Consider the following 461373-nt stretch of genomic DNA (forward strand, 5'->3'; position numbering starts at 1 on the left):
GCCCTGCAGGCCGAGCGCCTGCAGCTGGTCGAGGGTGGGATGTATCAGCATGAGCTATCTCCTCAGTGGTAGTATTTGGGGCCACGAATGTTGGGATGGTCGACGCTCACCTCACCGGCCGAGCGGGGACGATGGAGCGGATCTGCGTCGAGCTTCTTCTCGAGGATGGATTTGACGGCGCCGTATTTGCGCGCGCCGATCTCGAGAGCGCGTAGCGACGCGGCGTCGACACGGATGGCACCGTAAGCGCGTGCCAGCCGGACTATGCCGAGGCAGGAGCGATAGCCCTGCTCGGGATGTGGCCGGTCGCTCAGGATCATCTCGCACAGCATTCGAACGGACGGACCAAGCCGTCCGGCTTCATCGAGCAGGCGCTCGACCGTCCAGTCGCCGTAGCGGCGATGGCTCGAAGGCATATGGTCGTTGATGGTGGTGTGATGGCCGTTGCCGGACCCGCGCATGTGGGACGCGACCCGCTCGCCCCTGAGGAAGATCTCGACGGTGCGCGCGGTCAGCCGCACCTCGACCTGCGCCCGGGCATGGCGGTAACGGCCTCAATAACCTCATCGGCGGGCGGCCGAACGGCCTTTTCGGAAACGAGGACGAGAAACCTGTATCGTTTCAGTTCGACGCCTCCGAGCACACCCGCGGAGTAGAGATCCGCTTGTCGCTTGGCTGATGCGTACTTTCCCGTCGCGTTGTCCTTGGTACCCTTTTTCCATTCAGTGAGTACGAGACCCTGAACGCCGGCCGTGTCCGCCGCCTCGATCGGTTCGGCGAACACGAGATCGGTCCGTCCGCCGTCCCCGTGGACCTTGAAGGCCTGGATACCATGCCAGAGCAGGTGCACGCCGCCGAGCTTCTCGCATTCGGTCTCCCCGCCTGCTGCAAGGGCGTCCTGCCACTTCCTCTTCACGTCCTTATCGACGACTATCAGCTGCTGCAGATGCCTGAAGGCGAGTTCGGCGGTCGACCTTATCTGCTCCGAATGATCGTTCATGCCATGCGTGATCTCGCCGGCGAGGATCATCAGCTTCATCACGAACACGCGTTTCGCAATGAAGTCGGTCCCGTCCCTCGTCGCGGTGAAATCTACCTCGTTCTGTACCCCGAACTGCTGGATGGCTCGATCAACGTTCTCGGGAAGCAATCCGTCGAATGTCTCTCCGAAAGTCTTGATGGCATCTCATGTCGACAGGCAGCTCGTGAAGATCACCTCATCTGCCCCCGGCATCGACTTCGAGCTCGAGTTCCGGAGAAACCCCGCGTAGATCGTCGCGGTCCTCTCGATTCCCTCGAGCCTGCCGGCGATCGCGACCCAGGCGGCTTGCGGTGTCGGGCTTGTAATGGTGCTTCCCCTAGGATCTCTTCTGCGATGGCCACCGGCTATCACACGGCGCTTCAGGCGTCATGGATTCGCTGATGCGCAGCCGGGGCTGGCCACGCTTGCGCGACGCTTCTCGTGCGACCTGCCGTATCGCGCCGTACCGCCATATCACGGTTTACTCGAACCGAGGTATCGCGTGGTTGGGGACGCCGCTGGCGCGAGACTCGCGATAATACTATGTCTTCGCTGCGGAGACCAACTAGATGATCCTTTCGACCGGACAGAATGGACACGTAACAGAACCGCGGCGGACGTCGCGGTCCGACCGGATGGCCGGGATCACGAAATACTATGACGACCACGCAGCGAGCTACGCGGCGACGACGATGGCGATCGACACCTCGCGGCAGCTCCAACGTCTCGTCGATCTGTTACCGCCGGGCGCGCGCATACTTGACGCGGGATGTGGATCCGGACGCGATCTCACACAGATGGCGCGGCTCGGGTTCGAGCCCGTAGGGGTGGATGCGTCGGTTGGCCTGGCGCGGATCGCCCGTCGCAATTCGGGATGTCCGGTGCATGTGGGCGATCTGCGTTCGCTGGCGTTCGAGGACGCGTCGTTCGACGGAGTGTGGGCGATGGCATCGCTTCTTCATATCGAGCGGTCTGAACTTCCCGATGTCCTATCGTCATTTTCGCATATCCTCCGCCCGGGGGGCGTGATGTTCGCGTCGGTCAAGCGCGGGACGGATGATGTGAGGGACGACACCGGGCGCTGGTTCACCCTCTATGACGAGGACTCGTGGGCTGATCACCTTCGGGCGGCGGGGCTCCGGGTGATAGAGGTGATAGGCGAGCCTGCTTCTAGGAACGCCGTCGGTGGCAAGACGGGGCCCGGTTGGATTTCGAGCCTCGCGCGGCGATGACCCGTCCTCACCTGATCGCGTTCATTGGTCTAACTTGGGCGACCATCATGTTTGGTGGGTGCGCCTCGCTCGCCACGACGCATGCATCCGATCCGCGCGCGCCGATGACCGCACAGGGCTCTGGCTACGGAGTCGTGGCCGCGGGCTCCGTCCCGGCAGACGGCAGGTCCGTGCCCAACCCGCTCCTGACGCCGGCCCTCAGCGCGTTGGCCGCCTTGCTAGGCGCGGGCGTCGGCTACTGGTCGACGCAGCGGAGCTCACGCGCTGGCATCATCCAGAAGACCAACGAGCTGGAGATCGAATCGATCGATCGGCGCTTGTCGGAGTTCGTCGGACCGTTCATGCAGCTCAGTGAGGAGAACAAGACGCTCGCGGCGGAGCTGAAACGCGGTCAGACGGTCAGCGACTTCCGCACCCTCACCGCATTGCTGACGCCGGGTTGGCGTGCCGGACTTTCGAGCGGGGACGCGAGTCTGCTGTCCGTGGTCGTCGACAACGGCGTAGCTCTCCGCAAGCTGCTGATGGAGAACGGCGCGGCCGCCGTCTCACCGCAGCTGATTCCGTACTTCAGCAAGGCGAGCACACACTTCCGGTTTCTCGAACTGGCATACAAGGGCAGCCTGGACGAGAACCCGGCAAGGTTCGGGGATTACGTCTATCCCCGTGAGTTGGACGGCATCATGGCATTGGAACTTGTCCGGTTGCAGACGCGGAGGGAGTTGCTGCGCAGTGCGCCGTACCGTCCGCATGGAGCGATGCAGGATCTCGACCTTTCCGATAACCTGGCTAAACCCTGAGAAAGGATGCTGGTCGAAACGACAGGCCTATGTGAGCGGTTTGAACCGCCTCGGTCACGCGGACCCTCCGCAGTATCCGGCTAGCTCTTCGCTGCGCTCAAAGGCGTGGCGAGCTACTTGATGCGCATGTCAGTTAAGTCGAACAGCATCCGTCGTCCGTTCTCGAGCTCGATCAAACAACGTCGGCATTACCAATGGTAAAGAAGCGAACGAGGTGCGTACGACCTCCCTGCGCGACCACGCTGGCCACCTATCCGCGAACATGAATCGAACGTGTGGCGACACCAATCTGCCGTATTCGGGTGGAGCGAAATCGGCTGACATAGGAGCGATCGCTGCTACGAAGGGACTGTACTGCCTCGACGAGATGCGGACGCGCCTTGGATACGCTCCCGGTCGGATTGACCACGTTCTGGACGAGCGTGAACGGAAGGCGAGTTTCAGGGGGCGGCAAGGGGTAATGGAATGTAGCTTGATGGGTCGGTGCAGTTGATGCGTCGAGGAAGGCGAATGATCATACTCCTCTCGTTAGGAAGAGAGGGTATTCGATAGTAACGGCATCGGTCGTCATCGACACCTTTTAACGTCAGGCGCATTGTTTGACCGTGAGGAACGCCTGATTACTGTTGTCAAAAAATACATAGACCTGAGCATCGTCATGCAGAAGGTCACCCAAGTCGAGCTGGCCGATGAAGATCAGCGGCCGGTCTCCCGCAAACATCCATGCCGGTTCTTGAAGCCATTTGGGCGGCTTCTTCAGAAAGCGAAATTCGTCAGAGATCTTGTTCTTAATCGCTTTAACCCGAGCAGTGCGGCCAAGCGTCGTGGGAATGTTTTCGAGCAGTATGTCAATGTACGCATCGGGGAGGGAGAGCCATTCTGGTGTGGCGTCCAATACCAATTCGTACCTGTCCAAGGACGTCTGGTCTATGTGATGTTCGACCTCCATGACCTTAAGAAACTTTGCAAGAGCGTCCTTTATATTAATGTCAGACACGACGGCAGCCGGATTTTGATTTAATATGTAAAGTAAAAGGTCGCCATCGTTCGTATATGGCGGAATATCTGTAGCTTGTTCGATGTACGCCTGTAGCTGTTTATCTTTTGTCACCGTGTCGTAGAACGCAGCAATTTTCGTCTTGCCGTCGAGATATGACTTGATGTGATCAACTGGTTGCATATGGATCCAGTTCCCATCCAATATGAAAACCTGGTCTACGTCAGAGAAGTAGATAGGCGGATCAGGCGTGTATTTACCTTCAACGGAGGCTTTTATCTGTTCGATAAGTGGCTCATCGGTAAATTGGTTATAAGCCAAGATCATTCGTCCAAGATCAAAAGCATTCGGAAAAAATCAGAGTAACGGCTTCCGCCGGCTAAGTCTGTGCACTTAGTTAAAGTGTCCTGCTTGTACGTCTCATCGTAGTCATGTTCGAGAACTAGGCCGGAAATGTATTTGGCGGAGACCGCTAGAGCCGACAACAAAGAATTTCCATCCTTCGAGCATCTCCAAACCACGTGCCCAGGAACATTATGATCAATCGACACGATTTCATCGCTATTCCGATCAATTAGTATAAGATCAGACTCTACCAGCCCAAGAACCCATCCAAACTCCGTAGATTTAGGATGTTCTAATAGGCGAACCACGCCGATTTCGACACCGGAAGGGTCGAAACGCGAGAACAGGTCTCGTAGTGTGGGGTCGGGTATTTCACTAGTCCGCTTTTCCATACGGTCAACAACGTCGTAGCTCAGCAGGAACTGGGAAGCCTCGGTCTCGGATAGGCCGGCTGTGATGAGGTCTTGCACGGATGGCTTGGCCTCGGCGAGAGCCTCTTTAAACGAAATTGCATCCATTCTGTCACTCCTACTGGTTCGGATGAAGGGCTCTGTACCAGGAATGGTGAACTGCTTCGGGAATTGGCGTTGCTATCGGCCCCTGATCAATATGATGATGCACGATCCTATTTCCAGTAAAGCCCTGATGTTCGGGGAAATGCTGGGTCCAAGTATCGTTCACCAGCGGAGAGCGACCGGTCTGTATGCGGGCCGCATTGGACGCGTCGAAATATTCGGGATTGTTCTTTGCGATTTGTCGCCAGAACCAGGGACCGTTGCGAGGGAATCCCGCGGCATTGGTACCCGAGTTGGCAGGCGCCATGCGCATGTCTATCTGAGCGTTCGGTCGCATGTAGCTCTCGGGTATCGGGCTTGAATCTCCGCATCCGGCAATCCAGACCGATCCATCCACCGGAGGGGATCATAAACATACGCACGTGTCTTGAGTCCGCCATCGAGACCGATCGGATCGGGTGACAGGTACTGGCCCGTATCCGGATCGTAGTACCGGTGCAAATTGTAGTGAAGCCCGCTTTCGGCGTCTTCCCACTGTCCCAGAAACCGCAAGGCGCAGGACGGCTGATCGTCCGACGCGCGGTTGTCCTCACTTCGCGCGTGCAGGAGATCGCGTGCGGTGCGGGCGCGTCCCCAGAGCGTGGCGTCGCATGTCCAGCGTTGGACGCCGTCGGTGTCGAACAACGCCGTCGGGGTGCCGATCTGGTCGGCCACGACCACCAGCCATTCGCTGTCGCGCGTGGCGTCAGCGAGATCTCGCCCGTCTGCAACGAGCGCTTCCATTGCGAGCGGACGAACGCCATCCTTTTCGAATTGCCAACGTTCTATCCGCGTGCTGGGACCGCTGTCGTTGCCGTCACGGCGGTACCATGCTTCGGCGAGCGCCTGCCCTTGCCAGACATAGTCGATCCAAGCGGTATATAACCTACGCCAATACGGGTCATTCAAAGATTATGGAGAACGCGCCGTGGGCATTCTCCCAAACCGATGATGCACTCTAGATTTCACCAAGCAAGAAGCGCATTGCGGCGTTCCCGTACTCGGGACTGATATCGGCCAACACGATGCTTGTCAGAGTATCGCGTGTATCCTGAGTGATCTCGAAATTGTCGTCGAACAGATTGCTCCCCTTTTCGACGACGAAGTAACGCAGCCATGCCGCCAGCATTTTAAAGAACGCGGGTAGATCGGTTGCAATCGGAATGTACGACCAATCGCCGTCACCATGGCGCGAATAGCAGATAGTTCCATCGTTTCCGATACTGACCGGATTGGCGGCCCAATCAGCGAGCACGTAACGGTCGGAGTCCCAATCGACCGACGCCGCGTTCGTATTGGCGTCGTAGCGGTATCCCGCCTGTCGATCCGGAAGATCCTCCAGCGAATACACGAACAACTCTTCGACCGTCCACGGTATCTCAATGCCACCGGGATAACCGGCCGACGCGATATCGTTGGCTAGAGCTTGACCAAAAACCTGCCGATCAAAGTCCGTTACTTTTTCGTGCGCTTGAAGGCGGATCGCGAGCCCAGCCAGCCCACCGGCTTGGACGAGATCATGTACTGTCTCGGTGTAGTTCACATTACTCTCCTAAACGCATCCTGCGCGGAACCGTCGTATCATTTCCTGACGATCGATAAGGCGTCCGCTGGTGCTATTCTGCCAATTACCACGATGACCCTGATTGCTGTAAAGATGGTCGTTCGGAAGGTTTGCACGTCCGTTCGACAGAAACCGAATATTACGCGGATCACCTTCCCAAGCAGGGGCGGTTGCAGCGTTATTGATATGGTGCCCGGTATAGCCGCGGACCCGGCCGGTTTGTAACAGTTCCTGCCGTTGGGCGCTCGTCCAGTTCACCGTTCCGTTTCCTGTTGCGCGGACCAGTCCCTGTTCCTGAGCCCAAGCCCTCGCGATGCCACTTGAATAGCTCCCGGACTGCGGTGTTAACGTGGGATGGAGGGGATACGTGACGGTGCCGGGCGCGTCTGAAAGCCCCTCCGGATCGATCCAGGCCATCGGATCGGACACATACGCATGGGTCCGCAAGCCGCCGTCTATGCCGATCGGATCGGGCGATAGATACTGGCCAGTGTCGGGATCATAATAGCGGTTCAGATTATAGTGCAGCCCGCTTTCGGCGTCTTCCCACTGTCCCGGAAACCGCAGTGCGCAGGACGGCTGATCGTCTGACGCGCGCTCGTCCTCGCTTCGCGCGCGCATAAGATCGCGTGCGGTGCGGGCGCGTCCCCAGAGCGTGGCGTCGCATGTCCAGCGTTGGGCGCCGCCGGTGTCGAACAACGCCGTCGGGGTGCCGATCTGGTCGGCCACGACCACCAGCCATTCGCTGTCCAGCGTGGCGGCGGCGAGATCCCGCCCGCTGGCAACGACCGCCTCCCTCGCGAGCGGGCGAACGCCATCCGGTTCGAAATGCCAACGTTCTATCCGCGTGCTGGGACCGCTGTCGTCGCCGTCGCTGTCGCCGTCACGGCGGTACCATGCTTCGGCGAGCGCCTGTCCCTGCCAGACGTAGTCGACTCGCCGGCGATCGGGCGCGCCCAGCAGGAGCTTGCCGACGCGACGTCCGAACGCGTCGTAGGTGTAGCGCCACCGCGCGCCTTCCGGCGTCTCCAGCCCGACCATTCGATCGAAGCCGTCCCAGCGATACCGCCAACGCCGCGGCCGGAACCCATCCTGGGTCAGCACGCGCTCGACCATCCGGCCGCGGGCGTCGTACCTGAATCGATTGGGGCCGGCCTCGACCACGCAGTCGCGCCAGTATCGCTGTTCGCCCGCCAGGCCTTCGGCAAGGTTCATCAACGCGTCGTAGCGATAGGTTTCGTTGTGGCCTGGCCGTTCGACCGCGACCGCCTGGTCGCGCAGGTCATAGCCATACCGCGTCTCGCCGGTCCTGCCTTCGGCCGAACCGGAATCGGCTATACCAGTCAGCCTCCCGGCGTGATCCCAGTCATACCGGCGAACCAGCGCGTCGGGACGCTGCCCCTTCGCCGAAAAGACTGCGACGCCGCCGGCGCGCTGTTCCTCGAGTCGCCCGGAAGGATCGTAGCTCTGACGGAGCTGGAACGCGGTGCGCTGGCCGATCGCGAGGACCTCGCGCAGTGTCTCCAGTCCACTTGCATCGTGGCCGAACCGAAGGGCGTGGCCGTTGCTTTCGTATCGCTTGAGCAGCCCGTAATCGTCAAAGGTCAGCGCGGTGTCGCCACTCGGGCTCGACCGGCCGATGCAACGACCGGCGGCGTCGTAGCGATAGGTGATCGCGGTGCCGTTCTGCTCTTCGGCGACCAGTCGGCCATGGGTGTCGTAGCGCAGCGTCACGTCGGCGATGCGGCTCGGCACGCCATCGGCCAGATGCCAGGTGCTGGCGCCGACCAGCCGATCCTGGTCGTCGTACCGATACGAGATCGCATCGTCGCCGGCGGTGACCCGCATGATGCGGTCGCGCTCGTCCCAATCGAAATGCTGCTCGGTGGCGTCGGGCATGCGCTTCGCCTGGATCCGACCGAGGCTGTCGCGGTGGTACAGCGTCTCGCGCCCCGCCCAATCAACCTGCGCGGCGAGCCGGCCGGCGGGATCATAGCGGAACTGCCAATGCTGTCCCAACGCGTCGGTGATGCTGGCGAGCCGACCCGCCGTGTCGTAGCCGAACTGGGTGACTGCGCCGAGCGGGTCGATGACGCGGCGCAGCGTATCGAACGCGCCGTGCACGAACCGCGTTGTCTGTCCGTCACTCCTGATACGCGCGGCGATCAGCCCTTCGCGGTCATAGGCGAACCGGGTCTCGGCGCCATCGGGGCCGCGCGCGCCGCTTACCGCACCGCGGGGATTGTCGGGGCCGCGGACGTGGCTCCAGGCATGGCTCCGTCCGGCGGGATCGCGTGCATGGAGTAGCCGCCCCATCCGGTCCCAGTCGTAGCGCGTGACGCGGTCGCCGGGGGCCTGCTGAGCGATCGGACGGCCGGCGCCGTCATTGTCCCATGTGGTCTCGCCGTATCCTGCTGCCTTCTCCGCCACGAGCGCTCCGCGCCCGTCGTACTGCGCCGTCCCCGACCCGCCGTCCGCGCTCTTCCAGGCGACGATGTTTCCTTGTGCGTCCCGGGTCCAACTGGCGCTGCCTTCGATACCTGTGAACTGGACCAGCGCACCCCAGCGGTCGTAGCGCCATCCGGCGGTGCGACCGCTCCAGTCGGTCTGCGCGATGAGCCGGCCGTCGCCGTCGTAGGCGAAGCGGGTCTCGCGGCCGGCTGGGTCGATCCGCCGCTGCAGGCGTTCGAGCGCGTCCCATTCGCTCACGGTCACCGCACCCAGCGGGTCCGTCTCCTCCGTGACGAGGTTGTTCTGATCATAGCGAACGCTGGTGGCCGCGCCTGTCGCGTCGATGTAGCGCGACCGGCGCTCTTGGGGAAAATACAGGAAGCGGTCGTTAAACATCCCGTCGCCGGTGCGTGTCCCGACGACGCGCCCCGCTGCGTCGTAGTCGATCTCCACCGACGTCAGGCCACTGTCGCGCCAGCCGTTCAGCCAGCCCTCGGCGGTGTAACGATACGCGAACTCGCCGGTCGACGTGCTCGACTTCTGCAACATGCGGCCTCGGGCGTCATACGTGTACTGCACGACGGGGTCGGTTTCCCCCACCATCCAAACCGTACGGAGCCACCCTTCAGCCGTCGTCTCAACGCGGAACGTCGTCCCGTCCGAATGCCGGATCGTGCGCAGGTGGCGGTTCCCGTCGCGCTGGAAGACGATCCGGTTGCCATTGCGATCCTCGATTCCCGCCAAGTCCAGGATCGCGGGATCGAGGCCACGCGAGAACAGGAGGAACTGCTGCGTACGGCTGTCGAACAGTCGGAGCTCGGCGTGCCCGCCGGTCAGCCGATAGTACGGCGCCTTGAGGTGTCTTGCATCGACCTGTGGCGAATCTCCGATCGCGAACACGAGGCGTTGCCCCTCGGCATCTTCGAGAAGGGCGGTTCCGGTGGCGTGATCGAGCAGAAGGCGTTGAGACCAGTTGCAGATCCACCTCGAGCCGAGCAGACCGGCGACCTGCATCTTGCCAGGATAGACCCGCGCCAGGACCAGCGGGAGGATCCCGGGATATTCGAAATCGACGCGCTGGTCGGCGTAATCGCCGGTCACGATGTCGACCGGTTCGCCGAACAGCCGACGCAGCGCGCCGCTGAGCAGCCCGCCCTGACGAACCGCCGACCGCATCCCGGCGACCTCCGCGATCGATAGCACCAGTTGCTCCGTCACCGAAAGCGCCGCGTCGGGCGTGCCGTAGCTCGCCGTGGTATTGTCCGCGGAGATGGTCCTGCAGCCCTCCTGTACGACGGCATCGCAGGAGAGTCTGTGCCCGATCCGCGCGAGGGGAAGGCTGTTGACGAAGATCGTCTTGCTGCCCTCGATGATCTGCGAAGGCGGGGTTCCCGGGTGTTTGGTACAGGCTGCAGTGTCGCTGACGCGGGCGACCGGCTTGCTCTCGAAGAAGACGGTCGGCGAACCGGTGGCGATCGGACCGGACAGCGTCGCGGTCTTGGCGCCCGCGCCCGCCACGGCGGCGCCGACGAACCCGCCCGCCGCCCCGGCGCCGAACGCCACCGCCGCACCGACCAGCGGCGCCGCCATGCCCGCCGTCCCTATGATCGCAGCGGCGCTGACCGCGACGACCGCGCCGACAACGATGCCCGCGACCAGCCCGGCCAGGATGCCGTTGAAGGTGTTGTCGTGCGCGATCTGGTGCGTGACGTGCGCGGGCTGCGGACCCGGCGTCGCGACGCGCTGCGCACCGAACTGCTGCGCGACCCAGAAGGCAGCCTCGTCGGCGTGGACCTGTTCGGCGACCCAGGCGCCCGCCATCGCGCCCGCGAGCGGCGCGGCGACCCGACCACCGAAGCACCGCAGCGCTGCCATGCCGCCCGACTGATAGGCCGAGTACGCGCCCGCGACGGCAATGCCGCCCGATGCGACGTGTCCGGTCGTCGAGATGGCGGCCACGGTGCCCGCATTGCTCGATGCCGCCGTCCGCTCGCGCAGGCCGCGCAGCGTCTCGTCCGCGGTCGGCGTATCGGTCACGGCGTGAACGTGAAGGACGTAATCGCGGCGATCAGCGCGTTACGGGTGTCCTCGTCGTATCCGCCCGGAACGGATCCGGTGAACTGCAGCACCGCATTCGCATCGTGGACAACCATCGCCATGACCTGATGGATCGGCTTGCCGTCGCTTCGCCAGCGCAGTTCGAGAAAATGAGCCTCGTGGCCATCGATCGTGCCCGCGGTGTCCGCAATCATCTCGATCCCGGCCAGTTGTGCCGAGAGGGCCTGACGATGTTGCACGACATAGTCGTGGAAGGTTAGGCCCAGAGGCACCGTATCCCGCGCGATGACGAGGTTGGCACCCTGCACCTTTGCGTTTTGCGGCAAGAGCACGTTTATGCTCTGATCCTGCCACTCACCCGCATGGGTGATGGATCCCTCAGCAATTCGGTACACGCAGCATGCCCTCACACTGATCATCGTTGCCTGTTCATACCGCCCGGGATCGCGATCTGCCAACGTCTTATCCCAACACCAGTCGTACGCCTGGCTTAACGGCCGGCTTCTCGCGACTGTTCGTTGTAGGCCTGACGGAATTCCTTGGCGAACATCTCCAGAAACGCCTCGTCCGAACCCTGCGCGACCCCACCGAACTCGCGTTCATAGGCTTGCCACAATGCCGCGTCGCGCGCCGCGGGAAGAATGCGTTCGATCATGCCGCCGGCGTTCGCACGGGCGCGTATGGCGGTCGGCGAGAACCGCTCGAGCGTGGCTCGCAGAGCACCCTGCATCGCACGCAGCGTAGCCACCTGATGCGATTGCAGGTCGCGGAAGGCGTCCTCGATCGCCTGTTCCGAGGACTGGAAGCCGGGCTGCTGCGGACCGAGCAGCATCATGATCGCTTCGTCCGGCGTGCGCGCGAACTTCAGCGGGTTGTGGCCATCGGGACTGAACGCCGTCGCCTCGGCTCCGAGTTGAGCCTTCGCCCGCGCGCGCGCTTCGACCATGACGACGAGCCCCGCGACGAGGCGGCGGAAGAGGCCCCCGGCGCGGGCAAGCGACTGGTCGCTGCCGGCGAAGTCCCGGCCGACTCCTGCACCGCGGGCGAAGGCATCCGAGCCACCGGGTGGGGAGGGGGCGGCGATCGGCGCCGCCGGGGGCGCGGACGGAGTCTGTCGTGGAAGTGCCGCGCTGCTCGGCGCAGGAGAAAGGCCCAGTGGATCGCGCGGCGCTTCTACCGGCTGACCGAAGCCGCCCCGTGCCCAATCTACCACGTTCCCCTCCGCGATCCGACCCCACAGGTCGTCGGGCGATAACGGCGCGGACTGTGCGGGTGCCGCACTGGACCACGCCGAGGCCGGCGGTGGCGGCGGTGTTGCCTCGTCCCAGACCGAAGTGGTCTGGGGCAGGGCGGCGGCGGCGTCCGGCTGCCAGCCGCTGCCACGCGATGCGGGCGAGGCGGCCTGGCCGGACGCGGTGGAGGGGAATGACGGTCCTGAGGCCCAGCCCGCCGCCGCCTGATGGTCCTCGCGACGCGCGAGCGTCGGTCCCACCTGGGGCTGCCAGCCTCCCGAGGTTCCGATACCCGAAGCCTGTGGTGGCGGTGCGTCCCAGCCACTGGACGCCGACGAGAAGCTCGAACCGTTCGTCGTCTGGGCCGACGTCGGGTCGTCGTCCCAGCCTTGCCAGACCGGGGTCGCAGACGGTGCCGACGGATCGACGCGTGCCTGCGCACTTCCGGTCAGGCGGGCGCCGATGACGAAGGCGCCGACCTGGAACCGGTCGCCATCCGCGATGCGATGGGGAGAGGCGAGGCGCTCCCCGGTGGTCGCGAGGGTCGTCCCGTTGGTGCTGCAGTCGATCAGTACATAGCCGCCGTTGTCGAACCGGACCTCGAAATGCCGGGACGATATGTAGCGCGTAGGGTCGGGAAGAGCCCAGTCGCAGGTCGCTGCCCGGCCGACGATCGCGCCGCGACGATCCAGCACGAGTTCGCTCGGCGACCCGTTGTCGAGCTGCCTCGAACCCTCGATGGCGAGTGTCAACGTCATCGGTCGAGCGCAGCCATGCCCTGCTCGGCGATGCGCTCGCCCAGCGCCAGCGCCGACTCCAGTGCGGCGTCGCGGTCCGCCGTTCGGCGAGTCGCCTCGTCGATCGCGCCCACGGCGTAGCGCGCGGCCACATGGTCGGGCGGAACGACCGGCGACGCGTTCGCTGCGACGATCGAACCACCTGAGAAGAACACCGCGGACGCAAGGAGCCGTTCCGCCGCCGGCTGAGAGATCGCATCGGCCGCTTCGCCCGCCGCGCGACGGTGTGCTTCGGTCGGCTCATCCAGCCAGCGCAGGGCGACATCGAGCGCATGGCGTACGCGAGGCGGAGACGGGTTGGCGGCGGCGTTGTCGGCAACGACCCGTGCCGCCCAGGCGATCGCTTCGAGCCGCGGCAGCGCATGACCGAGATACTGCAGCGCGGCGGATCGGAGGTTGCCGGCGCGCAACGCGTCGTAGTGCGTCTGGACCGGGACGTCGGCAGGCGGACGATCGTCCGGGTCGACGCCCATCAATCCTGCTACCTGACGCGCTTCGGTCAGCCGCACCGCCCCCCATGCCTGTGCCATCGGTCAGCCTTCGCCCGCGGCGGGACCGAAATCGAGGCTGGACCCGAAGGCCCCGGCACCGAGGCCCTCCGGGTTGATCTGGGTGGTGCCGCCGTTGAGCGTCAGGATGCTCGCGCCATTGATCCGCGTCTGGCCGCCGGCATTGATGATCGCGTCCATCCCGGCCTGGATCTGGACGTGGGGCGACTGGATCATGATGCCGTTCGGGCCGATCGCGACAACCGAGTTGCCGACCCGCAGCGTGATCGACGTCTTCGACTCGATCGACAGGCTGCCGTTCACCAGCAGATCGTCCTTGCCAACGACATGCGTCGCGCGGTCGCGCCCGATCTTCTTGCCTTCGTCGCGGCCGATGTTCGTGCTTCTGTCGAGACCGACGCGGCGTTCCTGGCTGTGACCGACGTGGCGGCTCTCGTCGAAGCGAACGCGGCTGTTCATGTCGCGTTCGGCGTGGATGAACAGTTCCTCCTGCCCGCCCTGATCCTCGAAACGGATTTCGTTCGAGGTCCGGTTGCTGCCGCTGTCGAGTGCCTCGCTCTCGGGATAGCTGCCGGAACTACCATAGGTGAGAGTGCGCCAGACCGCCCGTGTCTTGTTGGCCGGCAGTTCGTAGGTCGGCATGTGCGCCTTGTTGAACACCCGCCCGACGATCAGCGGTCGATCCGGATCGCCGTCGAGGAAGTCGACCAGGACCTCGTGCCCGACTCGGGGCAGGATCACGTTGCCGAGGCCGCCGGTCTGCGACACGCGGATCCAGCAGGTTGATCGTTCACCCGGCGTGTCGGCACGGTCCCAGTGGAAGCGCACCTTCACGCGGCCATATTCGTCCGTGTAGATCGTCTCGCCAGGGGGGCCGGTGACGATCGCGGACTCCAGCCCTTGGACGCGCGGACGCGCGGTCGCGGGGCGGGGGCGGAACACGGTGTCGGCCGGGATGGCCTCGAACCTGACGTTGAACGAGTCCTCGTCGTCCTGCTGCCCCGATCGATAGCTTTCCGACGCGATCGAGTGTTCTGCGCCCGTGATCAGGTAGGACGCGTTCATCCTCGCGGCGGGATGGTCCGCGACATCGACCCGAAAGCCGGTCGTCAGGCCTGCCGACTGCGATGTGCCGCTGAACGTCCGCCGGCCCGAGCGATGCGCGTCGAGAAGCGCCTGGCCACGTTCGCGTCCTGTCTGTTCCTGCTCGCCACGGCCGGTCTTCTCCCGGGTGTAGCGGCCGGGATAGACGAAGATCTCCCGGTCGTCGCGGGGGTGTGCCCCTTCGCCGGCGGCCTCGGCAGACAGCGGTTGATCGGGCGACTCAAAATCGAAGTCGCGGACGGTGACCCGGGCCTCGGCGGTCGAGGCCACCCGCTCCACCCAGGTCTGAAGATAGTCCCCCTGCGAACCGAACCGGGATTTCGAGTCGGCCGTGAAGACCGATACGCTGTTCGCGTTGTACTTGAGCTGCGTCGGCTTGCCGGGCTGATGCGAAGCCGGCCCCTCGCACAGCACCATGACGTGACGATCGGCATCGTGCTGGAAGAAGTAGTAGATGCCTTCCTCCTCCAACAGGCGTGAGACGAAGGCGAAGTCGCTCTCTCGGTACTGCACGGTGTACGCGCGCGGAACGCGAGGCAGCACCAGTCGCGTGTAGTCGACGTCCGGGATGCCGGCGCTCTCGATGACCTGCTTGACGATCTGCACGACCGTCCTGTCCTGATAGATCGCCATCTGGCGGTTCTGATCGAGGTAGAAGGTCCAGGGGCGGATCGAGAGCCGGTAGTGGTGCCCCGCCTGCGTCTCCTTCATGTATTCCCCCGCCGTCACGAGGCCATGGAAATGGCGAAGCAGCTCGCCGTCCTCAAGCACGCTTAACGACGCGGGTTTTCCGAGATGGGGCTGGAGATCGATCTCCAGTGGCGAGATTATGTCGGCCTGCACCGCGAACGGCGTGCCGATTCGTTCCACGCTTCGAATTCGCTCGAGGACGACCTGTTCGTCGCCAACGTCGATCGCCATCTGGGTCAGGCGCTGCGTCGTGTCTGTCACCAAGCACTCCAGCCGATCGCGCTGCTGTCACGCGAGGATCTGCGTTCTACCCATGCCGGGGCCATCCTACAATGGCCTGCGGTGCGACCACGACATCGACGGTGAGGCTTAAAACATTCGTGCGTTGAGCAAGGCGGCCGCGACACGTCCAAGTCAACGTTAACAAACGAGCCACCGCAGTTAACCCTGTTGTTTGCGGTCATGGGTTGCCTGATGTTCGGACGGGTCCTAATGTCCGGCGGCATCTAGTTCATGCGCGGGAGTAAGACATGTCGTTGCGGATGCTGACACTTCCATTGGCGATCCTGGGGTTCGCCACCGCCGTCGATGCGCAGGAGGCTGGAAGGCCGAGCGTGGAGGGCTATCTCTGTACTTTCGCAGGCAAGTGCGGCACTGGCGACGCAGCTCCGGTAGAAACGCGTGCGGCACCCAGCACGAAGGGATTTCGACTGGCAAAGCCGGCCTCGGCGACGGAAGCGAACAGTCTCGCTCTGCGGCCGTCGGGTCAATCGCGCGGCGTCGTGCGGGCCCCCGCCCAGGCGCAGCGTCAATACGGCCGGTCGCCACGCCGGGCGAACTACGGTGCAGCAGCTCCCGTCGTGGGTGCCGTCGGCGTTGGTGCCGTCGCCATTGGTCGGCCGCGTGCCGACCTCATGATCAGTTTCGAGCGCAATTCCGCGCAGCTCACCGCCGAAGGCACGCGTGCGACCCAGGTCTTCGCGCGCTCGCTGTTGATGCCTGAACTCACCGGCAAGCGGTTCCTCATCGAAGGGCATACCGATCTGCGTGGTGGATCACGCATCAACGTCCCCTTGTCGGCGGCCCGTGCGAAGGCCGTGGCCGACTACCTCGTGATCCTGGGCGTCGAAGGCAAGCGGCTCGAGGTTCGTGGCTATGGTGCAAGCGCACCTCTCCCCGGCCGCGCCAAGACCGATCCGGTCAATCGTCGGGTGGAAGCGGAGTTGATATCCTGAGCCGCGCGCCGGGATCTTGACATGGATGTCGCCGCTCTTCTGACGCCAGTCTCCCCGGATGCGTCCGCTGGCCCTGATCTGTCCTACGACTCCGGTCGTCAGGCGATCGAGCAGGCCTTCGAGGAGCCTGCGGACGAGGTAGAATGGGCCCACACGGTCTCGCTGATCGAGGCTCAGGCAGGGCGGACGCGGGACGTGTGGCTCGCGGTCTATCTGGCACGCGCAGGCGCCAGGTCGGGTGACCTGACCACCGTCGAGGCGGCCATGCAGCTTCTGGCTGGCCTGTTCGAGAATTTCTGGGAGAACGCCCATCCGACCATCGAGGAGTACGGCATCGAGGGACGCAAGGGCGCATGCGAGTCGCTCGTCCGCATTGGCGAGTTCCTGGCCCCGCTGCGGCGCGTCCCGCTCGTCGAGCATCCTCGGCTCGGGAGCTACACGGGACAGGACTTCGAGCGGTATCTCGACGAGGGCGCCTCTGCCGAGGGCTATGGCCAGTTTCGCGCTGCGCTTGCCGACACCCCCGTGGAGCAGATCGCGGACATCACCGATCGGTTCCGCCGCATTGAGGCGGCGTTGCAGCGGGCGGACGCGGTGCTCTCCGAGCAGGCGGAGAAGGTCGGGCAGACAGGTACCAACTTCCGCCCGACGTACGAGGCGATCGAAGGCATCGTGCATGCGCTGACGCCGTTTGTCAGTCAGGGCGGTTCAGCGGAAACGGGATCGGAAAAGAGTGTGATGCCCGGTCCATCGACCACAGCGCCGGGCCGACTCCAATCGCGGGAGGACGTGGCCCGTACGCTGGATCTGGTCATAGACTATTACGGTCGGGTCGAGCCTTCGAGTCCGATCCCGGTTGCGCTCGGACGCATCAAGGGTTGGATAACGATGGATTTCGTATCGATCCTGGCGGACATCGCGCCGGGAAGCGTCGCAGAGGCGACCGCGGTCCTCCGCGCACGGGTCGACGAATCTGGCGCAGGCCAGACTGGATCAGGCGATTTTATGTAACGACGGGCGTGGAGCGATTGTTACGCTTGCGCATTTAACGAGTAAGCTCGCAGAAGCTGTTTAAACGGGGAATAGACACATGGCGATCAAGAGCGGTCAGCGGTTCATCCGCGAAAATCGAAAGCCACGGGTTCACATCGAGTACGAGGTCGAGACCTACGGCGCGCGTCAGAAGGTCGAGCTGCCATTCGTGATGGGCGTCATCTCGGATCTGTCCGGCAAGAGTCTGAAGGACAAGAAGGCCGCCGAAGCGCGCGAGTTCATGGACATCGACATGGACAACTTCGACCAGAGGATGGAAGCGGTGGCACCGCGTGTCGCGTTCGCGGTCGACAACACGCTTGCCGGCGAAGGCAAGATCGCAGTCGACATGACCTTCAACTCGATGAACGACTTCTCGCCCGGCGAGATCGCTCGAAAGATCGAACCGCTCGCCAAGCTGCTCGAGGCGCGCACGCAGCTGGAGGATCTCCTGTCCTACATGGACGGGAAGAACGGCGCGCAGGACCTGCTCGACAAGGTGCTGCAGGATCCGGCCTTGCTCCAGGCGATCTCTGCGGCGCGCCAACCCGCAGCCGCCGAGCCGGTAAGCGACCCACGCGACTGACATCGACGACGGCCCGGCAGGGCCTCATCCATTTTGACGGATTGGAGCGGTTACATGGCGCAAGACGCGCTCAAGCAGACGAACGAGGGCGCTCCGACAACGGACGCTGCCGAACTGGACGATTTTCAGGCGCTGCTCCAAAAGGAGTTCCGCCCGGCCAACGACGAACGCAAGACCCGGATCGAGCAGGCGGTGCAGACGCTTGCGCAGCAGGCTCTCGGAGATGCCAAGATCATAGGCGGTGACGTCTTCGCGACCGTCGATGCGATGCGCGCTGCGATCGACCGCAAGCTGACCGAGCAGATCAACCAGATCATCCATCAGCCGGAATTCCAGCAGCTCGAGGCGGCGTGGCGGGGACTCAACTACCTCGTCATGAACACCGCGACGGGCAAGGACATGAAAATCCGCGTGATGAACATGTCCAAGGAGGAATGTCGCAGGATGTTCCGCCAGTATCGCGACGCGGCTTGGGACCAGAGCCCGTTGTTCAAGAAGGTCTACGAGTCCGAGTTCGGTCAGCTGGGCGGCCAGCCCTACGGCGCTTTCGTCTGCGACTTCTACTTCGACCACAGCGCGCCGGATTTGGAAGTCATGCGCGGCCTGTCGCGGATAGGCGCGGCGAGCCATGCACCTTTCATTGCCGCTGCGGGCCCGTCGCTGCTGGGCATGGACAGCTGGACCGAACTGTCGAACCCTCGCGATCTCGGCAAGCTGTTCGATGCCACCGATTACGCGGCCTGGCGGTCGTTCCGCCAGTCGGAGGACAGTAGATACCTGGCGCTGGCGCTGCCTCGCTTCCTAGGCCGGCCGCTTTATGGTGCCAAGACCGAGCCGGTCGACGAGTTCGACTTCGAAGAGGATACTGGCGGTGAACACGACAGGCATCTTTGGCTCAACGCCGCCTATGCGATGGGCACTCGGATCACTGAGGCGTTCAACACCTATGGCTGGACGACGCGGATCCGCGGCGTCGAGTCGGGTGGCACCGTGCAGGAGCTGCCGACCGCTACCTTCCCGACCGACGAGGGCGGCATCGATCTGAAGTGCCCGACCGAGATCGCGATTAGCGATCGTCGCGAGGCGGAGCTGTCGACGGCCGGCCTGATGGCGCTCGTCCACCGCAAGAACACGGATCAGGCGACCTTCATCGGCGCGCAGACGGTCCATCGCCCAGCCAGCTACGACAAGAAGGAAGCGACCGCTAACGCCAATCTATCGGCACGCTTGCCTTACATCTTCGCCAGCTGCCGCTTCGCGCACTATCTGAAATGCATGGTCCGCGATTGGGTGGGCGGCTCGCGGGAGTCGGAACAGCTCGAACGCGATCTCAACAATTGGGTCCTCCAATACGTCGACGGTTCGCCGACGACGTCGAACGAGGAGACCAAGGCACGCCTGCCGTTGAAGCAGGCCAAGATCGAGGTGATCCCGGACGAGGAGAACCCAGGCTATTACAAGGGGAAGTTCATGTTCGTGCCCCACTACCAGCTGGAGGGCATGGACGTGGCGCTGAGTATGGTTTCGCGTCTACCGAAGACGTCCGGTTGATTTGACGTCGATCATCTAATCATCGTTGACAGGAGAATCCCATGGCAGTCGATCTATTTCTCAAAATCGAGAGCATTCAGGGCGAGTCGAGCAAGAAGAACCATCAGGGCGAGATCGACATCATCTCGTTCGATTTCGGTGCGGTCCAGCACGGTTCGTTCCATACCGGCGGGGCAGGCGGCGGATCCGGCAAGGCTGAGATCTCCGACATCCGCATCCAGAAGGAAGTCGACAAGTCCTCGCCTCTTCTGTTCAAGGCATGCGCTTCGGGCAAGCACATCAAGGAAGCCATCATCTACTCGCAGAAGGCCGGCGATGGCTCGACGCCGCTGACCTACTACAAGATCAAGCTCGAGGACATCATCGTCTCGGACATCCACAACAACGGTGCTTCTGGCGGTGATGCAATCATGGAGTCGGTGACGTTTAACTGCGCCAAGGTGACCTTCGACTATCAGGCGCAGAACTCGAACGGCAGCAAGGATGGCGGCATCGTCACCGCCTATTACGATATCCGCCAGAACGAAGCGGGTTGAACCACGTCGATCGTCCGTAGGAGCACGACATGCAACAGGCGGACGATCTACTCCGTTCGGGCGATCTCGACGGCGCGCGGCGCGCGCTCGTCGAGGTCGTTCGCCGGAACCCGGGCGACATACCAACCCGGCTCTTCCTATTCCAGCTGCTCGCACTGGCCGGCGAATGGGCCAAGGCCAAAGTGCAGTTGACGACGCTGGCGCAGTTGTCACCGGAAGCGCAGATGCTGGCGGTGGTCTACGGCCAGGCAATCGACGCGGAGCAGCAGCGAGAGGCCGTTTTCGCCGGAAGCGTGCGCGCCGAAATCCATGGCGGATCGGATTGGGCAGGCCCGATGGCGGAGGCGATCGAGGCCGCAGCAGTCGGCCGCGACGATGACGCGGAGACGTTGCGTCAATCTGCGTTCGACGCAGCACCGGACATGCCTGGCACGATCGACGGCAGATCCTTCGACTGGATCGCGGACGCGGATCCTCGGTTCGGACCGACGATCGAGGCGATCATCAATGGCCGCTACGGCCTGTTGCCGTTCGATGCGATCGGCGAACTCGCCAGCGAGGGACCGCGCGATCTGCGTGACCTGGTCTGGTATCCCGTCGAGATCACCTTGAAGGCCGGGCCGCGCATCGCTGCGCTGGTGCCGGCGCGCTACCCTGGCATCTCCGCTGAACCGTCCGAGGCAATGGCGCGTGCGACGTCGTGGCATGACGACGGTACGGGTGCCGGACAGCGGCTGCTGGCGACTTCGGACGGCGAGGATCACGGCTTGCTCGCGGTCCGTTCGCTGCGGTTCGGCTAAGCCGCATCGATGGCCGTCACCCAGCGCCTGACACCGACCCTCTACGACAAGCTCGTCGCGGACCTGGAGATCTCGGGAATGCGAGACATGAGCGAAGAGGCCCCGGAGATCAGCCGGGAGAAGTTCCGCTATTATTCCGTTCCTCGCCTCGAACGCTTCAACGAGACCGCGCTGCGGGCGACGATCCGCCGCGACTTGGCGTGGCTGTTCAACACGACGAACCTGGAGTCCCTGGTCGACCTGGAACCGTATCCGAACGTCCGCGACTCCGTGCTGAACTACGGACTGACAGATTTGGCTGGGCAGACGCTCAACCGCCGCGCGGTCCTGGCGCGGGCGCGGGAGATCCGGCGTGCCGTACGGCTGTTCGAACCGCGCCTGTCGCGCGAAGGTCTCACCGTCGACCCGATCGAGGACGACGACGATCCCCATGCGCTGACGTTCCTGATCCAGGGCGACATCACCGCCGCGGCGCAGACCATGCCCGTCAAGTTCCGTACCGAGATCGAGGCCGAGACCGCCACCGTAAACGTGCGCGAATAGGAAGGCCATGAGTTCCGGGATCGATCCGCGCCTGCTGCGCTTCTACAATGACGAACTCGCCTATCTGCGCGAGGATGCGCGCGCGTTCGGCGAGGAGCATGAGGCGGTAGCGGGCCGGCTCGGCCTCAAGACCCCGACCGATCCCGATCCCTACGTCGAGCGTCTGCTGGAGGGCGTCGCCTATCTCGGCGCGCGCGTGCAGCTGAAGATCGCGGATCAATATCCCGAATTCACCCAGCACCTGCTGCACGCGGTCCAGCCGCATTACCTCGCGCCGACCCCGTCAATGTGCGTCGTCGGGTTCGAGCCGAAGGACGGCGATCCGATTCTGATCAAGGGGCACCGCGTCGCGCGCTCCACGCCGCTGATCGCCGTTGCGACCGAGCAGGAAAGTGTGCCGGTCGAATTCCGTACCGGACACGACGTCACGCTCTGGCCGATCAAGATCACGCAGGTCGAATATCTCGCCAGTCGCGCCGCGGTGGCGCCGTTCGCGAGCGCCGCCAACGTTCGGGCCGAGGCGGGCCTGCGTATCCGGTTCGAAGCGACCGGCGGCGCCGCGCTACCGCAGATATTGCCGGAATCGCTGCCGATCTATCTTGCCGGATCGGAAGCGTTGCCCGCCGAACTCTATCGCCAGATGATCGGTGAGACGCTGGCCGTGATCGCGCACTCGGCGGACGCGGCGGCGGGAGCGGAGGGCTGGAAGAAGCTCCCTCTGCCCAAGCAGGTCGGGTTCGACGACGATCAGGCGTTGCTGCCGGCCGAGCTGCGGTCGTTTCGCGGATATCGACTGCTCAGCGAGTATTTCGCCTGTCCTGAGCGTTTCCTGTTCGTTGACCTGCCTGACTTGGCGCGGGCGTTTCGCGACAGCCCGCAGGCGTGCGACGTCGTTCTCCTGTTCAACCGCTCGGCGTCGGTGCTGCACAACGCGCTGGAGCCGGCGAACCTGCGGCTGTTCGCGACGCCGGCGATCAATCTATTCGAGAAGCAGCTCGGGCGGGTGCGCGTGTCGCAGTTCGAGCACGAGCATCATGTGATCCCCGATCGTGCCCGCCCGCTCGATTTCGAAGTTTTCCGGCTGCTCGACGTTCAGGCCTATTCGGCGAACAACACCGACGCACGGACGGTCGCGCCGCTCTATGCCTATGGTGCATTGTTGTACGACTGGAGCAAGGCGCTGTTTTACACCACGCAATTGCGGTCGCGCCGGTTGTCGACCCGTGAGCGACGGTTGCGGCGGCGCGGCGAGTATACCGGGACCGAGACGTGGATCAGTCTTACCGCCCCCGGCGATGCGACGCGGCTCGATGAGATCGACGAACTCGCGGTCAGGGCACTGGTGACCAACCGCGAACTGCCTGAACTGCTGCAGTTCCGGGGCGAGCAGCATTTCACCGTGTCCGGCGTGCCGGCGCGCGCGGTCAGCGTGCTACGCGCGCCGACCAAGCCGCAGCCGCCTATGGGGATGGGCGATGCGGCGTGGCGGGTGATCGGTCATCTGACCACCAACTACATGACGCTGGCACCGGAGGATCACGACGATCCGCAGGTGCTGCGCGACCATCTGGCGCTGTACGGTCGGCAGGACGACGCAGCCTCACGCCGGCAGGTCGACGGGGTGTCGGCGATCCGCTCGACCCGCGTGGCGCGACGGGTGCCGGGGATGGACCGGATGGCTATCGCGCGGGGCCACCGCATCCACGTCACGCTCGACGATGCCGCGTTCGACAAGGGACGGATGTTCCTGTTTTCGGCGGTTCTCGAACGGTTCCTGGCTGAATTCGCGAGCATCAACGCGTTCACGGAAACGCACTTTTTCAGCGCTAACGAAGGGGAGTTTCAGCGATGGCCGCTGCGGATCGGCCGCCGTCACACCATCTGAATTTCCTTGCGGCGGCTGCGGCGTCGCGCAAGCGGTTCGGATTGTTCCCGATCGTGCGGGGCGCGGAGGCACGCGCGCCCGGCCTGCCGCGTGTCGGGCTGGCACGCCGGCCGGATCAGAATATCGCCGACCTGGTGCAGGTGCCGACGCTCGCCTTTCCGGATTCGACGCTGGACGAGGTGGAGGTCCGCAACGGCCGCGCGCGGATCGGCGGCTTCTGGTTCGGACTGACCGGACCGATGGGACCGCTGCCGTCGCACATGACCGAGTTCGCGGTGTTCGAGCGCCGTTATGCAAAGAATCGCCCGTTCGGCCGCTGGCTCGATCTGCTGTCGGGACGGATGCTCCAGTTCTTCTTTCGTGCCTGGGCGGACTCGCAGCCGGTGGCGCAGGCCGACCGACTCGACGACGATCGCTTTGCCGATCACGTCGCGCGGCTTACCGGCGCCACCGAAGGCGTGGGCGCGGCGAGCAGCTTTCCCGGACAGGCGCGCGTCCACTACGCGGCACTGTTCGCGTCGCGTCGCAGCGCAGGCGGCATCGAGGATGCGATGACGCACCTGCTTGGGCAGCCGGTGAAGATCCTCGAATACCAGTCGCGCTGGCGGTCGATCGAGGCCGAGGACCAGACCCGGCTCGGGCAATCCTTTTCCGGGCTTGGCAACGAGGTGATGCTGGGCGGTCGTGCGAAAGTCGCATCGGATGCGTTCCGCGTGGTCATCCGCGCGCGATCCCGCGCCGACTACGAAGCCCTGTTGCCCTCTGGGCCACGATTTCGCATTCTGTCCGAGGCGTTGGATGCGTTCGCACCCAGTCACCTCGAATGGGACGTCGCGCTCGAGGTAGCGGGCAGACATGCCCGGCCCGCGCGGCTCGATGGCTCGACTCGGCTCGGCTGGACCGGCTGGATCGGCCAGGCCGGCGATGATGCGGTACGCAGGGATGCGCATCTGCGACGATCGGCCATGGTCCGTCAGACGGCGGATGCGATGATGAGAAAGGTTTGATATGGCGATAGTGGCTCCAGTTGGTCCGCAGCGGCCTGACCGTGCCGCCGACGTGCGGACCGTTCAGATGTTGCTGAACCGGTCGGGTTCCTCGGGCGCGACGCCGTTGCGCGTCGATGGCGTGTTCGGTCCCCGCACCGCCGATGCGATCGCTCGCTACCAGACCCGGTCCCTGCGCCTCAGCAAGCCGGACGGGGTTGTCGATCCGAACGGGCCGACGCTGAACCGACTGGGCCGCGATCACCGTGGCAACACGACCCCGGGCCGCCCGGTGCCGCGCCAGCCGACGCGCACGCGAGCGCCAGCCGCAGCGCCGTCCCGGACTGCTGCAGCGTCAGGGCCCACAGGCATCGGCCCCGGTGGGCTCAGCGAGGCGACCTATGTCGACATGGCCGCCCGGCTCCTGTGCGAGACCGCGGCGATCAAGGCGATCGTCGAGACCGAAGTCGCGATCCGCGGACCATTCGATCCGCAGGGTCGTCCGACGATCCTGTACGAGCGTCACACGTTCCACAAGCATACCGGCGGCCGGTACGACGCCGCCCAACCGGATCTCTCCAGCCCGAAGAACAGTATCTACGGTAAATACTCCGAACAATATTCCAAGCTCGAGCGGGCCATGAAGCTCAACAGCAGTGCGGCCTTGAAGTCTGCGAGTTGGGGAGAATTCCAAATTCTTGGTGAAAACCATATCCAGGCGGGACATCCCACCGTTGAATCATTCGTGGCTGCGATGAAGAGCGGTATCCTCGCGCAAGCTGAGGCATTCGTCGCAATTGTTATTGCTGACCGACGATTGCTGGCTGCGCTGCGTCAACGAAATTGGGCAACGTTTGCTCGAATATACAATGGTCCAAAATACAAGGACAACAATTATGACGGCAAGATGCGCGCGAACTATCAACGGTTCTCCCATGCGAGATGGGTTCTATCCCTCAAGGGGTCGCTTGGGTTGGCGGCAGCTTGCGCGGTGGCGGCATGTAGCGTGGAGCCGAGCGTGGCTACCAGCAACACCGTTGGAACGGTTCAGAACAGTTCCGTCGTAGTTTCGACGGCGGTATCCGTGCCTTCGGCTGCGTCGGCGTCGGCGTCGCAAGACTTGAAGCTCGCTGGGCAGGCAGATGGCGCTGCGGTCGCCGCGACTCTGGCCGAAGCTCAGCGTCAGCAGATGACAGATATCAAGATATCCAAGTCTCAGTCGTTCCGGGTAATCAACGGTACGAAGCAGGTGGCGACTGTCCTGACGGGCGAGGGCAAGATGCCGGATGCAACCAATGCCGGGTGCTTCATCGCGATCCAGCAAGGCGACGACGTCGCGTTGATACCGACATTGGGATATGGTAATTACGATGCCGATACATGCGGCGGGCCGTTGGCAGTCGGCATCGTTTCGGCCAATCCGGTTCGCTTCGGGATCCTTTTCCGCAGCTATTCGCGCGACGCGGAAATCACGGCACCAATGGTTGTGGAATGGAGCCGCAGCGACAATACTTTGCTGATCGACGATGCTCTGTCGACCAAAGCTGTCAATGCGGGCGCTGGCAGCATCGCGGCCATCCGAGGCCTGATCGGCCGACCATAACGTTATAATTTATAGTCGTAATAATCCTAGCATATCGCACAGGAAAAGGGGCGAAATGACAGAGATCAGCCGTGCATCGTTGTTCGGGCGGCTCGACGCCGTCGCGCTGACGTCGATCGAGTCCGCGACCGGGTTCGCCCGGATGCGCGGCAATCCCTACGTCGAGCTCGTCCACTGGATCCACCTGCTCTTGCAGGATCCGCAGGGCGACGTCGCGGCGATCCGACAGAACTTCGGGCTAGACGAGGCGCGGCTCGCGCGCGACGTAGTCGGTACGCTCGACCTGTTGCCGCGCGGTGCCTCGGCGATTTCCGACTTCGCGCCGCAGGTCGAGGAGGCGATCGAGAAGGGCTGGCTCTACGCCTCGCTCCAGTTCGGCGCGGCCAAGGTACGGACCGGGCATCTGCTGTACGGGATGTTGCGTACGCCGACGTTGCGCAACGCGCTGTTCGCGACCAGCGGCGAATGGCGCAAGATCCAGGTCGAACGGCTCGGCACCGAGTTCGCCGCGATCGTCGGAGTCCCCAAAGACGCCGGGGGGGATTCAATCGAGCCGCTACAGGCTGCCGGAACCGTGCCGCCCTCGTCTGGCGAGGCGCTGGAGCGCTATTCGGTCGACCTGACCGCCCGCGCGCGCTCCGGTGAGATCGACTCGATCGTCGGCCGCGACGCCGAGATCCGGCAGCTGGTCGACGTGCTGCTGCGCCGTCGCCAGAACAACCCGATCCTGGTCGGCGAGGCGGGGGTCGGCAAGACCGCGGTGGTCGAGGGGTTCGCGAAGAGGATCGTCGATGGCGACGTGCCCCCCGCATTGCGCAACGTCGTGGTCCGTGCGCTCGACGTCACGCTGATGCAGGCGGGTGCGGGCGTGAAGGGCGAGTTCGAGAAACGGCTGCGCCAGGTGATCGACGAGGTCGAGGGTGCCGCGACGCCCGTTATCCTGTTCATCGACGAGGCGCACACTCTGATCGGCGCGGGCGGCCAGGCGGGGACGGGCGACGCCGCCAATCTTCTGAAGCCGGCACTCGCGCGCGGCCGCCTTCGCACGATCGCCGCGACGACGTACGCGGAATATCGCCAGTATTTCGAGAAGGACCCGGCGCTCACCCGCCGGTTTCAGACAGTCGACGTCGCCGAGCCGGAGGCACCGGTCGCGATCGCGATGTTGCGGTCGGTGGTGCCGGCGATGGAAGCGCATCACGATGTCGTTATTCTCGACGATGCAGTCGCGGCGGCGGTGGCGCTGTCTCAGCGCTATGTCCCGGCGCGGCAGCTGCCCGACAAGGCGGTGAGCCTGATCGACACCGCCGCGGCGCGCGTCGCGGTATCGCAGAACGCGACGCCTGCTCCGGTCGAGGACCAGCGGCGGCGCCTCGAACTGCTTGAGGTCGAGCGCGGCATCGTCATGCGGGAAACCGAAGGACGCTATCGCCACGATGACGCGCTGCCGGCGCTGGACGAGGCGATCGCAGCCGCTCGCGCTGCGGTCGAGGCGGTCGAGGCGCGATGGGCGCGGGAGAAGGACGCGCTCGATGACGTGCGCGCGGCGCGCAACAGTGGCGACGGTGCGGCGCTGGACGCGGCCCTCGCGACGGCGCGCGAACATGCGGGCGATGCGCCGATGGTGTTCGGCGTGGTCGATGCCGACGCCGTCGCCGCGGTGGTCGGCGACTGGACCGGCATCCCGGTCGGGCGGATGGTGAAGGACGAGATCGCCAGCGTGCTCGCGATCGGCGATGCGTTGAAGGCGCGCGTGATCGGGCAGGATCATGCGATGGCGGCGATCGCCAAGCGCATCCAGACGAGCCGCGCGAAGCTCGACAATCCCGGCAAGCCGGTCGGCGTGTTCATGCTCTGCGGTCCGTCCGGCGTCGGCAAGACCGAGACCGCGCACGCGTTGGCGGAGCTGATGTATTCGGGCGACGACTCGATGATCGTCATCAACATGAGCGAGTTCCAGGAGGCGCACACCGTCTCGACCCTGAAAGGCGCGCCGGCCGGCTATGTCGGTTACGGCCAGGGCGGCGTTCTGACCGAGGCGGTGCGGCGGCGTCCGTACAGCGTCGTCCTGCTGGACGAGGTGGAGAAGGCGCACCCCGACGTCCACGAGATGTTCTTCCAGGTGTTCGACAAGGGATTCATGAACGACGCCGAAGGGCGCCACATCGATTTCCGCAATACGGTGATCCTGCTGACGTCTAATGTCGGCACCGACCTGATCACGTCGCTCAGCGAGGACGAGGAAATGGCGCCCGAGCCAGCGGGGCTCGCGGATGCGCTGCGCCCGGAATTGCTGAAGGTGTTTCCGCCGGCGTTGCTGGGCCGGTTACAGGTGCTGCCCTATTACCCGCTCGGCAAGTCCGTGCTGGCGGAGATCGTCCGTCTGCAGCTCGCCCGAATAGAGCGTCGCATCGCCGACAATCATGGTATCACGGTGACCATCGACGAGGCCGTAGTGATGCACATCGTCGACCGTTGTACTGAAATCGCGTCGGGTGGCCGCATGATCGATGCGATCCTGACCAACACTATGCTGCCCGACATGTCGGTCGCGCTGCTGGAAAAACGGATGCGCGGTGAAGAGGTGGCGGCGATCTGCGTGACGGCGACGAATGATGGCTTCAACTATGATTATCGAGCTGTTGTCGACGTCGGTAACATAATAGATTGAACAACGCGTGACCCAGAAGATCATTTCGATAGGTGCATTTCGAAGTGGATCTGAAGGGCGCGACAGACGTGTGACTGCACAAACCAAGGCAATCCAGAAGAGGATGGTGAAGGATGGCGACACGGTTGGCACGAAAGGGCGATCACGGTGCGATCGTTCGTGAGATCCAGGGGAATCTCGTGCGCGCGGGACATCCAGTCAAGACGGATGGTCTGTTCGGAAGCGAGACGGACGCAGCGGTCAGAGCCTTCCAGAAGGAGCACAAGCTGCCAGTGGACGGCGTCGTCGGGCCGGGAACACTGGCCGTGCTCCATCGTCGTCCTCCCCAGCCCAAGCCGCCCGGTCAGGACGGCTTCGATCCTGCGGCCTTCGGAGCCTGGCTGGCGAAGTTGCCCGGTGAAATTTACGACGCCATCCTCCCGGACAAGCCGACCGTAGCCGCCAGCAGGCCCGTGGCCCGTCCCGAGACCCGCCCGGAAACCCGGAAAGCGCCCGACCGACCCACTCGCGCGACCGGTAAGCCGGTGGTGTCCCCAGCACAGAACACGAAGCATCGGCGCATCAGCTTTCCAGGCTACGAAGGGCGCGGCTTCGTCCTGCAGGATTTCGAAAAGTACGAAAATTATGCGATCAAACTGCTGAACGGCTATTCCGTCGCGCCGTGGGATCCGCGGAACCTCATCAAGAACGAATGTGCGCAGTTCGTCCAGTTCTTCGGCGTGCCCCGCACGCGGGAATGGCGGGCCGGGCCCCAGGTCTGCTTCCTGGAGCAGAGCGACATACCGTCCGGCACCGTCGTGGCTACGCTGCGCGACAATATGTACCACAATGATTATTCCGGCCGGTCCCACGTCGGCATCTATCTGCGTCACGATCCCTTCGGGACGAAAGGCGGCGGTGTCCTTCTACTCGACCAGTTCAACAAGAACCCGATCAAGCGCCGCTTGAAGCGCTATGACGGCGATGCCGGTCGCGCGAAGCCAATCCGGGCGACCGGCCGGCGGTATAATTGGTCCGCCGACGGCGAAGAATATTTCGTGCTTCTGGTATGAGGATCGTGATGATGAGATCGAACGAGGTCGGAAGATCCGGCGTGCTGGCCGCGGCGGTGCTGTTCGCACTCACCGGATGTGGTGCGGAAGCGACGGGCGAACAGGCATCGTCGAACGCCATGATGACGCAACCGCGCCAACCGATCGAAGCGCAAAGCGTCAGGACGAAAAGTGCTGCCCTATCCTCCGTATCAATTAAGCCGGGCGCGATCGAATGTCCGGCGACGTTACGATCGGGCACGACGCTGCCACGCGGCGCACGATTGCTAGGCGCACCGCTCGCTGCCGGGCTGAGCCTGTCCTCGGCGACGGTGACGGCGGACGCGGTCGAAGCGGTGGCGTCGGATCTCGATGGCCTGGCCGAAGTCGAATCGGTCGAACGTCCCGGATCGGCGGGAATGGTCGTGCAGAGGCAGGATGTCACGCCGACGGCCGATGCCCCATTCGCCTTGATATGCCGCTACGGCGACGCCAAGCCGCCGTTGTTGGCACAATCGGCGGTGCTGATACCGTTGCCGGCCAATGGAGCCGGGTATCGCTGCACCACGCGCCTGCCGCAGGGAAAAGACCCGAGGGCGGCGAGCGCCATATGCGAACGGAGTTAGCGTCCCGCAGAATGCCAACGTGACTAGTCGCCAGTCGAGTGGCGCGCGTATTGATGCAGGCGGTCGGGTAGACGCCACGGGAGCGGTGACATGGGGGACTTGGCGTTGCGGCGAATGACAGCAGGATTGGTTTCGACGCTGGCGATGGTGACCGCGGGGACATGGTCGGTCACGGCACATGCGCAGGTGGCATTGCCGACGCGGCAGGAGGTGACGCCACCGGCCCCGCAGCCGCGTTCGGAGTCGACGGCGCGGGTCGATGCACGTGGCGCTCTCGCGGAGACGAACTGCCCGTTCGAGGCTTCTGCGCTGCGGCTGACGCTCGACCGTGTCGAATTCACGCGTCCCGATGGATCGCAGCTTCAACCGCAGATTGCGAACGCCCTTGCTGGCCTGCGGACGCCGACCGGCGAGCAGTCGATCATCGCGGTCTGCGCCGTGCGCGACGCTGCCAACGAAGCGCTGCGGCGTGGCGGTTGGGTCGCGTCGGTCCAGATCCCCGCGCAGGAGATCACCGGCGGCGTGTTGCGGTTGCAGGTCGTCACCGCGCGTATCGTCGACGTCCGGGTGCGCGGCGATGCAGGGCGGTACGAACCGTTCCTACGACGGCGCATCGCCGCGATCCAGGCGCTGGACCCGCTGAACGAGCGCGAGGCTGAACGGATATTGCTGCTCGCCGGCGACGTGCCGGGTCTGGACGTGGCGCTTTCGTTGCGGCCGTCGAACGGCGAGGCCGGGACGGTGATCGGCGACCTGACGGTCAGCTCGCGACACTTCGCGCTGTTCGCCAACGCGCAGAACTACAACTCGTCGTTGCTGGGCCGCGAGACGGTGTACGGCCGCGGCGAAATCTACGGCCTGACCGGGCTTGGCGACATCACGTATCTCGGTGCATCTACGACCACCGACTTCCAGGAACAGGTGATCGTCCAGGGCGGACACATCCTACAACTCGACGATGACGGCACGACGCTGGGTGGCCGCGCGACCTATGCATGGTCGCGCCCCGATCTCGGCGCACTCGACCTCAGGACCAACACGCTGATCGCGGGTCTCGACTTGGCGCGGCCGTTGTTCCGCTCGGTTCGCGGGAATGCGCGCGTGCGGCTTGGCCTCGATTTCGTAGATCAGATCTCGCGCGTCGGGGGGGGTAACGATGCCGTCACGCTGACCCGCGACAAGCTGCGCGTGCTGTTCGCGGGCATCGATGCCGATCAGCAGTTCGTCAACGCCAATGGGCGGCCCTGGCTCTCGGTCTCGTCGTCGCTGGAAGTGCGCAAGGGGCTGGGCCTGTTCGACGCGAGCCAGACCGGTTTCGCAAGCGGCAAGCTGACCTCGCGGCTGGAGGGCAATTCTCGTGCCCTCGTGGTGCGCGGCGTGATCGACACGACGCTGTCGCTCGGGCCGATCTTCAGCGTCGCGGCGATCGGCCAGATGCAATGGGCGAACGATCCGTTGCTGAACTATGAGGAGTTCGCGCTCGGCAGCCTGACGATCGGTCGCGGTTACGATCCCGGCTCCAACAGCGGCGACCGGGCGCTGGGCGGGCATGTCGAGGCGCGTGCCGATCTGCCGCTGGTCACGGGGCTCGGCACGCAATTTTACGGTTTCTACGACCATCTTTATCTGACCAACCTCGATCGCGCGCGGATCGAGGGCGCGCGGAATTTCGATAGCGTGGGAGGTGGCGTGCGTGTGTCCTTCCCGAACCGCCTGGTGCTCGACGTCGGCTACGCCAAGCCGCTCGACCGTGCGCTGAAACTCGACAAGGAACGACCGCCGGCGCGCGTGCTCGTTTCGTTGACCGTGCAGTTCCGTGATGGCGCTCGATAGGATTTTACCGATGACCCATGTCACGTCGCCCGTTCGCCGCCGCCGCCTGCTTCTGATCGTCTCAAGCGCGCTCGGCGGCATCGCGGCCTTGCCTGCGGTTGCGCAGACCGTGCCAGCGCCGCCGGTACTGCCGACGCGGGCGAGCGTGGATTCCGTGCAGACGAACCTTCTCGGCAGCGATCCCCGGATCACGAGCCCGAACGGCAATCTGAACGTCGAACTGCGCGCCAACAATACGGTGATTAACTGGAAGGGGTTCAATATCCCTAAGGACCAGGCGGCGAACTTTGAAAACGGCACGGCGTCGAGCAATATCGCGGTTCTCAACCGCGACATCTCCAGCAATCCGTCGCAACTGCTCGGCAAACTCACGAGCAGTGCCGGCGTCGCCGTCTGGGTCTTGAATTCCAACGGCATCGTGGTCGGTCCGGGCGCAAACTTCACGACCGGGTCGCTGGTGCTGTCGACGCTCGACGTCACGGATACCGACTTCCTGGACGGCGGCAGCAACTATCGCCTGAGCAGCGGTATGAACGGGGCGGGCAGCATTTCTGCTATCACCGTGGCGAGCGGTGCCCAGATGACGGTCGAGGGCGGTAATCGCGGCCTGATCATGATCGCGCCCAGGATCGAGGCCGACGGCGTGTTCCAGGCCAAGGGCCAGGACGTCGCGTTCGTGACGGCGACCGACGTCACGCTCAACTATGCGACGAACAGCCCGCTGTCGGTGACGCTCAACCGCGGCACGGCGGTACCGAAGAATAGTCAGTATGTCCGCGGTACCGTCGATGGGCGCGACGCGCTGTTCGCGCTGGCATCACAGGGAAACATCACCGACGCGTTGCTGCAAATCGATGCGCGTGTGACAACCGCATCGAACGGCCGACGCGGCATCGTACTATCCGCCGGCAAGCCCGACACTGCGGTGGCGGGGATCACGGTTGCTGGTGCAGCAGTGGACACCGGCGGCATCGCCGGGGTCTCTGTAAGTGGCGTAATGTCCACCCAGTCCGACGATAACGGTGACATCATCGCCGGCGCCAGCGGTACCGCGAGCTTTGCGCGCGCTCTCACGAGCGGACGCGATGTGATCCTTTCGGCTGGGGGCGCGCTGACGGTGGCGGGTGATGTGACCGCCACCCGCGACTATCGGATCGCCGCCCAGGGTATTGCGCTGGGCAGTGGCACTTCGGCTATCCAGCGCGCCGGTCGAGGTGTCGATCTCGTATCGACCAACGGCAACATTACCGGCGCTGCAGGTTTGTCGCTGCGTTCCGGCGGCAGTGCCGGGTTGACGTTGTCGACCGCTGGCACAGCGGCGGGCGACATCTTGTTCGACGCGACCAGCAGCATCTCCGGCGGCAGTGACCGATCGGGCTATGTCGATATTCGCCAGCGCGGTCCAGCCAACCAGATCACCTTGGGCAACGTTGCCGCACGGGGCTTGCGCCAGGCCATCGGCGCCGGCGCGATCCGCAACGGGCTGACGACGACCAGTTCGCTGGCGCTGGGCAACATCGACGTGCGCGATGGACTGGCACTCGATGCTGCGGGCATCAGCGCGGGGACGCTCGCGTCCGATCGCGGCGTCGCCATCGTCTCCAACGGGGCGTTGACGACCGGCGCGATCACTGCGGGAAGCGGTCCGGTCGCGCTGACCGGCGGCGGCACGACTTCAGTCGCCGGTACGATCACAGCCATCGGCAGCACCGTGGCCGATATTACCATCGTTCGCGATGGGGCGATGACGCTTCAGGGGCTGACGGCGACGCGTGACGCGCAGATCGATGCTGTCACCGGGGCCGTTTCGATTGCGGGTGCCGTCGGCTTGGGTCGCAACTACCGGGTTTCGGGAAGTGGCGTCACGCTCGGCGCTCCCGGTGCGGTGACGCAGCGCGCCGACGGGGCGATCACGATCACCGCGGGCGCGGCCGGCATCACCGGACTCGAGGGGCTGGCTCTGCGCTCGGACGCGAACGGATCCGGCAACGACCCGTTGACCCTTGCGGTCACCGCACCGTCAACAACGGGGATCGCCTTCGCGCCCGGCACCAGCCTGTTCGGTGGAACGTCGCGGCAGTCGGATGTTCAGCTCCAGCTGAACGATGCAGCAAGTCCGATTTCGCTGGGTAAAGTCGAGGCGCGCTCGCTGACTGGGCTGAGCACCACCGGCGCCTTGCGCTCGGGCGACGTCAATATCGTTCGCGATCTTACCGCTAGCGGTGCGTCGATCGCCACCGGTGCGTTGACGGCCAGTTCGGGCGCCGTGACGCTGACCGCGACGGGGGGCGCGCTGACCATTGGCGCGGTCGATGCGGGACAAGGCATCACGTTGACCGGAACCGATGCGATCGCCACCGGTCGCCTGACCGCTCGCGATGCCGTCACCGTAAATGCCGTCGGCGCTGCGACCTTCGGCAGCGATGTGACGGCCGGGGGCGCACTGACCCTGCGCGGCTCTACGCTGGGGTTTGCGGGTGGCAATGTCCGGAGTGGCGGATCGATCGACTTGCTCGCATCGACTGGCGGTATCGTCGCTACTGGTGGGGTTGCTCTTGCCTCGACCAGTACACGCACGAGCGATTTCGTCCGGTTGCAGGCGGCCGGTGTCGACGGCATCGTTCTGGCCTCGGGCAGTTCGATCACCGCGGGCGCCAATCGCGCCTTGCGCATCGGGATCTTCAACGCCGCCGCCGATGCGCCGCTCAGCCTGGGCAACGTCACCGCGCGGTCCTTAAGTGCGCTGGGTGCAGCCAACGCCGACGCCACGGTCCTTGGCGGCGCGATCGTATCGGGCGGCTCGCTGACGTTCGGCGCGCTCGACCTGGTAGACGGCTTTGCGGCCGAGAGCGCCGGCGGTAATCTGAGTGTCGGTCGACTGGCGGTGACGGGCGCGGGGCAGGGCATCAGCCTGCGTGCCGCCAGCGGAACGCTGACCGTGCAGAACGACGTGTCCGCCAGCGGCGACGTGACGCTTGTAAGCGGTACCGCGCTGCAACTCGGTACGGTGGAAAGCCGTGACGGGCAGGCCACGCTGACCAGCGGTGGCACCGTGACGCTGGGTACACTTGCGGGTCGGCTCGGTGCCAGCGCGAGCGGGACGCGGATCGCGATCGATACGGTCCGCGGCGGTGCCGTCGGGCTGACCGCCAGCAGCGGCAACGTGCAGGTCGGGCGGATCGACGGTGCGGCAGTGACCGCCACTGCCACCGGTGGTGCCGTCACGATCCGCAACGCGCTCGCGGCGACGGGCGCCGTCAACCTTACCGCGACCGGCGACGTGCGGGTCGGCGGGGCGATCACCGGTGCCGGCGTCACCGTCGGCGCACAGGGCGATACGGCGCTGCTCGGTGGACTGCAGGCGCGCGGCAACGTGGCGCTGTCGGGGCGTTCGGTTACGCTCGGCGGCGCGCAGGGCGCCACGGGCAGCTATACCGCGACGAGCAGCGCAGGCGCGATCACCGGCAACGCCGGAACCGCGATCGTCGCCGACAGCGACAACTTGGGTGGCGAGGCGCTGAGCCTGACCGCAACCGGCGGTGGCATTACCTTCGATCCCGCCACCTCGCTACGCGGAGGCAACAGGACGTCGGCGGTTTCGCTCACGACCGATGGCGGGATCATCACGGTCGGCGACGTCGGCGCGACGGTCTTTACCGCAGCCGGTGCGGGAAGCATCCAGACCGGCAATCTGACGTTGACCAACTCGCTCGGGCTGAGCGCGGCGGGTGGCGTCATCACGGGTGCGATCGCAACGGGCGATGGCACAGTCACGATCGACAGCCTCGGCGGCGCGGTCACTACCGGCGCCATCGATGCGGGTGGCGGGGTATCACTGGCCGGCGACACGGTCGCCTTCGGGACGGTTCGGGCGGCGTCGCTCAATGCGACCGCGAAGGTTGGAACGCTGACCGGCGGCGATATCACTGTGAACGGCGTCACCGCTCTCCAAACGCCGGGTGCCTTGGCCGTCGGTGCGATCCGTGCCGGCAACAGCGTATCTTTGAGTGGCAGCACCGTGCGGTTCGATCGCGTCGAGGCATCGGCTTTCAAGGCGACGGCGGGTGCCGCGCTGAACGGGGGCGATATCGTCACGCGCGGCGATGCGACGCTGACGGCGGGCGACGCGCTCGCGGTCGGTGTGGTCGATGCGGACGGTATCGTTGCCCTGCGCGGCACGACGGTGAACGCAGACCGGATCGATGGCGCATCGCTTACCGCAGTCGCAAGTAAAGGCGCATTGGTCGCGGGAGACATGCTGATCGGCGGGCCGGCGACGATCGAAGCGACAGAGGGGCCGATCAATCTCGGCACCGTCGACTCGCGCGGCGATCTGACGATCACCGCCGGCGGCCGGCTGTTCGCGACGGGCCTCGTCTCGGGTGGCACGGCGGCGCTGAGGACGACCGGTCCAGGTTCCGACATCCTGCTGGCGAACGGTCTCGTCGCGGAGAATGCGGTGGACGTTCGCGCGATGGGGAACGTCCGCGCGCCGGTCATCAGAAGCCGCACCGGCGATCTTACCATCGCGGCGCCCAACGGCGAACTCTCCGGCTACGACGCGAACGGCGGAGTTTCGCTTGGTGCGGGACCGGGCAAGGCATTCTCCCTGACGATCGGCACCGCGGCACGGTTGGGCGACGTGGTCGGCGGCAAGCTGACCGTCACCGCAACGTCGATCAGCGCAGGGCGGGTCGACACCGGCAACGAGGCGCTGGAACTGCGCGCGACCGACGGTGACCTGACGCTGACCGGGCCAGCCAGCGGCGGCACCGTCACGCTTGGCGCAAGCGGGCGGACCCAGCTCGCTGGCGTCACTTCGAAGGGCGCATTGACGCTGACCGGCGGCAGCATTGCGTTCTCCGATATTTCGGGGGCGACGGTCGACGCGACGTCGGCAGGCGTAATCTCCGGCGGTTCTGCGGCGGCGACTGGCGCTTTCGCGATCCGCGGCGGCGCGGTGACCCTGAACCAGGTGAGCGCCGGCACGACACTCGGCCTGACGGCGACGGGCGGCGATTTGACGCTGACGGGAACGGTTACTGGCGGCGACGTCACGCTTGGCGCTAGTGGGCGGACGAGCCTGGCCAAGACCACGGCCAGCGGTGCGCTAATCCTGACCGGAGGCAGCATCGCGTTCTCCGATATTGCGGGCGCGACGATCGACGTGACGTCGGCCGGCGCGATCACCGGCGGTTCGGCGACAGCGAATGGCGCTCTCGCGATCCGCGGCGGCGCGGTGTCCCTGAACCAGGCGACCGCCGGCACGACACTCGGCCTGACTGCGACCGGTGGCGATTTGACCTTGGCGGGTCCGGTCACTGGGGGTGACGTCACGCTGGGTGCGAGCGGGGCGACGAGCCTAGCCAAGACCACGGCCAGCGGTGCGCTGACACTGACCGGTGGGAGCATCGCGTTCTCGGATATTTCGGGCGCGACGGTCGACGTGACGTCGGCGGGTGCGATCACTGGTGGTTCGGCGACAGCTGCGGGTGCTCTCGGCATTCGCGGTGGCGCCGTGACCCTGAATCAGGTGAGCGCCGGCACGACACTCGGCCTGACGGCGACCGGCGGCGACTTGACGCTGACGGGGCCGGTCACTGGCGGCGACGTCACGCTCGGCGCCAGCGGGAGGACGAGCCTGGCCAAGACCACGGCGCGGGGCGCCCTGACGCTGACCGGCGGCGGTATCGCATTCTCCGATATTTCGGGTGGATCGATCGACGCTACGTCGGCAGGCGGAATCACTGGCGGGTCCGCGACCGCTACAGGCGCTCTCGCGATCCGCGGCGGCACCGTGAACCTCGGTCAGGCCAACGGCGGCACGACGCTCGGCTTGACCGCGACCAACGGCGACTTGACGCTGACGGGCCTTGCAACCGGCGGCACCGTGACGATCGGTGCAAGCGGGCAGACCGCTCTGACGGATGTCACCGCCAAGGGCGCGATGACCCTTACCGGCGGCACCATAGCGTTTGCCAATATCGTGGGGGCCTCGGTCGGCGTGACGTCTCCAGGTGCAATTACCGGTACCTCGGCTACGGCCACGGGAGCACTTGGCGTGCGCGGCGGTACGGTGACCCTCGATCGGGCCGGGGCGGGCGCGGCACTCGCCCTGACCGCGACCAACGGCGATCTGGCCGTGACGGGACCGGTAACGGGAGGCGACGTCACGCTCGGTGCCAGCGGGCGGACCAGCCTCGGCAAGGCCACGGCCACCGGCGCGCTAGTGCTCACCGGCGACAGCGTCGGCTTTGCCGACATCGCGGGCGCATCGATCGACGCCACGTCGACCGGCGCGATCACCGGGACTTCGGCGACGACGACGGGCGCACTCGGCGTCCGCGGGGCGACGGTCGCTCTAGGTCAGATCGCGGCAGGCGGTACTGCGACGGTGGCGGCGACCGGAGGCGATCTGGCACTGACCGGGCTGACGTCCGGTAGCGATGCAATCCTGAGCGCAACGGGCGTGGCGCGGATATCGGGCGCGGTCACTTCGGGCGGGGCGTACCGGGTGACCGGTGGCAGCGTGACACTCGGCGACACCGGCATCGTCCAGAAGGCCGCCGGCGAGGTTAGCATCACCGCGACGTCGGGCGACCTGACGGGCGTACGCGGCCTGACGCTGACCAGCGACTCGGATGGCACGGGCGCGGATCGGCTCGTCCTCGATTCCGCAGGCCAGATCGCCTTTGCAGGCACCCGGATCCAGGCGAGACCCGGCGGCGGCGCGGTGCTGGGCCTTCGTGCCGGGGCGGGCCGCGCGATGCAGTTCGGCAGCATCGAGGCGTCGAGGATCGGCAGCTTCGACGGCAACGCGATCGCAGCGACACTCTCGCATAATGCCAACATTGGCGCCGACGACATCGCGGTGTCCGACCTGTCGGTGGCGTTGGCGCGCGGCGACCTGACCTTCGGTAAGGTCGGCGCATCCGGCAACCTCACACTGCGTACCGACGCCGGTGCTATTGCGCTCGGCGAAGTCCGCGGCGGCGATATCGAGCTGGCGAGCAACGGCGCGCTGACCACGGCGAACGTGACCAGCACCGGCGGGACATCGTTGAAGGGCGAGACGATCGATGTTCGCGGCAGGCTGTCGGCCGCGCGGCAATTGCTGGCGGATGCGCGGGCGGCACTGACCTTGCGCGATGTCGGTGCGGGCGGCTCAGCGACTTTGAAGGCAGGCGGCGCGATCGTCGCCGACACCGTAGAAGCCGCGAGCATCACCGCCAGCGGGGCCGGTGTCACGTTGGCCAACGCAAAGGCGGGCGATGCGCTGACGCTGACCAGCGGCCGCGATCTGTCGCTCGGCAGCGGGGGCGCAGGCGGTTCGGCGACACTCGATGTCGCCGGGCTGGCGACGATCGGCGCGCTGGCCGCCGGCCCCGCCGTTACTGTCACCGCGAACGATGTCGCGTTGAACGGACCAGTACGCGCGCAGACGGTGGCGTTCGCCAATCGTGCGTCTGCCACCACGACGATGCGGATCGGCGATGGCACCAGCGCGGACGGCTTCCGCCTGTCCGATGCCGAGGTGCGACAGGTGACTGCCGACACGCTCCGGTTCGACGCGGGGGCCGGTGCGATGGAGGTCGGCACGCTGGCGCTGGGGACCGGCAGCGGGCGGGTGGTCGAGATGCTCGGCACCGGCGACATCCGCGTGATCGGTGCGGTCTCGACCCAGGGCAGCGGTCGTTCGGTGCGGATCGGCGGCGGGCTGGCCGAGGGCAACGCCAACGCCATCCATGTCGTCGCGACCCGAGACGGCGGCGGGCGATTGCTGTTCGACGGATCGGATGTCGAACTGCGGGGCACGCGCATCGCGATCGGCCTCGCACCCGGCTTCATCAGCACGTTGCAACCAGGCGCCGCCGGCATCGCGCAGGCACAGTCGCTGATCGGCAACGGCAATTCGGCCTTGTACAACCCGCAACTGGGCGGCGGCTTCTACGATCCGGGCTCGACGACGACGCTGTCGGCGCGGTCGCTGACGGTGCGGTTCGGCGATTATGCGCTGTTCCAGAACACCGCGATTCCGGGTGAGTTCTCCGGATTAAAGCTCGGAGGGACACAGGGTGCCCCGGTGTCACCGGCTTTGCGGATCAGCACCTTCGGCACCCCCGCTCAGGCAAGCGTCGCGCTGTTCGGGACGATCAACGGAATCGACGGCGCCAGTGCCGCGCTGCTCGGCAATCCGGTGATCAACATCGATCCCGTGCTGCTCCCCAACAGCCGTATCAACGGCTGTCTCGCCGGGTCTGGCGCGGGGTGCATCAACACCATCGTGATCCAGCCGACGCTGCAGGTGTTCGACTGGAGCGGCGAAGAGGTGTTCGGCATTTCGCGCGACGTCACCGTGCCGTTCGCACCGCTGGTCGGCAGCAACAACGAGGAGTTGTTGACCGACCTGCCGGCATTGGCGCCGCAATCCCTGACCGACCAGAAGGCCAAACCCTGATGCCGCGCTCGATGCCTCGTACCTATAAAGCCTTGATGATGATGGCGTTGGGCAGCTCCGCGCTGGCCGGCTGCGCGACCGTCACGCCGCAGGCTCGCCTGGAGACGGTCGGACTTGGCCGCAATCCGGCTGGCGAGGCTTGCATCGCGACGCGCAACTGGTCCGATCCCGGCGTACCGGATCGTTTCGCGCGCGCCTATACGATCGCCTGTTCCGGCGTTGCCGCCAGCCGGCCACTCGGCACCGTCCGCGCGATCAAGGCGACGGCCGAGGCTCAAGCCGCGCTTGACGCGCAGTTCGACTGCGGTCCCGTCCAAGCAGTACGCGTCGCCGCGACAGAGGGCACCGCACGCCGCTGCCTCGACAGGATCACCGGGCTCGAATCGGTGCGGCTGGATACGGCGCGCGGCGGGATGCACTATGCCGCTGCCGGCACGCCCGCGCTGCTGCCGTTGCTCGAGGAGGCGCTCGGAATCGTGTCGGGCGTGCTGCCGCCGAACACGGACGTCACCCGGACGCCGACCGCGACGATCGACATCGCCCGTCTCGCCGCTCGGCCGAGTGCGACCGGCGCCGATCTGGCCGCGGCCGATGCGGCGGGGACGATCGCCGCGCCGCTCGACGTCGCAACCGCGCTGGCGCAAGGGATCAGCCTCAACCACAAGGGGCTCTATGTGGAGGCCTCGCGCATCCTCAACGATGCGCTGAGCCGGTTGTCGCCCACCGCATCTGCCCCGTCTTCTACTACCACCACCGCTCTGTTGAGCGCCGAACTGCTGCTGGAGGCGGCACTGGCGGATTCGAACATCCGTTTCCCCGATGCCGCCGCCGCGCATTTCGCAGCCGCGGATGCGATCTTTGTTGCACAGCCGGCCTCGCGCACCGCCTTCCTGTCGCGCAAGCGCGATACCTATGTCGCGCTCGATGCCATCAACCGCCATGCCTTTCCCGAGGCGCTCGCAACGCTCGATCGCGTGTCGAACGCGCCCGCCGCGGCAGGCCAGCCGTTGCGCGATCCGTCGACGTTGCGCCTGTTGAACCAGCCGCGCCAGAACGGCACCGCGACGGCACTCACCGTGCCCAATGCCGCCGTGCTGTCGCAGTTGGTGCTCGATATCCAGACGCAATATGGGCGCAGCGTCGCGCTGCTGGCGCAGGGTGACCGCGACCAGGCCGAAGCCGCGATCGATCGTGCCGCCGCGATCTATCGTCCGCTCGCCAACGAACGGCTGGACCAGACGCAGCTACTATGGCTCGGCGCCCGGATCGCCCGCCAGCGTGGCCGGTTGCAGGCGCAACGTGGCGATTACGCCGACGCCTATGACAATTTCACCGACGCGGTCGACATGCTCCGGCGCAGTGCGATCGCCAATGCGGGGACCGGCAACGAGCCCGCCATCGCCGAGGCGCAACTCGATCGCGCTGCAGTCTATGCCCGGACCGGCGCGTCGCGCACGGCGGTGCGTAATGCCTTTGGCGAGGCGGTCGACGCGCTGATCGATTCCCACGGTACGTCGCTCGGCAGCGCGCTGGGCATGCAGGATTACCTCGATCTGCTGGTTGCCGAATCCGCCAAGCCGCTACCCGATACCTATGACCGGTTCTTCCGGGCGGTGCAGGCGAATGGCGAGCCCGCGGTTGCCCGCCAGCTCAGCCAGCTGCGGACCACCGTGACTGCCGACGGCACGATCGCCACGGCGTTGCGCGAGCGCGCCGATCTGGAAAGGGAAATCACCCGGTTGCGCTATACGTTGGCGGGCGGAAAGACGGACGAGGCTGCGCCGACCGACCTGTCGCGCGCGCGAACGGCGGCCGAACAGCGTCTGCTCGCGGTCGATGCCCAGCTTGCCGCCGATCCGCGGTACCGTACGCTCGACGACGCACCGGCGACATTGGTCGAACTGCGCGCCGCACTGCGTCCCGGTGAAGCGTTCCTCAAGCTGACCCGGCTCGATCGTCGCATCTACGGCCTCGTCGTGACCCCCGACCGGACGTTCGTCTACCACGTCGCGGACAGCGGGGCGGCAACGCGAGCGATCGAGACGCTTGGGCAGCAGCTGCGCGCTTCGATCGATGGCGGCCTCGACGTCGGCAAGCTCGTTCCGTTCGACGAAGCGCGCGCCTATACGCTCTTCCGGCTGGTCGCGGGGCCGGCGGCGCCGACGCTGCAGGCCTCGCGGTCGATCGTCGTCGATCCGGCCGGCCCGCTCGAGACGCTGCCGATCGGTGCGCTCGTGACGCGCTATGATGCGAATGAGGTGCGCGCCGACCCGTTCGACTTCTCGCAGACCGCGTTCCTGGCGCGTACCGCATCGATCTCCAACGCGCTGTCGCCGCGATCGTTTCTGGTCGCGCGCGGCACCCCGGCGTCGCGAGCGCAGCGCGCGTTCATCGGCTTCGGCCAGCACAGCGCCCCCGCCAGCGCAACCGGGGTGGCGGCACTCCGGCCAATCTCGGTTGGCTATGGGTGTAGCGTCGACTATGGTCGTCTCGCGTCTCTGTCGCGGACCTTGAAGCCGATCAGCGCGCGCGAACTCAGTATCGCGGCGGGCGCGTTGCAGGTCCGTGACGCGCAACTGCTTACGGGCGCCGCGTTCACCGATACCAGCGTCGAGGCACGTGGCGATCTCGACCAGTATGAGGTCGTTCATTTTGCCACGCACGGCCTGACCGAAGGAATGTGGGGTTGCTCCAAGTCGCCACCCGCACTCGTCACCTCGTTCGGCGATGCCAAGTCCGACGGATTGCTGAGCTTTTCGGAGATCGCGCAACTTCGGCTCGATGCGAACCTAGTGGTGCTGTCCGCGTGCGATACCGCGGCGGGCGTGCGGGACGAAGGGCTCGCCCGCAGTTCCGGCCAGGAGGAGGCTGGCGCAACGCTCGAGGGGCTGGTGCGCGCCTTCCTCACCGCCAACGCCCGCGCGGTGCTCGCCACCTATTGGCAGGTGTCGGCGGAGAAGGAGAGCGACGAGTTCATCCGCGCCTTCTACGCCCGCGCACGCACCGGCACGATGGGCGAGGCTATGCAGGATGCGCAGCGCGCACTGATTGCGCAGCCGGCGTATTCGCATCCATTCTACTGGGCGCCGTATTTCCTGGTCGGCGACAGCAGCAAGACCGCGCTGACAACTGCCTCGCCCGCTCAAAGTCCGCGCGTCGCGGCAAAATGAGCGCGGTACGACCACTCGCGGGGGCGGCGATCGGCGTCGTCCTGGTGGCAGTGTTGCTGGCGTTCGGGCCTCCGGTCGTTGCCGGATGGTTGAACGGTACATCAGGGGCTTCGGGCGAAAGCCTTTTCACGCTGGCGATATTCGGGCCGATGCTGGCGATCGGCATCGCCGGTTGGTGGCTGGATCGTGTGACTGGCCCGGTGTTCGGCGAACGTCCCGGCCGTGCGACGGTGCTGGGTTTGGCGCTGGGCGCGGGTGGCCTGGCCTTGGCGGTCGGCTATACCTGGCTGGCTGGTAGTCTGGTCGGCGGAGCCGGTAGCACGGTCCTTTCTACGTTGCTGCTCGGCATCGTGACCGTGATGCTTCAGGTCGGGGCGGAAGAGATGCTGTTCCGTGGCTGGCTGCAACCTCAGATCGCATCGGTCGTCAGGGAGCCTGTTGCGGTACTGCTCGTCGCGGTGATATTCGCGGCGCTTCACCTGTTCGGGGGCGCGACTGGTGTGCTGACGCTGACCAACCTGATGCTCGGCGGGATCCTGTTCGGGCTGATCGCGGTCCGCGACGGCGGCATCGCCGGGGCGATCGCCGCGCATTGGGGATGGAATGCGGGGGAGCAAATGCTGTTCGGGCTCGATCCCAATCCAGGCGTCGGTGTGTTTGGCGCGCTCTTCGACTTGGACCTGATCGGCGCGGCGCGCTGGGGTGGATCGGAGCAAGGCCTCAACGCGAGCGTCGCAATGACGGTGGCGCTCGCGGCAATCGTGATCCCGCTGGCGCTTCGATACCATTCCGTAACACCTCAACCTTTACGCAGAAACTCAACTTTTTGACACACGACAACTGGGCTGCGGATCAGCGATAGATTTGAACAGTCGATTTTGCACTGTAGCCAGCTTCCGGGCGGATGGTCCGTCCGCGCACGATGTGAAATTCAGCCATGCGAGCCACGCGCGATATTCCCTTTTCCCATTTCTGCCAGGCCAATTGAAAACAGCTTACGGTCAAGCCCCTTGGTGGTGTTTCCCAACGCATCGCCGCTGGGTAAGCGTGTTTGGGCAGTCTGCCAGACCCGATCCCGAAACACCGGCGGTAGGCTCCGGATCAGCACGAAGCATGCAACAGAGCCTGACCGATCGAATGCTTGGAGCGGCGCGAGGCGACTGCATCGAGATTGCCCTCATGCCAGCATTGTAGATGAAGCTCGTTACGGAGGTTCTGCTTACCGTTCGCGGCGGGGCAGCGTCGCACGCAATAGTTGGCCGGACGACTCTCCGTCTTCCCAACGATGAGGGTAGCAGTACAACGGTATATGGACTTGGTGCGTTCGATCCACGCAACGGCGGAGAAGGCATGGAGAAGCAGGACTTCAGCAGGTTCCACCCGATGCGCCGGTTGGGCGACGCGGTGGATCGCGGTGCCAGAGCCGCCCAGCAGGGGCTGCGCGGTGCCGCCACGAGTACGGACACCCACCTGCGGGGGCGAGCGCTCACACAAGGTGAGCTGGGCATGATCGGCTGGATGTTCGGCCGTGTGCCAGGGGTGGAGAGGGCACGGATCTTCCCGCTCAACTTTTGGTGGCCGTATCCGAACGACAGGGCCATGACGCCCAATGGCAACATCTACTTCCCCAACCAGGACTTCCGAGACGATTTCAGTCTGCCGACCGTGCCCATCGAACTTCGAGCACTGTTCATGCACGAGGCGACCCACCTGTATCAGCACTACGCGCTCGGCATGTGGCTGATGCTGAAGGGCCCATTCGACCGGAACTACGGCTACCGGCTTGAGAAGGGTAAGGCGTTGAGGGGTTACGGCATCGAGCAGATGGGGCAGATCGTGCAGGACTACTACACGCTTCGCAACGGAGGCCGCCCTCGTCTTCGTGGCGTGCGGCCCGACGACTACGCCAGCGCCGTGCCGGTGCGTCGATGATCGGTCGGTTCGTCCTTTTCGTCCTGTGCATGGCCGCCGCCGTTGGGGGCTGCTCGAACGGCGACACGGTCACCGTCACGCATAATGCGGAAGATGGTGGGTCGTGGGCGAACTGGCATGCCGAGAAGCGAAGCGTCGACCGGGTCGCAGATGCGGCGATCAATGAGCCCGGCGGCGGCGACTACGCTAAGGCCGCCGATGCGATACGGGGATCGTCCAGGCCACCGGCGGTGAAGCAGTTCGAACTGGGTCAACTGATCGTGGGCGGCATCATGGACGACGCCCCGAGGCGCCCGCCTGAGGATCTCGAACAGGGTCTGCGCATGATGGAGGACTCCACCGTGACGGCCGGGCAGAAGGACGAAGGCGCGGTCCAGCAGCTGCGTTTCTTGTTCGAGCGGGGGGATGGAAAGCCGCCGCACGGGTTCCCGACAGATCCGCAGGTGGCCGCCTGCTGGCTGGCCGTGGAGGAGCGGCGCAGCGACGATCCCGCAGGCTGCATCATACTGCGGCGCTCGCGCATGCCGCACGTCGGCGGGTAGGTCACGGATCGGACGCTCGCGGAGATGGTTCTCTCTAGCCGTGAGCGTGCGGACGACGCCCGTCGCGGGTAGCCTGCTGCACGAGGCATGTCCGCCCTCTCGGCATACGGTGACGTCGTTCCTTTCCGTCGGCGGCCGCGACGAAGTCGGACGCGACGGTTGCTGGGGGATAAGCAAGTGTCGTCAAAATGCGGTGATCTGGCTCGAGAAACTTCGCAGATTGATAAACCGTAGCGACATTTCCTAAGCCAACGGTCAGGTTTGATGTCAAAAAACTAGGCAGGTCTGAAATTAAGTCGGCGTTGCCACCCGCGCCACATCCACCCGGTCGCGCAACGCACGGAACTGCTTGAGCGCGGCGCCAGATAAAGTCCGACTGCCGCCGACCTCGATTGACATCGGGTCGACCGGCTGACCGTCGATGTGAATCTCGTAATGAAGGTGCGGCCCCGTCGAACGGCCGGTGGTCCCGACCTCGCCGATCTGCCGGCCCTGAGCGACCTTGACGCCCGGCATCAGTCCTGCGGCGATACGGTTCATGTGGAGGTACAGCGTGTCCCAGCCATTGGCGTGATGCAGACGGACGAAATTGCCGTTCGGCCCCTTCGGCCCTGCGAACGTCACCACCGCATCGCCCGCCGCGTAGATTGGCGTGCCGGTCGGTGCCGCGAAGTCGGTGCCCTTGTGCATCTTGACGAAGCCGAGGATCGGGTGACCCCGCATGCCGAACCCCGAACTGATCCGCGCCGCCTCGACGGGCGTGCGCATCAGCGACTTGCGGCTGCTCCGGCCGCCGCTGTCGAACCATTCCTCCTCGGCATCGCCCGGCGCACGGTAGCGATACAGCGCGCGAGACTTGCCCGCGGTGGCGAGCGAGGCATAGACCAGCACGGGCCTCCCGACCGCCTCGCCGTCCGCGGTCACGCGCTGTTCGAACCCGGCTTCGAACACGTCGCCGCGCGCGACCTCCCGCTGCATGTCGAAGTCGTAGCGGAACGCGTTTACGAATGGACCGATCAGTACGTCGCTGACGCCGGCCGCGACCGCGGAGCTGTAGAAACTCTCGCCATCGAGTTCGCCGCGGACGAAACGGGTCTGCCGTCGCAGGTCCGCGGCGAGCGATGTCATGGCGAAGCCTCCCCCCGTCTGAGGCGTGAGCTTCACGCCCGACCCATCGGTCCGTGTCGCGGTGAGGCTTGCCAGCCGGATCGCGTCGCCGTCATGATCCAACGTGAAGGCCAGTCTGATGTCGCCTGCCGTGGCGCCGAGGCTGTTGCCGATGGCACGAGCCGCCGCCCGGCCGTCGGCGGCGGACACGCCCGACGCGGTGAGCGTCGGGGCGAGGTCGGCCACCGCGGGCAGCATCAGCGTGCGACTCTCCGAGGCCGCCTTGCCCGGTCCGATGGCTGATGTCGCAACGGCAGTCGAAGGCGGTGCCGGGGGTCGAGACGAGACCGCAGCGATCGCGCCGGCAGCGGCGATTACGATGCCGATACCCGGTGCGATCCAGCGGGGGGACGGCGCAGGAGGCCGCGCCGGCGCAAGTGCAGGAATTGGGCCTGGCGAAGTAATCGCGGCCTGAGCCAGTCTCGGTGCGATCCAGGATCGGGGATCGAACGACGGTTCCTGATCTGGGGAACTTGGCATCGACTTCCCGGACATGGATTGTATCGCCGCGTACGACATAGCTATTGCCCAGTTCGTCTTGCGAGGCAATAACCGGGACGGCAGCCGCATCGTCGCGGTCGGTGTATGGCCCTGCAGGGGAATGTGTTTGGCTGGGAAGAATCGGGTCGCCTGGCACGAAGGCATGTTCCTGAGGCCACAGCATTTTCAGGCTCAGGACCGCTTCATCGATGCCCAGCTGGGCGCGCGGGTCGAATCGGTTCGGCCCTGGGCTTGGGGAATCACCGCACTCACGATCGACGAGGATCTGGCCGCGCTCGGCAAGTTCGCGGTGTCGCGCGCCACCGGGATACTGCCCGACGGTACGCCGTTTGCGATTCCGGACGACCTGCCGCCGCCCGAACCTCTCGACGTGCCCGGCGACACGCGCGACGCCATCGTCCACCTGACGCTGCCCGCCAGCCAGATCGGGGCGGTGCAGTTCCGCGACGGCGATGCGCCCGGCCTCGATGCGCGCTTCCTGGTCGACGAGGCGGAGGTGGTGGACGCCTATTCCAGCGACCGCACCAGCGAACCGATCGGGCTCGGTCGACCCAATCTTCGCTTCGGGATCACGCGCGACCAGATCTACGGCCGGGTGACGATCGGCCTCGCCCGCGTTCGCGAGGTGCAGAACAAGCGCGTGATGTTAGACGACCGCTACATAACGCCGGCCCTGGATGCCGCGGCCGTGCCGCGGCTGCGTGGCGGGCTGTCGGACATCGTCGGTCGCGCCGCACAGCGGGCCGACGAGCTGGCGGTTCGCGCAGTCGAGGCCACCGACGGCGGCTCCGACACGTTTGCGAGCTTCCTGTTGCTTCAGGCGTTGAACCGCTGGCTGCCCGTGCTTGAGCACCTCCAGTTCCTGCCGGTCGTGCATCCGGAAAGGCTGTTCGAGACGCTGGTGTCGATGGCCGGCGAGATCGCGACGCTGATCCGTGCGGAACGCAGGGCGCCGCCGCTGCCTCGCTACGACCACGAGAACCCGCAGATCTGTTTCGACCCCGTGTTCGATCTTCTGCAGTCCATGCTGTCGGCGGTGTTCGAACGGTCTGCGCTCCAGATGCCTCTCGATCAGGCCGGCCCGGGCGCGTACGTGTCACGGATCACCGATCACAGCCTGTACGAGACCGGCTATTTCTACCTTGCCGTTGCCTCGGCGTCGCCGGTCGAGGAGATCCGCAGTCTGTTTCCCTCGGTTGCCAAGATCGGGACGGTCCAGAAGATGCGTCAGATCGTCGACTCCGCTCTGCCCGGCGTGCCGTTGCGTCATACGCCGACGCCGCCGCCCCAGCTCCGCGTGCTGCCCGGGTTCGTGTATTTCGAACTCGATCGCGGCGTACCCGATTGGCGCGAGTTCCTGCAGGCCACCGCGCTAGGCCTGCACGTCGCCGGCGACTGGCCCCAGCTGAAGCTCGAACTGTGGTGCGTCAAACGGGGTGGGCGATGAGCGACGACGGCGACAAGACCGTCTTCCGCCCCTCGCCGCTGCAGGGGCTGAAGCGCGGCGATGCGCCCGCGCCCGCTGGCCCTGCCGCCAATCCGACGCCTTGGTCGCCTGCCGGCAGCCCCGGATTTGGGTCGTCGCCCGCCAACGCCGGATATGCAGCGCCGCCGTCGTTGTCGCGGACTGGCAGTGCGCCGGTCGCACCGGGACTGACGCCGTCGCGATTGGGCGAGGACGACGTCCCGCTGCCGGCGACGCCGCAGTCGATCCGCAACGTAATGCTGGCGGAGGCAGAGCCCGTCCTCGCGTTGCTCGCGGCGGTTCGTGCCGGTCGCGTCCGTCCGGCAATGCCCGAACTGCATCGGCAGTGCGCCGCGGCGATCGCCCGGTTCGAGCGCGCGATCCAGCCGCACTATACCGAGGAGAAGCGCCAGCGCGCCAAATACGCGGTCTGCGCGACCGCTGACGACATCGCGCAGAACCTGCCCGGTGTCGGCAGCGACGGCGCCGAATGGGCGCGGCGATCGATGGTCGTCACGTTCTTCCAGGAAAACATCGGCGGCGACCGCTTCTGGCAGCTCGTCGACGACATGCTGCGCGTACCGCAGGACAATCTCGACCTGATCGAACTGTTCCACGCGTGTCTCGCCGCCGGGTTCGAGGGCCGCTTCCGGGTGATGCCCGATGGCCGGCGGCGGCTGCATGAGATCATGACGCGGTTGCAGGGCGCGCTGCCGCACGTCCGGTCGCTGTCGCAGGTCGAACTCGTGCCCCACTGGCGCGGCGAGACCGCACCGGTCGGCCGGATCGGCTGGAGCGTGCTCGCGTTGGCATCCGCAGCGGCGCTCGCGCTGCTGTTGCTCGTCTATGTCGTGCTGCGTCTGATGCTGGGCTCCAGCGGCGAAACACCGTCGTTCAGGCTGGCCGCGCTGACGCCCGACGCCCGGCTGACCTTGTCGCGCCCCGCCGCCGCGATGGCCGCGACGTCCAGCGCGCAGGCGAGCAAGCTCCGCCGGTTCCTCGAACCCGAAATCCGCGAGCATCTCGTCACGGTCGAGGAAGACGCGCAGACCGTTCGCGTCCGCACGACCGTCGGGCAGCTCTTCGAGTCCGGCTCCGACACGCTCGAACCGGGCCGCGAGACGCTGTTCCACCGCATCGGTCGCGCGATCGAGGGTGAAAAGGGCAGTGTCGTGATCGAGGGGCATGCCGATAATGCACCGGTCGCGACCGTCCGGTTCCCCGACAACATGGCGCTCAGCGAAGCCCGTGCCGAGACGGTCGGCGTCCTAGTCCGCCAGGACCTGTCCGATCCCGCGCGCGTATCCACCAAGGGACTAGGAGACACCGTGCCGATCGCTTCCAACGCGGATGCCGCGGGCAAGTCGAAGAACCGGCGCGTCGAAATCGTCGTGCCGCGGCGCTACTGATGCGGCGCTTCTTCCGGAACTGGTACGCCGTGACCATCACCGCGGCGGTGCTGCTGGCAGCGCTGCTGGCGTTCGGCCTGCCGTTGTTCTTCGCGTTCTTCCGACCCGTACCCGTACGAATCGGTGCCGTCGTCGCGGTCGCGCTGGGCTGGGGGCTGTGGTGGTTCCTGCGCCGCCGCGTCGCGCGCCGCGCGGCCGATGCCATCGCCGCCGAACTGGCCGGGCCGAATGCCGCCGACGAGGAGGGCAAGGCGCTCGGACGCCGCATGAGCGAGGCGCTGACCAAGCTGCGCGGCGCGGCTGGAGGTAGGCGCGACTACCTCTACAGCCGTCCGTGGTACGTCATCATCGGTCCGCCGGGTGCCGGCAAGACCACCGCGCTGCTGAATTCGGGACTGCGGTTTCCGCTCGTCGAACAGGCCGTGGGCGGGGTGGGCGGCACCCGCAACCTCGACTTCTGGTTCGCCGACGAAGCGGTGCTGGTCGATACCGCGGGACGCTACACGACGCAGGACAGCGATACCGTGGTCGACGCGGCGGGCTGGGGTGCGTTCCTCGGACTGCTCAAGCGCCATCGGCCTCGTCAGCCGATCAACGGCGTGTTCGTCGCGATCGGCGTCGATACGCTGGTGGCGAGCGACTGTGCCGCGATCGACGCGCACGCGCGCGCGGTCCGCCGTCGCCTCGTCGAGCTGCGCCGCTCGCTAGAGACCGCGGTGCCGATCTATCTGCTCGTCACTAAGGCGGATCTGCTCGCCGGCTTCATCGATTATTTCGACGATCTCGACGTCGAGGGGCGGCGTGCCGTGCTCGGTGCGACGTTGCCATACGCCGAGGGGCGACCGTCTGCCGAGATGCTGGCGCATGCGTTCGACGAGGCGACGCAGGCCGTTGCCGACCGTCAGGCGCGGCGGCTGTTCGAGGAGGTCGATCAGCGCCGTCGTGGCATGATGATCGGCTTCCCGGCGCAGTTGCGATCGCTGCGCGCGCGGATTATGCGCTTTGCCGACGGCGCGTTCGTCGCTGGCGATGAAGCTGCTGGCGTGCTGCGAGGATTCTATCTGACCAGCGGCGTACAGGAGGGGGCGCCGCTCGATCGTATCCTCGCCTCGATGGCCGAGGTGTACGAACAGCCGGTCGATCCTGCGGTCGGCGCCCGCGGGCGTGCGTATTTCCTCAACCGTCTGCTGACCGAAGTGATGTTCCCCGAGGCCGGGCTCGTCACCACCGACACCAAGGCGAAGGCGCGGCGGCGCGGTCAGCTTGGCGCGGCGCTGGCGGGCATCGCCATCGCGGCGGCGTTGGTCCTGACCGCCTGGGGCGTCAGCTTTGTGCGCAACCGGGCGTTCCAGTCGGCGCTCGCCGGCCAGACCGCGCGTGCCGAACAGCAGTTCCGCGATGCCGGTGTCGACCTGACCCAGGTGCGCGAGGACGATGCCGATCTGCGTGCCGCGATCCCCGCGCTCGATACCCTGCGCAACCTGCCGCGGGGTTATACCGAGCGGCGCAGCGGCGGGCCGGCATTGACGATGACGTTCGGCCTGTACCAGCGGAGCCTCAGCCAGCAGGCCGAGGAAACGTACCGCGACGCGCTGCGCCGTGTGATGCTGCCGCGGTTGCTGTTGCGTCTGGAAGCCGTGATGAAGGCGAACGGGCGCGATCCGATGCAGTTGTACGAGCCGCTCAAGGTCTATCTGATGCTCGGCCAGCAGGGGCCGATGGACGCCAGGGCGGTGCGCGCCTGGGTGACCGCCGATTGGGCGACCGATCTGTATCCTGGCGCGGACAGCCAGGCCGAGCGGACCGCGCTCACGCGCCATCTCGATGCGCTGATCGAAGACAAGGACATGGCGTCGGTCTGGCCGAACCGTAGTCCTCCGCTCGATGGCCAACTCGTCGCGAGTGCGCGGGCTGCAGTACAGACTCTCAGTCTCGCCGACCGAGCCTATGCCGTGATGCGGCAAAAGGCCGCGTCCGCGGGTCCCGCCTGGGAAGTCGCCAACGTGCTGTCGCAGGGCGATGCGCTGGCGTTCGCATCGCCAGACACGCTCATCGCGATGCGTATTCCCTATTTCTTCACGCGCGCAGGCTATGAGAAGACCTATCTGCCGGGGCTTGCGACCGTGCAGCAAGACCTTAAGCGCGACCTTTGGGTGCTTGGCGGTGCGGAGGAAGCCGGCGTCGGTGAGGAGCTGAGCAACGTACGTCCCGGCGTCGCGGGGCTGTATGCCAAGGACTACGTCGCCGCCTGGGAGGGAGTCGTCACCGCGATGAAGCCTGCCGCGTATTTTAGCGATCCGGCGGCATTCGGCGCACTGACCAAGAGCCCGTCGCCATTGAAGCGCGTGCTGCTCGAACTGCGCAAGAACACGATCTTCACCGGTGGTGCGCAGGCGGGTCTCGCGCGGGCAGGTCGATACGGCATGAACCGCTCGCGGCTCGGTCGGGTGGCGAACGAGATCGGCCGCGATCGATCACGCGGCATCGACGCCGGCGACGAGATCAGCGGGTATTTCCAGCCGATGCAGGAATATGTCGGCGATGGCCGCGGTTCGGCGCCGATCGATGATTTCGTCGCCGGGATCAAGGCGGCGGGGCAGGCGGTCATGGCTGCGCGGTCGGTCGGCGGCGGCGGCGGTGCGGATACCACGCAGGCTCAGATGGCGGCGGCCTTGGCCTCGGTCCGCGCAGCCGCAGCGGGCGCTCCGCCGCAATTGCAGGGCTTCGTCAATTCGGCTGCGGGCGGCGGTACCCGCGCGCAGATCGGCGCGGCGAGCGGTGCGGTTGGTGACGCTTATGCACAGACGGTGCTGCCCGCATGCCGGGGGGTTGCCCAGGAGCACTACCCTTTTTTCGCCACCGCAGCGGATGCCCCGATGGTTGAGGCGTTGCGCGTGTTCTCGATGGGCGGGGTGTTCGACGGCTTCGTCCAGCAGCGCCTGATGCCGATGGTCGACACGTCCGGCCCGGTATGGCGGTGGAAGGACAACGACCCGGTCGCCGCCGCGCTCAACCCTTCGACTCCGGAAACGCTGGCGCGTGCGGTCCAGCTTCGCGAGTTGCTGGCGGCGGGCCTGCCGATCAAGGTGTCGGTAGCGAGCTTCGGCACCGACGTCGGCGTCGTCGAGGTCGCCAGCGGCGGAACCCGCTATCGGTTCACGCCGCAGAGCAACCAGCCCAAGCCGTTGATCTGGTCCGCGACCGGCAGCCTGCCGGAGGCATCGGTAGTGCTCTATCGCACCCCGTCCACCACGCCAGCCACGCCGGCCGCAGGTGCCGACGCACCGCCGGGCGTCGAACTGGCGCGGATCGAGACCGAAGGGCCTTGGGCGCTGTTCCGCTTGATGGACCGCGCCGAAAAGCAGAACGCCGGGCCCAAGGCGATCCGCGCGGGCTTTGGCGAGGGGCCGCAGCGTACGACGCTAACCGTGCAGTTTCCGGGCACCACCAATCCGTTCAGCCGTGCGGGCCTGTGGTCGTTCCGGTGCCCGGCCAGCCTGTGACGATGCCTGTGACTGCGCGCTTGTTCGGCAAGCTGCCCGCGCACGGGGATTTCGTCGCACGCGGCTGCACGTCGGTGGAGCAAGCGAGCCTCGACGCCTGGCTGACAGCATCGCTGGCGGACGCGCAGGATCGCTTTGGTGGAGAGTTCGTCGATCGCTTCGATGCGGCATTGCCCTGGAAAGGGTGCGGAGCAGGGGCGGTCGGCGTGGTCGCCGCATCGCAGGACGCCGCCGGGCGGCGTTATCCGCTGCTGTTGGTCTGTGCCGCGTCAGACGATATCGAGGATCTGATCTACGCCGCGATCGCGGAGCGCTGGGACGCCGATCGGCTCGCAACGATGGCCGGAGTAGGTCCCTCCTCGTCGATCGAGCGGTGGGAGTCCGCCGACCGCGCGATGTCTCTCGACGGCGACATGCCGGTCGATATCGTCACCGCCATGCTGGAGACCGTCGGCGTATGAGCGTCCAATTCCGTATCGCCAGCGTCGCCGCGACGCATCCGGGGCTGGTCCGCCGGGTCAACGAGGATCGCCATGCCGAGCGGACCGCGGATGGTCTCTGGGTCGTTGCGGACGGCATGGGCGGGCATGCGTTCGGCGACTGGGCCGCGCATGCGGTGGTCCAGGCGATCGAGAGCGTCGACATACCGCTGGCGTTCGATGCCGCCGTGCAGGCCGTCGCCGATGGCGTCCACAGCGCCAACCGTCGGATCTGGGCGGAGTCGCAGCGGCGCGGCCAGCAGATGGGGTCCACCGTCGTTGTACTGCTGGTCCACGGCGATCGTTTCGCGGCATTGTGGGTAGGGGACAGCCGCATATATCTGCGACGCGCCGACATGCTGGTTCCGCTCACCCGCGACCACAGCCAGGTGCAGGAGATGGTGGACCGCGGCCTTCTCTCGCCCGAGGAGGCCGAGGACCATCCGCGCGGACATGTTCTGGCGCGTGCGGTGGGAGTCGGCGCGCGCATCGCCGTCGACGTCGTTACCGATGGCGTCGAACCGGGTGATCGGTACCTGTTGTGCAGCGACGGTCTTTCCGGGCAGGTCGCCGACCCGGAGCTGAGTGCGATGCTCGGGCTCCCCGATCAGTCGGAGGCGATCGAAGCACTCGTGGCGCGCGTGCTCGACCGTGGCGCACCGGACAACGTGACTGCAATCCTCGTAGGCATCCAGGAAGCGACGCGGCTCGACTTCGCCGATGCCGGCCGGACACGGACATGACCGGGGACGACCAGGACCGCACCGTGTTCGATCCTGACCGCACGGTTTTCGATCCCGCAGGGATCGGAGCAGATCAGGGAGCGGGCGGCGCGACTTCGCGGCCACCTGCAGGAGGCACCGCGATCAAGGTCGGCGACATCCTCAATCACATGTTCGCGGTCACCGGGTTCCTGGCGCGCGGGGGGATGGGGGAGGTGTTCGTCGGTGCCAACGTAATCACCGACGAACGCGTCGCGATCAAGGTGATGCTGCCTGCTCTCGCCGCCGATCCCAATGTCATCACGCTGTTTCGGCGCGAGGCGAAGACACTGACGCGGCTGCATCATGAGGCAGTGGTGCAGTATCGCGTGCTGGCGCAGGAGCCTGAACTCGGCGTCCTCTACATCGTCACCGAATACATCGAAGGAACCGGACTCTCGGACGTCCTTGCGACGCTTCGACCTTCGCCCGAAGACCTGGGCGCGCTCTTGCGGCGGCTCGCGTCGGGACTGGCGGCGGCACATGCGCTCGACGCGATCCACCGCGACGTCTCTCCCGACAACGTGCTGCTCCCGGGCGGACGACTCGGGGGGGCGAAGCTGATCGACTTCGGCATCGCGAAGGATCTCGATCCCGGCACGGCGACCGTCATCGGCGACGGCTTCGCGGGCAAGCTCGGATATGTCGCGCCGGAACAGCTGGGCGACTTCGGACGGACGCTGGGGCCTTGGACCGACGTCTACAGCCTGGGTCTGGTGATCCTCGCGGTCGCGCGCGGCAGCGACCTCGGGCTCGGCGGAACGCTGGTCGATGCGGTCGACAAGCGCCGCGCGGGGCTTGATCTGGCTGCGGTCCCGATGCCGCTGCGTTCGGTCGTCGCGGGGATGGTACGTCCCGACCCCGCCGACCGCCTGAGGTCGATGGGCGCCGTGCTCGCTGCGCTCGACGGCGCGGAAGTGCCCGGCGCCGCGGCCACTAGCAGCCTGCCGCGCTGGTGGCCTGCCGCCGCCGCGCTCGTGCTGATGCTGCTGGTCGCGGTGGGCTGGTTCGCGATGCGCAGCGATGCACCGACCGAACGGACGCCATCCATCGCAGTCGCCGCCGATCCGGTCGCACGTGCGCGCGATGCCATCGATGCTGCATTGCCATCGGTCAGCTGCACCTGGTTGCGGATCGTCTCCGTCAGCCCGAGCGCCGGGGGCCCGCGCGTCGCGCTCACGGGTGTCGCGGGCAACCCGACCCAGGCGCAGACCGAGATCGTCCGCACGCTGCAGGCGCAGGGACTCACCGCCAGCGCGATCGATTTTGCAGAGGTGTCGCCGATCACGCAGTCGGGCTGCGCCGCGCTCGATGCGTTTCGTCAGATCCGGACGACCGGGCGCAACCGCCTGTCGGTGCCGCAACGGCGCTTTGAGATGCGCACGCAGACGGCAGGTACCGCGTATGAAGGCAAGGTCGCGGCGAGTGCGGTCATCGGCATCGCGATCGGTGATCCGTCGTTGGACTTCGCTCTTGTCGGCTTGGAACCGTCCGGCGCGATCGACATGCTGATACCGAGCCGGGCCGCCTTCGCCGAGCAGGTGCGCAGGTCGCGCGATGGCTTGCCGATCACGGATCTGGGGGGCGACCGGTATCGGATGCAGCTCGATCTGGATCATGAAGGCTGGTCCGGCCTGCTGCTCGTCACGGGCAAGGGACCGTTCGACGCCAAGGTGATCGCACCGCCACTCGGCCAGCGCGACGCCGCCTGGCGCACGACGCTCGTCCAGCGTGCGGCCGAGCACGGGTGGCAGGCGGACATGATCTGGTTCCGTTCGGTCGACGACGAGAAGGATTGAAGAAGCTCGGCCGCGTCCCGTCCGCCGCGACGTGGTGTCGACGGCACGACCCTTGCCCCTTCCGTTTTGTATCCTGGACCGAGCGTCACCCCGCTCACCCCACCCGGCTCGAGATGCCGCGAACCGCCTCGTGGGCGATGAGGAATCCCGACGTGGTCATCTCGACGACGGGCCACACGGCGCCCGCTGGCATCGCCGCGGACACCGCCCCGTTTCGAGCCGGCGGCTCCTGAGCCAGGGATCGAAATGCACCGTCGCCAAGCCGGGCAAACGGTTGAAATCGAATTTGAAAAGAGGTTAGAACCGCGGTCGTGAAGACGAGCATGTCAGGAGTTGGTCGTGCCTATAACCGATAAGGACCTCTACGGTCCACGAGGTCCCAGGCCTGACGACATCGATCAGGACTATATCGGCGATTGTTATCTGGTGGCGACTTTGTCCGCGGTGGCACTGCGTCACCCTATGCTCATCAAGAATCTAATCCACTACGACCGCATCTCGCAACGGTTCGTCGTCGGCCTGTATGACGTGAAGGGGAAGAAACGGCACGTCCAGGTCACTCAGCTCGAGCTGGAAGACAACATGATTCGGAACGGCGGCAGCAGAATGGATAATACGATGGAGAGGAAGATCGTGTGGCCGGCCGTCTTCGAAACCGCGTATGCGAAACTATACGACTCCAAGCCTCTCGATGGCCTCGATCAGGGCTACGTCAAGATAGACGGAGGGGGGTGGCCGAAGGATGCGATGATGGCGGTGACCGGGAGTTTCGGGACCGAGTTGAGGTTTCAACTCCTTCCTCGCATCACCCGCCAGCAGTCGATCAACCTTCTGGGCAGCCGGGTCGCCAGGGCGCTGGTGCGTCATCGCACCATCACGCTCTGGTCGGTGCCCGAATACGATGGCAGATCCCAGATCCAGAAAAAGAACAACGCTCCCTTCCCGCAGGACGGGCTGGCCGACAACCATGTGTATACGGTCATCTCGATGACGCGAACCGCTTCCAGGACGTGGATGGTGGGATTGCGTAACCCTTGGAATGACAACATGGGTGTCAATGAAGGCCGGGACTCCAAGTCCGCCTTCATCTCCGTCGACCTTAACACGCTGGTAAATACGGGCGGTCTTAATTCTTTCAGAGTAAGCGTATATTGATGAAGCTGTACGAGCTGTAGCGACGGGGCTTTTCATGCTGAGAATACTATCCTTTCTTTTATTACCTCTGTCTGCGGTGGGTGGCATGGTGGACGTTCAGCAGCCACGGTCGCTCGATGAACTCGTAGGCACCGGTCTCGTCAAGCAGGTTCCGAGATCCGTTCACGATATCGACGAAGTCGCCCTGGATACGCAGGTTGCGAAGACCTTTCACGGCAAGTATGAGATTGGGTCTTCACGTTACTTCATCGCTTCCACAGACGTGTCCTGGGCCGCGATTTCCAAGAACGTGCAGAACCACATGCTTGAAAGTTCGATAGGGCGGGCCCACTACGATAACGAGAAGCCGGGCATCGTACTGATCGACTACTACCCTCAACCGCACGGTGCATTCGTACTGGCGATGAACAAGGAATCTCGTCGTCGAGGCCAGAGACTGGCGGGATATTTCGTTCTGAAGCCGAAGGGTGCAGTTCAACACTCGAGATAGGCGTGTCTGGCGTCGACCGTCCAACGAACTGCGATGACCGGATCGCGCGGCGCGGATGCAGGGGTGCCTGACGCATCTGGAAGCGGGACTCCGAGTTGCCGGGATACAGGCGATCTACTCTCAGCCCGTGGACTGTTCGCCGTGCAGGGTCGTGGCCGGTGCGCTCGGACTCACTGGGCAGCCGAGTGCGGAGCCCACTGGCGAAGCCTGGATCCAGTTCCGCATGCAACGGGTGCTGGTGAGCACGAGCTGACCGTCGGCCGCGTTGGTGCGGGTGGTGTTCGTCGACCGGCAGCGACGTGTGGCGGCCGATTGCTTCGACCGCCGCGTTTTTGCTTTCGTGAAGGTTGAGGGTCGAGGGGCCTCGGTCCGGTCTTCAGATTCTCGACCGGGATGGGGCCAGGACGTTGGCGATGCCCGCGCCGTAGGCATGACGATCGTCCGCGTAGCGAGCATGCCGACAACGACCTCGCGGGTTCTCCGATGGCGATTAGCGGTCGGCGAGGCCAAGCGTGGACGACGGCGGCGCAGGGGCCGCTCGAGGGCGAGCGAGTGATCAGCCTCGTCGTCGCCTGCGATAGCGCGCTCGCAGGCTCCTCGTCGCGGTCGGCGCCGAGGTCATGGCTCGGTCGGTTCGTCGCCCGACCGGTCACCAGCGAGGATCGGCCCTCCCGACGCTTCGTCACCGCGCGTTTATCCGTCGACTACCTATGAAATGTAGAACCCCGGCAAGGCGGTTCGATTGCATCAGGTTGTTCTGCGACTCGAACACGAGCATGTCAGGAACGAAATGCCGTCGCCCGTCGCGTTCGAACGGCAGCAGGTTCCGATGTCTCAATACGTCTGCGTGACTAAAGGCTGTTCATCGAGCATCGTCTCATCGAGCTATGTGATTCTGCACCTGAGCCGGGTAGACTTCACCCGAGTTGTCGTGCGATATCGGATAGACGCAATTAGGAGGGTTTGCATGCGACATGCGACCGAAGTGCGACTGGGCGGATCAGTGGGTAAGGGCGGGCTAAACTGCTGGACCGACGTGGCCTCAGTGCAGCAGTTGTTGAACGAGCATCTGCCCTCCGGAGGTAAGCCACTCGAGATAGACGGCGACGCCGGCCCGCTTACCATCGATCTTATCGCCCGATGGCAGCGCCAGCACGGCATGATGCGCAATCCCGACGGCCGGGTGGATCCGGGCGGCCCGACGTTGCGCGCCCTCAACCTCAGCCAACCGCTCCGCTCCATTCCACGTGCGGCCGTTCACCGGACGTCGCGATCCAGCACGGCGCGCGCCGTGACGCCGGCTCCTCGTCCAGTTGCCCCGGCGGCCCAACGCCCTGCCGCCGCCCGCAGCCGGCTCCCGACGCCTGCCGTTCCCACGGTCGCCGATCGGGAGGCGCGCGGGCGTACGCCGCCCGCCGCCGTCGTTCAGGCTGCTCAGGTGTCGCAGCGGCAATGGGGCATTCCGGCTTCGGTCACGTTGGCCCAATGGGCGTTGGAAAGTGCATGGGGCAGTCGCATGCCGCCAGGCAGCAACAACCCTTTCGGCATCAAGGCACGACGGGGCGACCCCTCCGTCAGCACCGGCACGGACGAGGTGATCAACGGCCGTCGCATCCGCATCCGTGCCGGCTTTCGTGCCTTCGCATCGATCGCCGACGCGTTCGATCATCACGGGCGGCTGCTTGCGACCGGGCGACCCTATCGAAATGCGCGCGGTGCCTTGCCCGATCCGGATGCGTTCGCCGATGCGTTGACGGGCGTCTATGCGACCGACCCGTCCTATGGGCGCAAGCTGAGGTCGCTGATGGGCGCGAACAACTTCTATCGCTTCAACGCGAACTGAAGTGAACGTGGCCCGACTGGGGCTCAGTTCACGCCGAAACAGCGTGAGAGTCGCGACGTCACGGGTGTCCAGGTGCTCCCGGCGTTCGCCGGATAGTGCAGTTCCATAGTGCTGAAGGCATCCCGGGCGAACACCGACTTCAGATAGAAGATCTGGCCATTGCGTCGCCCCGACAGCACGTACCAGGTTGGCCGTACGACGGAGTAGGTCACCTCGCCTCCGTTGCCCAAGCGTTCGCGATCCGCCGCCGCGCTCGACGCCACGGTGTCTCCCAGCGCGTTGTTGCTACCCCAGACACTGAGTACCGCACCCCCAGCACCGGTGAAACGACGTCCGTCGCCATTGGGCGATACGGCGGCCGGCTTGAGCAGCGCGGCCGGATAGCACGCATGATAGCCAAAGCGCGCATTGACGTAGACGGGCCATTTCGAGTCAGCCGTCTGAGCGCCGGCAGAATGCACCGGCAAGGCAGAAACACTCATCAGGGCAGCGGCTGAGGCCATCGCTGCCACACGAACTTTTGCCATCGCGAATCTCATATCGATCTCCCTTGCCACGGTCGTCTGACCCGTCGCGGTTGTACCGTTGCTGAAGGCCGGCTTACCTACGCTCGTCTTCTGCCTTCTCATCGCAGGACAGTGCAAGCGCCTGTGCCTTGGTCTTCCACATTCTACGGCGGTGCACCAGCGGCACGTTTCCCATGGAGCGCCCTCTACAGGTGCTGTGGTGCGATCTTTATTTCGAGCGGCAAAAGAACGTGGGGACGGTTGTTGTCGGTACGCGCGGGCGAGGTCGACGCCGGTAGTGTCGATTGTGGGTGGAAGGGCAGCGTCGCGGGTGGCGTGGGTCATCACCAGTTCGGCATTCCTTTAGCTAATCCGCATCGAGTTCGCGTGGGTGATCGACCATCGCAGGGCGATCCAGGCGGATATTACCTTTACGTATCTGGACGAATCGATCGTCGCAGATCTCTGCTGCGGCCGAAGGCACAGGTTCCAGCGGCCGCTCGTGATGCTCCGACAGGCGGGCGTAACCATGAGTGATGTACCCTACCGGAACCCCGATCGCTCAAACGACGTGCAGCTAGATCAAGAATGAATCATGCCCCATTCGTCCCTGCAATCCCGGCGTTGCGTACAATGGAATGGTATGTTCTACTATCCTGGCGGCTCTGATGGGAGGATGGTTTGGCGAACAAATCACGCAAACTGACGCCTGGCGAACTGCGGGAAGCGAAAAGCGTTTTCGGACTATCAATCGACTACGACAAAGTCATCGTCCACGAAGCTACCGCTTATTTCTTCCAGCCAAACGGGACGGCCATAACACCAAACGGAGAAATCTATTTTCCACCCGCGGACTATAAGTACAGCTTCGCCACAAACCGTAGTGATGCAGCTTGGCTCATTCATGAGCTCACTCATGTTTGGCAACATCAACGCGGGATGTGGGTCCGATTGCGTGGAATGGCTAACCGAAATTACGACTACGGCGACTTGTCGAAATCGAAACTGGCTTTTCTATCTCAGGGCGTTGAAGTTCAAGCCTCGATCGTGGGCGATTACTACCGCATAAAGTACGGCTTAAAGCCAGTGCACGGAACCGGCGCGCTGAGCGATTATGAGCGCACTATTCCATTCATTTCGTCGAGGCGCGCATGAAAACAGTCATACTCACCTTGGTCGGCAGCATACTAAGTGCCGCTTACTGGTGGATTGCCTTCATAACGGTCTACGCGAATGCCCTGTTTGCAGGCGAGCGCGGGCCAGCTTGGACTCCGCCAGCCGATTCGCAAGCGATAAGTCACAGCATAACGGTCATCGTGATCGCGGTTGTCATCTACGCATTCTTGATCGCCGCTTGGTCCACGCTGAAGCGCCGGCTGTTCCGAGCGTTATCGTGAGGCGACGGCGGAGACGCGCGCTCCCCACGTAGTCTCCAGAATCCTGTAGTTTGTCAGTCTAAACAGCCCCTACTTATTTAAATGCCTGAGCCATCAAGGCCTGCTGCCGTTCGAACTTGCCAAGGATGTCAAACTACATCTACATCTTGTATTCATCGTCGCGCCGGACAGTGATGGCGCACCGCCGCGTTGCAGTCCTTCGCGAACCGCTACACCGGTCATCTCTTGCGTCCCGCATCGAAGCCTTGCGCAGCGTTTGTACTATGACGCGATTCTCCTTACTCGCTGGGAGCAAGCCCTTGCATGCCAAGTGACGAGAAAGCACCGGGCGCCAGTATCTCGAGCTCGTCGATGATGTTTTCGACAACCGCCAGAGCACGTCGCAAGTAGTCCGGCCTAAACGGCGCATACAGGTCGCTCACGTCGTCGAACTTGTCGTGGCCAAGAAACATTTCGAGCTCTCCCCATGCTTCCTGAGGGAGCCGCTGGCGTACGATGTTGGCCACTGACCGCCGGATGAGCTTCATCCCGGACTCGCCGTCGCCGGGTAGGTTGAGCGCCTTGGCCATCGTCTCCCAAGCGGATTTCACGCTGGTCCCGATGATCAGGTTGCCAGTGGTGGCATCAAGGACTGCGGCCATCCGCCTGGGCACGGGCACGGTAGCCCGATACTTTCGGGTCTGGCGCCGCTGTGCGGGGTTGAGGTTGAGGATCCTGCGAGCGGAATTCCACTGACCTCGCGCCGGATCGGTCGAGACGTCGTGCGCAGCGTCCGGCCGGGCCATCGTCGCGACGCTGATCCGCAGGAACGCCAGAAGGCTTGCGCGATCGCGCTTCGAGCGCTCGGCAGGCTGCTTACCCGGTGGGGGCGACACGCAGTAGCTGAACTTTGCTGCGAGCTCGGCGAGATCGCTTCGGTGCTGAGGTGTCTGGTTCACCTCCTTCGGTTGCTGCGCCTTGAACTTCGCCTTGATGCCTCCGCTCCGGTTCACGGCCGCTGCGAGCTGGAGGACGCTGTTCTCGACCGTCGACCAGGAACGCTCCTTCCTGATGCCCGTCGGGGTCACGATCGGCCTTGCATGGAGCCATTTCCTGAAGCGTTCGATCCAGTCCTCGTCGACGTCGTCGCAGGCGGTTGCGGCTAGATCCTTCTCGACCAGGTAGGCAAGGACATGTGTCAGTCGGGGGCGGATCGCGTCGATCGATGATTTCCCGGCAGAGAGCGTCAGATAGTCAGCGATCGCGGCGGTCAGGTAGACGCGCGTGGCCTCGCGACGCTGTCCGCAGGTCGGGCAGAAGGCCTCTCCCTTTGTCTTCTCTAGGTAGAGCCGATCGAGCGCAGCACGTCCGAGCTCGACATCCTCTGTGCGCGCGCTAGCGCTTCGTTCGCGCTTTCGCTCTTCGTCGTACCAGACGATCTCGAGCGCGGTGCGTCCTTCGCGCCGATGAAGTTGGTATCCACCGCGCTCGTAGAGCGGTTTGCTTCGCTTCGTTGCAGGCATAGGTCCCTCTGGTGGATCGCCACGGCGTCGCGGAAGGCCTGGTAGGCGCCGGTGGTGACGAGTAGGTCGAGTTCGTCCGGAGTGAGCTGAATGCCCTTGCGAGCTTCCAGCTTGCGCGACAGGCGGCGATCGAGATCGGTCAGGCTAGCCACGTTTTTCCTCCTCTCTTGGGTGCTCGGACGGGGCGCCCGGCCACCATCGTCCAGGCGATGGCCGGGGTTGCGGCAGAGCGTCTTGCGGTTATAGAAGTCGCCGAACGGCGTGGTGCAAACTCGTTACATGGAATTTTCCCCTCCACTCAGATTCCCTCTCTCTTCGGTTCCCGAGGGGTTCGGAACGACCCTCAGGGACGCCCGGAAGGCGCGGGGATGGACGCAGGCGCGTCTTGCCGCAGCCGCTGGCATCAAGCGCGAGACGGTCGCGCATCTCGAGGCGCAGCGGCTGCGGTCTCCCGAGGAGCCGCGCCGACGCCCGGCGGCTGACACGGTCTTCCGGCTTCAGGCGGCGCTCGACCTCATGCCCGGTGAGCTGGTTCAGACTTGGCCGGAATGGAGTCCGATCGGTCTGAGCACCCCGGGCGCGCGTTCGCGAGCTCGACGACGCGAGCTCGGTCTCTCATTGAAACGGGTGGCTTCGACGGCAGGGATCAGTGCCGCGACACTTTCCCGTTTCGAGCGTGACATCCGGTTCGAGACCAAGTCGCTGTTCGATGCGGGTCCGGGCGCCGGCCCGACGCCGGCCGCCGAAGCGCTGGCAAGGGCGCTCGGCTTCCCAGACGCGAAGGCTCAAGTGAACTGGCGCGAGCATGACTAGCTGAAGGAACGTCCTCGTCTGTCCGCCACGCTCCGGCGTGCACTGCCATCTCTCGGCGTCCGGGAAGTGACACGCGGGCTCCGGGCAGTTGCTGTCAATGGGCGGCCGGTTAGCCGAAAACCGCTGGTTTTTCGCCGCTTTTAGCTTGCGGTAAAGTTGCGGTAAGAACTCTCGATATTCGTGATATATTCACTCTATGTTCCCACACGCGTGTGCGAGAAATTGGCGGAAAACTGCGGAATCGTCACACCGCGTTGTGTTGACATCGCAGGGGTCGCAAGTTCAATCCTTGCCACGCCCACCATTGAAAACCCCGCTAGTCCCATGGACTAGCGGGGTTTTTATTTGCCTGGAGCGCAAGCGGGGTCCCCGAAGGGACCCTCGTCTCAGGCGGGTATCTGGTCGATTTTCGCGGTGTTTTCGGCCTTGATGCCGTTCTCGCCGTGCCGCAGCTTCGACAGCGCCTGATAGACCTGCAAGCGGGCGCGCATCACCGAACCCAGTGGGCGATGCGCCACAAGTGCGTGCGCGGGACGGAACGTCATCACATCGTCGAAATAACGGACGCGGGCGGCGCTATAGGCTTCCTGTCGCGGGATGCGGATCGTCCCGACCGTCAGGTAGCGGCTGTCCTCCTCAGTCCAGTCGACCGAGGTGTCCTCGATCGGCTGCGTCTCGGCGTTCGCCCAGAGCTGTACGCGCAGCTCGAAGACCGCGTCGTGTTCGCCGAAATAGCGGACGGCGGCATGACGGAAACCGTCCTCATCCTGCTTTGCATCGAGTTCCCAGTCCTTCAGCGCGGCCTGTTCGGGCGAGGCGGGGAAGGCGCCGAGCTTGGCGACGTAATCGCCGTAGCGGATTGGGCATTGGCTGAAATACGGCTCGGCGAGCGGATGGCTGAACGGGTGGCCGAAAAAGTCCGCCTTGGGGCTTTCGGTGCCGACCGCGTGCAGCGCCTTGTTCACGTTGCGCGCGAGGCTCGACACCGCGCTCTTGAAGCCCTCCGGCAACGGGACTGCCGCACCGATCTTCTTGGCGTCGCTTAGAAACCCCTGCGCGGTGCCGGACGGAAAGGTCGTGCCGGTCGCGAACACGAAATCCTGCGTGTCGGCATCGTGGCCCGACAGCTTGTCGCCGGGTACGTCGAAGATCTTGATCGCCATGCCGCGGTGCGTCGAGACGCGGTCGCCGAGCGTCTCGCCGGGCCCTTGCGCGAAGCGGATCGCGACGGGGTGCGTGCCGGGCATCGCGAACACGCCCTGCGCGAGTTCGGGCGGCAGGCCGGGCGCGATCGTCAGTTCGCCGATAACGCACGCCGAACTCTTCGCGTGGCTCGCGCGGACCGCATGGCCCTCGCGCTTCTCGACGGTTTGGGTCTGCTGCGACATGCCCTGGATGATGCCGTCGATCGATTTCTGCTCGTCGGGCTGGATCGTCTCGATGTCGTCGCTGTAGCGGAGATAGGTCATGTCGGGCCTCACTTTGCGGGTGCGAACGAGAACAGCTCGGTCTTGAGCGATGCGGGCGCACCGGGCTTGAACCAGTTGGTGTCCTGGATGTGACTGGCGGTGACGTAGATGCGGCCGTCCGGACCTTCCGAGAAGGTGTCGGGCCAGCGCAGGCGGGCGTCGGTCAGCACCGGCTCGACATGATCGCCGACCAGCCGGGTGATGCCGTTGTTCACCGGCGACGTCAGGTAGAGCGTACCCGCCTTGCTCATCCACAGGCCGTCGGCGACGTGGGTCTGCGCGACCGTCTTCACGCCCGCGGCCCGCGTCGCCTCGCTGACGCCGTCACGCAGCAGCGCGGTGTCGATCGAGTAGAGCGTCTTGCCGGTGAGCGCCTGGTAATAGAGCGTCTTGCCGTCGTTGGAGATCGCGATGCCATCCGCGGCGAAGGCGGGCTGGCGACCGTCGGGGCGGACGAGCGGCTTGCCGTCGGTCATCACCTTCACGGTCTTGTCGATCTGCGTCGAGCCGTGGCCGTCGAGCGCGCGGAAGCCCTTGCCGGTTTCGAGATCGATGACGATGATCGCGCCTCGCGTGCCGGAATCGGTGATGTAGCCGGTCTTGCCGTCGGGCGAGAAGCGGATGTCGTTGAGGTAGGTGCCCTGCAACGCGACGTCGAGCGGCACCTTGATGACCTTGGTCACGCGGTTGGTGGCGAGGTCGATTTTGACCAACTTTGGCGCGCCCTCGAGGATCTTCTCGTTACCCGGCGCACCGGGATCGAGCACCCAGAGGTTACCGTGGCCGTCGGGGACGATCGACTGCACGCAGACGAAGTAATCGCCGACCGGCATCTCGGCGGACTTGGCGTTGCGCCAGCTGTTCCACTTGGCGTCCGGATAGGCCTTGAGCGAGCCGTCCTTCATCACTTCGGCGACCGAGATCGGGGCGTCGTCGGTCCAGCGGGGGAAGTTGACGAAGCGACGGCCGTCGGCGGTGACGGCGACGCCGGTCGCTTGGTGATCGAACTGCGCGACCTGGGTGAGCGGACGGCCGCTGGTCTGCGATGCGGTCTGCGCGCTGGCGACGCCGATCGCCGCGGCGGCGACGACGGCGATCGCGGCAGCGCCGGCGAGGAAGGGCTTGGTCTTGGACATGATAAGGCTCCGGTCGGTGGTGTCGGACAGGTCGGCGGGATTGCCGGTGAAAAGCTGGATCAGATGGCGCGCGACCGCGTCGGGGGCTTCGCGCTGGATGAAATGGCCGACGCCGTTGAGCGTCACGAACGCGAACGGGCCGGTGAACTTGGCCGGTACCGCGGTGCTCGCCGATGGCGGGTTCACGCCGTCGACCGCGCCCTGGAAATACATCGTCGGCAGGGAGAGCGTCTTGGTCGCCTTCACCTTGTCCTCGAGCCACTGGCTGCCCGGATCGGGCTCGGCCTCGTTCCAGCGCGCGCGGTAGCTGTGCAGCGTGACGTCGGCCCAGTCTGGGTTCTCGAACGATCGTGCAACGCGGGCGAAGGTCGCCTCGTCGAACCAGCCGGGGGGCGACCAGTTGACCCAGTGGATGTGCGCGAAACCCTTGTGGTCGTCGCGAACGGCCTGCGCACCGCGCGCGGTCGCCATGAACCAGTGATACCATTGGCGCTGCGCCTGCTCGAACGGCGGCGTCGGCATGCCGCCGAGACGGGGCGGGGTGGCGAGCATCGCCATCCGCTCGACGCGATCGGGCCAGCCGACTGCGAGCGCCTCCGCCGTGTTCGAGCCCCAGTCGTGCCCGGCGACCATGAATGTCCCGATCCCGAGCCCGTCCATCAGCGCAATCATGTCCATCGCCAGGATCGCGCTGTTGCCGGTGCGCGGTGCATCGCGCACGAACCGGGTTTCGCCGAAGCCGCGCAAGGTTGGCACGATGGTCGGCAATCCGGCCGCATTGAGCGCGGGGACGACGTTGTCCCAGGTCGATGCGTCGTCGGGCCAGCCGTGGATCAGCAGGACCGGCTGGCCATCGCGCGGCCCGGTATCGGCATAGGTGATTGCGAGATCGTCGGTGGTCTGGATCGGCATGATGGTCCTCGTCGGATCGGGGCGTCGGGCTCGTGGTGGAAGCTCACGGTGGAGCGGGCCGACGCGAAGGGTCCTGGTACCAAAACAGTCTCGGGAGGCTGCTGTTCCGGCGGCTAAGCCAATGATTCGCAAAGGTGATCCGGCGGCGCGACGTGGTGGGCCGATTTGCGATCCGCGCGTTGTGGACGGCAGAACTTCAGGAGCGAAATGATGGATTCACGACGTATGGCCGGTGCGGTCGCAGGTGGCCTGGTGGCCGGGCTGGGCATCACCGCGCTGCTAATGGCGGGCGAGCGCAAGAGCGGCGAACCGTCCGAGATCGTCACGCTCGAACGCAAGACCGCGGGGAAACTGGGCATCGACACGCCCGCCGCGGACGCCCTGCCGTCGTCACGCGAGCAGGCCGTAACGCAGGGCGGTCACCTGTTGCTGTCTGCGGCGGCGGGTGCGGTCTATGCCGCGACCGTCGACGAGGAAGCGTCGGTCGTCGGATCGGGCCTGATATTCGGCGCGGCGTTCTATGCGGCGATGCACTGGATCACGGGACCGTTGCTCGGCGTGAAGCCGCCGGAGTGGCAGGCCGATGCGAAGACGATCGGCATGCACAGCCTGAACCATGCGGTGTTCGGGCTGGTCACGGCGCTGGGCGCGAAGCTCGCTACCCGGCGTTGAAGGGAAATATCGTCAACACGTGACGGTGTGCCCGTGCGGCACACCGTTCACGCGCCATCGTCAGCCTGCCGCGTCGACCTGCGGCAGGTAGGCGGCATACCCGTTGGCTTCCATCTCGGCGCGCGGGACGAAGCGCAGCGACGCCGAGTTGATGCAGTAACGCAGGCCGCCCTTGTCCTGCGGGCCATCCTCGAACACATGGCCGAGATGGCTGTCTGCACCTGCCGAACGGATCTCGGTGCGGACCATCCCGTGGCTGCGATCGTGGAGTTCGGCGACGTGCTCGGGCGTGATCGGCTTGGTGAAGCTCGGCCAGCCGCAATGCGAATCGAACTTGTCGGCGGACGCGAACAGCGGCTCGCCCGAGACGATGTCGACGTAGAGACCGGGCTCGCGCGTGTTGAGATACTCGCCGGTGCCCGGCCGCTCGGTGCCGCTCTGCTGCGTGACGTGGAACTGCTCGGGGGTGAGCTTGGCGATCGCTTCGTCGGTCTTCTTATAGTCGGTCATGCTGATCCTCTCGCGCTCAAGAGAGCGCCGGTTGGCCGTTCGAGGCGGACAGGCCGCCGTCGACCGGCAGGTTGACCCCGGTTATATAGTGCGCGTCGGCGCTAGCCAAAAACGCGATCGCACCGGCAATGTCTTCGGGCTGTGCGCCGCGTGCCATCGGGATGCGCTCCTCGAACTTCGCGATCAGGTCGGGCTGTTCCTTCATGCCCGCGGTCAGCGCGGTGTAGGTGAGCGACGGGTTGACCGCGTTGACGCGGATGCCGTGCTTCGCCTCGTCCATCGCGAGCGCACGGGTGAAGTTGGTCACCGCGCCCTTGGCTGCGCAGTAGAAGCTGTGGTTCCAGTCGCCGCCGAGGCCCGATACCGACGAGACGTTGACGATGCAGCCCTTGTTCGCGCGCAGCGTGGCGATTGCGGCGCGGCTCATGTGGACGACGCCGTAGAGGTCGGTTTCGATGACCTTGGTGAATTCGGAGAGGTTGCCCTCGTCGAGCTTGCCGAGATGGTCGACACCGGCGTCGTTGACGAGCACGTCGATGCGGCCGAATTTATCGATCGCATGCGCCACCAGCGCCTCACAGGCGGCCATGTCCGAGACGTCGGTTTCGAGCGTTTCGACGGTCGTGCCATCGAGGCTGGCGGCGACCTTCGCGAGGCCGTCCGCGTCCCTGTCGCCGAGTACGAGCGTCGCGCCTTCCGCGGCGAAACGACGCGCGGCGCCTTCGCCGATGCCGGAGGCGGCACCGGTGATCACTATGATCTTGTCATCGAATCTCATCGATCTGGGTCCTGAAGCTTTGGGAGATACCGCGATGAACGACCGACATGCGTCCGGGTTTCCGTGTTGAATCAAAGGGATCGCCCGTCGGTCCCAACGGCGGACCCCGGTTGAGCTTGCGCGCGTTGATGCGCTCGAACCTGTTTCGGAGATCATCATGCTCGCATCCTTCCTGATGGGCCTCGTCGGTGGCCAGCGCGCGATGACGCCGCTCGCCGCGGTCGCCATCGCAGCCGCTCGCGACGAACTGCCCGCCGACAATGGTGCGCCGAAGCTGCTGTCGCATCCGGTCGTCGCGGCGGGTGCGCTGGCGCTCGCGATCGGCGAGATGGCGGGGGACAAGCAGAAGACCGCGCCCGACCGGATCGTTGCGATCGGGCTGGCCGCGCGGTTCGTCACGTCGGCGATCGCGGGGGCTTCGCTCGTCCCACGGCAGCAGCGGTGGATCGGTGCAGCGGTTGGCGGGCTCACCGCGGTCGCGGCGTCCTATCCCGGCTGGCGCGCGCGGATGGCGGCGATGTCGCAGTACGGCCAGACGCCGACGGGGTTCGTCGAGGATGCGGCGGCTCTGGCGGGTGCGGCGGCGATTGCGCGTAGTGCGGCGAAGCTCGGCGCGGCCTGACGTCGGAGGTGTATTCCGGGCGAGCGGAAAAGCTGCCATGCGGTGGTAATGATCCGTATCTCATTCTCTACGCTCGCCTTCGTATTGATCTCGTCCGGGAGCGCGATTGCGCAGACAAGTGTCGCGACTGACCAGCCGGCTGAGATCGTCGTCACCGGGCGCGGGCTTGCCGATGCGCCCGGCGATCGTGCGTACGACGTCGTCACGATCGATCGCGCGCGGATCCAGGCGAATGCGAGCAATCGGCTGGAGAGCGTGCTGGCCGATGTCGCAGGGCTCCAGCAGTTTCGTCGGTCGGACTCGCGCAGTGCCAACCCGACCAGCCAGGGGATTTCGCTGCGCGGTATCGGCGGCAATGCGTCGAGCCGTGCGCTGCTGATCTTCGACGGCGTGCCGCAGGCGGATCCGTTCGGCGGCTGGGTCGCGTTTCCGGCGTATGCGACGGGACGGCTCGGGCGCATCCGCGTCACGCGCGGCGGCGGTAGCGGGTATCAGGGGCCGGGCGCGCTGGCCGGGACGGTCGAGCTCGAAAGCGCGACGCCGGACCAGGCGACGCCTTTCCAGGGCAGCGTTGCGTATGGCAGCCGGGATTCGGTCGATGCCCAGGGGTCTGCGGCACTGGTGCGCGGGTCTGGGTTTGCGACTCTGTCCGGCGCTTACGCGCGGGGGGACGGCTTCACGCCGACCGTAGAGGAGAGCCGGGGAATCGTCGATCGCGCCGCGCCGTACGAGCAGGCGTCGGGCGCGCTGCGGACCGTCATCGGGATCGGTGTGAAGACCGAATTGCAGATGAACGCGAGCGCGTTCACCGATCGGCGCGACCGAGGGAGCGACTTCACCGACAACAAGAGCGAAGGCGCGGATGCGAGCGTCCGGCTGGTGGGGCGCGGGCGCTGGGGGTATTCGGCGCTGGCGTATCTGCAGACGCGCGCGTTCGCGAGCAGCTTCAACAGCATCAATGCCGCGCGGACGACCGCGATCCAGTCGCTGAACCAGTATAATACGCCGGCGACAGGGCTTGGCGGACGGATCGAGATCGCGCCGCCGCTGGGCGAGAGCATCACGCTAAGGCTGGGGGCGGATGTTCGCGATGTCAGCGGGAAGACGCAGGAGCTGTATACGTTCGTCAATACGGTGCCGACGCGGCGGCGCGAGGCTGGCGGGAGCACGACCACGACCGGCGTGTTCGCGGATGGGAGCCTTGTCGCGGGCGACTTCACGTTCAGTCTGGGTGGCCGGGTCGATTGGTGGTCGATCGACGGCGGCTATCTGTCAGAGCGGCCGCTGGCGGGCGGCGCGGCATTGACCAATCTGCGCTATGCGGATCGCGATGGCAGCGAGACGACCGGCCGGGCGGGCGTAGCGTATCAGCCGGTCGAGGCGATCACGTTGCGGGCGGCCGGGTATCGCGGGTGGCGATTGCCGACGCTCAACGAACTGTATCGGCCGTTCCGCGTCGGCAACGATGCGACCGCGGCGAACGCGCTGTTGTCGCCGGAGCGGCTGACCGGGGTCGAGGGTGGCGTCACGCTGACGCCGGCACCGGGCGTGAGCATCGCCGCGACCTATTTCTACAACCGGCTGAAGGATGCGGTGGCGAACGTCACGACGACCAATCCGCCGCAGGTATTGCCAGGGGTGACGACCTACAGGATTCGCCAGAACCTCGACGCGATCCGCGCGCATGGGTTCGAGCTCGATGCGTCGTATCGGCCGGGGCCGTTCGGCGTTCAGGCGTCGTGGTCGCATACGAATTCGAAGGTCAAGGGATCGGGTATTACGGCTGCTCTCGACGGTTTGCGGCCGGCGCAGACTCCGCGCGATCAGGTGTCGGGGACGGTCGACTGGCGACACGACGCGGCTGCGCTGTCGCTGACGGTGCGGCACATCGGCCGGCAGTTCGATGACGATCAGAATACGCGGGTGCTCGATCCGGCGACGACGCTGGATGCGTATGCCGCGCTGCCGATCATGCGATCGCTGGTCGCCGAGGTGCGCGGGGAGAATTTGTTCAACGAGCGCGTCGAGGCAGGGATCAGCGGCGCGAACATCGTCGAGCGCGCCACGCCGCGAACGATCTGGGTGGGGCTGCGCTACGGGCTTCGGTAAGCCCCGATCGTCTCCAGGTGCCGCCGCGTTGACCCGTGTCTGGCGCGCGACTAATGCCATTTCCGTGAAGGGTTCCCGGCGACGGGATCAAAAGGGAAGTCGGTGCGCGGATATGTCCGCAAGATCGGCGCTGTACCCGCAACTGTGACCGGATAGCGGCCACCCCGATATGCCACTGGGTTTCGACCTGGGAAGGCGGGGTGGGCGCGGCGACCCGGAAGCCAGGAGACCTGCCTCTCACGGTCGATCCACTGCGCGGGCGGGTGTCCGGTGCGGACGAGTGCTCCGGTCCAGCCGGGTTTCCTCGAGCGAGAGACGTCTGGCCGCCCGGCGAATGGTCGCTGGCGGTTCCGTTTAGGACGCAGCCGATGACAAAATTCTTCCTTCTCCTGAGTGCCGCGGCGATCGCCGCGCCCGCCTACGCACAGGACATTCCCGACCCCGATGCCCCCGAGCTCGTCGTCACCGCGACCCGCGCTGCGCAACCGCTGAGCGAGATCGGCCAGGCCGTGACGGTGATCGACCGCGCAGAGATCGAGCGCCGCCAGACCACCGTCGTATCCGACCTGCTCGCGACCACGCCGGGCGTTACGGTCACGCGCAACGGCACGGTCGGCGCGCTGACCAGCGTCCGCATCCGCGGTGCCGAGGCGGATCAGACCCTCGTCGTGATCGACGGCGTCCGGGTCAACGATCCGTCGTCGACCGGGGGCGGCTTCAACTTCGGCAATCTCCTGTCGAGCTCGGTCGAGCGGATCGAGATTCTGCGCGGCCCGAACTCGGTGCCTTGGGGCAGCCAGGCGATCGGCGGCGTCGTCAACATCATCACCGCCGCGCCGACCGAAGGCGTCCAAGCGCGCGCCAACGCCGAGTACGGCTATGCCGACAGCGTGTTCGCGAGCGCGGGTGTGTCAGGCAAGTCGGGGCCGGTGTCCGGATCGCTGACCGGCGGATATCTGCGCACCGACGGCATCTCGTCCGCGGCCAGCGGCACCGAGCGCGACGGCTATCGCCAATATGGCGCGACCGGGCGGGTCGGCGTCGAGTTCGCGCCGGGCATCGGCCTCGACCTGCGCGGCTATTTCGCGGACAGCAAGGTCGACATCGACGACGGTTTCGACCCGAACACGTTCGTGGTCGCGGACAGCCCCGCCTACGGCACCACGCAGGAGCTGTACGGCTATGCAGGCCTGCACGCGAACCTCGCCGACGGTCGGTTCAACAACCGCGTGGCGTTCACGATCGCCGACATCAACCGCGACAATTATTCGCAGCCCGGCGGGGATGTGACGTTCATCGGTCGCGGCCGCAGCGAGCGTTATGAATATCAAGGCGACTTCCGCCCGCTCGACCAGGTCCGAATCGTCGCAGGCGTCGAGCGCGAGAACAGCCGCTTCAACGACGGCTTCACCTTCGCGGATACCGGCATCACCAGCGTGTACGGCCAGCTGATCGTCAAGCCGCTCGACGTCCTCACGATCACCGGCGGCGTCCGCAACGACGATCACGACGATTTCGGTAGCCACACGACGTTCGGCGCCAACGCGGCACTGGCGTTGCGCACCGGCACGACGATCCGCGCAAGCTATGGCGAAGGCTTCAAGGCACCGACCCTGTATCAGCTCTTCTCCGACTACGGGAATCGCGACCTCGATCCGGAGACCGCACGCAACTTCGACGTCGGTGTCGAGCAAGCCTTCCTCGACAACCGCGCCCGCGTCGGGGTGACCTACTTCAATCGTCGCACGCGCAACCAGATCGACTTCCGCGATTGCAGCCCGGCCGAGCTGACGACGGCCAATTCGATCTGCGCCAACCGCCCGTTCGGCGTCTACGACAACGTCGCGCGTGCCAAAGCGGATGGCGTCGAATTCACGCTCGCGCTGCTCCCCGTCGATGCGCTGACGCTGACGGCGAACTACAGCTATATCGACACCGAGAACCGCTCGATCGGGGACAATTTCGGCAATGTTCTCGCGCGCCGGCCCAGGCAGACCGCGAGCGTCGATGCCGATTACCGGTTCGCGTTCGGACTGTCCGTCGGTGGCACCGTGACGATGGTCGGCGACAGTTTCGACGACGCCGCCAACACGACACGCCTCGACGGCTATGCGCTCGCCGGGATGCGTGCGGAACTGCCGATCGGCGAGCGGTTCGCGGTCTACGGCCGCGTCGATAACCTGACCGACGCGCGGTACGAGACGATCGCCGGCTACGGCAATTACGGCCGCGCGGCCTATGGCGGCGTGCGGTTGCGCCTGAAGTGAGGCGCGGGGCGATCCTCCTCGCGCTCCTGATCGGGGGCTGCGCAAAACCCCCCGGCATGGGAGTAGGCGGGGGGATCGTCTCGACCAATCCGTGCGTGGATTCGGTGCTGGTCCGCATCCTGCCGCCCGCAAAGATCGCCGCGATCAGCCATTATTCGCAGGATCCCTCCGCAACCTCGATCCCGATCGCCGTCGCGCGCCGGTTTCGGGGGATCGCCGGGACCGCGGAGGAGGTGATCGCGCTCCACCCCGATCTTGTCATCGCCAGCACCTACACGCCGCCCGCGACTCAGGCGGCCTACGCGCGCGCCGGTTTGAAGACGCTGCTGGTCGGCATTCCCGACTCGATCGCGGAGAGCCAGGCGCAGGTCACGCAGATCGCCGAGGCTGCCGGCGCGCCAATGGGCGGCGTGCGGATCAATGCCGAGATCGACCGCGCGGTGGCGCGCCGGAGCCGCAAGGATGGCGCTTCGCCGAGCGCGTTGCTCTATATCAGCGGCGATCTCGCGACCGGGGGGAGCACGTTGCTGAACGACATGATGACGCGCGTCGGCTTCCGCAACGCCGCCGCGACTTATGGCCTGACGCATACCGGCACGCTGTCCGCCGAGACGATCATGACACAGCCACCCGCCGTCGTGATCGCTTCCGAACGCAAAAGCCGCGGCACCGCGCTGCGCCACCGCCTGTTGCCGAACACGCCGCAAGCCATCTTCCCGCGCGTACTGATCAATTGCGGTGGGCCGACGATCCCGCCTGCGCTCGAACGCCTTGCCGCGATCCGGTCCGGGCTGTGATGCGATACGCATACCAAAACCACCCCGGCGAAGGCCGGGGCCCAATTGGAATGGCCGGAGTAACGGAGTGCCGCGCGCCGTCACTACCGTCCCCCAATTGGGCCCCGGCCTCCGCCGGGGTGGTGGCAGTGGCGGTGGCGGTGGTCGGTATGGGCAAGGAGGCGGTATGATGACTCGCACGGTGAAACTCATCGCGCTCGGCCTACTCGTGATCCTCCTGTTCGGCCTGTCGCTCGGTTGCGGGAAAGTCTGGGTGCCGGCCTCCGCCTGGTTCTCGAGCGACCCGCGCTGGTGGATCATCCTCGAACTGCGCCTGCCGCGTGCGGTGCTGGGCCTTGCACTCGGCGCAACGCTCGGCCTCTCGGGTGCGGTGCTGCAAGGCTATCTGCGCAACCCGCTCGCTGACCCCGCAGTCGTCGGCGTGTCGTCGGTCGCGGCGCTCGCGGCGGTCGCGGCGATCGTATTTGGGCTCGGCTCCGGCCCCGCGATCTTCGCCGCCGCGATGTTGGGCGCAGTCGGCGCGGTCGCGTTGCTCGCCGCACTGACGTGGCGGTCGCCGAGCGCGATCACCTTCATCCTCGCGGGCACGGTGCTGTCGAGCCTAGCCGGCGCGCTGACCGCATTCCTGATCTCGATCGCGCCGAACCCCTATGCCGTCGCCGAGGTGATCGACTGGATCATGGGCGCGCTGACCGATCGCGGCTGGGATGACGTGACGCTCGCGCTGCCGCCGATGCTGCTTGGCGCGGTGCTGTTGTTGCTCACTGGCCGATCGCTCGATGCGCTGGCACTCGGCGAGGCGGCGGCACGGTCGCTAGGGATGCGCATGGGCCGCGTTCGGTTGCTAGTGGTGCTGGGTACCGGCCTAGTGGTCGGCGCAGGCGTCGCCGTGACGGGCGTGATCGGCTTCGTCGGACTGGTCGTCCCGCACCTCCTGCGGCCGATCTTCGGCCACCGCCCGAGCGCCTTGCTACTCCCCTCGGCGCTCGGCGGGGCTGCGCTGGTACTCGCCGCCGACAGCCTCGTTCGCCTCGCTCCGGGCGCGGGCGAAGTCCGGCTCGGCGTGGCGATGGCGATGATCGGCGCGCCGTTTTTCCTCGGGTTGCTGGTCAGGGAACGAGGTCGCGCATGGATCTGATTATCAATGCGCTGGGCGTGAAACTTGGCAAGCGCACCGTCCTCAGCGACGTGTCCGCGCATCTGCGTCCCGGTCGCGTCACCGCGATCCTCGGCCCCAACGGCGCCGGCAAGAGCACGCTGGTCAAGGCCGCCGCGGCGCTTGTCGACCGCAGCACCGGCTGCGTCCGGCTCGACGCGCAGGACGTCGCGCATATGGACCCGCGCGCCCGAGCCCGCGCGATCGGCTATCTCCCGCAGGACGCGACGGTCCACTGGAACATCGTCGCGCGCGATGTCGTCGCGCTCGGCCGCCTGCCGCACCTTGGCGCGCATGCAGCCCCGTCGCTCGCCGACCATGCGGCAGTGGAGCGCGCGATGCACGACACCGAGACGGTGCACCTAGCAGACCGCCCGGTCGGCGAACTCTCCGGCGGCGAGCGCGCCCGCGTCCTGCTCGCACGAGTATTGGCCGGCGAACCGCGTTGGCTGCTCGCCGACGAACCGCTCGCGAGCCTCGACCCCTCACACCAGATCGACCTGCTAGCCCGCCTGCGTGGCTATGCGCTCGGCGGGGCAGGGGTGGCGATCGTCCTCCACGACCTCGTCCAGGCGCAGCGCGCGGCGGACGACGCGTTGCTGCTCGCCGACGGCCGGGTCGTCGCCTTCGGGCCCGTCGCCGAGGTGATGACCGCGGAGACGCTCGGCCGCGTATTCGGCGTCCGTGTAGCGCCACTCGAAGACGGAGATCGCCGCCTGCTGGTGCCGGTCGGACGCTTCAAGGCGGCATAGACGGTCGACGCGCCGCGCCTGCGGCACTATCCCGCGCCGGTGATCGACATTCCCGCTCCCCTCCGCCTGCGCCTAGACGGCGACGCCCTCGTCCAGAACTGGCGCACGCTCGACCGCATGAGCGGCACCGCCGCATGTGGTGCCGCGGTCAAGGCGAACGGTTACGGCCTCGGCGCGATCGAGGTTGCGCGCCGCCTGGCCGACGCAGGCTGCCGCGACTTCTTCGTGTCGAACTGGCAGGAAGCCGCTGAACTCGCCCCGCTGGGCCTGACGGTTTCCGTCCTCCACGGCGTCCGCGAAGAGGACATGCCCGCCGCGGCCGCAGGTTTCGCCCGCCCGGTCCTCAACACCCCACGCCAAGTCGCGCGCTGGAAAACGGCGGGCGGCGGCGTGTGCGACGTCATGGTCGACACCGGCATGAACCGCCTCGGCGTTTCGGCGGACGACATCGCTGCCGGCTTGCTCGACGGCCTCCAGATCGAAACGCTGATGAGCCACCTAGCGTGCGCGGATGAGGACGTGGCGATGAACGAACGCCAGCGTGTCGGGTTCGCCGCGCTCGCTGGGCAGACATCGGCGCGACGAATGAGTCTTGCCAACTCCGCCGGTATCGCGCTCGAGGGCCATGCGTTCGATCTGACCCGGCCCGGACTGGCGCTGTACGGCGGCATCCCCCGCGCCCAACTGGGCGAAGCAATCCGGCCCGTCGTGACTCCCGAAGCCCAGATCCTCCAACGTCGTCGCGTGGTGATCGGCGATACCGTCGGCTACAACGCGACTTGGACGGCTTCTCACGACACCGATGTTGCGATCATCAACCTCGGTTACGCGGACGGCTATTTTCGCGGGTTCTCGGACCGTGGCAGCGCGTTGGTAGGTGGCGCGCATGTGCCGGTGATCGGCCGGGTGTCGATGGACCTGCTCGCGATCGATGTCACCGCAGTCGCGGAAATCGAGGAAGGCGCGTGGATCGCGCTCGATTTCGCGCTGCCCGACGCCGCGGCGCGGTCGGGCATGTCGCAATATGAACTGTTGACCGGGATGGGCGCGCGCTACTCCCGGTCATGGTCCTGACCGGCCGCGTCGCGACGAGCGGCCGGTAAAGGAGCGAACCCTACCGCTCGATACACATAGCGATGCCCATGCCACCGCCTATGCACAGCGTCGCGAGCCCCCTCTTGGCATCGCGCTTCTGCATTTCGTAGATCAGCGTCGTCAGGACGCGGGCGCCGCTGGCGCCGATCGGGTGGCCGATCGCGATCGCGCCGCCATTGACGTTGACCTTCGATGCGTCCCAGCCGAGTTCCTTGCCGACCGACAGTGCCTGGGCGGCGAAGGCTTCGTTGGCTTCGATCAGGTCGAGGTCGGCTAGCGTCCAGCCGGCTTTCTCCAACGCGCGCTTGGTGGCGGGGACGGGGCCGATGCCCATCACCGACGGGTCGACGCCGGCCGAGGCCCAGCTCTTGATCGTCGCGAGGATCGTCGAGCCGCGGCGTTCGGCTTCGTCGCGGCGCATCATCACGAGGGCGGCGGCGCCGTCGTTGAGGCCGCTGGCGTTGGCAGCGGTCACGGTGCCGTCCTTCTTGAACGCGGGTTTCACGCCGGAGACGCTCTCGATCGTCGCGCCGGCACGGATGTACTCGTCATCGGCTACCACCGTGTCACCCTTGCGGCCTTTGATCGTGACGGGGGCGATCTCGTCCTTGAAGCGGCCCGAGCCGCGCGCGGCCTCGGCCTTGTTCTGCGAGGCGACCGAGAAGGCGTCCTGCTCGCCGCGCGTGACCTGGTACTGCTCGGCGAGGTTCTCGGCGGTGATGCCCATGTGATAGCCGTTGAAGACGTCGGTCAGGCCGTCGCTGACCATCGTGTCGACGAGGCTGAGATTGCCCATCTTCTGGCCGCCGCGGATCGACTGCGCGTGCGCGGAGAGCGACATCGATTCCTGTCCACCTGCGACGACGATGGTCGCGTCGCCGGTCTGGATCGCCTGTGCCGCGAGTGCGACTGCCCGCAGGCCTGAACCGCAGACCTGGTTGACGCCCCAGGCGGGGATTTCCTTGGGAACGCCGGCGGCCATCGAGGCCTGGCGGGCGGGGTTCTGGCCCTGGGCTGCGGTAAGGACCTGGCCTAGGATGACTTCGGAGACGTCTTCGCCGGCGACGCCTGCCTGTTCAAGCGCGGCTTCGATCGCGATGCGGCCGAGTTCGTGCGCGGGTGTCGTCGCGAACGCGCCGAGGAAGCTGCCGACTGGGGTGCGCTTGGCGGCGGTGATGACGACGTCGGTGGGAAGCTGGTCTGTCATGTCGGGATCCTCTTTGTTTGGACCCCATGTAGGTCAGTCGAGTGCGGCGATCCAGTTGGCGAGCGGTTCCCAGAGGCGCGCGCGGGCGGAACGGCCGACGATCATGCCGACATGGCCTGCGCCGAGGTCGCGGCGGTCGGCGAGGCCGATCGCGGTGGCAGCGGGGACGATGCGGTCGCTGAGCGAGACGAACTCGACCGTGGCGCAGGCGAGGGCGAGCGGATCGACTGGGGTGCCGGCGATGACCCAGGCGCCTTTGCCGGGCAGGTCGTTGGCGATGCAGTCCTCGAACAGCGACGCGGCGGCGGCGTAGGGGAGGGGGGCACCGGCGTTGGCCCAATCCTCGAGTCGGACGAACGCGCGTGCTGCGTCGCTGTCCGGGGGGAGGTCGGCGAACGCTTCGTATTTCGCGATCGTGCGCGCGGGGTCGAGTTGCCAGAAGCCGGCTTGCAGGACTTCCATCGGCAGGACGCCGAGCATCGCGGCGGCGGGCTGAACCGCAGCCCAGGTCGCGGCGAGCGTGGGACGGCCTTCGCCATAACCCGCGAAGTGCCACGGCGCGGCGATCGTCGCGACTCCGGCGGTCGGCGTGATCGCGGCGGCACCGAGCGCCAGCGTCCCGCCTAGGCAATAGCCGACCAGAACTGGCGGCTCGGGGAGCGCCTGGAGCAGCGGGACCAGCAATCGCTCGACATGCGCGGCCAGATCGAGATCGCGGTCCCGGCTGCCGGGCGATCCCCAGTCGACCAGCCAGACGTCGAATCCTTGCGCGGCGGTCCATTGCACCAGCGAAGACTCAGGCGAATGATCGAGGATATCTGGCGGATTTATCAGCGATGGGACGAACACGACGGGACGGCCTTCGCCGCCGTAATCGCGCAACGAGACCCGGCCTTTACGATGAATCGCCGGCTTCGGATCGGGGCGCGGCTCTCGCGGCGCGCCTTGATACGCGCGCAATCCCGCCAGGGCTCGAGCCATCCGTTCCGGCGATGCTGCGGTCTCGCTGCGCAGCACGTTGAGGAACAAGGGTAAGGGCCGGGGACCATGCTGCACACCGTGTTGCGGTGCGTCATCAAAGACTGTAGCCTCCGTTTCAAACATAAGACGGGGGATCCATGAAGAAGCAACCGGCTGCCGACGGAATCGTCATCATCAAGAAATACGCCAACCGGCGGCTCTATAACACCGAGTCGTCATCCTATATCACGCTGGATCATCTCGCGACGATGACCCGCGAGGGGCGCGACTTCAAGGTGGTCGATGCGAAGACCGACGAGGACATCACGCACAACGTCCTGACGCAGATCATCATGGAAGAGGAGAGCCGCGGCGAGACGATGATGCCGGTGAACTTCCTGCGCCAGCTGATCTCGATGTACGGCGATTCGATGCAGACGATGGTGCCGGGGTATCTGGAGGCTTCGATGGACAGCTTCCGTCGCAACCACGATCAGTTCAAGTCCGCGGTCGAAGGCGCGTTCGCGAACTCGCCGTTCGCCGATATCGCCAAGCGTAATCTGGCAATGTTCGACGTGGCCGCGCAGGCGATGACGCCGGCCGCGACGACGCCAGCCCCCGCGGCCAGCAAGGACGACGAGATCGCGGCGTTGCGCAGCGAACTCGCCAAGTTGCAGGAAAAGGTCGAGAAGCTCGGCTGATCGGTCGGACTGATGGGGGCGCCGGTGTTGTGGAGTGCGAGCGGCGGACTGGCCGTACTGGCCGTCGTCGCAGGCCTCGGCGAACGCAGGCGGCGACGTCGGCGCGATCCCGACTCGGTCGGCTGGGTCGACTGGTCGACCGTCCAGATGCTGGCGCTGATCGGACTTGCGGTAACGATCGGCCTCGCGTTCAAGACCTGAGCTGACGACGCCTCGTCAACGGGGAGCGTCGGTACGCAGGCGATAGACGCTCTGTGGCAACCCGCCGATCTTCACCGAGCCGACCAGTCGATACCGCGTGGCGATCGCGCGCAGCACGAGCGCCTGGGTCGCGAGGTTCGTGCTGGGCTTGGGCGCGCGTACGACAATCACGCCGGGACGGGCCGCGAGCAGACGCGCGACTTCCACGACCGGATCGATCCCCGTGCCGTGCGACTCGGTCGTCTGGCCCAGATGACTGCGGAATATATACGGCGTCGGCAGGCAGGACCGGGTCAGGAAATAGAGGATCGGCTCGCTGCCATAGGCGAACATGCAGCCGCGGGGCTGCTGGCCGATCATCTGGACGAGTTGCGCGATCTGGCGCGCATTGCCGCGTCGTCCGATGCGGACGCTGGTCATGATGGTCGCCGCCAGCGCGCCGAACACCAGCACGGCGGCAAGGCGGACCATGGTCGTGCGGACGGTCGGGCCGCTCAACCCCGTGCCGGCCGCGACCGACAGCGGCAGCGCGAGGGGCAGCAGATAGAGCAGCTCGAACGTGTGCATGATGAGGATCGCGATCACCGCAGCCGCGAGCCATCCGAGCGCGAAGCTTCCCGTTCGACGGCCCCGCCACGCAAGCCAGGCGAGCGGCAGGCTCATGCCCACGCCGCCCAACAGCTTCAACAGGTTGGAGCTGAGCGTGTCGTCGTCCCGCTGCCCGAAGATCGACAGGAAATTGGCAAAGAGGAAGGCGTCGCCGTGGCCGGCCGCGGCATAGACGATCCAGGCGAGCGCGGTTGGGAACAGCGCTGCGCCGACCCACAAGGCGGCATCGGCTGCGAGGCGACCGATCGACCGCCCATCGCGATGCGCCGCCCATACCAGCGTCAGACCGAAGAATATGCCTTCGAACATCGCGGTGTACTTGATCTGCATCGCCAAGCCGATCAGCAGCATCGCACCGGCACCGCGCAGGCTGATGTGTCGGTGGCCGCGCGTCGTATCGAGCACGAGCAGCGCGGCGGCGGCCATCAAGGCGTTGCCCCATACCGCGGACTGGCCGCCCGCACCGTCGAACACGATGAGCCAGACGAGATAGATCAACGCCGCGCCGAGGCTCGCCACCGGGCTGGCGTCATCGGGAGTCAGGCGGCTGACGATCCGCGCGACCAGGAATGCCGTGGCGGTGGCGACGAGCGTCGCGGCAAGCTGGTACATGAGCACGCCATCGCCGCCGACGCTGCGGATGGCGGCGAAGATCAGGAACAGGCCGACCGGCTTGCGATCGAAGATGTCGACGAACGGCCACGCGCCGTGCAGCAGGCGATCGCCGACGAGCAGGTAGAACTGCTCGTCGCTATGGATCACCGGATTGCCGAAGAACGGGCTGCGGAGGGCAAAGGCGACGAGGAGCAGGATGACGACCTGCCCCGATCGGTGACGCAGGCTAAACATGGGCAATCCTAATAAAAATGCGTCAATTCGAGCTTGCGTATGGTGCCGTCGCAAAGACCGAGGGCAACGATGCGGCCGGGAGCTCCAGCCGACCAGGATGCGACCGGACTCGTCGCATAGTCGGGCGGTATGGGCGTGCCGTCGATCGTACAGATCGTGTCGCCGTCCTTCCAGCCCGATGCGGCAGCCGGGCCGCCGCGCATGACATGGAGGATCTTCAGCCGGTTCTTCTCGACGCCGACGAGCAGTCCGCTGGTCGAACGGAGTGGTGGCGTACCGGCCTTGGGGCCAGGGCTCAGCACCATGCGGCGGGCGCCGGGATCGAGCAGGACACGGTAATTCTGTAGGAAGCCCGAGCCGATCCGGCCCGCAACGCCGATCGACTGCGAGAAGCCGCCTGCGGGTTCGATCCGGACTTCGACGGCGTGCGCGGTTAATTCGCCAAGGCGGACATCGGGCGCGATCGCGAGGCCGCTGACCGCCGGTCCCGCGAGCCCGAACGAGATCGCGGTCGTCGAGGGCACGTTCAGCGCCGCGGCCTTCCAGCCGTCCTTCGTCACGGTGATCGACGATCCGTCACCGGTATCGACGATCACCGGCGCCAATCGACGGCCGCCGAGCGTGGCTGTGCTTTCGTAGACGCTGCGCTCTGGGGACACGCGCAAGGGGGCGGCCCCGCCCTTGAACGGGAGGCGCCCCGACGGGAGCAGGCGGAAACGGTGCGCGGCGTAATCGATGTCGAGCGCGTGCCCGGCGAGCAGGTCCGCGCCGACCAGCAGGTCTACCGCTGACAGGCTGCCGGTGGCGATCGCGGGAAGATCGGTGACGGTGACGCCGCCACCGGTGCGCGCGAGGCCGCCGATGGCGAGCGTGCGGGTCGGCATCCACCCCAGTTCGACCGATCCGCCGATCGCACGTGCGCTGCCGCCCGCGACGAGCTTGGCAGTGTCGACTGCGGGGGAAGCCTTTGCGAGCAGGGTGTAGCTGACCCCGGTATCGAGGATCGCGGTGACGTCGCGGCCTTCGAGCTGCATCGTGAAGCGGATCTGGTTGCCGGGGGTAAGATCGAAGGGCACCCAGCGTGCTTCGGCATCGTCCGCTAGATGGTAGACGCCGCGGTCTCGTGCCGCGGGCGAGATGCTGGCGGCGGGGACGGGTTTCGCCGGTTCGCGCGCGGAGACGATGAGCACCGCCAGCAGCGGGACGAGGGTGAAGAGGGCGCGGCGCATGTCGGCCTGTCCCTAGCGGGTCGGGGGACGGGTACAAGCGGGGTCGAACGTCTGGCCGCTATAGTCGCTCGAACTGCCGCCGTTCTCCGGCGATGGCGGGAGTCCAGGGTTACCGGCGGTGGCGTTCGTGTTTCCTGGGGCCCTGCGATCGCGGGGGCGGTAGCGTTAGAGGGGCGCGTGAGCGGCCCCTCTTACAGGCACGCCTCCAGATACGCCTGATCAAACCCGAACTGCTTGGCTTTCTCCAGCGTGTACGGCCGCAGCCCCATCGAACGGTATTCGCCCAGGATCTTGCCGTCCGCAGACTCGTCGAGATACTCGAACTTGAACAGCTCCTGCGTGACGATAACCGGGCCTTCCATGCCGATCACCTCGGTGATGTTGGTCACCCGGCGCGAACCGTCGCGGAGGCGCTTCACCTGGATGATCAGCTCGACCGAGTCCGCGATCTGGCGCGAGATCGCTTCCTTCGGGACCTTGATGTCGGACATCATCACCATGTTCTCCATACGCGCGAGCGCCTCGCGCGGGGAGTTGGCGTGGAGCGTGCACATCGAACCGTCGTGACCGGTATTCATGGCCGCGAGCATGTCGAAACACTCGGAGCCACGAATTTCGCCCAGGATGATCCGGTCAGGACGCATACGCAGCGCGTTCTTGACGAGATCGCGGATCGAGATCTCGCCCTGGCCCTCCAGGTTGGCCGGACGCGTTTCGAGCGGGAGCCAGTGCGGCTGTTGCAGGCGAAGCTCGGCGGCGTCCTCGATCGTCAGCACGCGCTCGCCGGGGTCGATCATCTTCGACAACGCGTTGAGCATCGTCGTCTTGCCCGAGCCGGTACCGCCGGAGATCACGACGTTGAACCGCGAGGCCCCGGCGATCTTCAGCGCAGTCGCCATCTTCGGCGACATCGAGCCGAAGCCCGCCATCATGTCGAGCGTGATCGGCTTCGCGGAGAATTTACGAATCGAGATCGCGGTACCGCGCAAGCTTAACGGCGGCACGATGACGTTGACGCGAGACCCGTCCTTCAAGCGCGCATCGGCGAGCGGTGAGGTCTGGTCGACGCGACGGCCGACTGAGTTGACGATCCGTTGCGCGATCTGGAACAGATGCTCTTCGTCGCGGAACTGGATCGGCGCGAGTTCGAGTTTGCCCTTGCGCTCGACATAGGTCTGGTCGGGGCCGTTCACCATGATGTCGGTGATGTTCGGATCGGCCAGCAGCTCCTCCAAGGGCCCAAGCCCGAGCAGCTCGTCGACCAGCACCTTTTCCAGCGCGAACTGTTCTCGGCGGTTGAGCGTGAGCTTCAGCTCGGCGAGCACTTCGCCGATGATCGGGCGGAATTCCTCGGCGAGTTCGTCCTTGCCGAGTGTCGCCGCAGCCTCCGGATCGACGCGTTCGAGCAGGCGCGGGAGCACCTGTTCCTTGATCTTGTGGATCGACTGTTCGAAGCCCTCGACGCGGCTGTTGCCCGCTTCGCCGCTCGCGTTCTGGCGGTCGGACAGGCGCTGCATCGCGTCCATGTGTGTGCCGGGCATCGTGCCGGGGCCAAAGCCGTCGGTCTCGCCGGGCATCGGCATCGACTCGATCGGCGGGAACTGCGAACCTCCCTCCGGTTCGGGACGCGGCGCGGGGCTACCGCCCTGCATAGGTCGGGCGACGCCGAATGCGGGCCGGGCCGCTTGCCCCCCGCTGATGCCGTTACGACGCCCGAATGCGCTCATGCCCAAATCCCCGGATGATTGCCCAAGGGGTTAGGGGCCAAGGCTTGATAATTCGCTAACCAAACCGGATGCGTGGGGCGCGTCCTGTGAGAGGCGAGGGTTGATCGCGGTCAAGAACTCCCCGAAGGCAGGCGCATGATCCGCCTGCTGCTTCTTCTCGCGCTCACCTTCGGGTTGGCCAGCTCGGCATCGGCCGACGATATCGCCGCCACCGGGCGCGGCGTGGTGCGCGTCGTGACGATCGCGGTGATCGACGACCAGGTGGTCGGCTTCGGCCATGGCAGCGGTTTCGCGATCGCGCCCAACCGGATCGTGACCAACGCGCACGTCGTCGATCTCGCCGAGCGCTATCCCGACAACGTCGTCGTCGGCATCGTCCCGACCGAGGGCAGCAAGTCCTACCAAGGCAAGGTGATCGCGTATGATTCGCAGCGCGACCTGGCGCTGATCGAGTTCACTGGCGCGCGCCTGCCGCCGAGCGCGCTGTATACCGGGCCGATGAGCGAGGGCGATCCGGTGGTGTCGCTCGGCTTTCCGGGGAACGTCGACCTGGCAACGGCGCGGTCGGCGGCGGATTATATCCGGCCGATGACGCCGGTGCGGTCGGAGGGCGTGCTTTCCGGGCGGCGCGTGTTGAGCAGCGTCGAGGTGCTTCTTCACACCGCTAGCATTGCACGCGGCAATTCGGGCGGGCCTTTGCTCGATCGCTGCGGGCGGGTGATCGGGGTGAACTCGGCGATCACCCGCGGCGAGGAGGGCGATTCGACGTTCGGGTTCGCGATCGCCGATACTGAGCTCGCGGCCTTCCTCCATGAGGCGAAACAGCCTTATGCGTCGATCGGGACGGGCTGCACGTCGATCGAGGATCGCTTGCGACAGGACGCCGACGCGGATGCGCGGGCGACCGCCGATGCTGCTTCCGCCCGACGCGACGCGGCGACGCAGGATGCGATGACTCGAGAGGTCGCGCTGGAGAAGGCGCGGACCGAGGCCGGGCGCGCGCGCGAGAACGTCATGGCGCTCGCCGGGCTGCTGCTGGTCGCCGGGGCACTGGTGATCGGGAGCGCGGGACTGCTCGAATCGCGCGGGCAACGGCGGCAGGCGGTGTGGGCGCTGGGTATCGGCGGGCTGAGCGTGCTGGTCGCGATCATCGTGTTCGTGCTGCGGCCTTCGGGCGAGGTCGACGTGCCGCTGTCCGGGCTGCCCAAGACGCGGATATCGACGCCCGATGCCGCACTCGGCAAACTGATGTGCACGCTGATCCCGGAGCGCAGCCGGATCACGATCTCGTCCAGCGAGGACGTGCCGATCGACTGGGGCGCGAAGGGCTGCGTGAACGGCAAGACGCAATATGTCGGCACGCAGAATGGCAATGGGGCTGGCCGATGGGACCGCGTGCTGGTGCCAGATGCCGAGCAGACCGTCTCCGTGCTGTCGTTCGATCCGGCAACGCGCGTCTATTCGAACACGCGCTATCTGATGTCGGCGGCGGGTATGGAGGCGGCGCGGACGGCGCGGGGTGTCGTGCCGAACGTGTGCAACATAGACGATGCCGCGTTGGCTCGTTTGGCGGGGCAGCAGGCGGCGGTCCGCGCGGTATTGCCGCCGTTGCCGAACGAGAAGCTCGTCTATTCGTGCAAGTCGGCGCGCTGAGCTTCCGCGGCTAACAGTGCGCGCTTGCGGTCGAGGCCGTACGCGTAGCCGCCGAGCGCCCCACCGATGCGTTGCGCGCGGTGGCAGGGGATGACGATCGAGACCGGGTTCTGCCCGCACGCGGTGCCGGCGGCGCGGACCGCGGCGGGGCGACCGGCCAGGGCCGCGAGTTCGCTGTAGGTTCGGGTTTCTCCGATCGGGATGGTGCGTAGGGCTTGCCAGATCGCTTCCTGGAACGCGGTGCCGCGGACGTCGAGCGGGAGGTCTTGGTCACGGTCGGGGGACTCTACGGCTGCGACGACTTGCGCCGCCAGGTCCGCGAGGGCTTCGTCGCCGGGTTCGATCGTGGCGTTGGGGAAGCGGCGGTGGAGTTCGTCGGCGTCTTCGTCGAAGGATACGCGGCACAGTCCCTTGTCGGTGGCGGCGACGAACAGCGCGCCGAGGCTCGTGTCGGCGGTGGTCCAGCGGATCGTGACGCCTTCGCCGCCGCGCGCCCAGGCGCTGGGGGCCATGCCGAGCCGTTTGGCGTCGGCTTCGTAAAAGCGGCTGGGGGCGGAATAGCCGGCGTCGTAGATCGCTTCGGTCACGGTCGAGTCCTCCGATAAGGCGTTGGCCGCGCGGCCGGTGCGAAGCGCGCGCGCGTAGGCGGCGGGGGTGACGCCGGTGGCGCGCTTGAACAGGCGGTGGAAGTGGTGCGGGGCGTAGCCAACTCTGGCGGCGACCTCCTCCAGCGAGAGACGGTCTTCGGCGGCTTCGAGCAGCGCGACCGCGGCGGCGACGGCGATGCGGTCGCGGCCGACTTCGTCCGGGGTGCAGCGCAGGCAGGCGCGGAAGCCGGCGGCACGGGCGCTCGGCGGGTCCGGGTGGAAAGTGACGTTCTCGCGCCTAGGGTGGCGCGCGGGGCAGCTTGGCTTGCAGTAGATGCCGGTGGTCTTCACGCCGACCACGAACCGGCCGTCCCACGCGCGGTCGCGGGCTTCGAACGCTGTCCAGGCAATATCGGTGTCGGGGGCAATGCTCATTGGATCGGTATAGCCGGTCGCGACGCGTGCGCATCCCGTGGCTTGCGCTCAAAGCGGAGCCAATCGGCGGTCCGGCCGTTCTTCCGCGCATACCTCATAACGAAAGATGTCTCATGGCCTCCGACACGCCCGTCTGGTTCATTTCCGGCTGCTCGACCGGTTTCGGTCGCGAACTCGCCAAGCTCGTGCTTGCGCGTGGTTGGCGTGCGGTGGTGACCGCGCGGGATGCTGGCCGGGTCGCCGATCTGGCGGAGGGCGCCGAGGATCGTGCGCTCGCGCTGTCGCTCGACGTGACGGAGCAGGCGCAGATCGACGATGCGGTCGGGCAGGCCAAGGCTAAGTTCGGTCGGATCGACGTGCTCGTGAACAATGCGGGCTACGGCTATCAGGCGTCGGTCGAGGAGGGCGTCGACTCCGAAATCCGCGCGCAGTTCGATGCGAACGTGTTCGGGTTGTTTGCGCTGACTCGCGCGGTGCTGCCGATCATGCGGGGGCAGAAGAGCGGTAATATCATCAACATCACGTCGGTTGCCGGTCAGGTCGGGTTCCCGGGCTCAGGCTATTATGCCGCGTCGAAGCATGCGGTGGAGGGGTGGTCGGACTCGCTGCTCGCCGAGGTCAAGCCGCTTGGGATCGACGTGACGTGCGTCGAGCCGGGGCCGTTCCGCACGGATTGGGCTGGGCGTTCGCTCAAGCAGACGCCGGTGAAGATCGCGGACTATGCGGAGACGGCGGGCAAGCGGCTGGATGGGACGCGGGAGGTTAGCGGGACGCAGGCGGGTGACCCGGTGCGGGCGGGCGAGGCTATGATCGCGCTGACCGAGGATGCGAACCCGCCTCGGCATCTGGTGCTGGGGGCTTGGGGGTATGATGCGGTGACGAAGAAGCTGGCGGAGCGGCTGAAGGAGATCGAGGCGCATAAGGCGGACAGCCTCGGGGCGGATTTTCCAGCGGAGTAATCTCGGAGGAGCGAGGGAGCATTGTTTCCCCGCGAAGGCGGGGACCCAGACTGGGCTCCCGCCTTCGCGGGAGAACAAGGAGGTAGGGGCTGGCTTCACGTTTGTAGCGCCAGTCTGCGCCGAAGCCTTCTTCCAAAGCCACCACCCCGACAAAGGCCGGGGGCCCAGTTGGAAAGGTGGTAAAAACGAAGGGCCGTCCTCCTTTAGCAACGTCCCCCAACTGGGCCCCGGCCTTCGCCGGGGTGGCGTTAGGGTTGGGGAAGGGCGGTGATCAGCCGCGGTTGGCGCGGAACAGGTCCAGCGTCCGCTGTTTCGCCAGATCCGCACTCGGCTCGTGATAATCCTTCCGCCGGTCCGAGTTGAACCCGTGGCCCGCTTCGTAGACGTACACCGTCGCATTCGGCCAATCCTTGGCGATGACCTGCTCGACGCCCTCCATCGGAATGCCATGGTCGTGGCGACCGAAGTGGAGGATCACCGGCACCTTGGGCTCTTCGTCCGCCGCCGCCGGGATCATGCTGCCATAATAGCCGCTAGCCGCCGCGACGCCGGTGAGCTTGGTCGAGGCGAACCACGCGACCGAGCCGCCATAGCAATAGCCGACCACGAACACCGGCCCGGCGGGGGCGAGCGTGTCGATGCAAGTCTGGACGTCCTTCAGCGACAGGTCGAACGGGTGAAGCTGGCGCGCGAGTTCGACGCCGCGGGCGAGGCCATCGCCCGAATAGTCCGCCTCGAAGCCCGGATGCTCGCGATCGAACAGGGCCGGCGCCAGCACTTCATAGCCGTCGGCGGCGTATTCGTCGCACAGGTCGCGGATGTGGTCGGTCACGCCGAAAATCTCCTGCACCAGCACGAGGCCGCCGCGACGCTCGCCGGTCGGCTGCGCGTGATAGACCGCGACGGTCGTGCCGTCGGACATCGTCATCGTTTCCATCGTGCCGGTCATTCTCTCGTCCTCGTCGATTGGTCGTAACGTCTGCCCAATACCGTCATTCCCGCGGAGGCGGGACCCCATAGTGGCAGGCCGTGCGGTGAAAGCGCCTGGTCCGGAGGATATGGATCCCCGCCTGCGCGGGGATGACGGGGAGGGGCGTAATCGTAACCGTCCAACCTTCGATCAATGACAAAACAGTCACAAACCCATTCCCCCAACCCTCCCGCCGGGTTGCCAATCCGCGAACCCGATGCTACCCGCGCCGCGTCCCATGAGAGGTGCTTTCGCGCCCTCTTCCCCCGTGGGACGGCACTATTTCGGTTTCAGGCGAGGATTGACAGGTCCGTGGAGACATCCGGCGGTATTCAGGCGAGCTTAGGCGGGCGTTATGCGCTGGCCCTGTTCGAACTCGCGCGTGACGCGAAGACGATCGACGCGGTCGAGTCGAGCCTGGCGAACGTGCGCGACGCGCTCGCGCAGTCGGAGGACTTCCGCAATCTGACGGTCAGCCCGATGGTGTCGCGTGGCGCTGCCGTGAAGGCGGTCTCCGCGGTCGCCGACGAACTCGGCGTCGATGCGACCACCAAGAGCTTCCTCGGCGTCCTCGCCGAGAACCAGCGGCTGGGCGCGCTGCCGAAGATCATTAAGGCATTCCGGACACTTGCCGCGCAGCATCGCGGCGAGATCGCGGCCGAGGTGACGTCCGCGCATCCGCTGACCGACGAGCAGGTGATCGAGCTGAAGCATCAGCTCCGCCAGCGGGTCGGCCGTGAAGTTTCCGTCGACCTCAGCGTCGACCCATCGTTGCTGGGTGGACTCGTCGTCCGCGTCGGCAGCCAGATGATCGATTCGTCGATCAAGACGCGTCTCAACACTCTCGCGCACGCGATGAAGGGCTAAGCTAATGGATATCCGCGCCGCAGAAATCTCGAAGATCATCAAGGATCAGATCGCCAATTTTGGCACCGAGGCGCAGGTCAGCGAGACCGGCCAGGTGCTGAGCGTTGGCGACGGCATCGCGCGCATCTTCGGCCTCGACAACGTCCAGGCCGGCGAGATGGTCGAATTCTCGAACGGCGTGCAGGGCATGGCGCTCAACCTCGAGGCCGATAACGTCGGCGTCGTGATTTTCGGAAGCGATTCCGAGATCAAGGAAGGCGACATCGTCAAGCGCACCGGCACGATCGTCGACGTGCCGATCGGCAAGGAGCTGCTCGGCCGCGTGGTCGACGGCCTCGGCAACCCGATCGACGGCAAGGGCCCGATCCACACCACCGAGCGCAGCCGCGTCGAAGTTAAGGCACCGGGCATCATCCCGCGCCAGTCGGTCAGCGAGCCGGTCCAGACGGGCCTGAAGGCGATCGACGCACTCGTCCCCGTCGGCCGTGGCCAGCGCGAGTTGATCATCGGCGATCGCCAGACCGGCAAGTCCGCCGTCGCGATCGACGCGTTCATCAACCAGAAGATCGCCAACGCCGGAGACGACGAGTCGAAGAAGCTGTATTGCGTGTACGTCGCGATCGGCCAGAAGCGCTCGACCGTCGCCCAGCTGGTCAAGACGCTCGAAGAGAATGGCGCGATGGAATACACCATCGTCATCGCCGCGACCGCGTCGGACCCCGCACCGCTCCAGTATCTCGCACCCTATACCGGCGTCGCGATGGGCGAGTATTTCCGCGATCGCGGCATGCACGCACTGATCTGCTACGACGATCTGTCGAAGCAGGCGGTCGCGTATCGCCAGATGTCGCTGCTGCTGCGTCGTCCTCCGGGCCGTGAAGCGTATCCGGGCGACGTGTTCTATCTCCACAGCCGCCTGCTCGAGCGTGCGGCGAAGATGTCGGACGCGAACGGCGGCGGCTCGCTGACCGCACTGCCGATCATCGAGACGCAGGCGGGCGACGTTTCGGCGTACATCCCGACCAACGTGATCTCGATCACCGACGGCCAGATCTTCCTCGAGACCGACCTGTTCTTCTCGGGCGTTCGTCCGGCGATCAACGTCGGCCTTTCGGTGAGCCGCGTCGGTTCGGCGGCTCAGACCAAGGCGATGAAGAAGGTGTCGGGCTCGATCAAGCTCGAATTGGCGCAGTACCGCGAGATGGCGGCATTCGCGCAGTTCGGGTCGGATCTCGATGCGTCGACGCAGAAGCTGCTCAACCGCGGTGCGCGTCTGACCGAGCTGCTGAAGCAGGCGCAGTTCTCGCCACTCCCGTTCGAGGAGCAGACCGTGTCGATCTTCGCCGGCACCAGCGGCTATCTCGACAAGGTGCCGGTCGCCGACGTGACCCGTTACGAGCAGGCGCTGCTGGCCGACATGCGCGCGAACCATGCCGACGTGCTGAAGCTGATCCGCGATACCCGCGATCTGGGTAACGAGGCGAAGGACAAGCTGAAGGCAGCGCTCGAAGCGTTCGCGAAGACGTTTGCATAAGTAAAACTCCCTCTCCCCGCTGGGGAGAGGGTCGGGGTGAGGGGTAGTACCGCGAGGTGCCGCTCCCGTGGCAGCCCCTCACCCCAACCCTCTCCCCGGAGGGGCGAGGGAGCAGGAAGAGAAGATGGCATCACTTAAGGCCCTCAAGATCCGCATCGGCTCGGTGAAGTCGACGCAGAAGATCACCAAGGCGATGAAGATGGTCGCCGCCGCGAAGCTGCGCCGTGCGCAGGACGCGGCGGTTGCCGGGCGTCCGTATGCCGAGCGTCTCGAAGCGGTGATGGCGAGCCTCGCGGGGCGCGTCGGCATCGCGCCGGGTGCCTCGCCGCTGCTCGCGGGCACGGGCAAGGATCAGGTACACCTGATCGTCATCGCGACGTCGGAGCGTGGCCTCGCGGGCGCGTTCAACACCAACATCGTCCGGGCGGCACGTCGCAAGGCCGAGGAACTGATCGCGGCGGGCAAGACCGTGAAGTTCTACGTCGCCGGCAAGAAGGGGCGCGTGATCAAGCGTTTCTTCCCGAACGACATCCTCGCCGATCACGAGATGGGCCAGATCAAGCGTCTCGCGTTCAGCGACGCGCAGGAAATCTCCGAGGACCTGATCAAGCGCTTCGGCGAAGGCCAGTTCGATGTCGCGCATCTGTTCTACGCGAAGTTCGTCTCGGCGCTGGTGCAGGTCCCGACCGGCATCCAGATCATCCCGATTCCCCTGTCGGCTATCCCGGGCGCGGAAGCAAAGCCGGGTGCGCCCGCCGAAGCCGTGGTCGAGTACGAGCCCGACGAGGAAGCGATCCTTGCCGACCTGTTGCCGCGCAACGTCGCGATCCAGATTTTCCGCGCGCTGCTCGAAAACGCGGCGTCGGAGCAGGGCTCGCGCATGAACGCGATGGACAACGCCACGCGCAATGCCGGCGACATGATTACGCGTCTCTCGATCCAGTATAACCGTACCCGCCAAGCCGCGATCACGACCGAGCTGGTCGAAATCATCTCGGGCGCCGAAGCGCTCAAGTAAGTCCAAGGAAGCAGACAATGGCAACCGCCCCAGAGACCCTCGGAACCACGCTCGCCCCCAAGGCCACCAACAACACCGGCCGCATCTCGCAGGTCATCGGTGCGGTCGTCGACGTGCATTTCCCCGACAATTTGCCCGCCATTCTGTCGGCGCTCGAAACCGACAATAACGGCAACCGGCTTGTGCTCGAAGTCGCGCAGCATCTCGGCGAGAACACCGTTCGCACGATCGCGATGGACGCCACCGAGGGTCTGACCCGCGGCCAGACCGTCACCGATACCGGCTCGCAGATCCGCGTGCCGGTCGGCCCGAAGACGCTCGGCCGCATCCTCAACGTCATTGGCGAGCCGATCGACGAGCGTGGGCCCGTCGGCGCAGAGACGACCGCTCCGATCCACGCCTCGGCGCCTTTGTTCGTCGACCAGTCGACCGAGAGCGCGATCCTGGTCACCGGCATCAAGGTCATCGATCTGCTCGCACCGTATGCGAAGGGCGGCAAGATCGGCCTGTTCGGCGGCGCAGGCGTTGGCAAGACCGTGCTGATCCAGGAGCTGATCAACAACATCGCCAAGGGTCACGGCGGCACGTCGGTGTTCGCGGGCGTCGGCGAGCGTACCCGCGAGGGTAACGATCTGTACCACGAGTTTCTCGACGCAGGCGTCATCGCCAAGGATGCCGACGGCAATCCACAGTCGGAAGGCTCGAAGGTCGCGCTCGTGTTCGGCCAGATGAACGAGCCGCCAGGCGCACGCGCCCGCGTCGCGCTGTCGGGCCTGACGATCGCCGAGTATTTCCGCGACGTCGAAGGCCAGGACGTGCTGTTCTTCGTCGACAACATCTTCCGCTTCACGCAGGCGGGCGCAGAGGTTTCGGCACTGCTCGGCCGCATCCCGTCGGCAGTGGGCTATCAGCCGACGCTGTCGACCGACATGGGTGCGCTGCAGGAGCGCATCACCTCGACCAACAAGGGGTCGATCACCTCGGTGCAGGCCGTGTACGTGCCGGCCGACGATCTCACCGATCCGGCACCGGCAACGTCGTTCGCGCATCTCGATGCGACGACCAACCTCAACCGTGCGATCTCGGAGCTGGGCATCTACCCGGCGGTCGATCCGCTCGACTCGACCTCGCGTCTGCTCGAGCCACGCGTCGTCGGCCAGGAGCATTACGACACCGCGCGCGCCGTTCAGTCGACGCTGCAGAAGTACAAGTCGCTGCAGGACATCATCGCGATTCTGGGCATGGACGAGCTGTCCGAAGAGGATAAGCTCACCGTCCAGCGTGCGCGTAAGATCCAGAAGTTCCTGAGCCAGCCGTTCCACGTCGCCGAGGTCTTCACCGGCATCAGCGGCAAGTTCGTCCAGCTTGAAGACACCGTCCGGTCGTTCAAGGCGGTGGTCGAGGGCGAGTATGATCACCTGCCCGAGGCGGCGTTCTACATGGTCGGCGGCATCGACGAAGCCGTTGCCAAGGCCGAGAAGATGGCCGCGGAAGCTTAACTTCTAACTGCTCCCTCTCCCGTTAGCGGGAGGGGGCTGGGGGGTGGGCACCCGCCCTCCACGTCGCGCGACGCTGATGGCGCGAGCCCACCCCCGGCCCCTCCCGCATGCGGGAGGGGAGTGAGACCCAGACATGCTGCATTTCGAACTCGTCACGCCAGAAAAGCTCGTCCGCTCGGAGGAGGTCTACATGGTCGTCGTCCCCGGCACCGAAGGCGATTTCGGCGTCCTCGAAGGCCACGCACCGTTCATGTCGACGGTCCGCGACGGCGGCGTGCAGATCTTCCGTACGCAGAACGGCACCCCCGAGGTCATCGCGATCAAGGGCGGTTTCGCCGAGGTCAACGCCAAGGGCCTGACCGTCCTCGCCGAACACGCCGGCGAGTAACCCTCGTCAGGCGAGCGCGGGTGCTCGTCTGATCGATACCGGTCGGCGACGCTTCAACCGTGCCAGCAACGGTTGCTCTATCCACCGATGTACGGCCAGGCCCGACATCGTCGATGCGACGATGAACGCCAGCGAAAAGACGTAGACCGATTTGGTGGGGATATGATCTCGCACCATCCACAACAGTGCGATCACACTGGGATGGATTAGGTACGTCGAATAGGACGCATCGCCGACCCGCGATAAGATCCGTTCGAAGCGACCGCGGGGAGCGGTATCGATTACCCCGAGTACCACCAGCGCCCATGGGATGCCCCAGGTCCAGGTCCGCCCATATCCCGAGATACCAGCAGTGGCAGCCTTGACGCTGACGTCGAGCGAATCGGTCATGCCGAATGTGAGCCCGACCGCGAGCAGCGCAATTCCGATCACCAGAGACGGTGCAGCTATCCGTTCGGCGATCCCTTTGCGCCAGGCTAGCCAGACGAGCACGCCCAGCGCGAATTCCAACTGGAGTGGGTTGAGTAGAATACGGGCAGGTGCCCAACTCGGATGAACGAAGCCGCCGGTCGCCGCCACTGCGATCGTCAACGCGAGCAAGGCTTCGACACGGTAGCGTGGCGCGCGCATGGCGATCGCGACGAGCATGTAGAAGGCAAATTCGAACCCCAGCGTCCAACCAGGGTATAGCGCGGGCGCGTGATAGCCATCGGTATCGAGGATCGGCAGGACGGTGATCGACATGAACGCACTGACGCGCGTCAGCGGATCGTGCATGATCATCATGTAGATGACGCTTAGGCATGCGAACAACGGCACGATTCGCAGCCAGCGCTTCGCCAGGAAGTCCCAAGGATTGCGGTCGGCGTTCGACAGCGATTGAGCCATGACGAAACCGCTGATGACGAAGAACAGATCGACTCCACTTGCCCCGAAAACGGCAAGATTGGGTATCGACGGCGCGAATTCGCCGGTCACAGTGATCAAGCCGGATTTGGCGCTTTCCAGCGCATGGATCAACAATACGAGCGTTGCGGCGAGCGCTCGAAGCCACTGGATCGGCGCGATACGTGTCGATGACATCGGAAATAGATAGCGCCGAAGCCGTTAAGGTCCCGTTGATGCACGCTCAGAGGAAGTTATACGGGTCGACGTCTACTGTAACCCGAACCTTCGACGGCCAGTCGAGCTTTCCCAGCCATTCCCGGATCACATCCTGCACGTCCAGTGCCCGCCGCGCATGGACGAGTAGCCGATAGCGATGGCGTCCGCGCAACATCGCCAGCGGCGCTGGGGCCGGTCCATAGACGTGCATCCCTTCGACTTCCGGGGCGCTGCGCCCCACCAGCTTGGCCGTATCGTGCGCGCACGTCTGGTCCTCCGACGACACCACGATCGCCGCGTACCGTCCGAACGGTGGCGCTCCCGCATCCTTCCGTGCATCCGTCTCCGCGGCGTAGAACGCATCCGCATCGCCAGTGATCAGCGCCTGCATCACCTGCGCGCCGGGGCTGTGCGTCTGGATGAACACGTGGCCCGGCTTCTCGCCACGCCCGGCGCGGCCCGACACCTGCCGGATCTGCTGGAACGTGCGTTCGGCCGCGCGGAGGTCGCCGCCGTCTAGGCCGAGGTCCGCATCGACCACGCCTACCAAGGTAAGGTTCGGGAAGTGATACCCCTTCGTCACCAACTGCGTGCCGACGACGATGTCGATGTCGCCCGCCTCCATCCGCCCGACGAACTCCGCGGCCTTGGCAGGCGACCAGATCGTATCCGACGTGACGACCGCCGTTTTCGCCTCGGGGAACAGTGCGGTCACCTCGTCCGCGATCCGTTCGACACCGGGCCCGCAGGCGACGAGCGTATCTTCGCCCTTGCACTCCGGACACACGCGCGGCGTCGGCTCCGCGTGCCCGCAATGATGGCACGCCAACCGTCGCGTCAGGCGATGCTCGACCATCCACGCGGTGCAGTTCGGGCACTGGAACCGGTGCCCGCAGGTCCGGCATAGCGTGAGCGGCGCATAGCCGCGGCGGTTGAGGAAGAGTAACGACTGCTCGCGCCGTTCCAGCGTCGCCTGCATCGCCTTCACCAGCCGCGGGGCGAGCCAGCGGCCGCGCTCGGGCGGTTCCTTGATCAAGTCGATCGGCTCGATCGTCGGCATCTCCGCCGCGCCGAACCGGCCGGGGAGCTTCAGTTCGGCGTAACGCCCGGTCACGACCTGTTGCCGCGTCTCGATCGCGGGCGTGGCGGAGGCGAGGATGACCGGGCATCCCTCGAACTTGCCACGCATCACGGCGACGTCGCGCGCGTGATAATGCACGCCCTCTTCCTGCTTGAAGCTGGTCTCGTGCGCCTCGTCGACGACGATCAACCCGAGATCGCGGTACGGCAGGAACAGCGCGGACCGCGCGCCGACCGTCACCAGCGCCTCACCACTCGCGATCGCCCGCCACGCACGCCGCCGCTGGGTCGAGCGCAAACCCGAATGCCATGCAATCGGCTCGCAGCCGAACCGGTTGTGGAAGCGCTTGAGGAAGGGCTCGGTCAGCGCGATCTCGGGAAGCAGGACGAGCGTCTGGCGCCCATCGCGGATCGCCTGCGCGACCGCCTCGAAATACACCTCGGTCTTGCCCGAGCCGGTGACGCCGTCGAGCAACGTCGGGTGGAACGCATGCTCGGAAACACCTGCAACCAGGGCATCGGCCGCCGCGCGCTGATCCTCCGACAGGATCGGCTCGTGATGCGCGGGATCGGGCACGGGGTAGGGGACGTCGATGCTCACCTCGACCGCCTCGATCGCACCGACCTTCACCAAGCCGCGGATCACCGCGTCGCTGACCTCCGCCAGCGTCGCCAGTTCGCGGATCAGGCCCTGGCGATCACCGATCCGTTCCAAGGCCTGCTCACGCTGTGGCGTCAGGCGAGGGGGCACTACCCCGGTAGACCGATACTCGACAGCGGTCCGCGCGCCCTCCAGCGCCGAGGTCGACGCCAGCGTCATCCGCAACACCGACGCTGCCGGCGCGAGGTAATAATCCGCCGTCCACTCGACCAGGCGTCGCAGCGGCGCACCCAAGGGCGGCACATCCGAGACCGCGAGCAGATTGCGCAACCGGTTGTCGCCGACCTCCGCATCGGACGGCATCCGCTCCGCCTCCCACACCACGCCGAGCAACTGCCGCGGCCCGAGCGGCGCGACCACGATCGAGCCCGGCCCGACCTCCATGCCGGCAGGCACGCGGTAGTCGAGCGGCCCTAGGGCGGCGTTGAGGATCAGGACACGGGCGCGAGACGACATCGTGTCGGTATATGGGGGCGGATCGACTCCGCGTGAACCGTCTTAAGCCGCGTTGCGCCTGTCGGCCCGGCGGCGTTCGCCGATCCGCGCGCGTTTCGCCTTGTAGAGGATCGTATCGGCGCGGTGGACGAAGTCGCGGATCGCATGGCAATCCGGCTCCAGCGGAGCGATCCCCACGGTGCCGGCGCTGACCATCGCAAGTCCGTTGAGCGCGATCGGAAAGCGCAACGCTTCCTCCAGCCGCGCGCAGACATGGCTCGGTTGCGCGACGAGGCCCGGATTGTCGATCAGCACCGCGAACTCGTCGCCGCCCAGTCGCGCGGCAAAGCTGCCCTTCAGCCACGGCGCCTGCAGGACCCGGCCGACATCGCGCAAGACGTCGTCGCCCGCTGTATGGCCGAGCGTGTCGTTGATCGCCTTGAACCCATCGAGATCGACCAGCGCGAGCAACAGCGGCGTGCCATCCGCATGCGCCCGCGTCATCGCCGAATCGAGCGCACGATCGAACGCGGCGCGATTGGCGATGCCGGTCAGCGAATCGGTATCCGCGCTCCGCCGCAAGATCGTTTCGAGGGCATGGCGTTCGGTCACGTCCTGGAACACGCCGACGAACCCGATCGTGGTGCCGCCGTCTGTTTCCAGTTCGCCAAGCACGCGCACCCGGCGTGGCTCGCCCTGCGCGGTCGTGAAGTCGACCTCGATATCGAACGGCACCCCCGTTTCCAGAGTGTGGGCCATCGATGCGTTGAGCTTCTCCCCCGCGTGTGGCGGGTAGAAGCTCATTGCTGCGTCCATGTCGGGCACGGGGCCGACCGGTAGCCCATAGATGTGAAACACGCCGTCGGACCAACCCATGTCCTGGTGATCGAGCGAGGTCCGCCACGATCCCATCGCCGCCATCCGCTCCGCCTGGCGAAAGATGCGATCCTGGCGGGCGAGCGCCGCGGCCTGTTTGTCGGCAGTGGTGGCGATCGCGATCGCCTGATGAGCGGCGGAGCGCGCGGCGATCGTCGCCTCGGCCAGCGTCGCGAGATGGGTCAGCGCACGACGGCCGGCGTCGTTCAGGCTGCGGGGCACCGTATCGATCACGCATATCGTGCCGATCGCGTGACGTTCGCCGGTGCCGTCGACCGCGTGGATCGCGGCGCCGGCGTAAAATCGGGCGCCTCTTTCCGCCATGACGAGCGGATTCTTCGCGAACCGCGAATCGGCGTCGAGGTCTTCGATGACGAGCGGATCGTCGTTCTGGATCGTGTAGGCGCACATGCCGATGTCGCGGCTGATCTCGCCGCGCTCGCCACCGGCCGCCGCCTTGATCCAGAGCCGGTCGCTGTCGACCAGGGTCATCAGCGCGGTCGGGCAGTCCAGCATCTCGGCTGCGAGTGCGACGAGCGCGTCGAATTCGCGTTCCGGCTCGCTGTCCAGCAACGCGAGCGCGTGAAGCGCCGCCACGCGCCGCGCTTCATCTGCAAAGATATCGAACGGGAGATCGGCGGGGGACATGGCACTCGATATCGCAAGGGGGGTTAATTTTCTTTGCAGGCGGAACGCGTTACTGTCCAACGATGGACTATGAGGATCCCCTGCCGCCGTCGATGCTCTGGGCGGATCATCTTGCGCGCGATCGTCGGCGATCGGTGCACACGGTGCGGGCCTACCAGGCATCGGCGGAGCGGCTGACGGCGTTCCTGGTCGGGCATTGGGGCGAGCGGATCACGCGTGGGGCGCTGGCGCGGGTGACGGCGACGGACCTGCGGGCGTATCTGGCGCAGCGTCGCGAGGCGGGGTTGGGCAACGCATCCGCGGCGCGCGAATTGTCGGCGGTGCGCGGGTTTCTCGCCTGGGCGAACGAAGGCGCGGAGCAGCCGCGAATGCGGGGGCCGCGCGTGAAGGCGGGCGTGCCGCGGCCGATCTCGCCAGCCGAGGCGGTCGCGCTCGCGGAGGAGGTGGCCGACGATGCGGCCGAGCCTTGGATCGGCGCGCGCGACTGGGCGGTGCTGATGCTGCTGTACGGCGCAGGCTTGCGAATCGGCGAGGCGTTGATGTTGCGGGGCGATATCCTGCCGCTCGGCGAGACGATCCGGGTGATGGGCAAGCGCGCCAAGACGCGTGTGGTGCCGTTGTTGCCGCAGGTGCATACAGCGATCGAGGCCTATGTCGCACAGACGCCGTGGCCGGTTACGCGCGGCGAACCGCTGTTCCGTGGGGCGAAGGGCGGGGCGTTGTCGCCGGTGATGATCCGCCGGGCGGTTCAGTCCGCGAGGGCGCGGTTGGGGCTGGGCGATCGGACGACGCCGCATGCTCTGCGGCATAGTTTCGCGACGCATTTGCTGGGGCGGGGGGCGGACCTGCGCGCGCTACAGGAGTTGCTCGGCCATGCGAGCCTGAGCTCGACACAGGTTTATACGCAGGTCGATGCCGCGCATCTGATGGACGTGTACCGCAACGCCCACCCGCATGGCGGGGTCTAGCCCTTCGGTTTCCAGGTCAGCACGCGCCAGCCATAGCCGATGATGATGACCACGAACGTCGCCACCGTGACCGGCCCGACATAGCGGTCGAGTTCCTCGAAATGCGAGCCGAGCAGGATGCCGGCATAGGTGAGCACGGTGTTCCAGATCGCGCTGCCCGCCGCGGTCCAGATCACGAACTGCCAGATCGGCATCCGCGTCATCCCCGCGGGCAGCGAGATGACGGTGCGGAACGTCGGCATGAACCGGAACACGAAGATCACCCAGCCGCCGCGCTTCGTGAAGAAGCGGTGGATCTTCTCGACGTCGGACCATTCCATCGTTAGCCAGCGGCCGTTGCGCTCGATGAAGGGGCGGAAGCGTTCGTAGCCGATGTTGCGGCCGATATAATACCAGAAGTAATTGCCGACGACCGAGCCCGCGGTACCCCAGGCGATCAACGGCACGACGCTCATATCGCCGCGCGCGACGGCCATGCCGCCGAGCCCCATGATGACTTCGGACGGCACAGGCGGCACGATATTCTCGAGCGCCATTAGCAGGAAGATCCCGAAATATCCGCCCCAGGCGATGAGATCGAGGATGAATTCGGTCATGGGTATCACATACTGCCGGGATGCCGGATGTGTTCCACCGACATCACACCACCCCGGCGAAGGTCGGGGCCCAATTGGGGGGGGCGGTTATGACGAAGGACGGCGTTCCGTTACTGCGACCTTTCCAATTGGGCCCCGGCCTCCGCCGGGGTGGTATCTTCGCTCCAGTTACCGAGCCGCGACCTTCGCCTCGATCGCATCCCAGATCATGCCGGCGACATCCGTCCCATCGAAGTTCGAGATCGCGACGATCCCGGTCGGCGAAGTAACGTTGATCTCCGTCAGCCACGTCCCGCCGATCACGTCGATCCCGACGAACAACAGCCCGCGCTTCTTCAGTTCCGGCCCCAACACCGCGCAGATCTCGCGCTCCTTGTCGGTCAGCACCGACTTCTCCGCCGACCCGCCGACCGCGAGGTTCGAGCGGATCTCGCCTTCGCCCGGAAGCCGGTTGATCGCGCCCGCGACCTCGCCGTCGATCAGCACGATCCGCTTGTCGCCCTTGGCAACGTCGGGGAGGAACGCCTGCACCATGTGCGGCTCGCGCCACGTCATGTTGAAGACCTCCATCAGCGCCGACAGGTTCGCGCCGTCCGACTCGACCTTGAAGATCGCCTTGCCGCCATTGCCGTGCAGCGGCTTGATGACGATCGCGCCGTGCTCCGCGAGGAATTTACGTGCTTCGTCGAGCGAGCGGGTGACGAGCGTCGGCGGCATGAACTGCGGATAGTCGAGCACGAACACCTTCTCGGGCGCGTTCCGTACCTGAGCCGGGTCGTTCACGACCAGCGTCTTGTCGGCGATCCGCTCGAGCAGGTGCGTCGCGGTGATGTAGCCGAGGTCGAACGGCGGATCCTGCCGCATCAGGACTACGTCGGCCTCATCGCCGAGGTCGAGGTTGACGGGCTCGCCGACGCTGAAGTGATCACCGACGACGCGCTGCACGGTGACGGGGTGCGCCTTCGCCCAGACCTTGCCGTCGCGGTAGTTCAGGTCCTCGGCCGAGTAATGGAAGAGCCTGTGGCCACGGTCCTGCGCGGACAACATCAACGCGAAGGTCGAATCGCCGGCGATGTTTATGCTGTCGAGCGGGTCCATCTGGACGGCGACGGTGAGGCTCATGCGTCTTCCTTCTGTTCGGTCGAGCGCATGTAGGCGCCGGCGGACGTGAAGTCACCCGATCCAGGCATTCTCGATATGGCGCGGGCGGGTGCCGGGCGCGAGCAGGATGACGTCGACGCGGATATCGTCGCCGGGTCCGGCATAGCGCGGCATGAGGTATTCCGCCGCTGCGGCAACGCGCGCGAGGCGACGTTCGTCGATCGCGAAGTCGAGTTCGGCGGCGGTCGCGCGGGTTTTTACTTCGACGAAGGCGACGAGGTTTCCCTTTCGAGCGACGAGGTCGACTTCGCCGACGGGGGTGCGGACGCGGCGGTCGAGAATGCTCCAGCCCTTGAGGCGCAGCCACCACCCCGCCAGCCGCTCGCCGCGCCGACCCGTTGCTTCCGCAACCTGTCGGTCCTGCGTGTTCCCCTTCCGCTTGCGGGAGGGGCTAGGGGAGGGCAGGGGCGGCACGTCTGTGACATGCCCTCCCCCGCCCCCTCCCGCAAGCGGGAGGGGAGATCAGGGCTTGGGCTTCAATTCCAGCGCCCGCGCATACAGCGCCTTGCGATCGAGCCCGAGCTTCTTCGCCACCTCGCTTGCGGCTTGCCCGGTCGACAGACGGGTGAGCGCTTCGATCAGCGCCGCGTCACCATCCTCTGCACTCGCCGGCGGCGCCTCGCCCGGTGGTGCGACAACAATCACGATCTCCCCCCGCGGCGGCGCATCCGCATAGCGCGCGGCGAGCGTCGACAGCGTCCCAGTCACCGCCTCCTCGAATTTCTTGCTGATCTCCCGCGTCACCGCCGCCTCGCGGTCGCCGAGCCCTTCAAGCAGCGCCGCCAGACACGCCCCCAGCCGCGGTCCCGACTCATACATTACCAAGGTCGCGCGGATCGTGGCCACCTCGGCGATCGCCTCCGCCCGCGCGTGCAACTTTGACGGGAGGAAGCCGACGAACAGGAACCGGTCGGTCGGCAATCCCGCCAGCGTCAGCGCGGCGACGGCAGCGCACGGCCCTGGAATCGTCACCACCAGATGCCCCGCAGCCCGCGCGTCGCGCACCAGCTTGAAACCGGGATCCGAAATAAGCGGCGTCCCCGCGTCCGACACCAGCGCCACCGCCTGCGTCGCCATCCGCGCGATCAGCGCCGGCCGCACGCCTTCCGCGCTGTGGTCATGATACGGCACCATCGGCGTCTTGGTGCCGATGTGGCGGAGCAGCCCGGCCGTGACGCGGCTGTCCTCGACGGCGATCACGTCGGCGCGGCGGAGGATGTCGGCGGCGCGGGGCGACAGATCGCCAAGATTGCCGATCGGGGTCGCGACGATGTAGAGGCCGGGATCGAGAAGAGTTTCAGGGTTCATGGGGACGGTCATGGCAGACGCGACGACGATAGGGCAATCCGGCCCGCTTTCGGTGGGCACATTCGGGCGATGGGCGACGCTTGCCGCGGCGTGCCTGCTCGGCGCGTGCCAGACGATTGTCCCGCGTGGTCCCGTCGAGCCGTCGCAGCAGCGCCCGACCACGCGTCCTGCCGATCGCCCCGACATCGGCGTCGAGACCGGCATCCCGCGCGATGCCGAGCGTAACCGCGTCGCGCTGCTCGTGCCGTTGTCGGGTAGCAACGCCGGCGTCGGTACCTCGATCGCCAACGCGACGATGCTCGCACTGCTCGATACGCAGAACCAGCGCGTCCGGATCACCAACTACGACACCGCGACCGGTGCCGCCGCCGCTGCACAGCGCGCGATCGCCGAGGGCGCGCAACTGATCCTCGGGCCTCTGCTCGCCGACGATGTCCGCGCGGTCGCGCCGATCGCGCGCGCCGCGAACATCCCGGTGCTGAGCTTCTCCAACGATCTCGGCGTGGCGGGCAACGGCGCGTATCTGATGGGCTATGTCCCGACCCAGTCGATCGCGCGCGTCGTCGATTTCGCGAAGGAGCGCGGCGTCAGCAACTTCGCCGGCCTCGTCCCCAACGGCCTGTACGGCGAGCGTGCATCCACCGCGTTCCTCCGCGCCGTCGAAGGCGCGGGCGGCCAGGTCGTTTCGCTCCAGACCTACGCGCGCGGCCCTGGGGGCATCTCAGGCGCCGTCACGCGGCTTGCGGCGAAAGCGCCCTATGATGCGGTCCTGATCGCCGATGGCGGCGCGACCGCAGCCTCCGCAGCCGCGATGGTCAAGCGCGGCGGAGGCGCCTCGACGCGGATCCTCGGCACCGAACTCTGGAACTCGGACGCGGGGATCGCCGCGAAGCCTGCACTGTCGGGCGCGTGGTACGCCAGCGTTTCGGACACGCTGTACCGCCAATATGCCGGCAAATATCGCGCACGGTTCGGGGCAGGGCCATACCGCCTGTCGAGTCTCGGTTACGACTCGGTCCTGCTGACGGTCCGCATCGCGCGCGACTGGAAGCCCGGCACCCCGTTCCCCGTGAATCGCCTGCGCGACGGCGACGGCTTCGCCGGCATCGACGGCGCATTCCGCTTCGGCAAGGACAACGTCGCCGAGCGCGCGCTTGAGGTGAAGGAAATCCGCAGCGGCACGACCACGGTCGTCTCGCCTGCACCGACTGGGTTCGGGAAGTAAACCTTCCTATTCCTGTCATCCCCGCGGAGGCGGGGACCCATATACTCAGCCGGCTGCGATCCTATCGCACGGTCAGCCAGTATGGGTTCCCGCCTTCGCGGGAATGACGGCGTTGGCTCTACGCGGTAACGATCTCGGGCAGGATCGCATCGAGCAGGAGCGCACCCGCTTCGGTGACGCGCAATCGACCCGGCGAGTGCACGATCAACCCGAGAGCTTCCAACCGTGCCACCGCCGCCAGATCCACCGGCACCACGCCCGCGTTCAGCGCAGTGATCCGGTCCAGATCCACGCCTTCCGCCAACCGCAACCCCATCAGCAAAGCCTCGGTCGCCCGCGTCGACGGCGAAAGCGGATCCTCGACCTCCATCCCGTGGCCATTGCGCTCGATCGCCGCCAGCCAGTTCTCCGGCTTCTTCCGCCGCACCGTCGCCAGCCCGCCGCGCCGTCCATGCGCGCCCGGCCCGATCCCTGCGTAATCCTGGTACCGCCAGTAAGCGAGGTTATGCCGGCTTTCCGATCCCGGCCGTGCATGGTTCGACGTCTCGTACGCGGGCAGCCCAGCGGCGGCGGTATCCGCCCGAGTCGCCTCGAACAGATCGGCCGCCGAGTCGCCGTCGGGGATCACGATCCGCCCCGCCAGCGCTTCGGTCGCGAACCGTGTGCCGGCCTCGATCGTCAGCTGATACAGCGACAGATGCTCCGTCCCAAGACTCAACGCGCGCGCCAGTTCTGCGCGCCAATCGTCGAGCCGTTGGCCGGGAAGCGCATAGATCAGGTCGAAACTCACCCGGGGGAATACGTTTTGCGCAGTAGCCAGCGCAGCCTGTCCCTCGTTCACGTCATGCGCGCGGCCGAGAAACTTCAGCGCCTGATCGTCGAGCGATTGCAGCCCCAATGACACCCGGTTTACCCCAGCACGCGCCAGGTCGGCAAACCGCGCCGCCTCCACCGAAGACGGATTCGCCTCCAGCGTGATCTCGATCCCCTCGGCGAACCCCCAGGCCTTCTCCGCCGCATCCAGCACAGCGGCGACCGTCGACGGCGGCATCAGCGACGGCGTGCCCCCTCCAAAGAAGATCGACTGCAATTTCCGTCCCGGCAAGACCCGAGCCTCATGCGCAAGGTCGGTAAGCAGCGCATCACGCCAAGCCGCCTGGTCCACCTCTTCCCGAACATGGCTGTTGAAATCGCAATACGGGCATTTCGACACGCAGAACGGCCAATGGACGTACAGCGCGAGATCAGACGAAGGGCTTGGTGTTTCGAAGACGGGCATTATCTCGCGCATATGGTCGCACGGGGCGGCCGAAGGAAGCGCAATGACGGCACGGATGGGTTTGGCGATCGCCGGGGCGCTGTTGATGGCAGGCTGCGCGCAGGGCCCCGAGCGTGTCGTCGAGCGTCGCGATACGATGGCGCCGGCACCGCGCGGCGCGAGCCTGCTCAAGACGGCGATGATGGACGGCCACAATGCCGCCCGCGCTGCCGTCGGCGTGGCACCGCTCGCCTGGAGCGATACGCTGGCGACCACCGCGCGCGCCTATGCCGAGGAACTGGCCCGCACACGGAAATTCGCGCACGCCCCGCAACCCCAGGGCATGTCGCGCGAAGGCGAGAACCTCTGGACCGGCACGCGCTATGCCTATGCGTACACCGAGATGATGGGCCACTGGGTCGCCGAGAAACGCGATTTCATCAACCAGCCGACGCCCGGGTTCAGCCGCACCGGCAAGTTCGAGGACGTCGGGCACTATACGCAGATCATCTGGCGCAACTCGACCCAGGTCGGCTGCGCGATGGCGAGCAACAAGACGGACGACTATCTGGTGTGCCGCTACTCGCCTCCCGGCAACGTCTTCGGCGAACGCGCCTATTGATCTGGGATAAGCAGGTAGTGCTACCTCGGTGGTACTTTCTTAAGCGATCGTCGGCTAACCTGCTTTAATGATACCAGTATCCAAACCCGATGGCGCTCGGCCCGGTGGCTGCGTCGGATGCCGAGACGGCGCCGGCCTGTCGTTTGCCTTCTCGATGGCGTTCCAGCCGATCGTCGACGTCGAGACCGAGACCGTCTTTGCCTACGAAGCGCTTGTACGGGGTCCCGAAGGGCAGTCGGCAGCGAGCGTCCTCTCGCAGGTCGACGGCGCAAATCTATACGCGTTCGATCAGCAATGCCGCGTGCGCGCGATCGAGGCTTCGGTGAAGGCCGGGCTGCTCGACACGCCTGCGCGGCTGTCGATCAACTTCCTCCCGAACGCTGTCTATTCGCCGGCAGCGTGCATCCAGTTGACGTTGAAGACGGCGGCGGCGGTCGGCATGCCGACGGATCGCCTCATCTTCGAGTTCACCGAGAACGAGGAGATGCTGGATCCCGCGCATGTCGCGAACATCATCGCGACGTATCAGAAGATGGGGTTCGGCACCGCGCTCGATGATTTCGGCGCGGGGCATGCCGGGCTCAACCTGCTCGCGCGGTTCCAGCCGGACATCATCAAGCTCGACATGGAGCTGATCCGCGACATCGACACGAGCCTGCCGCGGCGGATGATCGTCGAGGGCATGCTGCGGATGTGCACCGCGCTGGGAATCACGGTGATCGCCGAGGGGGTCGAAACGCTTGGCGAGTTCGAGGCATTGCGGGGGCTCGGCGTGCGGTACATCCAGGGGTATCTGCTGGCGAAACCGGCGTTCGAGGCGCTGCCTACGGTGACGTGGCCGGTGAAGCAGGCGATCGCGGTTTAGACAGGGTCGGTCTCTAGTGTTCTCCCGCGAAGGCGGGAGCCCAGGGTCAAGAGCGTGACATTCGTGGCTGCTGGGCCCCCGCTTTCGCGGGGGAACAGGCAGTAAGACAATTAGAACACCGCGGCTTCAAGCAGTTTGAACGCCTCGTTCCGATGGCTGATCGCGTTCTTCGTCTCGTGTGGCAGCTCGGCATAGGTCTGGTCGTAGCCGAGCGGAACGAATACCGGGTCGTAGCCAAAGCCGACATTGCCACGCGGCGGCCAGGTCAACGTCCCCTCGGCGCGACCTTCGAACCATTCGACATGACCATCGGGCCACGCCAGCGCGAGCACGCTGACGAAATGCGCACCGCGCGTTGCGTCCGGACCCTTGGCGACGACCGCGTCCTCGACCTTCTGCATCGCCATCACCCAGTCGCGACCGTTCGGCGTCTCCGCCCAATCCGCCGTGTACACGCCCGGATCGCCGTTCAGCGCATCGACGCACAGCCCGCTGTCATCCGCGAGCGCGGGGAAGCCCGACAGATCTGCCGCCGAGCGCGCCTTCAGTTCGGCATTGGCGAAGAACGTCGTGCCCGTCTCGACGGGTTCCGGCAGGTCGAGTTCAGCAGCGGAGACAACCTCCAGCCCACGCCCTTCGAGCAGCGCGGCGATCTCGCGCACCTTGCCCTTGTTGTGGCTAGCGATGACCAGCTTGCCCGGCTGCAGCTTGCGGATCGCCTGCGGTTCCTTGCCCTCGCCGCTCACTTGGCGACCGCTTTCGCCTGCGCCGCGAAGATGTCGGTGCAACCAATGCGTGCAAGACGCAGCAGGCGGAGCAGCGCCTCCTCGTCATAGGTCGCGCCTTCAGCGGTCGCCTGTGCCTCGGCGATGTTGCCGTTTTCGAGCAGCACGAAGTTCGCATCCGCATCCGCGCCCGAATCCTCGATATAGTCGAGGTCGAGCACCGGATTGCCCTGGTAGATGCCGCAACTGATCGCCGCGACTTTCTGCGTCAGCGGGTCGGCGGTCAGCTTGCCGCTCGCCAGCAACCCGTCGATCGCGAGTCGCAGCGCGACCCAGCCGCCCGAGATCGACGCGGTGCGCGTGCCGCCGTCCGCCTGGATCACGTCGCAATCGATCACGATCTGGCGCTCGCCGAGCAGCTTAAGGTCGACGACCGCGCGCAGCGAACGCCCGATCAGCCGCTGGATTTCCTGCGTGCGGCCCGACTGCTTGCCCTTGGCAGCCTCGCGGTTGTTGCGCGTGTTGGTGGCGCGCGGGAGCATGCCGTATTCGGCGGTCACCCAGCCTTCGCCCTTGCCGCGCATGAACGGCGGCACCTTCTCCTCGACGCTGGCGGTGACGAGCACTTTCGTGTCGCCGAAGCCGATCAGGACGGAGCCCTCGGCATGCTTGGTGAAGCGCGGCTCGATCGTGATCGCACGCATCTGGTCTGGGGCGCGGCCGGATGGGCGCATGATGTATTCCTAAAATTCTTCCGTTCGTCCTGAGTAGCTGCTGAGCTTGTCGAAGCGGCGTATCGAAGGATCGGCCCGCTTGGGGCACATCCTTCGATACGGGCCTTCGACTGCGCTCAGTCCCTACTCAGGACGAACGGGTGGTGGGCAATATGGTGTGCCTAGCCTTTCGCATTCCCGCTCGCCAGCCTAGATCAAAGCGATGGCCACGCCCCCCGTCACCGAACTGACCGATCGCGCGCGCGACATTTTTCGTGCCGTCGTCGACAGCTACCTGGCGAGCGGCTCGCCGGTCGGGTCGAAGACGATCGCGCAACTCACCGGTCTCAGCCTCTCCCCCGCCTCGATTCGCGGCGTCATGGGCGAACTTGAAGGTCTCGGCCTGCTCGCCAGCCCGCATACCAGCGCCGGCCGGATGCCGACCGATCGTGGCCTACGCCTGTTCGTCGACGGCATGATGCAGGCGATGGAGCCGTCGTTCGAGGAGCGCCAGACGATCGAGGCGCGTGCGGGCGTCGGTGGCCCGGTCGAGGAGGCACTCGCCGCGACGACGCTCGCGCTCTCCGGGCTGTCGGCCTGCGCCGGGCTGGTGATGGTCCCCAAGCGCGAACTGAAACTCCGCCAGATCGCGTTCGTCGCGCTGTCGCCGGAACAGGCGCTCGCGGTGCTGGTCAGCGAGGACGGCTCGGTCGAGAATAGGGTGATCGCGCTGCCGAAGGGCATGTCGCCGTCCGCGCTGATCGAGGCGGGCAATTACATGTCGGCGACGCTCGGCGGCCTGACGCTTGCCGATGCGCGGACCCGGATCGAGCGCGAGTTGGCGGACGGTCAGGCGGCGCTCGATGGCGCCGCGCGGACGCTGGTCGAGCGCGGCATCGCGGTGTGGAGCGAGGATGCCGATCGTCGCCCGGTGCTGATCGTGCGCGGGCAGGGGCGGTTGATCGATGCCGCGGCCGCCGCCGATCTCGACCGGGTCCGCGACCTGCTCGACGATCTCGAGGGAAAGCAGGAAGTCGCATCGCTTCTGGACAGCGCGCGGGCAGGTGATTCGACACGGATTTTCATTGGTGCTGAGACCAAATTGTTCGCGTTGTCAGGGTCTTCGGTGATCGCGCGACCGTTCCGTGGATTGGACGGTCGGGTAGTCGGTGTCGTCGGCGTGATCGGCCCGACGCGGTTGAACTATGCGCGCGTCGTGCCCATGGTGGATTTCACGGCTGCAACGCTCGCCCGGTTGATGGGTTGAGCCGGCCCAAATTATAGGGAAAACCATGTCCGACATCGACCAGAACACGCCTGCAGACCTGCGCGAAGAGACCGCTGAAGCCGCTCCAGAAGTGGCATCCAACGACCGCGTCGCGGAGCTGGAAAACCAGCTGGCGGAAGCCAAGCAGAACGTCCTCTACGCGCAGGCCGAGATTCAGAACGTCCGCCGTCGTGCCGAGAAGGAAGCACAGGACGCCCGCGCCTATGCCGCGACCGCGTTCGCGCGGGACGTGCTGTCGGTTGCGGACAACCTTTCGCGCGGCCTGTCGGCGATCCCCGCGGACCTGCGTGCGGATGACAAGATGAAGGGCCTCGTCACCGGGCTCGAAGCGACCGGTCGCGAGCTGGAGAGCGTGTTCCAGCGCCACGGCATCACCAAGATCGCCGCCGAGGGCCAGATGCTCGATCCGAACAAGCATCAGGCGATGCTTGAGGTCCCGAGCGACCAGCCCGCCGGGACGATCGTCCAGGAGATGCAGGCGGGTTACATGATCAAGGACCGCCTGCTGCGTCCCGCCATGGTCGGCGTCGCCAAGGCCGGCTGACACCGTCTTGCTCCCCTCCCTGACAGGGAGGGGCTGGGGGTGGGTCGGCCAGTTGGCTATCATTGCGCCCGCCCCAGACCGACCCACCCCCGACCCCTCCCTTCCAGGGAGGGGGGAGAGCAGCACATGAACCAGAACCTCACCGCCGATCGCCAGACCTTCGTCACGCATCTCGAATGCTCGATCACCGGCGAGCGGTATGAGGCGGACCAGCTTCATGGGCTGTCGCGCGCCGGGCGACCGTTGCTCGTCCGCTACGACCTCGACGCGGTGCGGTCCTCGGTTTCGCGTGATACGATCGAAGCGCGTCCGACCGATCTGTGGCGGTGGCGCGAACTTCTCCCCGTCCGCCACGCGTCCAACATCGTCAGCCTCGGCGAAATCGAGACGCCGCTCGTGCCGCTGACCAAGTCCGGCGGCCCCAACGTACTCGTGAAGGACGAAGGCCGTCTTCCGACCGGCAGCTTCAAGGCGCGTGGGCTGGTCATGGCCGTCACCATGGCGAAGGAGTTGGGCGTTACCAAGATCGCGATGCCGACCAATGGCAATGCGGGCGCGGCGCTGGCGGCGTACGCCACTCGCTGCGGGATCGAGACGATCGTGTTCTGTCCCGACGATACGCCCGAGATCAACGTTCGCGAGATCGCGATGCAGGGCGCGCGCGTCTGGCGCGTCAACGGCTTGATCGACGATTGCGGCGCGATCGTCGGCAAGGGCGCCGCAGAAGGCCGCTGGTTCGATTTCTCGACGTTGAAGGAGCCCTACCGGATCGAGGGCAAGAAGACGATGGGGCTCGAACTCGCCGCACAGTTCGGCTGGAAACTGCCGGACGCGATCTTCTACCCGACTGGCGGCGGCACCGGTTTGATCGGGATGTGGAAGGCGTTCGACGAACTCGAGAAGCTCGGCTGGATCGGCTCGGAGCGCCCGAAGATGTTCGCCGTGCAGGCAAGCGGCTGCGCGCCGATCGTCCGCGCGTTCGAAGCGGGCGAGGAGCATGCCGAGCGTTGGGAAGACGCCAGCACCGTCGCGGCCGGCATCCGCGTGCCGAAGGCGGTCGGCGACTTTCTGATCCTGCGCGCGGTGCGCGAAAGTGGCGGACAGGCAATGGCGGTCGGCGATCCGGCGATCTTGAAGGCGGTCGATGCGGCGGCAAAGCAGGACGGGTTGCTGCTATGCCCCGAGGGTGGCGCGACGTTAGCCGCCTATCATCAGGCGCTGAACACTGGGTTGGTCGACGAGGACGACAAGGTCGTTCTTTTCAACTGCGCGACGGGACTGAAGTATCCGATGCCCGAAGCGCCGCAAGCGCTTGATAGAACACGACCTATCGATTTCGACGCGCTGTAAACGGCGGATTTCTGCCGATCGGGTGGGTCTCGATCTACCAGATCGGTGGTTGAAATTGATCCATGTTGGCTGCAACGGGGCGCCCTTGTTTACAAAAGGGGTCTTCAATGCAGAAAATCATCCAAGTCGTTTGTGTCGTGCTCATCGCCGCGGCGGTGATGTTCGGCGGACGTTGGTACATGTACGTCGCGCAGGGTTCGAGCCCGTATGACGAGGTCGGCATCGCGCTGAACGGCTACGCGCCGGGGCCGATGCGCGCCTGGGGCTGCCACAAGATGCAGGCGCGGTTCCCGGGCCAGTTGCCGCCTTACGGCTGTGCCGGGCCGGATGGTCGTAGCTGGCTGTAACAAACGTCCGTCATCCCAGCGAAAGCTGGGATCTCCCCGTGATAGCGCGTGCGCTTGCCACTTGAGATCCCAGCTTTCGCTGGGATGACGGTGGGGGAGCGGACGCGGATGGGTGGTGGACGTCAGGCCGACGCTAACGGCGTAAACGGCAGCACCGTCTCGTACTGCGCTAGCGGCGGTGCCCCCGCCACCTTCGCGCCCGCACGCAGCAGGAAGGCATGCCGCACGATCTCGCCCTGTTGCTCGATACCGTAGCGGTGCAGCGCCACGCCAGGCCGGAACGCGTAGTCGTACCGACACCAAGGATGCCGCGCCAAAGGCAAGAACACGCCGCGCTGGTGTTGCCAGATGTGTGTCATCTCGTGGACGAACAGCCCCTGCAACGTCAGGTTCGCGTGCGAGAAGTCGTCGCACCACAGATCGCCCTTGGGGTGAAAGTGGATGCACCCGCGGGGTGCCATCACGGTGTCGCGCGGTTGGAAGAACGCCCATTTGATGCGCGACAGGCTCACTCGAGAGTAATCGATCGCGCCCCCGAACACCGATGCTGCGAGCGCCGTCTCCCCCTCGGTAAGCCCGCGCCTTGAGTCGGCTCGGGTCACTTACCCGCCGGGGTCCCCGCCGCGACCACGGTCGCGTTGTTCAAGATCCGCGTCCCGTCGGCGAACGCGAACGTCAGCATCACGCGATCGGCAGGCTTGATCCCCGAGTTCATGTTGAACAACATCACATGCCGACCACCCGGCGCGAACGCTACGTCCGTCTTCGCGGGAATTTCCACGCGGGTCAGCGGCGCCATCGTCGACATGCCGCCCTTGTCCATCGTCTCGTGCATCTCGGCCTTGATCGCGACGTCGGTGGTGACCGAGATCAGCGTCGCCGGCGTCGGCCCCCCGTGCACCGTGAAATACGCCGCCGCAGGCCGTCCGGTGACCGCGCCGAGCCGCACCCAGGCCCCGTCCACCGACAGTTCCTTCGGCGGCGAGCACGACGCCAGTGTCATCGCCGCAACACCCAGTCCGAAAACGATACGCATAGGTTACTTTTCCCCGGGCTCTGCCTCTTGCGCATCCTATGACCGGTACAATCTTGCGGCAAGCGCGAGGCCACCTATATCGCGCCCATCATCAGAAAGGTTCCGCCTCCGAAACGGGGTGGAGCGGATTTCGTATTTTCGTTTCAAGTGAGGGGCTAATCAGAACTCATGGCTAAAGTAATCGGTATCGATCTCGGCACGACCAACAGCTGCGTTTCCGTCATGGAAGGCGGCAAGCCCAAGGTCATCGAGAATTCCGAGGGCGCGCGCACCACGCCGTCGATCGTCGCGTTCGCCAAGGATGGCGAGCGACTGGTCGGCCAGCCGGCCAAGCGCCAGGCAGTGACGAACGGCGACAACACCATCTTCGCGGTGAAGCGCCTGATCGGCCGTCGCTTCGACGATCCGATCACCAAGAAGGACACCGAGCTGGTCCCGTACAAGATCTCGCGCGGCCCGAACGGCGACGCCTGGGTCTCGGCGGGCGGCAAGGATTACTCGCCGTCGCAGATCTCTGCGTTCACGCTGCAAAAGATGAAGGAAACCGCCGAGTCGTATCTCGGCGAGACGGTCACGCAGGCGGTCATTACCGTTCCCGCGTACTTCAACGACGCACAGCGCCAGGCGACCAAGGACGCCGGCCAGATCGCCGGCCTCGAAGTGCTGCGCATCATCAACGAGCCGACTGCGGCGGCGCTGGCTTATGGCCTCGACAAGCAGGACGGCAAGACGATCGCGGTCTACGATCTCGGCGGCGGCACGTTCGACATCTCGGTGCTGGAAATCGGCGACGGCGTGTTCGAGGTGAAGGCCACGAACGGCGACACGTTCCTCGGTGGTGAGGATTTCGACAACAAGATCGTCCAGTATCTCGCCGACGAGTTCAAGAAGGCGGAAGGGATCGACCTCGCCAAGGACAAGCTCGCGCTCCAGCGTCTGAAGGAAGCCGCCGAGAAGGCGAAGATCGAGCTCAGCTCGGCACAGTCGACCGAGGTCAACCTGCCGTTCATCACCGCGGACCAGAACGGCCCGAAGCATCTGGTGAAGTCGATCACCCGCGCCGATCTGGAGCGGATGGTCGAGGATCTGGTCAAGCGTACGCTCGAGCCTTGCCGCAAGGCGCTCGCAGACGGTGGCCTGAAGCCCGAGGACATCTCGGAAGTCGTGCTGGTCGGCGGCATGACGCGCATGCCGCGCGTGCGTGAAGTCGTGAAGCAGTTCTTCGGCAAGGAGCCGCACACCGGCGTCAACCCGGACGAGGTCGTCGCGATGGGTGCCGCGATCCAGGCCGGCGTGCTGCAGGGCGACGTCAAGGACGTGCTGTTGCTCGACGTGACGCCGCTGTCGCTCGGCATCGAGACGCTGGGTGGCGTGTTCACCCGGATGATCGATCGCAACACGACGATCCCGACTAAGAAGTCGCAGACCTACTCGACCGCCGACGACAACCAGGGCGCGGTGACGATCCGCGTGTTCCAGGGCGAGCGCGAGATGGCGGCCGACAACAAGATGCTTGGCAATTTCGATCTCGTCGGCATCCCGCCCGCACCGCGCGGTGTGCCGCAGATCGAAGTCACGTTCGACATCGATGCCAACGGCCTCGTCAGCGTCTCGGCCAAGGACAAGGGCACCGGCAAGGAGCAGCAGATCCGCATCCAGGCATCGGGTGGTCTTTCGGACAACGACATCGACCAGATGGTCCGCGACGCCGAGACCTTCGCCGAGGAGGACAAGAAGCGTCGTGCGGGCGCCGAGGCGAAAAACAACGCCGAGTCGCTGGTCCACACCACCGAGCGTCAGCTGGCGGATAACGGCGACAAGGTCGATGAGTCGCTGAAGACCGAGATCCAGGCTGCGATCGACGCGACCAAGGCTGCGGTCGAGACCGGCGATGCGGATGCGATGACCGAAAAGAGCACCGCGCTTGCCCAGGTCGCGATGAAGCTCGGCCAAGCGATCTACGAGAAGCAGGCCCAGGCGGACGCGTCGCCGTCGGGTGACGGTGATGCGGCGAAGAAGGACGACGACGTCGTCGACGCCGAGTTCTCGGAAGTCGACGACAACCCGAAGGCGTAACCGAAACTCCCTCTCCCCTTCGGGGAGAGGGCCGGGGTGAGGGGCAGTTCCGCGCGCTGCCGTGTGGAATGGCCCCTCACCCAACCCTCTCCCCGGAGGGGAGAGGGCTAAGAGGGCCGCTATGAGTACCCAGACAGATTATTACGAACTGCTCGAATGCGAGCGGACCGCGGATGCGGGGACGATCAAGTCGTCCTACCGCAAGCTCGCGATGAAGTATCACCCGGACAAGAACGCCGGCTGCAAGGATTCCGAAGCCCAGTTCAAGGCGGTCAGCGAGGCGTACGAGTGCCTCAAGGACCCGCAGAAGCGGGCAGCCTATGATCGCTTCGGCCATGCCGCGTTCCAGAACGGCGGCGGTGGCGGTCACGGCGGCGGCGCGCAGGATTTCGGCGGCTTCAGCGACATCTTCGAAAGCGTCTTCGGCGAATTCATGGGCGGCGCGCAGCGTGGCGGCGGTCGCTCGGCTGCGCGGCGCGGCGCGGACCTGCGCTACGACATGGAAGTCAGCCTGGAAGAAGCGTTCCACGGCAAGACGACTGAGATCACGATCGACGTCTCCGCGCTCTGCGACACCTGCGACGGCTCGGGCGCCAAGGTCGGTACGCGCGCCAAGACCTGTCAGCATTGCGGCGGCCACGGGAAAGTGCGCGCGCAGCAGGGCTTCTTCGTGGTCGAGCGCGCCTGCCCGGTCTGCAACGGTGCGGGCGAAGTCATCGCCGACCCGTGCCCGGATTGCCGCGGCGAAGGTCGCGTCGAGAAGACCAAGACGCTGTCGATCAACGTCCCCCCCGGTGTCGACGAAGGTACGAGGATCCGCATGTCGGGCGAGGGCGAGGCGGGCGCCCGCGGCGCACCGTCCGGCGACCTCTACATCTTCCTCCACGTCACCAAGCACAATCTGTTCGAACGCGAAGGCACCACGCTCTTCGCACGCGCACCGATCAGCTTCACGGTCGCGTCGCTCGGCGGGGCGCTGTCGATCCCCGGCCTCGACGGTCGTACGCACGAAGTGAAGATTCCCGCCGGCATCCAGTCGGGCAAGCAACTCCGCCAGCGCGGCGCCGGCATGCCCGTGTTGCAGGGCCGCGGTCACGGCGACCTCGTCGTCCAGATCGACGTCGAAACCCCCACGCGTCTTAGCAACCGCCAGAAGGAACTGCTCGAGATGTTCCGAGAGACGGAGACGGGCGACGAATGCCCGGCCAGCCAGGGCTTCTTCGCCAAGTTGAAGGGCGTGTTCGCCGGGGAATAAACAGGATACATACTGAACTAAAGGGGGGCGCAATGCTGGCATGTCTTTTCACTGCGATGGCCTGTTGGCTGGTCATGGCCACCGCCCCCCAGACGCCAATCGGCAACGCGATGCGCCGAGTGCTGATCGACAGGCCTGCGGCGCGGTTTGCACGGCTCACGCGGGGCGATGCCGCGGTCATGTTCCTGCTGATGCTGACGGCCGCGATGGTCACGCTTGTCGGCGAAGGCGACGGCATTCGACTACTCACTCTGGCCGCCCCCGATGTCGCGCTCTGGATCACGACGTTCGAGATTTCGGCCTATGTCGACATTCTCATGGCGCTGGCCGCTGCAGCATCCAGCCTGCGCATTCGGGGTTTCATGACGCGTTGGCTCAGCGTCTTCACTCGCCGCCCGGCTGCAAAAGCGCACAAGCGCGCGATCCGCTCGCGGAAAACGCGATCGACGGATGCTGACAACGACGACGACAGACATTGGCATCAAACCGCGCTCGCCGTCTAATCTGGCAAAGCATGAGTTCAAGCTTGCCTGATCCGCATCATCCGCCAGAATGCGAAACGAACACTGAGGAATGATATGCGCGGACAGGTTTTAGGCGTCGATCCCCGCACGGGCGAAGGACTCGTCGCGGGACAGGACGGACAGCGTTACCGGTTCGCGCGCGAAGACTGGGCGCATCGCGGCGAGCCCGCGATCGGTATCGAGGTCGATTTCGAGGCGGCCAACGACCGTGCGCTTAGCGTCTTTCCAATGCCCACCGCGCCGGGTCCGCGTCGCGCCGTACCGCCCGAGGCACTCCCCACCAACGATCGCAACAAATACGTCGCGGCGGTGATGGCGTTCGTGATCGGCACGCTCGGCATCCACCGTTTCTACCTCGGCCGGACCGGCTCCGGGATCGTCATGCTAGTGCTCACGCTCACGGTCGTCGGCCTGGTCATCAGCGCGCCCTGGGCGTTGATCGACATGATCCGCTATCTGATGATGTCCGACGAGGAGTTCGCCGCGCGCTATCCGCGCAAGCGATGATTGGCCAGCGCTAGCACCAATGACTTGACGCCTATCGATCGTCGACGAGCCCCGGCAGCAAGCTATGCTCCCGGGGCATGTGTCGAGCTCATTTCGTGACGATGGTCACGCCGCGCGTGCTCCATTCGGACCGCGTTTCGCAAATCGTCTCTGGCAACGTCTTGTCGACCTTACGACCCAGAACCGTACGCGGCATGCAGACGCGGCTGGTGTCGTCCTTGAAGACGCTTGCCGGCATCTTGATCAGGATGGGCTTTTCGCCTGCCGCGTATGCGGGTGCGGATACGCCGGTCAGTGCGGCGATGCTTGCGGCGAGTACGAAAATCGACCGGAGCGAGGGCGAGTTGAACATGGAATGCCTTTCACGAAATAGCGCTCAAGTGCGCCATATCCCGGTCACTGCATTAATGATGCCAAACACCTAAGTTGTTGTGATGCTTGTATATGTTCTAGAGCCAGGCATTCGAGAACGCCGGGCTTCGACCATGTTGCGGGAGTTTTCGCCAGATATCGGCACATCGTCCGCGTAAACCTGGGCCCTAGCCGCGCCCCCTCGGGAGGGGGCGGGCGGGCCGATGGATCAGAAGGCGGTGATGACCACCCCGACCACCAGCGCTTGAGCCGCGATCACCAGCATGGTGCTGGTCACGGTTTCGAACATGCGCATGAGTAGGTCTCCGATGCCGGAACAATATCCGGCAAGCGGCATATGGGCATAGTTGCGCATTGTCGCAATTTTGTAACAGGTAATCGCAATTGCGTTGCGTGCACTCGGCGCGGTCTTGGGGCGGTCCGCCGTCCAGCTCAACCCGTCATCCTGACGAAAGTCAGGATCCAGAGCCAAGCAGGACGGCGTTCAATTACTCTGGATCCTTACTTTCGTCAGGAGGCCGAGGGGAATCAGGCCGCGCCGAATACCCGCGCGAAGATCGTGTCGACGTGCTTCAGGTGATAGCCAAGGTCGAACTTGTCTTCCAGCTCCGTATCCGACAGCGTCACTTCCGGATCCGCCTTCAGCAGCTCAAGCAGCGACAGCGCGCCGTCCGAGTCCCACACCTTCATCGCATTGCGCTGGACCAGCCGATACGCGTCCTCGCGGCTCACGCCCGCCTGCGTCAGTGCCAGCAGCACGCGCTGCGAATGGACGAGGCCACCCATCTTGTTGAGGTTCTTCAACATCCGCTCGGGGTACACGACCAGCTTGTCCATTACCCCGGTCAGCCGCGCGAGCGCGAAGTCGAGCGTGATCGTCGCATCGGGGCCAATGTACCGCTCGACCGACGAGTGCGAGATATCGCGTTCATGCCAGAGCGCGACGTTCTCCATCGCCGGCGTCACATACCCGCGGACCATTCGCGCGAGACCGGTGAGGTTCTCGGTCAGCACAGGGTTGCGCTTGTGCGGCATCGCCGACGAACCCTTCTGGCCGGGCGAGAAGAACTCTTCCGCCTCGAGCACTTCGGTGCGCTGCAGATGGCGCACTTCGGTCGCGAGCCGCTCGATCGAGCTTGCGACCACGCCCAAGGTCGCGAAGAACATCGCATGCCGATCGCGCGGGATCACCTGCGTCGAGACGGGTTCGACCGACAGACCGAGCTTGCCCGCGACATACTCTTCCACGAACGGATCGATGTTCGCGAACGTGCCGACCGCGCCCGAGATCGCACAGGTCGCGACGTCCTCGCGCGCCGCCACCAGCCGCGCCCGGTTGCGGGCGAACTCGGCATGCGCCTGCGCCAGCTTCAGCCCGAACGTCACCGGCTCGGCGTGGATGCCGTGGCTGCGACCGATCGTCGGCGTCATCTTGTGTTCGCGTGCGCGGCGTTCGAGCACTACCAATAGCGCATCGAGATCGGCGATCAGGATGTCGCTCGCCTTCGCCAGCTGCACCGCCAGGCACGTGTCGAGCACGTCTGACGAGGTCATCCCCTGGTGCATGAAGCGCGCCTCGGGGCCGACATGCTCGGCGACGTTGGTCAGGAAGGCGATGACGTCATGCTTGGTCTCGCGCTCGATCTCGTCGATCCGGTCGACCTCGAAAGCGCCCTTTTCCCAGATCGCGGCGGCGGCTTCCTTGGGGACCACGCCGAGTTCGGCGAGCGCGTCGGTGGCGTGCGCCTCGATCTCGAACCAGATCTTGAAGCGCGCTTCGGGCGTCCAGATCGCGACCATGTCGGGGCGGGAATAGCGGGGGACCATCGGGTTTCCTCGGGAGCGTGAAGGGTAGGGCGCGTCGCGTGCCATCCGGCCCGCGGTTGCCCGCGAAACGCGGTAGCAGGACGCAGGAGAAGGTTCAAATCACCGCCAAGGGGTTATGTATCGAAGTACGTCGGCGTATACCGATAATAGATTGATCGCGGTATCGAGACTATAATCGGATCGATGGCGCGAGATTTCAGTACAGGCGTAGAACTGCATTGGAGATATGCAATGTTGAAATTTGCTATGATTGCAGGTGTGGCGATGATCGCTGCGCCGGTATTGGCGCAAACCACGACCGGGCCGGTGCAGGGCTCACCATCCGGTACGGCTGCTGTTCCATCCAGTACGCCCGGCGATGGTGCTGTATCCGGACAACAGGGCACGCCGACCGACGCGGTGCCGATGCAGTCCGCCGCACGCGAACAGCCGGCGACGGGCAGCCAGGTGGCACAGGTCGTCGACACCGAATTTCCGACCTATGACAAGAACGGCGACGGCAAGCTCAGCGCGACGGAGTTCGGCGGCTGGATGGTCGCGCTGAAGAGCAAGACCGATCCGACGACCAAGCCGGATGCGCCCGAGACGAAGAAGTGGGTCTCCACGGCGTTTGCGCAGGCCGATACCGACAAGAACAAGTCGCTGACGAAGACCGAGCTGACCAGCTTCCTGTCGCAGGGCTGATCTGCCCCGGCCGGGTTACGCCGCCGTCGCATGACACGTCGCAGGATACAGGGCCGTCGAATGCGTTCGGCGGCCTTTTCGGTCAGGTGCCAAGCGTTCCCGTCGCCATCAGGGACAGGAACGGGCTGCGGACGGCGTCCGAGGCGCCAGCGAGCGGCCGCCGCATACGCGCGTCATAGGCGTCCACCGGATCCGTCGCGCGGCGGTGTGCCATCGTCCATCCGCCGAACTGACGGTCGCGGATCGAAATATTGTGCTGCAACGACAGGCCATGGTGGCGGTGATCGTTCAAGATCCGCTCGAACGTCGAGTCGATGCTTGCAGTCGGACCCTCGATCACTTGTAGAAACCGCGTACCGTCGGACCACAGTAAACCGGTGATGCCGTCTATCGCGTTGTTATGGCGCGACTGTTCCAATATTCCCACGAGGTCGGCCTTGTCGCCCGTCACCGTGCTTGTGCTGACGTAGAGAATTTGACGCATCGGGTCTCCGGTCTGTCTTCGTGACAGATGGATACTCGGAAATGCGACGCGGCGTCTTGCCGTGGATCAACCGGTCTTGCGGGCGGTTCGTTCTTCGGCTGCGCGGGTTTCGGCCAGGATCTGGCCTTGCGCTTCGGCGGCGCCGTCGAGCAGTCGATCGGACGTCTCGGCGGCGGCTTCGGGGGTCAGCGATACCGCGACGCCGTCGGGTCCATCGACCATGACCTGTCCGTGTTCGGCGGTGACCGTCGAGGGTTCGTCGTGCAATCTGTTGTCCACCACCGGGTACTCCTTCGTCAGGTCAACGAAGGCCGCCGTCAAAAGACACGGCGATATCCGGGCTCGGCCGCCTATTTCTCACTGCGTTAGATCAATCCCTGCGCGCGTAAACTGACATGGCCGCCGGTGCCCATCACGATATGGTCGTGCACGGTGATGCCGAGCCGCTTGCCCGCCTCCGCGATCGTCCGCGTGATGTCGATGTCGGCACGGCTGGGGGAGGGGTCCCCGCTCGGGTGATTGTGGACGAGGATGATCGACGCGGAGCCGAGGTCGATCGCGCGGCGGATCACTTCGCGGACGTACACCGCGGCCTGATCGATCGACCCCTTGCTCATCACCTCGTCGCGAATCAGCATGTTCTTCGTGTTGAGATGCAGCACGCGGAAGCGCTCGATCGCGTGGTGCGCCATGTCCGCGCGGAGATAGTCGAGCAGCGCCTGCCAGTTGGCGAGCACGGGGCGGTCGCTGACGTGCGATTGCAGCAGGCGGATTGCGGCGGCGTGCGCGATCTTGATCGCGGCGGTCGAGATTTCGCCCATGCCCTTCACCCGGCCGAGAGCCTCGGCATCCGCGGTCAGCACACCGCCGATCCCGCCGAATTCGCGCATCAGCGCCTTGGCGAGCGCCTTGGTATCGCCGCGCGGGATCGCGATCGCGAGCAGGTATTCGATGAGTTCGTGATCGAGCAGCGCGTCGCTGCCGCCTTCGAACAGGCGTTTGCGGAGGCGGCCGCGATGGCCCTTCAGATCGTCCCCCCGGACGTCAGCGTCTTCGTCCGGATCGGCCATTTTGCGATGCTAGCACATCCCGCGGCAATTGCATGACGCCCTTGCTCCCGACTATGCAGGCCTCGAAAGCGTGGCGGAGTGAGTTGGTGACCGAGACGAGCGAGACGGGGGCCGACCCCGGGGCCGACCCTCGCCGTTCTGCGACTGCCCGCCGCGTTGCGCTGGGGATCGCGCTGCTCCTGATCGCCGCGCTGGTCGTGCTGTGGCTGGTACGAAAGCCGATCGCCGAGGGGTTCATCGACCGCGAACTCGCCAAGGCCGGCGTACCTGTGCGGTACGATATTGCCGACCTCGCGCTGGGCGGCCAGCGACTGACCAACGTCGTGATCGGCGATCCGGCGCATCCCGATCTGGTCGCCGACTGGGTCGAGACGCGGACCGGCGTTGGCTTGTCGGGGCCGTATCTGGAGGGCGTGCGCGCGGGGAAGGTCCGGTTGCGCGGGCGACTGGTGGACGGGAAAGTGTCGCTCGGCGCGATCGACAAATTGCTGCCGGCTCCGTCGGGTAAGCCGTTCGCATTACCGGCGCTCGACGTATCGGTCGCCGATGGAAGGATGCGGCTGGAGACGCCGCAAGGGATCGTCGGGTTGAAGCTGGCCGGCTCCGGCAAGCTCGACGACGGGTTCCGCGGGTCGCTGGCAGCGATCAGCGAGCGGCTCGATGTCGGCGGGTGCGTGATCGATCGACTCGCGGCGACGGTGAAGTTGCGGATCGACGCGGCGAAACCGACGATCACCGGGCCGGTGCGCGTATCGCGGCTCGCCTGCGGGACGACGCAGGCGGAGCGGATCGTGGCCGATCTCGACGTCGGACTCTCCGCCGCGCTCGATCGCTGGCAGGGCAAGGCGACGCTCAAGACGGGCGCAGCACGGACGCCGGGTGCGACTTTGGACGGTGTTGGGGGCACGATCGACTTCACCGGAACCGCGGCGGCGACCGGCGGCAACGCGGACATCGCCGCTGATACCGGTCGTACGACCGAGGGCGGGGCGCGGCGGGTTTCGTTCGCGGGCACCTACCGGATCGGCCAGCAGATCGCGTTCGACGGGCGCGTCCAGGCCAGCGGCGCAGCTGTGGCGGAGAAGCGACTCGCGGGGCTGGCGGGAATCGGCGGTGCAGCCGCGGGGACGCCCGTAGCGCCGTTGGCGAGTGCGGTGACGCAGGCGGTCCAGAAGGCCGGCCGCGGATTTGCCGCGGACGCGGACCTTCGCGTGCAGATCGACGGTGGACGCGGGAAAGCGGTGCTGTCCCGTCTCGCGCTCGCCTCCGCCAGTGGTGCGCGCGTGGCGCTCGGCGGCGGGAGCGGGGTCGCGTTCGGCTGGCCGAACGGCGGCGTTCGGCTCGACACGGTTCTCGCGATGCGCGGCGGCGGCTTGCCCGAGGCACGCGTGTCGCTGGCGCAGGCGAAACCGGGCGCGGCGATCCGGGGCGTCGCCACCGTCGCGCCCTATGCGGCGGGTGGTGCCCGACTGGCGCTGACGCCCGTCACCTTCAGCGCAACGCCGGGCGGGGCAACCTCGATCGCGACGCGTGTCACGCTCGCGGGACCGATCGGTGCGGGCGGTCCCGGCAACCGGGTCGATGGCCTGTCGATGCCGGTTGCGGCGCTTTGGGACGGTCGCGGGCGGCTGGTCGTCAACACCGGTTGTGTGCCTTTGGTAGTTCAGCGCTTTGCGATTTCCGGCCTCGTGCTCGATCCGTCGCGGTTGACCTTGTGCCCGGTGGACGGCGCGCTGGTCCGGGTCAACGGCGCGCGGGTCAGCGGCGGTGCGAAGATCGCCGCGGCTAAGCTGGGTGGGCGACTCGGCACTACCCCGATCACGCTTGCCACCGCGGGAGCGACCGTGCGGCTGGCGGATCGCGGCTTTGCGATCGATGGCGTGCAGACCCGCATCGGCGCACCCGAACGCGTCACGAAACTCGATTTCGCCACCGTCACCGGCCGCATGACCGGGCGGGGCATGGCAGGCGCGTTCACGGGTGGCTCGGGACAGATCGCCAACGTGCCGCTGTTGCTCGGGGAGGCTGCCGGCGACTGGACGCTCGTCAAAGGCGCGCTCAACCTCACCGGCGCGATGGGGGTGTCCGATGCCGCACCGACGCCGCGGTTCAAGCCGCTCGCCGCACGCACCGTGACCCTCGCGCTAGTGAACGGCACGATCACCGCGGCTGGCACGCTGTTCGAGCCGACCACCAACACCAAGGTCGCCGACGCCACGCTGACGCACTCCCTCGGCGCGGGTGCAGGGAAGGCCGACCTGAATGTCCCCGCGATCGCCTTCGCCAAGGACAAGCTGCAACCCGACGCGCTCACTCCTCTGACCTTCGGCGTGATCGCGGACGTCAACGGATCGGTCAGCGGCGAGGGGCATATCGCCTGGAACTCCAAAGGCGTGACCAGCACCGGCGTGTTCCGTACCGCCGGCACCGATCTTGCCGCCGCATTCGGCCCGGTCACGGGCATTGCCACCGAAATCCGCTTCACCGACCTGCTCAATCTCCAGAGCGCGCCGGGGCAGGTGGCGACGATCCGGACGCTCAACCCCGGCATCCCGGTCACCGATGGTACGATCCGCTACCAGACGTTGCCGGGGGCGCGCGTGCGCGTCGAAGGTGGCTCCTGGCCGTTTGCGGGTGGGTCGCTAACGCTCGATCCGACGCTGCTCGATTTCTCCGCGCAGTCGGAGCGGCGGATGACGTTCCACGTCGCCAACATGGCGGCCGACCAGTTCTTGCAACAGTTCGATTTCAAGAATCTCGATGCGACCGGCATCTTCGACGGCGTGTTGCCGATGATCTTCGACGAGACCGGCGGCCGGATCGAAGGCGGCGATCTGCGGGTCCGGCCGGGCGGCGGCACGCTCGCCTATGTCGGCGATCTCAGCCAGAAGGATCTCGGCGTCTGGGCGAACATCGCGTTCCAGGCGCTGAAGTCGCTCCGCTACCAGTCGTTGCGGGTCGGCATGAACGGGCCGCTCGCAGGCGAGATGGTCACCGACGTGCGGTTCGCCGGGATCAGCCAGGGCGAGGGGGCAAAGGCGAACTTCATCGTCCGTCGCCTGCAGAAACTGCCGTTCATCTTCAACATCCGGATCAAGGCGCCGTTCCGCGGGCTGCTCGATTCGGCGCAGAGCTTCTACGATCCAAAGCGGCTGATCCAGCGTAACCTGCCGGCCTTGCTCCAGCAGCAGTCGGCGCCGCCGCCTCCTAAGCTCACAACCATTCAGCCTCCCGCAAGCAGGATCGTGCCATGACCGAAACAGGATTGAAGAAGCTGGAGCAAAGGCCGATCTTGCAGAAGATGAAGAGGACGATCGCGATTATCGGGCTGACGGCGGCCTTGCCGGGCTGCATCAACGTGTCGGCGCCCGACAAGCCGATCGAGATCAACCTCAACATCAACGTCACGCAGGAAGTGGTCTATCGTCTCGATGGCGAGGCGAAATCGTTGATCCAGCAGAATCCGGGGATATTCTAAGATGAAGAAGGTCAGTGTCATGATTGCCGCAGCCGCGGTTCTCGGCGGCCTTTCGGTGGCGGCGTCGGCGCAGCGCGATCCGGCCTATGCCGCGGCGCGTGCGGGTGGCGAGGTCGGCGAGCAGCCCGACGGCTATCTTGGCTTGGTCGGTGCGGCGAGCGGCGACCTTCGCGCGCTGGTCAACAACATCAATATCCAGCGCAAGTCTGCGTATACGCAGAAGGCGCAGGCGAGTGGTGCGACGGTCGAGCAGCTTGCGTTCACCAGTGGCTGCAACCTGATCCTGCAGACTAACCCCGGCGAGAAGTACAAGACTCCGAACGGTGTCTGGAAGACCCGCACCGCCGGCGCCCCCGAACGCGATTCGCGCTGCGTTTAAGCTGAAGTGCTCCCCTCCCTGACAAGGGAGGGGTTGGGGGTGGGTAGGCTGCTTGGGGACCGTGACGCCAGCCAACCGGCCGACCCACCCCCGGCCCCTCCCTTGGAGGGGAGGGGCCGGGGGTGGCCCAATCCTATCCGCCGCCTCGATTAATGACACCCCTGTCACACCGGTTGACTTGCACCCCCCCCTTTTCTAAACGGACCGCGCCTTGGCGGGATCGCTCGTCGCTGCTTGCTTCCTCCCCGATGCGAAATCAGGTGGAGGAACGTGCGTGGCGGAGATCGAACCCGGACAGGACCCCCAGGGTGTTGAAGATCCGCGACTTTCCGCGCTCGATGAGCGATTGCGAGAGGCGCAGCATCGGGAAACGCTGACAAAGGGGCAGAAGGGGGCGGATGCCGAGCGGGGGTACTCGCAAGGCAATCGCGTCATTTCCGCTCTCATCGGGAGTCTCGTCGGCAGTGCGCTGATCGGGTGGTTGATAGACCATTGGTTAGGCACTGGCCCTTGGGGACTGATCGTGCTGCTGTTCCTCGGGATAGCGGTCGCGTTCAGGCAGATCATTCGAATTTCAGGCGAACGCCCGGAGTAACCGGGCGTTTGTCGTATCAAGACGGCAGGGATTCCACGTGGCGGCAGAACAGGGCGGCAAGATCGATCCGATGCACCAGTTCCTGATCGAGCCGGCGTTCGGCTCGCACTGGATCGTAGGTGGCTATGACCTGTCGTTCACCAACTCCGCATTGTGGATGGTGGTGACGCTGGTCGCGCTTTGGGCGTTCATGATCGGTGGCATGAAGCGTGAGCTCGTCCCCGGTCGCTGGCAGATGGCGGTCGAGGGCTTCACCGGCTTCATCTCAGGGATGCTCGAGCAGAATGTCGGCCCCGGCGGCAAGCGCTTTGTGCCCTATGTCTTTTCGCTGTTCATGTTCATCCTGTTCGCGAACATCATCGGGCTCCTGCCATTCGGCATCGTCCCGGGCGTGCACCCGTTCACCGTGACCAGTCACATGACCGTCACCGGCGTGCTGGCGCTGATCAGCTTTGCGATCGTGCTGCTCGTCGGCTTCGGCAAGCATGGCTTCCACTTCTTCTCACTATTCGTACCGAGTGGCACGCCCGTACTGATGATCCCGCTGATCTTCGTGGTCGAGCTGATGTCGTTTCTGGTGCGTCCGTTCTCGCTCGGTCTGCGACTGTTCGTCGCGATGACCGCAGGCCATATCCTGCTCAAGGTGCTGGCCGCGTTCGTGATCAACGGCCTGAACCTCGGCGGGATGTACATCGGTCTGGTGAGCGCGCCGAGCATGCTGCTGATGATCGGCATCACGCTGCTCGAGCTGCTGGTTGCCGCGATCCAGGCATACGTGTTCGCGTTGCTGACGTCGGTCTATCTGAACGACGCCGTAAACCTTCACTAAGTTTTCCATTACCTAACTGATTTTCAAAGGGAATTTATCATGGACGTCAACGCAGCAAAGATGATCGGCGCCGGCCTCGCAGCGATCGGCATGGGCCTCGCAGCACTCGGCGTGGGCAACGTGTTCGCTCAGTTCCTCGCCGGCGCTCTGCGCAACCCGGGCGCAGCCGACAGCCAGCAGGGCCGTCTGTTCATCGGTTTCGCAGCAGCCGAGCTTCTCGGTCTGCTCGCCTTCGTCACCATGATCATCCTGGTGTTCGTCGCCTAACCACTCGCTGATTTGGCCGGGCAACCGCGCCCGGCCGGATTAACGCAGGACAGACCAATGCCTCAGATTGCCCAGATAGCCGCTACCTACGCCTCGCAGATCTTCTGGCTGCTCCTCACCTTCGGCATCCTGTATTTCGGGATCGGCAAGGGAATGGTGCCAAAGATCGTGTCCAACGTGGACTCGCGCGAAGGCAAGATCGCAGGCGATCTGGCGGCAGCGGTCGCTGCCCGTGCGCAGGCCGATACGGTCCAGGCGAACTGGCAGGCCGAAATGGACGCGGCCCGCGTTGCGGCGCAGGCCGAGACCGCGGCAGCGGCGAAGCGTGCGGCGACCGCGTTCGAGCAGCAGGTCCATGCGGCCGACGCCGAACTCGCCGAGCGTCTGGGTCATCACGATCTGGCGGTCGCGAACGCGAAGGCCGAGGCGCTCTCGAACTTGCAGGGCGTCGCCGCCGAAGCAGCACAGCAATTGGCCGCCAAGGTCGCTGGTCTCCAGGTCAGCCTGGACGCGGCGACCGACGCGGTACGCAGGACGACGGCGCATGGCTAATCCAGATTCGGCCGCAAAGGTCATCCACGAAGAGGGCATGGCGCCCGAAGGTGCGATCGACAACCAGGGCATCCAGGGTCACACGACCGCGCCCGGCGGCGTCGAGCATGTCGCCGATCCGACCGCGCTCGGCCTGACCTCGACCGGCTGGGTCGCGGTGGCGATGATCGTCGTCATCCTGCTGATGATCTGGAAGAAGGTTCCAGGGATGATCGGCAAGATGCTCGACACGCGCATCGCCGGCATCCGCACGCAGCTCGACGAAGCCAAGGCGCTCCGTGCCGAAGCCGAAGCGATCCGCACCGAGTACGAGGCAAAGGCCAAGACCGCGCACGTCGAAGCCGAAGCCATGAAGGCCCACGCGCACCACGAAGCCGCGGCGATCATCGCCAAGGCGAAGGCCGGCGCCGAAGACCTCATGACCCGCCGCGCGAAGATGGCCGAGGACAAGATCGCAGCCGCCGAGCGCGCCGCAATCGCCGAAGTCCGCGCACGGGCTGCCGATGCTGCGGCCAAGGCTGCGGGTATCCTGATCGCCGAGCATCACGACGCAGCCGCCGACCGCATGATGGTCGACCGCTCGATCTCCGGCCTTAGCCGCCTAAACTGATCCTGCTCCTCTCCCCTCGGGGAGAGGAAGGGGCCCGCTGCAAAGCAGTGGGAAGGTGAGGGCACGCCCCTCCCACCGCCCATCATTATCGACGGCCGTCTCTTCCCGGGTTTCCGGCGGCCGAATCTCCAATCTGAGCCCGTTGGAGAATATTCATGTCCTGGCTCATCCTTGCCGTCGCGGTCGTCACTGAAATCTGCTGGGCGCTCAGCCTGAAATGGGCGGCCACCGTCGCCACGTGGCAGGCCTCCAGCGTCCCGATCATCCTCAGCTTCGTCAACATGGGCCTGCTCGCGCTCGCGATGCGCGGCCTCCCCGCGGGCACCGCCTACGCAATCTGGACCGGCGCCGGCGCGATCGGCGTCATAATCGGCGGCGTTATTCTGTTCGGCGACAAGGTCAGCGGCATCCAGGCCTGCTTCATGGCCCTGACCGTGGTCGGCATCGTCGGCACCAAGGTCTTCGCCCAAACCTGACCGCCTCTCTCGGCCCGCAGGGCTTTGAAGATTGATTCACGCGAAGGCTCAAAGGCGCAAAGGCGCGAAGAGGAGGAGAAGGTTGGTTCACGCGGAGACGCGGAGACGCGGAGACGCGGAGGTGCTGGATGCGAGGCTGACGGGGTGCCTCACCTTGGTGCTGATATAAGCCTTCGGCAGCTGGAGAGTGAACGCTGGGTGCTCGAACCTTCTCTCCGCGGCTCCGCGTCTCCGCGTGAACCAAACTTCTTCTCTTCTCGCCGTCGCGCCTTCGCGTGAACATCACTGCCTGGCGCTGGCATAACCCCCTTACACTCCCTAGATTCCGCAACAATGTCCTCCCCCAATTCCCCCGACCGGTTCAACGAAGACAAGTCCACGTTCGCCGTCCGCGGTGGTGGTGAAGCGCCCGACCTCGCGGCGGGCGTAGCGGCGATCAGGAACGTGCTCGACACGCTGCCGATCCGCCCCGGCGTCTACCGCATGCAGGACGCGCGCGGCGACGTGCTCTATGTCGGCAAGGCGCGCGCGCTACGGAACCGCGTCGCGAACTACGTCCAGGTCGAGCGCCTCACCAAGCGCCTCCAGCGGATGGTGTCGCAGACCCGGTCGATGACGATCGTCACCACCAATAACGAAGCCGAAGCGCTGCTGCTCGAATCGCAGCTCATCAAGCGCTATCGCCCTGCCTACAACGTGCTGCTGCGCGACGATAAGAGCTTCCCCTTCATCCTCCTGCGCGACGATCACGCATTCCCGCGCGTCCAGAAACACCGCGGCGCGCGCCGGGCGAAGGGCAATTACTACGGCCCGTTCGCCAGCGCCGGCTCGGTCAACAACACGCTCAACGCGCTCCAGAAGCTGTTCCTCCTGCGCAGTTGCACCGACAGCTTCTTCAAGACCCGCGACCGGCCCTGCCTGTTGTACCAGATCAAGCGCTGCTCCGCGCCGTGCGTGGGGCGGATCGATGAGGCCGCGTACCGGGAACTGACCGAAGATGCGAAGGCGTTCCTCGGCGGCAAGTCGACCGGCGTGCAGGCCAAGCTCGGCGCGCAGATGCAGGCCGCCGCAGAGAACATGGACTTCGAACTCGCGGCGCTGCTCCGCGATCGTCTTCGCGCGCTCACCTTCATCCAGGGCACTCAGGCGATCAACGCGGAGGGCGTAGGTGACGCCGACATCTTCGCGATGGCGTGCAAGGACGGCCTGATCGGCATCCAGGCGTTCTTCATCCGCGGCGGCCAGAACTGGGGGCATCGCAGCTTCTTCCCGCAGCACACCAACGACGTCCCCGAGGACGAGGTGCTGACCAGCTTCCTCGGCCAGTTCTACGAGGAGGTCCCGCCGCCCAAGCAGATCCTGCTCGACCGCGAACTGACGGAAGGTGCACTGCTGGCCGAAGCACTAGGCGAACGCGCCGGCTACAAGATCACGCTGCAGGTCCCGCAACGCGGCGATCGCCGCCGCCTGATGGACCAGGCCAAGCGCAACGCGATCGAGGCGATCGAACGTCGCCAGGCCGAATCGACGACACAGGCCAAACTCCTGCGCGAGGTCGCCGACCTGTTCGACCTGCCCGAGCCACCGCAGCGGATCGAGATCTACGATAACAGCCACATCCAGGGCACCGCCGCGACCGGCGCGATGGTCGTCGCGGGGCCGGAGGGCTTCCGCAAGGGCCAGTATCGAAAGTTCAACATCAAGAACAAGGATACCGCGCCGGGCGACGATTTCGCGATGATGCGCGAGGTCTTCACCCGGCGGTTCTCGCGCGCGCAGGCCGAGGACCCCGATCGCGATTCAGGCGATTGGCCGGATTTGGTGCTGATCGACGGCGGCAAGGGACAGCTCAACACGGTCAAGGCCGCGCTCGAGGAGATCGGCGTCGAGGACGTGTGCTTGGTCGGCATCGCCAAGGGACCGGAACACGGCCGCGATGGTCGCGAGGTGTTCCACATGCTCGACGGCCGCGAGTTCCAGCTGCCGGTCAATGCGCCGGTACTGTTCTACCTCCAGCGCCTGCGCGACGAGGTCCACCGCTTTGCGATCGGTGTCCACCGCGACAAGCGCAGCAAGGCGATCGGCGCCAGCCCGCTCGACGAAGTTCCCGGTATCGGCCCCGCTCGCAAGAAGGCGTTGCTGATGCACTTCGGCACCGGCCGCGCGGTGCGCAACGCGAGTTTGCAGGACCTGCAACAGGCGCCGGGCGTTTCCGCGGGCGTCGCGCAACAAGTGTATGATTTCTATCATTCTCGTTAGAGTTTCGGGGCTTGTTTGGGTATTCCTCGACCGGACGCGAGGGGAGCAGAGGGCAGTGCAACGCAATCTTCATGACCGTTTGTTACGAATGGTTGCGTGACCACGCCCGTGTTTCTTACCGTCGACACGGAGTTCGCGTGGCGGCACCATGTCGCGGGGCTCGACGTCGATGCGATCTATGCGCGCTCGCTGGAGCCCGCCGGCGTCGGCCTCGGCTACCAGCTTGCGGAGCTCGCACGGCATGATCTGAAGGCGTGCTTCTTCGTCGATCCGATGCCGGCGATCACCTTCGGACTGGCGCCCGTGCGCCGCATGATCGAGACGATCCTCGAAGCCGGGCAGGAGGTGCAGCTTCACCTGCATCCCAACTGGACGACCGCGCGGGTCGGCGATCACGGCGCCGCGCATGACCGGTTCGCGCTGTTCGACTACAGCCTTGCCGAACAGACCGACCTGCTCGTGCGCGCCACCGAATTGCTGGTCGAGGCCGGTGCGCCCGCGCCGATCGCGTTTCGCGCCGGCAGCTATGCCGCGAACGACGACACGCTGACCGCGCTCGCGACGCTGGGTTTCCGCTATGACAGCAGTCACAACGGCTGCGAAGCGCCGGGATCGAGCCGGATTTCGCTATCCCCACGCCAGATCGCACCGGTCCGATTGTCGCCCGATGGCGATCTGGTCGAGGTGCCCGTCACCGTCATCGAGGATCTGCGCGGCCGCATCCGCACGTTCCAGCTTTGCGCGCTGTCCGCGGGCGAAAGCTACGACGCGCTCGAACACGCCGCGGTGTCGCACCATGCGGCGGTGACGATCGTGTCGCATGGTTTCGAACTCGCCAACCGCCGCGGCACGCGCGCGAATGGCGTCCACGTCCGCCGCTTCCAGGCGTTGTGCGCGATGCTCGCGGAGATGCGCGACGTGCTGCCGACCACGCATTTCGCCGATCGCCCGGTATTGGCGCTCGATCACGCAGACGTGCCGCTCGGTCCCGATCCGCTGCGCACCCGCTGGCGTCAGGCCGAGCAACTCTGGTCCAACTGGATTTCCGAACGCCCCCGATCGCGGCGCCGCTGACGTCCGCCGGTAATCGCTGGGCCCTCCCGCTAGCCATCGCGGAGCGCTAAGGGACCCCATGCACCTCCGCGCAACCGCTATCGTCGTCGCCGTTCGCCAGCACGGCGAGCATGGCGCGATCGTGCGTGCGCTCACCCGCAACGACGGCGTCCAGCCAGGGTACGTTCGCGGCGGGCGGTCGCGCGCCATGCGCCCGGTGCTGCTCCAGGCCAACGTCATCCAGGGCGAATGGCGCGCACGCACCGGCGAGCAACTCGCTTCGCTGACCGCCGAACTGGTCCACAGCCGTGCGACGCTCCACGGCGAGCCGCTCGCCGCCGGTGCGCTCGAATGGGCCACCGCGCTGGCCGCTGCCGCGCTCCCCGAAGCGCAGCCCTATCCGCAGATCCACGATGCGCTCGACGGCGTGCTCGGTGCGATCGAAAGCGCGCCATCCGCCCGCGGTTGGGCCGCGGCGTTGGTCCGGTACGAATTACTAGTGTTGGCGGAACTGGGGTTCGGGCTCGATCTGGACCGCTGCGTCGCAACCGGAGCGGAGGACGATCTCGGCTTCGTATCGCCCAAGAGCGGCGCGGCGGTCTCGCGCGGGGCGGCGTTCGGGTATGAGGGCAAGCTGCTGCGATTGCCGCAGTTTCTGATGACCGGCGGAGAGGCCGACTGGCCCGACATCTTCGATGGCCTGCGTCTCACGGGACATTTCCTCGCCCGCGACATCCTCGTCGATCGCCGCGCCGATCCGTTGGCGGCGCGCGACCGGCTGGTCGATCGCCTGAAAAGGGCGGTTGCGTGAGCGCGCACCGCCCGGCAAGGGGCCGCCAGGAGAAACGCACATGCCCTTGATCGCGATACTGGCCGGCGACGGCATCGGACCCGAAGTCACTGCAGAAGCGCGCCGGGTGCTCGATACGCTCGGTCTCGACCTCAGCTACGAAGAGGGCCTCGTCGGCGGTGCCGCGTACAAGGCCGCGGGTCATCCGCTGCCGCCCGAGACGCTCGAACTCGCCAAGCGCGCCGACGCGATCCTGTTCGGTGCCGTCGGCGATCCCGACTGCGATGCGCTCGAACGCCAGTTCCGCCCCGAACAGGCCATCCTCGGCCTGCGCAAGGAACTCGGGCTGTTCGCCAATTTGCGCCCGGCCAAGCTGTTCGCAGGTCTCGAGGATGCGTCCGCGCTCCGTCCAGAAATCGCCCGTTCGATCGACATGGTCATCGTCCGCGAACTGACCGGCGACGTGTATTTCGGCGCGAAGGGCATCCGCACCACCGCCGAGGGCCTGCGTGAGGGCCATGACGAGATGCGTTACGACGAGACCGAGATCGCGCGCATCGCCCGCGTCGGCTTCGAGACCGCGCGCACCCGCAAAGCCAAGCTGCTCTCGGTCGACAAGGCCAACGTGCTGGAGACCTCGCAGCTGTGGCGCGACGTCGTGATCGAGGTCTCGGCCGACTATCCCGACGTCGCGCTGAGCCACATGTACGTCGACAACGCGGCGATGCAGCTGGTCCGCAATCCGGGGCAGTTCGACGTGATCGTCACCGGCAATTTGTTCGGCGACATCCTCTCCGACGAGGCGTCGATGTGCGCGGGCTCGATCGGCATGCTGCCGTCCGCCGCGCTCAACGACTCGAACAAGGGCATGTACGAGCCGATCCACGGCAGCGCGCCCGACATCGCCGGGCAGGGCAAGGCCAACCCCTGCGCGGCGATCCTGTCCGCGGCGATGATGCTGCGCCACTCGCTCGACCTGCCCGAAGCCGCCGATCGCATCGAGGCTGCGGTGGCAGCCGCAATCCTCGGCGGCGCGCGTACGCCCGATCTCGGTGGTACGCTGACGACCTCCGCGATGGGCGATGCCATTCTCGTCGAACTAGGCTGACCCGATGATCCCGGACCTTCTCGAACTCGCGGTCGTCATCCCGACGTTCAATGAGAAGGCCAACGTTCCGACGTTGATCGCCAAGCTCGACCAGGCGCTGATCGGGCGCAACTGGGAGGCGATCTTCGTCGATGACGACAGTCCCGACGGTACCGCCGATGCCGCGCGCGAGATTGCCCGGCTCGACAAGCGGGTCCGCGTGATCCAGCGGATCGGCCGGCGCGGGCTGTCGTCGGCCTGCATCGAGGGAATGTGCGCCACAGCCGCCCCGATCGTCGCGGTAATCGACGGCGATCTCCAGCACGACGAGACGTTGCTGCCGAAGATGCTCGATCTGCTCAAGGACGGCGAGACCGACGTGGCGATCGGCTCGCGCTTCGTTAGCGGTGGTTGCACCGGGGAGTGGGACAGCGACCGTGTCGCCAAGTCGGCGCTCGCCACCAAGCTGTCGCGCCGCGTGTTGAAGTGCGACCTCAACGATCCGATGAGCGGTTTCTTCATGATCCGCACCGACATCGTCCGCCGCCTCGCACCGTCGCTGTCGGCGATCGGCTTCAAGATCCTGCTCGACCTGCTTACCGCCTCGCCGACGCCGCTGCGTTTCGTCGAGGTGCCCTATACCTTCCGCTGTCGCACCGAGGGCGAGAGCAAGCTCGATCACGTCGTCGCGATGGAATATCTGATCGCGATCTACGATCGGATGTTCGGGCGGGTCGTGCCGGTGCGGTTCGCGATGTTCTCGGCGATCGGCGTGCTCGGCGTCGGCATCCACATGGCGGTGCTGACCGCGCTGTTCGTCGGGCTCGGCACGAATTTCGTGATCGGCGAAATCGGCGCGACGCTTGCCGCGCTCACCTTCAATTTCTTCCTCAACAACGCGCTGACCTATCGCGATCGGCGCCTCAAGGGGTGGCGGCAACTGGTCGACGGCTGGGTGTCGTTCGCAGTGATCTGCTCGGTTGGAGCGGTCGCCAACGTCGGCATCGCCGCGTTCCTGTACGAGATGCGCGACGGAGCGTGGGCGGCGTCGGCACTGATCGGCGTGCTGGTCGGTGCGGTGTGGAACTACGCGCTGTCCTCGAAATTCACCTGGGGGCGGTACTAACCGGATCTTTGATCCTCCCCCGCAAGGGGGAGGTGGCTGGCGCTTGCCAGACGGAGGGGGAGGAAGGGGTAACCTCGGTCGCGTGGTCCTCCCCCTCCGTCGCCTTCGGCGCCACCTCCCCCTGGCGGGGGAGGATCGAGACACTCCGCACCCCTCTTCACACCCGCAAGGCTTGTCCCCGGGCTTGTCATCGCGGCTCCCCCCCGGCAAAGCGGCGCGCATGAAGCGCAAGACCGGCCAGGATCGTTCGATCACTCAGAATTGGCGTCCCGCGACGCGCGCCATCCGCGGCGGCACCGCCCGCAGCGAATATGGCGAGACGTCGGAGGCGTTGTTCCTCACCTCGGGCTATTGCTACGACAAGGCAGGCGACGCCGCGGCGCGCTTTGCCGGCGAGCAGGAGGGGATGACCTATTCCCGCCTCCAGAACCCGACCGTTCAGATGCTCGAGGAGCGGATCGCACTGCTGGAGGGCGCAGAGGCGTGCCGGACGATGGCGACGGGCATGGCGGCGATGACCGCGTCGCTGCTGTGTCAGCTTCAGACCGGCGATCATCTCGTCGGCGGCCGCGCGGCGTTCGGCTCGTGCCGCTGGCTCACCGACACGCTGCTGCCGAAGTTCGGGATCGCCACGACGATCGTCGATGCGCGCGATCCGCAGGCGTTCCTCGACGCGGTCCGTCCCGAGACGAAGGTGTTCTTCTTCGAGACGCCCGCCAACCCGACGATGGACATCGCCGACCTGAAGGCGATCTGCGACATCGCGCGCGAACGTGGCATCACGACGGTGGTCGACAACGCCTTCGCGACGCCGGCGCTCCAGCGGCCGATGGAGTTCGGCGCGGACGTCACCGCGTACAGCGCGACCAAGATGATGGACGGGCAGGGCCGCGTGCTCGCCGGCGCGGTCTGCGGAACCGAGGATTTCATCACCAACACGCTGTTGCCGTTCACGCGCAACACCGGGCCGACGCTGTCGCCGTTCAACGCGTGGGTGGTGCTCAAGGGCCTCGAAACGCTCGATCTGCGCATCCACCGCCAGTCCGAGAACGCGATGAAGGTCGGCGAATTCCTCGAAGGCCGCGTCCCCCGCGTGCTGCATCCCTTCCTGCCGAGCCATCCCCAGCACGAATTGGCCAAGCGCCAGATGGACGCGTGCGGGCCGATCTTCGCGTTCGAGGTCGAGGGCCGCGAACAGGCGCACGCGTTGCTAGACGCGCTGGAACTGGTCGATATCTCGAACAACATCGGCGATTCGCGCTCGCTGATGACGCACCCGGCCTCGACCACGCACGCCAGCGTATCGCCCGACAAGCAGATCGAGATGGGCGTGACCGAGGGGCTTCTCCGGATCAACGTCGGGCTCGAAGATGCGCAGGACGTGATCGACGACCTCGACCAGGCGCTCCGTCAGGCGGGCCTGTGAAGGCGCTGTTCCCCAACGCGGCGACGACCGATGGGGTGACGGTGCGCGTGTCGGTCAGCTATTTGCCCGAACAGTCCGAGCCCGAGCGGGGCCGCTGGTTCTGGGCCTATCACATCCGCCTCGAGAACGAGGGCACCGAGACCGTCCAGCTGCTCACCCGCCACTGGGTGATCACCGACGGCCGCGGCGCGCGCCATTCGGTCGAGGGCGAAGGCGTGGTCGGCGAACAGCCGGTGATCGAACCGGGTGCTAGCTTCGACTACGTCTCGGGCTGCCCGCTCGCCACCCCATCGGGCGCGATGCAGGGGAGCTACCAGATGGTCCGCGAAGACGGCGCGGTGTTCGCGGTCGAAATTCCCCGCTTTTCGCTGTTCGCGCCCGCGGTGCTGAATTGAAGCGCACGCATCTCCCGCTCAACGGCCTGCGTGTGCTCGACGCGGCGGCGCGGCATCTGTCGTTCACGCGCGCCGCGGACGAACTGGCCGTCACGCCCGCCGCAGTTGGCCAGCAGATCCGCGCCTTGGAAGACACGCTCGGCGTCGTGCTGTTCCGTCGGACCACGCGCGGGCTCGAACTGACCCCCGAGGCCGAGGCCGGTCTCGGCGCACTCCGCGGCGGCTTCCTGCAATTCGAGGAAGCCGTGCGCGCGATGCAGGCCGGGCAGTCGTCGAAATCGCTGACGATTGCCGCGCCGCGCGACCTGACCGAGAAGTGGTTGATGCCCCGCCTCGCGCAGATCGCCGAGGCCGATCCCGAACTCCGCTTTGTGCTAATCACCGCCGACGAGAATGTCGACTTCACCGAAGCCAATCTCGACCTCGCGATCCGCTGGGGCGATGGTCCGGGCGAGCATGAGGGTGAGGCGCTCGAATCGGAGGGCATGGTGACGATCGCCAAGCCCGGCACCGACACTGAGGCGTCGATCGCATGGTCGGGTGAGGACGGCGTCGCGCTGGTCCGCGTCACCGATGCCGGGCTCGCGATCGATGCGGCGGCGGCGGGTCTTGGCCGCGCGACCGTCCCCGAACTGCTCGCACGTCGCGATCTGGCGCAGGCCCGCGTCCGGCTCATCGGCGAGTCGCAGCCTTCGAAGGGGGGCTATTGGCTGGTCGCCCCGCTCCCGCAGTGGCGCCAGAAGAAAGTCCGCGCGCTCGTGGATGCCCTGACCGCGTGAGGCAACCCGGGCGCCGACCCCGTCGCGCTGGCGTGTCGCCGGTGCTCAAGACGCGACGGCTGCGCTTGCGCCCGCTGGTCGAGGGCGACGCGACCGCGTTGCACCCGATGCTCGCCGACGCGGAGCTGATGGCCTATTCCGCCGACGGGCCCTTGGGCTCGGTCGACGACGTCCGCACCTACCTCGCCGAAGAGGCCGCGCCGGGCAACCAGCGCACCTGGGCGATCACCCGCACCGGCGACGACCGCGCGATCGGCTGGGTCTCGGGCAGCGAGGCCGATGGGGCAGGGGTTACGGAGATCGGTTTCATCCTCGCGCGCGAGGCCTGGGGACGGGGGATCGCGCGGGAGGCCGTGTCGGCGGTGATCGATCGGTTGTTCGCGGAAGGCCGGAGCCGGGTGTTCGCCGACGCGGATACCGAGAATACTGCGTCGATCACGTTGCTGGAACGCCTAGGCTTCCGCCGCGAGCGCTTGTTGCGCGACGAATGGGAAACACATCTGGGGTTGCGCGACAGCCTGATCTACGGGCTCTGCGCGGATAGCTGGCAGGCGGCTGGGCGGGCCTGAGGCACCGCCGCCATCCCCACTGATAACACCACCCCGGCGAAGGCCGGGGCCCAGGTGGAAAGGTGGTCGTAACAGCGCTCCGTCCTCAGTTAGCTACGTTCCCCAACTGGGCCCCGGCCTCCGCCGGGGTGGTGGCACGAGTTAGTGGCGCTTCAGATACGCTACCCTACCGCGCCGCCAACAACGCCAACGCCCGTCCCATAAGCCCCGCGAACCGAACCTCGTTCACGCCGTCATCAGCTCGGTGCCAGTTCCCCGTCGCCGCATACCAGCGCCCGTCCTTCGCCTGCACCAGATAGTTCAGCGCAATCACCCCAGGCTCGCCGCCGCCCTTGAACCCGACATACCCAAACCGCTTGGCGACCGCCGGATCGACTCCCGCATTGACCGCCAGCACCGCCCGAGTCGTAGCATCCGCCCCCCGCAGCGCGTTCATCACCACAGCCATCGCCGCCGGGCTCGAAAACCATTCGACGCTGTCGATCGCCACCGGCTTTCCCGCGAACACGGTCGGATCGAGCTTGGCGGTGGAGATCTTCACCGCATTGTCGACCAGCAGCGCCCGCCGCTCGTCCACAGACCCAGCCGCCCAAGCCTTGGTCAGCGCCGGCTCCCCCTTGAACACGAACATCTCGCGCGTCGTCATCACCGGCACGCTGCCACCCGCCGTCTCCGCCATCGCATCGACCTTCGCGCGTCCGAGCGTCGTCAGCAGCGTATCCGTCGCGGTATTGTCGCTGATCGAGATCATCATCGTCGCCAGCGTCTGCACCGTCACCGGCGATCCGGCGGGCCAGGTCTGCAACACGCCCGACGGCAGGGACGGCGCCCCGACCTTCACGACGTCCTCCCAATGCTGCTCCCGGCTCGCCACCTGCCGCGCCAACTCCGCCAGCACCCACAGCTTGAACGCCGACCCGAGCGGCGCCGCCACGTCCGCGCGGTATTCGAGGATCGGCTCGGGCCTGCCGCTGCCCAGCGCATACAGCCCGAAACCGCTAGCCCCCGGCAGTGCACGAAACTCCGCCTCGACCTTCGCCAAAGTATCGTCCCGCGCCCCCGTACCCGTGATCAGCAACCCGGTCGCGGCATGTGGCGCCGCGGGGTCGATCACCAGCCGAACGCTCGCCGTTCCCCGCGCATAGCCAACGACCAGATCCGCGGACCACGCCGACGTCGCCGTCAGCGACTCGATCTTCTGCGGCGCGCCCAACGTCGTCTTGAGCTTCTCGGCGATCACCGAAAACTGCGCTTTGGGCACCTTCTCACGGAAGCTCGCCGCGAAATACGTGTCGTAGGCACCACGCCCGTCGAGGATCGCGACCAGCGCATCCGCCTTCGCCCGCAAAGCCGGGTCGGCCACCGCGCCCTGCGCTACCGCCCCGACCGGCAGCAAAGCCACCGCCAACGCCACCAGCCAGAGCGCGAGCCTGTGCATCAGTTCTTCAGCTTCCAACCGCTCTTCAGCAACCGGTAGCAGAGCGTCGCCAGCACCAGGTCGATCATCAGGATCACGATCCCGCCGATCATCACCGGTGAGTCGGCAATGCCGAGGAACCCGTAGCGAAAGCCCGAGATGATGTAGAAGAACGGGTTGGCATGGCTGAACGCGCGGAACGCCGGGGCGAGTTTGTCGACCGAGTAGAACGTCCCCGACAACAGCGACAACGGCGCGATCACGAAGTTGGTGACCGCAGCCGCATGATCGAACTTGTCCGCCCAGATCGACGTCAGCACGCCCAGCAGCGCTAGGAACGTCGCGCCCAGCAACCCGAACCAGACGATCGCGAGTGGCGCATGCGGCGTCACGTGCACACCCGGATACAGCGCCATCGCCGCCCAAACGACGATCCCGACGATCACCGCACGCGTGATCGCGCCACCGACCAGCGCGGCGAGCAGTTCACCCGTCGACAGGGGCGGCTGGAGATAATCGACGATCGTCCCCTGCATCTTGCCGGCCAGCAGCGAGAAGCTGGCATTGGCGAACGCCGGACCCATCATGCCCTGCGCGATGATCAGCCCCGGCGCGATGAAATCGGCGAAATCGACGATCCGGCCGTCGACCGGCACTGGGCTTTTCGCGCCGGTCGCGATGGTGAACACGATCAGAAACAGCAGCGTCGTGATCGCCGGCGCCCACACCGTCTGGAGCTGCACCTTGAAGAACCGGCGCACCTCCTTGATATAGAGGGTTCGCAGGCCCTCCCAGTTCACGCTCTTTATGACGGGAACACCGGGGGCGGAATGCACCGCCGACTGGATTTCACCGATTGGGGGCTGGCTGCTCATGGGAGTTGCGGGTAATCCCTGCCGCTGCCGCCCGCAACCCGGCTTGAAGATTGGCCGACTGACGTAGACTAAGGAACGAACATGTCCTGGACCGACGAGCGCATCGCGACGCTCAAGACGATGTGGGAGGCCGGCCAGACCGCCAGCCAGATCGCCGAAGCACTGGGTGGCGTCAGCCGCAACGCCGTCATCGGCAAGGCGCACCGCCTCGAGCTACAGGCGCGCCCGTCGCCGGTGAAGCCGAACGATCCCGAGGCGAAGGCGGCTGCTGCTGCCGAGGCAACGGCGTCGGCTGCTGCGGCAGCCCCTGAGCCGGTCGCGGCACCGGAGCCGGTCGAGGTCGAGGCCCCCAAGCCCGCCCCGGTCGCACCGCCCGTCGTCGCAGCGGCCAAGCCTGCGGCACCGGTCGAACCAGAGCCGGTCGCCGAAGAGCCCGAGGACGACGAAGACGAGGATGAGGACGAGGCTGCTCCGGCCGTCGTCGCGCCCGTCCGCGCACCGCAGCCGATCCTACGCTCGGTCGGCCCCGGCGGCTTCCTCCGCCAGGCACCCGGCGAACAGCAGCCACCGAGCACGCCGGCCCCACCGCGTCGCCTCGTGCCTGCCAAGCCGTCGGCCGAGATGGCGAACAAGACGAGCCTGCTCGAACTGAACGACCGCATCTGCAAATGGCCGCTCGGCCATCCTGGCGAGCCCGACTTCCACTTCTGCGGCAAGGCGGTGAACCCAGGGTTCCCGTATTGCGTCGATCACTGCGGCCACGCGTACCAGGCACAGTTGCCGCGCCGTGATCGTCGTCCGACTCCGCCGCTGCCGTTCGGCGGTCCGCGACCTAGGTGAGGCGCAGGGCGGCCTGCGCCAACCTGGCGCAGGACTTGCCCAAGCCCGGCCGGCGCGGCTCGCCGCGGCCGACGACATGGGCTTTGCCCATGGCTAGCGTGATGTAGAAAAGGCCGTTTCCTCGGCCAGGAAGCGGCCTTTTTTCAAACAGGCTCCACCCCGGCGAAGGCCGGGGCCCAGTTGGAAAGGTCTCGGTAACTGAGCGCTGTGCCCGTTTAGCAACGTTTCCCAACTGGGCCCCGGCCTCCGCCGAGGTGGTGCTTCTTGCAGCTCAGCGCGTCTTCCGCCCCCTCTTGTTCTCCCGCGAAGGCGGGAGCCCAGACTGGGTCCCCGCCTTCGCGGGGAAACAAACTTTGCATGCAATCAAAAAAGGCCGCTTCCCCGTGTGAGGAAGCGGCCTTTTTCATATCACGCTAGCCATGGGCAAAGCCCATCTCGTCGGTCGCGGTGAACCGCGCCGGCCGGGCTTGGGCGAGTCCTGCTCCAGCTTGGAGCAGGCCGCCCCGCGCCTCAGAACCGAAACGCCACCGTGCCGCGCAGGCTGTGCCAACGAAAATTATCATCCGAGCGCTTGAACGCGGTGCCGGCCGTGTTCGGCGCCAGCACGAACGGGTTGGTCGCAGGCTGCGTGCCGCGCGTCACGAGAACGCGTGCGTCGTCGTCCTGATACTGGTGGAACATATATTCCATGCCGACCGAGATGTTCTTGCCGAGCTTCTGCTCGATGCCACCGCCGCCGGTGATACCGAACTGGTTCTTCTTGCCGCTCTGCGCATAGGCGTTGGCGGTGTTGCTCGAGTAAAAATCGCGGTTGATGCTCGCATAGCCCGGACCGAACGTGCCGTAGAACAGCGTCGTGTTGACCGCATAGCCCACACGGCCACGGATCGAGGCTTCCCAGTCGAGGTCGCGCGTCATCGTGTAGAAGGCGGGCGTGGTCGAGAAGGCGGTGACGCTGTCGCGGATGTTCGACTTGCCGAACTCGCCGACGACGCCGACGACGATGTTGCCACGCTGCTGGTCGATGCCGACGCGCGCGTAATAGGCGGTGTTGTCCTTGTCGTTGCGGCAGCCACGGCCACTGACGGCAGGAGCGGTGCTGCTCCGCGCGGCGCCGTTGCAGAAACCGGGCGAGAACGCGTTGGCGCCGGCAGCGGTCGTGACGGCGTCACCGAAGCGGCCATCGAGGTTGCGATCGAACAGGATCGACGAACCTTCGTCGTTCGGCTGGACGTCGTACCCACCGGCCGCACCGAAATAGATGCCGCTGAACGGCGCGTCGGCCGTGACTTCCTGCGCAGCGGCAGATGCCGCGAACCCCAGCGTAGCGGCGCCAGCGAGCGCCACCATCATCGTCTTGCTCATATTCACTCCAGGAAACTTCATGACAGGTTTTTCATAAACGGCGGATCGCGCTAAATTTATCCCATCGATGCAACAATCTACATCAATGTGGCTTTCCGGTAACACGGAGAACAAACGGAGCCTGTGGCTTTGTCGCAAGCCAGCGGCTACGTTCGCTCCATGGCTGAAGATCTGTTCGCGTCCCCGGGCGCGTCTGGCGGGAAGACCGCTGCAAACACCTATGACGCGTCCTCGATCGAGGTGCTCGAAGGCCTCGAACCCGTACGTCGCCGCCCCGGCATGTACGTCGGCGGCACCGACGAGCGCGCTCTGCATCACCTCGCCGCCGAAGTGCTCGACAACGCGATGGACGAGGCTGTCGCCGGCCACGCCACGCGGATCGAAGTCACGCTGGAGGCGAACAACCGTCTGACGATCGTCGACAACGGCCGGGGCATCCCGGTCGATCCGCATCCGAAGTTTCCGGACAAATCCGCGCTGGAGGTCATCCTCTCGACGCTCCATTCGGGCGGCAAGTTTGCGGGGAAGGCGTACGCCACCTCGGGCGGCCTGCACGGCGTCGGCATCAGCGTCGTCAACGCGCTATCGTCCGACACCGTCGTCGAGGTCGCGCGCGACCGCCAACTGTACCGCCAGCGCTTCGCCAAGGGGCTGACGCTCGGACCGATCGAGCATCTTGGGGCCACGCCCAACCGTCGCGGGACCAGCGTCGCCTTCACGCCTGACACCGAGATCTTCGGCACCGAACTGAACTTCAAGCCGCAGCGGCTCTACAAGCTCGTCCGCTCGAAGGCGTATCTGTTCGCCGGCGTCGAGATCCGCTGGCACTGCGCGCCCGACCTGATCGCCGACGACACGCCGGCCCAGGCGGTGTTCCAGTTCCCCGGCGGCCTCGCCGATCACCTCCGCGACCAGATCGCCGGTCGCGAATGCGCAACCTCCGACTTCTTCTCCGGCTCGCAGGATTTCCCGAGCGCGAAAGGTGAAACCCAAGGCCGCGTCGAATGGGCGGTCGCGTGGCCGCTGTGGAGCGATGGCTCGTACAGCTGGTATTGCAACACCATCCCGACCCCCGACGGCGGCACGCACGAACAGGGCCTCCGCCAGGCACTGGTCCGCGGGCTTCGCGCGTTCGGCGATCTCGTCGGCAACAAGAAAACCAAGGATATCAGCGCGGACGACGTCATGGTCGGCAGCGAGCTGATGCTGTCGGTCTTCATCCGCGAACCGCAATTCCAGAGCCAGACCAAGGATCGCCTCACCAGCCCCGAAGCCGCCGGCCTCGTAGAGAAGGCGGTGCGCGATCATTTTGACCATTTCCTCAGCCACAACATGGAGCGCGGCAAGGCGCTGCTGAATTATGTGCTCGAGCGGATGGACGAACGCCTGCGCCGCAAGCAGGAACGCGACGTCAAGCGCAAGACCGCGACGTCCGCGCGGAAGCTGCGGCTGCCCGGCAAGCTCACCGACTGTTCGGCGAACTCGCCCGAAGGGACCGAACTCTTCATCGTCGAGGGCGATTCGGCAGGGGGCTCGGCCAAGCAGGCGCGTGATCGGAAAACGCAGGCGATCCTGCCGATCCGCGGCAAGATCCTCAACGTCGCGTCGGCGACCAGTGCCAAGATCTTCGCCAACCAGGAGATCGCCGACCTCACGCTGGCGCTAGGCTGTGGCACGCGCAAGGACTGCACGCCGGATACGCTGCGCTACGAACGCATCGTCATCATGACCGACGCAGACGTCGACGGCGCACACATCGCCACGCTGCTGATGACGTTCTTCTTCCAGGAAATGCCCGAACTCGTCCGCCGCGGGCACCTCTACCTCGCGCAACCGCCGCTCTACCGCCTCACCGTCGGTACGAAGAGCATCTACGCGAGGGACGACGCGCACCGCGCCGAACTCGAGCGCACCGTCTTCAAGGGCAAGAAGGTCGATGTCGGCCGTTTCAAGGGCCTCGGCGAGATGAACCCGAGCCAGCTCCGCGAAACCACGATGGACCCCGCTACCCGCGGCATGCTCCGCATCACGCTCCCGCAGGAATATGAGGAGCGCGCGCAGGTGAAGGACCTGGTCGACCGCCTGATGGGCAACAACCCCGCCCACCGCTTCGCGTTCATCCAGGAGAATGCAGGCCGCATGGACGAAGAGGCGATCGACGCGTGAGATAAGGGGCAGGAAAGGCGACGCCGTGTACCGTGTCGCCAAGCCGTCGCGATGTTGCGGAAACATCGAATTTCGATGAAACGACCATCTTGCATTGATGAACCGCCTGAATACACTGTCTTTCGATCGAAGCGACCAGGGCTTTGAAAGATAGGGGTATCGTTAAATGATCCCGTTGGCTTTCCTCCTTCTGCAATCGGCCTCGCCTGCTCAGGCCGCCGTTCCGCCACCGGCGACCGTGTCTCCACCCGTTGCGCTCTCGATCGGCGACGAAGAGAAGACTATTGTCGTCGTCGGGCACCGGATCGAAGACAGCGAACGCGCGCTGGCGGCGTGTATCGACCGTCAATGTCCGCCCAAGGAAGAGATCGACGCGTCGCTGGCGCATGCGGAAAACCAATTTCTCGCGGGCAACTATGCCGATGCGCAGCGTACCTTATCGAAGGCGCGCGGGCGCAACATGAAATACAGGAAGGAGCTTCCGGTCGAAGTCGGCGACCTGCTGCGCGCCAGCGGCCGCATGCTCGCGCTGATCGGGCAAAGCGACGCCGCGCGGATCACCGCGATCGATTCGCTCGACGCGCTGAAATCTGGGCTTCCGTCGACAGATCGTCGCATTTTCGTGCAGCGTTTGGCGGTGGGCGATGCGTTCGCCAAGGAAGGCCGGCTGATCGCGGCACGAGACGTCTACAACAAGGTCGCGAACCAGGCCGATGCCGCGGGCGATGCGCGGGTCAAGGGCTATGCCCTGTTCCGTGTCGCCGGCATGTACACGGCGGTCGCCCGCGAGTTCCCCGACTATCGTGACACCGCCTATCAATCGTTGCGCCGGGTCGACGAAACGACCGAGCCCGATCTTGCGGCATTTCGAGAGGCCGCGAAGTTGCTGCGGTGCCGTATGGAGGACTCGCGCAGTGCCGAGGCCGGGCGTGATTGTGCGCAAGCGATGAACGGCAAACGCGTCGCGACGGCGGAGCTGATCTATGCGCCGCCTATCGATTTGAGGAACTGGCGGCGCGAGGACACGTCGTCGGTCGTAACGCTACACGGCGATGCGACGCCGCAATGGGCCGATATCGCGTTCTGGGTGGCACCGGATGGCACGGTGCGCGACGTCGACACCGTGCGTACGTCACCGACCGCGACCGAAACCTGGGTGAAACTGGTAACCGACGCCTTGGGCAAACGCGTGTATCGGCCGCTTCAACTGGCCCCGTCCGATCCAGGGCTTCGACGGATCGAACGCTATTCGCTGGTCTATGATGTCGCGCTTTCAACGGGGTCGCGCATACGTACGAGATCGACCATCCCCCACGTCGAAATACTCGATCTGACGGTGGAACCGAGGACGAGCTGACCGCCTGGATAGCCCGTAACGCCTGAGAGGTCTGCGTCGGGCCTCGGATATGTGCGGGAAGACGTGAGATTTCACCGTCCAGGCGAACGCCGTGGCCTTCGCGCTATTCAAGCGGTGTTGCCCCGAGCGTCGCGCACTCGTATCAGGCGGTTCGGGCGGCCGATAAGGGTCGCCCTCGCTGTTTGAAGGAGCTGCCGTCGTGACCATCACCCCGCTCATGCCCGTCTACCCGCGGTGTGGCGTGCGTCCGGTCCGAGGCGAGGGCGCGTACCTCTTCGGCGAGGACGGTCAGCAGTATCTCGATTTTGCGAGCGGCATCGCGGTCAACGCGCTCGGCCACGCGCATCCACGCCTGACCAAGGCGATCGCGGATCAGGCGGCGACGCTGATGCACGTGTCGAACCTGTACGGGTCGCCGCAGGGCGAGCACCTCGCACAGCGCCTCGTCGACAATACCTTCGCTGACACCGTGTTCTTCACCAATTCGGGCGCGGAAGCGGTCGAGTGCGCGATCAAGACCGCGCGGCGCTATCACTTCGCCAACGGCAATCCGCAGCGGCATACGCTGATCACGTTCGACACCGCGTTCCACGGGCGTACGCTCGGCGCGATCTCGGCGACCAATCAGGCGAAGATGCGCGACGGGTTCGAGCCGTTGCTGCCGGGGTTCGCCTATGCGAAGTTCAACGATCTCGAAGGCGCGCTGGCGCTGATCGACGACAACACCGCGGGCTTCCTGGTCGAGCCGATCCAGGGCGAGGGCGGTATCCGCCAGGCGAGTCACGAGTTCCTCACCGGTCTGCGCAAGGCGTGCGACGAGCACGGCCTGCTGCTGGTGCTCGACGAGGTCCAGTGCGGCTATGGGCGTACCGGCAAGTTCTTCGCGCATGAGCTGTACGGCATCACGCCGGACATCATGGCGGTTGCCAAGGGTATCGGCGGCGGCTTCCCGCTGGGCGCCTGCCTCGCGACCGAGGAAGCGGCCAAGGGCATGGTCGCGGGCACGCACGGCTCGACCTATGGCGGCAACCCGTTGGCGATGGCGGCGGGCGAGGCGATCCTCGACGTGATGCTGGAGGACGGGTTCCTCGAGAACGTCACCGCGATGGGCGACCGGTTGCGGCAGGGGCTCGAACAGATGATCCCCAACCACGATCATTTGTTCGACAGCGTTCGCGGCACCGGGCTGATGCTCGGGCTGAAGCTGAAGAGCGACAGCCGTGCGTTCGTCGCGTTCGCGCGCGACAACCATAATCTGCTGCTGGTGTCGGCGGGCGAGAACGTCGTCCGCATCCTGCCGCCGCTGGTGATCGACGAGAGCCATATCGCCGAGTGCATCGACAAGCTGTCGACCGCCGCGCGCGTCTACGTGCCTGCCGCCGACGATTGAAACTGATCCTCCCCGGTACGGGGAGGGGGACCATGCGAAGCATGGTGGAGGGGGCTTTCCCCGCAGCGCAGCATCCGTGGAGGTCCCCCTCCACCACTTGCTCTGCAAGCGGTCCCCCTCCCCGTGCCGGGGAGGAATTATGCGTCATTTCCTGAATCTCACCGACGCCGGAGCCGACGGCATCGCCGCGATGCTGGCCGACGCACTCGACCGCAAGGCGGCCCGCGCCGGCTTCCCCAAGGGCCGCGTCGACGCCGATGCACCGCTCGCCGGCCACACGCTGGCGATGGTGTTCGAGAAGAGCTCCACGCGCACGCGCTTCTCGTTCGACATGGCGATCCGTCAGCTCGGCGGCACCTCGATCGTGTCCGACGGCGGCTCGATGCAGCTCGGCCGCGGCGAGTCGATCGCCGACACCGCGCGCATCCTGTCGGGCTATGTCGACGCGATCATGATCCGTACCGACGATCACGCCAAGATCGAGGAGATGGCGCACTACGCCTCGGTCCCGGTCATCAACGGGCTGACCGACGCGTCGCATCCGTGCCAGATCATGGCCGACCTGCTGACGATCATCGAGAGCGGCAAGACACTGCCCGGCCTCAAGGTCGCGTGGCTCGGCGACGGCAACAACGTGCTCGCCTCGATCGTCGAGGCCGCCGGGCTGATGCAGTTCGACGTCGTCGCGGCGTGCCCGCAGGGGTATATGCCGACCGAGGCGGATGTCGCGATCGGCAAGGGGCGTGCGAAGATCGTGTCGACGCCGCGCGAGGCGGTCGAGGGGGCGGATATCGTCGTCACCGACACCTGGATCTCGATGGGGCAGGCGCATGCCGATGCGAAGCTGAAGGCGCTCACACCGTACCAGGTCGACGCCGCGCTGATGGCACTCGCCAAACCCGACGCGAAGTTCCTCCACTGCCTCCCCGCGCACCGCGGCGAAGAAGTCACGCCCGAGGTGATCGACGGTCCGCAGTCGTTGATCTGGCAGGAGGCCGAGAACCGTCTCCACGCGCAGAAGTCGGTCCTGCGCTGGTGCTTCGGGCAGATCGGTTGACCTGAACGGGCAGGGTCACCATCTGGCGGACGATGAACGATACGCCAAAATTCGATCCCAACGTGACCGATCTCGACCGTGCGCTGGCTTTCGCGATCCCGACGCGCAGTGCACGCGGCCGGATCGTGCGGCTCGGCACCGCGCTTGACGAAGTGCTTGCCGCGCACGCCTATCCGCCCGCGATCGAGAAATTGCTCGCCGAGGCGCTCACGCTCGCGGCGCTGATCGGTTCGACGCTCAAGGATTCGAGCGGCCAGCTGACGATGCAGACGCGCACCGACAACGGCGTCGTCCAGTTGCTCGTCTGCGACTACCGCGGCGGCGAAGTGCGCGGCTACATCGAATACGACGCCGACAAGCTCGCCGAAGCCCCCGCCGAGCCGTCGCTGTTCGCCCTCTTCGGCGCTGGCTATCTCGCGATCACGTTCGACATGGCGACCAGCAACGAGCGCTATCAGGGCATCGTCCCGCTCGACGGCGACACGTTGTCGCAGGCCGCGCAGAGCTATTTCACGCAGTCCGAGCAGATCCCGACGATGATCCGCACCGGCATGGCGAAGGGCCCCGACGGTCGCTGCATCTCCGGCGGGCTGTTCCTCCAGCATCTCCCCGAGGGCGAGGACGGGCGCGAGCGCCTGCATACAAAGCTCGACCATCCCGAATGGGAGCATGTCGCCACGCTCGGCAACACGATGGGCGTCGATGAACTCACCGATGCGACGTTGCCGCTGGAGACGCTCGTCTGGCGCCTGTTCAACGAGGAGGAGGACGTCCGCATCCTCGCCGATATCCCGATCACGCGCGGATGTCGCTGCGATCCCGAGTACATAAAGGGCGTGATCTCGAAATTCCCGTTGGAGGAGCGCCAGTCGATGGCGGACGAGAGCGGCTTCATCATCGTCGACTGCGCGTTCTGTGCGACGAAATTTCCGGTGCCAGTCGACGGCTAAGCGTCTGTGTTAAAAGGAAAAATACCCTCACACCGCCGAATTAACGTGATCTTTACCTCTCGTCGGCATAGGTGACTCCGTGCTCTTATTCAGCACGTTTTTTTCTCCCTTGTGGCGCGCTAGCGCGCCAACCTTCAGGGCCGCTCCACCGGGCGGCCCTTTCTTTTTGGCTGCTGCTGGCCTAGCGGACTCCGCATCATGACATCCTCCCCTTATGCGGTCGCCCTCGTCTCCGGCGGCCTCGACTCGATGGTATCCGCGGCGATGGCGCGCGACGCCGGACAGCGCGTGCTCGCGCTGTCGTTCGACTATAACCAGCGCCACCGCGTCGAGCTCGCGGCCGCACGCCGCATCGCCGACGCGCTCGGCGTCGAGCGCCATATCGTGTTGCCGATGGATCTGTCCGCGTTCGGCGGCTCAGCGCTGACCGCCGATATCGACGTGCCGAAGGGCGGCGCGGGTACCGAAGACGGCGGCGGCATTCCCGTCACCTACGTGCCGGCGCGCAACACCATCTTCCTCAGCCTCGCGCTCGGCTGGGCCGAAGCGGCGGGCGCGCGCGACATCTATATCGGCGTCAACGCGCTTGATTATTCGGGCTATCCCGATTGCCGCCCCGAATTCATCGCCGCGTTCGAAGGTCTCGCCGAGCTCGCGACCAAGGCCGGTGTCGAAGGCGATCCGTTCCGCATCCAGGCACCGCTCCAGCATATGACGAAGGCGGATATCGTCCGCGAAGGCACGCGTCTCGGGCTCGATCTCGGCCTGAGCTGGTCATGCTATGATCCGGCACTTGGCTCCCTGCATTGCGGCGAATGCGACAGCTGCCGCCTGCGCGCGAAGGGCTTCGACGAGGCCGGGATCGCCGATCCGACGCGCTATGCCGTGAAGCCGATCTGACGATGAGTTATGCGGTCAAGGAGATGTTCCTGACGCTGCAGGGCGAGGGCGTGAACGCGGGCCGCCGTGCGGTGTTCGTGCGCTTTGCCGGGTGCAATCTCTGGTCGGGCCGCGAACAGGATCGCGCCACCGCGGTGTGCAAATTCTGCGATACAGAGTTCGTCGGCACCGATGGGCTCGGCGGCGGCAAGTTCGCCGATGCACAGGCGTTGGCGGATGCGGTCGCGGGGTTCTGGGGCGAGGGGACGACCGACCGGTTCGTCGTGCTCACCGGTGGCGAGCCGATGCTCCAGATCGACGACGCGGTCGTCGAGGCGCTGCATGCGGCCGGTTTCCGGATCGCGATGGAGAGCAACGGGACGATTGCCGCACACCCCGGTATCGACTGGGTCTGCATCAGTCCCAAGGCCGGCAGCATCGTCGTCCAGCGCACCGGCGACGAGCTGAAGCTGGTCTGGCCGCAGCCGGGCACCGATATCGCCGACGTCGAGACCTGGGACTTCGCAAACCTGCTGCTCCAGCCGCTCGACGATCCGAATGCGGATGCGAACCGCGAGGCGTGCGTGGATATGGTGATGGCGCGGCCGCAGTGGCGGCTCTCGCTCCAGACCCACAAGCTGCTGGGCTTGCGCTGAGGCGTTCGGGAGGGGGCTGGACGTTTCCGTCCCATCTATACGCGCTCCACTCCGCCGGATGATCAACGCCTCCCGTCATCCCAGCGAAAGCTGGGATATCCCCGTTTGACTCCGGTCGTCTGACTAGAGGGATACCCCAGCTTTCGCCGGGGTCACGGGATGGGGCAGAGCGGCGGAATCAAGATACGGGATAAGGGCAGGGGCCGGAAGAAATCGACGCAGACCTGGTCCCGACTTACAACCCCCGATGCCTTACCTTCCGGCGATCCCGACGCCTGCGGGCGGCCAGTTCTGCGCGCCGCACTTCTTGTCGACCCACTCGCCCTTCTTGTTCCAGCAGATCACGTCGAGGCGCGGCATCGCGGCCGTGTCGCGACCGATGCGACGCGGGAAGCGCTGTTCGCCCCAGGGGATCAGGCTGTTGCGCAGCTCACGCGAGCGCGCCAGCGCGACCTCGGAGAAATGCCCGCGCGGCGTGAAGATCGCGTCGCGACCGATCGAGGCGGCGGTCTGGCAGAAGCCGTACTGCGCAGCGACCGTGGCAAAGCTCGAATAGGTGCGCGTGCCGAACTGGTCGAGCGCGGTCTGCCCGGCCTTGGGGCCCGCCGCCTTGTTCACGCGAACGAAGTATTTGGTCAGCGTGTCGAACGAATTCTTCAACTCCTCACCGTGGTCGGCGAGGATCGAATTGTAGGTCGGCACGGTCAGCAGGGTCGGCTCGAACTGGCACTGCAGCGCCGCAACGTTCAGTGCCGCACGCATGTGCCATACGAGCGCGGCGCGCGTCTCGGCCGGGGTCGCACCGGGCAAGGGCTGCCCCAGATCCGCTTCGTCGCCGGTCACGGCAGCGGCCGAAAAATCGCGCGACTGTAAAAAGAACTGCGCCGACGCCGACTGCGCGACAGCGAGACCGCTCGACGCGACGCAAAGCGCGAGCGCGGTACGCAACACTTTCATTCCAACCTCCCCAGGGGCATTCCAAGGGACCGAATCTAAAGCGTTTCGCGGAAACTCCCAAGCGATTTTAACCTTTTCCGACCGCCGCGAGCACATCGGTTGCACCGCGCCGGAAAACTCGATTCGTCGCGTCCGGAACGATCGCTGGATGCGCCCGGATCGGGGGCGGCCTGCCACAACGGAAAAGGGCCGCCCGGTTGCCCGGGCGGCCCTTCACACCGCGTAGGTCCTGTCGGAAACTACCCGCCGAAGCGGGTAATCTCCACGGGATTACATTGCGTTGTTGGTCATCATGGTGTCGTTCGACATCATCGTGTCGTTCGCCATCATGGTGTCGTTGGCCATCATGCCACCGTTCGACGCGCCGTCGACTGCGGTCATGTTGTCGGTCATGGTGTCCATGCCTTCAGTGGCGTTCATGTCGGTGACCATCGTGTTGTCGGTGGTCGTCTCGGTCTTCGGACCGCAAGCCGAAACGGCAAGTGCTGCGCTGGCGATCAGCGAACCGGTCAGGACCTTGGAAATGAGTGCACGCATGTGGAAGCTCCCTAGATAGAGGATTTGGCTGGCTGCTCGCCCTTAATACCCAAATCGTAGTGGACATTAATCCGATAACGCCTTGCCCTCAAGCCTCGTTTTCTCAAGGACAAGAAACTGTTTCAAGAAAAGCGTCGTTTGTTAACGCGAGGGCTGCATCGAAAGTTGCAAGATCGGCTTTAATGCCCAGCGATTGCAGGCTGGTAACGCCGAACTCGGGCAGGCCGCAGGGGACGATACCGCCAAAGTGCGACAGGTCGGGGTCGACGTTCACCGAGAAGCCGTGGAGCGTGACCCAACGTCTGACCCGAACGCCGATCGCCCCGATCTTGGCCTCCCGTCCCCGATCGAGCGTCCAGATGCCGACCCGGCCATCGACCGCGAACGCCTCGACGCCGAGTTCGCCGAGCGCCGCGATCACCCAGGATTCGAGCGCATGGACATAGCGGCGGACGTCGCGCCCGCGCTTGGTCAGGTCTAGCACGACATAGCCGATCCGCTGGCCCGGCCCATGATAGGTGTATTTCCCGCCGCGCCCGGTCGGGATCACCGGAAAGCGCGCATCGATCAGGTCGCCCGGCTCGGCGCTGGTACCCGCGGTATAGACCGGCGGATGTTCGAGCATCCACAGCAGCTCGCGCGCATCGCCGGTGCCGACCGCCTCCGCGCGCGCCTCCATCTCGGCCAGCGCGTCGGCATAGGGCGTCAGGCCGGCGCTGGTCCGCCATTCGATATCGGAGGGGAAGGGGGTGGTCACCGATCCCAATTGCGCACCCGCGCGCCAAGTTGCAACTCCGGCGCGTGTCGCAACCATGTGGTCAAGTGCAGGGGCTTGGGCTAACCCGCGAGCCGAGATCAGCGGGGGAGCAAGACGCATGGTGAAGATGGGGACGGTCTGGGATCGCACGGTCGAAGTGCTCAACGGGCGCACCGGCATGATCGCGCCGATCGCGCTGCTCGGCATGGTCGTGCCCAGCGTGATCCGCGACGGCTATGTCGCGTTCTCGACGCCGGGGACGATCAGCTTTGCCCTGGTCGGCAGCGTGCTGGCTATCGGGACGCTGGTCGCGATGCTCTGGTCGCAGCTCGCGATCGTCGCGATCGCGACCGACCCCGCCACCGATGCCGCATCCGCACGCCGCCAGGCTGGCGCGCGCGTGTTGTCTTCGCTCGGCATCACGGTGCTGATCACGCTCGTCGCGGTGCTCCTCGTCATACCGCCGGTCATCGTGCTGATGTCCTCGTCGGGAACGATCCCGTACGTCGGATTCTCTGCTGCCGGCAGTGCGATGCTTCGTACGGCGCCGTCGCAAGGCCGTGCCGCGCAGTTCGCCATACTGTACTTCTCAGTGTTCACGCTGATCGCGATCTGGATCGGCGCGCGACTGGCGCTGCTCAACGCGGTCATCCTCAACGAACGCCGCGGGGTCGGTGCGATCCGCCGCTCCTTCCAGCTGACCAAGGGGCTGACGTGGCGGATCATCGGCGTGCTGATCCTGTTCGCGATCGTCATGCTCGTGTCCACCTGGGCCGCGCAGTCGGTGACCGGGATCATCTTCCGCCTCGCGCTCGGCGCGAAGGGCATTGCGACCGCGACGTTCCTGTCGGGCGTCGTCGCCACGATCGTCACCACCGTCTTCACCGCGCTCGCCGCGGTCTTCACCGCGCAGCTCTACGTCGCGGTCAGAGAGAAACTTCCCCAGGAATGAAATCCCCGATGAAGCTCGATTTCGCGACCGTTCTCACCGACGCCTGGACGCTGTTCAAGCGCGACCGCGACCTGTTGCTGCGGATCGCCGCGCCGTTCCTGTTCCTGCCCGCGTTCGCGCTAGCGCTGGTCGTGCCCGATCCGCCGATGCCCGATGCGGCCGCGGGCAACAACGAAGCGCAGGCTTTGGTCTGGGCCGACGCGGTGCAGACCTGGGCAGCGGCGCATGGCGGCTGGTACCTGCTGGCCTATGTGATGAGCTTCTTCGGTACGTCCTTGTTCTACGCGCTGTATCTCGATCGCGAGCATCTCGATCTGCGGCAGGCGTTGACGCGCTGCCTGCGAATCTTCCCGCGTTTCCTGCTGGCGATGGTGATCGTCTCGCTGCCGGCGGGGGCAGGGCTGCTGCTCTACGCGATCCCCGGCCTCTACATTCTCGGCCGGACGATGCTGACCGGCCCCGCACTGTTCGCCGAAGCCCCGCTCGGTGCTCTCGGCGCAATCCGCCGCAGCTTCACGCTCAGCCGAGGCTCGGGGCTCCCGCTGATGGGACTGGCTGCGTTCAGCTACATCAGCGGCTGGCTCGTCGGTGCGCCGTTCATGATGCTCGACAAGGCGCTGCGTGAAGCGGGCGAACCCAACCCGGTCGCGCTCGCGATCGTCGATGCGGGTGCGGCTGTGGCGGCCATGGCAGCCGGCATCGCGATGGCCCTGATCGCCATCTCCGCCTACCGCCGCCTGGCGCGGTAAGGGGCGAGCCCGCCTGATCGAAAGCACCTCCCCGGCGGAGGCCGGGGCCCAATTGGAAAGGTCGCAGTAATCGGCCGCCGCGCTCAGTTAGCAACGTCCCCCAATTGGACCCCGGCCTCCGCCGGGGAGGTGAACATGGTCGAACGGGATCGGCAACAAGTCGGCTCAGTTGCCGAGTGGGTTAGGCCCCACGCCCCTTTCCCAGGTACGGTATCTGCGGCGCCGTCTCCGGCGGCAGCAACCCCGAAGCTCGCGGGTCCGGAAACGTCTCGATCGTCCGCTTCACCGCCACGAACCCCTGTGCTCGATAAAACCCCAGCGCGCTAGGATGGTCGAGCGTGCAGGTATGCAGCCAGACCCGCTCCACCCCCTTGGTCCAGGCCCGCGCGCACGCCTCGGCCATCAGCCACCGCCCATGACCTTGCCCCGCCAGTTCCGGGATCAACCCGAAATACGAGATCTCGCACGCCCCCGCCGCGCGAAAATCGAGTTCGAGCATCCCCACCTCGATCCCCGCCGGATCGAGCACCGCATACACCGCGATCCCCGAACCATGCACGATCGCCGCCAGCGCATCGTCCGCCATCACCAGCCGCGAGAACCACAGCCACGGGCTCCCCACCCGCCGGAACAGCGCGCGATATTTCTCCAGCGCAGGCCGCTCCCACTTCACCAGCCGCAACCGCGATCCCGGGCTCGGTCGCAGCGGCGGCCGCTTGCGCATCTCCAGCGTCGTGACGATCGTCGCGAGGACGTCGTCGGCAACCGGGATCAGCGCCACCCTGTTAGGACCAGGTCGCGCGAGGCGGCAGGCTCATCAGGATCGCGTCGATGTTGCCACCGGTCTTGAGCCCGAACAAAGTCCCCCGGTCATAGACGAGATTGAACTCGGCATACCGCCCGCGCCATTCGAGCATCCTTGCCTCGTCGGCGGCATCGAACGGCGTATCCATCCGCCGCCGCACGATCCGCGGATAGGCATCCAGAAACGCCTCGCCGACATCGCGCGTAAACGCGAAGTTCGCGTCGAAATCGCCATCGAGATGGTCGAAGAATATACCGCCCGCACCGCGGCTCACTTTCCGGTGCGGGATGTAGAAATAGGTCTCCGCCCACTCCCTGAACCGCTCGTAATGCGCGGGATCATGCGCATCGCACGCCGCCTTCATCGTCGCATGAAAGTCGGCCGTATCCTCCTCGATCGGCAAGGGCGGATTGAGATCGCCGCCGCCGCCGAACCAGCGCTTGGTGGTGTTGAGGAAGCGGCAGTTCATGTGCACCGCGGGCACGTGCGGGTTGGTCATGTGCGCGACCAGGCTGATCCCGGTCGCGAAGAAGCGGGGGTCTTCGCCGGCCCCGTGGATCGACTTGGCGAAGTCGCCCTCGAACGTGCCGCCGACCGTCGAGACGTTGACGCCGACCTTCTCGAACACGCGACCCTTCATCACGCCGCGCACGCCGCCACCGCCGGGTTCGCCTGAAGGATCGATCCGGTCCCACGGCGTGTACTCGAACGACGCGTCGGAGCCCGCCTCCCGCTCGATCGCCTCGAACTCCGCGCAGATACGATCGCGCAGGGATTCGAACCAGGTTCGGGCGGCGGCTTGCTGGGGATCGAGATCGGTCATGCGCGGGTCCCTACCAAATCCTCCCCGGAACGGGGAGGGGGACCGTTCGGCTACTTGGCCGAAGGGTGGAGGGGGATTTCCGCGAGCGTTATGGTTGTGATGACGAAGCGGGACGTTCGCGGTGAACCCCCTCCACCATGCTTCGCACGGTCCCCCTCCCCGCGTGCGGGGAGGATCAGCTGGGCCAGCCGCCCGTCTGCCGTAACGCCTCCGCCGCGACGATTCCCGTCGCCACGGAAATATTCATCGACCGCAACCCCGGCCGCATCGGGATCAGCACCCGCACGTCGGCGCGCGCGTGCACCTCCTCCGGCACCCCAGTCCCCTCGCTCCCCATCAACAACACGTCGTCGCTACGAAACTCGGCAACATCCAGCCGCACCGCGCCCTTCGTCGTCAGCAACACGATCCGCCCGCTCACTTGGCGCAGGAACGCATCCCAATCGACATGCCGCACCACGTCGACTGCGCCGACATAATCCATCCCCGAGCGCGCCACCGCCTTCTCGCTCCACGTGAATCCCATCGGTTCGATCAGGTCGACGCCGATCCCCATGCACGCGGCGGTCCGCAGGATCGCGCCGACATTTCCGGCGATATCGGGCTGATAGAGGGCAATTCTCATGCCCGATCCCCTAGCAAGGCGGTAACCCAAAGCAAATTGCAGTTGGCAAACCCGCGCCCCGCCGTCTATCAAAGCACAGCCTCCGTGGGGACGGTCGGACGGACTGGGGATATGGTTTCGCGAAACCGAAAGCCCAGCCCGTCACGAAAAAAATAACGTGCAAGGGCGAGATGAATGGCGACAGTCGACGACATGGTTCCCCCCGGCGAATCGCCAGAGCCGTTTCACGAAGAGGCCCATGATCCTCGCCGCCGTGATTTCATCAACATCGCCGCGGTATCTTTCGCCGGTGTCGGCGCGGTCGCGATCGTCCTGCCACTGATCAACCAGATGAACCCGAGCGCTGACGTGCTCGCACAGTCGACCACCGAGATCGACTTGTCGAAGATCCTCCCCGGCCAGGCGATCAAGACCTCGTTCCGCAAGCAGCCGCTGTTCGTGCGCAACCTGACGCCGAAGGAAATCTCGGAAGCCGACGCGGTCGATATCTCGACGCTGCGCGATCCGCAGACGCTGGAACAGCGCACCAAGGCGGGCAAGAAGAACTGGCTGATCACGCTGGGCGTCTGCACCCACCTCGGCTGCGTCCCGCTCGGCGCGGGCGAGGGCGAAAACAAAGGGCCGTTCGGCGGCTATTTCTGCCCGTGCCACGGCTCGGCCTACGACACCGCCGCGCGCATCCGCAAAGGCCCCGCTCCGTCGAACCTCCACGTTCCGGACTATGCCTTCAACTCCGACACCGTCGTCACGGTAGGCTGAGGAACGACCATGAGCTTTCCCTGGGCCAAGCAATACGAACCGAAGCTGCCGCTGACGCGGTGGCTGGATGAGCGGCTTCCCGTTCCCCGGCTCGTCTATAATTCACTCGGTGGCGGCTATCCCGTCCCGCGCAACCTCAATTACTTCTGGAACTTCGGCGTGCTCGCCGGCGCCGCGCTGGCGATCCAGATCGTCACCGGCATCGTCCTCGCGATGCACTATGCCGCCAACGGCGCGGTCGCGTTCGACTCGGTCGAGAGCATCATGCGCGACGTCAATGCGGGCTGGTTCCTGCGCTACGCACACGCCAACGGCGCCTCGATGTTCTTCATCGTCGTCTATACGCACATCTTCCGCGGGCTCTATTACGGCTCGTACAAGGCACCCCGCGAGATGGTGTGGCTGCTCGGCGTGGTCATCTTCCTGCTGATGATGGCGACCGCGTTCATGGGCTACGTGCTTCCCTGGGGCCAGATGAGCTTCTGGGGTGCGCAGGTCATCACCGGGTTCTTCTCGGCGATCCCGCTGGTCGGCGACACCATCCGCATCTGGCTGCTCGGCGGATTCGCGCCCGACAATGCCGCGCTCAACCGCTTCTTCTCGCTGCATTACCTGCTGCCGTTCGTGATCGCGGGCGTCATCATCCTGCACATCTGGGCACTGCACATCCCGGGCTCGAACAACCCGACCGGCGTCGACGTCAAGGGCGAGCAGGACACCGTCCCGTTCCACCCCTATTACACCGCGAAGGACGGCTTCGGGCTCGGCATCTTCATGCTGATCTTCGCCGGCCTGCTGTTCTTCTTCCCGAACTATCTCGGCCACCCGGACAACTATATCCCGGCGAACCCGCTCTCGACGCCCGCGCACATCGTCCCCGAATGGTATTTCTGGCCGTTCTACGCGATCCTGCGCGCCTTCACCGCGGACTTCATCCTGCCGGCCAAGCTCTGGGGCGTGCTGGCGATGTTCGGCTCGATCCTGCTGCTGTTCTTCCTGCCCTGGCTGGACAGCTCGCCGGTTCGTTCGATGAACTATCGGCCCAAGGCGCGGATCGCGTTCTGGGTGCTGGTCGCCGATATCCTGATCCTCGGCTATTGCGGCGGTGCACCGGCGACGGCGACCTACGTGATCCTGAGCCAGATCTGCGCGGCGTACTACTTCGCGCACTTCCTGATCATCCTGCCGCTGATCTCGCGGTCCGAGCGCCCCAGGCCGCTGCCCAACTCGATCACCGAGGCCGTGCTGAGCAAGCATGGCGGCACCAGCCCGGCCAAAACCGCGCTCGCGCACTGATACGAACTAGAGGACACACACATGGTTCGTCTCATCGCATCCCTGGTCGGCGCGGCCTTCGTGCTGGTGCTCGGCATCGCGCTGTTCGGCAGCGTCTACGGGGCCATCACCGACCCCGTCGCCGCGACCGCCGAGAGCGAGTATCACCTCCACCCCAAGGAGCTGGATCTCGCCTCCAACGGCGTGTTCGGCAAGTTCGACCGTCGCCAGCTCCAGCGCGGGTTCCAGGTATACAAGGAAGTCTGCGCCGCCTGCCACTCGCTGCGCCTGGTAGCGTTCCGCGACCTGCAGAAGATCGGCTATTCGGAGCCCGAGGTTAAGGCGATCGCCAACCAGTGGGTGATCGAGCAGCCGTCGATCAACCCGGAGACGGGCGAAGCGGCCACGCGGAAGAACATCCCGTCGGATCACTTCCCGCTGCCGTTCGCGAACGACGTCGCCGCCCGCGCCGCCAACAACAACGCGTTGCCGCCCGACCTGTCGCTGATGACCAAGGCGCGTCACGATGGCGGGGCGTACATCCACTCGCTGCTGACCGGCTATCAGTCGCAGTCGGCGAAGATGCTGAAGGAATTCCCGGACATCAAGACGCCAGAGGGTCTGCACTACAACCCGTATTTCGCGAACCTCAACATCGCGATGCCGCCACCGCTGACCTCCGATGACCAGGTCGGCTATGCGGACGGGACGAAGGCCACCAAGGAGCAGATGTCGACCGACGTCGCGGCGTTCCTGACCTGGACCGCCGAGCCCAATCTCGAGGCGCGCCATGCCGCCGGGTTCGCGTCGATCATCTTCATCCTGATCTTCTGCGGCCTCGCCTGGGGCGCGTATCAGAACGTCTGGCGCGACGTTAAACATTGATGACGGCCCGGCTCCCGCGGTAAGGGCGCACGGATAGAGGGAGCGGCGGACGGGCGAACAGCCTGATCCGCCGCTTTCGTTTTGGCCGTCGCGCAGCACCGCGATACGGCCACCGCTTCGTGCGAAGAAGGGAACGTCCATGTCCGATACCAACGAGCGCAACGCCGACCTGAAAGCCCTGATCCGCACCATCCCGGACTTCCCCAAGCCCGGCATCCAGTTCCGCGACATCACGACCTTGCTGCTCGACCCGCACGGCTGGGCGACCGCGATCGAGCGGATGGTTGAGGCAGTCTCGGGCCCCGTCGATCTGGTCGCCGGCATCGAAGCCCGCGGCTTCCTTTTCGCCGCCGCGCTAGCTGCACCATTCAAGGCCGGCGTCCTGCTGATCCGCAAGGACGGCAAGCTCCCCGGCGCCACCATTGCCGAAGACTATGCTCTGGAGTACGGCACCGACCGCATCGCAATCCACGCCGACGCCTTCGCCCCCGGCGCTCGCGTCCTGCTGGTCGACGACCTGATCGCCACCGGCGGCACCGCCCGCGCGGCAGTCCGCCTGCTCCACAAAGCCGGCGCGGTCGTCACGCAAGCCCAGTTCCTGGTCGACCTTCCCGACCTCGGCGGCGCGGAAGCACTGCGCTCGGACGGCATCGAAGCAACCGCCCTGATCCACTTCCCCGGACACTGACCGCGCGCTTGCCGCGAAAGCCCGCGGCCTTGTTCCCCCGCGGACGCGGGGGCCCAGCTAAATACCGTAGCGTACCGCTACCCTGGACCCCCGCGTGCGCGAGCGAACAGTAAAGAGAGGGCGCCTGATCCGCACGGGCGCTCGCGCCAGCCCCAAAACCCGTCAGACCCCATTCATGGAACTTGCGACATAAGGACTCCGTTGTGCGATGAATGGCGGCGCGTTGTGTCCGCTCTCCACGTACGGGAGAACCTCCATGTTTATGAAGCGCTTCGGCATTATCGGCCTAGCCCTGGGTCTCGGACTGGGCGTCGCGGGCTGCACCGACGGGTACGGTTATGGCGGCGCGGGCGTCGGCTATGCCAGCGATCCCTATTACGGCGGTGGCTATGGCGACGGCTATTACGGCGCGGGCTATGACGGCTTCGCCGCCTATGGCGGCCTCAACTCCTACTACGGCTGGAGCGGCGATTATTATTATCCCGGTTCGGGCGTCTACGTCTACGATCGCTATCGCCGCCCGCACCGCTGGAACGGCAACCAGCAACGCTACTGGCAGGGCCGCCAGCAATATCGCGGCAACCGCAACGATGGCGGCCGCGGCAACTGGGGCGGTTTCGGCAACCGAGGCAATGGTGGCCGAGACGGCGGCTGGCGTGGCAACCGTCCGGGCTATCAGAATAATCCCGGCACGCTCGGTCAAGGCCAGTTCGGCAACGGCCGTCCCGGCCGCGGCGACGATCGCGGTCGTGGTCCCGGTCGCGGCCAATTCGGTCAACCAGGCCAGCCTCCGCAGCCGGGCCAGGTCGCCAACCCGCAGCAGCCCCAAGTCCAAGGCGGCTTCCGTGGCAATCGCGGCGACGGCGCATTCCGAGGCAATCGCGGCGGCGGCGGCCAGCGCTACGGCGGTGGACAGCGCTTCGGTGGCGGACGTCAGGGCGGTGGCAACCGCGGCGGCGGTCGTCCGGCGCAGTAACTAGAGCAGATTGGTTCACGCGAAGGCGCGAAGGCGCGAAGAGAAGCATTAGTTTTTCACGCGGAGACGCGGAGACTAGTTCAGGAACGGCGCGGTCCACTCATCGCGACAGTGAAGCTCACGATGAAGCTCTGCCATCCTAAATCTCTCCGCGCCTCCGCGTCTCCGCGTGAACAAATCTTCTCTTGGCACCTTCGCGCCTTCGCGTGAAAAACACCAACGTCAGACGAAGAGCCGGATTACGTGAGGGGCGATCGACCGCCAATCAAGCGGTCGGCGTGCCAGCAGGGCGGGTAGCTACTAACCCATTAGACACGAACGTCATCACCATCACGTCGTCCTGATTGAACACGCGCATCCGGCTCTTGAAGATCCCCATCTCCGGCCGGCTCGCCGACACGCGCTTCTCCAGGATTTCGGTCTCGCAGCGCAGCGTGTCCCCCGGATACACCGGCTTCACCCACTTCAATTCGTCGATCCCCGGCGACCCGAGCCCGGCCTGCTGGTTCTCCTTCAGGTTCGCGACCACCATAGACATCACCATCGCGCACGTATGCCAGCCGCTCGCCGACAGCCGCCCGAAATGCGTCTGCGCCGCCGCCTCGTCGGACAGGTGAAACGGCTGCGGATCGTATTTCGCGGCGAAGTCCATCACCTCCTCGCGCGTGACCGCGTAGGAACCGAACGACGCGGTCCGACCGACCTCGATATCCTCGAAATACTGCACAACCTCTCCTCTTATCGTTGCAGCACCTTCTGGAAGGGTGCGTCGGTGCCGTCCAGCCCCGCCTCGGCCGGCAACCCGATCAGGTCGCGCAGCAAGGGCTCGATCGCCACGTTGTCGAAGCTCGCAATCGTCTTGCCGCGCGCAAACGCCGGCCCGTTGGCGATGAACAGCGCGCGCATCTCCGGCGCCATGTTGTCATACCCATGCATCCCGCCGACCGAAGCCTTGGTCGGCGCGCTCGGATCGACCCGCCACCCGACATCGGCAAGGCACAGATAGCTCGGCACGCGCGGATTGTGTCCATAATGAAAGCGCGCCGGAATCTCCCCCTTGCGCCAGCATTGCAGATGATCGTGGCGGGTCAGCAACCGCGCCTCCAGTGCCGCCTCATGCCCCGGCACTGCGAACAGGGTCGCGTACGGACCCGTCTCGACCGAACGATAATCCGCCTTGTCCGCGATCGTGTCGAGCGCCACCACCCGCGTGCTGCTAGTCGCCGCCATGCCGTGATCCGCGACGATCACCAGGTTCGCCCGCTGCCCCAGCGCGGCAAGCCCATCGACCAGCGCGCCAATGCTCGCATCGACATCCGCCACCGCCTGCGTCACGCCAGCACTGTCCGGCCCACCCGCATGACCCGCGCTGTCGACCGTATCGAAATACAGCGTCACGAGTTTAGGCCGGATCGCGGCAGGCCGCCGCATCCAGTCGAGCACGGCGTTGACCCGCTGCGTCCCTGAAACCTGCTGGTTGAACTGCTGCCAGTCCTCCGGCCGCGTCCCCCCCTCGATCGCGCCGTGGCTGTCGGGCTTGACCTTGCCGCCGACGGCAACGTTCGCGCCCGGCCAGAACATCGTCGCCGTCCGGATCCCGGCCTTCTCGGCATCGACCCAGATCGGCGAACTCTCGCTCCACCAGAACGGATCGTCGGTCGCCATCGTGAACGTCTCGCCCGGCCGCGCCGGGTCCTCCATCTTGTTGCCGACGATTCCGCTGCGGTCGGGTCGAAGCCCCGTCACCAGCGTCCAGTGATTGGGAAAGGTAATGCTCGGAAACGACGGCCGCATGCTCGCGAACACGCCGCCCGCACGCAGCCGGTTGAGGTTCGGCGTCACGCCACGATCAAGATAATCCGGCCGGAAGCCATCGATCGACACGAGAATCGTAACCGGCGCCCGAGCCTCGCCCGGCATCGCAGCCGCCGCCATCGTGGTCGGCGCAGGTGCAGTGATCGGCGCAAGGGCAGGTGGCGTATACGGATACGCGCACCCGGCGAGCGTCAGCCCGAGTGCAGAACCGAGGAGTGCCGCGTTCTTCATCATAACCGTTCGTCCCGAGCAGGTGGCGACTTCGCGCGATCCCTACTCGGCACGACAGGGGAGGGAAACCCGTTCGCGGCTCTTCTCCCGCGTCTACCTCATCGGCATCCGCCACGGCCCCGCCCGATCCGCCACACCTACGCGGGCGCACCTGGAGCTCATCGCAACCGCAGCCACGCCCAATCGCCGACTTGCCCGAAAGCCGCGAAAGGTTCAGCCTCGGCCGATGAAGACCCCAACGCACCCCGCACGAAACGAAACCCGCCAAGCCCCCGCCGCCAAAGTCTCGATCCGGATCGGCAAGCGCACCACCTTCGACGCCTCGGTCACCACCGTCGGCCTGCTGTCGGTCGGCGCGCTCGTGTCGAGCATCCTGCTGTCCAGCGCAGTCATCGTCGCCGCAGCAGGGCGCAAGGCCGCAAGACGGCCGCTGGCATTGCCCGATCATACCAGGACCAACGGCTGACGCCCCACCGGCTTACCCGCCCTGGGGCTTCTTGCTCAGCTTATGGGCAATTCGAGCCCACTCGTCGCGCGTCCGGCATTCCCGTGCACCATTGCTGGTTCGCGTAAGACAGATTTTAGGCTCGCCGCTCAAGCTTAAGGGGTAGGGGCCATACCCTGCCGACTGAAAGATAGATGTTCCCGTGAGCGGCCGAGTCTGTGCCGTGGCAGCGCCGATCGGTGACAGGATCAAAACAGCGGCTATGGGACACATGACTTTGCGGCGCATCGTTCTCTCCGTCGTGATGTCCGCTTACACTAAGTCTCGTCTGCAAAGCCGACAATCCACTTTTCCCTCATAGCCGACATTGCGTAACCGGCCGTCCCGGCTGTTGAGGCAGCAACCATCGATAAATATTCGTCAACCACTATGCCCGTATAGTGGCGTTATGGAGCGCTCCTTTATCGCGGTCACGGCGATCGCCTCGACATTGATGTTTGCCGGTGTCTGGAAAGCCACCGAACCGCGGCCGACCGCAGTTTCGGCTGTCGTCGAGACCACGGCGGCTCCCGAAGCAGCGGTGGCCGCGTCGCCGGCGTTGCGGCGGCATGTGGTCGCGCCTCCCCGGCAAGTCGCCGACGCCGAGCCGTACAATGTCGTTCGACCGGCATACGGACCATCGACCCCGGCCCGTCGTTCGACCAACGCCGGATCGGAAAGCTCGGTATTCTACCGCGGGTGCCGCGAAGTACGCGCGGCAGGCGCAGCGCCGCTACACCGCGGCCAGCCGGGCTATCGCACCGGCATGGACGGCGATGGCGACGGGATAGCCTGCGAAAACTATCGCTGACCCGCCGCCGCCTAACCCTCAGCTGTGCAGGAAGTGCATCACGTCGCCGTCGTGCACGACGTAGGCCTTGCCTTCCGCGCGCAGCTTGCCCGCCTCGCGTGCCTTCGATTCCCCACCCAGTGCGATGAAGTCGTCGAACGCGATCGTCTCGGCGCGGATGAAGCCCTTTTCGAAATCACCGTGGATCGCGCCCGCGGCCTGCGGTGCGGTCGCGCCCTCGTGGACGGTCCAGGCACGCGCTTCCTTCGGGCCGACCGTGAAGAACGTCAGCAGGTGGAGCAGCTTGTACCCGGCGGTGATGACGCGCGCGAGACCGGTCTCCTCCAGCCCCAGCTCGCCCAGAAACTCGCCGCGATCCTCCGCCGGCATCGTTGCGATCTCCGCCTCGATCGCCGCCGACACCACGACCGCCTCGGCGCCCTCGGCCTTCGCCTTTTCGAACACCCGCGCCGACAGCGCATTGCCGTTCGCCGCATCGCCCTCGTCGACGTTGCACACGTACAGCACGGGTTTCGCGGTCAGCAACTGCGCCTGCGCGAACACGCGCGCCTCGTCCTCGTCCTTCGGCACGGTCAGCCGCGCGGGCTTGCCTTCGCGGAGCAGTTCGAGCGCTTGGCCGAGCACGGCGGCGCCGATCTTGGCCTCCTTGTCGCCCTGCATGCCCTTCTTGGCGAGGTTCGGCACGCGCTTCTCGAGGCTCTCGAGGTCGCTCAGCATCAGCTCGGTATCGACCGTCTCGGCGTCGGCGATCGGGTCGACCTTGTTGTCGACATGAGTCACGTCGCCGTCCTCGAAGCAGCGCAGCACGTGGACGATCGCGTCGACCTCGCGGATGTTGCCGAGGAACTGGTTGCCGAGCCCTTCGCCCTTCGACGCGCCGCGCACGAGGCCGGCGATGTCGACGAAGCCGAGCTGAGTCTCGATGATCTTCTGCGATCCGGCGATCTTGGCGAGCGCGTCGAGCCGCTTGTCGGGCACGCCGACGTTACCGACGTTCGGCTCGATCGTGCAGAACGGATAGTTCGCCGCCTGCGCCGCGGCCGTCTCGGTCAGCGCGTTGAAGAGAGTGGACTTGCCGACGTTCGGCAGCCCCACGATGCCGCAGCGAAAACCCATGATATGCCCTTGGTATAAGAATGTGGTGGCGCTTTAGGGCAGGGCGGTCCGGAAGGCCAGCAAGGACGCAGGCGCGCATCGTTGGCGCCACACCCTTTCTCGACCACCCCGGCGAAGGCCGGGGCCCAATTGGGGGACGTTGCTAACGATGGTCGGCACCCCGTTATTGCCACCTTTCCAATTGGGCCCCGGCCTCCGCCGGGGTGGTGTGCACACTCGATGCCGGGCCTGATCGACCCACTCGATTGCCGCAGTGCAGCAAAATAATCATACCGAACGGTAGTTATCATATGGTCGACGCTTATATCCCGATCCCAGCTTGAGATAGATCAGGAACTCCATGACCACGACCGCCAACGGCTACGCCGCGCAATCCCCCGAAACCCCGCTCGCCCCCTTCAGCTTCGAGCGTCGCGAACCCGGCAAGACCGACGTCGCGATCGACATCGCGTTCTGCGGCGTTTGCCATTCCGACCTCCACACCGCCAAGGGCGAGTGGGAAGGCACGCTCTACCCCTGCGTCCCCGGCCATGAGATCGTCGGCCACGTCACCGCAGTCGGCAGCGATGTCACCAAGTTCAAGGTCGGCGACGTCGTCGGCGTCGGCTGCATGGTCGACAGCTGCGGCGAATGCCCGTCGTGCAAGGACGGCGAGGAGCAATATTGCGAGACCACCGGTTTCGTCGGCACCTATAACGGCCCCGATCCCGTGCTCGGCGGCCACACCTTCGGCGGCTATTCGGACAAGATCGTCGTCGACGAAGGCTTCGTGCTGAAGGTCTCGCATCCCGAAGCCGACCTCGCCGCGGTCGCGCCGCTGCTCTGCGCCGGCATCACCACCTATTCGCCGCTGAAGCACTGGAAGGTCGGCCCCGGCCAGAAGGTCGGCATCGTCGGTCTCGGCGGGCTCGGCCACATGGGCGTCAAGATCGCCAACGCGATGGGCGCCGAGGTCTATGTATTCTCGACCTCGCCGAACAAGCGCGACGACGCCAAGCGTCTCGGCGCGAAGGACCTGATCGTGTCGAAGGACGAGGCCGCGATGGCCGAGCACGCCAACAGCTTCGACTTCATCCTCAACACCGTCGCGGCCAGCCACAACCTCGACACGTTCACCGCTTTGCTCAAGCGCGACGGCACGATGACCTTGGTCGGCGTCCCCGAGCACGCGCATCCGTCGCCCTCGGTCGGCAACCTGATCTTCAAGCGCCGCGCGATCGCCGGCTCGCTGATCGGCGGGATCGCCGAGACGCAGGAGATGCTCGATTTCTGTAATGAGCACGGCCTGGTGTCGGACATCGAGATGATCCGCATGGACGAGATCGAACCCTCGTATCAGCGCATGGTGAAGAGCGACGTGAAGTACCGCTTCGTCATCGACATGGCCTCGATGAAGACGGCCTGATCGGGCAGGGGGCGGCGCTCAACGAGTGCCGCCCTCATTCGAGAGAGCACCGTTCTCCTGCGAACGCAGGAGCCCAGGGTCAGGAACGTCGCACTATGTAACCCTGGGTTCCTGCGTCCGCAGGAAAACACCACCTCCGTCATCCTGACGAAAGTCAGGATCCAGGGTCACGGACGCCATCGTTCTTGGCTCTGGGTCCTGACTTTCGTCAGGATGACGAGGTAGCGGCGAACTGCGCCCCAATCACCACCGATAATTAAAACTAATACTAATCCGCTCACCCTTGGCAGCATTCGGCACGACCTCATGCCGCAACCAGCTCTCCCACAGAAACACACTCCCCGGCTTTGGCTCGGCATAAACGAACGTCCGAAGATCCTCCGCCGCATCCTCCAGCCGCGTCGGTGCCGCCATCATCATCGGCAACCGCGGATCCTCCAGCTTCAACGCCCCAGCCCCTTCGGGAATCGCCACATACATCGTGCCGGAAACGACGCTATGCGGATGGATATGCCCCGAATGCGCGCCCCCGGGCTTCAGGACGTTCACCCAAAGACTGTCCAGCTTCAACTTCCGCCCGCCGAGATCGAACGCACAATCCTTCGCGAACTGCGCAACATGCTTGTTCAGCACCCGAACCAGATCCCCGAACCGCGGATCGCGGAGTGCCAGGTCGTTCAGCGACGCATACGACGTATACCCGCGATACCCATGCGCCTTCGACCACGCGACCCCGGCGCGATCTGCCTTCGCCAGTTCGAGCGCGGCGTCCTCGAGTTCCTCGACCAGATCGTCGTCACCGAGATCGGCCTCGTAGAACCGCGTGGCAAACAAAGAGCGGGTGGTCATGGCTGCATCCTCAACGCGACATCGTTCATGAAGCGGACGTCGTCGCCTTCCGCCAGCCACTTCGCCTCCGCCGCGACCGCGCCGAGCATGTCGCTCAACGGCTCGATCTCGGCCTTCGCATAATTGCCGAGCACATAGCCGGTGACGCGATCCTTGTGCCCCGGATGCCCGATTCCCAACCGCACGCGCCGGAAATCCGGCCCGAGATGCTGGTCGGTCGACCGCAGCCCGTTATGCCCCGCAGTCCCACCGCCGGTCTTCACCTTGACGCGGAAGGGCGCGATGTCGAGTTCGTCGTGGAACACCGTCAGCGCCTCGACGCCGAGCTTGTAGAACCGCAGCGCCTCGCCGATCGCGCGGCCGCTCTCGTTCATGAAGGTCGCGGGTTTCAGCAGCAGGATCTTCTCCGCGCCGATCCGCCCCTCCTGCGTCCAGCCCTGGAACTGCTTCTTGACCGCGCCGAAGCCGTGCACCTCGGCGATCGCGTCGGCGACCATGAACCCGACATTGTGCCGGTGCATCGCATATTGCGCCCCCGGATTGCCGAGTCCCGCCCAGATCTGCACGTGTGATTCTCCAAAAGACCGCGTCGGCCACTTAACCGTGTTCTCCTGCGGACGCAGGAGCCCAGGGTAACGGGCGGCAGCGCTGCTTGATCCTGGACCCCCGCGTTCGCGAGGGAACAGGAGGGCAGGGCAAGCCTCATAAAACGAAACGGGCGGGAAAGCCCTAGCTTTCCCGCCCGCCAGATCATCCTAAGACGAAGGGCTGAACCCTCAGTCCTTCTTCTGCGGCGTGATCTTGTCGTCGTCGTTGTCGTCGTCGTTAGGCTCGACGACCGGCTCGTCCTCGGCAGCAGCCTCGGCAGCCTGAGCTTCGGCGACTTCAGCCTCGAGCTCTTCGTCCTCGACGGTCGGCACGGTCGGCGGCACGATCGTGGCGATCGCGAAGTCGCGGTCGTCGATCGCGGGCGTCGCGCCCTTGGGCAGCTTCACGTCGCTGATGTGGATCGAATCACCGATCTCCAGACCGGCGAGCGAAATCGTGATCTCGCTCGGGATGTCCGAAGCGTCGACGACCAGCTCGATCTCGTGGCGCGTGATGTTGAGGACGCCCTTGCCCTTCTTGATGCCCGGTGCGTCGTCCTCGTCGGTGAACGCGATCGGCACCGCGACCGTCACGGTCGAATGCTCGCCGATGCGCAGGAAGTCGACGTGGATCGGACGATCCGAAACCGGGTGGAACGACACGTCCTTCGGCAGCGTGCGCACGCCGTTGACCATCACGACGGAATTCATGAAGTGGCCGGTCATCAGCGCCTTCATCAGCGCCTTTTCCTCGAGGTGAACCGAGGTTGGTTCCTGGTTCAGGCCGTAGATCACGGCAGGCACGCGGCCATCACGACGCAGCGCCCGGGAGGCTCCCTTGCCAACCCGGTCACGCGTCTCGGCTGCGAGCGTCAACTGGTCGCTCATCTGTATTCTCCGAAACTCGTTTGTTGTCCTTCCCGCCCACGCCTCCAGGGATGACCATGGACCGGAAGCGCGGGCGCATAGCGGAAGTGGGGAATTTAATCAACTCATCCTGACCCCTCGCCCCTCCGGGGAGAGGGAGGGGCCCGCGTGCGCTTGCACGTGGGAGGGTGAGGGGTGGTGGGGCTCGGGACGTTTGTCCCAACTCCCCCTCACCCTTCCGTCGCAAGTGCTCCTCCCTCCCTCTCCCCGAGGGGAGAGGGACTGAGCATCTCAATACCGAACGCGTTCGGCCTTTACCCCAAGCTTTGCCAACTGCGCCTGCACGCTATCTTTACCAGCCAGATGCCCCGCACCGACCGCAATAAACACCGTCCCCGGCGACTTCATCCGGTTCGCGACCCACTCCGCCCAGCGCGCATTGCGGTCCACCAGCAGCACCTTCGCCACCTCCGGCGAGTCCTTCAAACTGTCGTTCATCTCCTTGGCCAAAGCCTCGGGATCCCCCTTCGCCCACTCGTCCACCATCGTCGCCATCGTGCTCTCCAACTTCGGCAACTCGTCGATCGTGCTCCCCAGAAACTGCATCTGCGCCTTCTGCGAAAGCCCCCCGAAATACCCGAGCTGCTGCTCCGCCGTCTCGAGCCCGATCACCGGCTTCCCCGCAGCCTTCGCCGCCGCCGTAATCACCTGCTCCGGCCCATTCGCCGCATCATACCCCAGCTTCGACAGCGGAGCGATCGACAGGTTGGTCGCCGCCAGCCACGGCTTGAACCGATCGAACGCATTCGCCGGCAAGCCGAGATCGGTCACCGCCTTCGCATACGCCGCACGCTTGTCCGCCGGCAGCTGATCGGTCAGCGTCGGGCCGTCCTTCGACACCCCCGTCGCCATCACCAGCGACTGCATCTTCGCCGGATCGGGCATCACCAGCTCCAGCACCACCTGGTTCGAGCGATCGAACGCGGTCTTCACCGCCTCGTCGAACCACGTCATGCCGGGCTTCAACACATGGATCGTCCCGAACAGGTAGATCGTCGTGTCCTTGTCCTTCACCACCCAGAGCGCCGGATCGGCATCGTTCGCGGCTTGCACAGGCTTCGGAGCGACCTGCGCACAGGCGGGCAGGGCGAACGCCATGGCGATGGCAGAGAGCGCGGATCGGAACGAAACGATCTTCGAAAACAGCTTCAAGGTGACGGCATCCTCATTGTTGGTTTGGCCCCATGTAGGACGCCCGGCCGCAACGCACCACTTGCCTCCCGCACCCCCATCCGCCAAAGCCCGCGCGTGACCCAGCCCGTGATAAAGCCTCTTAGCTTCCAGCGCATGATCCTCACGCTCCACGATTACTGGAGCGAACACGGATGCCTGATCCTGCAGCCCTACGACATGGAAATGGGCGCGGGCACCTTCCACACCGCCACGACGCTCCGCGCGCTCGGGCCGAAACCGTGGAACGCCGCGTTCGTGCAGCCCTGCCGCCGCCCGACCGATGGCCGCTACGGCGAGAACCCCAACCGGCTCCAGCATTACTACCAGTACCAGGTCATCCTGAAACCGAGCCCCGCGAACCTCCAGGAACTCTACCTCGGCAGCCTCGCGGCGATCGGCATCGACATGCTGAAGCACGACATCCGCTTCGTCGAGGATGACTGGGAAAGCCCGACGCTCGGCGCCTGGGGTCTCGGCTGGGAAGTCTGGTGCGACGGCATGGAGGTGACTCAGTTCACCTATTTCCAGCAGATGGGCGGCTTCGACATGAAGCCCGTCGCCGGCGAACTCACCTATGGGTTGGAGCGCCTCGCGATGTACATCCAGGACAAGGACTCGGTCTACGATCTGGCGTTCAACGATGCGGGCGTGACCTACGGCGACGTCTTCCTGGAGAACGAGCAGGAGATGTCGAAGTGGAACTTCGAGATCGCCGACACGGACTCGCTGTTCGACCAGTTCCGCAAGCACGTCGCCGAATGCGAGAACTCGCTAGCCGCCAAGCTCCCGATCCCTGCCTACGAGCAAGCGATCAAAGCCAGCCACATCTTCAACCTGCTCCAGGCCCGCGGGGTAATCTCGGTAGCCGAACGCCAAGCCTATATGGGCCGCGTCCGAGATTTAGCGAAGGGCGCCTGCGCAGCCTGGATGGACAAGCACGGATGGGCGGCGTGATGCGCCTCCGCGCCGCAGGCCTCATTCAATCCTTCTTATCTCTTCGCGCCTTTGCGCCTTCGCGTGAGAAAATCTGGTTCACGCAAAGGCGCGATGGCGCGAAGATGGAGCGTTCCGCGTGACTGATTTCCTCCTAGAACTTCGCTCCGAAGAAATCCCAGCACGGATGCAGGCGAAGGCGCGCGACGATTTGTCGAAGCTGTTCACCGCCGAGCTCGCCAAGGCCGGCATCGCCACCAGCGCCATCGTCACCTACGCGACCCCGCGCCGCCTGACGTTGATCGCGCGCGACCTGCCGCTCGAGACCGCCGCCGTCTCCGAGGAAACCAAGGGCCCCAAGACCTCCGCGCCCCCGCAGGCGCTCGAAGGCTTCCTCCGCAAAACCGGCCTCACCCGCGAGCAACTCGTCGACCGCAACGGCACGCTCTTCGCGGTCACTGAAAAGCCCGGCCGCGCCACCGCCGCCGTGCTCGCAGAGGCCATCCCCGCGATCGTCCGCGCGTTCCCTTGGCCGAAGTCGATGCGCTGGGGGGATGCGTCGGCCAGCACTGAATCGCTCCGGTGGGTCCGCCCGCTGCAAGGCATCGTCGCGCTGCTCGGCGAAGAGATCGTGCCGTTCGAGATCGCCGGCATCGCCAGCGGCGCCGCGACGCTCGGCCACCGCTTTCACCACCCGTACCAGATCACGATCGGCGGCGCGCACGACTATGTCGAGAAACTGCGCGCCTGCCACGTCATCGTCGACCATGACGAACGCGCCACGCTGATCCGCGACCACGCCCGCGAAGCCGCGATGCAGGCCGGGCTCGAACTCATCGAGGACGAAGGCCTCGTTGCCGAGAATGCCGGCCTGACGGAATGGCCGATTCCCCTGCTAGGCCAGTTCGACCCCGCGTTTCTCGACGTCCCGCCCGAGGTGATTCAGCTTACGGCGCGCGTGAACCAGAAATATTTCGTCTGCCGCGACGCGGACGGAAAACTGGCGAACGCGTTTGTCTGTACCGCTAACATCGCCGCGCACGACGGCGGCGCGAAGATCGTCGAGGGCAACCGCAAGGTCCTCGCCGCGCGTCTGTCGGACGCCAAGTTCTTCTACGACACCGACTTGAAGGTCCCGCTCGAAGAGCAGGCGGAGAAGCTGTCGAAGATCGTCTTTCACGAAAAGCTCGGCACGCTAGCCGACAAGGTCGACCGCGTCGCGAAGCTCGCCCGCTGGCTGGTGGAAGAGGGCATAGTCACTTCTGCTCCCTCTCCCCTCTGGGGAGAGGGTTGGGGTGAGGGGCTGCCAAGCAGCGCCACCCCCGGAACAGCCCCTCACCCCAACCCTCTCCCCGCAGGGGAGAGGGAGCAGTTGGCTACCCACGCAGAACGCGCAGCCCGCCTCGCAAAAGCGGACCTCGTCACCGGCATGGTCGGCGAGTTCCCCGAGCTGCAAGGCCTGATGGGCGGCTACTACGCCGCCGCGCAGGGCGAGCACCCGGCCGTCGCGACCGCCATCCGCGACCACTACAAACCGGTCGGCCAAGGCGACGACGTTCCCACCGACCCGGTAACGGTGGCCGTGAGCTTGGCGGACAAGCTGGATACGCTTTTCTCGTTCTTCTCCGTTGGGCTTTATCCTACGGGATCAAAGGATCCTTTCGCTCTTCGCCGAGCGATGTTGGGTGTCATCGCGACTATCTTGAAGTCAAAGCTCCGTTTTCCATTCACGAAAATTGCGCGAACGCAGTATAATTTACCTGATAGACCATTGGCATGGTTTTTGGATTTTCTTGATGAGCGCCTCAAAGTCCAGCAACGTGAAGCCGGCGTCCGTCACGACCTGATCGACGCGGTGTTCGCGCTCGGTGGCGAGGACGATCTCGTCCGCCTGCTCGCGCGAGTCCACGCACTCCAGGCGTTCGTGATCACCGAGGACGGCGCGAACCTGCTCGCCGGCTACAAGCGCGCCGCCAATATTTTGAAGAAGGAAGCTCCTTCTGCTCCCTCTCCCCCTCGGGGAGAGGGTAGGGGTGAGGGGCTGCCAAGCAGTGCAGCGCCCGGTACTGCCCCTCACCCCGACCCTCTCCCCGCAGGGGAGAGGGAGCAGGAAACGCTGTCCTACACTCCCGAACCCGCAGAGACCGCGCTGATGACCGCGCTCGACTCCGCCGAACCCCGCGCCACCGCCGCGATCGCCCGCGAAGACTTCGCCGCCGCGATGGCTGCCCTTGCGAGCCTCCGCGCGCCGATCGATGCGTTCTTTGATAGCGTTATCGTCAACGACTCCGATCCCGCCAAGCGCTCCGCCCGTCTCGCACTACTTGAGCGAGTCCGCGCCGCAGTGCACAACGTCGCAGATTTTTCGAAGATCGAGGGCTGACTGGGGTGGAAGTGCAGACGGCTCCCAGCGTCTGCACTTTCTATACTTCACTTTTGCCCCGCCCATAAAAACAAGCACTTAGAGGACCGACCATGACCCAATATGTGTATCGCTTCGGCGGCGGTGTTTCGGATGGCGGCAAGGGCGACAAGAACCTGCTCGGCGGCAAGGGCGCGAACCTCGCCGAGATGGCGTCGATCGGCCTGCCGGTCCCGCCGGGCTTCACGATCTCGACCGATTTCTGCGCGGTCTATTACGACGAGGGCGGCCAGTTCCCGCAAGGCCTGCGCGACGAGGTCGCAACCGGCCTCGCGCACATCGAAGGCGTCACGGGCAAGAAGTTCGGCGACTCCGCCGACCCGCTGCTCGTCTCGGTCCGCTCCGGCGCCCGCGCGTCGATGCCGGGGATGATGGACACCGTCCTCAATCTCGGCCTGAACGACGAGACCGTCGAGGGCCTCGCCGCCAAGTCCGAGGACGCGCGGTTCGCCTGGGACAGCTATCGCCGCTTCATCCAGATGTACGCCGACGTCGTCCTCGAACTCGATCACGGCGCGTTCGAGGAAGCGCTGGAGATCGCCAAGGAAGACCAGGGCTTCACGCTCGACACCGAACTCTCCGCCGACGACCTGCGCAAACTCGTCGCGGAATATAAGGGCCTCGTCGACAAGCTCTGGGGCAAGCCCTTCCCACAGGACGTCCACGACCAGCTCTGGGGCGCGGTCGGCGCCGTCTTCGGCTCGTGGCAGTCGGAGCGTGCGAAGGTCTATCGCCGCCTCAACGACATCCCCGGCGGCTGGGGCACCGCGGTCAACATCCAGGCGATGGTGTTCGGCAACATGGGCGACACCTCGGCGACCGGCGTCGCGTTCACGCGCGACCCGTCGAAGGGCGACCGCGCCTATTACGGCGAATTCCTGATCAATGCGCAGGGCGAGGACGTCGTTGCCGGCATCCGCACCCCGCAATACCTTACCAAGACCGCGCGCGAAGACGCCGGCGCCAAGCCCGCTTCGATGGAAGAGGCGATGCCCGAGGTCTACATCCAACTCGCCGACGTGTTCGACACGCTCGAAAACCACTACCGCGACATGCAGGACATCGAGTTCACGGTCGAGAAGACCAAGCTCTGGATGCTCCAGACGCGCGCCGGCAAGCGCACCGCCAAGGCTGCGCTCAAGATCGCCGTCGACATGGCCAACGAGGGGCTGATCACGCGCGAGGAAGCGATCCTGCGCATCGAGCCGATGGCGCTCGACCAGCTGCTCCACCCGACGCTCGATCCCAAGGCGCACCGCGACGTCCTGACCAAGGGCCTCCCCGCATCGCCGGGTGCAGCCTCAGGTGCGGTCGTTTTTGACGCCGATGCCGCCGAGAAGAAGGCCGCCGATGGCGTCGCCGTGATCCTCGTCCGGACCGAGACCTCGCCCGACGACATTCACGGCATGCATGCGGCCAAGGGCATCCTCACCGCACGCGGCGGGATGACGAGCCACGCGGCTGTGGTGGCCCGCGGCATGGGACGCCCCTGCGTTTCGGGCGCCGGCACGCTCTCCATCGACGCCAAGGCGAAGATCATGCGCTGCGGCGGCCGCGAGGTGAAGGAGGGCGACCTGCTCACCATCGACGGCACCACCGGCGAAGTGATGATCGGCGCGGTCGCGACCGTGCAACCCGAGCTGTCGGGCGATTTCGCCACCTTGATGGTATGGGCCGACGAGGTCCGCCGCCTGAAAGTCCGCGCCAACGCCGAGACCCCCGAGGATTGCCGCGTCGCGCGCGAGTTCGGCGCCGAGGGCGTCGGTCTCTGCCGCACCGAGCACATGTTCTTCGAGAGCAGCCGCATCACCAACGTCCGCCAGATGATCCTGGCCTCGGACGAGAAGGGGCGCCGCGTCGCTTTGGAGAAGCTGCTCCCCGAACAGCGCAAGGACTTCACCGAGATCCTCGAGGTGATGGCGGGGCTTCCAGTGACGATCCGCCTGCTCGATCCGCCGCTCCACGAATTCTTGCCCCATGAGGAAACCGAATTCGCCGAAGTCGCGACCGCGGCGGGCGTCGACGTCGACACGCTCAAGCGCCGCGCGGCGGAATTGCACGAGTTCAACCCCATGCTCGGCCATCGCGGCTGCCGTCTCGGCGTGACCTATCCCGAGATCTACGAGATGCAGGCCCGCGCGATCTTCGAGGCAGCGGTCGACGTCGCGGAGAAGTCCGGCGCCGCCCCGATTCCGGAAGTCATGATCCCGCTCGTCGCCACCCGCCGCGAGCTAGAGCTGATGAAGGCCGTCGTCGACAAGGCCGCCCAGGCGGTGTTCGCCGAAAAGGGCCTAACGATCGAATATCTCGTCGGCACGATGATCGAACTCCCCCGCGCAGCCCTCCGCGCCGGCGAGATCGCGGAAGTCGGCGAGTTCTTCTCGTTCGGCACCAACGACCTGACGCAGACCACTTTGGGCGTCAGCCGCGACGACGCCTCGCGCTTCCTGGGCGCGTATGTCGAGCAGGGCATCTACGCGAAGGACCCGTTCGTCAGCATCGACGTCGAAGGCGTCGGCGAACTGATCGAGATCGCCGCAGAACGCGGGCGCAAGACGCGGGCAGGAATCAAGCTCGGCATCTGCGGCGAGCACGGCGGCGACCCGGCCAGCATCGCGTTCTGCGAAAAGGTGGGATTGGATTACGTCTCCGCCAGCCCCTACCGCGTCCCGATCGCCCGCCTGGCAGCGGCACAAGCGGCGCTGTCGAAGAAGTAACGCTCGCTCAAAAGTAGCACCACCCCAGTGAGAGCCGCCACCCCGGCGAAGGCCGGGGCCCAATTGGAACGTCCAAGGTAACGAAGGACTGCCTCCAGTTACCTAGCGTCCCCAATTGGGCCCCGGCCTCCGCCGGGGTGGTTACTCGTTGGGTGAGTTATCGCAAACCAAACCTGTTTCCCCGCGAAGGCGGGGACCCAGACTGGGCTCCCGCCTTCGCGGGAGAACAAGGGGGCGGGGGCTAACCCAACCCCCTAACCCTCACCGACGCTGATCAAAATCGAACCAACCACGCTTAGTCCCATCGGCATTATACGCCGGCCGAGCATAACCCGGCCGCGCCGAAGACAGCGCCCCAGTCCGCGACGTGTCCACAACCGGCGCCCGCTCCACGACCGGGGCCCGTTCGACAACCGCCGGAGCAACCCGCGCCGCCTCGGCCGCCTTCACCAACCGGGCATTCTCATGCTCGGCCTCGACAGCCCGCTTCTCGGCCGCAGCCGCCCGAACATCGCCATCCTTCTTCACCGCAGCATGCGCGTCCCGCTCCGCCAGATACCGCGCCTTCCACTTCTTCCCCCCCGGATGGCTCGCCAGTCCGAACAACCAGCCGGCGACGAAGACCAGCGCAAGCGCCGCGAACTGCGTAGGTGTGGAAAACAACGGCATCGTAAAAACCCTCCTGTTACGGGAGCTCAACGATCCGCCGGCGCTGCGGTTGCCTCAGCCCTTGATCAGGTTGTCGGAGATCGAACACGCCGCCGGCCCGAGGATGACGACGAACAGCACCGGCAGGATGAACAGGATCAGCGGGACGGTCATGATCGCCGGCAACCGTGCGGCCTTTTCCTCGGCGCGCATCATGCGCTCGTTGCGGAACTCGGCCGACAGCACGCGCAGCGCCGATGCCAGCGGGGTGCCGTATTTCTCGGTCTGGATCATCGTCGTGACGACGCCCTTCACCGCGTCCAGCTTCACGCGCAGGGCAAAGTTCTCGAATGCGCTGCGCCGATCGGTCAGGAACCCCAGCTCGATCGCGGTCAGCGTGAACTCCTCGCCGAGTTCGGGATAGGCACGCCCCAGTTCGCGCGCGACGCGGTGGAATGCGGCATCGACGGTCAGACCGGCTTCGGCGCAGATCACGAGCAGATCGAGCGCATCCGGCAGCCCCTTGCGGATCGCGTCCGAACGCTTCTTGATCTTGTTGTCGAGATACAGGTCCGGCGCCTTGTAGCTCAGGATGAACGTCATCGCGACGAGCCCGTATTTCTTGAGCGGCCCCCAGGTCGCGAAGCCGTCGGTGCCGTACACCCAGTACAGCATCGCCCCGCCGAGCACGATCGGCAGCACGAGCCGGCCGAAGATCACCGACGGCGCCCATTCCTTCGAACGGATGCCAGCCTGCATCAGCTTAACCTGGACCGCCTTGACCTGGCTGTCCTGCAACACCTTCATCGACGACAGGATGCCGCGCATGCGGTCCGCGGTATCGTTGCGCTGGACCAGCTTTGCGCGGCGTTTGGTGGACGCGGTGATGCCCGCTTTCAACTGCTCGCGCCGGTCGTTCAGCGCCTTTACGCGCTTGGCCATCGGATCGTTGACGGTCATCACCGCGTAGATCGCGATCATCACCGCGAACGCGGCGACGCCCGACAGGATCGTCGCGACCCAGAGTACATCGATCCCGAGCAGGGTAGGTCCGGCGGTCTCGCCCATGTCGTATCCCTCAGATCTCGAAGTTGATCATCTTGCTCATCACGAAGGCGCCGATCCCCATCCAGATCAGGCCGCCTATGCCGGTGACGATGAGCCGCGGATCGATGAAGAAGTTCTGCATGTATGTGCCGTTGACGAAATAGATCAGCCCGAACACGATGAACGGCAGCGCGCCGATGATGTAGGCGGACGCTTTCGATTCCGACGACATCGCCTTGATCTTGAGCTTCATCTGGCCGCGTTGACGCAGCACGGTGGCGAGGTTCGCGAGCGTTTCCGCCAGGTTGCCGCCCGTCTCGCGCTGGATCGCGATGGTGATCACGAAGAACTGGAACTCCGGCGTGCCGAGACGGTCGGCGGTTTCCTGCAGCGCGGCGTCCATCGTCCGGCCGATCTTCATCTTGTCGCTGACCGACCGGAATTCTTCGCCGACCGGCCCGTCGAGTTCCTGTCCGACAACCCCGATCGTCTCGCTGATCGGCAGGCCCGAGCGCAGTCCGCGCACCAGCAGTTCGATCGCGTCCGGGAATTTCACGGTGAACTTGCCGATCCGCCGCTGGATCGTCTTGCCCACCACGAGATGCGGCAGGCCGACGCCGACGAACAGCCCGAACAGCAGGGCCAGCAGGATCGGCATGCCCTTGAGCAGCATCAGTACCGCAACGACCACTGCGATCCCGGCAGTCGCCATGCCGTATTGCCCGACGGTCCAGTCCTTGCCGGTCATCGCCAGCCGCTTGGCGAGCAGCACCGGGTTCGGCAGGATGCGGCCGAAGGCGATGTCCATCTTGGTATCGCGGTTGTTCGAGATGCGGCGCATCTGCGCTTCCGCGACGATCAGCGCGTCACCGTGGCGCTCGCGCAGCGACGCGATGCGCCGCGACTTGGCGCGCCCGGCCGATGGCCCCGCAAATGCGAACACCACCATGGCAAGCACCACGCAGGCACCGATCATGACCAGCAGCAACGGCAACAGCGGCATGGCCTAGCGGTCCCTGATTGCGGCAGGCCGGCGATCGGATCGGGCGCGCATGGTCACTTCGCCTTTGCCGATTTCGCCGCGCGCTTCGGGATCAAACCCCTCAGCTCGCCGAACTTGCCCATCAGCGACTTGCCCTTCGCGCCCTTCGCGCCATCGACACCGCTGTCCGCGACTGCGGCCGCCAATGCGCTCGCCAGTGCGACGATCGGCGTGATGGTCTTGGAGTTCTTGCCGGTTTCGACCAGCGGCTTGCCCAGCTTGGCCGCCTGCGTCGCGAGTTTCTGGTCGAACGACACGAGATAGTCGATCTTGCGCTCGATCGAGCCTTCGAAGTCCTTGCGCGTGATCTCGAGCTGCCCGCCGACATGAACCCGGTTGGCGACCACGAACAGCTCGGTCTGCGGCGCGTTCGACTTCATCCAAGACAGGATGCGGATCGTGTCGCGCGCCGCGGCCAGCGTCAGGTCGGTGACGATCACCGCCAGCTTCACGTCGCTGATCAGATGCGGGTGCTGGATCAGCATCGCGCGCGGCAGATCGACGACGGTGCATTCGAACGCCGCGCGCATCTCTGCCTGCAGCTGATAGAAGGCGGCACCATCGGTGATCAGCGGCGTGCTGATCGGTGCCTCGGCGCTAAGCACGGAAAGCTTCTCGGATGCCTTGACCATCGCCCGCTCGATGAACAGCCCGTCGATCCGGCTCGGGTTCTCGATCGCATCGGTCAGGCCTCGTCCCGGCTCGAGATCTAGGCTGAGTGCGCCGGTGCCGAAATGCACGTCGAGATCGAGCAACGCGGTCGATCGCTTCTCCTTGTCCGACAGCAGCCAGGCGATCGACGTCGCGATCGTCGACGCGCCGACTCCGCCGCGCGTGCCGATCACGCCGACCGAACAATGCGGGCGCTCCGGCGATACCTCGATGTGCTTGGGCGCGTTCAGCATCGTCTGCGCGTGCACGAACGCCTCGCGAAGCATGTCCGGATGCAGCGGCTTCAGCAGATAATCCTGGATCCCGCTCGCGACGAGATCGCGGTACAGGCGGACATCGTTCACTTGGCCCGCGGCGATCACCACGGTGCCCGGCTCGCAGACTTCGGCGAGCGCGTGGATGTCGTTCAGCGGATCGCCCGATTCGGCGAGGTCGACGAACAGGATCTGCGGCGAGGCGGATACCGACAGCGACTGGATCGCGTTGCGCAGGCCGCCTTTGTGGATCTTCTCGACCGGCCAGCCGAGCTCGGTCGCGATCGGGCGCAACGCCTCGGCGGTCGTCTCGTCGCAGACATAGGCGATAAAGGGTTCGCGGTGCGCGATCCCACCCGGTTTCCAGGGCGCGTTCATCACTTTCCTCCCGTGCTGGCGGCGGCCAGGCCGCTGGCACCGGTCGGCGCTTTCTTGCGGTACGTGTCGATCGCCTTGTACGAGACCGCCGCATCCGTGGTTTCCGTACCCGGCGCACCGCGCACCAGATCGGCGGGATTGGCGACCATCGCGGCCAGGTTGCGATTGACTGCGCAACCATAGTTCGAGGACGTGTTCGACTCGAATTCGTTGGTCGAATCGCGCGACCAGTCCGGGCAGCGTGGCACGGCGGCGCGCATCCGGCTGACCACGACGCGGATCGTTCCGGGGGTGACGGTCGCAGGCGTAACCGGCGCGTCGTCGCTCAACAGCAAGCCGTATCCCGCGACCACCGCGGCGACGGCGTCATGCGCGCGGAGGCCTTCGCCCGCAGGATCGTCGATCGCGACCCGGTCGCCATATGCGAGCCGCATCGTCGTCATCCAGCCGGCCAGGCGGCGTTCTTCGCCTGGGACCAGCGCACCCCCGGATACGCCGAGATCCAACGCATAGTCGGATCGGCTGACGACCGGCTGGTGGACCGATTCGAGACCGCGATTCTCCGTCCCCATGCAGCCCGCGAGCAGCAGTGCGGATGCGAGGGGCGCTAGGATCGATTTGTTGATCATCGGAAATCCTTGGTGCGTTGGGCGCATGACGGGCTCAATTCGAGAAGCCGGGGGCGGGCACGGCGCCCTTTTTCGGTTTGGCATTGCCCTTGGTCTGAACGGCCGGGGTGGCGTCGGCTTCGCTGCGGCGGACGTCGCTGCGGGGCACGGGCATGACGGGTGCGGCCGCTCCGATGGCAGGGCGCGCATAGGTTGGCGGCGCGAGGGTCGGGACGGGACGCTTGCCGCCGTCGGTCGCGCTCAGCCGCCCCAGCAACACCCGGTCGAGATCGGTCGGTGCACGCGCGCCATCGGTCGGCAAGGCGATGTCGCTGGCGTTGTTGACCGGCTTCACCAGATACGGCGTGATGACGATGACCAGCTCGGTTTCGTTGCGCTGGAAGGCGTTCGAGCGAAACAGCGCGCCGATGATCGGCAGGTTCGAGAGGCCGGGCGTCTTGTCGTAGGTGTTGTTATTGTTGTTCGACAACAGGCCACTGATCATCATGCTCTGGCCCGAGCCGAGTTCGACGGTGGTCTCGGTCCGCCGTGTGGTGATGCCGGGCACGCGCGTACCGCTTAGAGTAATGGCGTTCGCATAATCGAGCTGCGACACTTCAGGGCGCACACGCAACGAGATGCGGCCGTCGGACAATACCGTTGGGGTATAGGCCAGGCTGATTCCGTATTGCTTGTACTCGACCGAGATCGTGCCGAGCGCCTGCGCCAGCGGGATCGGAATTTCGCCACCTGCCAGGAACGTGCCGGTCTCACCCGACAAGGCGGTCAGGTTCGGATTGGCGAGCGTGGTCACCTGACCCAGCGTCTCGCCCAGGTCGATCGCGCCAAGCAGGTCGACACCCAGCAATTTGCCGGCGAGGCCAAATGTCGACCCCAACGCGCCCTTGGCCACACCCGTATTGCCAGCCGTCGGCGTAGCGCCGCCAACGAACATTCCGCCACCGGGTGCAAATATCGTGGCGTCTCGTCCTTGCCCCAGTCCGAACTTGAAACCACCAGTCCGGTCGAAGGATTGGATGTTCACGCCGATATTCTTGACGAAGCTGCGGGTGACTTCGGCGACGCGCACCTGCAGGTTGACCTGCAACGGCGTCGCGGTTTTCAGGCGCGACAGCACCTTGGTCGATTCGCCGACGAACGCCTGCACCAGCCGCTCGGCTTCAGCGGCATCCTCGGGCGCCGCAACCGTTCCCGTCAGGAGGATCAGTCCGTTCATCGGCGTCGCGATGACCTGGGCCTCGGGCATCGCCAGGCCCAGCATCTGCTGGACCGAGTCGAGGTTGTTGCCGACGCGGACGGTGGCCGAATACACGACGGCACCACCTCTTGCGGTGGCCGAGATCGTCGTCTCGCCGGTCTTCTTGCCGAACACGTAGAGCTGGGTTGGCGACCGCACTTGGACATCGGCGATCGCGTCGTCGGCGACGAACAGGTCGGTCATCGGCTGCGCCAGCGTCACCAGCCGGCCACGGCCGGTGTTGACCTGCACGATCGGCGAGCCGGCTGCCGCTGTGGTCGCCCTGCCGCGCTGCGCGAGGGCAGGGACGTACGGTGCTGCCGTCGCTGCGACCAGGGCGACCGCGAGCGGCCAACCGAGCGGTTTGCCGATCCGCGTCGCGAGGAGAGTGGTTGCAATACGCATCTTAATTCTTCCCCCCGACCGGAACGACGGTCAATGCGTTGCCGCGGGCGACCCGCACCACCGGTCCCTGGACGGCAACCGCGCCGCCAGCGGATGGCGCGACCGGCACGCCCTGCATCGACCGGCCGCTCATCCCGCCACCCTGAGCCTCCTTGCCGGGCACGCTGCTGCGCTGATAGCGCGAGACGTCCGCCCCGGTCTGGTAGGTAGAGGCGCCGGCCGAGGGCTGGCTCGCGAGCCGAACCATCATCGCCTTTTCCGCCTTGGGATCGTTGCCATCCGGCACCTTGACGGCACCCGAGGCGATTGCTTCCTCCAGTTCGGCCGAATTGTCCGCGATCGAGCGCAGCGACAGCGACAGCGTTCCCAGCGTCTGCGCGACCGCAACCTGCTCCGCCATCTTCGGCGTCGCCTCGATCGTCACGTTGGAGAAGGTCTGGACCTTGGTCTTGCCGTCCTCGCCGACGAGGTTGTCGGTCCGCTGGTCGGTGGCGAGCACGCGGATGTTGCGCATGATCGTCTCGGAGACCTTCAACGGCTGGCCGTCGCCGCCACCGGCGACCGTCTGGGTCAGGACCAGGTCGATCCGGTCACCCGGAAACACGAAGCCCGCGACCGCAGCCTGCGCCGACACCGGGACGGTCACCGCCCGCATGCCCGGTCCGAGGGCCGCCGCCAGGAACCCGCGATCGCCGGGCTTCACCAGCGAGCCTTGGGTCACCGGCTGCCCGGCGGTGATGATGCTCCGCACCACCGTGCCCTGCAGCGACTGGAGGTTGGTCTTGTCCTTGAGATAATAGGCGTTGTCGACCAGTTCCTTGGGCCAGGGCTGATATTTCAGCGCGGTCGCGTCGAGGATCGTGCCGACCGGCAGCGAACGTGTCGCGACGAGAACTTCGGGACCATCGATGACGGGCGCGGCGACGACTACGGCACCGGCTTGCGGTGCAGAACTCCCGGCGATGAGCGTCCTGGCAAAGAATGCTGTGATGGCTGCAACTATCAGCGCGCCAACCAGCAAAATTATCTTGCGACTATCCATGACTACATCGTGCCTTTCAGGCGCCGGGAGTGTGTTCTGACATTAATCATCACTGAAACTGGTTAAGGAGTGGTTCGCGGATCGCAAGAAGCCCGGCGAATGCTATCGCTACGCCGTATGGAACTTCGATCTGTCCTGAGTTTTTCTTGATTCTGCGTTCGATCATCATCACGATGGTGACGACGCCACCAGCGATCGACATCACCATCAGCATCGACAGGAACGCCGGGAACGGCAGCCACAGCGCCAACGCGACGATCAGTTTCACGTCGCCGCCACCCATCATCCCGAAATGGAACGCGACCAGGAATACCGCGAGCACGGCCAGTGCGCAGCCGACCTGCATTGCCATGTCCGGCCAGAGGTCCAGCCCGTTGGCGTACCACCAGACGGGTGCCAGCAGCGCGATCACCGCGTTCTTCCAATTGGCGATCTCGCGCGTCCGCGCGTCCTGGATCCCGGCGGAAACCAGCAGGCCACCGAGCATCACGATCAAAATTGGAAGAGCAATGTTCCACCCCATCGGCTAGGTCCTAACGGAGATGGCTTTCGAAAAAGTAACCGTCCCCGGTAATTTCCTTCCCAATTCCGGGACCTTCGCCGGGCTGGATGCCCTCCAGGCCGTGCGTCGTGCGATTCCCGCCGATGCACGCGTGGGATGGTGGACGGCACCCGATGGCTGGAAGCTGCGACGTTTCGACTGGCTCGCGGCCAGCCCGCGTGGGCGCCTGTTGTTCCAGACCGGTCGCGGCGATATCTTCGAGAAATATCTGGAGACGCTCGCATATTTCCACGCAGGCGGTTGGTCCGTCACTGCGTTCGACTGGCGCGGGCAGGGTGGTTCGGGGCGGCTGTCGGCGGATCCCCATGTCGGCCATGCGAGCGATTACGGCGTGTTCGACTCGGATCTCGCGGCGTTCTGGGCGGACTGGATCGCGGACGGTGATCTGCCCAGCGTCGTACTGGGCCATTCGATGGGCGGGATGATGGTCATGCGCGCGCTCGCGAATCGCGCGATCCGTCCCGATGCAGCGATCCTCGTCGCGCCGATGATCGGGTTGAAAGCGCCGCTAGGCGCGGCGTTCAGTGGTACCGTTGCACGGTGGATGGCGAAACACGGCGACCCGGCTCGCGCGGCCTGGCGTAACAACGAACGCCCCGGCTCGGCCGCATCGCGGCAAACGCTGCTGACGCACGACGTCGACCGCTACGCCGACGAGGGTTGGTGGCAGCGGCAACATCCCGAGCTGGTGCTCGGCCCGCCAAGCTGGGCATGGCTCGCGCAGGGGTTCGCGGGCGCCGCCGCACTTGCCGTCGATCCGCGGATCGAGTCGGTCGACACGCCGGTGCTGATGCTCGTCGCCGAGGCCGACAAGCTGGTCGATCCTCCCGCGGCGCTTCGGCTCGCGGCGCGGTTGCCGGACGCACAAGTCGTTCGCTTCGGTCCGGAATCCGCGCACGAGATTCTCCGCGAGGCAGATCCGGTGCGCAACCGCGCGTTGTCGGCGATTAATGCGTTCCTGGCCGCGTGCGTGCCGTCGCAGTGACGGCGTCCGTGTACGATATCGCGATCGTCGGTGCCGGCATGGCGGGCACCAGCCTCGCTGCGGCGATCGGATCGCAGGCGCGCACGCTCGTGCTCGAAGCCGAGGATGCGCCCGGCTATCATGCGACCGGGCGTTCGGCGGCATTCTGGTCGGAAACCTATGGCGGCCCCGGTATTCAGCCGCTTACCACCGCGTCGGGCCCGGTCCTCCAGGCCGGCGGGCATCTGGCACCGCTCGGCTCGCTGCATATCGGTCGCGCCGAAGACGAGCCCGCGATGGACGCGTTTCTCGCCGAATTCGCCGGCAGCGACGTCATCCTCGACCGCGTCGATCCGGCCGCGTTCATCCCCGGCCTCCGCTCCGCATGGACGCTGGGCGTGCAGGAGGCGAGCTGCGCGTATATCGACGTGGCCGGACTGCACGCCGACGGTATCGCCCTGGCCCGGCGGGCAGGCGTGGACTTCGTCACCGATGCCGCGTTGGTGAGCGCAACGCGTGCGGATGGCGTCTGGACGATCGAGACGAAGGCGGGCGCCTTCCGTGCGCGCGCACTCGTCAACGCGGCGGGCGCTTGGGCCGACGCGGTTGCGATCCGCGCCGGCGTCCGTCCGTTGGGACTGCAAGCCTATCGCCGGACGATGGCGCAACTTCGCACCGATCCCGGCGCGCCGGCGGGCTTGCCGCACGTCGCGGACATTGCGGGCCGCTTCTATTTCAAGCCTGAGGCCGGTGGCCGTCTATGGCTCAGCCCGCACGATGAAACTGCGACCGACCCGTGCGACGCGGCGCCCGAGGAGATCGACATCGCGATTGCGGTCGACCGGTTCGAGCAGGTCGTCGACTGGCGTGTCGCTGCGGTCGAACGAAGCTGGGCGGGGCTGCGCACGTTCGCGCCCGATCGCCTGCCGATCTATGGCTTCGACGTCCGTATGCCTGGCTTTTTCTGGTGCGCGGGGCAGGGCGGCTTCGGGATACAGACCGCACCCGCCGCAGCAATGCTCGCGGCCGGTCTCTTGCTCGATACTCCGCCCGATCAAGCTATCGCGGCCATCGATTCCGCTCGCTATTCGCCGAGTCGTTTCCGCTAAACGGGCAAGAACAGCATCAAAGCGAGTGCCGCGGATACAAAGCGATCCGGATGTTTGTGCGATTTTGACTACCAAATCGGTAGATGAATCCGGCGCTGGACTGGATAATTTCCCGCGCAAGCTTCGCGCAAATGAACAGCAATGAACTAGTCGGCAAAACTAGAAAAATGTTAGTTTTCGTTCGTGGTTAACGCTTCATAACCATGACCTCATCTTAGGCGATGTCGTCGGGATGCCAAGGCAACGACGAAGTTGGTTTGGCTGTAGTGGTGGTGGAAGCACAATGGACAAGCTTTTCGTGGGAAGTGCCGTCTCGACGATCAGCGCGCGCGGCGAACTGGTGCTTCCGGAGCAATTCTGCATCGCGATACAGTCACGCGGCGCTCGCGAGGATCTGTTCATCGGTTTTTACGCCGACGATCCCTGCATGCTCGTCTATGACGGCACGAGCGTCGTCGATCAGCACCGCGAACTCGCTGCGAACTGGGAAAGCGGTGCGCGCGATACGCTGCTGCGAAGGCGCCTCGGCTTCGTCGCGCCCGCGCAGATGGACGGCAAGGGGCGGATCGCGATCGCGTCGTGGATGCGCGCGCGCCGCGGCGTCCGGCAGCGCGCGCTGCTGGTCGGCATGGGGCATCATTTCGAAGTCTGGAATCTCGATCAGGTGCTCGAACAGGGGCCGGGCGACCTGATCGTGCTGGCCGCATTGCATCTCGATACATCGATCATCAAGGAGGATCATCATGAACCTGCTCTGTCACGCCTCGGGGCACGTCGCCGCGCCGCTCGTTCTGGAAAATCAGGGGTTCCTGTTCAGCCGCTGCCAGCGGTGCCGGCACGACCTGATCCGCTCCGTCCGATCGTCAGCAGGGTCGTCGGAAGTCGATAGCTGGACAGGGGTTCCGGAGGGCCTGCGCGTGGCGTGGCGCTCAGCCGATGTGTCCGCGTTCGACCAGCCGTCTTGGTTGCAGCGATCGTGGGAACGGGTGCGGGATCGCGGCCATCAGTCGAGCGTCGCGGTCACCGATGGGGCACAGGTCGCGCTGGCGATCGTTGGCTGGCACGTCACCGACGCGATACGGCGTGCAAAGGCAACGACGCTCGCCGCCTATCGTTCAGGCCGACAGGTCATCCGCCTGCCACGCCCGGTGCCACGCCCACCGCATGCCGGCATCGTCATCATCAACCTGACGATGAACCGCGATCCGTACGCGCGTGACGCCGTTCACACCGATACGCAGTTCGGCGACATGGTCGGCGCGTAAGACGGAACATGCGTCCCCGGCGGAGGTCGGGGCCCAGTCGGGATACGGCGCTAAGGGAGGGCGACGCGCCGTGGCCTCCACATCCTGCTGGGCCCCAACCTGCGCCGGGGACGTGCCGAATGAGCTAGCGTCGCCCGGCAGTCACCGCGGCATCGCTCGCGAGCTTGTCGGCGCGCTCGTTCTCCGGGTGGCCCGCGTGACCCTTCACCCACTGCCACTCGATCTTGTGCCGCGCGACCGCCGCCAGCAGCGCGTGCCACAGTTCGGCGTTCTTCACCGGCTTCTTGTCGGCGGTCTTCCAGCCGTTGCGCTGCCAGCCCTTCACCCACTTGGTGAGGCCGTCCATCACGTATTTGCTGTCGGTGTACAGCGTCACCGCGCACGGCCGGGTCAGCGCGTTGAGCGCCTCGATCGCCGCGGTCATCTCCATCCGATTGTTGGTCGTCGGCGTCTCGCCGCCCGACAATTCCTTCTCGTGCGCGCCCATGCGGATCACCGCCCCCCAGCCGCCTGGGCCAGGATTGCCCTTGCACGCGCCGTCGGTGAAGATCTCGACCTTGGTGATGGAAACGGGAGCTTCGTCAGTCATGCGAATAGATCGTCCTTGCGATACGCCTCGAACCGCCGCCAGTACGCCAGCGGATCCTTTCGCGTCACCAGCGCATCCGCCGGCGTATTGAGCCAGTCCCACGCGCGCGTCGCCAGAAAGCGGAGACACGCCCCCTGCGCCAGCACGGGCAGCGCGGCGCGCTCGGCGGCCGACAGCGGATGCCGATCGACATAGCCCGCGACCAGCGCCTTGCCGACCGCCGCATCATAATTCTCGCCCTGTGCATCGAACGCCCAGGCGCTGTGCATGATCGCCAGATCATACGCGCGGACGTCGGTGCACGCGAAATAGAAGTCGATCAGCCCGGTCACCCGGTCGCCGAGCATCAGCACGTTGTCGGGAAACAGATCGGCATGAACCACGCTGCGAGGCAGGTCGGCCGGCCACGCCGCGACCACCGCATCCGCCGCCGCGCACACCGTATCGAAGAACCCCGGCTCGATCGCATCCAGATCGCGGCCGCATTTGTTGAGCAACGCGTGCCACCCATCCGGGCCCAGCGTGTTGGCCCGTTCCTGCATGAACCCCGCAAGGCTGACGTGCATCGACCCCATCGCCGCACCGGCCGCGCGGGCCTGCGCCTCGGTCGGATGCGACACGGACACCCCGGTCAGGAACTCGATCAGGCACGCCGGGCGCCCGCAAAGTTCGTGGATCAGCGCACCGCTGCGATCGGGCAGCGCGCGCGGCACCGGGTTCCCGTCGATCGCGAGATGATCGAGCATCGCCATGAAGAACGGCAGGTCGTCCGCCGACACGCGCTTTTCGTACAGCGTCAGGATGAACCGCCCGGCCGTCGTATCGACCAGGTAGTTGCTGTTCTCGACCCCCTCGGCAATGCCCTTTGCAGAGACCAGTTCGCCGTGATCGAACTTGGCGAGGAACGCGCCCAGCGCCTCCGCCGACACCTGCGTATAGACCGCCATGCTAGGCGGCCGCCTCCAGTCCGCGTGGCAGCTTGAACGCGATCGTCTCGCGGTTCGTCTCGACCTCGCGCTCCGTCACCGTGAAGCGCTCCGACAGCCGGTCGACCAGTTCGCGGACCAGCAATTCGGGTGCCGACGCGCCAGCCGTGATCCCCAGCGTGCCGACGCCCGCGAGGAAATCCCAGTCGAGTTCGCTCGCGCGCTGGATCAGCATCGCCGGCGTGCCCTCGCGCTCGGCGACCTCGACCAGCCGCACCGAGTTGGACGAGTTCGGCGCGCCGATCACCAGCACCGCATCGACGCTGTGCGCGATTGCCTTCACCGCGGTCTGGCGGTTCGAGGTGGCGTAGCAGATGTCCTCACCGCGCGGCGGCAACATCTGAGGGAAGCGGCGCTGCAACGTCGCCACCACCGCGGCGGTATCGTCCACCGACAGCGTCGTCTGCGTCAGGAAGGCGAGGTTGGTATGATCGATCGGCATGAACACCTCGGCGTCCTCGACCGTCTCGATCAGCGACATCGCGCCTTCGGGAACCTGTCCGAACGTACCGATCACCTCGGGATGCCCGGCATGGCCGATGAACACGATATGCCGTCCGGCAGCCACCAGGCGCTCGGCCTGCCGGTGAACCTTCGACACCAGCGGGCACGTCGCGTCGAGATATTCGAGCCCGCGATTCTGCGCGTCGAGCGGCACCGATTTCGGCACGCCATGCGCCGAGAACACGACCGGTGCGCCATCCGGCACCTCGTTCAGTTCCTCGACGAAGATCGCGCCCTGCGCCTTCAGCGTGTCGACGACGAACTTGTTGTGGACGATCTCGTGGCGGACATAGACCGGCGCCCCGTGTTTCTCGATCGCCAGTTCGACGATCCGGATCGCGCGGTCGACGCCAGCGCAAAAGCCTCGGGGTGCTGCGATCAACAGTTCGAGCGGCGGCTTGTCGATTGGGCTCATGATGCCTTGCCTCTACGCGATTGCTTGCCTGGACGATAGCCGGTTCCTATGGTGCCCGCCGACCAGGGAGCGCGTGTCGTCGCGACGCTCTCAACGCTCGTTCGAGAAGGTAAGCGTTCCCGTGAAAGCCCCCACCCTAGCCGTTTCCGCGTGTGCGATCCTTCTGAGTGCCAGTCTCTTGGGCGGATGCGCTACCAAGGGCGAAGTCGACGCGACCGGCGGTATCTCCGCGGTCCGTTCGGTTTGCCCGCCAGTAGCGATCCCAGCCGCCACCGGCGACATCACGCTGTTCAATCCGACCACCAGCCGGGACCAGTCGGCGATCGACGTCGCCGCGTTGATGACCAATGTCCGGTCGACCTGCGCCGACGCCACCGATCAGGTCGTCACCAGCGTCAGCTTCGACATTCGCGCCCGTCGCAACCGCACCGAGGGTGCACGCGACGTGACGTTGCCATACTTCATCACGGTGGTTCGCGGCGGCAGCGCGGTCGTCGCCAAGCGCGTCGGCCGTGTCGCGTTGCACTTCGATGCAGGCCAGGCGCTTGCCTCCGCTTCGGCGACCGCCTCCGCGACGGTCGCGCGTTCGGCGGCGACGCTGCCCGACGACGTCCGCGAAAAGCTCACGCGTAAGCGCAAGGCAGGCGATCAGGATGCTGCAGTCGATCCGCTGAGCACCCCGGAAGTCCGTCAGGCCGTCCTGCGGGCCAGCTTCGAGGCCTTGGTCGGGTTCCAGCTGACCGACGACCAGCTCAAGTACAACGCCACCCGCTAAGACAAATCGCCTCGACGTTTTACCGTCGAGGCGATCAAGCAGACTCGGTTAGAACGACGTTTCCCCTCTCCCGACGATATGCCGGAAGAGGAGCATCGCTTACTTGTCGCCGCGCACCAGCTCCGTTGCGGCCAGATGCTCGGCCAGGAACCACACCTGCGGCTCGTGCGTGCGAACTATGTTGCTCACCAGCAGATCGTTGGTGCCGTCGTCGCCGGATTCGTCAGCGGCTTCCGCACCCTCATGCGCCTGACGCAGGATGATTTGGTGTGCTTCGAGCAGACGCGCGAGCTGCGTCGGCACGTCCTCGCGGCCCTTCGGCGGACGCGGGATTGTCGTCATTTCGGCGACGTCGGGCGCCATCGCGATCGAGATGCCACCAAGCGCCATGATGCGCTCCGCGACAAGATCGACGAGCGCGGCCTGCTCCTCGTAATGCTTGTCCAGCAACAGATGCAGTTGGTAGAACGTCGCGCCCGACATCTGCCAATGATGCTTCTTGTACATGTCGCGAAGCGTCATCGTGTCGGCGAGCACCTGGTTCAGGATCGACACGCTCTGCGCGCGCGCATTGTCTTCGAGCGCGATCGGCAGACGCTTCAGCGTGCCGTACGGCTGGATTTCGCGATATTCGACCTGGTATTGCGGCTGCGCCTCGCTCGATACGTTCGGGTCGACCTTGGGCAGCTTTGCGGGTTTCTTCGCCATCGGAAATTCCTGTCTGTTCGTGTGAACTCGACGGTCTTAACGCATGATCGGCCAGATCGACAGCAAGCGAAATCCTCGCTCACGGTGATCGCAATCACGCCAGAACGCGGGCTCGCCTCTTGACGGGAGCACCGCAGCAAAGGAAGCGGGCCGCGACAACGCGTTGGGAGTTGAGGATGACGGAAGCACCACTGGTCGCAGGAATCGAACTCGGTGGCACGAAATGCATCTGCATTCTTGCGCGCGGACCCGACCAGATCGAAGAAACCGTACGTATTCCCACGACCCGGCCCGACGAGACGCTGGCCGCGATCGAGGCGGTGCTCGATCGCTGGAGCGGGTTCGTGGCGATCGGTATCGCCAGTTTCGGTCCGGTTTCGATCGATCGTCACTCGCACGATTACGGTCACATCACGTCGACGCCGAAGCCCGGCTGGGCAGGAACCGACATCGCCGGCCGCCTGCAGCGGCGCTACGGCGTACCCACCGGCTTCCACAGCGATGTCGTCGGCGCGGCGCTGGCCGAGGCGTTCTGGGGCGCTGCCAAGGGGCTGCCCGATATCGCCTATGTCACCGTCGGCACCGGTGTCGGTGCCGGCATGATCGCGGGTAACCGTCCGGTCGACGGGCTGACGCATTCAGAACTCGGCCATATACGACCCGCGCGGTTCCAGGGCGATGACTGGATCGGCAATTGCCCGTTCCACGGCGCCTGCATCGAGGGGCTGGTCGCTGGCCCGGCGATCGCCGCGCGGATCGGCTTCCCCGCGGACCAAGCACCGGCGGACCATCCCGTCTGGGACGGTGTCGCCGACGCGCTCGGCCAGCTCTGCCATACGCTGGTGCTGACCGGGATACCCCGTCGCATCGTCATGGGCGGCGGCGTGATGGGCGCATCGCATCTGTTCCCGCGGGTGCGGGCGGCGATGACGCGCAGCCTCGGCGGCTATATCACGCTGCCCGAGGTGGCACTGACCGACACGTTCATCGTGCCGCCCGCGCTTGGCAACAATGCCGGCCCGCTCGGCGCAATCGTGCTGGGTGCTCAGGCACTTGGCCATCAACTCGAAACGTCGTTTACAGCGTCTTAACCGTAACCCACTAGCCCTTGCTGCAATAGCGAGCAGCACAGGGCGTCACCGCGAACCGTGGATGCAGTGCCCACAAGGAGCGGTTTTTGGATGCGTATTCTCATCGTGGACGACGAGCCGGCGATGCACGACAGCTACCGGCGCAGCTTCGCCGGGCAGCGGTCGGACAGCGACGAGGCGCTGGGCGCGATGGCCGCGGAACTGTTCGGTGAGAATACGCCTGTCGGGGAGGGGCTGCCTGATTTCGCGCTGACGCATTGCTGGCAGGGGCTCGACGCGGTCGATGCGGTCGACCGGGCGCATGCCGATGGCGATCCGTTCGCGGTCGCGTTCATCGACATCCGCATGCCGCCCGGCATCGACGGTCGCGAGACCGCCCAGCGCCTTCGTGCGCTCGATCCCGAGATCAACCTCGTCATCGTCACCGGCTATTCCGACTTCTCGCCGGTCGAGATCAGCAAGGTCGCAGGCCCTGCGGACAAGATCTTCTACATCGCCAAGCCGTTCGAGGTCGCCGAGATCACGCAGACCGCGACCGCGCTCGCGAAACGCTGGGAAGTCGATCGCGAACTGAAATCCGCGCGCGAAACGCTCGCGTCGCAGGTGGTCCAGCTGCAGGAACAGGGCGCCGAACTTGCCGCGAACGAGAGTCGCGCGATCCACATCGCGACTCACGACTCGCTGACCGATGCGCCCAATCGGCTCGCCTTCCTGCGTGCGCTGGCCGAGCGGACCCGGACCAAGGGGCTGTTCGCGACGGTGATGGTCGACCTCGATCGCTTCAAGCTGGTCAACGACACGCTCGGGCATCTCGCGGGGGACGCGCTCATCCGCGAAGTCTGCGGCATCCTCGGCCGGTCGTCGCCCGAACACGCGCTCGTCGCCCGGCTCGGTGGCGACGAATTCGGCATCCTGTTCGAAACGACGGGCGAGGCGGACGCCGTGATGGCGTGCGAACGGGTCGTCGCGGCGTGCTCGGTCAGTCTCCAGGTGTTCGGCAATTCGGTCCAGGGCGGCGCGTCTGCGGGGCTCGTCGTCAGCGAAGGCGGGCAGGGCCGCGATCCGGTCGATGTCATGCGCCGCTCCGATCTTGCACTCAACGACGCCAAGCGCGGTGGCCGCGGGATCGTCCGGTTGTTCGACGAAAGCATGGACGAGGGGATCCGCTTCCGTCGCCGTGTCGAAGGGGGGCTGAGCCAGGCGATCGCCAAGGGTGAGTTGAGTCTGGTCTATCAGCCGATCGTCTCGCGCGACGTGGTCGAGGTGGTAGGGTTCGAGGCGCTGGTTCGCTGGAATACGCCCGAATACGGGCAGATGAGCCCGGCGACCTTCATTCCGATCGCGGAGGAATCGAACCTCATCCACGAACTCGGCGATTGGGTGCTCGGCCAAGCGCTGGAGGTGCTGAAACAATGGCCAGGCCAGTATGTCTCGGTCAATTTCTCGCCCCGCCAGTTCCGCCGCCACAATTTCGTCGGCCACATCATGAAGTGCGTCCAGCGCGCCGGGATCGCGCCTGCGCGGTTGCAGATCGAGATCACCGAGACGGCGATCTTCGATGATGCGGAGCGCGCGGCCGAGACGCTCTACAAGCTGCGCCAGATGGGTTTCCGGATCGCGCTCGACGATTTCGGGACGGGCTATTCGAGCCTCTACAACATCCGCAAGTTCGCGCTCGACTGCCTGAAGATCGATCGATCGTTCATCGACGGCATGGGCCGCGAACGCGAAAGCGCCGCCATCGTCCATTCGATCATCCACCTAGGCCGCGCCCTCGGCTTGGGCGTGATCGCGGAAGGCGTCGAGACCGAGGCGCAGGTTCAGGCATTGCGTCTCGCTGGTGCGAGCCATCTCCAGGGCTATTATTTTTCGCGCCCCGTCTCCTCTGCGATCGCGCTCGAAATGGCCAATGCGCGGTTCATGGGCGGCGAGGATGACACGGCGGGAGATGCGGCGGTGGTGCCACGCAAGCTGGGTGGCGGGGCGCTCGGCTGATGCCGAACACCGGGAGGGGCCGTCTTCCCGCGACACTCGGGCTTCAATTCGGCCGCATGCGAAGCCGTACGTCGCTCGGTGCAAAGCTCGTGTTGATCATGACCGTGGTCGGACTCGTCGCGGCGGTCGCGGTCACGCTTTTGCTGGCAACGATCATCACGCCGAGTTTCACGAAGCTCGAAGACAAGGCGATCGCCGCACATGTCGAGCGCACCCGTGCTGTGCTGTCCGAATACGCCGCCGAGCTCGAAAGCGCGGTGCGCGATTATGGCGACTGGAGCGACAGCTACGATTACATGGCGCATCCTTACACGCGGTTCGAACGCGAGAGGTTTTCACCGGAGGCGATGCGCAGCATCGACGTTCAGGGCATGGCGTATGTTGCGCCTGACGGCCGTATCGTCATCGCTCGCTGGCGTGACCCGACCAGCGGCGCCGAACGTACCGGCATGCGCGAGCAGCTGACCGCTATGATCGGCCAGACCGATCTTGCGCGCGTCCTTGGTGGGCGCAGTTCTGGGCGGTTCTTTGCGAAGATCGGCGGCAGCGTCGCGGCGATCGGCGTGGCGCAGGTTCGGCGCTCGGACGGCACCGGCTCGGCACGTGGCTACGTACTGATGGCACGGGTCATCACGGCAAGACAGATTTCGGACCTGCTCGGGTTCGACGCGACGATCGACCTGAACCCGCACGGTGGTAGCGAGGCCGTCGCTCTCGGCACGTCCAAGATGATGATCGTGGTGCCGATGATGGGGCCGAACGGCCAAGCAATTGCCCGCACGCAGTTCAGCGTACCGCGCGACGTGTTGCTGCTGGGGCGCCGGATGCTGCTGCTCGCGGTCGCCGGTTCGACGGTGCTGTTGCTTCTGATGCTCGTCATGCTGCGGCGGATGATCGATCGATCTGTTCTGCGGCCGCTTCACCGGGTGGAGGGACACATGCAGCGCGTCCGCGTGTCGGGGTCGCTCGCGCTGCTCGAAGAGGACGGCCGGCGCGACGAGATCGGCTCGCTCGGCCGAAGCTTCAACGCGATGCTGCGCCAGTTGAAGGATCTGCGCGAACGGATCGAGGTGCAGTCGTTCGATCTCGGGCGCAGCGAAAGCGCGGTCGCGGTCATGCACAACGTCCGCAACGCGCTGAACCCGATCAGCACGATTCTGAGCCAGGGCATTGCGCAACGGTCGCCGATCAACCGTGCCACGCTCGACCGGGCAATCGCCGAACTGGCACGGGGCGACGTGCCGGCCGTGCGCCGCGAAAAGCTCGCGGCGTTCGTGACCGCGGCGATCGAGGCTGAGGTCGCCAGTCGCGAGGCAACGCGCCGCGAACTCACGATCGGCCGCGAGGCGATGGCGCACGTCCTCGAAATCATCGGCCAACAGCAGAGTGCCGCGCACGAGCGCCCCAAGCTCGAGGTATGCGACGTCACCGACATCATCGCCCGCAACGCGACGATTGCGCGCTATTCGCAAGATGCCTCGATCGCGTTCAGCTTTCCGGCCGGGCCGACCATGGTGCTGGCAAGTCGGATCATCCTGAGCCAGGTCATCGGCAATCTGTTCGGCAACGCGGTCGAATCGATCGTCGCGCGCGGGCTCGGCAGCGGATCGATCATCACGTCGATCACGAACGCCGAGGGCCGCGTGACGATCCTGATCCGCGATGACGGAGAGGGGTTCTCGCCTGAAAGTGCGGCGATGCTGTTCCAACGCGGCTTCTCGACGCGCGCTCACAAATCGGGTGGGCTGGGGCTCCACTGGTGCGCGAATTCGATGAACGCGATGGAAGGATCGCTGCGGCTTGAAAGCGACGGGCCGGGGTTGGGTGCGGTGGCGCTGATCACGCTGCATGCCGGCGGTACGGCACCACTGCTAGCCGCGTCGTAGGAGCTTCTCCGAACCGATCGCCTACGCAAAAGGCTTCAAAGCAAGCTCGGCTGCACTTCGTCGTCTTCGCCCATTATTCCCGACAGCGTGAGGCCTAGCAGTCGAACCCCGTCGGGTACCGGCAGTTGTGCCATCAGTAGGTCGAGTCCGGCGGCAAGGAAGGCTGCCTTGTCCGTCACGGCGGAGGCCGAGGACCGTGCGCGCGTGATCGTGCGGAAGTCGGCGTGGCGCAGCTTCAGCGTGATCGTCCGGCCGCGCGTACCATGTCGTTCGATCCGGACCCACGCGGCGTCTGCGACCCGGTCGAGCGCCGCGCGCAGGTCTTCGGGATCGCTGAGGTTGGTTTCGAACGTGCGTTCGGCACCGACCGACTTGGCGGCGCGATCGACGCGCACCGGACGATGGTCGATGCCGCGCGCCGCGCCGTACAGATAGTCCGCATAGCTGCCGAAATGCGCCTGGAGAAACGTGAGGCTCTGGGCGAACAGATCGGCGCCGGTGAGGATGCCGAGCCGCTCCATCTTCTGCGCGGTGACCGGGCCGACGCCGTGGAACCGCTTTACCGGCAAGGACTGGACGAACGCCGCGCCACGCTTAGGCGTGATGATGCAGATTCCGTCGGGCTTGTTCTGGTCCGATGCGAGCTTGGCAATGAACTTGTTGTAGCTGACCCCCGCCGACGCGGTCAGGCCGGTATCCGCTTTGATCCTGGCGCGAATCTCTTCGGCGATCGCCGCCGCGGTGCCCAACCCTCGAATGTCCTCGGTCACGTCGAGATACGCCTCGTCGAGCGACAAGGGTTCGATCAACGTGGTGTAATCGGCGAAGATCGCACGGATCTGGTCCGATACGCCGCGGTAGACGTCGAACCGCGGAGGCACGAACACCAGGTCGGGGCAGCGTCGAATCGCGGTGACCGACGGCATCGCGCTGCGGACGCCGAACGCGCGCGCTTCATAGCTGGCCGCCGCCACCACGCCGCGCGCCCGCGACCCGCCGACCGCGACCGGCCTGCCCCTGAGCGAGGGATCGTCGCGCTGTTCGACCGACGCGTAGAAGGCATCCATGTCGACATGGATCACCTTGCGCTGCACCGGGGGCTGGGTAGGGGGAAGCATCGAAGCGTTAGATAGGCGCACGGGCGGCGGCGATACAGGGCGTCCACGCAACCAATTGCGCCGCCGCGCATAGTGCCGACGTGCAGACGAAGGGACGTGAATGCAGGTCGGGACGGAATGCTGGCGGATCGAACGCGCCGACCAGATGGCGGTGATCGTCGATGCCGCGGACTATTTCCGCACCGCGCGCGTCGCGATGCTGGGCGCCAAGCGCCGCATCCTGCTGATCGGGTGGGACTTCGACGCGCGTATCTCGCTGGAGCCGGGCGTGGACCGTCCGGGCGAGCCCAAGACACTGGGCGGCTTCATGCACTGGCTGGTCGAGCGCGAACCCGAGCTAGAGATTTTCGTGCTGCGCTGGGATACCGGTGCGATCAAGTCGCTGTTCCGCGGGTCGACGCTGTTCACGATGCTCAAATGGATGCGACACAAGCGCATCCATACCAAGCTCGACGGGCACCATCCCACTGCGGCATCGCATCACCAGAAGATCGTCATCATCGACGATGCGCTGGCATTTTGCGGCGGGATCGACATGACCGGCGATCGCTGGGACACGCGCGAACACCGCGACGGCGATCCGCATCGCGTCCAGCCCTCGGGCAAGCCGTACAAGCCATGGCATGACGCGATCAGCGCGGTGGAGGGACCTGTCGCCCACGCGCTGGGCGAGCTGTTCCGCCGCCGGTGGCATCTGGCTGGTGGCATGAAGATGGCCCCCGGCGTGCCCGGCGGGCGGAGTTGGCCCGAAGGGCTGCCAGTCGACTTCCACAATGTCGACGTGGCGATCGCACGCAGCGAACCCGAAATGTCCGACCAGGAGCCGGTGTACGAGAGCGAGGCGCTGTTTCTTGGTCAGATCGCGCGCGCGAAGAAGTATCTGTATATCGAAAGCCAGTATTTCGCGTCGCGCAAGATCGCCGAAGCCGTCGCGAGGCGGCTCGACGAGGCGAATGGCCCCGAGATCGTCATCATCAATCCGACGACCGCGCAGGGGTGGCTGGAGCCGCTGGCGATGGACACCGCCCGGGCGCGGCTGATGGAGGCGTTGCACCGCCGCGACACGCACGAGCGGCTGCGCATGTATCATCCGTACACCGCGGGCGGCGCGCCGATCTATTGCCACGCCAAGATCCTGATCGCCGACGACGACGTGTTCCGCCTGGGCTCGTCGAACATGAACAACCGATCATTGCGGCTCGATACCGAGTGCGATCTCGCGATCCGTGCAACCGACACGGCGACGTCGAAAGGTATCGCGACGATCCGCGACGGACTGATCGCGGAGCATCTCGGCGTCGAGTCGGCGGTGGTGACCGATCTCGTCGCGGAGACGGGATCGCTGATCCAGACGATCGAGCGGTTGCGCGGCAAGGGGAAGACGTTGCGCTGTTACGACGTGCCCGATCTGACCGCGGTCGAGGAATGGCTGGCCGACAACGAGGTGCTCGATCCCGAAGGTCCGCAGGAGATGTTCGAGTCGCTCAGCAAGCGTGGGCTGTTCCGGCGGTGGCGGCGTAAATAGGAAAGGCCGCGGCACCCCCCGGTACCGCGGCCTCAAGCGCTCCCGAAAAACAGGGGAGTTACGCGACCTGGGCTTCGAGCGCTTCGTCGGGTTCGCGCAGGACGTAGCCGCGACCCCAGACCGTCTCGATGTAATTCTCGCCATCGCACGCCAGGCTGAGCTTCTTGCGGAGCTTGCAGATGAACACGTCGATGATCTTCAGTTCGGGCTCGTCCATCCCACCATACAGGTGGTTGAGGAACATTTCCTTGGTCAAGGTCGTGCCCTTGCGGAGCGAGAGCAGCTCCAGCATCGCATATTCCTTGCCGGTCAGGTGGACGCGGCTGCCATCGACTTCGACCGTCTTCGCGTCGAGATTGACCGCCAGCTTGCCGGTGCGGATGACCGACTGGCTATGGCCCTTCGAGCGGCGGACGACGGCGTGGATGCGTGCGACCAGTTCCTCGCGGTGGAACGGCTTGGTGACGTAGTCGTCGGCGCCGAAGCCGAAGCTGCGTACCTTTGAGTCCATCTCGTTCACGCCCGACAGGATCAGCACCGGCGTCGACACCCGCGCGACCCGCAGGCGCTTGAGCACGTCATAGCCATGCATGTCGGGCAGGTTCAGATCGAGCAGGATGATGTCGTAATCATACAGCTTGCCCAGATCGAGGCCTTCTTCCCCGAGATCGGTGATGTAGACGTTGAACCCTTCGGTCGTCAGCATCAGCTCGATAGCCTTGGCCGTGGTCGGCTCGTCCTCGATCAGCAGCACCCGCATGCGTCGTCCCCTTTTCGCGAGACCGCCCGACACCCCATGTCAGCCGCTCGACTTCGATTCATTAACCACACAACATCTGAAGGCAAAAGGTTAATTTCGAACTAAGGTTGGTCACCGGGCGCGTCCCGATTGTTGCTGACCGCTTGTTTTTCTTACAAATCATCCGCCGGCGGACGTGGTGTGAGATCAGGTCCCAATAATGTTCGGTGTACGGTTCGCGGGATATCCTCACCGAGAACTTCGCGCAGATACAGGCTGCGGACGAGCGTGAAGATCACCACCAGCAGCGCCGCCGAGAAGAATAAGCCGAACAGTCCGAAGATCGTACCGATGCCGATGATCGCGAACACGGTGATCGCGGGCGGGATCGAGATCACGCGGTTCTGCACGTACGGCGTGATGAAATTGGTCTGGACGAGCCGCACGACCGCATAGGTGACGAGCGTGCCGACGATCGACGAGGTCCCCTGCGTCGCGGCAAGCCCGAGCGCGGGGATCATCGCCGCGGTGGGTCCGATGTACGGAATGAATTCCGACAACCCGGCGAGCAGGCCGAGCGCGGCGGCGCTGGGGACGCCTGACAACCACAACCCGATCCCGACGAGGAATCCCATCGTCGTCATCAGGATCAGCGACGAGCCGAGCCACAGCCGCAACGTCGAGCCGACGTCGAACAGCGCATCCTCGACCGCGGCACGCTTCGAGCGCGGGATCAGCAAGAGGAAGCCGCGCTCGTACACCTTGGGATCGGCGGCGAAGAACAGCGCGCCGACCAGCAGCAACAGGCAGTTGAGCACGAGTTCGCCCGCCCCCGTCACGAGTCCGCCGACGTCCTGCGCAACTTTCGACCCGGCATAGGCCTGCTGCACGGCATCGACGAGCTTCGCGCCGACCGCGCTCTGCGAGAGATACGCGGCGAGTTGGTCGAGCAGCGCCGGCGTCTGGGCGATCAGGACGTTGACCTGGCTGCGGAACTGCACGCCGAACAGCCAGACCAGGAACGCGATGATGCCAAGCACGGTGGCGATGCCGAGGCCTAGCGCCGGCTTGCGTGGAACGCGGAGATGATCGCGGTAGAGATCGGCGATCGCGTGGATGACGATCGCGCCGAGCATCGACCCGAAGGCGAGGATGAGCAGGTCGCCCGCCTTGTAGATCGCGGCGACGACCGCGACGATCACGATCGTGAGTACGACGCGGCGAATGAAGCGCGAATCGTCCGAGTCGGGGGTGAGGCGGTTCATGCGGATGCCGGCCGCGCGAGGGGCGTCGTACGAGGCAAAACCGAGTGAAGTATAGAAAGTGTAGACGCTGGGAGAGTATGTACACATCGCGTTCGATCGCTGGACGCGGGCATCTCGCCGTCGGTTTGGCGTTGCAGGGTTTGGAAGGTCGGATCGCTCATCGGTCGACCGTGGCAGATCGTCACGGCGTAGGACAGCCGTTCCAAGGACTTAAGCTACGTTCCGGAAGTAACGGGCGCTGATCCTCCCCCGCCAGGGGGAGGTGGCTGGCGCTTGCCAGACGGAGGGGGAGGTTGGCGACGACCTCGGCTCCGTGTCCTCCCCCTCCGTCACCTTCGGCGACACCTCCCCCTGGCGGGGGAGGATCGTGAAGCGACGTCTGGCCTGGCTTACAGCGCGAGGTCGGGGCTGCGGTCTGGCTTTACGCGCATGGCCGCGGGGCGTGGGCTGGCTGCGACGCCGACCGTGGGCGAGGGGACCGCGAGTTGCAGCGTGTCGGCGGTCGAGGCCCAATGCTCGGCGAGGACGTCGGGGGTCTCGTTGAGCATCACGCCGTAGGTCGGCACGATCTCGCGGATCTTCGCCTGCCAGCCGGCGGTCGCCAGATGGTTCGGGAACACCTTCTTCAGCAGGTTGAGCATGATCGACGGCGCGGTCGAGGCACCCGGCGAGGCACCGAGCAGCGCGGCGATCGAGCCGTCCTTCGACGCGACGATCTCGGTGCCGAGGCGCAGCACGCCGCCCTTTTCGGGATCGCGCTTGATGATCTGGACGCGCTGGCCCGCCTGCCACAGGCGCCAGTCGCCGTCCTTCGCACCCGGGAAATACTCGCGCAGGGCATCCATCCGGTCGCTGTCCGACATGATGAGCTGGCCTGCGAGATATTCGACGAGGTCGAAATCGTCCCAGCCGACCGCCAGCATCGGCCGGAAATTGTCGAGCGTGACCGACGCCGGAAGATCGAAATACGAGCCTTCCTTGAGGAACTTGGTCGAGAAGGTCGCGAAGGGGCCGAACAACAGCGCCTGCTTGCCGTCGAGGAAGCGCGTGTCGAGATGCGGCACGGACATCGGCGGCGAGCCGACGGCTGCCTTGCCGTAGACCTTGGCGAGATGGCGGTGCGTGATTTCAGGCTTGTCCGCGACCAGGAACGAGCCGCCGACCGGGAAGCCGGCATAATCGTCGGCCTCGGGAATGCCGGACTTCTGGAGGATCGGCAGCGCGCCGCCGCCTGCGCCCGCGAACACGAAGCGTGCCTTGATGACCTGCTTCTCGTCGGTCTTCATGTCGCGTGCGGTGACGCGCCAGCGCGCCTTCTTGCCGCCGATCGTTTCGCGTTCGAGCGAGCGGACCTCGTGGCCCGTGGTCAGCGTGAAATTGTCCTGCTTGGCGAGCGAGGCGATGTACTGGCGCGTGACCTCGCCCCAGTCGCAGTCGGTGCCGAGCGGCGAGCGCGTCGCGGCGAGCTTGGTGCCGGGCGCGCGCCCTTCCATCATCACCGGCACCCACTGCGAGATCTGCTTCGGGTCGGTGGTGAATTCCATGCCGGAGAAGAGCGGGCTCGCCTGGAGCGCGGCGTGGCGCTTTTGCAGGAAGGCGACGTTGGCATCGCCCCACACCAGATTCATGTGCGGCGTCGAATTGATGAACGAGCGCGGGTTGGCGAGGATGCCGATATCGACCTGGTGGCTCAGGAACTGGCGCGTGACCTGGAACTGCTCGTTGATCTCGACCGCCTTGGCGATCTCTACCTTGCCGTCGGCCTTGTTGACCGGCGTGTAGTTGAGTTCGCACAGCGCGGAGTGGCCGGTACCGGCGTTGTTCCAGCCATTGGAGCTTTCATCGGCGACCTTGTCGAGGCGTTCGACCATTTCGATCGTCCAGGTCGGCTCGAGTTCGCGCAGCAGGACGGCGAGCGTCGCGCTCATGATGCCGCCGCCGATCAGCAGGACGTCGACCGTCCGCTCGGTAGTCGCGGCGTCGGCGTGTGCGATCGGCAGCGCGGCTGCACCGCCGGCGACGATCGCCGAGCCGAGTAGATTGCGCCGGGTCACGCCGGTCTTGGATACTGGAGAGATCGTGTCGTTAGCGTCAAACCGCATGGTCATGCCTATTCGTTTCGGCATGGTCCGCTGTCCCGACACAGGCCGAAGACGACGAGAATCCATAACCGGATTATCGGGTCAGCCACGCGGAAATCACGGAATCGATACACGAACTACCGACTGAGCGCGGCCGCTGCTCAAAGTCCTCATCCCGGTATCGGGTGTCGTTGGGATCGCGCTGGGTTGCAAACTCGAGCGCCTATCCAGCCTCTTACATGGCATCCGTCCCGGTTTTGCGCAAGGTCGTCGCGTCAGGCTTGCCCTGCGTTCGGATCGCGGAGGCGTGCGGCGAGGAAGTCTATCAGGGCCTCGACGCGCGCCGGGCGGAGGGGGCTTGGCGGGGTCAGGAGGTGGAGTCCGATCTTCGCGGGCGCCCAGTCCTCCAGGATGACGACGAGCTCGCCGGACGCGATATGCCGGTCGACGATGAAGTCGGGCAGGCGCGCGATGCCGAGGCCGGCGATCAGCGCGGGGACGATCGCCTCGCCGCTGTTGGCGGTGAGCTGGCCTTGCAGGCGGACCGAGACGTCGGCGCCGCCGGGGCCGTGGAAGCGCCACGGGCCGACGACGTTCGAATAGCCGACCAATTGGTGCTCGCCGAGCTGTGCCGGGTGCGTCGGGGTGCCGTGCTTCGCGAGGTAACTCGGTGCGGCGACGGTGTGCGCCTGGATGCTGCACAGGCGGCGGGCACGGAGCGAGCTGTCGGGGAGCTCGGCGATCCGCAGCGCAACGTCGAACCCTTCCGCGACGATGTCGACGCGCGCGTCGGAGAGGTGGAAATCGACCTCTATACCCGGGTGCGCGACGAGGAACTCGGCGAGGATCGGGGCGACATTGGTGACGCCGAAGCTCATCGGGGCGGCGAGGCGGACGCGGCCGGTATGCGCGCTGGCGGCGTCGTGTGCGGATTCCTCGGCGGCGCGGGCTTCGGCGAGGATGCGCGCGGCGTGCTCGGCGAGCGGCTTGCCGGCTTCGGTGAGCGCGAGGCGGCGCGAGGTGCGATGGAAGAGCGACTGGCCGAGATGCGCTTCGAGGCGGGTGATCGCCTTCGACACGGTCGCCTTGCTGAGCCCGACCGCGTCGGCGGCGGCGCTGAACGAGCGGTGCTCGACGACGCTGGCGAAGATCGCCCAGGCTTCGAGATCGGGCAGGCGCATGTGGGGGTCTCCGATACTAGAGCCGTACTGGATTTACCTCCCCGGCGGAGGCCGGGGCCCAGTTGGAAAGGTGGTCGTAACGAAGGACTGCGCTTCGTTATCGACGTTCCCCAACTGGGCCCCGGCCTTCGCCGGGGAGGTGCACTCTATGGGTTCTTTATCTAGAGCTCACGTTAGCCACCGAAACGATCGGTTTCCAGCGTTTCTATTTACGTCATGATCGCAGCGCTTATCTTGGGTTCAACCAGTGGAGACATATCATGACGACCACGACCCTTTCCAAAGTCGAACGCCGCCCCTTCGAGAGCCTCGGCCATGCCGATCACGGCTGGCTGAATGCGCGGCATCATTTCTCGTTTGCGAACTATTACGATCCGGCCCGCATGGGCTGGGGCGCGATCCGCGTGTGGAACGACGACCAGATCGCCGCGAACTCGGGCTTTCCGCCGCATGCGCATAGCGACATGGAGATCATCACCTATGTCCGCAGCGGCGCGATCACGCATGAGGATTCGCTCGGCAACAAGGGCCGCACCGAGGCCGGTGACGTGCAGGTGATGAGCGCGGGGACCGGCGTGCGGCATGCCGAGTATAATCTCGAGCCGGAGACGACGACGATCTTCCAGATCTGGATCGAGCCTTCGCGGAAAGGTGGCGCGCCGAGCTGGGGTGCCAAGCCGTTTCCGAAGGGCGAGCGTTCGGGGCAGTTCGTGACGCTGGCGAGCGGGTTCGAGGGTGACGGCGACGCGTTGCCGATCCGGGCGAATGCCCGCGTGCTGGCGGCGACGCTCAAGGCTGGCGACAGCGTCGACTATGCGGTCGGCGAGGGACGCCACGTGTATCTGGTGCCGGCGACCGGTGCGATCACGATCGGCGACGACGCCTTTGCCGCACGCGACGGAGCGGCGCTGACGGGCGGCCAGACGGTGACGATCACGGCTCAAGAGGACGCCGAGATCGTTCTGGTAGACTCGGAGTAAGCTTCTTTTCCCCTCCCGCTGGCGGGAGGGGGCAGGGGGTGGGCTCGCGCTCACCTCCGCCGTGACCATCGTTGAAGATACGCACTTCGATCCGGCGTGCTTGCCGAAGCCGGGTGCCCACCCCCCCAGCCCCCTCCCGCTCGCGGGAGGGGGAGCCTTAAGAAGGAAACACATATGACCAAGGTTCTCGTGCTTTATTACTCGTCCTACGGCCATATCGAGCAGATGGCGGATGCCGTCGCCGAGGGCGCGCGCGCCGGTGGAGCCGAGGTCGACATCCGTCGCGTCGCAGAAACCGCACCGCAGGCGGTGATCGAGGCGGCGCACTTCAAGACCGACACCGCGCACGCCGAGATCGAAGGCCCCGCCGCGCTCGAACAGTATGACGCGATCATCGTCGGTGCGCCGACCCGCTTCGGCCGGATGCCCGCGCAGATGGCGCAGTTCTGGGATACGACCGGCGGCCAGTGGTTCTCGGGCGCGCTGGTCGGCAAGGTCGGCGGTGCGTTCACCTCGACCGCGAGCCAGCATGGCGGCCAGGAAACGACGTTGTTCTCGATCATCACCAATCTGCTGCACCACGGCATGACGATCGTCGGGCTCGACTATGGCTTTCAGGCGCAGATGGGCGTCGATGCGGTCAAGGGCGGCACCCCGTACGGCGCGTCGACCTTGTCGGACGGCGACGGCAGCCGCCAGCCGAGCAAGGACGAACTCGACGGTGCGCGCTACCAGGGCAAGCGGATCGCCGAGACCGCGGCCAAGCTGAGCGCATAACCGGCTTCGCTCCGGTGGTGGCCGGCCCGACGAAACTTACCCCAGGGTAGGACGTTGCGCCACCACCGGAGCAGTTCGCTTCGCGTGCATCAGCTATGCGAGGATATGATCATGGGCCTGTTTTCCAAGGACATCGCGACGTTCGAAGACCTGTTCCTGCACCAGTTGCAGGACGTGTATTATGCCGAGCACCAGATCACCAAGGCACTGCCGAAGATGACCGACAAGGCGACCGCGCCGGGTCTGAAGGCCGGGTTCGAAACGCACCTCCGCGAGACCGAGGGACAGATCGTTCGGCTCGAGCGGATCTTCGAACTGTTGGGCGAGAAGGCCAAGGCGGTGACCTGCCCGGCGATCGACGGGATCATCAAGGAAGCGAACGAAGTCGCAGGCGAGATCGCCGACAAGGCGGTCCTCGACGCGGCGCTGATCGCGTCGGCGCAGGCGGTCGAGCATTACGAGATCACGCGCTACGGCACGCTGATCGCGTGGGCGAACCAGCTTGGTCGCAGCGAGATCGCGGCGATCTTGAAGGAAACGCTCGACGAGGAATATGCGACCGACGACAAGCTGACCGCGATGGCGACGTCGAAGGTCAATCCGAAGGCCGAGGCGGTTACCGCCTGAGCCTTTCGCGACGTAACCAAAAAAACGGGCCGGCGATCATGCGATCGCCGGCCCGTTTTTCGTTCAGGCCTTCTTGCGGGCGCGCTTGGGCGCCGCGGCGGCGGCGACGTCCTCTTCCTCGTCCGGTGCATCCTCACCGGCTTCGGTCAGCGCTTCGCCGAGTGCCTTCAGCTTGTCCTGCGACTTGTCGGCCTTGCCGGCGATCTTGGTCGTCGCGGTGCCGAGGCGGTGGAGCAGCGCGTGGACGCGGTCGGCGTCGGGCGTGTCCTTCTCGAGCTGCTTGCGCAACGATCCGAGATCGCGAAGGATACCCTTTGCGCCCGGCGTGTCGAGCTCGGCGAGCGCGGCCTCCCAATCCTCGATCATGTCGGCACCCTTGTCCGGCTTGGTCGCATCGAGCCCGCGATTGATCGCGTTCATCGTTCCTGCAAATTTAACGGCCATTTCCATCCTCTCCATGACGCCTTCTGGCACCCGACCAACGCCGCGGATTGATGGAAATGTCCTCTCGATATGGGTATCTGCCGGTAAAGTAACGCAGGATATCGTCGCGCCTCCGACCTATAGTCGGATGCCCAGGCCGACTCCGAAGACCAGCGGATCGAGGCCGAGCTTCACGCGCTGCGTGCCCGCGGCAGTGGTATCGAGGCGGACGGTCGTGTCGATATCGATGTATTTGACGTCGAGGTTGAGGAAGACCTTCGGCGTGATATCGATATCGACGCCGGCCTGCGCCGCCCAGCCGAAGCTGTCCTTCATCCGGACCCGCGTGGAACCGACTGCGGCCTGAAGGCCGTGCGACGCCTTCTCGTTCCAGAACACCGTGTAGTTGAGCCCCGCGCCGACATAGGGCCGGATGTGGCCGGTTGGCGCGAAGTGATATTGCGCGGTCAGCGTCGGCGGCAATACCCAGGTGCTGGCGAGCTTGCCGATGCTCCCGGTCGTGCCGCTCGTCCCGCTCGCCTTGTGCTTGGTGGTCGAGGCGATCAGCTCGAAGCCGATGTGATCGGTCGCCATGTAGGTCGCGTCGATCTCGGGCATGCCGCTGTCGTTCACCTTGACCTTCTCGCCGGGGAAGGCGGGAAGGATGCTGCCGGATTTCTCGTTGGGCGCCACGACGATCGCACGGACGCGCAACAGCACGTCGCCGGCACGGATGCCGACACGCGGCGCCGCTTCAACGGGCGCGGCCTGCGCCTGCGCCATCGCGGGGAGCGCGAATGTGCCTGCCGCCATGGCCAGCACTGTGGCTGCACGCTGCGTGATGCTCGTCATATCAATCGTCCTCGTCGTGGTGGGACACCGAATAGGCGCGCACGGCGACCGCGCCCTTGACGGCGAACAAGGCGCGGATTGATCGCGGTCAAAGGCAGCGTGATCGCGCGCGCGCATCGCGGTCGGCATGTGGCGCTATCACCCAGAGCTGCTCGCGCGCGCCGTACCGCGCTATACGAGCTATCCGACCGCGGCCGAGTTCGGCGACGACGTCGGCCATGCCGACATGGCGGAGGCGGTGGACGGGGTTGCGGCGGACGCACGCGTGTCGTTGTACGTGCACATCCCGTATTGCCACGCGATCTGCTGGTATTGCGGGTGCAACACCGGGGCGGCCAACCGCGGCGCGCGGCTCGACGCGTATCTGGCGCGGTTGCATGAGGAGATCGACCTGCTCGCCGCGCGGCTTGGCGGACGCGGGAGGATCGGACGGATCGCATTTGGCGGAGGCAGCCCCAACGCGGTCTCGCCGGACGCGTTCGTGACGCTCGCCCGTCGTATCCGCAAAGCCTTTGCCTGCGACGACGCGACATCGTCGGTCGAACTCGATCCGCGCGGCTTCGATGCCGACTGGGCGCACGCGATCGCGGCGACGGGCGTGACTCGGGCGAGCCTTGGCGTGCAGACGTTCGACGCGGGATTGCAGGCGAGGATCGGGCGCGTCCAGCCGACCGCGGACATCCGCCGCGCCGTCGACCTCCTGCGGCATGCGGGCGTGGATTCGATCAATTTCGACCTGATGTACGGGTTGCCCGGGCAGGACGAGGCGGCGCTGGCGGCGACGCTCGACACCGCGGTGGCGATGGCGCCGGAGCGGCTGGCGGTGTTCGGCTATGCGCACGTGCCGCAGATGATCCCGCGCCAGCGACGGATCGACGCGCGTGCCTTGCCCGATGCGGAAGCCCGGTTCGTGCAGGCGGCGCAGGCGCATGCCCGGCTGACGGGCGCCGGCTATCGGGCGATCGGGTTCGATCATTTCGCGGTGCCGGGGGATGCGCTCGCACGGGCCGCGGCGGCCGGCACGCTGCGTCGCAATTTCCAGGGCTTCACCGAGGATCGGGCGGAGGTGCTGATCGGGCTGGGCGCGAGCGCGATCAGCCAGTTCCCAGACCGGCTGCTGCAGAACGAGAAGAACGCCGGGCGCTGGCATGCGGCCATCGGGCAGGGGAGGTTCGCGATCGCGCGCGGGCTCCGGCGGACCGACGAGGACCGGGTTCGCGGCGACGCGATCGAGGCGATCCTGTGCAGCGGCGGCGCGAACCTGTCCGAGGTGCCCGATCTGGCGGCGGTCGATGCGCGGCTGGGTGCCTTCGCGGCGCGCGGGTTGCTGCGCCGTCAGGATACCCGGCTGGAACTGGCCGCGGGGGCGGTGCCGTATGCGCGGGCGATCGCGGCGACGCTCGACGCGTATCGCACGGGAGATACCGGCCGGTTCAGCAATGCCGTCTGAGCCCGCAACCGCGATCCCGGCGCGGTGCGCGGCGTGCGCGGCGCGCGATCTGTCGCTGTGCGCAGGGCTGGCGGACGGCGAACTCTCCGCGCTCAACGCGATCGGGCGGCGGCGCATGTTGCCCGCGGGTCAGGTGGTGAGCTGGGCGGGCGATGCCGCGGAGGTATGCGCCAATCTGGTGTCGGGGGTGCTGAAGGTCGTGCGCGAGGAGCCGGACGGGCGCACCCAGATCGTCGGGCTGCTGTTTCCCGGCGATTTCGTCGGTGAGCTGTTCGTGCGGCACGGCGCCGACACGATCGCGGTGCTCGCCGAGGCGGAGCTGTGCGTTTATCCGCGCGAGGCGCTGGAGCGGACGCTGGCGCAGTATCGGGGGGCGGAAAGGCTGTTGCTGCGACGGACGCTGGCGACGCTGGCGGCGGCACGGCGCGCGCTGCCGATGCTGGCCCATGCGCGGGCCGATGTCCGGCTGGCGGCGTTCCTGCTCGACATGGCACGGCGCGCGGGCGTGCAGGATGGCGGCGTGGTGATGCTGCCGCTGTCGCGTGGCGAGATCGCCGAGGCGCTGGGGCTCGCGATCGAAACGGTGAGCCGGCACATGACCGCTTTCCGCGATGAGGGGCTGATCGCGCTGTCGGGCCTGCGCGGCGTCACGCTGCTCGATCGCGCGGCGCTGGAGCGACTGGTCGGCTAGGGAGCGTCGGCCTGGCGGATCGCCAATCGCCGGGTGCAGAGCGCGAGGAGGGCGGGGCGGTGGCTGACGAGGATCAGGCCCTGTCCGGTCCGGGCGATCCGCGCGTCGAGCCGCGCGACCACCCGCGCCAGCGTCGCCGCATCGAGGCCTTCGCCGGGCTCGTCGAGCAGCAGCCACGGCGCGTGCGCGACATAGGCGCGGGCGAGCGACAATCGCCGCCGCTCGCCACCCGAGAGCCGCGCGCCATCGTCGTCGAGCCAGGTGTTGAGGCCTTGCGGCAACGCGCGGACCACATCGTCGAGCGCGGCATCGGCCAGCGCGCTCCATAGCCGCGCATCGTCGGCAGCAGGATCGGCGAGCATGAGGTTGTCGCGGATCGTGCCGGCGATCAGCGTGGCATCCTGCGGTGCCCAGGCGAACGTCGCGCGCAGCGTCGCCGGGGCGAGATCGGCGATGTCGATGCCGTCCAGCATCGCGCGTCCGCGCGCGATCGGGCGCAGGCCGAGCAGCATCTCGACCAGCGTCGTCTTGCCGATCCCCGATACACCGGTCAGCGCCATTCGGTCGCCGGGCGATATGGTGGCGCCATCGAACGTCAGCGTTGAGGCGGGCGTTTGCGAAAGCGCGACGGGCAGGGGCGCTGCCGCCGCGAAGATATCCTCCAGCCGGGTCTCGGCCTCGCGCAGTCGGCCGCGTTCGGCAAGCGCGCGAAGCACCGGCGCCGCCGCGTCGATCGTCATCGCCGCCGCCAGCGCCGCGAGCGCGGCGATCGGCGCGCCGGCACCGGCGGCGGTCGCCAAGGTCAACGCAAGCGCGGAGGCCAGGCCGATCGTCGCCGCGTGGAGCAGCTCGATCCGACCCGCCACGCCGGCCTGCGCGATGTGCGCCGCGGCGAGGACGTCGCCCGCAGCGTCGATCCGGGCCGCCGCCCGATCCTCCAGCCCGTAGCAGCGAAGTTCGGCCGCGGCCTCGGCCAGCATCGCCACCTCCTCGCGCAGCAGCCCGGTCGCGCGCTGGACGCGGCGGCCCTGCGCCTCCAGCCGGTGCGCGAGCAGGAGGCCGAGCGACAGCGCACCGCCGAGGCAGGCTAGCGTCGCGAGTGCCGCCGCCCAGCCGGCGAGCAGGATCAACGCGGTACCCGACACGATCGCTGCGCCGACGCCCCATGGTCCGGACAGGCGGACGAAGCGTAGCTCGATCGCGTCGACGTCGCCGATCAGTCGCGCGGTCGCCTCGCCGCGACCAAGTGCCAGCGCGCGGTCCGGTGGGGCAGCGGCGATCGCGCGGAACAACGCGGGGCGCAGGCGGGCGAGCGCACCGAACGCGGCGGCATGCCCCGCCAGTCGCTCGCCGTAGCGCGCGCCGGTCCGGACGATCGCGAGCAACCGGATGCCCGCGGACGGCAGCATGAAATTGAACGCCTGCGCCACCGCGATGCCGCCCGCGCCCGCGATCGCCGCGGCGGTGATGAACCAGCCCGACAGGCCGAGCAGCAGGATCGAGGCGGCGGCGACCAGCGCGGCGCACGTCGCGGCCTGACGGAGACGGCGGCGTTCGGCACGGCGTTCGCGAGCGAGGAGATCCGACAGCGTCATGCGGTTTCTCCCAAGTGAACCGTGCGCGTTGCGATCGCGGCGAGCGCGGCGCTGTGCGTGGCGATCAGCGTCGTGCGGCCCGTCATCGCACGCGCGATGGTGGCGATCAGCGCGGCTTCGGCATCGGCGTCGAGATGCGCGGTCGGCTCGTCGAGCAGCAGGAACGGCGCGGGCTTCAGCAGAGCGCGGGCGAGCGACAGCCGCCGCCGCTCGCCGCCCGAAAGCCCGCCGCCTCGCGCGTCAAGTGGTGTGTCGAGCCCCGCATCGAGCCCCGCATCGAGCCCGCGCGCACGGTGCGCGAGCATCGGGCCAAGCCCCGCTGCCTCGATTGCTGCGTGCAGCGCCGCCTCGGTCGCGGTCGGGTGCGCGAGCAGCAGATTTTCGCGGATGGTGCCGGGGATCAGCAGGGGATGCTGGCCCGCCCAGCTCGCGCGGCCCGCCAGCGTGTCGAGCGGTTCGCCGTCCAGCGTGATGCTGCCCGCGGTGAGCGGCGCCAGCCCCAGCAGGAGGTGCAGCACGCTGGTCTTGCCGCTGCCCGACGGGCCGAGCAGCGCGACCGTCTCGCCCGGTACGATCGTCAACGACAGGCCGGATACCGCCGGGTGATCGGACCCTGGATAGCGGATCGATACGTCGCGCAGGGTCAGCGTGCCGCTGGTCGGTCCAGCGAGCGCGCGAGAAACCGGTTCCGGCATCGCCATCAGCGCATCCGCGGCGGTCTCTGCTGCCTGCTTGTCGTGATAGGCGGCAGCGAGGCGGCGCATCGGCGCGTAGAATTCGGGGGCCAGTGCCAGCACGAAGAACGCCTGGCCCAGCGTCAGCGTCTCGGGCGCGGTGAACGGCAACAGCCCGAGCAGCGCGAACCCGCAATAGACCGCGACCAGCGCGACCGACAGCGCGGCGAAGAACTCCAGCGAAGCCGACGACAGGAACGCGACGCGCAGCACGCGGATCGTCCGCCGTGCGAGATCGTCCGCGGCGGTGCCGATCGCGACCGCCTCGCGGTCCTCGGCGCGGAAGGCGAGCACCACCGGCAGCGCGCGGATCCGGTCGGCGAACCGTCCCGAAAGGCGTGCGAGCGCGGCGAACTGGCGGCGTGACTCATCCGCCGCTGCACCGCCCGCAAGCGCCATCGCGGCGATGAAGGGGATCAACGTCAGCGCCAGGATCGCGGTCGCGACCCAGCTTGCGCAGGCGGTGGCGAGAAGCACGATAAAGGGCGCGATCGAACTCGCCCGACGCGCGGGGAGGAAGCGCGCGACATGGCCGTCGAGCGCCTCCACCGCATCGACCGCGAGATGCGCGAAGCCGCCGTCGCCGATCGGCCTGTCGGGCGCACGGTGAAGCGCCGCGGCGACGACGAGGCCGCGCTGGCGGTGCTTCGCCGCGGCGGCATCGCGTGCGCCGACCTGGATCGCCGCCATCGCCAGGCACCCGCGTGCCGCACCGGCTGTGATGGCGAGCAGCGCCCAGGGCACGACCGCCGCGACGCCGTGCGGCACCGCCACCACGCCGCCGGCCAGCGCACCCGCAAAGCCGATCGCCGCCGCCGTATCGAGCAGCAGCAATCCCGCCGCGCCGCGCTCGCGACCCGCTGCCGTACGCAGCCAGCGGGTGCGTGCGCGCGCGTGGATCTTGTCCTGTACCATCGTCGTCATGGCCGCGTCCGTCGGACGGCATGCCCGGAGCGTCTTTGACCGCGGTCAATGTCGGTCGCGCCGCACGCCCCTAGCGACGGGGGATGACGGGGCTTGGGGTGGCACCGTCCCAAGGAGAATCGCCATGGATCCGGGGGTCGTCGACCTGTCGCGGCTGCAATTCGCGTTGACCGCTTTGTATCATTTCCTCTTCGTGCCGCTGACGCTCGGACTGTCGACGATGCTGGTCATCATGGAAGCGGTCTATGTGATGACCAACCGCCGGATCTGGCGGACCACGACGCGGTTCTGGGGCAAGATCTTCGGGATCAACTTCGTGCTGGGCGTCGCCACCGGGCTGACGATGGAGTTCCAGTTCGGCACCAACTGGTCGTATTTCTCGCATTATGTCGGCGACATCTTCGGCGCGCCGCTCGCGATCGAGGGGCTGATGGCGTTCTTCCTCGAAGCGACGATGGTCGGGCTGATGTTCTTCGGCTGGGACCGGCTGTCGAAGCTGGGGCATCTGCTCGTCACCTGCATGGTCGCGCTGGGCACCAATCTGTCCGCTCTTTGGATCCTGGTCGCCAATGGCTGGATGCAGAACCCGGTGGGTGCCGCCTTCAATCCCGAGACGATGCGGATGGAGGTGACCGATTTCGGCGCGGTGCTGTTCAATCCGGTCGCGCAGGCCAAGTTCGTCCACACCGTCAGCGCCGGCTATGTCTGCGCATCGGTAGTGGTGCTGGGCGTGTCGGCGTTCTGGCTGCTCAAGGGGCGCTTCGTACCGGTCGCGCGGCGATCGATGACGGTCGCGGCGGCGTTCGGGCTGGCAGCATCGCTGTCGGTGGTCGTGCTGGGCGACGAGAGCGGCTATGCGCTGACCGACAACCAGAAGATGAAGCTCGCCGCGATCGAGGCGGTCTGGCACACCGAGCCGGGGCCGTCGGGGCTGACGCTGTTCGGCCTGCCCGACACGCTGACGCACAGCACGCGCTACAAGGTCGAGATCCCGTGGGTGCTCGGGCTGATCGCGACGCGCAGCCTGGACGGCACCGTCACCGGCATGTCCGAACTGGTGCTGAAGGCGCAGGAACGGATCGAGTCGGGTGTCATAGCCTATGATGCGGTCCAGCATCTGAAGGTCGCGCCGACCGACATCGCACAGCGGGCGCGGTTCGAGGCGCATCGCAGCGATCTCGGTTATGCGCTGCTGCTCAAGCGGCACATCGCCGATCCGCGTGCCGCGACGCCGCAGCAGATCGAGGCGGCGGCGTGGGATACGGTGCCCGATGTCGGGCTGTTGTTCTGGAGCTTCGGGATCATGGCGTTCATCGGCTTTGCGATGATCGCGCTGTTCGCGACCGCGTTCGTCCTGTGCACGCTGCGCAAGCATACGACGTCACGCCGGTTCCTGATGCTGGCGGTCGCGGCGCTGCCGTTGCCGTGGGTGGCGATCGAGCTTGGCTGGGTGGTCGCCGAACTCGGCCGTCAGCCTTGGGCGATCGAAGGTGTGCTGCCGACGTTCCTGGCGACCAGTTCGCTGTCGCGCGCCGCGTTGTGGACGACGATCACGGGGTTCACGCTGATCTACGGCGTGCTGGCGGTGATCGAGGTGCGGCTGATCCTCGCCGCGATCCGGCATGGGCCGGAGCAGCCTGACGACCAGCCGACGGAGACGCCGGTCGCCGCCACTCGCCCCCCCGGCGTCATTCCCACGCCCGCCTGATCAGGAAGGACATATCATGTTCGATTACGAGATATTGCGGCTGATCTGGTGGGCGCTGCTGGGCGTGCTGCTGATCGGCTTCGCGCTGACTGACGGGTTCGACCTGGGGGTCGCGGCGCTGCTGCCGTTCGTCGCACGAAACGATCCCGAGCGCCGGATGGTGATCAACGCGATCGGCCCGACCTGGGAGGGCAACCAGGTCTGGTTCATCCTCGGCGGCGGTGCGATCTTCGCGGCATGGCCGTTCGTCTACGCGGTCAGCTTCTCGGGCTTCTACCTCGCGATGTTCCTCGTGCTGGCGGCGCTGATCCTGCGGCCGGTCGGGTTCAAATACCGCTCGAAGCGGCCCGATCCGGCGTGGCGGGCGCGGTGGGACTGGGCGTTGTTCGTCGGCGGCTTCGTACCGGCGCTGGTGTTCGGCGTCGCGGTCGGCAACGTGCTGCTCGGTGCGCCCTTCCGCCTCGATGGCGATCTGCGCTCGTTCTACGAGGGGTCGCTGCTCGGGCTGTTCACGCCGTTCGCGCTGCTCTGCGGGCTGTTGTCGGTGACGATGCTGGTGCTGCACGGCGCGGCGTGGCTGACGATCAAGGTGGAGCACGGACCGGTCCACGATCGCGCGCGGGCCTTTGGCACCGTCGCGGCGATCGCCTCGATCATGCTGTTCGCGATCGGTTTCGTGTTCGTCCGCTGGGGCGGGATCGGCTACCGGATCGTCGGCACGGTCGACCCGGCCGGACCGTCCAACCCGCTGCGCACGACGGTCGAGCAGGTCGGCGGCGCGTGGCTCGATAATTTCGCCGCGCATCCGTGGATGATGGTGTTGCCGGTGCTCGGGTTCGTCGGCGCAGGGCTGGCGTTGCTCGGCATCCGGTCGGGGCGCGAGGCGCTCGCTTTCTCGGGTTCGTCGGTGTCGACGGTCGGGATCGTCGCGACGGTGGGCTGTTCGATGTTCCCGTTCATCCTGCCGTCGAGCATCGATGCGCATTCCAGCCTGCTCGTGTGGAACGCGTCGTCGACGCACAAGACGCTCGGCCTGATGCTGTTCGTGACCGCGGTGCTGCTGCCGATCGTGCTCGCCTACACCGCCTGGGCCTACAAGGTGATGTTCGGCCGGGTCACCGCCGAAGACGTTCGCACTAATCCCGACTTCTACTAGATAGGACACGACGATGTGGTATTTTTCCTGGGTATTGGGCCTCGGTCTCGCGGTCGGTTTCGGCATTCTCAACGGTATCTGGCATGAATTTCACTTGCCCGTAGAAGATGATAGCTGAAAACGGCGTGCAATGACCGGGAATAGGGCGGGAAAGGGCGACAGAACTTCCCGCCTGCTCTACATCAAGTGCATGGGCCCAACCGACATCTGTACCGAGTGTGCAGTCCGCGACAGTGCGTTGTGCGGCAGCCTCGACGATCGCGAGCTGCTGACGCTCAACACGCTGGGCCGGCGTCGGCGGATCGTGTCGGGCCAGACGGTCGCCTGGGCGGGCGAGGACGGCGTGATCTGCGGCAACGTGCTGTCGGGCGTGCTCAAGCTGGTCGCCGCGACGTCGGACGGGCGCGAACAGATCGTCGGGCTGCTGTATTCCGCCGAATTCTTTGGCCAGCCCTATGCGGGGCCGACCGACTTCACGCTCGTCGCGCTGACCGATGCCGAGCTCTGCGTGTTCCCGCGCGCCGGGTTCGAGCGCGTGCTGGAGGATCATCAGCGGATGGAGCGGTTGCTGCTTCAGCGCACGATGGAGTCGCTCAGCGATGCGCGCGGGCGGATGCTGGCACTGGCACGCAAGTCCGCGGGCGAGAAGGTCGCGGGCTTCCTGCTCGACATGGCGACGCGGGCGGGCGAGGCGGGGTGTCGCGCCACGCCCGGCGGTCCGGTCACGTTCGACCTGCCGATGACGCGCGGCCAGATCGCCGACGTGCTCGGCATGACGATCGAGACGGTCAGCCGGCAACTCACCAAGATGAAGACCGCGGGCATCATCGCCCTGCCGGGAACGCGCGCGGTGACGATCAGTGACCGTGCCGCGCTCGCCGCCCGTGCCGAAGCCGCCTGAGCCGTCAGCCCTCGCGGCGGACCGACAGGCTGTCGATCAGCATCGCCCGGGCGTTTCGGGTCAGTCGGTGGCCCGCCGAGGCGAGGATCGCAAGCTGCTCGAAATCGATCGCACGACGACAGCCGGTGAAGAAACCGCGCAACATGTAACCGAGCGCATCCGCCGTCGGCCGCCGGTCGGAGGCGACGGCAGGACCGAGCATGTCGATCAGTTCCTGCGCCGCGGTGGCGTCGGTCATGCACCGGATGCGGATATGATCGAGCAGCGCGGCGCCCAGCGCATCGTTGGCATCCTTGAGCAGCATCGCCTCGAGAGAGGGCTCGCCGCGTGCCGCGATCTCCGCCAGTGCGCCGCAAAGCGCCGCAAGCTCGTAACGCGGGGGCAGCGCGGGCAGGCCATCGCCCACCGCTTCGAGCCGGTCGCACAGTTCGGCGCGCCTGCGCTGTGCACCGATCAGGCGGACCAGGTCGATCTCGTGGATCACGTGCCAGCGCCGCGCGAACGGCACGACGTTTCCGGCAAGCCGCTCATGGTCCATCACCGCCTTCTCCTTGTCATGCGGGATGCGCAGGCCGGGCGGTATCGGCATTGACCGGCGTCAAAGCCCCTGTCTTCGTCACGGCTATGCGGTGCGACATGGAATGCGATGTGATCGTGGTGGGCGGCGGGCCCGCGGGGCTGGCATGTGCGCTGGGGCTCGCGGACAGCGGGCTCGCGGTGATCGTGGTGGAGCGACAGCCGGTCGCGGCGCTGGCCGATCCGGCGGTCGACGGGCGTGCGATCGCGCTGACGCACCGGTCGGTGGATATCCTGCGCACGCTCGGGGCATGGGCTTTGATCGATCCGGCGGTGCTGTCGCCGTTGCGGCGCGCGTGCGTGCTCGACGGCAGGTCCGATTTCACGCTCGCGTTCGACCCCCCGAACGATCGCTTGAGCGAGGACCGGCTCGGCCAGCTCGTCGCTAATCATCATATCCGCCGGGCCTTGTTCGCGGCGGCGACATCCGGGGCGTCGGCAGCGGTCACGTCGAAGCTGACGATCCTCGCGGAAAGTGCGGTTTGCGACGTCGTGGCGGATCGAGCGGGAACGGCGGTGACGCTGAGCGACGGGCGCGTGCTGCGGGGACGGTTGCTGGTCGCGGCGGATTCGCGCTTTTCAGGCGTTCGCGACCGTCTCGGAATCGGCGCGACGGTGAACCGTCTCGGGCGGTCGATGCTGGTCGTGGACGTGACGCACGAATGCGATCATCGCGGGATCGCCACCGAATGGTTCGGATACGACCAGACGATCGCACTGCTGCCGCTGGTCGGGCGCCGATCGTCGGTGGTGCTGACGTTGCCCGAGGACGCGATCGCACGGCTTGCGGGGCTGGAGCCGGCGGCGCTGGCGGCCGAACTGACGCGACGATCCGCCGGCAAGCTCGGCACGATGCACGTCGCCGGGCGCGCGCACGTCTATCCGCTCGCGACGGTGTGGAGCCATCATTTCGCCGCGACCCGCGCCGCACTGATCGGCGATGCGGCGGTCGGGATGCACCCGGTGACCGCACATGGCTTCAACCTGGGATTGCGCAGCGCGGCGTCGCTCGCCACCCTCGTATCGCGTGCCGCCGCGAGCGGACGCGATATCGGCGCCTCGTCGCTCCTGCGCCGGTACGAAGCCGCGCACCGGATCGCCGCGGCACCGGCGTTTGCCGCGACCGGCCTCATCGTCGGTCTGTACACCGACGACAGGATGCCCGCGCGCGTGGCGCGCCCCGCGATCCTGCGCGCCGCCGCACGCCTGTCGCCGATACGCGCGGGTGTCTCGCGGATGCTGATGCGGCACTGAGCGTCGCATCCGGCAGTCCTCGATTGACCGCCGTCAAACCCGTGCGGCGACGCGCGCTAGACGCTGAGGCATGAAGACGCTTTCCACGATGCTGCGGTTCTGGGATCGCACGCACCAGCTAGGCCGCATGGGCCTGCGCGAACTGTTCCTCGCGTATTTCACGCACTACGCGGTCATCGTCTATCTGGTGCTGGCGGGGGCGAGCATCGCCGCGTTCGCGCGGTGGCCGGCGCCGCTTTTGCCGACATTGGCGATCGTCCTGCTGGTCGCGGTCGCCTATCCGCTGGTCTGGTACGTGCTCCACCGCTGGGTGTTGCACAGCCGCTGGATGTTCAAGGTCCCAGCGCTGGCGGGTATCTGGAAACGCATCCACTATGATCATCACATGGATCCCGACCGGCTCGAGATCCTGTTCGGCGCGCTCCACACCACGCTGCCGACGCTGCTGCTGGTCGCGGCCTTGCCGGGCTGGCTGATCGGCGGGACGGGCGGGGCGCTGGCCGGGTTCGCGACCGGACTGCTCTACACCGCGTTCTACGAGTTCGAGCACTGCGTCCAGCATCTCGGGTGGAAGCCGCGCAACCGCTGGCTCGCGACGATGAAGCGGCGTCACATGGAACATCATTTCCATGACGAGGACGGCAATTTCGGGATCACCAGCTTCGTCTGGGACCGGCTGTTCGGCACGCTCTACACGCGCACCCAGCGTCCGGCGAAGAGCGCCACCGTCTTCAATCTCGGCTACACCGATGCGGTTGCCGCACGCTATCCGGCGGTCGCGAACCGATCGCGCGCGATGCCGCACCGGCCCGGTCGCAGGCGATCGTAGGGCGGCGTCATTCGTCGGCGATCGGTGCCGTTACCGTGACCCGCAGGCCGGGATCGTTGTCGGTCTCCTCGATCGTCCCGGCCAGCCGCTTGACCATAGACGACAGCATCCGCGAGCCGAATCCGGCTCCCGTGCCCGTCTTCCCCGCGCCGCGATCGGAAACCACCAGCCGAAAGCGGTTGCGGTGCTGTTCGAGTTCGATCGTGATCGGCCCGGAGCCCCCCGCATAGGCGTATTTGTTGGCGTTGATGACCAGCTCGGTCAGGATCAGCCCGACGTTGACCGCCCGCTCGGTCGAGATGAGCACGGGCGCGAGATCGAGCTGGATCGCGTCGCCCCACGAACGGTCCATCGACGATTTGATCTCGGCGCACAGGTCGCCGATGTAGCGCGCGAGGTCGATCGCCTGGAGGTGCTCGTCCGAATGGAGCCGGCGGTGGACCATCGCGACCGCGGACAGCCGGCGCTGCGCCTCCGCCAGATGCGCGGTCAACACCTCGTCGCCGACCGCCTTGCCCTGCAATCCGAGGAACGCGGAGACCAGCTGGAGGCTGTTCTGCACGCGGTGATGCACCTCCTTGATGAGGTAGTCCTTTTGCAGCAGCAGGCTTTCGTTGTCGGCGATCGTCGCGGTCAGTTCGCGGTTCACCTCGAACAGGCGGCGGTTCTGGCGCGCCTCGAACATCGTCCGCCGAAGCCGGCTCGCCGCCTCGATCTCGAACAGCGTCCACGGCGCGGACCGACCGCGTACCGCCTCGCTCCAGCTCTCGAACGACGCGCGCGGGCTCAGCGTCGCGGTCGGATCGGCGGGCACGTCCTTGTGCGGATTGCCCGCCCAGTTCACCACCTCGATCTGCTCGGCGCGAAACCAGATCAGGATGGTCGGTTCGTCGGTCGACATGGTCACCGCGAGAACGCCGCTCGCGAGATCCTGATAGGCGACCGCATCGGGAAGCTGATCGGACAGTCGGTCGGTCGAGAACGGCAGCGTCCTCGCGCGCTCGCCGACATACGCGGCGACCGCCAGCACGTCGGCGTGGCGCGGCGAGCGGCCCGCGACGTACAGCTCGCCCCCGCGGACGGCGGCAAAGCTGTCCGCGCCGAGCATCCGGCACATGTCGTGGCCCGCGGTGGCGAAGAACCCGGCGAGCGAGATGTCGCTGCCGAGCCGCAGCACGACGGCATCCTCCGCAGAGCGCAACCGGATGCGTTCGCGGTAGAGTTCGGCATCCTCCTTCGCCCTGATCTGTCGCGACAGGCTGCCCGCGAGCGCACGGCACGCCATCCGGACGTGGAGGGGGAGGAACCGCGTGGTCGGATGATGGCAGGCGATCAGCCCCCACAACCGGCCATCGCGGACGATCGAGATCGAGGCGGACGCGGTGACGCCCATGTTCTTCAGATATTGCAGGTGGATCGGCGACACGCTGCGCAGTCCGACATCGCTCAGGTCGAGCGCGGCCGCGGCCTGCGGGCGGATCGGGGCGGGCTCGTATCCGGCATCGGGGATGATCCGGACCCGGTTGCGGACATGCAGCGCCCGCGCCTGGCTGGGGATGTCGGAGGCGGGAAAATGCTGGTTGAGGAAACTGTTCGCCGCCGGATCGCGATCCTCGGCGACGACGACGCCGGCATCGTCGTCGAGGAAGCGGTACACCATGACGCGGTCGAATCCGGTCAGGTTGCGAAAGGCGCGTGCCGCACGTTCGCAGAGTTCGCGGAGCCCGAACGCCTGCTCGAAGGTGGCGGCGGCCTCCTCCATCGCGGACAGGACGTCGATCGACGATGGCATCGAGGCGGGCGCGGGTTCGAGTTCGACGATCAGCGTGGCCGGCGACCGATGCGCTATCGCGACGAAGGTCTACGCGATCCCCTGGACGTCGTTCAGCGCAACCGTCGACCCGGTCGGGCGGGCATCGAGCTTGTCGGTGACGGCCTGTCGGAGCAGTTCGCCCAGCGGCCTGCCGAGCCAGTCGCGGGCCAGCGACGTCTCGATATCGCCGGCACCCGCAACGATCGTCAGATCGGGAAGGCTGGCGACCAGCAGGAGGCCATGGGGTTGTATCGATCCGGGGATGTGGATCGGTTCGCGGTCGCATGCGTCGATACCGGACGACGAAGACGACGGGCCGTGCCCCGGCGCGACGATAGCGGAGCTTGGCATCCATGATCCGATCCGCGGGAGGGTAGGCTAACGACCCGGAACCCCGCGTTGTTACGGCCGCGATACAACGTCCGAATGCCGCCGTCTGTTAAATACATGCATAATGATCGGCCCGAAATGGACGTAAGAGACAGGCGCGCGCGTCGCCGTCCGGGTACCGGCGCCGATCGCTATTTCCTGTTGAGACGGCTCCAGAGCATCGTGCCGACCAACGCGATGCCGGCGGCGGTCCCGCCTACCGCGACCGCGGCCATGACCGGCGACACGGTGCCGTCGGCGCGGTGCAGGTGGGGACGCAGGTTCTTCAGCAGGGGCTTGCGGCCCGCCAGCCCCTCGAACATCTCGCCGGGACCTTCCGGATCGAGGATCTTGTTGTCCGCCAGCCATTCGCGCACGGAATCGAGTTCGGGCACCTCATAGGGACGCAGCGACCGGCCATAGCCGCGCAGTCGCTCGATCGTCTCGATGATCGAACCCGTCTCCGCGATCATCGTCGCGATCGTGTCGGGGTCGCTGTCGAGATGTTCGGCGAGCAGGTCGTTGCGGATGCTGGCGATCGTATCGCGCTCGCCCGCGTTGCGGGTCCGTCCGGCGTCGATCACGACGTCGCACTCGCTGTCGAGCCGGAGCGAGCGGTTGTTGAAGTTGGACGATCCGACTCGCAGCACCTCGTCGTCGACCACCGTCACCTTGGCGTGGACGTAGATCGGCTGCCCGCCCGCGGTGAACGGGTGATACAGGCGCAGGCGCTTGTGCGGGTCCTGTTCGTGCAGCGCCTCGACCAGGCGCGCGCGGGCCGAATCCATTGCGATCGGCTCCAGCCAGCCCTCCGCGGTGGTCGGGTGGACGATGACGAATTCGGGACCGTCGGGTTCGCGCAGCCGCTTGCCGATCGCTTCGGCCACCTTGCGCGAGGCGAAATACTGGCTCTCGGCGTAGAAGAAGCGCTTCGTACGGGCGATCAGGTCGACGTATAGCGCCTCGATATCGTGGCGCGGCTCCTGTTCGGCCATCTCGGGGATGGTCAGCGCGATGCCGACTTCGACGTCGGTGAAATCCGCGGTCACATGCTCGGGCCAGCAATCTGCGCCACCCGATACCGACTCCAGCGCACCGCCGCCCGAGACCTCCCAGCGGCCGCGGCACATGTCGCCCAGCGCGCGGGCGACGGGGCCTTGCAACATCGTCGTCGCGTCGTGCCACGGGCCATAGACCGTGCCGTCCGGCTCGATCCGGCGCGGCTCGTCATCGGCATGGTCGCGCGTGTCCCAGCGATCCACGGTCATGTCGATCCCGCCGCAAAACGCGACGTCGTCGTCGATCACGACCACTTTTTGATGATGCGATCCGGCGGGGGGATGATGCCCGTCGAGCCGCAGATGGACCTGCGGATCCTTGATCCACCTGGCGATGCGCAACAGCGTCTGGCCGTGGAACAGCGTCTTGATCGCGCCGGTATCCCAGCGGAGGATATGGATGTTCAGACCGGGCGTACGCTTCGCCAGCCAGCTGATGAACGCGCCGACGCGTTCCGGACCGCCATCGTCGACGTCGCCGCCGAACCGGATGCGCGCGTCGAAATCCCAGCCGACGAGCAGGATCTGCGTCTTGGCCTTCATCATCGCGGCGCGGGCGGCTTTGAAATAGTCGTCGGCATCGACGATGACCGTCGCCCGTTCGGCATCTTCGATGCGCCAACAGTTGCGACCGGGCTCGAGCAGGGTGTCGTGTATCGTCATCCCGCACGCCATCGCAGGCTTGGCCGGATCAGCCAAGCGCGCGCCGCCGCTTTTACCGATCGATCCCGAACGCGTCGGGGTCCTTGCCGGTGGCCGCGCACACGCTGCGGACCACCAGCATGTGGTCGTCGATCTGCGGCAAGCCCGATACCGCGATGCAGCCGATCACGCCGCAGCCGGCCAGCGTGATCGGGAACGCACCGCCATGCGCGGCGAAATCGAGCAGGGGCAGGCCGTAGCGTTCCAGCAGCGACGATCCCTTCGCCGCCATGTCCAGCCCGACGCCGTAGCTGGATCGATGATAGCGTTCGACGACGTTGCGCTTGCGGCGCGCCCATTCGGCATTGTCGGGGACCGATCCCGGCAACGCGGCGAAGAACAGCGGACGGTGGAAGAGGCGGATGTCGATCACGATCGGCGCGCGGGCGGCGTGGCCCCGGTCCGCGATCCAGCTCCCCAGCGAAAATGCGGTCTCTTCGTCGAACCGATCGAAGACCAGCGTCCGTTCCTGGTGCGCAACCATTTCGACGGGCGTCATGCGCGCCGCTCCTCGTCGGTCAGCGACAGCGCGACCGACGCCTGCGCCTGCGACGACTGCACCGCCGCCTCGACGATCGCCATCACCCATAGCGCCTCGATCGGTGGCACGGGATTGGCGCCCGTGCCGTTTATCGCATCGGCGATGCCGCTATAATAGCGACGCTGGTCGCCGGGGAGGGTGGCAATCTCGCGGGGCGGGGCGGTGCCGTCGTGGAAGACCAGCGGATCGGGATCGTCACCCCAGCCCGGCGCACCCGGCACCATGCCCGCCAGCAATTGCGCCTCCTGACGATCGATCGCGTGCTTGACGATGCTGCCGGCGTCGCCGTGCACCGTGAAGCGGTGCGTGCCGCCGCCGACGAGCATGCCGGCGTGGAGCACGACCCGCCGTTCGCCGTAGGAGAGCACGACATGCGCCCAGTCGTCGGCGACCGCCCCGCTACGCTGTTTCGCCAGCGACGCCTGGACGCGGTCCGGCAGGCCGAACAACTGCACCGCCTGGTCGACGAGATGCGGCCCGAGATCGAACCAGATTCCGCCACCCGCGACGTCGTGCTCCCGCCAGCGATCGCGCACCGCGGGCCGGAACCGGTCGAAATGCGATTCGAAATGACTGACGGTGCCGATCAGGCCGTCCTCGATCGCACGCCGCACGCCGAGGAAATCGCTGTCCCAGCGGCGGTTGTGGAAGACCGACAAGATCACGCCGCGATGCTCCGCCAGAGCGACCAGCGCGCGCGCCTCCGCCAGATCGAGCGTGAACGGCTTGTCGATCACGACGTGCTTGCCGGCCTCGATCGCGGCGCGGGCAAGGGGCGCATGGGTATCGTTGGGGGTGGCGATGACGACCAGATCGATGTCGTCGGCCGTCAGCATTGCCGCGGGATCGGCATACACCACCGCATCGGGGAGATCGGCGTTCACCTTGGCCGCATCACGCGACACGACCGCGCAGAGAGACAGTCCGGGTACCGCCCCGATCAGCGGCGCGTGGAACGTCTTGCCCGAAAATCCATAGCCGATCAGTCCGACGCGGACCTGCCGTGCGGGAGTGTTCGGATTGCTGTTTGCCAACGCCATGGTCGTCTCCTCGGACCCGCCCATACGACTGCGGTGGGGGGGCAGGGAAGCGTTTGGGGGAAGGCGGTCTCGTATGGCGGCCCAGCAGATGCTGGCCGATATGCGGTTTGGCTCGCCTTCGTCACGAGGAAGAACGGCAGGCGACGGGCGTTCGTGGTATCGACTTGTTTTGAAATATGCCGTCATCTTACTGACGTGCGGAGTATTAAATCTGCCAAAAGGCGGATAAATTACGATGTCGAATTGGTTTTATAATGAACCAATCTGAATTCAACTATCTGGCGACGCTGGATTATATAAGATTTCCGATGATTATTCTTCGGCGGCTCGACGCGATCGAAAAAATATCAATGAATCTGCAATAACTTCGGTCATATCACGGCGCGATGGAATCGTATTCGGATACCCCACGAGCGACGGATGTGAACGCCTCCACGAGCGTTTTGCTCAAGCTGCAGAATACGATTCTCGAGATGATCGCCACCGGGGTTGCGTTGATACCGACCTGCGCGCGCCTCTGCGAAGAGGTCGAGACGTTGCTTCCGGGCGTCACCTGTTCGGTTCTGTCCGTCGATGCAGCCGGCTTGCTCCACCCGCTGGCTGGCCCCAGTCTTCCCGAAGTCTATTCGAACGCACTGGATGGCCTCGGCATTGGTCCGGTCGCCGGCTCTTGCGGCACCGCAGCCTTTCTGGGGGTGGATGTTGCGGTCACCGACATCGAAACCGACGATCGCTGGGCCGAGTTCAAGCATCTGGCCTTGCCCCACGGGCTGCTTGCCTGCTGGTCGAGCCCGATCGTCAACGCACAGGGTGCCACGGTCGGCACGTTCGCGTTCTACTACCGTGAACGGCGAGGTCCGACGGCGTTCGAGCGGGACGTGGTGTGCAACTCGGTGCGCCTGTGTCTCATTGCGATCGACCGCCACCAGCGCGTCGTCGAACACGAGCGGCGCGCGTTCACCGATGCACTTACCGGCCTGCCCAATCGCGCCGCGTTCAATGCCGCGCTGCTCGACCTCGATTGCAACGCGCCGGGTAGCTGGGCGATCTTCGTGCTCGACCTCGACAATCTGAAAACCGTCAACGACACGTTCGGGCACCATGCGGGCGACTGCCTGTTGCAGATCGCGGGCGACCGGATCGCGGCGGCGATGCTTCCCGGGCGGACGTACCGGATCGGCGGCGATGAGTTCGGGATGGTCATCGATCGACCCGACGCATTACGGAACCTCGACCGAACGGCAGAAAACATACTCGATGCACTGGCGCTGTCTGCCAACTGCGGTGGTCATGTCGTCGTGCCGCGCGCGACGATCGGCGGTGCCGTCCTGTCGAACGACGATCCGGTGGTCGATCGCGTACGCCAGAACGCCGACTTCGCGCTTTATCATGCCAAGGAGACGGGGCGCGGCGGCTTCGTGCGCTACTGGCCGGGTCTCGGTTCGACGATGACGCGGCGACTGGGGGCGATCCGTGACGTCAACGCGGCGCTGCGCGAGCATCGGATCGAGGCGTATTACCAGCCGATCTTCCGCCTCGACACACGCGAGGTCGTCGGGCTCGAGGCGCTGTGTCGCATGCGGATCGGCAACGCGGTCGTCTCGGCTGCATCCTTCCACGAGGCGACCACGGACGCGCACGTCGCGACGGCATTGACGGCGCGCATGTTGGCGCTGGTCGCGGCCGACCTGCGCGCGTGGCTCGACATGGGCATCCCGTTCCAGCACGTCGGGATCAACGTCTCGTCCGCGGATCTCAGCGGCGGGGCGATCGAGCGCGTACTGACGTCGGCATTCGAGCGGGAGGGCGTATCGCTGGAACACGTGATCCTCGAAGTGACCGAAACGGTGTACATGGGCGACGGCGATCAGGCGGTGCAGACCGCGATCAGGGCGCTTCGCGACCGCGGTATCCGCGTGGCGCTGGACGATTTCGGCACCGGCTTTGCCTCGCTGACGCATCTGCTCACCGTGCCGGTCGACGTGATCAAGATCGACAAGACCTTCATCGATCATCTCACGCCCGAAAGCGTGAGCATGACGATCGTCGAAGGCCTGATCCGCATCGCCGAACGGATGAACATCCGGATCGTCGCGGAAGGCGTGGAATCGGAGGAACAGGCGGCGATGCTTCAGGCGGCGGGCTGCGTGCTCGGCCAGGGCTTCCTGTATGCGCCCGCGCTCGATCGCCGGAAGATCACCGCGCTGCTGCTGGACCGGGCGCAGTACGCTACCGCGTCCAACGCTACGACCACCGCCGCTGCTGCTCGTCGGCGCTAACGCCCGTGCCGTGGGTAACGGCGATCGCCCGAGTGTCGGCGGTTTGCCAGGTGCGGCGCCAGATCAGCGGGGTCATGCCCACCACGCGGCGGAACAGTCGGGTCAGGTGCGCCTGGTCGCTCAGCCCGCAGGCATAGGCGATCTGGCTGAGCGTATCGTCGGTCCGCAGCATCAGCGTCTGCGCACGGCGGACGCGCTGGAGGATGAGGAACGCGTGCGGCGTTTCGCCGGTCGTCACCTTGAAGGCGCGACAGAAATGGCCCGCGCTGAGCCGTGCGACCTGCGCCAGCGCATCGACGCCGATCGTGCTGCCCAGCCGCTCCTCGATATACAGCACGACGCCGCGCAATTGCCACGCCGCCAGCCCGCCTTTCACCGGCTCGGCTTGCGGTGGCGGAGTGTCGGGGGCGAACATCGCCGCGAGCCGCTCCAGATAATGCCGTGCCATGTGAGGATCGCGGTCCAGCGCGCTGACGGCGTTCGCCACCAGGCTGGCGGCGGTGGTCGGCCCGAACTGGGACCGGCCGGCATGGGACACGGCAGGCTGGGACACGGCAGGCTGGGACGCTGTCGCCGAAAGGGGAATATGCAGCATCGCCTGGGTCTCCATCGCAGCCTGTGCGATCGAGCATAGCGAATGCGGGCCGGTCGCCTGCGCCCCGGGCGGGGCGGTCGGTCACCCCCCTTTCGTGTGGCGCGACGTGCGCCGGGTCAGAGCTCGATGATGCCGCGCTTCGCTGCGATCGTCACCGCGTGCGTGCGATCCGAGGCGCCGAGTTTGGCAAAGATCAGCTTCATATGGCCTTTCACGGTTTCCTCGGTGACCGCGAGCCGGGCGGCGATCTGCTTGTTCGAATTGCCCGACGCGGCCAGCGACAACACGCCGATCTCGCGTTCGGTCAGCGCATCCTCGATGACGTGGAAGGCGATGCTGGACGCGACCTGCGCGTTGAGGTGCTTGCCACCGGCATGGACCGAGCGGATCGTGTCGAGCAGTTCCTTGCGGAGCGTGTTCTTCAGCAGATAGCCCGCGGCACCGGCGCGCAACGCCCGCAGCGCCTGCGCGTCGCCCGAATAGGTGGTGAGCACGACGATACGCGCCTGCGGCCAGTGGCTGCGCATGACCGCGATGGTGTCGACACCGCCGATCCCCGGCATCTGCAGGTCCATGAGCACGACGTCGGGCAGGTGCGTCGGATAGAGCGCCAGCGCCTGTTCCCCCGACTCCGCTTCCGCGACGAGTTCGAGATCCGCCTGCGTTTCGATCACGGCCTTCACGCCTTCGCGCAGGAAGGGATGATCGTCGACGATCATGATACGGATCGGGGGGGAGGGCGGCAACGGGCACTCGCGCAATGGCAGGACGTCGGGCGGATACCCTGCGCCGCGTCCGGCGGACAAGGCAAGGGGCCGCTCCATCAGCGCCTCGCCAATCGGTCGAACGCCGCGCGAAACGCGTCGACCCTGTCGTCGAACCGCGCGCCGCCGACGCAGAACACCCAGCGTGACAGCGTCGCTGGCCGGTGATCCGCCAGCGCGTCGAACAGGCCCTCGAGCATCGCTTGCGGGGTGCCGTCGAGCATGGCTGGGGACAGGCCGCTGTCGAGCAGGCTCGGCGCGAACGCGGCGGAGGCGGCGTCGAGGCGGATCGTCTCGCGTACCGCGGTCGCGACCGCCGGACGCATCGCCGCCGGCGTCCAGGCCGTCGGGTCGCCCAGGCCGATCGCGAGTATCGTCGCCGCATGGATCGGAGGGGCAGGCGCCGACAGCGTCAGCACCTCGCCCGGCCCTGCCCGGAAGATGCCGTCCGCGCGCAGCCGCGTGATCGCGCCGCCGAGTGCGGCGTCGAGATGTCCCAGCCCGCCGCCGGGTCCGCCGCCGGGTCGATCCTGGCCGATCTCGTGGGTGAAGACGCCGACGCTCGCAACCGACACCTCCACGCTCACCGCATCGCGCGGCGCCACCTCGATGCGGACGCCGCACCACAGCCCGATCGTCGCCGCGTCGTCGGCACGGCCGTTACTCGCCGGCATCCTGTTCTCCCGTCGATCGGGGACCGACCTGGATAGTTCCGTACCACGATGTCGGGATGAATCGCGTGGACGGGACTGACCGATTTTGAACAATCGCGCGGTCGGCGACGAGAATACGCAATACGCGGCGAATGGATCAGGCGACGGCTGTCGGCACTTGCATTTGTTCGTTCCGCAGGCGCAACGTAAATCATCATGACCCTGCCGAGCGAAGTCTTCACGATCGTGCGATCCGGCTTTCTGCGCGCCCTGCGTGGACGTGGACGTGGACGTGGAGGCAAGGGTCAGCGAGCGGTGATGCGCGTGCTGTTCGCGATCCTTTGCGGGGTCGTGATGGCCAGCAGTGCCTCGGCGCTGGATCCGGCGCGGACGATCGCGCAACTGCGCCATTCGCGCTGGACGCTCGGCGATGGCGCTCCGGGTAACATCCGCGCGATCGCGCAGGGCCGTGACGGCTATCTCTGGCTCGGGACCGCGACCGGTCTTTATCGGTTCGACGGCATCACCTTCGAACGGATCGTGCCGGTCGACCAGGATCGGTATCGTTCGCCTCAGATCACCGCGTTGCTGGCGGCGCGCAACGGCGACATCTGGGTCGGCTACGACTTTGGCGGTATTTCCGTGGTTCGCGGCGGCGTGTTGAGCGATGCCAACCCATGGCCCGCGGTGGGGGGCGTGACGACGATCGTCGAGGGGCGCGACGGCGCGATCTGGGTCGCCGGCAATTCGGTGGACACGATGAGCCTCGCTCGCCTGTCGGCGGGCCGGTGGACGAAGTTCGGTGCCGGACAGGGCGTGCCCGAGCACGGCGTGGGCGACCTCCTGAGCACGGCCGGCGGCATCTACCTCTCGCATGCGTCCCGACTTCTGCGACTGACACCGGGGGGCTCGCGCTTCGAGGATGCGGGAGCAGGAAGCAGCGGCGTGCCGGACGATGCGTATGTCGCGCTCGCGCAGGACCGTCGCGGGACGATATGGCGTCGCACCGGTACCCTGGTCGAGGCGGTCGAGCGCGATCCGCGCCGCTATCGCATCGGCCGCGCGACGACGCCCTATGTCCTCGAACGGTCGCTGTTCGACCGCGACGGCAATCTCTGGATCACCGGACAGGATGCCGGGCTGGGCCGGATATCCGCGTCGGCCTTGCAGCACCCCGGCACACCCGGCAGCGTCGCATCGTTCACCGAAAGCCAGGGCCTGACCGCGGCGCTGACGCTGGCGGTGCTGGAGGATCGCGAGGGCAATATCTGGGTCGGCACGGAATCCGGGCTCGACCGGTTTTCGCCGAGCAACATCGTCCAGCCGCGACAGACCGAGGCGATCGTTTCGGGCTTCGTCGGCGGCGCCAGCGGCGGCGGGGCGCAGAACCTGTTCATTGCCGGGCTTTCCGGGGTCTATCGCATCGGCAGGTCCGGTGTCCCGGTGCTGATCTTCGCCAGGCCCGATATCGGCGTGATGTGCGGCGATGGCCGTCGCCTGCTGGTGATCGGGATGGAGGGCAAATACCTGCTCGACCTCGATCATGCGGGCAATCTCGCCAGGGCGACGCCAGTCACGGGGCCGTTGTCGATCACCTGCGCGATGGACACGCACGGCGTGTTCTGGACCGGGATCGATACGCTCTACCGCCTCGTCGGACGGCGGTTGCTGCCATATGGCGCGCCCGCCGGCACGCCGAAGGGAACGGTCCACCGTATCCGGTCGGACGGCGCCGGGGGCGTGGTGTTCGGGCGTATCGGGCAGGGTGTCTCCCGCCTTCGCCAGGGGATCGAAACGTTGCTCTGGCGCAGCCGGGATCAGGTGACCGGCAGGACCACGACATGGCTACCGGTCCGCCAGGGTCTGCTCGTGGTCGGCGATCAGGGACTCGCATTGTACTACGGTACGCGCCTCGTCTCGTTGCGCGATCGGACCTACCCGTTCCTCGCCGGATTGACCGGACTGATCCAGACCGCGGACGGATCGACCTGGGTGATCGGCGCAAACGGGATCGTCCGGATGCCGACATCGTCGCTCGATGCGGCGTTCGTGCACCCCGGCCTGCCGATCCCGCACGAACGGTTCGGCTATCAGGAGGATTTCCGGGCGCGCTCCAACATGGTCGAGGCGAACGATATCGGGCAGGACGCGGCCGGACGGCTGTGGTTCGCCACCAATCGTGGATTGACGATGATCGATCCCGCCAGGCTATTCCGAAACCGGTTGCCGCCGACGGTGCAGATCCGGTCGCTCGTCGCCGGTGGCGTGGGCCGGCCGGCGACGGACGCGACGATCGCGCTTCCGCCCGGCACCAACCATGTCCAGATCCGCTATACCGCGCTCAGCCTGACCAACGCCGTCGCCAATCGGTTCCGCTATCGCATGGCGGGCATCGACCCCGACTGGATCGACGCGGGGGAGGCTCGCGAGGCGCTGTATACCAACCTCGGCCCCGGCGAATACCGGTTCCAGGTGATCGCCGCGAACAACGACGGCGTCTGGAACCGACACGGCGCGACGCTGACGTTCGAGATCGCCCCGCGCTTCTACCAGACGCATGCGTTCGCGGCGGCCTGCATCGTGGTCGCCGGGACGCTGGTGTGGCTGCTGTACCGACGCCGGCTGCGGATCGTTGCGGAGCGGACGCGGGGGCGGTTCGAGGCGCAGATCGCGGAGCGCGAGCGGATCGCCCGCGAACTCCACGATACGCTGTTGCAGGGGTTCCAGGGGTTGATGCTGCGCTTCCAGTCGGTGGTCGAGCAGTTGCCGAAGGGGGATCGCGCACGGATCAGCCTGGAGAGCGCGCTGGAACGCGCCGACGATGTGCTGCTCGACGGTCGCGACCGGGTCCGGTTCCTGCGCGAGACCATGGAGCCGGTCGCGCTGCCCGCGTTGCTGACCGCCATCGCGGAGGACACCGTTGCGCCACCGCTGACCTGGGATCTCGATGTCGAGGGTGTCCTGCAGCCGGTCTGCGCACCGGTAGCGGACGAGGTCGCGCAGATCGTCCGCGAAGCGCTCGCAAACGCAGTGCGCCATGCCCAGGCGGACCGCCTGGTGATCGCCATCCGATCGAGCGCCGACAGGCTCGTGATCACCGTGACGGACTACGGTATCGGCATCCCGCGAGACGTCCGCGAGACGGGGCATCGCCCGGGACATTACGGACTGATCGGGATGCGCGAACGCGCCACCGCGATGGGTGGAACGCTCGCGATCCAGTCCGACATCGGGTCCGGCACCGAGATCACGGTGACGGTCCCGGCGCGTATCGCCTATCGCTGAGCGGGAGGATGACGATCGTCACCCTCCCGCCGATCACGTCGTAGCGCTCAGCCCTTCACGAACGCGAGCAGATCCGGGTTGATGACGTCGGCATGCGTCGTCAGCATCCCGTGTGGAAAGCCCTTGTAGATCTTGAGCGTGGCGTTCTTCAGGAGTTTGGCCTGAAGCAGCGCGGCATTGGCGAACGGCACGATCTGGTCGTCGTCGCCCTGCAGCACAAGCGTCGGGACGGTGATCGCCTTCAGATCCGCGGTCTGGTCGGTTTCGGAGAACGCCTTGATCCCCTCGTAATGCGCGAGCGCGCCGCCCATCATGCCCTGGCGCCACCAATTGTCGACGACCCCCTGCGACAGCTTTTCGGTGGGTCGGTTGAAGCCGTAGAATGGCCCCGAGGCGAGATCGACGTAGAATTGCGCACGGTTGTCGGCGAGCGCCTTGCGCAGGCCGTCGAACACCGAAATCGGCAAACCGCCGGGATTGCCCGCGGTCTTGAGCATCAGCGGCGGCACCGAGCTGACCAGCACGACCTTGGCGACGCGGCCCTGCGGCTGGCCGAACTTCGCGACGTAGCGCGTGACCTCGCCGCCACCGGTGGAGTGGCCGATATGGACCGTGCGCTTCAGGTCGAGATGCTCGACCACCGCGGAGGCATCGGCGGCGTAATGATCCATGTCGTTGCCGGTATCGACCTGCGACGACCGGCCGTGTCCGCGGCGATCATGCGCGACGACGCGGTAGCCCTCGGCGAGGAAGAACAGCATCTGCGTGTCCCAATCGTCGGCGCTGAGTGGCCAGCCATGATGGAACATGATCGGCTGGGCATTCTTGGGACCCCAGTCCTTGTAGAAGATATCGGTGCCATCGCTGGTCTTGATGAATCCGCTGCTCATTCTGAATACTCCGTGGGGTTTGGGGGCGAGGGGGGAGGCGAACGTCATGGCCGGCAGCATCAGCGCGGCGGCGGCCGTTGCGGCGGCTGCGGTCGAGGCGATGACGACGGCACGCCTGGACAGGTCGGGCATGGTGTTCGGCATATCTTTGTCCCCGATGATGGCGGTCGTGGCCGCACGACGCTGCTGAGTCGCCGTGCATGCGCGGTGGCAGCCTCGGCGGTCACGCTCTGATGCGCGTCCGGCAGCGCGGATTCTTGGCGAACCGGAACGGAATTTGCGCAGGACCGACATATTGCGCGCGAACGGCCCGGCGCGCGCTGGGATTGCGGAAAACGCCCTGATAGGTCGCTCGCGGGCAATCAGATCGGGGAAAAGCGATGAGCGGGCGTCACATGGGACCGGCACGGCTCGAGGCGTTCACCGACGGCGTGGTGGCGATCATCATCACGATCATGGTGCTCGAGTTGAAGGTGCCCGAAACCGGCGATCTGCGGGGCCTGGCCGGCAGCGCGCCGGTGCTGCTCGCCTATCTGCTGAGCTTCGTGAACGTGGGACTGTACTGGAACAATCATCACCACATGTTCTCCGCGGTCGAACGGATCGACGGGCGCGTGCTGTGGGCCAACCTGTTCCTGTTGTTCTGGCTCAGCCTGGTGCCGTTCGTGATCCGCTGGCTCGACGAAAGCCAGTTCGCGGCCGGCGCCACGGCGGCGTACGGGATCGTCCTGGGGCTGGCCGCGGTCGGTTATTCGCTCACCGAACGCGCGATCATCGCATGCAACGGCAAACAGTCTGCGGTGGCGCGCGCGATCGGATCGGACTGGAAAGGCTGGAGCAGCATCGCGTTCTACGCAGCGGCCGTGCCTTTGGCGTTCGCGAGCCGTTGGATCGCGATCGCGCTGTACGTCGCCGTCATCGCGCTGTGGCTGATCCCCGATCGCCGGATCGTCCGAACGGTCGACGACCTCGCGAGGACGCCGTGAACGGACGGCATCGAGGCGGTTCATAGACCGATCGCGAGCCGCAGCGTGATCGCGCGCGGGCGGATCGGGACGGTCTGCGTCGTCGTCGCCAGCGTGAACGGGTTGCCGAAACCGAAACTGTTGCCGCGTCCGTCGAGCAGGTTGTCGATGTCGACCGACCAGTGGCGTCGGCCGTCGTCGAGCGTCGCACCGACGCCGATCGTCGCGTAATCGCCGGCGGGGCGGTCGAGTGCAGGATCGAAGCTCAGCCGGGTCTGGCCGATGTAACGTGCTGAGACATAGCCGCTCGCAGGCAGGTCGATCAGCGAGAACCGCCGCGTCAGCCCGAGCCGCGCGGAATAATCGGGGACCACCGGCAAGCGGCGATCGTTCACATCGACCTGACCCTTGGCCGGCGCGGTGAGCCGCGCGCGCTGGATCGTGGTGCCGAAGTCGATCGTGGCGCGCCCGGCGTCGAACCGCCCGCCGAACTCCACACCGTAATTGGTGGCATTCCCTGCATCAACCGTCCCAAACAACCCATCCGACCCGACCACGTCGCTGCGCAGATGCTCCCAGAACGAGCCGAAGATCGCACCGCTGAGACTGAGGCGATCGTCGAGGCCGCGAATGCGCCAGCCGAATTCGAGGCTCTGCAGTTCGTCGCCGGGAATACGCTGTTCGGTAGTGGCGATGGCGCGTGTGACGCCGGCCGGCCGGATCGCGCTGGCATAGCGCAACCAGAGCAACCCGGCATCGTCGCGGTGCCAGCTGAGCGTGGCGCTCGGGGTGACGCCCAGCTTGGTCGCGTTCTGCTCGTTCGGGCCTTGCTGCTCGATATCGTTGACGGTGACGAAGCCGCGCAGGCCGAGCTTGAAATCGAGCGCGGGGGACAGCCGTTGCGTGCCTTCTGCGAATACTGCGGCCTCGAATACCGCTTCCCTGTCGTCGCGCGCGATGACGGTCGCGCCGTTCGATTTGAAGCGTCCGTTGAGGCGGGTGGTCGCGTCGAGCACCGACGCGCCGACGATCCAGGGATGACGTGCAGTCGGATCGCTCAGACGGATTTCCTGCGTCACCAACTCGATCGATCGATCCTCGACATAGGCGACCGGGGCGATAGTACCGAGTGCCGCCGCCATGCTGCTGGCGTCGTAGGTGCTGCCGAAAACATGCGAGACGATCGTGGTCGTCGATTGCACGTCGAGGCTGCCGACCGGGCCGTGGATGTCGAGCGTACCTGAAACGAAATCATTGTCTTGCGGTTCGGCGATCGCGGTCGTGCGCGAGAGGCCCTTCGTCGCATACTGGCTGTCGCGCGCATCGATCCACTGGCCGATGCCGCTGGCGGTCGCGGTCCAGCCGTTGCCGATCGCCCAGCGTAGTGCCGCGCGTACGCCGGGGCGCGCGGTACGGTTTACGTCTGGCTTTCCGCGTCCGGTGTCGTCGATCCAGCCGGGCATCGTTTCGGTCCAGATCGATGCCCGGAGCGCGAGACGTCCGGCCACGATCGGCACGTTGACGGTGCCGTCGAACGCACCGCCGACCGCGCCGTTGTTGATCCCGGTCGCCTCGCCTGCAACGGTGGCCGAAACGCGATCGAGGTCGGGTACGGTGGTGACGATCCTGATGACGCCGCCGAGTGCGCCGGTGCCGTAGAGCGTGCCCTGCGGCCCGCGCAGGATCTCGATGCGATCGATGTCGACCATGCGGAGATCGGGATCGGGCGACGAATAGCCGATCCGCGCATCGTCGATATACAGGCTGACGAGCGACTGGCTGGTGCCGTTGAAGGCGCTGTCGGCGACGCCGCGCAGGAACACGCGGTCGCGGCCGGGGCCCAGATTGGTCGAGAACGCACCGTCGGTGGTCGCGAGCAGGTCGACCAAGCCGCGTTTGCCGGCGAGGCGGTCGAGCGCGTGGGTACCGACGATCGTGATCGACACGGGCAGGTCGGACAGGCGTTCGTCGCGCTTGCTGGCGGTGACGATTATGTCGGCGCCTTCGGTGGCCGGGGGCGGGGTGGCGTGCGTATCGGCGGCGAGCGATCGAGCCGCGTGGCGCGGTTCGGGTTCGATCCGCCAGGTCGTCGCATCGACGCGGATCGCGCGGAGGTGGGTTCCCGACAACAGGCGTTTCAGCGCCTGCGCGACATCCGATGCGTCGATCCTCCGCGTCTGCGTAGCGGGCAGCGTGCCGGCCATGCCGATCGAGATGCCCGTTTGTCGCGCGAGCGCATCGAGCGCGGTGCGGAGCGATCCCGCCGGGATGACGATGGCGGCCGGTTTGGCGCCTGTCGACCTAGCGGCCGCCGGCGCGTTCGAGATGTACGACGCCATCAGCGCGACGCAGGCGTAGCGGCAAGACCGCGCGAAGCTGATCGAGAAGCCGCGAGCCGTCGCCAATCGTCAAAACCCCGGAAAAATGCAGCCCTGCGGCGGACGGATCGACCACCAGCGGCACCCCCGCATACCGCGATATGTCGGCAGCAACCAGCGACAACGGCGCGCCGTCATAGCTGAGCCTGCCGTCGCTCCAGTCGGCGACCGACGCAGGGGCAATAGACCGCCGCTCGGCGATCCCGGCCGACGGGTCGATGTCGAGACGCTGGCCTGCGACGAGCGTCGTCGGCGCGCTGCCGTCGGGGTCGTGCGGCGCGACGCTGACGCTGCCCTCGGCCACCGCGATCGAGACTTTCCCCCGCGCGTTCGTGACCGCGAAACGCGTGCCGACGTCGCGGATGTCGTAAGCCCCGGCACGGACGATCAAAGTGCGCGACGGATCGTGACGGACCGAGAAGCTCGCCGCGCCGTCCGCGAGTTCGATAAACGGGGTCTTGCCGCCCGTCACCGACACGCGCGACCCCCGATCGAGCTGCATCGCGCTGCCGTCGGCGAGCGTCACCGCACGCGTATCGCCAGCGCTGGTGGTGTAGGTCTGCGCCGTATCGGTGACGGTCGGTCCGACCAGCAGAAACGCGAGACCGGCGGCAAGTGCGCTACCCGTTCCCGCTGCAGCCCATGGCCATCTGTTCGGGCGGGATACCGGTACAGCGTCGGTCGCGTCATCGTCGTTGGCGGGCAATAGCGCGGCGATCGCGGGGGCTGCCGCGTCGATCTCGGCATCGAGCAGCGCGATCGAATCATAGGCGGCGCGGTGCGACGGGTCGGCCGCCAGCCAGTCGCCAAAGCCCGCCCAGTCCATATCGGACGCATCGATCCGCGCGTGCCAGGCGGCCGCGGCGGCGATCGGGTCCTGCGTCGTTGCGTCCATCATCGCGCCCTCGTTCCGAGCGAATGCCCCCCGCTCACATCATAGACGCCGCCGCTCGAATGGCACCGCAGTTTGCCGTGATACTCAGTCATCGAGCGCCTTTCGAAGGTGGCGCAGCGCGACTGCGATGTGCTTTTCGACCGCGCTGCGGCTGATAGCGAATTCGGCGGCGACCTCGGCATGCGACAGGCCATCGATCTTGTGGCGGCGGAACACGCGCATCGCGCCCTCGGGTGGTCCGGCGAGCGCGGCGGCCAAATGCCCGATGCGTTCGCGGCTGGCGACTGCGTCGAAGGCGGAGGGCGCATCGTCGACCGCCTCGGCGCCCGCGATTGATATCGTCGCTTCGACATAGCCAGCGTCGCGTCGGACGCGGCGGCCGTTGGCGCGAACGCGGTCGAGCACGATGTTCATGCCGATCCGGTGCAGATACGCGAGTGGGTTGGCGATCGGGCCCGCGACAGGCCCTTCGGTTGACCGGCCGATATGCAGCCAGATCTCCTGCACGACGTCTTCGGCTTCCGCGACACTGCCGGTCCGCCCGGCGAAGAACCGGACGAGTTGCGGGCGGTTCGCCGTGAGCACTGCGGACAGACCGGCAGGCTGGGGACTGTCGATGTCGGCTACGGCGAGGCTCCAGGACGCGGGGGCCGCAGCAGATACCGGGTCACGCGGTTCTTGTCGTTATCAAATCCCAACTCCGGTGCAGAAGACGCCAACCGAGAATCACGCCAATGGCGACGAGCAAGAGAGCGCCAGCCACGAACGACAGGTAGAATAACGGTTCGCGCCACGGCGACGCGACGGTCTCGGATCGAGCCATTTCGAGCGGACGTGTGATCGCGATCATCGGCCGCTCTCCAGTCGACGCATCGGCGTTGGCAATCCGTCTCCGTAGAGCGCCAGCAACGCGTCGAAATGATCGTCCATCGTCCGAACCGGGCGATCCGGTCGCCCGGCACCCTGCGCGGCGATCGTCTCCCCCACGCGAAGTATCGCGTCGGCAGCGGCTTGGGCATCGCTCGACGCGTACAGCGCGCCGTCGTTGGCACGCGCGAGGTCGGCCGCACCGCCGCGATCCGGCGCGATCAATGTCAGGCCGGACGCGATCGCCTCGGCGGCGACGAAGCAGAACGTCTCCGCCTCGCAGCCGTGGATCAGCGCGTCGGCGCTCGCCATCAGCCGTGCCAGCGCGCCACGCTCCCGGATCGGATCGAGCAGGCGGACGTGCGGGTTGTCGCCGATCGCATCGATCACCCGGCGCTGGCGTCCGCCACCACCGATGATCAGCAACCCGACCGGTGCGTGAGTCCCCGCGATCGCCGCCGCCTGCGCGACCATGGCCCAGCGTTTCTCAGGGGCGTGGCGGCCGACGCCGATTAGCAGCAGCGCATCCTCGCCGAGGCCGCACAATGCCAGCATCTTGCGACGCAGGTCGGCATCGCGCAGTCGCGGCGAGAACTGGCCAGGCTCGACCCCCATCGGATCGGTCATCACCTTCCGCAGCCCGCCGTCGCGCAACCGCTGCGTCAGGCTGTCGCTGGCGCTGACGATATGGTCGAACTGCGCGTCGAGCCGGCGAAGGTGACGCCAGTACCAGTCGAACGCGCGGTCGATGACCTGCGTCGAGGCGACGTTGCCGAACCAGCGATAGGCATAGGCGGAGAGCGGGTCGGCATGCGCGATCAGCGACAGCCGCGCGCGCGATCCCGAGCGCGTCCGCCAGTCCGCGACCATCGACGCGCTGCGCCACGGCGAGGAGACCTCGACGACGTCGGCATCCTCCTCGTCGAGCATCGCGTGAAGCGCCTCGCGGTCGGCGAAATAGCGGTAGGACCGGTCGAGTGGGAAGCGCGGCGAGCGCAGCCAGCGGACGCGCGCGTTGGGACCGCGTTGCTCCTCGCGGTCCTCTTCGCCCGGCGCGATGACGACGATCTCGTGGCCGCGTCCGGCGAGCGCGACCAGCTTGCGGTCGATATAGGTGCGAACGCCGCCACCGGTCGGGGTGTAGAACGCGCAGACGTCGACGATCTTCATGCCGCCACCTGCTCGGTCACGAGATCCGCGTACCGCGAAACGGTGCGGCGTTCGGCGAGCGTCCGCAGCGTGCGGTCTATGCTGGTAAGCAGCGAATCCTTGGTGACGTCGCCGGGATGGACCGCGACGCGTATCGTCGGCATCCAGTCGGGCATCGCGCGCGCCACCGCGGCGACCGCGAGCGAACTCGCGGTGCGCGCAGGCGTCCGACTCGCCCAAGTGACGACCGGGCCGCGTGCGACGATCGCGCCGGTGCGGGGCTGCCAGACGCGGAAATGATCCTCGGCGAGCGCGAAGTCGCAGGCTTTCAGTGCGGCGTGCGCACCGGGACCGTATAGCCACGCCGGGGCAATGAATCCTGCTACCTCACGGCCGATCGCCTGCTCGATCATGTCGCGACCCGCGCGCATGCGGTGCTCCGCCTCTGTCGCGTCGAGCCCAAGGAACTCGCCCTCGCCGGCGGTCATGTACTTGGCCTTCAAGGCACTCGCGGTACCTTCGTGCGTGCTGGTATCCCGGTGGAACCAGCCGTGGAGGAACATCTCGACCCCGGCATCCGCCCATTCGCGGAGGCGGCGGCCAAAGGCGGGATCGCGGTCGAGTCGCGCTGCGCCCCAGTGATCGGGGACCACCAGCATCGCGAAGCGCGGACCGCCAAGGATCGCCTCGATCCGCTCGGCCAGCATCGCGATCGGTATGGCGAACGCCGGCGACACGTCGTGGATTGAGACGATCAGCCGCTTGTCCGGCGCGATGCCCGCGCGTGGGACCCGTTCGCCCAAAACCGTGCCGTGTTCGAAATTCACCATGATCTCGCTCTCGTCGTGGACTCGCTGATGATGCGACGGCGCCGCATGGGTCGGGCCGCAGTCTGACCCCATCCTGCACCGAAATTATTTCATGAGCGCGTCGTGGGACGGCTGCGGTTCGCTGCAAGGGGCGGCGTCCTCTCGACATGACGACCTCCCGCCAGCCCGTCCCAGCTCCGGCCAGCATCGGCTGGCGGCAACCTTCCAGTTTTAGCAGTCCCGAGAGGATCATCGCATGAACCAGCCGCTGGCGCTGACGCGTGCGGAGATATTCCCACCGCTGACTCCGACGATCGTCCGCAAGACCTTCCTCGCCCGCTGGCTCGCGCCCTTGCTGTCCGCGGCGATCCTGGTCGCGGCCTTGTGGCAATTGCGCAGCCTCGACGTGGCCGCCACGCTGCATCTGGTGCCGCGTTCGCCGCTGTTCTGGACGATCTTCGCAGCCGGCTATCTGGTCACGCCATTCAGCGAATGGGTGATCTACCGGCGGCTCTGGCAACTTCCCGCCAGCGGCATCCTCGCGCTGCTGCGCAAGCGGATCAGCAACGAGATCGTGCTCGGCTATTCGGGCGAGCTGTATTTCTACGGCTGGGCGCGGAAACACGCGACGATGGTGGGCACCCCGTTCGGCGCGATCAAGGACGTCTCGATCCTGTCCGCGGTGGTCGCCAACGTCTGCACGCTCGGGCTCGCCCTCGTCAGCTGGCAGGCACTCGGCGCGCTGCACTTCGGCACCGACGCCAAGGTGATGACCGTGTCGGCCGCGAGCATGGCGATCCCGTCGATCGTCACGCTGGTCATGCGCAAGACGCTGCTGACGCTGCCGCGGCCCGAGCTGGGCCGAATCGCGGTCATTCATTTCCTGCGGATCGTCGCGACCACCTTGTTCGCAGCACTCCTCTGGGCGGCGGTGATGCCGGCTGCGCCGCTTGCGTGGTGGCTGGCGCTGGCGACGTTGCGGCTCCTCGTGTCGCGGCTGCCGTTGCTGCCGAACAAGGACATCGTGTTCGCCGGGCTGGTCGCATTCACCGTCGGGCGGACGTCCGACGTGACCGCGGTGCTGACGATGATCGCCGGGCTGTGGCTCGTCACGCATCTGCTGCTCGGGGCCGCGCTGACCGCCGTCGAACTCGTTACCATGGAGCGTACCAAGTGATCCTGCTCGCCCTTTCCCTTGCCACTACCCCTGCCGTCACGCCGCCCTCGACCCCGCGGCTCGGGACCGTCGAAGCGCGCTGTCGGCCGCATGAGGCGGGCCCGGCGCTGATCGTCGATATCGACGGGCTGAAGGATCGCGCTGGCGTGCTCCGCGCCGAACTCTATCCTGCACGCGACGGCGATTTCCTCGCCGACGACAACGTCCTGATCGGGCAGGGCAAGACATTCCGGCGCAGCGTGATCACGGTGCCCGCGACCGGCGCGGTCTCGTTGTGCCTGCGCGTTCCGGGACCCGGCACCTATGCGCTCAGCGTCGTCCATGCGCGCGACGGCGGCCACGGCTTCAGCCTGCTCCACGACGGCATCGGCTTTGCGAGCAATCCCAAGCTCGGCCATTCCAACCCGCGCGCGGAGCAGGCGATGGTCGCGGTGGGCGTGGGCATCACGACCACGCACGTCGTGATGAACTATCGCAGCGGATTGTTCTCGTTCGCACCGCTCAAACGGTAATCTTTCGGAGCCTCGGAATACGCCTGCGGATGGCCACCAACGGCGGCGTCTAGTACATAGGAAACAGGGAAAATCAACATGATGGTACGGTATCTCGGTGCAGCACTGGCCGCAGCAGCGTCGATCCACGCCCCTGCGACGGCCGCCGCTTCCGTGGCCCACCCCGTAGCTCGTGACGTGACCCTGATGACCTATAATGTTCATGGCCTGCCGTGGCCGATCGCCGACGATCGGTCGGCGGATCTTACGGCGATCGGCGCCAAGTTGAAGGCGATGCGCGACGCCGGCGATCAGCCCGGCATCGTCGTGTTGCAGGAGGCGTTCGTCGCCAACGCCAAGGCGATCGGCCGCATCGCAGGCTATCGCTACGCCGCGTTCGGCCCCGGCGAGGACGCAGCGCCGGTACCGCGCACCGACGACGGGTTCGTCGCGGACGGCAGCCGCATGGTCGGCGAGCGGCTCGGCAAGCATGTCGACAGCGGCCTCGCGATCTTCTCCGACTATCCGATCCTGGGGGTCCGTCGGATCGCTTATCCGGTCTGCGCCGGCTATGATTGCCTCGCCAACAAGGGCGCGGTCGCGGCGCTGATCGCCGTGCCCGGCGTCGCGACGCCGATCGTCGTGGTCGACACGCACCTGAACAGCAACGGCGCATCTGGCGCGGGATCGCCGCGCGCCACCTACGCCTATCGCCGCCAGCTCGATCTGCTTGCCGGCTTCATCGCCTCGCTTGGCGCTGGCGACCGCCCGATCCTGGTCGCAGGCGACTTCAACGTCGGCCAGGACCTCGCGCGCAGGACGCATTTCGACCTGCGCATGCTGGGCGGCGGCGCGTCGTTGCAGACCGTGGTCGGGGCCTGCCGTATCGCCCCGAAATGCCCGGTCGCAGAGCCCGCGGACATGGCCATTTCGCTCGGCCGCGCGAAGGACTGGATGCTGTACCGTCCATCCTCGACCGTCGGGATTCGTCCGATCGGCCTAGCCGCGCCGTTCGGCCGCGCGGGGGACGGCACGATGCTCTCGGACCACGTCGGTGTATCGGTACGCTACCGGATCGACGGAGGGACGCTGCTTCGTCCGTCCACAGTGATGGCGAGCCGATGATTCCAGCGACGATGCGCCGAACGGACGCCCAAACCCTCCGAAGCGAATGCGAACGATTTGCAATAAAAACTGTATACGGCTAGCTCGCCCGATATTCGGGGGACGACATGCGATACGGACGTTGGAATCTACTGGTGTTGCCTTTGGTCGGCATGACGCTGCCGGCGTGGGCGCAGGATGTGCGTATCGATCCGTCCGCGGCCGACACGCGTGACCGTGCCGACACCGCTTCCGATGATGATCGCCCTGCCGACATCGTCGTCAGCGCGACGCGCAGCATCCTGCCACCGAACGCGCTACCGCTGACGATCGACGTGATCGACCGTGCGGCTCTGGATCAACAGGTCGCGATCGGTGGTTCGGTGGTCGATGCGGTCTCGAACCTGACGCCGTCCTTCTCGCCGACGCGACAGAAGCTGTCGGGCGCGGGTGAGACGTTGCGCGGGCGCTCGCCGCTGTACGCGATCAACGGTATACCGCAGTCGACCCCGCTGCGTGATGGATCCCGCGACGGGTTCACGATCGATCCGTTCTTCATCGAACGGGTCGAGCTGATCTACGGCTCGAACGCGTTGCAGGGGATCGGCGGGACCGGCGGGATCGTCAACCAGGTGACCGTGCAGCCGCCACGGACCGAGGGCCTGTCGGGTCGCGCCCTCGTGCAGGGAACGACCGACACCGGGTTCAACGGCGACGGCAATGGCGGCAAGGTCGCCGCGCTGCTCGCGTGGAAATCGGGGCGTTTCGACGTCATGGCCGGCGGAGCGTACGACAAGCGCGGCGCGTTCTACGACGGGCACGGCAACCGCGTCGGTACCGACCTGACGCAGGGCGAGACGCAGGACTCGCGGAGCTGGTCGGCGTTCGCACGCGCCGGCTATGCCCTGACCGACACCGCACGGGTCGACCTGATCGCCAATCGGTTCGAGTTGAAGGGTGGTGGCAATTATATCGCCAGCACGGGCGATTTCGTCATCAACCGACCGACGACATCGGTGCGGGGCACGCCGCCGGGCGTCCCTGCGACCAACCGGACCGAAAGCATCGCGCTGTCCCTTACCGACCCCGATCTGTGGGGCGGCAACCTCGTGACCCAGGTCTTCTTCAACCGATCGCGCGATACGTTCGGCGGCGAGGTCAATCCGATCGCGACGTTCCAGCTCGTGAAGGGCGGCACGCTGTTCGACCAGTCGCAGAACCGCTCGCGCAAATATGGCGGCAAGTTCAGCTACGAGCGCGCGGTGCCGGGCTTCGAGGCGCTGACCGCGACGCTCGGCTTCGACGCACTGTACGATCGGACCGAGCAACGGCTGATCGCCACCAATCGCGTCTGGGTGCCACCCGCCGATTTCCGCAGCCTCGCGCCGTTCGGGCAGGTCAACCTCGCGCTGTTCGACAAGGTCGTCCGCCTCGCTGGCGGCGCGCGATACGAGAACGTGAAGATCGTCATCGACGATTATACCACGCTGGCCTCCTATGGCAGCCACGCGGTCGCGGGCGGCAGTCCGAGCTTCAGCAAGGCGCTGTTCAACGGCGGCGTCATCGTCGAGCCGATCCCCGGCATTCGCGCCTATGGCAGCTATGCGCAGGGCTTCACCGTACCCGACGTCGGACGCATCTCACGCGCGATCGGCCGCGACGGCGTCGATCTCGACACCTATGTCGACATCGCGCCGATCGTGTCGAACAACCGCGAACTCGGCGTCGAAGTGAAGCGCGGACCGATGAACGCGAGCGCGACCTATTTCTGGTCGACCAGCACGCGCGGACAGGTGCTGGTGTTCGTCGGCGGCGCGTATGAAGCACAACGCCAGCGCGTCGAGATCCAGGGCATCGAGGTGAATCTGGAAGCCCGCATGCCCATCTCAGGGCTGACGCTGTCGACCGGCTTCGCGCATTTGATCGGGCGCACGGATTCGGACGACGACGGCAAGGTCGACATCGACCTCGACGGCGCGAACATCTCGCCCGACCGGCTGAACCTCGCCGCCAGCTATGCGCGCGGCAAGGTGTCGGCACGGTTGCAGCAGCAATTCTTTCTCTCGCGCAAATACGAGGGGTTGCCCGCCGCGAACGATTTCGGCGGGTACAACGTCACCGACGCCAGCGTGCGCTATCAGTTGCCGGTCGGCGCGGTGACGCTGAGCGCGCAGAACATCTTCGACCATTTCTACATCGATTATTACAGCGACACGGTACGCCCGACCGACAACGAGCATTTCTTCGCCGGACGCGGGCGTAATTTCACGCTTGGCTGGGACGTTCGGTTCTAGGATGGCGCTGCTCGATACGCTGCATCGATGGGCTGGCGGTTTTGTCGGGCTGGTCCTCGCCCTGCTTGGGCTGACGGGGGCGATCCTGGTGCACCGCGATGCGTGGATCATGCTCCCACATGCGGGCGACGCGCAGATCCAGAGCACGCATGTCCTCGCCGCGACCACCGAACGGCTGATGAGCAACCCGGAAACGCGACCTCAGAGCGTCACTTTCGCAAACGCCAATCTCGGCCTCGATCGGCTCGATTTCGGCAAGGGGGCAGGGGCGTATACCGAGCAGGCCGGCACGATCGTCAGCCAGTGGCAAACGCAATGGGCACGGCCCGAATTGTGGCTGTTCGACCTGCATCATCACCTGCTTTCGGGCGATACCGGTGAGACGATCATCGGTATCGCTGGCGTGGCGGGGCTGTTCTTCGTGATCACGGGCACGATCCTGTGGTGGCGGACCCGCAAGACGTTCGCGTTTCGCCCGTTGCCCAAGCGGCTCAGCCGGCCGGCGATCGTGCGGCATCACCGCGATCTCGGGATCGTCGCCGCGCCGTTGCTGGTCCTCTCGTTGCTGACGGGGGCGACATTGGTGTTCCGGCCGATCAGTGCGGTGTTCCTGGGGCCGGGCGCACCGGCGACGATCGACACCGCGTTGCAGGCACCGAAAGGGCCGAAGGTCGCGCTCGCCGACCACCTCGACTGGCGGCGCATGATCGTCACGGCGCGCGCGCGCTTTCCCGATGCCGAACTGCGCAGCCTGTCGCTGCCGCGCAAGGAAAGCGGGCTCGTCACGATCCGCATGAAGCGACCGCAGGAATGGCTGCCGAATGGGCGCACGACCTTGTGGTTCGCAGCCGATGACGGCCGTTTGATCGGTGCGCGCGATGCAGCGTCGCTGTCGAATGTCGTGGCCGCGTACAACATCCTGTATCCGCTGCACGCGGCCAAGGTCGGCGGGCTCGGTTACCGCCTCGTGATGACGCTGTCGGGCTTGACGCTCGGTTTGCTTGGCACGTTGAGCGTCTGGAGCTTCTGGTTCAAACGGCCACGTCCGGTGAAGGTGCGTCGGGGCGTTCGACCCTGACGATCGCTACAGGGCCGCGTTTCACGGCAGCCTGCACACCATCGGCGCGATTCCCGTCAGTCCGGCTGAAGGCGAACATCCTTTGCTTCGACGGACAAGGGTATGGTGTATTCGCCCCGCTCCAACGTCGCGCCCGGAAGAGCATAGGAACGTCCTCCCGCCGTCGTCGTTTCGAGCGATAGCCTTGCCGAGGGCGTCGTCGCCGAGGCCGGGCTCAGCGTCAGCCTGACGGCACCGGTGGCCGTGTCATACGCCGCCTTGGCGATCTTGCCGGCGGTCAGCGTGATCCACAGGCCTGCAGGGGCGATGAACAGGCGACAGCGCGCGCCGTCCTTGGGGGCGATCGTCACGACGCTGCCGGCGGTCTGGCTGACGTTGCCGCCGAAGCCCAGCCAGCCGAACGTCGGATCCTTGACGAGATAGCTCGCGGCGGTGACGGCGTGGCCGTAGAATCCCATGCCGTAATCGCCGCTGTACGGATCCCATTTCATCATGTCGGGCGCGGAATGGAACGCCGCCGACGAGAAGCCCTGTCGGTCGATATTGGTGATGCCGCCCATCATACCGCCATACGCGACCCGTAGCAGCCGCAGGTCCGACGGATCGGCCCGGTAAGCGTCGAACAGCGGCAGGGCGTTAAGCGTCGATCCGTAGTGATGGATCTGGCGCTCGATCTGCGGGTATTTGCCGCCGTACAGGAAATCCCAATAGCGACGGGCATTGCCGTTATAGCCCCAGCTGGGGATCGTCGGATCGTACGCCAGGATCACCTGCTTGGTCTCGTCGGCCTGGGGTTGGTATCCGAAATAGCGCATCCACGCATAGACTTCGGGCTGGCCGGTCGAATCCCAGGCCATCTCGCTGCCGAAGGGATAGGTCAGCGTGCGCCAGTGATCCGCGCGGCCCTTCATCAGGCGCTCCATCTCGGTCGCTTCGGTGGTCAGCCCCTCGTGCTTCAGGTCCTTCAGGATGTCGACGAACACGTCGCCCTCCATCAGTCCGAACCGCGTGTAATAGGGCGCATCGCGCATCATTGCGACGGTGGTCTGGTAAGCGTGGTCGAGATACCAACGCCATGGGTGCGCGGTGACCATGCCGGGATGGTTGCGCGCGACGCGGTAGAGCACCCAGTGGCCGATCGCGACGTGCGGGTAATTATACGCGCGGCCGAGGTCGCCGGCGTCCTTCTTCGACCAGGACGTCCAGCTCTTCCAGTTGGTCGCGGCGTCGTAATAGCCGGGATGTGCCGCAGGATCGTAATAAAAGATGCTCTTGCGGACTGCGCCCGCATGCTCGCCGTCGGGCACCTGAAGCCGGCCTTGAACGGTCTCGTCGACCAGCCGCTGGAGCTTGGCGACCTCCGCTGCGTCGGGATTGTCGAGTTGCTTGGCCATCGCCGCGACCCAGCTGCCGCCGCCGCCTTCGTCGCTCATGCCCGAAATCCACACGCGCGGATCCTGCGTGACGATCTTGTCGGCTTCCCGATCATAGGTGAGGATCGCGGGGTTGCGGCCGAACGGGTCGGCCTTGTTCTCATACCATTGCCGGGTGGTCGAAAACCGTCCGAGGTCCGCCATCGTCTGGTCGAGGGGCTTGGTAATGAAATAGCTGACGGTCTGGACGCTGCCATCGGCATAGGTGATGGCCAGGCTCGCGCGGCCCCAGCCGCTGCTGCGCACCGCATAGCGCGCCCATTCCTTGGCTCCCGCCACCCTGGACGCGGTCAGCGCACCGGCGGGCAGGCTCTCGACCTTGGCGATGCGTTGCGGCGTGCGGAGGAACAGCGACGCCTCCTGATCGGTCGGCACCACGTAACCGGGAATGCCCACCGCGACGGGGCGCTTGTTGGCGACCAGCGTATCCTCGATCGCGGCGATCGACGGCGACGTGACGAAGCGCACGCCGATCGTGCGGCTCGTGCCCGGCGCCATCGTGAAGCTGGTGGGCGTGTTCCACTGCTCGCCGGCCTTGGCCCATTCCTTGTCCGCGAAACCCTTGCTGGCGATCGTCCAGTCGTAGAACCCCTCCGACGTCTGCCCGCGCGGGCTGCGATCGGTGAAGACGTCGGTTTCACCAGAGCGGCGCGCTTCCATGATCGGGCGATAGGCCTCGAGCGGGGTTCCCTTTTCGGGGAGCACCAGCAGGGCAGGGCCCTTGCCGTTCAGCCGCGTGACCTGGAGATAGCCGGCATCGCGGCCGATATAGGGGTCGACGAAACTCGCTTGCGCATGCGCCTGTTCGAGGTTGCGGTCTGAAATGATGTTGTCGAAGATCATCGGCAGGCCGAGCCCGCCGATCTCGACCGGCTGCGTGCCGGTGTTGGTCAGCGTGAAGCGCAGCGCGAGCACGCCGTGGTCGTTGACCCAGCACCGCTCGACCCTGATCGGACTGGCACCCAGCGATGCGGTGATGTCGGCTGCGGCCAGCACCGATCCGGTCGCGGGCAGGCGCCGGATCGGCTGGCGCCGGTGTGCGGAGGCGAAGTCGGTCCAGGCGCCGCCAGGCGTGCGCAGGCGAAGGTTGATGTCGCCGATATGGACATAGCCGTCGCCGGCCCGCTCGGCTTCGCGCGCGCCGGGGGTGAAATCGAACGCGGCATCGTCGGTCGGCGACAACCGCGACAGCGTCTGCGTGTCTGACCGCAGCGCCAGATCGAAGCTCGGCGTGCGGATCGGCGTCTCGGCGATCGGCGGGTAGACCCGCTTGGCCAGTTGCTGCTCCTGCGCGAGCGCGGCCCGGGGCGTCGGGATCGCCAGCGACGTACCAGCCATCAGCAGGGCGGCAGCGGTAAAGCGGCAGAAGCGCGTCATGATCGGGCTCGGTGTATTGGAGTGGTAGGAGCGGGGGTAAATGCCTCGACGGCACGAGCCGTGCCCGGTGCAATGCAAAGCAATTCCGTCGCTGGTGCAGGGCGATAAACGCCGGTGACGTCGGGCCGCATCACCATGTCGCGATACGATTGCCCACGCAGAATTGACCTGGATGTCGTCCGTCGGAACCTTGAGCCGTAAGGACGCCGACCCGTACCGCGTTCGTCGGTCATCACGAAGATCGCGCCAATCTGACGGTGCTTTCCCTGTCAGCCATCACCCGCCGCTTCTGTCGGCTGTCACGTCGATCGTGGTCGGTTCGGTATGGACTTTGCCGATCACCGGAAGCCTCCAAGGATTGTGCGAGCGCCTCGTCGTGCTGCGTCGACGTACGCTCAAACTGCCCACGGCAAAGACAGGCGTCAACAAAAATTATACAGTATATTATATGGGTTCGATCACACGGATCGACGGATGCGCTTTGAGGGCACCGCTACCAAGCCTGCTTGGTATTAGCTATCGCAGGCGTGCCGCAGAGGTGATCAGCTCTCCAAATGCGCCGCGCGAATTGGGTTGAGCCGGCAAGGACGATCAACCGATCGTCCATGGATCGATCTGAGCCGCCCGAATCCACCGTGTCGCCAACCATTTGACGCCGTGCATGATAGGCAGCCCGGCGTGACGGCAGAGCGGGTCCGGCTTTCCGTCCGCGGTCAGGTTGATGAAAACGATGGCATCGCCGCCGCGTGGGGTGACCGTCAGGCCGGCTGCGGGAAAATGCGTTTCGCCGCCGCCATAGCCTTCGTTGAGATAGATTAACGCGGTTGCCAGGCGCTGGTTCGGGGCGCCCTGAATGGTGTCCAGGTGCAGCCGATATTGCTGGCCTGGTCGATAGCGCAGCACCGTCAGCGGCTCGCCCTGATCGATGGTGGTGCCACTTGCGACCGCTATCCGCTGGTTCAATGCGCGTATGACGAGATTTTCGCGGGGAGGTCCGATCGCGGCGCCGTCTGAGGTCCGGATAGGATGGGCAATCCAGCGCCCGGTACGCGGATCGATGACGCGCGCGGGTTCCAGCATGGGACCTGCAACGCCCGCGACATGCGCGCACTCGGCCGGCGTGAACAGCCGCGGAAATCGTACGATGGCAGGTTTGATGCTAAGACTTTCGCGCGCGGGTGCGCGGCAGGGAAAGCCGTTCTCGTCGATGTCCATCGCATCCAGCAGCGCCAATTGCTGTGCCGCGATCGGATCAGCCGTTGCCGCGGCCCGCAGCAAGGACACGGCCGTCGGCCAGTTCGGTATGCCGCCGCTGCCGTTGGCGGTCAGGGCAATTTCCATGAGCGCGGCGTCGACATGGCCGATCGTCACGGCTCGTCGCAACAGGGTTCGCGCGATTACGAGATCACGCGGTATCGGATGGCCGGCGAGGTACCAGACGGCGAGTTGCATCGCGGCATCGGCATCGCCCGCCTCGGCTGCTCGAGACAGCAGCGTCACGCCATCGGCAACCGCGCCAGCGGCGACGAGATCATGAGCCTGCGCGACGGCGGTTTTCGGCATCGTCGATCTCTATCAGTCTTTTCGGACAAAGAAAAAGGGCCGGGATAGTCCCGACCCTTTCTCCAAACCGTTCTACGGTATCAGAACTTGGCCGTTACGCCGACGTAACCGAACCGGCCACGATTGTCGTAAATGCCGCTGTTCGCGGTTATCCCGGTCAGGCCGTAAGGTGGAAGCCTGTTGCTGATATTGTTGACGCCGAAATACGCGTTGAAGCGCTCCGAGACGTCCACGCTTGCGCGGATGTCATGGTAGGTGACGGCCGGATATTTCTCGATCGTCGCATAGTCCGTGTTCTGCGGAGGCTGGCCGTTGAGGGCGTTATAGTCCTCGAACGTGTTGAGGTACATCTTGTCGATCCAGCGCACCGAATAGCCGAAGCTTACCTTGCCGATCTTCACGTCTGCAGCGATATTGAACTGGTCCGAAGGATCGCCGAGTTCGCCGGTAAGTGTGTTCTTGAAGTTCGCGTCCGCAGGATTGGTATAGTTGTCGCGCTGGATCACGTGCGTCCAGATACCACGAGCAGAAACCTCGCCCCAGCCGAACCGGTGGTTATAGTTGATGTTCGTATCGATGCCGGTCGCCTTCTGCTTGGCGAAGTTGGCGGTCGACTGGAGCAGCGAGCCCTCGAGAACGCGGAACGGGATTTCCCCGCGTGCACCGCCACCCGCACCTGCACGCTGGAACAGCCCGCAGAACGGATTGTTGAGCGTCGGCGAATCGTAGCACAGGTTGAGGATCTGTTGTGCCGAGACAGCCGAGATCACCTTGTCGACGGTGATGTTGTAATAGTCGGTCGAGATCGACAGGCCAGGCAGGAAGCGAGGCTCGAAGACACCGCCGAAGGTGTAGGACTTCGAGGTCTCTGCTTGGAGGTTGGGGTTGCCGCCGCTGACGATCTCAAGCGACGACGTGTAGACATAGTCATACCCGGCTGGTGCACCCTGTGCAGCACAGTTCGCGGCGCGTGTGGCCGAGCCCGTGCCGATGTTGCGGGCAGAGCAGGGATCGTTCGGTGCCGGCGTGAAGTTCTGGCTCTGCGCGGAATAAAGGTCGCCCAGATACGGCGCACGCACCGACTTGGCGTAGGACCCACGCATCATCAGGTCACGCACCGGCCGCCAGTTCACGCCACCGCCATAGGCATAGACGGTGCCGACCGCGCCCTTGTAATCTGCAACACGACCCGAGCCGTTGATCGTCAGTTCCTGCAACAGCGGGACATTCTTGACCAACGGGATCGAGATTTCACCGAACGCTTCCTTCACTTCGAAGGCTGGCGAACGGAACGACGGGATGGCGTTGTAGAACGCGTATCCAGCCTGCGTGGTCGGGTCCAGATCATAGGACAGCGTCTCCCGGCGATACTCGCCACCGAGCGAGAACGCGATCGGGCCGCCCGGCAGCTCGAACAGCTGGCTGAGATCGCCCGACATGTAGCCGGTACCCTGGAACTGCGTCGCCTTGCCGGTCGCAACGGTCGAAACGGTCAGATACTGCCTTGCAGCCTGACTGATCGAGCCGTCGCCGAACGGGTTGAGCGGAACGCACGCCGCAACATCGGCTGCGAGAACCGCTGCGTTGCCGGCCCTGTCGGTGCCAGCGTAACGCGAGTCGACCTGCGAACGGCAGACGATCTGGCCCGCTGCATTTCGAGCGGTGTCGTTGGCGAGCAGGAAGCGCTGACGATTGATGTTGCCCTGAATGACGTTCCGCTCGCGGTGCTCGCCGTAGTTGCCGGACAGTTCGTAATGCCAATCGCTGTTGAAATCGCCGCGGATACCGCCGACGAGACGGTAGGTTTCACGACGGATGTTCTCGTCGCGGATACCGAGATCGACATAGTTGCGGCGCGAGGAGAAGCGGTACGTTCCCGCCGCGATCTGTGCCAGCGATGCATTGCGCAAGGCGATGCCCGCGGGCGTCGTGCCGAACGCCGCGCCCGTGTTGGGATTGACCCCGGAGTTCACGGCGGCGGTCAGCTGCGATGTAAGCGTCGCGCGTGCGCTGGTGGAAAGATAGGGGTTGTCGAGGCGGATGCCCTCGCGGTTGACCGGACCGTTGCCGGTCGGGTTGGTCAGCACGTACGAGCGATCGTTCAATCCGGCGATGGGAATTGCGTCCGCCAGGGTCTGGCCCTGCGAGAAGAACGGTCCGCTCTGCGAGCCGCGTGCCTCGGACCGGACGTACTTGGCTTCGATGAACGGAACGAAGGCAGGGCTGACTTCGAAATGGCCGATGAGGTTGGCCGCGTACCGGTTGAGTTCCGGCGACAATACGAGCAACCGGCCTTCGCGTCCGGTATAACCGTTACCACCCGTGAAGCTGCCGTTCGGGCCAAGACCGAGGCGCGTGCCCGTCTGTGGAGCGAGTGCGCCGCCCGGCTGAAACAGATACCCACAGGTGAACGAACTACCCGCCGAATCCACGCCGCACGGTGCGGTCGCAGTGTTGGCATAGCGGATGCCGACTTGTCCGCCGGTCGAGATCGTCGTGGAGCGGATGTCACGCACGAAGATGCGATCGGGAATGCTGTCCGATCCGTTCACCGAGCCGGCCGGATCGGTGTCGACAACGACGAATCCGTCGTTCTGACGCAGGTTGGGACGACCCGACGCATAGTAATCCTGCTGATGCGCGTATTCGAGATTGACCGCGATATTGCCGCGTCCATCGGCAAAGTTCTTGCCGGCTACCGCCGACAGATACTGATTGCCCGCATCGCCATACTTGCTGATGCCGGTCTGGCCGTGAAGGTCCAGACCGTCATAATGGTCCTTCAGGATGAAGTTCACGACGCCCGCGATCGCGTCCGAACCGTAAACGGCGGAGCTGCCGCCCGTCACGATATCGACCTTTTCGATGAGATCGGTCGGAAACGTGTTGATGTCCGGGCTGTTGCCGTTGTTGATGATTTCTGCCGATACGTGGCGTCGGCCGTTCACGAGCACGAGTGTGCGCGCGGTGCCGAGGCCGCGAAGATCGATGAGGTTCAGGCCGCGAACGCCGAGGCCGCTCGTCGAGTTCTGCGAGCCGACCGTGCTGCGCAGCTGCGGCAGATCGTTGAGAACGTCGCCGACCGAAACGCGGCCCGCCGAGAAGATATCGGCTGCGCTGATCGTCGTGATCGGGTTGGGGGATTCATCGTTGGCGCGACGAATGCGCGATCCGGTGACGAGGATCTCCTCGGCTCCGGAGGCGGCCTGCGCCGTATCGGCGGGCTCGGATCCATCGGCATTCACCGGGGGCGAGTTTGCATTCGGAACGTCCTGCGCTGCCGCCATGCTCGGCAGTAGCGCCAGCGCGCCAACAATCGCCGTTGCGCCTAAAAGGCGAGATAAAATCATGAGAACCCCCGTTTTTTGGCATATATGCCTTGGTGTTTTCACGCTGACGATGCGGGGCCGCTCGCGCAATCGGTTTATTACGCTAGCATGAACGGCACGTAATTTTTGTCTGTTACGTGTGACCGGTATGCAACAATCTGTAATATATACTGACACTTGGTAACGGTACCGGCCCGTAACGACAGCAGGGGATCGCAATCGCGGATATCGTCGCCCCCGCGGTACGTTCGGACGGCCACCCGAAGGCGGTTGTCATCCTCTTCTGCGGAAGACGGCCAGTCCTGCAATGGCGAGCCGCAGCGCTGGAACGGCCGTTTCTGCGAACGACCAGCGCACCAGGCGCGCGACCACGGGCTTGGCGAAGGCAGTGCGTTGCGCGGCGAGCGCATAGGCGATGTTGGGCAACTCGCCGCTGGCGATCTCGCGCCACGTCTTGCCATCGACGCTGACTTCGATGCGGTAGGCTTTGGGGGGAGCCGTCTGCGCCATGACTGCGCGCGACGGGGTCAGGACGAACCCGGCAAGCGTTTCGGTGGTGCCCAGGTCGACCGTGACAGATGCGGGTGCGTCTGGCGTGGGGGCGGGGATCACCCAGGAGGTGGCGGTATCGTCGTCCAGCATCGCTTCCGCGCCCGGTGCCGAAGCGGTGACGATAGACCACCGCGCGGAAGACACGATGCCGGTATCGGCCATGACCACTGGAGCGACGGGAGCGGGTGCGACCTGACGGAAGAGTGCGACTTCGCTGATCGCGGGGCAGGCGGTGCCTTCGAGGATGCGCAGGCGGAGGCGGCGGGGGGCGATCGGCGTGTCCAGACGAACGATGCGTTGCGGGCCGATGCCTGAATGCTCGGCGAGCTTGCGCCATTGTCCGTCGATCTCGGCGTCGATCGCGAACCGGGTCACGCGGATGCCGAGCGGGAGATATTCGCGGAGGCGGATGAGGTCGAACGCGCGGCCCGGCGGGAGGTCGAGCGTCAGTGTCGGTGTGGTGATGGCGTCAGGCGTCGACCAATAGGTGTCGCGGTTGCCGTCGAGTACCGTGCTGGCCGCATAGGTCTTCCCGCGGACGTGGCTGGCCGATGCGACCGCACCTTTGGCAAGATCGGTGGCGAACGTCGCGGCCTGCGCCGTGCCGAACGACTTCAGCGTCTCGACGTCGATGTCGGCGAGGCGGCCGCGACGATCGGGCGGCAGGTTGAGGTTGAGGTTGGTGCCGCGGCCGACCGACTCGTCGTGCAGCTTGATCAGGCGGGCGGGCGTCTTGACCTTCGAATCCTCGTCGGCGTGATAGAACCAGCCGGGACGGATCGAGACGTCGGTCTCCGCTGGCCACCAGAGCGGCGCGCCGCGCACGCCCGAATTGCCCTCGGACTGGACATAGGGATGGTTCGGCATGGTCGGCCAGCACGGATCGCCGGCGACGCCGTCCTCGTTCCCGACCCAGCGCAGGTCCGCGCCGAGCGGGTCGAAGGTGCAGGCCATCGGCTGATGCTCGTGGACCAGCGCGACGATCGACGGCCAGTTATAGTATTTCGGCGCGTCGATCTTCCGCGCGTCGCGCGCGCCGCCATAATAGCCGTCGCCGCCGTTCGCGCCATCGAACCAGAATTCGAACAGCGTGCCGTATCGCGTGCAGAGTTCGACCACCTGCTTGCGGAAATACTCGACATAGGCGGGACGGCCATATTCGGCGTGGTTGCGATCCCAGGGCGAGAGATACAGGCCGAAATCGAGCCCGGCACGACGGGTGGCGCGTTCCATCTCGCCAACGATGTCGCCCTTGCCGTCCTTGTAGGGGCTGTTGCGGATGCAGTGTTCGGTCAGCATCGTCGGCCAGAGGCAGAAGCCGTCATGATGCTTGGCGGTCAGGATGATGCCGCGCATGCCGCCCGCCTTGGCCGCGGCGACGATCTGGTCGGGCGAGAAGTCCGACGGGTCGAAGAGCTTCGGATCCTCGTCGCCATAGCCCCATTCGCGATCGGTGAAGGTGTTGATCGAGAAATGGACGAAGGCGTATTGCTCGCGCGCGTGCCAGGCGAGTTGACGCTTCGAGGGCGTCGCACCCCAAGGTTTCGGCGCGGCGTCGCGACCTGCGCCGATCGCGGGCGTGGCGGTAGCGGCTAGACCCGAGGCGAGCAGCAGGCGGCGGGAAACTTCGGTCATCATCGTCTCCGGGAGGTATCAGGCAGCGGGCTGGCCGAACGAGGGCGGTCGGTCGGCGAGCTTGGCGCCGAATGCGCGGTTCGGCGTCGCGGACATCGTGAAGCGGAGCGTGCCGCCGGCCGCGAGATCGGCGTGCGATATCCAGCTTTTCGTCCACGGTTTGCCGTTCCACCGGACCGCCGCGACGTAGGGCGTGTCGGCGCGGTTGCCGGGGGCGTCGATCACCAGTCGGCGACCGTTGCCGACCGACACTTCGGCGCGCGTGAACAAGGGCGAGCCGAACACATACACCGCCTCGACCGGATCGACCGGATAGAAGCCGAGCGCCGAGAACACGAACCACGCACTCATCTGGCCGCAGTCGTCGTTGCCGATGATCCCGTCAGGATCGTTGCGGTACATCTCAGTGCACAGCCGCCGGACCATCGCCTGCGTCTTCCACGCCGCGCCGACATAGGCATAGAGATAGGCGGCATGCTGATCGGGCTCGTTGCCGTGCGCATATTGGCCGACCAGCCCGGCAATGTCCGGCGGTGCGTTCGCCGGCAGCGTCGAGGGTGCCGCGAACAGCGTATCGAGCTTGCTCTCGAACGCGGAAGCGCCGCCGAAATGCGCGATCTGGCCGTGGATGTCGTGCTGGTTGAGGAAGGTCGCCTGCCAGCCATTCGCCTCGGTATAATCGCGCCACCAGGGTTTGGGCATATGACCGAGTTGGATCGGGTCATAGGGCTTCCACCAGGAGCCGTCGGCAAACCGCGGGCGTGCGAAACCGATACTGGCATCCAGTACGTTCTTCCAGTTGTGCGACCTTTTCAGCAGTCTGGCGGCGTCTTCGGTCGCGCCGGCCGCGCGTGCCAGATGCGACGAGGCCCAATCGTCATACGCATATTCCTGCGTGCGGCTGACGCTCTCGAAGACCTTGTCCGCGGGGACGTAGCCAAGGCGGTCGTAAAGGTCGCGGCCCAGGCTGTTGTCCAGGTCGGGCGCGGCAAAGTCGAAGCTGCGGCGGCGGATCGCGGGCCAGGCGGCGGCATAGTCGGCGGGAATACCCTTTGCCTGCGCCTCGGCGAGCGGGACGACGCCGTGCCAGCCGATCATCGTGCCGGTCTCCTTGCCCTGGAGCGGCCAGACCAGCGGGCCGTAGCGCGACTGGATGGTCTGCCGGATCAGGTCGTCAACCAGGCTCTTGGTCCGCGCCGGCTGGATCAGTGCAAGCAGGGGGTGCAGCGCACGATACGTGTCCCATAGCGACCAGCTGCTGTACGCGGCGCCTCCCTTCGGCACGACATGCACCGCGCCGTCCATCCCGACATAGCGGCCATCGACGTCCGAAAAGAGCGTCGGCGCCAGCTGCGCATGGTACAGCGCGGACGCCATGATGGTGCGCTGGTCGTCGGTGCCGCCCTGCACGCGAACCTTGTCGAGCGCCTCGACCCAGCGCGTGGTGGCGGCGGCCCGGATGCGGTCGAAATCCCAGTGCGGTGCCTCCGCCGAGAGGTTCGCGCGTGCGCCGGCGATGTCGACGCCCGAGATGCCGCAGCGGATCAGCACCGGCGCGGCACCGGCATCGTCATAGTGCAGCGCGACCTTGAGCCGCTTGCCCTTCACCCCGGTGGTGCCTGCGGGCTGTGCGGTATCGCCGTCGCCGTAGAACATGATCCGGTCGGGCCTGCGCGAGAACTGCATCGCGAAATGGATACGGCGTCCCTTGGCCCAGCGGAACACCCGCCGGCTGCCGATCAGCGTACCGTCGGCGTCGATCGCCAGCGATGCCTCGTCGACCAGCGGTTGCGTGTCGGAGGTGTCGAGGATCAGATGCGACAGATCGACCAGGATATGCCCTGATCCCTTGGGAAAGCTGTGGCGGTGCCAGCCGGTGCGATCGGTCACGGTCAGTTCGGCGCGCACCCCCGATTCGAGCGAGACGCGGTAGTAGCCGGGCTCGGCATGTTCGTCGGTGAAGCGCTGGCGGTATCCGGCGTCGGGATCGTCGAGCGGGCCGGGTATCAGCTTCACTGGGCCAGTGGTCGGCACGACCAGGATGTCGAGCATGTCTCCGATCCCGGTGCCGGACAAATGCGTGTGGCTGAACCCCATGATCGACGTGTCGGTGCGATGATAGCCCGAGCACGCATCCCAGCGCTCGACGTCGGTATCGGGGCTAAGCTGAACCATCCCGGACGGCAATGTCGCGCCCGGATAGGTATGGCCGTGCCCGCCGGTGCCGATGAACAGGTTCGCGCGGGTCTCGGGTGCAGGTTTCGCAGCCGGCAAAGTGGTGGCGATCAAGCCGAGCGAGGCACTGCCGAGCAGGGTGCGGCGGGTCAGGATCATAAGGCGTTACTCAGCAAAGCGGGGCGGGTATCGGCGAGACGGACGATCAGCTCCCCGAACAGCCCGTTGGCCCAGGCGAACCAGGAGCGCGTGAACTTGGCGGGATCGTCCTTGTCGAACGCCTCGTGGATGAAGCCGGTGTCGGCATCGGTGTCGCGCAGCATCCGCAGGCAAGCGCGGACGGTCGCATCGTCGGCGCCCGCCAGCGCACGGACGATCAGCGACATCGGCCAGATCTGGCCGAGCCCGACATGCGGTCCACCGATCCCCTCGGCCTTGGTGCCCTTGAAGAAATACGGGTTGGCGTCGCTCCAGGCGGCTTGCGCGGTGCGGCGCCAGAGCGGATCGGTAGCGGGGACGCAGCCCATGTACGCCAACGCGGAAAGCGACGGCACGTTGGCGTCGTCCATGAAGACCGCGTTGCCGAAGCCGTCGACCTCGTATGCCCAGACCTCGCTGCCGTCGCGCAGGCGCATTCGGCCGTGCGCGACGAGCGCCGCCTCGACTTCGGCGGCCAGCGCGGTCGCATCGGCGGCGAGCGCGGTGTCGTGGCGCGCTTCGTTCGCGACGACCGCGAGTTCACGCAGAGTGGTGACCGCGAAGAGGTTGGACGGGATCAGATACGGATAGACGCAGGCATCGTCCGAGGGGCGGAAGCCGCACTGGATCAGGCCGTTGGGCTTGGCGGGATTGCCCCAGCCTTCGAGCGCCATCGTCTCGGTGTTGCGGTTCGAGGATCGCAGGAAGCTGTAGGGGCCGCGGCCATCCTTGCGCTGTTGCTCGCGGTAGGTGCGGATGCTCGCGCGCGCGGCCTCGGCCCAGGTCGCGTCGAACGGGGTCGCGTCATGCGTCGCCTGCCAATAGCCATAAGCGAGGCGCATCGGATAGCAGAGCGAGTCGATCTCCCATTTGCGCTCCGCGACGCCGGGTTTCATCTCGGTCTGGTCCTTGAGGGCCCAGCTGAGGTTGGTCTTCGCGGTCGGGCTTTCCATGAACGCATTGGCGTAGGGGTCGATCAGGATCGAGCGCGACTGGCGTGCGATAAGCCCGCGGAAGAGCGTGCGCAGGGCAGGATCTTCGCGGACGAGATGGAGATAGGGGCGAAGCTGCGCGGAGCTATCGCGGAGCCAGAGGCAGGGGATGTCGCCGGTGATGACGAACGCATCGGGCGCGCCGCCGACCGTCGACATGCGGACGGTCGTGTCGAGCGTGTTCGGGTAGCAGTTGCCGAACATCCAGCGCAGCTTCGGGTCGCCGATCCGGGCCGAGACGCGCGCGATCTCGCGCTCGACTGAGCGGCTGGTGAAGTTGCGGTCGGCGAGCGCGGGGCGCTTGCTGGGGAGCGACGGGCGGGCGGCGAAGGCGGGTGTGCCGACGAGCGCGAGGCCCCCGGCGACGCCGCCCGCCATGACGGTGCGGCGGTCCATGGTCGACGCGCTCACTTGGGCAGTTCCACCGTCGCGCCGGTGATCGTCAGGTCGCTCCACTGGCCCGCGCCGTCGCCGGGCTGGCCGCCGCCGATATAGAGGCGGTAGGCGCCGGGGACGATCGTCCGCGTGCCGTCGCGCGCGACGCTGCTCATCGATCGCGGATCGATCGTGATCGGCACGGTGCGCGACTGGCCGGGCTTCAGCGCGACGCGGCCGAATCCGACGAGCTGGCGCTGGAGGACGGGTGTGGTCGGGCCGCCGGCCTTGGCGGCGGGTGCGACGAGGTAGGCCTGGACGACTTCTTCACCGGCGCGATTGCCGGCGTTCGACAGCTTGGCGGTGACGGTGAGCGGCTGTCCGGCGGCGACGCTGAGCGCGGGCTTGGTCGCGGCGTAGGCGAAGTTGGTGTAGCTCAGGCCGTGGCCAAAGCCCCAGAGCGGCGTGCCGGTGAAGTAGCGGTAGGTGCGCTCCTTCATTGTGTAGTCGGTGAACGCGGGCAGGCCGCCGGTGGTCTTGTAGAAGGTGACGGGCAGGCGGCCCGACGGGTTGTTGAGCCCTGCCAGCGTCTCGGCGATCGCGGTGCCGCCGGCTTGTCCTGGATACCAGGCGGCGAGGATCGCGTCGGCCGATGCCGGATCGACCGCGACCGCGCTGCCGCTGGTGAGGACGAGGACTACGGGCTTGCCGGTGGCCTTCAGTGCTTCGAGCAGGCGGACCTGCGCTGGAGGCAGGCCGATGTCGGTGCGGTCGCCGCCGACGAAGCCGGGGACGCTGACCGAGAGGGCTTCGCCTTCGAGATCGGGCGACAGGCCCATCACCGCGACCACGACATCGGCGTCACGAGCGGTGGCGACGGCTTGGTCGAGCAATGGCTGCGCAGGGGGGCTCCAGAGCAGGCGGACGCCTTCATCGTCGCTGCGGTGATCGAGTTCGAGGCGGAACGGGACGGGCTTGCCGTCGCTGGTCAGCGTGACCTCGACGCGGCCCTTCTTGACCTCGCCGGCCGAGAGCTGGCGGTCGCCGATCCAGAGCCGGACCGCGTCGTGCGTCGAGCAATCCTTCCAGCAGGCGGGGACGTCGACCACCAGCGGATAGGTGCCGGCGGCGGGGGGCGTGAAGGTCCCGGTCCAGCGTACGCCGAACGTCTTGGCGAGGCCGGGCGCGGGGCTCGCGCGGTTGTGGTCGATGTCGATGTGGCGATCGGTGCGGGTCAGGGTCGGCGCGCCGACGCCCGCCTGCGCGGCGAAATACTCGGTCTTCAGGCCGCCGGCGAAAACGGTCTCGGGGACGGGCACGGCGGCACCGTCGGCGAGCGACGAGCCTTGCGCATAGCGGACGTTGGCGGCGCCGAACTGCTTGCGGATGCCCTCCAGCGGGGTGACGGGGGCGACCGCGGTGCCGTGGTAATTGCCCTGCAGCACGCCGAGATCGTCGGCGTCCGCGCCGATCACCGCGATACGGCTACCGGGCTTCAACGGCAGGCGGTTGGCGTCGTTCTTGAGCAGGACGATCGATTTCCGCGCGGCGTCGAGTGCCAGCGCGCGGTGGGCGGGGGTGTCGACCTGGTCTGTGCCGATGCTGCGCCACGGATTGCCCGCGCCGAACACGGTGCCGAGTGCGCGGCGGGCTTCGAGCGAACGGATCAGCGCGGTGTCGACCTCGGCTTCGGTGACGAGGCCTTGGCGGACCGCGGCGGGGAGGGCGGCGTAGGCGCTGCCGCAATTGAGATCGGTGCCGCCTCGGATCGCGGCGGCGGCGGCGCCTGCGGCGTCGAGGCGGTAGTGGTGGTAGAGGCTGATGTTCGACACCGCGTCGCAGTCCGACACGGTGAAGCCCTTGAACCCCCAGTCGCGCCGCAGCCGGTCGTTCATCAACGCCGATGACGCGCAGGCCGGGACGCCGTGGATCGAGTTGTAGGCGCACATCAACGACTGCGCCTTGCCCTCCGTGACGGCGAGCCGGAATGCGGGGAAGTAGGTCGCCTCCAGGTCGTAGGGGCTGGGATCGACGTCGAAGCTGTCGCGCCCGGCTTCGGGGCCGCTGTGCACCGCGAAGTGCTTGGGGGTGGCGATGACCTTGGGGTGGAGCGGGTCTGGGCCCTGCAACCCGCCGATGAAGGCGACGCCGAGGCGACCGGTGAGGTACGGGTCCTCGCCGTAGGTTTCCTGGCCGCGGCCCCAGCGTGGATCGCGGAATATGTTGATGTTGGGCGACCAGATCGTCAACCCTTCGTAGATCTTGCGGTTAGCGCCGACGTTCTGCGCATTGAAGCGCGCGCGCGCCTCGGTCGCGACGACGTCGCCGATCTTCGCGACCAGCGTGGTATCCCAAGTCGCGGCCATGCCGATCGCCTGTGGGAAGACGGTGGCGTGGCCATTGCGCGCGAGGCCGTGGAGACCTTCGTTCCACCAGTCGTACGCGGGCAGCCCGGCCTTCGGATCGGCGGGGACGGTGCTCTGCAACTGCGCCGCTTTCTGTTCGAGCGACATTTGCGCGACGGCAGTCGCGACGGGATCGGCGGAGGCGAGCAGGAGCCAGATCATCGGGCGAGGGTCCTCAAAGTAAGCGCCTTGCGCAACGTGGCGGCGGGGGCGTCGGAGACGACATGGATGGTGACGCTCTCGCCCGGCAGCAGGTCGAAGCCGTCGTCGGAGGGCTGGGCGGCGACCGCGCCGAAATCGAGCATCACCGTGCGGGCCAGGTTGGTCGCGGTGATCTTGACGTCGTTGCCGGTCCAGCGAACACTGAGCCCGGGGTCGGGATACGCCATGTCCTTGGGCAAGGCGCGTTCGATGATCGCCCGGCTCGTGCCGCCGTTATCGAGCTGGAGATCGGCGACCGCATAGCTGGCGGTTGGCGGGGCAGCACCGAACAGCGCGTCGTCGGACAGCGTCGCGACCAGTCTCGACGAGAGCGGCTCGAGCATCAGCGCGGCGGTGGTGTCCTTCAACACCTTGCCGTCCATCGTCATCGTCCGCACCCGCCAGCGTGAATCGACCAGCGTCGTCGCGTCGGAGATCAGCGAGATACGCGTCGCGCCGTCCTTCCGCTCGGCGACGATCGCTTGCGGCGCGAAGAACCGCCGGGCGGCGTAGTTGAGCAGCTTCCACCGGCCGGCATGGTCGATGCTAGCCCAGCTGATCGAGGGCCAGACGTCGTTGAGCTGCCAGTAGAGCGAACCCATCGTCACTGGGCGACAGGCGCGGTGATGGGAGGCGGCGATGCGGATCGCCTCGGCCTGGTTGACCTGCGTAAGGTAGACGAGATCGGCGAAGTCGCGCGCGGGTCGCAACCGATCGCGCAGGTACATCATCAGGCGCTCGTTGCCTTCGCCCGCCAGGAACTTCTGGTGCGCCTTCATCACCGGGCTGTCCGCCGTGAGCGTGCCCTTGCCGGCGAATTCGCGGATCGTCGACAGGTCCGGCATCGACTGGAAGCCGTATTCGGACATGAAGCGTGGGCAGCTGTCGAGATAGTTCTCGACCGGCTTGGAGCCCGACCAGACGTCCCAGAAATGGCGGTCGCCGTCCTTGTCGGTGTCGACGGGGCCCTCGTAATTGGTCGAGGGCGAGCCTGGCCAATAGGGCGTGCCGGGGGCGTTGCGCGTCACGGCTTCGCGCAGCACGCGGTCGAACAGCACGGCCATGCCGGCGCCGATGCGCTCCTGCTCGTCGGCACCGACCGCCTTCTTGAACGCCTTCCGGTCGGACCAGTTTTCCCAGCCCGACAGCACCTCGTTGCCGCCGGCCCACAGCACGACGGAGGGATGCGATCCGATCCGCGCGACCTGTTCCTCGGCCTCGATCCGGACGTTCTCGCGGAAGGCGGCGTCGGGCGGCGTGACGCTGCCGCCGAACATGAAGTCCTGCCACACCATCAGTCCCATCCGGTCGGCGATGTCGTAGAACGCGTCGTCGAGATACGTTCCGCCGCCCCAGATGCGAACCATGTTCATGTTGGCGTCGCGCGCGCCCTTCAGGATCGTTTCCATATAGGCGGGCGTGACGCGCGCCGGGAAACTGTCGAACGGGATGACGTTCGCGCCCTTGGCGAAGATCGGCGTGCCGTTGACCTTGAACCCGAAACTGCCGTCCTTGCGGATCAGCTCGACCGTGCGCAGGCCGATCCGCTTGGTCACGCTGTCCTCGGGCGTCGGCTCCGCGCCGCCCAGCGATGCGGTGACGGTGTAGAGCGGCTGCGCGCCATAGCCGACCGGCTGCCAGCGCTTGGGATCGGCGATCGCCAGCGGGATCGAGACCGGGTTGTTGCCCTTGACGAGCGTCACCGTCCGGTCGACCGAGACGGTCTTGCCGTCCGGCCCGGTGACCGCGGCGCGGATCGTCGCGACGCCGGGCGTCTCGACGTCGATGTCGAGCTTGGCGGACAGCCGTGCTTCGGTCGGCGTCAGCGCCTCCTGGTCGACGCGAAGAGTGTCGATCCGCGCGTCGTCCCAGATCTCCAGCCGGACCGGCCGCCAGATGCCGGTGTTGACGATGCGGGGACCCCAGTCCCAGCCGTAATTGTATTTGGGTTTGCGGATATAGGGCGAGGTCTGCTTGCCCTTGGGCTCGTCGCCGAACGCGCTGTCATATTCGCCTGGCAACGGGTTCTTCTCGGCGAGCACCATCGGCTGGAGCGTGCGGATCGGCGAGGCGATCGTCACCAGCACCTCGTTGCGGCCGACCTTCAGCGCGGGCTGTGCATCCACGCGCCAGCGCCGGTGCGCGTTGTCGGTGGTCAGCAGCACCGTGCCGTTGACGCTGACCGTCGCGAACGTGTCGAGCCCGTCGAACACGAGGTCGAGGTGATTGCGCTGCATCATCGCCGGGGTGACGTCGACCACGCGGCGAAACTGCCATTTGGTCAGCCCCGCCCACTGGATCGCCGCCTCGTTGGTGCCCTTGAACGGATCGGGCACGCGGTGCGCCGCGATCAGGTCTTGCTGCACCGATCCGGGGACGGCCGCCGGCAGCCACTTGGCCTCAAGCTTGTGCGCGGCAATCGCGGCGGTGTCGGTCGGATCGATCCGCACCTGCCACGCGCCGTCGAGCGGCACGACGGTCTTGGGCGAGGCGAGCGCGGGCGTGGCGAGCGCAATCAGGGGGAGGACGAACCAGCGACGCATCAGCGTGTCTCCGACAACTGCATCCGCTCGACCGCGTAGAACGGATCGGACGTCGGCGAGGTGAACTGGAGGCAGATATCGCGGTCGCCGGTCATCGCGGGCAATTTACCCTTCACGCTGAACCGCGTCGGGGCGGACTTCGGATCGGGCAGCGGGAAGGTGCCTGCGACTACCGGTTTCGCGTCCTTGATAGTGCAGCCGACCAGTACGATCAGCTCGCCGTGCGGGGTGACGTTGTAATGCTGGCGGACCGCCTTGAAGTCGTGCGCGAGGCCGTAGTGACGCGGCAGGCGCGCGATATCGATCGTGAAGCTGTGGGCGACGTCCATCGGTGCCTCGGGGTACGCGGTGCAGGTGTCGAACAGGTTGATGTTGAATACCGGTGCGTTCGCCTGCGCCTCCGACGTCAGCGGTACGCGCAGGCCGAGCGCGCCCTTCGGACAGGCGATCATGTCGGAGGCGGTGCGGTTCAGCAGCGCCTGGCGGCCGGTGTCGAACAGGCGCGGTTCGGCGGTCGGCTGGCCGCTTGCGTCGAACGCGGCGGCGCGGATCTGCACGCCGGGTTTCAGCGACAGGGGCGCGGTGTAGGCGTTGGAGCGCGCCGTCGGGGTCTTGCCGTCGAGCGTGTAGCGGATCGCGCCATAGCCAGCCTGCGTGGCGAGCACGACCTTCGCGCGGTTGGTCCGCAGCGCATCGCCGCGCGTGCCGTCCAGCGTATAGCCGACCGCGAACGCACTGTCCGCGACTTCCAGCCCCGATTTGCGCCAGCGCCGGATCTGCGGCTGGACGCGGTCGAGGAAGCTTGCATAGTCGCGCTTGTCCTTACCCGACCAGGTGATCTCGGCAAGCGCTGCGGCACGCGGGAAGATCAGGTGCTGCATCTGGTAGGGCGTGACGATGTACTCGGCCCATGAATTGCCCTGCGCGCCGAGGACGTGGTGCGCCTTGTCCGGGGCGATCCCCGCGGGCATCGGCTCGTATTTATACACGTCGGCGAGCGTCTGGATCGAGAGGCGGCCGGGCGGTTCGTCGCGGCGGTCGCTTTGCAGGCTGTCGAAATAGAGGATCGGCGCAGGGGTCAGCACGACGTCGTGGCCCTGGTTGGCGGCGTCCACCGCGCCCTTCTCGCCGCGCCACGACATCACCGAGGCCGACGGTGGCAGGCCGCCCTCGAGGATCTCGTCCCAGCCGATCAGGCGGCGCTTCTTGCTCGCGAGATATTCGCCGAACTGGTCGATCATCCAGCTTTGCAGGCCGTTCTCGTCCTTGATGCCGAGCTTGGCCATCTGCGCCTGGACCTCGGGGCTGCGTTCCCACTGGTCCTTGACCGCCTCGTCGCCGCCGAGATGGATATAGGTGCCGGGAAACACCGCCATCACTTCGTCGAGGACTGTCTTGACGAAGGCGATGCCCTTGGGCGCGGGGTTGAAGAGATAGGGGTTCACGCCCCATTCGTTGCTGACCTGCGGCGTGTCGCCGATCACGCCGAGCTCGGGATAGGCCGCGACGAGGGCCTGTGCGTGGCCGGGCAGGTCGATCTCCGGGACGATGACGATGCTGCGTTCGGCGGCGTAGGCGACCAGTTTGCGCAGTTCGTCCTGCGTGTAGAAGCCGCCGACACGCGTACCGGGTTTCTCGCCGGTCGACGGCCCGGTGCGGACGCTGCCGATCTCGGTGAGCTTCGGATACGCCTTCACCTCGAACCGCCAGCCCTGGTCGTCGGTAAGGTGCAGGTGCAGCGTGTTGAGCTTCACCGACGCCATCTGGTCGACGATCGCGTAGATCGACGGCAGCGACTGGAAGTGTCGCGCGGTATCGACCATCAGCCCGCGCCAGGCGAAGCGGGGGGCGTCGTCGATCGTCGTCGCGGCGATCCGGACCGGCTGGCCGAACGCGTGATCGGGGCTGGCGAGCTGCGCCAGCGTCATCGCGCCGTAGAGCAACCCGGCATCGCCCGACGCCGCGATCTTCACGCCCGTTGCGTCGCCCGATCCGACAACCGTGAGGCGGTACGCTTCCGCGCCCTTGATCGAGGGATCGCGGACGAAGCGGATCGCGCCGCTCGGCGAGGTCTGGAGAGCAAGGCCGCGCTCGGTCTTCACATGGGCGATCAACAGGCGGGCAGCGGCGGCGGCACCCGTGTCGGTCGGGTCGGCGGTGATGCCGGTGCCGTTCGCGATCGTGAAGCTGCCGGCGGCAGGCGTAACTTGCGACGGTTGCGGGACCAGCGGTGCGCGGGCCTGCGCATTCGCCTCGGCCGAGGTGAGCGCGGCGGCGCAGACGGCAAACGGAAGCATCGTCGACGCGACGAGCAAGCGCCCGAGATTACGGTTCGCGGCTGCACGCATGTTGACTGCTCCCTGTATCGGCTCCTGATGGCCGCTGGTTGAGGAATGTAACCAATATAGGTCCATACACAACCCCGTGATTTGCGCCCTTATCGGGCCGGCGGCTTTGGGATTGTTTCGTGAGGACGGTTGGGAACGTACCAATATGGCCCTTGGATTTAGTCTGGTTGCCGAGCACGCGGTCCTTGGCTACGCTACTACGATGGACGCGGCGTGGCTCGCTTTGAGCTGCCGGTCGGAGGGGGAATACATGGCGTTTTCCGATGAAATCGGACGCTTTCGCAAGGGAAATCCATCGCCGCTATACCTCCAGTTGCAGGAACTGATCCGCAACGCGATCGGCGAGAAGCTGTTGGTACAAGGCAATGCGATCCCGGCCGAGCGTGATCTCGCGATCGAGTACGACGTTTCGCGGATCACCGTGCGCAAAGCTATCGGCGGACTGGTCGAGGAGGGGCTTCTCACGCGCCGGCGCGGCGCGGGGACGTTCGTCGCCGGGCGCGTCGAGAAGAGTTTCTCGAAGCTGTCGTCGTTCAGCGAGGACATGGCGGCACGGGGGCGTACGTCGAGCAGCAGCTGGATCTCGCGCTCGGCGGGGCAGGTGAACCCGGAGGAAGCGATGGCGTTGGGATTGTCGCCGGGGGCGGCTGTGTTCCGCTTCAACCGCATCCGCTATGCCGACGAAGAGGCGATGGCGCTCGAATTCTCGACCATCGCGGGATATTGCCTGCCATCGGTCGAGGTCGTCGATGACTCGCTCTATGCCGCGCTCGAGAACGCCGGGAGCCGCCCGGTACGCGCGCTGCAACGCCTGCGTGCGGTGCCGTTCGGGGGCGAGCATGCGCGGATGCTGGGCGTCGACGCGGGCCATGCCGGGCTGCTGATCGAGCGACGCGGCTTCCTGCGCGATGGCCGGGCCGCGGAGTTCACGCGCTCCTATTACCGCGGCGACGCGTACGACTTCGTCGCCGAACTCGCCGATATCTGACCTTCAATACCGAGAGTACCGATGAACCGACGTGAGCTTCTTGTTGGCACGGCGGGCGCCGGTGCTTCTCTGGTCGTGGCGCCGATCAAGGCCGGGTTCGCGGCTAGCGGTAAAGCGCAGGGATCGGCCGGTTCGCTGCCGATGCCGCAGCCGACGCGGACCTTGCCGTCGCGCGCACTGGTGCAGGATCCGTCGCGGACGCTCATCGAGCGCGGCTGGCTGTTCCACGAGGGCGACGTGATCGCGCCCGCACCCGACGGCCACAACGCGACGTATCTGAGCGTGAAGGCGGGCAACGCACTCGGGGCTGCAGCGATGGCGTATGACGATTCGGACTGGCAGTCGGTGCGGTTGCCGCATGACTGGGCCTCCGCGCAGCCGTTCGTGAAGACAGCCAACATCTCGCAAGGCTATCGCGTGCGGGGGATCGGTTGGTACCGGCGGACGCTGCGGCTCGATCCGGCGGACCGTGGCAAGACGATCGGGCTGCAGTTCGACGGGATCGCGACCAACGCGACGGTCTGGGTCAACGGCAGCGTCGTCGCGCACAACTGGTCGGCGTATAACAGCGTCGAGATCGACCTGACGCCGTTCGCGCGGTTCGGCGACGACCTCAACGTCATCGCGGTGCGCGTCGATGCGCAGGCGATGGAGGGCTGGTGGTACGAAGGCGCGGGGATCTATCGCCATGCGTGGCTGATCCGCCGTGCGCCGGTGGCGATCGTGACGGACGGCGTGCATTGCGATCCGAGGCGCACCGCGAATGGCGCGTGGAGCGTGCCGGTCGAAGTGAAGCTCGGCAGCATCGATCGCGCGTCGGTCGGCGTGACGGTGGATGTCGCGCTGCTCGATCTCGACGGCAAGCGCGTGGCGGGGGCGCAGGCGGCTGCGACGGTCCTGCCGTTGGAGCGCGCGACTGCGGTATTGACGCTGGCCGTGCCTGCACCGCGCATCTGGTCGATCGAGACGCCGACGCTCTATACCGTCGTGACGCATGTCCTTCGCGACGGCGCGATCGTCGACGAGCGGCGCATCCCGGTCGGCTTTCGAACGATCCGGTTCGATGCGGACCGTGGCTTCCTGCTCAACGACAAGTCGGTGAAGCTGAAGGGCGTGTGCCTGCACCAGGATCACGCCGGCGTCGGGACCGCGATCCCCGATGCGCTGCTGCGCTGGCGGCTGGAGCGGCTGAAGGCGATGGGCTGCAACGCGATCCGCTGTTCGCACAACGCGCCGGCCGCCGAACTGCTCGACCTGTGCGACGAGATGGGCTTCGTCGTGATGGACGAGAACCGCCAGTTCAATCCCGCGCCCGATTACATGGCGCAGCTCGAATGGATGGTCCGCCGCGACCGCAACCACCCGAGCGTCATCCTGTGGTCGGTGTTCAACGAGGAGCCGATGCAGGGCACCGAGGCGGGCGTCGAGATGCTCCGGCGAATGGCGCACGCGGCGCATGCGCTCGACGACAGCCGGCCGGTGACGGGGGCGATGAACGGCGCGTTCTTCGATCCGATCAACGTGTCGAGCATTTTCGACGTGGTCGGCTTCAACTATTACCAGGGCGACTACGACCGGTTCCACCAGCTCAACCCGACCAAGCCGATAACGAGCTCGGAGGATACCAGCGCCTATGAAACGCGCGGCGCGTTCGCCAGCGATCCTGCCGCGCATGTCCAGTCGTCCTACGACGTCGAGGCGGCGAGCTGGGGCGATACGCACCGCGCGACGTGGAAGAAGATCGCCGATCGCCCGTTCGTCGCGGGCGGGTTCGTGTGGACCGGGTTCGATTATCACGGTGAGCCCACGCCGCACGAATGGCCGACGATCTCCAGTTTCTTCGGCATCCTCGACCTTTGTGGTTTCCCGAAGACGGCGTTCGATATCCACCGCGCGCATTGGGTCGATGATGCGCCGGTCGTCAGCCTGACGCCGCACTGGACGTGGCCGGGACGCGAGGGCCAGCCGGTGGTGATGCTGGTGGTGAGCAACGCCGAGCGCGTCGAGTTGCGGCTCAACGGGCGGAAGGTCGGCGAGCAGGCGGTCGACCGGATCATGGGCAACGAGTTCAGCGTGCCCTATGCGCCAGGACGGATCGAAGTCGTCGCGATGCGTGGCGGCAAGATCGTCGCTACCGCCGCGCACGAGACCGTGGGCAAGCCGGTCGCGTTGCGGCTGACGCCGGCGCGGACCGTGATGGCGGGCGACGACGAGGATACGCAGCCGGTGACGATCGACGCGATCGATGCCGCCGGGCGCCACGTACCGACCGCGAACCTGCCGACGCAGTTCTCGGTCGACGGCGCGGCGATCATCGGTGTCGGTAATGGCGATCCGAACAGCCACGAGCCGGAGAAGGGCAATGCGCGGTCGTTGTTCAACGGGCTCGCACAGGTCATCGTGCAGGCGGGGACGGGTCGTGGGCGGATCGTGATGACCGCGACCGCGCCGGGATTGAAGCCGGCGCGGCTGGTGATCGACCGGGCAGCGATCGCACCGCGCGCACAAATGGCCGCGACCTATGGCGGGCAGGCGATCCGGGAGTGGCGTCGCTCGCCGGCGTTCGCTGCGCGTCCCGACCCTGCGCTGGCGCCGATCGATGGCGACAATAACAGCTGGGCGTTCGTGCGGAGCGGCACGCCGGTGCAGGCTGCGGCGGAGGGGCGTTGGCGGCTCTACCGGGCTAGCGTGACGCCGTGGCGGCGTATCGGTGCGGAGGGCGGCATGATCCGTTTCGCGTCGATCGCGGGGAAGGCCGAGCTGTGGGTGGATGGCCGGCGGCTCGCGTCGAAGACCGGCGCCGAGGTTGGGCCGCTCGAGGCGGCGCTGCCGGCGGGCGGCGGGGTGCGCCAGATCGTGCTGGTGGTGGAAGCGGCCGTGGAGGGGGTTTCGGGTGTCGTTGGCGCGGTGTCGCTGGAACCGCTAGCGCGCTGACGCTGCTTAATCCTCCCCCGCCAGGGGGAGGTGGCTGGCACTCGCCAGACGGAGGGGGAGGCAGGCGAAACCTCTGCTCCGTGTCCTCCCCCTCCGACGCCTGCGGCGCCACCTCCCCCTGGCGGGGGAGGATCAATTTCAGAGCCTACCGGGCCAGCTTGGTCAGGACCGCGTCGGTCGCGAGCACGTGAAGCTGGCCTGGCGCGGGGCGGGCGATCGCGCGGATACCGAGCTTTGCCAGCGCCGCATCGTCGGCCAGCGCTAGATCGCCCAGTTGGAGGCGCAGTCGACCGGTATGGCGGCTAGCGCGAAGGACATTCGCTGCCCCGCCGAGCGCGCTCTCAGTTGCGGACGACAGGCTGATCGTATCCTCCGCGACAGTCGCGGCAGGCTTGATCGCCACATCACCACCGAGAGCCAACGCATCGCGGATTTCCATCGAGACGACATCGGCGATCGGCCCGAGCACGACCTGAAGCGCGGAGTTCGACGGACGCAGGATGCCGCGTGCCCCGAGTGCCTTAAGCGCGGCATCGTCGACCACGGACTGGTCGACCACGATCAACCGCAACCGCGTCGTACACGCGCTCACCGTCGTCAAATTCGCCCCGCCGCCCAGCGCCTGCGCGAACGCCGCACCGCGGCCGCCTGCCGCGGTAGGCGCTACGGCAGCAACGGTCTCGGCTTCGCGCCCAGGCGTCGCGAGGTCGAACTTGCGGATGAAGAAGCGGAACAGACCGTAATACAGCACGAAATACAGCGCACCGACTGGCAGCAGAACGAGCGGTCGCGTCGCCTTGCCGAAGTTCAGCACGTAGTCGAGCAGTCCCGCCGAGAAGCCGAAGCCCATCTTGACGCCGAGCAGGTCCATCAGCGCCATCGACAGGCCGGTCAGCACCGCGTGCACCGCGTAGAGCACGGGCGCGAGGAACATGAAGCTGAACTCGATCGGCTCGGTGACGCCGGTCAGCGCCGAGGTGAGCGCGAGGCTGAGCAGCATGCCGCCGACCGCTTTCCGGCGCTCGGGATTCGCGGAATGGTACATGGCGAGGCACGCGGCGGGCAGGCCGAACATCATCACCGGGAAGAAGCCGGCCATGAAGATCCCGGCCGACGGATCGCCCGCAAAGAACCGCCGCAGGTCGCCCGAGGTGCCGTGGTAATCGCCGGCGACGAACCAGACGATGTTGTTGAGCAGGTGATGCAGCCCGGTGACGAGCAGCAGGCGGTTGAGCAGCCCGAACACGAACACGCCGACCGCACCGCTGCCGGTGATCGCGACGCTCAATTGGTCGACGCCCTGGCTCAGCAGCGAGAAACCGAAACCGAATACCGCCGCGAGCACGAGACCCGCCACGCCGCTGACGATCGGCACGAACCGGCGGCCGCCGAAGAAAGCGAGATATTCCGGCAGCTTGATCGTCGAATACCGATTGTAGAGCGTCCCGCCCGCGAGCCCCGACAGGATGCCGATCGGCACGTCGAGCCGTGCCATCGCCTTGGCCTTCCACGCCGCGATCGCGAGGTCGGCGGAGACGCCGGTGAGCCCTGCCGATACTTCGGGCGCGACGGTGATCAGGACTTTGCCCGCTTCGGTCGCGACCAGGAAGCAGACGACGCCGGCGAGACACGCGGCACCGTTGCCATCACGCGCGAACCCGGTGGCGACGCCGATCGCGAAGAGCAGGCCGAGGTGCGAGAAGATCGCGTCGCCTGCCGCGCTGATGAAGGCGATGTCGAGCAGGTCTGGCTGGCCGAGGCGGAGCAGCAGGCCGGCGATCGGCAGCACCGCGATCGGCAGCATCAGCGCGCGGCCGAGCGGCTGGAGGGCTTCGAGGATCGATTTCATGCGGTGAACTCCCGGGCGAGCGAGCGGACGTCGGCAGCGGACCTGCATTGCAACGCGGCAGCGGCATGCGTGCGGCACGCCTCCATCGTCAGCGTCGCGACCAGCGCCTTGATCTCAGGCACCAGCGCGGGTGCGGACGAGAGCTCGGTGACGCCGAGCCCAAGCAGGATGGGGACGGCGAGCGGGTCGGAGGCGAGTCCGCCGCACACGCCGGTCCAGCGGCCATGCACCGCGCCGCCCTTGCAGGTCTGCGCGATCAGCCGGAGGACGGCGGGGTGCAACCCGTCGATGCCGCTCGCGACGGCGGCGTTGCCGCGGTCCATCGCCAGCGTGTATTGGGTGAGGTCGTTGGTGCCGACCGACAGGAAATCGGCCTCCGCAGCGATCAGGTCGGCGGTGACGGCGGCGGCGGGCGTCTCGATCATGACGCCGACTGGGACGCGGTGGACGATGCCGATCTCTGCGGCGACGCGGTCGACCACCGCGCGGACGGCGCGCAGTTCGTCGAGGCTGGCGATCATCGGCACCATGATGCGGCATTGCCGGGCGGGCTTTACCGACAGGATCGCGCGGACCTGGTCCTCCAGGATCTGCGGGTATGCGAGGCCGACGCGAATGCCGCGCAGGCCGAGTGCGGGGTTTTCCTCCGGCGCCATCGGCAGATACGGCGCGGGCTTGTCGCCACCGATGTCGAGCAGGCGGACGATCAGCGGGCGGCCGTCGAGCGCGTCGGCGATCGCCTGGTAGTCCGCGGTCTGTTCGGCGACCGTCGGCGCGGCATCGCGTTCGAGGAACAGGAATTCGGTTCGCAACAGGCCCGAGCCTTCCGCGCCGTTCTCGACCGCGAGATGCGCATCGCCGAGCGCGCCGAGATTGGCGAAAGCCTCGATCCGGGTGCCGTCGGCCATGCGGCAGGGTTCGCCGGCCCGCGCGAGGGCTTCGGTGCGGCGGACCTGCGCCTGGACGATCCGGACTTGCGTGGCGACGAGCGTGTCGGCGTCGGGATCGATCCGCAACAGGCCTTCGCCGGCGTCGAGGATCACGGGCGTGTCGTCGGTGACGGCGTTCAACGTCGCCCCGATCGCGACCAGCGCGGGGAGGCCCATCGTCGCGGCGAGGATCGCAACGTGTGAGGTCGGGCCGCCGCGCTCGACGCAGAAGCCGACGATGTTCGCGCGGTCGAGCGACAGGACGTGCGACGGCAGCAGGTCGTCCGCGAGCAGGATCGTGTCGGGCGGGAACGACAGGGGCGTGGTCTCGACGCCGGCGATCAGCGCGAGCAGCTGGCGTTCGAGATCGAGCATGTCGTCGGCGCGCTCGGCGAGCCGCAGGTCGGTGCTGGCGCGCAACGCGTCGGCCTGCGGACGGATCGCGCCGCGCCAGGCATGACCCGCGCTCTCGCCGCGGGCGATGCCGCTGCGCGTTGTCTCGTGCAGCATGGGATCGTCGAGCATCGCCGCATGCGCCTCGACGATCGCGCGTTCGGGCCCGGTTGCGCTGCGGGCGCGGTCCGCGAAACGGGTCGAGAGCGTCGTGACGGCCGCATCGAAGCGAGCCTCCTCGACGGCGATTCCTTCGCCGTGTTCGGGGACGACGATGTCGGCGGGGCGAAACCAGCGTGCCCGGCCGATTGCCAGGCCGGGTGCCGCGGTGACGCCGGTCAGCGCGCCGTCGACTGCGGGGCGGGCCGGCGAGGGGGCGATGGCAGGTGCGCGGACGGGGGCTTCGGCCGGCTCGTCCATGCCGCTCGCGATCAGGTCGCAGATCGCGGCGAGTGCTGCGGCGGCATCGGCGCCCGCTGCGGTCACGATGATCGTCTCGTTGTGGCGGATTGCCAGGGCGAGCAGGGCGATTGGGCTGCGGACGTTGGCGGTCTTGTCGCCGGATGCAAGCGTCACGTCGGCGTCGAAGCGCTTGGCGGTCGCGGCAAGGCGCGCGGCGGGGCGGGCGTGGATGCCGTGGGGCAGGGGCACGACGACCGTGCGTGCGTGCGTCGTGCCGTCCTGGATCGTCTCGCGGCGTGCGACCGCGTCGCTGGGTTCGAGCGTCATCAGCGGATCGCCGACCGCGACCAGTTCGCTGGAGACGGCGTGGACGATGCTGAACCGGTCGGGGTTCACGATGACGATCGGCGTGACGACTGCGCGAGCCTCGCGCACCAGCAGGTCGAGGGCGAAACGGATCAGCGGTGCACCGCGCTCGACCGTCTCGCCGACCGCGACGCACGGGCTGAACCCGCGTCCGCCGAGCGCGACCGTGTCGAGGCCGATGTGGATCAAGATCTCTGCACCCTCGGGCGTGGCGAGCGTGATCGCGTGGCCGCTCGGCAACAGCGTCAGCACGGTGCCGGCGCAGGGAGCGTAGAGGCAGTCGCCGGTCGGATCGATCGCGACGCCGTCACCAAGCATCTTCTCCGAGAAGACCGCGTCGGGCACTTCGTCGATCGGCGTTGCCCAGCCCTGCATCGGCGCGGTCAGGAGGATGGAGGCCATGGGTGCGTTCTCGATACCAAAAGGGAAGGGCGCAAAAGCAGGGTGGAGGCGGTCAGGCCGCGCTCTCCCCGCCGATCCATGTGCCGACCGGATGCAGGTCGCGGGTGAGCACGACCCAGTCGGCGGTGCGGCCGACCTGCAACGTGCCGCGCTCCTGCGATAGCCGCAGGAACGCGGCCGGATAGGTCGCCGCCATCGCTGCTGCGATTTCGGGTGCGACGCCGAGCCGGTCGACGGTGTTGCGGACCGCGCCCGCCATGTCGAGATCGGAGCCCGCCAGCGTGCCGTCGGCACCGACGCAGCGGCCATTCTCGACATGGATCTCGCGGCCCTGCAGCACGAACGACTTCTCCGCCGCACCGACGCACGGCATCGCGTCGGATACCAGCATGAACCGGTCGTGCGGCCGTGCGCGCAACGCGATCCGCAGCACCGCGTCGTCGACATGGAAGCCGTCGACGATGATCCCGCAATACACCGCCTGGTCGTCGAGCACCGCGCCGACCACGCCCGGTGCGCGGTGGACCAGCGGCGACATCGCGTTGAACAGATGCGTCACGCCGGTGATCCCGGCGGCCATCCCGGCGCTCGCAGTGGCGTGATCCGCATCGCTATGGCCGATGCTGATGAGCACGCCGGCGGCGGTCAGCGTCGCGATCTGTGCCGCGGTCACGCGCTCAGGCGCGAGCGTCACCATGACCCGGCCGAGGCGGGGGCGGGTCAGCAGCGCGAGCAGGTCGTCGTCGAGATCCTGGAAGCGCGTCGGGTCGTGAATGCCCTTGCGCGCCGGGCTGATCACCGGGCCCTCGATATGGATGCCGAGCACGCCGGGGACGCCTGCGAGGATCGCCGCGTCGACCGCATCGAGCGCGCGCGCGATCACGTCGGGCGTGTCGCTGATCAGCGTCGGCAGGAACGCGGTGGTGCCGAACGGCCGGTGCGCCGCGCCGATCGCGGCGATGCCCTCGACCGTGGGCGTATCGTTGAACAGCACGCCGCCGCCGCCGTTGACCTGCGTATCGACGAAGCCTGGCATCAGCCAGCCGCCATCGAGATCGATCGCGTGATCCACGGCCTGATCGGACGTCGCGTCGCCGATCTGCGTAATCCGGCCGTCCTCGACGACGATCGTCGCTTCGTGAAGGACGCCGGTCGAGGCGGCGATATGGCCGTTGGAGAAACGGTAGGTCGTCATAGTGTGCGCGTCACTTTGCTCAGATGCGAGGGTGCGTCGGGGTTGAAGCCACGCGCGAGCGAGAGCGCGTTGACCATGCGGTAGAAGCTCTGGATCATCAGGATCGGCTCGATCGCCGGATGTGCCGCGAGCGCGGGCAGGACCGTGTCGTCATGACTACCATCCAGCGCGGCGTCGGCAAGCAGGACGCGCGCGCCACGGTTGGCGAACTCGCGCGCGGCCTCGCGGACACCGTCGCCGGCAACATCCGAGGTGGCCAGTGCGAGCAGTGGAAAGCCGTCGTCGACAAGTTGCATCGGCCCGTGGCGAACCTCGGCCGAGCTGAACGATTCGGCGTGCAGCGCGCAGGTTTCCTTCATCTTCAACGCGGCTTCGTTGGCGATGCCGAAGCCGATCCCGCGCGCGATCACGAACAGGTTGGTCGCGGTGCGCAGCGGCTCGACCGCAGCCGACCAGTCGAGTGCCCAGGCGCGCGCGAGGTCGGCGGGCAGCGCGGCGACCGCGTCACGCAGCCCGTCGTCGTCGGCCCATTCGGCGGTCAGCGCGGCCAGCGCGGCGAGCGAACAGATATAGGACTTGGTCGCGGCAACCGATTTTTCCGGGCCGGCATGCAGCGGTATCAGGGTATCGGCGGCCTCTGCGAGCGGCGAGGTCTCGTCGTTGACCAGCGCCACGACGTGTGCGCCGGCGGCCTTCTGCGCGGCGACCGTCGCGAGCAGATCGGGGCTGCGGCCGCTTTGCGAGACGGCGATGCACAAGGTATTCCGCGCGCCGAGCGGCGCGTCATACAGCGACACGACCGAGGGGGCCGCGGCGGCCACGGGTATGCCCGTCTTCGTCCAGATCAGGTATTTGCCATAGACCGCCGCATGATCGGACGATCCGCGCGCGCAGGTCACGACGACTGCGGGCGGCGCGGCGCGCAGTCGGGCGCCGAGCGCTGCGAAAGCCGCCGCGTTCGCAGACAGCATCCGCTGCACGGCGTCGCTGGACTCCGCGGCCTCGCGAAACATCAGTGTTGCGTCTTCGGCGATGGAAGAGGGGGCCGGAGAAGAGGAAGCAGTTTCATGCATGGCAGCGGCTCGCTTCGATTATCGTGCGGGTGTCGTGCGGGCAGGGAGCGAGCAGCCCCCCGACCAAGACCAGTTTGAGTAAGTTATGGATTGGTATTATTCAAGCGTCAGATGACCGGCCATCATGCGCGCCAGCCGGTCGACCGTATCTCGATCGGTCACGCTGCGTTCGGCGGCGGCAAAGCCAAACCGCAGTTCCGCCGGGTCCGTCGCGGTCTCCGACGCAACGCGGCACGACGCGTGGACCTCGTGCACGCCGGATTTGAGGATGGCGGGTAGCGTGGCGGGAGAGACTCCGCTGCCAGCCAGGATGACGATCCGCCCTGCCGCCCGTCGATGCAGGTCGCCCAACATCGCGACGCCGTCGACCGCCTTGGGAACGCCGCCCGATGTCAGGATCCGGTCGAAGCCGAGCGATACGGCGGCTTCGAGCGCGGCGGGCAGGTCCGCGCACAGATCGAACGCACGGTGCAGCGTCAGCGATAGCGGATAGCCGCGTGCCGTACCCAGCGCGCGGGCGTGCGCGATCCATGCGGCCAGCACCGGAAGGTCCAGCTGGTGCGTGGCATCGAGCGCGCCGATCACTATTCCCGCCAGCCCGGCCTCCGCGGCGGTGCGGATATCGTCCGCGATCAGCGCCTGCTCGCGGCGGGAATAGACGAACCCACCCTCGCGCGGGCGGGCCAGCAGGTGGACGGGCAGGGCAGGGCCGCCCGTTCTCCCCGCAGTCGCCGACACGGCCGCGCGGATCAGCGACGCGGGCGGGGTAAGGCCGCCGACCGCGAGCGCCGCGCAGAGTTCGATACGGCCCGCACCGCCCGCGATCGCCGTATCGATACCACGGAGATCTTCGACGCAGACCTCGAGCATCGGCGTCGCGGTGGGGAGAACGCCGTCCCCGCTCACGCCCACACCGCTCACGCCCACACCGCTCACGCCCACACCGCTCACGCCCGCACCACTCACGCCTTGAACAGCGAGTTGGCTTTCAGCACCGTCGTCGTGCCGCGCGCGTCGGTGACGGCATAGGTAAAGCCGGGCAACAGGCAGAACGCGCCGACATTGCCTTTCGTATCGAGCGCGAGGAATCCGACCTGGACGCCGCGAATGGCGTCGCCGCGAAGGTGGGCGATATGACGGACGACTTCTTCGCACGCCTGCTGCGGCGACGCGCCACCGCGCATCGACGCGACGACCCGCGCGGACCCTGCGACTCGCGTCACCTCCTCGCCGACTCCCGTCGACGTGGCGCCGCCGACGCCTGCCTCGACGTACAGGCCCGATCCGACCTGCGGCGAATCGCCGACACGGCCGCGCATCTTGAACGCCATGCCCGACGTCGTGCACGCGCCTGCCATGCGACCGTCCGCGGTGCGGGCGAGCAGGCCGATCGTGTCGTGATCGAGTGCGCCGCCGGGCGTGCGCGTGACGCGGTTCTCGCTATTGGCTTCGGGTTGGTATTTCGCGGTCTTCAGCCAGTCGCGCCAAGCCTTCTCCGACTCGGGCGTTAGCAGCGATCGTTGCGGGAACCCCTGGTCGCGCGCGAACCGCGTCGCGCCCTCGCCGACGAGGAAGGTGTGCGGCGTGCGCTCCATCACCCGCCGCGCGACCGAGATCGCATGCACCGTGTTCTCCAGCGCGGCGACCGCGCCGACGCCGCCTGCGTCGTCCATGATGACGGCATCGAGCGTCACATGGCCATCGCGGTCCGGATATCCCGAATAGCCGACGCTATGATTGCTGGGGTCGGCTTCGGGGACCATCGCGCCGGCCTCGACCGCGTCGATCAGCGAGCCGCCCTTGGCCAGGCGGGCGAATGCCGCTGCGTTGGCGGCGGCGCCGAAATCCCATGTCGACAGGACGACCGCGCCAGAGGCTGCGGAGTCGGGCGCCGTTCCTGCACCCATTGTGTTCGCCGCTGCGCCCCGCGGCGTCACGAATGGTATCGTTCCCATGCTGCCCAAGCCTGCCAGCAACCATCTGCGCGTGTTCGCCATGTGATCCCCCATCGCATCCCTTCCAGCGTGATCCGCTGTCCGGTTGAGATGCTCAGGCTATCGCAGGATAAGTCGCCCCGCCAGTCGTGACGCCGATTTGAAACATTTTATCGCAAATGTTCCATAAAGGTATTGTTTAGGCATTGACTGAAATCCCGATTTGACGAAACCTGTTAGCGCAACCCGACACAACGCCAGTGCGCGATCGGGCATTGAAAAGGGGTAGGTATGCACTTCGGCCATTCTGTTTCGCGGATCGCACTCGTCGGTTCTCTCGTCTTTTCGGCCTTACCCGCGCTGGCGCAGGACTTGCCCGCGACGGCGCAGGACGCACCCGCAACGACGCAGGATGCACCGGCCGTGACGCCCGCGCAGGCAGCGGCGACGACCCCCGCCGACGCCAAGGTCCAGGCCGATGCGACGACCGCTACCGCAGCCGCCGATCAGACCAGCCGCGATGCCCAGTCGAGCGATGCCCAGTCGAGCGGCGCGATCGTCGTGACGGGATCGCGCATCCAGCGGCCGAACACGACATCCGCAGCGCCGATCACCTCGGTCACTGCGCAGGACATCCGCGCACAGGCCGCAGTCAACGTCGAGGACGTGCTGAACCGCCTTCCGCAGATCGCGCCGGACAGCCAGCAGACCTATAACGACTCCGACGGTCGCCAGCGCATCAAGCTGCGCAGCCTCGGGTTCGAGCGTACGCTGGTGCTGATCGACGGCAAGCGCCTCGGCACGCAGAACGGGCAGGACGTCGGCATCATTCCGCCGTCGCTGCTCGAGCGCGTCGACGTGCTGACCGGCGGTGCCTCGTCGGTCTATGGTTCGGACGCGGTCGCTGGTGTCGTCAACTTCGTCCTGAAGAAGGATTTCGAAGGGCTTCAGATCGACGGCAACTACAATCTCTACAATCACAACAACAAGGACACGGTCGTGTCGTCGCTGGCGCGCGCATCGGGCTTCAGCAGCCCGCGCGGCCTGACCAACGACGGTGGCCGGGTCGACGTCACGGTGACGGCGGGCAAGAAGCTGTTCGACGGCGCGCTGCGGATCAACGGGTTCGTCAACTACAAGCATACCGATCCGGTATTGTTGTCGGAGCGCTCGAACTCGGGGTGCTACCTGACGCAGACCACGCTGAACGCGCCGCTGTCGTGCGGGTTGACGCCAAGCAGCTCGACCAGTGGGCTCATCACGCCGCAGAGCGGTGCGAACGCCAACGCGCAATACGTCAACAACCCCAACGGCACGCGGACGTTCGTTCCGTTCGGTCCGGGCGCGGGCAACGCCTCGAACTATTTCAGCAACTACGCGTATCAGCGTCCGTCGGAGCGCGTGAACGCCGGCGGCTTCGTCAGCCTCGACATCGCACCGGACGCCGAGCTGTACGCATCGGGCATCTGGTTCCGCGACAAGTCGTACAACAACTACCCGGCGATCGCGGGCGGCGGCGTCCAGGTGAACTGCGACAACCCGTTCCTGTCGGGGTCGCAAGCGACCGCGATCTGCGGCGCCGCGGCTGGTACGGCTACGACGGCGCCCATCGACCTTCGCTATCGTCTGGGCGAGGGCAATGATCAGCCCGACACCTATCTGAACACCGGCGTGCGCCTGACCGGCGGCCTTCGTGGCAAGGCCGGCGACGCGTGGACCTATGACGTCGGCGGCGTCTATGCCCGCAACCGTCAGGATTACACGCCGAGCTTCGTCAACGCGACCAACCTGCAGAACGCGATCAACGTCGGCGGCACGCGCGCCGCACCGACCTGTGCCACGACCACGGATGCCGCCTGCGTCCCGTTCGACGCGTTCAGCGCCGGCAACACCAATCCGGCGCTCATCGACTATCTGTATGACCGGGGGACATCGGTCACCACGGGCACATTGTACGACGTCCAGGCCAACGTCACCGGCGACCTCGGCAAATACGGCATCACTTCGCCGTTCGCGGAGCAGGGCGTGGCGATCGCGCTGGGGACGGAATACCGCAAGGATACGCTCAAATCGACCGCCGACAGCGTGTATCGCGCTGGCCTCGGCGGCAACGACACGTACCTGAAGCAGGACGTCTGGGAGGCCAACGTCGAAGTGCAGGTGCCGCTCGTCCAGCACAAGCGGTTCGCCGATCTGCTGCAGGCCAACGGTGGCTACCGCGTGTCGAAGTACAGCAGCAATCCGAGCACGTTCAACACCTGGAAGATCGAGGGCATATACGCGCCGGTCAGCGACCTGACGTTCCGCGCCTCGTTCAACAAGGCGCAGCGCGCACCGACGGTGACCGAAATCCGCCAGGCGACGAACGTCGAGTTCGCCCGCGGCGGATCGGGCACGATCAACGATTTCTGCGCGCCGACCGTCACCAGCAACCCCAATGGCGGCGTGACGTACGGCACGCCGATCGCCTCGCGCGACGTGTGCCGCGCGACCGGCCTGTCCGACGCGCTTTATGGTAGCCCGACGCTGATCTGCCCGGGCGATGCGTCGACCGGTGCGACCGGATGTACGGTACGCTCGGGTGGCTTCACCGCCGATCCCGAAACCGCCTACACGCAGACCTATGGCCTGATCGTGAAGCCGCGGTTCGTGCGCGGGCTGGTCTTCTCGGTCGATCGCTACAAGATCAAGATTGACGATTCGCTCGGCTATAATGATTTCAGCTACTACACCGATGGCTGTCAGCGTTCGAACGGCGACGCGTTCTTCTGCCAAGGCATCGTCCGCAACCCGGGCACCGGCACGCTCTATTCGCCGGCCGGCACCAACCCTTCCACCGGCTTCATCCGCCAGGGCACGACCAACTTCTACAAGTCGATCGCGCGCGGTTATGATTTCCAGGCACAGTACACGCTCGATCTCGCCAGCGCGGGCAAGATCGACTGGAACTTCAACGGCTCGCTGACGACGTTTGCAGGGGGGCAGGACTCGCCGCTCCAGCCGACCCGCAACTGCGCCGGCTACTACGGCAATGGCTGCGGCCAGCTGATCCCGAAATGGTCGCATGGCCTGCGCGCAACCTACACGACGCTCGACCGCGGCTTCAGCGCCTCGTTCAACTGGCGCTATGTCGGATCGCTGACCAACGCGGACAATTCGGGTGATCCGGCGATCGGCGGCACCGATGCGCGCGCGCGGACCAGCTACTTCCGCGTTTCGCCCAAGAGCTATTTCGACCTCGCGCTCAACTTCGCGATCGACAAGGCGTTTTCGCTGCGCCTGATCGCGAACAACCTGCTCGACAAGAGCGCCCCGATCGTTCCGGACTCGTACAACGTCGCCCTCGCGCGCACGAACACGATCCCGCAGCGCTACGACTCGCTGGGCCGCAGCCTGTCGGTCGGTGCGACCGTCAAGTTCTGATCGGATAGCGCATAAAGGCTCGCCGTTCGCGGCGGGCCTTTTCTTATGGACGCCACTTTCGCGGTGGCGAGATGGCCGATCCGGGCCGACGCCCGTACGTATTTACGGCCATACGGCAAGGTCGGCTTGGCCTCTGACGCGGGGTGGATACTAAAAGTTTTCGCGTATCCGGTTGAATGGGTAGTCTGTATTCGCCGCTAGATTCATATGAACCGGCGACCGATTGGCTACGGACAGGCGTATTCTTTGGACGCCTGGCTCGATACCCCGTAATGCTGTGGGGTTGCCATTCCTGTCGGTCGTCAACCGGACTGCGCCGTCGTCGATGCGCGCAACTCTCGTGCCGTCCAGCGTCAGCGTGGCGCCTTGGGCGCTATAGTGGATCGTCGCGATCCGCCCGTCGTCGGTCCGGCGGCTTAGCATCGTGCCCATCGCTGCGGGATGTTTCGGGCGGATGTTCCAGTGAATCGTGTCCGCGTCCTCGTGAAAGCCGACCAGCCGCCAGGTATAATCGACCATCACCAGCGCGGCGGGGGAATAGCCGGGTGCGTCTTCCTGCGTGAAGCGACCGGTCAGCGGATCGAGTTGCTGGCGCATCGACGCGTCCGCCTGGATCGCGTCGCACCACGCGGTCATCATCGTCCCGAACTCGGCGGAGCGACCGTAATGATCGAACCACCGCCCCGCACGTAATGCGGTGAGGGCCTGCGATGCACCGCCCCAGCTGTTGGCGGGGATCGGCCGGACGAAGCTGGGGTCATCGAGCGCGATCGACGGTAGCGGGATGGGGCTCCAGAACGCCTTGGGGTTGCCGAGCTGCTGCTGCCAGATTCGGTCGAACATCGGCTGGTCGACGACATGCTCGCCGCATACCCGGCTGATGACGTCGCCGCGCACGCGGACGAACCGGTCCTGCGGGTCGCGGTCGTAGAAGGCGGCGTCCGTCGCGTCGTACAGCCGCGACAGGATCAGGCGACGGATCGTCTCCGCGCGTTCGTCCCAGCGGGCCGCTTCGTCGGCGTGTCCCAGCGCGCGCGCCATCGCGGCCAGCGCGCGGCGCGCGCCGAAGACGGTCGCCGACAGGTCCGGGCAAAGACGGGGCAGCGACGCGATCGGGTGATGCGTGGCGGCGTCCTTGTTCGGGCATTGGTTCGGCATCCCGGCCCAGCGCGGGCTGTTGTCGTGGCCCGTGTCATAGGTGCAGAACCCCTCGATCAGGCCCGTGCCGCGCGTGTTGCGGTGACGCACGAGCCAATCGTCCCATGCCGAACAGGCGCGATAGGCCTGGGCGAGCAAGGCCTCGTCGCCGGTGGCGCGGGCGAGTTCCCAGCCGGTGGCGGCGATCGGCACGACCATCTGGATCTGGCCGAAGCTCGTTTCCGTGATCTTGTTGTTCGCCGGCAACTGGCCATTGGCGCGTTGCAGATCGAAGAACGTCGTGTGGCTGTTGCGCGCGACGTCGGGACGCCAGTGACGATAGACGAGTGCTTCGTGCGGTCCGCATTCCTGCCAGATGCCCTGATAGGTCGCGCCTTCGATCAGCACCGGGGCACTGACATAGGGCATGGTCCGGACATTGGCGGCGAGCACAGCCAGCGCCTTGTCGTAGGCCGCCTGCCAGCGCGTGTTCGCCGTCTTGAAGACCGGTGTATCGGTCGGCGCGGCGGAGACTGCGGCGCGGGGCAGGGCGAGCGTCGCGGCGGCGGCGGTCGTCCCGGCGAGGAAGTGGCGGCGGTCCATCAGGATCTCCCGGCAGGAATGGGCGTATCGACCACCACGCGGTCGACGTCGACCGATCCGCCCGGCCTGTCGCGGGTGAACGTGAACAGCGCGGGGCGCGACCCTTTCCACCAGGAGAAGCGTGCGAGCGGTATCGGCATGCCGATCGATACAAAGGTCTTGCCGTCGAGGCTGTAGCTGTAGGCGACGCGCTGATCCGCGGTGACGTCGGCGCGCAGGTCGATGCGGGTGCCGGTGAGCACGGGGCCGGCGGTCTCGACGCCTTCGCGTGCGAGCGTCACGCGCGTCTTGCCCGCCGCGCGGACTAGGCCGATCCAGCTCGGGCGAACGCCGAACAGCGACAGCCCGGCGCGTTGTCCGTCGACCATCCGGCGCGGATCGATGCGCGCGGTGATTCGGCTCGATGGGCCTTGCAGGATCTGGGTGAGCGTATTGCGGGCGGTGACGAGATGCTCGGCGGGTAACGCGGTCAGGCGCAGGAAACCGGGACGGGCGCTCAGACTCCACGCGCGGTCGTCGGGATTGTGGTTCCATTCCCATTGCGGACCCAGCGTACTGGTGGAGAACTCGTCGGATGCTTGCAGGCGGTACGGCGCGGGACTGTTCCGCGTGTCCGGGACCGCGTGGCGATCGACCGGCTGGCCGGCGCTGGAGCCGGGTATCGGCGCGCCGATCAGAGGCCAGCCATCGACCCAGCGCAGCGGTTCGAGATAGCTGATCCGGCCGAACGCGCCGGTCGAATTGAAATGTACGAACCAGCCTTGCCCGGACGGTGTCTCGACCCAGCCGCCCTGATGCGGTCCTTCCAGTTTGGTCGTGCCTTGGCGCAGCACCACGCGCTGTTCGTAAGGGCCGCGAATGTCGCGGGTGCGCAACGCGACCTGCGCGCCCTTCTCGACCCCGCCGAACGGCGCGAGGATGTAATACCAGCCGTCGCGCTTGTAGAGCTTGGGACCTTCGAGGATGGGGAGGTTGACCTTGTCCTCGACGATCGTCGTGCCGGTATCGAGCACGCGGGTGCCGTCCGCGCTCATCCGGTGGAGGATCAGCGGGCCCGCGCCGTGCCGCGAATGGACCAGCCAGGCGGTGCCGTCATCGTCCCAGAACGGGCAGGGGTCCTCCAGCATCGGCTGGTCGATCACTTTGACGGGCGTGCTCCACGGGCCGTCGGCACGCGTCGCGGTGGCCATGAAGATGCCCTCGTCGGGGGTAGCCCAATAGACGTAGAAGCGTCCGGCGTGATGGCGGATCGAGGGTGCCCAGACGCCGCCGGCATAGCGCGTGCCGCCGACCGGCTTCGAGATCGCGTCGGTCAGCGTGTGGGGGCCGGGCATGTCGTATTCGGGCGCGAACGGCAGGCGCGGCAGGACGTGGCCGAGGATGCGCCAATGCACCAGATCGCGCGAATGCAGGATCGGTATCCCGGGCGAAAAGTGGAAGCTCGACGCGACGAGGTAATAGTCCTCGCCGACGCGGATGACGTCTGGATCAGAATAGTCCGCGAAAATCACCGGGTTGGTATATGTCGCAGGTGCCGCGCTCATTGCTGGAACCGCGGCGAGCGCCAAAACGAGTGCGAGACGCGTCATGCGGCGAGCCTGTTGCCATAGCCTATGATGACGGTCGCCAGCACCAGCAGCGCGACGCCGCCCCAGACGGTCGCGCGGACCCGTGGTGCCGCATCCCGCCACTCGCGAAACGCGAAGCCCCAGAGCGTGCCGAAGATGATGATCGAGGCCATGTGCAGCGTCCAGGACGAGAAGCCGAACCGCCCCATCTGGCTTTCGCCCATCGTGTAGAAGAAGAACTGGAAATACCAGGCGAGACCGGCGACCGCGCAGAGCAGGAAGTTGGCGACGAGCGGCGTTCGGCTCCCGTCGACGTCGGGAACGACGTCGGTGCCGATGCCGCTGCCGGCGGTGCTGATCCGGCTCGCGCGTCCGATCCACTGGCCGGCGCTGCGATTGCGCGCGATCAGGATCGTGCACCAGATGCCGTTGGTGACGAGGCCGCCGAACATGACGAGGCACAGCACCGGAAGCCCCGTCCAGAGCGCACCCGTACCGGCGGCGCCCGACAGCACGCGGACCGGTTCGCCCGCTGCCAGCCCGAACGCGAAGCAGGACGACATGATGCCCGAGAAGATCGCGACGCCGATCCCCTTGCGGAAGTCGAACTCGGCGACCGCGGCGCGCTTCGCCTCGACCGACAGCGCCGCATCCTTGCGCGCGCCCGCCAGCGCGACGACGACGATCCCGAGCAGGGTCACGCCGAGACCGAGCAGGACGATGAGTCCGCTGGTCGTGTCGAGCAGTTTCGCCGCGAAATCACCCTGGAACAGCGGTGGGATCAGCGTGCCGAAGACGGTGCACAGCCCCAGCACGACCGCCATGCCGAGCGACAGCCCGAGATAGCGCATCGTCAAACCATAGGTGAGGCCACCGAAACCCCAGAGCATGCCGAACACGATCGGCCACAGGATCGCGCGGCGGGGCGCCGCCGCCAGCACACCCAGCAGATCCTCGGTCTGCAACGCGGCGAACAGCCAGGGCGCGATCAACCACGAGACGATCCCGCCGGTCAGCCAGTAGATCTCCCACGACCAGCGCTTCACGCCGCGATAGGGGACGTAGAAACTCGCCGACGCGAGCCCGCCAAGCCAATGGAAACCGACGCCGAGCAGCGGGTTGGGAGTCATCGGACGTCTCCGTCGAAAGCGGGGGCGAGGTCGAGCCCGAGGCGGTAGAGGCGGTTCGCGTTGCCCGCGAACAGTGCGCGGCGTTCGTCTTCGGACAGGTCCGCTACCGAATCGTGGAGCATCGCCAGCGTATCGTCGAACGAAGCGAACAGCCGGTCGGTCGGGAAATCGCTCGCCATCATCGCGCGGTCGGTGCCGAACAGGTCGATCGCGCGGCGGACACGGTCACGCGCTGCGCGGGCGTCCCAGGGGCGGAGCGCGAAACCGAGGCCGGACAGCTTGATCGCCACGTGCGGCAACCGGGCCAGCGCGCGCAGGCCGTCGCGCCAGTCGGTTTCGCCGTCGACGCCCATGCCGGCATGATTGAGGAATACCGGGATGTCGGGGTGCCGTTCGATCATTTTGGCAAGCGTCGCGAACTGGCCGGGATAGGCTTGCAGGTCGAACGACAGGTCGTGATCGGCAAGGCGCGCGAAGCCGTGTTGCCAGCGCTCGTCGGTCGTCATGTCTCGGGGCGTGTAGGTGCGGTTCGGATCGGGATGCCAGTTGACGATCTGGCGGACGCCGCGGACCGCCGGGCGGTCGGCCTGTGCGGCGAGTTGCGCGTCGATATCGGGTGCATCGAGCGCGGCGAAGGCGACGATCGCGGTCGGCAAGGATTGCGTTGCAACGGCGGCCTGCACCCAGTCGGTCTCCGCGATCGCCTGAGACGGCGCCGCACCAGCCTCGACATGAACCGCGCCGACGACGTTCCAGCGCGCAGCCTCGTCCAGATAGTCCGCTGGACCGTAATCGTGCGCGATCGCCGAGACGTTGCCGTTCGGGCCATCGTCCGCGAAAGGCGGCGTCAGCCACGCATAGTCCAGCCGACCCGGCTGCCAGAAATGGACATGGGCATCGACGAACGGGACGGGATCGATCACGGCCATGCCGCTATCCTCTCTGGAACGGGCGGCCCCGGTTTTTACCGGTGACCGTAAGACGTGGGTCGTGGTCGGCGGAGCGTCAGAAGGTCGTGCGGCCCCCCGACGTGTCGAACGTGGACGCGGTGGTGAAGCTGCATTCGTCCGAGGCCATGAAACAGATCATCGCCGCGGATTCGTCGACTTCGCCGAGCCGCCCCATCGGGATCTTGCCGCGCATGTAATCGACCTGACTCTGCGGCAGTTGCTCGAGGATCGGGCTTTCGAAGGTTGCCGGCGTGATCGCGTTGGCGACTATCCCGCCGGGGCCGCACTTGCCCGCGAGTTCCTTGCCGAGCGACTTGGTGAAGCCGATCACCGCCGCCTTCGACGCGGAATAGGCAGACGCGTTGGGGTTGCCTTCCTTGCCCGCGACCGATGCGACGTTGACGATCCGGCCATAGCCGTTCGCCAGCAGCAGCGGCACGACCGCGCGGTTGCAATAGAACAGCCCGTTGACGTTGATGTCGATCACGCGCTGCCAGCTGTCGATGGGATAGTCGTGCACGGGGGCGGTGGCGCCGGTTATGCCCGCCGCGCAGATCAGGATGTCGACCGGACCAAGGGCAGCATGCGTGGCCGCCGCCGCAGCCTCGACCGCGCCGGCATCGGCCACGTCGAGCGCCTCGACATGCGTTGCGCGTATCTCCGTACGCGCTGTCGCGAGCTTGTCCGCGTCGAGATCCCACAGCGCTACCCGGCCGCCCTCGGCGACGATCCGCGCCGCGACCGCCTTGCCCAGACCCGACGCGCCGCCTGTCACGATCGCCGTCCGACCGGCAAAGCGGCCCGCGTACAGGCTCATGCGGTCACCGCATCGCGTGGATGCTGCCACGCCACGACCATCTGCGTCTGCTCGCCGAGGCCGTCGATCGCCAGATGCATGGTGTCACCGGCCTTCAGGAAGATCGACGCGGGTTTCTTGCCCTCGCCGACACCGGGCGGGGTGCCGGTGATGAGCAGATCGCCGGGCTCCAGCGTGACGTATTCGCTGACGTACGAAATCAGTTCGTCGATCGCGAAGATCATCGTCTTGGTGTTGCCGGTCTGCATCCGCTCGCCATTGACGTCGAGCGCCATGGCCAGGTCTTGCGGATCGCCGATCTCGTCGGGTGTCACCAGCCACGGGCCGGTCGGGCAGAAGGTGTCGTGCCCCTTGCCCTTGGACCATTGCGAGCCGCGCTGCTTCTGGTTGAAGCGCTCCGATACGTCGTTGACCAGAACGTAGCCGGCGACATGATCCATCGCATCGGCCTTGTCGACGTAGCGGCAGGTCTTGCCGATCACGACCCCCAGTTCGACCTCCCAGTCGCTATGCGTCGAGCCCTTCGGCAGCATCACCGGATCGTTCGGACCGGACAGGCTCGACAGCGGCTTCATGAACATCATCGGTTCGGTCGGGATCGGCAGGCCCGATTCGATCGCGTGATCGCGGTAGTTGAGGCCGATCGCGACGATCTTGCCGACCCCCGCAACAGGCACGCCGTAGCGCGGCGCGTTCTCGACCAGGGGCAGCGTGGCGGGGTCGATATCGGCAAGGCCGGCGATCGCGTCGACGGTCAGGTCGGGGATCACCGCCGACAGGTCGCGGATGCGGCCGTCTGCGTCGATCATTCCCGGTTTTTCGGCACCCTTTGGGCCGTGGCGGCAGAGCTTCATGACATATCCTCAGTGCGTGTAGGGGCGGTGGAGCGGAATGTCGGGGTTCAGCGCGACGCCGAAGCCCGGCTTGTCGAGCGCGCTGGCCTTGATCCGGCCATTGATCGGCACCGGTTCGCCGAGCAGTTGCGGCGCGAACATCGGGACGACCTCGGTAGGGCCGGGATGCATCATCAGAAACTCCGCGAACGGCGAATTGTGGCGCGTGATGACGAAGTGATAGCTGTAGACCGACGAGCCGTGCGGCACGACCATCTTGCCGCGCGCATCGGCCATCGCGCTGATCTTGAGCAGTTCGGTGATCCCGCCGCACCAGCCGACATCGGGCTGGATGATGTCGCAGCACTCCATCTCCATCAGCATGCGGAAACCCCAGCGGGTCGCCTCATGCTCGCCGGTCGTCACCAGCATGCCCTTGGGGACGTTGCGCTTGAGTTCGGCATAGCCCCAGTAGTCGTCGGGGCTGATCGCCTCCTCGATCCATTTCAGGCCGTGCTCGTGACAGGCGATGGCGAGGCGCGTGGCGTAATCGACGTCGAGCGCCATCCAGCAATCGTACATCAGCCAGAAGTCGGGTCCGCATTTCGCGCGCATGTCGGCGAGCAGTTCGACGTTCTTGTGGAGGCCCTCCAGCCCTTCGGCGGGTCCGTGATGCAGCGGCAGCTTGCCACCGATGAACCCCAGTTCCTTGGCGATATCGGGTCGCGCGCCGGTCGCGTAGAATTGCAGTTCGTCGCGGACCGGGCCGCCGAGCAACTGGTGGACGGGCTCGTCGCGCAGCTTGCCTATCAGGTCCCACAGCGCGAGGTCGACCCCGGAAATGGCGTTGATGACCAGCCCCTTGCGGCCGTAATATTGCGTCGAGAAATACATCTGGTCCCAGATCTTCTCGGTCTCGGCGGGGTTTCGTCCTTCCAGGAAGCGCGCGAGATGCTTCTCGACGATGTAGCAGGCGGGCTCGCCGCCGGTCGTCACTGCGAAGCCGATCGTGCCGTCCTCCGCCTCGATCTCGACGACCAACGTGCCGAGCACGTTGATCCCGAAACTCTGCCGCGACTGGCGATATTCGGGATAGCGCGCCATCGGCGTGGCGATGTGGTCGTCGATCCAGTGGCCGGCGCCCTGATCGTGATAATCCGCGCCGCCACCACGCACGGTGAAAGCGCGAACATGCTTGATGCGGGACAGACCCATGCGGTTCCTCTCTTTCCTGCTTTCGCGAAAAGGCAGATACGTCGTTCCATCATGCGGTACGAGTTTTCACTCGAATGCTTGCCAGCCGCTGCGCTATCTTCCATATTATGGGAATGGATGTTATTAAATGAGAAATGATCCGTCAAATGCTTCTTCGCAGCAGGCGCAACCGGATGCTGCTGCTCGGGCCTCGTCCGGAAGCCAGACATTGTTGCGCGGCCTCGACGTGATCGAGGCGGTGGTCGATGGTCCGGTGACGTTGGCGGACCTCGCGAGCCGGCTCGGGCTGACGCGATCGACCGCGCACCGGCTGGCGACCGCGCTGATCGAGCGCCGCTACATCACCTTCACGCCGCGTCTCGGATATCTGTCGGGGCCCAAGCTGCTCGAGCTGGGCTTCGCCGCACAACGCCAGACCGATATCGTCCAGGTCGCGCGCCCGCATCTCGAAAGTCTCGCCGCGTCGACCGAGGACACCGTGCATATCGGCGTGCGCGACCGCGACCGCGCGCTCTACCTCGACAAGATTCCGGGACGCCGCCGGGTCGAGATCAGCAGCCGGGTGGGGGACCGCCAGCCGCTGACCGCGACCGGGCTCGGCAAGGCGCTGTTGCTCGACGACGCGCCGGAAGGCTGGGCGGCAATGGTAGCGGAGGATCGCGGCAGCGGCGCGCGACCGATCGATTTCCCGACCTGGCAGGCGCGGATGCAGGGCTATGTCGCGGGTGGCCATGCCTATGACCTCGAGGAGAACGAAGATCTGATCCGCTGCGTCGCGGCGCCGGTACGCGACGCGAGCGGCCGGATCGTCGGCGCGATCAGCGTGTCCAGCGCGGCGCAATATATGGACGACGAGCGGATGGCGGGGCTGACCGACGAGGTGCGTGGAACCGCACAGGCGATCAGCCTCGACCTCGGCTGGTCCGAACCCGAACCCAGATAAGGACGGAACGCGATGGGATTGCTCGACGGCAAGACGCTATTGGTGACGGGGGCATCGGCGGGGATCGGTCGCGCGGTCGCGATCGGCGCGGCGCGACACGGCGCCGACGTCGTGATCAATTTCGCGCGCGACGAGGCAGGGGCCGCGGGGGCGGTGGCCGAGATCGAAGCGCTGGGCCAGCGCGCGATCGCGGTACAGGGCGATGTCGCGGATCCTGCGACCGCCAGGGATTTCATCGCGCGCGCGGTCGATGCGTTCGGAAAGGTCGACGTGTTCGTCAACAACGCCGGAATCTGTCCGTTCCACGCGTTTCTGGACATGCCGGTCGAGACGTTCGAGCGGACGATGCGCGTCAATCTGCACGGTGCGTATTTCATGGTCCAGGCGGCGGCGAACCAGATGGTGGCGCAGGGGCAGGGCGGCGCGATCGTCGCGGTGTCGTCGATTTCGGCGCTGGTCGGCGGCGAATACCAGACGCATTACACACCTACCAAGGCCGGCCTGCATTCGCTCATGCAGTCGACCGCGATCGCGCTGGGGCGGTACGGTATCCGTTGTAACTCGGTTCTTCCGGGCACCATTCTGACCGACATCAACAAGGAGGATCTGGCCGACGCGGACAAGCGTGCGCGGATGGCCGCCCGCGTCCCGCTCGGCCGGTTGGGCGAGCCCGACGATCTGGTCGGTCCGGTCGTGTTCCTCGCGTCGGATCTCGCACGCTACGTCACCGGTGCATCGTTGCTGGTCGACGGCGGCGCGTTCGTGAACCTTCAATAGCGATGGGTCAGGCCGCTTCCACGCTGGATTTTCGCGAACGGGCGCGGCGACGCCTGCCGCATTTCCTGTTCGAATATATCGATGGCGGTTCCTATGCCGAGACGACGCTGCGCCGAAACGCCGCGGATCTCGAAAAGGTCATGTTGCGACAGCGTGTGTTGCGCGACATCGGCACGATCGATCCGTCCGCGACGCTGTTTGGCCAGCGGATGGCGCTGCCGCTCGCTCTCGCGCCGATCGGGCTGGCGGGGATGAACGCGCGCCGCGGTGAAGTGCAGGCGGCGCGTGCAGCCGCCACGGCGGGTGTGCCGTTCTGCCTGTCGACCGTATCCGCCTGCCCGATCGACGAAGTCGCGCGCGCCAGCGAACGGCCGTTCTGGTTCCAGCTCTACATGATCCGCGACCGCGGTTTCATGAAGGATCTCATCCAGCAGGCGAAGGCGGCGAGGTGTTCGGCGTTGGTGTTCACCGTCGACATGCCGGTGCCGGGATCGCGCTATCGCGACTATCGATCGGGGCTGGCCGGATCGGCGGGCAGGGCCGGCGCGCTGCGTCGGATGTGGCAGGCGGCGAGGCGACCGCATTGGGCGTGGGACGTCGGCGTCCGCGGTCGTCCGCATCAACTGGGCAACATCGCCCCGCTGCTCGGCGACAGCACGGGGCTGGAGGATTTCTTCGCGTGGATGCGGGGTAATTTCGATCCGACCGTGACGTGGCGCGATCTCGATTTCATCCGCCAGAACTGGGATGGGCCGCTCATTATCAAGGGCATTCTCGACGCGGACGACGCACGCGAGGCCGCCGAACTGGGCGCGGACGGTATCGTCGTCTCCAATCACGGCGGTCGCCAGCTCGACGGCGTGCCATCGACCGCGATGGCGCTGCCGCCGATCGCGGCGGCGGTCGGGGATCGGCTGGCCGTAATGGTCGACGGCGGCGTACGGACCGGGCTTGACGTGGTGCGGATGCTTGCGCTCGGTGCCAGGGGCGTGATGCTCGGGCGAGCCTGGGCGTTCGCCTTGGCTGCGGACGGCGAAGCCGGCGTCGCGCGGATGCTGGCGCTGGTCGAAGCGGAGATGCGGGTCGCTATGGCCCTGACCGGCTGCACCGATCTGACCAAGATCACGCCCGACATCCTGGTTCGCTAGTCGCGTCGCACAGGTAGCGGCCACCCATCGCCCCCTATCTACGCGCATGCGATGCCGCGGCGGTATCGGACCGCGCCGCTCAATCAGCCGAAGCGGTGATGGAATTTCGCCTATTTCCTCGACTCGTCGTACCGGCTTGACTCCGTAAATCTCACAAGATAGATATCAATCTCAATATACGGGATTTAGTGGTAAAGCGATGATATCGCTACCATCGGATTGCGACAGAGCGGGCTACCCGCCGGGACAATGGGACGACAACGACACCGGTCGCGCTGCGCCGGGCGTTTTAGGGGAGGATTGCGATGCATTTGACTATTGCCCGCCGCCGGCTGCTTGGTGGTACCGTTCTCTCGGCGCTCGCCGGAATCATGCTTTCCGCACCCGCGAGCGCCCAGACGGCGCCGCAACCAGGCGCCGGCGACCCTGCCCCCCCGGTCTCCCAGTCCGCGGACGCGGTTCCCGCTGCCGCGGCGGATCTGCCGCAAACAGGCGCGGCAAACGCGGGCAATGAAGACATCGTCGTGACCGGCTCGCGCATCGCCCGCAACGGCTTCGATGCGTCGACCCCCGTCAGCGTCGTCGGTGCCGAGGACATTAAGCTGTCAGGCAACGTGAACATCGAAAAGACGTTGTCGCAGATCCCGCAAGCGGTCGGCTCGCAACTCGGCAGCGCCACCTCGAACACCGTTCCGGGCGGTTTTGCCGACGTCAATCTGCGCGGCTTCGGTTCGCAGCGGAACCTGGTTCTGGTCAACGGTCGCCGTTTCGCGATCTACGGGCCGGAACAGGTGGTCGATCTGAACACGATCCCGTCGACGCTGGTGCAGCGTACCGAAATCGTCACCGGGGGTTCGTCCGCGGTCTACGGTTCGGACGCCATAACCGGTGTCGTCAACTTCATCATCCGCGACGATTTCGAAGGCGTCGAAGCGCGCGCACAGCTCAACATGGACCGCGCGACCGGCACTCCGGTGTACAACGCGGATCTGACGCTGGGCGGCAACTTTGCGGAGAACCGCGGCAACCTCGTGGTATCGGGCAACTACCTCAAGCGCGGCGCGATCACGCGCGGCGATCGCGGCAGCTTCGCGTTCGATTCACTCAATGACGGTTGCGTCGTCCGCGGTACGAGCAGTCCGGATCGCGCCGGCACACCCTTCACGTCGGTCGGCACGAACGGCTGCGTTGCTGCGGGCGGCGAACTCGGGTTCGTTCGCGGTGGCAGCGGCGACATTCCCAATGGCCGCTTCTCCGGCATACCGGCGGCAGGCGGCTCCAATGCAGCGCTGAACGCCGCTTATGCCGCCGCCGGCCTCGGCACGCTGGGTTCGCGCGGGTTCACCTTCAACGGTGGCGGCACCGCCGCGCGCCCGGCGCTCACCCCGCAGGACGATTTCAATCTGGGGCCGGACAACTACCTGATCCAGCCGCAGGAACGGTGGATGATCAACAGCTTCGGTCATTACGACTTCAACGATCATATCACCGGCTATACCGAGCTTCACTACAGCAACAACGAGGTGAACGCGCGACTGGCGCCCACCAACGTCGGCGTGCCGACGCTGTTCAACGTCAACAACCCCTATCTTACGCCCGCACTGCAGGGCGTCCTCCAGCAACTCGATCTCGCCGAGACGGGCACGACCACCGTGACCAGCGGCACGGCGACGCGCACGACAACGCGCGGCGACGGGTTGGCGGTACTGACCGCGGGCCGCCGCTATTCGGAGGTCGGCCCCCGCCTCGCCAGCGAACGACGCAACGTCTTCCGCGGTGCATGGGGCCTGCGCGGCGATCTCGGCAGCGTCTCCGACACCGTCCTGACCGACCTGAAGTACGACGTCTATTACACCTACGCGCGCAGCGAGGACACGTTGCTGCTTCAGAACGCGATCTCGCGCAGCCGCCTTCAGGCCAGCCTGTTGTCGGCCGGCGGCGCGGCGCCAGTCTGCAACATCTTCGGCGCCAACGTCTCCGAGGCGTGTGCGTCGGCGATCCGCATCGGCGCGACCAATTCGACGGTCGCCACGCAGCAGGTCGCGCAGGGCAATCTGACCGGCACCTTGTTCAAGCTGCCGGCGGGCCCGGTCGGATTTTCCTATGGCTATGAATGGCGCAAGACGAGCGCACAGTTCACGCCGGATTCGTTCCTGTCGTCGGGCGATGTCGCAGGCTTCAACCCCGGCCTGCCGACGCGCGGTTCGACCACCGTCAAGGAGGTGTTCGGCGAAGTCCGCGTACCGCTGATCCACAACACGCCGTTCATCGAAAGCCTCGTCGCCAATGGCGCGTTCCGGTATTCGAAGTACAACCTGGCGGGTGTGGGCGGGCAGTGGACTTATCTCGGCGGCGCCGACTGGCGGGTGAACCGCGATATCGCCTTCCGCGGCCAGTATCAGCGCGCGATCCGTGCGCCGAGCGTCGCCGAACTGTTCGGTGGCACGACGCGCGTCGTCGGGGCTGCGACCGATCCCTGTTCGAACCGCGGCGCGGTGGCGCAGCAGACCGCGGCGGTCCGCGCGATCTGTGCCGCGACCGGCGTTCCCGCCGCGCAGATCTTCACGGGAAGCGTGCAGCCCAACAACATCATTCCAGCCGATTTCGGTGGGAACGCAAACCTGGGCGCGGAGAAATCGGACACCTACACGCTCGGGGTCGTCGTCACGCCCGCCGCGATGCCGCGGCTGTTCCTCAGCGTCGATTACTTCAACGTCGGACTGAAGGGCGCGATCTCGTCGCTCGGTGGTGGCCTGCAGAACACGCTCAACCTGTGTTACAACGTCATCCAGGACGCGAGCAGCGAGTTCTGCCGGGCGATTAGGCGCAACCCGTCCTCGGGTGAGATCAACGATCCGTTCGTGGCGCAGGTGCTCAACGCGAACACCGGCGAACTGAAGACGTCGGGTATCGATTTCGCCGCGCGCTACGCCTTCAACCTTGGCTTTGGCCTGCCGGGCCTGGGGACCAGCAGCCGTGTCGAGATCGGCACCAACTATACCTGGCTCGCACAGTTCGACTCGGTCCCCGTCGCGGCCTTGCCCGCACTCGAAAACAAGTGCGCCGGATCGTTCGGCACCACGTGCGGGCAACCGCTGCCGCGGTGGCGCGGTACGTCGCGCGTGACGTGGACGACCGGCGATTTCGGCCTGTCGCTGCGGCATCGCTATATCGGCCCGGTGACCAACGATCGCTTCGTCGTGCCGCTGCGACAGGGATCGGCGTCGACGCCGACGCTCGACAGCCTTGTCTATCCAAAGCTCGGGGCCGAGAATTACTTCGACCTGTCCTTCACGGCCGCGCTCCTAAAGAACATCGAACTGTTCGGCGGCGCGAACAACCTGTTCAACAACAAGCCCCCGATCACGACGCAGGGGCCGAACGCCAACACCTTCTCGTCGACCTACGACGTGCTCGGTACCGAGTTCTTCCTCGGTGCTTCGCTCAAGTTCTAGATGTCCCCTCCTGAGAGGCGCAGGTCTCGTACCTGCGCCTCCTTTTTCTCAGTTTTCCGGGAAGAGCCCTATGTTCGCCACTGCGCTTGATCGTCGCGCGCTGATCGTCGGCAGCGCCGCACTGTCGGCGATGGCCGCCGTGCCGGCCTTCGCGGCGGGGGAGGGATGGACCAGCGTTCGCCGCTACGGTGCGAAGGGCAATGGCATCGCGATCGACTCCGATGCGATCAACCGTGCGATCGACAGCGTCGCGACCAAAGGTGGGGGTACCGTCTACATCCCGCCCGGCACCTATGCCTGCTACACCATAAGGCTGAAAAGCAGGGTCACGCTCTACATCGAAAACGGCGCGACGTTGCTCGCTGCGGCGCCGACGACGACACGCGGCTACGACCATGCCGAGCCAATCGATCCGGCCATCTCCGGTTTCCAGGACTTCGGCCACAGCCATTGGCGCAACAGCCTGATCTGGGGCGAGGGGCTTCACGATATCGCGATCCTCGGCGGTGGCCTGATCTGGGGCAAGGGCCTCGGACGCGGGGACGGCAAGGACAATTGGCTGTCCGACCCGACCGGTCCCGGCACCGCGAACAAGGCGATTGGCCTCAAGAACTGCCACGGCGTCACGCTGCGTGACTTCCGCATGCTGGAAGGCGGCTGGTTCGCGATCCTCGCGACCGGCGTCGACAATATGACGATCGACAATCTGCTGATCGACACCAACCGCGATGGCATGGACATCGATTGTTGCCGCAACGTCCGCGTCAGCAATTGCACCGTCAACGCGCCGTGGGACGACGCGATCTGCCCGAAGAGCAGCTTCGCGCTCGGCGAGGCGCGGATCACGGAGAACGTGACGATCTCCGGCTGCGTGGTGATGGGCAATTATCAGGTCGGGTCGGTGCTCGACGGCAGCTGGCGCCGGATGCCGCCGGCGTTCGCGCCGAAGATCCACGGCCGTATCAAGTGCGGCACCGAGAGCAATGGCGGGTTCCGCAACATCACGGTCACCAACTGCATTTTCGAGGACAGTCGCGGTCTCGCGTTCGAAACGGTCGACGGTGGCGTGATCGAGGATATCGCGGTCTCGAACATGACGATGCGCGGGATCGTCGATGCGCCGATCTTCCTGCGGCTGGGCAAGCGGATGCGCGGTCCTGCGGGTCGCCCGATCGGCAGCCTGAAGCGCGTGATGATCGATAATGTCGTAAGTTCGGGCGCGAACATGCTGCCTTCGGTCATCGCAGGGCTTGCGGATCATCCGATCGAGGACATCGCGATCTCGGACAGCCATTTCCACCATGTCGGCGGCGCGCCCGCCAGCATGGCGACGCTGCGCCCGCCCGAGGCCGAGCTCGGCTACCCCGAAGCGACGATGTTCGGCGACCTTCCCGCGACCGGCTTTTTCGCACGTCATGTGCGCGGACTGTCGATGCGCGGCGTGGAAGTTACCACCGCAGCGCTCGATCCGCGACCCGCGATCCGACTGGACGATGTCGTCGATGCCGATTTCGCCGGCATGCGGCTGCCCGCGGGCGTCGGCTATTCGCTCGACAAGGTGCGCGCCTTCTCCAGCGTCGACGCGCGGGGGCGCAGCGATCGCCGTGTCGAGGGGTCGTTCACCGGTACCGTCTAGGCGAATGTCGCCTTTCGTGGCGCGGCTGCAGCGAACGCCGCGGCGATCGCGTCGCGCATCGGCTTGGGCGCGAACGCCGCGTCATACGGTAGTGGGCGCTTGGGCAGTCCATCCGGGCGTGGCCGCAACTCCTGCAGCCAGCTGTACCGATCGCTCAGCCCCCAGCACATCACCGTCCTGCACTGCGGATAGGACAGCATGAGATCGAGATAGGCGCGAGTATGCGCGGCCACCTGACGATCGCGCGGGCCGATGGCGCTCGGCAGGGGATTGTCGTGAACGTCGAGTTCGGTGACGAGCAGGTCCAGGCCCATTCCCGTCACCTCGTCGAGAAACCGGCGCCACGCCGTTTCGTCCAGGGCGCCGAGCCCTGTCGGCGCCTCGCTGTATTTGCTGCCGAGATGGCTCTGCACGCCGAGTGCGGTGACGGGCGTCCCGCGTTTCACGAGCCCTTCCAGCAGTCGGAGCACCGCGTCGCGGTGTCGGCCGTCGTACGACTGCCAGCTCATGAAGTCGTTGTAGACGAGCTGCGCGCGCGGTGCCGCCGCTCTTGCAGTGTGGAAGGCAAGGTCGATCGCCGCTTCGGCACCGAGATGTTTCGACAATGCGGTCTCGTGCAACAGCCCCGTGTCGGGATCGACAGCCTCGTTCACGACGTCGAAGCTGTCGACCGCGGGGGCATAGCGCCGGACGACGGTATCGATATGAGCGACCAGCAGGCGCGCCGTCTCGGCTTTGGGGTTCGCGCCGTAATCGTGCGTCCGAGTCCATTCCGGCATCCAGCGTTCGAATTGCCAGAGCAACGTATGACCGCGGACCCCGAGGCCGGCCCGCCGTGCCCATGCGACGATCGCATCCGCTGCACGAAAATCGAAGTTGCGGGCATCGGGCCGTAGCGCGACCCATTTCATGGCGTTTTCGGGAACGACCAAGCCGCATTGTGCGGCGTTCAGGGTGCGATACGCGGGGTTCGCAAAATTGGAGCCGCCCATCGTGCTGCCAAAGCGGATACCCTTCGCGCGCGCCAGGGCGGCCAGCGATGGGGTGGACATCGCGTCGAGGCGCGCCGAGCCGGAAGTCAGTGCCAAGGCCGCTCCGCCCAGTATCATCGCCCGTCGATCGACTGTCATCGCTGCTCCTGACTGCCGCCGCGCTACGTCGCGACGATCATTGCTATGCTTGCCAGCCTGCTTACCACTCACGCACCCAGGCGTTCAACGCGGCCTTCAGTCACTTGATCCGTCGAGATGATGCGCAACCCGGACGGAGTTTCCGGAGCACGACGACACCGCTGCGCGCTCGTTCAACGATCTAGATCCTCGACCAGCGCGCGCAGGCGTTCGGCGGATGCGGGGGAGGCTGGATTGTAGATGATCATGCCCAGTTCGGGGCGCCCCTCCACGGTGAACGACGAGAACTCCATTTCGAGCAGTCCGGCATCGGGGTGATGGATCCGCTTCACTCCCTCGCCGTGGGATACGACGTCGTTGTCCCGCCAGAATGCTTCGAACTCGGGACTGATCCGGCTCAGTTCGGCAACCAGCCGAGCGGCCTCCGCACTGGTACCGGCACCCGCGCGAGCCACATCCGCACGGAAGGCGCCGACCACGAACCGGCCTATGGACTCCCAGTCCGCATTTCTTGCACGCACGCGATCGTTGCCGAACATGAGGCGCAGGATATTGCGCCCTTCGCGCGGCAGTTTGGAATAGTCGGTCAGCATCAGCGCGGCCGCCCGGTTCCAGCCGACCACGTCCCACAGCGCCGTCTTGATGATTGCCGGGCTGAGCGGCATGCCGTCGAGCGTGCGTTGCAGGCGCGGACTGATACCGTCGACCGCTCGGTAGCGTGCCTCCGGCGGACGGCCGAGACCCAGCATGTACAGATGCTCGCGCTCGGGCTCGGTCAGCATCAGCCCCTTGGCGATGCGGTCGAGCACGTCTGCGGATGGCGCCCCGCCGCGGCCCTGTTCCAGCCAGGTATACCAGGTCGGGCTGATGTTCGCCCGGCTCGCCACCTCCTCGCGCCGCAATCCGGGGGTCCGTCGCCGCCCGCCCACGAAGCCGAATGCCACCGGGTCGAGGCGGGTGCGGCGATCGCGAAGATAGGTGCCCAGCGGGTTGGTCGTCTGGCCAGCCATTGATCGATCCTGTTGGTCGTTATACCTCGATAAAGTCACTACTTTAACATGACGCACCGATGCGTGAAATGCCGATCTCAACCAAGGAGATCTTCATGCGCGTATTCTTGACTGGTGCGACGGGTTTCATCGGCTCTCGCATCCTCCCCGAACTTATCGCGGCCGGTCATCAGGTCGTCGGTAATACCCGATCCGACGCCGGTGCACGCCGGCTCGAGGCGGCTGGTGCGGAGGTGCACCGCGGCGACCTCGACGATCCTGCGGGGTTGGCGAGGGGAGCGGAAGGGGCCGATGCTGTCATCCATACCGCTTTCGATCATGACTTCTCGCGCTTCGTGGAAGCCTGCGAGAAGGATGGACGCGTCATCCGCGCGCTCGGGGACGTGCTCGCGGCGTCGAATCGCCCTCTCATCATCACCTCGGGGGTCGCGCTGGGCACGCCGGCGCCGGGTCAGGCCGCACGCGAGGACGTCTTCAACCGCGACGATCCGATCCCTCGCGTCGCGAGCGAACTGGCCGGCGAAGCCGTTGGCGCGCGCGGCGTCTCGGTCGCCGTCGTCCGCCTGCCGCAGGTCCATGATCCGGTGAAGCAGGGTCTGATCTCGCCACTGATCGATCTCGCGCGGGAGAAGCGCGTGTCGCCCTATGTCGACGAGGGGCGCAACCGTTGGTGCGCTGCCGCGGTCGAGGATGTCGCCCGCCTCTATGTCCTCGCGCTCGAGCAGCACGTACCGGGCGCGCGGTGGCATGCGGTGGCCGAGGAGGCGATCCCTATGCGTTCGATCGCCGAGGCGGTGGGCGTAGGGCTGGACGTTCCCGTCGTCTCGATGACGCAGGCGGAAGCCGCAGAGCATTTCGGGTGGATGGCACGGTTCGCCAGCCTCGATATGCCCGCCTCGAGCGCGATCACGCGCGAACGACTCGGCTGGCGACCAGCCGGCCCGACGCTGCTCGATGACCTCGGGCGGATGGACTATTCGGCGGTCTCCCCGGCCTGAACCACTGCCGCCCGGGGCGCGCGGCAGATAAGGTGAGCCAGCGCGAGAGAACCGGCGTCGCCTCGGCGCCGCTCTCTCGCGCCTTCCCCGTCACGCAAATGTCGGCGCAGGCACTCATACGCGTCGACGGCGGCGTCGTGCTCTCGATAAAGGGCGTTTCGCCTAGGGGCTTAGCGGGTAAAAGGCGCACCATTGCTTCAACGATGCGTGAGTGCGCAGCCCTGACTTTCCTGACGACAGAACAGCTCGACGCGGACAATGCGCGTCTGCGCGCACGGGTTGCCGAGCTGGAGACCCGCCAGAACGCGCTTGCCAGCGGCGCGGCGCGGCAACGGGCGATCTTCGAAAGCACGACCGACATCGCCATGGTCATCACCGATCCGGCCGGGATCATCACCGACTGGAACCCTGGCGCGGAGCGGGTGATGGGATGGACTGCGGCCGAAATGATCGGTCGCGACGCGGAACGTTTCTTTACGCCTGAGGACCGGGCCAGCGGTCGCATCGATCAGGAAATGAAACTGGCGTTGCAAGACGGGCGTGCCTCGGACGAGCGTTGGCATCTGCGCAAGAGCGGCCAGCGTTTCTGGGCCTCCGGCGAGCTGTTGCCGTTGCACGACGGCGGCCACGAGCATTTGGGCTTCGTCAAGATCCTGCGCGACCGCACCGATGCCCATGTCGCGGGCGCGGCGCTGAAGCAGGTCAAGGAGCGCTTCCAGACCGTTCTCGAAACGGTCGATTCCGCGTTCGCGATCATCGAGGTCAAGTTCGATGGCGACGATCGACCGGTCGACTACCGCTTCATCGAAGCCAATCCCGCGTTCGAACGACAGTCGGGCGCCGACCTTCGCGGGAAATGGGTCACCGAACACGCCCCGGACCTGGAGCGGTTCTGGTTCGAGACCTATGGCCGGGTGGCGAAAACGCGCGAGCCCGCCAATTTCGAAAGCTATGCGGAAGGGTTCGGTCGCTGGTTCGAGGTGCGGGCGGTCCCGGTGGGCAATCCCGAAGACCTTCAGATCGCAATCCTGTTCAACGATGTCACCGAACGTCGCGAAGCCGAGCAGCGGTTGCGTGCCAGCGAGGCGTTGGCGCGCGAGAACGTCGAGCGTGTGCAGCTCGCATTGGCGGCCGGTGCGATCATCGGCACCTGGCACTGGGACCTGCCCAGCGACCAGTTCGCGATCGACGAGGGGTTTGCCAACGCCTTCGGCATCGATCCGGCCTTGGGTCGAGAAGGTATACCGCTCGCCCAGATCGTCGCGACCGTCCATCCGGACGATCAGGAGGGATTGGCGAACGCGATCAACGACGTGATCGCGCGCGGGGGCTCCTATGCCCATCAATACCGGGTCCGCCGTGTCGATGGGCATTATTACTGGATAGAGGCGAACGGCCGTGTCGATCATGGGCCCGATGGCACTCCGCTCAGGTTTCCAGGCGTCCTGATCGACGTGGAGGCGCGGCGCACCGTCGAGGCCGAGCGTGACACCGCGATCGCGGCGTTGCGGTCCCTCAACGAGCATCTCGAGCAGCGCGTCGCCGATCGCACGGGTGAACTCGTGCGGGCCGAGGATGCGTTGCGCCAGTCGCAGAAGGTCGAGGCGATCGGCCAGCTTACCGGCGGCGTCGCGCATGATTTCAACAACCTGCTGACGGTGATACGTGGATCGGTGGATCTTCTTCGCCGGCCGGGTATCTCGGATGAGCGTCGCGAGCGCTATATCGATGCGATCTCGGATACGGCGGATCGCGCGGCCAAGCTGACCGGGCAATTGCTTGCCTTCGCGCGCCGACAGTCGCTGACCCCCGAGGTCTTCGATGCCGCCGCCAGCGTGCGGACGATCAGCGACATGGTGCGGACCCTGACCGGCTCCCGGATCCAGGTCACGGTGCTGCTGCCATCCGAACCATGCCATATCGACGCCGATCGCAGCCAGTTCGATACCGCGATCGTCAACATGGCCGTCAACGCCCGCGACGCGATGAAGGGGAGCGGCGAGCTGACGATATCGGTCGGCGAAACTGCCGAGATGCCCGCCATCCGATCGCATCCGGCGGTGTCCGGTGCGTTCGTCACGGTGTGCCTGGCGGACAGCGGCCCCGGTATTCCCGCCGACCGGATCGACCAGATCTTCGAACCCTTCTTCACTACCAAGGGCGTGGGCGAGGGGACCGGGCTGGGATTGAGCCAGGTTTTCGGCTTCACCAAACAGTCGGGCGGGGACATCTTCGTCGAAAGCATCGAAGGCGAGGGTGCGACCTTCACGATGTACCTGCCTCGCGTGGATCAGGTGTCGGGCGGCGTAACGGAGGCTGGCGACACGTCGCTGCTGCTCGGCGAGGGCGCCTGCGTTCTGGTGGTCGAGGACAATGCGGAAGTCGGCATGTTCGCGACGCAGGCTTTGGCGGAGTTGGGATACGACACCGTCCTCGCGATGAACGGCGATCGGGCGCTCGCCGAACTGGCATCCGGCGCAGATCGGTTCGACGTCGTGTTCTCCGATGTCATGATGCCCGGTATGTCCGGTGTGGAACTCGGCCAGGAGATCGCCCGCCTCTATCCGACGCTGCCGGTCATGCTGACCAGCGGCTACAGCGAGGTTCTCGCGCAGAGCGGTACGCACGGGTTCGATCTGCTGCACAAGCCGTATTCCATCGATGCGCTGTCCCGGGCCCTGAGGAAGGTGTCGCGACCTCGGTGACGCGGGCAGGAGCCTGTTCGTCGGCGCGAGGCACCGCGCGCGGTGAGCTCAACCTCCGGGCGAAGCCACGGAAACATCGGTCCATCCCCGAGTTGGTTCGGATCGTGCATCGCGCATCGTGCATCGTGCACCATGCTTCGCCCGGAAGGCCGCACTTATGACCAGACGCCCGTTGATCGTATTCGACGTCAACGAGACGTTGCTCGACATCGACAGCCTCGAACTGCTGTTCGCCGAAATCTTCGCGGCCCCGGCGCGCATGCGCGAATGGTTCGCACAGCTGATCCTGTATTCGCAGTCGCTTTCGCTCGCGGGACTTTATGTTCCGTTCGGAACGCTGGGAGGCGGTGTGCTGCGGATGCTCGGTCAGGTTCACGGCGTCGCGGTGACCGACGACCACGTCCGCGAGCTTGGCAGGCTGATCGCGGACATGCCCGTGCATGCGGATGTTGCCGCGGGCCTGACATTGCTTAGGGACGCCGGGTTTTCGTTGGTCACGCTCACCAACTCGCCGAAGGGTGTCGGGCCGGACGCGCTCGACAAGGCAGGGCTGGGATCGATGTTCGAACGGCGTTTCACGGTGGATACCGTGCGAGGGTTCAAGCCGGCGCCTGCAACCTATCGCCACGTCGCCGATGCGATGGTGGCGGTTCCGCGCGATACGTGGCTGATGGCGGCGCATACCTGGGACACGATCGGCGCGCAGTCGTTCGGGTGGAACGCGGCACTGATCACGCGCCGCGTGAACGCGCCGCTGCCGATCGACGGTGTTCCGCAGCCTACGCTCATCGCCCACGACGTCGAGGATGCGGCGCAGGCGATCGTGTCCCGACCGTAGCGTCGCCGCAAGGCTTCCCGGCAGGACGAGACCGGAACGCGTGGATTGGCACGACAAGCGTGCTATGGCCGCGCGCATGTCGAACATCCGCAGCAATACCGGTACCGTCGAGGTCGACGGCATCTCATACGACTGGCAACTCCAGCGCGAGCCGCAATGGTCCGATGCCGAAGGCTGGAAGGGCATGATGGTGTCCTTGCGCGAGAAGGATACCCAGCGGGAGGCGGTGCTGGAATTTCCTGCGCCCAAACGCCTCTTGAAGGGATTGCCGCGGGGGCGGCTCCAGATCGACGATCCGACCATATCCCGTGGCGTCAGGGCAGCGTTGCTCGCGGGATGGGAGCCGATGTCACGTGGCAAGCCGATGATCTTCACGGTAGACGCCGAAGGGAATTAGGGTTTCCGCCCCCGCGTGGAAATCAAGACGTCGCCGGGTTCGCCGTGCCGACCTGTTCCCAAGTCCCCAGCAAAGGACCGCCCCAAGCGGATGCACACCGACACCGACCTGGAAACCACGCTCCTGGGGCCGGTCCTGGCGGATCGCGCATGCGGCGATTGCACGGTGTGCTGCACCGAACTCACGGTCGATACGCCCGATTTCGCCAAACCGGCGGGAACACCCTGTATCCACCTCTCGGGACGAGGGTGCGGTATTCACGCCGTCCGTCCCCGCATTTGCCGGACCTGGTTCTGCGCGTGGCGACGGATCGCCAGCCTGCCCGATGACGCTAGACCGGATCGGTCGGGCCTTCTCGTGTCGCTCAACTTCGTCAAGGCGCCGCAGAACTGCTTCGAAGGTGTGTCGATCAACGTCCGGGTGCTTGCCGGCAGCAACGCGATCGAGAACGGCATGGCTGCAACGGTACTCGACAGCGTGTGCGATCAACTGATCCCCGTCTGGTTCAGCGACGGATCGAAGAAAATGTTGATGCATCCCGATAACGATGTCGCCCGCCTCGTCCTTTCGGGTGACGCCGCGCCGCACCATCTCCGCGACGAAGTGGCCGCATGGCGCGAACGCTACGGTGTATTCGCCGCCAAGGGCTAGATAAGCGGAAGACGAGGAAATCGCTTCCGGAACGGCGCCGCGCAAGGCGGTCGTTCTGCAATCGCTGACGTCGTTTCAAAGGGGGATTGCAAGCCATACGACGTCGCCCCGCAACCCCCCAGCCGCTCAGATCTGCGCGACGCCGCCGTCGACGAACATCTCGCTGCCGGTCATGAAGCTGCTGTCCGCGGACGCCAGGAACGCGGCAGCGGCGGCGATCTCGGCGGGTTCGCCGACCCGGCCGATCGGGGTGCCCGCGCCCATTTCCGTCATCGCATCCTCGCCGACCACCTCCAGCGCGAGTTCGGTCTTGGTCGGTCCCGGCGACAGCACGTTGATGCTGATGCCGGTGCCGCGGAGATCGAGCGCCCAGCTGCGCGCGAAATTGCGGATCGCGGCCTTGGTCGCGCTGTAGACGCTGAACCGCGGCGTTCCCATCACGCTCGTGCTGGAACCGGTGAGGATGATCGAGCCGCCCGCGCGCATCAGCGGCAGCGCCTTCTGCACCGTGAACACAAGGCCCTTCACGTTGACGTCGAACGTCCGGTCGTAATGCTCGGGCGTGATCTCGCCGAGCGGGACGAGCTCGCCGGTGCCGGCATTGGCGAACAGGATGTCGAGCGAACCGCGCTCCGTCCTGACCGTCTCGTACAGGCGATCGAGATCCGCCATGTCGGAGACCGAGCCGCTGATCGCGCGGGCATTCTCGCCGAGTTCGACGAGCGCCGCGTCGAGCGCCGCCTGGCGCCGCCCGAAGATGTAGACGAACGCGCCCTCTTCGATGAAGCGCTTGGCCGATGCGAGGCCGATCCCGCTACCGCCGCCGGTCACGATCGCCGTCTTGCCGTTCAATCTGTCCATCTGATGTCTCCGTGTTTGCCAAGACTGCTAGCTGGCGGCGTGCGCACCCATCGACAAGTATGCACCTTTTGGTTAGTACCTCCTAACATGACTTCGCCACCTCCGACCGACGGCTTCACCTGCGGCCTCGACGTCACGCTCCGCATCATCGCCGGCAAATGGAAGCCGCTCATCCTGTATTTCCTGTTGCAGCGGCCCAACCGCTACGGCGAACTCAAGCGCGCGGTGCGCGGCGTCAGCGACAAGATGCTGATCCAGCAGTTGAAGGAGCTGGAGGCGGACGCGGTGCTGACGCGGACCGATCACCACGAGGTCCCGCCGCGGGTCGACTACACGCTGACGCCGATGGGCCGCAGCCTCGCCGAGGCGCTGGCACCGCTGTGTACCTGGGGAACCGAGAACATGGCGGAGGTCACGCGGGTATTCGCCGAACGCGATGGCTGGCAGCGCGAGGCGGGCTGACCCACACTCGCGCCGCGCTCAAGCCGCCTTGGCGCGGCGTGGCAGTTTCCAGTTCGGGCGGACGAAATGGCAGGTATAGCCGTTCGGCTTGCGCTCGAGATAATCCTGATGCTCGGGCTCGGCTTCCCAGAAATCGCCGACCGGGGAGAGTTCGGTCACGACCTTGCCCGGCCATAGGCCCGATGCCTCGACGTCGGCGATCGTGTCCTGCGCCACCGCCTTCTGGTCGTCGTCGGTGTAGAAGATCGCCGAGCGATAGCTGGCGCCGCGATCGTTGCCCTGCCTGTTGGCCGTGGTCGGATCGTGTATCTGGAAGAAGAATTCGAGCAGCGTGCGGAAATCGGTGCGCGCCGGATCGAAGACGATCTCGATCGCCTCGGCATGGTTGCCGTGACGGCGATACGTCGCGTTGGCGATCTCGCCGCCGGAATAGCCGACGCGCGTCGAGACGACACCGGGCAGCGCGCGGATCAGGTCCTGCATGCCCCAGAAGCAGCCACCGGCGAGCACTGCGCGCTCGGTTCTGGCCGGGACCTCCTCGACCTGATCGAGATACGCGGCATAGCCTTGCGCCGCCATCTCGCCGCGCGGGACGAACCGCAACGCTGCCGAATTGATGCAGTAGCGCAATCCGCCGCGGCTGCGTGGGCCGTCCTTGAAGACATGCCCCAGATGGCTGTCGCCGTGCGCCGAGCGGACCTCCGTGCGCGGGATGAGCATCGACCAGTCGCGCTTCGACCTGACGTTCGCAGGCTCGATCGGTCGGGTGAAGCTCGGCCAGCCATAGCCGGACTCGTATTTGTCGGCGCTCGCGAACAGCGGCTCACCCGAGACGATGTCGACATAGATGCCCGCGTCCTTGGTGTGCAGCAACGCGCCGGAGCCGGGACGCTCGGTCGCGTTCTCCTGCGTCACCCGGTATTGTTCGGGCGTCAGCGCGGCGACGGCGTCTTCGGTCTTGCGGTAGTCGGTCATGGCAGCACTCCGTTGACCGGAATGTGGTAAGCCTGCCCCTTGCTGTCGAGGTGGTGGGCAGGCGGCGTTCGTATCAGGCGCCCACGCCGCGTTCGTGCGCCCAGACGATTGCGGCGCTGCGGCGGTTGACGCCGATCTTCGCATAAAGCCGGGCGACGTGGTTGCGGACGGTGTTGCGCGACAGGCCGAGCCGGTCCGAGATCGCCGCATCGTCGAGGTCCTGGCAGATCAGCTCCAGCACCTCGCGCTCGCGCTTGCTGAGATCGGCCGCGGGTGTCGCGGACCCGGTCGCGCCGCGCGGATTCCGCAAGGTCGCCAGCTTGTCCATGATCGACCGGCTGAGCCAGTTCGCGTCCTTCATCACCGCATCGATCGCCTCGACCAGTTCCAGCTCGCCGCGCCGCCGTGCCGAGATGTCCTGGTACAGCCACAGCACGCACGGCGCTCCGTCGACGCTGATCCGTTCGGCGGACACGAGGCAGTCGAGCGCCTCGCCGGCCTTGTGCAGCAACTGCACGTCGCGGCTGCGGAAGCCGCCATGTTCGCCGATCTCGGTTTCGAGCTGCTGGCGCTGCGCGGCATCGTTCCAGAGCTGCAGGTCGTCGGCGATGCGGCCGATCACCGCGCGGTCGGTGTAGCCGGTCAGCGCCTTGAACGCCGCGTTGACCTGGACGATGCGGTTGTCGCCGCCTTCGGTCACGACCATCGCGACCGGCGCCATCTCGAATACCGAGGCGAAGTGGCGCTCGCTCGCCTTCAGTGCATGTTCCGCGCGCCGCCGCGGCTCGAGATCGGCGAAGGTGAACAACAGGCAATCCTGATTGGCGACCTCGATCGGCTGCCCGGCGAGGATGACCAGCGTCTTCTCGCCGCCGGCGAGCGGCAGTTCAGCCTCGAGCTGCGGGATCGTCTTGCCCGCTGCGACGCAATCCTTGACGAACGCCTTGCGGTCGACCTCCGCGAGAAAGTCGAAATCGAACAGCGTCTTCCCGACGATCTGGTCGCGCGCATAGCCCGACAGGTCGAGGAAACCCTGGTTGACGAGCACATAGCGCTGGTCGGCGACGCGGATGATCAGCGCGGGGGCGGGGTTGGCGTGGAACATCGCCTCGAACCGGTCCTCCGCGTCGAACCGTTCGGAGACGTCGTTGATGACGAGGCCCAGGCAATCGGGCTCGCCGCCATCCTCGTCCATGACGATGTCGCGCACTTGGTGGACCCAGCGCGGTTCGTCGGCATCGACCGGCGCGACCTCGACGATCAGGTCGGGGAAACTCTGCCCCGCGAGCAGGCGCATCAGCGGATAGTCCCGCCGCGGCAGCTTGCGACGATCCCGGTAGCGCAGGCTGAACCGCGTGGCATAGTCGTCCGCGGTCTGCCCGAGATCCTCGACCGCGCGGACCCCGTGCATCTTCAGCGCGGCCGGGTTGGCGCTCAGGATGATCCCGGTCGGATCCATCAGGATCACGCCTTCGAGCAGCCCGGTCATCAGCTGTTCGAGATGGTGCAGGGTGGGGGCGTGAAGCGGTTTCGCGGGCATCTTGGTCATCCCGTTTCAGCGCCGTGAAGCGCTTCGGGTTCCGGTCGAGCCGGCATAAATCTACCAATGGCCCCGGTACTTGCGCACCAATTCCGAATTCGCCGAAACGCGCGCGAACTGAACGGATCGGGCACCGAGACTGTTGAGGCACCTGTACCATTATCGAACAGGAGCCTCATCATGAACCTCATCATCCTTCTCGTCGTCGGCGGACTCATCGGCTGGGTCGCCAGCATGATCATGCGGACCGATGCGCAGCAGGGCGTCTTCCTCAACGTCGTCGTCGGCATCGTCGGTGCGTTGCTTGCCGGCTTCCTGATCACGCCGCTGATCGGTGGCGCATCGATCATGGACGGCGCGCTCAACATCCAGTCGATCCTGATCTCGCTGGTCGGCGCGGTGATCCTGCTCGCGATCGTCAACATGTTTCGTCGCGGTACGGTGCGCTGAGCGAACGGAAGGGCACGCTCGCGTCGCCCTCCCACACCCCGGAAAATACAGACACTTAGGAGAGTGCAATGACCGTTCGAGTTATCCTGGCATGCGGCGCGATGCTGCTGGCCTCCGGCGCCGTCGCGCAGACCGCGACGCATACCGGCGCGCACAATCCCGCGGTCAAGGCGAGTGCCGCCGCCCACGTCACCGCCCCCGCCAGCGGTGCCAATTCCTTCTCGGAAGACCAGGCCCGCGGTCGGCTGACCAAGGCCGGCTATCGCTCGATCTCGCGTCTGGCGAAGGACAAGGACGGCGTCTGGCGGGGCACGGGAACCCGCGGCGGCAAGACGGTCCATCTCGGGCTCGACTACAAGGGCAACGTCTCGTCGCGCTGAACCAATTCGATAGGAGAGAGACCATGACCAAGACCATCACCCGCCTGTTCGACGACTATTCGGACGCGACCGCGGCGCTGCACGACCTTGAACGCCTGGGCGTGCCGCATGATTCCATCAGCATCGTCGCGAACAACGCCGATGGCGCGCACGGCGACGCAGCCACGTCGCTCGGCGACGTCAACGATCACGGCGATGTCAGCCGTGGCGTCTCGACCGGTGCTGCTGTCGGTGGCGTCGGCGGCCTGCTGGCAGGGCTGGGCCTGCTCGCGATCCCCGGTCTCGGTCCGATCGTTGCGGCCGGGTGGCTGGCATCGACGGTCGTCGGCGCAGGCATTGGTGCTGCCGGTGGAGCCGCGACGGGAACGATCGTCGGCGCCCTGAAGGATGCCGGCCACTCCGACGACGAGGCCCACGTCTATTCGGAAGGCGTCCGCCGTGGCGGCACGCTGCTCAGCGCGCGTGTCGACGATAGCCTGGCAACCGAGGCCGAAGTGGTGCTGGACCGCAACCGGTCGGTAGACGCATCGACGCGTGGCGGCGCCTATCGTCAGGACGGCTGGTCGGCGTTCGACGACACCGCCCCTGCCTACAGCCGCGACGAAGTAGCCGCCGAGCGTGACCGCTATCGGTCCACGCCGACGTCGACGACCTACTGATACGACGACACCGCCGACCTGCCAAACAGGTCGGCGGTGTCTTTCGCATCGCGATGACGACGCCTAGAGCGGGTCGGGCGCGCTTTTGTCCTCTTCGCGCAGGAGCGTGAGCAGTTCCTCCACCTCGTCCGGGCCGTAGGTCAACGACATGTCGTCGATTTCGATCTCGACGGAAGCCCGATCGGCCCTGGACCAATCCTCCAGGATTTCCGCGCAGTCCGACAGGCTGCCGCGCGCGACGACGTCCCGCGCCGAGCCCTCGTCCTGGTCAGCCGTTCGATAGATCGTAGCCGGTTCGCTCAAGGGGTAGGTCGTCATGGTTTCCGCTTCCGTCCTCTACCTGGATCGCATCAACGCCCGCCGACATGAAGCCAGCAGGCGATCGAGAGTCATTCGTCTTCGGCGTCGATGTTGACGGTCGTCTCGGCGAGCTTCGTCATATATTCGTCGCCACCGTAGATATCCTTGGTCGCCGCGCTGAGCTTCTTGTGGTCGTCCTTGAGCCCGAGCGCCTTGGCGTACGCCGTCGCCGTGCCAAACCCGGCGATCCCGTAATGCGTCATCCGCTGATATTGTGCGATGATCATCACATCGAGCAACGGACCCTTCTCCGGACCTTCCTCGAGAACATGCTTGGTGGCTTCGGCGACCAGGCCTTCCATGCCCTTGCAATGCTCCTTCGAGACCTTCTCGTCGTTCGACGCGATCAGGTCCTTGAGCAGGTCGGTATGCGTCTCGATGTCCGCCTGCGACTTGGTCAGCATCTCCTTCAGCGACGCGTCGCTCGCCTTGGACGTGATCTTCTTCAGGACCTTCTTCATCTGGTCGTTCGCGGACCACAGATCCTTCAGTTCGTCGGTGTAGATTTCCTGGAGATCTTCGGGTGCAGACATGGGATCATCCTCTTGGGCTTCTACCGGGCGGAATGCTCGGCGGCTGGTTTTGAGTTTCGAGATTGCAGTGGCGCGATACGCCGAGCTCAGCCGGCGCCTGGCTGCTTCTGTTCGTCCTCGTAGTCGGCATCGGTACCGATCTTGCCGTTGGCCTCGGCCTCGGCGATGCCCGACGTCTCAACGACTTCGATCGTGCGACCTTCGCTAGCGATCGCATGGGACTCACGATCCGCATCGGGGTCGGCGGCGATCGTCGTACCGTTACCGCCACCCGAGCCAGCAACGCCGTTCGCCGCGCTGCCACGGTCTTCGCCGGCCTGACCACCGCCGTGATAGGCGATGTCGGTCTGGCCGCCATGCGCCATGAAACCGGTGTTCGTCTCGGTCTTGCCGGCGTGCGGGTTGGGATAGGACCCACCACCGCTTTCGCCGCCCTCGCTGCGGCCGTGAACGTCATCGTTGCCGCGTGGCGAGCCCGAGACGCCGTCCGCTGCGCCCTTGCTCCTCGGATTGCCGGGCACGGGGGTATGAACCTTGTCACTCATCGGTAGGTCCTTCTGAATGTAGCGGATCAAAACGAACCGAGCCGGTCCGCTCGACGGGAGCGGACCGGCTCGGGACGGGGTTACGGCCGCAACACGACCTTGATGACGCCGTCCTGCTTGTCGCGGAACTTCTGGTACATCTCGGGCGCATCCTCGAGGCTGGCCGGGTGCGTCACGACGAAGCTCGGATCGATATCGCCCGCCTCGATCCGTGCGAGCAGCGGCTTGGTATAGGCCTGGACGTGCGTCTGGCCGGTCTTGATCGTCAGCCCCTTGTTCATCATCGCGCCGATCGGGATCTTATCGCCCATCCCGACATAGACGCCGGGGATCGACACCGTGCCGCCCATCCGGCAGCTCATGATCGCCTCGCGCAACACGTGCACGCGGTCGGTCGCGAGGAACGTCGCCGCCTTCACCTTGTCGATCACCGCATCCATTGCGCCATGACCCGAAGCCTCGGCGCCGACCGCGTCGATGCAGCTGTCGGGGCCACGGCCCTTGGTGCGGAACTGGAGTTCGTCATAGACGCTGTCGACTTCGGCGAAGTTGATCGTCTCCGCACCACCGGCCTCAGCCATCGCCAGACGCTCGGGCACCTCGTCGATCGCGATTACGCGGCCCGCGCCCAGCATCAACGCCGAGCGGATCGCGAACTGGCCGACCGGACCGCAGCCCCAGATCGCCACGGTATCGCCCGGCTCGATCTGCGCATTCTCGGCGGCCATGTAGCCGGTCGGGAAGATGTCGGAGAGGAACAGCGCCTGCTCGTCGGTAACGCTGTCGGGCACCTTGATCGGTCCGATATCCGCCATCGGGACGCGCAGATACTCGGCCTGGCCGCCGCAATAGCCGCCCAGCATGTGGCTGAACCCGAACAGGCCGGCCGGCGAATGGCCCATCGCCTTGATCGCCATTTCAGAGTTTGGATTGGTCCGCTCGCACGCCGAGAACAGCCCCTTGCGACAGAAGAAACAATCGCCGCAACTGATCGTGAATGGCACGACGACGCGGTCGCCGATCTTCAGATTCGTGACTTCGGAGCCGAGCGCGACGACGACGCCCATGTTCTCGTGGCCAAGAATGTCGCCCGCCTGCATCGTCGGCTGGTATCCGTCAAGTAGATGCAGATCGGATCCGCAGATCGCGCAGGCCGTAACCTTGATGATCGCATCGCGCGGATGCTTGATCTCGGGATCGGCAACAGTATCGACGCGGACGTCACCTTTGCCATGCCAAACGAGTGCGCGCATCGAAGCTTCTCCATTGTTGGTGTAACTAATAAAATTGTGAAAATCGCGGATTTACGCAACACGTCGCCAAGTATGAAATTGGCACTGGTCAACCAAAAGGTGAAAACCGTGTCGAAATGGTTAGCGTGCAGCATTCGAAACCGTGAGTATTGTCACAGGGCTTGAGGGCGTGTTGGAAGGTATAGCGATCAGGGCGGCGTCATCGTTCCTGCACAAGCAAGAATATCCGTCATTTATATTTTATGCTGATTTCAATCAGTGGCGACTGAGTTGATCGATAATATACGGATCTGAAAAACTTCAGACTTCATAGATACTTAATGCGGTGGCGCTTCGGCGACCTCATTACGGTTGCGATATTGATGGTGTCTGGCTCGACAAGCGATGCGGTGAGGATCTTCGGTCTGTTGAGCTATCGCGACCCGGCGAATTGTCGCTCAATGCGAATTGGCAGGTAGGGCGGATTTCTACCGAGGCCGGTCATCGACATGGTCGAGAGGCCTAGCCCGCTTGAGTAGTGGTAGTCGCACGCGGAAAATCGTGGGTTTCGCGCTGCCTGCAGGGGCCTCGGTCGGTGCCGACATGAAGCCCCGATTTTACCGAGAGTCGTGCGGGAATATCGGTGGCTACCGGGGGGGACAAGGCTGGAGCCTTCAACTGACGCCCCCGGCTCCGACCGCTTTAGTTGACGCCTTGCTTTCTGGCACCCACGATCATTTTCCGCGCGATCTGGCGGACGGCGTCGTCGTCCTTCGTGTCGTCGGCCGCCGGGTCGCCGAGGTGATCGAGGCTCTGCTCCATGAAGTCGAGCAGGCCGCTGTGGCGATCCTCGACATACTCCATCAGCTTGAACAGCAGATGCTCGGTGGCGATCTCGCGTCGACGAGCCTGCGTCGCAGTGTCCGGCGTTGCAGTATCCGGCGCGGTCACTTGGCCACCTGTTCCGACGCATCGAACTCGGCGAATGCCGCGCGTACTTCATCGGCGGTCGCATCGTCGGCGACGTCGACGGTCACGACGACCTTGCCGTTGAGTTCGGCGTCGTCGCGCGCCTCGGGGCTGGGCTCGCCGGCCTTGTTGTCGGACCCGTCTTCGGCCACGCCCGCGGTGTTCTCTTCGCCATCCGCCGCGATGACCACCTTCGCGCGGTCGATCTCGAACTGTTGTACCAGGCGCTCGACGGTCATTTCCGCGTCGCGCCGTGTGTCGAACTTTGCCGTCAATTTCATGATGCTAACCCTCAAGCCGGCATGGCTCGACAGGACAACCGCTCAGATCGCGGCTGGTGCCATGCGCCGTCCCGGTTTCGGCCGTCGTCCTCTTCGCACCAATTGACGTGGCGCGAAAATCGCAACATTCTGCGGGCGAAGCAATCGTCCAAAACCGAGTTCACGGGGCTGCATCGGTGCCACAACGCACGCTTGAACCTGATCAACGCCTCCGCGAGCATCTCGAAGATGCGCTGGCCGAAGCCGACAGCCTGGGGTGGACTGTGGTCGCAGCGCTCATCTCCGAGGCGCTCGATGCGCTCGGGCCCCCCGCGACCGCGCGGATCGGGTAGGTCCATCACCGATCGGTCAGGCGGCCTCACGCGTCGGGAATACCGGGCCACGCACGGTCATCGCGCCCGCCGGATACGGACGCTGTAGCGCGACGGCATCGTCGTAGCTGCCGGTCAGCCAGCGTTCTTGGTCGTCGGGGCGGAGGATCGTGATCATCGCCTTCGGATGGATCGGCGCGACGAGCGCGTTGGTGTCGCACGTCACCATGGCGAAATAGCGCTGATCGCCGACCTGACGCCAGAAGCCGGCAACCGCGAACACCGGCTGGTCGGTGACCGCAAACCACATCTCGCCCTTGATCGGCTTCTTGCCGTCGCCGAGATCGGTCGGCTGGCGCGCCCATTCGCAGAATTCGGTCAGCGGAATGAGGCACCGGTTCGCCGGATCGGTGACGAGCGAACGCCATTGCGGAAGGTGGAGGCTGCGCACGTTCGTCTGCGCGACCTTGCGACCGGCCTGCCTCGCCTGACCGGCCAGGACGTCCCACTCCATCACGTCGAGCCCGCGACGCCCGCCATCGTTGCGCACGACATAGGCCCTGCCGAACGGACGCAGTTCCTTCGGATCGAACCGGTTGTCCATCGGCTTCGTCGTCAGCCAGTCCGCACCGAAGCGCTCGGTGATAGTCTCCGGTTCGCCGTCGAACCGAGCGCGATTACACATCGATCAGGATCCGAGGCCACGACGCTTGATCTCGCCGAGCAGTGCTTCGGCGACGGGATGGCCGACTTCGCCACCGGATTGCGTATAGGCGTTCGTGAGATCCGCATCGGACGCGGTGTTGAGCAGGTCGCGGACTTCGGCGCTGAACATGTCGACTTCGCCAGCCGCGGCATCTGCCGCCTCGACGCTGGTGACGGCGGGCTCGTCGCCCGGCGCGGGCGCATGCGCCATCACGGCGTCCTGTTTGAACAGGTCGAATGCATCGGCGGCTTCGCTGCGTTCTTCGAGAGCGATTTCGAGCCGCGTGAACAGATCGAGCGGGGAGGCTGTGTTTTCCATCGCGCCAGCCTAAGCGCGGTTCGGCGCCCTACGCAATACGGCACCGTCTCAGATCGGTATCCAGCGTTTCCCGGCCGATAGCGGTTCACGCCGGCGAGACACCGTCGGCGTTGACGAGGTCGGGGCCGACGAGCGTGCCGATCAGGCGCACGCGTTTTTCGACGAGGTCGACGGGCGTGCGGTGCAGCTCGAGTTCGAACCGGCCACCGGCGTCACGACGCAGATAGAATGCGCCGCCATCGCGGACGAGCAGCCCGACCTCGTTGATCCTGGTACCGACGTCCATCTTCCGTTCCCGCCTCGTCATCGTCTCGATTTTCGTGAAGCCTCTGCCACGAGCCCTGTCGCGCCTACAGTGGTTTTCGCTGATAAGATCGTGGAGCGGGAGATTTGCGGGAACAGAAGGCGACGGCCGGTTGTACCATCTTGCGTGGTCGATCAGACGGCGGACCGCAGGAGTATCCATGAGCGCGCGCGAGATTTCTTCTGGTGAGACCGACGGGGCCAGGGTCCCTTTCGACACGACCCCTCTGGACCCGGCCCCCCTCCTCGACGTGCGGGCGCTGACCAAGTCGGTGCCGGGCCCGCGCCGACTGTTTCGAAACCTCGATCTGGCGGTTCGCGGTGGTGAACTCGTGGCGATCATCGGCGAGTCCGGGGTCGGCAAATCGACGTTGCTCAACATCCTCGCCGGTCTCGACGACGCGGATGGCGGCAGCGTCGCGATCGATGGCGTCGACCTGGCCGCGCTCGACGAAACCGCGCGCACCAGGCTTCGTCGGGAACGGATCGGCTTCGTGTTCCAGGCCTTCCATATCCTGCCCTATCTGACCTTGCGCCAGAACGTCGCGCTGCCGCTCGCCTTGGTATCGCCGGACGCTGCGGCCGCCGATCGCCGTGCCGAGCATATGCTCGATGCTGTCGGCCTGGGCGGGCGAGGCGATGGCTATGCCCGCGATCTTTCGGGGGGCGAACTGCAACGCGTCGCGATCGCGCGCGCGCTGGTGCACCGGCCCGCGCTGATCCTGGCGGACGAGCCGACCGGGAACCTCGATCCGGAGACTGCGGCGCGCGTGCTGGCGCTGTTTGCCGACGCGGTGCGGGGGCATGGCGCGGCCGGCGTGATGGTGACGCATTCGGAGGCGAGTGCCGCGATGGCGGACCGCGTGCTGACGCTCGGGGCGGAAGGGTTGGTCGACCGGCGTGGCTGATCGGGCCGGGGGATTTTCGGGCAGGCTTGCGCTGCGCTGGCTGATCGGTGGCGAGTGGCGCTTCCATCCCGCGCGCTTCCTGATGACCGCGGTGTCGATCGCGGTCGGCGTCGCGCTGGGCTTTGCCGTCCACCTCGTCAACGGGTCCGCGCTGGCCTCGTTCGACGGGGCGATGCGCGGGATCAGCGGCGCCGCCGAACTGTCGATCCGCGCGACCAGTCCGCTCGGCTTCGACGAACGCGTCTACCCGCGGGTGGCGACCGCGGGTGGCGTCGCCGACACCAGTCCGGTCGTCAGCCTGGATGCGCGGATCGGCCGCGTTCGCGTCACGCTGCTGGGGGTCGACGTGATCCGCGCCGCGGCGGTCACCCCGTCGCTGATCGGCTTGCGTGCCTCTGGACCGGATACGCAGAACGATGCCGTCTTCGACGAGGCTGCGCTGTTCCTTTCGCGCCGTGCGCTGATGCAAACCGGAGCACGGGTAGGATCGGTGGTCACGGTCGTCGCGAACGGCCGGACGGTGCCGTTGCGGATCGCGGGTACGCTGCCCGCCACCGACGATGCGACGATCGGCGTGATCGACATCGCCGCGGCGCAATGGCGGTTCGGCAGGCTGGGCCGGATCGACCGGCTCGACCTCGCGCTGTCCGATCGCGCCGCGGCCGAGCCCGCGCTGCGTGCGCTGTTGCCGGCGGATGCCGTGCTCTCCACCCCCGAGAAGCAGAATGCGCAGGGTGACGCCCTGTCGCGCGCCTATCGCGTCAACCTCGACATGCTGGCGCTGGTTGCGCTGCTGACGGGCGGCTTCCTGGTGTATTCCGCGCAATCGCTGTCGGTGGTGCGTCGCCAGCGTGCGTTCGCGCTGCTGCGGACGCTGGGCATGCCGCGCGGTGGCGTAATGGCGGCGGTCGTCGTCGAAGGCGTCGCGATCGGCGTGGTCGGGTCGGCGGTCGGATTGCTGGCGGGCTACGGCCTGGCATGGGCGGCGCTGCACTGTTTCGGGGGCGATCTCGGCGCGGGGTATTTCGCCGGGGGCCATTCGCAGGTCGTGTTCCAACCGCTGGCCGCGATGGTCTTTTTCGCCCTCGGCCTGCTCGCGGCGTGCCTGGGGAGCGCGTTGCCCGCGCGCGTCGCGGCACGCGCCGCACCGGCCGCCGCGCTCAAGAACGTCGGCGACGTGATCGATCCCCGGCAGCGGATCGCGTGGTGGCCGGCCGCAGCCTTGCTCGTCGCAGGCGCCGGCGCGGCGGTCTTGCCCGCGGTCGGCGGGCTGCCGCTGTTCGGCTTTGCGGGGATGGCGCTGATGCTCGCGGGGGGCGTGGCGGGCGTGCCGTGGTTCGCGCGGACGTTGCTCGCGCCGCTCGCTCGTCGCGGCGCAGCGAACGTGCCGCGCCTGCTGGCCGTGCGCCATCTGCACGGCGCGCCCGGCGAAGCGGCCACCGCGTTGTGCGGGATCGTCGCCTCGACCGCGCTGATGATCGCGATGGCGACAATGGTGACAAGCTTCCGGGGCGCGGTCGACGACTGGCTGGGCGACGTGCTCGGTGCCGACCTGTATGCGCGAACGACGGCGGGAGCATCGTTCGATCCGGCGACGCGTACGAGGCTCGCCGCGACGCCCGGGATCGCACGCGTCGCCTTCAGCCGGCAGCTGCCGCTGACGATCGCCGCCGACCGCCCCCCGGTCAGCCTGATCGCGCGGCCCGAGCGCAACGGCCGCGATCCCCTGCTGGTGCTGATCGATCGTGCGCCGAGCGTGCCGGCCGGCGCGTTGCCGGTCTGGGTGTCCGAGCCCGCTCAGCGTCTGTACGGCTGGGAGCCGGGCGACACGATCGCGTTGCCCATCGCCGGCCGTACACGCTTTTTCGTCGCCGGCGTCTGGCGCGATTACGGCCGGCAGGCGGGCGCGGTGCTGATCGACGAGGCGGATTATCAGCGCCTTACCGGCGACGAGGGGCGCGACGAGATATCGGTGATGGTGACGCCCGGACAGGACGCCGATCGCGTTGCCGCGGGCCTGACCGCGCGGCTTCCCACGGCGCTGCGCGAACAGGTCGAAATCACCCGGCCGGCAACCTTGCGAAAACTCGCGCTCACGCTGTTCGACCGCAGCTTTGCCGTCACCTACCTGCTCGAGGCGGTGGCGATCCTGGTCGGGTTGGCGGGTGTCGCGGCGACGATGTCCGCACAGACGATCGCGCGCGAACGCGAATTCGGCATGCTCCGGCACCTCGGCCTGACCCGCCGCCAGCTGATGTCGATGCTGGCGACGGAGGGTGCGATCGTCGGGTTGACGGGGGCGCTGGCGGGCATCGGCCTGGGGCTGGTGCTGGCACAAGTGCTGATCCACGTCATCAACCCGCAGTCGTTCAACTGGACGATGACGACGCGCATCCCGGTCGGCACGCTGTTCGGCGTGGCCGCGGCGCTGACCGGTGCGGCGGCATTGACTGCGGTGCTGGCAGGGCGACGCGCGACGGCGCGCAGCGCGATCACGTCGGTTCGGGAGGATTGGTGATGCGGCGCACGTTGATGATGGCCGGCTTGCTGGCCGCGGTTGCCGTGGCGGCACCCGCGGCCACGCCGTATCCGCAGGTGAAGCCGGGTATCGTACTGCGCTTTCCCGGCGACCACGGCGCGCATCCGGCGTTCCGGACCGAATGGTGGTACGTCACCGGCTGGCTGAAAACCGCAGATGGCAAGCATCTCGGTTTCCAGGTGACCTTCTTCCGCACGCGGCCCCCCGTCGATCCCGCAAACCCGAGCCGGTTCGCGGCGCGGCAGGTGCTCTTCGCGCACGCCGCGCTGTCCGACCCGGCGACCGGGCGCCTGCTCCACGGCGAGCGCGCCGCGCGGCAGGGCTTCGGTCTGGCATCGGCGCGGACCGACGATGCGGACGTGGCGATCCGCGACTGGCAGCTTCGCCGAGGCGCGGATGGCCGCTGGCGCACGCGCGTGACGGCGGATGGCTTTCAACTCGCGCTCGCCTTCCAGCCGACCCAGCCACCGCTGCCGCAGGGGCAGGGCGGCTATAGCCGGAAGGGGCCGCGCCCGGAGGAAGCGAGCTATTATTACTCGATCCCGCATCTGCGTGTCGCGGGCACCGTCACGCGCGCCGGCCGCCCCGTCGCGGTCACCGGCGAAGCATGGCTCGATCGCGAATGGTCGTCCAACTACCTTGCCCCGGCCGCGCAAGGCTGGGACTGGACCGGCCTCAATTTCGACGACGGCTCCGCGCTGATGGCGTTCGGGATACGGCGCAAGGGCGGCGGCACTTTGTGGGCGGGCGGCGCGCTACGCCGTGCCGATGGGCGGACCATGGTGCTCGGACCCGGCGACGTGGCCTTCCGGCCAGTCGCGACATGGCGGAGCCGCGCGACCGGCGCCGTCTATCCGGTCATGCAGGATCTCAGCATCAGGGTCGGCGGCAAGGTCACGACCCGCCGGCTGACGCCGATGTTCGCCGCGCAGGAACTCGACGCACGGCGAAGCGGACTGCCCGTCTATTGGGAGGGCGCGGTGCGGACGCCCGGAGGCCGCGGCTATCTGGAACTGACCGGCTACGACAAGGCGCTGGCGATGTAGCCCGGCAATGCAGCCCGGCAATCGCGCGCGCAGGCGTGATCAATGCGCGCGCTCGCCAAGCTCCACCATCTCGCCGTCCGCGGTATCGTTCCGGAAGCGAACCGCGATCATCTGTCCGTGACCGCTACGACATTGTCGTCGCTGTTGCGATCGACGTACAGCGTATAGGGATCGATACCGGCAAACGCCGGGCGACGCTTGGAGACGATCCGTACGGTCTGCGTACCCGACACGATCGGCCGGCGCTCCTTGAGGATCACGTCCTTCGCGGCAAAGCTGCCGAGGCCGGGGCGCTGGTCGAACAGGCCGACATCGATATCGTCCTTCAGCGGCGCGGCTTTCTCCACCCCGGCGCCGTTCGCATAGACCTTGCCGGCGTCGAGCGTGAGTATGGTTTCGTAGGTGCCGTCCGCCAGTTTGCGGGTCGTCGCAGCCGATGCTTTCAGATCGTACACGGTGATGCGATCGAGCAGGTTGAGCACGAGTTGGCGTTCGGCCGGATTGCGCGCGAGCGACAGGAAGCCGTCGACGAGATCGAGCGAGCGGGGATAGGGCGCGCCCTTGAACCGGTAGCGATTGAGCAGGTCGCGGAGCATCGCGTTGACGCGGTCCTCGCCCAGCCGATCCTGCAACAGGTACACCGCGAGCGAGCCCTTGCGGTAATGGATGTATCCCTGGTTCTCGACGCGATCGAGCGGAACTTCCTCGACGACCTCGCCGCCGCGCGAGCGCAGATACGAGTCGAGTTCGTATTTCAGGAAGCGGCGGATCTTGTCGTCGCCATATTCGTGCTTCATCACCATCAGCGCGGAATATTGCGCCATCGTTTCGATGAGCATCGATCCGCCCTGCATATCCGCGCCGATCAGTTGATGGCCCCAATATTGATGGCCGAGTTCGTGCGCGGTGACGTAGCTGACATAGTCGATCGTGTCGGGATTGCGGGTATCGGCGATGAAGCCGATGCGTTCGGAATAGGGGATGGTACCGGCAAAGGCCTGCGCGAAGCTCTGGTAGCCGGGAAACTCGATGATCCGCGCGTAGTCGAACTGATAGGGCCCGAAATTGGCGCGGTAATAGGCGAGCGAGCGCTGCATCGCGTCGAGCATGCGATCGACGTTGAACGCGTGCTGCGGATCGTAGAACACCGTCAGCGCCGTGCCGTCGGCGCGTCGTGATTTCTCCGCATAGGCGGCGGACTGGACCGAGAAGAACGCGAGGATCGGTGCGCGCGAGACGAAGCGCGCGGTGCGGCGTCCGCCGACCGTGCTGTCGGCCACCTTGTCGCCGGGCGCGATCGGCGTCTGGCCTGCGGTCGTCGAAACGGTGATGTCGGAATGCACCCAGGGCGCGTTGACGATCAGGTTGCGAGCCTGGGCCGACCGGTCCTCCAGCTTGGCGGGACGCAGTTCGGGGGTGAGACCGTATTTGCGGCGCTTGGCGCGGTCCTGCAACAGGCCGTTCTTGTCCATCCCGAACCGTGGCGCGAATTCGCCGTTGTTGAGGAAGGTCCCGTTTCCGACGAGACGGGTATCGTCGTTGTTGGCGACGAGCCCGCGCTGCCAGCGGTCCGTGCGGAACGTCATCGTTCCCCTGGCGCCGGGTGCCATCGGACGTGCGAAGCGGTAGATGCGGTATTGCAGGTCCGCGTCGTTCATCACGACCGTCGCACCGGGTACCGTCACCGCGCGCAGGTGAGTCAGGTCGTCCATCATGCGGACGTGAAGATCGCGAAGCGGCGCGCCGGTGTCGTTGACGAAGGCGTAGGTACCGCTCGCCACCATCCGCCGCTGTTCGGGGTACAACGCCACGCTCAGGCGCATGTCGGTGATGGAAGGCTGTTTAAGGGCGAGGTATTTGAGGTATTTCTTCTCGTAGAGCGCCTGCCGCGCCTCGCCTTCCTGTTTAGTCCGATAGACGTTCACGACATCCATGTCGTGATACAGGAACGCGCCCGTTGCTGCCGTGACGCACAGCGCCACCGCCATGATCGCGCCGGGCACCCCGAGCAGCCGACGGGGCAGATGCACCAGCCGTGCCTTGAGCCGGGTCTCGGTCCCGCGGCGCCACAGCAGGTGCGCGATCACGCCGAGCGCAACCGCGACACCGCCCCAGTACAGCCTGAGCCACCAGCCGGCAGGACCGCCGATCTGGTCGCCGTTCATGTCGGACAGCTGCGTGTTACCCGTGCTGCCATATTGGTAGAGCGGGTGCTCGAAACCGATGTTGCTGAGCGTGATCGTGGCCACGAGGTAGACGACCATCACCGCCCAACCGACATATTTATTGGGACTGATGGCCTGGATGAACACGGCCAGGATCGCGAGCAGCAGCACGTCCACCGTCATCGGCAGCAGATACCAGAGCAGGTAATGACCGAGCGCGAGATCGGTCTGGCCGCGCGCGAGCTGGACGATGCATGCGGTGATCACCGACACGAGCAACGTCGCGAACAGCACCAGCGTCACCGCCAGCACCTTGGGCACCAGATACGCCCAGTTCGGCAGCGAGGTCGCATCGACGATCTCGTGCATGCCGCGTTCGCGGTCCCGCCAGACGAGTTCGCCCGAATAATAGATCGCGATGATCAGCGGGATGATGCTGAAACTGCCCTGCAGCGTGCCGATCACCGCGAAGGTCAGCTGGCGGATCGGCGCGCCGAACATCTCGTTGGCGAACAGAAGGCCGCCAAGCGAATTGAACAGCCCGATGAGCAGCAGCACGAGGAACGCCGGGCTGCGGAACACCAGCGCCATCTCGAATTTGCAGCGGGACAGCATTCGCGCCCATGCGGCATCTTGCGGACGTGCCGCGGGCAGGCGGTCGACGATCAGCGGTGGCGTGGCAGCGAGCCGCGCCGCAGTACGCGCCTGCTTGCGCAGCTTGCGCTTCGACACGCCCCGTTCGGCAAAGCTGAACCGGGCATAGGCGATCCCGACCGCTACCAGTCCGATGGCGATCGCGATCGCCCGGTTGGCCAGCAGCACGCCGGTGAACGGCGGCATGCCGCCATTGGCTTCGCTCGCGGTCCAATAGCGCGTCGTCGTACCGAACGCGCCAAACCCGAACAGCTCGAAATAGGCGCCGGTCGCCCGCCATTCGGGCTTTGCGCGCAGTACCGCGTTGATCGCCAGATACAGCATCAGGAACACGACGACGCCGAGATAGCTGTACATCATCGACCGCGTCGCCGTCGCGACCGCGAAGAAGATCGCCGACGTCAGGAAGACGTTGGGCAGGGCCAGCAGGAAATACGCATAGGCATAATCCTTCAGCCGGTTCGGGCCGAGCGTCTCCGAATCGACCCAGGGCATCAGCGAACCGAGCCAGATCGCAAGCGGGATCGCGGCGAAGGCGAGCGTGGCGGCACCGAACGCGCCGAGGAAGCGCGCGATCAGATAGTCGAACTTGCTGACGCGCGTGGATCGGACCATCGGTCCGAACCCGCTTTCGTCGTCCCGCACGATCACGTTGGCGACGAACGCGGTCGTCACGAACATGAAGAACAGCGACATGATCAAATGCACCTGCGCGATCGCGACGGGTGCGTTCTTGTGTATGTTGGCGCCGCTGCCGATCTGGATCTGCTCCACCGTCATCGACCCGAAGGTCAGCAGGAAGAACAGGATCGCAACCACCCAGAACACGGGGTTGCGTAACTGATAGCGCAGCTCGAACCGGGCGATCTGGCCGAACACCGCTATGCTGCCACGGTCGAGGAAACGGGTTCGCTTGCCGGCACCCGCCGCGATCGCGCCAGCGTGGAGAAATAGACGTCCTCCAGTCCGCCTGCGGCCGCGGTGAAACCGTCGCCAGGATCGTCGGAGGAGAGGATGTGGATGATCGTGCGACCCGCGAACAACCGCGTCGAGATGATCTCGTAGCGCAGCCGGCATTCGTCGAGTTCGTCGCGCCCGATCGTCTTCGCCCACACCGCGCCGCGGGTCTTCGCGATTAGATCGAGGGGCGCGCCCTCCAGCTGGATTCGCCCGGCGGCCAGCACCGCCATCCGCGGGCACAGGTCCGACACATCCTCGACGATATGCGTCGACAGGATCACGACGACGTTTTCGCCGATCTCGGCAAGCAGGTTGAGAAACCGGTTGCGCTCTTCGGGATCAAGCCCGGCGGTCGGTTCGTCGACGATGATGAGTTCGGGGTTGCCGATCAGCGCCTGCGCGATGCCGAAACGCTGTCGCATGCCGCCTGAAAATCCGGCGATCGCCTTCTTGCGGACCGCCCAGAGATTGGTCTGTTCGAGCAACGTCTCGACGGTTTCCTTGCGCTCCTGCGCCGATGCCACGCCCTTCAGCACCGCCATGTGATCGAGCATGTCATACGCGGACACACGCGGGTAGACGCCGAAATCCTGCGGCAGATACCCGAGCCGCTCGCGCAACGCCTCGGGTTTCGCAATCACGTCGATATCGCCGAAGCGGATCGTGCCCTCGGTCGGCGTCTGCAACGTGGCGACGGTCCGCATCAGCGTCGACTTGCCCGCCCCGTTCGGCCCCAGCAGCCCGAACATTCCCTTGGGAACGTGCAGCGTCACCGCATCGAGTGCCCTCGTCCCGTTGGCGTAGACGTGCGTGACGTTTTCGAGATCGAGCATGAGCACCTCTTCCGGTTCGGGAAGCAGTGTACGCGGTGTATTGCTTGAGTAAAGCGCTTATCGATCCAAATCCGCGTATGAATCCGGTGCCCGTACCGAGCGTCCTGGCGCGGCGCGTACGACCGGCCGTATGTCCTACCCGCCGTACCGGCTGACCAGTGCCCGGCGGAGCATCCGGTCTTCCAGCGAGTAATACAGCGCTATCCGGTTTCCGTCCGCGACCGTCGACGCGGCGAAAGCGATGTCTGTCGCCTCTCGGCTGAGGGCTGGGGGCGGTACCAGCAGCGGCTCGAGACCACGCCCCGTCACGCGCGCGAAATCGGGGCTGAAGCTGATCCAGCCGATCCGCCAGCGTGCGTCGTGCGTCGCCCCGTTGTAGAACATCACCGGGTCCTGGCCGTCCGCCTGCCAGATCGGCCCGGTCGAAAGATGCCAGTTATCCCAGCTATCGTCGCGTATGCCAAAGGGATCGGGCAGCACGGTCCACGGACCTTTCGGCGTCGGCCCGCCTGCCATGCCAATTCGCGATGCGCCGTCCGCGGCATATTCGTAGAACAGCCGCCAATCGCCGGACGAGGTCTGGGCGAGCGTCGCTTCCTTGATGTTGCCCTCGCCGGGAGGCGCCTTGAGGATAAGGTCTTCCTTGACCAGCGCGGTCAGGTCGCGCCCGGCGGCCAATATCATGCAGCCCTGGCTGCGTGGCGCATCGACGCCGGTATAATAGACCAGATATTCGTGGCCGGTCACCAGGACGGTCGGATCTTCGCATCCCCCCATGTCCTGCATGCCCGGGCCCGGCGTGATCGCGAGGCCGGGATCCATCACGAACGTCAGCCCGTCGCGGCTTTCCCCACGGGCGATGATACCCGTCGGGTCATGCGGCCCGAGTGGATGCGGTACGCCGCGCACCATGATCCGGTACAGATCGCCTTCCTGCCACACGAACGGGCTCATCAAATCCATGTCGTCGACCACCGACGCGGACGAGATGGTGACGGTGGCGAGTTGCTCGACCGCGTAGGTGACCGTCATGCGCCCTGCGCCACGGTCAGCGACAGCGCGCCGTCGATCGTCACGGTGGTACCGGTGATATAGTCCGCCGCGGGTGACAGCAGGAACGTGACGAGTGCGGCAACCTCGTCGGGGCGTCCGGCCCGCTTCCACGGGATCGCGGCTTCCTTCGCCGCCAGTTCCTCCGGATGATCGAGCGCGGATTGGTTCATCGGCGTGAGGATCATGCCCGGCGCGACGCCGTTTACCGCAATACCCTTGGGCGCCAGTTCCAGCGCCAACGTCGCGGTCAGTTGCGACAGGCCACCCTTGGCGGAGTCATAGTCGACGCCACCGGGGCGGGGGGCCCGTTCGTGGATCGAAGAAATGTTGACGATCCGGCCTTTCGCATCCTGCGCTTCCAGCGCGCGCACCAGCCGCCGGCACGTCAGGAACGGCCCGTAGAGATCGGAGCGGATCACGCGGTCGAACTGCGCAAGCGGCATGTCGACGAGCATCACGCCGCTCATGTTGAGACCTGCGGAATTGACCAGCAGGCTGACCGTGCCGAAACTGCTCTCGGCCTTGGCGAACAACCGTTCGACTGCGGCTTCGTCGCCGACGTCGACCTGCACCGCGATCGCGCGATCCGGGCCGCCGATCGAGGCGCAGACCGCCTGCGCCGCCGCCTCGTCCTTGAAATAGGTTATCACGACGCGCGCACCAGCCTCGCCCAGTGCCTTGGCGCACGCGGCGCCGATGCCGGACTCGCCGCCGGTAACGATTGCGATTTGATCGTCGAACATGGTCATCGCAACTGAACCGGTCAGGCAGGGCGGAGTTTCATGAATTCGCTGCCATCAAACTACCGTGGCGGGATATCGGGCACGCCTCGCACCGCCGGGGGCGGATGATCCCGCCGTCAGTCGTTCACCCGACCGCTGGCGAGCGCCGGCAGATTGTCCTCGATCCAGTCGGCCAGCGCCTGCACCAGCACCGCCGCCTGCTTGCCCTGTTCGGTCAGCGCATAGTCGACGCGGGGCGGTACGACCGGGAAGCTTCGACGGTGCACCAGCCCGTCGCCCTCCAGTTGCTTGAGCGTCTGCGAGAGCATGCGTTCGCTGACGCCGGCGACCCTGCGGCGCAGATCGCTGAACCGGAGTGTGCCGGGTAGCAGCGCGATCAGCGTCAGCGTCCCCCAGCTGCTCGTCACGTGCTTCAGGATTTCGCGCGACGGACAGCGCGGCGCAAACACGTCGCCGCGCTCCATGCGATCGGCGAGGCGGGGGGATGGATCGCCGGACATTTCAAAACTTACCTTTTTGTGCGTACTTCTCTTGCGTAAGTTAGTCGCTTACGTGGCGGGCATCAACACTGCAAAATAGGAGAACGCCTTATGTACGCCGTAACGGGAGCTTCCGGTCAGCTTGGCCGCCTAGTAATCGATGCGCTTCTCCGGACGGTCGCGCCTTCCGAGGTGGTTGCGCTGGTGCGAAATCCGTCCAAGCTGGCCGATCTCGCGGCACGGGGCGTCGTCGTGCGTGCATTCGACTATGATGCGCCCGCCACGCTCGTCCCCGCGCTCGCCGGGGTCGATCGCCTGCTGCTGATCTCGTCGAGCGAAGTCGGATCGCGCGAGGCACAGCACGGTGCGGTGATCGCCGCCGCCAGGACGGCAGGCGTCGGCTATATCGCGTACACCAGCATCCTTCATGCGGACGCCAATCCGATGAACCTTGCGATCGAGCACCGCGCTACCGAGGCCGCGATCGCGGCCAGCGGCCTGCCGCACGCGTTCCTGCGCAATGGGTGGTACACCGAGAACTACGTCATGTCCGTGGCGCCTGCGATCGAACATGGTGCGCTGATCGGTAGCGCGGGCGATGGTCGGGTCTCGAGCGCGAGCCGCGAGGACTATGCCGATGCCGCTGCTGCGGTCCTGGTCGACGGCTCGGTCGAGACGCGGATCTTCGAACTTGCCGGAGACGATGCCTACACGCTCACCGATTTCGCTGCCGCGATCGGTGACATCGCCGGGCGGCCGGTGATCTACAAGGATTTGCCGCAGGACGACTATCGTGGAGTTCTGGAGGGCGCCGGCCTCCCGGCACCGATCGCCGATATGCTCGCGGAAAGCGATGCGAAGGCGGCGCAAGGCTCGCTGTTCGACGACGGTCGTGCGCTCAGCACGCTGATCGGCCGCCCGACGACGCCGTGGCGGACGACGCTCGCCGCCGCGATGAAGGGCCAAGACTGACGGTCGTCGACAAACAACGCCGGCCGGATCGCCCCCGGCTGGAACGCGCGCGGGAACGTCGACGACCGTCGTTCCCGCGGCGACTTCGACGAGGCGTGATCGGAGTTGGACTTGCGACGCACCCGATACGTCGATGCCGCGCACCCGCCGGATCGCAGTCAGGTGGCTGGCTGATCCGACAGATACAATTCGACGGGCAGTCGTGGTGCAGCGCCCGGCTCGGGCCTTGCGCGCGCGGCTGCCGCTTCGATCCACTCTGGCCCCCCAGGACGGCGGCGGGTCGACCCATCGGAGCGCGTCGGCACCTTGCCGTAGATCGCGGGTCCGTCGCTGCCAGGCGACCCGCCGCCGAAGGATGCGGCGATGTTGCCATAGGTCGAGGGATCACGGCCATCGAGGCTCAGTCGGTCATTGAGGTAACAGGCGGTGGCCCACGCCGTTTTGGGATCGGGCGTCATCGCGATGATCCGCTTGCCCCAGTACATGCGGAGATTGTTGTGCATCCATCCATCGATCAGGAACTGACGCTGGCAGGCGTTCCAGGTTTCGTCGCGCGTCTCGCCGCGTAGTAGCGCTTCGAGCGTTTCGAGGTCCGGCCGTTCGTCCGATGAATGTGCCTCGAGCGTTTCGCGCGCCCATCCCGAAATCCGGTCGTACTGCTCGGGCGCGGGCAAGGCGCGTGCCTGATAGTGGAACCATTCGCGCCACGTCAGCAGCTCGTCGGCAAACTTCTCCTTGGCATTGACGGGGGCCGCCGCCGCCTCGACCGTGGCCATGATCTCGCGCGGCCCGATCACGCCGAAATGCAGATACGGCGACAGCATGCTGGCGCCTTCGGGGCGGGTCGCGTCGTTGCGAACCGCCGCATAGCTCGGCAACATGTCGTCCATCAGCCTCTCGAGCATTGCAAGCGCGCCGTCGCGGCCGAGCGGGAACAGCGGGCTCAGCGTCAGCGAGTGATCGATCGCCGCGTTCCCGATCAGGCGATCGATATCGGCATCGGTACGATCTTCGAGCCGATCCGAGGCAAAGGGCAGGGGCCCGTCATACGCTGCTGCTTCCGGGTGGAGATCGTCCGTCGCGCTCCAGTCCCCCCGCAGGGGCTGATGCCGCCGCCGAAATCCGGTGGTCGAGCCGATGTCGTCGCCAAGCACGGCGGGCGGCACCAGGCAGGCTGCGTTGACGGCGATTACGGCGCGATCGGTGCGCGCTGCGAACCGTTCCGACTGCCAGCGCGCGACGAAGGTCGGCTGGTCCTCGACGATCACGGCCGCGCTGTCGGCGGCCAGGCGGTAGACGAGTCCTTTTTCACGGGCATCCGCCTGTTCGACGTGCTGGACACACGCCAACCCGCGCTGCCGACATTCGCGTGCGAGGTCGCGGCTTGCCCCCAGGATGAAGCGGTGGAGACGATCCGAGGCGTACGGATAATCCTCGCGTAGTCCGTGATAGACGAGCACAGGCAGGCCGAGGTCGTTGGCGAGGCAGATCGCGGCGTCGATCACGGGATTGTCGCGTGCGCGCAACGCTTGCTGAAGCCAGCATAGCACGTAGCGGCCGTCGGTCCGGACGCTGCACGCGTTCAGGGAGCGAACGCGGGGTGCTTCGGACCAAGTGGCCAACGCGTTGGGGAGGGACGATGTCATGACGCCCCAACCATCGGCATACCCTCGCGATCCCGCAGCATGTATCGACCGTCGTGTCCGGGGCGCCACCGTTGAAATCGAGGCGCCTTCGACGGCCGCAAGCCGCAGCCATGCTGCTGTCCGGAAGTCGGTCCGGACGGCGTGTGCGCGCTGTCGTGCGGTCCCTGTCGTGCGACGTGCGATGCTGCTATCGATTGCCGATGCTGAACCTACGAACGAAGCGTCGCGTCGCAACGGGAGACCGGGCTTCTGCGCGGCTCGCCGAGATCCAGGCGTCGGTCTCGGCGCTTGTCGACGATGATTTGCTCGATCTCGCGGATATCTTCAAAAGCGCCGCGCCGACACCGTTGTGGGATATCGCACAGGCTGAAATGACCCGGCGCGACCTGAAGCTATGACCGTTCGTGGTTGACGATTACGCGCATGGCCAGCGCGACGGCCTGCGGCTCGCTTTATCGATCCTGGCAGCGGAGGAGGCCAAATGGGCGGCCTTGCTCGGTGAAAGCTCGTCGTGGCGGACCAACGCTACCCGGGAGGTGCGGCACAAGACGTTGCAGGTGGCGCAGGCACGGTTGCAGACCGCGCTGAACCGGATGAGCCGGAAGAATGCCCCCGAAGCCGAGGCCGAGATCGCATTGGCCCTGACGAAGCTGGGACTGTGATCCATAGTCCAGCTACCGATCCATGTCTCAAGGCACTCGCGTCTCCGCATTTTTGAAATTGCACGCAGACCGCAACGGTTCTTCGGTCAGTTGATCGGCACGCCGCCGGTCACCGCGATCACCGCGCCGGTCATGTAACTTCCCTCCGACGAGGCAAGCAGGACATAGGCGGGGGCGAGCTCGGCAGGCTGTCCCGCGCGGCCCAGCGGCGTATCCTGGCCTAGCGTCTCCAGTTCTTCCGGCGATTTCGCGATCGGCTGGATCGGTGTCCAGATCGGGCCGGGCGCGACCGCGTTGACGCGTATCCCCTTCGCGACGAGCAGGTTGGACAGCCCGACCATCATGCTGGAGATCGCACCTTTGGTCGCCGCATAGACGATCATGCTCTTGGTCGCGACCTTGGCCTGTTCGCTGGTGGTGTTCACGATGGCGGACCCAGGCTTCATATGCGGCGCCGCGGCCTTGGCGAGACGGATCATCGCGAACACGTTGGTCGCGAACGCGCGCTCCATCTCTTCGTCGTCGATGCTGTCGAGATCCTCGTTCATGGTCTGCGCCGCAGCGTTGTTGACCAGAATGTCGAGCCCACCAAGCTCCGCGACGGTACGCTCCACCAGAGCGACGCAGTGGCGCCGGTCGCTTATGTCGCCCGGCAACAGAACGCAGCGTTGTCCCGCTTTCTCGACCCAGGCACGCGTATCTTCGGCGTCGGCCTGCTCGACCGCTAGGTAGGAGATCGCGACATCCGCACCCTCTCGCGCATAAGCGATCGCAACCGCCTTGCCGATGCCCGAGTCTCCACCGGTGATGAGCGCGACCTTGCCCTTCAACAGTCCTTTGCCGACATAGCTGTTCTCCCCGTGATCGGGTTTCGTCTTCATGTTCGCGACAAGGCCGGGGCTCGGTTGTTGCGGCTCGCCGGGGAAGCTGGTCGGCTGGCTGTTGCGTGGGTCGTCAGTCATCCGGAAATTCTGCCTGTTCTGGTCACCGACCGAACGGTCTGCGGCCCATTAAGTGCCGCTCGTTTCCGGAGTCGGCGATCAAGCCGTGGCACCATCGTTCACCGAGGTGGCGGATGGCGGCACGACGGGCAGGTGGCTTGCCGGTGGTTGCTCGCACCAACCGCTTGATGCGCGACGCGGCGCCCTATCGATTTGCCGCCGTGGTCACCGTGCCCGAGGGCAATGCGGGCGCGGGCAGGACTTCGATCGCGGGACGCGCGAAAAGGTATCCCTGGCAAAGGCGGACACCGATCTCGCGCAATGCCCGCAGTTCCGCCGCGGTCTCGATCCCCTCCGCGATGCAGCGGATGCCGAGTTCGTCGGCCATGCGAACCACGCCCGCGACGATCGTCCGGCGGGCTGCCGAGCCGTCGATCCCGCGGATCAGCGCCATGTCGAGCTTGAGCATGTCCGGGCGCAGGTCTGCGAGCAGGCCGAGCCCGGCATAGCCCGCGCCGAAGTCGTCGATCGCGGTGGTGAACCCGCGCGCCTGATAGGATTCGATGATATGTCGGACGTGGACGACGTCGACCATCCGCTCGTTCTCGGTAAACTCGAACATCAGCCGCCCGGGGTCGAACCCGACGCGGCGGGCGGCAGCCAGCGACGCACGGATGCACGCGTTCGGCTCATATACCGCGTTGGGCATGAAATTGATCGACAGTTTCGCATCGCCATCGGGGGTGAACAGCGCGCCAGCCAGTTCGATCGCCTTTACGCGGCACGCCTGGTCGAACTTGTAGATCATGTCGGGCTCGATGCCGGACAGCACTTCGCCGGCGGATTGACCGTCCGCTCCCCGCACGAGCGCTTCATAGGCGAACACGGACCCGGTCTCGATATCGACGATCGGCTGGAACGCCATCGTGATCGCGCTCCTGAGCGGCGCGCCCGTCCGGCAGCCCCGGCACGCCTGCGCAAGGGACAGCGGTGTGGCGCGCGCCGTGTCGGCCGCGGTGATGGGTGCGTGCATCATGTCCAGTCTTCCAGTTTTCCCATCGCGTTGCGCGGCAAGGCCGGTCCGAAGCGATACGTCTTGGGACGTTCGGGATCGGTCAGGCGCGCGGCGACGACCTGTTCGATCCGCGCGGAGATCTGCACGGGATCGCTATCCTTGTCGGGAACGACGAACGCCTTCAGGCGTCCGTTCGCGTGCAGCCTGACGGCGACGTCCGCGGCGCCGTCGATCGTTCGCAGGACGCGCGCGACGCGCTCCGGCCAGACGTTGTGGCCTGCGACCTGGACCGCGCCGTCTCGCCGGCCGATCGGCCGGATCGCGCGATCGCCGATACGCTCGATATGATCCGGCAGGTCGCACAGCCGGCCATCGCGGTCCACGAGGCGCCAGTCGCCGTCACCGTTCGGGGCCAACCGCCAGCGTGGCAGAAGATCATATGCGGACGCGGGCAGATCGCGCATCGCGATGCCGCCGGTCTCCGACGAGCCATAGATATCCACGAGCCGCGCGAGGCCCGCCGCCGCCAGTCCCGCCGCGACATCGTCGTCGAGCGACCCGGCCGAACTGACGCCGACGACGTCGTCCGGAAAGCGGCGGACCATGCGCAACAGCACCTGCCACTGATCGGGTACGGCAACGACCAGATCGCCCGCGGCCAACGCGAGTGGTGCGCCGATCGAGCGCGCGACGACCGGCACGCCCAGCGTTACGGGCAACAACGCGGTCCAGATGATCCCGTACAGGTGATGCGCCGGCACCAGCGCGACCACCCGGCGTCGTCCGGCGAACCGTGTCGCAAGCACCGCAGCCTCGTCGAGGAGGTCGGTGATCGCGTGGATGCAGGGCCGCGGGCGGCCGGTCGAGCCGGAGGTGGCGACCGTCATCCGCCCGGTTCCCCCGGCATCCTCCGCATGTGCCTGCATGATCCAGTCGACCCACGCGCCCACCGTCCGCGGCGGATCGTCGCTCAGCAGACTGTCGTCGAGGTCGAACGCTTCGGCCAGCGCCCCCAGCGCACCAAGCTGCTCGATCGAGTCCAGGCCCAGTCCTTCGTCGCCGATCTGCGTCGAGGCGGACCAATCCCCCTTCGCGGCGTCGGGATGGGGCGTATCGCGCAGGCGGCGCACTTCGGCGGCGACGACGGCGCACGCGATGCGGTGCGCGGCCGCACGCTGCAATTTCGGCATGGTCACGCGGCGGAGGCTTGGTGATGACAGACCTGGTTTCGTCCTGCCTGTTTCGCGACGTACAGGCGCTTGTCGGCCAGCGCGATGAGCGCATCGATCGAACCGTCGGCTTCGTCCAGCGACGCGCAGCCCAGGCTGGCGGTTACGGTCAACTGCCCGCGCGGCGTTTCCACCTCGAGCGCAGCGATCGCCGTGCGCATCTCCTCGGCGAGCGTCATCGCCTGGTCATTGTCGTAGCGCGGCAGCAGGGCACCGAACTCTTCTCCCCCCAGCCGGGCGAAGATTCCCCGCGGCGGCAGCAGCGCGGTACAGACCTCCGCCACCCGACAGAGCAGGATGTCGCCGACCGGATGGCCGTGCGTGTCGTTGACCGATTTGAAGTGGTCGAGATCGAGAACGATCAGCGACAGCGACTGCCGCAGTTCGCGCCAATGCGCCTGCTCGCGCTCCATCACCTGGCCGAAGTGCCGGCGGTTCGCCGCGCCCGTCAGGTGATCGCACGTCAGCAGTCGGCGTACGTCCTCCGCGGCTTCCTCGCGCCGCGGTACGTCGCGCAGGATGACCGAAAAACCCGACGCGCGGCGTTCATCGCCCTCGGAGCGCGCGACGACCAGCCGTTGGCACCAGTAGCGCTCGCCGTCCGCGCGTTGTTGCCATCCTTCCTGCAGATGCCACCCGTCGCGTCCCGCGATCACCAGTTGCTCTTCGAGCCTCAGGTCGCCCCCGGTCGCTTCGGTGTGCAGCAGCTCGGTCAGATCGCGGCCGAGCACGTCTGCGCAGTCATGCCCGGTCTGGCGGGTGAAGCAGGGGTCGGCCGATTCGATCCTGCCGTTCTGCGTGATCGTGAGCGCGGCATAGTCGTTGACGCCGTCGAGCAGCGTCGCGAACCAGGTATCCGCCTGGCGCAGCCGTTCCTCCTGGACCACCTGCTGGCTGATATCCGACAGCGTCGCCATCAGCCGGTCGGGGCCCAGCTTCATCAGCGTGCAGGCCAGCACCTTGGGCGGGGCCGTGCGTCGGCGTGATCCGAGATCGACGAAGATGCGGTGCCCGTCGCAGATCCGGCCGGTGGACGGCGCATAGGACGCGACGATGCTGCGCAGCTCGGGCGCGTGCTGCTCCAACGCCGCAAACAGGTTGCCGGGATCGCGCGCGCCGGCGAGCGGCAACAGGTGCTGCATCGCATGCGGGTTCATCAGCGCGATCTCGCCCGCGATGTCGCATTCGATCAGCCCGACGGGGCAGGCGTACAGGAATTCGAGAAGCTGTTCCTCGCTAGAAATATCGCTCATGATCGCGGTCTCACCGTTCGATGAGGATATAGCGGCGCGGCGTTCCGGGGGCCGCCAGCAGGCGCAGCCGCACTCTTGTCGGACGCATCCGCAGCGTCAGGACATAGGGTATGATGTCGTCGATCTCGGGCTCGTCCTCGAACCGCTGGGCGACCATGAAATTGTTCATGCACTGCGCAACCGCATCGAAGAACGGCACGCCGATGACCGTGGCGGGGTCGAGCCCCGACATGCGCGCCTCGGTCGCGTTATAGGACTGCACGATCGTATCCGCTTCGAAGCCAACCACCCCGAACGGCAGGGCATCGCGTTCGTCGACGCTCATCGTATCGAGGTCGCTCAACGCAACCGCTTCAAAACTGGCTTCTTTTAGCGACACACCCATGTCTCCCTTGCAACGGCGCTATGCCTCCGGTTGCGTTAAGCATCACCTAACATCGTGCATCGGGAGCGACGGAGTCCGTCGACGGTCGCTCGGCGAGCGCCGGCGACCGAGACTTTGGCATCTGCGTACGGCCCTTCGGGGTGGGCGATACGTTGCGGCCCGCAGACGCTACCTGCACCGGACATCGGTACAACGAACGAGCGCCGGGTTCAAAGAGGCCGCGAACGTCGGGGGCGTTGGGTGGAGGGCAGATGACTGGTCCGGAGCGTCATCCGGACATGACGCTCGTCAGCCCGTCGTCGCCGGGCGTTCGATCGGGAAGATCAGCAGCGTCGAGGTTGCCGTTGCGCACAGCCGGCCGTTGCGATCCGTGAGTCTGGCTTCGGAAAACGCGGTGCGGCGGCCGATCGAGACGATCCGGCCCTCGGCGCGGACCGGTCCGCTCATGTCGTTCAGCGGGCGATGATAGGCGACCTTCAGTTCGAGCGTGGTGTAGCCTTGCTCGGCGGTCAGTTTGGAATGCACCGCGCACCCGCACGCGCTGTCGAGGAGCGTCGCCGCATACCCGCCATGGACCGAGCCGATCGGGTTGTAGACGCTGCGGTCCGGGCTCCCCTCGAATACCGCGCGGCCTTCCTCGACCTCGACCAACGTGAACCCCAGCGTCACGTTGATCGGCGGCGGCGTGTTCTCGGCAATGATCGCGTGGAGTTGCTCCAGGCCCGACAGGCCGGATGCGTTGTTCTTAATGATATCCATGATGCGTCCTTAAGGTCGAGGCGGCTGGTGTGGCGGGGCGGAATCAAACCTGGCGGGCAGGCGCCTGCGAAGTCGCGCTGACCGCGTCGAGGCGGCGGGACTGTTCGTCGGTCAGGACGACGTCGAGCGCACCGAGATTGCTGGTCAGTTGCGCCATCGACCGGGGCCCGATCATCGGCACCGCGCCGTGGCTTCCGGCCCAGGCGATCGCGACCTGGTCGGGGCTGGCATGTAGCTCGTCGGCGATCGCGATTACGGTGTCGATGATCGCGGTACGTTGCGGGGTGTCCTCCGCCTGGAAGACCTTGCCGCCGAACCCTTCGGCGCGGCCGGTCTCGCCCTTGCGGTACTTGCCGGTCAGCACGCCGCCGCCGAGCGGCGACCAGGTGACGACGCCTAACCCCAGCGCGCGCGAGGCGGGGAACAGGTCGGCCTCGGGATCGCGGTGGACGAGGCTGTGCTCGAACTGCGCGGCTGCGATCGGCAGCGCGCGGGTCAGGTCCGCGATCGTCGCGGCCTGCGCGAGGCGCCACGCCGGGAAGTTCGACAGGCCTGCGTAGAGGATCTTGCCGGCCCTCGCGAGGTCGTCGAAGCCGCGGACGATCTCGTCGGTCGCGGTCACGTCGTCGGGATGGTGCACCCAGTACAGATCGATGCGGTCGGTCTTGAGACGCTTGAGGCTCGCTTCGACCGAGGCGATCATCGCCTTGCGGCTGTTGCCGGTGACGAGCCGGTTGGCATCGGGAGCGGCGCCGTTGCTGAATTTCGAGGCGAGCACGAAGTCCTCGCGTCGCCCCGCCAGCGCCTTGCCGATGATCTCTTCGGACTGGCCGAACTGATAGACGTCGGCAGTATCGAGGAAATTGCCGCCGGCATCGGCATAGGCGTCGAGGATCGCGGTGCTGGTCGCCGCATCGGCACCATGGCCCCAGCCGGTGCCGAAGTTGCCGGTCCCGAGTGCGATCTGCGACACGGTCAGGCCAGTGCGGCCGAAGGGTATGTAGTCCATGATCTATACCTTCTTGGAGGGGCGATGACTCTTAAGGGCAACGACTGGGGGAGGGGGCTCAGGCAGCCAGAAACGCACGCACGCGCTGCACGAAGTCCTCGTGATACTGGAAGATGCCGCCATGGCCGGCGTCGGGGTACAGGACGAGCTCGGCCCCCGGGATGCGGCGCGCCATGTCGGCGGAGTTCTCGCTCGGCACCATGATGTCGCGATCGCCGTTCGCGACCAGGACAGGCCTGGCGATGCTCCCGATATCCTGCGCGGGCTGGCGACCCCATGCCGTGATCGCCTTCAACTGGCGCAGGAACACCGTCGGGGTGATCGGCGCATCGCGGTCGATCTTGCGCGCCTTCAACCGAAGCAGGAACGCCTTCGCCGCCTGCCGACCGTTCGCGGTCGAGGTGAAGAAGAGATAGGTTTTCGGATCCTTCAGCGTCAGCAGGCCCTTGATCATGAGCGGCCACGCGACCGCGCCGACCCGCGCGATGCCTGTGCCGCCTGCCGGCCCGGTACCCGCGAGCACCAGCTTGCGGACCAGGTCGGGGCGGGTGAGTGTGATCTGTTGCGCGACGAAACCGCCGAGCGAGACGCCGATCAGGTCGATCGCGTCGAGCCCGAGCCTGGCGATGACTGCGACCATGTCCTCGGCCATCGCCGCGATCGTCGTCGGCGCATCGCCACCCGACTTGCCGACGCCGCGGTAATCCAGCGCGTAGACCGGCCGGTCCCGCGCGAGACCATCGACGATCCGGGGATCGAAATCGTCGAGGTTGGCGACCCAATGGTTGAGCAGGACGACCGGGACGCCCTGCGCCGGGCCAAGCCGACGATAGGCGAACGTCGTTCCCGCCGCCTCGATGGTCAGCGTCGGCGTTTCGATCCAGGTTTCCGTGGCACGGATATGCGAAGCGGGTTGTGACATGACAGCTACCTTGCTGGGGGAATCGCGATCAGCGGATGCTGACGACGACCTTGCCCTTCGCGCGGCCGGTATCGATGTAGGCCATCGCATCGTTCAATGCGGCGAAGGGGAAGACGCGGTCGACGACCGGGCGGATTTCGCCGCCCTCGATCAGCGTGGCGATGGTCGCCAGCTGCTCGCCGCTCGCCTGCATGAACAGGAACGAATAGCTGATTTCGCGGCGCCTGGCCTTGGCGCGGATACCTGCACTGAGCAGCCGCATTACCAGACGCAGCCCCCAGTTCAGCCCTTGCTGTCGCGCAAACGCCGGATCGGGCGGCCCCGAGATCGAGATCAGCTTGCCGCCGGGCTTGAGCGTATCGAGCGACTTGGCGAGCGTCTTCCCGTCGAGGCTGTTGAGGGCCACGTCGTAGCCGGACAGCAGCTCGGCGAAATCCTGCGTCTTGTAGTCGACGACCGTGTCCGCACCCAGATCGCGAACGAGGTCGAGGTTGCTCGTCCCCGCAGTCGTCGCGACGTGCAGACCCAGGTGTTTCGCTAGCTGGATGGCGAACGTCCCGACACCGCCCGATCCGGCGTGGATCAGCACTTTCTGCCCGCGCTTTAGTTTGGCGCGCTCGACCAGCACCTGCCACGCGGTGAGGCCGACGAGCGGGATCGACGCGGCCTCCTCCATCGACAGGTTCACGGGCTTCAGCGCGACATCGGCCTGATCCACCGCGATGAGTTCGGCGAACGTGCCGATCCTTCCTTGGCGCGGGCTGCCATAGACCGCATCGCCGACCGCGAACCGCGTAACGTTGGCACCGACCTGCCTGACGATCCCGGCGAAATCCGCCCCCAGGACGAAGGGTGGCTTGTACGGCAGGATGAGCTTGAACTCACCGTTGCGGATCTTTGAATCGATGACGTTGAGCGCGGCGGCGTGGATCTCGACCAGCACGTCGTCCGGCCCGACGACCGGGTCCGGCCTGTCGCCGAGGCGTAGTCGACTGGCCTTGCCGTAAGCGTCGAGGATATAGGCTTTCATGATGCTTCCCTCTGGAGGCGTCGGGGACTGCGCCCGGCGTGGAGTGCGTCGGATCAGGCGGCGGCGTAGCGATCCGCGCGGAGAAGCTGGGCGAACCGCGGCACCATCGCCTTGCGCGCGTCGTCGAACGCATCCCAGAGTTCGCCCTCGTGCAGCGTCGGGATCGTCACGCCTTCGCGACGATCGAAGCCGACCATCGCCGCATTGACCAGTTCGTTGACGTCCATCATTCCCGACAGATCGGCACCGACCATTCCGGCGCGACCCCATAATTCGGTGCCGGTTGCGGCCGGCAACACGGCCTGGACGTAGACGCCCTTGGGGCCGAGTTCGAGCGCGAGGCCCTGCGAGAGGAACAGCACGAACGCCTTGGTCGCGCCGTACACGCTCATGCCGAACTCCGGTGCGAGCCCGACGACCGAGCCCAGGTTGACGATCGACCCCGTGCCCGCCGCCACCAGACGCGGCGCGATCGCATGCGCGAGCCGGACGACCGCCGTCGTGTTGAGCGCGACGTTGCCGCGGACGGCCTCCGCGGACTGATCGACGAAGCTTCCGCCGAGCCCTGCGCCGGCGTTGTTGATCAGGATCTCGATCTTCGCATCGTCACGCAACCGTGCCTCGACCGCGGCGACGTCGGCCTCGCGGGTCAGGTCCGCCGTCAGGATATCGACCGCCACACCGGTCTCGGCCGCGAGCTGTGCCGCAAGCGCTTCGAGCCGCGCGGTGTCGCGGGCGACGAGCACGAGGTCGTGGCCGCGACGGGCGAAACGATCGGCATAGGTCGCGCCGATGCCGGTCGAGGCGCCGGTTATGAGAACGGTTGGACGGGTCATGGGATTGCTCTCTTTCGGTCGCTGCTTATATACATGACGGACATCATGATTGGTTAAATATGATGACCATCATGAAACTGTCAATGCCGATCCAGGAGTTTTTCGCCATGAAGGTCAGTCGCGAGCAGATGTCGGCGAACCGCACCCGCATCCTCGACGCCGCCAGCACGCTGTTCCGAGACCGTGGGTTCGACGCCGTTACCGTGTCGGAGGTGATGAAGGCGGCAGGGCTGACGCATGGCGGATTCTACGGTCACTTCGCGTCGAAGGACGACTTGATCGCGCAGACGGTCACGCATGCGCTGACCCCGTCCGACGCCGTCAGCGGCGACCTGAACGCGTATCTCGATGCGTATCTATCACCACATCACCGCGATCGCGCCGCGACCGGCTGTCCGACCGCTGGCTTTGCCAGCCCGTTACGCCATCAATCGCCAGAGGCGCGTGCCGCCATGACGAAGGGGTTGTCCTCCCAGATCGACCGCCTTGCCCAAGCTGTGCCGGGAGCGGACTCCGCGGAGAAGCGACGCGCGGCGATCGGGACGTGGGCGGCGATGGTAGGGGCGGTCATCCTCGCACGTGCCGTCGATGATCCCGTGTTGTCCGACGACGTGTTGAAGCAGACACGCGCCTGGATCGAAGGCTGAAAGCGAAGACCGGGCATCGATGTCGGTGAAGCCCGTCTCCGTGGAGGCGTTGCCGCATCGATCTGCCCGTGAATTTTTGTTGCGCATCGGCCACGGTATCGACCGACTTGGGGCGGACGGTCGCCTCGAAACCTGATCGTGCGCGGTGGTGGGCTGTCTTCCCGACGGGGATCATCCTCAACGCGGATTTGCCGTTCGACCGCCGCGTTTGCTCGCGTCGGCTACGATGGATGATCTGCGAGTATCCGCAAATGCGCGCCTCAACCATTTGATGAACGACGATTTTCAGGTCGGCTGCCGTCGTGGACTGAGCGAGCCTCCCATGGAACTTCAAGCCATTTTACGTCGCCGCGTGACGGTGGCGGATGCCCGATGGCTGCCGTCCGGACACGGCATCGACCCTATCAAGCGGAGAACCAGAGGGGTACCTTTCTGAAATATTATGTCGGCAATGTATTTGATAGGTATTGTTTGGGTATTGACTGGCACTGTGATTTGACCAAGTCTGTCGTTCGAGCCGACTAAAGCGCTAGACGCGGTCGGTGACAAAAAGGGGTGCTAAATGATCTTTGACCAGACCGTGTCTCGTATTGCGCTTTCGGGGGCGCTGCTGTTTTACGCGATGCCTGCGATGGCGCAGGATCCCGCCGTCGGCGCTCAAACGCCAGCACAGGCCAAGGTCGAGGCGGATGCGCAGACTGCTCTCGCCACGCCGGATGTCGCACCCGCGACGAACGACATGATCGTCGTCACCGGTTCGCGCATCCAGCGTCCGAACATGACGTCGGCCGCGCCGATCACGTCCATCACCGCGCAGGACATTCGTGCACAGGCGCCGACCAATATCGAGGACGTGCTCAACCGCCTGCCGCAGATCTCGCCTGACGCGCAGCAGACCTATCAGGATTCGGATGGTCGTCAGCGCATCAAGCTGCGCAGCCTGGGGTTCGAGCGCACGCTGACGCTGATCGACGGCAAGCGCCTCGGTACGCAGAATGGCGCGGACGTCGGTATCATCCCGCCGTCGCTCCTCGAGCGGGTGGACGTGCTGACCGGCGGCGCCTCGTCGGTCTATGGCTCGGACGCGGTCGCCGGCGTGGTCAACTTCATCCTCAAGAAGGATTTCGAGGGGCTCCAGATCGACGGCAACTATAATTTCTACAACCATGACAACAAGGACACGATCGTCTCGCCGCTGGCGCGCGCGAACGTGTTCGGCAGCCCACGCGGAATGACCAACGACGGCGGCCGCGCCGACATCACAGTGACCGCGGGCAAGAAACTGTTCGATGGCAAGCTCCGCCTGTCGGGCTTCGTCAACTACCGTCACACCGACGCGGTTGATTACGACGCGCGCTCCAGCTCCGCTTGCCAGCTCATCCAGACCGGCAAGGACGGCCCGCTGTCCTGCTCGCTGTCGACCTATTCGCGCAGCGGCTACGTCTCGCCGCGCTCGGGTGCGAACAATGGTGCTGCCTACGTCAACGACCCGAGCGGTACGCGCACCTTCGTCCCCTACGGCGTCGGTGCGGGCAACGCGGCCAACCCGTATGATGGCTATTCCTATCAGCGCGCGTCGGAACGGTGGAACGCCGGCGGCTTCGTCAGTGCCGATCTGACGTCCGATATCGAAGTCTATGGTTCGGGCATCTGGTTTCGCGACAAGTCCGAGAACGTCTATCCGGCGCGGATCTACAGCTACACCGTCTATGGCGATCAGCCGTATCAGGTGAACTGCAACAATCCGTATCTGTCCGGTTCGCAGGCGACCGCGATCTGCGGCGGCGCAGCCGGCAGCAACACGAAGGCGCCGATCGAACTCCGCTATCGCTTCAACGATCTCGCCGACATTCCCGACGTCTATATCAACAGCGGCGTCCGCGCGACCGGCGGCTTCCGCGGCAAGGTCGGCGATGCGTGGACCTGGGATGTCGGCGGCGTCTATTCGCGCAACCAGCAGGTGGCGAACTACGGCAATCTGCCCGATTACGATCGCGTCAACCAGTCGCTCGACGTCGTCAACGTCAACGGCGTACCGACCTGTGCCAGCGGCGTCGCGGGCTGCGTGCCGTTCAATGCCTTTGCCGCCAACACCCCCGGCCAGCCGGTCGCGAACTGGCTGTTCACCGCGCCGGGCGGCAGCACCAAGGGTGTCGGCACGCTCTGGGACGGCCTGATCTCCGTGACCGGCGATCTCGGCAAATACGGCGTCACCTCGCCGCTCGCGAACCAGGGCGTCGCGATCGCGCTGGGTGCCGAATACCGCCACGACAACTACACGTCGACCGCCGACTCCTTCTACCGCGACCTGAACGGCGGCAGCGATCTCGACATCTCGCAGAGCGTCTGGGAGTCGAACATCGAGGTACAGGCGCCGCTGATCGAGGAGCGTCCCTTCGCGCATCTGTTGCAGGCCAATGGCGGCTACCGCGTGTCGAAATACAGCAGCAATCCCAAGACCTTCAACACCTGGAAGATCGAGGGCATCTACGCACCGGTCAGCGATCTGACCTTCCGAGCCTCGTACAACAAGGCGCAACGCGCGCCGACGGTGATCGAGATCGGCCAGTCGCGGAACATCAGCTATGGTCTGCAGGGCGGCTCGCAGAACGATTTCTGCGCGCCGACCGTGACGACCAACCCTGCGACCGGCGCGGTGACATACGGCACGCCGGTCGCATCGCGCGACGTCTGCCGCGCGACCGGACTGTCCGATGCGCTCTATGGCAGCCCGACGCTGTTGTGCGCACAGGGTGACGGCAACCAGTGCACCGTCCAGTCGGGTGGATTCACCGCCGACCCGGAGACCGCCTACACGCTGACCTACGGCCTGGTGGTGAAGCCCAGCTTCATCCGTGGGCTCGTCTTCTCGGTCGATCGCTATCAGATCAGAATCGACAACTCGCTCGGGTATAACGATTACACCTACTACACCGATGGCTGCCAGCGCTCGAACGGCGATCCGTTCTTCTGCTCGGGCATCGTCCGCCAGCCGGGGACGGGCATTCTCTACGCTCCCGCCAGCAGCAATCCGACCAGCGGTTTCATCCGCCAGGGCACCACGAACTACTACAAGTCGATTGCGCGCGGCATCGATTTCCAGGCGCAATACACGCTCGGCCTCGGCGGTGCGGGCAAGGTCGACTGGAACTTCAACGGATCGCTGACGACCTTCGCGGGCAGCCAGGATTCGCCGCTCCAGCCCAAGCGCAACTGTGCCGGCTATTACGGAAATGGGTGCAGCCAGTTGCTGCCGAAATGGTCGCACGGTCTGCGCACGACCTATACGACCGGCGATGGCATCTTCAGCACGTCGTTCAACTGGCGCTATGTCGGTTCGCTGACGCACGCCGACAATTCGGGTGACGAGGCGATCGGCGGCACACCGGAGCGGGCTCGGACGACGTTCTACCACATCGCGCCGGCCAGCTATTTCGATCTGGCGTTCACCTTTGCGATCGCGAAGGACTTCTCGCTGCGGTTCATCGCCAACAACCTGCTCGACAAGACCCCGCCGATCCTCGCCAACTCGTACGATATCAGCCTCGCGCGGAGCAACACGATCCCCGCGCGCTACGACTCGCTCGGCCGCAACCTTGCGATCGGCGCTACCGTCCGGTTCTGATCCGGATCGACGACTATCGGGCCCGTCACCAGACGGGCCCGATACGCCGCATCATCGACGAGAATTGCAAGACTGCGGACCTTGACGTCCGTGAGCGACCCACAAAAAAGCCTGCCGCTGGAACGCTCCAGCGGCAGGCTTTTTTAGACACCGGTCGTGTAAAGGCTACTCAGCCTCGACCGTCTCGGTCTTGCCCTTCTTCTTCGGCTTCTTCGGCGCAGCAGGCTCGATCGCGAACGACAGCGCGCCGTCCTTCATCTTCACCGTCACCTCGCCGCCGTGCACCAGCTTGCCGAACAACAGTTCCTCGGCGAGCGGCTGCTTGATCTTCTCCTGGATCAGGCGACCCATCGGACGTGCGCCGTACAGCTTATCATAGCCCTTGGTCGTGAGCCACGCCTTCGACTCGTCGTCGAGGACGATGTGCACGCCGCGGTCCGCCAGCTGGAGTTCGAGCTGGAGGATGAACTTGTCCACCACCCGCGCCACCACTTCGGTCGGGAGATACCCGAACGGTACCACCGCATCGAGACGGTTGCGGAATTCTGGCGTGAACATCTTCGTCACGGCCACCTCGTCCTCGCCCTCGCGCGACAAATTGCCGAAGCCGACAGTCTCGCGCGCCATGTCGCTGGCACCCGCATTGGTCGTCATGATCAGGATGACGTTGCGGAAATCGACCGACTTGCCGTGCTGGTCGGTCAGCCGCCCGTTATCCATCACCTGCAACAGGATGTTGAACAGGTCCGGATGCGCCTTCTCGATCTCGTCGAGCAGAAGCACGCAGTGCGGGTTCTGGTCGATCGCATCGGTCAGCAGACCGCCCTGGTCGAACCCGACATAGCCCGGGGGCGCACCGATCAGACGGCTGACCGAATGCCGCTCCATATATTCGGACATGTCGAACCGCTGGAGCGGAATGCCCAGGATCGTCGACAACTGCTTTGCGACTTCGGTCTTGCCGACACCGGTTGGGCCAGTGAACAGATAGTTGCCGATCGGCTTCTCCGGCTCGCGCAGGCCCGCCCGCGCCAGCTTGATCGCCGAGCTGAGCTTCTCGATCGCCGCATTCTGCCCGAACACCACCCGCTTCAGATCCGTCTCGAGCGTGGCGAGCGCCAGCTTGTCGTCGGTCGAGACCGACTTCGGTGGGATGCGTGCCATCGTCGCGATGACCTGCTCGATCTCCTTGGGCGTGATCGTCTTCTTGCGCTTGTTCGGCGGCACCAGCATCTGCATCGCACCGACCTCGTCGATCACGTCGATCGCCTTGTCCGGCAGCTTGCGGTCGTTGATGTACCGCGCCGACAGCTCGACGGCCGACTTGATCGCATCGGGCGTGTACTTGACGTTGTGGTGATCCTCGAACGCCGAGCGCAGGCCGGCGAGGATTTTGATGGTATCCTCGATCGTCGGCTCGTTCACGTCGATCTTCTGGAAGCGCCGCAGCAACGCGCGGTCCTTCTCGAAGTGATTGCGGAACTCCTTGTACGTCGTCGAGCCGATGCAGCGGATCGTACCGCCGCTCAGCGCAGGCTTGAGCAGGTTCGACGCATCCATGGCGCCGCCACTCGTCGCACCTGCGCCGATCACGGTGTGTATTTCATCGATGAACAGCACGGCATCAGGCAGCTTCTCGAGCTCGTTGACGACCGCCTTCAGGCGCTCCTCGAAGTCGCCACGATACCGCGTCCCCGCCAGCAACGCGCCCATGTCGAGCGAGTAGATCACGGCAGGCAACAGCACGTCGGGCACGTCGCCCTCGACGATCTTGCGCGCCAGGCCTTCCGCGATCGCGGTCTTGCCGACGCCGGGATCACCGACATAGAGCGGGTTGTTCTTCGACCGGCGGCACAGGATCTGGATCGTGCGATCCACCTCCGGCCCGCGCCCGATCAGGGGATCGACCTTGCCGTTCTTGGCCTTCTCGTTGAGGTCGACCGTAAATTGCTTGAGCGCGCTTTCCGTCTTGCCCTTCTCCTGTCCCTTGGCCGGCTTCTCGTCGTCCGCACCCTTTGGCGTGGATGCTTCGGTCGCCTGCTGTCCGCCCTTGCCGACACCATGGCTGATGAAGCTGACCGCATCGAGGCGGCTCATGTCCTGCTGCTGCAGGAAATACACGGCATAGCTCTCGCGCTCGCTAAACAGGGCGACGAGGACGTTGGCACCGGTCACTTCGTCGCGGCCCGAGGACTGGACGTGCAGGATCGCGCGCTGGACGACGCGCTGGAACCCGCTGGTGGGGGAGGGGTCGGTCGCCGCATCGACCTTCAGCGCATCGAGTTCGCTGTCGAGGTAATGCGAGACGGTATTCTTCAGATCGCCGATCTCGACGTTGCACGCGGTCATGACCTTCGACGCATGTTCGTCGTCGATCAGCGCGAGCAGCAGATGCTCCAGCGTCGCATATTCGTGACGCCGGGACGATGCCGCCTCGAGCGCCTTGTGCAGCGTGGTCTCGAGGGCGGGTGCAAATGATGGCATTTACAATACTCCTGTCGGGCCGCGAGAACGCGAGCCCTTTGCCACTATGTCGGAACTGATATCGGTCGCATCAAGCACTTGAACCCGGCCCCGTCCGTTCCTGCGCTGCCTAAATGCGACGCTCGTGGAGGCGGGCAGCGCGATCACCGCCTGAAGAGGTCGTCGGCGCTGGCGCGGTGACTGACCGCGCGGTCCTTCTTCAGCTGGCAGCGCGCGATCTCGCCCTGCAACACGGTGATCCGCGCATCGAGCTCGGCGACCGACAACGGATCGAGGTCCTGTCGCACGAGCGCGTCGAGCAGATCGTCGGGACGGGAGGGGGTGTCGTCCAGTTCCATAGTTTCTGTAACGTTGACCCGCACCAGAGTGATGTCAATAAGGCGCGGAAATCTAAAGGGACGTGACGAGCGATGACCGCGATACCCGAAAACCAATCCAGTAACTTAGGTGTACCCGACGTCATGAAGGCGATCGATCCGGAACAGCCCGGCGGTCCCGAAGTGCTGGTCCTCGTCGACCGTCCCGTGCCCAAGCCGGGGCAGGGTGAGGTGCTGGTCAAGGTGGCGGCCGCCGGGGTCAACCGTCCCGAGGTCATGCAGCGCCAGGGAAAGTATCCGCCCCCGCCGGGTGCGCCGTCGATCCTCGGCATGGAGATCTCCGGCACGATCGTCGCGGTCGGCGAAGGCGTCGGCGACGAGCAGATCGGCCAGCTCGTCTGCGCATTGATCTCGGGCGGTGCGTATGCGCAATACGCGGTCGCGCCGTTCGGCCAGTGCTTGCCCGTCCCCGAGGCGCTGACGATGGTCGAGGCGGCGGCGATGCCCGAGACGCTCTTCACCGTCTGGACCAACCTCTTCGAGCGCGCCTACGCGATGGAGGGCGACACCGTCCTCGTCCACGGCGGCACCAGCGGTATCGGCACGATGGCGATCGGACTGTGCAACGTGTTCGGCATCGACATCATTGTCACCGCCGGCTCGAAGGCGAAGTGCGAAGCGGCGCTGAGCCTTGGGGCGACCCACGCGATCGACTACAAGTCCGAGGATTTCGTCGAGCGCGTCAAGCAGATCACAGGCGGCAAGGGCGTCGCCGCGGTGCTCGACATGGTCGGTGGCGACTACGTCCCGCGCAACCTGCAATGCCTGGCGGAAGACGGCCGTCACGTGTCGATCGCGGTCATGGGCGGCGCGACGGCAACCGTCCCCCTGTTCGAGATCATGCGCCGCCGCCTGACGCTGACCGGCTCGACGCTCCGCCCGCGCGATACGGCGTTCAAGTCGCTGGTCGCGGACGAACTCGCCCGCACCGTCTGGCCGCACGTCGAGGCCGGCAAGCTGAAACCAGTGATCGACCGCGTGTTCGCCTTCGCCGACGCCCCGGCGGCGCACACCCGGATGGAAGCGGGCGACCACGTCGGGAAGATCGTGCTGACGATGGGGTGAGGGGGCAAACTCCTACCAACCGCACTGCACCACCCCGGCGAAGGCCGGGGCCCAGTTGGGGACGCTAAGCAAGGGAGCGACGCGCTTCGTTATTGCCACCTCTCCAACTGGGCCCCGGCCTCCGCCGGGGTGGGGCCTCGAAGCGCTACCCGACCCAAAACTTGTTCTCCCGCGAAGGCGGGAGCCCAGTCTGGATCCCCGTCTTCGCGGGGAATCATGCTGACCTTGTTCCAGCTATAAACACGACAGCTCCGCTGACTTGGAACAGTCACCAGACTGCGACCACCCTGTAACAATACTCGCCTAATACTCGCGGCAAGGATAGTTTTGCGGGGGCAGGCTCATGAACGCCATCACGACGTTTTCGCCATCTAGCTTCGTTGGCGCCGACATCACCGATATCGCCGACTTCATCCACTCCCGGCCCGCCGTACCCGAGCCGGTCGTCGAACGCCGCCAGTATCGCACGATCTGGATCTCCGACGTCCATCTCGGCACGCGCGGCTGCAACGCCGGGATGCTCAACGACTTCCTCGATCACGTCGACAGCGAGACGATGTACCTCGTCGGCGACATGATCGACGGCTGGCGGCTCAAGAAGAAATTCTACTGGCCCGCCGCGCACAACGACGTGATCTGGCGCCTGCTCAAGCGCGCCAAGCGCGGCACCCGCGTCGTCTACATCCCCGGCAACCACGACGAGGTGTTCCGCCAATATTCGGGGCTCGACCTGGGCGGCATCTCGATCCGCCGCAACGCGATCCACGAGACGGCGGACGGTCGCCGCCTGCTTGTCCTCCACGGCGACGAGTTCGACGCGATCACGCTCGCGCATCGCTGGATCGCGCACATCGGCGACGCCGCCTACACGATGCTGATGGGCCTCAACCGCTGGGTCAACGGCGCACGCCGCCGCATGGGGATGCCCTATTGGTCGCTATCGAAGCACGCGAAAGCCAAGGTCAAGAACGCGGTCGCCTTCATCTCGCACTTCGAGGAAGTCGTCGCGCACGCCGCCGGCGTCCGCGGCGTCGAAGGTGTCGTCTGCGGCCACATCCACACTGCCGAAATGCGCGAGATCGCCGGGATCGCCTATTATAACGACGGCGACTGGGTCGAAGGTTGCACGGCGCTGGTCGAGCATTTCGACGGCCGCATGGAGCTCCTCCACTGGGGCGACGAAATCGCCGCCCGCGAGAAGGATAAGGTCATATCCATGGCCGCCTGACTTAACCCTCTCCCCTGCGGGGAGAGGGCAAGCCGCGTCAGCGACGCGGGTGAGGGCAAGTCCACAACGCGAGTGGAAGCGTGCCCTCACCCTCCCACCCGGCTGCGCCGGCCGGGCCCCTCCCTCTCCCCGACGGGGAGAGGGGTAAGAAAGGATAAGCCGATGCGTATCGCAATCGTCACGGACGCCTGGAGCCCACAAGTCAACGGCGTCGTCCGCACCCTCCAGTCGGTCCAGCGCGAGCTCAAGTCCATCGGCCACGAGGTCCTGGTAGTCTCCCCCGAGCGCTTCGCCTCGATGCCATGCCCGACCTACCCCGAGATTCGCCTCGCCTTCGCGCGCTCGGGTGCAGTCGGCCGCATGCTCGCCGCATTCGGCGCCGACGCGATCCACCTCGCCACCGAAGGGCCGGTCTGCCTCGCCGCCCGCAACTGGTGCCTGGCCCGCGCGCTTCCGTTCACCAGCGCGTATCACACGCAGTTCCCCGACTATATCGCAGCCCGCACCGGCGCGAACCCGGACTGGATCTGGCGCTATATCCGCTGGTTCCACCGTCCCGCGCAATCGATCCTGGTCTCCACGCCGTCGGTTGCCGCCACGCTCGCCACCCAAGGCCTGCACCAGGTCCGCGAATGGGGCAGGGGCGTCGACTTCGCGCAGTTCGGCCTCGACGGCGCGCGCGATCCCGAGATGGCGGCGCTGCCCGGCCCGATCCTGCTCTATGTCGGGCGCGTCGCGGTCGAGAAGAATATCGAGGCGTTCCTGTCCTCCGCACATCCCGGCACCAAGGTCGTCGTCGGCGACGGCCCCGCCCGCGCCACGCTCGCCCGCCGCTTTCCCGACGCCGTCTTCCTAGGCCAGCGTTCCGGCCTCGACCTAGCCGCCGCGTACCGCACCGCCGACGTCCTGGTCTTCCCAAGCCGCACCGACACGTTCGGTCTCGTCATGATCGAAGCTCTGGCCTGCGGAACCCCCGTCGCGGCCTACCCCGTAACTGGTCCGATCGACGTGCTCGACGACCGGGTCGGCGCGATGCACGAGGACCTGGACACCGCGATCGCCACCGCGCTCACCCGCGACAGCGTCACCTGCGCCGCCTACGCCGCGCGCTACAGCTGGCCCGCCAGCGCACGCCAGTTCCTTCACGCGCTCGTCCCTCTCGAAGGAAAGCTCATGGCCGCCTGAGCTTGTTCGCTTGCCTGTTGCCCCCGCGCGCACTAAGTCTCTCTCATGTCAGGCCGCTCCGAAAGGGGCGGCCCTTTCTATTTTTACGGAGTTTCCGCCGTGGCCCAGCCGCTCATGCCCCACGCGACCGCCGCCTGGATGGTCGACAATACCGCGCTCAGCTTCGAGCAGATCGCGGACTTCTGCGGCCTGCACATCCTCGAGATCCAGGCGATCGCCGACGACACCACCTCGACCAAGCTCACCGGTCGCGATCCCGTACGCGCCCATGAGGTCACGCAGGACGAGATCGACAAGGGTGCCGCCGATCCCGACTACCAGCTCAAGATGATCAAGGGCCCCGAGCAGGTCCGCCGCACCAAGGGGCCGCGCTACACGCCGGTCTCGAAGCGCCAGGACAAGCCCGACGGCATCTCGTGGATCATCCGCAATCACCCGGAGATCACCGACGGCGCGATCTCGCTGCTGATCGGCACCACCCGCACGACGATCGCCGCGATCCGCGACCGCAGCCACTGGAACATCGCTAACATCACGCCGAAGGACCCGGTCACGCTCGGCCTGACTTCGCAGCGCGAGCTCGACGCAGCCGTGGCGAAGGCGGCGAAGGCAGCCGGCATGGAAGCCCCGACCGACACCCGCCTCGAAGGCGATCGCGAAGTCCTGCTCCAGCAGCTCCGCGCCGAGCGCACCCAGGCAGCCGCGGACGCACAGTTCGTGGCAGAAGGCGGCGTCCTCCCCGTCAAGCCGCTCTTCGACGACCCCTTCAAGCGCTGATCGTCTTTCCCGGTATTGTCGGTAAAAAGATAAAGAGGGGCGGTGCCGAAAGGTGCCGCCCTTTTTCGTGTGGAACACGGCGCCATCCCGTCGCACCTCCCCGGCGAAGGCCGGGGCCCAGTTGGGGGGACGGTCATGGCTATGACGGCGCACCGTTACTTCAACCTTTCCAACTGGACCCCGGCCTACGCCGGGGAGGTGGCTTCAGGCATATCAGTTACCGACCCGAGTGCGGGTTCTGGCTGACAGCTGATGAGCCGATGCCGCTGGCCTACATACCGACCAGTTGCTAACTGCAACGGATGGCAACCGCACCCGACACCAATTTCGCGCCCACCAGCCACAAAGGGCTGACCTATCCATTTGGTGGCGCAGAACCTGAAGTAGGCGGCACGATGCAGGTCGCCCCCGGCATAGACTGGGTCCGCCTTCACATCCCCGGCCCCTTACGCCACGTAAACTGCTGGCTCCTCGCCGACACCGACGGCGAAGCGCTGGTCGACACCGGCATGAACACTGCCGAGGCCCGCGACGCCTGGAAAGCCATCTTCAAAGGCTCCAAGGCCGGCGTTCGCATCACGAAAATGATCGGCACGCACTTCCACCCCGACCATATCGGCCTCGCAGGCTGGATGTGCGATCATCATTCCGCCCCCTTGATCATGACCCGAGCCGAGTGGCTGACCGCCCGCATGCTCGCCGCCGACGCCCGCGACTCGGTCCCCCACGAAATGCTCGCCTTCTGGCGCGGCGCAGGCTGGGACGCCGCACAGATCGACCACGCCACCGCCAAGGGCTGGGCCGGCTTCCGCAAGATCATCACGCCGCTCCCGCTCAGCTACACCCGCATCGAAGACGGCGACACGCTCACCATCGGCACGCGCGACTGGCGCGTGGTAACCGGCTCCGGCCACTCCCCCGAACACGCGTGCCTCTACGACGAAGCCGGCGGCATCCTCATCGCCGGCGATCAGGTCTTGCCCCGCATCAGCCCCAACGTCTCGCTCGGCGTCACCGAACCGAACGCCGACCCGCTGGGCGAATGGTTCGCCTCGATCGCCAAGCTGAAAACGCTGCCCGCCGACCTGCTCGTCCTCCCAGGCCACGGCGACCCGTTCACCGGCCTCCACACCCGCCTCGATGCAATGGACCGCGAACACCGCGAGCGACTCGATGAGCTCGCCGTCTTCCTCGCCGAACCCCGCCGTGCGGTCGACTGTTTCGGCCGCCTGTTCCGTCGCGCGATCGGCCCCGACGTCCTCGGCATGGCGACCGGCGAAGCGCTCGCGCATCTCCGCCGCCTCGAAGTCGAAGGCCGGGCGACCCGCGACACGCAAGATGGCGTATGGTGGTGGCGCGCGGCCTGAGTTAGCATGCGGCCAAATCCAAGAGGATAGGCCCATGTGCGACGAGCATACCGCAGACGACAACGAAGCCTATCTTGCCGGCGTCTCGCGCCGCCAGTTCGGCGTCATGACCGGCGCGATGGGGCTGACGATGTTGCTTCCCGCGCCCGCGAACGCCGCCGTCATCAAGGGCCGCGACGTCTCCATCGTCACGCCCGACGGCAAGGCCGACGCCTATTTCGTCGCCCCCGCCACCGGCAAGCACCCGGGCGTGCTGGTCTGGCCCGACATCATGGGCCTGCGCCCCGCCTTCCGCCAGATGGCCGACCGCCTCGCGCAATCGGGCTATGCGGTGCTAGTCGTCAACCAATTCTACCGCTCGACCAAGGCGCCTTTCCTGAAGCCCGGCGAATCCTACGACCAACCCGAAGTCAAAAGCCGCATCGCCCCCTTCCGCGAAGCGCTCACGTCCGAAGGCACGGTCCGCGACGCGAAAGCGTTCACCGCCTTCATCGACGCGCAACCGCAGGTCGATCGCAAACGTGGGCTGGCCACCACCGGCTATTGCATGGGTGGCCCGATGGTCATGCGCACCGCTGCAGCGGTCGCGAACCGCATCCGTGCCGGCGCGACGTTCCACGGCGGCGGTTTCGTCACCGACAAGCCCGACAGCCCGCACCTCCTGATCCCGCAGATGAAAGCGCAATACCTGATCGCGATCGCCGCCAACGACGACGCCCGCTCGCCGACCGAAAAGGACACGCTCCGCACCGCCTTCGCCGCCGCCAAACTCCCCGCCGAGATCGAGGTCTACGCTGGCACGATGCACGGCTGGTGCCCGCCCGACTCGAAGGTCTACAACGCCGCCCAGGCGGACAAGGCCTGGGCCCGCATGCTCGCGCTGTTCGACAAGGCGTTGGTGTAACGGAGGCTAGAAACCGAGCCCGGTATTCCGCTTCCTTGTTCTCCCGCGAAGGCGGGAGCCCAGACTGGGCTCCCGCCTTCGCGGGAGAACAACCTTGCTTCGCCAACAGCCCGCTTGACCGTGTCCCCGCTCCATGAGACCATCGTTCACGATCCGTTCTCAAGGAGAGTAGCGTGGCCCTGACCCTGTACACCAACCCGATGTCCCGCGGTCGCATCGCGCGCTGGATGCTCGAAGAGGTCGGCGCCGAGTACGAAACGGTCGTGCTCGGCTGCGACACGACGATGAAGGCCGAGGCGTATCGCGCGATCAACCCGATGGCGAAGGTTCCCGCGCTGGTCCACAACGGCAAGACCATCACCGAATGCGCCGCGATCTGCGCCTATCTCGCCGAGGCGTTTCCCGAAGCGGGCCTCGTGCCACGCGACGACGAACGCGCCGACTATTATCGTTGGCTCTTCTACGCCGCCGGTCCGGTCGAATCCGCGATCACCAACCGCTCGCTCGGCGTCGTCCCCACTGATGCGCAACAGCGCATGGTCGGTTATGGCAGCTTCGATGCCGTCGTGGACGTGCTTGAACGCGCCATATCCACACACCCCTACATCGCCGGCGACCGCTTTACCGCAGCCGACGTGTATGTTGGGTCGCAGATCCTGTTCGGTCTGCAATTCGGCTCATTACCCAAGCGCGATGCGTTTGCAGCCTACGCCGCCCGCCTGATCGAACGTCCGGCATACAAGCGGGCAGGAGAACTGGACGACGCACTCATCGCGGCTGCAGCCTGAAGTCGACCGACGGCGTGTGATCGGTCATACCTGACCTCGTCATCCTGACGAAAGCCAGGATCCAGAGCCACGGAGGCTAGCTGTTGGTATCCTGGGTCCTGACTTTCGTCAGGATGACGGCGGGGATTGGGCCGGCACGGCGCCTTTGAAATTAGCTTTATGGGAGAACCGGTTGCGTTCGCAGGCGAATGGCGCGCACCGGATCGACATCAAACGGGCAGGGGGCGCTGGATGCTCTCGGCTAGAAAAAGAGGCCAACTCACGAACACGACCGGTAGCAAGGGCCCGTACAAACCTTGCCCTCACCCTTCCCACGGCCAAGTGGCCGCGGACCCCTTCCCTCTCCCGTAGGGGAGAGGGAGAGACGCGAAGGCGGCGATAGGTGAGGGCAAGCCGCTAATTGATGTTTTCAGGCACTGAGCGTGAGAGCCGCCGGCGAGGCGCCTGACTAACGACGCCACTTCAAGCTAAACGTGTAATAGCAACTCAGCCGCTAGCCGACCCTGCAAGCGTGGATCAGGCCGCCCACTTCGCCAGCCAGTCGGCCAAGGCCTGAGGCCCCATCGACCGAGCATCCGCCAGCTCGGTTTCATGCCCAGCATTCAAAAGCTTGTTGCTGCGCGGATCGACCACCAGCACCGCAGGCACGCCCTTCAGGCGGCCCTTGATGCCGTAACCCGCCGCGATCTGACCGTTCTTGTCGAAGCGGCCGATATCGACCGTCACCACCACGAACTTGCTGTCGACGAAACGCTTCATCTCCGGCAGGTCGATCGTCCCCGCGAGCAGGCGGCAGTCGAGACACCAGTTGCCGCCGAGATCGATCAGCAACCGCTTGTGCGTCTTCAGTGCCCGCGCCCGCGCCGCCGCAACCTGTGCATTGGCGTTCGCCGACTCATTATATGGCAGCGGCAAGGGCTGCGGCAGCTTGTCGAAGCTCGTCGTGTTGACGTGCGGCGCCACGACTTTCGCGCGGGGCGCGGCGGGGGCGGCCACGGCGGTTGCGAGCAAGGTAAGCGCGGCGAGACGGCGTATCGACATCATTCATATCCTCCGATCACGGCATTCAGGAAGCTCGGGAATGGTCCGTTCCAGCCATCCACCGGCGTTTCGGCGATCGGTTGGCGGCGACCACGGGTTGGATCCGCAGGGATGCGCTCCGTCCGTGGCGGTTCGACCTTCGCGGCTTCCGAACGAACAGCTTGCGTGCGAACTGGTTCCGACCGTACCGGCTCCGACCGCGCACGCTCCGACCGAACGGGCGCCGCGCTAACCAGTTCGACATACGCCGTTTCGACCTGCACCGGCTCGACCCGTGCCGGCTCCGCAACGCGCGGCTTCACCGCGGGCACGGGCTCGTCGATCGGCGTCCGCTCCCAGCGCGGACGCTTGGCCGCCGCAACCGGCTCGGCCGCAGCCAGCACCTCGGCGACGATCGCCGGGGCCACCGTATCCGCCCGCGGCACCCGCCGCGTACGTGGCCGATCCGACTCCTCGGCAGCCGCCGCCGCAACCGGCACAGGCGTAAACGTCTCGGACCGCGCGCCGCGACGCGGTCGTGCGCGCCGCGTCGTGCCATCGTCTTCGGTCGCAGCAGTAACTGCCGCCGTCTTCGGTTCGGCAACCTTCAGCCGCTCGATCGTCTGCCCGGTAAGCTTCTCGATATTGACGATATTCTCGGCATCGTCGGGCGCGACGAACGTGTACGCCGTCCCCGTCGCCCCGGCGCGACCCGTCCGACCGATCCGGTGGACGTAGTCGTCGGGATGCCAAGGCGCGTCATAGTTGAACACCGTCGACACGCCCTTGATGTCGAGCCCGCGCGCCGCGACGTCGGAGGCGACCAGGATCGTCACCGCGCCGGTCTTGAACAGCTCGAGCTCGGCCAGCCGCTGCGGCTGTTCCATGTCGCCGTGGATCTCGCCCGACTTGTAGCCCGCCTGCTTCAGCACCTTGTTGAGGTCGCGCACCGTCGTCTTGCGGTTGCAGAAGATGATCGCGTTGGTCACCTCTTCCTGCGCGAGAATCCGACGCAGCGTATCGCGCTTGGCGGTCTGGCTCGGCACCGGCACCAGATACTGCTTGATGTTAAGGTTGGTCGACGCCGGGCGCGATACCTCGATCGTCTTGGGATTGGTCAGGAACTTGTCCGCCAGCTTCTTGATCGGCGGCGGCATCGTCGCGGAGAACAACAGCGTCTGGCGCTGCTTGGGCAGCTTGGTGCAGATTTCCTCGATGTCGGGGATGAAGCCCATGTCGAGCATCCGGTCCGCCTCGTCGATCACCAGCATCGAACAGCCGTTGAGCATGATCTTGCCGCGCCCGAACAGGTCCATCAGCCGGCCCGGCGTCGCGATCAGCACGTCGACGCCCTTCTCCAGCGCGGCGAGCTGGTCGCCCATCGACACGCCACCGATCAGCAGCGCCATCGAGAGGTTCGAGTTGACGCCGTATTTCTCGAAATTCTCGGCCACCTGCGCGGCGAGTTCGCGCGTCGGCTCGAGGATCAGCGAGCGCGGCATCCGCGCGCGGCTACGGCCATGCGCGAGAATATCGATCATCGGCAGCACGAACGACGCGGTCTTGCCGGTGCCCGTCTGGGCGATGCCGATGATGTCGCGCATCATCAGCACCGACGGGATCGCGCCCGCCTGGATCGGGGTCGGCTCGGTATAGCCGGAGTCGGTGACTGCCTTCAGCAGTTCGTCGGAGAGGCCGAGATCGGCAAAACTCATGCAAATGTCCGGTAAATGGAGGGTGAAATGCACTGCCCTCAAGCGTTCCGGCGCTCGCCGATTTGGCGACAAATGTCAAGGAAACGCGGTGAATCGAGGGTGGGGAAGGGGCGGCGGGCGGCGTATTTCCGCAAAAACCCCCGTCATCCTGACGAAAGTCAGGATCCAGAGCCAAGCAGCGTACCGTCAGTTACTCTGGATCCTGACTTTCGTCAGGATGACGGAGCTAGGTGAGACTGCGTTCGCCACACACGCGACTGGCCGGCCCCCCGCTACTTCTTCGCCCGCAAACTCTTGAACCCCTCGATCTCGCAGCGTGCACCCGATCGCATCCGGATCGCATCGCGGTCCTTGCAGATCATCCCGTCCGGGCCCGGCCTCAAGTAAAACCCCGAATAATAATCGAGCGGCTTGCAGTCGCCGTCGAGCCGCGCGCGCAACCGCGTCGTGTCGTCCATGACCAGGTCGACCGCGCCGTCCTTATTGAGCATCGCGCCGGCAATCTCGTCGACCGCGATGCATTTGGGGCCCTTATGCTCCTTCCACTCGGTCGGCGGCGCGTAGGTGCGGACGGGGGCCCGGCTCATCCTGGGCACGCGGATGATGATGCGTTCGTGGATCGAGACCTGCGCGATCTGCAGGCCATCGAGCCTGAATCTGGGCGAAGGGACATCGCGCATCGCCATGGCGAAGGGACCCGCAAGCGCGAGCAGGGTGGCGGGTATCGCGGGATGAATCATGGTGTCTGGATCATGCTGACGTAATCGTTAGGGCCTATCGTTGAACGCGCGATGAATTTTGTCTAGCGCCTCGTGCATGGCCGAAATTCAGTCAGCAATCCTGACGCCTTCGCAGGCGACAATGCTCGAATCGCTTGCCTCGCGGCTCGACGCGAAGGCGATCGTCACCGACGCGACCGATATCGACCCCTGGCTGCACGACTGGCGCGGCCGCTTCCACGGCGCCGCGCCCGCAATGCTCGCGCCGACTTCGACCGCCGAGGTCGCGCTGATCGTCGCGGCTGCCGCCGAGCACCGCGTGTCGCTGGTCGCGCAAGGTGGCAACACCTCGATGGTCGGCGGCGCGACCGCCCCCGCCGACGGCAGCGCGCTGATCCTGTCGCTGCGCCGCCTGAACCGCATCCGCAGCCTCGACGCCGACGCCGGTCTCGCCATCGCCGAGGCCGGCGTGATCCTCGCCGACCTCGACGGCGCGGCGCAAGGGCAGGGGCGGCGCTTCCCGCTGACGCTCGGCGCACGCGGCACGGCGACGATCGGCGGGCTCGTCTCGACCAACGCGGGCGGCACGCAGGTGCTCAAGTTCGGCACCATGCGCGGCCTCGTCGCAGGCGTCGAGGCGGTGCTCGCCGATGGCAGCATCTACGACGGCCTGTCCGCGCTGAAGAAGGACAATCGCGGCTACGATCTCGACCAGCTTTTCATCGGCGCGGAAGGCACGCTGGCGATCGTCACTGCCGCCACGCTCCGCTTGGCCCCCGCAATCGCAGCGCGTGGCACGGCGTGGGTCGGCATCGGCTCGCCCCAGGCGGCACTCAAACTCCTGCGCACGATGCAGGCGAAGACCGACGCGATCGAGAGCTTCGAGATCCTCCCCGCCGAGTCGCTCGACGCCGCCATCGCGCACCTCCCGAACGCCCGCGCGCCGCTCGCCGGCCGCCACCCCTGGCACCTCCTGATCGAGGCGACATCGGCCACCACCGAAGGCGAGTCCCCGTCCGCGCTCCTCGAACGCCTGCTCGGCAAAGCGCTCGAGGACGGCGCGATCGAAGACGCGACGATCGCCACCAGCGAAGCCCAGTCCACCGCGTTCTGGCTGCTCCGCGACTCACTCTCCGCCGCCGAACGTGCGCTCGGCCCCGCAACGCAGCACGACATCTCGATCCCCGTGGAGACGATGCCACGCTTCATGATCGAGGCGGCGGCGGCGTGCGATGCGCGCTTCCCCGGCACGCACGCCAGCGGATTCGGCCATCTCGGCGACGGCAACGTCCATTTCCATGTCCGCGCCGCGCCCGGCACCGACCCTTCGCATTGGTATGCCGAGGACGCGCCGGTCGTCACCCGCTTCGTCGGCGACCTCGTCGTCGCGGCCGGAGGCTCGATCTCGGCGGAGCACGGCATCGGCCAGATGAAGCGCGACGAACTCGAACGCCTCTCGTCGCCCGCGCGCATGACTGCACTCAGGGCGATCAAGTCCGCGCTCGATCCGCTCGGCATCCTCAACCCCGGCAAGCTCGTCACACTTGCACGCCTGCCCGGCGCACCATAGAGCCTCGCCCCAATCGGTGGCATGAGCCACCGGCATTTCGACCGACCGATCCGGAGAGTAACATGGCCAGCACCGCCCAGCTTCCGCTTTTCTATAATGGCCTCGAGCCGCTTTCGAGCGACACGCACGCGAACTACAAGGTCCGCCCGCAGGACAGCGCGCCGTTCCTGGTCGGCCAGCACGCGATCCCGATCACCGTCGACGAGTTTCCGCTGGTCCAGCGTCACATGCCGATCGTCTTCTCGGCCGGTGACGACGCGATCCCGCTCGCGCTGATGGGCCTGAACGAGGGCGTCAACGTGTTCGTCGGCGACGACGGCAAGCTGACCGAGAACACGTTCTACGTGCCGGCATACGTCCGCCGCTACCCGTACATGCTCGCGCGTCTGCACCCCGATGCGCAGGAACTGTCGCTCTGCTTCGATCCGACCTCGCAGGCGATCGGTGATTTCGAGGACGGCGATGCACTGTTCGAGAACGGCCAGCCGACCGAGCTGACCAAGAACATCCTCGGCTTCAACGAGTCGTTCGAGCAGGCCGGCGCGCGCACGCAGAACTTCATGAACGAGCTGCGCGAGCTCGAGTTGCTGATGGACGGCGAAGTCACGATCCAGCCCGACGGCGCCGACCAGCCGTTCGTCTATCGCGGCTTCCAGATGATCAACGAGGAAAAGCTGATCGACCTGCGCGGCGACGCGCTTCGCAAGATGAGCAAGTCGGGCATGCTTCCGCTGCTGTACGCACACCTGTTCTCGCTGTCGCTTATGCGCGACATCTTCGCGCGTCAGGCACAGCTCGGCATGACCCCGCAGCAGCAGATGCCGGCACCGGCGCAGTTCAACGTCTGATAGCGAAAACGGGAGGCCGCGAAAATTATTTGGGGTGCGGTGCAGCAGGGGTTGAACCAAAACGGCGCTCACCCATTTAGATCCTGTACGGCATCGTGTCCCCCCCTTTCGCGGCGCCGTACGGGACGCTTCTAGCGTCCCTCCTCCCTGAACCTAGGCCACTCCGTGCGACACGCACGGGGTGGTTTTTTTTGGCCTGCGCGATGCGCCGGGCCCGTCCGCTCCTCCCACCCGTTGCGTGCCCGTGGAATTATTCGAAAGTCTCGACGTTATCCTGCTCGCCGCGCTGGTCCTGTTGATCCTCGCGCGCAAGTTGAACGTGCCGTACCCGACCTTGCTGGCGGTGGCCGGGATCGCCTTTGCGGCGTTGCCGTTCGCGCCGAAGATCACGGTCGAGCCGCACCTAGCGCTGGCCTTGTTCATCGCACCTGCGTTGCTCCACGCCGCGTATCACACCAGCCCGCGCGCCTTGCGGCGACACTGGTTCCCACTGCTGAGCCTCGCCGTGTTCGCGGTACTCGTCACCGCCGCGGCGGTTGCATTGGTCGGCGTGACGCTCGGCGGACTGCCGCTCGCGGCCGCGTTCGCGCTGGGGGCGATCGTCGCGCCGCCCGACGCCGCCGCTTCGGAAGCGGTGCTCGGCGAAGTCGGCATCCCGCGCCGCGGCCTGTTGCTGCTGCAGGGGGAGAGCCTTCTCAACGACGCCACGGCGCTGTTGTTGTTCGGACTCGCGGTGGCCTTCGCGACGCATTCCGACACGCCGGTGACTCCGCTAGCGCTCGCCGCCGCGGTCCCGGGCGGGATCGTCCTCGGCGTCATCGCCTCGTGGCTGTATCTCCGCGTGACGCCGCTGTTCGCGCGGACGCTCGGCGCGAGCCTCGCCGATTTCGCGGTGACGTTCGGGATCTGGCTGCTCGCCGAGCGGCTGCATATCTCGCCGGTGCTCGCGGTCGTGACGTTCGGGATGATCGTGTCGCAGCGCCGCCCGATCGGCCAGCCTGCACGCGATCGTTTGCAGGGCGCGGCGGTATGGTCGGCGGCGGTCCTTGTCCTCAACATCATCGCGTTCGCGCTGATGGGGCTGCAGTCGCGCGACGTGCTGGTCGGCCTGCCTGCCGCCGAGCGCTGGCCCGCGATCGGGTTCGCCGCCGCGGTGCTGGCGACCGTGCTCGTCACGCGTATCGCGTGGGTGTTCTTCGTACGGTTCGTCGAGGGCGTGATCGCCAGCCGCTACGCGCCGTCCTGGCTGCCCAAGCCGCCCCCGTGGAATGCGTCGATCATCCTGTCCTGGTCGGGCATGCGGGGTTTGCTGACGCTCGCGACCGCGTTCGCGCTGCCGCGGTCGGTACCGGGGCGCGACCTGATCGTGCTCGCCGCGTTCGCCGTCGTGATCGGTACGCTCGTGCTGCAAGGGCTAACGCTCGGCCCGCTGATCCGCCGTCTAGATCTCGGCGAGGATACCGGGCTGGCCGATGAGATCGCCCCCGCGCGCAAGCGACTGATCGATGCAGGGCTAGCCGTACTGCCCGCGCGCGAAGGTGCGGCGGCGGACGCGCTGCGCTTCCGCTACGGCGCGGCGGGCAAGGTCACCGCCGAGGCGGACGATCCGCAGGCAACCTCGGAATTCGACGAACTCCACCTCGAGATGATCGCCTGCCAGCGCGTCGTGCTCCACGAAATGCGCGACAAGGGCGAGGTAGCGGAGGACGTCTATCGCCGCCTCCAGGAGGAACTCGACTGGGCGGAGGTCGACGCGCGCGCGTTCGGCGACAACATCCTCACGGCGACCTGAGTGCGCGCGCGGAACATCGGCACGCGCTACGCTGTTTGAAGAAATCACCACAGAAAGGGTCGATGCATGTCCGAGGCGAATTCGTGAGCAAGTCCGTGAAGCCCGCCCCGCCGACGACGCTCGTGATCTTCGGCGCCTTCGGTGACCTGACCCGCCGCCTGCTGATGCCGGCGCTGATCAACATGACCCGGCTCGGGCTGGTCGGTAACGATTTCCACGTCCTCGGCGTCGGCATCGACGAAGGCAACGACCAGTCGTTGCGCGAGGCGCTCGGCACGTTCGATGCGAAGGGCGGAGAGGGGGCCGGCGAGAAGGGCGACGCCTGGGCGCGGCTCAAGGACCGCGTCGGCTACCTCCAGGGTGATTTCACGAAAGACGAGGTTTACGAACAACTAAAGGGACGCGTGAAGGGCAACGTCGCGTTCTACTTCGCGGTGCCGGCCAAATTCTTCGGTGACATCGTCGACAAGCTCGCCGATCACGGCTTGATGGCGGAAGCGCCGCACGCGTTCCGCCGGATCGCGATCGAGAAGCCGTTCGGGCACGACTTGGCCTCAGCACAGGCGCTCAACGCGCGTATCCTGTCCAAGGTCGGGGAGGCGCAGGTCTACCGGATCGATCATTTCCTCGGCAAGGAAACGGTGCAGAACATCATGACCGCGCGGTTCGCGAACATGATGATCGAGCGCGTCTGGAATTCGGACTGCATCGCGCACGTCCAGATCACCGCCGCCGAGACGGTCGACGTCGGCACCCGCGGCAAGTTCTACGACGGCACCGGCGCGCTGCGCGACATGGTCCCCAACCACCTGTTCCAGCTGCTCGCAATGGTCGCGATGGAGCCGCCCGCGAGCTTCGATGCCGAGGCGATCCGCAACGAAAAGGGCAAGGTGCTCAAAGCCGTCCGGGTCTATTCGCCCGGCAAGGCGAAGCGCAACGGCGTCCGCGGCCAGTATACCGCGGGAACAGTGAAGGGGGTGGATGTCCCCGCCTACACCGCCTCGCCCGACGTCGCGTCGGACAGCCGGACCGAGACCTATGTCGCGCTCAAGCTGATGGTCGACACCTGGCGCTGGGCGGGCGTGCCGTTCTACCTGCGCACCGGCAAGGCGATGACCTGTCGCGACACCGAGATCGCGATCACCTTCAAGCCAGTCCCGTTCGCGTCGTTCCCCGGAGCCGCCGCCGACATGCTGCCGCCCAACCGCCTGATCATCCAGATCCAGCCCGACGAGGGGCTGAGCATGGACATCAACATCAAGCGACCCGGCCTGGAAGTCGCCACCGCGCCGATCGCGCTCGATTTCCGGTACGCCGACGAATTCGATATCGGTCACCTGACCGGGTATGAGTCGCTGATCTACGACCTGTTCGTTGGCGACCAGACGCTGTTCCAGCGCGCGGACGCGATCGAGGCGGGCTGGGCCGCGGTGCAGTCGTTCCTCGACCTCTGGGCGCATGACGCGAGTAAGCCGGAACCCTACGAGGCAGGCACGCTAGGCCCCGCGGCGGCAGATGCCCTTCTAGCGCATGACGACCACACCTGGCACGAACTTGCCCCGGCAGGGCAGACGGTGCCGTAACTCATCCCTCACTGTTCTCCCGCGAAAGCGGGAGCCCAGGGTCTCAAACGATGGTGCTCGTGACCCTGGACCCCCGCCTCCGCGGGGGAACAGCATTGGTCGGGACCATCAATGAGCGCTCAAACCCGCTCGGTCAGCTCGATCTCGCCCTCGACTTCCATCTCGTCCTCGTCGCCCATCTCGTCCATGTCGGGCATCGTGAAGTCCGCCTTCCAGTCATAGACCTTCTCGACCCCGCCCTGCACCCAGACGCGCACGGCACCCGAGGTGATCTCGCCACCCATCGCACCGACGAAATCCGCTACCAGCGAATCCGCCGCATCCTCGTGGTCGGTCGCGCCGGGGATCGTCGCGGCGGTCATCTCTTCATCGAGTTCGATGATCTGCGCCCAATATTGCTTCGCCATGTGTCGCTCCTGCGTAGATAAAAGGCCGTCAGCCGGGGTATATGAGACGCCGTCAGCCGGCGGTGATGATAGGATGATCCTCGCGCAGCCGGTCCGCCAGCCGCTCGACCGCGTCGACTTCGCTCGCGCTGCCCGACGGCGTCACCGCCCAGTTGCAATGCGCGTGCGTCGCGAGGCTGTAGACCTTCACGTCGCCGACGATCAGCCGCCACCGTCGCCGGTCGCCGCTATTGTACCGGACGAGGTTGGTCACGAACAGGCTCTGGAGATCCGATGCGGTCATCCGCGCCCCATAGCGACAAGTGCCCGCCTGCCGCCACCGCAAACGGCCGCCGATGGATCCCTTCCAAAATACAGCGCGTTTGGGATCGGAACAGATCATTAAACTACGGGAATTGCGCATGGCCAAGACGGCATTGGTAGTGGGAACGAGCGGGATCGTCGGCAGCGCGACCGCCGCGGCGTTGGTGAAGGCGGGCTGGACCGTTCACGGACTCGCGCGGCGCCCGACCGAACAGGACGGCGTGCAGCCGGTCGCGGCGGACCTTCAGGATCCCGCCAGTCTCGAAAAGGCGCTCACCGGCCTCAAGCCCGATGCGGTATTCGTTGCCACGTGGTCGCGCCAGGACAGCGAGGCTGAGAACATCCGCGTCAACGGCGGCATGGTTCGCAACCTGCTCGGCGCGTTGTCGCCAGCGGGCAGCGTCGGCCACGTCGCCCTCGTGACCGGCCTGAAGCACTACCTCGGACCGTTCGAGGCGTACGGCAAGGGCGTCCTGCCGCAGACGCCGTTCCGCGAGGAGCAGGGCCGCCTGGACGTCGAGAACTTCTACTACGCGCAGGAAGACGCCGTATTCGAGGCGGCGGAACGCGACGGTTTCGGCTGGAGCGTCCACCGCCCGCACACGATCATCGGCAAGGCGGTCGGCAACGCGATGAACATGGGCACCACTCTCGCGGTCTACGCGACCTTATGCCGCGAAACCGGCCGCCCGTTCCGCTTCCCCGGCTCGGCCGCGCAGTGGAACGGCCTCACCGACATGACCAGCGCGACGATGCTCGCCGATCACCTCATCTGGGCCGCGACCACCCCTGAAGCGCGCAACGAGGCGTTCAACGTCGTCAACGGCGACGTCTTCCGCTGGAGCTGGATGTGGGGCCGCATCGCCGAATGGTTCGGGATCGAGCCAGCCCCGTTCGACGGCACCATCCTCACGCTCGACGAGCAGATGAAGGATGACGCCGGCATCTGGCGCGAGATCGCCGCGCGCGAAGGTCTGGCGGAAGCCGACCTGTCGCGGCTCGCCTCGCCATGGCATACCGACGCCGATCTCGGCCGCCCGATCGAGGTGGTCACGGACATGGGCAAAAGCCGCCGCCTGGGGTTCAAGGAATACCAGCCGACCGACGATGCGTTCTTCGACCTGTTCGCGGAACTGCGTGCCGACCGCCTGATCCCGTAACCTTGTGGCGGGGTGGAACCGACTATCGAAATCCTCCCCCGCCAGGGGGAGGTGGCTGGCCCTTGCCAGACGGAGGGGGCGGTAAGGGCAACCACCGTTGCGTGTTCCTCCCCCTCCGTCACCTTCGGTGCCACCTCCCCCTGGCGGGGGAGGAATTCGAAGGGGGAAGTCAGCTTTTAACCGCCACCGTCGCCACCACCGCCGGATCATCCCGAAGCTTCAGATACAGCGCCCCGCCAGCCGGCTTGGGCACAATCAGCGAAGCCCCGGTAAACCCCTCCGGCACCCGCACCGCATCCGCAAACCCCGCATTCGCCGCCACCGAGTCGATCAGGAACAGTTCGCTCCCCGCCAGCGAACACACGTCCTTGCACGTCACCCCAGCCAGCGCCGGCACGCGCACCAGGCTCGTCAACGGCACCCAGTCGCCCGCAACGCCGTCCTGCACCAGTCGCCACCGCAGCGGCCCATGCGCGGACACGCCCAGCGCCTTGCCTGGCTCGACCGAAACGACCGCGATCCGCTCGTCCTGCACGGTCAGCCCGCGCCCCGACGCGACGCTCGTCGTCGGCCCACCGGCAACCGCACCGATCTCGACGCTGTCCCCCGCCGCAAACCGCGTCGTCCCCTCGGCACGCAGCGAGAAGGTGATCCGGGCATCCTGCGCGATCGCCGTATCGCCGGCCAGCACGACGGGAAGCCCGGGGGAGGGGGGCGCCACCACACTCTTGGCGATCAGCGTCGCCTTGGGCCGCGCCGCCGCGACGGTGAACTTCACCGACCGCTTCCGCCCATCGGTCAGCGTGACAAGCGCGGTCTTCGCCTGACCGGCTGTAAACGTCGGCGCCGCATCCGCGGTCAATCCCAGCAGATCGCCCTTGTCCGCACGCACCACGTCGCCCGGCTTGAACGCTACCCCATCGACCGTCATCGACGCGACCAGATCGAGCCGCGTTCCCGCCAGCGTCCCCGCCGCGTCACCCGCATACAGCGTCAGGCCATCGATCCGCCCCGCCTCGGCGAGGGCAGTCAGCGCGATCTTCTCCGGCGCCTCGACCCCGTATTGCTTGACCAGCAGCGTCAATTTCCCCGGCGCGGTCTTCGCGAGTGGCAGCGTCAGTCCGATCCGGTCGCCAGTCGTCGTCCAAGCCAGCGGCACCTCCTCCGAGGCTCCAACCAGCGTCACCGCCTCGACGCAGCTCGGCGTCGGTCCCGCCAACGCCACCGAATTGTCGCGCCCAACCACCAAGTTCTCAGGATCGGTATCGACCATCGTCCACCCGCCGGCGCGCGGCACCTGCAAGCGGAACCGTGGCCCATCGAACGGCGTGAAGCCCCAGCGCCCGTGCAACGTCGCATCGGTCACCGAACTCAAGCCCGCGGTCTGCATGCCGACCTGATCGAGCACGTAGCCGCCCCGCTCGGCATCGGCCTGAACGGGCAACTCCACCACGCCCCCTTGCGGCGTCGTCACCCGCAAGCTCATGTCGTGCGCGAACTTGGTCGCATAGATCAGCGGCGCCCCCTCGACCGGCAGCACCAGATCGGGCTTGGCCGCACAGACCAGCCGGTCCGCCTCCGCGCGCCGCATCGTCGGCGTCTGCGGCGCACCCGTCTCGATCACCGGCATCGCCACGACCATCACCGACTTCGGGCTGGCGAACGACGGCGCCGCATTCAGCAACAGTGCCAGCCGATCGTCATGCGCCCGCGCCAGTGCCGGAATATACCGGAACTGCGTCGTCTGGAACGCGCCGAAGATCTTCGCCAGATCACGCACCACGCCGATATACGGGCTGTAATAGCCAAGCCCGCCCTCCGGCGTCGCGCTCAGTTGCAGCGCCAGATCGGTCGGCGCGCCCACCAGAGTATCCGCCAGCGTCGAACTCTGGCCATCCGCCAGCACCAGCGAATCGCGGCTCTGCGTCAGGCAGGAGGCTTGCAGGTCCGCCGCGAGATCGAGGCACTCCGCCTTCAACTTGATCGCCAGACTGCGCGACAGCAGCGGCGACACCGCCTCGATCCGCTCCGGCCGCGTCCGCTCCAGCGCATGGATCCCGTCGAGAAACGCATCGAGCCGCGCCCGATCCAGCGACGCCTGATCCAGATCCTGCACCGCTCGCACGAACGCCCCCGGCTGCTTGCGCACCGCCGACACGACAGCATCGAACCCGCCGCTTTCCGGTACCAGGAACACCACCAGTTGCCGCGCGCCCTCCGGTACCGTCAACGCCAGCGCGTTCTTCTTCGCCTTCCACGTCTCGGCCTTGAAGAACCACGACTTCGGCGGCGGCTCGGTCGCCCCGCGCAGGAATGCCGCGACGAGCAGATAGCGCGCGCCATCGTCCTTCTTGCCGATGGCCAGATCCGCCGCGATCGACACGCGGTCGCCGGTCGCGAGTCTCGGCACCTGCGCGATCGGCAACGTCGTCGTCCCATGCGTCACCCCGACGCGTAGGCTCGGCCCGGTCAGGTCGAACGGTGCCGGATCGGCGCGCGCAGCCAAGGGCACCAGCGCAGCAGCCAGCGCGCAGAACGGAAGAAATCGAAGCATCATCACAGGCGATCTCGTCGTCGGAAGCATGACAGATGGCCTGAACCGGTGTCGAGAATAGGGCAAGGTAGACGAGCCGGTGCGACACGCGCGCATGCCTGCGGTCCGGTCCGCCGCCGACGATGCGACGGCAATGGCAGCCGCGAGAAGACCGGAGATATCGAGTTCGTGTTGGGAACGGTAGAGCGCTGCCAATATCCGGGGAAGTTCAAGGCCGGTCACGTTTCACCGCTACCCAGGCGCGACTCGTCGCATCGCGGGTTGCCGTCGGACGTCGTTCAGCCTCCCCCGCGCACAACGCCGCGACGACCGCGCGCAGGGGATTTTCGACGATGACGACCGATCGCGGGGCGCTTGCCGCCCTGCTCGCCACCATGATCTTGCCGGTTTTGGTAGCGGGCCCGGCGATGGCGCAGACCGAGCAGACCGCCCCGGTCCGCGGCCTGGAGGGGTTGGCGACACCCGCCCCGCAAACGGATGCAACGGTTCCGATCCCCGATGCGCCGAAGATCGTCCTGCCGACCGAGGCGGCGGCCCCCCGCCGCGCATCCCGCCCGCCCGCTACGGAAAAGGCCGCTACCGAACGCTCGGCTGCGCGCAACGAACCGGCAACACGCCAAACCCGCACCTCGACCGAGCCGACACGCTCGCCCGCACCCACCGAACCCGTACCGGTAGCGACGCCTGAGCCGGCATCGCCTCCACCGCCAGCCGCGACCTCGTCGACGGAGGCCGCCCCGCAGGCTGCCACCTCGCAACCTTCTCCAACGCCGACGCCGACGCCGGTCACGACACAGCCAACGGTAACCGCCCCCGAGACGGGCAGGGCGATGCCGCTCTGGCTTTCGCTCGCAGTGATCGTCGTTGTCCTGGCCGCGCTCTGGCTGCTCCGCCGCAAGCCCCGCAGCCATCGGCGGGACGGCGTAGAGGTCGAAACCGCCGTCGAGCCCACACCGGAACCGTCAGCACCCGAACCTGCCACCGCTTCGGTCATCGCCGCCAGCGTCGCCGCAAACCCAGCCAGATCCGTCGAGCCAATAGCGGTGCCGGTCGCCGCCGCTCTCTCCGAGCCCGCGGCAGCAGCACCGAAATTTCTCGAACCTCGCGCAAAAGCACCGCCCCCGCCGCAGGCCGCTCCCCGGGCGCGCGTCACCTGCGATCTTCGTCCGCTACGCGCCGGTCTCAACCTCCTGAGCGCCACGGTCGAGTGCGAGCTGGTCGTCACCAACACCGGCACCGTGCCCGCCGACGCGATCCGCACCGGTGTCGCGCTCCTCACCGCACATGCCGGTCAGGACACCGATCTCGCGCAGTTCACCGCCGCCCCGATCAGTCGCCCGGCGACGCCGCCGTTCGCGCTGGCACCCGGCGAGACCCGCACGATCCGCACCGTCGTCGCGATCGCCCGCGATGCGATCCGGACGATGACCGCCGCCAATCGGCCGATGTTCGTCCCCGTCGTCGCCACCAACATCCTCTATGCGACCGCCGGCGAAGACGCTCAAACCGCGCGCGCGTGGGTCGTCGGGATCGAACGCGTCGACTCCGCCAAGCTCGCCCCGTTCTGGTTGGACGCCCCTGCTCGCATGTTCACGACGGTCGCAGCCCGACCGCACGCGGCGACGTTCGAACGCTAGGTCGAAGGGTGGGGGGCGGAGATGTCGCTGGCCCCCCCTATTCGTGCTGAAGAGACCGGGTAGCTTCGTAGAAGCGTATCGGGGGCTCGTATCGAAGCACGGGTTCCGCTGAGCAACGTCGTTGCGCGAGAACCCAACATAACCAGACACGAAAAAGGGCGACCCCATCGCTGGGGCCGCCCTTTTTCTTAGCTGCGGCCAGCAGGGGCAAAGCCCCTGCTTCGTCGGTCGGCATGAATGCCGCCGGCCGGCCTTGCGGGGAGTGCGCTTCAGCGTGGCTGAAGCGTCTCTCCCGCTGCGGCTTACTTGACCTCGACGGTCGCGCCAGCTGCTTCGAGCTGAGCCTTGATCTTGGCTGCCTCGTCCTTCGACACGCCTTCCTTGACGGCCTTGGGAGCCGACTCGACCAGCGTCTTGGCTTCGGTCAGGCCGAGCGCGGTGATCGCACGGACTTCCTTGATGACGTTGATCTTCTTGCCACCGTCGCCGGTCAGGATGACGTCGAATTCGGTCTGCTCTTCTGCTGCAGGAGCAGCTGCGCCGCCGCCTGCTGCCGGTGCTGCGACCGCTGCTGCGGCCGAAACGCCCCACTTCTCTTCGAGCAGCTTCGAAAGCTCAGCTGCTTCGAGAACGGTCAGTTCGCTCAGGCTCTCAACGAGCGCGTTCAGGTCTGCCATGATAAATCTCCATCTCGGGGCTCGTGCCCCATCAGTTCAAAAAGGTAACGAAAGGCCTGCAAGATCAGGCGGCTTCCTTCTCCGCGTAGGCGGAAAGCACGCGCGCGAGCTGCGCTGCCGGAGCCTGCGTGATCGTTGCCAGCTTCGTGGCGGGTGCCACGATGAGGCCAACGATCTTGGCACGCAGTTCGTCCAGCGAGGGCAGCGTTGCGAGCGCCTTCACACCGTCGACGTCGAGGGTCGTCGCGCCCATCGCCCCACCCACGATTTCGAACTTGTCGTTCGTCTTCGCGAATTCCACGACCACCTTGGCGGCCGCGACGGGATCGATGGAGCTGGCCAGACCGACCGGACCCGTGAGCATGTCGCCCAGCGAGCTGTAGTCGGTGCCGTCCATTGCGATCTTGGCAAGCTTGTTCTTCGAGACCTTGTAGGTCGCGCCGGCGTCGCGCATCTTGTTCCGCAGCACAGTGGACTGTGCGACGGTCAGGCCGAGGTTGCGCGTGACAACGACGACGCCGACCTCGGAAAAGGTGCGGTTCAGCTCGGCTACGGCCGCGGTCTTTTGATCACGATCCATGCCATTCTCCACGTTTTACGAGTTCACCGCTTGCGCAGTGGACCCGGTTACTAACCGGAGGCGCAGACAAACCCGCGCTTCCGGGGTGTCTCGTCGATGGGGCATGGGAGAGGGGCGGCACGCAGATGGGCCGACAAAATCTCATTCCCCGTCTAGGTGGGAGATTAAGCACCGGCAAACCCTGTGCACCCACTGTCTCGGACGGAGTTCGACGAGCAAGCCCGCCGAACGAAGCCGCGCCTTAGCGGAATTGGCGGGGGAGTCAAGTTCGGCGGGGTCGGCGCGGCCCGGTACGTATCTCGACATGCCGCTAGTGCAATTCGCAGGCTGTCGCGCGAACGCTGACTTGGTTGGCCGGCACTGAACCTCTTGTAGTAACAACAACAAAGGTGTCCGTCGCTCTAATCGTGATAATACAGTATTCGATCCGAAATGGACGATGAAGATCACTGTTGCCAAGATGATGCGCCAAAACCGATCCAATGCATGACTCTAAAAAGGTAAAAGGGCGTAACCTCTGTGTCCAAGATCTCTTAGGCGATGGTGTCGAGAAGATGTTGGGTGGGTAGGAGGTTGGGCGATGTTCGGATTGATACTCAAATATTATCTCTACGGGACCACGGCGGATCCGGTCCAAGTCACGTTGCTTGGTAGCTTTACAAAGCTGATGGCGACGGAGTCGGTCAATCCGTCATTCGCTGCCGCTGCCTGGCCACGAGACGACATCATTCCTCTTGCCCAGCATAATGTTAAATCACAGTTCGGCGGCGGCGTGCTCGAAGCCTTTGTCTGCACGTTGAAGACCAGCAAGTTTGAAGCTGCATTCGATGGCGACGGTAATGCGGACGACGATGGCGGTGCGGAATGAAACGATCCTATCTCCTCGCCGCGCTGTTGCTCGGGGCGTGCGCCCATCCGGAGGACCGCCGTTGGGCAACGCTCGTCTCTAGGACGAGCGACAGCGGCGAAAAGCCAATTGTCGCGGTATATTCGTTCGCTACGCCCAGCGAAGCTCGCCCTCCGACACGATTGCGCGACCTGACCGGAGAGGGGCAGGCGGCATATATCGCGCAAGTGGGTGGCAGGGGTGATGCCGCGGCCCTTCGCAAAAAGCTCGCGATGCCGATCGACGGCGAACACGCTATCGGACCGACGGTGCTACCGGCGTTGGATCGGACGCTGGTCGTCTCGGTTCAGAAGCCGCGTTCCGCCGGTGTCGGGGACCGGTTGATGCACACGACGGTCACGATCGTGCCGGTCGGCAAGGGGTTCGAATTCGCCGGCTATACGATCGCAGCCACCGATAACCGGGTCCAGGATATCGCGAAGCTCTCGACGACGAGCGATGCTTCGCTCGACGTCAGCCTCGCGCCGCCGATCAAGGCGCTGGGCGATGTCGGCATATCGGGCAAGGCATCGCGGAGCCACATGACTAGCGCGGATATCGTCCAGCAATACGAGAAGCTGAACATCGATATCGAGCCTGGCGCGATGACGATCATCCGCGAGAGCGAACGCGGTCTCGATGTCGTCGGCAATACGATAGTCAACCTGACGATCGTCCCCCAGCTTCCGGAAAACGGCAATATACTGGGACAGGTCTTTCTCGCGACCGGGCAGGATTTGACCGAGAACGGTCGCTTGCGGTCCCCGAGCACGGCCTCGATTGACCTCGAACAAGTATCTGTGCCGGCAAAATGCGCGCTGCGCGCAACCGTCACGATGCGCTACCTCATGCGACACGTCGTGTCGGGCGCGGAATATTATACCGAAGGCAAGCAGGCCGTATCGCTCCTCGACGGCGATACCGATCCCGTCCTCCACACGCTCGTGCGCGAAGAGGAAACCCAACCCCGTTTGTGGCAAATCGTCACGGCGAGCGGCCAGGGCCTGACCGTGTCGCCTGCTCCGGGGGCGCAGCACTCCCTGGTATTCGACAATTATTCCTCGGCGCAGGAATTTTCCGCCTGGCTTGGCGCGACGCGCGCCCGGACGATTGGGACGGCGAGAGTACAGTTGCTGGTCAACGATGCGACCATCGCCTCTCCGCCGAGCGTGAGGCCTTATGGGTCAAAGTGCACCGCGGGCGCGGCGTCCTGAGCGAAAGATCCGGCGCCAATTGCGCATCGGCGATTTCGACCCAGCGTCTTCGTTGGCATCGCAACAGCGTGGGCCGATACCTGCGGCAAACACGGACTTTGGCGATGTCGCGGTCGAAGGACGCAAAAAGGGCCGGGATCGCTCCCGGCCCTTTCCTGTCTCTCAGCGGCAGGACGGGAGTAAATCCCGTCCTCGTCGGTCGCGGTTGCCCGCGCCGGCCGCGCTTTCGCCGTCTCGTGGCTAGCTTGCGCTAGCCACGTGCGGCTTACGCGCCAGCAACCTCGGTCGTGTCGACCTTGATGCCTGCACCCATGGTCGACGAGATCGCGACCTTCTGGACGTACTTGCCCTTGGCGCCGGTCGGCTTGGCCTTGACCACTGCGTCGACCAGTGCGTCGAAGTTCGCGCGCAGGTCTTCCGCCGGGAACGACGCCTTGCCGATGCCCGAATGGATGATGCCGGCCTTCTCGACGCGGTACTCGATCTGGCCGCCCTTGGCTGCCTGAACCGCGGCGGCGACGTTCATCGTCACCGTGCCGAGCTTCGGGTTCGGCATCAGGCCCTTGGGACCCAGCACCTTACCGAGGCGACCGACGATGCCCATCATGTCCGGGGTCGCGATGCAGCGATCGAAATCGATCGTGCCACCCTGGATGATTTCCATCAGGTCTTCGGCGCCGACGACGTCTGCGCCTGCTGCGAGGGCTTCTTCAGCCTTCGCGCCGCGGGCGAACACGCCGACGCGGACGGTCTTGCCGGTGCCCTTGGGCAGCGTGACGACGCCGCGGACCATCTGGTCTGCGTGACGCGGATCGACGCCCAGGTTCAGCGCGACTTCGATCGTCTCGTCGAACTTCGACGTGGCGCCCGACCGTGCGAGACCGATAGCCTCGTCGATGCCGTGCAGCTTGACGAGGTCGACCGTGACGGCCTTCTGCTTCTTGCTCAGCTTAGCCATGATATCAGCCCTCCACCACTTCGAGGCCCATTGCGCGGGCGCTGCCTTCGATGATCTTCGTCGCAGCGTCGATATCGTTGGCGTTGAGGTCCTTCATCTTCGTCGTGGCGATCTCGCTCAGCTGGCTGCGCTTGATCGTGCCGGCGACGACCTTGCCCGGCTCCTTCGAACCCGACTTGAGACCAGCGGCCTCCTTGATCAGGTACGATGCTGGCGGCGTCTTGGTCTCGAACGAGAACGAGCGATCCGCATAGACCGTGATGACGGTCGGGATCGGCATGCCCTTCTTCAGTTCGCTCGTGCCGGCGTTGAACGCCTTGCAGAACTCCATGATGTTCACGCCGCGCTGACCCAGCGCAGGCCCGATCGGCGGCGCGGGCTTTGCCTCGCCTGCAGGGACCTGCAGCTTGATGTATCCGGTAATCTTTTTAGCCATGTCACTCTCTTTATGTGAGCCTAGCGGTGATGGCGGCCGTCTAGCGACAGCCTCCCGCAAATTCCATCAATGAAGGTGGAAGCCGGCGCGCATAGCGTAAAAGCGCGAACGCGGCAACATGAGTCCGCGGGTCGTATCGGCCCGGTAGTCGGTAGAGTATCGGCTGCCGCGGTGAGGCTGGCGGCGGCGTTGCGGCCTATTCGAACACGTCGACCGGCCAGGCGATCTGCCTCGCCGCTGCGTAGCACGCTGCGCGCGACGGATAGCCATCCGAATAGCTGATGAGAGTGCCGTTCTCGTGAAACAGCAGCCACGCCCAGTCACCGGTCAGCACGGGGGGAGGCTTGAGGTCGAGCTCGTCGACCTTGCGGATTTCCAGTTTCATGACGAGTGTTTCCGGTCGTCGAAGATCGGTGTCGGAAGGCAGCGCCGTGTTGCCGGTGGATTTTGCGAGGGCGCGGCCGAACCGACCGTCAGGCGGCATGATGCGACGTGATCGATTGGTACGGTACGGGCTTGCCCCAGTAGAAGCCCTGGCCGCAATCGGCGCCCAGCAGTTCGGCCAGTCCGAGATCCTGTTCGGTCTCGATGCCTTCGATCACGGTTCCGATGTGCCTGCTCCTGCAATAATCGATGATCTCCTTCAGCAGCGACCGGGGAAATTCGCCTTTGCTGCATTTCCGGAAGATCTTGCGGTCGATCTTCACTTCCGAGACCGGCAGGTCGGCGATGCGATCGAAATTGGTCGCCCCCTTGCCGAAATCGTCGAGCGAGATCGGCACGCCCATCCGTCGCAGTTCGTGCATGTTGCTGAGGAGGTTGCCGTCGAGTCCTGAATAGGTGATCTCGGTCAGCTCGATCCCGATCATCCCGGTGGCGACCTGATGTCGTCGCAGCAGGATCGGGATCGCCGCGATGAAGTCGGGATGGGCGAGAACCGCGGCGCTGCAATTGGCCGCGATGGGCACCGGCCGCCCGTCCTTGGTCAGCGCACCCAGCAGTCGCGCCGCCGCTTCCACTGCGAGCAACGTCGCGGCGATCTCCAGCGACAGGATCGTCGATGGCGCGAATATGTGTTCGGGGTTGAGCGACGGACGGTTCCGCAGTCTGGTCAGCGTTTCATACCCCGCGACGCTGCCGGTGCGCAGGTCGCGCTTGACGTGGAACTCATGCGTCAGGTTGGGGAGCAGGCGGCCCTGCTGGATCAGCCACGACAGGAAATGCTGATCGCCCGTGTCGCCGTCGTGATCGTGCCGGACGATCCCGGGCAGTCGATCGGCGATGCTCTGCGCGGTGTAGGGCGCATCGAGCGTATCGACATGCGCGATGTCCGACTGCTCCGCGGCGACCATCGCATCCTGGAAATGAAACCCGGCCCGCAGCACGGTAAGTGCTCCGTCGTAATGATGTTCGTCGAGCAACGCGATGATCGCGTGCCGGTTGGCGATCGATACGTCCGGATTGACGATGACGAGGTCCGGCTGGAACGCGACCCCGGCTCTTTCCTCGCTTGCCATGCCGATCCACGCGACCTTGTGGCCCATCGCTTCGAGCTGGCGATGGACGATGTTGCAGCGCTCGCCCTCATGGTCGAGAAACAGAATCCGATGTCCGAAAGAGATCGGAGTCGAACGAGGCTCTTCCTGCGGCAGTTCTCGTCTCATGATGTTTGTCGATTGCATCGATCACTTTCCACCGGCGAAGTTTTTCACGAGAACGCGTACGGGCCAAAACGGCACGATGCTTTCGCTCGGCAAGAGTATCGGCAACGGCAATTTTGGTGGTCGCTATCACTACATTGGCAATAGCCTGAGAAGGGGCTGAGCCACAGAAGTTAGCGAAATGTAAACCGACCTGGTTAACGCCGGATAGAGGTAAACGCGGTATCCGAACCAAGCCCCGGCCACCCCGCATAACTATATGAAAACATTAGAATGCAACCTATGTTAGGTCGTCAAAATCAATATTTTACAATTAAATATTTCCGAGTGTTACAGGGTGAACTGGCCCCAGACGCGCCTCTCGAGTGCTGCAAAGGATCTGTCCGAAGCAGCCCACGGATCAACGGCATCACCCGACGAGGCCGACCTCGCGAATCAGCTTTGCGGCGGCCGTACGGGATCTGATCGTCACGCACGTGCACCGGGTCTCGCCGGACATCGCCCGACCTGCGAAGAGCCCGCGTAATCGCCACGGGTCATCGCGCATTCGGCCCCGATCGACCCGCGGTGCAGGAACCCGCAAGGTATTGAAGAGGTTTCACAGCCATGGCCCGTTGGGCCGTTTTCCGGGAGAACTACAACAATGACTGACTTTTCCGACCTCGTGGATGGCTATCAGCGGTTTCACACGTCTGATTGGCGTCGCGAGCGTGAGCGTTGGACGCAGCTTGCAGGCGAGCAAAAGCCCCGCGTGATGGTGATCGCCTGCTCGGACAGCCGAGTCGAGCCTGCACAGATTTTCGATACCTTGCCCGGCGAGATCTTCGTCGTCCGCAACGTTGCCGCGCTGGTCCCGCCCTGCGAGTCGGGTGATGGCGGCTATCACGGCGTTTCGGCCGCGGTCGAATTCGCAGTGACGCAGCTCAAGGTCGAGGAAATCGTCGTCCTCGGTCACGGCAGCTGCGGTGGCTGCAAGGCGTCGCTCGCGCGCACCTTCGAGAAGACCGAAGACGGCGCGGACGGTCGCTTCATCGGCGATTGGGTCGGCCTGCTCGACGACGCGCGCGACAAGGTCGAAAGCGAGTATGACGATCTCACCAGCCGCGAAGCCTATCGCGCGATGGAGCAGGAAGGCGTGAAGACGTCGATCCGCAACCTCCGCACCTTCCCGTTCGTCCGCAAGGCCGAGGAAGCAGGCGAGCTCAAGATCCAGGGCGCGGTTTTCGCGATCGACGACGGATCGCTCGTCGTGCTCGACGAGTCCGGCAAGTTCGAGGCTGCCAAGCCCCGCATGTAATGCGGTGATCCATAGAGGGGCGGCGCGATCATCACGGTCGCGCCGCTTTTTTCATGCCCGCAAGGTCGGGATCCATCACACGAAATTCTCGAGTCCCGACGCAGCGCTCCGGTCAGGCACCGCCGCCAGACCAAGATGTTCCAGCCACTGCCTCAAGCCGCTGCACCACCGGTCACGCTCATCCTGCACAAGGCCACCCTGCACGAGGCGAAGAACCGGCCTTGCAATGTAGGATATCCAGGCAGACCCCGGCGCCATGCCGCGCGCTTCAACCCCCGACGTGTTCACCCGACGCCAGGCCGCGCAGAACGCCGCGTTCCTCGCCAGCCTTCGCCGCACCGGCAACGCCCGAGAGGCCGCCCGCGCGCTCGGCTATAACCGTTCCACCTTCACCAAGCGCCGCGCCGTCCACCCCGCCTTCGCCGCCAGATGGGACGCCGCCCTGGCGTTCGCATCCGCCGCCCTAAATCTCCCCTCCCGTCCACGGGAGGGGTCGGGGGAGGGGAGTGCCCCAAACACCACCGTCTCAAACAAATCCCCCACCACGACAAGAACCGCCAACGGCCGCCTCCAGCTCCGTCGCCCCACCGCCAACCGCCTCGACCACGCCGCCGAGCAAGCCTTCCTCTCCGCGCTCTCCGCCACCGCCAACATCCGCCTTTCGGCCGCCGCCGCCGGGTTCAGCCACTCCGCCTTCTACGCCCGCCGCAAGGCCAGCCCCGCCTTCGCCCGCGAGATGCGTCTGGCACTCGCGGCGGGCTACGAAACCGTCGAGTCCGCGCTGATCGCCGGCTCGCTATCCGGCTCGCACGACCACGACGAATGGCGTCACAACGATCCCCCATCGATCCCGCCGATGACTGCGGACCAGGCGCTTCAGCTTCTCCACCTGCACGCCAGGACGGTCCACCTCCAGCAGGAGCCACCGCACATCAAACGCCGCCGCGGCGAGTCGTCCGAAGCGCACAGCTACCGCCTGTCGGCGATGTACGAAGCCCGCCAGGCCCTGGATCGCGAAGCCTTCGACATCGCCGAAGCCGCCCGCCGCGAACGCGGCGAACCCACGCTCATGAACCCCGATCCGCCAAGACTCCCGGCGCTCGATCAGGTCACCGGCTGGAGCAGGGCCGATCCGACGAAGGTGGCGCACGATCCGGATGTCGCGCTGTTCGGTGGGTGGCGGTTGAAGGATTGGGAGGGGTGAGGGGGTATCGGGGGGGGGGCGGGTACGCGGCTACTTCTGGCGGTAGGCGGCAAATTTTAAGGGCCGCGAAGGCTGCCTAATGAGAAGTGATCTAAGAGTTCGACTGAAAGATGATGCAGCAAAAATACGATCCTTTGCTGTAAGGCGAACATGTCTTTTGCCAAGTCGCTGTCAGTTTTTGTTGGATCGAAGGTCAATGACTCTCCATGCGCGCAATCATGCCGCATAGAGACGAGTTTTCCGATATCCGGGCGCGCAAAACCATACTTGCTTGAGTCGATACCAACGCTTTCTATGGCCCATATGAACGTAGGGTAATTCAGGTTGCCACAATCCATTATTATACTGACAGGGGGAGGCGTAACATTATCAATGATGGTCGCGGATACGGATCCAAATGTAGCAAGGTCTCCATTAGATTTGTTATCAACAATCTTTCTAAGGCCTGACGCGAAGAGGTGCTTTCTAATGTTAAAGCGGCACTCTGACCACTTGGCACCTGAGTCAAATATATCTAGCATTGACTGCGCGATAACACGCTTTGTAAAAGCTTCGTAATGAGCGTATGTTAAGACAACAAAGCATCTATAAGAATACGCAAATGCTGACTTATCTATTACAGAGCGATAGAGGTATAGTTTGGCTACGGCTAATTCAGCTTCTCTCCACTTTAATTCTTGATCGATTGTCGACTTTAGTTGAAGGGAGGCCATGCGATTATGCGTTCGCTATAGCCGCTTCAATTGCATTAATTCTACCGGCAAATTTGGACCGCTTGTTTGCTCCAGTCCCAACATTTTGTCTGAAATCAGACGATTGGCGCGTTTCGATTAAGGCGTCGTTGATGACGGTTGCGTTAGCCTGTTCGACTTTGTCGATGGTGCGGGAAACGCCACATACTATCGCTTCATAATAGGCTGGAGCAAGACCGCCGATAGGCTTGTCATTTTTAAATTTACAGAAAGCGCCTTCTCCGGCTACTCTTTCTACTGCATCAAACACACGACTAAAGATAGTTTCCTCATCGCCATAATCGAACGCTTCTTTTTCCAGAAGGACCGCTTCCATATAGTTGCTAAGCCAGTTCGCAACGTTACCGTAAAAATAAGAAGCGCCATTCTTTGCGGCAAAATAGTGAAGAACGAGTTCCTCACGCCCACGCTTTTCAATTTCAGTATCCGCTAATGTTTCGGTAAGCCTGACAAAAGACGGATGCTGCGAAAGTCTGATAAGATTCTCGTAAAATGCAACGCCTCGGTCACCAAATATTCTAGCTGAGCAATTTCTTATCTCCTGCTCGCTCAATTCTGAACCACCAGTATTGAGGCGCTTAAACATTTCGTATCGGAGAAATTCCTTGCTCTGGCGTTTTATGATAAGAGCTCTGACACCGGACCGTTTCAACTGAAGCTGAAGGGTTAGCGGTAAATCGGCAAAGGTCTTTTGGTTTAGTTCTGAGACAATGTCACATCCGACAAGCTTCAATGGTTCTTTATCAATGACTGCCGCATCGATAAATTGGGTCATCGAGCTCACACGTTGAAGGCCGTCGATGAGCTCGTAGCGGCCATCCTCGTTTTCGATGAAAAAAACTGGCGGAATTGGGAGTCGCAAAAGAACGGACTCAACTAACCGCGAACGCTGCTCATCAGACCATCGGAATAGCCGCTGATACTCAGGATCAATCCGTATTTCGTTTGCCCGCTTCAGTTGATTATTTCGCCGAAGCTTAGGTCGATGGCCTCGGTGCGGACTTCGCCAATCTTGGCATCAATTGCTGCCAGTAATTGAGATTGTGCTTCACGATCGATCGTTGCCGGGGTCGCAACGGCGATGCCGTCAGAATTCAGGGTAGGATTTTGTGCCATTCGCTCAACCTACTTAGAAAGTCGAACTGGTCAAGTTGAGGCGTAGCACGCCCGAAGATCGACGCCGAAACCTTGACGCGACTGCGCTCGCGTTACCGTACCTTCGCAATAATCGCCTCGACGCCCTTGGGATCCACCTCGATCATCTTCAGCAGCGTCGCCGATCCGGTATCCGGCAGGCGACGCTTCTGCTCCCAGTCGCGAACCGTGCCGACCGGGAAGCGATAGGTCTCGGCGAACGCGCCTTGCGTCAGCTTGGTCGCTGCCCGCACGGCGCGGACGTCTACCGTCGCCACGCGCGCGCGATCCGTATCACCATCGGCGAACGCGATGGCGTCTTCCAATCCCGCTGCGATCTTGTCGAATGCGCTCTTCATCATGTCCTCCGTGAGGTTGGCGTGTTCGTGGTGTCGTCTCGGTCGTCGTTGGCGTGCCGTTGCGTCAGGGTCGCCGCCAGCGTGCCGGTCAATGTCGCCAGCGCATTGCGCTCGGCCTTGGTCAGGTTTGCCTTTTCGGTCTTGCCGAACACGGTCAGCAGGAAGACCGGCAGGGTGTCGCCCGCGTAATAGGGGATCACGCGGTAGCCGCCCGATTTGCCGGTGCCGGGCTTTCTAACGCGAAGTTTTCGCGCGCCACCGCAACCGGGCATGATGTCGCCGATTTGCGGGTTGGCGGAAAGCGTGGAGACGATCGCGACGCGCTCGTCCTCCGTCATGCCGACGTCATCGGCAGCGGAGAGATACGCTCTGGTCTCGACCACCGTATGCATTGTACGATATGTACGGCAATGCCGTAATTCGGTCAATGGTCGGCAGGAGTCTGTGGGATTGGCGTCAGTTCGCAACCATGCGCGACGCGGGAGTAAATCCCGCGTCGTCGGCCGGGCCGGTGGCCCGCCGGCCGGGCTGGCGCCGTCTCGCGATTAGCCATTGGCTAATCGCGTGCGACTTGGCCTTACTTGCTTCTCTCGACCTGCTCGAACTCGAGCTCAACAGGCGTAGCACGCCCGAAGATCGACACCGAAACCTTGACGCGGCTGCGGTCGAAGTCGAGTTCTTCGACCAAGCCGTTGAACGTCGCGAACGGGCCGTCGAGGACCTTGACCTGGTCGCCGATCTCGTAGTCGACCTTGACCTTCTGCTTGGGCGCAGCGGCGGCTTCTTCCTTGCTGTTCAGCATCCGCGTGGCTTCCGCCTCGCTGATCGCCTGCGGCTTGCCCATGCTGCCGAGGAAGCCGGTGACCTTCGGCGTGTTCTTCACCAGGTGATACACGTCGTCGTTCATGTTCAGCTTGGCGAGCACGTAGCCCGGCATGAACTTGCGCTCGACCGCGATCTTCTTGCCGCGACGGGCTTCCGTCGTGGTTTCGGTCGGGACTTCGATCTGCTCGACGAGCTGCTCGAGACCCATCCGGGTCGCCTCGGCCATGATCGAGTCGCGGACCTTGCCCTCGAAGCCCGAATAGGCGTGAATGATGTACCAGCGCGCCATGACGGAACCTTGCTTACTGAGCGAGTTTGAGGAGGGCGGAGACGATCGCTTGCAGGATCGAGTCGACGCCCAGGAAGAACAGCGCGAGGATCGTCGTCATGATCACCACCATCACGCCGGTCATGACCGTCTCGCGACGCGTCGGCCACGTGACCTTCGCGGTCTCGTTGCGGACCTGCTGGATGAATTCGAGGGGGGACGTCTTCGCCACGATGTTCTTCGAACCCGCTGATTGAGAAACTGAGATGCGAGGCATAGACCCACTAGCCGCTCCCTGTGAAGGGCAGCGGCGGCAGGTCCGTCCTCGCTGTCGGAAGCGCGGCAGATAGCTGCCGTCACAGGTGAAAGCAAGTGCGCGGCAGGAGAGGGGCAGGCGTCGTATCGAAAGCGACACGGCGGTGACCGGGAGAAGTGGCGGGGGAGAGTGCTTGGGTCACTCGATCCCCCGCACGATCGTCTTGCCGGTGCCGGTTTGACCGGCGGCTCCGCTCCCACGGTTTCTATTTATCGTTCGGCTTGACGACGGCACCCGAGGTGTACGCCGAACGCAGACGAAAAAAAAGGCCGGTACAAGACCGGCCGTAAAAGTTTTTAGGAGAGGATGCCTGAAAGGCCTGATCGTTGTGCATCGCAGCACATCATAGATCAATTGCGAAAATTGCATTATGGAATGCAGTTTATGCAATCGTGATGGACGCGCGAAAGCGGCGGGAGCGACCGCCGCGATTTTTGCAGAGAATTTAAAGGGGGTGGCAGGAGTGCTCGGATTCGAACCGAGGGCCTTCGGTTTTGGAGACCGACGCTCTAACCAACTGAGCTACACTCCTACACGGACGCGCCCCTTACCCAGCGTTTTCGCGAAGGGCAAGCGTCTCGCGTGCAATTCGTCCCGCGAGGTCCCCGCAACCATCATCGTAAGGATGATGCGTTGCACGGTGCATGGTTTGCCCGTTAACCTTAAGCCGTCTCGTTGGATGTAGGAAAGCGTAATCGTATGAAGGCGGGATTGATGATGCTGGCGCTGCCGGCCGCGGCGTTGCTCATGGGGGCGGGGCCGGTTCCGCAGGTGCCGGACCTGGGGCCGCAACTCGAACGCTTCACCTACCCGTGGCCCGTGCAAACGATGGAAGTCGATATCGTCGGCAGCCCTGCGCAGATGGCGTTCATGGATATCGCGCCGCAGCGTCCCAATGGGCGCACGGTCGTCCTTCTCCACGGCAAGAACTTCTGCGGCGCGACCTGGGGCAGCACCGCGCGGGCGCTGAGCGAAGTCGGCTACCGGGTGATCGTTCCCGACCAGATCGGCTTCTGCAAATCGTCCAAGCCCCGCGTGGCACAGTATAGCTTCGAGATGCTGGCGACGTTCACCAAGCGGCTGCTCGAATCGCGTGGTATCACGCGGGCCACGATCGTCGGGCACTCGATGGGCGGCATGCTCGCGATGCGGTACGCCATTCTCTACCCGGCGTCCGTCGATAAGCTGGTGCTCGTCAATCCGCTCGGCCTGAAGGATCGCGGCGAGGAGGGCGTGCCCTATACCGACGTCGACACACTGTGGGCGAACGAGAAGAAGACGAGCTACGCATCGATCAAGGCGTATCAGCTCGAAAACTATTACCACGGCGTGTGGAAGCCGTCCTATGATCGCTGGGTCTGGATGCAGGCGGGCATGTATCAAGGGGCAGGGCGCGACACCGTGGCACTGGCGCAAGCCAAGACGAGCGAGATGATCAAGACGCAATCGGTCGCGCACGAGCTGTACCGGATCACGCCGTCGACGACTTTGATCATCGGGACGCTGGACAAGACCGCGTTCGGCCGGGCGCAGGCGCCGGCGAACTTACGCAAGTTCCTCGAACCGGTGCCGATGGTCGCGCCGCGCGCGGTGAAGCAGATGCCGAATGCGAACCTGGTGATGCTCGAGGGGTTGGGTCACTCGCCGCAGGTCGAGGATCCTGCGCGATTCGAGAAGACTTTGCTTGCCGTGCTCGGGACCCGACCACGGTAGAGGAGCTGCGATCCTCCCCAGCTAGGGGGAGGTGGCCGGCTCTTGCCAGGCGGAGGGGAAGGGGGCGACAACGCAGGTTTCGTGTTTCTCCCCCCCCCCCGTTACCAGCGGTGCCACCTCCCCCTGGCGGGGGAGGATTAGAAGGGGTGGTCGGCGGACTCGCGTGAGCAATTGTCTCCGCCCACGAAACCAATCACCTACCCACACCCAAACCGATTCCGCCCCGTTGACCGCGACCGACTCCTGACCTATAGGCGCGGCCTGTTCTTCGGGAGTGTTTCCCGCCGGGCATGCTTGAACATTGCTGGATGCATTCCAGGACCTGAGGGGCGCTCCCGCGTTCCTATGGTCCTTTTTGTATTCTCAGGCGCCTCATGGCTCCAGCAAAGTAACCACTTGAAAGGTGAAGGCTTCAATGCCGACGATCAACCAGCTGGTCCGCAAGGGCCGCGATCCGCAGAAGGCCAAGTCGAAGGTCCCTGCGATGGAAGCAAATCCGCAGAAGCGTGGCGTTTGCACGCGCGTCTACACGACGACCCCGAAGAAGCCGAACTCGGCTCTGCGCAAGGTGGCCAAGGTTCGCCTGACCAACCAGCGCGAAGTCATCAGCTACATCCCGGGCGAGGGCCACAATCTTCAGGAGCATTCGGTTGTCCTGATCCGTGGCGGTCGTGTCCGCGATCTTCCCGGTGTTCGCTATCACGTCCTGCGCGGCGTGCTCGATACACAGGGTGTGAAGGACCGGCGTCAGTCGCGTTCCAAGTACGGCGCCAAGCGTCCGAAGTAAGCCGATCGCTCATATTTGCGATCATCAAGGCTGAAGTTTAGAAGGAATACAAAATGGCACGTCGTCGTCGTCCCGAAAAGCGGGTCATCCTGCCTGATCCCAAGTTCGGGGATGAGGTTCTGTCGAAGTTCATGAACAGCGTCATGCTGGACGGCAAGAAGTCCGTCGCAGAGCTGATCGTGTACGGTGCATTCGAAACCGTCGAGCAGCGCGCCAAGCGCGATCCGATTGGCGTTTTCCACGATGCGCTGAACAACGTGAAGCCGGGCATCGAAGTCCGTTCGCGCCGCGTCGGTGGTGCAACGTACCAGGTGCCGGTCGAGGTTCGTCCCGAGCGTGCACAGGCGCTGGCGATTCGCTGGCTGATCGGTGCGGCACGTTCGCGCAGCGAGAACACGATGGCCGCACGGCTGTCGGGTGAGCTGATGGATGCCGCCAACAACCGTGGCAACGCGGTCAAGAAGCGTGAAGATACGCACCGGATGGCGGAAGCCAACCGTGCATTCTCGCACTACCGCTGGTAACAGCGGGCTTCCTGCCGCTGGTAACAGCGGGCTTTGAAGCCTAGCATTGCTATCCGTGTGACGGGCGGTCTTTCGCCTGTCATGCAAACACCTATATATTGGGGAGCCGGCACGTTCGGCTCCCCATATCCTTAAGGAAGCACGATCATGGCCCGCAGCCATCCGCTCGACCGTTACCGCAACATCGGCATCATGGCGCACATCGACGCCGGTAAGACGACGACGACCGAGCGCATCCTCTATTACACCGGCAAGTCCTACAAGATCGGCGAAGTGCACGAAGGCACCGCGACGATGGATTGGATGGAGCAGGAGCAGGAGCGCGGGATCACGATCACGTCGGCTGCGACCACCTGCAAGTGGCGCGCCGAAGAAGGTAAGGGCGAAGAGCACCTTATCAACATCATCGATACGCCTGGGCACGTCGACTTCACGATCGAAGTCGAGCGTTCGCTCCGCGTGCTCGACGGTGCTGTCGCATGCTTCGACGGCGTTGCCGGCGTCGAGCCACAGTCCGAGACCGTGTGGCGTCAGGCCGACAAGTACGGCGTGCCGCGCATGTGCTTCGTCAACAAGCTCGACCGCACCGGCGCCGATTTCTACTTCTGCGTGAACTCGATCATCGATCGTCTCGGTGCTCGTCCGGCCGTGCTGTATCTGCCGATCGGCATGGAAGGCGGCTTCAAGGGCCTCGTCGATCTCGTCGAGAACCGCGCGATCATCTGGCTCGAAGAGAGCCTGGGTGCGAAGTTCGAATATGCCGAGATCCCTGAGGATCTGGTCGAGAAGGCTGCGAAGTATCGCAGCGAGTTGATCGAGATGGCCGTCGAGCAGGACGATGCCCTCATGGAGGCGTATCTCGAAGGTAACGAGCCGAGCGTCGCCGACCTCAAGAAGCTGATCCGCAAGGGTACGCTGAGCATGGCGTTCGTCCCCGTCGTTTGCGGTTCGGCGTTCAAGAACAAGGGTGTTCAGCCCCTGCTCGACGCCGTGGTCGACTATCTGCCTTCGCCGCTCGACGTTCCCGCGATCCAGGGTCTGAAGCTCGACGGCGTAACGCCGGACGAGCGTCCTTCGTCGGACGACGTTCCGTTCTCGGCACTGGCGTTCAAGATCATGAACGATCCGTTCGTCGGCACGCTGACCTTCGCTCGCATCTACTCGGGCAAGCTGGAGACCGCATCGCAGGTCACCAACTCGGTCAAGGACAAGAAGGAAAAGGTCGGCCGCATGCTGCTTATGCATGCGAACAGCCGTGAGGACATCCAGGAGGCTTTCGCTGGCGACATCGTCGCGCTTGCGGGTCTCAAGGATACCACGACCGGTGACACGCTCTGTGCAATGAACGCACCGATCATTCTTGAGCGGATGGAATTCCCCGAGCCCGTGATCGAGCTGTCGGTGGAGCCGAAGACCAAGGCCGATCAGGAGAAGATGGGCGTCGCGCTCAATCGTCTCGCACGCGAGGATCCTTCGTTCCGCGTGTCGTCGGACCCCGAGTCGGGCCAGACCATCATCAAGGGCATGGGCGAGCTCCATCTCGAGATCCTGGTCGATCGCATGAAGCGTGAGTTCAAGGTCGAGGCGAACGTCGGCGCTCCTCAGGTCGCATATCGCGAGTATCTGAAGAAGCCGGTCGACGTCGACTACACGCACAAGAAGCAGTCGGGTGGTACCGGCCAGTTCGGTCGCGTGAAGGTCAAGGTCACGCCGGGCGAGCGCGGTTCGGGCATCACGTTCAAGGACGAGATCAAGGGCGGCAACATTCCGAAGGAATATCTGCCTGCGATCGAAAAGGGCTTCCGCGAAACCGCCGCTTCGGGTTCGCTGGTCGGCTTCCCGATCATCGATTTCGAGATCGTGCTGTATGACGGCGCGTATCACGACGTCGACTCGTCGGCACTGGCGTTCGAAATCTGTGCACGTGGCGCGATGCGCGAAGTCGCACAGAAGTCGGGCATCACGCTGCTCGAGCCGGTCATGAAGGTCGAGGTCGTCACCCCGGAAGATTACCTGGGCGACGTCATCGGCGACATGAACAGCCGTCGTGGCCAGATCCAGGGCACCGACAGCCGCGGCAACGCGCAGACGGTCGAGGCGATGGTCCCGCTGGCGAACATGTTCGGCTACGTGAACTCGCTCCGTTCGTTCACGCAGGGCCGCGCGCAGTACTCGATGCAGTTCTCGCACTATGACGAAGTGCCGCAGAACGTTGCGGACGAGGTGAAGGCTAAGCTGGCGTAAGCCCGAGGCGCACCGAGCCAGGTTTTCCTGGCTCGGAGACGCCGAAAGGCCGGCCGGCTTCGGTCAGCGATCGAAGTTCGACGACGCGGAATTTACTTCCGCGTCGGCCTCTCCCCAAGCAGGGGCTGGCGCAACGCTTTAACAGCCGCTATTGGGCCGCGTTCGCGCGGTTCCCGGGGTGGCACCGGAATACGAATCAGAAGGTAGGAAACAATGGCCAAGGCAAAATTTGAGCGGAACAAGCCGCATCTCAACATCGGCACCATCGGTCACGTGGATCATGGCAAGACGTCGCTCACCGCTGCGATCACGAAGGTTCTGGCAGAGACGACCGGCGGTACCGCTGTCGACTTCGCCAACATCGACAAGGCTCCCGAGGAGCGCGAGCGCGGTATCACGATCTCGACCGCACACGTCGAGTACGAGACGGCCAACCGTCACTACGCGCACGTCGATTGCCCGGGCCACGCCGATTATGTGAAGAACATGATCACCGGCGCAGCCCAGATGGACGGCGCGATCCTCGTCGTTTCGGCAACCGATGGCCCGATGCCACAGACCCGTGAGCACATCCTGCTCGCACGCCAGGTCGGCGTGCCTGCCATGGTCGTGTTCATGAACAAGGTCGATCTGGTCGACGACGAGGAAATCCTCGAGCTGGTCGAGATGGAAATCCGCGAGCTGCTCAGCTCGTACGACTTCCCGGGCGACGACATCCCCGTCATCAAGGGTTCGGCTACCTGCGCACTGTCGGGTTCGAACCAGAAGCTCGGCGCCGACGCCGTCACCGAGCTGATGCAGGCTGTCGACGACTACATCCCGCAGCCAGAGCGTCCGCTCGACAAGCCGTTCATGATGCCGATCGAGGACGTGTTCTCGATCTCGGGTCGTGGTACGGTCGTCACCGGCCGCGTCGAGACCGGCATCGTCAAGGTTGGCGAGGAAGTCGAGATCGTCGGCATCCACCCGACCGTCCGCAAGACCACGGTCACGGGCGTCGAGATGTTCCGCAAGCTGCTCGACCAGGGCCAGGCTGGCGATAACGTCGGCGCACTGATCCGCGGCGTCGCACGCGACGAAGTCGAGCGTGGCCAGGTGCTCTGCAAGCCAGGCACGATCAAGCCGCACACCGACTTCAACTCGGAAGTGTACGTGCTGTCGAAGGAAGAGGGTGGCCGTCACACGCCGTTCTTCGCCAACTACCGCCCGCAGTTCTACTTCCGTACGACGGACGTGACCGGCACCGTCGAGCTGCCTGAGGGCACCGAGATGGTCATGCCAGGCGACAACGTGTCGCTCGGCATCAAGCTGATCGCACCGATCGCTATGGACGTGGGCCAGCGCTTCACGATCCGCGAAGGCGGCCGTACCGTCGGTGCAGGCGTCGTGAGCCAGATCGACAAGTAAGTATCTTCTCCTTCGGGAGTTGATCGAAAAGAGCCCGGCTTCTCGCGAGAGAGGCCGGGCTTTTTCGTGTTTGGAAGACTTGATCACCTGGCTTCGTGGCACTGGCGAAGATTGTCCAAATCGGTCGTGCCCGCCATGACGAGACGTTCCCGATTGCGAGGGTTCCTGATAGGGCAACTTGGCAGAGTGAGCCGCCGACGCCGTCAAAAAACTGTCTACCGCGAGCTATGGGCCGTGTTGGCTATCTGCGGTCTGGTGCTCTGCTACGTCGCCGTAATTTGGGAAATTCGACCGGGACCAGTTTGGACGGGTCGAATTGTTAGCTTTGGCATTGTGGAGCAGGACGGGTTTGGCCGAGTTGGAAGTGTTACTCAGGCGGTTGTTGACCTGCTGTCCGAAGGCAAAGTTTTGATCTCCTTGCCAAATGGGGCATCTTGCCGCGCCGGGTCGGCAATCGAAGTTGAAGAAGTTCATGCGTTGTTTGGGGTGCGTTTTCGGGTTGGTCCGCGCGGCTGCTCGATGTCCGCTAAGGCGTCCGTTCACCCAAAAGTCGACATTCCGTAATCCACCAACATCCGTCATTCTTTCTTGCAATGGGATCTTGTGGCATAAGGTCGACGGAGAACGTGCCATGGCATCCATCAAGATATCTCTGCCCGATCCGATGCACGACTATGTGCAAGCGCGGATAGACCGTGGGCAGTACGCTAGCGCTAGCGAGTATGTTCGGGATCTGATCAGTCGCGATCAGGGTGGCGTCGAGAACGAAAAGCGCTGGTTGCGTGACTTGGACGTGTCGGTATCCGATACGCTTGCCGAGATGGGGGCGGGCGGTGGCGTCGAACTCGATGCGGCATGTAACGCAGCACTGGCCGACATTGATGGGCTTGCCCGCTCGTCCCGCGCTTGAAAGTCGTCCTGTCGTCACGTGCAGTCGACGACCTCAAGCGGATCAGCGGCTTCATCGCGCTCGACAACCCAACCCGCGCCGGCTCCTTCGTTGGTGAGCTGCGCGAGGTAGCATTGCGACTCGCCGATGTTCCGTTCGGGTTCCCTTTGGTGCCGCGCTACGAAGCTCACGGTATCCGGCGGCGATCATGGAGGGGCTATGGGATACTGTACTCGGTCTTGCCCGATCGACTGTTCGTCCATCGGATTCTCGGCCCCGGCCAGGATTATGACCGGGCGCTCAGCTTGATCTGATCAAGAGGGGTAGGGCTGTCATCCTTGTAGGCCCCATCGCCCGCGGTCTGCGAAAATCGCAGGCTCCCCAGTTGCGTTTTCGCCGACTCTCCCGTAATGGCCCGCCTTCGGTTTAAACATCAACCAGCAAGAGCCCGGAAACGGGCCCGCTCTTTCGCATCGGTAGGGACTATGGACAGCAATATCCGCATTCGTCTGAAGGCGTTCGATCACCGTGTGCTCGATCAGGCCACTGGCGACATCGCCGACACCGCACGCCGCACCGGCGCGCTCATCCGCGGTCCGATTCCCCTTCCGACGCGCATCGAAAAGTTCACCGTGAACCGCGGCCCGCACATCGACAAGAAGTCGCGCGAGCAGTTCGAGGTGCGCACGTACAAGCGTATGCTGGATATCGTCCAGCCGACGCCGCAGACGGTCGATGCGCTCATGAAGCTGGACCTCGCCGCTGGCGTTGACGTCGAGATCAAGCTCGCCTAAGGGCTGGCGCGGCGCGGTCGACCGGTAACGTTCCCGCGCCGTTCGACATTGGGATACCGCCGTCGGTGAAAGCCGACGGGGCAGCGTCCCCCGTCACGCTTCCGCATCTGCAGGAGCACCAGCCCGGGACGGGGGCACGTTTCGTATTTACCGGGTTGAACCGACTCCATTCAGGGCTTTTGCCGGGGATGGGGTCAGGTGGACGCATCATGGAGCTCGCTCCGGACATGGTCCGCAAGCCCCCGAGGAATAGTCCGACGGGGCCTCTGTCTAGGAAGGGACAAGATCATGCGTACTGGCGTGATCGCGAAGAAGATGGGGATGACCCGCCTGTTCCAGGAAGATGGTCGGCACGTGCCGGTCACCGTTCTGGCACTCGAAGGCAATCAGGTCGTTTCCGTTCGCGAAATGGATCGTGACGGCTACACTGCCGTCCAGCTTGGTGCAGGTGTCGCCAAGTCGAAGAATGTCGCAAAGCCGCAGCGCGGCCATTTCGGCAAGGCCGAAGTGGAGCCCAAGGCTGTCGTCCATGAGTTCCGCGTGAACGCAGACGGCCTGCTCGACGTCGGCGCCGAGATCTCGGCTGACCACTACGTCGCAGGCCAGATCGTCGATATCCAGGGCAAGACCCAGGGTAAGGGCTTCCAGGGCGGCATGAAGCGTTGGGGCTTCGGCGGTCTGCGGGCAACCCACGGCGTGTCGGTCTCGCACCGTTCGCTCGGTTCGACCGGTCAGCGCCAGGATCCGGGCAAGGTCTTCAAGAACAAGAAGATGGCCGGCCACATGGGCGACAAGTATCGCACCCAGCAGAACCTCGAGATCGTATCGACGGACGTCGAGCGTGGTCTCTTGTTCGTCAAGGGTTCGGTTCCTGGCTCCAAGGGCGGCTGGCTCTTCGTCAAGGACTCGGTGAAGGTCGCGCGCCACGCCGACGCACCGTTCCCCGCCGGTCTCAAGACCGCAAACAGCAACACCGCAGCAGACACGCCGGCCGAAACGACCGACGCACCTGCAGCCGACGGCCAGGAGGGCTGAGCGTGAAGATCAAGGTTTCATCTTTCGCCGGCACTGACGCAGCGGACATCGAGCTCAACGACGAGGTCTTCGGCCTCGATCCGCGCGCCGACATCCTGCACCGTGTCGTCACCTGGCAGCTCGAGAAGCGTCGCGAGACGGCTCGTGGCACCCGTGAGCGCGCAGACGTTGCACGCACCGGCAAGAAGTTCGGTCGCCAGAAGGGCGGCGGTACGGCTCGTCACGGCGATCGTCGCGCCCCTGTGTTCATCGGTGGTGGTAAGGCTCACGGCGCACGCGTCCGTGACTTCAACCCGTCGCTGAACAAGAAGGTTCGCTCGCTCGGTCTGCGGATGGCTCTCAGCAGCCACGCCAAGGCGGGTTCGCTGGTCATCATGGACAGCCTGGCTGTCGAGGGTGGCAAGACCAAGACGCTGCAGGGCGATCTCGCAAAGCTCGGCTTCGGCAAGCGTGCGCTCGTCATCGACGGCGACATGGTCGACACCAGCTTCGCATTCGCTGCGGGCAACCTGTACGAAGTGAACGTGATGCCGGCTGCCGGCGCGAACGTTTACGACATCCTGAAGCATGACACGCTGGTGCTGACGCGCGCCGCTGTCGAAAAGCTGGAGGCGCGCTTCCATGGCTAAGAAGCAGAAGGTGGGCATCGATAATCGTCATTACGACGTTATCCTGGCCCCGCACATCACCGAGAAGACGACGACCCTGTCGGAGTTCAACGCGGTTGTGTTCAAGGTATCGAACGATGCCACGAAGCCCGAGATCAAGGCGGCCGTCGAGGCGCTGTTCGACGTGAACGTCGTCGGCGTGAACACGCTCGTCCAGAAGGGCAAGACCAAGAAGTGGAAGGGCACGAACTACTCGCGCTCCGACATGAAAAAGGCAATCGTGACGTTGAAGGACGGTCAGTCCATCGACGTGACGACGGGGATCTGAGGCCATGGCACTCAAGCATTATAATCCGACATCGCCGGCACGCCGCGGTCTCATCCTGGTCGACAAGTCGTCGCTCTGGAAGGGTCGCCCCGTCAAGGCGCTGACCGAAGGTAAGCACAAGACCGGCGGTCGTAACAACAAGGGCCATGTGACCTCGCGCGGCATCGCCGGCGGTCACAAGCAGAAGTACCGCTACATCGACTTCAAGCGTCGCAAGTGGGACGTCGAAGGCACCGTCGAGCGGATCGAGTATGATCCCAACCGCACCGCGTTCATCGCCCTGGTCAAGTACCCGGACGAAGAGCTGGCCTACATCCTGGCGCCACAGCGTCTGGCCGTCGGCGACAAGGTTCTCGCGGCCAAGAAGACCGACGTGAAGCCAGGCAATGCCATGGAACTCGGTCAGATGCCGGTCGGCACCATCGTCCACAACGTGGAGATGAAGCCGATGAAGGGTGGCCAGATCGCCCGTTCGGCCGGCACGTACGTGCAGGTCGTCGGTCGCGACAAGGGCATGGTGATGGTCCGCTTGAACTCGGGCGAGCAGCGCTACATCCGCAGCGATTGCATGGCGACGGTTGGCGCGGTCTCGAACCCCGACAACCAGAACCAGAACCTGGGCAAGGCAGGCCGTTCGCGCTGGATGGGTATCCGTCCTCTGACGCGCGGCGTCGCCAAGAACCCGGTCGACCATCCGCACGGCGGTGGTGAAGGCCGGACCTCGGGTGGCCGTCATCCGGTTACGCCTTGGGGCAAGCCGACGAAGGGTGCGCGCACGCGTCATAACAAGTCGACCGACAAGATGATCATCCGGTCGCGTCATTCGACGAAGAGGAAGGGCTAACATGGCTCGTTCAGTCTGGAAGGGCCCCTTCGTGGACCTTCATCTGCTCAAGAAGGCAGAAACCGCCCAGGACACCAACGCGCGTTCGCCGATCAAGACCTGGTCGCGTCGCTCGACGATCCTGCCGTCGTTCGTGGGTCTCACGTTCAACGTCTATAACGGCCGCAAGTTCGTGCCCGTCTCGGTCAACGAAGACATGGTCGGCATGAAGCTCGGTGAGTTCGCGCCCACGCGCTACTTCCCCGGCCACTCCGCCGACAAGAAGGGCAAGCGCTGATGTCTAAGCAAGTCAGCCCGCGCAAGGTCGCGGACAACGAGGCGCTTTCGGTCGGTACGCAGATCCGTGGTTCCGCGCAGAAGCTCGGCCTCGTGGCTGCGCTGATCCGTGGCAAGAAGGTCGGCGATGCGATGAACATCCTCGCCTTCTCGACCAAGGGCATGGCGATCGAAGCGCGCAAGGTGCTGGCCTCGGCCATCGCCAACGCCGAGAACAACCATAACCTCGACGTCGACGCACTCGTCGTCGCCGAGGCTTCGGTCGGCAAGTCGATCACGATGAAGCGCTTCGCCACCCGCGGCCGCGGCAAGTCGACCCGCATTCTCAAGCCATTCAGCCGTCTGCGCATCGTCGTGCGCGAGCAGGAAGAAGCATAATGGGTCAGAAGAGCAACCCCATCGGTCTGCGTCTGCAGATCAACCGTACCTGGGATAGCCGCTGGTACGCCGAAGGCGCCGACTATGGTCGGCTCCTGCTCGAGGATCTCAAGATCCGCGCATTCATCATGAAGACGCTGCCGCAGGCCGCGATCTCCAAGGTGGTCATCGAGCGTCCGGCCAAGCTGGCCCGTATCTCGATCTTCGCTGCACGCCCCGGCGTGATCATCGGCAAGAAGGGCGCGGACATCGAGAAGCTGCGTTCGACGATCGGCAAGATGACGTCGTCGACCGTGTCGCTGAACATCGTCGAGATCCGCAAGCCGGAAGTCGATGCGCGTCTCGTCGCGCAGGGCATCGCCGATCAGCTCGAGCGTCGTATCGCCTTCCGTCGCGCAATGAAGCGTGCGGTCCAGTCGGCGATGCGTCTCGGTGCCGAGGGCATTCGGGTGAACTGCGGTGGCCGTCTTGGCGGCGCCGAGATCGCACGGTCGGAGAGCTATCGTGAGGGTCGGGTTCCGTTGCACACGCTGCGCGCGAACATCGATTATGCCGAGGCTACGGCGCACACGTCTTACGGCGTTTGCGGCGTGAAGGTCTGGGTCTTCAAGGGCGAGATTCTCGGCAACGATCCGACGTCGTACGACCGCATCATGATGGAGGCTCAGACCTCCGGCGTGCGGCCGCAGCGCGACGATCGTCGCTAAGGGGCAGGAACAGACATGCTGCAACCAAAAAAGACCAAGTTCCGGAAGGCCTTCAAGGGCAAGATTTCGGGCGACGCCAAGAGTGGCTTCTCGCTTAATTTCGGCTCCTACGGCCTCAAGGCGATGGAACCCGACCGGATCACCGCACGCCAGATCGAGGCGGCCCGCCGCGCGATCACGCGTCACATGAAGCGCCAGGGGCGTTTGTGGATCCGCATTTTCCCAGACCTTCCGGTCTCGGGAAAGCCAGCCGAAGTCCGCATGGGTAAGGGCAAGGGCGCGCCGGAATACTGGGCCGCTCGCGTCAAGCCGGGTCGGATCCTGTTCGAGCTCGACGGCGTCGACGGCAAGATCGCCGCCGAGGCGTTCGAGCGGGCGGCCATGAAGCTGCCGATCAAGGTAAAGGTCGTTGCCCGCCTGGGCGACACCTCGCATCTGGGAGGCGAGTAAGATCATGGCTCGTATCGACGACATGAAGACCAAGAGCGACGACCAGCTGTCGGAGTCGCTCGGCGAACTGAAGCGCGAGCAGTTCAACCTGCGCTTCCAGGCCGCCACGAACCAGCTCGAAAAGCCGAGCCGTGTTCGTGAGGTCCGCCGCGACATCGCTCGCATCAAGACCCTGCAGGCTCAGCGCACCAGCGCTGAAGCCGCGAAGTAAGGAACGTATCATGCCGAAGCGCGTGCTGACCGGTCTGGTCGTGTCCGACAAGGGCGACAAGACGGTGGTCGTGAACGTCGAGCGTAAGGTGAAGCACCCGCTCTACGGGAAGATCATCCGTCGCTCGAAGAAGTATCATGCTCATGACGAGAGCAACGAGTTCAAGCAGGGCGAGACCGTGCGGATCGAAGAGACCGCACCGATCTCCAAGCTGAAGACCTGGAAGGTGATCGAGCGGGTCAACACCCACGCGACGCCGGAGCGGGCTTCGGCCGAGGGCTGAATTAAACACGAGGGCAGGGGGGCAACTCTCTGCGCTCTTGTTTTCGTAAACGGGAACGGCTAAGCGGCCGCTCCTCCCCGCTGCGGTTCGTCCGTGGCGGGGTGATTTTTTAGGCGGGGTTCGGTCGGTATCGACCCCAGAGACAGAGAAGGGATACGGATCCATGATCCAGATGCAGTCCAATCTCGACGTCGCTGACAACAGCGGCGCGAAGCGGGTGCAGTGCATCAAGGTGCTTGGGGGTTCCAAGCGTCGTGTTGCAGGCGTTGGCGACATCATCGTCGTCAGCATCAAGGAAGCGCAGCCACGTGGTCGTGTGAAGAAGGGCGACGTTCACCGCGCGGTGATCGTGCGTACCGCCAAGGATATCCGCCGTGCAGACGGTACGGTCATCCGCTTCGACGGCAATGCCGCGGTGCTGGTCAACAAGAACGAGGAGCCGATCGGCACCCGTATCTTCGGCCCAGTCGTTCGCGAGCTGCGCGGCAAGAAGCACATGAAGATCATCAGCCTTGCGCCGGAGGTGCTGTAATGGCGTCGCAGCGTATCAAGAAGGGTGACAAGGTCATCGTCCTGTCCGGCAAGGACAAGGGCAAGACCGGTGAAGTCACCGTCTCCATGCCGAAGACCGACAAGGTCGTCGTATCGGGCGTCAACATTGCCGTGCGCCACACCAAGCCGACTCAGGGTGATCCGCAGGGTGGCCTGATCCGCAAGGAGGCACCGATGCACGTTTCGAAGGTTGCGCACGTGACCGCCGACGGCAAGCCGACCCGCGTCCGCTTCGAGGAGCAGGACGGCAAGAAGGTCCGCGTCGCCGTCAAGACCGGGGAGAAGATCAATGGTTGATCAGAACACTGGCGCTGAGAACACCGGCACCGAGGCCGTCTACGTTGCGCGTATGCGCAAGCTGTATGACGAGACGATCATCAAGGCGATGACCGAGAAGTTCGGTTACAAGAATGTCATGGAGATCCCCCGGCTCGACAAGATCGTGCTGAACATGGGCGTCGGCGAAGCCACGCAGGACAAGAAGAAGGTCGACCAGGCTGCTTCCGAAATGGAGCTGATCGCCGGCCAGAAGCCTGTCGTGACGAAGGCCAAGAAGTCGATCGCGCAGTTCAAGCTGCGTGAAGGCATGCCGATCGGCGTGAAGGTCACCCTTCGCCGCGAGCGCATGTACGAGTTTCTCGACCGTTTCATCACGATCGCTCTTCCCCGCGTCCGCGATTTCCGCGGCCTCAACCCGAAGAGCTTCGATGGCCGTGGCAACTATGCCTGCGGTATCAAGGAGCAGATCGTGTTCCCAGAAATCAGCTATGACCGGGTCGACAAGGTCCGCGGCATGGATGTGATCGTGACGACGACCGCAAAGACCGACGACGAGGCTCGCGAGCTTCTCCGTCTGTTCGGTTTCCCGTTCCCGATCGAAGACGACGCTGCCGACGAGAAGAAGGCAGCTTAATCTAAGTCCCCCTCCCGCTTGCGGGAGGGGTCAGGGGAGGGGCCTTGCGCCTAACCGGCGTTGGTCCTTCCCTCCCCCAACCCCTCCCGCAAGCGGGATGGGAGCTAGCAAAGAAAGAACTTAAGTCGATGGCGAAACTGAGTTCAGTCAACAAGAACGAGCGCCGCAAGCGCATGGTCAAGCAGTATGCCCCGAAGTACGCGGCACTGAAGGCGATCGCAGCGGACAAGACGCTCGACGACGGTGAGCGTTTGATCGCTCGCCTCAAGATGGCGGCACTGCCGCGCAACGCGAACCCGACCCGCATCCGTAACCGGTGCGAGCTGACCGGTCGCCCGCGCGCCTATTACCGCAAGTTCCGGCTCTGCCGTATTCAGCTGCGCGATCTGGCCAACAAGGGCCTCATCCCCGGCGTCACGAAGTCGAGCTGGTAAGGACTAAATCATGGCAGTGACCGATCCCCTGGGTGATTTGCTCACCCGTATCCGTAATGGCCAGCGCGCGAAGAAGGACTCCGTCCTCACGCCGGCGTCGAAGCTGCGCGTCCGCGTGCTCGACGTTCTGCAGCGCGAAGGCTACATCCGTGGCTATAGCGAAGAGCAGATGGGCCCCGCGGCCGGCCTTCGCATCGAGCTGAAGTATTTCGAGGGCCAGCCTGCGATCAAGCATGTCGCGCGCGTCTCGAAGCCCGGCCGTCGCGTCTATTCCGGCTCGCAGGAACTCCCGCGCGTCCGTAACGGCCTCGGCATCACCATCGTCTCGACGCCCCGCGGCGTGCTCTCGGATTCCGAAGCACGCGAGCAGAACGTCGGCGGCGAAGTCCTCGCGGAGGTGTTCTGATGAGCCGCATTGGTAAGAAGCCGGTCACCGTACCGGCGGGCATCACGCCGACCATCGAGAACAAGCAGCTGACCATGAAGGGCCCCAAGGGTACCCTCAAGATGCCGCTTCGCGACGAGATCAGCTACACGATCGAAGACGGCGGCATTTCGGTGCAGCCGGCCAACGACACCAAGCGCGCTCGCGCGTTCTGGGGCATGCAGCGGACCATGGTGCAGAATCTGGTCACCGGCGTGTCGGAAGGCTTCACCAAGAAGCTGCTGATCACCGGCGTCGGCTATCGTGCCGCAGCGCAGGGTCGCAACCTCAAGCTGCAGCTCGGCTACAGCCACGACGTCAACATCGACGTGCCGGAGGGGATCGAAGTCAAGACCCCCGACAACACTACGATCGAGATCTCGGGTTCGGACAAGCAGATGGTCGGTCAGCTGGCCGCGGAAATTCGTCAGTGGCGCAAGCCCGAGCCTTACAAGGGCAAGGGTATCAAGTACGACGGCGAGTTCATCTTCCGCAAGGAAGGGAAGAAGAAGTAATGACCAAGGGACTTTCTCTTTTCGCCAAGCGGCGTCGCCGCAACCGTACCGCGCTCCGCGCACGTGCAGGCACCCGTCCGCGGTTGTCGGTGCATCGCTCGGGCAAGCACATCTATGCCCAGGTGATCGACGATGCCGCCGGCACGACGGTCGCATCGGCCTCGACGCTGGAGAAGGACGTGCGCGGCACGTCCGGCGCCAACATCGACGCGGCGACTTCGGTCGGCAAGCGCGTCGCCGAGGCTGCCAAGGCAGCGGGCGTGACCCAGGTCGTGTTCGATCGCGGCGGCTTCCTCTACCACGGTCGCGTGAAGGCTCTTGCCGATGCCGCGCGCGAAGCCGGATTGGAGTTCTAAGACATGGCTGACGAAAACAACACGCCGGCAGTAATCGCTCCCGAGACGACCGCACAGGACGTCACGGCCCAGAACGTTCCCCAGAGCACTGGCTACCAGGGCAACAACGGTGGCGGTCGCGGTCGCGGCGGTCCCGGTGGCGGCGGCGGCGGTGGTCGTGGTGGCCCCGGCGGCAACCGCAGCGGTGGCCCAGGCGGCAACCGCGGTGGTCGCGACGGCGGTCGCGGTCGCGACAATCGTGGTGGTCGTCCCGGTGCGGACGATGGCGGCGAAGAGCTGATCGAGAAGCTGGTGCACATCAACCGCGTCTCGAAGACGGTCAAGGGCGGTAAGCGCTTCGGCTTCGCAGCACTCGTCGTCGTCGGCGACGGCAAGGGTCGTGCAGGCTTCGGTCATGGCAAGGCGCGCGAAGTGCCGGAAGCCATCTCGAAGGCGACGGCTGCTGCCAAGAAGAAGATGGTTCGCGTTCCGTTGAAGGACGGTCGCACGCTGCATCATGACGGCAACGGTCACTTCGGTGCCGGCAAGGTCACGCTGCGGTCGGCGCCTCAGGGTACGGGCATCATCGCCGGTGGCCCGATGCGCGCAGTCTTCGAATCGCTGGGCGTTGCGGACGTTGTGACCAAGTCGGTCGGCACGTCGAACCCCTACAACATGATCCGCGCCACGTTCGAGGCCCTTGGTGAGCAGACCTCGCCCAAGGCCGTCGCACAGCGTCGCGGCAAGAAGATCGCCGACCTGCTCGGCCATGGTGGTTCGAAGACCGCCGAGGCCGATGCAGCTGCGATCACGGAGTAAGCGATCATGGCAACCATCAAGATCACGCAGACCGGTTCGCCGATCCGCCGCGAGAAGGATCAGCGCGCAACGCTGATCGGTCTCGGTCTCAATAAGATGCACAAGACCCGCGAGCTGGAAGACAGCCCAGAGGTCCGCGGCATGATCCGCAAGGTGCAGCACATGGTGTCGGTCGAAGGCTGAGCCTTCACGCTACCTAGTGACAAATACCGGGAAGGGGGCTAACGGCCCCCTTCCTTATTTCCGGATTCGATCCCGGCGATTTCAAACCAGCGCGTAACAAGCGAAAGCGAGTGCATTACCATGAAGCTCAACGAACTCCGCGATAACGAAGGTGCCCGTAAGTCCAAGATGCGCGTCGGACGCGGCATCGGCTCGGGCAAGGGCAAGACCGCAGGCCGCGGCCAGAAGGGCCAGAAGAGCCGCGAGGGCGTGTCCATCGCCGGCTTCGAAGGTGGCCAGATGCCACTGCACATGCGTCTGCCTAAGCGCGGCTTCAACAACATCTTCCGCAAGGACTTCGCAGAGGTCAATCTCGGCGCGATCCAGCTTGCGGTCGATGCCGGCAAGATCGAGGCGAACGCCACGCTCGACCACGACGCGCTGAAGGCCGCTGGCCTGGCGCGCGGCGGCAAGGACGGCGTCCGCCTCCTCGCCAAGGGCGAGCTGACCACGGTCCTCTCGTTCACCGTCGACGGCGCGTCGAAGGGCGCGATCGAAGCGGTCGAGAAGATCGGCGGCAAGGTCGAGGTGATCCACTTCGTCCCCGCAGCCGAGAAGGCTGCCGCCAAGAAGGGCGTGAAGTACAAGGAACGTGCGGCGCACAAGGCGTCGTTCAAGGCCTGACCTTGATGGGGGAGGGGGCGCCGAATGCGCCTCCTCCCTTTTCGTTTTTGGCGCCTGAGACGCTCCGCCGTGGCAGCCCTCACCATCTCTCCCCATCCCGTTCGTGCCGAGTAGAGGTCGAGCGCAGTCGAGAACTTTTATCGAGGTACAAGACCCAAGCGGGCCGGTCCTTCGATACGCCGTTTCGACAAGCTCGACGTCTACTCGGGACGAACGGGATGGGGTTTCTTGGTCCGGGGTAACCCGTGTGGCAGGGTAAATCGATGGACGAGATGGTTCCCCCACTCATCCATATGCCACCTAGCCATTAGACAAGCGCGCCCGTGCGCCTATATGAGCGGCGGGGGCGGTCACAACGCATCCCGCCTTCTTTGTTTCCAGGACGATCACACGCATGGCATCCGCAGCCGACCAGATGGCGCAAAGCATCAGCCTTTCGAAATTCGCGAAGGCGACCGACCTCAAGAAGCGGTTGTGGTTCACGATCGGTGCGCTGATCATTTTCCGCCTGCTCAGCTATGTCCCGCTGCCGGGTGTCGACCCGACCGCGCTCGGCTTGCTCTCGCAGCAGACGCAGGGCGGCGTGCTCGATTTCTTCAACACCTTCTCGGGAGGTTCGCTCAGCCGCATGTCGCTGATCGCGCTCGGCGTGATGCCCTACATCACCGCCTCGATCGTGGTGCAGCTCGCGACCTCGCTGTCGCCGACGCTCGCCGCCATCAAGAAGGACGGCGAATCGGGCCGCAAGCGCCTCAACCAGTATACGCGCTACGGCACCGTCGGGCTGACCGCAGTGCAGGGCTATTTCATCGCCGTCGGCCTTGAGACGCTCGGCGCCGCGCAGGGCATCCAGGCGGTTATCGAGCCCGGTATGATGTTCCGCGTCGCCGCGGTCATCTCGCTGATCGGCGGTACGATGTTCCTGATGTGGCTCGGCGAGCAGATCACCAGCCGCGGTATCGGCAACGGTGTCTCGTTGATCATCATGGCCGGCATCGTCGCGCATCTGCCCGTTACGCTCGTCAACCTGCTCGAAGGCGGCCGTTCGGGCTCGCTCGATCCAATCAAGCTGATCGGCATCGTCGTCGCGGTGGTCGTGCTGATTCTGTTCATCTGCTTCATGGAGCGAGCGCAGCGCCGCATCCTGATCCAGTATCCCAAGCGCCAGACGCAGCGCGGCATGCAGGCCGATCGCAGCCATCTGCCGCTGAAGATCAACACTGCCGGCGTCATCCCGCCGATCTTCGCATCGTCGCTTCTGCTGATGCCGCTGACGATCTCGCAGTTCGCCGGACAGCGCGTCGCGGGTGAGTCGAAGTGGGGTGACTTCATCATTACGCTCAACCAGTACCTGCAGCACGGCTCGCCCGTGTACATGCTGCTGTACGGCGCCGGCATCATCTTCTTCTCGTTCTTCTACACCGCGGTCGTCTTCAACCCCGAGGAAACCGCCGACAATCTGAAGCGCAATGGCGGGTTCATCCCCGGCATCCGCCCAGGCAAAAACACCGAGAATTACTTCGATTACGTGCTGACGCGCATCACCGTGATCGGTGCGGCGTATCTGACGATCATCTGCCTGTTGCCCGAATATCTGGTGACCGCATTGCAGATCCCGTTCTACCTCGGTGGTACGAGCCTGCTGATCGTCGTCAACGTGACGATGGACACGGTGACGCAGATCCAGTCGCACCTGCTGGCGCACCAGTATGGCGACCTGATCAAGAAGGCGAAGCTCAAGGGCAATCGACTTCGTTAAGCTGCGGGTCTAACGCGGTAAAAATCCTGCACGAACGAGGGGAGTGCGTTTCGTGAATATCATCCTTCTTGGACCGCCCGGCGCGGGCAAAGGCACGCAAGCCGCCACGCTCGTCAACGAGCGCGGCATGGTGCAGCTTTCTACCGGCGACATGCTGCGCGCAGCCGTCGCCGCCGGAACGCCGGTCGGCCTCCAGGCAAAGTCCGTCATGGAATCCGGCGGTCTCGTCTCGGACGAGATCGTGTCGGGCATCATCGGCGAGCGTCTCGATCAGCCAGATGCCGCGAACGGCGTCATCTTCGACGGCTATCCGCGCACCGCGGCGCAGGCCGAAGCGCTCGACGGTCTGCTTGCCGATCGCGGTCGCACGCTCGACTACGTCATCGAACTCGGCGTCGACGAAGCCGCGCTGATCGACCGCGTCGTCGGCCGCTACACCTGCGCCAAATGCGGCACGGGCTATCACGATCGCTACAAGAAGCCGGTTGTCGCCGGCGTCTGCGACGTCTGCGGCTCGACCGAGTTCAAGCGTCGTCCCGACGACAATGCGGAAACGGTCCATAACCGCATGGCCGAATACCGCGCGAAGACGGCACCGATCCTGCCCATCTACGACGCACGGGGCTTGGTCCACCGCGTCGACGGCATGGCCGACATTGCGCACGTGGGCTCGGCGATCGCTGCGATCCTCGACAAGAAGTAGGCATGTTCCGCCGCAAAGGCGTGAGCCCAAACTGGGCTCACGCCTTTGCGCGCCCCCTCCGTCATCCCGGCGAACGCCGGGACCCACGGATACGGCGGACCAAGCGATAGCGAACTACCACCACCCACTCCGCAACCATGGTCCCGGCGTTCGCCGGGATGACGGGGTAGCAAGTTGGGTGGATTTCTCGGACGCTTTCGTCTCAGCCCCACAACAACATCAACATGACGAAATTGTCACTCCTCGGTCATCGCCCTGACCCCCGCCCGATCCTAGAACCGACACGTGGCCAGCAACGGTCGCATGAGTTTCCAGAGATCGGTGCCCGTCACTCCCGGGGGTACCGTGGGGGCCGGCGGGAAGGGTTCTTTCCGCCGGCCTTTCCGTTTATAAGGGCAGGAGATAGTGACCGATTTCGGTGGTAGGGAAGGTGATACCGCGTTGAGCCGCAAGATCCTGATCGTCGAGGACGACGCCTCGACATCCGCCTATCTTGCCAAGGGCTTGGCCGAGGCCGGCCATGCAATCGAAGCCTGTGCAGACGGCCGCGACGGCCTGTTCCTGGCAAGCGAGGGCATCTTCGACCTCATCATCGCGGATCGCATGCTGCCGGGCCTGGATGGCCTGTCGATGGTCAGCGCGATTCGCGCGGCTGGCATCGCCACGCCCGTCCTGATCCTGTCCGCGCTCGCCGCCGTCGACGACCGCGTCGATGGGCTCAAGGCCGGCGCCGACGATTATCTGTGCAAGCCCTTCTCGTTCGCCGAACTCTCCGCCCGAATCGAGGCCATGCTCCGCCGCTCCGACCGCGCCGCGACCGAGCCGCAGAAGACCAAGCTCTCCGTCGGTGACCTTGAGATCGATCTGCTCGCCCGCGCGGTCTCCCGCGCCGGCCGCTCGATCCCGCTCGGCGCCCGTGAGTTCAACCTGCTGGAATTCCTCGCCCGTCATGCCGGCCAGGTCGTGACACGCACGATGATGCTCGAGAAGATCTGGAACTATCACTTCGATCCGGGCTCGAACGTGGTCGACGTCCATATCGGTCGCCTTCGCCGCAAGCTCGAGGAAGGTTTCCCGACGCCGATCCTCCACACGGTCCGCGGCGCAGGCTATCGGCTCGCCGTAGAAGGGTGATTCGCCTCTCGGTAACAGCGCGAATTGCGCTCCTCTCGATCGCGCTTGCGCTGATTTCCAACCTCGCGCTGGTCGGCTTCGTCTGGAAGACCACCAGCGCGGACGCGATCGACGCAATCCGGCGCGAGACCACTGAACAATCGGAAGCCCTGCGCGCGGTCTGGCGTAACGGTGGCCTCCCCGCGATCCGCCAGGCGATCGACAGCGCAGTCGTCCCCGGCGACGTGTCGCTCGTCCTCGCGGTAGTCGACCCGAAGGGCAGGGCAGTCGTCGGCATCGCGCCTGAACGGCTCGCAGTCCCGCTCCGCATCACGCAGTTTCGCATCGCACGACTCGGCGCCGACGAACTCTGGTCCGCACGCGAGACAGGGTACGCGCTCCATCCGCTCGGCAGCTACTGGCTCCTGACCGGCCGCAATCTCGACCTCATCGCCGCGGAGGAACGCGCGATCGAACGCGCACTCGCGGTCGCCGTGTTCCTGTCGCTCGCGCTCGGCGTGGTCGGCGGGCTGGTCCTCACGCGATACGTCAGCCGCCGACTCGACGGCATCGCCAAGGCGATCGAGGCGGCCGGCGAAGGCGACCTGTCTCGCCGCGTCGATATGATCGCGGGCGGGGGTGACGCGTTCGACCGCCTTGCCGCCCGCCTCAACGTCATGCTCGGCAAGCTCGAAGGCGTGATGGCCGAACTGCGGATCGTTACCGACAGCCTCGCACACGACCTCCGCTCGCCGCTCGCGCGCTTGCGCACCAAGACCGAGCAGGCGGTGCTGATCGCCGATCCCGACGCTCGGGAAGCGGCGCTGGGCGGCCTCCTGGTCGAAACCGACCTGGTGATGCGGATGCTGACGATGGTGATCGAGATCAGCCGCTCGGGCTCCGTCTCGCGAGACCGCTTCATCGAGGTCTCGCCCGCGAACCTGCTGGAGGAGATCGGCGAACTCTACGCGCCCGTCGCGGAGGATGCAGGCCTCGTCTTTACGATCGCGATCGACGACCGCCCGCCGTCGATGAAGCTGCATCGCGAACTCATCAGCCAGGCGATTACCAACTTGATCGACAACGCGCTCCGTCACGGCGCCGGCGGTGGCGAAGTCACGCTCCGGATCGTCCACCGCACCGACGGCGTCGCGATCCAGGTCGAGGACCGCGGCCCCGGCATCGCCGCCTCCGACCGTGCACAGGCGTTGAAGCGCTTCGGCCGCCTCGACAGTGCGCGGTCCACCCCAGGCGCAGGGCTCGGGATGGCGCTGATCGAAGCCGTCGCGCGGCTCCACGATGGCCACTTCGAACTCGCCGACAACGCCCCAGGCTTGGTCGCACGCATAGTCCTCCCAGTCTGATCCTCCCCCGCAAGGGGGAGGTGACTGGCGCTTGCCAGACGGAGGGGGAGGAAAAGGTAACGCTCGGTCGCGTGTCCTCCCCCTCCGTCGCTACGCGCCACCTCCCCCTGGCGGGGGGGGATTAGCAGTGGCAACCGGTTGACCTACACAGCGACCGCGGCGAGACCGTGTTCATGACGACGCTAGCCTCCCACCGCCGCATCCTCGCCGCCAGCCTGGTCGGCACCGCGGTCGAGTTCTACGATTTCTACATCTACGCGACCGCTGCTGCGCTCGTGTTCGGGCCGCTGTTCTTTTCGGGACAGTCCGCCTCGGCGCAGTTGCTGCTGAGCTATGCGACGTTCGGCTTGGCCTTCGTTGCACGCCCCGTCGGCGCGATCGTGTTCGGGCATTTCGGCGACCGGATCGGGCGCAAGTCCACGCTCGTTGCGTCGCTGTTGCTGATGGGCGGATCGACCGTCGGGATCGCCTTCCTTCCCACTTATGCGCAGGTCGGCTGGATCGCCCCCGCTCTGTTGTGCCTGATGCGGCTTGGGCAGGGGCTCGGGCTTGGCGGCGAATGGGGTGGGGCGGCGTTACTGGCGGTCGAGAACGCGCCGCCGCACCGCAAGAACACCTGGGGCATGTTCCCACCGCTCGGCGCACCGGTCGGCTTCCTTGCCGCGAACGGGCTGTTCCTGATCATCGGACTCGTGCTGGACGAGGCGCAGTTCTTGGCTTGGGGCTGGCGCATCCCGTTCCTGCTCAGCGCGATCCTCGTTGGGCTTGGCCTGTGGGTGCGGCTGAAGCTGACCGAGACTCCCGCCTTCCTGGAAGCGGAGGCTACCGAGGCACTGCCCAAGGTGCCGATCGCAACACTTCTCACACAGCATCTTCGTGCGACGCTGGCGGGCACGTTCGGCGTCATCGCATGCTTCGCGCTGTTCTACCTCGCGACCGCATTCGCGCTTGGTTACGGCACCAAGACGCTCGGCTATTCGCGCGAGGCGTTCCTCGGCGTCGAACTGGTCGCGATCTGGTTCCTGGCGGGCGGCGTGATCGTAGCTAGCGTGCTCGCGGACCGGCATTCAGCAGCACGGATGCTGGCGATTGGGTTTGCCGGGTGCATCGGCGTCGGCGCGCTGATGGGGCCGATGCTGGGCTCCGGATCGCTGTTCACGGTGTGGCTGTGGCTGTCGGGCGCGCTGTTCGTGATGGGGTTCGCCTACGGCCCGCTCGGTGGCTGGTTGCCGAGCCTGTTTCCGGCGGGGGTGCGCTACACCGGCGTGTCGATGACGTTCAATCTTGGCGGCGTGCTGGGCGGTGCGCTGGCGCCGATCGTCGCGGAGGCACTGGCCCCGCATGGGTTGTGGCTGGTCGGCGGGTATCTGATGGCGGCCGGGGTGCTGAGCCTTGGTGGGCTGTTGATCCTCGGCCGCACGACCGAGAGGTAGAATGCTCTCCCGCTTTTGCGGGAGAGCATTCTTTTACGCCGACACTGGCCGCAACAGCGTCAGCCGCGCCTTGCCGTGCACGCGTGTGGCGTCGACCTCGAAGCCCGCCAGTTCGACGACCTCGGCCTTCGCCGTCTCCAGGCTGATCCACGTCGCCGGCCCGACCCAACCCAGTCGCGACAGCTTGTCGAGCGCGACCAGTCCGGCACCGGTGCTGTACGGCGGGTCCATCAGGATCACGTCGAGCGGCGCCGGCGCGGGCCCGAGCGCCATCACCGACGTTGCGCGGACATCACCGCGGATCTCCAGCTTGGCAAGGTTGGCCTTCAGCGAGTCGACCGCCAGCTTGTCCGATTCGACGAACATGCACGTCGCTGCACCGCGCGAGAGTGCCTCGATCCCGAGCGCGCCCGAGCCGGCGAACAGATCGGCGACCGCCAACCCTTCGAAGCTCCCGACGCGGCTCGTCAGCATGGAGAACAACGTCTCGCGCATCCGGTCGGCAGTGGGACGCGTGGAGTCACCCTTCGGCGCGACGATAGGGCGACCGCGCCATTGGCCTGCGATGATCCGCATCAGCGCTTCCCTCCACGTGGTGCACGGGGCGGATGACCGCGGCCTCCCGACGGACCCTTGCCAGGCGCAGTAGGACGACTGCCGCGTTCAGGCCGCGCCGGACTCTCCGACCGCACTGGCCGTGGCTCGGCGCCCGGACGCCCGCTGGCACTCCGCGCCGCGCGCTTGTCGAGCGAACTGCGCCCCCGCGAATCGTCGGCCTGCGGACGGAAGCCCCGCGGTTGTTCCTGACGCTGCACCGTAGCGCCCGCTCCGACGCGCGACGGCGCAGCGCGCTCCCGCGGAGGCTTGGCGGCGCGGAAATGCTTGATCTTGGGGCTCGTGCTCAGCTCCTCGCCGCGATCCGCACGCTCCTGCCGCACATACGGCTTGGACGTCTCGCCACTCGTCGGCCGGGCATGATGCGTCCCGGTCGGCCGCGCGACATTCCGCACATCGGGCCGCGCCCAGGGATCGTTGACGTCGCCGCGCTGCATCGCCGCGGTCGGGCGAATCCGCTCCGGACGTGCCGGTCGCGAAGGCCGATCGGTCGGTACCGCGCCGCTTGAAAAACCCGAGCTCGCAGGCGCCGCATACGGACTGCGAACCGGCGTACGCACGCCAGCAGCTGGCCGCGCCCCCGAAACCGGACGCGCACCCGGCGCCGGCCGTGCCGTCGGAGCAGGCCGGGCCGCGTTGCTGCCACGCTGGCTGGACCGCGCACCGATACCGGCGCCCGCACCGGCGCTCGCGCTGATCCCGATGTTCGCGCGCGCGCCCGGACCCTCGGGCCGTCCCTTCGCGAGTTCCTTCTGGAACGCGACGACGTCATGCTGGAGCACTTCGCCGATCTGCCCAGGCGGTAGGTCGCCGAGCACGAACGGGCCATAACGTGTCCGGATCAGCCGCGAGACCTGCAATCCGAGATGCTCCAGCACGCGGCGGACTTCACGGTTCTTGCCCTCGGTCAGGATCATCTCGATCCAGACGTTGGCACCAGTGCGCCGCTCGATATTCGCGTTGATCGAGCCGTAGCGCACGCCTTCGATCTCGATACCCTCGATCAGTTCCTCAAGCTGCGGCTGCGTGATGTTGCCATACGCACGCGCACGATAGGCACGCTCGACACCCGTCGCGGGTAGCTCGAGCTGGCGCTTGAGCCCACCATCGGTGGTCATCAGCAACAGTCCCTCGGTGTTGAGATCGAGCCGCCCGACCGGCACCAGCCGCGGCAGATCCTGCGGCAGGCGATCGTAAATCGTCGTGCGACCGGCGGGATCGCGCTCGGTGACGAGCAGCCCGGTCGGCTTGTGATACAGGAACAGCCGAGCCGAACTCGGAGCTTCGACCGGGTCGCCGTCGACCGTCACGCCGTTGAGGTTGCGCAGGATGGTCGCGGGCGTGTCGAGAATGCTGCCGTTGAGCGCGACGCGCCCCTCGGCGATCATCCGCTCGATATCGCGGCGCGAGGCGATCCCCGCACGGGCGAGCAGCTTGGCGATACGGTCGCCCTTGATCGGTGCGGCCGGCGTTTCGGAGGAGGTTGCGGGCGCGTCGTTCGACGGGCTGGCAGTCGGGTTATCGTCTTTTGAAGTCGTCATGGCGCGGCTGATACTATGGATCGGCGTCCAGCGCGAAAATATTTGCGACCGTTCGCCCGCAAGCGCGTTAGGACACGCGAGCGTAACGATCCTTCGTTCGCATCCGGGGGTCTTTCGGCGATGTTGTTCGGGAAGAAGAAGCGGCAGATCGTCCGGCTCCTCGTGGTCGAGGACGAGCCACTGGTCGCGTTCGATACCGAATATTTCCTGACCGACGCAAAGTTCACGATCGTCGCGACTATCGACCGGGTGGCCGAGGCGCTTCCGATCCTGGCGAGCGACACGGTGATCGATCTGGTGCTCGTTGACGTCAACCTCGCGGATGGCTCGGGTATCGACGTCGCACGTGCGGCACAGGCTCGCGGTGTGCCGGTGATGTTCGTGACGGGAAGCTGCCCGGTCGAGGCGACTACGTTGGCCGCAGGCTGCATGGCCAAGCCGTACATGCCGCGCGACCTGATCGCCGCGATCGAGGCGATCGAGGCAATGCTCGGTGGCCGCAAGCCGACACGCGTACCGTCTGGCTTCACGTTGTTTCCGCGGACGGCGTGACGTTTCCCCACGCTCCATCGCCTGACGGGTAGCGCATCCGCGATTTCCCGTTAGGGTCCGCGCGAGCGAGTGGGGAGCGTAAGTGCGATGAACGGAACCGTAGGCAAGCGCTGGAGCGACGGCTTCCGGCCGTATGCGGAGAAGGCGCCGCTGGGAGCATTGGCGCTCGGCATATCCTCGGGCTTTCCGTATGCGATGATCGGCGCGACGCTGACGACGCGGCTCGCGGCTAGTGGTATCGACAAGAAGACGGTGACGGCGTTCAGCCTCGCCTTCCTTGTCTACAATCTGAAGTTCCTGTGGGCGTGGGTGGTCGATGGCGTCCGGCTGCCGATCATCGGGAGACTGGGCCAACGCGTTTCGTGGTTGATCGTGACCGCCGCGCTTGTCGTCGCGGCGGTGATCAATCTTGCCTTGGTCGATCCTGCCGCGAGCATTGCAGCGACAGCAACCGCGGCGATCCTGGTCGGCGCGGCTGGGGCAACCTTCGACGTCGTGATCGACGCATTCCGGATCGAGACGCTCGAACCTCGCCAACTGGGCGTCGGGTCGGGAATGAGCCAATATGGCTGGCGGATCGGCTCGGCGGGTTCGGGGGCGTTGGCACTGGTCGTTGCCGAGCGCGCCGGGTGGAACGCGGCCTATCTGGCGTGCGTCGTCTTTGCATTGCCCGCGGTCTTGGCGGGTTTGGTGCTGGGCGAGCCCGAACGCCGCCGTCCGCCGATCGAACGCCGCGGTCTCGCGGAGGGCTTTCGCGCGATATGGGGGCCGTTCGTCCAGTTCTTCTCGCGCGAAGGGGCGTTCATCGTCCTCGCCTTCATCCTGATTTTCAAGGTCGGCGACACGCTCGCCAATCTGACGCTGCGGCTGCTGTTCGACGACCTCGGTTTCACCGGCGACGAGATCGCGTTCTACGATGTCGGGATCGGCTTCATCGCCTATCTGGTGGGCATCTTCATCGGTGGCATCCTGTACGCGCGGATGGGTATGAAGCGATCGGTGCTGCTGTCGCTGGTGCTGATGGGCGTCTCGAACCTGTCGTTCGCGGCGCTGGCGGCGGCTGGGCACTCGAACTTCGGCATGGCGGCAGCGATCGGCTTCGAGAACGCGTCGAGCGGTTTTGGCGGCGTCGTCGTGATCGCGTACTTTTCGGCGCTGTGCGATCTGCGCTTCACCGCGGCGCAGTTCGCGCTGATCTCGGCGGCGGCAAGTATCGTCGGACGGATCGTCACCGGCACCACTGCCGGTGCCTTGATCGAGGCATTCGGCTATGTCGATTTCTATCTACTGACGACCGCCCTCGCGCTGCCGGGCATCGTCCTGTTCTGGTGGATGAGTCGGTCGGGGATGATCGACCGTTCGATCGGCAGCGCGGGCGTCGAGGGTGAAGGCGACGCCCGCGCCGGCGATCCGGTCTAGCCCACCGCTACACCGTGATCGGGCGTCCCTCGTCGGCAAACGCCGCTGCGACCGCGGCGGCGCTGGCGAGGACGCCGTCGATGCGACGGACGCCGAGCAGGTCGGCCATAAGATAGCGTGCGATCTCGGGCGCAGTTTCGACGCGCGCGAGCACCGACAGCATCGCCGATTCCGCCGGCGTCATCCGCGCGCAGCAGCACGGGGCGATCGCGATCGTACCCGCCGAAGTACCGGCAAGGTCCGCCATCAGTGCCCTCAGCAGGACCAGCGGGCGACGGAAGCCTTGCCCGAACGCAGTGAACATCGTGTGCGATGCGCGGGCGTCGGCGAGGCCGTGTGCGCCCATCCGCCGCATCGCGAACAAGGCGATTCGCGCGTTTTCACAAGGCGGTAGCGCATGGGGCAGCAGCGAGGTCGCGCTGGCGATGGTCTGTGTCGAGGCGGCCGTCGAGTTGGTCGTCGAATTGGGGCGGGTATCGGTCATTCACGCGACTCCGTGGTGGTGCCCACAAAGTCGCCCGTTGGTTATTGATAGTCAATAGCAATAAGAACTTAGTCCGGCGGTTGGTCGTTTGCGGCGAGCACTTCACCGGCGAGGTAGAGCGAGCCGGCGATCAGCACGAGTTGCGGCTGGTCGGTTTGCACGGCGATCGAGGCTAGCGCTTCACTCGGCGTGGCGTCTGTTCCGGCGGTCTTTCCGAACGATCGGGCCAGCGTCGCAAGTTCCTCGGGCGCGTGATGGGCGTGGCCGGGGACGGGGATGGCGATGACATGGCCGACCGATGGCGACAGGATGCGGATCACGGCATCTGCATCCTTGTTCGCGAGCATGCCCAGGATCAGCGTTACCGGGCGGCCCTTGGCGAGTGTCCGCAGAGAGCGCGCGACCGGTTGCGCGGCGTTGGGATTATGTGCGCCGTCGAGCCACAACTCGCTGCCCTTGGGCAAGCGCGCGAGCAGCGGGCCATCGGACAATCGCTGCATCCGCGCGGGCCAGTGCGCCCAGTCGGCGGCGGCGCGCATCGCGGCTTCGGGGATGTGCAGCGCGCCCTGGTGACGGAGCATCGCGATCGCGAGCGCGAGGTTGCGAGACTGGTGTGCGCCGACGAGCCGGGGGCGGTTGGTGACGACCGAAAAGCCGGTGTCCTCGTAGCGGACGGTCGAGCGTGCGGTCTCGCTGCTCCAGGCGGTGCCGCGGGCGAACACGGGTGCGCCGGCGGCATCGGCGACCGCAGCGATCTTCGCGCGGAGGGCCTTGGGATAGTTCATCGTGACGAGCGGCACGCCGGGCTTGGCGATGCCTGCCTTCTCGCCGGCGATCTCCAGCAGCGTGTCGCCGAGGAACGACTGGTGATCTATGCCGAGCGCGGCGATGCCGGTGACGACCGGGTTGGGAATGACGTTGGTCGCATCGAGCCTGCCGCCAAGCCCGACCTCGACGATCGTCGCGGCAGCGGGCGTGCGCGCGAAGGCGAGGAACGCGGCGGCGGTGGTGACTTCGAAGAAGCTCGCCTGGAGGTCGGCGGCGTGGTCGAGCACTTCCGACAACAAGGCGGCGAGCAACTCGTCGTCGATCAGCTTGCCCGCGAGACGGATACGCTCGTTGAAGCGGACGAGGTGGGGCGAGGAATAGACGTGGACACTGTGCCCGGCGGCTTCGATCGCGGCGCGGAGGAACGCGCAGGTCGAGCCTTTGCCGTTGGTGCCGGCGACGTGGAACACCGGGGGGAGATCGAGGTGCGGGTCGCCGAGGCGGCTCAGGAGCGCGGTGATACGCTCGAGACCGAGAATGTCCGCACCGGGCGACAATGCGGTCAATCGGTCGAGCTGCGCCTGAACTGCGGGCGACGAGGAAACGGCGTGGTCGGGCATTCTTCTGGGCTCCCTCTCCCCTCCGGGGAGAGGGCTGGGGTGAGGGGCTGTACCGGGGCGCGGCGCTGCTGGGCTGCCCCTCACCCCGACCCTCTCCCCGGAGGGGAGAGGGAGTAGGTTCGTTACGCGGCCTCGCGCGCGCTGAGATACCCGATCACCGTACCGAGCTGCTCGCGCAGGTCCTTCCGGTGCACGACCATGTCGATCATCCCGTGCTCGAGATAATATTCGCTCGTCTGGAAATCCTCGGGCAGCTTCTCGCGGATCGTGCTCTCGATCACGCGGCGACCGGTGAACGCCAGCGTCGCCTTGGGCTCGGCGATCTGGACGTCGCCGAGCATCGCATACGCCGCCATCACGCCACCCGAGGTCGGGTCGGTGAGCACGACGATGTACGGGAGGCCGGCGTCGTGCAGCATCTGGATCGCGACCGTGCTGCGCGGCATCTGCATCAGGCTGAGAATGCCCTCCTGCATGCGTGCGCCGCCCGATGCGGTGAAGATCACGTAGGGAACGCGGTCCTCGATTGCCGCCTCGACGCCGCGGACGAATGCTTCGCCGACCGCCAAGCCCATCGAGCCACCCATGAAGCCGAAATCCTGCACGCCGACGACGACGCGGTGGCCGTCGATCGCGCCGCGTGCGTTGATCAATGCGTCCTGCTCGCTGTTATCGGTCCGCGCGGCCTTCAGGCGATCGGTATACCGCTTCTGGTCGCGGAACTTGAGTGGATCCTCGGGAACCTTCGGCGCCGGCAGTTCGCTGCAGCTACCCTCGTCGAACAGCTGGGCGAAGCGAATCTTCGGCCCGATGCGGTCGTGATGATCGCATTTCGGGCAGACATACAGATTGTCCTCCAGCTCCTTGGTGAAGACCATCTGCCCGCAGCCCTTGCACTTGTGCCAGAGATTCTCGGGCGTCTCGCGCTTCGCGACGAAGGGCAGAACGTTGCGGACGCTGTTGAGCCAGCTCATGCGGGAACCTTTCGAGCCGAAGCGACGGCGTCGGCGAGAGACTTGATATAGGCGCGGACCGGCTCGGCCGCAGCGGCACCGTGCTGTGCGACGAGTTCGACGATCGCCGAGCCGACGACGACGCCGTCGGCGACGCGCGCGACGTTCGCCGCCTGCTCGGGCGTACGGATGCCGAAGCCGACCGCGATCGGGATGTCGGTCTGTGCCTTGAGGCGAGCGACGGCGTCCTCGATCGAGGATTGCTGCGCCTGCTGGAGCCCGGTGATTCCCGCGACCGAGACGTAATAGAGGAACCCGCTGGCCCCATCGAGCACGGTCGGCAGCCGGGCGGCATCGGTGGTGGGCGTAGCGAGGCGGATCAGGTCGATCCCGGCGGCACGCAACTGCGGGCCGAGCGCATCATCCTCTTCGGGCGGTACGTCGACGCAGATCACGCCGTCGACGCCAGCGTTGGCAGCCGCCTCGGCGAACCAGTCCGCGCCGCGCCGGAGCATCGGGTTGCCATAGCCCATCAGCACCAGCGGCACGTCCGGATGCCGCGCACGGAACGCGGTGGCAGTGGCGAGGATGTCCGCAGTGCGCGTGCCTTGCGCCAGGCTGCGGATGTTTGCGGCCTGGATAGCGGGGCCGTCGGCCATCGGATCGGTGAACGGCATGCCGAGCTCGATCGCATCCGCCCCGCCCGCGACGAGCGCGTCGAGGATCGGGCCGGTGGCCTCGGTGGTGGGATCGCCTGCGGTCACGAACGCGACGAGCGCGGCGCGGCCAGCGGCGGCCGTGTGCGCGAAGGTGGCGGCGAGGCGGCTCAAATCGCCACCCCGAGTGCTTCGGCGACGGTGAAGATGTCCTTGTCGCCGCGGCCGCACAGGTTGGCGAGAATGATCTGGTCCTGCCGCATCTCGCGCGCCTTCTTAGTCACGGTCGCAATCGCGTGCGATGGTTCGAGCGCGGGGATGATGCCTTCGGTCCGGCACAACAGCTGGAAGGCGTCGAGCGCCTCCGTGTCGGTGGCGCTGTCATACTGGACGCGGCCGATATCGCGTAGCCACGCATGCTCGGGGCCAATGCCCGGATAATCCAAGCCGGCCGAGATCGAATGCGCCTCGGTGATCTGGCCGTCCTCGTCCTGCAACAGATACGTCTTGTTGCCGTGGAGCACGCCGGGGAAACCGCCCGCAAGGCTCGCCGCGTGCTGCTTGTCGAGGCCATGACCCGCTGCCTCGACGCCGAGCATCTGCACGTCGGCATCGTCGAGGAACGGATGGAACAGTCCGATGGCGTTCGAGCCACCACCGATCGCTGCGACCAGCATGTCGGGCAGGCGACCGACGCGCTCGAGCATCTGAGCGCGTGCCTCGGTGCCGATCACGCTCTGGAAATCGCGCACCATCTCGGGATACGGATGCGGGCCGGCAGCGGTGCCGATGATGTAGAAGGTGTCGTGGACGTTGGCGACCCAGTCGCGCATGCCCTCGTTCATTGCGTCCTTCAGCGTGTGCGCGCCCGACGTGACCGGGCGGACCTCGGCGCCGAGCAGCTTCATGCGGAACACGTTGGGCGCCTGACGCTCGACGTCCTTCGCGCCCATGTAGATCACGCAAGGCAGGCCGAAGCGCGCGCAGACCGTGGCGGTGGCGACGCCGTGTTGGCCAGCGCCGGTCTCGGCGATGATCCGCGTCTTGCCCATCCGCATCGCCAGCAGGATCTGGCCGATGCAGTTGTTGATCTTGTGCGCGCCGGTGTGGTTGAGCTCGTCGCGCTTGAACCAGACTTGAGCGCCCATCCCCTCGGGGGCGGATTCGCGGAGCGCTTCGGTCAGTCGTTCCGCGTAGTAGAGCGGGCTCGGGCGGCCGACATAATGTTCGAGCAGGTCGTCGAACTGCGCCTTGAAGGCGGGGTCGGCCTTGGCCGCGCGGTACGCCTCGTCGAGTTCGAGGACGAGCGGCATCAGCGTCTCGGCGACATAGCGGCCGCCGAAGTCGCCGAAATGGCCGCGCTCGTCGGGCTGGGCGCGGTAGGAGTTGGGGGCGAGGGGAGCGTTCATGCGGAGCGCTTTAGCATCTCGGGACGGTGCGCCAAGCCCTTGTATCCCCGTGAAGACGGGGATCCAGTCTGGGCACCCGCCTTCGCGGGTGAACAACTCAGGAGGTCGTTGCCCTCAGGAACGCCGCGATCCTGGCTTCGTCCTTGGTACCGGGTTCGCTTTCGACCCCGGAAGACACGTCGACGAGTTCCGTGCCGGTCCGCCGGATCGCCTCCGCCACGTTCGTCGGATCGAGCCCGCCCGAGAGTGCCCAGGGCAGCGGATGCCTGAAGCCGTCGAGCAGGTCCCAGTCGAACCGCAATCCCATCCCGCCGGGCATCGCGGCCGAGTCCGGCGTCTTCGCGTCGTAGAGGATGCGGTCGGCGACTCCGACGAACCCGTGCGCCGCGTCGAGATCGCCGCGCGTGCGAACCGCGACCGCAACCCAGGTCTCGATCCCGAACTTGGCGCGGATTGCGGCGGCGCGTGGCGGTGTCACCTTGTGGAGTTGCAGCACGTCCAGTGCCGCCGAACCGACCGCCTGTTCGAGCATGTCGTCCTCCGGATCGACGAACACGCCCACCTTGGCGACATGGCCCGGTACGCGCGCGGCAAGTTCGGCTGCCTTCGCAAACGTCACGTGGCGGGGTGAGGCGGGAAAGAAGACGAACCCGACATGACTCGCGCCGTGCCGGATCGCGGCGTCGAGCGTGGCGAGCGTGGAGAGGCCGCAAATTTTCGTTTTCTTCATGCGCGTCTTGCTAGTGCGTTCGTGGAGGCCAAACCAGTGCAGTCTGATCAAGACCATTCCACCGACCTGTCCGAATATCGTCAATTCGCGACGGGCGCGGGGCGCTGGATACTGCCGGTCGTCATCATCCATCTAGAGGGTGTTATGAACCTGCGGCGAAGGCAGCGACCTGTTTCATCATTAGGCAAGCGAAGGCGACGACGTGAAGTCCTGCGAGTGTTTCGGCGTAGCGCTCGTAATCTTTGACGAGACGTCGGAAGCGTGTCGCCCATGCGAATGATCGCTCGACAACCCAACGTCGTGGCAGGAGGACGAAGCCACGTTTGGCCTCAGGCAGTTTGACGACCTCGAGCGCGATGCCATGCTTGGCCGCCGCGCTGGCAGCCCGTGCGCCGGTATAGCCCTGATCGACCCACGCGAGCTCGACTGCGTCGTTGGTGACGGCTTGGACGGTCCTCGCGAGCCGTTCCACCTCGCCGCGATCCTCCGCGCTGGCCGGCGTGACGTGGAGCGCCAGCAAATGACCCAGCGTGTCGACGGCCATGTGAATCTTCGAGCCCTTCTTGCGTTTCCCGCCGTCATAGCCGGCACGCTCGCCGCTCTCGGGCGTGGAGCGCAGAGTCCGGCTATCGATGATCGCGGCGGTCGGCTCGGCCTTGCGGCCTGCGGCCAAGCGTAACACCGCGCGCAGATCGTCTACCAAGGCTTCGAAGCACCCCGCCGCCAGCCAGCGCTGCGTCTGCTGGTACACCGCCGCCCAGGGCGGAAGGTCGTTCGGCATCCACCGCCACGGCGCCCCCGTCTTCACGATGTAACGCAGTCCGTTGAAAACTTCGCGCAGGTCGTGCTCTCTCTGCCCGGCATCCTCGCGCTGCAACAATAGGTACGGCGCGACCAGCGACCACTCCTCGGTGCTGACGTCAGACGGATACGGCTTGCGGCAGATGTTCATTCAATACTGGATGAATCAGGCCCGCCTCCAAGTCCATAACAGCCTCTAGCCGCGATCGATGGATTGGTGCGGATTTATACCGGCTATTCGCTGACGTCGTGGTTGCCAACCGATCGGCTGGTAGCGTGGGCATGGGTAAATGGCGGTATGTTCACGATCGCCGCGTTCGCGGTTCGGCGGGGCCACTGGAACGTCGGCGCTGGGGCGTTGCGAGGCTGGCGGGCGCGGATGACGGCCATCACCTGGATCGCGCTCTCGGCCGTGTGGTTCTGCCTTCCCGAGATACTGACTGCTATCCGCGCGATTGCCGTCCCAACTGGTAACGGCGGCGAATGGTAAAGGGGGCTAGGTACGCCCCCTCGTCAGAGCGTCGCGGCCATTGCGCGGGCGGCGGTGTCGGGGTCCTCGGCCTGCGTGATCGGGCGACCGACCACCAGGATCGAGGCGCCGGCGTCCATCGCCTGGCGCGGCGTGACGACGCGTTTCTGGTCGCCGATCTGGCCATCGGGAAGGCGTACGCCGGGGACGACGAAGAACCCCTTGGGCCAGATCGCCTTGGCTGCCGCGACTTCGGCGCCCGAACATACGATACCGTCGACGCCTGCCTCGCAGGCAAGCTCGGTCAACCGCGTGACCTGGTCGTGCGCGCTGCCGACTACGCCGGTCGCCACGAGATCGGACGCGTCCAGGCTCGTCAGCATCGTGACCGCGATGACCTTGGTGCCGATCGGTGCCGCTGCCTTGGCATCCTCCAGCATCGCGCGACCGCCGCTGGCATGGACCGTCAGGATCGCTGGTTCGAGCGCGCCCAAGGCCTGCACTGCCTTGGCGACCGTGTTCGGAATGTCGTGCAGCTTCAGGTCGAGGAAGATCGGCAGGCCGAATTCCGCCATCGCATGCACGCCGGGCTGGCCATGCGCGGAAAAGAATTCGAGGCCGAGCTTGATCCCGCCGACATGATGGCGAACGCGAGTTGCGAGGGCCTTGGCGCGGGCGAGGTCGGGCGTGTCGAGCGCGACGAAGATACGGTTGGTCATCAGGCGACGCTCGGCGGAATGGTGGTTGGTGTAACGGTGGTCGGCGTAACGATTGCGGACGTATCTGCCGGCACCCCAACCGCCGGCACCGCAACCACTGTCTCGGCCCGCGGCGTACGCAGGTCCGCCAGCGAACGCTCGCACGTCGCGAGGCGCTGACGCAGCCGCCACCGGATCGCGTGATTGTAGATCATTGTCGGGACGAACCCGATCAGGAACGTCACCAGCAGCAGCAGCGGCAGGTTCACGTCGGCGATCAGCCCACCCCAGAGCTGGATCTGCACCGCGTTCCAGTTGCTGATGGTGAACACTGCGGCGATGAACGCCAGCAGGCACCAGAACAGGATTTTCAGGAACTGCATGTGGCCACCTCTATCGCGTCCCTCGGTGCCGAAGCGCCGATGGGGACCCGAGAGCTACCGCCAGATCGCCCGTTTGGCCAGTCTTCTACCGAAGAAGTGCCGCCGTCAGCCGATTTCGGTACGCAACTGCGCGATCAGCGGCAGTATCGTGGTCAGCCTCGGCTCCTCCTCGTCGAGGATCGCCAGGAACGCGGAACGCTTGATCGCGGCAACGCGGCCGGGCTTCATCCGCACCGTCTGCGGCAAGGTCGAGACGGTGATGTCGATCATGCGCTCGGCCCCGTGGAGGCGCCCCCAGAGGTAATCATTCTCGCGGTAGGCGCGACTGAAGAACGCGCCGAACGTCCCGAACTGGATGCCTTTCAGCGTCGTCTCGGCTCCACCCGAGCGTATCGAGGTCGCATCGTCGGGCGCGATCCGGTCGACCTTGATCGGGTCGAACTCGTCGAGGCCTTCGCCTTGCAGCAGCGGCAGGGTCGCCGTGTCGAAATACGGGAAGCCGAGATAGGCGAGCAACAGCGTCCGCCGTGCAGGCTTCGCGAGGGCGGCGAACGCCTCCGCCAGCCGCAGGTCGGTCTCCGCATCGAGCCGGTCCAGATCGAACGTCCGGCCGAGCGTTTCCAGTACGGCGGTGGCGTCGCCTCTCATCGCACGCACCGCGTCGTGCAGCCCGACGTGCATCTCACCCCGCAGACGATCGAGGTAGGGCGACAGCGACTCGTAGATCGCATCGCGCATCGGCCCCAGCTCGGGCTCGTCGGCGGCCGTCTCAACCTCGGACAGGCGCCGCGCCATCAGCCGCAGCCGGCGGATGCGAAAGCCGATGTCGAAGGTTCGCAGGAACGCGATCGACGCAGCGCTTGCCCCGCCCGCGTGCCCCGAGCCAAGCAGGTCGGCACCCGACGCGGCGACGTGCGCGACGATCGCCGCGCGGATCTGTGCCAGCCGCCGGGGCCGGTGGTGCTCTCCGGCACCGAACAACAGCAACGCCAGCGTCTCGATCACCGCGCTGCGTTTAAGATGGCCGTACGCGACGAAGCCATAGCCCGAACTGACAGCGGCGGCCTTCTGCGCGCGACGCCGCCATGCGATCAGCCGTGGCGCGGTCGGCCGGTCGAGGAACAGCGTGTGGCCGAACAGCGATTCGACGTCCGCCTCCACTTCGGGGCGGATCGCGGTCAGGATCCCGCGCATCCGGTCGATCCGCGCCGAGCGTTCTGCGATCGCCTCCAGATTGTCGCGAATCGGCTGCTGGCGCGGAATGTCGCTGATCGCGCCGATGATTGTCTGGAAGAACCCCGGCGTGCCCTCGCCGCGATTGAGCCGGAGCTTGATGCCGGGGGAGGGGTCTATGTAGATGAAGCGCCGATCGATCTGACGGCGTGCAGGGCGTTCCTTCAGCGCATCCAGCGCCGGTCGGAACGGTGCGTTGGCGAGCACCGAGCCGTCGATCAGCACGGCGCTCTCGGCCGCGTTGGCAGCGGTATGGCGGGGCAGGACGCGTGCAAGGAAGTCGCGGCGTTCGGGCCAGGCGATCTTGCGATCCTTCAGCACCCCGTCGAGTTCGGCCACCGTGAACGGCGGGAACGCACCTGGAAAACTCGACGTCGCCCGCGCCGCAAAGGCGAGTTCGCCGGCAGGCGCCAGGGTATCGCAAACGCCACCATTATCCGTGAAATCGACGACCAGGCGGTGCTCGGTCTCGACCACTTCGGGCGGGGAGTTGAGCTGCAACCGCTCCGGATGGCCCGAAAAATCCGTCACCGTCACGAACAGGTCGAGCGGCTGGCCCGGCGGCAACAGCCGCGGTCCGCGGTCGCTCGCCGCCATCGCATCGAACGCGTCGAGCAGCAGGTTGGTGAAGGTCTTCCCCCCGAACGGCGGTTCGAACCAGCGCGATCGGATGAAGTGCGACAGCTTGGTCCGCACCTCTTCGCGCGTCGGCTCGTCGAGCGCCTCGACCTTGTCCGTGCTGCGCCCTGCCGCCATCCACGCCAGCGGCATCGCCCAGGCCTTCGAGAATCGCGACTTGGGCGCCGCCTCGGTATCGATCAGCGCCTCGACGTCCGCCGACGTCATCCAGAGGTCAGTCAGCGGATCGAGGCTCTGCCCGGTCGCGATCGCCTGCGCGAGGAAGATGCCGTTGATCCCGCCCGCACTCGCGCCGGCGATGATGTCCGCGAGCACGCGGACGCGGATCGACGCATGCTCTTCGATCTCCTGGAGCAGCGCGTGATAGACGCCCTCGCTGCCGCCCTTCGGGGTTTCGCCGTCGTGGAACCCGCGGCTCGCGCAGACCAGCCGCCAGATTTCCTTGGTGATGCCGTGCATGTAGACTGCCAGGCTGATCCCGCCATAGCAGACGAGCGCGAGGCGGAGTTCTTTCTCGCGCATTCTAGATCCTCGTCCCGTCTGCTCGTCGGTGTTCGATTACACGGGCTCCAGCATAGCCCAGATCGGCAGATGATCCGACGCTTTCCGCGCCGCCGGGCTGGCATGCACGCCGCATTCGACGATCTTGAGGTCCCGCGATACCATGATGCGGTCGAGCCGTGCGACCGCGCGGCGCGAATGAAAACTCGCACCGGTTTCGGCAAACGCATAGTCGCGTCCGAAATCGCGCAAGCAGCCGGCACCTGCGCTCCATTCGTTCAGGTCGCCCATCAGCACGGTCGGGTGACGATGCGCGCAGGTATCGACATGGTTCAGGATCGCCGCCGCCTGCTTGCGCCGCCAAAGCCCCGACAGATCCAGGTGCATGCCGAGTACGCGGACCGTATCCTCCGCGAGCCGCACGTCGGCCATTACCGCGCCGCGCGGTTCGAGCGCCGGCAGATGGATCGCCTCGCCGTCGATGACCTTTGCAGACTTGCGGACGAGGATGACGTTGCCGTGCCAGCCCATGCTCAGCGACCGCAGGCCGAAATCGACCGGCACCCAGTCGCTATGCTCCTCGAGCAGATGATGCGGCAGGACGCAGGCCTTCGCGCCGAACCGCCGATCGGCCTCCTGCAACGCAATCACGTCCGCATCGATCTCGCGCAGCACCTCGACCACGCGCTCGGGGTTACGCCGTCGATCGAGCCCGATGCCCTTGTGGATATTGTAGCTGGCGACCTTGATCATGCGTGCGGCGTATAACGCGACGGGCGCGATCCGGGTTGCAGAATGAGGCGCGCGGACCGAAAAAGCGGCGGCCCCAGGCTTTATCTCGCAGCAGGATGCGCGGGGTGGAGCAGGGGCCGGCGTGCTGCGTTGTGCATTCTTAGGCCACGGGTCAGGTCATTGGGGGAAATTTTGGTGCGTATTGTTTCGATCGGTGCATCGCTGCTGGCGATGACGGCTGCGCTTTCGGGCTGCGAGGTCAAGACGACGACCGCTGCGAACCAGCAAGTGCCCGCGGCGGCCGCGAAGCCGGCAGGCTGGACGAAGACGACCGCCGAGCAGTTGCGCAAGGCGATCGCGGCGCGGGGTGCCCATGGTCTGGACCGGATGAGTTTCGATGCGAGCGCGCAACCCGGCGCTGGCGACGCGGCGCTGACTAAGGTGGCGATCGCCTACGGCACGGCTTTGGCGCAAGGCGCGACGGACCCCGCCAAGCTGTTCGACGTGTACACCGTTCCCCGATCGAAGGTGGATGTCGCGCAAGGGCTGGCGGGTGCGCTTCAGGCGGGGGATATCGGCAAGTGGCTGTCGAGCCTCGCGCCGCAGGACGACAATTATGCGCGGCTGTCGAAGGCCTATCTCGCATTGCCCAAGCAGGAGCAGCCGGCGGGTGAGGTCATTCCGGACAATGGCGAGGCGATCAAGCCGGGGCAGGCCGACCCTCGCGTACCCGCAATCGCGCAGCAGCTCGTCGCGTTCGATTATCTCGATCGTGCGGCGGCGCAGGGCGATCGGCTGACCCCCGCGATGATCCTCGCGATCAAGAAGATGCAGGCGGATTACGGGATCAAGCCCGATGGCATGATCGGCACCGCGGCGCTGGGCATCCTGAACTTGTCCGATGCCGACCGTGCGCGTGCGATCGCGGTCAACATGGAGCGGCTTCGCTGGCTCGATCGCAATGCGCCCGGAACGCGGATCGACGTCAACCTCGCCGCCGCCCGCCTGAGCTACTGGCGTGACGGCAAGCTGGTCGACAGCCGCAAGGTCGTCGTCGGCGAGCCCGACAAGGAAACGCCGCAGCTCGGTTCGCCGATCTTCCGCCTCGTTGCCAACCCGACCTGGACGGTGCCGCGGTCGGTCGAGAAGAAGGAGATGGCGGGCAAGGGGGCTGCCTATCTTCGCGCCAACAATCTGGCGTGGAAGGATGGTTGGCTCGTCCAGCAGTCGGGCCCCAAGAACTCGCTCGGCCTCGTCAAGTTCGACATGACGAACGATCACGCGATCTACCTTCACGATACGCCTGCCAAGCAGTTGTTCGCCGAAATCCAGCGCCAGCGCAGTCATGGCTGCGTTCGCGTCGAGGATGCGCTCGGGTTCGCCGAGATGCTGGCCAAGGACGAGGGGGTCACCGACCAGTGGCACCAGGCGCGGGCGACCGGCAAGGAGACGTTCGTGAAGCTGCCGAAGGAAATTCCGGTCAGGCTGCTATACCAGACGGTGCTGTTCGACGACACGGGCGAACCGGTGATCCGCGCCGATCCGTATGGCTGGAACGACCGGGTCGCCGTAGCGCTCGGCCTCGGTTCGAGCGCGACCTACAAGCCGACCGCGCGCGACGCCGACGTCGGTCCGTAAATCCGCCGATCGGTCGAGGAGGGGAGGGCCGGCGGCCTTACCCCTCCAGCGTGGTGGTCGACGGGTAGTGCTTGTCGAGATGGCGCTTGATGATCCGCAGGTTGCGCGTGTTCGAGCGGAAGAAGAAGTCGGGGATCGCGCCGACGAACGGAATCATCCCGAATGCCCAGTCGATGCCGATGTTGCCGAACATCCGCGCCATCTGGATCTTCGACATGCCGATGTTGCGGGCTTCCCATGCCATCCACGTGCCGACCGCGGCGGCGATCGTGCTGCCGGCGAACGGTATGATGTCGAGCATGACGTCCATGCCGACCTTGCGGTTGGTGCCGGGGATGACGAACAGCCCCTCCATCACGCGCTCCATCGCTTCGACGCGGCGGCGGACCGACAAGGCGTCGCGGCCCATGGGCAAGGCATTGAAGTTGATGCCGGGCGTTATGCGAGTTGCGCGTGGGTTCATGACTTCTAGTTGGTGTCGGCGCGCAACCGGTTCAACGGGTGCCACGCGCGACTATTGGCCTGCCACTGGCGAAGCCGGGCGGCGACCAGCGACCAGCGCAGGGGGCGAGCCAGCGGGATGAACGCCACGTCCTCGTTCATCGCCGCGTCGGCCGCCGCGATCCGCACGCCGCGTTCCGCCAGCGTCGGCGCCTCGCGCGCGGCTTCGAGCGCGGCCTGCGCGGCATCGCCACACGTCACGCAGGCGGTGGCGAGATACCAGCGCGCACTGTCGTAGGGCGCGACCGCATCGACCAGTTTCAGGTCCGCGGCATCGTCGATCCCGACGCGCATGGGCGTGATGCCGACCGCCATCAGCGACGCGGCGACCTGTGCGTACAGCAACGTCGCACCCGGCCCGACGGGGAGCGCGATCCGCACCATGATCGGCCCGCCCGTCCACGCCGTCACCCGCCGTCGCGCGGCGACGCGGCGTTCGTCCTGCGTCAACAGCGTCCAGGCGGGGACCTGCGGCAAGGATGCGGAGTCGAGGATGTCGGGCAGGATGCGGTCGGCGGGATCCCATGCGGACGCGATCGCCGTCGTGAGCGCGGTCCGATCGATCGCCTCCGACACTGCCGCGCGGTTGCCGGCATCGGCGAGGAAGCCGTCGCGGCGGACGATCGCCAGTCCGAACAGGCCGACCGCAGGATCGACGCGTACGCTGGCCGGTGCCACGTCTGCGGTCGCCAGCAGCGGCCAGTCGACGAAACTGCCGCCGCTGACCAGATCGGAATCGCGGTTGGCAAAGCGCGCGATGGCGCGGGCGGCGCGTTCGCCGATCAGCCGCACGTCCTCTTGTGGCCGCGCTTCGCGCTGATCGTCGGGATCGGCCTGGCCTGGATCGAACGCAGGACGCAACAGCGGCGCGCGCCCGCGCTGCGCGATCCGGAACGGCCCGGTACCTCCCGAGGGTCGAAGTCGGAGCAAGGCGAGTTCGGGTTGCGCGAACAGCTTGAGCAGATCCGGGCGAGGTCGCGACAGCCGCACCTCGATGACCTGCGGGGTCATCACGACGATCTCGTCGATCGCGGTCAGGAATGGCGCCAGCGGGTTGCGCGAATCATGGTGGCTGCCTCCAGCAGCGATCGCGCCGCCGATCTGGCGCTTGAGCATGGCGACGACCTGCTCGGCGGTGACTGGCGTGCCGTCTCCCCAATCGCCCTCGCGCAGGCGGAAGATGTAGCTCATGCCGTTGTCGATCACGATCCACCGCTCGGCGATGCCCGGCTCGATCTGACCCGCGGCATCGAACCGGACGAGTCCTTGCGCGGTCGAATCCATCATCAGGCGGGCAGGGGTGTCGAGCGCGACGCGGCTGGCGTCGGCGAGGCGTGGTGCGGACCCGATCGCGCTGACGATCACCGCACCGGTATCGGGCCGTCGATCGCATCCGGCCAGCATCGTGGAGCCTGCCAGCATCAGGCTGCCGGCGAGCATCAATCGACGCGTACGCCGGGCAACTCGAATGGTGCGGACGGCGGGACTCGAACCCGCACTCCTAGGGAGGGAGATTTTAAGTCTCCTGCGTCTACCGGTTTCGCCACGTCCGCACACGGGCCCAACAAGACGAGGTCGCGCGCAGGGTCAACCCATCTTGCTCGAAGCGTCGTATATTCTCTGCCCCGACGCGCGCGCCGCGTTCGGGGTTGGTACCGCTCACACGTTGAGGCGCGAGCGCATTTCCTTGCCGGGTTTGAAATACGGCACGCGCTTGGCCTCGACCTCGACGACTTCGCCGGTACGCGGGTTGCGACCCGTACGGGCATCGCGTGCGCGCGTGGAGAATGCGCCGAAACCGCGCAGTTCGACCCGGCCGTCGGCGGCCAGTCGCTTCGATATCTCGTCGAAGAAGGTGCTGACGATCAGCTCCACTTCGTTAGGCTGTAGGTCCGGATGCGCCTCAGCGATCTTAAGGACCAGTTCAGATCGGATCATTCGAGCCCCCGCCCATCTAAAGCGCTTACTAATTGATACAAGTCAATCTGCGAGTCATTAGCACCAATTCGGGGACAGTCAAAAACCAAAAGCACTCAGACAAGAAAAAGCCCGGCATGTTCGAGACATGCCGGGCCAAATCTTCGTTAAGCCGTTGAGCTTACTTCTTCTCGGCGTCCGTGCGGGCCTTGAGAGCCTCGCCCAGGATGTTGCCCAGAGTCGCGCCGGAGTCCGACGAACCGTACTGAGCGACAGCCTGCTTCTCTTCCGAGATCTGCATGGCCTTGATCGAGAAGGTCGGCTTCTTCGAACGATCGAAGCCGGTGACCATCGCGTCGAACTTCTGGCCGACCTGGAAACGCTCCGGACGCTGCTCGTCGCGATCGCGACCCAGATCCGTGCGCTTGATGAAGCCGGTCGCGCCATCGTCGCCCTGCTGCACTTCCAGCCCTGCGTCGCGTACTTCGAGAACGGTCACGGTAACGATCGCGTTCTTGTTCAGCTTGTCGCCTGCTGCTGCGATGCCGCCGGCCGATGGCCCGCCGCGCTCGAGCTGCTTCATGCCGAGCGAGATACGCTCCTTCTCGGCGTCGATGTCGAGCACGACGGCTTCGACGGTCTCACCCTTGCGATGCAGGTTGAGCGCGTCCTCGCCCGAAACACCCCATGCGATGTCGGACATGTGGACCATGCCGTCGACGTCGTTGTCGAGGCCGATGAACAGACCGAATTCGGTCGCATTCTTGACTTCGCCTTCGACGGTCGAACCGATCGGATGAGCGGCAGCGAACGCCTCCCAAGGATTGGCCTGAGCCTGCTTGAGGCCGAGCGAGATGCGACGCTTCTCGGAATCGACTTCGAGGACCATGACGTCGACTTCCTGCGAGGTCGACACGATCTTGCCCGGATGGACGTTCTTCTTGGTCCAGGACATTTCCGACACGTGGACGAGGCCTTCGATGCCCGCTTCCAGCTCGACGAACGCACCATATTCGGTGATGTTCGTGACGCGGCCGGTGAGCTTCGCGCCGACCGGGTACTTGACCATCGCGCCATCCCAGGGATCGCTCTCCAGCTGCTTCATGCCGAGGCTGATGCGCTGGGTGTCCTTGTTGATGCGGATGATCTGCACCTTGACCGTGTCGCCGATGTTCAGGACTTCGCTCGGGTGACCCACGCGCTTGTAGCTGAGATCGGTGACGTGCAGCAGGCCATCGATGCCGCCGAGATCAACGAACGCACCGTAATCGGTGATGTTCTTGACGACGCCGTCGATGATCTGGCCCTCGGCCAGGCTGAGGATCAGGCCCGAACGCTGCTCTGCGCGCGTCTCTTCGAGAACGGCGCGACGCGACACGACGATGTTGCCGCGCTTGCGGTCCATCTTCAGGATCTGGAACGGCTGGGGGATATCCATCAGCGGGGTGACATCGCGCACGGGGCGGATATCGACCTGCGAACCGGGCAGGAACGCGACGGCGCCGTTCAGGTCGACGGTGAAGCCACCCTTCACGCGGCCGAAGATGACGCCTTCGACGCGGGTCGTCTTGGAGAATTCGGTTTCCAGCTTGTCCCATGCGGCCTCGCGACGGGCGCGATCGCGGCTGAGCATCGCTTCGCCGTGGACGTTCTCGACGCGGTCGACATAGACTTCGACTTCGTCGCCGACCTTGAGGTCAGCCTTCTGGCCCGGCGCTGCGAATTCGCGAAGCGGCACGCGGCCTTCCGACTTCAGACCGACGTCGATGACGGCCATGTCGTTCTCGATGCCGGTCACGGTGCCATGCACCACGCGGCCCTCGAAGCTGTCGGCATCGCCGAGCGTTTCGTTCAGCATCGCCGCGAAATCGTCGCGGGTCGGCATTACCTGGGTTGCCATAGAATTCAGTAATCCTAGTCTGTTTCCGGCCAAGCGGTTGGGTCCGCTGGTCTTGGCCTTCGTTGCCGCGACGACCGAACGTCGAACGCGGCATCCGGACGGCACGAGGCGCGGAGGACGTAGACGCTGAATGCGAAAACGGCGCGTGAGACTCGAGGGTCTCCGCGCCTTCCTCCACGAGCATCGCTCGCCAGACGGTTCCGTATAGCCGAAACCCCGTCTCGGAGCAAGTTCGCCGCTGCTTCGTTAGGGGCCGCTCACAACAGGAGCGAAGATTTGAACGAACGCGGCATTCTCGTGCTGGGCTGGGTCGCCACCGTGACGGCGATCGTGATGTACCTGTCGTACATCGACCAGATCATGCTGAACCTTGCGGGTCAGAAGGGATCGGTGGTCCAGCCGTTCGCGACGATGGTGAATTGCGCGCTGTGGGTCGGGTACGGGTTTCTGAAGGACAAGCGGGACTGGCCGATCGTCGTGGCTAATTTTCCGGGGGTGGTGTTCGGGGCAGTGGCGCTGGTTACTGCGCTTTAGGGCAGGGGGTGACGGAGCTGTAGGCGGCGGGGATTACGGCGTACGGCAACCCCCGCTTCCTTGTTCTCCCGCGAAGGCGGGAGCCCAGTCTGGGTCCCCGCCTTCGCGGGGAAACAGGGTTGGGTTGCGGTAGCTCCTCCCAACAGAGCAACCACCCCGGCGGAGGCCGGGGCCCAATTGGGGGACGGCACTAACTGAGGATCACGCTTCGTTACCGCGGACGTTCCAATTGGGCCCCGGCCTTCGCCGGGGTGGTCGCCGATGAGGACAGGGTAGAGACTAAACCGAAGCGGACTTCTTCGCCCGCTGCGCCTCAACCAACGCAACCGCCCGCTGCACCGAAGCCTCGATCGACAGAAAACTAGTATCCAGCAACGCAGCATCCGCCGCCATCACCAGCGGCGCGGTCGACCGCCCACTATCCCGAGCATCCCGAGCCCGAATATCCGCCAGCACCCGATCCTTGCTCGCAGTCCCCCCCCGAGCCTGCAACTCCGCATGCCGACGCTGCGCGCGAATATTCGGCGTAGCCTTCACGAACAGCTTCGCATCCGCATCCGGCGCGATCACCGTGCCGATGTCGCGCCCGTCGAGAATTGCGCCACCCTCCTGCGCCGCAAACCGCTTCTGCCGGTGCAGCAAAGCCGCGCGGACCAGAGGATGCGCCGACACCACCGACGCCAGCGCGCCGATATCGTCATCACGCAACGCCGGATCGCTCAACAGCGCATCGCCGAAATCGCACGCCGCGACCGCGTCGGCCTCGGTCTCGGGATCGAGCCCCATCCGCGCCACGCTCAGCGCAACCGCCCGGTAGAGCAGCCCGGTATCGAGATACGGCAGCTTGTAATGCTTGGCCAAGGCACGCGCGATCGTGCCCTTGCCCGATGCCGCCGGACCGTCGACTGCGATGATCATCTTACTTCCCCCGGCCGGTAAGCGCGTCGAGCGACCGGAAGAACACGGGATAGCTCGTCGCCACCGGCGATACATCATCGATCGTGACGGGCTCAAGCGCGCCAAGTCCAGCCACCACCATGCTCATTGCGATGCGGTGGTCGAGTTTCGAGGCAATCCGAGCGCCACCGCGAATCGCCGCGCCGCCCGACCCGGTGATCGCCATGCCGTCTTCGAATTCTTCGCAAGGCACGCCGCAGGCTTCGAGCGCGATCCGCATCGTCGTGATCCGGTCCGATTCCTTGACCCGCAACTCATGGGCGCCGCGTGCGATGGTCGTACCGGTCGCGAACGCGGCGGCGACGAACAGCACTGGATATTCGTCGATCATGCTCGGCGCGAGATCGGCCGGCACTTCGATCGCGGTCAGCGGCGCATGCCGCACGCGCAGATCCGCGACCGGCTCGCCGCCGACGATGCGCGGATCGAGCTCGGTGATATCCGCGCCCATCATCCGCAGCGCCGTGATGATCCCGATCCGCGTGGGGTTCAGCCCGACGTTGCGAACGACGATATCCGACCCCGGCACGATCGACGCCGCCACCAGCCAGAACGCCGACGACGACGGATCGCCCGGCACCACGATATCCTGCGGCTTCAGGTCCGCTTCGCCGGTGATCGAAATGATGCGGCCCTGGTTCGTCTCCTCCACCGTCAGCTTCGCACCGAACCCCGTCAGCATCCGCTCGCTATGATCGCGCGTCGCGACGGGCTCGATGACCCGCGTGATCCCCGGCGTGTTTAGGCCCGCGAGCAAAATCGCCGACTTCACCTGCGCCGAAGCGACCGGCAGCGTGTACTCGATCGGCACCGAAGGACACATCCCGCGCACCATCAACGGCAGCCGCCCGCCCGGCGACGACGTGACGTCCGCCCCCATCTGCGAAAGCGGCTCGATCACGCGCCCCATCGGACGTCCCGACAACGACGCGTCGCCGGTAAAGGTGCAGGTGATCGGATGGCTCGACACCAGCCCCATTAGCAACCGCGTCGACGTCCCCGAATTGCCCATCTCCAACGCGGTCTCGGGCTGGAGCAATCCACCGACGCCGACACCGTCGACGACCCAGATGCCGTCCTCACCGCGCTCGATCGTCGCGCCCATCGCGCGCATCGCAGCAGCCGTGGCGAGCACGTCCTCGCCCTCCAGCAGCCCTTCGATCCGACTGGTGCCGACCGCGAGGCTCGCGAACATCAAGGCGCGGTGACTGATCGACTTGTCGCCGGGGACCGCAATCGAACCGGTCAGAGGACCGCGCGCGACGACGTCCATCGAAGTGGGGAGGGGGTGTGCCATGGGGCCGGGCTTTTGACAGTGGCCTTGCGCTATGGCAAGGCGCGCCCACTTTGCGAGGGTATCCCCCCGCAATCCATTCATCCGAAAGGTTCTATCGGCATGATCAAGCCGGAATGGGGCACGAAGCGTTCGTGCCCGAAATGCGCGACGCGTTTCTACGACCTCGAAAAAGCCGACCCCGTGACCTGCATCGAATGCGGGTATGCGTGGGAGCCCGAGCCCATCCTGAAGTCGAAGCAGCCGCTGCCGTTCGAGGTCGCCAAGCCCGACACCAAGAAGCCCGACGCGGATCTCGAGGGTGACGAGGAAGAGGACATCGCCTCGATCACCGGCGAGGACGAAGAGCCGTCGGCCGACGACGAAGTCGATCTCGGCGGCGACGACGACCTCGGCGTCGAGACGCCGCAGGACGAGCACGAGCGTTAAGTGCAATAAATTTGGCAGGCGGCATTTACGCCGCTTGCCAACCCGGGCGGGTCCGGTTAGTGACCCGCCTCCCAACGGGAATGGGGCCGTAGCTCAGCTGGGAGAGCGTTCGCATGGCATGCGAAAGGTCAGGGGTTCGATCCCCCTCGGCTCCACCATTCCTCCGTTGATGACCGGTCCGCCGGTACCGCTTTTTATATAGCGTCAGTCGAGATCGTCGGCACCGGCCCCCGCCGTGTGCAGGTCCCTGAACGTGTCCTCGATCGCCGCGACCATGACGCTTCCCTCGATGCGGGAGGCGGAATCGTTGGCCACTAGCACGCCGACGCGCCGTGTCGGATCGAAGCCCGTCAACCGAATCATCGCGATGCCCTCGCTGGCAAAGCTCAGCGGCATAATCGTCATCCCTAGCCCTGCGCGGACATAGGTCAGCGCGCGGTCGTCGCTGACGGTGCGGGCGGCCATGAACGGTCGCACGCCGCGGGCGGTGAAGAAGCGGCTCGTCTCGGCCAGCGCTTCGCAGTGGCGGCGGACGATCATCGTTTCCTCGGCGACGTCGGCGACCGCGAGCGTGGCGCGTCCGGCCAGTCGGTGGTCGCTCGCCACCGCGACCGCGAATCCCTCCTCGAACAGCACGCGACCGCGCGGATCGTCGCCGATCGCGCCGAGCATCACGTCGATCCGCCCGCGATCGAGCAGCGCGACGAGTTCGCTGCTCCGTCCCTCGACCACTTCGAGGCGTTCGGTGGTGGACGCGCGTCGCGCCCGGCCTAGCGCCGCAGCGATCCAGGACGGCGGCAACGTCGTCGCGATCCCGAGGCGGACGAGCTTGGTAGGCGCCGTGTCCTGCAAATCCCGCTCGGCAGCGGCGAACTCGGCTTCGATCCGGCGCGCATGCACCGCGAACCGCGTGCCCGAGGGGGTAAGTTCGATTCGCCGGTTGGTCCGCAGGAACAAGGTCTGGCCGAGCGACGCCTCCAGCTTGGCGATCCCGACCGACAGCGTCGGCTGCGAGATCCGGCACTGCGCGGCGGCACGCGTGAAATTGCCCTGGTCCACGACCGCCAGAAAATAGCGCAACACATAGCGCTCGATCATGCGCGTCCGATCATAGCGAGTGCAGCCATAGACGGTGTCTATCGCATGTGTTCGGTCGTATCAATTTCTCTTGGGGACCGCGACCGAGTATCACGGTCGCAACACAAGGTCTGGAGAGGCTGCATGATACCCGATTTCGATTTCGCGCTCGGCGAATCCGCGGACATGATCCGCGAGAGCACGCACCGCTTTGCCACCGACAAGATCGCGCCGCTGGCCGCGAAGATCGACGCCGACGACTGGTTCCCGCGCGAGCTGTGGCCGGCGATGGGCGAACTCGGGCTGCATGGCATCACCGTCGAGGAGGAATTTGGCGGCCTCGGCCTCGGCTATCTCGAACACGTCGTCGCGGTCGAGGAAGTCTCGCGCGCGTCCGCCTCAATCGGCTTGAGCTACGGCGCGCACTCGAATCTGTGCGTCAACCAGATCCGCCGCTGGGGCAACCCCGAGCAGAAGGCCAAGTACCTCCCCAAGCTCGTGTCGGGCGAGCACGTCGGCAGCCTCGCCATGTCCGAGGCGGGCGCGGGTTCCGACGTCGTCTCGATGAAGCTGAAAGCGGTGAAGACCGACACGGGCTACGTCCTCAACGGCACGAAGTTCTGGATCACCAACGCGGCCTATGCCGACACGTTGGTCGTCTATGCGAAGACCGGCGAGGGCTCGCGCGGGATCACCGCGTTCCTGATCGAGAAGGACATGCCGGGCTTCGCGATCGGCCAGAAGATCGACAAGATGGGTATGCGTGGCTCGCCCACGGCCGAACTCGTCTTCACCGATTGCGAAGTGCCGTTCGAGAACGTCATGGGTCCGGAGAATGGCGGCGTCGGCGTGCTGATGTCGGGCCTCGACTATGAGCGCGCGGTGCTGGCTGGGATTCAGCTCGGCATCATGCAGGCCTGCCTCGACGTCGTGATCCCGTATGTGCGCGAGCGGAAGCAGTTCGGGACGGCGATCGGCCAGTTCCAGCTGATCCAAGCGAAGGTCGCCGACATGTACGTCGCGCTGAGTTCGGCGCGCGCGTACGTCTATGCGGTGGCGAAATCATGCGATGCGGGCAAGACGACCCGGTTCGACGCAGCGGGCGCGATCTTGCTGGCGAGCGAGAGCGCGGTGAAGGTATCGCTCGAGTCGATCCAGGCGCTCGGCGGGGCAGGGTATACCAAGGACTGGCCGGTCGAGCGGTTCATGCGGGATGCGAAGTTGCTCGACATCGGCGCCGGGACGAACGAGATTCGCCGCATGCTAATTGGCAGAGAACTCATCGGGGCCGCCCCCAAGGTGGCGCAATAATGGCCACCGCAAATCCTCCCCGGCACGGGGAGGGGGACCGCGTAGCGGTGGAGGGGGCTCACCCCGCACATAACGCCGGCGGAAGCCCCCCTCCACCCTTCGCCCAAGCGGACGAACGGTCCCCCTCCCCGTGCCGGGGAGGATTGGCATGACCGCGCCCGTCCTTACCTCCGCGCTGTCCCCCGACAGCGAAACCTTCCGCGCCAACACGACCCACAACCGTGCCCTCGCCGAAACCCTCCGCGAGGACGTCGCCCGCACCGCGCTGGGCGGCAACGCCAAGTCCCGCGAGCGCCACACGTCCCGCGGCAAGCTCCTCCCGCGCGACCGCGTCGAACGCCTGCTAGACCCCGGCTCGCCCTTCCTAGAAATCGGCCAGCTCGTCGCCAACGGCCTGTACGACGACGAAGTCCCCGGCGCCGGCCTGATCATCGGCATCGGCCGCGTGTCCGGCCGCCAGTGCATGATCGTCTGCAACGACGCGACGGTGAAGGGCGGCACCTACTTCCCGCTCACCGTCAAGAAACACCTCCGCGCGCAGGAGATCGCGCAGGAAAACCGGCTCCCCTGCATCTACCTCGTCGACAGCGGCGGCGCCAACCTGCCGCATCAGGCGGAGGTCTTCCCCGACCGCGATCACTTCGGTCGCATCTTCTTCAACCAGGCCAACATGTCCGCGCTCGGTATCCCGCAGATCGCCTGCGTCATGGGCAGCTGTACCGCGGGCGGCGCGTACGTCCCCGCAATGTCCGACGAGACGATCATCGTCCGCGGGCAGGGGACGATCTTCCTCGCCGGCCCGCCGCTCGTGAAGGCTGCGACCGGCGAGGTCATCTCGGCCGAGGAACTGGGCGGTGCCGACACGCACGGCCGCCGCTCGGGCGTGGTCGATCACGTCGCCGAGAACGACGAGCATGCGCTGACGATCGTCCGCGACATCGTCTCGACGCTGCAACCGCAGGCGCAGACCGCGGTGAACCTCCAGCAGCCCAGACCGCCGAAGTTCGCCCCCGAAGAGCTGTACGGCATCGTCCCCAGCGACGTCCGCGCGCCCTACGACGTCCACGAAGTCATCGCGCGCCTCGTCGACGGCAGCGAGTTCCACGAGTTCAAGGCGCTCTACGGCACCTCGCTCGTCTGCGGGTTCGCGCATATCTGGGGCATCCCGGTCGCGATCCTCGCCAACAACGGCGTGCTGTTCAGCGAAAGCGCTCAGAAAGGCGCGCACTTCATCGAACTCGCCTGCCAGCGCCGCATCCCGCTGCTGTTCCTCCAGAACATCTCCGGCTTCATGGTCGGCGGCAAATACGAGGCGGAGGGCATCGCCAAGCATGGCGCAAAGCTCGTCACCGCCGTCGCCACCGCGACCGTCCCGAAGATCACGGTATTGATCGGCGGCAGCTTCGGCGCGGGCAATTACGGCATGTGCGGCCGCGCCTATTCGCCGCGCTTCCTGTTCACCTGGGCCAACAGCCGGATCAGCGTGATGGGCGGCGAGCAGGCCGCCTCGGTCCTCGCCACCGTCCACCGCGACGCGGACAGCTGGACGCCCGAACAGGCCGAAGCCTTCAAGGCGCCCGTCCGCCAGAAATACGAGGACGAGGGCAACCCCTGGTACGCCACCGCGCGTCTCTGGGACGACGGCATCATCGATCCCGCCCAAACGCGCGACGTGCTTGGCCTGGCCTTCGCCGCGACGCTCAACGCTCCCATCCCCGAACGCCCCGCGTTCGGCGTGTTCAGGATGTAACCCGATGATCCTGCTGTCACTTCTCCTCGCCGCCGGACAGATCACCCCGGTCCAGCCGATCGTCAAGGGCACCGGCCTGCCGCCCGCGGCAATGACCGAAGAGGCCGGCGTCATGATCCCGATCGACGCGCTCTTCGCCGCGCTGGCAGCGCGCGACGGGCAGGCGATCCTCGCCCAGGTCCGCGCCGACGGCGGCGCCACCGTTGCCGAGGAAAAGCCCGACGGCACGCGCACCATCCGCCGCATGGCCTGGCCAGCGTTCGCCGCCATGATAAAGCCCGGCCCCGAACGCTACGCCGAACGCCTCACCGATCCGGCGGTCGACATCGACGGCGACATCGCGATGGTCTGGTCGCCCTACGTCTTCACGATCGACGGCAAGGTCTCGCATTGCGGCACCGACCATTTCGACATGGTCCGCGAAGCCGGCCGCTGGAAGATCGCCAACCTCACCTGGTCGAAGCGCACCACCGGCTGCGCGAACTGACATGCTCTGTCCTACATCGCCCGTATCGGCCTATGCCGGGATCGCCATGCTGAAACAGCCGATCCCGTCCGTCGATATCCAAGCCCCCGGCGCCCTTTCCAACACGAAGTGCACATCGCGTGAGCGTCTACACTTTCTATACTTCACTCGGCTGAACCGATGATCGAATCGCTCCTGATCGCGAACCGCGGCGAGATCGCCTGCCGCATCATCCGCACCGCAAGGGCGCTCGGCATCCGCACGATCGCGGTCTATTCGGACGCCGACGCGAACGCGCTCCACGTCCGCCAGGCCGACGAAGCCGTGCACATCGGCGCCTCCCCGGCACGCGAAAGCTACCTCGTCGGCGACCGCATCATCGCCGCCGCGAAGGCGACCGCCGCGCAGGCTATCCACCCCGGCTACGGCTTCCTGTCGGAGAACGCGGACTTCGCGCAAGCCGTGCTCGACGCCGGGCTGATCTGGGTCGGCCCCAACCCCGACAGCATCCGCGCGATGGGCCTCAAGGACGCCGCGAAACAGCGCATGATCGCCGCCGGCGTACCCGTCACGCCGGGCTATCTCGGCGAAGACCAGTCCCAAGACCGATTGCAGACGGAGGCCGACGCGATCGGCTACCCCGTCCTCATCAAGGCGGTAGCCGGCGGCGGCGGCAAGGGCATGCGCCGCGTCGATACGGCCGAAGAGTTCGCCGACTCGCTCATCTCGTGTCAGCGCGAAGCGGCCTCGTCGTTCGGCAACACCGACGTGCTGATCGAGAAATACATCCTCTCGCCGCGCCATATCGAGGTGCAGGTCTTCGGCGACAGCCACGGCAACGTCGTCCACCTGTTCGAACGCGACTGCTCGCTCCAGCGCCGCCACCAGAAGGTGATCGAGGAAGCCCCCGCACCCGGCATGGATGCCGCCACTCGCGACGCCATCTGCGCCGCAGCGGTAAAGGCCGCCAAAGCGGTCGATTACGTCGGCGCCGGCACGATCGAGTTCATCGCCGACGCCAGCGAAGGCCTCCGCGCCGACCGCATCTGGTTCATGGAAATGAACACCCGGTTGCAGGTCGAGCACCCGGTCACCGAAGAGATCACCGGCCAGGACCTCGTCGAATGGCAACTCCGCGTCGCGTCCGGCGAGCCCTTGCCCAAGCGTCAGGACGAACTGGTAATCGACGGCTGGGCGATGGAGGCGCGGCTCTATGCCGAGGATCCCGCCAAGGGGTTCCTGCCGTCGATCGGATCGCTCGAACGCTTCGACCTCGGCACCAGCGCTCGCGTCGATACCGGGGTAGAGCAGGGCGCGGAAATCTCGCCCTTCTACGACCCGATGATCGCCAAGGTCATCGCCTGGGGCGAAGACCGCGAGACTGCCCGCGAAGCCCTCGCGTATGCGCTCGACGGCGCGGTCGTCTGGCCGGTCCGCTCCAACGCAGGGTTCCTCGTCGAGGCGCTAGACCATCCCGACTTCGTCGCGGGCACGCTCGACACCGGGCTGATCGCCCGCGAAGGCGACGCGCTCATGCCGCCGACGCACCCGACCGAAGAGGCGTTGGCCGATGCCGCAGGCGCGCTCGTCTCCGCCGATCCGATCGCCGGCTTCCGTCTCAACGCCGCGCCGCGTCGTAGCGCGACGTTCCTGCTGGACGGCGAACCGGTCGAGGTCGATCTCGACGGACAGGCCGGAACGACGTCGGTGTTCGAAGACGTTCTGATCTCCGAAGCCGGCCAGACCTGGCAGCTCAAGCCTTGGCGCGCATCCGGAGTCGTTGCAGGCGGAGCGGCCGATGGTGCGATCCTGTCGCCGATGCCCGGCCGCATCATCGCGGTCGACGTCGCGGCCGGCGATACCGTCGCGAAGGGCCAGAAGCTCGTCACGCTTGAGGCGATGAAGATGGAACACTCCCTGACCGCGCCGTTCGACGGCATCGTCGCGGACCTCAACGCAATCGAGGGCGGGCAGGTGACCGAGGGCACCATGCTCGTCCGCATCGAGAAGGATAGCTGATGGCCGGACGCTATTACGACGAGTGGAGCATCGGCGACCGGATCGAGCACGAGATCCGCCGCACCGTGACCGAGACGGACAACCTGCTGTTCTCGACCATGACGCACAACCCGCAGCCGCTCCACCTCGACATTGAGGCCGCCAAGGCGAGCGAGTTCGGCCAAATCCTCGTCAACGGCACCTTCACCTTCGCGCTGATGGTCGGGCTGTCGGTCGGCGAGACGACGCTCGGCACGCTCGTCGCGAACCTCGGCTACGACAAGCTGGTACACCCGAAGCCCGTCTTCATCGGCGACACGATGCGCTGCGAAACCGAAGTGACCGACCTCAAGCCCAGCAAGTCGCGCCCGAACGCGGGCATCGTCACCTTCACGCATCGGCTGATCAACCAGCGCGACGAGATCGTCTGCCAATGCCTGCGCGCCGCCCTGATCGCGCGGCGCGTAGCGGCTGGATAGCGGGTAAAGGTCGCCCGTTCAGTTCCGGACAGGTAAGATCAGGCACGCGGCCAGACCGCCAAGCTCGGCGGACCGGCCGAGCGTGAGTTTACCGCCGTTCAACTCGGCTAGCTCGCGCGCGATGGACAGGCCGAAGCCGTGCCCCCCCTCGCTCTCGTCGAGGCGGCGGCCCGGCAGGAGCGCTTGTTCCACCGCGATCTCGTTCAGACCAGGTCCGTCATCGGCAATGGCGAGGGAGACGAAAGCGCCCTCCGCCACGGCGGTCAGCGCGATGGCGGTCGATGCATGGCGCCAGGCATTGTCGAGCAGATTGCCGATCATCTCGTCCAGATCCTGCGGATCGATCGCGACCGACATCTCGTCGGCGACGGCAATCTCGATCCGGAGCGGCCGCTCGGCGTGGATACGGCGCAGCACGGCGACGATGTCGGTAATCGCGGGGGCGAGCGCGGTCTGCACGCGCGCTCCGCTGCCGGCAGCGTCGGCGCGAGCGCGGCCGAGATGGTGGCGTATCCGACGATCGATCTGGTCGACCATGTCGCGCACGTCGTCGTCCGCGTTCGCCTCTGCAAGCTGCAGTGAAAGCGCGGCGAGGGGGGTCTTCAGGCCATGCGCCAGATTGGCGACATGCTGGCGGGCATGCGCGAGCCCGGCAGCGTTCTGGTCGATCAGCGCGTTCAGTTCGGTGACGAGAGGCTCTAGTTCGCCGGGCTGGTCGGCGGGCACGTGACGTTCGGTGCCGGCGCGTACCGCGGCGAGCGAGAGGCGCAGATCGCGCAGTGGTCTGAACCCGATCCGCAACTGCAAGAGCGTGGCGAGTGCCAGGCCGACACCAAGCAGGGCGAGCGAGCCAAGCAGCGGGATCATCGCCTCACGCAGCGGCGCCTCGACGATCCGACGCGGGCCGAACGCCGCTATCGTCACGGGGCCGAGCCGGGTCGTCACCGTCAGCGTTCGCGAATGGAGCCGTTCACCACGCATTCCGCGGCCTTCGCCGGGACGTGGGCCATTATCGTCCCGCCGACCGTCGAAGCGTGGGCCCCCCGGCGCGATCTGGCCCGGCGCGATCTGGCCCGGCGCGATCCGGAGCGACATGGCGGTGCTCCGCCAGCTGCCAGCGGGTCCTTCGACCTGCCAAGCCCACCCCGAACCGAGCTGGTCGAAACCGGGCAGGTTGACGATGCGCGTCCGGTCGAGGGTCGCATCCGGGCGGACCGCGCGTGCGAGCACCGACACCTGCGCATCGAGCCGGTCGTCGAGGCCGTGCATCACGAACCGTTCGAGGACATGGCCGATCGTCACGCCTGCGAATATCAGCGCAAGCAGCGTCGAGATCGCCGAGATCGCGAGCATGCGTCCGAACAGCGATCGGGGAATGACAGAGCGGCGGCGCATCGTCATGGCGCCGTATCCGCGGTCAGGCGATACCCACGACCGCGCACCGTCTCGATCATCTGCGGACCGATCTTCCGGCGCAGCCGGCCGATGATGACCTCGATCGAATTCGAGTCGACGTCCGCATCGCCTTCGTAGACGCGCTCGATCAGGTCGGCGCGCTCGATCACTACTTCCCGTCTCAACATCAGCGCGGAGAGGACGCGCCATTCGAAGGCAGTGAGTTTCAGCGGCAGGCCGTTCAGCTCGAACGTGCCAAGTTGCGCATCGAACGTCAGCGGCCCGCAGGTGACTCGCGATGCCGCGTGGCCGGCGGCGCGACGGACCAGTGCGCGAAGTCGCATGACGACCTCCTCGACGCGGAACGGCTTCACGACATAGTCGTCCGCGCCGGCCTTGAACCCCTCGACCTTTTCCGACCAGCCGTCGCGGGCGGTGAGAATCAGGACGGGCAGGTCGCGTCCCGCCGCGCGCCAGTCGCGCAAGACCGACAGGCCGTCGCGCTTGGGCAGGCCGAGGTCGAGCACGGCAGCGTCGTACAGTTCGGTCGCACCCAGATGCCCGCCGTCCTCGCCGTTGCTGGCGACGTCCACCGCGAAATGCTCGGCACGCAACGCCCGCGCCAGCCCATCGGCGATCGCCACATCGTCCTCGACCAACAATACCCGCATGCGCCTATCCCTATGCCTGAGACCCCAACGGAATCTGAACGGCTTGGTTCAGCGGGCGTCGGCAGCGCGGGCCTAGACGGTGATTCGTCAACCAACGAGAGGAACGACCCAAGTGACCGACCATTCCCATACCGCCCCGAAGACGCGCTTCGACTTCCGCCGCAACCGCCTTGCGCTCGCCGCGGCCGGCCTGCTCGTCGTCGGTGGTGCAGCGGGTGCCGTCACGGTTGCCGCAACACGCCCGAGCGTGACGATGGCACCCGCTACGCCGACCGCGATCCGCTCGCTCCAGTCCGATGGGATCGTCACGATCCGCGGGCGGGTCGCCGAAAAATACGGCAACAAGTTCGTGATGGCGGATAGCACCGGCCGCGCGCTGGTCGATCTCGGACGTGATGGCGAGGGCGGCAATCTGGTTGCGGCCGGTCAGCCGGTGACGATCCAGGGCCGGTTCGAGGATGGCTTCGTCCACGCCTCGTTCCTGGTCGCGCCCGGCGGCAAGGTGACGGCGCTCGGCCCGGTCGGGGGCCCGCGGCATGGCCCGCATGGGCCTGGCCGCGATGGTCCTGATGGTCCCGGCCGAGATGGGCCAGATCGTGATGGCCCCGGCCGCGATGGTCCTGGCGGTCCGGATCGCGGTCCGGGGGCGCCCCCGCCGCCGTCCGCCGGTATGGCACCGCCTCCGTCCACGGCGAATGGTGCAGTCGCTCCGGCGCCAGTTGCTCCAGCGGGGACGCCGGCAACTGCACCCGCCCAGCAGGCCACGCCAGCGACCTGAAATCAGCGCGGGGCCGGTATCATGCCGGCCCCGCGTTATCGGCGTATCGGTGCGGTCCGGAGCTGTTGGCGGCGCAGCACTGGTTCGGGCGGGCGGACCCAGTAGCGGCCGGTCACGACCAGCGGCAGCGCGAGCAGCAGGCCTGCGCCGACATCCCAGACGCCGTCGCCGATCAGGCCTGCGCCGAGCCCCGCGACGGTCGACACGCCAAGCAGGATCGGCAACGCGAAGATCTGGCCGTTGGTCTTGTGGGTCATGCGATTTCTCCCGCCATCACGACTTCGCGGACGCGCTGGTCGCTCGGACCGCCGCGACGACGCAGCCAAAGATACAGCCCGCTGCCGAGCACGATGATCGTCAATATGTCGAAGATCGCCCAGATGATCTTCATCGCGAGGCCGCCGTAGTTCCCGAAGTGCAGCGGCTGTGCGAGCAGCATCGCCTGCATGTACCACGGCATCGGCACGACCGCGTCGAGCCGTCCGGTCGCCGCATCGACGAAGCCGGGCAGCAACATCTTCGACGTCAGCGGCGTCGCGCCCTTCAGGAAGACGGCGTAGTGATGGTGGCTGCTGAAGACGACGCCGGGGAAGGCGATGAACTGCGGCTTCATCTCGGGTGCCTCGCGCTGCACCGCGTCGAGCGCGGCTTGCACCGAGGCGCGCTGGGCGGGCAATGGCGTCCGTGCCTCGCTGGCGATGATTCCGGCGAGGCCGTTCGCCTTCCAGATGCCGGTAATCGGCACGACGAAAGTGTTGATCGTGCCCGTCACGCCGACGACGCTCGCCCAGGCGAGCGTGACGATGCCGAGCAGGTTGTGGCGATCGAGCCAGCCGAGCCGCTTGCTGCGCCCTCGACGCAAGGTCCCGAAGTCGAGCTTGGCCATGAACGGTGCGTAGAGCACGACGCCCGAGACGATCGCGGCGAAGAAGAGCAGGCCCATCACGCCGAGGAAGATCTCCGCCCAGAAGCCGAGGAGCATGTCGGTGTGGAGCTTCAGGATGAACGCCATCACGCCAGGGACATAGGGGGGCATCTTCGTGCCCGTGCGCGCGTCGAACGCGAGGAAATGCATCGCTGCGGGGGCGGCATCGGCCGTCGGGCCGGTCGTCACGTAGACGATGGGGCGCTCGTCGTCGAAGCTGACGTAGAGCGGAATTTCGCCAGGGGCGGCCTTCGCCGCTCTGGCCAGAATGGCGTCTAGGGACAGCGACGGCGTGTTGGCTGGCAGCGTCGCCATGGGCGCTGGCGGGTCAAGCCAGGCGTCGATTTCCTCGTCGAAGATCAGCGGCAGGCCGGTCACGCAGAGCATCAGCAGGAACGCGGTGCAGATCAGGCTCGTCCATTTGTGGACGAGATACCAGGTCTTGATCGTGCCGCGGGTCATGCGCGGGGAGCGGTCTTGCCGAGGGGTATGATTTGCTGGGCGGTCACCAGCGCACAGGTACAGATTTGATAACGATGTGCAATAGCGGGATTGAGCAGGCGTCTTAGGTATCCTCCCCCGCCAGGGGGAGGTGGCACCGAAGGTGTCGTAGGGGGAGGAACGCGCAACGACGGTGATCCTTGCCTCCCCCTCCGTCTGGCAAGGGCCAGCCACCCCCCCCTGGCGGGGGAGGATCAGGGGTCAGGCCACCCCGGCGCCGCCGGTGACGCCGTAGACTTCACCGGTGATGTAGCTCCCCTCCTGCGAGGCGAGCAGCACATACACCGGCGCGATCTCCACCGGCTGGCCCGGACGCCCGAAATGGCTCTTCGATCCGAACGTTTCGACCGACTCCTGCGGCTGGCCACCGCTGGGCTGAAGCACCGTCCAGAACGGCCCCGGTGCGACGACGTTGGCGCGAATGCCCTTCTCGATCAGCTGCTTGGCGAGTCCCTTGGTATACGCGACGATAGCCGCCTTGGTGGTCGCATAGTCGAGCAGATTGTCCGACGGATCATAGCCCTGCACCGACGCCGTCGTGACCACTGCAGCACCGACGGGAAGATGCGGGACGGCGGCCTGCACGAACCAGTGCAAGGCATAGACGTTGGTCTTCATCGTCTGGTCGAAATCGTCGGTCGAGATGTCTGCGACGGTCGGCCGCGTCTGCTGGCGCCCGGCGTTGACGACCAGCACGTCGAGACCGCCGAACGCATCCACCGTCTGCTGGACAGCGGCGCGGCAGAACGATTCGTCCTTCACGTCGCCGGGAAGCGCGAGAGCCTTGCGCCCCTCCGCCTCGATCAGCGCGACGACTTCCTTCGCATCGGCCTCTTCGGCGGGGAGATAGACGATCGCGACATCGGCGCCTTCGCGCGCATAGGCGATCGCCGCGGCACGGCCGATGCCGCTGTCGCCGCCGGTGATGAGCGCCTTGCGCCCCGACAGCTTGCCCGAGCCCTTGTAGCTCGTTTCGCCGTGATCGGGTTTCGGGTCCATCTTCGACGCGATCCCCGGTGCTTCCTGCGGCTGTTGCGGGAAGGGGGGCTGCGGATATTGCGTGCGCGGATCCTGCATCGTGAGCCGGTCGGCCATGGGTTGCTCCTGTGAAGATTGAGCAGGGGCAACCCATGTCGGCGCGGATAGGTTGCGTCCTATTTGAGCAGGATCAACGCCTTCGACAGCGTCATGTAGATCCCCCAGAGGATCGGCAGTCCGACTGCCAGCCATGCGAACACGACGATCGGCGACGTCCCGGTTGCCGCAGCAGCCGTACCGCCGGCCACCGTTTCGACCGCGATCGGCCGGTCATCCGCCGCCATGTGGAACTTGGCAGCTACCGGCCGGACGAACAGGTTCGCGACGAACCCCGCAACTAGCATCGCCGCCAGCACCAGAAAGATCGGCGGGTAGATATCGCTGCGAGGCACGCCCGCCGCGATCGCGCGGTCACGCATGTTCGCGACGAGCAATGGCCCGACCACGCCCGCGGTCGACCAGGCGGTCAGCAACCGCCCATGGATCGCGCCGACATACTTGGTCCCGAACAGATCGGCGAGATACGCAGGCGCCGTCGCGAACCCGCCGCCGTACATCGAGGCGAGGATGCAGAAGACCAGGATGAACAGGCCCAGCGTGGTGCCCGCCAGCGCCGGTGCGGCGAAACCGTAGAGCACCGCGCCTGCTGCAAGGATCGTCGCGAACAGGGGTTTGCGCCCGATCCGATCGGACAACCAAGCCCAGAAGAACCGCCCGCCGATGTTGAACAGGCTGATAGCCCCGACGAAGCCCGCGCCGACCGCCGCCGCCGCCTTCTTCTGGTCGTCGTCGAACGCAGTGAACAACACGCTCGGCGCGTCGATCAGGCGTCCGCCGAACAGCTCCTGCAACATCGGCGAGGCGATACCGATGATCCCGATCGACGCGGACACGTTGAAGAACAGCACCAGCCACACCAGCCAGAATTGCGGCGTGCGGTGCGCATCCGACAGTGCGACGTTGAAGCGGCTGATCGATGCCTTGGCACTCGTCGGCGCGGTCCAGCCGGCGGGCGCCCAACCCTCGGCGGGGACGCGGTAGCCAATCGCGCCGGCCATCATGAACAAGAAATAGACGCAGGCCAGGACGAGGAACGTCTGCCAGACGCCGACGCCCGTCGGGCTCGCGAAATGCTTCATCAGCAAGTCGGCGAGCGGTCCGCCGATCATCGCGCCGCCGCCAAAGCCCATGATCGCCATGCCGGTCGCCATGCCGCGCCGGTCGGGAAACCATTTGATCAGCGTCGAGACGGGCGAGATGTAGCCGAGGCCAAGCCCGATCCCGCCGATCACGCCCGACCCGAGCCAGATCAGCCAGAGCTGATGCGTGGAAATGCCGATCGCGGCGATGCCCATGCCGCCACACCAGCAGAACGCCGCGACGACGCCGGCTTTCCGCGGGCCGGCGCGTTCGAGCCAGCCGCCCCAGATCGCGGCGGCGGCGCCGAGTACGACGAAGAACAGCGTGTACGTCCAGACGAGGTCGCTGACCCGCCAGTCGCAGGTCGTGGTGGTCAGCGCGCCGAGCAGCGAGAGATTGGGGCAGGCGACCGGATCGGTGATCCCGATCGCGCGCGACAGCGGCAGCCAGAACACGCTGAACCCGTACGCCATGCCGATGCACAGGTGGATCGCGAGTGCGCAGGGCGGCACCAGCCAGCGGTTGAAGCCGGGTGCGGCGACGGTTCGGGCCCTGCTGAGAAAGCCCTCCGCGCCCAGGTCTCTCGTGTCCGGCATGCAACCCCCTGTTTAGTATCGTTTATGCGCCTGACGATGGGCGATCACGCGGCGAATGTCACCTCCAGTGTTTCGAACCCGTCGATCGTCGCGCGCACGGTCTGCCCGCGCTGGATCGGTCCGACACCGGCGGGGGTACCGGTGAAGATCAAATCGCCCGGCGCCAGCTCGACGAAGGTGGACAGCGTCGCGATGATCTCGGGCACGCTCCAGATCATCATCGACAGGTCGCCGGACTGACGTGTCTCGCCGTCGATCGCGAGTGCGATGCTGCCCTTGGTGGCGGGTACGCCCGGCGTGAGCGCGCCGACGGGTGCGGAGCGATCGAAGCCCTTCGCCATGTCCCACGGCCGTCCTGCCTTCTTCGCCGCCGCCTGGAGATCGCGGCGCGTCAGGTCGATGCCGACGCCAGCCCCGAAGATCGTCGCAGCGGCATCCTCGACCGCGATATCCTTGCCGCCCTTACCAAGCGCGATCACCAACTCGACTTCGTGGTGCAGGTCTTCGGTCTTGGGCGGGAAGGGCAGCGTACTGCCGTTCGCGACGACCGCATCGGCGGGCTTGGAAAAGAAGAACGGTTCCTGCCGGTCGGGGTCGGAGCCCATCTCCCGGGCGTGGTCGGCATAGTTCTGGCCGACGCAGAAGATCCGGCGGACGGGAAAGCGGTCGGTGGTGCCGGCGATCGCGACGGTCGGCGCGGTGACGTGTGGGATGTGCATGATGGCTCCTTTGGCGGCCTTCATCACGCGTTGGCGCCCGGTTTGCAACGAAAGCGGAACGTCCGCCGGGGCAACGGGTTACCGATGCGTACCCCGAGGAGATATGCATGCCCAGCAACCCGCCCGTCCGTTTCGATCCGTCCGTGGAGACGATCGCGTCCGACGAGCAGGAGACGTTGCAGGGTCTGAAGGACTCGTTCCAGGACATCCTGGAGACCACGTCGCAGGATTACGGCCACGCGGTCCGCTCGGTGCATGCAAAGGCGCACGGCATCGCGCGCGGGACGTTCACGATCGCCGATAATCTCCCATCCGAACTCGCGCAGGGTATCTTCGCGACGCCTGGCGCGCACGAGGCGATCATCCGCATCTCGACCAACGCCGGCGACATTCTCGACGACAGCATCAGCCTGCCGCGCGGTCTCGCGCTGAAGATCCTGGACGTCGACGGTGCGCGGCTGCCGGGGTCGGAAGGCGATACGACGCAGGACTTCATCATGGTCAACGGCCCGGCGTTTGCCGCGCCCGATGCCAAGTCGTTCGCCAAGAGCCTCAAACTCCTGTCGAAGACGACCGATCGGTTCGAGGGCGTGAAGAAGGCGATGTCGGCGACCTTCCGCGTGGTCGAGTCGGCGCTCGAAGCGGTCGGCGCTCGGTCCACGACGTTGTCCCGGCTCGGCGGCGCAAAGCCCGTCCATCCGCTCGGCGAGACCTATTATTCGCAGACGCCGTTCCGCCACGGCGACTATATCGCGAAGGTCGCGCTGTTCCCCGTTTCGCCCGGGATCACGCGTCTGACGGGCGACACCGTGAACGTCTCGGCACGGCCGGATGCCTTGCGCGAAGTCGTCGGCGAAGAGATGATCGAGCATGGCGGCACCTGGGAATTCCGCGTCCAACTCAACACGGACCTCGATTCGATGCCGATCGAGGATGCTTCGGCGGTCTGGGACGAGGAGCAGAGCCCGTTCGTGACCGTCGCAACGCTCGAAATCCCGCCGCAGCTATCGTGGGAGCACGGGGTGACGGATCGCACCGACGACGCGCTGTCGTACAGCATCTGGCACGGTATCACCGCGCATCAGCCGCTCGGTGGCGTGAATCGCGCGCGCAAGGAAACGTACAAGCAGTCGGCGGACTTCCGTGGCCAGTTCAACGGATGCCCGATGCACGAGCCCGCCAAGCTGTCCGAAATTGCCTGAGATGATAGAAACGGGGCGCGCCGGCATGAAGCTGTTCCACGTCAGCGACGTGCATTTCGGCGCGGAGGACCCGGTGGCGATCGCCTGGTTCTCCGAGCGTGTCGCGGAAGAAAAGCCCGACGCGGTCATCATGACCGGCGACCTGACGATGCGCGCGACGAAGGACGAGTTCCAGCAGGGCGGCGACTGGCTGCGGTCGCTCGGCGTGCCGGTGACGCTCGAGGTCGGCAACCACGACATCCCCTATTACTGGGATCCGTTCCGCCGGCTGTTCGCGCCGTACCAGCGCTACGCAGCGGTCGAGCAGATGATCGAGAAGCCGCTGGAACTCCCCGGCGTTACCGTCGTGCCGTTGAAAACGACGGCGCGGGCGCAGTGGCGCTGGAACTGGTCGAAGGGCCGCGTCAGCCCCGGATCGCTCAAGCGTGCCCTGGCGATGATCGCGGACGTGCCGGAGGGCAATCTGATCCTCATCGGCGCGCATCACCCGCTGATCGAGGGCGGCACCATGGGGACGGCGAAGACACGTCATGGCGACGAGGCACTGACGGCACTGGCCGAGGCTGGTGCACATGCGGTGTTGTCAGGCCACGTCCACGACCCGTTCGACGTGCCGGTCGAGCGCGCAGGCCGGATCATCCGCATGATCGGTGCGGGCACGCTGTCGAAGCGCACGCGTGGCAGCCCGCCTGCGTTCAACGAGATCCGCGTCGAGGGGGGGCAGTTCGAGACGGTTCCGCGTACGCTGTAGGTTATTTTTTATAAGGGCTGTTGAGTTCGGTGAGCCATCCGGCGACAGGGGCGCGCAATGTGCTGCCGGACGGCCGTTTGCGCCGCGCTTCCGAAACGTCGATGGGCTTTTGGAAAGCCAGCCCTGCCAGCCCACTCCTGACCCACACCACGTCGGCGGCGGTCGGTACGATCGACCCGATCGCGACGACGACCACGGCACCGGCGTCCAGGTCACCAGCCTGCGCGATGCAAAGGCCGGTTTCGGAGATGTTGGTGACGCGGTGCTGGCTTGCCCCCGTCGCGATTGACGCGAAACACGTCCGCGCTCAGCATCACGCTTGTCCGTGTGGCGCGGGCGAGCGAGGGCGGTTTGTCGCTGGGATCGGTCGTCATGGGCTGAAAATGCCCGCGGTCGGTTCGTGTTTCCATAGCACTGGCGATATTTCTGCCGAAAAATGGTGGCACGCGACTATTTCTTGTCGCCGCTCTGCGTGAAGTCGATCCGGATCCTGACCCAGGCGCCGATCATCGGCTTGCCGCCGACGCGGGGCGGGCGGATGCGGAATTGCCAGGCGCTTTGCCGCATCGCACGCGAAAGACCGGACCCGATCGGAGATTCGCCGAGCGACCGGCAGTTCTCGACCTGGTAGTTCGCGATCGTCTTGCAGGCAATCAGCGCCCAGCCGCCCGGCGGCGCACCGTTGGGCAGGAACTCGGCGAGTTCGGCATGGGTGGGCTCGCGGTACCATTCGGCGTTGTACAGCCGCTGGCCGCCCGGCCCTTCGCCAGGACCATAGGCCGAACCACTGTCCTGACCCTTCCCCGTCCCGCTCCCGCCATCCCCCCCGGCAAGCTGGTCTTCGGGATGCGCGGGCATCTTCGAGATATCGGCCGCGTCGAACATTTCCATCCCGCCCAGCATCTTGATCGGCAGCGGCGGCGGAGATTTCGCCGGGGCAGGGGGCGCCTGCGCGGACTCGGCGCGCGGTGCCGCCCGCGGCGGGGAGCCACCGCTGGCGCGTTTCTGCTTGGTCGGCGACGGCGTGCGCTTCGCGGGGGTAGGCGTGCTTTGGTCGGGCGCCATCTGGAACGTGACCGGACCGCGCCGTTCCTCCGGCTTGACGACGGCTGACGGGGCCAGTCGCAACAGCAGCAGGATGATCAGTATGTGCGCGATCACCGTCAGCACGAGCGCGGCACTGCGACGTCGCGTGGAAACGCGCGTCTCGCTCGACGAAGGATGGTACGCCGACCGCATCGGCCGTTCGCCTAGCCCGGCGGCGCCCGCCCCGCAACATGGCAACGACCTGATGACCAAGAGTTCATTCGCCGGAGGCCAGAACGCCACTTGGCCGCATCGTGCAGAGAGCGGGATCGGACCCGAATGGGGACGGCCTCAGCCATCGCCACTTTGGGCGTCTCCTCCTTTCCCGATGGAAGGGAAGGCCCAGCCCGGGCTCTTGCCGGGTGGGAAGGGTGAGGGTGATGACCCCGGCGACCTCGCAAACGAAAAAGGCCGCCGCCCGGTATCCCGGACGGCGGCCTTTTCTTTAGTCAGCGCGGAAGGCGTCTGACGAAACCGATTACTCGGCTTCGTTCAGATACTCGCCGGCATCCGCGTCGGTGCCGGTGCCCGAGGTGACGACCGCTGCGAGCGGATCCTCGCCTGCGCCGCCTGCATCACGCGGCGAACGTGCCAGTTCGGCAGCATGCTCGTCGGCAGCCGACATCGGTGCCACGATCGACACCTCCGCCATCTTGCGCTGCTGGACGCGCATCGCGGCGTCGCGGCTGTTGGCCACGACACGCAGGCGGTTGAGGCCTGCACCGGTGCCTGCCGGGATGAGCCGGCCGACGATCACGTTCTCCTTCAGGCCCATCAGCATGTCCTGCTTACCCTGGACCGCTGCCTCGGTGAGGACGCGGGTGGTCTCCTGGAACGACGCTGCCGAGATGAAGCTGCGGGTCTGCAGCGACGCCTTGGTGATGCCGAGCAGGATGGGCTTGCCCTGTGCGCGGGTCTGCTTCTTCTCGAGCTTCTCGTTGGTCGCGTCCATTTCCTCGCGATCGACCTGCTCGCCCTTCAGCAGCGTGGTGTCGCCGCCGTCGGTGATCTCGACCTTCTGCAGCATCTGACGAACGATCGTCTCGATGTGCTTGTCGTTGATCTTCACGCCCTGGAGACGATAGACCTCCTGGATTTCCGACACGAGATACTCGGCGAGGGGTTCGATGCCCATCGTCTCGAGGATGTCGTGCGGATCGGGCGAGCCGCCGATCAGGTTGTCGCCGCGCTTGACGTAATCGCCTTCCTGAACGTCGATCACCTTCGACTTCGGCACCAGATACTCGACGACGTCGCCGCCATCCTCGGGCTGGATGCCGATCTTGCGCTTCGCCTTGTAGTCCTTGCCGAACACGACGCGGCCCGAGATCTTGGCGATGATCGCCGAGTCCTTGGGGATGCGTGCCTCGAACAGCTCGGCAACACGCGGCAGACCACCGGTGATGTCGCGCGTCTTGGCGCTCTCGCGGCTGACGCGGGCCACGACGTCACCGCCGAACACCTGTGCGCCATCCTCGACCGACAACGTCGCGCCGATCGCCAGCATGTAACGACCGGTCTCGCCCGACGTCTCGTCGAGCAGGGTCATGCGCGGACGCAGATCCTCCTTCGACTTGGTCGCCGCACGATATTCGATCACGACGCGCTGGGCGATGCCCGTGGCTTCGTCGGTCTGCTCGGTGAGCGTCTTGCCCTCGATCAGGTCGACATACTTGATCGTGCCCGGGTTCTCCGTGATCACCGGCATGGTGAACGGATCCCACTCGGCCATCCGATCGCCGCGCGACACGATGTGACCATCGTCGAACAGCACGTACGCACCGTAAGGGATGCGATCGACCGAAAGCTCGCGGCCGTCCATGTCGACGATCGCGATTTCACCCGAGCGGCTGAGCACCACGCGACGGCCACGCTGGTCGACGATGATACGCAGATCGCGGAACTGCACCGTACCGTCAGCGTGAGCCTCGAGGTTCGACGTTTCGTTGAGCTGCGCCGCACCACCGATGTGGAACGTACGCATCGTCAGCTGCGTGCCCGGCTCACCGATCGACTGCGCGGCGATGACGCCGACAGCTTCACCGATGTTGACCGGCGTACCGCGGGCGAGATCGCGCCCATAGCACTTGCCGCAGACGCCAATCTTCGATTCGCAGACCAGCGGGCTGCGGATCTTGCACGACTGCGTGCCGAGGCCTTCGATCGTCGTGATCATCGGCTCGTCGAGCAGCGTGCCCGACGGGATGACGACCTTGCCGGTCTTCGGATCGACGATGTCTTCCGCAGTCGTACGACCGAGGATGCGCTCGCCGAGGCTTGCGATCGTCGAACCACCCTGAAGAATGGCCTTCATCTCCAGCGCGCGGGTCGTGCCGCAATCCGGTTCGATGATGACGCAATCCTGCGACACGTCGACCAGACGACGGGTGAGATACCCCGAGTTCGCCGTCTTCAACGCCGTATCCGCGAGGCCCTTGCGAGCGCCGTGGGTCGAGTTGAAGTATTCGAGGACGGTCAGGCCTTCCTTGAAGTTCGAGATGATCGGCGTCTCGATGATCTCGCCCGACGGCTTGGCCATAAGGCCACGCATACCGGCAAGCTGCTTGATCTGCGCCTGCGAACCACGAGCACCCGAATGGGCCATCATGTAGATCGAGTTGATCGGCTTTTCACGGCCGGTTTCCTCGTCGACCTTCACCGCACGGATCTCGTCCATCATGGCGTTCGCGACCTGGTCACCGCAACGGCTCCAGGCGTCGATCACCTTGTTGTACTTCTCCTGCTGCGTGATCAGGCCGTCCTGATACTGCTGCTCGAAGTCCTTCACGAGCGCCTTGGTGTCGTCGACCAGACCAACCTTGGCGTCCGGAATGATCATGTCGTCCTTGCCGAACGAGATGCCGGCGCGGAACGCGTGGCGGAAGCCGAGCGACATGATCGCGTCGGCGAACAGCACGGTCTCCTTCTGGCCGGTGTGACGATAGACCTCGTCGATCACGTCGCCCACGTCCTTCTTGGTGAGGAGGCGGTTGACGGTGTCGAACGGCACCTTGTGGCTGTGCGGCAGGCACTCGCCGAGCAGCATGCGGCCCGGGGTCGTCTCGTACCGCTTGAGGTACTGCTTGCCCTTCTCGTCGGTCTGCGGAACGCGGCTGATGACCTTGGTGTGCAGCGTGACCGCCTGAGCGTTCAGCGCCTGATGCACTTCGGCCATGTCGCCGAGCAGCATCCCCTGGCCCGGCTCGTTCTCCTTCATCATCGACAGATAATAGAGACCGAGGACCATGTCCTGCGACGGAACGATGATCGGCTTGCCGTTGGCGGGCGACAGGATGTTGTTCGTCGACATCATCAGGACGCGCGCTTCGAGCTGGGCCTCGAGGCTCAGCGGGACGTGCACGGCCATCTGATCGCCGTCGAAATCGGCGTTGAACGCGGAGCAGACCAGCGGGTGAAGCTGGATCGCCTTGCCCTCGATCAGAACCGGCTCGAACGCCTGGATGCCCAGACGGTGAAGCGTCGGCGCACGGTTCAGCATGACCGGATGCTCGCGGATCACCTCGTCCAGGATATCCCAGACTTCCTTGCGCTCCTTCTCGACCCACTTCTTCGCCTGCTTCAGGGTCATCGACAGACCCTTCGCATCGAGACGTGCGTAGATGAACGGCTTGAACAGCTCGAGCGCCATCTTCTTTGGCAGGCCGCACTGGTGCAGCTTCAGCTCAGGCCCGGTCACGATAACCGAACGACCCGAATAATCGACGCGCTTGCCGAGAAGGTTCTGACGGAAGCGGCCCTGCTTGCCCTTGAGCATGTCGGACAGCGACTTCAGCGGACGCTTGTTGGCGCCCGTGATCGTGCGACCACGACGGCCGTTGTCGAACAGTGCGTCGACGGCCTCCTGGAGCATGCGCTTCTCGTTGCGGACGATGATGTCCGGCGCACGAAGCTCCATCAGGCGCTTCAGGCGGTTGTTGCGGTTGATCACGCGGCGATACAGATCGTTCAGATCCGACGTCGCGAAACGACCACCGTCCAGCGGCACCAGCGGGCGCAGCTCGGGCGGGATGACCGGAACGACCTCGAGGATCATCCACTCGGGACGGTTGCCCGAATCGATGAAGCTCTCGACGACCTTCAGGCGCTTGATGATCTTCTTGGGCTTCAGCTCGGACTTGGTGACCGCGAGCTCTTCGAGCAGCGCGGTACGCTCACCGACGAGATCGAGCGACTCAAGCATGATGCGGACCGCTTCGGCACCGATACCGGCCGAGAACGCGTCCTCGCCATACTGGTCCTGCGCGTCGAGGAGCTCGTCCTCGGTCATCAGCTGGTACTTCTCGAGCGGGGTCAGGCCCGGCTCGATGACGATGTACGCCTCGAAGTACAGCACGCGCTCGAGCTGCTTCAGCTGCATGTCGAGCAGCAGGCCGATGCGCGACGGCAGCGACTTCAGGAACCAGATGTGCGCGACCGGGGCGGCGAGCTCGATATGGCCCATCCGCTCGCGGCGCACCTTCGAGACGGTAACCTCGACGCCGCACTTCTCGCAGACGATGCCCTTGTACTTCATGCGCTTGTACTTGCCGCACAGGCACTCGTAATCCTTGATCGGACCGAAGATGCGCGCGCAGAACAGGCCGTCACGCTCGGGCTTGAACGTGCGATAGTTGATGGTCTCGGGCTTCTTGATCTCGCCGAACGACCACGAACGGATCTTGTCCGGGGACGCGATGCCGATCTGGATCTGGTCGAACGTCTCGGTCTTGGCGACCGGATTGGCGAAGGGGGTCATCTCGTTCATTTTATTCTCCATTCCCCTTCCGCATGGCGGGAGGGGCTAGGGGAGGGGATGTCGTAGCCTCTCGGGGTGGTGCCTGCGGGGACAGGCCCTCCCCCGACCCCTCCCGCAAGCGGGAGGGGAGGAGTTGAGGCTTACTCCGCCGCGATCTGGATGCCGTCGCTGTCGAAGCCGGGCTCCGACTGCTTCAGGTCCACATTCAGGCCGAGCGAGCGCATTTCCTTGACGAGCACGTTGAAGCTCTCCGGGATGCCGGCCTCGAACGTGTCGTCGCCCTTGACGATCGCCTCATAGACCTTGGTGCGGCCGACCACGTCGTCCGACTTCACCGTCAGCATTTCCTGCAAGGTATATGCCGCGCCG

General features: G+C 65.8%; 420 protein-coding genes, 3 tRNA genes, 1 pseudogene and 1 riboswitch (1 of these 425 only partly in view). Of the genes and pseudogenes, 220 read left to right on the plus strand and 204 right to left on the minus strand.

All coding sequences use genetic code 11. From position 1 onward, the window contains the following. Window positions 1-62: 62 nt before the first annotated feature. Together C8J45_RS00005 and C8J45_RS00010 are read right to left on the minus strand one after the other, a co-directional pair. Window positions 63-548 (minus strand): annotated as a pseudogene (locus C8J45_RS00005) (IS21 family transposase); the annotation flags it as partial. Next, window positions 512-1150, minus strand: coding sequence for a hypothetical protein (locus tag C8J45_RS00010; RefSeq protein WP_107961377.1), 639 nt, complete (start codon window positions 1148-1150; stop codon window positions 512-514). The gene C8J45_RS00010 and the pseudogene C8J45_RS00005, both read right to left, overlap by 37 nt. 563 nt (window positions 1151-1713) lie before the next feature. Between C8J45_RS00010 and C8J45_RS00015 the strand changes: the two genes are divergently transcribed. After that, the gene (locus C8J45_RS00015; protein ID WP_181321039.1) at window positions 1714-2253 is read left to right on the plus strand and encodes a bifunctional 2-polyprenyl-6-hydroxyphenol methylase/3-demethylubiquinol 3-O-methyltransferase UbiG; all 540 of its coding nucleotides are present in this window, start codon (window positions 1714-1716) and stop codon (window positions 2251-2253) included. Continuing rightward, window positions 2250-3050 carry a hypothetical protein gene (locus tag C8J45_RS00020; protein ID WP_107961379.1) on the plus strand — a complete coding sequence of 267 codons (801 nt, stop codon included), beginning with the start codon at window positions 2250-2252 and terminating at the stop codon, window positions 3048-3050. The genes C8J45_RS00015 and C8J45_RS00020 overlap by 4 nt, the downstream gene beginning before the upstream one ends. Window positions 3051-3636: 586 nt before the next feature. Here C8J45_RS00020 and C8J45_RS00025 read toward each other — a convergent pair. The 10 genes from C8J45_RS00025 to C8J45_RS00070 are packed head-to-tail and all read right to left on the minus strand — an operon-like array spanning window position 3637 to window position 15612. Beyond that, window positions 3637-4374: a hypothetical protein gene (locus tag C8J45_RS00025; protein WP_107961380.1), complete on the minus strand. Its 738-nt coding sequence runs from the start codon at window positions 4372-4374 to the stop codon at window positions 3637-3639. Beyond that, window positions 4371-4910 (minus strand): hypothetical protein, encoded by a 540-nt coding sequence (locus tag C8J45_RS00030; protein ID WP_107961381.1) that lies wholly within the window; start codon window positions 4908-4910, stop codon window positions 4371-4373. Before C8J45_RS00030 ends, C8J45_RS00025 begins: the two co-directional genes overlap by 4 nt. A gap of 10 nt (window positions 4911-4920) precedes the next feature. Then, window positions 4921-5214 (minus strand): hypothetical protein, encoded by a 294-nt coding sequence (locus C8J45_RS00035; RefSeq protein WP_181321040.1) that lies wholly within the window; start codon window positions 5212-5214, stop codon window positions 4921-4923. A gap of 8 nt (window positions 5215-5222) precedes the next feature. Next, complete coding sequence (locus C8J45_RS00040) at window positions 5223-5855, minus strand: RHS repeat-associated core domain-containing protein (RefSeq protein WP_308811319.1); 633 nt, start codon at window positions 5853-5855, stop codon at window positions 5223-5225. Between the two features lie 49 nt (window positions 5856-5904). Continuing rightward, window positions 5905-6489, minus strand: a complete 585-nt coding sequence (locus C8J45_RS00045; RefSeq protein WP_107961384.1) for a hypothetical protein — start codon at window positions 6487-6489, stop codon at window positions 5905-5907. Window positions 6490-6498: 9 nt separating this feature from the next. Continuing rightward, window positions 6499-10998: an RHS repeat-associated core domain-containing protein gene (locus C8J45_RS00050; RefSeq protein ID WP_107961385.1), complete on the minus strand. Its 4500-nt coding sequence runs from the start codon at window positions 10996-10998 to the stop codon at window positions 6499-6501. Beyond that, the gene (locus C8J45_RS00055) at window positions 10995-11477 is read right to left on the minus strand and encodes a DcrB-related protein (protein ID WP_146168535.1); all 483 of its coding nucleotides are present in this window, start codon (window positions 11475-11477) and stop codon (window positions 10995-10997) included. The genes C8J45_RS00050 and C8J45_RS00055 overlap by 4 nt, the downstream gene beginning before the upstream one ends. A gap of 32 nt (window positions 11478-11509) precedes the next feature. Continuing rightward, window positions 11510-13009, minus strand: coding sequence for a type VI secretion system-associated FHA domain protein TagH (gene tagH, locus C8J45_RS00060; RefSeq protein WP_107961387.1), 1500 nt, complete (start codon window positions 13007-13009; stop codon window positions 11510-11512). Then, the gene (locus C8J45_RS00065) at window positions 13006-13578 is read right to left on the minus strand and encodes a DUF6931 family protein (protein WP_107961388.1); all 573 of its coding nucleotides are present in this window, start codon (window positions 13576-13578) and stop codon (window positions 13006-13008) included. The genes tagH and C8J45_RS00065 overlap by 4 nt, the downstream gene beginning before the upstream one ends. Window positions 13579-13581: 3 nt before the next feature. Continuing rightward, entirely contained in the window at window positions 13582-15612 is a 2031-nt protein-coding gene (locus C8J45_RS00070; RefSeq protein ID WP_146168536.1) for a type VI secretion system Vgr family protein, read from the minus strand. Between the two features lie 269 nt (window positions 15613-15881). On the opposite strand from C8J45_RS00070, the gene C8J45_RS19695 reads away from it, so the two are divergent. The 19 genes from C8J45_RS19695 to C8J45_RS00165 all read left to right on the plus strand — a co-directional run bounded on the left by C8J45_RS19695 (window position 15882) and on the right by C8J45_RS00165 (window position 46371). Then, window positions 15882-16586 carry an OmpA family protein gene (locus C8J45_RS19695; protein WP_107961390.1) on the plus strand — a complete coding sequence of 235 codons (705 nt, stop codon included), beginning with the start codon at window positions 15882-15884 and terminating at the stop codon, window positions 16584-16586. A gap of 21 nt (window positions 16587-16607) precedes the next feature. Beyond that, window positions 16608-17597 (plus strand): ImpA family type VI secretion system protein, encoded by a 990-nt coding sequence (locus C8J45_RS00080; protein ID WP_107961391.1) that lies wholly within the window; start codon window positions 16608-16610, stop codon window positions 17595-17597. 79 nt (window positions 17598-17676) lie between these two features. Then, a complete protein-coding gene (gene tssB / locus C8J45_RS00085) occupies window positions 17677-18204 on the plus strand; it encodes a type VI secretion system contractile sheath small subunit (protein ID WP_107961392.1) in 528 nt (175 codons plus the stop codon). Window positions 18205-18258: 54 nt separating this feature from the next. Continuing rightward, window positions 18259-19755 (plus strand): type VI secretion system contractile sheath large subunit, encoded by a 1497-nt coding sequence (gene tssC / locus C8J45_RS00090; RefSeq protein WP_107961393.1) that lies wholly within the window; start codon window positions 18259-18261, stop codon window positions 19753-19755. Window positions 19756-19796: 41 nt separating this feature from the next. Further along, window positions 19797-20291 carry a type VI secretion system tube protein Hcp gene (locus tag C8J45_RS00095; protein ID WP_107961394.1) on the plus strand — a complete coding sequence of 165 codons (495 nt, stop codon included), beginning with the start codon at window positions 19797-19799 and terminating at the stop codon, window positions 20289-20291. A 29-nt stretch (window positions 20292-20320) separates the two neighbouring features. Further along, the gene (locus C8J45_RS00100) at window positions 20321-21091 is read left to right on the plus strand and encodes a type VI secretion system accessory protein TagJ (RefSeq protein WP_107961395.1); all 771 of its coding nucleotides are present in this window, start codon (window positions 20321-20323) and stop codon (window positions 21089-21091) included. A 9-nt stretch (window positions 21092-21100) separates the two neighbouring features. Beyond that, window positions 21101-21634: a type VI secretion system baseplate subunit TssE gene (gene tssE / locus C8J45_RS00105; RefSeq protein ID WP_107961396.1), complete on the plus strand. Its 534-nt coding sequence runs from the start codon at window positions 21101-21103 to the stop codon at window positions 21632-21634. Between the two features lie 7 nt (window positions 21635-21641). Next, on the plus strand, window positions 21642-23519 hold the full coding sequence (gene tssF / locus C8J45_RS00110) for a type VI secretion system baseplate subunit TssF (protein WP_107961397.1): 1878 nt from the start codon (window positions 21642-21644) through the stop codon (window positions 23517-23519). Then, window positions 23483-24526, plus strand: a complete 1044-nt coding sequence (gene tssG / locus C8J45_RS00115) for a type VI secretion system baseplate subunit TssG (RefSeq protein WP_107961398.1) — start codon at window positions 23483-23485, stop codon at window positions 24524-24526. The genes tssF and tssG overlap by 37 nt, the downstream gene beginning before the upstream one ends. 1 nt (window position 24527) lies before the next feature. Then, entirely contained in the window at window positions 24528-26108 is a 1581-nt protein-coding gene (locus C8J45_RS00120; RefSeq protein ID WP_107961399.1) for an N-acetylmuramidase family protein, read from the plus strand. A 55-nt stretch (window positions 26109-26163) separates the two neighbouring features. Beyond that, complete coding sequence (gene tssH, locus C8J45_RS00125; protein ID WP_107961400.1) at window positions 26164-28779, plus strand: type VI secretion system ATPase TssH; 2616 nt, start codon at window positions 26164-26166, stop codon at window positions 28777-28779. 113 nt (window positions 28780-28892) lie between these two features. Continuing rightward, window positions 28893-29831 (plus strand): BPSL0067 family protein, encoded by a 939-nt coding sequence (locus C8J45_RS00130; RefSeq protein WP_107961401.1) that lies wholly within the window; start codon window positions 28893-28895, stop codon window positions 29829-29831. Window positions 29832-29842: 11 nt separating this feature from the next. Further along, window positions 29843-30436 carry a hypothetical protein gene (locus tag C8J45_RS00135; RefSeq protein ID WP_181321042.1) on the plus strand — a complete coding sequence of 198 codons (594 nt, stop codon included), beginning with the start codon at window positions 29843-29845 and terminating at the stop codon, window positions 30434-30436. Window positions 30437-30550: 114 nt separating this feature from the next. After that, complete coding sequence (locus C8J45_RS00140) at window positions 30551-32269, plus strand: ShlB/FhaC/HecB family hemolysin secretion/activation protein (RefSeq protein WP_146168538.1); 1719 nt, start codon at window positions 30551-30553, stop codon at window positions 32267-32269. 10 nt (window positions 32270-32279) lie between these two features. Continuing rightward, window positions 32280-40727, plus strand: coding sequence for a filamentous hemagglutinin N-terminal domain-containing protein (locus C8J45_RS00145; RefSeq protein WP_181321043.1), 8448 nt, complete (start codon window positions 32280-32282; stop codon window positions 40725-40727). 35 nt (window positions 40728-40762) lie between these two features. After that, window positions 40763-43897: a CHAT domain-containing protein gene (locus C8J45_RS00150; RefSeq protein ID WP_181321044.1), complete on the plus strand. Its 3135-nt coding sequence runs from the start codon at window positions 40763-40765 to the stop codon at window positions 43895-43897. A 149-nt stretch (window positions 43898-44046) separates the two neighbouring features. Beyond that, window positions 44047-44727 (plus strand): CPBP family intramembrane glutamic endopeptidase, encoded by a 681-nt coding sequence (locus C8J45_RS00155; RefSeq protein WP_181321045.1) that lies wholly within the window; start codon window positions 44047-44049, stop codon window positions 44725-44727. A gap of 520 nt (window positions 44728-45247) precedes the next feature. Further along, window positions 45248-45829 carry a hypothetical protein gene (locus C8J45_RS00160; protein ID WP_107961407.1) on the plus strand — a complete coding sequence of 194 codons (582 nt, stop codon included), beginning with the start codon at window positions 45248-45250 and terminating at the stop codon, window positions 45827-45829. Beyond that, window positions 45826-46371 (plus strand): hypothetical protein, encoded by a 546-nt coding sequence (locus C8J45_RS00165; protein ID WP_107961408.1) that lies wholly within the window; start codon window positions 45826-45828, stop codon window positions 46369-46371. The genes C8J45_RS00160 and C8J45_RS00165 overlap by 4 nt, the downstream gene beginning before the upstream one ends. A gap of 291 nt (window positions 46372-46662) precedes the next feature. On the opposite strand, the gene C8J45_RS00170 is transcribed toward C8J45_RS00165, so the two are convergent. Beyond that, window positions 46663-47736 (minus strand): M23 family metallopeptidase, encoded by a 1074-nt coding sequence (locus C8J45_RS00170; RefSeq protein ID WP_219907307.1) that lies wholly within the window; start codon window positions 47734-47736, stop codon window positions 46663-46665. A 445-nt stretch (window positions 47737-48181) separates the two neighbouring features. Here C8J45_RS00170 and tssK point away from each other — a divergent pair, with 445 nt between their 5' ends. The 9 genes from tssK to C8J45_RS00225 all read left to right on the plus strand — a co-directional run bounded on the left by tssK (window position 48182) and on the right by C8J45_RS00225 (window position 60943). Next, on the plus strand, window positions 48182-49486 hold the full coding sequence (tssK, locus tag C8J45_RS00175; protein WP_258191189.1) for a type VI secretion system baseplate subunit TssK: 1305 nt from the start codon (window positions 48182-48184) through the stop codon (window positions 49484-49486). After that, the gene (gene icmH / locus C8J45_RS00180) at window positions 49483-50913 is read left to right on the plus strand and encodes a type IVB secretion system protein IcmH/DotU (protein WP_258191190.1); all 1431 of its coding nucleotides are present in this window, start codon (window positions 49483-49485) and stop codon (window positions 50911-50913) included. Before tssK ends, icmH begins: the two co-directional genes overlap by 4 nt. After that, on the plus strand, window positions 50913-54416 hold the full coding sequence (gene tssM, locus C8J45_RS00185; RefSeq protein WP_107961410.1) for a type VI secretion system membrane subunit TssM: 3504 nt from the start codon (window positions 50913-50915) through the stop codon (window positions 54414-54416). Before icmH ends, tssM begins: the two co-directional genes overlap by 1 nt. A gap of 2 nt (window positions 54417-54418) precedes the next feature. Next, complete coding sequence (gene tagF / locus C8J45_RS00190; protein ID WP_146168540.1) at window positions 54419-54877, plus strand: type VI secretion system-associated protein TagF; 459 nt, start codon at window positions 54419-54421, stop codon at window positions 54875-54877. Continuing rightward, entirely contained in the window at window positions 54874-55638 is a 765-nt protein-coding gene (locus C8J45_RS00195; RefSeq protein WP_107961412.1) for a PP2C family serine/threonine-protein phosphatase, read from the plus strand. The genes tagF and C8J45_RS00195 overlap by 4 nt, the downstream gene beginning before the upstream one ends. Continuing rightward, window positions 55635-57455, plus strand: a complete 1821-nt coding sequence (locus C8J45_RS00200; RefSeq protein ID WP_107961413.1) for a serine/threonine-protein kinase — start codon at window positions 55635-55637, stop codon at window positions 57453-57455. Before C8J45_RS00195 ends, C8J45_RS00200 begins: the two co-directional genes overlap by 4 nt. A gap of 339 nt (window positions 57456-57794) precedes the next feature. Continuing rightward, entirely contained in the window at window positions 57795-58610 is an 816-nt protein-coding gene (locus tag C8J45_RS00210) for a C2 family cysteine protease (RefSeq protein WP_181321047.1), read from the plus strand. Window positions 58611-58695: 85 nt separating this feature from the next. Then, window positions 58696-59100: a hypothetical protein gene (locus tag C8J45_RS00215; RefSeq protein ID WP_107961416.1), complete on the plus strand. Its 405-nt coding sequence runs from the start codon at window positions 58696-58698 to the stop codon at window positions 59098-59100. A 967-nt stretch (window positions 59101-60067) separates the two neighbouring features. Beyond that, on the plus strand, window positions 60068-60943 hold the full coding sequence (locus C8J45_RS00225; protein WP_181321048.1) for a glucosaminidase domain-containing protein: 876 nt from the start codon (window positions 60068-60070) through the stop codon (window positions 60941-60943). A 23-nt stretch (window positions 60944-60966) separates the two neighbouring features. Here C8J45_RS00225 and C8J45_RS00230 read toward each other — a convergent pair whose 3' ends face one another. Next, window positions 60967-61482 carry a hypothetical protein gene (locus C8J45_RS00230; protein ID WP_146168542.1) on the minus strand — a complete coding sequence of 172 codons (516 nt, stop codon included), beginning with the start codon at window positions 61480-61482 and terminating at the stop codon, window positions 60967-60969. 648 nt (window positions 61483-62130) lie between these two features. Between C8J45_RS00230 and C8J45_RS00240 the strand changes: the two genes are divergently transcribed. Further along, on the plus strand, window positions 62131-62604 hold the full coding sequence (locus tag C8J45_RS00240) for a DUF4157 domain-containing protein (protein WP_107961421.1): 474 nt from the start codon (window positions 62131-62133) through the stop codon (window positions 62602-62604). A 520-nt stretch (window positions 62605-63124) separates the two neighbouring features. Here C8J45_RS00240 and C8J45_RS00250 read toward each other — a convergent pair. Next, window positions 63125-64348: a hypothetical protein gene (locus C8J45_RS00250; RefSeq protein WP_258191191.1), complete on the minus strand. Its 1224-nt coding sequence runs from the start codon at window positions 64346-64348 to the stop codon at window positions 63125-63127. Window positions 64349-64627: 279 nt separating this feature from the next. Between C8J45_RS00250 and C8J45_RS00255 the strand changes: the two genes are divergently transcribed. Further along, on the plus strand, window positions 64628-65161 hold the full coding sequence (locus C8J45_RS00255) for a helix-turn-helix domain-containing protein (RefSeq protein ID WP_107961423.1): 534 nt from the start codon (window positions 64628-64630) through the stop codon (window positions 65159-65161). A 386-nt stretch (window positions 65162-65547) separates the two neighbouring features. On the opposite strand, the gene C8J45_RS00260 is transcribed toward C8J45_RS00255, so the two are convergent. After that, the gene (locus C8J45_RS00260) at window positions 65548-66630 is read right to left on the minus strand and encodes a catalase family protein (RefSeq protein ID WP_107961424.1); all 1083 of its coding nucleotides are present in this window, start codon (window positions 66628-66630) and stop codon (window positions 65548-65550) included. Between the two features lie 8 nt (window positions 66631-66638). Next, window positions 66639-68678, minus strand: coding sequence for an L-dopachrome tautomerase-related protein (locus C8J45_RS00265; protein ID WP_107961425.1), 2040 nt, complete (start codon window positions 68676-68678; stop codon window positions 66639-66641). A gap of 210 nt (window positions 68679-68888) precedes the next feature. On the opposite strand from C8J45_RS00265, the gene C8J45_RS00270 reads away from it, so the two are divergent. Further along, complete coding sequence (locus tag C8J45_RS00270) at window positions 68889-69350, plus strand: hypothetical protein (RefSeq protein ID WP_146168543.1); 462 nt, start codon at window positions 68889-68891, stop codon at window positions 69348-69350. A gap of 60 nt (window positions 69351-69410) precedes the next feature. Here C8J45_RS00270 and msrB read toward each other — a convergent pair whose 3' ends face one another. Continuing rightward, window positions 69411-69860: a peptide-methionine (R)-S-oxide reductase MsrB gene (gene msrB / locus C8J45_RS00275; RefSeq protein WP_107961427.1), complete on the minus strand. Its 450-nt coding sequence runs from the start codon at window positions 69858-69860 to the stop codon at window positions 69411-69413. Between the two features lie 16 nt (window positions 69861-69876). Next, window positions 69877-70638 (minus strand): SDR family NAD(P)-dependent oxidoreductase, encoded by a 762-nt coding sequence (locus tag C8J45_RS00280; RefSeq protein ID WP_107961428.1) that lies wholly within the window; start codon window positions 70636-70638, stop codon window positions 69877-69879. A 157-nt stretch (window positions 70639-70795) separates the two neighbouring features. Between C8J45_RS00280 and C8J45_RS00285 the strand changes: the two genes are divergently transcribed. The 7 genes from C8J45_RS00285 to alr all read left to right on the plus strand — a co-directional run bounded on the left by C8J45_RS00285 (window position 70796) and on the right by alr (window position 79415). Then, the gene (locus C8J45_RS00285; protein WP_107961429.1) at window positions 70796-71260 is read left to right on the plus strand and encodes a DUF4126 family protein; all 465 of its coding nucleotides are present in this window, start codon (window positions 70796-70798) and stop codon (window positions 71258-71260) included. A 48-nt stretch (window positions 71261-71308) separates the two neighbouring features. Continuing rightward, complete coding sequence (locus tag C8J45_RS00290; RefSeq protein ID WP_107961430.1) at window positions 71309-73369, plus strand: TonB-dependent receptor; 2061 nt, start codon at window positions 71309-71311, stop codon at window positions 73367-73369. 52 nt (window positions 73370-73421) lie between these two features. Next, a riboswitch (cobalamin riboswitch) is annotated at window positions 73422-73622 on the plus strand. A gap of 115 nt (window positions 73623-73737) precedes the next feature. Then, window positions 73738-75636 (plus strand): TonB-dependent siderophore receptor, encoded by a 1899-nt coding sequence (locus tag C8J45_RS00295; protein ID WP_107961431.1) that lies wholly within the window; start codon window positions 73738-73740, stop codon window positions 75634-75636. A gap of 56 nt (window positions 75637-75692) precedes the next feature. Next, window positions 75693-76433, plus strand: a complete 741-nt coding sequence (locus tag C8J45_RS00300) for an ABC transporter substrate-binding protein (protein ID WP_107961432.1) — start codon at window positions 75693-75695, stop codon at window positions 76431-76433. Window positions 76434-76602: 169 nt separating this feature from the next. Beyond that, the gene (locus C8J45_RS00305; RefSeq protein ID WP_107962148.1) at window positions 76603-77571 is read left to right on the plus strand and encodes an iron ABC transporter permease; all 969 of its coding nucleotides are present in this window, start codon (window positions 76603-76605) and stop codon (window positions 77569-77571) included. Further along, a complete protein-coding gene (locus C8J45_RS00310; protein WP_107961433.1) occupies window positions 77562-78341 on the plus strand; it encodes an ABC transporter ATP-binding protein in 780 nt (259 codons plus the stop codon). Before C8J45_RS00305 ends, C8J45_RS00310 begins: the two co-directional genes overlap by 10 nt. Before the next feature lie 48 nt (window positions 78342-78389). Further along, entirely contained in the window at window positions 78390-79415 is a 1026-nt protein-coding gene (alr, locus tag C8J45_RS00315; protein WP_181321101.1) for an alanine racemase, read from the plus strand. A 40-nt stretch (window positions 79416-79455) separates the two neighbouring features. Here alr and C8J45_RS00320 read toward each other — a convergent pair whose 3' ends face one another. Both C8J45_RS00320 and C8J45_RS00325 read right to left on the minus strand, forming a co-directional pair. Beyond that, window positions 79456-80643, minus strand: a complete 1188-nt coding sequence (locus C8J45_RS00320) for an acetyl-CoA C-acetyltransferase (RefSeq protein ID WP_107961435.1) — start codon at window positions 80641-80643, stop codon at window positions 79456-79458. Between the two features lie 33 nt (window positions 80644-80676). Then, on the minus strand, window positions 80677-81624 hold the full coding sequence (locus C8J45_RS00325; RefSeq protein ID WP_258191192.1) for an alpha/beta fold hydrolase: 948 nt from the start codon (window positions 81622-81624) through the stop codon (window positions 80677-80679). 137 nt (window positions 81625-81761) lie between these two features. Between C8J45_RS00325 and phaR the strand changes: the two genes are divergently transcribed. After that, a complete protein-coding gene (gene phaR, locus C8J45_RS00330; protein ID WP_107961437.1) occupies window positions 81762-82304 on the plus strand; it encodes a polyhydroxyalkanoate synthesis repressor PhaR in 543 nt (180 codons plus the stop codon). Between the two features lie 12 nt (window positions 82305-82316). Further along, window positions 82317-82505 (plus strand): hypothetical protein, encoded by a 189-nt coding sequence (locus C8J45_RS00335; protein ID WP_107961438.1) that lies wholly within the window; start codon window positions 82317-82319, stop codon window positions 82503-82505. A 15-nt stretch (window positions 82506-82520) separates the two neighbouring features. Here C8J45_RS00335 and C8J45_RS00340 read toward each other — a convergent pair whose 3' ends face one another. From C8J45_RS00340 to C8J45_RS00350, 3 genes are all read right to left on the minus strand, one after another. Continuing rightward, window positions 82521-83963: a hypothetical protein gene (locus C8J45_RS00340; RefSeq protein ID WP_107961439.1), complete on the minus strand. Its 1443-nt coding sequence runs from the start codon at window positions 83961-83963 to the stop codon at window positions 82521-82523. Window positions 83964-83971: 8 nt separating this feature from the next. Next, the gene (locus C8J45_RS00345) at window positions 83972-85192 is read right to left on the minus strand and encodes a hypothetical protein (RefSeq protein ID WP_258191193.1); all 1221 of its coding nucleotides are present in this window, start codon (window positions 85190-85192) and stop codon (window positions 83972-83974) included. Window positions 85193-85383: 191 nt separating this feature from the next. Next, window positions 85384-86919 (minus strand): CpaF family protein, encoded by a 1536-nt coding sequence (locus C8J45_RS00350; RefSeq protein WP_107961440.1) that lies wholly within the window; start codon window positions 86917-86919, stop codon window positions 85384-85386. A gap of 135 nt (window positions 86920-87054) precedes the next feature. Between C8J45_RS00350 and C8J45_RS00355 the strand changes: the two genes are divergently transcribed. Beyond that, window positions 87055-88572 carry a S1C family serine protease gene (locus C8J45_RS00355; RefSeq protein ID WP_107961441.1) on the plus strand — a complete coding sequence of 506 codons (1518 nt, stop codon included), beginning with the start codon at window positions 87055-87057 and terminating at the stop codon, window positions 88570-88572. Here C8J45_RS00355 and ada read toward each other — a convergent pair. Continuing rightward, entirely contained in the window at window positions 88548-89594 is a 1047-nt protein-coding gene (gene ada / locus C8J45_RS00360) for a bifunctional DNA-binding transcriptional regulator/O6-methylguanine-DNA methyltransferase Ada (protein ID WP_107961442.1), read from the minus strand. The two genes, C8J45_RS00355 and ada, sit on opposite strands and share 25 nt — an antisense overlap. Before the next feature lie 113 nt (window positions 89595-89707). On the opposite strand from ada, the gene C8J45_RS00365 reads away from it, so the two are divergent. Then, a complete protein-coding gene (locus tag C8J45_RS00365; RefSeq protein WP_107961443.1) occupies window positions 89708-90553 on the plus strand; it encodes an oxidoreductase in 846 nt (281 codons plus the stop codon). A gap of 271 nt (window positions 90554-90824) precedes the next feature. Here C8J45_RS00365 and C8J45_RS00370 read toward each other — a convergent pair whose 3' ends face one another. Further along, window positions 90825-91502, minus strand: coding sequence for a dienelactone hydrolase family protein (locus C8J45_RS00370; RefSeq protein ID WP_107961444.1), 678 nt, complete (start codon window positions 91500-91502; stop codon window positions 90825-90827). Window positions 91503-91835: 333 nt separating this feature from the next. Between C8J45_RS00370 and C8J45_RS00375 the strand changes: the two genes are divergently transcribed. The 5 genes from C8J45_RS00375 to C8J45_RS00395 all read left to right on the plus strand — a co-directional run bounded on the left by C8J45_RS00375 (window position 91836) and on the right by C8J45_RS00395 (window position 96829). After that, a complete protein-coding gene (locus C8J45_RS00375; protein WP_107961445.1) occupies window positions 91836-92390 on the plus strand; it encodes a F0F1 ATP synthase subunit delta in 555 nt (184 codons plus the stop codon). A 4-nt stretch (window positions 92391-92394) separates the two neighbouring features. Further along, the gene (gene atpA / locus C8J45_RS00380; RefSeq protein ID WP_055873607.1) at window positions 92395-93924 is read left to right on the plus strand and encodes a F0F1 ATP synthase subunit alpha; all 1530 of its coding nucleotides are present in this window, start codon (window positions 92395-92397) and stop codon (window positions 93922-93924) included. A gap of 124 nt (window positions 93925-94048) precedes the next feature. Continuing rightward, a complete protein-coding gene (locus C8J45_RS00385; RefSeq protein WP_056065178.1) occupies window positions 94049-94942 on the plus strand; it encodes a F0F1 ATP synthase subunit gamma in 894 nt (297 codons plus the stop codon). Window positions 94943-94959: 17 nt separating this feature from the next. After that, window positions 94960-96441: a F0F1 ATP synthase subunit beta gene (atpD, locus tag C8J45_RS00390; protein WP_056065176.1), complete on the plus strand. Its 1482-nt coding sequence runs from the start codon at window positions 94960-94962 to the stop codon at window positions 96439-96441. Window positions 96442-96574: 133 nt separating this feature from the next. Further along, entirely contained in the window at window positions 96575-96829 is a 255-nt protein-coding gene (locus C8J45_RS00395) for an ATP synthase F1 subunit epsilon (RefSeq protein WP_056065173.1), read from the plus strand. A 6-nt stretch (window positions 96830-96835) separates the two neighbouring features. Here C8J45_RS00395 and C8J45_RS00400 read toward each other — a convergent pair whose 3' ends face one another. Genes C8J45_RS00400 through C8J45_RS00410 form a run of 3 tightly spaced genes read right to left on the minus strand, consistent with a single transcriptional unit; the run spans window position 96836 to window position 101633 of the window. Continuing rightward, the gene (locus C8J45_RS00400; RefSeq protein WP_107961446.1) at window positions 96836-97912 is read right to left on the minus strand and encodes an acyltransferase; all 1077 of its coding nucleotides are present in this window, start codon (window positions 97910-97912) and stop codon (window positions 96836-96838) included. A gap of 46 nt (window positions 97913-97958) precedes the next feature. After that, the gene (locus tag C8J45_RS00405; RefSeq protein ID WP_107961447.1) at window positions 97959-100130 is read right to left on the minus strand and encodes a primosomal protein N'; all 2172 of its coding nucleotides are present in this window, start codon (window positions 100128-100130) and stop codon (window positions 97959-97961) included. 42 nt (window positions 100131-100172) lie between these two features. Further along, a complete protein-coding gene (locus C8J45_RS00410; RefSeq protein ID WP_107961448.1) occupies window positions 100173-101633 on the minus strand; it encodes a diguanylate cyclase domain-containing protein in 1461 nt (486 codons plus the stop codon). Window positions 101634-101695: 62 nt separating this feature from the next. On the opposite strand from C8J45_RS00410, the gene C8J45_RS00415 reads away from it, so the two are divergent. Further along, window positions 101696-102601, plus strand: coding sequence for a tyrosine recombinase XerC (locus tag C8J45_RS00415; protein WP_258191194.1), 906 nt, complete (start codon window positions 101696-101698; stop codon window positions 102599-102601). Here C8J45_RS00415 and C8J45_RS00420 read toward each other — a convergent pair. The 4 genes from C8J45_RS00420 to rsmI all read right to left on the minus strand — a co-directional run bounded on the left by C8J45_RS00420 (window position 102598) and on the right by rsmI (window position 105666). After that, entirely contained in the window at window positions 102598-103197 is a 600-nt protein-coding gene (locus tag C8J45_RS00420; protein ID WP_107961449.1) for a DedA family protein, read from the minus strand. The two genes, C8J45_RS00415 and C8J45_RS00420, sit on opposite strands and share 4 nt — an antisense overlap. A gap of 168 nt (window positions 103198-103365) precedes the next feature. Continuing rightward, window positions 103366-104319 (minus strand): glutathione synthase, encoded by a 954-nt coding sequence (gshB, locus tag C8J45_RS00425; protein WP_107961450.1) that lies wholly within the window; start codon window positions 104317-104319, stop codon window positions 103366-103368. Window positions 104320-104370: 51 nt separating this feature from the next. Further along, complete coding sequence (locus C8J45_RS00430) at window positions 104371-104763, minus strand: YraN family protein (RefSeq protein ID WP_107962151.1); 393 nt, start codon at window positions 104761-104763, stop codon at window positions 104371-104373. Window positions 104764-104820: 57 nt separating this feature from the next. After that, the gene (gene rsmI / locus C8J45_RS00435) at window positions 104821-105666 is read right to left on the minus strand and encodes a 16S rRNA (cytidine(1402)-2'-O)-methyltransferase (protein ID WP_107962152.1); all 846 of its coding nucleotides are present in this window, start codon (window positions 105664-105666) and stop codon (window positions 104821-104823) included. Window positions 105667-105676: 10 nt separating this feature from the next. On the opposite strand from rsmI, the gene C8J45_RS00440 reads away from it, so the two are divergent. Then, window positions 105677-106891 carry a penicillin-binding protein activator gene (locus C8J45_RS00440; protein ID WP_107962153.1) on the plus strand — a complete coding sequence of 405 codons (1215 nt, stop codon included), beginning with the start codon at window positions 105677-105679 and terminating at the stop codon, window positions 106889-106891. A 118-nt stretch (window positions 106892-107009) separates the two neighbouring features. On the opposite strand, the gene hemW is transcribed toward C8J45_RS00440, so the two are convergent. Next, window positions 107010-108170: a radical SAM family heme chaperone HemW gene (hemW, locus tag C8J45_RS00445; protein WP_107962154.1), complete on the minus strand. Its 1161-nt coding sequence runs from the start codon at window positions 108168-108170 to the stop codon at window positions 107010-107012. A 43-nt stretch (window positions 108171-108213) separates the two neighbouring features. Here hemW and C8J45_RS00450 point away from each other — a divergent pair, with 43 nt between their 5' ends. Both C8J45_RS00450 and C8J45_RS00455 read left to right on the plus strand, forming a co-directional pair. Further along, complete coding sequence (locus tag C8J45_RS00450) at window positions 108214-108771, plus strand: CAP domain-containing protein (RefSeq protein ID WP_107961451.1); 558 nt, start codon at window positions 108214-108216, stop codon at window positions 108769-108771. Between the two features lie 154 nt (window positions 108772-108925). Continuing rightward, a complete protein-coding gene (locus C8J45_RS00455; protein ID WP_107961452.1) occupies window positions 108926-109636 on the plus strand; it encodes an EAL domain-containing protein in 711 nt (236 codons plus the stop codon). Window positions 109637-109746: 110 nt separating this feature from the next. Here the strand turns inward: C8J45_RS00455 and rdgB are convergent, their stop codons facing one another. Then, on the minus strand, window positions 109747-110382 hold the full coding sequence (gene rdgB / locus C8J45_RS00460) for an RdgB/HAM1 family non-canonical purine NTP pyrophosphatase (protein ID WP_107961453.1): 636 nt from the start codon (window positions 110380-110382) through the stop codon (window positions 109747-109749). Continuing rightward, a complete protein-coding gene (gene rph / locus C8J45_RS00465) occupies window positions 110379-111095 on the minus strand; it encodes a ribonuclease PH (RefSeq protein ID WP_056055360.1) in 717 nt (238 codons plus the stop codon). Before rph ends, rdgB begins: the two co-directional genes overlap by 4 nt. A 202-nt stretch (window positions 111096-111297) precedes the next feature. On the opposite strand from rph, the gene hrcA reads away from it, so the two are divergent. The 4 genes from hrcA (at window position 111298) to C8J45_RS00485 (ending at window position 114603) form a co-directional block, all read left to right on the plus strand. Beyond that, window positions 111298-112341, plus strand: a complete 1044-nt coding sequence (hrcA, locus tag C8J45_RS00470) for a heat-inducible transcriptional repressor HrcA (RefSeq protein WP_107961454.1) — start codon at window positions 111298-111300, stop codon at window positions 112339-112341. Window positions 112342-112366: 25 nt separating this feature from the next. Further along, window positions 112367-112906 (plus strand): nucleotide exchange factor GrpE, encoded by a 540-nt coding sequence (grpE, locus tag C8J45_RS00475; RefSeq protein WP_056488509.1) that lies wholly within the window; start codon window positions 112367-112369, stop codon window positions 112904-112906. 126 nt (window positions 112907-113032) lie between these two features. Continuing rightward, the gene (locus C8J45_RS00480) at window positions 113033-114256 is read left to right on the plus strand and encodes a threonine synthase (protein ID WP_107961455.1); all 1224 of its coding nucleotides are present in this window, start codon (window positions 113033-113035) and stop codon (window positions 114254-114256) included. A gap of 107 nt (window positions 114257-114363) precedes the next feature. Then, complete coding sequence (locus C8J45_RS00485; RefSeq protein WP_107961456.1) at window positions 114364-114603, plus strand: hypothetical protein; 240 nt, start codon at window positions 114364-114366, stop codon at window positions 114601-114603. A 122-nt stretch (window positions 114604-114725) separates the two neighbouring features. Here C8J45_RS00485 and C8J45_RS00490 read toward each other — a convergent pair whose 3' ends face one another. Together C8J45_RS00490 and C8J45_RS00495 are read right to left on the minus strand one after the other, a co-directional pair. Beyond that, on the minus strand, window positions 114726-115205 hold the full coding sequence (locus C8J45_RS00490; RefSeq protein ID WP_107961457.1) for a vgr related protein: 480 nt from the start codon (window positions 115203-115205) through the stop codon (window positions 114726-114728). Beyond that, a complete protein-coding gene (locus tag C8J45_RS00495) occupies window positions 115202-115639 on the minus strand; it encodes a copper chaperone PCu(A)C (RefSeq protein WP_181321049.1) in 438 nt (145 codons plus the stop codon). Before C8J45_RS00495 ends, C8J45_RS00490 begins: the two co-directional genes overlap by 4 nt. 168 nt (window positions 115640-115807) lie before the next feature. Here C8J45_RS00495 and dnaK point away from each other — a divergent pair, with 168 nt between their 5' ends. The 4 genes from dnaK to C8J45_RS00515 all read left to right on the plus strand — a co-directional run bounded on the left by dnaK (window position 115808) and on the right by C8J45_RS00515 (window position 120001). Continuing rightward, window positions 115808-117715, plus strand: coding sequence for a molecular chaperone DnaK (gene dnaK, locus C8J45_RS00500; protein ID WP_107961458.1), 1908 nt, complete (start codon window positions 115808-115810; stop codon window positions 117713-117715). Between the two features lie 121 nt (window positions 117716-117836). Further along, on the plus strand, window positions 117837-118970 hold the full coding sequence (dnaJ, locus tag C8J45_RS00505; RefSeq protein WP_107961459.1) for a molecular chaperone DnaJ: 1134 nt from the start codon (window positions 117837-117839) through the stop codon (window positions 118968-118970). A gap of 74 nt (window positions 118971-119044) precedes the next feature. Further along, window positions 119045-119473 (plus strand): hypothetical protein, encoded by a 429-nt coding sequence (locus tag C8J45_RS00510; protein ID WP_107961460.1) that lies wholly within the window; start codon window positions 119045-119047, stop codon window positions 119471-119473. 75 nt (window positions 119474-119548) lie between these two features. Further along, a complete protein-coding gene (locus tag C8J45_RS00515; protein WP_107961461.1) occupies window positions 119549-120001 on the plus strand; it encodes a TM2 domain-containing protein in 453 nt (150 codons plus the stop codon). 88 nt (window positions 120002-120089) lie between these two features. On the opposite strand, the gene C8J45_RS00520 is transcribed toward C8J45_RS00515, so the two are convergent. The 3 genes from C8J45_RS00520 to purB form a co-directional block, all read right to left on the minus strand. Next, window positions 120090-120353 (minus strand): hypothetical protein, encoded by a 264-nt coding sequence (locus C8J45_RS00520; protein ID WP_107961462.1) that lies wholly within the window; start codon window positions 120351-120353, stop codon window positions 120090-120092. Window positions 120354-120581: 228 nt separating this feature from the next. Further along, window positions 120582-120809, minus strand: coding sequence for a hypothetical protein (locus C8J45_RS18810; RefSeq protein ID WP_146168545.1), 228 nt, complete (start codon window positions 120807-120809; stop codon window positions 120582-120584). Window positions 120810-120901: 92 nt separating this feature from the next. Further along, entirely contained in the window at window positions 120902-122200 is a 1299-nt protein-coding gene (gene purB / locus C8J45_RS00525; RefSeq protein WP_107961463.1) for an adenylosuccinate lyase, read from the minus strand. A 231-nt stretch (window positions 122201-122431) separates the two neighbouring features. Between purB and C8J45_RS00530 the strand changes: the two genes are divergently transcribed. Next, window positions 122432-122884: a calcium-binding protein gene (locus C8J45_RS00530; RefSeq protein ID WP_107961464.1), complete on the plus strand. Its 453-nt coding sequence runs from the start codon at window positions 122432-122434 to the stop codon at window positions 122882-122884. 82 nt (window positions 122885-122966) lie between these two features. Here the strand turns inward: C8J45_RS00530 and C8J45_RS00535 are convergent, their stop codons facing one another. From C8J45_RS00535 to radC, 3 genes are all read right to left on the minus strand, one after another. Next, window positions 122967-123368 (minus strand): BLUF domain-containing protein, encoded by a 402-nt coding sequence (locus C8J45_RS00535; RefSeq protein ID WP_107961465.1) that lies wholly within the window; start codon window positions 123366-123368, stop codon window positions 122967-122969. 66 nt (window positions 123369-123434) lie between these two features. Next, the gene (locus C8J45_RS00540; protein ID WP_146168546.1) at window positions 123435-123650 is read right to left on the minus strand and encodes a hypothetical protein; all 216 of its coding nucleotides are present in this window, start codon (window positions 123648-123650) and stop codon (window positions 123435-123437) included. An 83-nt stretch (window positions 123651-123733) separates the two neighbouring features. Continuing rightward, the gene (gene radC, locus C8J45_RS00545; protein ID WP_107961467.1) at window positions 123734-124438 is read right to left on the minus strand and encodes a DNA repair protein RadC; all 705 of its coding nucleotides are present in this window, start codon (window positions 124436-124438) and stop codon (window positions 123734-123736) included. Window positions 124439-124524: 86 nt separating this feature from the next. Here radC and C8J45_RS00550 point away from each other — a divergent pair, with 86 nt between their 5' ends. From C8J45_RS00550 to C8J45_RS00640, 18 genes are all read left to right on the plus strand, one after another. Next, a complete protein-coding gene (locus tag C8J45_RS00550; protein ID WP_258191196.1) occupies window positions 124525-127692 on the plus strand; it encodes a YdbH domain-containing protein in 3168 nt (1055 codons plus the stop codon). Between the two features lie 47 nt (window positions 127693-127739). After that, window positions 127740-127916, plus strand: coding sequence for a YnbE family lipoprotein (locus C8J45_RS00555; RefSeq protein WP_107962157.1), 177 nt, complete (start codon window positions 127740-127742; stop codon window positions 127914-127916). Window position 127917: 1 nt separating this feature from the next. Further along, window positions 127918-128295: a YdbL family protein gene (locus C8J45_RS00560; protein WP_107961468.1), complete on the plus strand. Its 378-nt coding sequence runs from the start codon at window positions 127918-127920 to the stop codon at window positions 128293-128295. 274 nt (window positions 128296-128569) lie between these two features. Then, window positions 128570-128890, plus strand: coding sequence for an AtpZ/AtpI family protein (locus tag C8J45_RS00565; protein ID WP_107961469.1), 321 nt, complete (start codon window positions 128570-128572; stop codon window positions 128888-128890). A 70-nt stretch (window positions 128891-128960) separates the two neighbouring features. Further along, on the plus strand, window positions 128961-129719 hold the full coding sequence (locus C8J45_RS00570; RefSeq protein WP_107962158.1) for a F0F1 ATP synthase subunit A: 759 nt from the start codon (window positions 128961-128963) through the stop codon (window positions 129717-129719). A gap of 39 nt (window positions 129720-129758) precedes the next feature. Further along, window positions 129759-129986 carry a F0F1 ATP synthase subunit C gene (locus C8J45_RS00575; protein WP_031394300.1) on the plus strand — a complete coding sequence of 76 codons (228 nt, stop codon included), beginning with the start codon at window positions 129759-129761 and terminating at the stop codon, window positions 129984-129986. Window positions 129987-130043: 57 nt separating this feature from the next. Next, window positions 130044-130538: an ATPase gene (locus C8J45_RS00580; protein WP_107961470.1), complete on the plus strand. Its 495-nt coding sequence runs from the start codon at window positions 130044-130046 to the stop codon at window positions 130536-130538. 37 nt (window positions 130539-130575) lie between these two features. Next, complete coding sequence (locus tag C8J45_RS00585) at window positions 130576-131148, plus strand: hypothetical protein (RefSeq protein ID WP_181321102.1); 573 nt, start codon at window positions 130576-130578, stop codon at window positions 131146-131148. 155 nt (window positions 131149-131303) lie between these two features. Beyond that, window positions 131304-131624: a multidrug efflux SMR transporter gene (locus tag C8J45_RS00590; protein ID WP_056488555.1), complete on the plus strand. Its 321-nt coding sequence runs from the start codon at window positions 131304-131306 to the stop codon at window positions 131622-131624. Window positions 131625-131957: 333 nt separating this feature from the next. Continuing rightward, window positions 131958-133883 (plus strand): excinuclease ABC subunit UvrC, encoded by a 1926-nt coding sequence (gene uvrC, locus C8J45_RS00595; protein WP_107961472.1) that lies wholly within the window; start codon window positions 131958-131960, stop codon window positions 133881-133883. Between the two features lie 96 nt (window positions 133884-133979). Next, window positions 133980-134957: a polysaccharide deacetylase family protein gene (locus tag C8J45_RS00600; protein ID WP_107961473.1), complete on the plus strand. Its 978-nt coding sequence runs from the start codon at window positions 133980-133982 to the stop codon at window positions 134955-134957. Window positions 134958-135015: 58 nt separating this feature from the next. Beyond that, complete coding sequence (recO, locus tag C8J45_RS00605; RefSeq protein WP_107961474.1) at window positions 135016-135747, plus strand: DNA repair protein RecO; 732 nt, start codon at window positions 135016-135018, stop codon at window positions 135745-135747. 40 nt (window positions 135748-135787) lie between these two features. After that, window positions 135788-136834, plus strand: coding sequence for a 3-isopropylmalate dehydrogenase (leuB, locus tag C8J45_RS00610; RefSeq protein WP_107961475.1), 1047 nt, complete (start codon window positions 135788-135790; stop codon window positions 136832-136834). A gap of 4 nt (window positions 136835-136838) precedes the next feature. Continuing rightward, window positions 136839-137939, plus strand: a complete 1101-nt coding sequence (locus C8J45_RS00615) for a glycosyltransferase family 2 protein (protein ID WP_181321050.1) — start codon at window positions 136839-136841, stop codon at window positions 137937-137939. Between the two features lie 220 nt (window positions 137940-138159). Continuing rightward, window positions 138160-139365 carry a PLP-dependent aspartate aminotransferase family protein gene (locus C8J45_RS00625; RefSeq protein WP_060527159.1) on the plus strand — a complete coding sequence of 402 codons (1206 nt, stop codon included), beginning with the start codon at window positions 138160-138162 and terminating at the stop codon, window positions 139363-139365. Continuing rightward, window positions 139362-139760: a Co2+/Mg2+ efflux protein ApaG gene (gene apaG, locus C8J45_RS00630; protein ID WP_056488567.1), complete on the plus strand. Its 399-nt coding sequence runs from the start codon at window positions 139362-139364 to the stop codon at window positions 139758-139760. Before C8J45_RS00625 ends, apaG begins: the two co-directional genes overlap by 4 nt. Continuing rightward, the gene (locus C8J45_RS00635; protein ID WP_107961477.1) at window positions 139757-140539 is read left to right on the plus strand and encodes a LysR family transcriptional regulator; all 783 of its coding nucleotides are present in this window, start codon (window positions 139757-139759) and stop codon (window positions 140537-140539) included. The genes apaG and C8J45_RS00635 overlap by 4 nt, the downstream gene beginning before the upstream one ends. A 41-nt stretch (window positions 140540-140580) precedes the next feature. Continuing rightward, on the plus strand, window positions 140581-141108 hold the full coding sequence (locus tag C8J45_RS00640) for a GNAT family N-acetyltransferase (protein WP_235529861.1): 528 nt from the start codon (window positions 140581-140583) through the stop codon (window positions 141106-141108). A 166-nt stretch (window positions 141109-141274) separates the two neighbouring features. Here the strand turns inward: C8J45_RS00640 and C8J45_RS00645 are convergent, their stop codons facing one another. Together C8J45_RS00645 and C8J45_RS00650 are read right to left on the minus strand one after the other, a co-directional pair. Then, the gene (locus C8J45_RS00645) at window positions 141275-142546 is read right to left on the minus strand and encodes a serine hydrolase (protein WP_107961479.1); all 1272 of its coding nucleotides are present in this window, start codon (window positions 142544-142546) and stop codon (window positions 141275-141277) included. After that, window positions 142546-143400 carry an ABC transporter permease gene (locus C8J45_RS00650; protein WP_107961480.1) on the minus strand — a complete coding sequence of 285 codons (855 nt, stop codon included), beginning with the start codon at window positions 143398-143400 and terminating at the stop codon, window positions 142546-142548. Before C8J45_RS00650 ends, C8J45_RS00645 begins: the two co-directional genes overlap by 1 nt. An 81-nt stretch (window positions 143401-143481) precedes the next feature. On the opposite strand from C8J45_RS00650, the gene C8J45_RS00655 reads away from it, so the two are divergent. Then, the gene (locus C8J45_RS00655; RefSeq protein WP_107961481.1) at window positions 143482-144240 is read left to right on the plus strand and encodes a GcrA family cell cycle regulator; all 759 of its coding nucleotides are present in this window, start codon (window positions 143482-143484) and stop codon (window positions 144238-144240) included. A 510-nt stretch (window positions 144241-144750) separates the two neighbouring features. On the opposite strand, the gene C8J45_RS00660 is transcribed toward C8J45_RS00655, so the two are convergent. Next, complete coding sequence (locus C8J45_RS00660) at window positions 144751-145605, minus strand: outer membrane protein (RefSeq protein ID WP_107961482.1); 855 nt, start codon at window positions 145603-145605, stop codon at window positions 144751-144753. A 159-nt stretch (window positions 145606-145764) separates the two neighbouring features. Between C8J45_RS00660 and parE the strand changes: the two genes are divergently transcribed. The 7 genes from parE (at window position 145765) to queE (ending at window position 154060) form a co-directional block, all read left to right on the plus strand. Further along, window positions 145765-147771, plus strand: a complete 2007-nt coding sequence (gene parE, locus C8J45_RS00665) for a DNA topoisomerase IV subunit B (protein ID WP_107961483.1) — start codon at window positions 145765-145767, stop codon at window positions 147769-147771. 175 nt (window positions 147772-147946) lie between these two features. Continuing rightward, on the plus strand, window positions 147947-149128 hold the full coding sequence (locus C8J45_RS00670) for a hypothetical protein (RefSeq protein WP_181321051.1): 1182 nt from the start codon (window positions 147947-147949) through the stop codon (window positions 149126-149128). Between the two features lie 199 nt (window positions 149129-149327). After that, on the plus strand, window positions 149328-150518 hold the full coding sequence (locus tag C8J45_RS00675) for an aspartate aminotransferase family protein (RefSeq protein WP_056055460.1): 1191 nt from the start codon (window positions 149328-149330) through the stop codon (window positions 150516-150518). A 139-nt stretch (window positions 150519-150657) separates the two neighbouring features. Next, window positions 150658-151575, plus strand: coding sequence for an ornithine carbamoyltransferase (argF, locus tag C8J45_RS00680; RefSeq protein ID WP_107961485.1), 918 nt, complete (start codon window positions 150658-150660; stop codon window positions 151573-151575). A 32-nt stretch (window positions 151576-151607) separates the two neighbouring features. Next, complete coding sequence (locus tag C8J45_RS00685; protein ID WP_107961486.1) at window positions 151608-152525, plus strand: Hsp33 family molecular chaperone HslO; 918 nt, start codon at window positions 151608-151610, stop codon at window positions 152523-152525. Window positions 152526-152723: 198 nt separating this feature from the next. Then, window positions 152724-153425 carry a 7-cyano-7-deazaguanine synthase QueC gene (gene queC, locus C8J45_RS00690; RefSeq protein WP_107961487.1) on the plus strand — a complete coding sequence of 234 codons (702 nt, stop codon included), beginning with the start codon at window positions 152724-152726 and terminating at the stop codon, window positions 153423-153425. A gap of 2 nt (window positions 153426-153427) precedes the next feature. After that, the gene (queE, locus tag C8J45_RS00695) at window positions 153428-154060 is read left to right on the plus strand and encodes a 7-carboxy-7-deazaguanine synthase (RefSeq protein ID WP_107961488.1); all 633 of its coding nucleotides are present in this window, start codon (window positions 153428-153430) and stop codon (window positions 154058-154060) included. Between the two features lie 252 nt (window positions 154061-154312). On the opposite strand, the gene C8J45_RS00700 is transcribed toward queE, so the two are convergent. The 3 genes from C8J45_RS00700 to lipB all read right to left on the minus strand — a co-directional run bounded on the left by C8J45_RS00700 (window position 154313) and on the right by lipB (window position 156311). Then, on the minus strand, window positions 154313-155017 hold the full coding sequence (locus C8J45_RS00700) for a hypothetical protein (protein WP_107961489.1): 705 nt from the start codon (window positions 155015-155017) through the stop codon (window positions 154313-154315). A 270-nt stretch (window positions 155018-155287) separates the two neighbouring features. Next, window positions 155288-155554: a hypothetical protein gene (locus tag C8J45_RS00705; RefSeq protein WP_055881015.1), complete on the minus strand. Its 267-nt coding sequence runs from the start codon at window positions 155552-155554 to the stop codon at window positions 155288-155290. 103 nt (window positions 155555-155657) lie between these two features. Continuing rightward, on the minus strand, window positions 155658-156311 hold the full coding sequence (gene lipB, locus C8J45_RS00710) for a lipoyl(octanoyl) transferase LipB (protein ID WP_258191197.1): 654 nt from the start codon (window positions 156309-156311) through the stop codon (window positions 155658-155660). A 118-nt stretch (window positions 156312-156429) separates the two neighbouring features. Between lipB and C8J45_RS00715 the strand changes: the two genes are divergently transcribed. Both C8J45_RS00715 and C8J45_RS00720 read left to right on the plus strand, forming a co-directional pair. After that, window positions 156430-157263 (plus strand): glycerophosphoryl diester phosphodiesterase membrane domain-containing protein, encoded by an 834-nt coding sequence (locus C8J45_RS00715; RefSeq protein ID WP_107961491.1) that lies wholly within the window; start codon window positions 156430-156432, stop codon window positions 157261-157263. Between the two features lie 8 nt (window positions 157264-157271). Further along, window positions 157272-158012 carry a hypothetical protein gene (locus C8J45_RS00720; protein ID WP_107961492.1) on the plus strand — a complete coding sequence of 247 codons (741 nt, stop codon included), beginning with the start codon at window positions 157272-157274 and terminating at the stop codon, window positions 158010-158012. A 181-nt stretch (window positions 158013-158193) separates the two neighbouring features. Here the strand turns inward: C8J45_RS00720 and C8J45_RS00725 are convergent, their stop codons facing one another. The 3 genes from C8J45_RS00725 to C8J45_RS00735 all read right to left on the minus strand — a co-directional run bounded on the left by C8J45_RS00725 (window position 158194) and on the right by C8J45_RS00735 (window position 160265). After that, window positions 158194-158793, minus strand: coding sequence for an N-acetyltransferase (locus tag C8J45_RS00725; RefSeq protein WP_107961493.1), 600 nt, complete (start codon window positions 158791-158793; stop codon window positions 158194-158196). 4 nt (window positions 158794-158797) lie between these two features. After that, a complete protein-coding gene (gene hemF, locus C8J45_RS00730) occupies window positions 158798-159640 on the minus strand; it encodes an oxygen-dependent coproporphyrinogen oxidase (protein ID WP_107961494.1) in 843 nt (280 codons plus the stop codon). A 175-nt stretch (window positions 159641-159815) separates the two neighbouring features. After that, complete coding sequence (locus C8J45_RS00735) at window positions 159816-160265, minus strand: tRNA (cytidine(34)-2'-O)-methyltransferase (RefSeq protein WP_107961495.1); 450 nt, start codon at window positions 160263-160265, stop codon at window positions 159816-159818. Window positions 160266-160457: 192 nt separating this feature from the next. Here C8J45_RS00735 and petA point away from each other — a divergent pair, with 192 nt between their 5' ends. The 5 genes from petA (at window position 160458) to C8J45_RS00760 (ending at window position 164848) form a co-directional block, all read left to right on the plus strand. Beyond that, window positions 160458-161024, plus strand: coding sequence for a ubiquinol-cytochrome c reductase iron-sulfur subunit (gene petA, locus C8J45_RS00740; protein WP_056489394.1), 567 nt, complete (start codon window positions 160458-160460; stop codon window positions 161022-161024). 9 nt (window positions 161025-161033) lie between these two features. Further along, window positions 161034-162320, plus strand: a complete 1287-nt coding sequence (locus C8J45_RS00745; RefSeq protein WP_107961496.1) for a cytochrome b/b6 — start codon at window positions 161034-161036, stop codon at window positions 162318-162320. Window positions 162321-162341: 21 nt separating this feature from the next. Beyond that, complete coding sequence (locus C8J45_RS00750; RefSeq protein WP_107961497.1) at window positions 162342-163184, plus strand: cytochrome c1; 843 nt, start codon at window positions 162342-162344, stop codon at window positions 163182-163184. A gap of 139 nt (window positions 163185-163323) precedes the next feature. After that, window positions 163324-163872 carry an adenine phosphoribosyltransferase gene (locus C8J45_RS00755; RefSeq protein ID WP_107961498.1) on the plus strand — a complete coding sequence of 183 codons (549 nt, stop codon included), beginning with the start codon at window positions 163324-163326 and terminating at the stop codon, window positions 163870-163872. Between the two features lie 256 nt (window positions 163873-164128). Further along, the gene (locus C8J45_RS00760; RefSeq protein WP_107961499.1) at window positions 164129-164848 is read left to right on the plus strand and encodes a hypothetical protein; all 720 of its coding nucleotides are present in this window, start codon (window positions 164129-164131) and stop codon (window positions 164846-164848) included. A gap of 265 nt (window positions 164849-165113) precedes the next feature. Here the strand turns inward: C8J45_RS00760 and C8J45_RS00765 are convergent, their stop codons facing one another. Together C8J45_RS00765 and C8J45_RS00770 are read right to left on the minus strand one after the other, a co-directional pair. Beyond that, complete coding sequence (locus C8J45_RS00765) at window positions 165114-165575, minus strand: MaoC family dehydratase (protein ID WP_107961500.1); 462 nt, start codon at window positions 165573-165575, stop codon at window positions 165114-165116. A gap of 11 nt (window positions 165576-165586) precedes the next feature. Continuing rightward, window positions 165587-166897 (minus strand): ectonucleotide pyrophosphatase/phosphodiesterase, encoded by a 1311-nt coding sequence (locus C8J45_RS00770; protein WP_107961501.1) that lies wholly within the window; start codon window positions 166895-166897, stop codon window positions 165587-165589. A gap of 223 nt (window positions 166898-167120) precedes the next feature. Here C8J45_RS00770 and C8J45_RS00775 point away from each other — a divergent pair, with 223 nt between their 5' ends. Together C8J45_RS00775 and C8J45_RS00780 are read left to right on the plus strand one after the other, a co-directional pair. After that, window positions 167121-167360 (plus strand): hypothetical protein, encoded by a 240-nt coding sequence (locus C8J45_RS00775; RefSeq protein WP_107961502.1) that lies wholly within the window; start codon window positions 167121-167123, stop codon window positions 167358-167360. Between the two features lie 427 nt (window positions 167361-167787). Next, window positions 167788-168189, plus strand: coding sequence for an excalibur calcium-binding domain-containing protein (locus tag C8J45_RS00780; RefSeq protein WP_258191198.1), 402 nt, complete (start codon window positions 167788-167790; stop codon window positions 168187-168189). 18 nt (window positions 168190-168207) lie between these two features. On the opposite strand, the gene ychF is transcribed toward C8J45_RS00780, so the two are convergent. Next, on the minus strand, window positions 168208-169305 hold the full coding sequence (gene ychF, locus C8J45_RS00785; RefSeq protein ID WP_107961503.1) for a redox-regulated ATPase YchF: 1098 nt from the start codon (window positions 169303-169305) through the stop codon (window positions 168208-168210). A gap of 340 nt (window positions 169306-169645) precedes the next feature. On the opposite strand from ychF, the gene C8J45_RS00790 reads away from it, so the two are divergent. Continuing rightward, a complete protein-coding gene (locus C8J45_RS00790; protein ID WP_107961504.1) occupies window positions 169646-170710 on the plus strand; it encodes an NAD(P)-dependent alcohol dehydrogenase in 1065 nt (354 codons plus the stop codon). 243 nt (window positions 170711-170953) lie between these two features. On the opposite strand, the gene C8J45_RS00795 is transcribed toward C8J45_RS00790, so the two are convergent. The 4 genes from C8J45_RS00795 to C8J45_RS00810 form a co-directional block, all read right to left on the minus strand. Continuing rightward, window positions 170954-171559: a TIGR02466 family protein gene (locus C8J45_RS00795; protein WP_107961505.1), complete on the minus strand. Its 606-nt coding sequence runs from the start codon at window positions 171557-171559 to the stop codon at window positions 170954-170956. Then, on the minus strand, window positions 171556-172125 hold the full coding sequence (pth, locus tag C8J45_RS00800) for an aminoacyl-tRNA hydrolase (RefSeq protein ID WP_107961506.1): 570 nt from the start codon (window positions 172123-172125) through the stop codon (window positions 171556-171558). Before pth ends, C8J45_RS00795 begins: the two co-directional genes overlap by 4 nt. 210 nt (window positions 172126-172335) lie before the next feature. Further along, window positions 172336-173034: a 50S ribosomal protein L25/general stress protein Ctc gene (locus C8J45_RS00805; protein WP_107961507.1), complete on the minus strand. Its 699-nt coding sequence runs from the start codon at window positions 173032-173034 to the stop codon at window positions 172336-172338. Window positions 173035-173304: 270 nt separating this feature from the next. After that, window positions 173305-174171, minus strand: coding sequence for a TraB/GumN family protein (locus C8J45_RS00810; RefSeq protein ID WP_107962161.1), 867 nt, complete (start codon window positions 174169-174171; stop codon window positions 173305-173307). Between the two features lie 189 nt (window positions 174172-174360). Between C8J45_RS00810 and C8J45_RS00815 the strand changes: the two genes are divergently transcribed. The 3 genes from C8J45_RS00815 (at window position 174361) to ppdK (ending at window position 180318) form a co-directional block, all read left to right on the plus strand. Next, window positions 174361-175200 carry a glycine--tRNA ligase subunit alpha gene (locus tag C8J45_RS00815; protein WP_093398883.1) on the plus strand — a complete coding sequence of 280 codons (840 nt, stop codon included), beginning with the start codon at window positions 174361-174363 and terminating at the stop codon, window positions 175198-175200. Window positions 175201-175318: 118 nt separating this feature from the next. Continuing rightward, window positions 175319-177562: a glycine--tRNA ligase subunit beta gene (gene glyS, locus C8J45_RS00820; RefSeq protein ID WP_107961508.1), complete on the plus strand. Its 2244-nt coding sequence runs from the start codon at window positions 175319-175321 to the stop codon at window positions 177560-177562. A 92-nt stretch (window positions 177563-177654) separates the two neighbouring features. Beyond that, window positions 177655-180318 carry a pyruvate, phosphate dikinase gene (ppdK, locus tag C8J45_RS00825; protein WP_107961509.1) on the plus strand — a complete coding sequence of 888 codons (2664 nt, stop codon included), beginning with the start codon at window positions 177655-177657 and terminating at the stop codon, window positions 180316-180318. Window positions 180319-180579: 261 nt separating this feature from the next. Here ppdK and C8J45_RS00830 read toward each other — a convergent pair whose 3' ends face one another. Genes C8J45_RS00830 through C8J45_RS00865 form a run of 8 tightly spaced genes read right to left on the minus strand, consistent with a single transcriptional unit; the run spans window position 180580 to window position 188159 of the window. Next, window positions 180580-180987 carry a hypothetical protein gene (locus tag C8J45_RS00830; protein ID WP_107961510.1) on the minus strand — a complete coding sequence of 136 codons (408 nt, stop codon included), beginning with the start codon at window positions 180985-180987 and terminating at the stop codon, window positions 180580-180582. 54 nt (window positions 180988-181041) lie between these two features. Continuing rightward, window positions 181042-182034 (minus strand): type II secretion system F family protein, encoded by a 993-nt coding sequence (locus tag C8J45_RS00835; protein ID WP_107961511.1) that lies wholly within the window; start codon window positions 182032-182034, stop codon window positions 181042-181044. 10 nt (window positions 182035-182044) lie between these two features. Next, window positions 182045-183016, minus strand: coding sequence for a type II secretion system F family protein (locus C8J45_RS00840; RefSeq protein ID WP_107961512.1), 972 nt, complete (start codon window positions 183014-183016; stop codon window positions 182045-182047). A 53-nt stretch (window positions 183017-183069) separates the two neighbouring features. Next, window positions 183070-184359 carry a pilus assembly protein CpaE gene (locus C8J45_RS00845; protein ID WP_107961513.1) on the minus strand — a complete coding sequence of 430 codons (1290 nt, stop codon included), beginning with the start codon at window positions 184357-184359 and terminating at the stop codon, window positions 183070-183072. Next, entirely contained in the window at window positions 184359-184988 is a 630-nt protein-coding gene (locus C8J45_RS00850) for a CpaD family pilus assembly protein (RefSeq protein WP_107961514.1), read from the minus strand. Before C8J45_RS00850 ends, C8J45_RS00845 begins: the two co-directional genes overlap by 1 nt. Window positions 184989-185022: 34 nt before the next feature. Beyond that, window positions 185023-186630, minus strand: coding sequence for a type II and III secretion system protein family protein (locus C8J45_RS00855; protein ID WP_107961515.1), 1608 nt, complete (start codon window positions 186628-186630; stop codon window positions 185023-185025). Between the two features lies 1 nt (window position 186631). Continuing rightward, window positions 186632-187672 carry a Flp pilus assembly protein CpaB gene (gene cpaB / locus C8J45_RS00860; protein ID WP_107961516.1) on the minus strand — a complete coding sequence of 347 codons (1041 nt, stop codon included), beginning with the start codon at window positions 187670-187672 and terminating at the stop codon, window positions 186632-186634. Window positions 187673-187721: 49 nt separating this feature from the next. Then, window positions 187722-188159 carry a prepilin peptidase gene (locus tag C8J45_RS00865; protein WP_258191199.1) on the minus strand — a complete coding sequence of 146 codons (438 nt, stop codon included), beginning with the start codon at window positions 188157-188159 and terminating at the stop codon, window positions 187722-187724. Window positions 188160-188214: 55 nt separating this feature from the next. Here C8J45_RS00865 and C8J45_RS00870 point away from each other — a divergent pair, with 55 nt between their 5' ends. Both C8J45_RS00870 and C8J45_RS00875 read left to right on the plus strand, forming a co-directional pair. Then, complete coding sequence (locus C8J45_RS00870; RefSeq protein WP_107961518.1) at window positions 188215-189219, plus strand: alpha/beta fold hydrolase; 1005 nt, start codon at window positions 188215-188217, stop codon at window positions 189217-189219. 38 nt (window positions 189220-189257) lie between these two features. Then, the gene (locus C8J45_RS00875; RefSeq protein ID WP_107962162.1) at window positions 189258-190307 is read left to right on the plus strand and encodes an FAD-binding oxidoreductase; all 1050 of its coding nucleotides are present in this window, start codon (window positions 189258-189260) and stop codon (window positions 190305-190307) included. A 373-nt stretch (window positions 190308-190680) separates the two neighbouring features. On the opposite strand, the gene C8J45_RS19480 is transcribed toward C8J45_RS00875, so the two are convergent. Further along, on the minus strand, window positions 190681-191052 hold the full coding sequence (locus tag C8J45_RS19480; RefSeq protein ID WP_258191201.1) for a hypothetical protein: 372 nt from the start codon (window positions 191050-191052) through the stop codon (window positions 190681-190683). Between C8J45_RS19480 and C8J45_RS19485 the strand changes: the two genes are divergently transcribed. Continuing rightward, window positions 191051-191572 carry a hypothetical protein gene (locus tag C8J45_RS19485; RefSeq protein WP_258191202.1) on the plus strand — a complete coding sequence of 174 codons (522 nt, stop codon included), beginning with the start codon at window positions 191051-191053 and terminating at the stop codon, window positions 191570-191572. The genes C8J45_RS19480 and C8J45_RS19485 overlap by 2 nt on opposite strands. 124 nt (window positions 191573-191696) lie before the next feature. Here C8J45_RS19485 and rnhA read toward each other — a convergent pair whose 3' ends face one another. From rnhA to ispH, 3 genes are read right to left on the minus strand one after another with little or no spacing between them, the layout of a single operon-like run. Further along, window positions 191697-192161, minus strand: coding sequence for a ribonuclease HI (gene rnhA, locus C8J45_RS00890; RefSeq protein WP_107961521.1), 465 nt, complete (start codon window positions 192159-192161; stop codon window positions 191697-191699). Then, window positions 192158-193108, minus strand: a complete 951-nt coding sequence (gene thrB, locus C8J45_RS00895; RefSeq protein ID WP_107961522.1) for a homoserine kinase — start codon at window positions 193106-193108, stop codon at window positions 192158-192160. The genes rnhA and thrB overlap by 4 nt, the downstream gene beginning before the upstream one ends. Before the next feature lies 1 nt (window position 193109). Beyond that, window positions 193110-194066: a 4-hydroxy-3-methylbut-2-enyl diphosphate reductase gene (gene ispH / locus C8J45_RS00900; RefSeq protein ID WP_107961523.1), complete on the minus strand. Its 957-nt coding sequence runs from the start codon at window positions 194064-194066 to the stop codon at window positions 193110-193112. 178 nt (window positions 194067-194244) lie between these two features. Here ispH and C8J45_RS00905 point away from each other — a divergent pair, with 178 nt between their 5' ends. Further along, entirely contained in the window at window positions 194245-194841 is a 597-nt protein-coding gene (locus C8J45_RS00905) for a hypothetical protein (protein WP_258191204.1), read from the plus strand. A gap of 99 nt (window positions 194842-194940) precedes the next feature. Here C8J45_RS00905 and C8J45_RS00910 read toward each other — a convergent pair whose 3' ends face one another. Then, a complete protein-coding gene (locus tag C8J45_RS00910) occupies window positions 194941-195549 on the minus strand; it encodes a Dps family protein (RefSeq protein WP_107961524.1) in 609 nt (202 codons plus the stop codon). A gap of 176 nt (window positions 195550-195725) precedes the next feature. On the opposite strand from C8J45_RS00910, the gene C8J45_RS00915 reads away from it, so the two are divergent. The 3 genes from C8J45_RS00915 to C8J45_RS00925 all read left to right on the plus strand — a co-directional run bounded on the left by C8J45_RS00915 (window position 195726) and on the right by C8J45_RS00925 (window position 200521). Then, entirely contained in the window at window positions 195726-196640 is a 915-nt protein-coding gene (locus tag C8J45_RS00915; protein ID WP_107961525.1) for an ROK family protein, read from the plus strand. Window positions 196641-196730: 90 nt separating this feature from the next. Then, window positions 196731-198635 carry a bifunctional diguanylate cyclase/phosphodiesterase gene (locus C8J45_RS00920; RefSeq protein ID WP_107961526.1) on the plus strand — a complete coding sequence of 635 codons (1905 nt, stop codon included), beginning with the start codon at window positions 196731-196733 and terminating at the stop codon, window positions 198633-198635. 56 nt (window positions 198636-198691) lie between these two features. Beyond that, complete coding sequence (locus C8J45_RS00925; protein WP_107961527.1) at window positions 198692-200521, plus strand: CHASE4 domain-containing protein; 1830 nt, start codon at window positions 198692-198694, stop codon at window positions 200519-200521. Between the two features lie 35 nt (window positions 200522-200556). On the opposite strand, the gene dinB is transcribed toward C8J45_RS00925, so the two are convergent. Next, window positions 200557-201639, minus strand: coding sequence for a DNA polymerase IV (dinB, locus tag C8J45_RS00930; protein ID WP_107961528.1), 1083 nt, complete (start codon window positions 201637-201639; stop codon window positions 200557-200559). A gap of 100 nt (window positions 201640-201739) precedes the next feature. Between dinB and C8J45_RS00935 the strand changes: the two genes are divergently transcribed. Continuing rightward, window positions 201740-203164, plus strand: a complete 1425-nt coding sequence (locus C8J45_RS00935) for a phospholipase D-like domain-containing protein (RefSeq protein WP_107961529.1) — start codon at window positions 201740-201742, stop codon at window positions 203162-203164. 58 nt (window positions 203165-203222) lie between these two features. Here the strand turns inward: C8J45_RS00935 and ctrA are convergent, their stop codons facing one another. From ctrA to C8J45_RS00955, 4 genes are all read right to left on the minus strand, one after another. Further along, on the minus strand, window positions 203223-203924 hold the full coding sequence (ctrA, locus tag C8J45_RS00940; RefSeq protein WP_093398904.1) for a response regulator transcription factor CtrA: 702 nt from the start codon (window positions 203922-203924) through the stop codon (window positions 203223-203225). 152 nt (window positions 203925-204076) lie between these two features. After that, window positions 204077-205168 (minus strand): AI-2E family transporter, encoded by a 1092-nt coding sequence (locus tag C8J45_RS00945; protein ID WP_107961530.1) that lies wholly within the window; start codon window positions 205166-205168, stop codon window positions 204077-204079. A gap of 389 nt (window positions 205169-205557) precedes the next feature. After that, complete coding sequence (mqo, locus tag C8J45_RS00950; RefSeq protein WP_107961531.1) at window positions 205558-207276, minus strand: malate dehydrogenase (quinone); 1719 nt, start codon at window positions 207274-207276, stop codon at window positions 205558-205560. A gap of 248 nt (window positions 207277-207524) precedes the next feature. Further along, window positions 207525-208430, minus strand: coding sequence for a LysR family transcriptional regulator (locus tag C8J45_RS00955; RefSeq protein WP_107961532.1), 906 nt, complete (start codon window positions 208428-208430; stop codon window positions 207525-207527). Window positions 208431-208690: 260 nt separating this feature from the next. Between C8J45_RS00955 and C8J45_RS00960 the strand changes: the two genes are divergently transcribed. The 3 genes from C8J45_RS00960 to C8J45_RS00970 all read left to right on the plus strand — a co-directional run bounded on the left by C8J45_RS00960 (window position 208691) and on the right by C8J45_RS00970 (window position 210814). Continuing rightward, entirely contained in the window at window positions 208691-209410 is a 720-nt protein-coding gene (locus tag C8J45_RS00960) for a pirin family protein (RefSeq protein WP_107961533.1), read from the plus strand. Window positions 209411-209584: 174 nt separating this feature from the next. After that, window positions 209585-210187 (plus strand): NAD(P)H:quinone oxidoreductase, encoded by a 603-nt coding sequence (gene wrbA, locus C8J45_RS00965; protein ID WP_107961534.1) that lies wholly within the window; start codon window positions 209585-209587, stop codon window positions 210185-210187. Between the two features lie 111 nt (window positions 210188-210298). Continuing rightward, the gene (locus C8J45_RS00970) at window positions 210299-210814 is read left to right on the plus strand and encodes a ferritin-like domain-containing protein (protein WP_056489424.1); all 516 of its coding nucleotides are present in this window, start codon (window positions 210299-210301) and stop codon (window positions 210812-210814) included. Window positions 210815-210877: 63 nt separating this feature from the next. On the opposite strand, the gene C8J45_RS00975 is transcribed toward C8J45_RS00970, so the two are convergent. Then, on the minus strand, window positions 210878-211258 hold the full coding sequence (locus tag C8J45_RS00975) for a hypothetical protein (protein ID WP_181321054.1): 381 nt from the start codon (window positions 211256-211258) through the stop codon (window positions 210878-210880). Between the two features lie 117 nt (window positions 211259-211375). Next, window positions 211376-212050, minus strand: a complete 675-nt coding sequence (locus C8J45_RS00980) for an OmpW family outer membrane protein (RefSeq protein ID WP_107962164.1) — start codon at window positions 212048-212050, stop codon at window positions 211376-211378. 166 nt (window positions 212051-212216) lie between these two features. Here C8J45_RS00980 and hemN point away from each other — a divergent pair, with 166 nt between their 5' ends. Further along, window positions 212217-213539 carry an oxygen-independent coproporphyrinogen III oxidase gene (hemN, locus tag C8J45_RS00985; protein ID WP_107961536.1) on the plus strand — a complete coding sequence of 441 codons (1323 nt, stop codon included), beginning with the start codon at window positions 212217-212219 and terminating at the stop codon, window positions 213537-213539. Further along, on the plus strand, window positions 213529-214230 hold the full coding sequence (locus tag C8J45_RS00990; protein ID WP_107961537.1) for a Crp/Fnr family transcriptional regulator: 702 nt from the start codon (window positions 213529-213531) through the stop codon (window positions 214228-214230). Before hemN ends, C8J45_RS00990 begins: the two co-directional genes overlap by 11 nt. Here C8J45_RS00990 and C8J45_RS00995 read toward each other — a convergent pair. Both C8J45_RS00995 and cydD read right to left on the minus strand, forming a co-directional pair. Then, a complete protein-coding gene (locus C8J45_RS00995) occupies window positions 214227-215825 on the minus strand; it encodes an ATP-binding cassette domain-containing protein (protein ID WP_107961538.1) in 1599 nt (532 codons plus the stop codon). The two genes, C8J45_RS00990 and C8J45_RS00995, sit on opposite strands and share 4 nt — an antisense overlap. Continuing rightward, on the minus strand, window positions 215822-217483 hold the full coding sequence (cydD, locus tag C8J45_RS01000; protein ID WP_107961539.1) for a thiol reductant ABC exporter subunit CydD: 1662 nt from the start codon (window positions 217481-217483) through the stop codon (window positions 215822-215824). The genes C8J45_RS00995 and cydD overlap by 4 nt, the downstream gene beginning before the upstream one ends. Window positions 217484-217607: 124 nt before the next feature. On the opposite strand from cydD, the gene C8J45_RS01005 reads away from it, so the two are divergent. From C8J45_RS01005 to C8J45_RS01020, 4 genes are all read left to right on the plus strand, one after another. After that, a complete protein-coding gene (locus C8J45_RS01005) occupies window positions 217608-219191 on the plus strand; it encodes a cytochrome ubiquinol oxidase subunit I (protein WP_107961540.1) in 1584 nt (527 codons plus the stop codon). A gap of 16 nt (window positions 219192-219207) precedes the next feature. Further along, on the plus strand, window positions 219208-220347 hold the full coding sequence (cydB, locus tag C8J45_RS01010; RefSeq protein WP_107961541.1) for a cytochrome d ubiquinol oxidase subunit II: 1140 nt from the start codon (window positions 219208-219210) through the stop codon (window positions 220345-220347). Window positions 220348-220360: 13 nt separating this feature from the next. After that, window positions 220361-220465 (plus strand): cytochrome bd-I oxidase subunit CydX, encoded by a 105-nt coding sequence (cydX, locus tag C8J45_RS01015; RefSeq protein ID WP_107961542.1) that lies wholly within the window; start codon window positions 220361-220363, stop codon window positions 220463-220465. A 72-nt stretch (window positions 220466-220537) separates the two neighbouring features. Next, a complete protein-coding gene (locus tag C8J45_RS01020) occupies window positions 220538-221248 on the plus strand; it encodes a Crp/Fnr family transcriptional regulator (RefSeq protein ID WP_107961543.1) in 711 nt (236 codons plus the stop codon). Window positions 221249-221252: 4 nt separating this feature from the next. Here the strand turns inward: C8J45_RS01020 and C8J45_RS01025 are convergent, their stop codons facing one another. Continuing rightward, complete coding sequence (locus C8J45_RS01025) at window positions 221253-221837, minus strand: hypothetical protein (RefSeq protein ID WP_258191206.1); 585 nt, start codon at window positions 221835-221837, stop codon at window positions 221253-221255. Window positions 221838-221884: 47 nt separating this feature from the next. Between C8J45_RS01025 and ubiM the strand changes: the two genes are divergently transcribed. Next, entirely contained in the window at window positions 221885-223078 is a 1194-nt protein-coding gene (gene ubiM, locus C8J45_RS01030; protein ID WP_258191207.1) for a 5-demethoxyubiquinol-8 5-hydroxylase UbiM, read from the plus strand. A gap of 70 nt (window positions 223079-223148) precedes the next feature. Beyond that, a complete protein-coding gene (locus C8J45_RS01035; RefSeq protein ID WP_107961545.1) occupies window positions 223149-223907 on the plus strand; it encodes a sterol desaturase family protein in 759 nt (252 codons plus the stop codon). Window positions 223908-223914: 7 nt separating this feature from the next. Here the strand turns inward: C8J45_RS01035 and C8J45_RS01040 are convergent, their stop codons facing one another. The 5 genes from C8J45_RS01040 to C8J45_RS01055 all read right to left on the minus strand — a co-directional run bounded on the left by C8J45_RS01040 (window position 223915) and on the right by C8J45_RS01055 (window position 229430). Beyond that, on the minus strand, window positions 223915-225699 hold the full coding sequence (locus tag C8J45_RS01040; RefSeq protein ID WP_258191208.1) for a histidine kinase dimerization/phosphoacceptor domain -containing protein: 1785 nt from the start codon (window positions 225697-225699) through the stop codon (window positions 223915-223917). Window positions 225700-225768: 69 nt separating this feature from the next. Further along, complete coding sequence (locus C8J45_RS19490) at window positions 225769-226071, minus strand: hypothetical protein (RefSeq protein ID WP_258191209.1); 303 nt, start codon at window positions 226069-226071, stop codon at window positions 225769-225771. 170 nt (window positions 226072-226241) lie between these two features. Next, window positions 226242-227810 carry a phospholipase D-like domain-containing protein gene (locus C8J45_RS01045; RefSeq protein WP_107962166.1) on the minus strand — a complete coding sequence of 523 codons (1569 nt, stop codon included), beginning with the start codon at window positions 227808-227810 and terminating at the stop codon, window positions 226242-226244. Window positions 227811-227862: 52 nt separating this feature from the next. Further along, a complete protein-coding gene (locus tag C8J45_RS01050; RefSeq protein ID WP_107961546.1) occupies window positions 227863-228348 on the minus strand; it encodes a heme-degrading domain-containing protein in 486 nt (161 codons plus the stop codon). Then, entirely contained in the window at window positions 228345-229430 is a 1086-nt protein-coding gene (locus C8J45_RS01055) for an oxidoreductase (RefSeq protein ID WP_107962167.1), read from the minus strand. The genes C8J45_RS01050 and C8J45_RS01055 overlap by 4 nt, the downstream gene beginning before the upstream one ends. 422 nt (window positions 229431-229852) lie before the next feature. Here C8J45_RS01055 and C8J45_RS01060 point away from each other — a divergent pair, with 422 nt between their 5' ends. Then, a complete protein-coding gene (locus C8J45_RS01060) occupies window positions 229853-231709 on the plus strand; it encodes a GGDEF domain-containing protein (protein ID WP_308811323.1) in 1857 nt (618 codons plus the stop codon). On the opposite strand, the gene C8J45_RS01065 is transcribed toward C8J45_RS01060, so the two are convergent. The 3 genes from C8J45_RS01065 to C8J45_RS19035 all read right to left on the minus strand — a co-directional run bounded on the left by C8J45_RS01065 (window position 231675) and on the right by C8J45_RS19035 (window position 233742). Further along, a complete protein-coding gene (locus tag C8J45_RS01065; RefSeq protein WP_107962169.1) occupies window positions 231675-232304 on the minus strand; it encodes a helix-turn-helix domain-containing protein in 630 nt (209 codons plus the stop codon). The two genes, C8J45_RS01060 and C8J45_RS01065, sit on opposite strands and share 35 nt — an antisense overlap. Window positions 232305-232420: 116 nt before the next feature. Then, on the minus strand, window positions 232421-233023 hold the full coding sequence (locus C8J45_RS01070; RefSeq protein ID WP_258191302.1) for a response regulator transcription factor: 603 nt from the start codon (window positions 233021-233023) through the stop codon (window positions 232421-232423). A 104-nt stretch (window positions 233024-233127) separates the two neighbouring features. Continuing rightward, window positions 233128-233742 (minus strand): M17 family peptidase N-terminal domain-containing protein, encoded by a 615-nt coding sequence (locus tag C8J45_RS19035; RefSeq protein WP_181321055.1) that lies wholly within the window; start codon window positions 233740-233742, stop codon window positions 233128-233130. 195 nt (window positions 233743-233937) lie between these two features. Between C8J45_RS19035 and C8J45_RS01080 the strand changes: the two genes are divergently transcribed. Further along, a complete protein-coding gene (locus C8J45_RS01080; RefSeq protein WP_258191210.1) occupies window positions 233938-237006 on the plus strand; it encodes a sensor histidine kinase in 3069 nt (1022 codons plus the stop codon). 47 nt (window positions 237007-237053) lie between these two features. Here C8J45_RS01080 and C8J45_RS01085 read toward each other — a convergent pair whose 3' ends face one another. Beyond that, the gene (locus tag C8J45_RS01085) at window positions 237054-237896 is read right to left on the minus strand and encodes an alpha/beta fold hydrolase (RefSeq protein ID WP_219907311.1); all 843 of its coding nucleotides are present in this window, start codon (window positions 237894-237896) and stop codon (window positions 237054-237056) included. Between the two features lie 46 nt (window positions 237897-237942). Between C8J45_RS01085 and C8J45_RS19385 the strand changes: the two genes are divergently transcribed. Further along, window positions 237943-238086, plus strand: a complete 144-nt coding sequence (locus C8J45_RS19385) for a hypothetical protein (protein WP_197978220.1) — start codon at window positions 237943-237945, stop codon at window positions 238084-238086. A 190-nt stretch (window positions 238087-238276) separates the two neighbouring features. Beyond that, a complete protein-coding gene (locus tag C8J45_RS01090; protein ID WP_244647177.1) occupies window positions 238277-238882 on the plus strand; it encodes a TMEM175 family protein in 606 nt (201 codons plus the stop codon). Window positions 238883-238902: 20 nt separating this feature from the next. On the opposite strand, the gene C8J45_RS01095 is transcribed toward C8J45_RS01090, so the two are convergent. The 6 genes from C8J45_RS01095 to C8J45_RS01120 all read right to left on the minus strand — a co-directional run bounded on the left by C8J45_RS01095 (window position 238903) and on the right by C8J45_RS01120 (window position 244980). Next, complete coding sequence (locus C8J45_RS01095; protein ID WP_146168548.1) at window positions 238903-241266, minus strand: TonB-dependent receptor; 2364 nt, start codon at window positions 241264-241266, stop codon at window positions 238903-238905. Continuing rightward, entirely contained in the window at window positions 241163-242137 is a 975-nt protein-coding gene (locus tag C8J45_RS01100) for a FecR domain-containing protein (RefSeq protein WP_107961552.1), read from the minus strand. The genes C8J45_RS01095 and C8J45_RS01100 overlap by 104 nt, the downstream gene beginning before the upstream one ends. Window positions 242138-242218: 81 nt before the next feature. After that, window positions 242219-242719, minus strand: a complete 501-nt coding sequence (locus C8J45_RS01105; protein WP_258191211.1) for an RNA polymerase sigma factor — start codon at window positions 242717-242719, stop codon at window positions 242219-242221. Window positions 242720-242801: 82 nt separating this feature from the next. Then, window positions 242802-242984, minus strand: a complete 183-nt coding sequence (locus C8J45_RS01110; RefSeq protein WP_107961554.1) for a hypothetical protein — start codon at window positions 242982-242984, stop codon at window positions 242802-242804. Continuing rightward, entirely contained in the window at window positions 242981-244171 is a 1191-nt protein-coding gene (locus C8J45_RS01115; protein WP_107961555.1) for a glycosyltransferase, read from the minus strand. The genes C8J45_RS01110 and C8J45_RS01115 overlap by 4 nt, the downstream gene beginning before the upstream one ends. Beyond that, on the minus strand, window positions 244168-244980 hold the full coding sequence (locus C8J45_RS01120) for a DUF2334 domain-containing protein (RefSeq protein WP_107962171.1): 813 nt from the start codon (window positions 244978-244980) through the stop codon (window positions 244168-244170). Before C8J45_RS01120 ends, C8J45_RS01115 begins: the two co-directional genes overlap by 4 nt. A gap of 235 nt (window positions 244981-245215) precedes the next feature. Here C8J45_RS01120 and C8J45_RS19495 point away from each other — a divergent pair, with 235 nt between their 5' ends. From C8J45_RS19495 to C8J45_RS01140, 5 genes are all read left to right on the plus strand, one after another. Beyond that, window positions 245216-246136 carry a hypothetical protein gene (locus tag C8J45_RS19495; protein ID WP_258191212.1) on the plus strand — a complete coding sequence of 307 codons (921 nt, stop codon included), beginning with the start codon at window positions 245216-245218 and terminating at the stop codon, window positions 246134-246136. Then, window positions 246133-246648: a DUF2141 domain-containing protein gene (locus tag C8J45_RS19500; RefSeq protein ID WP_374956409.1), complete on the plus strand. Its 516-nt coding sequence runs from the start codon at window positions 246133-246135 to the stop codon at window positions 246646-246648. Before C8J45_RS19495 ends, C8J45_RS19500 begins: the two co-directional genes overlap by 4 nt. A gap of 78 nt (window positions 246649-246726) precedes the next feature. Next, window positions 246727-247752, plus strand: a complete 1026-nt coding sequence (locus C8J45_RS01130) for an endonuclease/exonuclease/phosphatase family protein (protein WP_146168549.1) — start codon at window positions 246727-246729, stop codon at window positions 247750-247752. A 152-nt stretch (window positions 247753-247904) separates the two neighbouring features. Then, a complete protein-coding gene (locus C8J45_RS01135; RefSeq protein WP_107961557.1) occupies window positions 247905-250025 on the plus strand; it encodes a TonB-dependent receptor in 2121 nt (706 codons plus the stop codon). A gap of 1 nt (window position 250026) precedes the next feature. Beyond that, a complete protein-coding gene (locus C8J45_RS01140; RefSeq protein ID WP_107961558.1) occupies window positions 250027-251103 on the plus strand; it encodes a PepSY domain-containing protein in 1077 nt (358 codons plus the stop codon). Window positions 251104-251159: 56 nt separating this feature from the next. On the opposite strand, the gene C8J45_RS01145 is transcribed toward C8J45_RS01140, so the two are convergent. From C8J45_RS01145 to C8J45_RS01185, 9 genes are all read right to left on the minus strand, one after another. Further along, a complete protein-coding gene (locus C8J45_RS01145; protein WP_107961559.1) occupies window positions 251160-253913 on the minus strand; it encodes a DUF5695 domain-containing protein in 2754 nt (917 codons plus the stop codon). Window positions 253914-254504: 591 nt separating this feature from the next. After that, window positions 254505-255476, minus strand: a complete 972-nt coding sequence (locus C8J45_RS01150; protein WP_107961560.1) for a 2OG-Fe(II) oxygenase — start codon at window positions 255474-255476, stop codon at window positions 254505-254507. Between the two features lie 80 nt (window positions 255477-255556). After that, window positions 255557-258763 carry a TonB-dependent receptor domain-containing protein gene (locus C8J45_RS01155; protein WP_258191214.1) on the minus strand — a complete coding sequence of 1069 codons (3207 nt, stop codon included), beginning with the start codon at window positions 258761-258763 and terminating at the stop codon, window positions 255557-255559. Window positions 258764-259078: 315 nt separating this feature from the next. Then, window positions 259079-260992, minus strand: coding sequence for an alpha-L-fucosidase (locus tag C8J45_RS01160; RefSeq protein ID WP_107962173.1), 1914 nt, complete (start codon window positions 260990-260992; stop codon window positions 259079-259081). An 18-nt stretch (window positions 260993-261010) separates the two neighbouring features. Further along, on the minus strand, window positions 261011-263326 hold the full coding sequence (locus C8J45_RS01165; RefSeq protein ID WP_107961562.1) for a GH92 family glycosyl hydrolase: 2316 nt from the start codon (window positions 263324-263326) through the stop codon (window positions 261011-261013). Then, window positions 263323-264753: a glycoside hydrolase family 125 protein gene (locus C8J45_RS01170; protein ID WP_181321103.1), complete on the minus strand. Its 1431-nt coding sequence runs from the start codon at window positions 264751-264753 to the stop codon at window positions 263323-263325. The genes C8J45_RS01165 and C8J45_RS01170 overlap by 4 nt, the downstream gene beginning before the upstream one ends. An 11-nt stretch (window positions 264754-264764) precedes the next feature. Next, a complete protein-coding gene (locus C8J45_RS01175) occupies window positions 264765-267299 on the minus strand; it encodes a glycoside hydrolase family 3 C-terminal domain-containing protein (protein ID WP_107961563.1) in 2535 nt (844 codons plus the stop codon). Beyond that, window positions 267296-269881: a glycoside hydrolase family 2 protein gene (locus C8J45_RS01180; RefSeq protein ID WP_107961564.1), complete on the minus strand. Its 2586-nt coding sequence runs from the start codon at window positions 269879-269881 to the stop codon at window positions 267296-267298. Before C8J45_RS01180 ends, C8J45_RS01175 begins: the two co-directional genes overlap by 4 nt. Next, window positions 269881-272229: a beta-N-acetylhexosaminidase gene (locus C8J45_RS01185; RefSeq protein WP_258191215.1), complete on the minus strand. Its 2349-nt coding sequence runs from the start codon at window positions 272227-272229 to the stop codon at window positions 269881-269883. Before C8J45_RS01185 ends, C8J45_RS01180 begins: the two co-directional genes overlap by 1 nt. A gap of 250 nt (window positions 272230-272479) precedes the next feature. Between C8J45_RS01185 and C8J45_RS01190 the strand changes: the two genes are divergently transcribed. Continuing rightward, complete coding sequence (locus tag C8J45_RS01190; RefSeq protein ID WP_107961565.1) at window positions 272480-273217, plus strand: GntR family transcriptional regulator; 738 nt, start codon at window positions 272480-272482, stop codon at window positions 273215-273217. Between the two features lie 21 nt (window positions 273218-273238). After that, window positions 273239-276151 carry a beta-galactosidase GalA gene (gene galA / locus C8J45_RS01195; protein ID WP_107961566.1) on the plus strand — a complete coding sequence of 971 codons (2913 nt, stop codon included), beginning with the start codon at window positions 273239-273241 and terminating at the stop codon, window positions 276149-276151. 145 nt (window positions 276152-276296) lie between these two features. On the opposite strand, the gene nagE is transcribed toward galA, so the two are convergent. The 6 genes from nagE to C8J45_RS01230 all read right to left on the minus strand — a co-directional run bounded on the left by nagE (window position 276297) and on the right by C8J45_RS01230 (window position 284667). Next, window positions 276297-278000, minus strand: coding sequence for an N-acetylglucosamine-specific PTS transporter subunit IIBC (gene nagE, locus C8J45_RS01200; protein WP_107961567.1), 1704 nt, complete (start codon window positions 277998-278000; stop codon window positions 276297-276299). Then, window positions 277997-280492: a phosphoenolpyruvate--protein phosphotransferase gene (ptsP, locus tag C8J45_RS01205; RefSeq protein ID WP_107961568.1), complete on the minus strand. Its 2496-nt coding sequence runs from the start codon at window positions 280490-280492 to the stop codon at window positions 277997-277999. Before ptsP ends, nagE begins: the two co-directional genes overlap by 4 nt. A 52-nt stretch (window positions 280493-280544) precedes the next feature. Beyond that, window positions 280545-281687 carry an N-acetylglucosamine-6-phosphate deacetylase gene (gene nagA / locus C8J45_RS01210; RefSeq protein ID WP_107961569.1) on the minus strand — a complete coding sequence of 381 codons (1143 nt, stop codon included), beginning with the start codon at window positions 281685-281687 and terminating at the stop codon, window positions 280545-280547. Continuing rightward, window positions 281684-282700, minus strand: coding sequence for an SIS domain-containing protein (locus C8J45_RS01215; protein ID WP_258191216.1), 1017 nt, complete (start codon window positions 282698-282700; stop codon window positions 281684-281686). Before C8J45_RS01215 ends, nagA begins: the two co-directional genes overlap by 4 nt. Window positions 282701-282856: 156 nt before the next feature. Then, on the minus strand, window positions 282857-283666 hold the full coding sequence (locus C8J45_RS01220) for a copper homeostasis protein CutC (RefSeq protein ID WP_258191217.1): 810 nt from the start codon (window positions 283664-283666) through the stop codon (window positions 282857-282859). A gap of 56 nt (window positions 283667-283722) precedes the next feature. Next, entirely contained in the window at window positions 283723-284667 is a 945-nt protein-coding gene (locus C8J45_RS01230; protein ID WP_258191304.1) for a N(4)-(beta-N-acetylglucosaminyl)-L-asparaginase, read from the minus strand. A 318-nt stretch (window positions 284668-284985) separates the two neighbouring features. Here C8J45_RS01230 and C8J45_RS01235 point away from each other — a divergent pair, with 318 nt between their 5' ends. Further along, window positions 284986-288117, plus strand: coding sequence for a TonB-dependent receptor domain-containing protein (locus tag C8J45_RS01235; RefSeq protein WP_258191218.1), 3132 nt, complete (start codon window positions 284986-284988; stop codon window positions 288115-288117). 150 nt (window positions 288118-288267) lie between these two features. Here C8J45_RS01235 and C8J45_RS01240 read toward each other — a convergent pair whose 3' ends face one another. The 7 genes from C8J45_RS01240 to rhmD all read right to left on the minus strand — a co-directional run bounded on the left by C8J45_RS01240 (window position 288268) and on the right by rhmD (window position 296370). Then, window positions 288268-289857 (minus strand): alpha-L-rhamnosidase, encoded by a 1590-nt coding sequence (locus tag C8J45_RS01240; RefSeq protein WP_181321056.1) that lies wholly within the window; start codon window positions 289855-289857, stop codon window positions 288268-288270. Next, entirely contained in the window at window positions 289857-291446 is a 1590-nt protein-coding gene (locus tag C8J45_RS01245; protein ID WP_107961573.1) for a glycoside hydrolase 43 family protein, read from the minus strand. The genes C8J45_RS01240 and C8J45_RS01245 overlap by 1 nt, the downstream gene beginning before the upstream one ends. After that, window positions 291443-292555 carry an L-rhamnose/proton symporter RhaT gene (gene rhaT, locus C8J45_RS01250; protein WP_107961574.1) on the minus strand — a complete coding sequence of 371 codons (1113 nt, stop codon included), beginning with the start codon at window positions 292553-292555 and terminating at the stop codon, window positions 291443-291445. The genes C8J45_RS01245 and rhaT overlap by 4 nt, the downstream gene beginning before the upstream one ends. Continuing rightward, complete coding sequence (locus tag C8J45_RS01255; protein WP_107961575.1) at window positions 292552-293484, minus strand: amidohydrolase; 933 nt, start codon at window positions 293482-293484, stop codon at window positions 292552-292554. The genes rhaT and C8J45_RS01255 overlap by 4 nt, the downstream gene beginning before the upstream one ends. Before the next feature lie 76 nt (window positions 293485-293560). Further along, the gene (locus C8J45_RS01260) at window positions 293561-294322 is read right to left on the minus strand and encodes an SDR family NAD(P)-dependent oxidoreductase (RefSeq protein WP_107961576.1); all 762 of its coding nucleotides are present in this window, start codon (window positions 294320-294322) and stop codon (window positions 293561-293563) included. Next, window positions 294319-295176, minus strand: a complete 858-nt coding sequence (locus C8J45_RS01265) for a fumarylacetoacetate hydrolase family protein (protein WP_107961577.1) — start codon at window positions 295174-295176, stop codon at window positions 294319-294321. Before C8J45_RS01265 ends, C8J45_RS01260 begins: the two co-directional genes overlap by 4 nt. 9 nt (window positions 295177-295185) lie before the next feature. Further along, on the minus strand, window positions 295186-296370 hold the full coding sequence (gene rhmD, locus C8J45_RS01270; protein WP_107961578.1) for an L-rhamnonate dehydratase: 1185 nt from the start codon (window positions 296368-296370) through the stop codon (window positions 295186-295188). Window positions 296371-296497: 127 nt separating this feature from the next. Between rhmD and C8J45_RS01275 the strand changes: the two genes are divergently transcribed. From C8J45_RS01275 to C8J45_RS01295, 5 genes are all read left to right on the plus strand, one after another. After that, entirely contained in the window at window positions 296498-297313 is an 816-nt protein-coding gene (locus tag C8J45_RS01275; RefSeq protein WP_107961579.1) for an IclR family transcriptional regulator, read from the plus strand. 12 nt (window positions 297314-297325) lie between these two features. Continuing rightward, window positions 297326-298090, plus strand: coding sequence for an SDR family NAD(P)-dependent oxidoreductase (locus tag C8J45_RS01280; RefSeq protein WP_107961580.1), 765 nt, complete (start codon window positions 297326-297328; stop codon window positions 298088-298090). A 2-nt stretch (window positions 298091-298092) separates the two neighbouring features. Beyond that, complete coding sequence (gene lldD / locus C8J45_RS01285; protein WP_107961581.1) at window positions 298093-299238, plus strand: FMN-dependent L-lactate dehydrogenase LldD; 1146 nt, start codon at window positions 298093-298095, stop codon at window positions 299236-299238. Window positions 299239-299543: 305 nt separating this feature from the next. Continuing rightward, window positions 299544-302693: a TonB-dependent receptor domain-containing protein gene (locus C8J45_RS01290; protein ID WP_258191219.1), complete on the plus strand. Its 3150-nt coding sequence runs from the start codon at window positions 299544-299546 to the stop codon at window positions 302691-302693. A gap of 70 nt (window positions 302694-302763) precedes the next feature. Beyond that, window positions 302764-304329 (plus strand): glycoside hydrolase family 28 protein, encoded by a 1566-nt coding sequence (locus C8J45_RS01295; protein WP_107961582.1) that lies wholly within the window; start codon window positions 302764-302766, stop codon window positions 304327-304329. On the opposite strand, the gene C8J45_RS01300 is transcribed toward C8J45_RS01295, so the two are convergent. After that, complete coding sequence (locus tag C8J45_RS01300) at window positions 304326-305459, minus strand: endo-1,4-beta-xylanase (RefSeq protein ID WP_107961583.1); 1134 nt, start codon at window positions 305457-305459, stop codon at window positions 304326-304328. The two genes, C8J45_RS01295 and C8J45_RS01300, sit on opposite strands and share 4 nt — an antisense overlap. Before the next feature lie 173 nt (window positions 305460-305632). Beyond that, window positions 305633-306469 carry a helix-turn-helix transcriptional regulator gene (locus C8J45_RS01305; protein WP_107961584.1) on the minus strand — a complete coding sequence of 279 codons (837 nt, stop codon included), beginning with the start codon at window positions 306467-306469 and terminating at the stop codon, window positions 305633-305635. 95 nt (window positions 306470-306564) lie between these two features. On the opposite strand from C8J45_RS01305, the gene C8J45_RS01310 reads away from it, so the two are divergent. The 5 genes from C8J45_RS01310 to C8J45_RS01330 all read left to right on the plus strand — a co-directional run bounded on the left by C8J45_RS01310 (window position 306565) and on the right by C8J45_RS01330 (window position 312058). Then, window positions 306565-307467, plus strand: coding sequence for an SDR family oxidoreductase (locus tag C8J45_RS01310; protein WP_107962178.1), 903 nt, complete (start codon window positions 306565-306567; stop codon window positions 307465-307467). A 203-nt stretch (window positions 307468-307670) separates the two neighbouring features. Beyond that, window positions 307671-310172 carry a PAS domain S-box protein gene (locus C8J45_RS01315; protein WP_107961585.1) on the plus strand — a complete coding sequence of 834 codons (2502 nt, stop codon included), beginning with the start codon at window positions 307671-307673 and terminating at the stop codon, window positions 310170-310172. A gap of 157 nt (window positions 310173-310329) precedes the next feature. Further along, window positions 310330-311010 (plus strand): haloacid dehalogenase type II, encoded by a 681-nt coding sequence (locus C8J45_RS01320; RefSeq protein WP_107961586.1) that lies wholly within the window; start codon window positions 310330-310332, stop codon window positions 311008-311010. A 76-nt stretch (window positions 311011-311086) separates the two neighbouring features. After that, on the plus strand, window positions 311087-311407 hold the full coding sequence (locus C8J45_RS01325; RefSeq protein ID WP_181321057.1) for a hypothetical protein: 321 nt from the start codon (window positions 311087-311089) through the stop codon (window positions 311405-311407). A 90-nt stretch (window positions 311408-311497) separates the two neighbouring features. Continuing rightward, entirely contained in the window at window positions 311498-312058 is a 561-nt protein-coding gene (locus C8J45_RS01330) for a YkgJ family cysteine cluster protein (protein WP_107961588.1), read from the plus strand. A gap of 126 nt (window positions 312059-312184) precedes the next feature. Here C8J45_RS01330 and C8J45_RS01335 read toward each other — a convergent pair whose 3' ends face one another. Further along, window positions 312185-312919, minus strand: coding sequence for an SDR family NAD(P)-dependent oxidoreductase (locus C8J45_RS01335; RefSeq protein WP_107961589.1), 735 nt, complete (start codon window positions 312917-312919; stop codon window positions 312185-312187). A gap of 87 nt (window positions 312920-313006) precedes the next feature. Between C8J45_RS01335 and C8J45_RS01340 the strand changes: the two genes are divergently transcribed. After that, complete coding sequence (locus C8J45_RS01340) at window positions 313007-313381, plus strand: helix-turn-helix domain-containing protein (RefSeq protein ID WP_107961590.1); 375 nt, start codon at window positions 313007-313009, stop codon at window positions 313379-313381. Window positions 313382-313399: 18 nt separating this feature from the next. Here the strand turns inward: C8J45_RS01340 and C8J45_RS01345 are convergent, their stop codons facing one another. Together C8J45_RS01345 and C8J45_RS01350 are read right to left on the minus strand one after the other, a co-directional pair. Then, on the minus strand, window positions 313400-314356 hold the full coding sequence (locus C8J45_RS01345) for a bifunctional methionine sulfoxide reductase B/A protein (protein WP_107961591.1): 957 nt from the start codon (window positions 314354-314356) through the stop codon (window positions 313400-313402). Between the two features lie 73 nt (window positions 314357-314429). Continuing rightward, a complete protein-coding gene (locus C8J45_RS01350; RefSeq protein WP_107961592.1) occupies window positions 314430-315905 on the minus strand; it encodes a helix-turn-helix transcriptional regulator in 1476 nt (491 codons plus the stop codon). Window positions 315906-316076: 171 nt separating this feature from the next. Here C8J45_RS01350 and C8J45_RS01355 point away from each other — a divergent pair, with 171 nt between their 5' ends. From C8J45_RS01355 to C8J45_RS01365, 3 genes are all read left to right on the plus strand, one after another. Continuing rightward, a complete protein-coding gene (locus C8J45_RS01355; RefSeq protein ID WP_093400148.1) occupies window positions 316077-316346 on the plus strand; it encodes a GlsB/YeaQ/YmgE family stress response membrane protein in 270 nt (89 codons plus the stop codon). A 68-nt stretch (window positions 316347-316414) separates the two neighbouring features. Continuing rightward, window positions 316415-316726, plus strand: a complete 312-nt coding sequence (locus C8J45_RS01360; RefSeq protein ID WP_107961593.1) for a hypothetical protein — start codon at window positions 316415-316417, stop codon at window positions 316724-316726. Window positions 316727-316749: 23 nt separating this feature from the next. Further along, on the plus strand, window positions 316750-317385 hold the full coding sequence (locus C8J45_RS01365; RefSeq protein WP_107961594.1) for a hypothetical protein: 636 nt from the start codon (window positions 316750-316752) through the stop codon (window positions 317383-317385). Window positions 317386-317448: 63 nt separating this feature from the next. Here the strand turns inward: C8J45_RS01365 and C8J45_RS01370 are convergent, their stop codons facing one another. The 6 genes from C8J45_RS01370 to C8J45_RS01395 form a co-directional block, all read right to left on the minus strand. Beyond that, a complete protein-coding gene (locus C8J45_RS01370; protein WP_107961595.1) occupies window positions 317449-317703 on the minus strand; it encodes a hypothetical protein in 255 nt (84 codons plus the stop codon). Window positions 317704-317774: 71 nt separating this feature from the next. Next, complete coding sequence (locus C8J45_RS01375) at window positions 317775-318278, minus strand: ferritin-like domain-containing protein (RefSeq protein WP_107961596.1); 504 nt, start codon at window positions 318276-318278, stop codon at window positions 317775-317777. An 86-nt stretch (window positions 318279-318364) separates the two neighbouring features. Then, the gene (locus C8J45_RS19040) at window positions 318365-318823 is read right to left on the minus strand and encodes a hypothetical protein (protein ID WP_181321058.1); all 459 of its coding nucleotides are present in this window, start codon (window positions 318821-318823) and stop codon (window positions 318365-318367) included. A gap of 80 nt (window positions 318824-318903) precedes the next feature. After that, window positions 318904-320076, minus strand: coding sequence for a zinc-dependent alcohol dehydrogenase (locus C8J45_RS01385; protein ID WP_093400153.1), 1173 nt, complete (start codon window positions 320074-320076; stop codon window positions 318904-318906). A 681-nt stretch (window positions 320077-320757) separates the two neighbouring features. After that, complete coding sequence (locus C8J45_RS01390; protein WP_107961597.1) at window positions 320758-321006, minus strand: hypothetical protein; 249 nt, start codon at window positions 321004-321006, stop codon at window positions 320758-320760. Beyond that, complete coding sequence (locus C8J45_RS01395) at window positions 321003-321305, minus strand: hypothetical protein (protein WP_107961598.1); 303 nt, start codon at window positions 321303-321305, stop codon at window positions 321003-321005. The genes C8J45_RS01390 and C8J45_RS01395 overlap by 4 nt, the downstream gene beginning before the upstream one ends. A 176-nt stretch (window positions 321306-321481) precedes the next feature. Here C8J45_RS01395 and C8J45_RS19045 point away from each other — a divergent pair, with 176 nt between their 5' ends. Then, window positions 321482-321637, plus strand: a complete 156-nt coding sequence (locus C8J45_RS19045) for a hypothetical protein (RefSeq protein WP_181321059.1) — start codon at window positions 321482-321484, stop codon at window positions 321635-321637. A 16-nt stretch (window positions 321638-321653) separates the two neighbouring features. On the opposite strand, the gene C8J45_RS01400 is transcribed toward C8J45_RS19045, so the two are convergent. From C8J45_RS01400 to C8J45_RS01410, 3 genes are all read right to left on the minus strand, one after another. After that, a complete protein-coding gene (locus tag C8J45_RS01400; RefSeq protein WP_107961599.1) occupies window positions 321654-322301 on the minus strand; it encodes an SOS response-associated peptidase family protein in 648 nt (215 codons plus the stop codon). Window positions 322302-322304: 3 nt separating this feature from the next. Then, window positions 322305-322640, minus strand: coding sequence for a hypothetical protein (locus C8J45_RS01405; RefSeq protein ID WP_107961600.1), 336 nt, complete (start codon window positions 322638-322640; stop codon window positions 322305-322307). Between the two features lie 85 nt (window positions 322641-322725). After that, on the minus strand, window positions 322726-322926 hold the full coding sequence (locus tag C8J45_RS01410) for a DUF5818 domain-containing protein (protein WP_107961601.1): 201 nt from the start codon (window positions 322924-322926) through the stop codon (window positions 322726-322728). A gap of 178 nt (window positions 322927-323104) precedes the next feature. Here C8J45_RS01410 and C8J45_RS01415 point away from each other — a divergent pair, with 178 nt between their 5' ends. The 3 genes from C8J45_RS01415 to C8J45_RS01425 are packed head-to-tail and all read left to right on the plus strand — an operon-like array spanning window position 323105 to window position 327436. Then, window positions 323105-323851 carry an ABC transporter ATP-binding protein gene (locus C8J45_RS01415; RefSeq protein ID WP_258191220.1) on the plus strand — a complete coding sequence of 249 codons (747 nt, stop codon included), beginning with the start codon at window positions 323105-323107 and terminating at the stop codon, window positions 323849-323851. Continuing rightward, entirely contained in the window at window positions 323844-326369 is a 2526-nt protein-coding gene (locus C8J45_RS01420) for an FtsX-like permease family protein (RefSeq protein ID WP_107961602.1), read from the plus strand. Before C8J45_RS01415 ends, C8J45_RS01420 begins: the two co-directional genes overlap by 8 nt. Next, window positions 326369-327436, plus strand: a complete 1068-nt coding sequence (locus C8J45_RS01425) for a lipocalin-like domain-containing protein (RefSeq protein ID WP_107961603.1) — start codon at window positions 326369-326371, stop codon at window positions 327434-327436. The genes C8J45_RS01420 and C8J45_RS01425 overlap by 1 nt, the downstream gene beginning before the upstream one ends. Window positions 327437-327543: 107 nt before the next feature. Here the strand turns inward: C8J45_RS01425 and C8J45_RS01430 are convergent, their stop codons facing one another. From C8J45_RS01430 to C8J45_RS01450, 5 genes are all read right to left on the minus strand, one after another. Then, window positions 327544-331134: a M1 family aminopeptidase gene (locus C8J45_RS01430; RefSeq protein ID WP_107961604.1), complete on the minus strand. Its 3591-nt coding sequence runs from the start codon at window positions 331132-331134 to the stop codon at window positions 327544-327546. Between the two features lie 2 nt (window positions 331135-331136). Further along, window positions 331137-332048, minus strand: coding sequence for an ABC transporter ATP-binding protein (locus C8J45_RS01435; RefSeq protein ID WP_107961605.1), 912 nt, complete (start codon window positions 332046-332048; stop codon window positions 331137-331139). A gap of 135 nt (window positions 332049-332183) precedes the next feature. Beyond that, a complete protein-coding gene (locus C8J45_RS01440) occupies window positions 332184-333080 on the minus strand; it encodes a glycosidase (RefSeq protein WP_107961606.1) in 897 nt (298 codons plus the stop codon). Further along, window positions 333077-333844 (minus strand): SDR family NAD(P)-dependent oxidoreductase, encoded by a 768-nt coding sequence (locus C8J45_RS01445; protein WP_374956410.1) that lies wholly within the window; start codon window positions 333842-333844, stop codon window positions 333077-333079. Before C8J45_RS01445 ends, C8J45_RS01440 begins: the two co-directional genes overlap by 4 nt. Window positions 333845-333960: 116 nt before the next feature. Next, window positions 333961-334344: a helix-turn-helix domain-containing protein gene (locus C8J45_RS01450; RefSeq protein WP_107961608.1), complete on the minus strand. Its 384-nt coding sequence runs from the start codon at window positions 334342-334344 to the stop codon at window positions 333961-333963. A 90-nt stretch (window positions 334345-334434) separates the two neighbouring features. Here C8J45_RS01450 and C8J45_RS01455 point away from each other — a divergent pair, with 90 nt between their 5' ends. Further along, on the plus strand, window positions 334435-335295 hold the full coding sequence (locus C8J45_RS01455; protein ID WP_107961609.1) for an SDR family oxidoreductase: 861 nt from the start codon (window positions 334435-334437) through the stop codon (window positions 335293-335295). Window positions 335296-335453: 158 nt separating this feature from the next. Here C8J45_RS01455 and C8J45_RS01460 read toward each other — a convergent pair whose 3' ends face one another. Then, window positions 335454-336941, minus strand: a complete 1488-nt coding sequence (locus tag C8J45_RS01460; protein WP_107961610.1) for a deoxyribodipyrimidine photo-lyase — start codon at window positions 336939-336941, stop codon at window positions 335454-335456. Window positions 336942-337141: 200 nt separating this feature from the next. Here C8J45_RS01460 and C8J45_RS01465 point away from each other — a divergent pair, with 200 nt between their 5' ends. Both C8J45_RS01465 and C8J45_RS01470 read left to right on the plus strand, forming a co-directional pair. Further along, entirely contained in the window at window positions 337142-337339 is a 198-nt protein-coding gene (locus C8J45_RS01465; RefSeq protein ID WP_107961611.1) for a hypothetical protein, read from the plus strand. 6 nt (window positions 337340-337345) lie between these two features. Beyond that, window positions 337346-337603 (plus strand): hypothetical protein, encoded by a 258-nt coding sequence (locus C8J45_RS01470; protein ID WP_107961612.1) that lies wholly within the window; start codon window positions 337346-337348, stop codon window positions 337601-337603. 86 nt (window positions 337604-337689) lie between these two features. On the opposite strand, the gene C8J45_RS01475 is transcribed toward C8J45_RS01470, so the two are convergent. The 10 genes from C8J45_RS01475 to C8J45_RS01520 form a co-directional block, all read right to left on the minus strand. Further along, complete coding sequence (locus C8J45_RS01475; RefSeq protein WP_107961613.1) at window positions 337690-338565, minus strand: SDR family oxidoreductase; 876 nt, start codon at window positions 338563-338565, stop codon at window positions 337690-337692. A gap of 184 nt (window positions 338566-338749) precedes the next feature. Next, on the minus strand, window positions 338750-339469 hold the full coding sequence (locus C8J45_RS01480; protein WP_219907348.1) for an EAL domain-containing protein: 720 nt from the start codon (window positions 339467-339469) through the stop codon (window positions 338750-338752). Between the two features lie 107 nt (window positions 339470-339576). Continuing rightward, on the minus strand, window positions 339577-340749 hold the full coding sequence (locus C8J45_RS01485; RefSeq protein WP_107961614.1) for an AMP-binding protein: 1173 nt from the start codon (window positions 340747-340749) through the stop codon (window positions 339577-339579). A gap of 2 nt (window positions 340750-340751) precedes the next feature. Next, window positions 340752-342041, minus strand: a complete 1290-nt coding sequence (locus tag C8J45_RS01490; RefSeq protein WP_181321060.1) for a sensor domain-containing diguanylate cyclase — start codon at window positions 342039-342041, stop codon at window positions 340752-340754. Between the two features lie 10 nt (window positions 342042-342051). Continuing rightward, window positions 342052-342366, minus strand: coding sequence for a phosphonate transporter (locus C8J45_RS01495; RefSeq protein ID WP_244647170.1), 315 nt, complete (start codon window positions 342364-342366; stop codon window positions 342052-342054). A 348-nt stretch (window positions 342367-342714) separates the two neighbouring features. Continuing rightward, window positions 342715-343185, minus strand: coding sequence for a PaaI family thioesterase (locus C8J45_RS01500; protein ID WP_107961617.1), 471 nt, complete (start codon window positions 343183-343185; stop codon window positions 342715-342717). Between the two features lie 43 nt (window positions 343186-343228). Further along, window positions 343229-344194: an aldo/keto reductase gene (locus C8J45_RS01505; RefSeq protein WP_107961618.1), complete on the minus strand. Its 966-nt coding sequence runs from the start codon at window positions 344192-344194 to the stop codon at window positions 343229-343231. Window positions 344195-344252: 58 nt separating this feature from the next. Further along, window positions 344253-345116, minus strand: coding sequence for an alpha/beta fold hydrolase (locus C8J45_RS01510; RefSeq protein ID WP_107961619.1), 864 nt, complete (start codon window positions 345114-345116; stop codon window positions 344253-344255). 28 nt (window positions 345117-345144) lie between these two features. Beyond that, window positions 345145-346146, minus strand: coding sequence for an NADP-dependent oxidoreductase (locus C8J45_RS01515; RefSeq protein ID WP_107961620.1), 1002 nt, complete (start codon window positions 346144-346146; stop codon window positions 345145-345147). 53 nt (window positions 346147-346199) lie between these two features. Continuing rightward, complete coding sequence (locus C8J45_RS01520; protein WP_107961621.1) at window positions 346200-346982, minus strand: SDR family oxidoreductase; 783 nt, start codon at window positions 346980-346982, stop codon at window positions 346200-346202. A 62-nt stretch (window positions 346983-347044) separates the two neighbouring features. Between C8J45_RS01520 and C8J45_RS01525 the strand changes: the two genes are divergently transcribed. After that, complete coding sequence (locus C8J45_RS01525) at window positions 347045-347629, plus strand: TetR/AcrR family transcriptional regulator (protein WP_219907315.1); 585 nt, start codon at window positions 347045-347047, stop codon at window positions 347627-347629. A 562-nt stretch (window positions 347630-348191) separates the two neighbouring features. Continuing rightward, entirely contained in the window at window positions 348192-351254 is a 3063-nt protein-coding gene (locus C8J45_RS01530; RefSeq protein WP_107961622.1) for a TonB-dependent receptor domain-containing protein, read from the plus strand. Window positions 351255-351419: 165 nt separating this feature from the next. Here C8J45_RS01530 and clpA read toward each other — a convergent pair whose 3' ends face one another. After that, window positions 351420-353738 carry an ATP-dependent Clp protease ATP-binding subunit ClpA gene (gene clpA, locus C8J45_RS01535; RefSeq protein WP_107961623.1) on the minus strand — a complete coding sequence of 773 codons (2319 nt, stop codon included), beginning with the start codon at window positions 353736-353738 and terminating at the stop codon, window positions 351420-351422. A gap of 143 nt (window positions 353739-353881) precedes the next feature. Beyond that, window positions 353882-354076 carry a DUF1192 domain-containing protein gene (locus tag C8J45_RS01540; protein ID WP_107961624.1) on the minus strand — a complete coding sequence of 65 codons (195 nt, stop codon included), beginning with the start codon at window positions 354074-354076 and terminating at the stop codon, window positions 353882-353884. Between the two features lie 123 nt (window positions 354077-354199). Here C8J45_RS01540 and C8J45_RS01545 point away from each other — a divergent pair, with 123 nt between their 5' ends. From C8J45_RS01545 to C8J45_RS01575, 7 genes are all read left to right on the plus strand, one after another. Continuing rightward, window positions 354200-355180 carry an NAD(P)H-quinone oxidoreductase gene (locus C8J45_RS01545; RefSeq protein WP_107961625.1) on the plus strand — a complete coding sequence of 327 codons (981 nt, stop codon included), beginning with the start codon at window positions 354200-354202 and terminating at the stop codon, window positions 355178-355180. Window positions 355181-355523: 343 nt separating this feature from the next. Continuing rightward, a complete protein-coding gene (locus tag C8J45_RS01550; protein WP_107961626.1) occupies window positions 355524-356408 on the plus strand; it encodes a UDP-2,3-diacylglucosamine diphosphatase in 885 nt (294 codons plus the stop codon). A 162-nt stretch (window positions 356409-356570) separates the two neighbouring features. Beyond that, window positions 356571-357593, plus strand: coding sequence for a glycosyltransferase family 1 protein (locus tag C8J45_RS01555; RefSeq protein ID WP_107961627.1), 1023 nt, complete (start codon window positions 356571-356573; stop codon window positions 357591-357593). A gap of 99 nt (window positions 357594-357692) precedes the next feature. Continuing rightward, on the plus strand, window positions 357693-358370 hold the full coding sequence (locus C8J45_RS01560; RefSeq protein WP_107961628.1) for a DUF1013 domain-containing protein: 678 nt from the start codon (window positions 357693-357695) through the stop codon (window positions 358368-358370). 302 nt (window positions 358371-358672) lie between these two features. After that, window positions 358673-359737 carry an MBL fold metallo-hydrolase gene (locus C8J45_RS01565; protein ID WP_107961629.1) on the plus strand — a complete coding sequence of 355 codons (1065 nt, stop codon included), beginning with the start codon at window positions 358673-358675 and terminating at the stop codon, window positions 359735-359737. Window positions 359738-359771: 34 nt separating this feature from the next. After that, entirely contained in the window at window positions 359772-360641 is an 870-nt protein-coding gene (locus tag C8J45_RS01570) for a dienelactone hydrolase family protein (RefSeq protein WP_107961630.1), read from the plus strand. 173 nt (window positions 360642-360814) lie between these two features. Next, window positions 360815-361429 (plus strand): glutathione S-transferase family protein, encoded by a 615-nt coding sequence (locus C8J45_RS01575; RefSeq protein ID WP_107961631.1) that lies wholly within the window; start codon window positions 360815-360817, stop codon window positions 361427-361429. Between the two features lie 516 nt (window positions 361430-361945). On the opposite strand, the gene C8J45_RS01580 is transcribed toward C8J45_RS01575, so the two are convergent. The 3 genes from C8J45_RS01580 to C8J45_RS01590 form a co-directional block, all read right to left on the minus strand. Then, on the minus strand, window positions 361946-362470 hold the full coding sequence (locus tag C8J45_RS01580) for a thioredoxin family protein (RefSeq protein WP_107962182.1): 525 nt from the start codon (window positions 362468-362470) through the stop codon (window positions 361946-361948). After that, complete coding sequence (locus C8J45_RS01585) at window positions 362470-364164, minus strand: DEAD/DEAH box helicase (RefSeq protein ID WP_107961632.1); 1695 nt, start codon at window positions 364162-364164, stop codon at window positions 362470-362472. Before C8J45_RS01585 ends, C8J45_RS01580 begins: the two co-directional genes overlap by 1 nt. Before the next feature lie 272 nt (window positions 364165-364436). Then, entirely contained in the window at window positions 364437-364904 is a 468-nt protein-coding gene (locus tag C8J45_RS01590; RefSeq protein WP_107961633.1) for a hypothetical protein, read from the minus strand. Between the two features lie 76 nt (window positions 364905-364980). Here C8J45_RS01590 and C8J45_RS01595 point away from each other — a divergent pair, with 76 nt between their 5' ends. From C8J45_RS01595 to zwf, 4 genes are all read left to right on the plus strand, one after another. Beyond that, window positions 364981-366453: an FAD-binding oxidoreductase gene (locus C8J45_RS01595; protein ID WP_258191222.1), complete on the plus strand. Its 1473-nt coding sequence runs from the start codon at window positions 364981-364983 to the stop codon at window positions 366451-366453. A 62-nt stretch (window positions 366454-366515) separates the two neighbouring features. Next, on the plus strand, window positions 366516-367301 hold the full coding sequence (locus C8J45_RS01600; RefSeq protein WP_107961635.1) for a SapC family protein: 786 nt from the start codon (window positions 366516-366518) through the stop codon (window positions 367299-367301). Between the two features lie 244 nt (window positions 367302-367545). Further along, window positions 367546-369093: a sodium:proton antiporter gene (locus C8J45_RS01605; RefSeq protein WP_107961636.1), complete on the plus strand. Its 1548-nt coding sequence runs from the start codon at window positions 367546-367548 to the stop codon at window positions 369091-369093. Window positions 369094-369176: 83 nt separating this feature from the next. Continuing rightward, window positions 369177-370676, plus strand: coding sequence for a glucose-6-phosphate dehydrogenase (gene zwf, locus C8J45_RS01610; RefSeq protein WP_258191223.1), 1500 nt, complete (start codon window positions 369177-369179; stop codon window positions 370674-370676). A 119-nt stretch (window positions 370677-370795) separates the two neighbouring features. Here the strand turns inward: zwf and C8J45_RS01615 are convergent, their stop codons facing one another. Both C8J45_RS01615 and C8J45_RS01620 read right to left on the minus strand, forming a co-directional pair. Beyond that, the gene (locus C8J45_RS01615; protein ID WP_056047554.1) at window positions 370796-371083 is read right to left on the minus strand and encodes a hypothetical protein; all 288 of its coding nucleotides are present in this window, start codon (window positions 371081-371083) and stop codon (window positions 370796-370798) included. A 52-nt stretch (window positions 371084-371135) separates the two neighbouring features. Beyond that, the gene (locus C8J45_RS01620; RefSeq protein ID WP_056047557.1) at window positions 371136-371366 is read right to left on the minus strand and encodes a hypothetical protein; all 231 of its coding nucleotides are present in this window, start codon (window positions 371364-371366) and stop codon (window positions 371136-371138) included. Between the two features lie 118 nt (window positions 371367-371484). Between C8J45_RS01620 and C8J45_RS01625 the strand changes: the two genes are divergently transcribed. Continuing rightward, window positions 371485-372546: an SDR family oxidoreductase gene (locus C8J45_RS01625; RefSeq protein WP_107961638.1), complete on the plus strand. Its 1062-nt coding sequence runs from the start codon at window positions 371485-371487 to the stop codon at window positions 372544-372546. 169 nt (window positions 372547-372715) lie between these two features. Here C8J45_RS01625 and C8J45_RS01630 read toward each other — a convergent pair whose 3' ends face one another. Then, window positions 372716-375103: a hypothetical protein gene (locus tag C8J45_RS01630; protein ID WP_258191224.1), complete on the minus strand. Its 2388-nt coding sequence runs from the start codon at window positions 375101-375103 to the stop codon at window positions 372716-372718. Window positions 375104-375432: 329 nt separating this feature from the next. On the opposite strand from C8J45_RS01630, the gene C8J45_RS19505 reads away from it, so the two are divergent. Then, a complete protein-coding gene (locus C8J45_RS19505; RefSeq protein ID WP_258191225.1) occupies window positions 375433-376737 on the plus strand; it encodes a hypothetical protein in 1305 nt (434 codons plus the stop codon). A gap of 302 nt (window positions 376738-377039) precedes the next feature. On the opposite strand, the gene rplL is transcribed toward C8J45_RS19505, so the two are convergent. After that, window positions 377040-377414, minus strand: coding sequence for a 50S ribosomal protein L7/L12 (gene rplL, locus C8J45_RS01645; protein ID WP_056047577.1), 375 nt, complete (start codon window positions 377412-377414; stop codon window positions 377040-377042). A 64-nt stretch (window positions 377415-377478) separates the two neighbouring features. After that, window positions 377479-377994, minus strand: coding sequence for a 50S ribosomal protein L10 (gene rplJ / locus C8J45_RS01650; RefSeq protein WP_055879768.1), 516 nt, complete (start codon window positions 377992-377994; stop codon window positions 377479-377481). Between the two features lie 580 nt (window positions 377995-378574). Here rplJ and C8J45_RS01655 point away from each other — a divergent pair. Both C8J45_RS01655 and C8J45_RS01660 read left to right on the plus strand, forming a co-directional pair. Further along, the gene (locus C8J45_RS01655) at window positions 378575-378862 is read left to right on the plus strand and encodes a hypothetical protein (RefSeq protein WP_107961640.1); all 288 of its coding nucleotides are present in this window, start codon (window positions 378575-378577) and stop codon (window positions 378860-378862) included. Continuing rightward, window positions 378859-380094 (plus strand): hypothetical protein, encoded by a 1236-nt coding sequence (locus C8J45_RS01660; protein WP_146168551.1) that lies wholly within the window; start codon window positions 378859-378861, stop codon window positions 380092-380094. The genes C8J45_RS01655 and C8J45_RS01660 overlap by 4 nt, the downstream gene beginning before the upstream one ends. 265 nt (window positions 380095-380359) lie before the next feature. Here C8J45_RS01660 and rplA read toward each other — a convergent pair whose 3' ends face one another. From rplA to C8J45_RS01680, 4 genes are all read right to left on the minus strand, one after another. After that, entirely contained in the window at window positions 380360-381052 is a 693-nt protein-coding gene (rplA, locus tag C8J45_RS01665) for a 50S ribosomal protein L1 (RefSeq protein ID WP_056047582.1), read from the minus strand. 4 nt (window positions 381053-381056) lie between these two features. Next, complete coding sequence (gene rplK, locus C8J45_RS01670) at window positions 381057-381488, minus strand: 50S ribosomal protein L11 (protein WP_056047586.1); 432 nt, start codon at window positions 381486-381488, stop codon at window positions 381057-381059. Window positions 381489-381684: 196 nt separating this feature from the next. Beyond that, window positions 381685-381972: a DUF1508 domain-containing protein gene (locus C8J45_RS01675; protein WP_107961642.1), complete on the minus strand. Its 288-nt coding sequence runs from the start codon at window positions 381970-381972 to the stop codon at window positions 381685-381687. Beyond that, the gene (locus C8J45_RS01680) at window positions 381962-383152 is read right to left on the minus strand and encodes an EAL domain-containing protein (protein WP_181321061.1); all 1191 of its coding nucleotides are present in this window, start codon (window positions 383150-383152) and stop codon (window positions 381962-381964) included. Before C8J45_RS01680 ends, C8J45_RS01675 begins: the two co-directional genes overlap by 11 nt. A gap of 640 nt (window positions 383153-383792) precedes the next feature. Here C8J45_RS01680 and C8J45_RS01685 point away from each other — a divergent pair. After that, entirely contained in the window at window positions 383793-384446 is a 654-nt protein-coding gene (locus C8J45_RS01685) for a carbonic anhydrase (protein ID WP_107961644.1), read from the plus strand. 256 nt (window positions 384447-384702) lie between these two features. After that, the gene (locus tag C8J45_RS18815) at window positions 384703-385650 is read left to right on the plus strand and encodes a hypothetical protein (protein ID WP_146168552.1); all 948 of its coding nucleotides are present in this window, start codon (window positions 384703-384705) and stop codon (window positions 385648-385650) included. Between the two features lie 56 nt (window positions 385651-385706). Here C8J45_RS18815 and C8J45_RS18820 read toward each other — a convergent pair whose 3' ends face one another. The 8 genes from C8J45_RS18820 to C8J45_RS01725 form a co-directional block, all read right to left on the minus strand. Next, window positions 385707-386363: an MAE_28990/MAE_18760 family HEPN-like nuclease gene (locus C8J45_RS18820; RefSeq protein WP_146168553.1), complete on the minus strand. Its 657-nt coding sequence runs from the start codon at window positions 386361-386363 to the stop codon at window positions 385707-385709. A gap of 4 nt (window positions 386364-386367) precedes the next feature. After that, window positions 386368-387360 (minus strand): DUF262 domain-containing protein, encoded by a 993-nt coding sequence (locus C8J45_RS01700; RefSeq protein WP_219907349.1) that lies wholly within the window; start codon window positions 387358-387360, stop codon window positions 386368-386370. After that, a complete protein-coding gene (locus tag C8J45_RS19390; protein WP_219907317.1) occupies window positions 387357-387518 on the minus strand; it encodes a hypothetical protein in 162 nt (53 codons plus the stop codon). The genes C8J45_RS01700 and C8J45_RS19390 overlap by 4 nt, the downstream gene beginning before the upstream one ends. A 92-nt stretch (window positions 387519-387610) precedes the next feature. Further along, window positions 387611-387895, minus strand: a complete 285-nt coding sequence (locus C8J45_RS01705) for a DNA-binding transcriptional regulator (RefSeq protein WP_107962185.1) — start codon at window positions 387893-387895, stop codon at window positions 387611-387613. Beyond that, complete coding sequence (locus tag C8J45_RS01710; protein WP_374956411.1) at window positions 387895-388278, minus strand: type II toxin-antitoxin system RelE/ParE family toxin; 384 nt, start codon at window positions 388276-388278, stop codon at window positions 387895-387897. The genes C8J45_RS01705 and C8J45_RS01710 overlap by 1 nt, the downstream gene beginning before the upstream one ends. A 194-nt stretch (window positions 388279-388472) precedes the next feature. Next, the gene (gene nusG / locus C8J45_RS01715; RefSeq protein WP_055872668.1) at window positions 388473-389009 is read right to left on the minus strand and encodes a transcription termination/antitermination protein NusG; all 537 of its coding nucleotides are present in this window, start codon (window positions 389007-389009) and stop codon (window positions 388473-388475) included. Between the two features lie 13 nt (window positions 389010-389022). After that, window positions 389023-389220: a preprotein translocase subunit SecE gene (gene secE, locus C8J45_RS01720; protein WP_056047594.1), complete on the minus strand. Its 198-nt coding sequence runs from the start codon at window positions 389218-389220 to the stop codon at window positions 389023-389025. A gap of 539 nt (window positions 389221-389759) precedes the next feature. Next, window positions 389760-389836: transfer RNA gene (locus tag C8J45_RS01725), tRNA-Trp, on the minus strand. A gap of 167 nt (window positions 389837-390003) precedes the next feature. On the opposite strand from C8J45_RS01725, the gene C8J45_RS01730 reads away from it, so the two are divergent. The 33 genes from C8J45_RS01730 to C8J45_RS01890 all read left to right on the plus strand — a co-directional run bounded on the left by C8J45_RS01730 (window position 390004) and on the right by C8J45_RS01890 (window position 413992). Continuing rightward, on the plus strand, window positions 390004-391017 hold the full coding sequence (locus C8J45_RS01730) for an alpha/beta fold hydrolase (RefSeq protein ID WP_107961648.1): 1014 nt from the start codon (window positions 390004-390006) through the stop codon (window positions 391015-391017). Between the two features lie 415 nt (window positions 391018-391432). After that, window positions 391433-391804, plus strand: a complete 372-nt coding sequence (gene rpsL, locus C8J45_RS01735; protein ID WP_010164594.1) for a 30S ribosomal protein S12 — start codon at window positions 391433-391435, stop codon at window positions 391802-391804. Between the two features lie 53 nt (window positions 391805-391857). Then, window positions 391858-392328, plus strand: a complete 471-nt coding sequence (rpsG, locus tag C8J45_RS01740; protein ID WP_055872660.1) for a 30S ribosomal protein S7 — start codon at window positions 391858-391860, stop codon at window positions 392326-392328. A gap of 147 nt (window positions 392329-392475) precedes the next feature. Next, entirely contained in the window at window positions 392476-394572 is a 2097-nt protein-coding gene (gene fusA / locus C8J45_RS01745) for an elongation factor G (protein ID WP_056047600.1), read from the plus strand. 213 nt (window positions 394573-394785) lie between these two features. Continuing rightward, window positions 394786-395979, plus strand: coding sequence for an elongation factor Tu (gene tuf / locus C8J45_RS01750; RefSeq protein ID WP_031393767.1), 1194 nt, complete (start codon window positions 394786-394788; stop codon window positions 395977-395979). A gap of 631 nt (window positions 395980-396610) precedes the next feature. After that, window positions 396611-396889, plus strand: coding sequence for a type II toxin-antitoxin system ParD family antitoxin (locus C8J45_RS01755; RefSeq protein WP_107961649.1), 279 nt, complete (start codon window positions 396611-396613; stop codon window positions 396887-396889). After that, the gene (locus C8J45_RS01760; protein WP_107961650.1) at window positions 396886-397182 is read left to right on the plus strand and encodes a type II toxin-antitoxin system RelE/ParE family toxin; all 297 of its coding nucleotides are present in this window, start codon (window positions 396886-396888) and stop codon (window positions 397180-397182) included. Before C8J45_RS01755 ends, C8J45_RS01760 begins: the two co-directional genes overlap by 4 nt. 171 nt (window positions 397183-397353) lie before the next feature. Continuing rightward, a complete protein-coding gene (gene rpsJ / locus C8J45_RS01765) occupies window positions 397354-397662 on the plus strand; it encodes a 30S ribosomal protein S10 (protein WP_007406109.1) in 309 nt (102 codons plus the stop codon). Between the two features lie 288 nt (window positions 397663-397950). Continuing rightward, complete coding sequence (gene rplC, locus C8J45_RS01770) at window positions 397951-398697, plus strand: 50S ribosomal protein L3 (protein WP_056060507.1); 747 nt, start codon at window positions 397951-397953, stop codon at window positions 398695-398697. Window positions 398698-398699: 2 nt separating this feature from the next. Beyond that, a complete protein-coding gene (gene rplD / locus C8J45_RS01775) occupies window positions 398700-399326 on the plus strand; it encodes a 50S ribosomal protein L4 (protein ID WP_056047616.1) in 627 nt (208 codons plus the stop codon). Next, window positions 399319-399633: a 50S ribosomal protein L23 gene (locus C8J45_RS01780; RefSeq protein WP_107961651.1), complete on the plus strand. Its 315-nt coding sequence runs from the start codon at window positions 399319-399321 to the stop codon at window positions 399631-399633. Before rplD ends, C8J45_RS01780 begins: the two co-directional genes overlap by 8 nt. 4 nt (window positions 399634-399637) lie before the next feature. After that, a complete protein-coding gene (rplB, locus tag C8J45_RS01785; protein ID WP_055872649.1) occupies window positions 399638-400477 on the plus strand; it encodes a 50S ribosomal protein L2 in 840 nt (279 codons plus the stop codon). Window position 400478: 1 nt separating this feature from the next. Further along, window positions 400479-400754, plus strand: a complete 276-nt coding sequence (rpsS, locus tag C8J45_RS01790; RefSeq protein WP_031393761.1) for a 30S ribosomal protein S19 — start codon at window positions 400479-400481, stop codon at window positions 400752-400754. After that, on the plus strand, window positions 400754-401131 hold the full coding sequence (rplV, locus tag C8J45_RS01795) for a 50S ribosomal protein L22 (protein ID WP_056047621.1): 378 nt from the start codon (window positions 400754-400756) through the stop codon (window positions 401129-401131). The genes rpsS and rplV overlap by 1 nt, the downstream gene beginning before the upstream one ends. Continuing rightward, complete coding sequence (rpsC, locus tag C8J45_RS01800) at window positions 401131-401838, plus strand: 30S ribosomal protein S3 (protein WP_055872646.1); 708 nt, start codon at window positions 401131-401133, stop codon at window positions 401836-401838. Before rplV ends, rpsC begins: the two co-directional genes overlap by 1 nt. Before the next feature lie 15 nt (window positions 401839-401853). Then, entirely contained in the window at window positions 401854-402288 is a 435-nt protein-coding gene (gene rplP / locus C8J45_RS01805; RefSeq protein ID WP_031393758.1) for a 50S ribosomal protein L16, read from the plus strand. Window positions 402289-402292: 4 nt separating this feature from the next. Next, window positions 402293-402499 carry a 50S ribosomal protein L29 gene (gene rpmC, locus C8J45_RS01810; RefSeq protein WP_055872644.1) on the plus strand — a complete coding sequence of 69 codons (207 nt, stop codon included), beginning with the start codon at window positions 402293-402295 and terminating at the stop codon, window positions 402497-402499. Between the two features lie 10 nt (window positions 402500-402509). Then, the gene (rpsQ, locus tag C8J45_RS01815) at window positions 402510-402782 is read left to right on the plus strand and encodes a 30S ribosomal protein S17 (protein ID WP_031393756.1); all 273 of its coding nucleotides are present in this window, start codon (window positions 402510-402512) and stop codon (window positions 402780-402782) included. A 163-nt stretch (window positions 402783-402945) separates the two neighbouring features. Further along, entirely contained in the window at window positions 402946-403314 is a 369-nt protein-coding gene (gene rplN, locus C8J45_RS01820) for a 50S ribosomal protein L14 (RefSeq protein ID WP_031393755.1), read from the plus strand. Next, window positions 403314-403631 carry a 50S ribosomal protein L24 gene (gene rplX, locus C8J45_RS01825; protein ID WP_056047623.1) on the plus strand — a complete coding sequence of 106 codons (318 nt, stop codon included), beginning with the start codon at window positions 403314-403316 and terminating at the stop codon, window positions 403629-403631. The genes rplN and rplX overlap by 1 nt, the downstream gene beginning before the upstream one ends. Before the next feature lie 52 nt (window positions 403632-403683). Then, window positions 403684-404247 carry a 50S ribosomal protein L5 gene (rplE, locus tag C8J45_RS01830; RefSeq protein WP_082441396.1) on the plus strand — a complete coding sequence of 188 codons (564 nt, stop codon included), beginning with the start codon at window positions 403684-403686 and terminating at the stop codon, window positions 404245-404247. A 128-nt stretch (window positions 404248-404375) separates the two neighbouring features. Then, entirely contained in the window at window positions 404376-404681 is a 306-nt protein-coding gene (gene rpsN, locus C8J45_RS01835) for a 30S ribosomal protein S14 (RefSeq protein WP_056015537.1), read from the plus strand. Between the two features lie 10 nt (window positions 404682-404691). Beyond that, entirely contained in the window at window positions 404692-405087 is a 396-nt protein-coding gene (rpsH, locus tag C8J45_RS01840; protein ID WP_031393751.1) for a 30S ribosomal protein S8, read from the plus strand. Next, on the plus strand, window positions 405087-405620 hold the full coding sequence (gene rplF / locus C8J45_RS01845; RefSeq protein ID WP_056047628.1) for a 50S ribosomal protein L6: 534 nt from the start codon (window positions 405087-405089) through the stop codon (window positions 405618-405620). The genes rpsH and rplF overlap by 1 nt, the downstream gene beginning before the upstream one ends. Beyond that, a complete protein-coding gene (rplR, locus tag C8J45_RS01850; protein ID WP_031393749.1) occupies window positions 405620-405976 on the plus strand; it encodes a 50S ribosomal protein L18 in 357 nt (118 codons plus the stop codon). Before rplF ends, rplR begins: the two co-directional genes overlap by 1 nt. A 3-nt stretch (window positions 405977-405979) precedes the next feature. Beyond that, a complete protein-coding gene (gene rpsE, locus C8J45_RS01855; protein ID WP_060524133.1) occupies window positions 405980-406774 on the plus strand; it encodes a 30S ribosomal protein S5 in 795 nt (264 codons plus the stop codon). A 6-nt stretch (window positions 406775-406780) separates the two neighbouring features. Beyond that, complete coding sequence (gene rpmD, locus C8J45_RS01860) at window positions 406781-406957, plus strand: 50S ribosomal protein L30 (protein ID WP_055872633.1); 177 nt, start codon at window positions 406781-406783, stop codon at window positions 406955-406957. A 120-nt stretch (window positions 406958-407077) separates the two neighbouring features. Continuing rightward, window positions 407078-407620: a 50S ribosomal protein L15 gene (rplO, locus tag C8J45_RS01865; protein ID WP_056047631.1), complete on the plus strand. Its 543-nt coding sequence runs from the start codon at window positions 407078-407080 to the stop codon at window positions 407618-407620. Window positions 407621-408014: 394 nt separating this feature from the next. Continuing rightward, window positions 408015-409379: a preprotein translocase subunit SecY gene (gene secY, locus C8J45_RS01870; RefSeq protein ID WP_055872627.1), complete on the plus strand. Its 1365-nt coding sequence runs from the start codon at window positions 408015-408017 to the stop codon at window positions 409377-409379. A 52-nt stretch (window positions 409380-409431) separates the two neighbouring features. Continuing rightward, complete coding sequence (locus tag C8J45_RS01875) at window positions 409432-410082, plus strand: adenylate kinase (RefSeq protein WP_107962186.1); 651 nt, start codon at window positions 409432-409434, stop codon at window positions 410080-410082. A 441-nt stretch (window positions 410083-410523) separates the two neighbouring features. Then, window positions 410524-411216, plus strand: a complete 693-nt coding sequence (locus C8J45_RS01880) for a response regulator transcription factor (RefSeq protein WP_056050249.1) — start codon at window positions 410524-410526, stop codon at window positions 411214-411216. Further along, the gene (locus C8J45_RS01885) at window positions 411213-412559 is read left to right on the plus strand and encodes a HAMP domain-containing sensor histidine kinase (RefSeq protein WP_181321062.1); all 1347 of its coding nucleotides are present in this window, start codon (window positions 411213-411215) and stop codon (window positions 412557-412559) included. Before C8J45_RS01880 ends, C8J45_RS01885 begins: the two co-directional genes overlap by 4 nt. Window positions 412560-412732: 173 nt before the next feature. Further along, window positions 412733-413992: an MFS transporter gene (locus C8J45_RS01890; protein ID WP_107961652.1), complete on the plus strand. Its 1260-nt coding sequence runs from the start codon at window positions 412733-412735 to the stop codon at window positions 413990-413992. Window positions 413993-414025: 33 nt separating this feature from the next. On the opposite strand, the gene rsmD is transcribed toward C8J45_RS01890, so the two are convergent. Together rsmD and C8J45_RS01900 are read right to left on the minus strand one after the other, a co-directional pair. Next, window positions 414026-414568 (minus strand): 16S rRNA (guanine(966)-N(2))-methyltransferase RsmD, encoded by a 543-nt coding sequence (gene rsmD / locus C8J45_RS01895; protein WP_107961653.1) that lies wholly within the window; start codon window positions 414566-414568, stop codon window positions 414026-414028. Further along, window positions 414568-416148, minus strand: a complete 1581-nt coding sequence (locus tag C8J45_RS01900) for a pseudouridine synthase (RefSeq protein ID WP_107961654.1) — start codon at window positions 416146-416148, stop codon at window positions 414568-414570. Before C8J45_RS01900 ends, rsmD begins: the two co-directional genes overlap by 1 nt. A 120-nt stretch (window positions 416149-416268) precedes the next feature. Between C8J45_RS01900 and C8J45_RS01905 the strand changes: the two genes are divergently transcribed. Together C8J45_RS01905 and C8J45_RS01910 are read left to right on the plus strand one after the other, a co-directional pair. After that, window positions 416269-416700 (plus strand): response regulator, encoded by a 432-nt coding sequence (locus C8J45_RS01905; protein ID WP_093396871.1) that lies wholly within the window; start codon window positions 416269-416271, stop codon window positions 416698-416700. Between the two features lie 87 nt (window positions 416701-416787). Beyond that, window positions 416788-418119, plus strand: coding sequence for an MFS transporter (locus C8J45_RS01910; protein WP_107961655.1), 1332 nt, complete (start codon window positions 416788-416790; stop codon window positions 418117-418119). A 7-nt stretch (window positions 418120-418126) separates the two neighbouring features. Here C8J45_RS01910 and C8J45_RS01915 read toward each other — a convergent pair whose 3' ends face one another. The 7 genes from C8J45_RS01915 to C8J45_RS01945 form a co-directional block, all read right to left on the minus strand. Continuing rightward, window positions 418127-418603 carry a DUF6628 family protein gene (locus tag C8J45_RS01915; protein ID WP_244186687.1) on the minus strand — a complete coding sequence of 159 codons (477 nt, stop codon included), beginning with the start codon at window positions 418601-418603 and terminating at the stop codon, window positions 418127-418129. 68 nt (window positions 418604-418671) lie between these two features. Further along, entirely contained in the window at window positions 418672-419991 is a 1320-nt protein-coding gene (locus C8J45_RS01920) for a folylpolyglutamate synthase/dihydrofolate synthase family protein (protein ID WP_107961656.1), read from the minus strand. Window positions 419992-420113: 122 nt separating this feature from the next. Next, a complete protein-coding gene (gene accD, locus C8J45_RS01925; RefSeq protein ID WP_056486848.1) occupies window positions 420114-420965 on the minus strand; it encodes an acetyl-CoA carboxylase, carboxyltransferase subunit beta in 852 nt (283 codons plus the stop codon). Beyond that, on the minus strand, window positions 420962-421774 hold the full coding sequence (gene trpA / locus C8J45_RS01930) for a tryptophan synthase subunit alpha (RefSeq protein WP_107961657.1): 813 nt from the start codon (window positions 421772-421774) through the stop codon (window positions 420962-420964). The genes accD and trpA overlap by 4 nt, the downstream gene beginning before the upstream one ends. Then, window positions 421771-423009 (minus strand): tryptophan synthase subunit beta, encoded by a 1239-nt coding sequence (trpB, locus tag C8J45_RS01935; RefSeq protein ID WP_060526879.1) that lies wholly within the window; start codon window positions 423007-423009, stop codon window positions 421771-421773. The genes trpA and trpB overlap by 4 nt, the downstream gene beginning before the upstream one ends. 97 nt (window positions 423010-423106) lie before the next feature. Next, window positions 423107-423739, minus strand: coding sequence for a phosphoribosylanthranilate isomerase (locus C8J45_RS01940; protein ID WP_107962188.1), 633 nt, complete (start codon window positions 423737-423739; stop codon window positions 423107-423109). Window positions 423740-423881: 142 nt separating this feature from the next. Then, the gene (locus C8J45_RS01945; RefSeq protein ID WP_107961658.1) at window positions 423882-424691 is read right to left on the minus strand and encodes an IS5 family transposase; all 810 of its coding nucleotides are present in this window, start codon (window positions 424689-424691) and stop codon (window positions 423882-423884) included. A 66-nt stretch (window positions 424692-424757) separates the two neighbouring features. On the opposite strand from C8J45_RS01945, the gene C8J45_RS01950 reads away from it, so the two are divergent. Next, window positions 424758-425030 (plus strand): hypothetical protein, encoded by a 273-nt coding sequence (locus tag C8J45_RS01950; protein WP_146168554.1) that lies wholly within the window; start codon window positions 424758-424760, stop codon window positions 425028-425030. Between the two features lie 23 nt (window positions 425031-425053). On the opposite strand, the gene pyrF is transcribed toward C8J45_RS01950, so the two are convergent. The 4 genes from pyrF to C8J45_RS01970 form a co-directional block, all read right to left on the minus strand. Then, window positions 425054-425728, minus strand: coding sequence for an orotidine-5'-phosphate decarboxylase (gene pyrF / locus C8J45_RS01955; RefSeq protein WP_107961660.1), 675 nt, complete (start codon window positions 425726-425728; stop codon window positions 425054-425056). Beyond that, window positions 425728-426090, minus strand: coding sequence for a lipopolysaccharide assembly protein LapA domain-containing protein (locus C8J45_RS01960; RefSeq protein WP_107961661.1), 363 nt, complete (start codon window positions 426088-426090; stop codon window positions 425728-425730). The genes pyrF and C8J45_RS01960 overlap by 1 nt, the downstream gene beginning before the upstream one ends. A gap of 105 nt (window positions 426091-426195) precedes the next feature. Continuing rightward, complete coding sequence (locus C8J45_RS01965; RefSeq protein ID WP_107961662.1) at window positions 426196-428484, minus strand: patatin-like protein; 2289 nt, start codon at window positions 428482-428484, stop codon at window positions 426196-426198. Between the two features lie 36 nt (window positions 428485-428520). After that, the gene (locus C8J45_RS01970) at window positions 428521-429216 is read right to left on the minus strand and encodes an endonuclease/exonuclease/phosphatase family protein (RefSeq protein ID WP_107961663.1); all 696 of its coding nucleotides are present in this window, start codon (window positions 429214-429216) and stop codon (window positions 428521-428523) included. 174 nt (window positions 429217-429390) lie between these two features. On the opposite strand from C8J45_RS01970, the gene C8J45_RS01975 reads away from it, so the two are divergent. Further along, complete coding sequence (locus C8J45_RS01975; protein ID WP_258191226.1) at window positions 429391-430833, plus strand: L,D-transpeptidase family protein; 1443 nt, start codon at window positions 429391-429393, stop codon at window positions 430831-430833. A 37-nt stretch (window positions 430834-430870) separates the two neighbouring features. Here C8J45_RS01975 and C8J45_RS01980 read toward each other — a convergent pair whose 3' ends face one another. The 5 genes from C8J45_RS01980 to rpsA form a co-directional block, all read right to left on the minus strand. Further along, the gene (locus C8J45_RS01980) at window positions 430871-431296 is read right to left on the minus strand and encodes a DUF4112 domain-containing protein (RefSeq protein WP_107961664.1); all 426 of its coding nucleotides are present in this window, start codon (window positions 431294-431296) and stop codon (window positions 430871-430873) included. 5 nt (window positions 431297-431301) lie between these two features. After that, a complete protein-coding gene (locus tag C8J45_RS01985; RefSeq protein WP_258191227.1) occupies window positions 431302-432774 on the minus strand; it encodes an ABC transporter substrate-binding protein in 1473 nt (490 codons plus the stop codon). Window positions 432775-432803: 29 nt separating this feature from the next. Further along, window positions 432804-432887, minus strand: a tRNA-Leu gene (locus C8J45_RS01990). Window positions 432888-432993: 106 nt separating this feature from the next. Continuing rightward, window positions 432994-433272: an integration host factor subunit beta gene (locus C8J45_RS01995; protein ID WP_056060417.1), complete on the minus strand. Its 279-nt coding sequence runs from the start codon at window positions 433270-433272 to the stop codon at window positions 432994-432996. Between the two features lie 160 nt (window positions 433273-433432). Continuing rightward, window positions 433433-435151 (minus strand): 30S ribosomal protein S1, encoded by a 1719-nt coding sequence (gene rpsA / locus C8J45_RS02000; RefSeq protein ID WP_056060414.1) that lies wholly within the window; start codon window positions 435149-435151, stop codon window positions 433433-433435. Between the two features lie 276 nt (window positions 435152-435427). Here rpsA and C8J45_RS02005 point away from each other — a divergent pair, with 276 nt between their 5' ends. Then, window positions 435428-435685 carry a SemiSWEET family transporter gene (locus tag C8J45_RS02005; RefSeq protein WP_056486791.1) on the plus strand — a complete coding sequence of 86 codons (258 nt, stop codon included), beginning with the start codon at window positions 435428-435430 and terminating at the stop codon, window positions 435683-435685. Between the two features lie 279 nt (window positions 435686-435964). On the opposite strand, the gene cmk is transcribed toward C8J45_RS02005, so the two are convergent. Both cmk and aroA read right to left on the minus strand, forming a co-directional pair. After that, window positions 435965-436603 (minus strand): (d)CMP kinase, encoded by a 639-nt coding sequence (cmk, locus tag C8J45_RS02010; protein WP_107961665.1) that lies wholly within the window; start codon window positions 436601-436603, stop codon window positions 435965-435967. 1 nt (window position 436604) lies between these two features. Beyond that, window positions 436605-437939 carry a 3-phosphoshikimate 1-carboxyvinyltransferase gene (gene aroA / locus C8J45_RS02015; RefSeq protein WP_107961666.1) on the minus strand — a complete coding sequence of 445 codons (1335 nt, stop codon included), beginning with the start codon at window positions 437937-437939 and terminating at the stop codon, window positions 436605-436607. 99 nt (window positions 437940-438038) lie between these two features. Between aroA and C8J45_RS02020 the strand changes: the two genes are divergently transcribed. Continuing rightward, window positions 438039-438365 carry a TIGR02300 family protein gene (locus C8J45_RS02020; protein ID WP_031395784.1) on the plus strand — a complete coding sequence of 109 codons (327 nt, stop codon included), beginning with the start codon at window positions 438039-438041 and terminating at the stop codon, window positions 438363-438365. Window positions 438366-438447: 82 nt separating this feature from the next. Continuing rightward, window positions 438448-438523: transfer RNA gene (locus tag C8J45_RS02025), tRNA-Ala, on the plus strand. Window positions 438524-438569: 46 nt separating this feature from the next. Here the strand turns inward: C8J45_RS02025 and C8J45_RS02030 are convergent. Further along, window positions 438570-439463: a LysR family transcriptional regulator gene (locus C8J45_RS02030; RefSeq protein WP_107961667.1), complete on the minus strand. Its 894-nt coding sequence runs from the start codon at window positions 439461-439463 to the stop codon at window positions 438570-438572. 123 nt (window positions 439464-439586) lie between these two features. Between C8J45_RS02030 and C8J45_RS02035 the strand changes: the two genes are divergently transcribed. The 5 genes from C8J45_RS02035 to C8J45_RS02055 all read left to right on the plus strand — a co-directional run bounded on the left by C8J45_RS02035 (window position 439587) and on the right by C8J45_RS02055 (window position 445446). Next, entirely contained in the window at window positions 439587-440753 is a 1167-nt protein-coding gene (locus tag C8J45_RS02035) for an isovaleryl-CoA dehydrogenase (RefSeq protein ID WP_107961668.1), read from the plus strand. 148 nt (window positions 440754-440901) lie between these two features. Continuing rightward, window positions 440902-442503 carry a carboxyl transferase domain-containing protein gene (locus C8J45_RS02040; RefSeq protein ID WP_107961669.1) on the plus strand — a complete coding sequence of 534 codons (1602 nt, stop codon included), beginning with the start codon at window positions 440902-440904 and terminating at the stop codon, window positions 442501-442503. A gap of 4 nt (window positions 442504-442507) precedes the next feature. Beyond that, on the plus strand, window positions 442508-442990 hold the full coding sequence (locus tag C8J45_RS02045) for a DUF4440 domain-containing protein (RefSeq protein ID WP_107961670.1): 483 nt from the start codon (window positions 442508-442510) through the stop codon (window positions 442988-442990). A gap of 159 nt (window positions 442991-443149) precedes the next feature. After that, the gene (locus C8J45_RS02050; RefSeq protein ID WP_107961671.1) at window positions 443150-444988 is read left to right on the plus strand and encodes an acetyl/propionyl/methylcrotonyl-CoA carboxylase subunit alpha; all 1839 of its coding nucleotides are present in this window, start codon (window positions 443150-443152) and stop codon (window positions 444986-444988) included. Beyond that, window positions 444988-445446, plus strand: coding sequence for a MaoC family dehydratase (locus C8J45_RS02055; RefSeq protein WP_107961672.1), 459 nt, complete (start codon window positions 444988-444990; stop codon window positions 445444-445446). The genes C8J45_RS02050 and C8J45_RS02055 overlap by 1 nt, the downstream gene beginning before the upstream one ends. Before the next feature lie 18 nt (window positions 445447-445464). Here C8J45_RS02055 and C8J45_RS02060 read toward each other — a convergent pair whose 3' ends face one another. Both C8J45_RS02060 and C8J45_RS02065 read right to left on the minus strand, forming a co-directional pair. Then, complete coding sequence (locus tag C8J45_RS02060; RefSeq protein WP_258191228.1) at window positions 445465-446847, minus strand: HAMP domain-containing sensor histidine kinase; 1383 nt, start codon at window positions 446845-446847, stop codon at window positions 445465-445467. After that, on the minus strand, window positions 446844-447512 hold the full coding sequence (locus C8J45_RS02065) for a response regulator transcription factor (RefSeq protein WP_107961673.1): 669 nt from the start codon (window positions 447510-447512) through the stop codon (window positions 446844-446846). The genes C8J45_RS02060 and C8J45_RS02065 overlap by 4 nt, the downstream gene beginning before the upstream one ends. 112 nt (window positions 447513-447624) lie before the next feature. On the opposite strand from C8J45_RS02065, the gene C8J45_RS19395 reads away from it, so the two are divergent. Next, on the plus strand, window positions 447625-448290 hold the full coding sequence (locus C8J45_RS19395; RefSeq protein WP_219907319.1) for a hypothetical protein: 666 nt from the start codon (window positions 447625-447627) through the stop codon (window positions 448288-448290). 35 nt (window positions 448291-448325) lie between these two features. Here the strand turns inward: C8J45_RS19395 and C8J45_RS02075 are convergent, their stop codons facing one another. From C8J45_RS02075 to C8J45_RS02095, 5 genes are all read right to left on the minus strand, one after another. Next, window positions 448326-448547 (minus strand): hypothetical protein, encoded by a 222-nt coding sequence (locus tag C8J45_RS02075; protein ID WP_107961674.1) that lies wholly within the window; start codon window positions 448545-448547, stop codon window positions 448326-448328. Next, the gene (locus C8J45_RS02080) at window positions 448544-449677 is read right to left on the minus strand and encodes a PepSY domain-containing protein (protein ID WP_107961675.1); all 1134 of its coding nucleotides are present in this window, start codon (window positions 449675-449677) and stop codon (window positions 448544-448546) included. Before C8J45_RS02080 ends, C8J45_RS02075 begins: the two co-directional genes overlap by 4 nt. A gap of 240 nt (window positions 449678-449917) precedes the next feature. Continuing rightward, window positions 449918-450811, minus strand: coding sequence for an SDR family oxidoreductase (locus C8J45_RS02085; RefSeq protein ID WP_107961676.1), 894 nt, complete (start codon window positions 450809-450811; stop codon window positions 449918-449920). A 59-nt stretch (window positions 450812-450870) separates the two neighbouring features. After that, window positions 450871-452490 carry an OFA family MFS transporter gene (locus C8J45_RS02090; protein ID WP_107961677.1) on the minus strand — a complete coding sequence of 540 codons (1620 nt, stop codon included), beginning with the start codon at window positions 452488-452490 and terminating at the stop codon, window positions 450871-450873. Window positions 452491-452534: 44 nt separating this feature from the next. Next, the gene (locus C8J45_RS02095) at window positions 452535-453209 is read right to left on the minus strand and encodes a fumarylacetoacetate hydrolase family protein (protein ID WP_219907321.1); all 675 of its coding nucleotides are present in this window, start codon (window positions 453207-453209) and stop codon (window positions 452535-452537) included. Between the two features lie 107 nt (window positions 453210-453316). Here C8J45_RS02095 and C8J45_RS02100 point away from each other — a divergent pair, with 107 nt between their 5' ends. Further along, window positions 453317-454411 (plus strand): catalase family protein, encoded by a 1095-nt coding sequence (locus tag C8J45_RS02100; protein WP_181321063.1) that lies wholly within the window; start codon window positions 453317-453319, stop codon window positions 454409-454411. 1 nt (window position 454412) lies between these two features. After that, entirely contained in the window at window positions 454413-455162 is a 750-nt protein-coding gene (locus tag C8J45_RS02105; protein ID WP_258191229.1) for a metallophosphoesterase, read from the plus strand. A 1-nt stretch (window position 455163) separates the two neighbouring features. Here C8J45_RS02105 and C8J45_RS02110 read toward each other — a convergent pair whose 3' ends face one another. From C8J45_RS02110 to rpoB, 4 genes are all read right to left on the minus strand, one after another. Continuing rightward, complete coding sequence (locus C8J45_RS02110; RefSeq protein WP_107961680.1) at window positions 455164-455448, minus strand: PilZ domain-containing protein; 285 nt, start codon at window positions 455446-455448, stop codon at window positions 455164-455166. Window positions 455449-455612: 164 nt separating this feature from the next. Then, entirely contained in the window at window positions 455613-456401 is a 789-nt protein-coding gene (locus C8J45_RS02115; protein ID WP_107961681.1) for a hypothetical protein, read from the minus strand. Between the two features lie 325 nt (window positions 456402-456726). Further along, window positions 456727-461013: a DNA-directed RNA polymerase subunit beta' gene (rpoC, locus tag C8J45_RS02120; protein WP_107952646.1), complete on the minus strand. Its 4287-nt coding sequence runs from the start codon at window positions 461011-461013 to the stop codon at window positions 456727-456729. Between the two features lie 131 nt (window positions 461014-461144). Further along, a protein-coding gene (rpoB, locus tag C8J45_RS02125) for a DNA-directed RNA polymerase subunit beta (protein WP_060526672.1) crosses the window boundary here: on the minus strand, window positions 461145-461373 show its final stretch. 3926 nt of this gene lie beyond the right edge of the window; only the last 229 of its 4155 coding nucleotides appear in the window; the start codon falls outside the window, past its right edge — the gene reads right to left on this strand; the stop codon is at window positions 461145-461147.

This window comes from Sphingomonas sp. PP-CE-3G-477 (genome assembly GCF_003050745.1).
Lineage (GTDB): Bacteria > Pseudomonadota > Alphaproteobacteria > Sphingomonadales > Sphingomonadaceae > Sphingomonas.

Coding starts and splice junctions, on each gene's coding strand:
- C8J45_RS01985 (WP_258191227.1), bottom strand. CDS start 432,774: ATGCTCGCCGGCAGCCTGATGCTGGCAGGCTCCACGATGCTGGCCGGA.
- C8J45_RS01410 (WP_107961601.1), bottom strand. CDS start 322,926: ATGGACGTCGGTACCAGGATCAACGAGGTCGGGCTGCTCGTCCGCGAT.
- C8J45_RS01280 (WP_107961580.1), top strand. CDS start 297,326: ATGGGATTGCTCGACGGCAAGACGCTATTGGTGACGGGGGCATCGGCG.
- C8J45_RS01330 (WP_107961588.1), top strand. CDS start 311,498: ATGCACACCGACACCGACCTGGAAACCACGCTCCTGGGGCCGGTCCTG.
- atpD (WP_056065176.1), top strand. CDS start 94,960: ATGGCAACCGCCCCAGAGACCCTCGGAACCACGCTCGCCCCCAAGGCC.
- C8J45_RS01980 (WP_107961664.1), bottom strand. CDS start 431,296: ATGAACCCACGCGCAACTCGCATAACGCCCGGCATCAACTTCAATGCC.
- galA (WP_107961566.1), top strand. CDS start 273,239: ATGAACCGACGTGAGCTTCTTGTTGGCACGGCGGGCGCCGGTGCTTCT.
- C8J45_RS00260 (WP_107961424.1), bottom strand. CDS start 66,630: ATGACCTATCTCCGCTACAGCGACGACATCGAGACGATCCAGCCCGAC.
- ppdK (WP_107961509.1), top strand. CDS start 177,655: ATGACCCAATATGTGTATCGCTTCGGCGGCGGTGTTTCGGATGGCGGC.
- C8J45_RS01135 (WP_107961557.1), top strand. CDS start 247,905: ATGACGCTGCCGGCGTGGGCGCAGGATGTGCGTATCGATCCGTCCGCG.
- C8J45_RS01615 (WP_056047554.1), bottom strand. CDS start 371,083: ATGGCGAAGCAATATTGGGCGCAGATCATCGAACTCGATGAAGAGATG.
- hrcA (WP_107961454.1), top strand. CDS start 111,298: ATGGCCACGCCCCCCGTCACCGAACTGACCGATCGCGCGCGCGACATT.
- C8J45_RS01520 (WP_107961621.1), bottom strand. CDS start 346,982: ATGACCCGTCCAACCGTTCTCATAACCGGCGCCTCGACCGGCATCGGC.
- rph (WP_056055360.1), bottom strand. CDS start 111,095: ATGCGCCCATCCGGCCGCGCCCCAGACCAGATGCGTGCGATCACGATC.
- C8J45_RS01155 (WP_258191214.1), bottom strand. CDS start 258,763: ATGGCGGCAGCGCAGGACGTTCCGAATGCAAACTCGCCCCCGGTGAAT.
- C8J45_RS01450 (WP_107961608.1), bottom strand. CDS start 334,344: ATGTCCGGCGATCCATCCCCCCGCCTCGCCGATCGCATGGAGCGCGGC.
- C8J45_RS00370 (WP_107961444.1), bottom strand. CDS start 91,502: ATGACCGGCACGATGGAAACGATGACGATGTCCGACGGCACGACCGTC.
- C8J45_RS00480 (WP_107961455.1), top strand. CDS start 113,033: ATGAACCAGAACCTCACCGCCGATCGCCAGACCTTCGTCACGCATCTC.
- C8J45_RS00195 (WP_107961412.1), top strand. CDS start 54,874: ATGAGCGTCCAATTCCGTATCGCCAGCGTCGCCGCGACGCATCCGGGG.
- C8J45_RS01395 (WP_107961598.1), bottom strand. CDS start 321,305: ATGAAATTGACGGCAAAGTTCGACACACGGCGCGACGCGGAAATGACC.
- C8J45_RS00705 (WP_055881015.1), bottom strand. CDS start 155,554: ATGCGTGCACTCATTTCCAAGGTCCTGACCGGTTCGCTGATCGCCAGC.
- C8J45_RS00555 (WP_107962157.1), top strand. CDS start 127,740: ATGAAGAGGACGATCGCGATTATCGGGCTGACGGCGGCCTTGCCGGGC.
- C8J45_RS00515 (WP_107961461.1), top strand. CDS start 119,549: ATGCGCGGACAGGTTTTAGGCGTCGATCCCCGCACGGGCGAAGGACTC.
- uvrC (WP_107961472.1), top strand. CDS start 131,958: ATGTCCTCCCCCAATTCCCCCGACCGGTTCAACGAAGACAAGTCCACG.
- C8J45_RS00310 (WP_107961433.1), top strand. CDS start 77,562: ATGGATCTGATTATCAATGCGCTGGGCGTGAAACTTGGCAAGCGCACC.
- C8J45_RS02065 (WP_107961673.1), bottom strand. CDS start 447,512: ATGCGGGTATTGTTGGTCGAGGACGATGTGGCGATCGCCGATGGGCTG.
- C8J45_RS02090 (WP_107961677.1), bottom strand. CDS start 452,490: ATGCCGGACACGAGAGACCTGGGCGCGGAGGGCTTTCTCAGCAGGGCC.
- C8J45_RS00795 (WP_107961505.1), bottom strand. CDS start 171,559: ATGACCACCCGCTCTTTGTTTGCCACGCGGTTCTACGAGGCCGATCTC.
- C8J45_RS00990 (WP_107961537.1), top strand. CDS start 213,529: ATGCCGTCTGAGCCCGCAACCGCGATCCCGGCGCGGTGCGCGGCGTGC.
- rhaT (WP_107961574.1), bottom strand. CDS start 292,555: ATGACTCCCAACCCGCTGCTCGGCGTCGGTTTCCATTGGCTTGGCGGG.
- C8J45_RS01565 (WP_107961629.1), top strand. CDS start 358,673: ATGGCAACCGCACCCGACACCAATTTCGCGCCCACCAGCCACAAAGGG.
- C8J45_RS01265 (WP_107961577.1), bottom strand. CDS start 295,176: ATGAAGCTCTGCCGCCACGGCCCAAAGGGTGCCGAAAAACCGGGAATG.
- C8J45_RS00570 (WP_107962158.1), top strand. CDS start 128,961: ATGCACCAGTTCCTGATCGAGCCGGCGTTCGGCTCGCACTGGATCGTA.
- rpsJ (WP_007406109.1), top strand. CDS start 397,354: ATGGACAGCAATATCCGCATTCGTCTGAAGGCGTTCGATCACCGTGTG.
- C8J45_RS01460 (WP_107961610.1), bottom strand. CDS start 336,941: ATGACATCGTCCCTCCCCAACGCGTTGGCCACTTGGTCCGAAGCACCC.
- C8J45_RS01905 (WP_093396871.1), top strand. CDS start 416,269: ATGTTGTTCGGGAAGAAGAAGCGGCAGATCGTCCGGCTCCTCGTGGTC.
- atpA (WP_055873607.1), top strand. CDS start 92,395: ATGGATATCCGCGCCGCAGAAATCTCGAAGATCATCAAGGATCAGATC.
- C8J45_RS01660 (WP_146168551.1), top strand. CDS start 378,859: ATGAAACGATCCTATCTCCTCGCCGCGCTGTTGCTCGGGGCGTGCGCC.
- C8J45_RS01920 (WP_107961656.1), bottom strand. CDS start 419,991: ATGCCCGACCACGCCGTTTCCTCGTCGCCCGCAGTTCAGGCGCAGCTC.
- C8J45_RS00920 (WP_107961526.1), top strand. CDS start 196,731: ATGCGTATTCTCATCGTGGACGACGAGCCGGCGATGCACGACAGCTAC.
- tssC (WP_107961393.1), top strand. CDS start 18,259: ATGGCGCAAGACGCGCTCAAGCAGACGAACGAGGGCGCTCCGACAACG.
- C8J45_RS00720 (WP_107961492.1), top strand. CDS start 157,272: ATGAAGCTCGATTTCGCGACCGTTCTCACCGACGCCTGGACGCTGTTC.
- phaR (WP_107961437.1), top strand. CDS start 81,762: ATGAAGAAGCAACCGGCTGCCGACGGAATCGTCATCATCAAGAAATAC.
- C8J45_RS00650 (WP_107961480.1), bottom strand. CDS start 143,400: ATGAGCAGCCAGCCCCCAATCGGTGAAATCCAGTCGGCGGTGCATTCC.
- argF (WP_107961485.1), top strand. CDS start 150,658: ATGCGTCATTTCCTGAATCTCACCGACGCCGGAGCCGACGGCATCGCC.
- C8J45_RS00810 (WP_107962161.1), bottom strand. CDS start 174,171: ATGGCGTTCGCCCTGCCCGCCTGTGCGCAGGTCGCTCCGAAGCCTGTG.
- tssM (WP_107961410.1), top strand. CDS start 50,913: ATGCGGCGCTTCTTCCGGAACTGGTACGCCGTGACCATCACCGCGGCG.
- C8J45_RS19485 (WP_258191202.1), top strand. CDS start 191,051: ATGAACCTGCTCTGTCACGCCTCGGGGCACGTCGCCGCGCCGCTCGTT.
- petA (WP_056489394.1), top strand. CDS start 160,458: ATGGTTCCCCCCGGCGAATCGCCAGAGCCGTTTCACGAAGAGGCCCAT.
- C8J45_RS01510 (WP_107961619.1), bottom strand. CDS start 345,116: ATGTCACAACCCGCTTCGCATATCCGTGCCACGGAAACCTGGATCGAA.
- rpsN (WP_056015537.1), top strand. CDS start 404,376: ATGGCGAAACTGAGTTCAGTCAACAAGAACGAGCGCCGCAAGCGCATG.
- C8J45_RS00935 (WP_107961529.1), top strand. CDS start 201,740: ATGCAGGTCGGGACGGAATGCTGGCGGATCGAACGCGCCGACCAGATG.
- C8J45_RS00855 (WP_107961515.1), bottom strand. CDS start 186,630: ATGCGTATTGCAACCACTCTCCTCGCGACGCGGATCGGCAAACCGCTC.
- C8J45_RS01320 (WP_107961586.1), top strand. CDS start 310,330: ATGACCAGACGCCCGTTGATCGTATTCGACGTCAACGAGACGTTGCTC.
- C8J45_RS00340 (WP_107961439.1), bottom strand. CDS start 83,963: ATGTTTAGCCTGCGTCACCGATCGGGGCAGGTCGTCATCCTGCTCCTC.
- C8J45_RS01375 (WP_107961596.1), bottom strand. CDS start 318,278: ATGTCTGCACCCGAAGATCTCCAGGAAATCTACACCGACGAACTGAAG.
- C8J45_RS01555 (WP_107961627.1), top strand. CDS start 356,571: ATGCGTATCGCAATCGTCACGGACGCCTGGAGCCCACAAGTCAACGGC.
- rnhA (WP_107961521.1), bottom strand. CDS start 192,161: ATGACTGACGAAGCTCCCGTTTCCATCACCAAGGTCGAGATCTTCACC.
- C8J45_RS02035 (WP_107961668.1), top strand. CDS start 439,587: ATGATACCCGATTTCGATTTCGCGCTCGGCGAATCCGCGGACATGATC.
- C8J45_RS00150 (WP_181321044.1), top strand. CDS start 40,763: ATGATGATGGCGTTGGGCAGCTCCGCGCTGGCCGGCTGCGCGACCGTC.
- purB (WP_107961463.1), bottom strand. CDS start 122,200: ATGGTCCCCCGCTATTCCCGCCCCGACATGGTCGCGATCTGGACGCCC.
- C8J45_RS01500 (WP_107961617.1), bottom strand. CDS start 343,185: ATGGATATCATTAAGAACAACGCATCCGGCCTGTCGGGCCTGGAGCAA.
- rpsS (WP_031393761.1), top strand. CDS start 400,479: ATGGCTCGTTCAGTCTGGAAGGGCCCCTTCGTGGACCTTCATCTGCTC.
- rplF (WP_056047628.1), top strand. CDS start 405,087: ATGAGCCGCATTGGTAAGAAGCCGGTCACCGTACCGGCGGGCATCACG.
- C8J45_RS01630 (WP_258191224.1), bottom strand. CDS start 375,103: ATGATGCTTCGATTTCTTCCGTTCTGCGCGCTGGCTGCTGCGCTGGTG.
- ychF (WP_107961503.1), bottom strand. CDS start 169,305: ATGGGTTTTCGCTGCGGCATCGTGGGGCTGCCGAACGTCGGCAAGTCC.
- C8J45_RS00750 (WP_107961497.1), top strand. CDS start 162,342: ATGGTTCGTCTCATCGCATCCCTGGTCGGCGCGGCCTTCGTGCTGGTG.
- C8J45_RS00130 (WP_107961401.1), top strand. CDS start 28,893: ATGGCGACACGGTTGGCACGAAAGGGCGATCACGGTGCGATCGTTCGT.
- ispH (WP_107961523.1), bottom strand. CDS start 194,066: ATGAGCCCAATCGACAAGCCGCCGCTCGAACTGTTGATCGCAGCACCC.
- C8J45_RS02030 (WP_107961667.1), bottom strand. CDS start 439,463: ATGATCGAGCGCTATGTGTTGCGCTATTTTCTGGCGGTCGTGGACCAG.
- C8J45_RS01110 (WP_107961554.1), bottom strand. CDS start 242,984: ATGATCGCGATCACACGTCCGCTCGAAATGGCTCGATCCGAGACCGTC.
- C8J45_RS01490 (WP_181321060.1), bottom strand. CDS start 342,041: ATGAGCGATATTTCTAGCGAGGAACAGCTTCTCGAATTCCTGTACGCC.
- C8J45_RS00450 (WP_107961451.1), top strand. CDS start 108,214: ATGACGGCACGGATGGGTTTGGCGATCGCCGGGGCGCTGTTGATGGCA.
- C8J45_RS01570 (WP_107961630.1), top strand. CDS start 359,772: ATGTGCGACGAGCATACCGCAGACGACAACGAAGCCTATCTTGCCGGC.
- C8J45_RS01515 (WP_107961620.1), bottom strand. CDS start 346,146: ATGAAAGCCTATATCCTCGACGCTTACGGCAAGGCCAGTCGACTACGC.
- nagA (WP_107961569.1), bottom strand. CDS start 281,687: ATGACGACCTACCGTTTCTCCAACGGCCATATCGCCGCCTCGACCGGC.
- C8J45_RS19480 (WP_258191201.1), bottom strand. CDS start 191,052: ATGATGATCCTCCTTGATGATCGATGTATCGAGATGCAATGCGGCCAG.
- C8J45_RS01090 (WP_244647177.1), top strand. CDS start 238,277: ATGAGCGGGCGTCACATGGGACCGGCACGGCTCGAGGCGTTCACCGAC.
- C8J45_RS01415 (WP_258191220.1), top strand. CDS start 323,105: ATGAGCGCGCGCGAGATTTCTTCTGGTGAGACCGACGGGGCCAGGGTC.
- C8J45_RS01145 (WP_107961559.1), bottom strand. CDS start 253,913: ATGACGCGCTTCTGCCGCTTTACCGCTGCCGCCCTGCTGATGGCTGGT.
- C8J45_RS00080 (WP_107961391.1), top strand. CDS start 16,608: ATGGATGTCGCCGCTCTTCTGACGCCAGTCTCCCCGGATGCGTCCGCT.
- C8J45_RS00575 (WP_031394300.1), top strand. CDS start 129,759: ATGGACGTCAACGCAGCAAAGATGATCGGCGCCGGCCTCGCAGCGATC.
- C8J45_RS01550 (WP_107961626.1), top strand. CDS start 355,524: ATGAACGCCATCACGACGTTTTCGCCATCTAGCTTCGTTGGCGCCGAC.
- C8J45_RS00250 (WP_258191191.1), bottom strand. CDS start 64,348: ATGCCTGCAACGAAGCGAAGCAAACCGCTCTACGAGCGCGGTGGATAC.
- C8J45_RS00780 (WP_258191198.1), top strand. CDS start 167,788: ATGGAGCGCTCCTTTATCGCGGTCACGGCGATCGCCTCGACATTGATG.
- C8J45_RS02085 (WP_107961676.1), bottom strand. CDS start 450,811: ATGGCCGACCGGCTCACGATGCAGGATCCGCGCACGCAATATCCGCAG.
- nusG (WP_055872668.1), bottom strand. CDS start 389,009: ATGGCGCGCTGGTACATCATTCACGCCTATTCGGGCTTCGAGGGCAAG.
- C8J45_RS01315 (WP_107961585.1), top strand. CDS start 307,671: ATGCGTGAGTGCGCAGCCCTGACTTTCCTGACGACAGAACAGCTCGAC.
- C8J45_RS00735 (WP_107961495.1), bottom strand. CDS start 160,265: ATGAGAATTGCCCTCTATCAGCCCGATATCGCCGGAAATGTCGGCGCG.
- C8J45_RS00975 (WP_181321054.1), bottom strand. CDS start 211,258: ATGGCCGTTAAATTTGCAGGAACGATGAACGCGATCAATCGCGGGCTC.
- C8J45_RS01240 (WP_181321056.1), bottom strand. CDS start 289,857: ATGGACCGCCGCCACTTCCTCGCCGGGACGACCGCCGCCGCCGCGACG.
- C8J45_RS01045 (WP_107962166.1), bottom strand. CDS start 227,810: ATGACGATACACGACACCCTGCTCGAGCCCGGTCGCAACTGTTGGCGC.
- C8J45_RS00100 (WP_107961395.1), top strand. CDS start 20,321: ATGCAACAGGCGGACGATCTACTCCGTTCGGGCGATCTCGACGGCGCG.
- C8J45_RS00660 (WP_107961482.1), bottom strand. CDS start 145,605: ATGAGCAAGACGATGATGGTGGCGCTCGCTGGCGCCGCTACGCTGGGG.
- cydB (WP_107961541.1), top strand. CDS start 219,208: ATGTTCGATTACGAGATATTGCGGCTGATCTGGTGGGCGCTGCTGGGC.
- C8J45_RS00385 (WP_056065178.1), top strand. CDS start 94,049: ATGGCATCACTTAAGGCCCTCAAGATCCGCATCGGCTCGGTGAAGTCG.
- C8J45_RS00455 (WP_107961452.1), top strand. CDS start 108,926: ATGGCGTTCCAGCCGATCGTCGACGTCGAGACCGAGACCGTCTTTGCC.
- dinB (WP_107961528.1), bottom strand. CDS start 201,639: ATGCTTCCCCCTACCCAGCCCCCGGTGCAGCGCAAGGTGATCCATGTC.
- C8J45_RS19390 (WP_219907317.1), bottom strand. CDS start 387,518: ATGGCACAAAATCCTACCCTGAATTCTGACGGCATCGCCGTTGCGACC.
- rpsC (WP_055872646.1), top strand. CDS start 401,131: ATGGGTCAGAAGAGCAACCCCATCGGTCTGCGTCTGCAGATCAACCGT.
- radC (WP_107961467.1), bottom strand. CDS start 124,438: ATGGCCGATCCGGACGAAGACGCTGACGTCCGGGGGGACGATCTGAAG.
- C8J45_RS02020 (WP_031395784.1), top strand. CDS start 438,039: ATGATCAAGCCGGAATGGGGCACGAAGCGTTCGTGCCCGAAATGCGCG.
- C8J45_RS00345 (WP_258191193.1), bottom strand. CDS start 85,192: ATGCGCCGCGCCCTCTTCACCCTCGTCCCGCTGCTGGCGGTGCTCATC.
- cydD (WP_107961539.1), bottom strand. CDS start 217,483: ATGACGACGATGGTACAGGACAAGATCCACGCGCGCGCACGCACCCGC.
- C8J45_RS19385 (WP_197978220.1), top strand. CDS start 237,943: ATGGCCGGCAGCATCAGCGCGGCGGCGGCCGTTGCGGCGGCTGCGGTC.
- C8J45_RS01115 (WP_107961555.1), bottom strand. CDS start 244,171: ATGAAGATCGTCGACGTCTGCGCGTTCTACACCCCGACCGGTGGCGGC.
- C8J45_RS00410 (WP_107961448.1), bottom strand. CDS start 101,633: ATGTCCCCCGCCGATCTCCCGTTCGATATCTTTGCAGATGAAGCGCGG.
- C8J45_RS01310 (WP_107962178.1), top strand. CDS start 306,565: ATGCGCGTATTCTTGACTGGTGCGACGGGTTTCATCGGCTCTCGCATC.
- C8J45_RS00560 (WP_107961468.1), top strand. CDS start 127,918: ATGAAGAAGGTCAGTGTCATGATTGCCGCAGCCGCGGTTCTCGGCGGC.
- C8J45_RS01945 (WP_107961658.1), bottom strand. CDS start 424,691: ATGAACATCTGCCGCAAGCCGTATCCGTCTGACGTCAGCACCGAGGAG.
- tssE (WP_107961396.1), top strand. CDS start 21,101: ATGGCCGTCACCCAGCGCCTGACACCGACCCTCTACGACAAGCTCGTC.
- rsmI (WP_107962152.1), bottom strand. CDS start 105,666: ATGAACCCTGAAACTCTTCTCGATCCCGGCCTCTACATCGTCGCGACC.
- C8J45_RS00755 (WP_107961498.1), top strand. CDS start 163,324: ATGTCCGATACCAACGAGCGCAACGCCGACCTGAAAGCCCTGATCCGC.
- C8J45_RS00035 (WP_181321040.1), bottom strand. CDS start 5,214: ATGGCGCCTGCCAACTCGGGTACCAATGCCGCGGGATTCCCTCGCAAC.
- cmk (WP_107961665.1), bottom strand. CDS start 436,603: ATGATCATCGCAGTCGACGGTCCGGCGGCATCGGGCAAGGGCACGATC.
- C8J45_RS01600 (WP_107961635.1), top strand. CDS start 366,516: ATGGCCAGCACCGCCCAGCTTCCGCTTTTCTATAATGGCCTCGAGCCG.
- C8J45_RS01525 (WP_219907315.1), top strand. CDS start 347,045: ATGACCATCATGAAACTGTCAATGCCGATCCAGGAGTTTTTCGCCATG.
- C8J45_RS19040 (WP_181321058.1), bottom strand. CDS start 318,823: ATGAGTGACAAGGTTCATACCCCCGTGCCCGGCAATCCGAGGAGCAAG.
- C8J45_RS01185 (WP_258191215.1), bottom strand. CDS start 272,229: ATGCGTGCAGCCGCGAACCGTAATCTCGGGCGCTTGCTCGTCGCGTCG.
- C8J45_RS00160 (WP_107961407.1), top strand. CDS start 45,248: ATGGAGAAGCAGGACTTCAGCAGGTTCCACCCGATGCGCCGGTTGGGC.
- C8J45_RS01480 (WP_219907348.1), bottom strand. CDS start 339,469: ATGGCGTTCCAGCCGATCGTCGATATCGAGACCGGGTCCGTGTTCGCC.
- C8J45_RS00970 (WP_056489424.1), top strand. CDS start 210,299: ATGGGCCTGTTTTCCAAGGACATCGCGACGTTCGAAGACCTGTTCCTG.
- C8J45_RS00400 (WP_107961446.1), bottom strand. CDS start 97,912: ATGTCATCGACACGTATCGCGCCGATCCAGTGGCTTCGAGCGCTCGCC.
- C8J45_RS01245 (WP_107961573.1), bottom strand. CDS start 291,446: ATGACGCGTCTCGCACTCGTTTTGGCGCTCGCCGCGGTTCCAGCAATG.
- C8J45_RS01130 (WP_146168549.1), top strand. CDS start 246,727: ATGATGGTACGGTATCTCGGTGCAGCACTGGCCGCAGCAGCGTCGATC.
- C8J45_RS01150 (WP_107961560.1), bottom strand. CDS start 255,476: ATGCCGAAAACCGCCGTCGCGCAGGCTCATGATCTCGTCGCCGCTGGC.
- C8J45_RS00270 (WP_146168543.1), top strand. CDS start 68,889: ATGGATTCACGACGTATGGCCGGTGCGGTCGCAGGTGGCCTGGTGGCC.
- C8J45_RS00845 (WP_107961513.1), bottom strand. CDS start 184,359: ATGAACGCGCCCTGGAAACCGGGTGGGATCGCGCACCGCGAACCCTTT.
- C8J45_RS01165 (WP_107961562.1), bottom strand. CDS start 263,326: ATGATCCTGACCCGCCGCACCCTGCTCGGCAGTGCCTCGCTCGGCTTG.
- gshB (WP_107961450.1), bottom strand. CDS start 104,319: ATGAGCCTCACCGTCGCCGTCCAGATGGACCCGCTCGACAGCATAAAC.
- C8J45_RS01140 (WP_107961558.1), top strand. CDS start 250,027: ATGGCGCTGCTCGATACGCTGCATCGATGGGCTGGCGGTTTTGTCGGG.
- C8J45_RS01540 (WP_107961624.1), bottom strand. CDS start 354,076: ATGGAACTGGACGACACCCCCTCCCGTCCCGACGATCTGCTCGACGCG.
- C8J45_RS01890 (WP_107961652.1), top strand. CDS start 412,733: ATGACGACGCTAGCCTCCCACCGCCGCATCCTCGCCGCCAGCCTGGTC.
- rpoC (WP_107952646.1), bottom strand. CDS start 461,013: ATGAACGAGATGACCCCCTTCGCCAATCCGGTCGCCAAGACCGAGACG.
- rpsH (WP_031393751.1), top strand. CDS start 404,692: ATGGCAGTGACCGATCCCCTGGGTGATTTGCTCACCCGTATCCGTAAT.
- rpmC (WP_055872644.1), top strand. CDS start 402,293: ATGGCTCGTATCGACGACATGAAGACCAAGAGCGACGACCAGCTGTCG.
- rplP (WP_031393758.1), top strand. CDS start 401,854: ATGCTGCAACCAAAAAAGACCAAGTTCCGGAAGGCCTTCAAGGGCAAG.
- C8J45_RS00520 (WP_107961462.1), bottom strand. CDS start 120,353: ATGTTCAACTCGCCCTCGCTCCGGTCGATTTTCGTACTCGCCGCAAGC.
- C8J45_RS02115 (WP_107961681.1), bottom strand. CDS start 456,401: ATGCGGTCGGCGTACCATCCTTCGTCGAGCGAGACGCGCGTTTCCACG.
- C8J45_RS00915 (WP_107961525.1), top strand. CDS start 195,726: ATGACGGAAGCACCACTGGTCGCAGGAATCGAACTCGGTGGCACGAAA.
- C8J45_RS19695 (WP_107961390.1), top strand. CDS start 15,882: ATGTCGTTGCGGATGCTGACACTTCCATTGGCGATCCTGGGGTTCGCC.
- trpB (WP_060526879.1), bottom strand. CDS start 423,009: ATGAACGCTCCCCTCGCCCCCAACTCCTACCGCGCCCAGCCCGACGAG.
- C8J45_RS01780 (WP_107961651.1), top strand. CDS start 399,319: ATGGCTAAGAAGCAGAAGGTGGGCATCGATAATCGTCATTACGACGTT.
- C8J45_RS00760 (WP_107961499.1), top strand. CDS start 164,129: ATGTTTATGAAGCGCTTCGGCATTATCGGCCTAGCCCTGGGTCTCGGA.
- C8J45_RS19505 (WP_258191225.1), top strand. CDS start 375,433: ATGACGACCGATCGCGGGGCGCTTGCCGCCCTGCTCGCCACCATGATC.
- secY (WP_055872627.1), top strand. CDS start 408,015: ATGGCATCCGCAGCCGACCAGATGGCGCAAAGCATCAGCCTTTCGAAA.
- rplA (WP_056047582.1), bottom strand. CDS start 381,052: ATGGCTAAGCTGAGCAAGAAGCAGAAGGCCGTCACGGTCGACCTCGTC.
- rpsL (WP_010164594.1), top strand. CDS start 391,433: ATGCCGACGATCAACCAGCTGGTCCGCAAGGGCCGCGATCCGCAGAAG.
- tuf (WP_031393767.1), top strand. CDS start 394,786: ATGGCCAAGGCAAAATTTGAGCGGAACAAGCCGCATCTCAACATCGGC.
- C8J45_RS00485 (WP_107961456.1), top strand. CDS start 114,364: ATGCAGAAAATCATCCAAGTCGTTTGTGTCGTGCTCATCGCCGCGGCG.
- C8J45_RS01970 (WP_107961663.1), bottom strand. CDS start 429,216: ATGATCAAGGTCGCCAGCTACAATATCCACAAGGGCATCGGGCTCGAT.
- C8J45_RS01160 (WP_107962173.1), bottom strand. CDS start 260,992: ATGACCGAAGTTTCCCGCCGCCTGCTGCTCGCCTCGGGTCTAGCCGCT.
- C8J45_RS01040 (WP_258191208.1), bottom strand. CDS start 225,699: ATGCCATCGTCGATCGACGTCCTGTCCGCGATGGAGGAGGCCGCCGCC.
- C8J45_RS00995 (WP_107961538.1), bottom strand. CDS start 215,825: ATGACGCTGTCGGATCTCCTCGCTCGCGAACGCCGTGCCGAACGCCGC.
- C8J45_RS01180 (WP_107961564.1), bottom strand. CDS start 269,881: ATGCGTCGCTGGTTCGTCCTCCCCCTGATTGCGCTCGCCACGCCCGCG.
- C8J45_RS01325 (WP_181321057.1), top strand. CDS start 311,087: ATGTCGAACATCCGCAGCAATACCGGTACCGTCGAGGTCGACGGCATC.
- C8J45_RS01235 (WP_258191218.1), top strand. CDS start 284,986: ATGCACTTCGGCCATTCTGTTTCGCGGATCGCACTCGTCGGTTCTCTC.
- C8J45_RS01505 (WP_107961618.1), bottom strand. CDS start 344,194: ATGGACTACATACCCTTCGGCCGCACTGGCCTGACCGTGTCGCAGATC.
- C8J45_RS01230 (WP_258191304.1), bottom strand. CDS start 284,667: ATGGGTGCAGGAACGGCGCCCGACTCCGCAGCCTCTGGCGCGGTCGTC.
- C8J45_RS01425 (WP_107961603.1), top strand. CDS start 326,369: ATGCGGCGCACGTTGATGATGGCCGGCTTGCTGGCCGCGGTTGCCGTG.
- hemW (WP_107962154.1), bottom strand. CDS start 108,170: ATGCCCGTCTTCGAAACACCAAGCCCTTCGTCTGATCTCGCGCTGTAC.
- nagE (WP_107961567.1), bottom strand. CDS start 278,000: ATGAAATCGATCCTCGAAGCCCTCCAGCCGCTCGGCCGCGCGCTGATG.
- C8J45_RS00265 (WP_107961425.1), bottom strand. CDS start 68,678: ATGCCGATCCAGACCACCGACGATCTCGCAATCACCTATGCCGATACC.
- C8J45_RS00715 (WP_107961491.1), top strand. CDS start 156,430: ATGGTGAAGATGGGGACGGTCTGGGATCGCACGGTCGAAGTGCTCAAC.
- C8J45_RS00805 (WP_107961507.1), bottom strand. CDS start 173,034: ATGAGCGACCAGTTGACGCTCGCAGCCGAGACGCGTGACCGGGTTGGC.
- C8J45_RS01050 (WP_107961546.1), bottom strand. CDS start 228,348: ATGACGCCCGTCGAAATGGTTGCGCACCAGGAACGGACGCTGGTCTTC.
- C8J45_RS00305 (WP_107962148.1), top strand. CDS start 76,603: ATGACTCGCACGGTGAAACTCATCGCGCTCGGCCTACTCGTGATCCTC.
- C8J45_RS01580 (WP_107962182.1), bottom strand. CDS start 362,470: ATGTCGATACGCCGTCTCGCCGCGCTTACCTTGCTCGCAACCGCCGTG.
- C8J45_RS00145 (WP_181321043.1), top strand. CDS start 32,280: ATGACCCATGTCACGTCGCCCGTTCGCCGCCGCCGCCTGCTTCTGATC.
- C8J45_RS01275 (WP_107961579.1), top strand. CDS start 296,498: ATGAGAAATGATCCGTCAAATGCTTCTTCGCAGCAGGCGCAACCGGAT.
- C8J45_RS01260 (WP_107961576.1), bottom strand. CDS start 294,322: ATGAGCCTGTACGCGGGCCGCTTTGCCGGTCGGACGGCGATCGTGACA.
- C8J45_RS01455 (WP_107961609.1), top strand. CDS start 334,435: ATGTACGCCGTAACGGGAGCTTCCGGTCAGCTTGGCCGCCTAGTAATC.
- C8J45_RS01020 (WP_107961543.1), top strand. CDS start 220,538: ATGGGCCCAACCGACATCTGTACCGAGTGTGCAGTCCGCGACAGTGCG.
- C8J45_RS00230 (WP_146168542.1), bottom strand. CDS start 61,482: ATGAGATTCGCGATGGCAAAAGTTCGTGTGGCAGCGATGGCCTCAGCC.
- wrbA (WP_107961534.1), top strand. CDS start 209,585: ATGACCAAGGTTCTCGTGCTTTATTACTCGTCCTACGGCCATATCGAG.
- C8J45_RS00585 (WP_181321102.1), top strand. CDS start 130,576: ATGGCGCCCGAAGGTGCGATCGACAACCAGGGCATCCAGGGTCACACG.
- C8J45_RS00325 (WP_258191192.1), bottom strand. CDS start 81,624: ATGGCTCGAGCCCTGGCGGGATTGCGCGCGTATCAAGGCGCGCCGCGA.
- C8J45_RS01530 (WP_107961622.1), top strand. CDS start 348,192: ATGATCTTTGACCAGACCGTGTCTCGTATTGCGCTTTCGGGGGCGCTG.
- C8J45_RS01255 (WP_107961575.1), bottom strand. CDS start 293,484: ATGGCCGTGATCGATCCCGTCCCGTTCGTCGATGCCCATGTCCATTTC.
- C8J45_RS01355 (WP_093400148.1), top strand. CDS start 316,077: ATGAACCTCATCATCCTTCTCGTCGTCGGCGGACTCATCGGCTGGGTC.
- C8J45_RS01465 (WP_107961611.1), top strand. CDS start 337,142: ATGCTGAACCTACGAACGAAGCGTCGCGTCGCAACGGGAGACCGGGCT.
- C8J45_RS00440 (WP_107962153.1), top strand. CDS start 105,677: ATGGCAGACGCGACGACGATAGGGCAATCCGGCCCGCTTTCGGTGGGC.
- C8J45_RS01365 (WP_107961594.1), top strand. CDS start 316,750: ATGACCAAGACCATCACCCGCCTGTTCGACGACTATTCGGACGCGACC.
- C8J45_RS01215 (WP_258191216.1), bottom strand. CDS start 282,700: ATGTTTCGCGAGGCCGCGGAGTCCAGCGACGCCGTGCAGCGGATGCTG.
- C8J45_RS02100 (WP_181321063.1), top strand. CDS start 453,317: ATGCCCAGCAACCCGCCCGTCCGTTTCGATCCGTCCGTGGAGACGATC.
- C8J45_RS00030 (WP_107961381.1), bottom strand. CDS start 4,910: ATGGATGCAATTTCGTTTAAAGAGGCTCTCGCCGAGGCCAAGCCATCC.
- rplK (WP_056047586.1), bottom strand. CDS start 381,488: ATGGCTAAAAAGATTACCGGATACATCAAGCTGCAGGTCCCTGCAGGC.
- C8J45_RS01360 (WP_107961593.1), top strand. CDS start 316,415: ATGACCGTTCGAGTTATCCTGGCATGCGGCGCGATGCTGCTGGCCTCC.
- C8J45_RS00165 (WP_107961408.1), top strand. CDS start 45,826: ATGATCGGTCGGTTCGTCCTTTTCGTCCTGTGCATGGCCGCCGCCGTT.
- C8J45_RS00530 (WP_107961464.1), top strand. CDS start 122,432: ATGTTGAAATTTGCTATGATTGCAGGTGTGGCGATGATCGCTGCGCCG.
- rplL (WP_056047577.1), bottom strand. CDS start 377,414: ATGGCAGACCTGAACGCGCTCGTTGAGAGCCTGAGCGAACTGACCGTT.
- C8J45_RS02060 (WP_258191228.1), bottom strand. CDS start 446,847: ATGACGATGCGCCGCCGCTCTGTCATTCCCCGATCGCTGTTCGGACGC.
- C8J45_RS01345 (WP_107961591.1), bottom strand. CDS start 314,356: ATGACCGACTACCGCAAGACCGAAGACGCCGTCGCCGCGCTGACGCCC.
- C8J45_RS00850 (WP_107961514.1), bottom strand. CDS start 184,988: ATGATCAACAAATCGATCCTAGCGCCCCTCGCATCCGCACTGCTGCTC.
- msrB (WP_107961427.1), bottom strand. CDS start 69,860: ATGACCGACTATAAGAAGACCGACGAAGCGATCGCCAAGCTCACCCCC.
- C8J45_RS01705 (WP_107962185.1), bottom strand. CDS start 387,895: ATGAAGAGCGCATTCGACAAGATCGCAGCGGGATTGGAAGACGCCATC.
- C8J45_RS00980 (WP_107962164.1), bottom strand. CDS start 212,050: ATGGCGGCAGGCACATTCGCGCTCCCCGCGATGGCGCAGGCGCAGGCC.
- C8J45_RS01495 (WP_244647170.1), bottom strand. CDS start 342,366: ATGAGCGTCGACGAACGCGATGCCCTGCCGTTCGGGGTGGTTGGCTTC.
- C8J45_RS00815 (WP_093398883.1), top strand. CDS start 174,361: ATGATCCTCACGCTCCACGATTACTGGAGCGAACACGGATGCCTGATC.
- rplR (WP_031393749.1), top strand. CDS start 405,620: ATGACCAAGGGACTTTCTCTTTTCGCCAAGCGGCGTCGCCGCAACCGT.
- C8J45_RS00955 (WP_107961532.1), bottom strand. CDS start 208,430: ATGCGCCTGCCCGATCTCGAAGCCTGGGCGATCTTCGCCAGCGTCGTC.
- C8J45_RS01675 (WP_107961642.1), bottom strand. CDS start 381,972: ATGCCGCCTGACGGTCGGTTCGGCCGCGCCCTCGCAAAATCCACCGGC.
- C8J45_RS00255 (WP_107961423.1), top strand. CDS start 64,628: ATGGAATTTTCCCCTCCACTCAGATTCCCTCTCTCTTCGGTTCCCGAG.
- C8J45_RS00960 (WP_107961533.1), top strand. CDS start 208,691: ATGACGACCACGACCCTTTCCAAAGTCGAACGCCGCCCCTTCGAGAGC.
- C8J45_RS00095 (WP_107961394.1), top strand. CDS start 19,797: ATGGCAGTCGATCTATTTCTCAAAATCGAGAGCATTCAGGGCGAGTCG.
- C8J45_RS00830 (WP_107961510.1), bottom strand. CDS start 180,987: ATGCCGTTGTTTTCCACACCTACGCAGTTCGCGGCGCTTGCGCTGGTC.
- C8J45_RS00745 (WP_107961496.1), top strand. CDS start 161,034: ATGAGCTTTCCCTGGGCCAAGCAATACGAACCGAAGCTGCCGCTGACG.
- dnaJ (WP_107961459.1), top strand. CDS start 117,837: ATGAGTACCCAGACAGATTATTACGAACTGCTCGAATGCGAGCGGACC.
- C8J45_RS01005 (WP_107961540.1), top strand. CDS start 217,608: ATGGATCCGGGGGTCGTCGACCTGTCGCGGCTGCAATTCGCGTTGACC.
- C8J45_RS01595 (WP_258191222.1), top strand. CDS start 364,981: ATGGCCGAAATTCAGTCAGCAATCCTGACGCCTTCGCAGGCGACAATG.
- C8J45_RS02075 (WP_107961674.1), bottom strand. CDS start 448,547: ATGACCCACAAGACCAACGGCCAGATCTTCGCGTTGCCGATCCTGCTT.
- C8J45_RS01335 (WP_107961589.1), bottom strand. CDS start 312,919: ATGGACAGATTGAACGGCAAGACGGCGATCGTGACCGGCGGCGGTAGC.
- C8J45_RS00495 (WP_181321049.1), bottom strand. CDS start 115,639: ATGCGTATCGTTTTCGGACTGGGTGTTGCGGCGATGACACTGGCGTCG.
- clpA (WP_107961623.1), bottom strand. CDS start 353,738: ATGCCATCATTTGCACCCGCCCTCGAGACCACGCTGCACAAGGCGCTC.
- rplC (WP_056060507.1), top strand. CDS start 397,951: ATGCGTACTGGCGTGATCGCGAAGAAGATGGGGATGACCCGCCTGTTC.
- rpmD (WP_055872633.1), top strand. CDS start 406,781: ATGGCAACCATCAAGATCACGCAGACCGGTTCGCCGATCCGCCGCGAG.
- C8J45_RS01655 (WP_107961640.1), top strand. CDS start 378,575: ATGTTCGGATTGATACTCAAATATTATCTCTACGGGACCACGGCGGAT.
- C8J45_RS02050 (WP_107961671.1), top strand. CDS start 443,150: ATGATCGAATCGCTCCTGATCGCGAACCGCGGCGAGATCGCCTGCCGC.
- C8J45_RS01485 (WP_107961614.1), bottom strand. CDS start 340,749: ATGCCGAAATTGCAGCGTGCGGCCGCGCACCGCATCGCGTGCGCCGTC.
- C8J45_RS00405 (WP_107961447.1), bottom strand. CDS start 100,130: ATGTCGTCTCGCGCCCGTGTCCTGATCCTCAACGCCGCCCTAGGGCCG.
- C8J45_RS01585 (WP_107961632.1), bottom strand. CDS start 364,164: ATGAGTTTTGCCGATCTCGGCCTCTCCGACGAACTGCTGAAGGCAGTC.
- C8J45_RS00365 (WP_107961443.1), top strand. CDS start 89,708: ATGGCCTCCGACACGCCCGTCTGGTTCATTTCCGGCTGCTCGACCGGT.
- C8J45_RS02055 (WP_107961672.1), top strand. CDS start 444,988: ATGGCCGGACGCTATTACGACGAGTGGAGCATCGGCGACCGGATCGAG.
- C8J45_RS01340 (WP_107961590.1), top strand. CDS start 313,007: ATGACTTCGCCACCTCCGACCGACGGCTTCACCTGCGGCCTCGACGTC.
- C8J45_RS00140 (WP_146168538.1), top strand. CDS start 30,551: ATGACAGCAGGATTGGTTTCGACGCTGGCGATGGTGACCGCGGGGACA.
- C8J45_RS00655 (WP_107961481.1), top strand. CDS start 143,482: ATGTCCTGGACCGACGAGCGCATCGCGACGCTCAAGACGATGTGGGAG.
- C8J45_RS00625 (WP_060527159.1), top strand. CDS start 138,160: ATGAAGCGCAAGACCGGCCAGGATCGTTCGATCACTCAGAATTGGCGT.
- C8J45_RS01405 (WP_107961600.1), bottom strand. CDS start 322,640: ATGGAAAACACAGCCTCCCCGCTCGATCTGTTCACGCGGCTCGAAATC.
- C8J45_RS00015 (WP_181321039.1), top strand. CDS start 1,714: ATGGCGATCGACACCTCGCGGCAGCTCCAACGTCTCGTCGATCTGTTA.
- C8J45_RS01915 (WP_244186687.1), bottom strand. CDS start 418,603: ATGACCGATACCCGCCCCAATTCGACGACCAACTCGACGGCCGCCTCG.
- ptsP (WP_107961568.1), bottom strand. CDS start 280,492: ATGGCCTCCATCCTCCTGACCGCGCCGATGCAGGGCTGGGCAACGCCG.
- C8J45_RS00320 (WP_107961435.1), bottom strand. CDS start 80,643: ATGACAGACCAGCTTCCCACCGACGTCGTCATCACCGCCGCCAAGCGC.
- tssG (WP_107961398.1), top strand. CDS start 23,483: ATGGCCGCTGCGGATCGGCCGCCGTCACACCATCTGAATTTCCTTGCG.
- C8J45_RS00510 (WP_107961460.1), top strand. CDS start 119,045: ATGGCCACCGCCCCCCAGACGCCAATCGGCAACGCGATGCGCCGAGTG.
- C8J45_RS01730 (WP_107961648.1), top strand. CDS start 390,004: ATGAAGGCGGGATTGATGATGCTGGCGCTGCCGGCCGCGGCGTTGCTC.
- C8J45_RS01680 (WP_181321061.1), bottom strand. CDS start 383,152: ATGAGACGAGAACTGCCGCAGGAAGAGCCTCGTTCGACTCCGATCTCT.
- C8J45_RS00300 (WP_107961432.1), top strand. CDS start 75,693: ATGGGAGTAGGCGGGGGGATCGTCTCGACCAATCCGTGCGTGGATTCG.
- C8J45_RS01065 (WP_107962169.1), bottom strand. CDS start 232,304: ATGCTGCATATTCCCCTTTCGGCGACAGCGTCCCAGCCTGCCGTGTCC.
- C8J45_RS01400 (WP_107961599.1), bottom strand. CDS start 322,301: ATGTGTAATCGCGCTCGGTTCGACGGCGAACCGGAGACTATCACCGAG.
- cpaB (WP_107961516.1), bottom strand. CDS start 187,672: ATGGATAGTCGCAAGATAATTTTGCTGGTTGGCGCGCTGATAGTTGCA.
- C8J45_RS01620 (WP_056047557.1), bottom strand. CDS start 371,366: ATGACCGCATCGGATCTCCAGAGCCTGTTCGTGACCAACCTCGTCCGG.
- C8J45_RS00925 (WP_107961527.1), top strand. CDS start 198,692: ATGCGAAGCCGTACGTCGCTCGGTGCAAAGCTCGTGTTGATCATGACC.
- C8J45_RS00420 (WP_107961449.1), bottom strand. CDS start 103,197: ATGACCGAATTCATCCTCGATCTCATCGCCTGGGGCGGATATTTCGGG.
- C8J45_RS01445 (WP_374956410.1), bottom strand. CDS start 333,844: ATGTTCGACGATCAAATCGCAATCGTTACCGGCGGCGAGTCCGGCATC.
- parE (WP_107961483.1), top strand. CDS start 145,765: ATGGCTGAAGATCTGTTCGCGTCCCCGGGCGCGTCTGGCGGGAAGACC.
- C8J45_RS00590 (WP_056488555.1), top strand. CDS start 131,304: ATGTCCTGGCTCATCCTTGCCGTCGCGGTCGTCACTGAAATCTGCTGG.
- C8J45_RS01300 (WP_107961583.1), bottom strand. CDS start 305,459: ATGACAGTCGATCGACGGGCGATGATACTGGGCGGAGCGGCCTTGGCA.
- C8J45_RS01475 (WP_107961613.1), bottom strand. CDS start 338,565: ATGACTGACGACCCACGCAACAGCCAGCCGACCAGCTTCCCCGGCGAG.
- C8J45_RS01085 (WP_219907311.1), bottom strand. CDS start 237,896: ATGAGCAGCGGATTCATCAAGACCAGCGATGGCACCGATATCTTCTAC.
- rplN (WP_031393755.1), top strand. CDS start 402,946: ATGATCCAGATGCAGTCCAATCTCGACGTCGCTGACAACAGCGGCGCG.
- C8J45_RS01170 (WP_181321103.1), bottom strand. CDS start 264,753: ATGGACCGCCGCACCGTCATGGCGGGCGGCGTCGCCGGGGGCCTCGCG.
- rplJ (WP_055879768.1), bottom strand. CDS start 377,994: ATGGATCGTGATCAAAAGACCGCGGCCGTAGCCGAGCTGAACCGCACC.
- tagF (WP_146168540.1), top strand. CDS start 54,419: ATGCCTGTGACTGCGCGCTTGTTCGGCAAGCTGCCCGCGCACGGGGAT.
- icmH (WP_258191190.1), top strand. CDS start 49,483: ATGAGCGACGACGGCGACAAGACCGTCTTCCGCCCCTCGCCGCTGCAG.
- C8J45_RS01960 (WP_107961661.1), bottom strand. CDS start 426,090: ATGCAGTTCCTGAAAATCCTGTTCTGGTGCCTGCTGGCGTTCATCGCC.
- rpsA (WP_056060414.1), bottom strand. CDS start 435,151: ATGGCAACCCAGGTAATGCCGACCCGCGACGATTTCGCGGCGATGCTG.
- C8J45_RS00700 (WP_107961489.1), bottom strand. CDS start 155,017: ATGAAAGTGTTGCGTACCGCGCTCGCGCTTTGCGTCGCGTCGAGCGGT.
- C8J45_RS18815 (WP_146168552.1), top strand. CDS start 384,703: ATGCCGCGCGCTTCAACCCCCGACGTGTTCACCCGACGCCAGGCCGCG.
- C8J45_RS01175 (WP_107961563.1), bottom strand. CDS start 267,299: ATGATCTGGCTCCTGCTCGCCTCCGCCGATCCCGTCGCGACTGCCGTC.
- rplX (WP_056047623.1), top strand. CDS start 403,314: ATGGCGTCGCAGCGTATCAAGAAGGGTGACAAGGTCATCGTCCTGTCC.
- rsmD (WP_107961653.1), bottom strand. CDS start 414,568: ATGCGGATCATCGCAGGCCAATGGCGCGGTCGCCCTATCGTCGCGCCG.
- C8J45_RS00395 (WP_056065173.1), top strand. CDS start 96,575: ATGCTGCATTTCGAACTCGTCACGCCAGAAAAGCTCGTCCGCTCGGAG.
- tssH (WP_107961400.1), top strand. CDS start 26,164: ATGACAGAGATCAGCCGTGCATCGTTGTTCGGGCGGCTCGACGCCGTC.
- C8J45_RS01385 (WP_093400153.1), bottom strand. CDS start 320,076: ATGCGCGCACTCGTTTGGCATGGCAAAGGTGACGTCCGCGTCGATACT.
- C8J45_RS00280 (WP_107961428.1), bottom strand. CDS start 70,638: ATGAGATTCGATGACAAGATCATAGTGATCACCGGTGCCGCCTCCGGC.
- tssK (WP_258191189.1), top strand. CDS start 48,182: ATGTTCCTGAGGCCACAGCATTTTCAGGCTCAGGACCGCTTCATCGAT.
- C8J45_RS00790 (WP_107961504.1), top strand. CDS start 169,646: ATGACCACGACCGCCAACGGCTACGCCGCGCAATCCCCCGAAACCCCG.
- mqo (WP_107961531.1), bottom strand. CDS start 207,276: ATGACCATGCGGTTTGACGCTAACGACACGATCTCTCCAGTATCCAAG.
- C8J45_RS01305 (WP_107961584.1), bottom strand. CDS start 306,469: ATGGCTGGCCAGACGACCAACCCGCTGGGCACCTATCTTCGCGATCGC.
- ctrA (WP_093398904.1), bottom strand. CDS start 203,924: ATGCGGGTGCTGCTGATCGAGGACGAGCCGACCACGGCCAAGGCTATC.
- C8J45_RS01900 (WP_107961654.1), bottom strand. CDS start 416,148: ATGACGACTTCAAAAGACGATAACCCGACTGCCAGCCCGTCGAACGAC.
- C8J45_RS01545 (WP_107961625.1), top strand. CDS start 354,200: ATGAAGGCGATCGATCCGGAACAGCCCGGCGGTCCCGAAGTGCTGGTC.
- C8J45_RS02040 (WP_107961669.1), top strand. CDS start 440,902: ATGACCGCGCCCGTCCTTACCTCCGCGCTGTCCCCCGACAGCGAAACC.
- C8J45_RS01290 (WP_258191219.1), top strand. CDS start 299,544: ATGCATTTGACTATTGCCCGCCGCCGGCTGCTTGGTGGTACCGTTCTC.
- C8J45_RS01440 (WP_107961606.1), bottom strand. CDS start 333,080: ATGACGGTCACCTACGCGGTCGAGCAACTCGCCACCGTCACCATCTCG.
- C8J45_RS00875 (WP_107962162.1), top strand. CDS start 189,258: ATGGCGGGCACCAGCCTCGCTGCGGCGATCGGATCGCAGGCGCGCACG.
- C8J45_RS01120 (WP_107962171.1), bottom strand. CDS start 244,980: ATGGTGAATTTCGAACACGGCACGGTTTTGGGCGAACGGGTCCCACGC.
- C8J45_RS00870 (WP_107961518.1), top strand. CDS start 188,215: ATGGCTTTCGAAAAAGTAACCGTCCCCGGTAATTTCCTTCCCAATTCC.
- C8J45_RS01625 (WP_107961638.1), top strand. CDS start 371,485: ATGGCCAAGACGGCATTGGTAGTGGGAACGAGCGGGATCGTCGGCAGC.
- C8J45_RS01070 (WP_258191302.1), bottom strand. CDS start 233,023: ATGATCGTCGACGATCATCCCTTCCTGCGCGAAGGCGTGAAGGCCGTG.
- C8J45_RS00835 (WP_107961511.1), bottom strand. CDS start 182,034: ATGGGCGAGACCGCCGGACCTACCCTGCTCGGGATCGATGTACTCTGG.
- rpsG (WP_055872660.1), top strand. CDS start 391,858: ATGGCACGTCGTCGTCGTCCCGAAAAGCGGGTCATCCTGCCTGATCCC.
- leuB (WP_107961475.1), top strand. CDS start 135,788: ATGCCCTTGATCGCGATACTGGCCGGCGACGGCATCGGACCCGAAGTC.
- queC (WP_107961487.1), top strand. CDS start 152,724: ATGACATCCTCCCCTTATGCGGTCGCCCTCGTCTCCGGCGGCCTCGAC.
- C8J45_RS00945 (WP_107961530.1), bottom strand. CDS start 205,168: ATGAACCGCCTCACCCCCGACTCGGACGATTCGCGCTTCATTCGCCGC.
- C8J45_RS00910 (WP_107961524.1), bottom strand. CDS start 195,549: ATGGCGAAGAAACCCGCAAAGCTGCCCAAGGTCGACCCGAACGTATCG.
- C8J45_RS00200 (WP_107961413.1), top strand. CDS start 55,635: ATGACCGGGGACGACCAGGACCGCACCGTGTTCGATCCTGACCGCACG.
- C8J45_RS00170 (WP_219907307.1), bottom strand. CDS start 47,736: ATGCTGCCCGCGGTGGCCGACCTCGCCCCGACGCTCACCGCGTCGGGC.
- C8J45_RS02045 (WP_107961670.1), top strand. CDS start 442,508: ATGATCCTGCTGTCACTTCTCCTCGCCGCCGGACAGATCACCCCGGTC.
- cydX (WP_107961542.1), top strand. CDS start 220,361: ATGTGGTATTTTTCCTGGGTATTGGGCCTCGGTCTCGCGGTCGGTTTC.
- C8J45_RS02095 (WP_219907321.1), bottom strand. CDS start 453,209: ATGCACATCCCACACGTCACCGCGCCGACCGTCGCGATCGCCGGCACC.
- fusA (WP_056047600.1), top strand. CDS start 392,476: ATGGCCCGCAGCCATCCGCTCGACCGTTACCGCAACATCGGCATCATG.
- C8J45_RS18820 (WP_146168553.1), bottom strand. CDS start 386,363: ATGGCCTCCCTTCAACTAAAGTCGACAATCGATCAAGAATTAAAGTGG.
- C8J45_RS01100 (WP_107961552.1), bottom strand. CDS start 242,137: ATGATGGACGCAACGACGCAGGACCCGATCGCCGCCGCGGCCGCCTGG.
- rplV (WP_056047621.1), top strand. CDS start 400,754: ATGTCTAAGCAAGTCAGCCCGCGCAAGGTCGCGGACAACGAGGCGCTT.
- C8J45_RS01910 (WP_107961655.1), top strand. CDS start 416,788: ATGAACGGAACCGTAGGCAAGCGCTGGAGCGACGGCTTCCGGCCGTAT.
- rplE (WP_082441396.1), top strand. CDS start 403,684: ATGCGCAAGCTGTATGACGAGACGATCATCAAGGCGATGACCGAGAAG.
- C8J45_RS01370 (WP_107961595.1), bottom strand. CDS start 317,703: ATGACGACCTACCCCTTGAGCGAACCGGCTACGATCTATCGAACGGCT.
- tssF (WP_107961397.1), top strand. CDS start 21,642: ATGAGTTCCGGGATCGATCCGCGCCTGCTGCGCTTCTACAATGACGAA.
- C8J45_RS01590 (WP_107961633.1), bottom strand. CDS start 364,904: ATGATTCATCCCGCGATACCCGCCACCCTGCTCGCGCTTGCGGGTCCC.
- rpsE (WP_060524133.1), top strand. CDS start 405,980: ATGGCTGACGAAAACAACACGCCGGCAGTAATCGCTCCCGAGACGACC.
- rhmD (WP_107961578.1), bottom strand. CDS start 296,370: ATGGGTCTGTCCCGCATCAAGCATGTTCGCGCTTTCACCGTGCGTGGT.
- C8J45_RS00295 (WP_107961431.1), top strand. CDS start 73,738: ATGACAAAATTCTTCCTTCTCCTGAGTGCCGCGGCGATCGCCGCGCCC.
- C8J45_RS01435 (WP_107961605.1), bottom strand. CDS start 332,048: ATGCTCGATCTCGAAAACGTCACGCACGTCTACGCCAACGGGACGAGG.
- rpsQ (WP_031393756.1), top strand. CDS start 402,510: ATGCCGAAGCGCGTGCTGACCGGTCTGGTCGTGTCCGACAAGGGCGAC.
- C8J45_RS01940 (WP_107962188.1), bottom strand. CDS start 423,739: ATGAAGAAAACGAAAATTTGCGGCCTCTCCACGCTCGCCACGCTCGAC.
- C8J45_RS00285 (WP_107961429.1), top strand. CDS start 70,796: ATGCTCGCATCCTTCCTGATGGGCCTCGTCGGTGGCCAGCGCGCGATG.
- C8J45_RS01350 (WP_107961592.1), bottom strand. CDS start 315,905: ATGACCAAGATGCCCGCGAAACCGCTTCACGCCCCCACCCTGCACCAT.
- C8J45_RS00025 (WP_107961380.1), bottom strand. CDS start 4,374: ATGATCTTGGCTTATAACCAATTTACCGATGAGCCACTTATCGAACAG.
- C8J45_RS19035 (WP_181321055.1), bottom strand. CDS start 233,742: ATGCCGGCGAGTAACGGCCGTGCCGACGACGCGGCGACGATCGGGCTG.
- C8J45_RS00225 (WP_181321048.1), top strand. CDS start 60,068: ATGCGACATGCGACCGAAGTGCGACTGGGCGGATCAGTGGGTAAGGGC.
- accD (WP_056486848.1), bottom strand. CDS start 420,965: ATGAGCTGGCTCAACAGCGTCCGCAACGTTCTGCCCTTCGTCGCGAAG.
- C8J45_RS00155 (WP_181321045.1), top strand. CDS start 44,047: ATGCTGGCGATCGGCATCGCCGGTTGGTGGCTGGATCGTGTGACTGGC.
- C8J45_RS01025 (WP_258191206.1), bottom strand. CDS start 221,837: ATGCCGATACCGCCCGGCCTGCGCATCCCGCATGACAAGGAGAAGGCG.
- C8J45_RS01295 (WP_107961582.1), top strand. CDS start 302,764: ATGTTCGCCACTGCGCTTGATCGTCGCGCGCTGATCGTCGGCAGCGCC.
- C8J45_RS00215 (WP_107961416.1), top strand. CDS start 58,696: ATGGTGGACGTTCAGCAGCCACGGTCGCTCGATGAACTCGTAGGCACC.
- C8J45_RS00065 (WP_107961388.1), bottom strand. CDS start 13,578: ATGGCACAGGCATGGGGGGCGGTGCGGCTGACCGAAGCGCGTCAGGTA.
- rplO (WP_056047631.1), top strand. CDS start 407,078: ATGAAGCTCAACGAACTCCGCGATAACGAAGGTGCCCGTAAGTCCAAG.
- hemN (WP_107961536.1), top strand. CDS start 212,217: ATGTGGCGCTATCACCCAGAGCTGCTCGCGCGCGCCGTACCGCGCTAT.
- C8J45_RS02105 (WP_258191229.1), top strand. CDS start 454,413: ATGATAGAAACGGGGCGCGCCGGCATGAAGCTGTTCCACGTCAGCGAC.
- C8J45_RS00135 (WP_181321042.1), top strand. CDS start 29,843: ATGAGATCGAACGAGGTCGGAAGATCCGGCGTGCTGGCCGCGGCGGTG.
- C8J45_RS19495 (WP_258191212.1), top strand. CDS start 245,216: ATGAACCAGCCGCTGGCGCTGACGCGTGCGGAGATATTCCCACCGCTG.
- queE (WP_107961488.1), top strand. CDS start 153,428: ATGAGTTATGCGGTCAAGGAGATGTTCCTGACGCTGCAGGGCGAGGGC.
- rplB (WP_055872649.1), top strand. CDS start 399,638: ATGGCACTCAAGCATTATAATCCGACATCGCCGGCACGCCGCGGTCTC.
- C8J45_RS00535 (WP_107961465.1), bottom strand. CDS start 123,368: ATGCGTCAAATTCTCTACGTCAGCACAAGCACGGTGACGGGCGACAAG.
- grpE (WP_056488509.1), top strand. CDS start 112,367: ATGTCCGACATCGACCAGAACACGCCTGCAGACCTGCGCGAAGAGACC.
- C8J45_RS00775 (WP_107961502.1), top strand. CDS start 167,121: ATGAAGACCCCAACGCACCCCGCACGAAACGAAACCCGCCAAGCCCCC.
- aroA (WP_107961666.1), bottom strand. CDS start 437,939: ATGGCACACCCCCTCCCCACTTCGATGGACGTCGTCGCGCGCGGTCCT.
- C8J45_RS00840 (WP_107961512.1), bottom strand. CDS start 183,016: ATGCCGCTGTTGCCGTTGCTGCTGGTCATGATCGGTGCCTGCGTGGTG.
- C8J45_RS00355 (WP_107961441.1), top strand. CDS start 87,055: ATGATCCGCCTGCTGCTTCTTCTCGCGCTCACCTTCGGGTTGGCCAGC.
- thrB (WP_107961522.1), bottom strand. CDS start 193,108: ATGGCGGTCTATACGCAGGTGTCGGCGGAGGCGCTGGGCGCGTTCCTC.
- C8J45_RS01190 (WP_107961565.1), top strand. CDS start 272,480: ATGGCGTTTTCCGATGAAATCGGACGCTTTCGCAAGGGAAATCCATCG.
- recO (WP_107961474.1), top strand. CDS start 135,016: ATGCACCTCCGCGCAACCGCTATCGTCGTCGCCGTTCGCCAGCACGGC.
- C8J45_RS01080 (WP_258191210.1), top strand. CDS start 233,938: ATGACCCTGCCGAGCGAAGTCTTCACGATCGTGCGATCCGGCTTTCTG.
- C8J45_RS00290 (WP_107961430.1), top strand. CDS start 71,309: ATGATCCGTATCTCATTCTCTACGCTCGCCTTCGTATTGATCTCGTCC.
- C8J45_RS01995 (WP_056060417.1), bottom strand. CDS start 433,272: ATGATCCGATCTGAACTGGTCCTTAAGATCGCTGAGGCGCATCCGGAC.
- C8J45_RS00770 (WP_107961501.1), bottom strand. CDS start 166,897: ATGATGAAGAACGCGGCACTCCTCGGTTCTGCACTCGGGCTGACGCTC.
- C8J45_RS00645 (WP_107961479.1), bottom strand. CDS start 142,546: ATGCACAGGCTCGCGCTCTGGCTGGTGGCGTTGGCGGTGGCTTTGCTG.
- C8J45_RS00350 (WP_107961440.1), bottom strand. CDS start 86,919: ATGAGCGCATTCGGGCGTCGTAACGGCATCAGCGGGGGGCAAGCGGCC.
- tssB (WP_107961392.1), top strand. CDS start 17,677: ATGGCGATCAAGAGCGGTCAGCGGTTCATCCGCGAAAATCGAAAGCCA.
- C8J45_RS00580 (WP_107961470.1), top strand. CDS start 130,044: ATGCCTCAGATTGCCCAGATAGCCGCTACCTACGCCTCGCAGATCTTC.
- ubiM (WP_258191207.1), top strand. CDS start 221,885: ATGGAATGCGATGTGATCGTGGTGGGCGGCGGGCCCGCGGGGCTGGCA.
- C8J45_RS01035 (WP_107961545.1), top strand. CDS start 223,149: ATGAAGACGCTTTCCACGATGCTGCGGTTCTGGGATCGCACGCACCAG.
- C8J45_RS00120 (WP_107961399.1), top strand. CDS start 24,528: ATGGCGATAGTGGCTCCAGTTGGTCCGCAGCGGCCTGACCGTGCCGCC.
- C8J45_RS00865 (WP_258191199.1), bottom strand. CDS start 188,159: ATGCTCGGTGGCCTGCTGGTTTCCGCCGGGATCCAGGACGCGCGGACG.
- C8J45_RS02080 (WP_107961675.1), bottom strand. CDS start 449,677: ATGACCCGCGGCACGATCAAGACCTGGTATCTCGTCCACAAATGGACG.
- dnaK (WP_107961458.1), top strand. CDS start 115,808: ATGGCTAAAGTAATCGGTATCGATCTCGGCACGACCAACAGCTGCGTT.
- lldD (WP_107961581.1), top strand. CDS start 298,093: ATGGGTCAGGCCGCTTCCACGCTGGATTTTCGCGAACGGGCGCGGCGA.
- tagH (WP_107961387.1), bottom strand. CDS start 13,009: ATGACGTTGACACTCGCCATCGAGGGTTCGAGGCAGCTCGACAACGGG.
- C8J45_RS00020 (WP_107961379.1), top strand. CDS start 2,250: ATGACCCGTCCTCACCTGATCGCGTTCATTGGTCTAACTTGGGCGACC.
- C8J45_RS01055 (WP_107962167.1), bottom strand. CDS start 229,430: ATGGCGTTGGCAAACAGCAATCCGAACACTCCCGCACGGCAGGTCCGC.
- C8J45_RS00615 (WP_181321050.1), top strand. CDS start 136,839: ATGATCCCGGACCTTCTCGAACTCGCGGTCGTCATCCCGACGTTCAAT.
- pyrF (WP_107961660.1), bottom strand. CDS start 425,728: ATGACCAACCGTATCTTCGTCGCGCTCGACACGCCCGACCTCGCCCGC.
- C8J45_RS01685 (WP_107961644.1), top strand. CDS start 383,793: ATGACTGACTTTTCCGACCTCGTGGATGGCTATCAGCGGTTTCACACG.
- C8J45_RS00415 (WP_258191194.1), top strand. CDS start 101,696: ATGGACTATGAGGATCCCCTGCCGCCGTCGATGCTCTGGGCGGATCAT.
- C8J45_RS01965 (WP_107961662.1), bottom strand. CDS start 428,484: ATGCGCGAGAAAGAACTCCGCCTCGCGCTCGTCTGCTATGGCGGGATC.
- ada (WP_107961442.1), bottom strand. CDS start 89,594: ATGAGCATTGCCCCCGACACCGATATTGCCTGGACAGCGTTCGAAGCC.
- C8J45_RS00335 (WP_107961438.1), top strand. CDS start 82,317: ATGGGGGCGCCGGTGTTGTGGAGTGCGAGCGGCGGACTGGCCGTACTG.
- C8J45_RS00685 (WP_107961486.1), top strand. CDS start 151,608: ATGAACGATACGCCAAAATTCGATCCCAACGTGACCGATCTCGACCGT.
- C8J45_RS01755 (WP_107961649.1), top strand. CDS start 396,611: ATGGCATCCATCAAGATATCTCTGCCCGATCCGATGCACGACTATGTG.
- C8J45_RS19490 (WP_258191209.1), bottom strand. CDS start 226,071: ATGCCAAGCTCCGCTATCGTCGCGCCGGGGCACGGCCCGTCGTCTTCG.
- hemF (WP_107961494.1), bottom strand. CDS start 159,640: ATGACCGATCTCGATCCCCAGCAAGCCGCCGCCCGAACCTGGTTCGAA.